Genomic DNA, 461,373 nt, shown 5'->3' with positions numbered 1-461,373 from the left:
GCGCTAGGAATTCCGATTGATGTCTATCATTTCAACGAAGGTCATGCAGCCTTAGCAGCCATCGAGCTAATCCGTGAGAAAATGTCAGGAGGCAACACCTTTGAGGAAGCTTGGAAAGCTACTCGGGAAGAGGTTGTGTTCACTACACATACGCCGATAAAAGAAGGCAACGAAACCCATCCGCTAGATCGCCTAGAGTACATGAGTGCATTCAATGGATTAACCCGCGAGCAGATGGAGCGAATCGGTGGTGATCCGTTCAACATGACGGTTGCCGGTCTGCGACTCTCCCGCATATCTAATGCAGTAGCGCAGCTTCATGCGGATACAGCTAATAAAATGTGGAAAGAGGTTGCTGGAAGATCGGACATCATTGGTATTACTAATGCTATTCATACCCCTACTTGGGTAGATGAAAGAATCACGCAAGCCTATGAAGAAAATGGCGATCTATGGGCAGTACATCAAGAAATTAAAGGTGAACTGATTGATTTTATCAAAGAACGGTCCGGCATTAGTCTAAATGCTGACAATCTACTCATTGGCTTCTCACGCAGAGCTGCTCCTTATAAACGTAGTGACCTGATTTTCTCGCAGCCGGAAATTATTGAGCCTTATCTGGAGTCTGGAAAAATACAAATCGTCTTCTCTGGCAAAGCCCATCCGCTCGATGATAACGGCAAAAAAATTGTCAGCAATCTAGTGGCGATGATGAAAAAATATCCAAAAAGTGTTGTCTTCTTGGAAAACTACGATATGACTATCGGAGCACAGCTGACTCGCGGTTCTGATATTTGGCTCAACAATCCGCGTAGACCGCTGGAAGCAAGCGGAACCTCCGGGATGAAAGCAGCTATGAACGGTGTATTGAACTGTTCCATACTAGATGGCTGGTGGCCGGAAGCCTGTATAGATGGCGAGAATGGCTGGCAGATTGGAGACGGCTTTGAGACAACCGACTTCGAGGTTCTGGATAAGCATGATAGTGATGCGTTATACGACACCTTATTAAATCGTGTACTCCCTACCTATTACGAGAATCAGGACAAGTGGATACAAATGATGAAGAAGAGTATTGAAACGACTCGTACCGAATTTGCCACCAAACGAATGCTAGATGAATATTACAACAGAATGTATATTAAATAATAAGTGTAGACAACGGATATCTTTCTTTCAAAAAAGTACAGCGTACCCCTCCAGCGATGGTAGAGGTACGCTGTTTCTTTTTTAATTCTGGTTAGCAATTAATCACTAGATCTATCATATACTTCTGAATGTAACGGCGATTACCACATACTGTAATGTGTCAATTATTCAAAAAGTATTGCATTTTCTCCAAAAAACATTAATATAGAACTTATACTAAATCTAAAATCAAATCTTACGAGGTGATACTATTAATGAGCTCCAATAATAATAATCTTACAACCAGCTGGGGTGCTCCAGTAGGCGACAATCAAAACTCAATGACAGCCGGTGATCGCGGTCCTACTTTGCTGCAAGATGTTCATCTGCTTGAGAAATTAGCCCACTTTAACAGAGAACGTGTTCCTGAACGCGTCGTTCATGCTAAAGGCGCTGGCGCTCATGGGTACTTTGAGGTCACTCAAGATTTGACCCAATATACAAAAGCAAATTTCTTGTCTGAGGTAGGCAAGCGTACACCTCTGTTCATCCGTTTCTCAACGGTAGCTGGTGAGCTAGGTTCTGCTGATACTGTTCGGGACCCTCGAGGTTTTGCTGTGAAATTCTATACCGAAGAAGGAAACTATGATCTCGTAGGTAACAATACACCTGTATTCTTCGTTCGTGATGCAATCAAGTTCCCTGATTTTATTCATACACAGAAGCGTGATCCACAGACACACTTAAAGAACCCTAATGCGGTTTGGGACTTCTGGTCTTTATCACCGGAATCTCTACATCAGGTTACGATTTTGATGTCAGATCGCGGAATTCCAGCTACGCTGAGACATATGCACGGGTTCGGAAGCCACACCTTCAAGTGGGTAAATGCCGAAGGCAATGCCGTCTGGGTGAAATATCATTTCAAAACAGAACAAGGCATTAAGAACCTTGCTCCAGATCTTGCCGCCAAAATAGCTGGGGAGAACCCAGATTATCATACAGAAGACTTGTTCAATGCTATTGATAAAGGAGATTTCCCAGCGTGGAAGCTCTACGTGCAGATTATGCCGATCGAAGATGCGAACACTTACCGCTTTGATCCATTTGATGTAACCAAAGTATGGTCACAAAAGGATTATCCATTAATTGAAGTTGGCCGCATGGTATTGGATCGCAATCCAGAGAACTACTTCGCGGAAGTAGAGCAAGTTACGTTCTCTCCTGGCTCTTTCGTCCCTGGTATTGAAGCTTCTCCTGATAAATTGCTACAGGGTCGACTGTTTGCTTACGGCGATGCTCACCGTCACCGTGTAGGACCTAACCATAACAGCCTGCCTATCAACCGTCCAAAGGTAGAAGTGAAGAACTATCAACGTGACGGCGGTATGGCACTCGGCAACAATGGCGGATCAGGTGCTTATTACGAGCCTAACAGCTTAGGTGGACCTAAAGAAGCACCACAGTACAAAACATCACCATTCGAAGTATCTGGAAATGCCGACAGTGTCTCCTATAATAGTGATGATCATTACACACAACCTGGTGACTTGTATCGCCTGATGAGTGAAGAAGAACGTACCCGTCTTGTTCAAAATATCGTAGGCGCTATGACACCCGTTGAAAGTAACGATATTAAACTTCGTCAAATTGTACACTTTTATAAAGCTGATCCAGAATTGGGACAGCGTGTCGCATCCGGTTTAGGATTATCTGTCCCAGACGGAGTGTAAGACTGTAAATGCACTTATACAAACAAAGAGGACCTTTACCCGTAATGGGAAAGGTCCTCTTTGTTTGTAAGAAAAGTTATCGATTTAAGTATTCCAATTTAGGGGCTAATTAGCTAAACATATAATACATAAGAACGATCACGATGCACAGCGTGGAGACAACCGATAAGCATGAAAAAAACGTATTCCAGTTATTGCCTTTCATTTGTCTTATACACGACCAGTATTGTGCTTCTTTGATGCTCTGCCCCATCACGTGAAGATTTAACTATCGAACCGTAACAGATATTCACAATCTGTTCCTCCCGCAGCCCTGCCAAGAACTCATTTGCCTTATTCTCAGCATACGAATTATCCGCATCTACAAACTCTTTTACTTGAATCATCCTGATCTCTCCTTTTGATAAATTTATTAGTTAATTTTTATGTCTAGATTCTATAGGTAAACTCAACGAAATGTACATGGCGCGTATCACTCCCCTGGTAACATTAATGTAAAAACATCATCGAAATATAGTATAGGCATTCCGCAGTTTTCTACGAAATGCCTATAACATCAGCCTATCATAGCACCCAAATATGTAATAGTCAAACGTTTTAAATACAATATTTAGTAAGAATTAATTGCCTTTACAAAATGGATTGGATTTACATATAGAAGCTGTTATACTGATCAGAAGGTTCCCTCTAGGGGACCTCTATTTGTATAGGAGGGATTTTAATATGGCAACGCGTCATAACAAATTTGCAAAGAATGTGCTACTTAGAGGGGGTGAAATCTACTATGAACCATAGTCTAATTTATGAAGGCTCAAGGACACAATTGGTCCAGCAGCTTATATATTTTGATGAGGAAAAAATCGCATTTCTAAATCAATATTTCCCGGAACGAAGTAAACAAAGAAGCAATGCTGAAACGTTGCTGTCCCGTTATTGCTCCGAGCTGGAACAACTACTATCCCGTTTTAATGGAGAAGAATTGAACTCACTCGTATTGATTGGAAGTCAGCTTCAGCTTCGTTACTTAGACGACAATACTACAGATACCTACACCATCGTATTTCCAAACCAGGCTGAACCCAATGATAACAAGATTTCAATGTTCTCGCCTATTGGCATGCAGCTACTGTTAGCTCAGATCGGTAGCACATGCCAGTTAGCCATACCTTCAGGTGAACTGTCGGTAATGATCGAAAGTATTAAGTTCGTGAATTGTGGTGAGGTAGCCGTTCTTATTTAAGCCACCCCGCGCATATCCACCAACGTAAACAGCGTCCTCTTCCTTATGACGGGAAAGGGACGCTGTTCTTATGTTCATACCTTGCATCGATTATTCGTATTCTTATTTTAGCCTCAATCCATCTGCGAGCTTGCTAACTGATTTCTCGATACGAGATGCTCTGGTTTCAGGTCTTTTCGCCGCTTCGATCCAAGATACATATTCCTTCTGATAAGAATAAGCCAGACCGTTGTAATAAGCTTCTGCCTGCTCATGGCTACTCAGCGCATCAAGGAAATCCTCTGGAGCTTCTACCTCTCGTAATTGATGATCCTGCTCCATCGTCACACGCACAATATCACCAGGTTGAGCTTTGGCCAGATCCCGTAGTTCTTTCTTTACCACCATAAAATACTTTCCGTTTCCATGGGGCATAAGCGTTCCTCTATAGGGGATTCCATTTACAGTTCCTTTTACCTGTACCCTGGACTTTGTTTCAAATATTTGTTCGGCATCAAAAGGGACGTTAAGATAAGTCCAGCTCCCACTTGCATCAGGTCGCACTAATTTAGCTTCGAATTCAAACATAGCTACCTCCTCAACTAAAAGCCCTAAGTTCTATTGTATCCATATGAATGTAACTATACAAAAAAACACCTGCCTATAATAGACAGGTGTTTCTTAATTATAAGCGGGTGATGGGAATCGAACCCACGCTATCAGCTTGGAAGGCTGAAGTTCTACCATTGAACTACACCCGCAAAGGTATAAAATCGGGATGACACGATTTGAACATGCGACCCCCTGGTCCCAAACCAGGTGCTCTACCAAGCTGAGCTACATCCCGTCAAAACATGTAATGACTTAGTAATAAAAATGGCGCGCCCTGAGAGATTCGAACTCCCGGCCTTTTGATTCGTAGTCAAACGCTCTATCCAGCTGAGCTAAGGGCGCAAAAATTATGGAGCGGAAGACGGGAATCGAACCCGCGACCCTCGCCTTGGCAAGGCGATGCTCTACCGCTGAGCCACTTCCGCAAAATATGGTGCGCGTGAAGGGACTTGAACCCCCACGTCGTGAAACGCCAGATCCTAAGTCTGGTGCGTCTGCCATTCCGCCACACGCGCACACTTTAAAAATAATGGTGAGCCATGAAGGACTCGAACCTTCGACACCCTGATTAAAAGTCAGGTGCTCTACCAACTGAGCTAATGGCTCTCATAAATGGCTGGGGATATAGGATTTGAACCTATGCATGACGGAGTCAAAGTCCGTTGCCTTACCGCTTGGCTAATCCCCAACAATAATTAACTAAATGGCGGAACCGACGAGATTCGAACTCGCGATCTCCTGCGTGACAGGCAGGCATGTTAGGCCAACTACACCACGGTTCCACAGACATAATGCATAAATGTAAATTGGTTGCGGGGGCAGGATTTGAACCTGCGGCCTTCGGGTTATGAGCCCGACGAGCTACCGGGCTGCTCCACCCCGCGTCATTTAATAAGTATATACTATTCATTTACACTACGCCAGCTAGTCCCAAAACATCATGCTTAAGGAAAATTTGGTTGCGGGGGCAGGATTTGAACCTGCGGCCTTCGGGTTATGAGCCCGACGAGCTACCGGGCTGCTCCACCCCGCGTCGTTCTTAAATGAATATGGTGGAGGCTGAGGGGATCGAACCCCCGACCCTCTGCTTGTAAGGCAGATGCTCTCCCAGCTGAGCTAAGCCTCCATGTTATGACCCGTATGGGATTCGAACCCATGTTACCTCCGTGAAAGGGAGGTGTCTTAACCCCTTGACCAACGGGCCATGCTAATAAACTTTATGGCGGAGAGAGAGGGATACTCTCACTACGATCGAGATTGCGAAGCATTCCTAACGAAGCTTATGCTTCAACGAACCACCTAGGCTTCTCATCCCTAACAGGGAAGTAAATTCATGGCGGAGAGAGAGGGATTCGAACCCTCGAGACGCTTGTGGCGCCTACACGATTTCCAATCGTGCTCCTTCGGCCAAACTCGGACACCTCTCCATAAATGGCTCCCCGAACAGGACTCGAACCTGTGACAACTCGATTAACAGTCGAGTGCTCTACCAACTGAGCTATCAGGGAATATGGTGGGCCTTAGTGGACTCGAACCACCGACCTCACCCTTATCAGGGGTGCGCTCTAACCAGCTGAGCTAAAGGCCCTTTTAAGACATACGAATATTAAGGGCAAAAAAAATACCACGGGTAATGTGGTTGTCCGCTTGGCGGCGTCCTACTCTCCCAGGACCCTTCGGTCCAAGTACCATCGGCGCTGGAGGGCTTAACGGTCGTGTTCGGGATGGGTACGCGTGGAACCCCTCCGCTATCGCCACCAAACGGGCATTACAGCGTAATGCTCAGGCTTAATCGCCTGAAAACTGAATCCGAATTGAATTTGCATTTTAAGTATAGGATAAGCCCTCGACCGATTAGTATTGGTCAGCTCCATGCATTACTGCACTTCCACCTCCAACCTATCTACCTCGTCGTCTTCAAGGGGTCTTACTAATTGGGAAATCTCATCTTGAGGGGGGCTTCACGCTTAGATGCTTTCAGCGCTTATCCCGTCCGTACGTAGCTACCCAGCCATGCTTCTGGCGAAACAACTGGTGCACCAGCGGTACGTCCATCCCGGTCCTCTCGTACTAAGGACAGCTCCTCTCAAATTTCCTGCGCCCACGACAGATAGGGACCGAACTGTCTCACGACGTTCTGAACCCAGCTCGCGTACCGCTTTAATGGGCGAACAGCCCAACCCTTGGGACCTACTTCAGCCCCAGGATGCGATGAGCCGACATCGAGGTGCCAAACCTCCCCGTCGATGTGGACTCTTGGGGGAGATAAGCCTGTTATCCCCAGGGTAGCTTTTATCCGTTGAGCGATGGCCCTTCCATGCGGTACCACCGGATCACTAAGTCCGACTTTCGTCCCTGCTCGACTTGTAGGTCTCGCAGTCAAGCTCCCTTATGCCTTTGCACTCTTCGAATGATTTCCAACCATTCTGAGGGAACCTTGGAACGCCTCCGTTACTCTTTAGGAGGCGACCGCCCCAGTCAAACTGCCCGCCTGACACGGTCCCCGTACCCGATTAGGGCACTAGGTTAGAACCTAGATACGATCAGGGTGGTATCCCAACGGCGCCTCCACCGAAGCTTGCGCTCCGATTTCTACGGCTCCCACCTATCCTGTACAGATCGTACCCAAATTCAATATCAAGCTGCAGTAAAGCTCCATGGGGTCTTTCCGTCTTGTCGCGGGTAACCTGCATCTTCACAGGTATTAAAATTTCACCGGATCTCTCGTTGAGACAGCGCCCAAGTCGTTACGCCATTCGTGCGGGTCAGAATTTACCTGACAAGGAATTTCGCTACCTTAGGACCGTTATAGTTACGGCCGCCGTTTACTGGGGCTTCGGTTCATAGCTTCGGGTTACCCCTAACCACTCCCCTTAACCTTCCAGCACCGGGCAGGCGTCAGCCCGTATACTTCGCCTTGCGGCTTCGCACAGACCTGTGTTTTTGCTAAACAGTCGCTTGGGCCTTTTCACTGCGGCCCCCTCGTGCTATTCACACTACCGGGGCACCCCTTCTCCCGAAGTTACGGGGTCATTTTGCCGAGTTCCTTAACGAGAGTTCTTCCGCGCGCCTTAGAATTCTCTTCTCGCCTACCTGTGTCGGTTTGCGGTACGGGCACCTTCTCCTGGCTAGAGGCTTTTCTTGGCAGTGTGAGATCATGACCTTCGCTACTACAATTTTCGCTCCCCATCACAGCCCAGCCTTAATGATGTGCGGATTTGCCTACACATCAGCCTCACTGCTTAGACGGACATATCCATCAGTCCGCGTCACTACCCTCCTGCGTCACCCCATCGCTCGTAGCGGATTACGGTGGTACAGTAATTTCAAACTGTTGTCCTTCGACTACGCCTTTCGGCCTCGCCTTAGGTCCCGACTTACCCTGAGCGGACGAGCCTTCCTCAGGAAACCTTGGGCTTTCGGCGGATCAGATTCTCACTGATCTTTTCGTTACTCATACCGGCATTCTCACTTGTATGCTGTCCAGCGCTCCTTACGGTACACCTTCAACCCACATACAACGCTCCCCTACCCCAGATACATACGTATCTAGCCATAGCTTCGGTGGTGTGTTTAGCCCCGTTACATTTTCGGCGCAGAGTCACTCGACCAGTGAGCTATTACGCACTCTTTCAATGGTGGCTGCTTCTAAGCCAACATCCTGGTTGTCTGTGCAACTCCACATCCTTTCCCACTTAACACACACTTGGGGACCTTAGCTGATGGTCTGGGCTGTTTCCCTTTTGACAATGGATCTTAGCACTCACTGTCTGACTCCCGGCAATAAGTATATGGCATTCGGAGTTTGACTGAGCTTGGTAATCCTTGCGGACCCCGCACCCAATCAGTGCTCTACCTCCACTACTCTTATACCGAGGCTAGCCCTAAAGCTATTTCGGGGAGAACCAGCTATCTCCGAGTTCGATTGGAATTTCTCCGCTACCCCCACCTCATCCCCGCACTTTTCAACGTGCGTGGGTTCGGGCCTCCAGTGCGTGTTACCGCACCTTCACCCTGGACAGGGGTAGATCACACGGTTTCGGGTCTACGTCCACATACTAAATCGCCCTATTCAGACTCGCTTTCGCTGCGGCTCCGTCTTCTCGACTTAACCTTGCATGTTAAACGTAACTCGCCGGTTCATTCTACAAAAGGCACGCCATCACCCATTAATAGGGCTCTGACTTTTTGTAAGCACACGGTTTCAGGTTCTATTTCACTCCCCTTCCGGGGTGCTTTTCACCTTTCCCTCACGGTACTGTTTCACTATCGGTCGCCAGGTAGTATTTAGCCTTAGCAGATGGTCCTGCTGGATTCATACGGGGTTTCACGTGCCCCGCACTACTCGGGATCCGTCTCGGAGAGAACACAGTTTAGGTTACAGGGCTTTTACCTCTATCGCGGGCCTTTCCAGACCTCTTCACCTACCATATTCCTTTGTAACTCCATGTGAGACGTCCCACAACCCCTAAGAGCAAGCTCTTAGGTTTAGGCTGTTCCGCGTTCGCTCGCCGCTACTGACGGAATCACTATTGTTTTCTCTTCCTCAGGGTACTTAGATGTTTCAGTTCCCCTGGTCTGCCTCTACATACCCTATGTATTCAGGTATGAGTAACTGCGAATTACCACAGCTGGGTTTCCCCATTCGGACACCCCCGGATCAAAGCTTGCTTACAGCTCCCCGAGGCAGTTTCGTTGTTCGCCACGTCCTTCGTCGGCTCCTGGCGCCTAGGCATCCTCCGTGTGCTCTTATTAGCTTAACCTTGATTTTTCCGCAGGAAAATATCATACGATATCTCTCTTGGAATCATCTCACTAATAACATTTACTTGTTTGCACAAGTTGCTAAAAGATGTTCTAAAACGCAAATTCGTTTCGGTATCCAGTTTTCAAGGATCAAGTCTTACTTGAGAGCTTAAACTCTCAAAACTGAGCAACGAGTGAGTAACAGGCCTAAACCTGAGATTTGGAAGTTTAACTTCCGATTTGAATGTCTTCATTGCAGAAGACGATTCTCCATAGAAAGGAGGTGATCCAGCCGCACCTTCCGATACGGCTACCTTGTTACGACTTCACCCCAATCATCTACCCCACCTTCGGCGGCTGGCTCCCTTGCGGGTTACCCCACCGACTTCGGGTGTTGTAAACTCTCGTGGTGTGACGGGCGGTGTGTACAAGACCCGGGAACGTATTCACCGCGGCATGCTGATCCGCGATTACTAGCAATTCCGACTTCATGCAGGCGAGTTGCAGCCTGCAATCCGAACTGAGACCGGCTTTGATGGGATTGGCTCCACCTCGCGGCTTCGCTTCCCGTTGTACCGGCCATTGTAGTACGTGTGTAGCCCAGGTCATAAGGGGCATGATGATTTGACGTCATCCCCACCTTCCTCCGGTTTGTCACCGGCAGTCACTCTAGAGTGCCCAACATTACTTGCTGGCAACTAAAGTTAAGGGTTGCGCTCGTTGCGGGACTTAACCCAACATCTCACGACACGAGCTGACGACAACCATGCACCACCTGTCTCCTCTGTCCCGAAGGCCGCTGCTATCTCTAGCAGATTCAGAGGGATGTCAAGACCTGGTAAGGTTCTTCGCGTTGCTTCGAATTAAACCACATACTCCACTGCTTGTGCGGGTCCCCGTCAATTCCTTTGAGTTTCAGTCTTGCGACCGTACTCCCCAGGCGGAGTGCTTACTGTGTTAACTTCGGCACCAAGGGTATCGAAACCCCTAACACCTAGCACTCATCGTTTACGGCGTGGACTACCAGGGTATCTAATCCTGTTTGCTCCCCACGCTTTCGCGCCTCAGCGTCAGTTACAGCCCAGAAAGTCGCCTTCGCCACTGGTGTTCCTCCACATATCTACGCATTTCACCGCTACACGTGGAATTCCACTTTCCTCTTCTGTACTCAAGTCACCCAGTTTCCAGTGCGACCTCAGGTTGAGCCCAAGGTTTAAACACCAGACTTAAATGACCGCCTGCGCGCGCTTTACGCCCAATAATTCCGGACAACGCTTGCCCCCTACGTATTACCGCGGCTGCTGGCACGTAGTTAGCCGGGGCTTTCTTCTCAGGTACCGTCACTCCGGTAGCAGTTACTCTACCGGACGTTCTTCCCTGGCAACAGAGCTTTACGATCCGAAAACCTTCATCACTCACGCGGCGTTGCTCCGTCAGACTTTCGTCCATTGCGGAAGATTCCCTACTGCTGCCTCCCGTAGGAGTCTGGGCCGTGTCTCAGTCCCAGTGTGGCCGTTCACCCTCTCAGGTCGGCTACGCATCGTCGCCTTGGTGGGCCGTTACCCCACCAACTAGCTAATGCGCCGCAGGCCCATCCCTCAGTGACAGATTGCTCCGTCTTTCATTCTTTCTTCAGGAGAAAAAAGAAATTATCCGGTATTAGCTACCGTTTCCGGTAGTTATCCCAGTCTAAGGGGCAGGTTGCCTACGTGTTACTCACCCGTCCGCCGCTAAGTTATTTTGAAAGCAAGCTTTCAAAATAACTCCGCTCGACTTGCATGTATTAGGCACGCCGCCAGCGTTCGTCCTGAGCCAGGATCAAACTCTCCAATTAGTATTGAAAAGAGCGATATGCTCATTTTGAAACATCTGACGAGAAAATTAATTCTCTAATTTGGAATTCACTTTCGTGATTTCCTACTCACTCGTTGTTCAGTTTTCAAAGATCAAGTTCTCGTTGGCGCCGTTTAATGTCTCAGCAGCAACTCTTATACTATATCATGTTCGGCTATTTAATGTCAAGCTCTTTTTTTTAAATTCTTTTTCGAGCTCGGCATGTGTATTTCTTGGCCGGAATTAGAATATATCATGTATAGAGATTGATTGCAACACTTTTTTATAAATTAATATTACTTCGCATTCCGTTAGTTCATCTTCTTCCGCCTCCGCTTACTTTAGTAAGGGTTTGAACAGTTTAAGAGTTCTTCTAAAAACCGCAATAAACAAAAAGGAGGCCCAGCAGATAAGCTGAGCCCCTTTGTTTGATACTTAGTAAGCTTGAGATCATTTCACACTGATACTAGTTTATTTCTGCCCTTTTTCTAACAAGGAAAGGATTATAGTAACTGCCTCTGCTCTTGTTGCCTTCTGGTTAGGTGCAAATTTATTCTGCCCTACACCATTCACAAGGCCTGATTTCGCTGCTGCTGCAATATACGGCACAGCCCATGCTGGTACATCCTTAGCATCATTGAAGGTTAATGTCGCTTTAGGATCTACTGTAATGCCAAGAGCACGAACAACCATAACTGCTAATTCTGTACGCGTCAGCTCCTGTGTAGGACGGAATGTCCCATCATCATAGCCACTGATAATTTGCAAAGATACAGCCTGTGCTACAAAAGACTTTGCCCATGCTGGAATCTTCGCAGAATCCTTAAAGCTTGATGTATCACCATTGTCCGGCAATTGCAAAGCACGCGCCAGCATTGTGATAAATTCAACCCGATTTACTTTCTGATTCGGACGGAAAGTATCATCCGGATAACCACTAACAAAACCAGCTGCTACTGCTTTCTCGATAACAGCAGCTGCCCAGTGATTGCTAGTATCCGTTAAAGATGGCTTACTAACTGGCGTTGCAGTTGGGGAAGGCGCCGTTGTTGGTGCTGGTGTTGTTGTTGGCGCTACTGTTGGCGTTGGTGTTGCTGTCGGTTTTGTTGTTGGTGCTGTTGTTGGTGCTGTTGTTGGCGCTGTTGTTGGTGTTGTTGTTGGTGCTGTTGTTGGTGCTGTTGTCGGCTCTGTTGTTGGCGTCGGTGTTGGTGTTGGTGTTGGTGTTGGTGTTGGTGTTGGTGTAACTCCACCATTCTCATCACCTTTAACAATGCCGAACTCTTCAAGAACATATGGTTTAGCCTCATTAACATTCTGATCAATCTCATAAGATACAGCTGTCAGCTTCCCTGCATCTACAGTGATACCAACAAAGGTCTGAACTTGACCGCGCATTGGACGCGTAGCATCACTTGGGTCCGCTCCGTATTTAGCAGCTGTATTCTCATTGGCTACTTCAAAGAGGTTATAGTACGCATCTCCCAACTCAGGTTTCATGTTCTTGTAGTAAACCTTTGCTCCTGCTGTAGCTGGAATCAGATAGATCGTTCCATCTGGGTTTACTGTGTACTCCACAGTTTGACCATTGAAGCTTTCCTTGATCTTCACTGTGTCTGCTGCAGTTCCGTCAGCCTTGATTGGCTTCGTCCGTGCATAAATATGATCGTGGCCTTGAAGAACCAAGTCAATGCCCAGTTCAGCCATCATTGGAGCGACTTTCGCTCTTTCTCCATTTGCACCCATAATATCCTTGTCAGTAGCGTGGTTAGAGGTTGTGTATGGTCCTTTATGCATAGCGACGATAATCCACTTCGCTCCAGCAGCCTTCGCTGCTTTTACATCGGCCTTCATCCAATCCAACTGTGCTTTGCTGAAGTTAGCATATTCGTCCGAATTCTCATTCGTGTTCAAGACTACAAAGTGCGCATTGCTGTAATCATAGGAATAGTATGCTCCTGTTTCTGTCGGTGAGCCTGCTGCTTCCTTAATATTGTAGTGCTCATAGAAGGCATTCGCTTTATCCTCATGGTTCCCCGCAACTGGAACAACAGTCGTATTGAGCAAGGTTTCCTGCGAATGGCCAAGCAACCAATTCCACTGTGATTCATTGGTTCCAGTATCTACGATATCTCCGTTAATCGCCACAAACTCTGCATTCGGGAATGTCGTAAGTGCTTTTGCCATCGTTTCACCGGAAAGAATCGCTTCATCTTCCGTCTTAGCCTGTGTGTCTGCCAGATCAATGAAAGTAAATGCACCTGTCTTAGCAGCAGTTTCGAAAGTTCCCACTGCACTCCACAATCCTAGTGCTTTATCACCTACACGGAAGTAGTATTTCGTATCAGCCTTAAGGTCAGAAGCTTCAGCTTTATGAACTAATTCATTCTTTGAATTTCTGGAAACAGCTGAACGTCCTGTAAACTCAGCAGCTTTTGTAAAGTCTGGAGTAACGCCCGTATTCTCTACAACCTGCAGGTCGCTTCCTGCAGATTTCAACGCTGTGTACCAAGTGAATCCTTTAGCACTAACTGGGTCACCGTTAAAGGTAACGGTAACTTTTTTGATAGCATCGGTAGAAGCAACTTTAGCTTCTGAATTTGTTCTGTCACTTACAGCTTTGATAACAAATTGATAGGTTTGGTTTGGATTAGTATTTTCTACAGTGTAACTATAAGAAGTTTGACCTTCTGCATTAGGAACACTGACCGTCCAATTTGCAGATACCAGATCATTTTGCTCATAAATGCGATATCCCGATACTGGTGCACCGGATGCAGGCGCATCCCAAGTTAACGTGATTTTACCGCCATCTGCTACAGTAGCTTTTGCATTCTGCACAGGTTTAACAGCTACGTCAGACTTATGAATGCTGTACTTATCATACAAGTCTGTAGTTCCACCAGTTGTTGTGGTGTAGGCTTCGTACGAGAATTCATCGTTAGTTACAGTCATTCCTGTGAACATTTCCTTACCAGGCTGTTCGTATTTAGCTGCAAAAGGAAACGGACCTGCGCCAACATTATATTTTTTATTGCCCGCAGCATTTGTAATCAGGTATAGCGTACCCTTAGGATCAGTTACCACTCCGTTTTTGTCCGGCTTAATATCCGTCAACGGCTGATTGTTGTACATTTGATAGCTTCTAGTATAGGTGTGGTCATGTCCACCGATAACCATGTCAATACCAAGCTCATCAAATACCTTTGTCAAATTAGCTCTGTAATAGAGTACATCTGTATCATTTGTGTGACTGGCAACAGAATAAGGTGATTTATGCAAGAGCACAACCTTCCACTTCTGATCGCTTTTCGCGGCTTCACTGCGCAGCCACTCTACTTGTTTATTGTAAATTTCATTATTCTCAAGATTCGAGCTAGCACCATAATATTCTGTATTAATAACCATAAAGTGTGCTGAACCGTAGTCAAAAGAATAGACAGAGCCATCTGGTTTTGCGCCCGTATTTGAGACATTAGGTAAATTAAAATGAGTTGTGTAATTGCTATAACTCTTACTTTCGTGATTACCTACCAGTGGAACCAATGGAATATTTGCTAGAATATCCTTTGGTTTATTGAAGAACCATCCCCATTGCTCCTCAATATCACCGTTATCTACCAAATCACCGGAATTCAGAATGAATTCGCTTGTCGGGAATTTAGCCAATCCCTCTTGAAGGGTATGATTCCAAATATCAAAATCACCTTCAGTTGTTCCTTGAGAGTCCGTTGTATATAAGAACTTAAAGGCTTGATTACTCGAGCTTTCCGTTGTAAACGTTCCGATGTCACTCCAATTGTCAGCTTGTCCATCCCCAGCACGGTAAGCATACTCCGTTCCCGGCTGCAATTTGTCGGCAATGACCTTATGGCTAGTCAGTACCACTGGTTTCTTGGCTGACTTATCCGCTTTTGTCATATACACGCTTGTTGTAACAGATGTCCCCTCGTAAGTTTGAGCATCTACTGGAAACTGACCATTCACTACTTTAGAAGCTTCTACTACTTCAAGCTTGGTGCCTGTTACTTTCTCAGGTGCATACCAATTGAACCCCATACTAGTCTGAGGGTTTCCGTTAAAGGTAAGCGCGATTGACTCAGGCTTCCCAACTCCAGGTTCTACAGTCTCTACTACCGGATAAGCAATCAGGTTCATATCCCAGTACAAGTCAGAGCTACCATCACTCGACTGATGAACCTCAGCTGAAAGCTCATTACTTCCATCCTTCAAGTTAGCCTTTACGACTTCAGTAAGGTCTACCTTGGTATATTCGTTTGGATCACTTAAGTTAGTTGAGCTTTTGGTTTGAAAAGTGATTTCACCCGCTGGCATAGCCTCACGGTAGATTTCTTTACCGTTCAGATATAGTACAGCTCCGTCATCAAATGCGAAGTTGCCCAAGATTTTATCGGATTTCGTAATCTCTTCCTTATTCACCATTACGTTTGTACGGAAGTAAGAAGTACGATATTTCATACTCTTATTAGAACCGTAGCTTATATTTGTGTTCAGAGCACCAAATTGCTTGCTGCTGACTCCGGTTCCATTATCTTTATAACCAAGCGGTGCTTGACCAGACGCCCATGTTGAATCGTCGTACACGGACCGCCATACCGTCCCTTGATCTGTTCCATGATCTAGATACTTCCACGTAGAATTCCCTGCCAATAATGTAACAGGCTCTAGCGATTGTAATTGCAGTAATCCAGCATCCCCATTGCTGTCTTCAGCATAAGCTGGCATTCCTGTGAATGTAATTCCCAGTACCATAACGAAAGCTAAGGTCATGGATACAGCTTGTTTAAATAACCTGTTCATAATCAGTCTCCCTTACTGTTCTATGAAATGCTTGCATCCATTTATAGTAACTATCAAATATTTTCGCAATGTCTTTATAAACATAGAAGTTTGTAAAGTACATCATGTATGTATTCTTACAAAAGTGGTTACAGTAACGGCAAGGTTGCCAATCAAGGAGGATAAACATGGACGATACTCATGCTTTTGTAGAAAAAGTACACGACACCCAAAAGAAAGCTGAAAAGAATAAAGAACATCATGGTAAAAGTACACCAAGTCAAAAGCTGCCAAATAAACAGCACAGTAAGTAAAAGCTTTAAATGATCAGCTCTCAAACACAAAAAAAAGCAGCAAGCCTCTCCAACTATGGGAGACTTGCTGCTTTACTTTTTAAAGCACAAAGAGAAGTGTTAAAGAAAACCTTATTTACTCCATTTCACTACATTTACTGCTACTTTTTCTAATTGCGTCTTACTCAGTGTTTTATTTGGGGAACTAATCGTAACAAAACGATCATCCAGTTTATAGGTCAAGAACAACGAATCGCTGGATGGGCTGTACCATTTAGCTTCGGTTCCATTAGAGAGCTTTACGGTCTCACCTTTGTAATCGTAAGCATAATCACGAGGAGAAATGTTCACCTTCATCTGTTTAAACAGAAAGTTCACACCATCATCAGAGCCCACCACTTTTTGGAATGCGTCTCCACTCACCATTTGAGTAGGTGCATAGGCTGTTTCGAAACCTTGGAAGTTGGCGAAGGCTTTAACAATCTCTTCTTTCTGAGTGCTGTTGTATTGTACAGGAGTCAGAGAAATAGTGTCAGTCACCGAGCCTCCTGTGCCCAGAATAACCTGATTGTTCACCGCATCAAAGGTCACAGGCACCTTCATCACATCAGCAATCGCACGTACAGGAAGATAGGTTGTATTGTTATAAGTAATTGGCGCCAACGCGTTCCCTTTATTATCAACCGGCGTATACGCCGTACCGTTCACCTTAAAACCAATGCTGTGATTGAGGTATGCAGTGATTTTTTGAAGTTTAGTTCCCGCATATACACCGGCTGATCCTGTAACTACCATCCCAAACACCATTGTTGCTATGATTATTTTTTTGTTTTTCATAAGTAAGCCCTCCTTGAAAGTTCAATCTTTGTTCTTACTTTAGCTCAAAAAAAATAAGATTATGTCTCTAAGTTGTTTCTTACTTGTACCCATTTTGTAATTAAAAAAATCAAAATATCATTCATTTAACCAAAAATAAAAACAGCAACCCGCTTGTCCTAAAAAGGATCGTACGGGTTGCTGAAGAGATTAACTTTGATACGGTGTTGTAACCTTATACACTTCTGTATATAAAATTTCTCGATATAAATTGAACTCTTCTTCATCGACAGGGTTAGGATAGGTCATGATTTGAAGCGGTAAATCAGCATTTTCCTCACGCAGAGGGGGCTGCACATACTCATAAGGATTCAGATGAAAGCCCAGCCGCTCATAGAAACCGATTCTCCGTTGTTCCATTTCACCCAATGGCGGTTCAACTTCCAAAAGCACAGGTTTGCCTGACTTACGGATATACTCCTCCATCAGCTTTTTACCAATGCCTCCACCTCTTATACTTGGGTCCACTGCGATATGTTCTACAAATCGAAATCCTGGAAACTCCCAGCAAGCTATAAAAGCAATGATTTTCCCCTCAGCATTCACTTCGGTAATCAATCGGTAATGTGGAACATCCAATAACGCCTGTTGTCCCTCATAGGTTCTGATCTCGGAAGTGGGAAAAGAGGCTTCCATAATAGCGAATATTTCATCAAAAGTTGTGTGATTCATAACATAGTTCTCACTTTCTGGATTTATATTTACACAAGTTATCTTAACCTTCTGAACCCTATGATATCAAATTTAAGCATCAAGGTACTAGTACCTGGTACTAGGATAACGTGCTATACTAAGTGTAACAGCTATACACATCTTGTTTGATATAGGAGAGGTTCATATTGGATAATCAGCAGTGGATCGCACCTGAGTACTACAATCTCACTTCGGAAATGGAACGTCATGCACCGGAAAAGATTGCACTTAAGTGGTTGAATGAACTAGGTGACTACGAGGAAATCACTTACGGAGAACTTCGCAAACAAGCTAACCGACTTGCCGGTGGACTCGCAGCACTTGGTCTCGAGCAAGGGGATCGTGTTCTTGTTATGGTTCCACGTCGAATCATCGCTTATGTCATCTATTTAGCATGTCTGAAGCTAGGACTTGCGATTATCCCTTCATCAGAAATGCTTCGCGCCAAGGATTTATCCTATCGTCTGCGGCATGCCGAAGCCAGAGCCGTTATTGCCTGGTCAGAGGTTACTGAGGAAGTAAATAAAATTTCGGAGGATCTGCCTGCTCTGGATTACCGTCTTTCCGTATCTGGCAGCTCTGACGAGCTCGGTAACGGATGGTTAGATCTAGAAGAACTAATGATTGATCAACCGGATGCGTTCAATACAGTCGAAAGCCACCGTGACGATATGGCGATCTTGGCATATACCTCTGGAACAACCGGCAACCCTAAAGCCGTCGTTCATAGTCATGGTTGGGGTTATGCTCACTTGCGGATCACTTCACCTCAATGGCTTGATATTAAAGAAACAGACACCGTCTGGGCAACAGCGGCACCGGGCTGGCAGAAGTGGATTTGGAGTCCCTTTTTATCCGTCCTTGGTAACGGGGCGACCGGCTTTGTATATAGTGGATCTTTTCATCCTAAAAAATATTTGCAGCTGCTGCAGGATCACAACATTGAGGTGTTATGTTGTACACCAACCGAATATCGCTTAATGGCTAAATTGGAAGACCTCAGTCATTATGACTTGTCCCACCTTCGCTGCGCAGTTTCCGCTGGAGAGCCTTTGAATCAAGAGGTCATCAACACTTTTCAACGTGAATTCAATATCACGATTCGTGATGGCTACGGACAGACCGAAAGTACGCTTATCATCGGAACACTTAAAGATACGCCAATTCGAATAGGGTCAATGGGTAAGTCTATTGCTCCCGGTCTAGTTGAAGTGGTAGACGAAGACGGGATTCCGTTACCTGCTGGAGTCGTTGGAGATATCGCAGTGCACTTAAGCATGCCAGCGTTATTCCATACCTATTACAAAGACCCCGGCAGAAAAGAAAGCTGCACTCACGGTGAGTTCTTCGTAACCGGCGACCGGGCGCGGAAGGATGAAGACGGTTATTTCTGGTTCGAGGGCCGTGGAGATGACATTATCATTAGCTCGGGTTACACCATTGGTCCTTTTGAGGTAGAGGAAGCCCTGATGAAGCATGCCTCAGTTAAAGAATGCGCGGTCGTTGCTAGTCCGGATGAAATCCGCGGACACATCGTTAAGGCTTTTATTGTACTGAGGGATGAGACTACCGCTTCTCCTGAGCTTGTGAAGGAGCTGCAATCCCATGTTAAAGAGTGGACCGCTCCTTATAAGTATCCTCGTAAAATCGAATTCATTCAGGATCTTCCGAAAACTGCCTCCGGTAAAATACGGAGAATAGAGCTGCGGGAGCAGGAGAAACGTGCTGCGCAAGATTAAGATCGATATGAAACAGGAGGCTTCATCTTACTGAGGCTTAAAAACAACAAGAGCAGCTAGTCCATAATTGGACTGCTGCTCTTGTTAATTATTCAGACCAGTATTTTGCATCCGGGTTCAAGGCTGCGCCTACTTCGCCCTCTTTTACTAAATCACAATCGAGGTAACCCTCTTCATCCAGGAAATAAACCTCTTGCTTGTAGAACTCACATAAAGTCTCCAGAAACTTTTCAGGTGATTCATACATTACAATCAGATCCCCAAAATCATGCAGCAGGTCACATACACGTTCCACACCATCCGCGGATTTATGGTAACAAATGAAGTCGCTACCGTAATTCGTTAAGATCGGCAAGATAACGCCATCCGCTTGATGGCCTTTTTCCTCCAATATTCCAGCTAATATCTTCATCTCTGCTTCATATTCATTAATATGAATTAGACGATACCCTGGAATAAATTCGATCAGACTTGGTTCTTCTTCCTCACTGCTTGTACCTGAAACTGTGCTATAAATAGCTTTCAACAGTTCAGGGGCTTCCGGAAAAATCGCCGTAATCTTCGCTTCATTATCACCCTTACCTAAGCTGGCAATATAGTCAGGACGTAGGTCAGCAGACAGTTTAAGGTATTCTTGAAATTGTTCTGTTAATTTGTTAGTTTGCATGTTGTCATCCTTTACTTGTTCGCGGAAGTCCACATCTTCATCAGCCACGCGTCGAAGTCATCGCCTTTTTCGCCTTCATAAGTGTCATAGACGTCGATTCTCATCTTCTTCAGCTTCTCTTTGAAATCCTCGTACGAATGATCTCTAGGCAGGCTCTTCTTAATTCTCAGGAGTATTTTGGAAACGCCTTTCACTAGCTCCGGTTTATTCTTGGATGGTGCTTTAACATCTTCGCCGAATGCCTTCAGTTTAAGGTAAGCCGCTTCTTGAACTGTATATACAGGATCGCTCTCCATTAAACGCGTCAGGATATCGATAATTTGTTTGTGGTTAGTCTGTCCCAGTTCTTCAACTGCTTCTAGACGGGCTCTCCAATCCGCAGAGCGGTTCGCAGCTTTCTTTAATTCCTCGTAATTCTCCGGTAATCCATTATTGTTTAGTTCTTCGATCATTCCGTTCAATCCCCTTCTATTCAAAACTATCTATCTTACAGTAACAGTATAACCAACCATTGCGCAAGCTAAGAGAGGAAGATCTTTGCATGACCTTTTCATTCAAACATATTTCCACAAAATTGGGGTAAAGTATTCGAAAGAAAGTGTCGCGCAACATTCTATAGACTCTATACGTTAGTTAACTAGAGAATTGTAGATCAAACACACCAAGGAGAGTGACCTAATTGAAAAAGCATACCTTCATTCTAGCGTTAACTATTGTATTAAGTGTGGTGCTTAGCGCCTGTGCCAGCAGTAACAATGAAGCCGCAGTAGAAACCAATCTGACGGCGAAAGAGATGGTCGACGAAATGCTTGCAAAAGTGGAACAGCCTTCATTAATGGAAGTTGAAGAAGATATGGTGAGTCAGCTGTACCATCTAGCTCCATCATTACTTGAAGATTATAGCATTAGAATGCCAATGATGAATGTGAAAAGTAATGAAATTGCTATTTTAAAAGTTAAAGATGCCAAAGATATCTCTACTGTCGAAACCGCAGTCAAAGAGCGTGCGGCAGATATTCAAAAGCAGTTCGAACAATACCTTCCGGATCAATATGAGAACGCCCAAAATTATAAACTGGTCAAAAAAGGCAATTACATCTTATTCGTGATTTCCGAGAGTGCGGATCAGCTGGTGACTGAATTCGATACCTTGTTTACTAAAAAATAATTAGCGATGGTATTCAGCAGCCTACTCTTCCTATTCCTGTTTCTGCCGGCTGTCCTTGCACTCTACTACGTTTCGCCTTGGCGGATTAAAAATCTCATTTTATTTTTGAGCAGTCTGGTGTTTTATGCATGGGGCGAACCCGTCTACATTGTAATTATGTTGCTGTCTACCGTTACGGATTACGGCTTTGGTCTACTTCTTAGTAGACCGAAGCTAACTACGGTGCAGCGCAAGTGGATTGTGGTTAGCTCCGTCATTATTAACCTGGGCTTATTGTCGTATTTTAAATACGCCGATTTTCTCATCCAGAATGTAAACGAACTCCTCGGCACTCATATCCCTTTAACTGATTTACCATTACCTATTGGGATATCGTTCTATACTTTTCAATCCATGTCCTACATCATTGATGTCTACAGAGGAACTACCAAAGCACAGCGGAATTGGATTGATTTCGGGACGTTTGTAGCTCTGTTTCCGCAATTAGTAGCCGGTCCTATCGTTCAATATAACACTATAGCAGAGCAACTACGTGAGCGTTCGGTGGATATCCCCATGTTCGCGGAGGGTGTAAGAAGATTTATTATCGGACTAGCCAAAAAAGTGCTGCTCGCCAACAACATCGGCCTGCTCTGGCACACCATATCCAGCTCCAATCTGGAGTCCATGCCTGCTTTAACCGCTTGGCTTGGCATTATTGCGTTTGCCTTTCAGATCTATTTTGATTTCAGTGGGTATTCGGATATGGCGATTGGCCTCGGCCTTATGTTCGGCTTCCGATTTAACGAAAACTTCAACAAGCCTTATATTTCACAGAGTATAACTGACTTCTGGCGGAGATGGCATATTTCCTTAAGCAGTTGGTTTCGTGACTACGTATATATCCCGCTTGGAGGCAACCGCCGGGGGTTAGGTATTCAAGTTCGCAATATCCTTATTGTGTGGCTGCTCACAGGAATCTGGCACGGGGCGAGCTGGAACTTTCTGTTCTGGGGATTATACTTCGGGGTCATTCTTATCTTTGAAAAATGGTGGGGACTACAACTGCTGAGCCGTCTACCGCGCTGGACTAGGCATCTCTATGCCGTTGTGCTTATTCTCATTGGATGGGTCTTGTTCGCCTTTGAAGAACTTCCATTGGTACTTAGTTACTTGCAAGCGATGCTCGGCTTTAATGGCCAGCCATTGTGGAATACCACTACTTTATACTTCACTTACACAAACGCGATTCTACTCGTGGTATTAACTTTAGCCTCCACACCTTTGAAACTCTCCAAGCGTATGGATGCTAGATCGATTCCTGCTCTGGTCTGGTATGGCGTCTTATTCTTCTTATCTGTCGCTTACTTAGTGGATGCTACCTTTAACCCATTCTTATATTTCCGATTCTAACGACTTAGGGGGTGATTGTTTATGAAGCAGAGGACGGATCGAATACTAGTGGTGGGATTTGTCGCGACGTTGTTTCTGGTGGGTATAACTTTTTTCTTACTGCCTGTTCAACGTTTCTCCGAGCTAGAGAATCGCTATTTGCAAAGCGCTCCCCGTCTGACATGGGATAATTTATTATCCCACACCTATGCGGAAGAAGCGGAAAACTTTGTAACCGATCATTTCCCTTTTCGAGCCAAATGGGTATGGGTGAAATCGGCGGTGGAGCAAATGAGGCTGCAGCAAGAAAATAACGGGATTTATAAGGGGAAAGACGGTTACTTATTCGAAAAATTCGATGCCCCTGATTACATTAAGGTTCAGCAATATGCAGCGGCTGTGAAACGTTTTGCTGCTAAAAATCCTGAAGCCAAAACGACCTTTCTGCTTGCGCCTACATCGGTAGGCTTGTACAACGAACGTTTGCCCTGGTTAGCACCTGTATACTCACAAGCTGAGGTGAATCAAAAGATTGCTGATGAAGTAAGTGATAGCCTAACTTTTATAAATGGATTTGATGTGCTTACTCCGCATGCTGCAGAGGACATTTATTATCGAACCGATCATCACTGGACAACCTACGGCGCCTACTTGGCTTACTTAGCGTATGCTGAAAGTATGGGATGGCAGCCTCTGTCCCAGAGCGAATTCGAGATTGAGACGGTAAGCGATTCGTTCCTTGGAAGCTACCATACGCGGAGTCAATTTATCGGAGTGGTGCCAGATTCCATTCAAGAGTATAAGCCAATTAATGATGTATCCACCAAGATGCATATTGTAGATACCGGTGAGACCTTAACAAGTATGTACGATCCAAGCTATCTAACGAAAAAAGATAAATACTCTTATTTTCTAGGCGGCGTTCATGCTCTTATGAAAATCACAAGCCAGCTTGATCCTAAAGAAGTCAAACAGGAGAAGCTGCTCGTCATCAAGGACTCCTATGCGCATAGTGTCATCCCTTTTTTGACTCAGCATGTACCGGAAATCCACGTGATCGACATTCGTTATTATAACGGGAGTATCAGTGAGTACATGGCTCAGAATGATATTAAGGATGTATTGATGCTTTTTAATACGGCTACTTTTGTTGATAATGCGGCGCTTTTAAAGCTTAATTAAAAGTTCTCGTTGAAAAGGTATCAAGCGTAACTGCGGGAATGTTTGGACTTTCGGTCGCTGTTGTCTCCAGATGTTTTTGATTTTACCGCTATCAGCGGATAACATCCGGAGACAGCATATGCTTCCGATGCGAGCTTTCCTTCGGAAAGCTTTCAGGCGAACGCTCCGCTCCTACAGTTCCAAAATTCCCTCCGTTACTTTTCACCATATTTATGGGTTAAATCTAAAAACCATTCACGATTATGTGTAGAATCGTGTCTCTGCCGATAGCTTTAAAGCGAATGAATCCTCCTTGAAGGAGTGCTTCATTTATTATGAGCTGCAATTCAATTCCACTAGCGTTGCATTAAACTCCACATCACACCACTTTGCGGATTAGGGAAATCCTCCCTAAAATTAGTAAATTATCGGCTCAATTTGTGACTTTTAAGGAAATCCTCCCTAATAAATACGAGAATACCCTCTTTATGAATGAAACACCCTGATAATTGGGGAGATTTTCCCTAATTATCGCTTGGAGCACGATAAATCTCACATAATTAGGGAGGTTTTCCCTAATCTAAACATTTAATCATTGATAGTGCCTGATACATATTCATTATGAGGTTGATTAAGAGTGAAAGAGTTGCAACAATAACTGAAGATTTCTTAAGGGACATTTTCCTCCCACTAGCAATTATTTTCTGTAACCTCTACATCAAACCAAACACTAAAACTAATATTCGAATCCTCTAATATGGCTTCGTATTTCAGATCATTTTTAGCTAGAATCTCCGCGACGATAGACAGGCCAAGTCCAGTTCCGGAGATTTCTTTATTCCGAGACTCGTCGATGACATAGAACGGGTCCCAGATATACGCTAAGTGCTTCTCTTTCAGGCGCGTGGTTTTATTAGTAATAGTGAACTTCAGAGTGTCGTGAGTATCATTTACTAATGAGATTCCAAAGACATTCTCTTCCCCATATTTAATGGCATTACTAATTAAGTTGTTGAATACAATCTCAATCTGGCTGATATCCTCTTCAACGATGGATCGTTCAACCGAATGGAAGTCGGTCTGTAAGGTCAGGTTTTTATTTTTAAGCGTAATGTTATATTGTGAGATCACTTTGAGCAAAAGCTCTTTAAGATCGAATTTCTCTTTATGCACTTCGGTCTTTTGAATCTTGGACAGCTTAATCAAGTAATCCACCATATCTGAAGTGTATTTCACCTGCTCCAAAATGATATCCGTATAGGTACCATCATCCAGACCGTCTTGGATACCAATCGTATAGGCTTGGATTAAAGATAACGGTGTCTTCACTTCATGTGAAATGCTTGAGATCAGTGTGTTTAAGCTTTGATTTTTCTTCTCCAGTTCTGCATGGGCGCTTTTTAGGCGTTGACTCATCTGATTAATGCTTTTAGATAACTCTTCAATTTCATCCCCCGATTTAATCGTCACTTGTTTAAAATCAAGATTGGAAATATCCTTCGCCACATCCTGTAACTGCTCTAATGGGGTAATGATCTTTTTCGAATAATAAGCCACTAACAGCAAGCTGATAATAATCCCCAAAAGAACGGAGTAGAAGCTGAGTTGATTTACGATGTTTAAAGCATCTGTATTGTGCACAACCACAGTGCCGATGAGGATTAAACTGCCATCCTGCTCATATATTTTCGTTAACAGGCTGGACTTTAATTTCCCCTGATTAAATAACAGATTCACCGTATTTCCTTCGTTTACCTTTTGTAAGACTTCTTCCGTAATCCAGAACTTATTGAGTGATACCTTATCTTTAAAGAGAGCAAATTGTATGTTGTCGTTAATTTCTGTTGTACTTCCTCTATTTTCAACCCTAACAATCGTTATATTGTTATTGTTCTCGATCGCTGTTTCCTTGTCCATAAGCTGATCCAGACTGAGATCCTTTACTTCGTCATAAATAGCGTTAATCTTGGTTTTCATTTTGTAAAGGTAATAATCGGACGAGAAAAAATTGTGCAATAAATAGGATGTCCCAAACACAATCAGCAGAATGATGCTTACCATAATCAATAACTTCGTGCTTATTTTATTGATTTTTATCATGGAAGCTGTACCCCATTCCCCTGTGTGTGATCACGTGATCAGCTCCAATCTTATCGCGCAATCGCTTAATATGTGTATCCACGGTTCGTTCTTCGCCGAGGTAGTCCATTCCCCAAACGGAAGATAACAAAGAATCTCTGGACAAAATCCGGCCTTTATTCTCATATAGGAAGGTGAGCAACTCGAACTCTTTTTTATAAAGGGACAGCTCCTCCCCATTCTTGTACACTTTCTTCCGTTCAAAATCAATTTCTAAGTCCCGTATAGCAGCTACTTTTTCGGTACCCAGCATTTTTTTAATTCTCAGCATTAAAATCCGTGGATCGAATGGTTTTCTAATATATTCATCTGCACCGATATCTAAAGCGCTAAATTCATCGTCATGGGAAGATCGGGCGGTCAGCATCACCACTTTAGCTAAACTAACCTGCTTGATTTCATTGCACACCTCAATCCCGCTTCGTTTAGGCATCATCCAATCCAAGACCACAAGATCGATCTTATTCGAAAAAAAGAGCTCCAGCGCCTCCTCCCCATCCGCAGCTACCCAAACGTTATAGCCCTCTTTTTCAAAATAAGTCTTCAATATGGTGGTCATATGTTTCTCATCATCGGCAATTAGAATGTTCAAGTAGCATCATTTACTCCTTTCTTTCCAGTCCTTTCTTCAAAACTTCCCATATTGGGTTATCCACAGCTGTCCGAGGAGGCTGTTCGCCTTTCTCTATCGCTTGCCAATACGCCCAGGTTGGAGGCTCAGTGCCAAGCTCATAATCCATACCGTCCCAAGTATCCTCGCGGAAAGCATAAAACGCCCAGTGCCAGCCGAAATCATCAAAAATCGAAATTAAATCAGCCATGTATTGATCTGCACCTTTTACTAGTCGATTCGTACCAAACTCTTCTGCAACAATCCGATTTGCGGGGATGTTATGTTCCTTTGCCCACTGCGCAACAGGTTCCAGAAATTCCTTTAAGGCTTCCTTGTTAAAGGCTTTTTCTGTTTTATTGTCCCCGACCTTTATCGTCCCAGGATATTCATAGGTGAACCCTTTTTTCTTATTCTGACTGGTTAGCTCGTACGGCTCATACATATGAAAAGCATACAAGACATTCTCATCTTCGAGGGGTTTCAAATATTTAAAGGCCCAAGGTGTAGCATACAGGCCAGAATTTACGATGATTGGTGTCTTGGAATCTACGGTACGAATAGCGGTCACTATCGTTTCATATAAAAGATTCAAATCTGCAGGAGTGTTCTCCACTGAGCTATACCATTCGCTGTAGTCCTGTGTCCAGAAGTCATGAAATCCCGTTGCAGTCTCAGGATGTGGTTCATTAATCAAGTTATAACCGATTACCGCTGGATGATCTTTCAACCGACTTGCTAGATCTCTCCAAAATACTGCCGCTTGTTCATGATAACTGAAATCCTTCCATATCCGATCATCATTCTCGTAATTATTAAACTGCCTCCAGCGATCTCCGGGGAGACTTAGGACGGTCAGTACTACTTTTGAGCCCCGAGCCTCGGCTGCATCTAAGTCCGCTTTTAACTCGGTAAAATCCTCTTCAACAATCCCTTTATACTTATCTGCATTCCCTATTAGGAAATCTTTATCCGGGTTCGTATCTGGTTTGTCATTAAATAAATAGTCACTGTCTTTTGCCCATTTATCTGGTGCCAACCGAATGAATTCAATATTCTGCTCTTTGGCAGCTTCATAGTTATCCGGTAACGATTTTGAATTCATAAAATTGGTTCCTTTTCTCTGGACCTCCCAGAAGGCTAGCTTCTCATTCCTTTCTGTCTTCTCTTCCTTCTTCTCTTCTTTCTTCAGTTCTTGATTGGCTTGAGGTGTTACTGAACTACACCCTACAACCAACAATAAGATTAACATTATAAAAGCTTTAGATTTTTTCATTCTCTCACCTCGTAAGCTATCGTAGCGAATCTCTGTTACAAGAGTGTCACAAGGGATGGACATACAACCATTCAAGTAGGTAACTGATGAATTTTATATGAATCCAAGAGTTGAACCTTCTTCTCTCATATTCTATTTCTAGGAGGTGAGTATAATATGACAATCCAGTTTGTAGATTTACGACTTTCCAACCAAGCTGCTTCAGATAACACACCCGTGGTTATCCCATTAGCAGCAACTCCTCTTGTTTTTGGGGATATCGGTATTCAGACTGTAGGGGTCACGCCTGACAATCAAGGCAATGTCCGCGTACTTTTGTCGGGTTTTTTGAAAGTAGAGAATAATCCTCTTTTCAACACCAATACCATTAATGTTCGCAGAAACGGAACGATTATTTTCACCACAACATTTGGTGTAGCAATCAGCAGAGAAAATGAAGCTTTTGGTTTCTCAGCAGTAGATGTCCCACCAGCGCTGGCTGTCGCAGCAGGTCAGATTCAGTACACAGCAGAAATCTTCACAAATGCACTGGCAACAGATCAATTTAATAACGTCCAAGCCAGAAACTTTAGTGGCGTTGCAGCAGCGGGTAACTCCTAGCATAAACAAGTAGTGAGTTGAGATTCATACTGCACTATTTTAAAAACAGAAGCTCAACCAAAAGTACTGGTTGAGCTTCTGTTTATTCGCCAAACAACAGATCCAAAATTCGTTCGTCCGCTTTGCGATTCTTCCCTTTATAGGGGTAACAGTGAATATGAATCGCTGGATTAAAATTGATCTCAATAATGCTATAATTGGTACCCGTGGCCTTCTCCTTAATATCATCAATCATCATGTCTACTCCACAAATAGTGGCCCCTGCAGCTTTAGCTGATTGAATGGCTAGATCTTTATAGCTGTCCGGAATCTCATCAGTAAAGTCTAAGCTATCTCCACCGGTACTAATATTTGAGTTCTCCCGTAGAAAGATCACCTCATTGAATGGAGGAACATCGCTCCAAGCCTGAGCGTGGTTCTTCAAGAACATCTCTTCGGCTTCGCCGATCTGAATTTTCTCAAGCGGAGTTTTGTAGCCACGACCTCTTAGCGGATCCTCATTTTTTTCGTGGACTAGCTCTTCTATCGTATGTACACCATCACCAACCACATTCGCCGGAACCCGGTGCAATACTCCGACTACTTCATCGCCCATCACTAGAAAACGATATTCTTTCCCCGTCATAAATTCCTCAAGCAGTACTGTTCGATCATGCTCAAAGGCAATTGCGAAGGCTTTTTGATAATCTTCTTTGGAGAATTCATCTGTAAAAATAGTAATACCGAGTCCAAAGTTCGTTGATTTGGGCTTGATCACAATAGCCTTATCACGATAAGTATCATATGCATTCATTGCTGCTTCCAGATCTCCAAATGCTTCACCTGCGGGAACACGAATGCCCTGTTGTTTGAGGACTTCCTTCGTAACAATTTTATTCTCCATAATTAGTACCGTGCTGTAAGAATCCAAGGATGTCTTCGTAGCTTGCTTAACGTATTCTTTATGATCGCCTTTTGTAAGTAGAACGAAATTCTCTTCTCGATCGAGCAATTGAAATTTAATCCCACGTTTAACTGCTGCTTTTAGTAGAAGCTGTGTAGATAGCTCCAGATCCTCATATCCCACAAATCGGTACCCGTTCGCAAGACTTTCCTCAGCATACTGTTTAGCTTTATTCAGATGATATTGTACGAAAGAGGATTGTTGAACTTCTGACTTCACAATCGCGGCAAAACTTTGATCTGGATTCAGAATCTTATCCTTGGCTTCGTTCAGAATGTTCGTGAATTCTTTATCTTCTGGGTTCAACAACTGAATCATATCCTGCATCTCTTGAATACAAGTTAAAGCCTTCCGCTCCATCGTCCCGCAAGAATCTCCGTAATCATGCAAGCAGCCTTTGATCCCCTCCATGATCAATTGATCATGATTAAGGTTCGCCATCTTCTGATCCTCTACCCCGAACGGTTCGTCCTCTTTCAATAGCATGTACAGGATAAACAAATGAATGAAAGTCATTGTTTCTTTGCTAATTCCTATTTTATAGAGTGGATTCAGATCAATAAAACGAAGCTCTATATAAGCAATCCCATCCTGCAGCAGCTCCTCTAACGGATGTTTGCCTCTTGCCGTCTTCACTCTAACCGGGCTATAGAACTCTTTTACACTTAATAATTCCTCTGAGTCGATCAACGTTTGTAAATCATGTACATAGTCCGTAAGTGAATCAAAGGAAACATAAAGAGGTTTTTCATTTCGATATCCGCATTCGCTATTCCGAAGTGAATTCATATTTTGAACATAATAGCTATTCTGATCATCCGACTCGCCTCGTGCGACACATTGCTCCATATAAGTCTTATCAAAAACAGGACTAGCACCTGTTAAATAGATTAGAAGCCAGCGGTATCGCAATAGGTTGCGGGCTATTTTTAAATAAGTAGCATCTTTGAAATCTTTATAGCTCATCTGCGGATCTACAATGTCATGAAGCTGTTTAAGAAATGGTTCGTCAAAAGAGAAATTATAATGAATTCCGCTCAGCAATTGTCTTTTGCGTCCATACTTATCCGCTAACTGATGTCTATACTCGTCCTCTACCGGATTACCCATCTTGGCAATGGGAATGTCCTTATCGTTCGGCAGCATGGGAGGATTACTACTCGGCCACAGATATTCATCCTTAAGCTCTAGCGACACAATATCCTGCAGCGCCTCCAGAAAGTTGTAAGTCTCTTCAATAGAATCAAATGATGGTGTCACCATTTCAATCTGACTCTCTGAGAAATCCGTTTGAATATAGGGGTTCTCCAATTTGTTGCCAAAGGCTTTTGGATGTGGTGTCAGCGCAAGGTTCCCTTCTGGATCGACTCTGACATTTTCTTTTTCCAAACCAAATTCACCGTGAAAAAGCTCCTTATTCAAATGGTTATCTCTTAAGAGCTGTATGAGTCTACGATTTAATAAAGCCATTTCTACGCTCATCCTTTGCTTAATAATCTACCTGCTGTTTGTTCATTCTGAACAAAGATCTTCTAAACCAGAACACAAGAATAACACCCTTGAACACACTGCTTAGCGCAATCGACATCCACACTCCATTCAAGCCAAAAGGTTCGGATAATAGCAGGGCTAGCGGAATTCGGAGTGCAGTAAATGTAATACTAAAGATCGGTGGAATGTGAGTTTGACCAATGCCGTTAAAAGCACCGACTGTCATCAATTCCATACACATGAACAATTGTGAGTATCCGATGATCCGCATATAATCTGCGCCTAATGCCATACTCGTCTGGTCTGATAAAAATAATGAAAATAGCTGCTGCGGAAACGCAATAAATATAAGCGACACGATCACACCAAAGAAGGAGGTTAAGATTAGCGCCTGACGATAACCTTGCCTAATTCGATCGAATCGGCGTGCTCCATAGTTTTGACCAAAAAAAGCAGCAATAGCTCCCTGTAGTCCTCCAATGGTCATATAAGAAATAGATTCAATTTGAATCCCAACTTTTTGAACCGCAATGGCATCCGCCCCAAAACGCACAATGATCTTGGCAATGATGATCGATATGATCGTAAAAGTAACCCGTTGGATCGTAATGGGAAGCCCCATGCGGATGACTTCTTTCATTTGACGACTGTCCCACGTTGATGTGTTTGAAATGATTTCTGACTTTCTTGTCTTCATGATAAAGAGAGCCGTAACCAAGATGTTCGCCGTTAATGTTGCAATAGCTGCTCCAGCGACTCCCCATCCTTCAAAACTGCCCCAGCCAAAAATTAAAAATGGATCGAGGACAATATTAACCATAAGACCAATAGAGAAGATCTGAAACGGTTGTTTACTATTTCCCATAGCGTTTAAAAGGGTTGCAAACAATGTATTAACAATAGAAAATACCGTCCCAAAGATCGAAATCATTAGAAATTGTCTAGCCATCCGTTCAACGTCATCACTTCCAAGATCAAAAAAACCAATCAACTGATTCTTGGTTAATAGCACTAAACACATATAGAGAAGTCCTAGTAAAGTAGACATCATAAATCCGTTCTTTATATAAGATTTAGCCTTCTCTATCTGACCAGATCCCATACAATGCGCTACCTTAATCCCTGTGCCGATCGTAACCATTGTCGATAAAGCAATCGCTAGATTAATGAAAAAACTCGCCGTACCAATCGCGGCAACCGGACCACTTCCTAATCTTCCAACCCAAATCATATCGACTAGACCATAAGTAGTAGAGATGAAATTCGTTGCAATAATGGGAAGCGTTAATTTCATTAAGGTAGGCATAATAGGACCCTGAGTCAAATCGTTTGCGTCCTTCAAGTCCAATAACACCTTCTTTATTTCATTTTCAGATTCATTATATAACCACACGCTTATATAATCAATTGATTATATTTCATTGATTCGTTGGACTAACTCTTCATTTGGTTTATTATCGGTTTCCTCACCTGGCTTACTTCTTAACCTAGTCTCTTCATTATGAACCTGTAGATAGAATGTGAACTCCTTAAAAGCAAATAAATTGTGTATACATTAATAAGCAGTTCCTAGTGCACAAAACGTGCCCAGTGGAACTGTTTTTTTTCATAATAAAAAATTCTCTTATTTTTCAGTCTAATGGCTATTGAAAAGAATGATTAGTTCGTTTACAATGAAACCAATTAATAGTTCTATATTTATAGAACTAATTCTGATTCAGTAACTCACTGAAGGAATGGAGCAAGTCATGGAATATAAAGTAGAAGTCGATTTTGCACCCATGTATGAATGTGTTAGTAGTATGACCGCTTTTCTAAGCAAGCAAAACCATACTGCTATGGATTCCGGCAAGCTCTGGGTACGCGATGTTCAAGCAAGATTCGCGCCAATGCTGCTTCGTAAAATGCAAGAGGTCTTTAAGAAACTTGATGATTTCAGTTTGGCTCCCTATATTTGGTCTTGTCCGGGGGAGCGTTCGGTAGAAGGCTTTTTGGTTTGGTTCGACGGCTTATCTTCGGGCGAACTGTATGAAATCTCCGGACGTTTCGGTCAATCGGTTCCCTCTAACCTTGCGGAACTCAGAGACACTGCCTCTGACATCTTGCGCGAATGGAATGCGGGATACTTCAGTGGAATTGACCCTAATATCATCAAGGGACTTGAACAGGAAGCCGAATCAAGAAGAGCGACGTTGAACGGTAACAATGACATGGACGTCTTTGAAGCAGCAACCGAAGGAATGCGCCTCTATCCAACTGAGCATCTGAAGCAGGTCATTATTATTCCGCAATATCATGCTCGTCCATTGGTTACTACCTCTATGTATGATGAATTCGTATTCACTAACTACTCTTGTGATGTTCTCCCTCCGGAAGCTGGACGGCCTGCTCCAGCACTACTCCGCCTTACCCGAGCGCTGTCGGATGAGACGCGGCTGTATATCCTTCGTTTACTCACAGGCAAACAACTGAATTTCACGGAAATCGTGCGTGAGGTGGGACTTTCCAAAAGTACAATCCACTACCATCTTATTGCGCTGCGCGCAGCCGGACTGGTCATTGTCCATACCAATGTTAAAAGCACTTCGTACAGCCTGCGTTTAGAAGCCTTAAATGGGCTGCCCCAGCAAATCGGGACGTATCTGGAGAGTTAAGCATAAAAAAAGGAGCTACCTAGCTATGATAAAACGCAGCTATTATGGTCTACTCTCGACCATTACTTTAAGCGCTTTTGGAGATGCTTTCGGCTTACTGGCTATGGAATGGCTCGTCTATGAGCTGACGGGATCTAAGCTAGCGATGGGAGTCCTCGCGCTCAGCTCCGGCATACCTGAACTGCTGCTACGCCTGCTCGGCTCACCGCTGTCCGACCGATTGCACCGGGTCCGTTTTATGGCCGCCTTGGCAGCCATTCGATTGCTAGCCATAGCACTGCCACTCGGCATGGGCTTGGCTGGCCAACTGCAGCTATGGCATCTCTTTGTTGCCGCGAGCCTCAGCGGCGCCTGTGCCGCACTGTTCATGCCAACAGCGATGGCTGTTATTCCTGGCGTTGCCGACAGCCGGAAGCTGGTGCGGGCTTTTGCTATCATTGATGGGAGCAAAAGCGCAGCAGTTCTGCTGGGACCTGCATTAGCCGGTGCGTTAACCGCTGCCAGTGGAGCGCTGCCAGCTCTTGGCATCAACATGTTATGTTACTTAGCCGCCATCATTACCCTACTCAGCTTGCAAAAGCTGCCGAAAGCCTCTCCAGCCCAAGGCCGTTTCTCCCTCTCCGTTTACGTTCGTGAAATAGCCGAGGGCTTTACCTTCTATAAACAATTCCCTGCAATGCTAATGATTATGGTCATGGCCTCCATCAGTAATTTAAGCTCAATTGCCGTCTGGACGATGATGGTCCCTTTTGTACGCGAAGTGCTCCACCGCGATGCGGCGACGATGGGTACTCTAAGTACAGTTTTCGCTCTTGGAACATTGGTCGGGCTAAGTGTGATTTCCATGATAGGGGAAATTAAAAAAAGGCGGCTTGTCATGCTCGGCAGTCTGGGGACCATAGGTTTAGTGACTTCGCTATGGGGGTTAGTTCCTAGTTTTCCTTTTGCTCTCGCTGCCGTCTTTGCAACCGGAACCTTAAGCCCCTTCTTCGGCTCCTTAAGTTCTTCATTACACGGACGCCTAGTTCCGAGTAATCTGCAAGGAAGAGTCAATTCTATTCGCTTTTTGATCGGAGGCAGCTTACAGCCTTTTGGCGCTTTTGCAGGCGGCGCAATTGCTGAGCACTACGGTGTGCCTGTATTGTTCCTAATCGCTGGACTGCTTCCAATGTTATGTGCTAGCGCAGCCTTGTTACTCCCCGGACTCAAAGCGCTGGATGGCGACCTCTCCGCCCTTGAGGTCACCCATCGGCGAAATAATGTGGGGAATGCCACGCACAGCGTTACCGCTAATCGATAAACGGGAAAGTGTAGAAGAGCAGACTGACACTAATAGTAACAGCGATAGCTAAGGACAATGAAATCACGTCCTTGACTACCGCTGTTTACTTTGATTTATGAATAGTTTCAGATAGCCCATTTTAGGCGTTTATCGGAAAATCTGAATCCCATCTTTCTTTAAATCCTTCCATGCCTAGATCTTTCATTTTCGTTAACTCTCTATGTATTATTCTCAGTAACCTAATTGTCTTTATTTCCTTCTGATGAAAATAGTCTTGTTAACGTTCCATTCACACTACTCTGATAATGTTTATAAGCGTTAGGTGGATGATCATCCAATCCCGATAAATGATAATACGGAGGATAATAATGTTAACATCTATGAAAAAAAGACTAATCGCTGGTCTCACCCTATTGGTTGTAATTAGCGCCGGATTAGGTACGAACCTAGTGTTTTTCGGGAAACAAGCATCGGCCGAGACCCGGACGGATCAAACCGCGCTACCCATAACTCAGACTGAAGCACCTGCCAATCTCGATGATACCGCAGGTCTAACTGCCTTCGTAGATGGGATCATGGAAGAAGATATGAATTGGCTACAAATTCCGGGAGCGGTCATCTCCATCGTAAAGGACGACAGAATTATTTTGGCGAAAGGTTATGGCAGTTCCAATCTGGAAAAAGCTGAATCAGTTGACCCGACAACCAGCATGTTTCGAATTGCTTCAACGACTAAGTTATTCACCTGGACAGCAGTGATGCAGTTGGTCGAACAAGGTAAGATTGATCTGGACACGGATATTAATACCTACCTGAAATCAGTAAAGATCCCTGCTACTTATCCTGAACCGATCACGATGCGCCATTTGATGACACATACAGCAGGGTTCGAAGAGGGTGGCGTTGGTTATCAAATCACTACAGACCCTGCAAAATTGCCGGGGTCAATCTCGGAAACTCTCAATAAGCATATGTTGGCACGGGTAAGACCACCCGGACAGATAAGTTCTTATTCAAACTACGGTGCTACACTCGCAGGGCTAATTGTAGAGGAAGTTAGCGGTGTTCCTTACAATGATTATATAAAGAAATATATTTTCAATCCGCTCGACATGAAATATTCGACTGTTGTAGAGCCTTTACCGGATTCCTTCATCCCCTACAAAGTTGTGGGGTATAACAGCGAAAACGGCAGCTTTGTACCTGGCACACCTACATTTGAGGGTGGTTTTCGTCCTGCCGGCTCTGGTACCGTATCTGCAGGAGATATGGCGCACTTCATGATTGCACATCTACAGCATGGGAAATATGGTAGCCAACAGATTCTGAGACCCGAGACGGCAGAACTAATGCATTCAACGGCATTTCAATTCGATAAACGTCTGCCGGGAGTGGATCTAGGGTTCGCAGAGAAACGAATCAATGATCTCACACTGATCACTCATGGTGGTTCCGACCCCATGTTCAATACAGAATTGTATCTTGTGCCTGCCAAGGATGTAGGCATCTTTGTATCCTACAACGGCGGTGAGGGAAGCGATTCAGCAGCAGGCCTCATCCAAGCCTTTTTCAACCGCTACTACCCTTCTCCTGATGTAAAGCAGCCTGAATTCATTGCTTCTGATGAATCTATTCAGAAATATGCAGGAGCCTATCAATTCACACGCCGAAACATCAGTGATATTGATAAGTTTTTCAACTTTTTTGCCCAGCTGAACGTCTCGGTTGAGGATAATAAGCTATCCTTGGGAAGTGGCAGTGAGCAACAATTGTATAGTGAAGTCGGCCCGAATCTGTTCCAACTCGAGGGAGGCACCGAACAAATTGCCTTCCGCACGAATGAGTCCGGTAAAGTTACACATATGATCTTAGGGATGATCCCGGATATGAAGCTGGAGCGTACGCCACTGTTGGATCAGAATAAATTTTGGCTTATCGTACTAGGGTTCTCGGGGTTGATTCTCATCACTGCATTGCTCGGACTATTCTTCTCCAGACGCAAGATTAAGGCGATGACGCCTCCGGAAAAATGGGCCATCCGACTGTCTGCGGGAACTGCTGGTTGGGCGCTGCTATCTTTCGTCACGTTATTTATGGTGGTTATGTCCATGGACATAATGCAGAAGTTCAGCGGAATCAGGCTTTCGCTTTCTCTCAGTTTAGTTATGCCAATCATTTTGGTTGGTCTGACTTTAGCTTTGCTAATCTCGGCTATATTGGTTTGGAAGAATAAATACTGGACAGCTTTCAAGCGTGTGCATTATACGTTAGTGGCGCTTTCGGCTGTGGCGATGACTCTGTTCTTCTACTATTGGAACCTGTTGGGTTGGCAGTTCGGATAACGCCATTACTCCCAAGAACAAATCAGATATAATGAAAGCTTAATAGAGGAGGAAAATCGTGGCTACTATACTTATCGCTGATGATGATGATAACATCCGAAAGCTAATGTCTTTATTTTTGCGAAAAGAAGGTTTTGAACTTAAAGAAGCCAGAGATGGTACAAAAGCCTTGTCCATAATAGAGAACTCGCGAGTTGATCTCGTCATTCTAGATATTATGATGCCAGGATTGGATGGTTGGGATCTCTGCAGAGAAATCAGGCGGTCTGATGCCAACATCCCCCTCCTCATGGTGACGGCTAAAGCGGAATCTGCACACAAAGTGAAAGGCTTTCAACTGGGTACAGATGACTATCTAACCAAACCGTTCGATCCGCTTGAACTCGTGATGCGAGTAAAAGCTTTGCTTAAACGCTCGCTGGTCGTTTCTTCACAGTCTGTGCAATTAGGTAATGTGCTGCTCAACCGCCGTACTTTCCAGGTCACGCGCGGTGAAGAACCGGTCACGATTCCTTTGAAGGAATTTGAGCTTCTGTTTCTGTTGGCCAGTCACCCCGGGCAAATCTTTACAAGAGAACAGTTGATTCTTCAAATCTGGGGATTGAATTATGAAGGAGACGGACGGACTGTAGATGTGCATATAAGTCGGTTGAGGGAGAAATTCAGCGGCAACGACGAGCAATTTCAAATCGAAACGGCCCGCGGCCTGGGATACAGGCTGATTCCTACGCCATGATCAAGACTCTGTATGTACGTGTCATTCTCACGTTTCTAGGCATCATTATCTTTAGTCTAATCTGTTCCTTTTTCATTGGATTGTATGTCTTTCAGAAACAAATAAGTTACGAGGGGCAGAATGAAATGATCGTAGTGGGAAAAGAAATCATTCACCGCTATGATGACGCCAAACCTATGGATACGGATGAGTTCCTGAATAGTATGGTTAAGGTATCCGCACACCCTATCCACCTGTACAATCATGCCGGAGAACATACCTTTTATGGGCTCAAGGGTAGTCCGGCTGTCACTGTCCCCCCCGAAGCTGTCAAACAAGTGCTGCAAGGAAAGCTCTACCGCTCTTCTGCGAAAGATAAGGATATCTTTATCGGTATACCCTTTATGTTGGACGGAGAGTGGCGTGCGATGTTCTTGCAGTATTCTGCCGAGAACGAAAATATCGTCAATCGGATGGTGCTCTTTGTGCTATTACTCGTGCTCTTACTGGGTAGTGTGTGCATTCTTATTGCCGCTAGATATTTGGTAGAGCCGATCAAAGCACTAACGAATGCGACAAAAAGGCTGGCCAAGGGTGATTTCGAGGTGGAGCTTAAAGTGAACCGAATAGACGAGATCGGGGAATTAACACAAAGTTATGTAGAGATGGCAGGAGAACTTAAACAGTTAGAACAGATGCGGCAGGATTTCGTATCCAACGTTTCTCATGAAATCCAGACACCGCTTACGTCTATTTCCGGCTTTGCCAAAGCGTTGCAGAACCATGATTTGATCGTGGAAGAGGAACGCAGTGAATATCTTGATATCATCATTGCGGAGAGTGAACGACTGTCGAGGCTAAGTGATAATCTACTGAAGCTCGCATCTCTGGATTCTGAACATCATCCCTTCAACGCAAGTCCCTTCAATCTTGATGAGCAGATTAGAACAATCGTTGTAACCTGTGAGCCGCAATGGTCAGCCAAAGGCATTGTTATTGATTTAGAACTACCGGAAGCTGTCAAAATTATGGGCGATGAAGATCAACTGAAGCAAGTATGGATGAATTTACTCAGCAACAGCATCAAGTTTACACCGGAAGGCGGGAAAATCCGCATCAGTATAGATCGTAATGCAGCAGAAGTATCCGTCACTATCAGCGATAATGGAATCGGGATCTCCCCGGAAGAGTTCAACGCCGTATTCCAAAGGTTTTATAAAATAGACAAGTCGCGTAACGGAAACAACAATGGCAATGGCCTCGGACTTGCGATCGTTAAAAAAATTGTCTCTCTGCATCAGGGAAGCATAGCGTTGGACGGTGCGGTTGGAGAGGGAACGACAATTATCGTTAGGCTACCCTTGTCTTAGAACAAAACTAATTTCCCTAAAAAGATAAAAAACCTCCAACCCCGCATATGCGGCTTCGGAAGTTATTCATTAACACTATGTTATGCAGTTACTCTAAGTACAGAATCCCAAAATCACTGCTGCTATGAAATTCTGGTTTGTTCGAATGAACTCTGCTCCATGTTCCAAAGTGTGGATAGGTCGTATCGTCGCCGCACTTGTAAAAGTTTCCTCTCATCTTTTTTCCCGGCACTGCCCGAAAATCCGGAAAATAAGATTGTACCCAAGTCCATGGGATCGAAAAGCTTAATTCCCAATACGCTTCCCCTTTAGCATTAATTTGATCTGTGGTGGATAGGATGCGGAAAAGCGCCGGATTGATAGTGATTGGGAAGCGATCATACCGATCCGCTCCTATCTGCAAGAGAATTGTGCCATTCGCATTAAATTCGAAATTCATATAGCGCTGGTCCGAATCCGGATTAGGCTGAAAAAAGAACTCGATGCAGCTATCCTTATACACGGGATCATTCATGTTTCTATATGTTCGTATTGGATTCTTTTCGTAAACCTTAAACTGAAGCTTTAGATCCTCCTGACTGTAATTTAATCTCGCTGTAACGACAGGACTATACTCTTTAAGCCATTGATACTGCTTGATGATCTGGACTTCTTCTGTATGTGAAACATCCGTCTGATTTGTCAGGTGAGAAATTACTAAGGTTTCCAATTTTCTTTCCATGGTTCATTCCCTTCCGTTCGGAGTCCTACTGGGGCTAATGCAGCAAAACAACCCCATTAATTAACTTGTTTATTAAGACCCGCGTTTATCCGGTTTTTCAATACGCAGTCTCGATCCCCGAGATTTCGCACAGCCTTCTGCGTTACCTGTAATGCGGATGAAGGAGACCACCCGCTCTATATCCCTCTCGGGCGGGCGCCTCCTCCCTTCCACCCTTATTTCGCGCAAGGTAACGTAATTCCTTCATGGATTGCCTGGTCGGCCAGGAGAGCGATCTCCATTGCCCGGTAGGCATCCTCCATTGCCGGTATAGCGGGCAAGTTGTTCTCCAGCATAGATAGGAAATAGTCCAGTTGGGCACCCGTAGGCTTCACGGAGAAGTCCATATTGATCTTCTGGACCGTTCCTTTCCGGTTGTCTTCGACCTCGACCAGATTTCCCAGATGCTGCTCCTCTCGCGGTCGATCATTCTTGTAGATGATACGGATCCGGCCAGCCGGTCCGATGAATTCCTTCCGGTTGTCAGTCGGCATCCCCTTGCCCCACCCTGTCTCGAAGTAGCCGATGGAGCCATCCGATAGACGGAGGGTCATGAGTCCGTAATTGTAAGTGTACGGCGGGACTTCTTCATAGAGACGCTGCCCGATCCCGTTGACGCTTACCACGTCCGCCCCTGTGGCCCAACGCATCACATCGATATAATGGACGCCGCAATCCACAATCGGTGAGACGTCCCGGAGCAGGGACAGATGGGAATCCCAATTCTTGGAGGGCTTCAATTGGGTTAACCGAATAACCAGGGGGAAGCCGATAGCACCCTCCCGGATCATCTTCATAACTGCCTGGTAAGTGGTGTTGTGACGAAGGATGTGACCGATCAGCACCTTGGTCTTGGCTCCACGGGCCAGCTTCATGAATTCCTGCGTTTCCCGTGCATTGCCCGCCATCGGCTTTTCGCATAGGATATGCTTTCCTGCCGCGAGGCATGCTTTTGCAATCTCCAGATGGGAGGACGGGTACGTGGCGATAATGACCATATCCACATCCTCTCGCTCTATCAAGGCCCGGTAATCTGTACTCCAACACTCGGCTCCGTATTGGCTTGCCACTTGGGAGGCCCTGCCCTGGTTCCAATCTACGACACCAATCAACCGGACCCTCTCCTGCTTTGATATGGCATCCAAGTGAAGTGAGCCCATATAACCACAGCCTATCACGACTGCCCCATACCTTTTCACGATGCATCCATCCTATTCTTCTCACTCATAGAGGTTATTTTATGTTGATCCAAGCTTCCTTGTTAGGCTGCGGATTCCGCCTCGGCTTGGACTTACGGACAATGTATCCGCCAGCTAAGGGATAAATTCAAGGGTGCCATTAGGCGGGATAAACAGATGTTAATCCCTTTCTTCATGAATATCCTTTTCTTTCATTTGTACTATTCCGGATTACAATAGAACAACTTTTGTCTTATTATTACCTTTATTATATAAGAATGATGGAGATTTTTATTTAGCTATGAAAGTTACTTTTTGCACGATTCCGTTATTTTATCTAATTCTATATAGGTGCTGCCCCACCATGCCCCCGCTCCAACATCCGGTCCGCAAGCGATTCCCCTTCCATGAGTGGACTCCCTCCATTCATTACGCGCAGTTCCAGATGGTCGCGCTCCGCTTGTTCCCGGGAAGGAAGCTGTATGATTTCGAGCTGTTTTATGTGTGCCACGGCCAATTGTCCGTTGCGATGGAGGAGGGAGTAATGGTAGGGAAGAATGTCTTTCTTCATCAGGGAAGCATAGCGCTAGACGATTCCGTTGAAGTGGGGACGTCAATTATCGTTAGGCTACATTTGTCTAAGAAGCAAAAAACAGGCGATACTCCGGTTACTGGAGCATCGCCTGTTTTTGTTAGGTTAGATCTAGGAGCATCGCCACTGGGTATATTCTCTTCCCATTATGTTTCTCAGTTGCTAGTATCACAGCCACTAGTCACTACCTCCCCACCTTCGGCTAAAAACCGAAGGTGGGTTCATTAAGCCCTTTAGGTTGTTTGTGTTTTGGGTTTCGCGCTGATGGCAGCGGAGAGAACGGACTGATTGTGGAAAAGCGGAGCGTCCGCCAGCGCAATGCGCACAACACCCCGCACAAACACCCTAAGGCTCAATCAACCCATACTTCGTTTTTATCCGATCCAACTTTTCAATCATAGGGTTAGCAATAAAAAACAAAAACACCACCGTGGAGATCGCATGCACCATATCAAACCAAAAGGCGGAAATATAAGTGGTCATCAAAGCCGACCATGAGAACTCTGAAGTGAACATCATCAGCGAGCCTATATTGATGATGCCTCCGTATACCAAGAAAGTAGCTAGCCCTCCGAAAATGCAGAGAGACAGCTTAGTCTTTTTAAGCAGACCCTTCTTGAAGAAAATGCCCGCCAGAAAACCAATAATGCCAAAACAGAACATTTGCCAAGGCGTCCAAGGTCCCTGACCAAAAAAGAAATTAGAGACGAAGCCCGCAACAGCGCCCACCAAAAACCCTGCCTCCGCCCCCAAGCTCACCCCTGCAATGATGACAATAGCAACTACTGGCTTAAACTGTGGCAGCATGAAAAAGGCTGCGCGTCCAGCAACGGCAATGGCTGCTAACACTGCTATGACGATCAATTCCCTCGCCTGCGGTTTCCGATTCTCGAACACCATCGCAAACGGAATCATTGTATAGAGGACGATCAATAGACTAATAAAGTAATATTTGCGATCATCTAGGACGAAAATGCCTAACAAAATTGTAGCTGGAATAACTACAAAGATTAGCAGTCCCGCTAATAAAGTTCGACGACTCAAACGACGACTCGTCACCTGCTTCGTTGACATAAATCAATCACACCCTCTATCGTTACTCCCTCGCTCCATACATGACGCGCCATACGGTTGGCGGCAGTCGTATAGAAGCTGTTTCCCGCAAAAAACTTCTGCGCTTCATTCGTAGTAATGATACTTCCATCAAAAAACATGGCGCAAACTTCCGCATATTTGGCACAAAATTCAACGTCATGCGAAACCATTACGATGGTAACACCTTCAGCATTAAGCTTCTGTAAGAATAAAGCTAATTTCTCTTTAAAAGGCCCATCCAGTCCCTTCGTCGGTTCATCCAGCAGCAGAATCTTTGGCTCTAACAAAAGCACTTTAGCCAGCGCCGCACGCTGCTGTTCTCCCCCGCTAAGATCATACGGATGCATCGATAGGAGATGTTCCAGTTCTGCGAACTTAACCACAGCCTCGACTTTAGCCACCTTTTCTTCCTTCGTTAAAGGAAGCTGGGATAACATTTCGAATAGATCTAGCTCGACTGTTTTTTTCACAAATAAGGTTTGTGGATTTTGCGGGAGAATACCCAGATTGTTAGTAAACAGTTCCTTGGCGTTCATCTTCGCTGGATTCTTCCCACCGATTAGAACCTTCCCTCTGTACGGCTGAAGAATGCCACTCATCAGCGACAGCGTCGACGTCTTCCCCGTTCCATTTCCACCAACAATAGAGTAGAATTGCCCCTGCTTCACTTCAAAAGACAAATCTTTTATGATATCGGGTCCGTGTTTATCATATTTAAACCATACATCTTTGAACTTTATGACAACAGGGCCGTCCGCTTTCATGCTTGGCTGAGATTCTGTCATCAGTGCAGGTGTCTTATCCTTCAGAAAAGCATCCAGCCATTGGCGACCTTCCTTCACAGTAACAGGCCATGCTAAGCCATTTTCTACGCCTGCGTATATCTGCATCGGTGAGGGCATGGACAGGAACATCGGATGATTCAGCTTACTTAAGGCCTCGCCCACCCTTTGCGGGGTATCATCAGCAATTACAACGCCCTCATTCAGCACAATCAGCCGATCTGTGAGCGGAAGAACATCCTCCAGACGATGCTCGGTCATGATAACGGTTGTGCCAAGCTCGCGATTTATCTTCTTGACCGTCTCCAAAAAATCGGAAGCCGCGATAGGATCTAGCTGAGAGGTAGGCTCATCAAGGATTAGAACCGAGGGATGCATAGCCATAATCGCCGCTAAATTGAGTAATTGCTTCTGGCCACCTGATAGCTCAGTCACACTTTTATGGAACCAGGTCTGAATTCCGAAAAAGCTCGCCATCTCAGCCACGCGTAAACGAATCGTAGAATTGTCATAACCTAAGCTTTCAAGACCAAAAGCCAGCTCATGCCACACCTTATCCGTCACAATTTGATTGTCCGGACTTTGGAGTACATAACCGATTTCTGCTGCCTGTGTCCGATGATCGATCTCCTCTACAGGTTGACCCTTATAATAAATCGCCCCTTGGCGTTTGCCATGTGGGGTTAGGATTGTTTTCAGTTGTCTTAGTAAGGTACTTTTGCCGCAGCCTGACTTTCCACACACAGTAATAAAGTCTCCGCTTGCAATCGTAAGATTGATATTCGAAAGAGCCATCTGCTCTTGTTCAGGAAAAGCAAAGCTTAGTTCTTCGATTCGATAGATTTCCATTTCATTGCCTCCACCATATTGATGAGCACAGGGATCATACATAGCGCAAAATAAGCGATATATACAAGGATACTAAAAGGTGTAATTGCGCTCGCTTTAATCGACGGATAATATCTCATCGTGTTCTCACCCATCGCTGCGCCGATGGCTACCATCGCAATTAAGCCTGTCAAGATCAAGAGGGCTACTTTATCCCGGGCATCTAGACGGAAGATCGAAAAGCTTGTACGTCCAGGCAATCCATATCCTCTTGACTTCATAGAATCCGCCGTCTCAATCGCATTTTCCAGAGCCCAGGTGGTCATTATCGATAGGATCGTAATCCCATTGCGTGCTCGAGCGAGGAGATTTCCCTGTGTGACATCCCGGCCTATGCATTTTTGGGCATTCGAAATCACCTTGATTTGCGCTAAATATCTAGGAACAAAACGAAGCACCATCGAAAAAATCAACGACAGTGCCGGCAGTATTTTTCCGAATATATAAATAAACTTATCCGAGGTCATCACGACGTTATAACAGGAGAACCAGATGATTACCGTCACAAACATGCACGCCGCTGCTACACCATAAAGAATGGATTCCTTCGTAATGGGATTTCCATTGTTCAAATAGAACAGGATCGTTACCCCTTGATGATTAAAAACAGGGTTCATAATCGCCATAAATAGTAGAAAAGGAACCATGTACAGCAGATTAAATCGAACGGCTTTCTTTCCTTTTAACATAAAGGAGTAGACCACTGCACTGATAAGGGCAATCACCTGAAATATCGGATGCATGAACACCATGCTAAACAGCAATACCACAACAAAATATAGAAAATTCACAAACGGATGAAAGGTAGAAAAGCTATCCTTCATTATTTCTGTGCTCCTCCTGTGGCTACATAACCACCTACATCTCGACCTAAATCACAAGTGTATACCCATTCAACGACATCGCCATCCTTAAGAACATAACGACTGCTGCCGTAGTTAGGGAACCAGCCGTTAACTTTGTACATCCATCCACTAAGCTCTCCAGCATCAAATTCATACAGGTTATTTATACCTTCAATATAATTACTGTTATAGATCGGCGTCATGCTGAATTCCATATGGATTTTATTCTTCTTCATCTCTCTTAACAAAACATCAAACACAGACTCACCTTCATAAAAGGTTACCTTCTGCGCTTTATAAATGATACCATCTGCCGGCAATACTTCAAGCTTATCCTTATTAAAAATATCCATATTATCTAAAATCGTTGCCGCCGAGACGGACAATGTAGCCGTTAATTGCTTCTTCTTATCCACTGTTGCATCTTGCCATTCCACGGGCTTAGGTTTCCCGCTCGGCACTGGATCGGTAAGGAATTTATCCTTTTTCGGTTCCTGCTTGGTTTCTGTTGTCGCTACTTTTGAATCTGGTTTGGTTACTGGTTTTGCCGTCGCTTTCGTTTCCGGCACGGACGTTTTAGCCGCTTTCGGTGTTGCGGTAGGTTGTGCCTGTATGTCCGATTTAGGTGTTGCGGTCGGCTTTTCAACATCTGTTACCGCAGTTTCGGTCGGCGTTACCTCTTCAGTTGGTTTTACCGTTTCAACGGGCTTAGCTGTTTCGCCAGGCGTAGCTGTAGGTGCTATCTCCGTTGTCTCGGCATCACTTGAGGCTGTGGGCTCTACATCAACATTCTGATTCGAAGCCGTGTTGTCTGATTCTACAACCTGAGACTCTGCAATGTTACTTGCAACCTTGTTCGGGCTCTTCTGATAATTCCCGCCCCAAAAGAAGGCAATCGCCAACACACCAATAATTAGTATCGCTGTTAGCCATTTTTTCTTGTTCATTTCTTAAGTTCCCCACCTTAAATAATAAGCAAGGGTATACACGCTACCCTTGCTTATCTCTTCTAAATATAGTTCTATTTAACGTCTGTCATGTCATAAAGACTCGTCTGACCCTTAACGAACCGATCATAAGCAACCAGTGCATACATCGCTTGATCCGTAGCCATAAGATCTACTTCTCCTGGTTTCGCGCCTCCGTTGCCTACTCCACCCTGCTTCACGTGATAAAAACCACCTTCAGCTGCAGCAAAGCCAAGCAGCGCATCTACCGCTGAATGTCCATTTTTAATGAATCTGGAATCCTTATGCGGATCTATACCAAGTCCAGTTAAAGCTACAATCACCTGAGCAATGCTCTCGGAGTTCGTAGACTCCCAGCTTGCAAAGCCGCCGTCTGCTGTTTGTGTTTTGGATAACCAAGTTATTCCACGATCTACAGCAGCCGTTACTTTGGCATTCGTTTTGTAATAAGGGGTTAAGCCTTGAATAACCATCCCAGTGATATCCGGATCAGCCTCAGTAGCATTACTGCCTAATGCCCATCCTCCACCGCTGATCTCTCTGCCTAAAATGTAATCAATGAGCAGCTCTCTTGTTGTTTGCGTCTTTACATCTTTAACTACTGGAATGTCGTAATGATTACTATCCAGTGCGATCAGCGCAAACACAGGTCCATTAATACCTTGCTTGATTACAGTATCAAAATCCGCGAGCGGTTCCAGTAAGTTATAACCCGCCACTTTATCAATATTTTTGCCGATTGAAGTTAATGCCAAAATAACTCTATCATATTCCGTATATTTTACGCTATGCAGCTTCCCAGCTTTTTCTTTAAGGGTTGCTTCTACATTCGCATAGTACTTAGCGTAATAACTATCTGGAACCTTCACACCAGAACGTGCCAGCCCGAACACTGTCCAATCCCCGCCAACCGAGGCGATGACCGGGTTTGTTACTGTTTTTTGCAAAAAGGCTGCTGTGTTCTGAATATATGGACTAACCGCTTTGTCGCCACTCTTATAATCATGGGTTCTAGTAGCAACAACAGCTGCCATTTCTCTCGTTACAAGCTCTTTAGGCTTAAACTGATTATTATCACCTAACATAAGTCCGGTGGCAACAATGGTTTCCACATCTGCTTTAGCCCATGCGGACGCGGTATTGATATCTTTAATGGCTGTCCCTGGCTTCGTAGCCGGGATTGATAATGCTCTGACAATAATGGCTGCCATTTGCTCGCGAGTAATCTTGTCATTTGGCTTAAATTCATTATTAAAGCCTGTAATTAAACCTGCTTTATGCGCAGCATTCACATAAGGATAGAACCAATCACCCAGAGCGACATCCTTATAGGTAATGCCTTTGTCACTCTTAATATCAAGTTCTAATGCAGAAACTAGAATCTTAGTAAACTCTGCTCTTGTAATATGATCTTTCGGATTAACCTGACCATTGTTACCTTGGATGTACCCTTTTACTGTAGCTGTTTCAATCGCTGAGAACGCCCATGGTGAAATTTTATCGGCGTCTTTATACAGTTGCTCAATGCCATTAGGAGTCGCTGTTGGAGATGGACTCACATTCGGAACACTACTGGCTTCCGGATTAGTTCCCCCACCCGGAGCAGGAGTACCACTTGGTTTTGGTGTCGCAGATGGGGTTGGCATCGGTGCATTTACATCCGCACCCAAATTCGTAGTATAACGCCACTGAATTCTATCCCCAGCGCTTAGGTTATATGAAGATGCACCATAATTAGGATAATTTCCATTCACATTATACATCCATCCACTACCGCTACCATGGTCAAATTCTCCATCACCAGCTATGGATTCAACATACACACTTCCAAATGTACTGTTCCAAGAATAACTATAGTCGATATCGCGGCTATCTAGCACTCTCTCTAGTACAGACCATACTGTGTCACCAGATTGTAGCTCTACCTGTACAGATGGAACAACATATCCCTTCTTAATCGTAAGCTTATCCACGGATAGGGTTACGTATGTCTTCGATGGAGTGGTTCCTCCACCTTCATTGCCACCATTACCGTCACCACCAGGCGTTTGTACTGCACTGGAGGAATACGCAATGTAATCAGTGAAATGATTAGTTTTTACGATTAAATCATTTCCACTATCATAGGCATACTCAGACTTACCGCTTGCAAAGCCTAAGTCATCGCTTGCAAATTTTTGAATCGCATGAGGTGTACCATTTTGAATATAAGCTGCATCTTTTCCTTTAAGGTCCTTAAAGGTTAACGTAATAAATTGACTGAATTCTACTCTTGCACTGCCACCCATGGAAAAAGCATGAATAATGCTCTCCAGCTTCTTATCCTGAGAAATAATCTGATTCAGACTATCTTTTAGTGCAGCTTCTGTGCCTGTTAAAGGTGACATCAGTTCAATCGCAGAGGCATCTCCGCTTGTCACTTTCGCACCCTTAGGGATGACTACAGATACGTCACCTTTGGCAGCCTCAATCTGAGGAAGGTCGCTGTTACTAGGTAAACTAACACTAACCTTCGATTGTTGGTCTTTAGGAATAACTACCGTTATTTCCTTGTTGCTATCTCCGGCGCTGATCGGAACGATATAATCATGAGCATCATCATTGATTATAACTTCCGGCTTATCACCAGAAGGTAACGGGAATTCTTTCGGACCCTCTGGTTGTACAGGTGGTTGTTCAATTACCACATCAGTCATATCAAAAAGACGGTTACTATGATTGATTAGACGGTCATAAGACACAAGTGCATACGTACCTTGGTCCGTAGCCATACCATCTACTCTACCAGTGAGAATATGCTTAAATCCACCATCCTGATCAGCAAAGGTAAGCAGTGCATCTATAAGCGAATTTCCTTTTTTAACAAACCTTGGGTCACTGTGCGGATCTACGCCTACACCAGTTAAAGCAACAATGACCTGTGCGATGCTCTCACTGCTTGTGCTTCCCCAGCTTGTAAATCCACCTTGATCATTTTGCGTACTCGATAACCATGCAACCGCCCGATCCACAGCAGCTTTTACATTAGGATCCTTTGCATAGTAAGGTGCAAGTGCTTGCATCGTCATTCCGGTGATATCGGTGTCGGCTTTAGTACCAAATAACGCCCATCCACCAGTCGGTGCTTCTTTTTCTAAAATATACTGAACCAGTTTCTCTCTTGTGGTTTGATCTGTAACGCCTTCTACTACAGGAATATCATAGTTATGACTATCTAAGGCAATCAGTGCAAATATAGGACCATTAAGCCCCTGCTTCTGAACATATTGAAAATCTGCAAGTGCATTTCTTAGATCATAGCCTGCAACATTCGTGATATCTTTTCCGATCGAGGTAAGTCCTAGAATCGCTCTGGAATGCTCAGTACTTTTCGATGCGTCGAGTTTTCCATCCTTCATTAGCTTAGCTACTTCAGTAGCTACATTGTTATAATAAAGATTGTAATAGCCACTTGGAACCTCGTAATTGGCCCGTGCCAGAGAAAGAATCGACCATTCCCCGCTGCCTGTTCCAAATGACGGATTCTTTACAGTGTTTAGGATATAGGCAAGGTTTTTATTTAATTGTTGTTTTGCTACAACGGTAGTAGGCTGTTCTAATTGAACATCAGTCATGTCATAGAGACGTTTGCTATTATTAATCAGACGATCATAGGATACGAGTGCATATGTACCTTGATCCGTAGCCATAGCGTCTACTTTACCGGTGAGAATATGCTTGAATCCACCATCCGGCCCAGAGAAGCTAAGTAAAGCATCTATAAGTGAATTTCCTTCTTTAATAAACCTAGGGTCACTGTGCGGATCTACGCCTACGCCAGTTAAGGCAACAACAACCTGTGCGATGCTCTCACTGCTTGTGCTTCCCCAGCTTGTGAATCCGCCTTGATTATTTTGTACACTCGATAACCATGCAATCGCCCGATCCACGGCAGCTTTTACATTAGGATCCTTTGCGTAATAAGGTGCAAGTGCTTGCATCGCCATCCCGGTCATATCGACGTCGGCTTTGGTTACACCTAATGCCCAGCCTCCAGCATCTGCTGCACCTTTTTTAACTTCTCTATCCAAGATGTACTGAACCAGGTTTTCTCTTGTGCTTTGATAGATTACTCCCTTCTCATCAGGATCAGGGAATAATACTGGAATTTCGTAGTTATAACTATCTAGTGCAATCAGAGCAAATATGGGACCGTTGTTCCCTTGCTTCTGAATATATTGATAATCAGCGAGTGCATTTCTTAGGTCATGACCTGCAACATTCGTGATATCTTTTCCGATAGAGGTAAGGCCTAGAATCGCTCTGGAATTCTCTGTGCTTTTGTTAGCGTCGAGTTTTCCATCCTCTTTGATCATCGAACTTATTTTCGTAACTACATTGTTGTAATAGAGATTGTAATAACCGTTAGGTACTTTGTAGTTCGCACGTGCTAGAGAAAGAATCGACCATTCTCCGCTGCCTGTTCCAAATGACGGATTCTTTACGGTGTTAACGATGTAGGCCAAGCTTTTATCTAACTGTTCTTTGGCAGTGATTTTATAAGTAACCTGATAGGTTACATTATCTGCTTTGTTTCCTGCGCCATCCACAGCCGTTACTGCGATTACGTTACTACCCGGGTTAAGAGATGCTTTGTACTCACCATTAGTAGCTGACAGAACGACTTGGTTCAGCTTTACTACTGGAATAATGTCTTTGTAGACATTGTCTGTAACCACTACTTTGAAGCTTACATCTTTACTGGATACTTCCTGTTTATCTTGTATACCTTCTATCAAAATCGTAGGCTTCTCTGTATCTGGCTCTTGTACTAACGCATTAATCTGCTCTACTAGAGCTTGATCAACCTCTGTTGTTACAACTGCACTATCGGCAATTGCTTCATTCGCATGAGCCGGGATTACACTTGTAGAGAACGTCGTGATAAATACAGCTACAATGAGTAACCAAGCTAAAAACTTATTTTTCTTCATGTTTCCATAACCCTTCCCTTCTTTTCCTATGATAAAAAACAGAATAAACTTTTTAACACTACAAAAAAACCACTCAACATAACGTCAAGAGGTTTAAGATAGTGAACCGCAACATTAGCAGGCATATACTATATCAAACACCTCTCTATCGCTCGTAGAGTTTAACGGTGTATCAGAAACAGGCTGATATTCTGGCTCAAGTATCATCACCCTTGCTACCTTCCCAGTTTCCCAGTGGTACCTTGCAAGGACTCCTCTTTCACAGCGGCGGGACCGCGCGGGATTCACACCCGCTTTCCATTTAACCAATCTATGATTGTATTTCCGAAACATTCATAATTGGCACCTATTGCTAATATTAATTTTTCCATGCTTCATCATATCTAATATAGATGCTTTTGTCATGCAATATTTGTTTTTTGTATAACAAGTAGTTGGAGATAAATCTATTGAATATCAAACCATTTTAACCACAATATACTCTTTTTCTCTCAGTTCAAAACCATCCTCCAGTGACAAAGAGGCCAAATCAAAGATTCGGTCATACTTTTTATTACGTGGGTGCCCTTCCTCCTCTGCCCAGCAAGTATAAAGCTCAAACTCGGTACCAGCTACTCCGATATCTGTCATAAGTTTAAATAACTCCCGGCAACACTTGAGTGAGGCGTTATACGATCCCGGTAGAGTATCTTTTAGCTTAGGGGATACAGAGAAGCCGCCCCAATTCGGTGAAATCCGATACACAAACGGACTTCGAAAGTGCTTGCGAATCTCATCGTTCCAATACCCAAGTTCCTCTATAAAAATACCCGCTGCATCTTCTTCCGAGTCATATACAAGACAGTCCTCATCTCTTAAATGAGATAGATCTGCGATGTCATCCAAAGGAATTATGCCTTGCAGGCGCAGAGCCTCTCTTTGTTTCTTATACTCTGGTGAATTTTTCACTTCATCATATGTCTTTTCTGACAGTACACTGCCTCTTTCTCCTAACGGAAGCTCTGTAGACGAGCCTATGTAATGAAATCTGCTCACTGGTTATTCCTCCATGACTTTTGGAATCAATTCAAATCACTAATTTCCATATGAATTTACCACAAATTAGTAAGGTACTCACTACAAATGTTCTATGTTAGGGTATTTGGTAAGCGTTTACAACAAAAAAATGGAGGTGCCAGTGTTCATCTACGTACCAAAGTGCTTGAGGAAAGGTCAGGTTTAAGCATCCTCAAAAATGATCTTACAAAGGAGAATTCAATGACTACTCGAATCCAGAAATCCTTCTTATCATTGACCCTTGTTACCGCTCTTCTGCTCTCTTTGTTCTCATCCATTGCCGCCGCTGCTACCAAGGACGAGCAACAAGCTAAAGCAGCACCAAAGAGTAAAATCCAATCCTATGTAGACGATATGCAGCCCGGATGGAACCTTGGCAATACTCTAGATGCTACAGGTGAGGATGAAACCTCCTGGGGAAATCCGCGTGTGACCCAAGAACTGATTAAGAAAATTGCCGCACAGGGCTACAAAAGTATCCGGATTCCTATCACTTGGGATTCACACATAGGTGAAGCACCGAACTACACCATTGAAAAAGCCTATCTCGATCGTGTCGAAGAAGTGGTCGGCTGGGCGCTGGACGCCAAGCTTTATGTAATGATTAACGTCCATCACGACTCCTGGTTATGGGTAAGTCATATGGAAGAGAAGCATGATGAAACGCTCGCGCGTTATAACGCAGCATGGACTCAAATTGCGGACCGCTTCAAGGATAAATCCGATAAGCTGATGTTCGAAAGCATCAATGAACCCCGCTTCACAGATGGCGGAAGCACCGATGAAGCGAAGATGGAGCAAATGCTTACAGAACTCAACACTTCCTTCCATCAAATCGTTCGGAACTCCGGTGGAAAGAATGATGTACGTCCGCTAGTTCTACCTTCATTAGAGACTTCTCCTACGCAGCCTAGAATGGATCAGCTCTACAAAACGATTATAGCTCTCAACGATCCGAATATAATTGCTACCGTTCACTTCTATGGCTTCTGGCCGTTCAGTGTGAATATCGCCGGCTATACCACGTTTGAAAAAGATACAAAAAACGATATCACCCAAACTTTTGATAACGTTTACAACACATTCGTAGCTAAAGGAATTCCGGTTATCGTTGGTGAGTTTGGACTACTGGGCTTCGATAAAGATACAGGTGTGATTGAACAAGGCGAGAAGCTGAAATTCTTCGAGTACCTTACCTATTATTTAAAAGAAAAGAAAATGACCTCTATGCTCTGGGATAATGGGCAGCATTTCAACCGCAAAACATATAAGTGGTCCGATTCCGAGCTGCAGGGTGTATTAATGTCCGGTCTGAAGGAACGTTCCTCCAGTACCGAAAGCGATCTGGTCTATCTTAAAAAAGGTGCAACCATCAAAGACACCAAAGTGAAGCTTAATCTAAACGGAAATAAGCTTACTACCATTAGTGTAAATGGCAAATATCTAACTAAAGGCAAAGATTACACCTTAAATGGCGAGGAGCTTACACTCAAGGCCAGCCAACTTAAAAAGCTCACAGCTTCCCAAAAATACGGTGAAAATGCTGTGTTAACGCTGAAATTCAACAAAGGCGTTGCGTGGAGACTAAAGATCATCGTGAATGACACTGCCAAATTAAGTGATGCCAAAGGTACGACTGAATCGTTTGCGATTCCGACTACTTTTAATGGCAACCAGCTTGCCACGATGGAGGCTGTCTATACCGCTGGCGGCAATGCAGGCCCTCAAGATTGGACTCCATTCAAGGAGTTCGGCAATACTTTCTCACCGTCGTATAACACGAAAGAAATCAAGCTGCTCCCAGCCTTCTTTAAAGATGTTAAAGATGGAGAGGTCATCTTGAAATTCCACTTCTGGAATGGTGATATCCTTACTTACAAGATCACGAAGAGTGGCACTAGTGTTGTAGGAAAGTCTTCTTAGCTTTCACTGTATAAAATAAATAGGAGTGTCCCTTCACAGGGACACTCCTATTTTTAACTACATCATACATAAACTTCTTCATACGTCATCAACATCAAGCGATAGACCAGATATACTCCAAGATAGGCTCCCGTTAGAAGGAACATTGGATTCAAAAAAATCGCATGGATCGAAGTCATAAATACCGTGTTATCCCTTAATATTTCATATATGGCTAGGGCAGAAATATTACCTAAGATAAGCGCAGACAACACAGAAGCCACATTAAATACAATGCGCCACTTTATCCATTTCCGTTGTATCATTAGCATGACAATGGGTACCACTATACTGCCAAGAACGATTAGAAATTTCATCTAGCCACCCCGATATCTTTTTAATCCTCCAGCTCAACACTTTCGATTTGACCCTCGGCATTCACTGTCCATTCGATATCAACACCTGGCATCAATCCAAGCTTGTCCTCATCTTCGATCACTACATGATCAGGGATGGTTATGGTCTGCTCTCCCCCATCTTCGACTTTAACGGTAACCTGTTTACCATTAGACGTAGTAATCTTTCCATCATATTCAATCTGCTGTAAAACAATCTTTTGGCTCGGATCCGTAATGGTAACCCGCTTGCCGCCATCAGTCAGCAGCTCAATCTTTTTATGATATCCATCCTTTAAAGTGACTTCCTTAATGACTCTCTGAACGCTAACATCCGCCGGAAGCCCCTCTGTATTGGTACCGGATGATGCATTGGGTTGTTCTGTTGCATTGTTCGTAGCCACAGGTGCAGTGGCTTCTGTTGTAGGCGTTGGGGTTACTTGTGTGGTTTCATTGGCAGCATTAGAGCAGCCACTTAATAGGACGGTGCAGGCACAGATCAAACAAAGAATTGAAGCTCGAATCTGGCGTTGTGAATTTCCTTTATTCTGTGTCATCATTTACCTCCGCATTTAATTTTCTTCCAGTTCTATTAGTGGAAATAGTTTTACCTCTTATCTTTCTTTTATTCACCAGAAAATGGTCTACTTGAATTACACCCTGATGATCACAGCGTCATAGCACGCCCATATCTAGCTAAATACTCTTCCTTCTCCTTATAATCCGGCATGAGGCTTCCAACCTTTCGCCAAAAAGAGCGGTCATGATTCATATGAAGTAAATGACACAGTTCATGGATGATTACATAATCAATAACCTCCACTGGAGCCATCGCTAAGCGATAGTTAAAGGTTAGCTTTTTATCTGAGCTACAGCTTCCCCACTTGGTTCTAGACTCAACAATGTCAATGGTCTTAGGCTTTACTCTAAGCTGCGTCTGATATCTATTAATCCGTTCGCCTACAATCTTTTTACAGCTAGCAAAATAGAACTTCTTCAGCTTCAGTTTAAGCTCTTCCTCATTTAAATCCCCTGTCTCTATTAGCTCTTGCAGCGAATAATATTTGCCCAGATACAAGAACTTGCCCTCGTCTTCATACTCTTTAAGCTTTGGCGTTTCTTTGTTTGCTTCAATGCTCTGCAGCTTCTCCACTATTAATTTGCCATGACGCTCAACCACGCTTTTAATCGTCTCTTCACTTGTTTTCTTGGGAGCTTTGAGTGTTATACGCCCTGAAGAATCTATATGAATGGAGATTTTCTTGCCATTTCCATATTGAACATTAAACTCGATCACCTGATTGTCGTACTCAATCTTCATACCCACCATCGTTTCTATAAGGTTATTCACACAAAAAAGAAGAACGCGTTTAGGCGTTCTCCTATTTTAACATGATTCATTAATACACTGGATATCCTGCCACAAACATCGCTAAATACAATATACTCCCCACAACTGAAAATACAGTAAGCGCAACATCCTTTGATTTGTCTTCCGTAAGCGCAACAGCAGCAAAAGCTAGCGGAAATGCAACAAGCAAATACCGTGGGGCTGAGAGCAGCCAGGTAGCACCCACTACGAATGCAAAGTACACGATGAAATAGGCGGTGTATGAAGGTCGGATCTTTTTTGCACCCCTAAACATGATAACTAGTGCTGAGAATATAGCGACTAAATTGGGCAGCCATATCCCAAGGAAAGAACGATGATCTCCACTCTTAAAAGTGCCTACAGCATATTCCATCTGATATCTTACGGTATCAAAAAAGAGATAGAACCGTTGAGACCAATGCTCCCGCTGGTAAATACTAAACTGAAACGCATTTCCCGTGACGTAGTAATTAATATACAGATAAGCCAGCAAACCTACTGATATGATAGCGAGACAGCCAACGGCAGTTGTGATTCTATGTATAAACGCTTTTTTATTTAGTAATTTATAATTGCCTATCAGATCCCGTCCAAATTCAATGGCAACCGGTACAATCAGAAGCACCCCTGGAGAACGAGTATACGCTGCAAGTGCACCGCATAAGCATCCGATGAGCCATTCTTTTTTTCGCACAAAATATAAACACATTAAAGATAAAGCCAGAAATAGCGCTTCTGTCATCGGAATGAAGAAGAAGAACGCGGCAGGGAATATGAAAATATACTTCACGACTCGCATGGCATTCTTACGATGCATGTCTAGTGCTGCAAGCTCATAAGCAACCAAGGCGGCAACAATAGAAGCGATATTTGAAACGATGAATCCAGCAACAAGATAATCTCCCACGAATACCTGAACTACTTTAATTAAGTTTGGAAAGAAAGGAAAAAACACAATATGGTACTTCGGATCTCCTTCCGTCACGTATCCATTCTCTGCAATCCCTAAATAATGTGAAGCATCGATCCCGAATATATGCCAAGTCTCGGCAATCTTGCTAAACAGCCCCCCTGAATAACCATTCTGTATAATTAAAAATGCATAACCAATGAGCATAAGCAGGATACGACTCGCCAATATCCAGCCAATAATTCGAAGCCAAGCGCGCCTTCTATCCCGCTCTCTAATTTCCTGAGTCACTTCGAGTCCCGGGTTCGCCAGCACAAATGCTGTTAAAACAGGGATAGTGCGAAGCCCCAATAATACAAAAAGTACGAAACAGATCACGGATGCAAGGGTGCCCATCACGGTCCAACTTTCGGTTGTAATTGCCCAGTAAATAGCCGTCACCATCATAAAAAGTATGAAGATGAAGGAAATGATTTTGTCGTGCTTTTTCATTTGATCCTCCAATTATTTAGTCCAAACAAAAGTTTAGGAAAAAAAGGATATAATTGCCTGTGGAAATATCATAATCTTTGTGTATTTTTTTGTAAATCACATCTTGTGTCTTCGTACCTTACTTCCCCTCATAGCTGCTGAAATACAAGTTCAACGGCAATTCATTATCACTTTGAAAACTGTTTGACATTCTGTAGTTTATATACAATTTATCCTCGCCCTTGCCGTAAGACCATGATTCTTCGATAGCGCCTGTTAAAGGCTTTAGCGGAAGAGCCATCCTGTCGATCTTTTGGACAGATTTCTCCACTTTGTCAGCCTCTTCTTCCACAGGTTTGTATTGGTCCAGAAAAGCACGTACCAGCTCTCTTGCCTCTTGATAGCCGCTTTCCGATCTGGGGACAACTGTTCCAACCCTGTAGCCTATGATTTTATTGGTCTCAACATCTACCACAACCTGCTGTATGAACTCCATCTGATTAACAGTTAGGATATCATCCTGCATGATTGTACCTAAAGTTGTATCGTATTCACCCACACCATCGGTAATTTTCAAAGCAGCAAGACCTTCTTCGCGCGGCAGCATGAACACAGCCCGGTGCTCTTCCACATGTGTGAAAAGCTCAGCATACTTGGGTCTGTCCTTGCTGCATGCAGTGAATAACAGCAAAAGAACGACTATACCACAAATAAGATTGAAATTTGCTTTTCTCAAACGAATATACCTCCTGGTTTCACGAAACCGGTTTGGTTGAGCAACCCTTAAACCTTACCATATATTTGAAAAAAAGACACAGATGTTTATAACTACTATTAGAAAAATTAAGCATTCTCATCGCAGTGGACTACAAAGAAAAAGCCCGAGCGTATAAGCTCGGACTTAGTATTATTCAAATGGATAGATCCAGAAATGCTCTGTTCCAAAACGATCTTGGATTTCTTTATCCTCTAGCGTTTTGCTGCCTAACAGTTCAGCGGCTTGGAATTGGGATTTATGCGCCTGAATGGATGCCATCTTTTGCTTCAGGAAATCTTTCACTTCAATGATTACCTGAGGTTTTCCAATCTCTTCAATATTATTGGCGAAAGCTATACAGTGAACAGGAGGTCTCTCTGCCTTGGGCATTCTTCCAACCGTTCGAACCACTGCAGCTCCGGTAGCATCATGATCGGGATGAACGCTGTACCCCGGATAGAATGTAATGATCAGTGAGGGGTTAAGCTCCTTCAGAAGCGCATCAATATGGCCCTCAAGCAGAGCTTGATCTTCAAATTCAATCGTCTTATCGTGGAAACCAAGCATTCTCAAATCCTGTATTCCAATCGCTCGGCAGGATTCTTCAAGTTCTTTTTTGCGTATCTGTGGGAGGGTTACCCGATTTGCGAATGGCGGAACGCCCATATTCCGGCCCATTTCTCCAAGTGTCAGACAAGCGTAGGTGACTTGGGTGCCGTTTTGCACATGCTTGGCAAGTGTTCCTGATATACCAAAGGCCTCGTCATCCGGATGCGGTAATATAACTAGAATATGTCTTTCCACTGAACTCCTCATCTCCTCTACCATTAGAACGGCTCCCGGCTTAATTGTAAAGATACGACCAGTTTGCCTTGACTGTCATGCCCGGCCAGAATCAATCTTTCTGTCTCACTCTCTTCAAAGTGAGTTAGTCCTTCCGAGTATATCCAGCCCTGCGACATTTTTAAGCCGACGCGAAAAGGCCCATTACCGGAAATTGAACCATGTGAATATCGAATCACAGCATTAGTAATGAAAGTAGCTGCCGGATGCTTTGAACTATCGAAATGGGCAGCGTATGCTCCCGTCGTCATCTCAAGATGGATGTATAGATCCTGATCTTTAAGCAGGTCGATCCTCTCTTGTATTTCAGATTGATTAATTAGCTGCAAGGTTACGCCTCCATATCTGAATGAAATTATGCCTACGAAAAATAAGATCCATTACCTTATAAAGGACGGATCTGTTAAAGGATAAGCGGGTCCGTTTTCTCATCAAAGTATAACTTGCAATGCTATGTAATTCAATGGATAGAGCGATCGCCTCCAAGTGTATCAGTAATGGACTGGCTTTTTACTGTTCACCTGAAGGGGTTAATATCACTAAGAGGTCATGCTGTTTATATTAGATCACAAACTGATCTAACATCTTTACGATGACCTCACGCTTTACAGGCTTGCTGATATACTCGTCCATCCCGGCAGCTAGACAATTTTCACGGTCACCCTTCAAAGCATTAGCCGTGACCGCGATGATGGGCGGACATTTCTCTTGATGCTCATCTTTTAATATCTTCATAGCCTCTATGCCGTTCATAATGGGCATGTGAAGATCCAATAAAATAAGATCAAATGGTTCTTTCCTTGCTGCTTCAACCGCATCTATGCCGTTTGTTACAGCGGTAACGCTGTGACCCATTTTTTCGAGTATTTTGGTCAGCACTAGCGCATTGATAGAGTTGTCTTCAGCAAGTAAAATTCTTGCCTCACGTGCGGTATGAAGCTTGTTAATGTTAACCTCTTGGCTAGAGATTACCACTGATTTCTTGGGCCTGATTGTGAAGGTAACCGACGTACCGCTCTTGCCGTCACTCTCCGCATAGATCTCACCACCCATCATTCCGACAATTCTGCGGCTGATGGCAAGGCCAAGCCCCGTACCTTCATGTCTCCGCATCATAAAGCTATCCACCTGCTCAAACGGTTCAAAAATATCAGTAAGTCGATCAGGATCAATTCCAATGCCAGTATCCGTTACCGTAAAGGCCAGCAGGGAGGGATCTTCCTTTACAAGCCTCACTTTTACCGATATGCTGCCCGCTGGTGTGAATTTCACAGCATTGCCTAGCAGGTTCAAGAACACTTGCTTCAAGCGTTCCTCGTCACCGTAAATAAATTCAGGAACATCATGATTTATGATGCTGGTGAGTTCCAGATGTTTTTGTTCAGCTTTTATTGCGATAACAGAAAAGCTGTCCTTGAGGCAAGTTCGCAGATCGAATGTATCCTCTTGTAGCTCGCTTCGGCCTGCCTCAATTTTTGAAAGATCAAGGATATCATTAATTATATTGAGCAGGATTCCTCCGCTTTTACGAATGATTTCTACATATTCACGTTGTTCTTCATTGAGCTCTGTTTCAAGCAGAATATCAGTCATGCCGATCACCCCGTTCATGGGAGTGCGAATTTCATGACTCATCATAGCCAGGAACTCACTTTTAGCTCTATTCGTGGACTCTGCGGCTTCCTTAGCTAGCGACAATTGCCTTTGCTCGGAAATATCCTTGCATATAAGGTAAAACCCGATATTATGATTGTTCACATAGATGGGTGCAATACTGGTGAGCACTTCAACTACTTCGCTATCCTTAGTGACAAGCTTATTGATATACTGCTCAACCGTATTATCGTAAAGGGCTCTTTCCAGAATGCGCTGGACATTCTCTTCTCCAATCAGACTCGCAAGCTTCATCCCGATCAACTCGGACTCGATGGAGTAGCCCGTTAACTTTTCCGTCATACTATTGGTGTTAATGATTCGACCATCAAGGTCAAAGGAAATGACGGCGTCATGGTTGTATTTTTTAAGTGACGTATACCGTTCAACAGACTCCTGAAGGCGTTGCTCGGATTCCTTTTGCTTTGTAATGTTAACGATCTGGCAAATGAAATATGCTGGCTGGTTCGACTCGTCGCTGAATAAGTGGAGAGTAAGCTGTCCCCAAATATAATCTCCATTTTTTGTGATAAACTGCTTTTCCATCTGCACTTCTGTTTCCTCACCCAAGAGTGCTTTTAAATCACGAAGGTTGCCGAAATCCTCGGGGTGAGAAAGGTCTTCTAACCGCATACCCTCAAACTCTTCAGTGGAATAAGCAAAAATCTCTTCAAAGGCTGGGTTTACGGTCAGAATCAAACCATTTGGCGATATAAGGGCGATTCCAAAGGATGCGTGATTAATCACCTGTTGGTTGAATTGTTCATGGTTTAGATTTACGCGATGCATAGCGACCTCCATGGGATGATGTGATTTTTGCATGAAAAAATAGACCTCCTATTTAGAAGGTCCTATTTATATCTTATAGTCTAATTTACCCACTTTGTTATTAATTGAATCCGTTAATTTAACGGGATCGAATAGAACACTCTGGAGCCCTTGTTGTTGGCATACCATACAATTTTATCACCGCTAACCATAGGGCTGCATTCGGATAGTGTAAAATTCTTAATCGTTTGGATGCTGCCAGTAGCTGCTCCCTCTCCATTTATAAGAACATATTTCAGATCACCCGGGTGATTCTCCATATCAAATTCCTGCCACAGCACCATTAGCTTGTCGTCAGTTATTTTCACCAGTTGTGGAATGGATGCAATCTTGGTCGTACCTACATATTTAGCTAAGGTGATGTGGTTCACTGAACTGCTAGAAAGGCTGGCTTTTGGCAATACACTAAGAACGATATCTCTCTGGTCCTTCTCCAGTCCCACCATCTCATAAGACGTATAGTCTTTGACAAGCGAGTGATCAATCGTATTCATAGCGACAATATAGTTCGCCGAAGACATCTCGAATCCGCCTATAGAAACACCAGTAGCGTTCGCTCCGATTTTGCCGGGGATATTGAACAGGTCTACCTCGTTATAGCTGGTTCCATCTCCTTTATTCAGAACAATCGAACGGGGATACGCGTCACCATGATCCACTAGAACATGCGTGGCACCATCAAACAATACATACTGATCAAACGAGTGACTGACATGATTCTTCTGGAATCTTCCTAGATCATTCGTCACAGTCATAGTTTTGGTGTTCACGATAATGGTGAGCTGGGATTGATGATTTAGTTTATCTTCTGTCGTGTATCTAGTACGTGAGGTGTGGAATACCAGCGTATCACCAGCTTCAGCCATACTACCGGAGCCTGCATCAAAAGGGCTGACTGTATAACTCTCCCCACCCTTTATGGAGACACTATCAAAGCTTTTATCATAACGGACAATCCGAATGACTTCTTTGCTATCATTCTCTTCACGGTTCTCTTGTCCAAAAGCAATGTAGTTATAGTTCTCGCCGCTATAGAAGCCCCCAAATATCGGAAGCTCCAAAGGAATACTTTTGTTTCCCGTTAGTTCGAACTTCTCATTATACGATTCAATCGTAACTTCCTTTTTCGCCTCCAAAACACTTACAGTCCCATCATTATTTTTCACCAGATAGGAAGAGACTGTGCTTTTCCATCTGGGAAAATAAGAAGATACAGCGTTACTTTCGGTTTCCACCGCCGTCTTCACCCGGTAAGCGTGATCCGGAACTTTGGAGAACAAGGATATTCGATCAGACTGAACGTCATATTCGATATCGAATGGAATCTTCCCCGCCAAATCTCGCAGCTGAACATAGTTATTCTCGTCAATATTGTACGCCGTAATCGACTGTAGCTGCCCATTCACTAGCACTTTAGAGGTCGACAGCGTGGCTGAATAAGTCCTACTGCGACTATAATAGTTGCTGCTAGCTTTCTTTTCAGGCGTATAAGCTTGCCCGGTTATGATCTCTATCGCATTGTTTGTTTTGTTCCAAGTGACCTCAAATTGACTGGCTGTTCCCGAGAAATACTCCGCTACATCACGCAGTCTGAAATAATTATTGTTCGAGATATTGAACCCGTTCAGAGCCTTTTTCTCTCCGTTAAAATATGTACTGCTCTCAGTCACCTTAGCCTTCACCGTATTACTCGCAAAGGTTGTAGTGCCGAGCGCGGGTATAACCAGTAATACAATTAGCAAAAAACTAAAAATCCTCTTCATCCAACTTTTCCCCCATTTATATATAAATAAAAACACTATAATTTTTATCGGTATTTTATTCCTATTCCTCCACCACATAACTTATAAACGCCAAGTGCTTACTATCCGGAGACCACGAATTCACGTTAATCGTACCTTGTCCTCCAAACAATTGTACTAGTGTGCGATAATCTCCTCCTGTGCTTGCCATCAATCGAATCTCAACATCCTTATTTGCAGGGTGATCGCCAGGATCTACATCTCCTTTGCGGTAACTCAGGTAGGCAATCGTCTGACCATCTGGCGATACATGCGGGAACCAGTTATTACTCTCATCAAAAGTCATCTGTGTTTGCTCAGTGCCATCGGCATTCATACGCCATATCTGCATCAGCCCTGTACGCACCGAGTTGAACCATATATGTCCCCCATCTGGTGAATATTCAGGCCCATCATCCAGCCCAGGAGAATCCGTCAGTTGTACCTCAACTCCACCGTCTACTGGAATGGTATAAATATCATACTGACCATTGCGCTCAGCACAGTAAGCCAATTCAGCACCATTTGGAGACCAGCCGTGTAAATAGCTTGGTGCATTCGGTGTAATTAGAACCGGCTCGCCACCCTCTATAGGAAGGATGTATATACGAGATTTACCATCTTCTTTTGTATGATGACTTATTGCGATCTTAGTGTTGTCAAAAGACAGCACATGATCGTTATTACAATCCGTTGCAAATCCCGAATCCAATCGATCATACTCACAGGTTGCAATGTCGAACGAATAAAGACAACCTTGACTATTATAAATAAGGCGCTTACCATCGCTCGTCCAATTGGGTGCCTCAATTAAAGAATCAAACGAGCGGAGCGCAGTTCGTTCCCCTGTCTGTACATCTACGATTTCTAATGTGCTAATCACTTTCATTGTCCTCTCTCCCATCGTTAAAATATGTACATAACCCACTTCGACAGGTATTCTAAATACCCTTTCTGCAAAAAAAATCTGCCTCGAAGAGCGTTCACTCCTCAAGGCAGATCGGTATTCCTCTTATAAACGTCCTGCGGCTTTCACTTTTACCAGCAAGGCATTGCCCGGCAAGTAGGCAATCGGTATATCCTCAGACAACACAATCTGTACAGTCTCGCGATCTGCACCGGCCAGAACGGCTTGCTCTATCGCATGGTTGCGAGCATCTTCCTTGGCTTCGTCATAAGACATCTCATCCAGCGAATAAATTCGCTCCGTCTCACCACTAACCTCACCTAATGCCGCACCAATCGCATTTGCTGCATCATAGTGATCGGGTCTTACGATCCGTGCTACACCCTCAAGCTGATCGGCTACAAGAATGCTCCCACCGCCGACTAGGATAACGTCAACAGGGTCCGAGCTTGTCTTCATCCGATCAATCGCGTCCTCAATATCTCGCGTAATGATCTCATCGGCTCTCCGGCAGATCGATTCATTAAGCTTCTCTGTCTGCGCATCTTTCCACTCATATCGTCCGAGCTTAACCGCCACATCAGTTGCTGTGAGCGTATCGCCGCCGAAGATAAGACCGCGCTTCAACAGCTCGTAACCCACGCTATCCGGCCCCACCGTTACCTGATCCTGCGCTTCATCCAAGCGAACGATAGTACCGCCGCCGATCCCGATGGATAAAATATCCGGCATGCGGAAATTCGTACGAATTCCGCCAATCTCAACAGCAGCAGAGGATTGACGCGGGAAGCCTTGTGTGAGAACACCAATATCCGTCGTTGTCCCCCCGATATCAACAACGAGCGCATCGTTCAAGCCTGATAAGTGAGCCGCACCCCGAATGGAATTCGTCGGCCCGCAAGCAATCGTTAGGATCGGGTAACGAAGCGCATATGAACTGTACATTAACGTTCCATCGTTCTGACAAATATACACGCTAGCTTTAATACCAAAGGCCTGAAGCGCCTCTTCAAAGCCCTTTACAACGCCGGCAATAACGTTCAGTAAAGCGCCGTTCAGTAGTGAGGCATTCTCACGCTCAAGCAGTCCAATACTTCCAATCTCATGAGACAAGGTCACCGGCATATCTGCTCCAAGAACTTTCTTCGCAAGTTCTTCCACGCGTTTCTCTTGTGAGGTGTTCACTGGAGAGAATACACCGCAAATCGCAACCGCTTCGACATTTCCCTTCATCTTTGTTAAGCAATCGATAACCTCATTTTCGTCCAGCTCAACAATGGTTCGACCATCATATTCATAACCACCGTGAACAACATATGCATGGGAACCAATCTTCGCTTTCAGCGTATCGTCCCAATCCGCGAGGGGAGGAACCGAAGTTGTCGCTGGTGCCCCGATCCGAATCAAGCCTACTCTACCGAGGTGCTTGCGCTCCACAATAGCATTCGTGCAGTGTGTAGTGCCAAGCATCGCATAACGAATCTGCGCTGGATTCACTTTGCTCTCTTCAAGCAAGCGGCGAATCGATTCGCTAATACCCTCATTGACGTCACGTGTAGTATGCACTTTTATAGTATGAATTGTATTTAATTTCGAATCGAGTAAGGCTGCATCCGTATTTGTGCCGCCGACATCGATCCCGATGCGGTATATTTCTTCCATGTTATTTACATTCGTATTAGACATTACTCAGCGCCCCCTTTCGATGTTGCCAATTGTTCAATTGGAACATAAGGTGCATCATAGCCAAAATATTGCGGACCTACCGTCTCAAGCCCCTTAGCTGTACGCCATTTCGGATCACAAGGGAAACCAACCACACTTACCCTAGCACCGTATTTCAAATTCTCAGTCGTGATTGGCATACCGGTATCCTGGTCAAGCACGGAGATCAGGTCAGGAGTAATAGCAATTGAATGTCCATCTTCTGTGGCAAGAAGGAACTCATTCTGGAAGAACAAAGTCATCGAACGTCCCTTTTTAGCATCTGTACCTTCGAAGATCGCTTCACCGCGTGTAAATCCGCCTTCTGTACGACGGCGAATGTCTACTGCCTTTCCCTGGAACAACGCATATCCATTCAGCTGCTTCAGCAGCATTTCAATTGGATTCTGCTTCAATTCCTTGGACTCGAACAATGTTTTTCCGATTTCATACGCAAGCGTCAAGGTATGCGGAATTGCACTTTGCTTTACTTGCGCTCCAGTTACCGGATAATCACAGATCGAAGCCGACCCACCCATTTGAATCGTGACCGCACGTGCCATCCGCTCTTCCCAGACACCGTCGATCGCATGCATTAGTACTCCGTTGCCGCGTTCATCTGCCATCGTAATCGGACTGCAGTCAATACCGTCCAAGTAGAACGTCACCATTTGCGATTCAGGAAAAGCCCGTCCCATAGCATCCGCATCCACGATAGGAATGTTGCGTTCCGCTGCCGTAATTACAGGAACTAGGGAGTTACCGCCGCCAACCTCAATCGGCATAATGGCGCTCACTTTGCGTCCAAGCTCTTTTTCAATCATATCCAAAGGCTTGATCATTTGCTGAATCGAAGGAATCTTCTCATTCATGACTGTTGGTGCACCGATCATGGATATAGGAACAACCAAAGCGTCGTCTTCCAGATCCTCAGGACTGATCACACGAACAGGGCCATGCTTACGAATAGCTTCCTTCGCCATTAATTTACCGATATGCGGATCACCGCCCCCGCCTGTTCCAAGAACGGCTGCACCCACAGCAATATATTGTACCGCTTGCTCATTTAATTCTGTTAGTTTGTTCATTCTCATGATGTTATCCCTTCTTGGTCATGATTTTTCCGACAATCCATTGCACTATAAAGGCGAACATAAATGCATCCAATGCCGGTACGCTTGTGATTTGGAACCACCCGAATCCATCTGGCGCTGCGGTGGTCATAAAAGCGAATAACGTAGCTGCGACCCATACCGCTAAGGAGCGAATCACCCAGTTTTTATTGCGGTCCAGACCATCAAAAGTGAATTTTTTTCGATCTACAAGCAAAAATTCGGACGTGTAGATCCCCCCGATTGGAGAGACAAACACCGTAATAATATTTAGGAAAGATAAAAACTTATCATAGATACCAAATACGGCAAGCAACGTAGCAAAGATACCTGCCACAATAGTAATTAGCTTTTTCGGAACCTTTTGGAACACGACAGAGAACCCTAGCGAAGCAGAATATAAATTGTTCGTGTTTGTCGTCCATTGGGCAAGGGTTAAGACGATAATGGCTGGAAGCCCAAGTCCTAACGCAATGAAAATATTCGTCAGATCATCTGTGTCCATAATTCGAGATAGGAAAATAGCTACAATCGTCATGAAGCTGTTACCCACAAAGAAGCCGATAAAGGCCGCGGTTATAGCATGCTTTGGTGTGCGTGCCCAACGAGCGATATCCGGTGAAAGCACCGTGCCGACAATAAAGATACCAATAACAAGCGAGATCGCTGTTCCCATCGGGATCGCTGCTCCGCTAATCGGCTCCCAAACGGCTGAGGCTCCTTTGGTGTGGAACGCGGAATAAATAGCCACTCCGATAAACAAAATAAGCAACGGTACGGACCAGGTGCTTAGTCGTTCAATAGATTGATAGCCCCAAATAGCTGTCGACATCATCAAAAGCCCGCCTATGAATGAAAGCACCCCTAAGGACAAATGGATATCCCATAATTGACTAAAAGCAGTCTGCATATTTGAAGCGAAGAACCCGACCTGCACCCCGAACCAACCGAGTGAGAAAATACCGAGGATAACCGCTACGACACGTGCACCCATATTTCCGAATAGAAACCTAGAGATCATCGATGTCGATAACCCTGTTTTCGCCCCTACATACGCACATAACGCTCCGATCACCCCAAGGATTAACGAACCGATTATTGTTGCTGTGAGTGAATCCGTCAGATTCATTCCATTGCCAAGCTGAGCACCCAGGAACATCGCTGATAGGTCAATTCCGATGGCGATCCAGACGAGAGACATAGACAGCCATTTTTTACGCAAATGCGCTGGAACCGGCTCTCTCTCAAAATCCCCCGAGCTAAGCTCGTTTCCCTTTACTTCACTTACTTCTGCCATTCTCCCCATCCCCCTGTTGTTATCTTCTTCTGTAGCTCTATGAGGACGCACCCTTCCAATACATTTCAAACGCATGGTTCAGCTTACGCTCATATATTCCCTTAGAAGTGTAATAGAAGTATTGCATGCTTAAACCATCCATCAAGTTGAGAAAAGCATCGACGAGAAGCTCCACGGATTGGTCGCGAATTACACCCTCTTCCATCCCTTTCGAGATGAATTGTTCAATAATCTTCGTCAGCATCGCATCCGACTCTAGGAATGCTTCCTCAATCGTCTCCTTCAAGAATGCCGGCGGGAAGACCACATATCTCAGTACAATTTTGCCTGCTTCAGGACTCTGTTGATAAAATTGATATTGTCTGTCTAAAATCCCACGTAGACTTTCCTGCGCACTCAGTACTTTCTGTTCTTCCGACAGCTCCTGAATATAAGTGTTATAAGACAACATCGCCTCACGAAAGACCGTCATAAACAAATCCTCTTTATTCTCAAAAAAGGCATAGATCGCCGGAGTCTTCACGCCTACTTCCTTAGCAATTTCAGAGAGGGCTGTACCCTCGTACCCCTTCTCTCCGAATAGTCTCATCGCCACTTCTTTCAGCTTGTTTCTGGTCAAGACATTCACACCCTTACTTAATTAACGTTAATTAAAAAATACTATACATCTTTATGCATAAAAATTCAATGCTTTTTCAGAAAGAACAACAGCAAATGAATGAAAAAAGCTGACCAATATCAGGACAATTCCTGAATTATGGTCAGCTGGATAGTGAACTTGTTTTACTTTCAATGCAAAAAGCGTCCTCGGGTTAATGTAATCTTTCATCAAACATTAATTGAATTTGAATACCGAATGGGTCTTCAATAATCCCATAGGCTTTGCTAAATACATTGCTAGATAAGGGAACTATGACTTTTACTCGAGCATCTGTGATTAAGCTACTATAGAAGTGTTCAATTTCCTCTACATCAGCACTTTGGATACATAATGAAGTATTATTCCCCACTCTATATGCTTCACTCGGATTCATGGTTTCTTCTGCGATCATTAGTTTGGTTCTGCCGATTAACAAAACAGAGTGAGTAATATACTCCTTATTTTCATCCGTAAGCTGTATGGAGCTGTCACGTTCTGCGAGTTGTTGATAGGTAACACGTAACAATTCCTCTGCATTAAAATGCTTTTTGTAAAATTCTATAGCTTCCTTTGCGCTTCCGTTCATCGATAAGAAAATAGCTACTTCTAGTGTTGTACTCATCGTATAAATCTCCTTTGTTGATTTGATATGTGACCTTGAACTTATTATCATATAAAAAGGTATCAAAACATGACACCTTAAAAAGGGGCTTTTTATTATGAAGAAATCAGAACGATTAAATGACATGATGAGATACTTAAACGGGCGAGAGTTTTTTAATCTAAGTGACCTTATGGAGAAATACAATATTTCAAAAAGTACAGCGCTGCGTGATATTACTTCATTAGAACAATTAGGGATGCCTATTTATTCAGAACACGGCAGACACGGACGTTATGGTATTTTAAAAAATAGATTGTTATCCCCTATTATTTTCACGATAGATGAAGTGTATGCACTGTACTTTGCTATGCTGACGCTAGAATCTTATCAATCTACACCTTTTCATTTAAGTGTTAACAAGCTAAACGAAAAGTTCGAGCACTGTCTTTCAAATATACAAATCGAGCAGATTCATAAAATGAAAAGAGTTCTACAATTCGAAATGTATCAGCATAAGCATGTCAGTCGTTTTTTAGATAAAATTCTAGCAAGTATTCTAAATGAATGTGCCTGTAACATTGAATACACAAAAAATAACCAGACAAAAAGCTACCCTGTACAATTCTTCAGAATTTCCGCGAAGTTTGGTCAATGGTATGCTACTGGAATAGAGTTAAATACGAATACCTATAGGGTGTTTAGATGTGATCGAATAACCTTCATCGAAGAAGAGGAAGGCACAGCCCGCTATTCTATAGAAGAACTTCTTAGTCGTTCCTTAGAATTTTATCAATCCGAGCACAGTATTCACTTTGAAGTTGAGATTGCGGAGCAAGCCAAAGATATTTTTTATAAAGAGCATTATCCCTCTATGAAAATAGAAGCTGGCCAGAAAACAATCATAAAGGGATTCTATAATCCAGGCGAAGAAGAATTTCTAGCTAATTATTTCATGCGTTATGGTCAATATGTTAGAGCAGTGAAGCCTGAAGCCTTGAAACAAATGATTCAGGATAGAATAGAGAATCTCTTACATCATTTTCAAAAATTATAAATTGGACAAAGAAAAGAGGGGTCTACGCCCCTCTTTTTTTTGTATGGATTAAGATTTTATTTTTCCGATGGATAGGCTCACTCGGTAATTCCCATGATTCAAAAGTTGAGCCAGAAATGCCTCAAGCTCCTCGTTAGAAGCAAAATGTCCAGTTAACACATAACATCCTTCTCCGCTAATTCGATGCACTTCGGTAATAGCATCCTCTGCCATCACGAACTTCTGGAATAAAGGATGATTGGCTGATTCCACAAAAAATGTAATAAAGGCTGTGATAGACAGACCTAGCTTTGCTTTATTAGTAACGATCGTATATTGCTCGATAACTCCCAAATCTTCTAAACGCCTAATGCGATTTCCGACCGCTTGGCCGGTCATATGTATCTTTTGGCCAATGTCCTTCCACTGAATTCTGGAGTTTTCTTTTAGTAATGCTAGTATCGCAAAATCGATATGATCAAAAATAAAAATCAATCCTTTCGTCATGAAAGCAAACGGACATATAGCGTTTCGCCAACTTATTCAGCATTTAAGCATGAATATCTATACTTAGTTATATCCTGATTCACTAGTTAGTAGCCATTGAAACAGTGATAACTAAAACACTTCAAAGGAGGCCCAAGAATGCTATTACAAGAAATTTTGGAGTATAACGATCAGTTCGTAGAAGACAAGGAGTATCTACCTTATGAGGGAACGAAATTCCCTAAAAAACGCATGATTGTCGTAACGTGCATGGATGCTCGACTTATTGAGCTGCTGCCTAAAGCCCTAAATATACACAATGGGGATGCCAAAGTCATCAAAACAGCAGGTGGAACGATTACCCATGCATTTGGAAGCATCATGCGCAGTATCGTAACGGCTGTCTACGAACTGAATGCGGAAGAAATTTATATCATCGGTCACCACAATTGTGGCATGAGTCAAAGTAACCCTGAAGGAACACTTCAAAAAATAATGGATCGCGGAGTCGCTACACCAGAAATTCTTTCTTCACTTGAATATGCAGGTATCGATCTTCATAAATGGTTGTTCGGCTTTACGAATGTCGTAGATTCGATTAAAGGAAACATAGATCTGGTGCGTAATCATCCGCTCATTCCGAAAGAGGTAGCTGTTCATGGTCTGGTGATAGCACCAGACACTGGTAAACTCGATCTGATTGTAAATGGATATGAACAAATAAACAAATAACAGGCCACGACAAGCACTAAGCGATACTCATTATACTAAACTAAAGGGAGCAATGAAATATGAATAGAAAAGAAGCGACACAACAGATATTGGACGCTAAATTTGCAAAAGGATTAACTTGGGGCGAAATCGCAAAGGAAAGCGAGCATTCAGAGAGCTGGGTTGTAACTGCACTGTTGGGTCAAGCAACAATGACACGTAATGAAGCAGATAAAATGGGGGAATTGCTTGAACTCGACGAACAAGTCGTTCAAGCGCTCACACAAATCCCACACCGTGGCGATGTCATCGATATGCCGCCTACAGATCCAGGATTGTATCGCCTATACGAAATGCTGCTTGTATACGGTCCAACGATTAGAGAACTTGTTTTGGAGAAGCTTGGCGAAGGTATCATGAGCGCAATCGATTTCCAATTCGACGTACAAAAGCAAGAAGATCCGAACGGTGACCGCATCATTCTGACGATGAACGGAAAGTTTTTGCCATATCGCAAATGGTAATAGATTAAGAAGCGAGCCAGCCACCTTTTAACGATTTCACATCGAAAGGTGGCTTTCTTTTTCCGTATAGATTGTATAGTTAACAATAGTAAAGGTGAGTTGATATGGAGAACAAACGTGTTACTGATAGTCTCAGCACTGTACAATGGTTCATTTTTTTGCTAGCCAATGCAGTGGCTCTGCCCATTGTCATTGGAGGTATTTTTCAATTGTCGTTTGAACAAATTTCAACTTTAATGCAGCGGACATTTTTCGTTGTAGGAATCAGTTCATTTATTCAGGGATGGTTAGGACATAAATACCCTATTGCAGATGGTCCTGCGGGATCATGGGTAAGTATCTTTGTCATATTAGGCAACTTAGCCTTCATTCAAGGGCAAGATCAAATGTATACATTACAAATTCTAGAAGGAGGATTAATCGTAGCCGGTCTTCTTCTCTTCGTATTAGGAACTACAGGGCTAGTTTATAGGCTTCAATTTTTATTCACACCCTTAGTTTCGGGTTCATTTTTATTCATTCTCGCCTTGCAATTAAGCGGTGTATTAGTCAAAGGCATGCTTGGGTTACAGGGAACAAGCGCCGAACCAGATGTTATGGCAGCACTCATATCCTTTTTTATTTTTGGACTTGTTATTATTCTCTCTATTAAAGGAAGAGGATGGATTAGTAGTTACGCCGTACTGATTGGAATCGGCTTGGGTTCGGCATTATTTGCAGCATTGGGGAAAGTGGGCCCAACATTTACAGATTCAAATCCCGTCTTGAAGTTCCCTCAAATTTTTGCTTGGGGAGTACCTCAATTCGATCTAGGGATCGTGATTACCTCACTGTTGTTTACGTTTTTGTTAGTATCCAATACAATTTCTTCTATTTCCGCTGTAAAACAAGTAGTTCCGGTTTTACCGAAAGATGAAAAAACAGCATTAAGTAGAGGGATTTGGACAGGAGGGATCTCTCATATACTAGCCGCCCTATTCTCAACGATAGGCGTTGTTCCATTGCCAGCCTCGGCGGGCTTTATGAAATTAACGGGGCAAAAGCGAATTCGGCCATTTCTTATGGCCTGTCTGTTACTAACCGTTATCGCGCTTATGCCGTCCGTTGTCAATGTGCTATCGTTACTTCCAGCGCCAGTAGCCAGTGCAGCACTTCTAGCTACTTTTGTACAAATCGTAGGGATTGCATTCCAATCCTTGCTACAGGAACAGCTTGATCATCGCCGATTAACGATACTAGGAATAACGTTGTTGGTGAGCATCGGACTTATGTTTTTACCTCCAGCGGTATTTCAGAGTCTTCCTTCCACATTTCGATATATTTGCAGTAATGGTCTGCTTGTCGGCACTATACTGGCCATGCTTTTAGAGCAATTGTGGAAGGGTGAAAAGAAAATAAGCCATTATCGCAAATTATGAAACTACTCAAAAGAGGTAAAAAACACATCTTGAAGAATGGCCTTAGCTTTCTTAAGATTGCGTGTATCCAGTTGGTTAAGCATGTCTACGATTTGACTCATTTCATCGATTTCCATTGCCTCAAGAGATTCTCCAGCATTTAATGGTTCTTCTTCAGCAACCGATTCCGAATGAACCCATGATGCTTCCAAAGTATCCTCGAATGCTTGGATCAGAAATAACAATTCATCTGTGTTATATCTTTGTAGAAACCGATTTATCCCTTTATTCATCTCCTTATGTAGTGCTTGATGCAAATCGAATATTTCTTTTCCAAGAGGTGTTGTAAGAAACAGCACTTCTTTTTTATTATCGGGGAGAAACTCCGTGCGAATCATTTCCTGCAGAACTAATTTTCTAGTGATTTTGGACACGCTGCCTTTCGGAATTCCGAAATGCTTCGAAATGGTAGTGCCATTCACCGGTTCAAGCTGTCCAATTGCATCTATTACATGCAGGGTCATGACTGTGGAGTCTTTGAGGAAATCAATGATAAGGGGATTACTACAGTTCTGAATCAACCATTCCTTCTCTTCATCATCCTCCGATTGAAATCGCTTTTGTAATTGTGGAATCATTTCTATCAATTTTTTTATCAAAATATCCTTATTAGGTAAGTTCTCGAAAGAATGCGTCACTGTTAAGTCTCCTCGTAAATTCATCTTATGATCATTTTAACAAGATACAGATCATAAATAAAGTTTCCTAGAAATAATATTGACAACAAGGAAACTTAAAACGTATTATTGTTTCCATAGTCATTATTTAATTTCTGAGAAACAATAAATCGTAAAGAAGGTATTTATATGAATGTCCTGATTATTTTTGATCATCCATATGGAGCAACAGCGTCCGAGAATGTCCCCCATCAGCGAAGCTATTCCGCGGCCTTACTAGCTTCCGTTATGCGAGGTCTTACCACCAAAGGCCATACGATTGATCTTATCGATTTGCATGCCGATGAATTTAATCCAGTCATGTCTTGCGAAGAACTTGCTGCTTGGCGACAAAAGAAAACCATCGACCCTCTAGTCGCCAATTATCAGCAGCGTCTTATAGCAGCGGATCATATTGTCTTCATATTCCCTATATGGTGGGAAGCCATGCCCGCTCTTACCAAAGGCTTTCTTGATAAGGTATTCGCTAAAGGCATTGTCTACGAAGAAATTAAACCTGGACGGCCCTTCAAATGCTTACTGCCGAATATTAAAGGAGTATCCCTGCTGACTGTTATGAATACTCCTGACTTCTTTTATCGCTGGATTTTTGGCAACCCCATCACCAAGATTCTGTTCAGAGGGACCTTCCGCAAAATGGGAATACGTAAGAATCTCCGTTGGTATAATTATGCCGGAATGTCAGATCGCAGCTTAGAAGAACGGGTGAAGCATCTTAATAAAACAGAACGACGTTTTGCACGACTAGGGTAAATTAAATTACTGAAGCTGAAACGGATGTCGAGAGCTGAACCTCGGGTTTCTTCGCCTCCCGAAGCACCAGCAATCCAATGAATAAGGATGCAACACCAATAATGATCAGCAGTGCCCCCAGCTCCTGACTGTAGGCTGTTAGCGCCCCATTCCGAAAAGCCATCCCGCGTATGAGGCGATTCAGCCAATTCATCGGTAATGCCCAAGCGGAAATTTGAAAAAACTCCGGAAACGCAAGTGGACTCAGTTGGATTCCAGTAGCAAGAAATGACGGATACAATACGAAATTGGTTCGTAAATTAACTTTGGATACGTCTTTGGCAGTATAACCAATCAACAGGCCCATGAGAGACAAGGCAAAGGCATACACAAACAGCGGAAGAATGAACAGATAAGGCTCCGCTACAAAGCGCATTCCCCCCACCTGTTTTAATAAGCCATAACACAGGAGCAGCGAGATAGTGGTCAAAACAGCGTATGGTAGACTACGAACCCAAATCTGCCAAGGAGAGTTCCCGTTTGCAAAGAGTTTCCCCTCCTGACGCAAGCGAGGGACAATTGAACCCGCTGCGCTTGTTGTAATCATCAGCACCACAATATTTACAAATCCAAGCACCATAAAGCCTACGTAACTCGTGGTCGGATTAAACAGCATCCGCTGCTGAAGGGACAATGGAGAAATAATCCCTTTAGAGGTTTCTGCGTCCATTCCTTTCTGAACCAGACGGGTCATCGAAAGCGTCATATTTTCCGTCTGGATGACTTCCTGAATCGCAGTTCGTATACCGGTTAGCCCTGAGGGCATTGTGTTATCCATTAATATGCCGAGATTCGTTGATAACCCCTGCTGCTGACGCAGCTCCAACTCTTTAGGAAGCATGATGACCGCGACTGCCTGCTCATTTGCCAGTAATGTTTCTGGATCCAGGGGACTGGCGTACACATTAGTTACTTTCATATAAGGAGAAGCATTTATTTTAGAGATCAGCTGTCGTGAATACGAACTGTGATCCTCATCAATGACTACAACATGCGATTCGCTGATTTGATTCTTTGAGAACATCAAGCCGAAGAACAGAGCTGCGATTAACGGGCCGATAAAAATCAAGCGTAAATACTTACTGCCCGTTACGTACTTCCACTCATCAATCAGTGATTTCATCGAGCTTCACCTCCGCAGTCATCCCCGGGAGCAAATCAGCATTCGCATCCATAGCTACACGGACAAGAAACATGCTTAAATCGGCTTGCCCTTTTTCACGTGACATGCGTAGGCTGGCAAATTGAGGAGCGACTGCGATGGAAGCAATTACACCCGTCACCTCCTCTGGGTGCTCCAAATACGGAAAATGAACGCTAATGCTTTGATTCACCTCTAGCTTTTGGATTTCACTTTCCTGTATGTAGAGGTCTGTATAAAAGTTGTTTTTCTGCAATATCGCCATTGGCATTCCTTGCTGTATTTGATCTCCCGGCTTTACAATAATCCTGTTGACCGATCCGTCCTCTGGCGCGAGTACATCTGTTTCTCCTTCTTCAGCGGATTTAACCTTGAACAATACCTCTCCCTGTTTTATAGAATCACCTACAGCCACACCGACCTCTATAATTGACCCTGGACTGTTCTGATACAATAGGGTCTTTTGCTCCGCATCTAGAATCCCTTGCTTCCTGCTCTCAGCCTGACTGACAGCATCCTTTCCTTTTACAGCAAGAAGCGCCCCACCAACGATCAACACAATAGCAATTCCGATATACAAACCTGCTTTTATTTTCATTTTCCACTCTCTCCCATTCTCATTTTCCTAACTGCATTTTCGGCAGCCTCCATAATTACTTCTCCCAATGTGGGATGAGGGTGAATGGTCATCGCCAAGTCCTCCACAGTTGCACCCATCTCAATAGCAAGGGCAAGCTCCGACACAAGTGTAGATGCTTCTACTCCAACAATTTGGGCGCCAATAACGATTCCAGAGTTCGGGTCCGCTACAATTTTGACGAAGCCCTCAGTTTCTCTCAAAGCCAAGGCTCTCCCGTTAATCCCAAAGGAGGATTTGCCGATAACGACCGGAATTCCTTTTGACTTTGCTTCCGTTTCACTTAAGCCAACACTGGCCAGCTCTGGATCAGAAAATACAACAAGCGGAATGGCTCTATAATCAACCTCGGAGGAGAGACCAGCAATAGCTTCTGCCGCAATCTTGGCTTCGTAAGATGCCTTGTGAGCAAGGGCAGGACCCGACGTAATATCCCCAATTGCAAAAATATTCGGAATAGCCGTTCTGCACTGTTCATCTGTCTCAATCAATCCCCTGCTCGTCACTGGCAAGCCTATACGGTCCAGCCCTAAATTGCCGTCTGTATTTGGTTTTCGGCCTATAGTGACTAACACATATTCCGCTGTCACATACTGCTCTTCCTGATTTTTTAAATAATGCAGTGTAATGGCATCCGCACTCTGCACTACGTTCACAGCTGTCGCTCCGGTAATCATCTTAATCCCATCAGCTTTCAACTGCCTTCCAACAGGGCTCACAAGCTCCGGCTCAAATCCAGGCAGCACTTGTTCTCCTCCCTCCAGTATCGTTACTTTTGTTCCGAATTTGGCATACATTTGCCCCAGTTCAACACCTATATATCCCCCGCCTATAACTACTAGGCTTGTTGGAACCTCTGGCAGCGCCAAAGCTTCTGTGGAAGACAAAACACGTCCGCCAACCGGAAAGACTTGCAGCTCAATCGGACGAGAGCCTGTGGCCAGGATGACATTTTTAAATGAAAGAGTCTGCTCCTGCCCACACTGACTGATAATCGCCGTATGCTCATCAAGCAATCTAGCCTCTCCTACCAGAATGATTACACCTGCCGTCTTTAATAAATAGCTGACTCCTCCTGCCTGCTTATTCACAATTCCCTGCTTGAAATCCTGAGCATTCTTAAATGACACTGCCGCATCTGCAGAGCTGAACGCTCTAAGCAACTCATAACGATGGGATTCAGCAATTAATGCTTTGGAGGGAATACACCCAACATTTGTACAGACCCCACCTAACTGATCGCGTTCAACTATTGCCGTCTTCATCCCAAGCTGTGCAGATCGCAGCGCCGCCACATACCCTCCCGGACCTGATCCAATGACCAATGTTTCTACGGATTCAAGTTTATTCATCTCCCGACACCTCCTGTTTAGCTATCTCAAAATATGATGACCGCAATATATTATAATCATCATATTTTAAAACCGTCAACAACCTTGTTTATCCTTTCATAAGCTAGATGTGCTCAGAAACGCTAAATTGACAGGCTTTATTATGATGATTATAATATTTTAGAAGTAGAATTATGATGCTGTGGAGTGATTACAATGCCCTATCCCAAAGGCCATAAAATAAAAGTACGGAATAAAATTGTTGAAAGTGCTGCCCAGGCTTTTCGCACCCATGGAATTCATGATGTAAGTGTTCCCTTCATTATGAAAGGAGCCGGATTGACGCATGGAGGCTTCTATTCACATTTTGACAACAAAGAACAGCTGGTCGCCGAAGCCTGCCGATATGCCATCAGCGATACCATCGCACTTCTGCAGAAGGTTGCGGATCAGGAAGACCAGAACCCCAAAATCAATGCGGTCATTGACTATTATTTAAGTCCGTATCACCGCGACAAAACCGAGATGGGCTGCATTATTCCTGCCCTTTCTACCGAATTAGCCCACTCTTCCGAGGATGTTCGGCAGGTATTCACACAGGAGCTAGAGCGGATGATTGATTTTATCTCTACTCTGGCTGGCATCGACACGTCCAAAGGTAGCGCACTGTTCAGTACTATGGTTGGCTCTCTTATTCTTGCACGGACTGTAAATAATCCTGAATTGAGCGACAACCTCCTCTCTGCAGGCAAGCAGTCTGCCAAAAAGCTAGTTATGAACTAATTTTGATTTTGAGCCACAAATGAATCCTCCTCCAAATTTCTTCGTAGTAATATGAAATAAAAGGTAACTGAGGGGTGTATCCAATGAACGAGCAGTATGCAGCAAGGGTTGAATTGTTCGCAGAGAACGCACAGAGGATCAAAAAGGCTTTTCCTTGGCATAATGCAATGGTTAGCCGTTTGGCGGGGTTACTGTACACAGCAGAGAATAAAAGTGCAGATGAGGATGCGATTCGTGCGAGCCACGAGCTTATTAAAGAAAATACCGGAATGTTTTCTTCGTTTAGGGGGAATTCGGCAATCAGTATTGCTACTATGCTCTCTCTTTCTGCTGATAAGGAACAACAGCTGGCAAACACGCTAACCGTGTATGACTTATTGAAGGACGTCAAATTTAGAGCCTCTGATTATCTCGTCGTTGCCGCTTATCAAATCGCCGCTAATACGACAACAGATCAGTATCAGCGTACGGTTGAACGCGCAAAGATGTTTTACGATAGTATGAAAGCGAAGCACCGTTTCCTTACCGGACATGATGATTACATCTTTTCTGCCATGCTCGGCCTTTCCGATATCGACGTGGACAGCGGCATCGACCGGATGGAGCAGCTTTACACTACACTAAAACCTGAATTTATGTCGGGGAACAGTGTCCAAGCTCTGACACAGGTACTGGTTCTTGGAAAAGAAGCTTCTGAAGCAGCGGATCGTGTACTGGCATTACGAGATGCGTTCCGTGCACATGGCATCCGGTTAGATAAGGAATATACCCTTTCTTCGCTGGGCGTGCTTACTTTGCTCTCCTCCAACAATAAGGACATGGTTACGGAAGTCTCAGAGACCTTCGAATTACTGCGTACTAAAAAAGGCTTTGGCAGCTGGTCCATTGTAAAGCAGGAATTGCTACTGCTGTCAGCTGCGCTGGTAGCGTTCAAATATGTAGAGGATGTGCAAAGCGGCATTGTAACCTCGATGCTTTCCACCAGCATCACTAATATTGTGATCGCACAGCAGGCTGCTCTTGCTGGGGCTGCGGCTGCGTCGGCTGCGGCTGCAGCTTCATCTTCTTCGAATTAAGTGGAAATGCGAGGGAAGACATGGACTCGATACAACCAATCACCAATAGAAATGAAGAATGTTTATATCGTCTACTGAATATTTGGGAATCATCCGTACGGCATACGCATCAATTTTTGTCTGAACAGGACATTGATGCGTTGCGTCCACTGGTTCTACAGGGGTTGGAGCATATAAATCATCTACTTACTTTTATAGATGAGCATGACCAATCCCTTGGCTTCATAGGGGTTCAGGATAACAAGATTGAAATGCTGTTCGTAGAACCTGCTGCTATGGGAAAAGGCATCGGTAAATCGCTCGTTGCTTATGCCATACAGACACTAGACGTACACTACGTCGATGTAAATGAACAAAATCCGCAGGCCTTAGGTTTCTATGAGCACATGGGTTTTGAGGTTTTTGAGCGTTCTGCACTGGATGAGCAAGGTAATCCATTTCCTATCTTGCATATGGAGTTATCGATCGACTCACGTTAGAAGATTGCGTCGCCTCTCAAATCAAAAGAGACCGCATCGAGAAGCCATAACAATGGCTGTTCGATGCGGTCCTTTGTGTTTAAGTAGGATCAACTTTTGCTTTTGGTGTGGACGCTGCGCTTATTCTACCGATTTTAACGCCTCAATCATATGAATCCGTTTGAGCTTAATGTGCATGAAAGCCATGACTATGCCTGAGAACAGCAGTGTTAACAGCGCGGCATACACATAGCTTGGCCACTTGATGATCGGCGCGAACATCGTCGCATCCAGCTCAGCTGTATTCAAGACGAAGCTGTGCAATATAATGCCAAGCCCCGATCCGGCAACAATGCCGAGTAAGCTTAGCAGCAAATTCTCGCGGTAAATATACAACGTTACTTCCTTATCATAAAATCCCAATACCTTGATGGTTGATAGTTCTCTGATCCGCTCAGAGACATTGATATTAGTTAAATTGTAGAGGACAACAAAAGCAAGAGCAGCAGCCGATACAATGAGCACCAAGGTTACAACGTCCATACTCTTCATGGTGTCGTCAAAGGCAGTGCCTACGCTGCTTGAAAAGCTGACCGCAGCCACTCCTTCATTGTCTGTCAGCTTCTCGCCGAACTTGTCCTCCCATGCTTTATCGTGTGTGGTATAGTTCAGCAGCTCTGTGTTGAACACCGGTTCTTGTCCAAATACGGAAGAATAATACGCAGGTGTCATATAGACATAGTGCATTACATAGTTCTCTGTAATCCCTGCCACCTTAATCTTGAATGTCTCGTTATCCTTGTCCACCACACTCAACAGGTCACCGGGTTCAAGCCCGTATAATTTAGCCAGCTTCTCCGAGATTATCGCTCCCTCGTCTGTGAGCATCCGCTTTTCTCCGCTCACTCGATCTCGCAGCTCTACATAATCGGATATAGCATCAACAGATGCAGGGATGAACAGATGCACATCCTGATCATTTACACCACTGCTGTGCGCTTTCATCGTTTCCTGCGCCACACTTAATGATCCGGTTATGCTGGACTCGCCAGTGATCAATTGCTCATAGGCATCCCGTGCATCCGCAGACGCATCTTCATGCAGCGCCACAAGTGCATCATATTTCATGATCGTACCGAACTGCTGAGGTGCAATGCTGCCGATCGAGTCTTTGAGACCAAACCCGGTCAGGATCAGCGCCGTACAGCCGGCCACGCCGAACACAGTCATGAACATCCGCTGCTTGTAGCGGAATAAATTCCGTGCGGTAACCTTTTGAACAAAGCTTAGTCGTTTCCATACAAACGTAACTCTCTCCAGCAAAATCCGCTGCCCGCTCTTTGGCGCCTTCGGACGCATCAATACGGAAGCGTTGCTACGTAGCTCTACCCGCGCGGCAATCCAAGCTGTCAATGTTGTACAGATTAGCGCCACTATAATAGAAATGATGGAATATGACGGATAGAAACTTTTGATAAGATCCGGCAGATTATAAAGCGAACTGTACGCATTATAGATAATGGTCGGAAACATGGTAAAACCGAGGGCAAGCCCTGCAACCGAAGCCGCCAAGCTGGCAAGCGTACCATAAACCAAGAATTTGGCCATAATGTCACGGTTGCCATAGCCGAGCGCTTTAAGTGTCCCGATCTGCAGGCGGTGTTCCTCGACCATACGGGTCATGGTTGTCAGACTGACCAGTGCGGCAATCAGGAAAAAGAATACCGGGAACGCGCTCGCAATTGCCGACAACCGGTCAGCGTTGTCTTTATATTCGGCATATCCCGGATTGGCGTTTCTGTCAGTGATATAGATCTTGGGAAGCGCTAGCTCTGCAAGCTTTTGCTCCCCTGCAGCCAATTCCGCTTTGGCTGAAACCAGTCCATCCGCAATGGCTTTCATATTTGTTGCTTGTTCCTGCTGCACCGCCTCTGGCTGGCGCTTTAAGTCAGCGAGCTGCTGCTCGGCGGCGGCTACCTTGTCACGTCCACTGGACAGCTCTTTCTCACCTTCCGCACGCATCTCAGTAAGACGCGCTTCCGGTACGCCGGACAGCGCCTGCTCTACTGCCTTGGTATGCTGTTCGGTCAATTCCTCATACTCTGGTGAATAAGCCTTCACTCCGGTTGTATCCTTGAAGGATAGATAGGCTTCCGTATAGACCGGGAGCTTAAAATCTGACTCCGGGATTGCTGCGAATGCATCCGCCGTCCCTTTACCAATTCCGCTGGTGCCCCGGGTACTCTTCTCTATAAATTGTGGGCTTCGCACAAAGCCCACTACGGTATAATCAAGGGTTTCGAAGTTGTTCGACAACTCCGCATCCGTTCCAGCTCCGCTGAACGTTACCTTGTCACCTAGTGCATACTTTTCGACCAGCTTGTCATCCAATACCATTTCTCCGGAATTCTCCGGAAGACGACCTTCAATTATGCTGTACTGGTTAAGAGGTTTATCTGAATTGTAAGAATGAACTTTGAGTATCAAAGCATTATCGCCACTGAACACATCAGCGCTGTAACCCGGTTGGACTTCGTCGATGCCCGGTACATCACTCAGCAGATCTATGTTCTCTTCGGTCAGACCATAGTTGGTCTGCACCTTCAAATCCATCAGTCTCGTCTCTTGGTAAAAGATTCCGGCTGTATCCAGCATATCTGGACCGGCTGACTTGATGCCGGAAAAAAAACTAACGCCCAGCATAATGATTGCAAATATCGAAATAAACCGGGCTTTCGTGTGCCTAATTTCGCGAAAAATATCTTTCCACAACGCTCGCTTTTTCATAGGTGACTTCTCCTTACCATTCGATATCTTCAACAGATACTGGCGAAGGATTGGTTACCATCTTCCGTACCTTAGCATTGTTAATCTCAATAACCCGGTCTGCCATTGGCGCAATCGCCAGATTATGCGTGATTACAATGACTGTCGTGCCTGTATTGCGGCAGGTATCCTGAAGCAGCTTGAGCACTTGCTTGCCGGTATTGTAGTCTAGTGCACCTGTTGGCTCATCGCATAGGAGCAGCTTCGGCTGTTTAGCTAGCGCTCTGGCAATAGCGACACGTTGCTGCTCGCCACCAGACAGCTGAGCCGGAAAATTATCCAGCCGCGCGCCCAGTCCCACATCCTCCAGCACCTTACGCGCATCTAGTGCACGCGGGGAAATCTGAGAAGCAAGCTCAACATTTTCTAGCGTGGTAAGATTCGGCACTAAGTTGTAGAACTGGAACACAAAACCCACATCATTGCGGCGGTAGCCCGTCAACTCCTTGGCACTGAACTTGGCTATGTCCGTACCGTCCACAATAACCTGGCCTTCGTCGGCAGAATCCATCCCGCCAAGAATATTAAGCACCGTCGATTTACCTGCACCGCTGGGACCGACAATCACTGCAAACTCACCTTTATTTATCTCAAAATCAATTCCGTCGTTGGCAACAATCACACTTTCACCCATTTTGTAACGCTTGTACTCCCCTTTTACAGCAACAAAGCTCATTCCTCATCCTCCTGTCTCTATCCAAACCAAGCCTAATTACTTTACATTGTTTCAGTTTATCATAATTAGAACGCCCAAGCCCGAATGGCAAACCCTCATTACGCAAGGTAAAATTCACATCATTAATAAGTTCATTTTTTTGTAACAATAATGTAACAAGGAAATTTTTCCGTAAACGATACTTAGTCATTTGATAGTGTTATAATCACCTTGATTTATTCATTCTTTTCAGGCAAGAGTGAAAGAACAAACAGAAACAGGTGATCAGATGTTCGAACTGAAATGGCTTTGGCAGAACTTAGAGGGGAACCGGACACGGTATATTCTGGCGCTCTGCCTCTCGGTGGTGGGCTCAAGTCTTACGATCGTGAACCCGTACATCAGTCAGCGCATTGTCGATACGTTTATTGCGGGTGACAATGCCCTGCAGAATCTTACACAAGAACGGCAATTATTAATTATGCTCTGCCTAGGCATGATTGGATTTTCTCTACTGCGTACAGGACTTGCTTATTTTACAACCATGCAGTATGAAAAGTCCTCGCAAAACATGATGTACAATATCCGTATTTTTTTGTACAACAAGATTCAAGGACAGGACAGAGAATATTACGACCATAACCGAACCGGCGATCTCATGACCAAGATGACCGGGGATCTGGATATGGTTCGGCACTCGATGGCATGGATTTTCAAAACGATCATTGAATCGCTAACGATCTTCATCGCCGCTGTTATCTATTTTTTCACTATAGATGCTCAGCTGACGTTGTGGATGCTAATCCTGTCACCGCCCATTTTTATTGTGGCTTACATATTTGCTAAACGCGTTCGTCCTATGTATATCGACCTGCGTGAGCGGTTGTCCCAGCTTAACACGACAACTCAGGAGAATATTTCAGGAAACCGTGTGGTTAAGGCTTTTGCCCGCGAGGAGTTCGAGGTCCAAAAATTCACAGAGAAGAATGTCAACTATTCCACGGCGAACAAAAAGGCCGCCCTTGTATGGCTTGATTACTTTCCTTATCTGGAATCCTTCGCTCAGGGCTTCAACGTAATTCTTATGTTGGTGGGTGGTTTGTTCCTAATGAACGGCCGGATCACCTTCGGTGAATTCACGGCTTTCTCGTCGCTGATCTGGGCTGTATCCAACCCTATGCGCAACATCGGTATTATTATCAACGATATTCAGCGCTTTTTTGCGAGCTTATCCAAAATTGTTGATATCTATTACGCCAAGCCAAATATTATAAATGAGCATAAGTCCACTACTAAACGCCGTTACGAAGGCCGTATTGAGTTCGATCATGTTCGTTTCAAATATGACAGCGCTATCGTACTTGACGATGTTAGCTTTACCGTTAAACCTGGTGAAACTATAGCAATCATGGGCTCGACCGGATCAGGCAAAACAACAATCATCAATCTGATTCCTCGATTCTATGATGTAGCCGAGGGGCGCGTACTTGTCGACGGCGTTGATGTCCGAAAGCTAGAGCTCGATGAGCTCCGCGATAATATTGGTATGGCGACCCAAGATGTACTCTTGTTCTCTGATACTATTGATGGAAACATCGCCTATGGCGATCCTGATCTTCCGGAAGAAGATGCGATAAGCTTTGCCGAGCTCGCGGCCGCACACGACTTCATTACCAAAATGCCTGAAGGTTATGATACCGTTGTCGGGGAACGCGGAGTCGGTCTATCCGGAGGTCAAAAACAGCGTATCGCTTTAGCACGTGCCTTGGCCGTACGCCGTCCGATCCTGATTCTGGATGATACGACCTCTGCTGTCGATTTGGAGACGGAGGAACATATTCAGAAAAGTCTACGCGAGCTGGATTACCCTTGCACGAAGATTATTATCGCGCAGCGTGTATCTACGACCGCGCAGGCTGACCGCATTCTCATTCTGGATGGCGGGAAGCTGGTTGAAGAAGGCACCCACACCGAACTGCTGGCGAAACGGGGCTACTACTACGATGTGTTTAAACTGCAGAACGAGGGTATTGGAAGGCAGGTGACCGCAAGTGGCAAGGAATAAATTCGACGTCGATGAGAATCTGGAATCGCCGTTTAATATAAAACACTTCCGGCGTGCGATGGTATACATCAAACGTAAGAAAACACCAATGATTGTTGCATTTATACTCAGTGCGCTTTCAGCGGCTATATCCCTATCAGCTCCACTGATCATGCAGCATGTGATCGACGTAACCATTCCGGCAAAAGCCAAGCTTGCGCTGCTGGGCTGGGCTGGACTGATGCTTCTGACCATTGTGGTCAGCGTTTATCTGGCTACTATACGATCACGCATCATGACGAGTGTTGGGCAGGATATTATTTTTGATATCCGTACAGATTTGTTTAAGCATCTGCAAGAGTTGCCCTTCAAATATTATGACGACCGGCCGCAGGGCAAGATTCTCATCCGGGTCGTAAACTATGTCAACGCCGTTTCCGATGTACTGTCCAACGGTATTATCAACTTTATTCTAGAAATCGTGAATTTGCTCTTTATTGCAGCCTTCATGTTCGCCGTTGACGTACGTCTATCATTTGTCATCCTTGCAGGACTGCCAGTATTCTTTGGCATCATGATGCTGATCAAAACTCGGCAACGCCGGGCTTGGCAAGCAGTATCCAATAAGAGCTCCAACCTGAACGCCTATTTGCAAGAAAGCATCAGCGGTATTGGCGTGACGCAAATGTTCTCCCGGGAACAACGTAACGAAGGAATCTTCACACGTCTGGCGGGTAATTTCCGTACAGAATGGATGAAGGCTCTACGTTACAACATGCTTATTCCATTCTCGGTAGACAACTTGTCTACAATCGTTACCTCATTGATTTTCCTTGTAGGCCTACTAACACTTAGTCCACAAGACATGACCCTCGGTGTCATTCTGGCGATGAGCAGCTACGCTGCCCGCTTCTGGCAGCCGATTCTGAATCTTTCGAACCTGTACAATAACTTCATCAACGCCGTTGCCTATCTTGAGCGTATCTTTGAGACGCTGGATGAGCCAGTTACCGTCAGTGATATTCCGGACGCGAAGACACTGCGACCTGTAGAGGGCCATGTCACTTTCGACGATGTGACCTTTGCCTATGACCCAGGACTCAATATTCTGGAGAATATCTCCTTTAAGATCAAAGCGGGAGAAAGCATCGCTCTGGTGGGACCAACAGGTGCAGGCAAAACTACGGTCGTCAATCTGATCTCGCGCTTCTATAATATTTCCAGCGGTAAGATTCTTATCGACGATCAGGATATCTCGCAGGTTACACTGAAGTCCCTGCGCAGCCAAATGGGAATTATGCTACAGGACAGTTTCATCTTCTCCGGTACGATCTTGGACAATATTCGTTACGGTAAACTCGATGCCACCGAGGAAGAAGTGATCGCCGCAGCGAAAGCCGTCTGTGCCGATGAATTCATCCGTGAATTCGATCAAGGCTACCTGACAGAGGTCAACGAGCGTGGCTCCAAGCTATCTCAAGGACAGCGGCAGCTCATCTCGTTCGCAAGAACGCTTTTGGCTGATCCGAGAATTCTCATACTAGATGAAGCCACTTCATCGATCGATGCGAAGACTGAGCGTTTGCTGCAAAAAGGTCTGAATGAGCTCCTTAAAGGACGTACCTCGTTCATTATCGCGCATCGCCTGTCCACCGTAAAAAACTGCGACCGTATTATGTATGTGTCTAATAAAGGTATTGCGGAAAGCGGCTCACATGATGAGCTTATCGCACAAAAGGGTCTTTACTACCGCCTCTACACGGCACAGAAGATGGAAGCTTAACTCAATAAACACGAAAAAAAGCTCAGGGCGATTTACAGCCTGAGCTTTTTTGGTGTTTATATATTCTTAAAAATATGCAAACTAATCTATTACCGTCCAAATATTTAGCGCAAGTGAGCGAACCGCAATATTCGTGTGATTTCTGTACACCCTCAAACGCTCTGCAGGCTCTAGCTGGTCATTCAACCGCCTTCAAGATTACCCATCGAATACTACTTACTCTCTTCATTCTTTTTCTGTATAAACACATACGTACTCTCATCCGACAACTCATCCGCATAGCTGAAATCAAACCCGTCGAAGCCTTTGATATCCTCCACACAGGTGATTTGCCGCTCAGCCATGAAGCGTACCATTTCACCTCTGGCCATCTTGACCAGAGTCGCTCTCTCAACGATCTTACCGCCGATTTCCTGCCCGAATACACAGCTAATCATTCGAACGTTTCCGCCAACATACGGGGAGATGCACTTGCTGTATTCTTTGGAGGCCAGATTCAAAATGATGTCAGTTTCCGAAAATAGCTGATCTGCCAGCTTCCTGTTCCAGAACTCGTAGATAGATTTGAACCCTGGTCCGCTAAGCTTAGCCTGCATCTCCAGCCTGTACGGAACAACGCCGTCAAACGGCCGGACGATTCCATAGAACCCGGACAATATCCGTAAATGCTGCTGAAGATATTCGAGCTCCTCCATTTGAAGTACCCCAGGTGCCATGTACTGATACTGGATACCCTCATAAGAAAAGATAGCCGGTGTAAGATTCCGTGTTACATCCATCTCCCGAATCCGCTCTACATTTAACGTGGCGATGGCATCATTACATTTCCATAGCGATTTGGCTTCTTCATAATTCAACTTTTGTAATAAGGCCAGAAGAGTCTGTGACTCGCTTATGAATTGCGGCATCTGGCGGCAATCCATAAAATCCGTATCCATCTTCATCTTCTTGGCAGGCGATATAATGATTCTCATGATGCTCCCTTTTCTCTTTTCTTACCCCTGCGGGGAATTTATACGTAACTTTATCCTATCACACTTAATCTTCGTAGGCTTGGGGCAAGTTCATGAAATTTTTCACTGCCGCCCGCTTTGCCCGCTACCACTATCCGTACCCTGGCTGCCATTTCTTCTTGTCCCGCCATTCATGCCGGGAGAGACACCTCCATCTTTACCCCGACCACCGTTAAAGCCCTGTCCCCCGTTCGCCCTCGAACCAGAATCTGTACTTGATATCTTCTGCGCTGTGATGGCATCGCAAGAGACGAGCACCATGGAACAACTTAGCACTGCTATGAGCAAAGCGAGATATCGCCTAATCCGCATCTTTGAACCCCCTCTTTCCGAGCAAAAATGGTCAACGTGAAAAATATCTTTTTAACATATAATCATATACATCTTTAAAGCCCATGTAGGATAACACGATCAGCAGCGGATACACCGGGTAAATATACCGAGACTTAATCTCCCATAGTAGATAGAATCCAATAAAGCCTAGCACCACAAGAATCAAAGAGGACTCCCCATATCTTTTCGCTCTTATTCCACCGATTAAACGAATGAGTATACAAACATACATCAGGAAATTTAGAACATACAGTAACCACAGCAGCCCGCTTCTGTAACTTGAGTCCGCCTTAAACAAATCTGTTGCAGCGTTAGTGTAGCTATAACGGTCCATGATAGAGCCTATTCTTCCGCCGTTACTGGATGATCCGTCATTTCCCAGCCCATATCGTTCCATCTGGTATGTGCCTTCCGTCCAGGTCCAAACGATCTTTTTATAATACATTTTCACTAAGTCGCTTAGGCTCGCCTCGGAGAGTTTATTACTGATTTCCTCTTTAAATAGCTCCGTACTTTCTGCCTTATTATAATTTGCCTCCTGCTGATAGATCGTATAGCTCTGCCAGTTATCCCAGAACCCAAACGTCTCCAGATTGATCCCCATATTTAGCCACATATAGACAGGTGCGGAATTTGTAGTAATCGGTTCATCTACAACACTCGTCGCCTGCAACACAGCATTTTGCGTCCAGCTCGGAGTATTGAACAATAAAATCGTGATAAACAAAGCGCTTAGAGCTTTTTTCACCCCGATCGCACGCATGTTGAACAAAAGACTGACCACCACAGCAATCAGAACAATAACACCGATGCTTCGGAAATAGTTGCCGACTGCCAGAAGGATGGCTGCGAAGAGGATATCCTTTATGGACTTTCTTTTTATAAATCTCACAGCGAAATATAAAGCACTTGTTAGAAAGGCTGTAGCAATCACATCGTTATAGATTAAATTACTCATAAACAAAGAAGGGATATAGGTTGCAGCAAACACGAGAATACCATAGTCACGATCCTTCGACTTCTCATTGAGCTCTTTATACAGCAGGTAAATCATTAACGAGGTTAAGAGTGTAAATAGAATATTGAATATTTTGATCACCAAATAATTATCCGGAAATAACTGTAGTAACGTTTTTAAATACACAACAATCGAGAAATTAAACGGGAACATATGCAAGTAACCCGTCGTGTCAAAAGATGAATAATCATTCCTGTACAGCATTTCGAGTGCCAGTGAAAGCACCGTCTGCGAATCATCCGTCGGCAAGCGAGGAAACAGAAAAATGATCACGATCTGAATGGCAAAAGAACACAGCAATGTGGCTGGAATGACGATTTTCCAACTGTACGGATTAAGCTTCAGGCATATTTTATACAAAATAACGCTTAACGCCAGCACCACCACAATCCCTAGAATAAAAAGGCCCAGCTGTTGCTTCTCCAAAACTGGCGTGTCCCCATATACGAAATAATTATATTTCGCTCGGATAAAAAAGGAGGAAGCGATAAACAGTCCAATGAAGAATGCAAAGATGAGATATAATGATTTTTGAATTGCCCTTACCATGGAAACCCTCCTTTTCACAGTCGAAGTCCTATACAAGAACATCCTCTGATTCATAAAAGCATTATAAATACCCAAACTGAATATTCAATGAAAATTGGGTATGCCGGGACCCCTCAGTGAACAAACGCAAATAGACCGCCCTCCATGCAAAGGGTTGCGGTCAGTATTGTTAAATATTCATTGCGGAAAAGATCATTCAAACCCTACGAATTCCAAGTCCTTTAGGAATCGATTACTTCCTATTAAACTCTTTACCCTCTTCGTTACATTAGGTCCTTTAGGTGTACTACCACGTCTATTCAGCAAGATCCATCTAAGACAAGCCCATGCTTCAAAGACCTCAAGCTCTTCTTGCTCGATGTCATTCTCCAATAGATAAGCAGAACGAAACACACGGGCATAACGCTCAGATAGGTGGATTTTCAGCAGAATAAATGACCATGCAAAATCATATCTTGGGTCTCCCAACTGGCCGTTCGTCCAGTCAATGACGGTAAACTGCTCTTGTTCCTCAACTATATTTCCTAAGTGAAAATCTCCATGAATGATACGGTCCTGTTTCATTGGCGTTTGCTTTACTAGAGAAATCAGTGCTTGTTTAAGATCTGCGTGCTCACTCACTTCAGGAAAAAAGTAATCGACGAAGTCGTACTTAGGTAGTTGTATATGTTCAAGCTCAGCAATATCTATTTGATGAATTCTGGCTAAAATGCTCGCGAGCTTCTTCATTGTCTTATCATTCACTTTAAGAATTGGCGTTCCGTCAAAGCTTGTTAACAACACCTTATCCCCATCGGGATTAATCCCCCAGCCCACTGGCTTAGAGACAGCTACTCCTCGTTCGGACAGGACCTCCAATAATCGATATTGAAACTGAACATCTGGTTTGGAGATCTTACTCCATGTTTTCAAAACAAAGCTTTCCTGGCCTGAACTGATCTTTAGAACCTCAGCTTCAAAGCCATCATCCATCGGATAGGTGGTTAAAGTGGCTTCTTGAATGAGTAAGTCGTGCATGATGATTTCTTGGTGTTCTAACCAGTTTACGTTAGTTATTGGGGTTCTCAAAAGTGTCCCTCCTTTCGATCGGTTGTTCGCAGATATTAATTTTCTGGAATGCCCGCTACGATCTCAAGCAAATTGCCTTCTGGGTCAGCCACAACAGCTTCACGCAACCCGTAAGGCTGCGAAATAGGTTCTTTTATAGGCGTTGCACCGGCAGTCACCAGACGATCAAATTCCTTGTCGACCTCCTCAGGCGAGGGAACGCCAAATGAGACCTCCATTGTCCCATTCAACCCGTTAGGATAACCTAGCCCTGAGATACTAAGCGCATCCCGCTGGCATAAATTAAAGAACACACCACTCTTATGCTGGACCCCGGTAAATACGCCGCCATCCCATTCCAAAGCCATGTTCATGACATCCCGATAGAATGTAACCATCTTTTCCATGTCTTTTACAATAAAAGTAATCGCACCGATTTCCATAAAACCCTCCTACGATTCAAAATTATTCCTTTTAGATCGTAGACATAGTAACATAGCCGGTAAAATAATGAAATGAACTATACAATAATAAAAAGCTCTGTAGAAACTCTACAGAGCACTCTCAGCTAAATCTAACTGTACTACTTATGTCACTGAATAAAATGCCAATCCGATACTTGAAAAGATAAGCAACAGAATGGTAATAAAAACCGCAGATCCTATATACTTATTCTTTATAGACTTACCCGTAATTGATATTCCTCTTTTTCCGATAAGCGAATATAAAATGAATCCCAATATGGGAGTGGTCGCAATCATTAATAATACCCAAATCCAAGGATTTATCCCTCGATACAAGCAATCGTTGTAGAGCCATAAACATGATAGCGTTATAGTCAACAAAGCAAATACAACAACTAATACAACTAATGGAATCATAACTTTCGCCCTCCTTACTTTTCACCCAAAAAAAATAATTAAGCAGGTTCAAGTTAACTCCCCTTGCTCCTGCTTAAAAGTACTAACATACTGCTTTCTTCATATTTCTAACTGGTTAATTACTTTGAACGAATATCACAACTATTGTTACCAAGAAAACCTAACCAGTTAGAAATATTTAGTTTAAATTAGAAACAGAAACAGAAGCATAGTGAGAAACAAATGGAGAAGCAGAAACAACCATACTCTTCTCTCGTTTCCAAATTTTCTACGGATTCATCAGTCCAAAGGGATTCTGTGGCGTTTAAAGAATGCATTTACCTTCCACTCCTTTCATTTTGAATTAGCGGAAACAATTGATGGCATAAATGAATTCACATATAACATTCATATTTATTTAGTTACTGTAGAAAAGTAACAATAGTTGTCGCAGTTGTCATATGAATAATTAGTTTCATTCTCTAATCACTTCTAAATCATTATATTTTCCACTGAAAAGAGATATATTTCCTACAAGTACAAACAAAACAGATATAACAATGATAAATACATACATACTTCCATCAATAATTGCATTTCCTTTAGAAATAGCTGAAACAGCAACGGATATAACTACAGAAAATAGAACCAATGACATCGTAAGCGAACATATTATGCTAATTATGGCTTTGATCATATATTGCTTCACAAGAATTTTCTTACCAATGCCTAAAGACCGGATGATTGCATACTCTTTTCTATTGAGATCATTCATTAAGCTAAGTAAATTAACGTTAAATATGACTGCTGCCACGATGAAAAGAAAACAGATATATTTAAAACTAGTTAAGAATGAATCCATTTTAGATAACAGGTAATCTCCAACTACATTCATGTTAGCAATATAGCTATCCTTCACTTCATTAAGGAATCCATCATCAATTGCTCTTACCAAATAAATTGTATCGCTATATTGATTTTCGGAAGCTTTCAACATCCAATTATTATTGATACCAGCAGAATCGTAGGTTCCCTTTACTCTATAATTCACAGTTTTCTCTTCGTTCGTAATTTCTAGGGTATTTCCAATATTGATTTTATAGGCGTCTGCATATGCTTTTGAGATGAGTATTTCTCTTGGATTTCCTTCAAAGACATCTTGCCCCTCGGTAATTTTAAATTTTGAGGTATAGTTCTTTTGGTCAATTTCATTGATACGAACTTGTTTGTTGGAGACCTCATCATTTTCTATCTTTGCATCCATATAGTGCATTATCGTGAATGTCTTTATATCACCGGAGTTAACCAACACCTGATTTAGAGCCTCTTCATCACTTGTCTTCATTAAATAGTTATAGGGTAAGGATTGTTGATACCCCATATCAACAGATTCCTTTAAGGTGTTTGCTAACCCAAAGCCTATTAGAATAAACCAAAGCATCATGGTTAAATTTAAAATCCCTATTACAAAAACGAGCTTATTTTTTTTAATTTCTTTAAATGTATATAAGGTACTACGATGATATTTCCATACTGGAAGTCTTGTAATCAGCTCAATGAGCAGTAATATCCCTATAAAAATAGCGCATAACGTAATTAATAAAATAAAGTTACTCGCCATGGATGTACCACTACCCAATAAAACTGCATATACGGAAAAGACAACTGGGAGAGATAGCATAATCCCAAAATTTCTTAGCCTATTCCTTTTAGGGAGACCATGATCTCCTTTGACAATAAGAACAGGATCTAGATTGACCATATACTTTAGTGCAATATTTCTGTACAAAAGGAATACAAAAATATTAAAGACTACAAATTTAAGAATATTTATCATATAAGCGGCTGTGTAATTAACACTAATATTTTCTGCAGCTAAAATCATTTTTGCGAGTGGAATGCTGAAAATAACGGACAAAATTAATGGGGTAAAGATCAAAATATTGATCTCTAATTTCATTGCCTTAATAATGTCCTTCATCTTGATAGGAATTAGCATTAACACAGCAATATCTTTTTGGCTTCTCACAATCAACATCGTAATCCCACTAATCAACACGGCGATTGCTAATAAGTACCCTACAGTACTAATCAAATTCAAAGCCATAATCTGTTTATCTAAGTCTGAGAATAATTCATTTCTTCTATCTTCAATTGTTTTGTATTTATAACCAGACTCCAGGGTTTGCAGTTCTTGTTTCAATAACTCTCCGGATTTACCGGAAATAAATACTAATCCAGCGTCAGAATGATAGGAGGATTCTAAATTGTTAGTCTTGATATAACCAGAAACCTGGGCATCATCCACAACATCAATAGGGAGATATTCTATTCTCGTGATCTTTAAAGCTTTATCTTGTTCCTTAATTCCTATTAGATGGATTGTATCTCCTACATTTAAATGCTGCTTGTTCGCCAATCCTTCAGAGATTACAACCTCATCCTCGGATAAATTTTCGTAACCGGATAGAAGATAGAGCATCATTTGGTTATTTTCATTTTTAAGATAGACAGGGGCTGAATGAACATAGGAGGTTTGAATTCCTTCCTGCTCATATGCGCTTATAGCTTTATCAAAGCTCTTAGAAGGAAAAGATTGTGTGACTACAAGATCAGCAGGGTTAGATTCTTGCATAGCCTGATTAATGTATTCCTGCTTACTCATTCTTATTTGAGGCAAAATAAGCGAAACGGTCATTGTAATTACGATTGAAAGGGCTATAAAAAACATTGACCATTTATTTTGGTTTAGGTTTTTAAGATTATAGAGTTTAAATAATTCTCTATATTTCATTTAACAACCCCTCATTCATTAAATATTGTCGTTTACCCAAACTTCCAATGGAATGATCATGAGTAACTATCACTAATGCGCTGTTATAAGAAGTACTTACTTCTAGAAGGAAGTCCATTATGCTCTTGCCGGTGGCAGCGTCTAAAGCTCCTGTTGGTTCATCACATAGAATCATCTTGGGATTATTAATTAAGGCCCTCGCAATGGCGACTCTTTGCATTTCCCCACCAGAAAGTGTCGGTGTCTTATGACTATGTTTGCTTGTTAATCCCACTCTTTCTAGCATTTCCATTGCACGACTCTTTTTCTTTGCATACGATAAATTTTCATGAATAGCAATAATCAAATTTTCTAAGGGTGACAAACAAGGGATTAGATTTGAGTTTTGAAATACAAGTCCAATGTAATCTTGCCTGATCTGTTCGATCTCTTTTCTATTCTTGGTATCAATGGATCTTCCATCCACTAAGATCTGACCCTCTGTTACATCTGTTAACAATGAAATACAATTTAAAAAACTCGTTTTTCCACTTCCCGATTTCCCCATTATGGTAATGAAGTCGCCTTGCTCAATGGTTAAATCAATTCCCTTTAGAACATGCTGCACATTTTTATCAGTGCTAAAATCTTTTTTAACATTTACACACTCAATCATTGTGCCTTCAAGCCTCCTTTAATTTTCAAAGTGAGGTAAAGTCTTTTTAAGAAGGATGCCAACAGGCTAACAACAAAGATCACCGGTATAAACAGAATAAATAGGTTATTTAGATCAACTAAAACATTAGATATATTTCCATGTATTATATTTTGCTGTAAGGATATAAATTTGTTGATTAACAAATCATGATTTTGAATTAAGCCCATGACAGAGTACAGAAGAGACAGAATAATCAAACATGTAGTAAGTACATATACACTACTGTAAATACCATACACATATACAGACTTACTGATTGAATAGTGTTCATCCATTTTTCTTGCTCTCTTTGCATTTATTAATTCTACAGTCATCTCTTTGATTGACTTAAACGCTTTGACCTGAATATTTTGAACATTTAGATAATCCGACAACAGCCAGTATCCATCCATTCTTAAGAATGGTATAAGGTTCATCGCCGACGTCATTAGAATAAGAACAATGCCGATAAGTAAAGAAATATTATGTGATATCATATAACACACGAATATTGGAATTGTAGTGAGTACTTGAAAGTACATCCCACTGACATCATTGATAATTCTTTTGTTTTTATCTAAACGCCAAGTATTTGTCATATCAATAAAGAACACAAAATAGGTTAAATAAATTCCGATACCTATTTTCCCAACGTTAACATCGTACTTATAAGCTGCTGTTGCATGCCCCAGCTCATGAATAAACATGGAGAGATACACTAAAAAAATAACAAGAATAGTGTTCAGGTTATTAAAAATATCCGTTGGATATTTTGAAAGATGCATCACCGAAAATACTCCACAAATACTTACAATGATCAGCAATGGGATAACAACCCAACGACTATAGAGTAGATATTTCAGTATTGAATATAGTCCACGGAACTTCGATGACTCAATGATCGGAAGATGTAACCAAAGGTAGCTTTTTTTTTTCTCACCAGATTTGTTAGAGGAATTTGTCATCATATTTTTAGGAACAAGAAATTTTTTAATAAAATAATCAAATTCCTTATCTGTAATACTAATACCTTTTGCATTGAGATCATTAATAATCTCTTCATTACTGTTCGTTCCATCTAACTTATCAATGATTTCTTTTGCTCTAGGTGATACTTTGATATGGCTGGATTGATCAAACGATAATATATAAAAGCTATTGCCGTCTACATCAAGCTCTTGTCTAGTTTCATATTGCTTTACTTGTAGCAGCCCCTCCATGCTCATCACACCTTTTGTAGAATTTGATGCTTTCTTGTATTCACAAAAGCTTTCATTGTATCTTCAATATCACTGCATACAGGACAATCAATATCCTGGTTTATGTCTATGGCTGCTATAGGACAACCCCCACCACAAATCAGACCGTACTTGCATTCTTTGCATTGTGGAATTCGTAGTATAGTTCGATCTTTCCACATTCCCTCAAGATTTGGATCAAGCTTTACACTTTCGCCGTCATAGGATCCGATTTGATGATGCCCCTTACCGGCTAGCATTAAGCAAGTAGAAATATTTCCATCGGGAGAGAATACTAAATTACCACCAGAAGTAGCCTCACAATAATTTAGCTTCCAAGGTTTCATTTGATTATTTGAATCAAAGAACGATTGTAGGTAATTCACACATGGAGAAACAACCATTTTAATAATCGAATCTTCAGATCCTAATGTGGGTTCGATTTCAAGAACTCTGGAGTATAACTCACTTTCTTTCATAGAGTTGTTCGAACCGTCACAATACTCTAATACTGGTGCTACATAAGGATATACATAGCCTGATTCCACCCATTTCTTTTCCTTGATAAAATGGACCAAATCGCTTAAAGAATCGATATTATCTTGATTTATGTTTGTTCGCAAATGCGTTTTTATTTTCATTTCAGTCAGTAAATCAATACTTGATTCGATGAGATCAAAGGTTCCTCTCCCACTGACTCCAATTCGTCTGACATCATGAATAGACTTTGAACCATCCAAGGTGATCTGAATGATGACATTATCATACATTTTCAAAAGCTTACTGTAGTATTTTATTGTTGTTCCATTCGTTACAATTCTCACTTCGATGTCCCTTGCTTTTGCAAAATCAAGTGTCTTTTGTACAATTGGCATGTTTTGAGGTAACAAGGGCTCTCCTCCAAACAAGGAAATCGATGTTTTTGGCGTGTCAATCTCTGTTTGTGCAGTAATGCAAGTATCAATATAATTAAGGATTATAGTTAGTTGTTCTTCAGTCATTACTTTTTTATTACTTAGATTCTCGTCCCCCTCAAAGCAATAGGTACATCTTAAATTGCAACCCATCGTGGGACAAATGGTAAAGCTGCGAACCAGATTTTTCTCAATATACTTTTGGTGTATCTCAGCATACTTTCTTATGAACTCTTGTTCTTTCTCTTTTTGTTCAAACACGTAGCCCCTCTTAATTAAAGTTTGCATCAGTTCATCTTTATCATCAAAATTGGAATATCCCTTCTTCATTTCCTCAATCCGTTCATAAGTATCTGAATCAATAATGTCAAATGCACTAGAGATTGTATTTATTAATAAGATACTCTCATCATCAAGCTGGAAATCCATTACTCTATCCGTGAAATACAATTTTTCCATCCTCCTATTTCACTTTTCATTTTTTATTAGTGGGAACTATTCGTCACATTTCATTCCTTATGCTGAAATCATAAACCAATAATTTCTGTTTTTTTGTTGCTCGTTGTAATCGGCATAATACTCGTTGTAATCTGCATAACAAAAAGGCGATTTCCCATTCAATTATTATGAATGGGAAATCGCCGCCGTTTGTTCTTATGGAATTGGTAAAACTACGATTGAATTAAAATAGCCCTCATCGTATGAAAAGTCTGAGTATCCTTTTAACTTTTTGACTCGTTCATTGATACTGCTGATTCCAATGCCGTACCTATTTTTCCCTTTTTCAGAGATTAATCGTCCATAGGAGAAGTCCACATTCACATGATTCGACGAGTTTACAATGATTATGAATAATTTACCTTCACTAAACTTTATTTTAATTTCAATTTCCTTTTTTATTTCTTCTGTTAATCTAAGTACGGCTTCAACAGCATTATCTAAAAGATTCCCTAAAATGGCCGCTAGATCAATGGTATGTTCTATAAATAAGTCATGAGGAACTTGTAGGTCTAAAGTGCATTCTATATTATACTTCTTGGTTTGTTCTAACTTACTATTAAGAATGGCATCGATGGGTATACATCCGGTTAATAATCTATATGAGAATACATTGGTTTTTAATAACTCCTGTAGCTCCTCTTTTACCTCGTCTGTTTTTTTTCTCTCCAATCCATAGGCTATATTTAATAAAATATTTTTCAGATCATGTTTTAGCTTAGACATTTCCCTTTGATTCTCTAAGCTCTCTTCGTAATATTTATTTTGTGTCTCCATTATGGAGTACTTATGTATAAGAAAATTTTTCCCTTCTAAACTATTGTAGATCAGCATGATGCATACATTAATAATTAACAAGAAAATACAAGGAACGAATTGATTAATATCTTTATATTGGAAAATCCAATATATACTCAATAAGGATAGACAGGGAACAATGCTTAATAACAAACATTCCTTATTACTTAATCCGATCTCATTATCAGATCTAAAATAGAGCAGCAGCTTTGCTGACAACATTACAATTAACAACGATAAAAAGTTTGCACTAAAATATACGACAAGCATAATAAATAACTGGCCTTCAAATTTCTGATCATAATTATATGTAATGATAGACAGAGCTAAATCAGCAAGCGTAGTTATCAGCGTAAAAAAGATAATGTGGTAAATCTTCCGAGCCATTGATCCGTAGAATGAGTACAATATACAGATACTTAAAAGAACAACAAATAAAAGCAACCTGACCATAGCGTTTGTGTCACTAGACAATAATTTTATGATTCCCATAGAAAGAAAGGTTAAAGAATAGAATTTATACTTTGAGATTCTGAGGTTAAGAAATCCATTAAAATAAATAGAAATTGATGTGACCTGAACAAGCGTATAGAGAATAGCTAGAACCGCAATGCTTATAACCTCAATATGTCTCAAAAGCCAATCCTCCTTTTTATGAAATGGTTATAGGCATCTTTAACTATTTTCCTCTGCCCTCTACTAATTGCAAAACTTTCCTTATTGGTGAGAATAATATCAGTCCCTGAAACAATATGTATGTAATTTAAATTTAAAATGGTGCCTTGATTTACTTTTATAAAAGATAATGGATCAAGCATTTCTTCAATCTCTTTTATTGTGCCATAGAATGAAAATTCGTCATTAACGGTTACAACATGTATAATCCTACCTTTCTCAGAGGAAATGGATAGAATCGTCTCGCTTTTAATTTGATAGTTAAGATTTTGAGTTTTGAAGAATAAGTACTGGTTATTCCTTCTGACCTCATCAATTGCGTGAAGTAATACTTTACTTATTTGTTCTTCTTGTATAGGTTTTAGTATGTATCGAAAAGGTGAAACTTCAAAGCTTTCCATAGTGTAATTGTCATAGCTGGTAACATAAATGATAATCATATTTTTGTCTATTTTTCTAATTTCCCTAGCGACCTCAATTCCATTTAGAATCCCCATTTCAATATCTAAGAATAATATTTGATACTCTTCGTTTCTAGCATTTAAGGCTTTCAATAATGATTTTCCGGATTCATAAATATCAATATCTAACTCTATGTTTTGATACAAGACCAGACTATCCATAATGATCTTCTCTAATTTGGAGCTATGTAATTGCTCGTCATCACAAATACAAATTCTTATCATTCCCCTAAACTCCCTCTGTTGAAATAAAATAAAGAAATTGAAATTTCAATATATGCCTATAGTTATGTAAATATTACCTTATTAGTATTAATTCAACAAAGTAGGTCTGAAGTCCTTGCAAAATAAAAAAGACGACCAAAGTCGTCTACTAAATACTTATTAAAACCAACGGTAAATCTGAAGCCGTACAGCTTCATCCTTCGGATTTGGGATTACAAAGTCCCTCATGAATAAACACCGTCTGCACTTCGAAACTTACAGGATCCATACAAAACACTTGGACCTCCAGCGCATCCATAAGCTTTTCCAAGTGCCTTCTTTCCCCATTACGAAGTTCTAACATCTCCTTATATTGTAAGGAATCTAAAACGATCAAAACCGCTTTCTTTATGCGATTAGGTGATCCAAAATCATTTGAATAACTCTCCAACAACTTGGGCTTTGACAGCACCTGATAATATGTCGCGATTTCAAGAACACATCTTAAGAGGGTTTCTCGATTTTCTTTAATTTTAAATTCGATCAGAACAATACAATCATCCACCAAAGAAATCAAATCAATCTTGCCTAATCCTTTATCTGCCCTACTATTTTTTAAAGGGACCTGATAGTCGATAATCCTTCCAATATGATCGAATATTGTACCACTTTGACTCAAGTTAAATAATTGGATGGCAACTCGCTCTTCTTTTCGATTAGAGTCCTCTTCCTTATGCCCGGTAGTAACAACCCCGTTATGCGTTGCCACGCGATACCCTTTCTCTCTTACTACTTCATTAATCTCCTTCAGTCGATTTTTTATATCCAGTCTCAGCAATTCTTCAGCAATTACTTCTGTGCAGAATTGGCCATCTGCTGTCTTACCTCTGCGATTAATGATGCTGGATGTATACAATTGATCGATTGTATTAATGAGAACACCCACCTCATTTAGAATGGTCATCTTTGAGAGCATAATTTTCCCTCCTCTTGCGTGTCTGCTTATTTCGAATAATCGATTTTCATAATATCGTTATTGTATGTCATGGAAGGGAAACTCAGTATCTATCAATATAAGATCAAGTTTCTTCTATCCCTTACTGACCACAAAAAAAACACCTCTCAGAATTTTATCGGACAACCCAGAAGAGGTTATCCAATGTCTATTCTTAGAGGTGCATTTTATTACTCGTGCAAAACGAACTGTGCAATATTCTTACTATGATCACCAATTCGCTCCAGATTGGTCAGCAGGTCAAGATAAATGGACCCCGTTCCAACAGAACACAAATCCTTATGCAAACGCTGAATATGATTCTTACGGTACTCTATTTCCAGATCATCCAGCTTTAATTCAAGTTGAAGCACCTCTTTAGCTATATCCTTGTCATTATGTTCAAGGGCAACTAGTGCTTTATTCACAGCCTGATTCGCAACCTCAATCATTTCCTTAAGCTCAGCGGCCGCTTCGGCTGATAGCTCCAGCTTGTTCGTCATTCTGAATTCGCCTAGTTCCACTATATTCTCAGCGTGGTCGCCGATTCGTTCCAGATCACTTACGGTTTGGAACCAGCCTGTTGCCTTCTCAGATTCTCCCGGCGAAAGACCCTTTTGGTGAATTTTCACGATATAATCGGTGATTTTACGGTTCAGCTCATTTACTAGCTCTTCCTTCTGAAGTGCCAACTCTGCAGATTTAGTATCCTTATTGAAAAAGAACCCTGTTGCATCCTGAAGGGATTCGTATGCATATTGTCCCATCCGTACAATCTCATGCTGAGCTTGTCCAAGAGCCATAGCAGGTGTCGCAAGAAAACGTTCATCCAGATAAATCGCTTTGAACTGAATCTCCTGCATTTGGCCTGGAATAGCCTTTGTTACGATCCAAGCCAGCACTGGAATAAGAGGCAGGAAGATCAATGTATTTGTAACGTTGAATAAACCATGAGCATAAGCAATCTGCATACGGATATTCACACCTTCTCCAAGCCACAGGACAATGTTATATACGACCGGTAACAGGATCGTGAAGAGAATGGCCCCAACAATATTAAAAATAACGTGTACGAGAGCCGTACGTTTAGCAGCCACCGTCGCACCGATCGATGCAAGCACCGCCGTTATTGTTGTTCCGATATTGTCACCGAACAAGATCGGTAAAGCTCCCCGCAAACTAATCATGCCTTCGTCAGCTATTGTCTGTAGAATACCAATCGTTGCACTCGAACTCTGAACAATCATTGTAAATACCGTTCCGACAATCAAGCCTAAGACGGGCTGGTGAGACAGCTCAATCATAAAATCTGTAAATGCAGGCAATTCCCGAAGTGGTTTAAGTCCCCCTCCCATCGTACCAAGGCCCAGGAACAAGGTACCAAAGCCAAAGATAATCTGTCCAATATACTGGTATCGCTTTTTGTGAATGAAGAACAAGAAGAAAGCTCCTACTGCAATAATGGGAAGGGCATACTCTTCAATCTTGATCCCTACAATAAACGCTGTCATTGTTGTTCCGATATTGGCGCCCATGACTACACCAATGGCTTGACGTAAAGTCATCAGTCCCACATTTACAAGCCCGATCGCCAAAACCGTTGTCCCCGTAGAAGATTGTATCAACACAGTTACGCTAATACCGACAAGAACACCCAAAATCGGATTGGATGTATACTTCTCAAGCAGGCCGCGCATTTTATCCCCAGCGGATTTCTGAAGCCCGTCCGACATATATTTAATACCAAACAGAAAAATCCCAAGTCCACCAACGAATTTAAATATTAAATCCTGCCAATCCAAGGGAAAGCCTCCTCCACATGTATAAAATAAACAGATTCAACACATAGCATGATCTAAATTCGGGACGTCTAACCCGGTTTACCGTACAAAACTTCAAAATATAGCAAGGGTCAATCGGTGCAACACAGCAAAAAAGCTCAAGCATCCGCAGATAACCGCAGGCTTGAGCTTCTTTTTATAAATAACATAAAATAGATTGTTCTATCCAATACGTAAATACAGTATCAGGGCTTTCTTTTTCGAATTTTTTCATTTTTAAATACATGTCTATTCCATCCGAAACATCATGCCATAAATCGGTAAATACAAAATCATAGTTTCCTTTAGACATATATTTTTGAGCATATTCGAAGGCATCTGCTTTGATAATCTTAATCTTGTGAGCATTTTTGAATTGTGGCAATACGTAGTTATTAAACAACTGAATGACATCTTCATTCATTTCAACAACCGTAATGCTTTCGACATTAACTCTTTCAGATACCATATATGCATAGTAGCCAAGCCCCAGTCCAAAAGTAAGGACATTCCCAAACGCTTGATCCACTGCTTCTTTCATCGTTTCTATTTCATTAGGCGTAATCGTCATCCAGATCCTATCGTTTTCTAATACTGCGGGAAAGCTAAATTCCGTTTCAAAAAAGCCGATTTGAGGAATTTGTCTTCCCTCTGCAGTCCGCATGATATCATTACATACAAACCCTTCAAAAGGTTTATAGGTTTCATATTTCAATTCACTATTACCAATCTTTATAGTTGGTATCTTGATATTCTTATAATACGGATTGTCATAAAATTCATTTGCATCAAGCTTATGAAGCATATTGTTAAAATATTTGTTGAACAATTCCTTATCCTCAGCATTATCAACCGTGTCCATCCCAAAAGCAGAAGCCAATAGTAGACCAAAAGCGTATTCATAAGTTACGCCACACTTTACGATCTCTCCAATTTCATCTTCGTGAATAAAGTCTGGTGAATGATTTAAATACTGGCTAAGCAAAGCGAATACTTTGTAGTTATCTTCTTTTATTTGATCTGTTATTCCTTTGTTACCTACCATTTCCTCACCTGTCTATTTAAAAATTATATAGTAAAGCACTGTTATCCCGATCTCTTTTCAACCATTCCTCATTTTATCAGTCTTTATTCAATTTATCATGAGGGGAAGCATAGTTTTTTTTCGTTGGTTACAATTTTTCTTAAGGTAGGTAAGAGCGAATGGTTTATCGCTGCAAAAAAAAGCCCAAGCATCCGCAGACTGACTGCCGTAGGCTTGAGCTTTTAAGTCTTATACTCGTGGATCGCTTTTCCGTTCCTACATCGATTTTTACTAGTCGCCAATTGTTCTAATCATCGTGTCATACGGATCTAATGTCATGGTTTGTTGCCCATACTCCGTTTGAATCGTAGTGCTTTGAAGTTCATCGCTATTGTTAATCACCACGAGGATTTTACTTGCCGGATAATAAGCACACTCTGTATATAAGTTATCTGTAATGTACTTTGCTTCTGTGAACTCATTACCCGCAAAACGAATCAAATTCAGCAGCAATCTTGTATTCTCAAAGCTGAAGGTGAAAGAAGGTAGATAGATCCCCTTTCCTTTACCGAAAGCATGAGTAGACAGTGTTATTAGACCATCCGTTTCATTCACAACTGCTGCCGATCCATCGGTAAGATTAAGGTTGTTTTTGGGCTTAATGGTAGTCCCAGCAGGAACTAAACCAAGTTCATCCTTCACTTCGTATGTCCATTTTCCATGCGCTACTCTGGAGCCTGTATCCTCATCCACACCGAGAACATGTGCCATTCTGAAAAAGCTGTCATACCCTTCAAGCGCCGAAGGCTGATTCACACCTATAAAAGTACCACCTTCATACACCCACTCTGTCAGTAAGTCCACGCACTTGCTGTCCCTCCAGTGTTCTCCACCACTCCATGCTGAACCAGCAGAGCCGGCGTTGATCACTACATCATAATCTTTTAAAATTCCCTGACGGATATCCTCAAAATCAATAAACTGTACTTCAATCGGCAATCCAGATAAAGCCTCATTGATATGAATCAGATCATGCATATACGTTTCATGGAAATGCCCGGACAAGGTCCAAGATCGCAATTTGCCCCAAGCATGCAGAATGGCTACCTTAGTCTTGATATGATACGGTTTGCCTTTATGATGCAGGTCTTTTATTTCTCTGAATTCACCTGCAATCTTTTCGATGTAATCACAAAAATCCGGGTAAGGCTCTACAAGATGCAAGTATCCGCCCAATCCAATTCGATCTATAGGCTCTCTGAGTAGAGCACGCCGGATATTGATCCAATATTTTTTGGCATCTAGTGTAGGGTTACCTCCCTCCATAAAAGTAGGAAGCCCTCCCAATCCAACCGGAAATAAGTAGGGATGCAGCCGAATCTCATGGGTATCTACTTTTACACCTGAACACATTCTTGCCTCGAACCCTGAGAACACACATTTAATCATTCCGTCGAAGCCAAACTCCTCAAAGCGATCATTGTAAGGCTCCATACCAACCCAACTATCATCATAGAAAACATACGCCAGCTTGTCGTGCTTATGCACTATATCAATTAACTGCTTACTAAATCCGATGACAAAATCATTGATAAATGCCATCCAGTCCAGCTTGCGCTGATGCGCCGGGATATGACTGACTCGATATTTTCCACCATTCACAAAATCCTCGGCCGTGAGCGAATACCCATATTTCCGAGCAAACAGATCAAGCGCTCTTGAGCTTACCGTAAAATCGTATGAACCCCAGTCTGAGAACAAATGGCGATTGCGCTCATTGCTGCCCCAGATCCAGGCGAAATTATAAAAGAGTGAGGTAAACCGAACCACTGTTGTTTCCTTATGCTTATGACACCAATCTTCTATCCAATGGAGTAAATATTTTTGCGTTTCAACATAGATGGGATCAATCTGCATCAAATGCTCTTTTTCCCAATGATTCGTGGTGTGATTGTACATGGAGATCTCTTCCCAAATCCGGTAGACCATGAAGCTGACAGTATACTTATGCCAAGGCGCAATGCCAGTAATGACCACATTTCCTGATTCCCGCTCATAATTCCACTGATCTCTTGGAATCTCTTCACCTGTAGTTCGGTCATAAACCTGCCAGTACTTAAACGCCTCTTTGGAATCATTTACTCGAAATTGCTCAGCGAAAAAGTCCTCCATCAAATAGATGGATACATAATCTTCGACCGCTACCTTCGGATTGGTAATTAAAAAGCTCTGCTGCAGCTTATCAGGGTTCTGGGATGCCCATTCGTTATGATCTCTGATGATACAGATTGTAGAATAAATGCCGTATCCTGCGTTGATAATCTCATCAGATAACTGCGTACCGTCACTGTCACGGATGACATCGGCACCCCACCGTTCAGCTAACTCTAAGGTCAGTGCCTCATAACCGGATTCGCCCGGCAGTGTAAAGGCCCCGGTTGTTTGCTTGGACAACTTGGATCCCTCCTATTTAAGCATATCGGATAGAAAAGAGAGTGCTAAGCCTTGACCCCAGCCTTGAATCCAGTCTTTTGGAATATTGCGATAGCCTTCCCGGTCCTTCATAACCGCTGTTCCACCGGATACTCCCAGTACTCGTCCATCCTCGCTGATATTGCTTAGGACACCCTTCAGGGCCTTTTGTACACATTTAGTATGCAGCGGATTGCCGTTATTGATCATTGCAGCCGCTATCCCGCAAGAGGCAGATACTTCTTCATAAGATTCTTCGTCATCAAGCACTGTCCGCCACAGGCCGTTCTCCGTTTGCACAAGCTTGAGTGCCGCCAATTGATCGCGCAGCGAACACTCCACGTCCATACACGCCGGATACAAATACCATTCTTTCAAAAGCTTTTTGACTTGCGACATGGTATATGCGCCCCAAGCATTTGCTCTGCCCCAATATAGTCCGGACATATGATCCTGCTTCACATTATTGTAGCCATGGTACCAGAACCCGCTGCTAGGGTCTTGCAGGTATTTGATATGCCAGTAATATTGATTCAGGGCATCCTGGATCATTTCCTGATCGTTTAATTTACTTCCTACTCTGAGTAGAAAAAATGCCGCCATAAACAACGTATCTGCCCATGCCTGCTCTGGAAAATCATTAGAGACGGATACGGTATGCTGCAGCACATGATCTCCGAATCTGAGCGCATGGTTCTGCAGATAATCCACCTTGCTCATTACAATATCCCAATATTTCTGATTGCCTGTTTCTTCATATAATGTGATCAGCATATGCCCCATGGCACAGGTGTTTACCGTCCAGTCCGGCAGGCCCAGCTCAATATATTCATCTGCCCACTGGACAAGCATATCCAAATACTCTTTATTACCTGTCGTTTTATAAGCTCTGGATACCCCATAATAAGCCACACCACAAGGCCAGTCCCATGTTAAATCCATCGTCATTGTTTTTCTAACTACTTTGTCGATGACGCTTAGAATCTCTTCTCTGTCATAAGTTAATTGAAGCATCTTGATTCTCCTCTCTTTCGCACACGCCCTCATTGGCGCTTGAGAGCTGCCGTACTATGTAAACGCTTTACTAACTCTATTGTAAGGAGTAAAATAGTCTGATTCTAAGCATATTCATAACTAAACTGTGCAATTTCGATCATTAACTAGTGGTTCTTATATTTCGGGATTGGCCGTGACTACAGAGAATTTTTGGACTTCCGGTCGCTGTTGTCTGCAGATTTCTTGATTTTATACCGCTCTTCGCGGTGGAAATCTGCAGACTGCTTATGCTTCCGAAGCGAGCTTTCCTATGGAAAGCTTTCAGGCGGACGCTAACGCTCCTACAGTTCCAAACTTCTCCTCCGCCACTTTTTTCCCAAATTGTATAATATCAAGTTCTCTTTATACAGTTGAACTTGAAAGCTCTTTCACCTATAATCTACACAAATCAACGGAACGGGAGTATTGAGATTATGCCCAGAAAAAAGAAACCCGTCATTGAATACCGCCACTACAGCTTGCCGATAAACTTCCCAATTTTACTGTTAAGCGGTGAACGTTGGAAGATTTCCGATATTAAAAGTGAACATCTCCATTTTCATAACCATTTAGAGATTGGCATTTGTCATTCGGATAGCGGCATTATGGAGATCAAAGGGGAATCTGTACCTTTTAAAGCCGGAGATGTAACCTTCATCCCTAGATATCTTCCTCACACAACGTATAGTTCGCCAAATGAGGCTAGTCTTTGGTCTTATATCTTCTTTTCCCCTGAGGATCTCTTTCAGCATTCATTCAAAAGCGCTTACAGCGACTTCGAACCAAATTTATGGGCGATCAAGGGGATGAACTGTATTTTGAACAAGGAGGAACATCCCAAGGTTTATACCCTTGCGACATCGGTCGTAGAGGAATTGAAGCACAAAAATCCTTTTTATCAAGAAAGTGCCTACGGCTTATTATTATCGCTTTATATAGAACTGCTTAGAATCCATTCCCGGAATGAACCCTTGGCAGAGCAAGAAATAGAGCATAACCTGAAAGGCGATTTTGTCATCTCTCCGGTTCTGGAATACATCACTAAAAACTATATGACACCTATCACCATCGCTGACCTGGCTGATCTGTGTCATCTAAGCACCACTCATTTTCGAAGAAAGTTTCACGAGATCATGGGAACTGCACCTCTCGATTTTCTAAACAGTACCCGTATTGAAGAGGCCTGCAAGCAGTTAAAAAGCACGGATGCTTCCATCCTCTCCATCTCCGAACAAGTCGGATTTCAGTCCATTTCCAGCTTCAACCGATGCTTCTCGAAGCTTATGGGCGAATCACCCAAGCAATGGCGTAAAGGTGCACATTCCGAAGCTCAATCTGCAAAAGCATCTATATTGGAGTTTACGGGGTGGGTATAGGGAAAGGGAGTCCCTGTTTACTTCACTTCACAAAATCTACTTAGCACATGAATGATTTGCTCCTTGCTCATAGGGGCGTCGTGTCCTGGGATATACGTAGTAAATGAAAGAGTTGTTAAAAACTCAACATATTCCTTCATTTTTATGGGATCAATCTTACCTTCTCCATGATAATAATCTCCACTATGTGCATCACCTGCAAATAAAACCTCTACTTCTTTAACATATACAACACAAGAGTCTGCTTCATGCGGCCCTCCTACCTTGAGAATTTGGCAAGTGATGCCCCCTAAATCCAACGTTAAAGAATCCTCGAAAATAATCGATCCTGTGCTGACCGAAATCTTATCGAATGTATCATATTCTTTTTTCATACAGTTATAGGCGAATTCTATTTCTTCTTTAGTCTCTAGACGTTGTATAACGGATGCTTCATCCCAATCCCACGCCTTGAATCGCTTAAGTAGACTTATTGTGCAAGGGAGAGTTTAGTTTTAGACGTCCTCACCAGGTACATAAGTTAATCCAACTAAAAACACAAAAAAGAGTCCCTCAGTAACCACTTATTTATGGTTATCTGGAAACTCTCTCATTGTTAGTTTTTGCTATAAGATTATTTAGATTTCTTCACAGTCGTCGATTTAATTTGAAATGCTCCATTTTTGTAAGCAAGAACAGAGGTTTCTTCGCCTTTTACTACGGAAGTAGCTCCACCGTGAATCGTTTTTGTTGCAACAATTTCATAGACTCCGTTTTTGTCTACATCAGAAGCCTTCATCGTATTGTAGAGCGAACGTTTGCCATTCACTTTCACGTACTCGTTAAGAAGAACTTTAACACTACTGTCTTTGAAGGATACTACGTAAGCATTGGTGCTGCCGCTGTTACCACCAGAGTATACAGTAATCATGACATCTTTAGATTTATCTCCGTTAAAATCTCCAATGAAGTTGATTTTTGGTTGGTAACCCTCGAAGCCTTTGATATTACTGTTAATCACTTTTTTAGTTTTACCTTCAAGAACGACGATGTTAATATCTGTAACCAAGCCACCATTTGCGGCATCCTTGTTACCAATCAGTAATACGTTATCTGCAACGCCATTACCTGTTACATCCATTGTTTGTTTCGCTAGCAAAATTGTTTTTGCTGTCGTTGGAATTCCCTTAAGCTCAAAGCGTTTGCCAACGGTGTATTCACTTGTTGTAGTTGTAGCTGGTGTAGTCGCTGGCTTGCTATCGGATTTAATGGTTTCTGTACCCACAACCTTGAAGGCACCATCTTTGAAGGTGAAGGTTGTTTTTTCCTCGCCTAGAACGATAGCTTCAGCGTTACCGCGAATTTTTCTAGTCCCTACCAAATCATATACACCATCTTTATTAAGATCCACTTGCTCTAAAGTGTTGAAAAATGCTGTTTTACCATCCACAACAGGCTTTACACTCAAAAGCGGCTGTACCTTATCACCTACGAAAGACAATATGTAAGCATCGGTCGTACCGTTGTTACCACCGGAGAATGCTGTAAACATGACATCATTTGCTTTGTCCCCATTGAAATCACCAATCCATTGAATTTCTGGCTTAAAGCCATCGAAACCGCTGATTTTTGCATCCTTCACGGTGTTAGTTTTGCCATCCACAACCACCAGGTTGATGTTGGTTACATAACCAAGCTCATCTGCTTTGTCACCGATCAGATAGATTTTATCATTAACACCATCTTTGTTTACATCGTTGACTTGTTTACGGATAAGAACCGATTTATCTGTTGTTTTAACACCTTGCAATGCGAAAGATTGTCCAACAGTCAGTTCACCAAGTGCAGGTTGCTTGAATGGATCTTCTTTGGTAGTTTCACTTTTGGTAGCTGCGAATTCGCCATTTTTGTATGCGAACCATACTTTTTCATAGCCTGTTACCACTGAAGTAGCTTCGCCATGGAGGATTCTGATTCCAAGCAGCTCGTTCACGCCATCATTTTCCACATCAACCGCTTCTAATGTTCTGAATAGTGCCCGTTCGCCCTTCACCTTCAAATCCCCGCCCAGAATAATAGAAGGGGTATCATTCTTAAAAGTTACGATTCTAGCATTGGTAGAACCTTGGTTGCCACCGGAGTACGCAGTAATCATCACATCAAGTGCATGGTCATTATTGAAATCACTCACATAGCTGATTTTCGCGTTCAAACCACCGAAGTCTTTCATCCCTGCGTTTAACACTTTGTTTGTTTTGCCGTTTACAACGATGAGATTAATGTTGTCGAAATCAGGAGATTCATTTTTGTCGCCGATGAGATATAACGTATCTTTAACTCCATCCAAATTAATATCCGTAGTTTGTGTTGCAATCAATACTGTGTTTGCATTTGTTTGGACACCAGCTAGTGTAAACTTTTGTCCTACTTGATTAACAGATGGCGCTACTGTTGCGCTTGTTGGCGTTGCGACAGGATTTGCCATTGCTTGAGATGAGAAAGATGCGACAGCTGCTACACATAATGCAACGGATAATGTTTTCTTAATTTTCATTGTGTTTCCTCCGATGGTTTATAAAGGTTGGTGTCGAATACAGACTTATTATATTCCTAGCAACCTAGGACAGTGTTACGGTGAGGTAACATTATCCTATTGAAATAAAACAATATATAAATAAAATATCCAATTCAGAGGAATAATAGATGCTAAATAATGCCAACTCATTTTTAGGAGAGTGGTTACAAAATTACTAGGAACACTTTCATTGGCTCTACCAAGGGATTTGAACAACCCTACTTTTTTTTAATAGTTTGATAACAATTCTGTAAATCAGTTTGATCCAAACGATGCGCAACCTATTTCAAGGCTACAGCTCCATACCAGTGATGAAGAAATTAATACTAGCGCAAAAGAATATATCAACTATATCTTTAAGCACCGTAATTGATCCAAATACAAAAAGGGCTATCCCAAGTCTGATCAAAGACTTTAAGGATAGCCCGCTGTTAAAAGAGTCTAAAGCGTCTCTGTAGTAAGTGTAAATCCTTCGATCACGGCATCTTCGTCGACCTCAATCAAGATACAACGTCTCCCATGATGATTTACCTGTTTCACATATTTTAAATCCTGCGGACTGACCGAAATCGTAGCTACCTTTGTTTCGATCTTAATCGATTTGGTAGTGAATTTCGGCATCACGCTACTCGCCTTCATCTCATAATGCTTATCGTCAACGATCGTTTCAAACGCCCGTTCCACTTTTTCCGTTGTCACGTCCTCTACGCCGCTTACCGTCAGTACGCGTTCCAGATCTCTATAATCGAGCTTTGGTGGTTCTTCCTTATCGTCGTTGGTTTCGATGACCTGATGGATCTCCTCGTACACCTGTGCGAGGGTGGTTGCGTCAAGCTGTTCGCCCGCCACTTCCTTCACGATGTCCTCGAATATCGCTCTCTCTTCCAGTGCCGTCATGGATCTTTCGGCATTCAAGACCTCTCCGACGAAATGCGGATCCGGGAAGTTCGATTTACCTGTACAATACAGAATGCGGTTCACATCGGAATAATTGTCCGTCACACTCGGGTAAAAGAAGCCCTGCTCCGGTGTACTTAGCTTGACGATCGGATCTACAATGACATTGTACTTGAATTCCCGCTCCACATAATCAAATAAGAGAGCTTTCCGCTGCTTCTCCGTGGAATTCACGCTGCATAGAATAAACGGATGCGCGAATAGTTCGTTTTTCTCACTTTCCTCGGCTTCATCGTTTCTATCTTTAGTCGGGCGATAATACTGTCCACGAACGAAGGTGATCACCGTATCGCGTTCATAATGAGTATCCGCCATCATTCTGTCCACGAGCAGCAGCATCAGGTCCTGCCATTCATCTGGATCCCCTGTCACCAAAGCTTGGTGAAGCATCACCTGCGCTGGCTCCTCTGCTTCCGCTTGAAACTTCAACTCGAACAGCTTCTGATCTAACTCGCCTGTCAGCAGTTTTTTGAAATTGCCCATATAAAGCTCCTGCTTTTCTCTGTCCACCATTCCAAATGGCAGGCGCTCCCAATGATAGATCTCGTTGCTTTCCTTCATAATATACACGTTGAGAATATCGTAAATATTCATTAAATCATGATCTAGCTTAAATTGCTTGCGTATATGCGCGACTTCTTTCTTTATCATGGTTCGTTAGACAACTCCTAGGAAGATAAATTGGTCTTTTCAGTATAAAGGATAAAAAAAACCTTCGCTATATTAGTTGAACTTAAGATTGCTCTATTAAGGTAAGTGCGTGACTGCGGCGAATGTTTGGACTTCCCCTCCATACGTGCTCGTTCTAATCAATTAATCGCATGCTCTAATGCATAGTCTTCAAGGGGAATATCTACCTGTTGATTCATGGCTAGCTTGGCCAGCTGCTCACCAAGAAAGGGTCCCATCGTTAATCCGGATGACCCAAGTCCATTAGCAACAATTAGTTTATTCCAGCCTTGAACCCTGCCTAACACGGGAAGAAAATCTGCTGTAAATGGACGGAACCCTACTCTTATCTCCTTTAGGCTGCAATCTGCAAGACCAGAAGCCGTTTGAAGCCCTTTATTTAAAATCTCTTGCATGCCACCTGCGGTTACAGCCGTATCATAACCTACTACATCATTTTCATGAGTAGCACCTGCCACGATATTTTGATCCGCAAATGCAAGGATATATTGATCTGTAGGCGGCATTACCACAGGCCATTGCTCGGTACTCGCTTGTTGAGCAAGCTTCAAGTGCATAATTTGAGCCTTCTGATAACGCACCTGAAGCATGATCCCAAGCGGATGAAGCAAAGCGTTAGACCAAGCCCCTGCGCACACAATCACTTCATCCGCTGTGAATGTCTGTTCTCCGACGCTAACCCCTTTAATTTCATGATCAGCATGCTCAAGAATAGCATCTCCCTCAATCATTTGCGCACCGTTACGCTGTGCCGCTCTTAGCAAAGCATCACGTAATTCACGTCCGTCCACTCTTGCTGCACCCGATACATGCAGCGCATGATAACCTTCCGACAATAATGGAAACTTCTCTTGCGCTTCAAGATCCGTCAACATCGTAAGCTCACCTATTTCAGGGGCGTCCTCTCTGCGAAGCTCCGCTCTTTCTTTCATCGCGAGTAACTTTTTCAAATCCTCATGAATACATATCGCTCCTACTTTTGCGTATCCAGTTTTGGCTTCTCCTGCCTCTTCCAATTCCTGAATAAGCGCTGGATAAAAGCTTGCTCCCGCCTTAGCAAGACGATACCATGCTTTGTTTCTGCGTTGAGACAACCATGGACAAATAATCCCTGCTGCTGCATCTGTTGCTTGTCCAACATCTTTACGATCTATAATGATGACCTCAGCACCTAACTTACTTATCTGATAAGCTGCTGAAGCCCCTAATATCCCTGCACCAATTACAATAACCTTGTTCATGTCCGAAGTCCCTTCAGTTATTCACTTTTAATCAATACATTAACACATCCACTATATATCAATGTAACAACCCGAATGATGATTCATTCACTACTTACCCATTGTATCTTAAATTTGACATTTATAATGAATTATCGTACTATAAATCTCACTCAGTTAAAAGTACTTTAATTAGAGTACTAAAATAAAAGTGTTATTCAGAAGAAAGAAGGTATACAGTTGAAGTTTTCACAGTTTTTGAAGTCCAAAGGGGCCATTGGTTCTATTTTTATGGGTGTGTTCTATGCCATTGCGATGCTTGGTATTTTCTTACCAGGGTATACAGCACTTCCAGGGAACATGGATGATTTAAAAATTGCTATCGTCAATGATGATGCAGGTCAATATGGGGCTCAGATTTCGAGTCAGTTTTCGGAGAGCTTACCATTCAAAACGATAAAAACCGATGTGTCGAATAAAAAGGCGATGGATGAATTAGAACATAATAAGTTAGCTCTAGTTGTCCATATTCCAGAAGAATTTTCCGCCAACGTTCAAAGCGGTAAGGTATCCGCAAGTATTGATTTCACAGTCAACGAAGCTTCTGCCACCATGGTATCTTCAGCCATGTCTTCCGTTGTAGGAGAAATTAACAAACAATTAAGCGCGAACTTCTCAGAGCAAACCGCAAAAGGTGTGTTAATGAACTTTAACGTACCAGAAGAACAAGCCACCGCAATGGCTACACAAATTGAAAATAGTTATGTCGGGAATTATGTTGTCATCAATGATGTTCCGGACGGCATGCACAACAACATGCTACCTATGTTCTTAACTATGGCTGGATATGTTGGGGCAATGATTGCCTCCATGCAATTAGTTGCTTCTTTTAAAGCGAACCGCGGGAAAGCAAGCAAGACAAAACTGTTTATGTTCGTTCAATTCACAGCTTTATTAATCGCTATATTATCAACAGTCGTTGCATTAGCCATTGCATTCTCTATTGCAGATGTAGACCTATCCTTACTGTTACCAGTTGCTGCTCAGCAAATTCTAATGTATATGGCTGCATTTAACGTATGTGCGATTATGGTCTTCCTAGTTGGCGAAGGCGGTATGGTCTTAAATATTCCAATCCTGCTCATGCAAACCATCGCCAATGGTGCTACCATGCCTCGTGATATGATGTATACACCATACGATTGGTTTGGCCGCATCACACCGATGTATTATTCTGTACAAGCTTATTTGGCACAAATGTTTGGTTCCATCAGTCCAGCACCCTTCTTATGGGGATTAGCAGGCGTATTTGCCGGGGCTATGATGATTAACATTGTAATCGTCCGGTTTGTTCATAAACCTGTACCTCTGACTAAAGAAACTATACTGCCCGTTGAAGTTAAAAATACAGCTGAAATAACCGCCTAGGTTTGGTAAGATAGAGTTTAGCCAACAATTAGGAGTGGGTTCTGTGATGTCAATTCAAATTTATATCTTAAGTAAGTTAATGGATGAAAATAATTATCCTTATAAATTAAAAAAAGAACTATCCACCCCTATTCCTTTTGATAAATTGCTCAATCTATCTGAAAGCAAGCTATATTATCACTTTGAATCTCTTTCGAAACAGGGCTTAGTTGAACAGGTAGAGATTATCAAAGAAGAACATCGCCCAGACAAGCAGGTGTTTTCCATTACTGATAAAGGGCGTAAAGAACTCCCGCTCAAAATTTATCAGGTAATAGAAAATGCAGAATCTATTTCAGATATGATTGTCGCTCTTGTGAATCTTCGTTTTGTAGAGACTGATAAAGTGATCCCGATTATCGAGAAGAAAATTGAACAGTCACTCATAAAAAAAGATCAATTAAATCAAATTTACCATCAAATAGATGTGAAAAGCTCCTCTCGTGAAGTCGTGGATTTCATGGAAAGCTACTACGCTTCTCAACTAGAGCAATCTATTCACTGGTGGAAGGTTCTTTTAGAAAAGCTGAAAACGAAAACGATATAAAGAAGACGCTCAGGGAAATCCCCTCGCGTCTTCTTTATGTGTATCTATGGGCATCTCTACCGTAAGTAGACCATCTTATTTTGAATCTACAACTGGAACCGAAGCTGGAGCTGCAACTACCCCTTCATTCTTCTGCAAGTTCTCTTTCACTTCTTCAGTCCCTAAGGACTGTACAGGAGCACCGATGCTAAAACTGTCGATGATCTTCCCAAGAGTGGTTTGGTCAAAGTCTTCTTGAGCGTAAAGTTCAACGGTAAAGCCATCTTTTTCCCAAATCACAATTCCATTTGCAAAATAAACCTTAGTTCCGTTGATTACTTCTGTTTTCACTTCTTCCGTAGTGCTGATCCCGTTGTCTCCACCCTTGGAGATTAGAAAATTGACAGCTTTATCTCCGGAGTTATACTGCACTTCAACCATGCTGGTCCCCTGAAGAACAACATTCACAAACGCATAGTCTGCCATCCAGGTTGGTGCCGGGAAGTTCATTCCAAGCTCCGCACGTGCTTCATCCAGGCTCAACTTAGCCGCAACCGGCAATTCAATGGCAGCATTCTCCCCGCCTTTCCCCTCTTCAGATGGAGTCATTGACTGTTCACCCGAAGGGATTTCCTTATCGTATTGCGTGATTTCGAGATTTCCTACTTCAAACTTTGCCATGATCGATTGGAACATATCCTGTGCATAGGAGGTTGCAGAGAATGCTCCACCTAGACAAATTACTGCACTACCAATCACTATTGCATTTCTCCAGCTGCTTTTTTTCATCGTTATCCCGTCCTTTTTCTCTGATTTGGGTTCAAGAGCTCCATGGTCCAGCTTGTATACTAAACGGTTATAAATTCTTTCCTTGGCGGCAGTGTTATCCTGTTCGACATTCTCAAGCAGCTCTATGGTTTTGCTGAATTTTGTGAGATCATCATTTTTCTTATTCATGGTTGAATCCTCCTGCTTTTAAGGAAATATGCAGTTTCTTCAGACTTCTATGCAATACGACACCAATATTGGACTCACTGATGCCCATGATCTGTGCGACTTCGGAATTTTTCAGCCCAGCCCCATATTTCATTGCAATGATATTACGTTCCTTCTCACGCAGCTTGGAGAGCGCCTTAAACAGTGCTTGATTATTATCCTCACGAATCGCCAGTTCCTCCGGAGACGGCTTGGGAAATATGAGCTCCAGCAAAGAATCTAGTGAGGTGTAGCTTCTTTTCTTCTGCCCCCGGAAGTAATCCGTCACAGCGTTCCTTACAATGGCAAACAACCAAACCTCAAAATTCGATTTTTCTTCTGAAAAGCTGTAATACTTACACATCACCGTCTCAAACACCTGACTGCAAATGTCCTCCGACACGTGGTGGTTATTAATACGATAACTAATATATTTGTAAACACGTTTGTAGTACGTATCGTACATCCGGGTAAATTCCTCTTTTGACATCATGGCATCACGTGATCTTTCGATATTCTTGTAACGGTCCGCAGTACCTTGGATAACTTCCATCTCCACCCTCCTTCCACCTCACCTTCATCGAAAAGCTAAACAAATTGCGCAATTTGTTGTGAAGAAACTTACATAAGTTAATACGTAGAAAAGCCCAAACCATTAACAAATGTTTTGATAATTGTGGGATGTTGGGGGAAACGGGTGAAAGATCACAATCTGCGAAAGCAGCGATACTTGAGTTGCGGGGTGGATATATGTGTGGGAGAGAAGGGGAGAAGCTCAGCACTACAATTCAATAATTTCAAATTATGTACTTCAAGACTTTTAGAATCTATACAAAACACTTGTACATCCAGTGCATCTATAAGCTTTTCCATGTGATCTCTTTCTATATAACTGTTATCATAACATGTTCATTCCAAGTACCGTCTATTAACAGGATGTTTTGTATTTGCCCAATTTAAAAATCCTGCCATTATCCAGCGGGATGCAAATGGCAGGACAATAACCTTACTTCATTTTCACTAACTTTAAATATTCCGAACTTCCACAACCTTTCCTAAATCCACAAACTGCTCATGATCGACCTTCACCTTCACTCTGCCCTTTCGGCGTTTCTCACGCCATTCACGAAGATCTCCCTCCGTTTCTAAGCGAAGCTCCGCGATTTCCAGCGCTCGGTCTAGGACATATTTGCTTGTGTAAAGGACCGTATTTATTCCCTGTCCCCCTAAAGCAATGTGAGGCTTTAAAGGTATCCATTCCTCGACTGTAAATCTAACATAATCTTTCTCTTCCTTATGAGGCTCAGGGACAATCTCCTTTATTTCCTTCCGTTTCACCACTTCCCAATCTACCACTTTACCCACCCAATGAATCCCTGTCTTTGCAGGATCGAAGAATTTTCTTCTCGATTGGCACATCGCTACATATTCGATTTGGGTTATTATCTTCTGGCTTGCAAGGTTCTCCACAGGTACATGGTAAAAAGAATGCTGCCTGGCCACCTCCACTTGTTTGGGGCCACGAACAGAGCCGACAAGAACATTTTTACCTGCGAGTTGGTTGGCATAGTATTCTTTCGTCCCACGTGGACGGGTGGAACGCTCGTATGCTTTTTCCGGACTATCCTGAATAATCTCATCCAAGAATTGCTCTACCAGGCTTGTAGAATTCGGTAGGAACGGCAAAGCGCCAATATTCAATAGCTCGATGCTTTTGTAGAACTGGTGTGTCTTATACCGCTCCTCATCCGGATAGGGAAATAACACATAGGCACCGAACATGCTTCGTTCGTATTCCCCCGAGTCTTTCTCCTGATATACTATGGCGTCCCGGTAACGGTGCATCGTGTTGATGTCATCCTCTTCAGGTCCAGGTTGTCCATATTTCTGATGATAGGAAGTCACCTCATAAGCAGGATTTAACCGGTACTTTGCATCGAAGACATACTTATACTCTTTGATTTTGCCAGCATCCTTCTTCTTGAGTGTCAGTACATTATCCGGACGCTGATTGAGCGTCGGGGTCCTATCCGAGCTAGGAATTGTATTATAATACAGGATGAACTGCTCTCCGTTAACTGGATTCTCGTACACCATATTAGCGCTCTGCGAGCGGTCAAGCGTAACAAAAATGCCGTTGCGATTCACCTTAATAATATCTTGCTTCACCAGTTTATACTTCTGCCCCAGGAGCTGGTTCAGCTTCAAGAAACACCAATACTCATAGAGCTGAGCGACATCCTTCATGGATAAGCGAAGCAGGTCGCCTTGGATCGATAAGCCTTTAAGCAGCATTAGATAACAGCGATAGACTTCACGGTATCCGGGGGCCATCTGCAGCACCAGCGTAACGGACATCTGCTTCAGCACGCCAGCCTCACGCAAGAAATCCATCTTAAGCACCCGCTCTAGCTGAGTGAGCATGGTGTCTAACCTTTTTATAAGTAATGGATCTGGGGTTCGGTTTCTTTTCTTCCAGCGCCCCTTGAGCTCTTTCAGCTTCCCATGAATACGTTCCATCATCCAGCGGATGAACCGATTCTCGATCGTATCATAGGCGAGACGTCTACGCGTCTCTATTAAATGTGTGGCTGTATAATTTCGGCTACCGATGGTCAAGAATCCATGGTTCATGTCTTCTCTTAATCGTTCGGGATGCTTCGCGAGCTCGCGGATGTTCTCTCTTCCTGCCTTTTTGACCCGATTAGCATCTACTAGTCGGCGATCCTGGAGCAGAGCATAATTAGGATTCTTGTTAATCCGCTCAACGGCATCCAGAAGCTGTCTAAATACATGCTGAAGTATAGTGAAAAACTCCGTCAAGCTCTGATGCTGCATTTCCCGCAGGCCTGTTAATTGGTAGGTTTTACGCAAAAAATCAAAGGCCAAATTATAAATCTGCTCATTCACTTCATTTAAAATATTCTGGTAATCCAGCTTGTAATCCATTTTAGAGGGAAAGATCTCCATCTCTACCCGCAGCAAAGCCTGTCCTGAACTACGAATCTCCCACTCCGTCAAACCTACCTCATTCCCAAAGTTCAGAACACCCGCAAGAATAGTCTCACCTAGAGGCTTAATTGCCTGCCGAAGTAGCACATTTTCATGATAAAAAGATAGGTTAGCCGCGGTCTTCTTCTGAATCACCAGCTCATACGACTGTGTCTCATAAAAACAAGGAAAAACAGACTCCCTCTGCTGCCAGTCCACCATCCCATGGGCATCAGGGGAAAAGACTTTAATCTGAACATTACCAAGCCGTTCGGAGCAAAAAATCCCTAGCTGCGCACTCACCCATTCCTGACCTGAAGAACGATGAAGCTGCAATGTCTCCACAGTAGGATGATAAGGCCGTCCTTGAAGAAAAAGCGTAAAAAGCTCCGTTTCTACACGGAGCAATTCTACCGTCTGATTAAGAGAGCCAGTAAGAGGTAAATCCATCTTCCTCTAACCTCCTAAGCATAAAAGCCAATTTTCGAGCACTTTGTGGATGTTTGGCCGTAGGTGGAGTTTGGCCAGCAGCCCATTTCAGGTAGAGTGGAGAAGCATCATCCATAAAAGCTTGGAAGTCTACTGTAACACCAGATCCGGTACCAAGAGCCCCTTTCATCAAGTTCAACAATACCCGGCGAACCGAAGAATGGCTCCCTTGAATACGCGGCAGTATCTTTTGCAGCAGTTGCCAGTCAAAAGCTTCTTCCTCACTCATCAGCTTGTACCGTTCGTTATAGATCATATAGAAGCAAATCGCATCCCGTACCCGAAAACCTACATGAGCGTGGATATCCTCAAGCAAAGCATTGATCTTAACCACTCTCTCTGTCGTCCGTACAACAAGCTCTTTGTTGGTATCATAGGCATCCACTAGCTGCAAATAATCAGAACGAAGAAATAAATGATTTAGTTTGCTGGCGTCAGAACTCTCATTGTTCTCTACCTGCTCACCCAAATCCGGATACTGTTGCAGATTTATGTAATTGAATTCTAGTGTGTTGGCTCGGTCTAGTACCTTTTTGCTAAAAGGATGTGTCGTTTCGTCCATGTTCACAGTCCCGATTAAGAACACATTCTCCGGGATACCCAGGCTGCCAAACTTCACTTGATCCTCAGACGTATCCAGCATGGTAGAAGATATGAGATCCTGTGTCTGGATCTTTCCCTCCTGCCAGTCCTGTGTTTCCAGCACACTTAGCAGGTCACTGAAATAATGCTCTACCCGCGCTAGATTCATCTCATCCATGCAGATAAAATATGGCTTATGCCCATTCTCCGGCTTCCGCGCCTCTACTAATACTTCCGTGAGCGGACCCGGTTTGAACCTGCCCGAAAGATCCTTGTACCCCAGCAGATCCGCAGGATCACTCCAATCCGGCCGCACTGGGATCAAGGTAAACTGACCGTTAATCCCCGTTGCACCAAGAGCTTCTGCAAACAGCTTCACCAACCGAGTCTTTCCTGTTCCCGATATACCTGCCAGAATGACAAAAGGCTTAGTCTTAAGCGAGAGGTAAAAGTTTTCAATAAGGTGCTCAGGGAAGAAGAAGCCTTTGCGGCGGATGTGGGATTGGATTTGGTGGAGGATACCTGTTACTTGTTCGTCCTTCAGCAGATCAGCTTCTTGTGTCACTACTTCCACTTCCTCATTATCAGCTACATTACCTGTAGAAGTCACAGTGTCCACATATAGACGGTAATCTTCCATCACATTCTCGAGATCTTGAATTAGTTGCTCGTCATTCGGAACGGCTCCTCTTTCATACTTGATGTAAGCGACAGTAGACACCTGATAATCTTGACCTAGACCGCTGTCTACCAGGTGAATATTATCATCCTTATTCATATGGTTCAGTGAAAGGAGCCCTTGTATTTCTTGTGTTCGAGTTCGCAGATAGGCATAGCCATCTCTACGCCCCTTCTCTTGAATAGGCGCCGTCACTCCTTGGTTAAAAGTAAGATAGACAGCACTCATATCCTCAGCAAACAGATACACAACATACTCCCCTCGTTGAGTCGTTTCCGTGATCCGCTTATCCAGTATTGCAAGCCAAGGAACCGTTGCCCAATTCCCTTGTCCAACAGAACCTTGAATTTTATATTGATCATCTAAGAATGGTAACGCTTTGAGCTCAGAAGGAAGTGTCTGACGAAATAACGCACCTAGTGCATGACTTGCAAAGGTTTCTTTTTTGGCAGAAGTGTACTCCGTCATGATCTTCTCCAGATAACCTTGCAAAGAGAAATGCTGCAAAGCGGCGTTATAAGACTGGAGTTCGTCATTAGCTAGGCTCTCTAATTGCGATAGTTCCTCATCCCCTAGCTGTCTTTGAATTTGGCTATGAAATCCTATGGTGTTATCTTCCGAGTTCACAAACAAAATATGCGAGAGCGCATTAACTGGACTGTTAATAATATCTTTAAGCTGGCTTTTAGGTGCATCCTTCCATAGCTCCCGTCCTGGTGGCTGGTCCACCCGATTTCCTCTTTCCTGTTCAGATATAAAGTATTCAAGAAACCGATCCTTAACGTGATCGAACGAAACGCGTTCCAAATTGGTTGCTCTCAGCTCTTCAATTAAGGATAGGATGAGGACCATTTTGTATGATTTTTGCTTACGCTTGAAAATCTGCGTGACTGATTCTGGTAATGGCATGTTGACCTCCAAGACTAGTTAACGATTTCTAGTAGTCGTATTTTTTTCTATATGAAGTTTGTGAATCTCTGAATCTGTAATATTAGCTTGGATCAGTTGGTCATAAATAGATTGAACCTGCGCTTGAGATAATAATTGTTCTGAGCTTTCCGACTTTAAACGGAGCAGTTTTCTGGAGATAAATTCACTTAACTCTATATCATAAATGACAAGCTCGTTAGACTGAATTTGGCGAAGCTCTGGATCTATGCTAAAGCGACATCTCATTGTAAATGAAATAATCGATACAAATTTCACTTTAGGAATACTCTTAATAAGGCTCTCAACAGCCTTAATATGTCCATAGTTTTGCTTCAGCGGATTATACATCTTGTAACGGTTGCTCACTGACCATTGTTGATCCGTTCGCCCACCTTTAATTTCTCCATTGTAGTTTTTCGTCTCAATGAAAAAATATGCAATACGGGGAAATAACGATATGATCAATCTGGGTGTAACCTGTTCGAGACTTGGGATTAGGGAGCATTAGATCGCTTAACGATTTACACTCCTTAGGTAACTGGTCGAGTTGAATATTGATTTTATGCTCACCTAACTCTCCAATTCGTGTGGAAGCAACCTTCGGTTTCGACTTCAAAGTTTTTGGCTTAGTCACAGCCTGTGGCGGCTTAATTTCGGATTTTTTGAAGAGAGAAAGTAAAGTTTTCAACATAGTAGAACCTCATATTATCTGGATTTACAATATGTATGGTTATTCGACAATGTGGGAATATATCCCTTTATTCAGATCATGAATTGAAGTCTGCTCACTTTTTGAATGAGCCGCATAGAAAGCCCCCTAAACATACACTAAAAAATAGACTGTTGGACAGTCCAAAAATAACGTATGCGTTTATCCCTTTCGGTTCCAATGCTTAGGTGCTTTTGCGGCAGACTCCGCAGGACATGTCTTAGTCCTAAAGTACTAAAGGGGCAGGAAAGGCGCTACAATTAATGCAATACCATCAATAAACCGATTGTTATTACCTAATATTTTTTTTGACAAATCCATATACAGTTTTTCGGGTTTTTGCTTGGATAATGTTTGAACTACCGATACATACACATTTCGGATGAGCTCATTTAATCGAGTCTTCATGTCGATTGACTAATACAGATAAATCAAACTGTTAGGCCCAGCCTTTAGACTTAAGAATTTCCTCAGTAAGTTCCACTGTTTGCAATGAAAACATCTCCTCTTGGCTACTATCTATCTCAGTGTATAACAAATAGATTGAAACTTCTTTATCAGGAATTATATGTTCTCTACACGATGCACTCTGAAATAGTTCTAGTATCCTATGCCTTCATAAAAATACAATAATATCCTTATAATCCAAATATTCAATCAAAAAAAATTCCCTGACAACATAACGTCAGGGAATCTAAGACTAGCTCGAGCAATTTCGAACCATTTTAAGAGCCCTACCAATTGAGCTCTTTAATAAATTAATCACACTAATAATTCAGATGGAGAACCGTAGCTAGTAATATATGCTGATTTCTGTGCCCGAGTAAGAGCAACGTAGAGTAAACATTTTTCGGAAGCTAGAGCCTCGGCGGTTATTAAGGGATCATCATAATTTATTGCCGATGCCAATGGTATTATGCGTTTATTGACGGCAACGACAAACACGTGTTGAAATCCGAGACCTTTGACTCGATGCATGGTTGCTACACGAACACCATCAATAGTTCTGTCTTCAATTCTATTCCTCTTGATCTCGTAGGTTTTAATACCTTCTTTTTTGAGTTGATCAATATAGTCATTAAGTAAGCGATGAGTTCTAGCAACTATACAAATATTCTTAAGATCTACGCCTTGCTCCTTAAGTTGTTTTAATTGGGTAAAAATAAACTCAATTTCTTCAGAGGCACTTCGGAAAACCTCTATTCGAGGTCTATTGCCATGAGTTAATGACTGACAAACCCTACCATCATCGTATCCTTCATCTAGATCATCAATCAATATACCTTTCAACAACCCAAATGCATACTTTCGGATTTCTTCTGTTGTACGATAGTTAACTTTCAGGTAACTGCTGCGTCCACGCACATTAATTCCACACTTAGATAATATGGCTTTGTTCTTATAAATACGTTGGTGTGCATCGCCGACAATAAACAGATCGTTAGGATGCTCTACTCCTGCCAATGCCCTTAACAGGCGATACGCATTCATACTGAGGTCCTGTCCTTCATCAACAATTACAGAAGAATACCGAATGTTTTCAGTAGTTTTCTCTAGAATTTTCCTGCATTCATACATAGCAGTTTCTACATCTCGAAGTTGCTTTTCTTTCATCAAATTTTGGTACTCCTCGAAAACATGCCAAATTTGAATGCGTTGTTTTCGATCCAACCGTGTTCCCCGCCCCACTCGTGAAGCTTTGATATATAGTTCCAATGAAAAGGCCTCTTGTGCGTTAACAACCTTTGACCATTCCTCTGAGAAAAATCCGGTAGAGAGTTCGGTATCCTCACCAGATAACGAAATCGCCTCTTCCCACACTTCAGTTAATGTATCATCATAAACAATAGAATAAGAATAGCCTTGCTCACGAAGGAACTGCGCAATCCATGCATCAAGATGTATCACCTCTATGTGTCGTTGCTCCTGGATCGTGCATACCTTACGCAAATTATCTTTGATGTCGCTTGCTAGGTTTGCAGTGAAAGTTGTAAATAATACTTTTTCGTTCCCGATTAACTGTCCTGCAAGCCATTTGGCCCGATGCATTGCCACAACAGTCTTACCGGTACCCGCTCCACCTAAGACCCGAACAGCTCCGGAGTAGTTCTTATTCACAATTTTACGCTGATAGGGGTGCAAAAAGATACGCCACTTTTCAAGTGGTTCTGCCATCATCCTGCGCAATTCATCTTCACCTTCGACAATAACAAATGATTTTTGAGTACGTGGGTTATGTAATGCAGCTGCAAAATCATTATCTTTTGGAACATCGTTATCAGCTGAATACATATCCATTACTTCTTCAACAGGGATTCCGTTCACAACCCATTCTAATCCCTCATATGCATCTTCGGGAATGCTACCTTTAGACTCGTAGAATTGATTAATAGTCTTTAGATTTTGAATTAGGATAAGTTGATCTTGTGGAACTCCTAAAGTAAGTAACTCCCGATCTGAAAGATGTGAGAAGAGACTCGTTTGTTCTGCAACCGGAAGTTCGGGGGCTTCACCATGTTGAATGTCAAACACTTGTACAGTTCCTGTACGTGGGTTGATTTCGCATTTCTTCCGTTTGGCCCAGTCATAGGCTTCATCGTGATGGTCAACCCAAAGCAGTAAATACACACCGCTTTCTTCCTGTTGAACTACTATTCCACGGTAAGTATCATCAATACGAACTGAATATATTTTTTTATCGGCTGCATTATGAATTTTCTCATAATTAATTCCAGGAGATTGGGGATTATTACGAAACCTATTAATAAATTCCGTAACCTTACCTTGTATCTGACGCGGTAAAGAAGCAAACGCTGTAAAAAAATCAGAAGATATAGCAACCAGATTGTGATTCATTCTTCATGCCCTCCTTGAAACATATAAGCAGTAAATTCCTCTTCTAGTAAAAATGTCCTCCATCCGTTCGCTTCAAATATATGCTTATGGTTTAACTGCGTAGGTAGTAGCAAAGCAATCTTCTCTTCTTCCCATGCTAGCTCACACTCAGCAATAATGGCTGCTGAGGAATCTTGAAGCTCATAGCCAACAATAGAAGGTGCCGAAATGCCGAGCCTCATCAGCTTGGTCACACATGCTTTCGTGATATCATCAAAAATCTGCTCTTTAACCTCTATCCAAGATACATCATATAGTTGTTCCTGATCTATTGATGCCGCGGTTTCTCTCATCATGGCCATAGGTATTGCATTATAGACTAAGAGATTCAGTCCCTTTGTAGATACCGCATAAAAGCTTTGTAAGAATTGCATAACATTGAAGAAGTGCCAAAACCCGTTCCATTCTGCTTCATATTTCTCACTTCTCGTTCCGACATCATCGTTTAGTAGCGAACACACAGATATGATAGCTTTTGATTTATTCGTCTGCATATCGGACGATGCAACACCTGCAAGTATTGTCAAGTGAGTACAGGATCGCGGTATCCATTTTCCGAATATGGTGTTGGACAATTCAAAATTTGTATGCACATCAAGGAATTCAATGATAGGGTCAACGAGATATTTCCAATCCGTAAAAGCGACACTGTTGTTAATATTTCTAGTATCAAGTAATGACATCGCATAGGCCTGTGCATGGACATCAAATAGTCTCTCAGCATCTAGATTTTCTAAGTACTGAATCAAGAGCTCAAATGTGCTCACTCGATCCGGATGTAAGATCTGTGCATTTCCATGCTCTACAGTTGGTCTATATACTCTTGCACCAGATGGCATATTATCTGGGATAAGTGTTGCTGTTGCATAATCACCTTGAGCCCGGAACGCGCTTTGCACATCTTTCCAACTCAACGACCACACACGAAATCTGTTGCTTCGGCGAATGGCTTCACGCTTAAGAGTATCATCATCTACCTTATCCTTGTGGTACAAGAAACCGTCAGTAAATACAGCTATCGGTCTCTGCCCATGAGATGTTCTAGCAGGCCACAAGACAAAATCTGCTCTTGACGGAACAGGTATCCCATATTCTTGATCAAGTAGCACCTGAGGCTCGATATTCCATAGGCATTCTCCGATCTTTAATGCATAACCTTCTTTATTATTGACGAGTTCCTTTGCTATAGTAAGCTTTCTTTTATCGTTCTTCATATGGCCAAGCGCTTCGATGAACATACGTTCAAGTTCGCTTTCAAATAGCGAATTTACAGGAACATTACCCAGTCTCGCAATCTCTTCAATATTACTTTTTCCGCTTAATATGAGCTTCAACAAATGAGTAGCTGTCTTTCTCGAAATTTGACCAATGTTCTGGCTCTGACGATAGGCATACAGGCAATGGTAACATCCGTCCTTTTGAGGATCATGTTTGCAAGTGCAATTCTCCATAACGGTTAGTGCCTTCTCCAAAATTTCTACCAACGCGTTATCTCGTTGCATTAACTGCTTCAAATAACCGGTACCACCTGGAACTGAATCATAGATGACCAAGTATTGTTTGCGGTACTCAGCATTCAGAACAGGCACTTCACTTAAGCAAGCTTTCAGATGATCAACATTCCCAAAATATTTTTTCATGCCGAGCATGAATGCCGCCGTGAAAGATTCTTGACGAACTTGAGTTGTATCCATTGTCGTAGCTGGAATAAGGATCCGAAGAGCCTCTGTTTCAAATTCGCGATAAAGGAAAAGGCACTCCTCATAAGGATCCGCATTCCCCAGTTGCGGTTTCTTAGCTTTGCAAGTATGTGTGTGTTTCGGCTCGCCTTTTTCATTCTGAAGTTTTCCACAATATTTACAAATTTTGAAGCCCTTCCTGACCTCTTCTGTCCCAGCTACCGTTAATTTTTCGCCGACTAAATCCTTCTCTCCGAAGTTTATTTCGCGCATAGTTGCTTTTTTGACAAACTCATAGCCAAATGTAAACTCACTATTGTCCATACTATATGCTTTGACGATATCGTGGTCCTCGTTAACGTCAACTAGCATCTGCTTACAATAGAAAGTCGAATTTCTATCATCACTCTCATCACCAATTAAGCTTTTCGTATAGTCCATGTTGGAGTACACCATCTGCACCTTCAACAGTGTACGCACTTGACCGGAGTCAGCCCATGCGGGACTACCGCATTGTGGACATGCAGCCACATCTCTGCCAGTTTCCTCTATTTGTGCGTGTGAACAATTCGGACACAATCTCCACTTTGTGGATTGCGCGGTAGTTAGATCGACTTGATTGATTGTTAGCTTGCGACCATCTACATAGAAATTATTAGATGGGGCGAACTCACTCATCGCTGATGATGCAGAACGGCTATATTCATAAACCATTTTTTCATATTTTCGTTTTTTGCCTTCCGTAAGTTCATCCGTGTTACTATCGTCTCTTCTATACAATATGGCCTTGAGCACAATCCCTGCTTCAGGAAAGGCATAATTAGGCAGCAGCCCCTCATCAGAAAGAAAATTAAACACATCTTTTCGGTTAAGGTTACGCACAACATTTAAAAAAGCCATGCGTTCGTTCTTCAATTCTTTGATTTCGTCATCATATGAACTGTCTTTGGGTTTGTCTTCTAGTTCTTTAATTAAAGATTTAAGCTGCTGAATACTGCTATTAAGTGTATCTCTTTGTTTCTTCAGGTTTTCAAAAGCCTCATATATTTTCATGTGCATGGGACTTTCTTCTAGTCTGTTGCCCTGAGCAAATTTCTGAAGATCTGTAATAGAATCTTCATCCAGATAGCGAGAAAACATCTGGATAAACGTACGTAGCAAATTGGATAAATTATTCTGCACAAATGTCAAGAAGTTAAAAGGAAATAGATCGCTTGGGCGGCTGATAAGTTTGGAGAGGCAAGTTCCAACATGCCTTGGAATTGCCTGTTCTGGCACTCCACGCTTGATCCAGCAATCCATGCAGTACGCTACAAATTGCCTTTCAAGCACTGCCGAAGCTTGCAAAAATATTTTGGGCGGCTCTACCATACCCGACAACATTTCCATTGGCTCAGCGTAGAAATAAAGATCATGAGGTCGAGCGTTCGCCACAGCCAGCGTAAGTGCATTACCATCCTTACGCCCAGCACGTCCCGCTCTCTGCAAAAACTGCGCTTGGGCAGGAGGAATATTACAGAGTACAACGGTTGAAAGATCACCAATGTCGATACCCATTTCCAATGTGGGTGTGCAGGATAACAGGTTGGCATCCCAGGGTTTTCTATCATCTGATCCTCGTTTGAATACTCGCTCTAGTTCTTCGCGGTCGTCACGTTCGAGCAACCCCGTATGCTCCTTGGCTACAACTCGAACCATATCCCCATTGCTGTATAATTTGCCGTAATATCCAAGAGATTCATCTCCATTTAGCTGTAGGTGTCCTCCGCATTTATTGCGTAAACATGGGGCATTCACCCAATAATGCGAATTCCCTTTGGCTATGGACACCAAACTACCGCAGAGTTCACACGCAAACTGTGTTACATTGGTTGAAATCGTAACCTTTCTTTTATCCAAACCCCAGACCTTATATCCCGCAGATGAAGGCATAGGTACGACGATTCCGCTTTTAATTAATTCGCTTAATATGAGCTTACCAATCTCATCAGATACTTCCTCATTAATAAAAAATTCATCAATACAAAAATGAATCCAGTCGGCGTATTTAGAATTTGAAACCAAATCAAAGCTGTTTAGACGTTTTTCATTGCTTAATGTTTCATAAATAAATCGCGGGGTATTACGCCCAGATTGTAATCCAGGCAGCCACTTTTCTTTGTCATTGGATAGATGCCATCCCTTTCCATTTTCAATCGCATATGCACTAAAAATAGAATCGTTAAACGCACCATTAACTCGCATGATATATAAAAATCCGATAACCATACGCTCAAATACATTAACATCAGACTGGTAGAGTGTCCCCAATTCATTACGAGTTCGCTCTTTGACGATAGAAGCAACTTCCGCTACCATCTTAGGATCGAATTCTATGGTAGAGCAACCAGACTTCTCCAATGTTCTACCTATACGGCTGGTTAGCCCATATTCTAGCATGATCTCATAACTTAATCGGCGCTCAATGGCTGACTTAAGTCTTGTAGCGTCTTTATCAGAAGCAAGCTTATTCTCTGTTTTCATTTTCTCATAAGCCCGCATCCAAGTCATATTGGGGGCAATGAACACGCTGACAAATTCCTCATTTGACATCTGACGATGCCAATAATCAATGAAACCAGAGGAAAACTCCTCCAATGACAATCCGTTACCTTCTGCAAGAGCATATCGTTGGATAGCACTTCGCAAGCCGAATTTCCATGTACGCGAGTTAAAGAACCCAGCCCGATGCGCAGCATCCTGCACATTATCCGAGAAAGCTAAGGCCTTTTTATCATCGTTGAATTTGGAGGCAAACATCTGAGAGATACTTGCACTGATTGCCGTGGCGCTACGCAAACCAATGATTGCTAATCCACGCCTACTTCCACAGTACGGACAAACATATTGTTGGTTATCTTTCGAGCCACTGGTACGCATATCCTTTGGGATAACGACTGGGATGGTATTGGTACCACATGAAGCGCAGTTTTTACTAGCATTAGGACCGATATGAAGTTGCATGCAACCAGGACAAATACGAGCGACATCCATTTGTAAGGGAATATTGTCATGGCTGTGCGGGAATAGCATTGTAACTTTGGAGTCTTGTTTAAAGTATAGGTTGTAAAAAGTATTCAGATCCGTAATTGTCAAATTTCCGCGCTCATTTATGAGTGAAGTCCATCCAGTTTCGCCACAGTCACGGCAATTTACTATAGGCAGATAATGTTTGGCCTGTTGATCGTTTAGGTCTGTTGCTAATGCATAAGTAACGTTACTTCCCGATACTTTTGCTAGCAAGCGTCTCAGCTCACGCATCCATATCTGTGTCTGTACCGTCAAGAATGGGCGCAACTTGCCTGCACTGCCTATTCTCGCATGCGAAATGAGAGCAACTAAGGCATCCAGTGCCATCAATCTACTTTTCAATTCAACAAACTGTGGTGTACTCGCTATTAGTGCCTCACAAATATGAGATGGTTGCATATAGTTGCCACCCATGTACGTAATCAGATTCCGAGTAAAACTGTGTGCCATTAGCCGCTTGCCAATTACTAGACGAGTGGCATCAGACATGATGTCTTCCGCTGAATAGGTGTGGTCAAACCAACTACATGCTGCCATAGTAAGATATGCTGTTTGATCATCCGAATCGATACAAGAAGTCAACTGACTCATCATATCTTCTGTCGGAATCGTAAAATCCAAGGTATCAAGACCGTCAAAAAACTCACTTGGAGAGAGCCTATCCTCCATAATGACAGCATCCGTTTCGAATGGCTCTCCAAATACGGTATCAGCATAAGCCCTAATATTTTCAGCGCTGTCCTCTGTACCCATAGTTGCAGAAGTACCAATACAACACAAATAACCGGAAGGCGTGAAAAGTCTTGCCTTAAGTCTTCGTAGTAGACAGGCCAGATCAGTTCCCTGTGCACCATCAAAGGTGTGTAGTTCATCCACAGCAATGAACTTTAAGGTTTCCGGACTGTTTTCCTGCCAGAGAGCTGCATCTTTAGGGCGAACCAACAGATAATCAAGCATTTTATAATTGGTTAACAATATATCCGGTGGCGAGGAGAGCATCGTTTCGTGATCTGTGATAATCTGCTCCTCGCTCATTGTCCGGCTAGGTTGTTTTTCATGACCGCCGACGTACATTCCAGCCGTCACATTACCTCGCAGTTCAGGGCTGTTGTAGATCAGTTCGGCAATTCGCTTTGCTTGGTCCGTAGCTAGGGCATTCATAGGGTAAATAATTAAGGCTTTAATGCCACTCTCGCCCCGATGACGATAACAATATTCAAGGATCGGATAAAGGAAACATTCAGTTTTACCAGAGCCGGTACCTGTTGCAATGAGTGATGAACGGCCATCGTCACCCGTCAGCCGATCAAAGGCCTTCTGCTGGTGGACATAAGGTTTGTATTGCGGATGAATGGCTTGAAACATATCTGGCATTTCATCCGCTATACGAAAGGGAAGACGAACACTAATATAAGGCTCATGAAATACAGAGTCTTTCGTTGCAATCATTTTTTCCAGTGACCCTTGAAAAACAGGGTTGGTCATCGGGAATGTTGTATTAATATAGTCTGTCAGCCCTTGTTGTAGTTGTCCGGCAAGAACGGATGGTAGCACAATAACCTCTCCTTTTATTTATCCTTGAATTTCTGAGTGAAGAATGCCCAAGCGATTTCGTAATCCTGCTCGCGATCGCAGCGGTCAAATGGCGCCACATACTCTATAGTACGTTCCACTGGGCCACTCGGCATTGTATCATCTATGATTATGCGGGTAACTGTACCACTTTGGAGATCCTTAACCTCGTTCCACTCTGAACGCGAGAATCCCACGTTCGTCAAGCTGCGGTTGTTGGTAAAAACGATGCGGCCATTGCGGTCATACCATGTATCTGTTTCGTAGGATTGCAACACAGGAAACTGAATTCGATAAATAATTTTGAGCTGATCAATTGACATACCCAGAGCCATTGCAGTTAGTACATCGATTTCAATGAGCGCTTGGCGTCGCTCGTAGTCGGTGCGTAAAGGGGAGTCCCATGTCCATTTTGAAGAAAGAGTGCTGAACCGTTCTTGGGGAAGTCGCGGGTCGATTTTTGACCAAATATCCGAAACAATTGAGTGAGCGAAATTCATTGCCCAAAGTTTCTCATAATTGTTAGTTAGCGCATTAAGTAATAATGCCCTTGTCTTGAGTGACTCGACTACCTCTGTCTCCGGCAATACAGGGAAAAGCATTATTGTACTGTTATACACATGACCCTTGTTTAGTATTTTAACTAAAAAATCAAATGGTAGTGACGCAGTACACGCTAGCAGTTTTAGTAACAATTTAGTATCTTCCGTGGCAACTCCAATAATGGTATTTACATGACTACACATTGGTGGATATACTGCAGCACATAGGGTCCTCTCACCATCAACAGGTACCATTTCTCTTATAAACAATCGATAATAGTCTATATATTTCGCACCCCAAGGAGTGGTTGGTGATCCCCGCAAAAAATCATCGATGGTACACGCGGGTTCATACTTAACTCTTATCTGATAATCGGAACCGATATTAGTCAAATCCACTTTATCATAATCACTATTAACTCTGTACACTGCTCTAGTTGTTTGAATTATAGGATTACAAATACCAACATGTGCACTTGAAAACACAGCATCTAACAAGTTTTCTGGGAATCTAACTTTAGATCGTATGGTTCCATTGCTCTGTGCATTGGTTTCATGCCACATTCCATTTACATATATTTTCTCAGCAATGTCCCGAACTGATACTTTTTGATTGTAAAAACATTGTAAAACCGAAACTAAGTCTTTAGTGTGGACAGTTGGTAGTGGTGCCTTTTTCCACTCAGAAGAACCACCAAATATTTTTGCAAACAATTTCAATTCTGCTTTGCTTACACGGATCAAACGGCTTTGATGTCCACTCAAATTCCATTTCCCATCAGCACCTTTTTTTCCAAAAACTCGCATATCATGGTTCACTTCATAACATTCGTCTATAGTCTTTGGATCAAACAAATTGGAAATTGAGTCGAATGAATCAGTATGACAATTGCTATAGACATTAAGGCTAAAATCCGTATGATGATGTACCTCTTCAAACAAAGTCAACTCATTCGTGAATTGGAAATGTCGTCTAAGTTTGGGATACAGTATTTCTCTAAAATTACCACCATTTGATGATGTATAAATATTCTCAGGATGAATAAACGCAGAAACACCATTCGGAGAACCATACTTCCATGCTTGAGGCAAAAAGCATTGATCTAAGTATGTCGATAGCCCTTTTAACTCATAATAATTTTGCAAGCTATTCAGGTAGTTTTTTGTACCTGCTGTATTTTCATATTCCTTGAAATATCTAATTTCAGAAGTTTTGTTTCTTAGCTCCAATCCTCTAACTTGTGCAGAATTAGATGCTCCCAAATTTTTAATCGAAAATAAGGGATTAAGGTCTGCTAAGGTCGCTTGTTCTTGCCAAGAGAGTTTGATCCAAGGAGGATTACCGATCACCAAGTCAAACCCGCCACGTTCTTCAAAGAGGTCTGCAAATTCAAGTTCCCAATGTAAGAATTTGTTGGCTTCGGCGATTTCCTGAGACACCTTCAAACGCGGATTTCGTTCACAAAGTGCTGGAAGGTCAACTTCCGGCAGATCATTATAAAGATTGAAGATATCCATTTCCATTTGTTCTATTTCTGTTGGGAAAAAGGAAAGCTGCCCTGTCTTATTTTGTGTCACCGAAACAATACCACCTTCTAGAATTAGCGACATATCAAATAAGAATTCACTTCTGGTGGGCAACATATCAGCCTTATCTATTGGCCAAAACCAAAGTGAACACCAGTAGTCCATGGCAAACTTGAGCCTAGCATACGGCCCTGCATTCTTCATTTTATCTGACCTATATAGACGCTTATATATCAAATCCTTCTCTCGAATTGTAGTGCGGGAAACTGTCATTTCTTCTATATGACCATATACAGAGAGTGCATCTTCCGTTTGCTCTTTTATGTTTTTTCTCAATTCGACCTGCTTTGTCCATAAATCATCGATAACATTGGAAAGGCGCAGTATCGTCTGGATTTCGTCATCGCTATGAGCCCCCAAAAAACCACGGTTCCAAAGCTTTATCTTCTTCATTTGATCGGATGCAAGGCTTTTGATCACTGTATCCGAATAATTTGACATGCCAGGGTCACCCATCAAAAAATGGTAAACCTGTTTTTTCGGCATTCGCTTGCTCCCCGGCACTACTCTCTCAGGGGCGTTATCGTGCCATCTACCAGGAGAACGATTTGCTTGCAGCTGTTCGATGCGATAGCACTGTTTTCTAGCACCGATCAAAGAATTTCCATTCACTAGTTGCATGCCAAACCATGGAACGAAACCACCTTTATAAATCGAATTTAGCCACAAAGAAACTTCGGCTAATTCCACGGCAACCGGATTTAAATCAATTCCATATACATTTCGATCGGCTATATACATCTTAACGCGTTGAAGTTCCTGGTACCGATTCTCGGAAGATATGGTTTCTCCTAATTCCTTTTGCTTCGCCTCCAAATAGGCTTCCGCTAATTGAGTGATTGCTTCATTTAAGAATGCCGCACTTCCCATGGCAGGTTCACATATGGTAAGTTGCAATATTTCGTCAGCCGTTTTATTTTCAAGCAATTCTATAAGCGCATACTTAACCAGACACTTCGTCAACACGTCAGGTGTGTAATACGAGGCAGACTTTTCTCGCTCACGACCAGCAAGGCGATAAATAAATGTTCCCTTTACATATTTCCTCAATTTTCCCCGATCTTCACCGGTATCATAGCGGACTCGTTCTTCTTCCGTGTAGTTGTCTAATTCACGCTCAGGTACAAAATAGCCGACATCCATCTCATCAAAACGATCTCGTTCACGTTTGACTTCATAGAGAGTTTCTTCAGCTATAAAACCGCGATAAGAAAGCAATGCCTCATATACAGCTCCCAACTGGTTGATTCCGAGAGCGCCATAAGATATCCGACCACGACGATCATTGCGTCGCCCAGTTGCGCGAGTAATACTCATCAGGTCGATAATGTTCAGTAACACGCTATTGCGCAGTTTGGATGCTGTTATCATCGGCGTATAATCCGGATCAAATATATGTGCTTTTAACGGATCGATTACAAATACATCATGAAGGGACTCTCGCCCAGCTAGCTCTTTTAATGTATCTTCATTTTCTGGATATCCTTTATAAATCAATTCGAACAGTTTGGAGATGGTCTGGTGCAAAAAGAATCCTTCGCCAACCTCGCTGGTTTCTTCCCTGACCTTATCCGCTATATCTCGTAAGTTTTCAAGTGAATAACCTTGGACATAAGGTTGAGACTTCATTGGTGCATAGCCAAGCTCTGGTCTTGCCTCGATAAAAAACACAAATAGCATACGATACATATATCTTAGACACTCCACGGTAAGTTGGGAAGCATCTACGGGATCAGTATCCGCGTTTCTATTTAATCTGTGTGACGCATCATAAAGCACTTCATTACCAAGCAGCTCAATGGATTCCCGAAGAGCATACTTCAGGTCTTGTGAAACGGCTGAGGAATGACGATGAGAATGGTCATCTAACTTGTCCAAGAGGGAGTTTCCATCCTCAGGACATAAACTTTCAATATGTAACAGTACCGAAAGTGCTTGAAGTGTGCTCTCCTCACGGCGACTGAAGATTTCTTGCAGATCGAAGTGCAGATACCGTTTTTCGCTCCATTTTTTCCGATCGATTAACGCAATTTGGTTCAACCCGATTAAAATAATCCAGCGTGGCGCCTCTGACATTCCAAATAAAATTTTGGTCACAAGCTCTTCGTTGTTAAGAGATGTTGTTACCTTTTCATCATTGTTCTCGTTCTGTTTGACAGCTTGAAATGTTGTTCCTTGCATAATATTTGCATCGCTCTCTGGAATATGTGTCAGTAACACCCATAGGAGAGGTACGCCATTGAGCTTTCTCATCTCCAAATAAACCGGGGCATTTATACTTTCCTCTACTTCGACGTTTAACGGGACAGCCATTGGAAACCCAAGGGATTCAAGATATTGGTCTGCCATCTCACAAATTAGTGGGAAAACTTGACTATCCCCGCGAGCACGAAGATATTTTTCATGAACGCTGTAATATTGCTTGCTATTCTCACGAAGCATCGACCATGGAGTACGAGTTTCTTCGTTCTCTTTCGCACGGCTTCGCCATGTATGAATCGTTTCCTCAGTATTTTCCTCGAATATGGAGGAAAAGTAGTGATTTGTATAATATTCGTTGTAATTATTAATGCCCGTGAGATTCATACTCATCTTTACACCCCTGTCAGCACTGCAATAATTCGTAAGTATGGATTATTTTCAATTTCGAGTGTATCTTTTACCCAATTGGTAAAACGTTCGAAATCTCGTTCCACCTTACGTTCTTGTTCGCTCTTCTTTCTCTCATTTTCAAAGAAAGATAATTGGTAGACTTTATGCTTATCCTCTAGTTCGATTAATTTATCAAGCTCAGCATCAATTTGAGGACTCACTTCTTTTTGGTAATTTTCGCAATAGCGGTTGAATACCTTTCTTGCCTCATCCACTACAGTTTGTAATAAACTCTCTGCTTCGTGTTTGCGTTGAACAGGCACATTATTACTATTAGGTACTTTATCTTTGTGTAAACCTGTCATGGCAATCACTTGTTTCATACTTAGTTCTTCGACTAATTTCCCACGGGAAAAATGAAGACCGAACCATTCATCAACAACAGGTGTAGATTTACGATTAGGAATCGTTCCGGCAACGACAAAAATATAATCTGAATCGGTTATAGATTGGGGGATTCCGATAAGAGGTGCTTCGTTTCTTCCATACAATAGCCCTGCTTTGTCATTTACCCAACCAAAAATTGGATGAAGTGACCATAAGTATTGCGTCACTGGCCAAGCTGTTTCTGAAAGATTGTTTTGCAAGCTTCGTTTCATTTCATTCATGCAGAAAGCTTTATCAGGGCTAAGTAGTAAATATTCAGTACTTGGCATTGCTTCTTCTGGAAGTACTGCTGATAATCGCCTTTTCAAGTCGGGAGTTATCTGCACTTCAATTCCTTCTACCGTTTGAAGGTTTCGAACCGTATGGTGCTCCGTTTGAGAGAAATACGTCATGGTACTACGTAAATAATCAATATCATTATACAGTGTTTCATTGCCAGAAAGTTCGGGAGGAGCTTCGCCCTCCGCAGCCCCCATCATGAGCAGTTCAAAAGGATCAAATGATTCCGAGGAATGCTCCAACTGCTCACTGAATTCCTCTGCGTCCTGGCCTTTCTCAATGGCTTCTGCAATAACCAATTCTTCTTCCTCAATATTGAATCTTCCCAGTAGCATCGCTGGGTCACCTATGTTTTTGTAAGCTTGCTCTTCCTTTTGCACAAGGATTTCCATGATACGCATATCGCCTTTAATCTTCTCATTCGTGCTACTGATCATAAAATATCTGATATCTGGTTGCTCCGGTTGTCCGTATCTATCGATACGACCATTCCTTTGTTGGAAGACCATAAGTGACCAGGGGATATCAAAATGGACTAAACGATGACTCAGATAATGTAGGTTAATGCCTTCTGAAGCAACATCTGAAGCTACTAGAATACGAATGGGTGATTCCTCGCGACCAAAATTTTCAACAATTTTCTGTTGTTCACTATCAGTCATTCCACCATACAATTCTTGGACCGCAGCCTCTTTTAGCCCCAGATCCTTGCGTAGTTGCTTTGCAAGAAAACGCATGGTCTCGATACGCTCTGTAAAGATTACAATCCTATCGTTACTTTTCTTAACACTCCAATTATATTCTTTGCGATTTAACAAATCTAACAATTGCACATATCTTGAAAATGAATTTGGAACGATTCTTTCAAGTGCGGCTTTAAATTGCTCCAGCTGTGTAATATCTGCAATATCGCCTGTGCTGTACTTCTTTTTTAACTTCTTTAAACGCTCATCTATACTCTTAATACAAGCCGCGGGACTTGAAAAAAGAGATTTTTCAAGACTTGTCTTAAATAATTGCCCCGCATTATGATTCTTGCCAGCATCCATTTCGAGCTTCATGTTAGTGAACAGTTCAAAAGCATATTCCTCTGCTATAGATGCCCTGCAATTTTCAATCGTGATTCGCCTTTCTTTGAATGCACCCTGGACTTGGTGTTTAATATCCTTCTTAAATCGTCGGATACTCAGCCCCTTAATATCTTCTTTCTTGTAATCATGGGGATTTGCAATCGCTGTAGGATCGAGCATGTTCATCAGTGATGCGAAACTCTCTGATCGCCCATCGTGGGGTGTTGCAGACAACATAATCAACGTGTCCGATCGCTCTGCAAGGAGTTGAGCTAGTCGTGAGCGTTGAGCCCTTCGACTACCACGTTCAGCAACATTGTGTGCCTCATCAATAACAATAATATCCCACCATGCATTCTCTAAGTGAGTTCTGTATTCGACATCGCGTTTCAACGTATCTATCGAAACTATTGTCTTATCATAGTAAAAAAATGGATTATAATTTGAAGGCAACTGAGCACGTATTTTTTGAATTTTATTGGAATCCAGACGAACTATTGGAATGGTAAAGCGATTCCACATTTCTTTCTGGAATTGTGTCATCATACTCTTAACTGTTATCACCAATATGCGCTTACCCTTGCCTCTGGCAATCAACTCAGACATCAGTATTCCGGCTTCTAAGGTTTTTCCCAAGCCTACTGTATCCGCAATCAGAATTCGCTGCCTCGTCCGACGTAAAGAAAGCTGTGCCGGTTCAAGCTGATAATTCATCACATCCATCGCTGCACGGTTTCCGATATGAATCGCCGAATCCGTGGGTGTTTGCTGCCTCCACTGACTTTCTATATATAAGCGGGACTTCTTGAAGAAAGGGGAATCATCAATGACCAGGTTCACCTGCGCGGGGTCAACCGGTACTATATCTTCAAGGTCAGTTAGGAAAATAGCCTGATGATCCTTAACTAATTTGGATATTCCGACACAGTAGATTGTTTTTCTGTCCAAACTGTTGCTCTCAACCTTTTTGATCATCCACTCTTCGTCGCGATTGATCACACGCATTCCAGGAGCAAACTCTATCATAATAAATACCTCTTTCATCTAACTTATCAAAATGTAATTTTTAAAAAAATGAAAACACACACTTCTTAACTGCTTAGGAGCTGCTAAGAAAAGTATGCGTTTGAACTCTACTTATTAATTTGATGACCATTCTTTAGCATTCCTTGTTCTGACTGATATTTTGTTTGATTTATATCTATTATATACTAGTTCTATAAGATGAACGTGTATTTCTGCTGTTATTTAATGCAGTTATTCAAGTTATGTTTCCTGGAATGTAAATCAATAAAAATAAGAAACCCATGGCTCATCTGTTGTACGCTCGAAGAGAAAGTCCTCTTTTGAAGTTGGAAGCGTGGGGTCACTCCATTGTATTCGAGCATCCGCGATGAGACTATAAATATAGACAGTATTTACAGACTTACTCAAGGCTTCATGACTCAGGGAAGCTCCTAGACGCAGTTCATAATGCGAATATATCCGGTCAAATTCTTCATAAGAAATAGTCCTCGCCATTTTCAATTTAGAACTCGCTTTTTTATCCATAGCTTGGCTGATGATCACACTACTCCCATCTTAATTGATACGATACCACAGCAGTTTTTTTTCTTGTTTTGCGGCACAGGATAAATTTCAAAAGATTGTTTTTTTGCCTGTTTGAAAATTAAATCTCACGCATTCTCCTGAGTTCATTCACTCTTTCTTCATTAACATTGCGTCATTTTCTACTAATCATTTTATATGTTTTCACCTGTACAAATCATATAGTCTATATCAATAATTGCAGGATCTTTGATCGACCGCTTCCTCGTCCGAAGGTCGAGTCTAAGACCCTACATTCGACCTTTTATAAAACTCCATCCACTTTTTTCTAACACATCAAAAAGTACTGATCAACACCTTAAAGTAAAGGGCTTTAGTCCCATAATAATTATGCGAATTATGATGTGTACAGGCTACACAGTCCTACAATGAGGAGTTATTCGTTCTTGAATAGAAGCATATCCACTGGAAAGGCAATGTTATTGAAGTTTTCCGTTGAAAGGCCATGTGATCGTTACACAATCCATAACCTAAAGATCAATCTAGAAACATTTAATGCTTGAGGAGATGAGGGTACATTGCCAATGACATATGTAATAAGTGTTACGATGGTGACTGGTTTTTCATGTTCTCACACCCTAATAATCAACCATTTCATCATGAGTCCACTACTTATGGTTTAGACATTTGATTCATAAAATGAACTCTGATATATACGATTCCATAATCTGCGCCATAATCAACAACAATTCTTATTAACCAAGGATTCACTACAAAATCATTTCATAGCGACTTAGTCACGAGAGCGTCACCATAACAATAAATATTTATGGTCACGCACTCCGATCGGAGAACAGTCGGCGGTTGATAGTAACTTTTTTTTAATACAGACCTCAGAACAAGAAAAAATGACGCGCAGGCTCAATCACATCCTGGCATCATTTTTTTGTTCTATTGATCTCTGATCAATTTTACATCAACACTGTTTTACGGGATCTGTATCGATATATTATTAATCTGTATCGTATCATAGTACCAAATAAATTCAAGGGAACTATCAAACTGTATTAGGCCTCTTCAGCAACTACAGTCTCCACTTTTGTCGAGTGTTCAGTGTGAACAAACTTTATACGATGTGCCCTAATTATCATACTTCCTGAGTATCGATCTTTTTTGGAGGTTAGGTTAATGATTAATACACAATAAACCTGACTACCCAGTCTTTGTGGGTGTCAGATTTTTCATTTCACTCTTGCACTAAAAAATTGCATCTAGTAAGGTTGATTGCGTATTTTAACTTTGAGATAACACACTTTATCATTGTCACTATACTTAATTTCATTCCAATTCTATGTTTCCATATCGATCATTAATTTTAGTTCGAATTGATAAGGCCTCTTCATTGGATAATAGGGAACACTGCTCTAAATGAAAGATGATTTGCTTCATCCTTCTGCTATATTCCGTATGACTAGTTTCTGGTACATCTGGTGAGTCATCGTCAACTTCATCAATTAAATTATTCATCTTTTCTCTAATCATAGTTAAAAGGTTTTTGCCGTCAAGTAACTTTCTAAGTTCTTCAACTCGAAAAGAAAGGATAGGTATCCTTAACTTATTGAAAATCTTTTTTCTTTTCCCTTCACCGAACCGCCACCCATATCCACCGATTCCATTTATAGAGAAAAAAATACCTAAGTTTGATTCCCGAAGAGGTATTAGTTCTGCAAGTTTTGCCACCATACCAACATCAACACTACTCCGAGCTTTATTTTTACACTCACATATAATTTTGGGCATCATATATCGCTTCATAAACTCGTTAACAGCTACATCAGAAAACTCAACTTCAACATCAGTCTCATTGTCAGCAATGCGAATGTTTTTCTTAACGGTAGCACCTTGAAACCGCTCAAAGAGCATCACAACAAAATCTTCGAGAATAGCACCTTTCTCTTGATTTCTATTAATCCAAGTTTTCGTTTCCTCGATTTTTTCAATGTAGAAAGAGACCTTCTCACAGTCATCGGCTTCGAGAGGCCTCCAAAAGAAATCATCATTCAGTCCCTTTAGTACTTCTTGTAATTCCGAAAAATCTTTAATATCCATCATTGTTTCCTCTTGAAACCGACTCGGACATTTTTAAAGTCCATGGATGACTCACAATACGGACATTGTTTATTTTGAGACTGGTATAGACTTTCTACAGAATCATAAAGCATCACATGTTGTTCTTCATCATTTGTGCAACTAACAGCAAAAATCATCTGAAGAATCCCTTCATTCACCAATTCAATCAATATTTGTTCTGCCGATCTGACATCTAAATGGCTTTCAGTTGCAAGTTTGGTTTTTGTGATTACGTCACTCGGACGAAGCGAGAGAAGTTCCTTCGTTACCTCCGACAATACAGAATTCGGCAGTTTGAATTTCATCGCGATATTGGTTAAGTCTACGGATGACAATGTCCACCACCTCTTCCTCTATAAAAGTATTTGTCCCTCTAACTAAGTAAGCATCATGGCCTTGTTCAACTAAAAACTTATAAGCACGTTCTTCTTTTCTAAAATTAATACCTAACAATTCAATATCACCATCACCCCTAGATCTTTTAGCGGCTTGAGCAGCCGATCCAAGCAAGCTCTGTGCTCTAGATTCAACATCAATTGTATGTGTTAGACCATCCGAACGTTGTCTAAATATTTCAAAGTTTTCTGTATCCTCTAGAATTACCCCATACTTCTCCACCAATTGGGCTTCAAATGACACTTGAATGTCCTGTACCAATTTCATTTGCATTGCACTATCTTTAATTGGATCAAGTCCAGCTTCAGCTAAGAGATCAGAAGTAAAATTCACAATCTTATCCTGAAGGTTAAATGAATGTTCGGTAATAATAGGGTTATTATGTCGCGTTGCTTCCTCAACGAAACGACTAAGTGCATTAGGTATCCACAATGGCGCAGTTATCTTTATGTCGCCAATGTAAGTTTTTAAGATCTCAAAAAACATATCTGCGATAGAAGACCAATCAGAGCGTTTATTTTTTACCATTCCATTAACATGTTCAAGGTTTGCAGTTGGATTGAAAATCACTTTACAATCATAACTATCACTTGAAACAACGCAATGAGTAAAAAATATTTTTTTAAACGATCTAGTGCTGCCGTCCAAGCGTTTTCCGTTAACAATACAAGGAGCCACAAAAGAAAATGTATATTTGTTATTAATCTCATCCTTATGTATACCCACCAAATTAACATCGGTTAAGTTAGGCATAACCGTATCTAAATCCTCAGATTCATTATCGGGGTTTATATCAGTTAAATTTAACTTAATTATGGAATTTCTATCATCATAAATCTTTTTTAATAAATCGGCACTCGGCTTCACTTTAAGATTATAAACAAATGTGTAATTGTTACCATCAATTTGATGATATGTATACCAATCGTAAAATGCCTCTCTTGAAATCGCTGAAAATAAGACTCCTTTATCATTTACTGCGTTAAAGAGAATCTTTGCCATCGTGCGTCCAGATGCCATTTTCTTAATTCTATATTTATCGAATAATATATGATAATGCTTATGTTGAGTATACATCTCTAGAAATTTATTTATGTTTCCCCAATTCATTTCCATCCCCCGTGTACAAAAACATTATTGGTACAACTGTATTTTATTATACAGATCGCCTTCTTTAAATTCCATAAATTTCTTGTCTAGTTTCTCATAATCAACTCCACTACTCACTTAATTCTGTTCAATTGATTCTCCGGCCAACTGATCTAGTTCCGATTTCCAAAGCTGATCCATGGTATCGTTAACTTTTTTGCATCGTTCCGTAGTATTTTCTATATCGTTTGCTGGTATATTGATAAGTTGATCATAATGAGCTCCTTTGATTGTTCAAATTCTTTTGTATCCGTTGCTTTCCAGTGTGGCAGAATTCAGAATCAATTACTGTTACAAGCAGCATACTTCTACCAATGCTCTGCTATAAAGCCCTCTATTATAAACCTATCTCCTCAATTAAATTTCCTTATTCATCCAAACTTCTGCCACTCTCAGTCAGTCAAATCTATAAAATAAATTCGAACCGTAACTCATCCATTAGTTCTGTGTATAATAGCTACTTCATTTCTAAACATGGTTGTTTTCCAATGATAGATCAGAAAATGTCCCAAACAAAAAAAAGCGAATTCAGCCCTATGCTGAATCCGCTCTTCCGTTACTCATTTCAATCTAATCAATAAGCCCCGACTTCTGCAGCAACCGCTGAATCAGAACTGCCACTTCCGCGCGGCTGACATTAGCCTTTGCCTCCAGCTTATTGTCGCCACGACCGCTAATCAAGCCAGCTTTGGCGGCTAGCGCCAGACTGTCCTTAGCCCAAACGCCTATGTTACCTGCATCTGTAAAAGCAGCAAGTATGCTTGTCGCATCCACTGTGCCAGTCTGGTCCGCAAGTCCTGTTAACTTCATCGCTTTAGCGATAATGTTCATGGCCTGCTCGCGAGTGATTGGAGCATTCGGCTGGAATGTCCCGTCCTCAAAACCTGTGATCAGACCGTACTCGGATGCCGTTTCAACCGCACCTGCATACCAGCTATTCGCTGGTACATCCGCAAATGCTGTCTTCCCTTCCCCAAGCTTTAGTCCCAGACCGCGTACGATGATCGCCGCGAATTCCGCCCGGGTAATATCCCCATTTGGGTTAAAGGTTGTTTTGTTCACTCCATTAATCACCAGACGAGATCCCATATCGTTCACTGCGTCCTTCGCCCAATGATTCTCCACATCCGCAAAAGTCAGTGGATGCCAGATCACCGAATACGAGCTATTCGTCACACTCTTAATAACTACGTAGTATTTGCCGTCCTTCAGAACGAATCTGGTCGGCACATGGCGTACTGTGCCATCTGGCTCCACAACGACTCCAGTCGTAATCCGGTTCGGATCAGTACCTCCTGGAAGTGGCACTATCCGCTCTACGTAAGCATTGAACTGACTCACTTCCACTATCGATGTACCGTAAGTAGCGGTAACAGTGAAATCTAGTGACGGTGCAACGAGTGTAAAGCCACCTCTGCTTGCCGCACCCGCCACTACCTGGTTCATGGATGCTGAGGATTCGCTGATCGTAATCTTCAGTGTGATATCTTCTAGCTTCAGGCCATTTCCAAGTTTCTCAACTAACGCACTGATGTTGATTTCGTCGGCTGGCAAAGTATAAGTTCCTTTGCTTGTCTGAAACACTAGAGTAGCCGATGCGTTCTCCATGTTCTTAATTATTTGACCATTTAACTCAGCGACAATGACGTTGGAATCCAGCGTCACAGGAACGGTAACCACCGCCCCATTACCTTCCGCATCCAGCTTCGCTTGGAGTTTAGCTGGGTCAACGACGATAATAGTCGTTCCCACGTTTCCTACGTTCGTTGTTGTTGCTTTGCCCGCGTTCTCTTCCTTACCGTTAACAAGGACGATCACATCGGTGACGACTGTGTTCGCGTTACCGGGGGTTGTTCCGCTATTCGAGTTACTTCCGGTTCCTGGGCTGACCGGATCAGTACCAGGTGTTACGGTATCAGCCGCCACAACTGCTGTTGTACTGCCGTATTTTACTACCTTGCCGTCAGCATCTACCTCTGCAATCCCAATCGTATCCCCATTGGCTGCTGGAACCAACCCCTCACTGCCTACAAGCATGTATCCAGTCAGGACATCTCCTACATTGGGTACGACGACGCTACCAGCGCCAAAGTTCTTATAAAAGAGCTTATGTCCTTCAGCCAGTGCAGGCGTAACGGTGATTTGCGTATAGCCGTTATTGGCCGAGCCACTTGGATCGATGGCGCTCACGTTCAAGCCACCCGCAGGGATAAGCGGATTAATTGTAAAGGTCAGCGTGGTTGCCGGCCCCGCCGGAACAGACCCGCTAGCCACCACCCGTACCTTAACGATGTGCTCACCACTCAAGTCCGGTAAGTTGGTTCCGTCGTACCGTACGTATGGTCCGTCGTCCACTGAAAACTCCATACTTGTGTCCAGACCAACAATCGTATTGTTCTGATCATCAGCGGTGACTTCAGGCGCGGACGGAATGACCGCATTCGAGTCATGAACGATAACCTGAGCAGCAATAGAAGCGAATGCTGTTGCCGTTGCCTTTTCCCGAACATAATACGTGTCCGGCGCAAGGTCAGTAATCATTGTGTCTGTAACTTCTGTCCAAAGACCAGTGCTGCCTATTTTGTATTCCATTTGGACTGTCAGATTCTGAATGGTACCGTTATTAGCCCCATTGTACGTTACATCCGTAACAGTCACACCTACCGGAGCCGCTGCACGAGATGGAATGCTTAACGTCTGTACCGCACTGTCCGTTGTTGTTGAACCGTCACCTTTCTTAAGGATGCTCAGTGACGTTCCCAACCAACTGCTATCTATTTCCAGCTTGCCATCTACTGACACCGTAATCGCTGTATCGTTTACCATGTATGAGCCACTTGGTGTCAGGCCTGCCAACTGTTCAGTAGCATAGTCGATGACGGCCACTGGTGTCGCTTCTGGCTTTTTCGTGAATGCCGATACCGTCACTTGCACCGAAGCCGAGGTAAATGCCGTCGCTGTTGCTTTCGTCCGCACATAATACGTGTCAGGAGTAAGTCCCGTCACGCTTGTACCCGGTACATCTGTCCATGCACCTGCTGTGCTTTTTTTGTATTCCATCGCACTAGTAACATTGATGAGCGTACCATCGTTTGTGTTCATTCCCGTTTCACCCGTTGCTGTCACACCAGTCGGCGCTACTAAACGGGACGGAATGCTTAGCGTCTGTGCCGCACTATCCGTTGTCGTCGAGCTGTTGCCCTTCTTCAAGATGCTTAGCGATGTTCCTATCCAACTACTATTAATGTCCAGCTTACCATCTGCTGTCGCCGTAACCGATGTACCATTTACCGTGTACAAGCCACTTGGCGTCAAGCCTGTCAACTGCTCTGCCGCATAGTCAATGATGGCTGTCGGTGTTGCTTCCAGCGTTGGCACGAACGTAGCTACCGTCACGCTCTTCGCTTCTGAAGCAAATGCTGTCAAAGTCGCTTTCGTCCGGACATAATACGTATCAGGAGTAAGCCCTGTTACGGTTGTGCCTGACACATCCGTCCATGCCCCTGCTGTGCCCTTCTTGTATTCCATCGCGATTGTTACGTTCGTCAATTTGCCATCGTTGGCATTTATCGCCGTTTCATCTGTCACCGTTACACCAGTCGGCACCCCTGCACGGGACGGAACGCTTAGCGTCTGCGCCGCACTATCCGTTGTCGTCGAGCCATTGCCTTTCTTCACAATACTCAGCGACGTTCCCAACCAACTGTTACCAATAGCTAATTTTCCATCAGCTGTCGCTGTTACCAAAGCTCCGTTTACTGTGTACGAGCTGTTTGGCGTGAGGCCTGTCAGTTGTTCAGTCGAATAATCAATAACGGCTGCGGGCACCACTTCCGGTGTTGCCACAAAAGCAACCACCGCAATCTGCACTGAAGCTGACGCAAATGCCGTTGCCGTCGCTTTTGTCCGCACATGGTACGTGTCTGGAGTTAGTTCCGTTACGGTTACACCCGTCACATCCTTCCACGCACCTGTCATACCATTCTTGTATTCCATCTCGGTTGTCACGTTCGTCAGTGTACCATTGTTAGCATTTATCGCCGTTTCGTCCGTCGCCGTTATACCTATCGGCGCCACTGGACGGATCGGAATGCTCAGCGTCTGCGCTGCGCTATCCGTAGTCGTCGAACTGTTGCCCTTCTTCACAAGGCTCAGTGACGTTCCCAGCCAACTGCTATCAATAGCTAATTTGCCATCAGCTGTCGCTGTTACCAAAGCCCCGTTTACTGTGTACGAGCCACTTGGCGTCAAGCCTGATAACTGCTCTGCCGCATAATCAATGGTGGCTATAGGTGTTACTTCCGGCGTTGGCACGAAAGTAGCCACCGTAACATTCTGCGCTTCTGAAGCAAATGCCGTCGCCGTTGCTTTCGTCCGCACATAATACGTGTCCGGAACAAGTTCCGTTACGGTTACACCTGCTACATTCGTCCATGCACCTGCTGTACCCTTCTTGTATTCCATCGCGTTTGTCACGTTCGTCAAAGTACCATTGTTAGCACTGATCGCCGTTTCATCCGTCGCTATCACACCAGTCGGCGCCTCTGCACGTGACGGAATGCTTAGCGTCTGCGCCGCGCTATCCAATGTCGTCGATGCATTGCCTTTTTTCACTATGCTCAGCGACGTACCCAACCAACCACTGTTAATGGTCAGCTTACCATCTGTTGTCGCTGTTACTGCCGTACCGTTCACCGTATACGAGCCGTTTGGCACCAGACCGGTTAACTGCTCTGCCGTATAATCAATGACGGCTGCCGGTGTCGCTTCCGGTGTTGCCACGAACGTAGCCACCGTCACGCTCTTCGCTTCTGACGCAAACGCCGTCACCGTCGCTTTTGTCCGTACATAGTACATGTCCGGATCAAGTCCCGTTACGGTCGCACCTGAAATATTCGTCCAAGTACCCGCTACACCCTTCTTGTACTCCATCGCAGTTGTTACGTTAGTCAATGTACCATCGTTAGCACTTATCGCCGTTTCATTCGTCGCCGTTACACCAGTCGGTGCCCCTGGGCGGGATGGAATAATCAGTGTTTGTGCCGGGCTATCCGTTATCGACGAGCCATCGCCTTTCTTCACGATGCTCAGTGACGTTCCCAACCAGCTGCTGTCTATAGCCAGCTTACCATCCGCTGTCGCCGTTACCGCTGTACCGTTGTTAACCGAGTAGGCGCTGTTTGGCGTCAGTCCGGTCAGTTGCTCAGCCGCATAGTCAATGATAGCCGCTGGTGCCGGAGCTCCCGTCTCAAATATTTTAGCGGTTATTCTATAATGATCAGCATCCGTATTATCGGTTGTCACCAAGACAAGCTTGTCACCAAAGGTGGGATACAATTTGAAGCTTGGATAATATTCCACAGCGTACATCCAAGTGGCTTCATTGAAACCCTGCATAGCCACCGGAGCGGAATCCACCGGCTGATCCGATGTAAAGACTAAGTTACCGTCATTGTCATAATAATTCAGGTAAGCATACTGCGTTCCCGACCATTCTTTAAAGTTGTTGTACGCATCATTGATGGCATTGGTAGAAGTGGGGTCCGTGCTTACGGTTACAAAGCCCGGATTTGCACCATCCCTATAAATAGCAGCCGAAGATTCACCCAGAGAGCCATTTACCGTAAAATCACCTTTGCTCGTACCGTTCTTATCATATAAGGAGACTGTTGATGTGCCGTTTCTATAGCTATATTGGCTGAACATGAAATTCCCGTTGTTCAACGTGGATAGAAACAGCTGTTTTTCATCCGTTCTTATTCCTTTATTAATCGTGTTCAACAGAGTCCCATTATTACTGAATATTTTCAGCTTAATAGTATCCGACTGAGGTCCTACTCCCGAATTATAAGCAACCATATATACACCGTCTCCAGCGGATACATAAGACATGCTCGCATTATGGTTAACTAATAGCGTTTCACTCGAGACCGGGGTTCCCGTAACAGAGAACACTCGTGTAGCGGTGCTTATATTGTCGTTTCTTTGCCATGAAAAGGCTATATTACGGTCAGACAATTCTGTTATAGATATGAAGCGTGTGAGTGCCGGGGTACTGGCGGCAGAGTATGTGTTAATCTGCGTCTGACCAACCACCTTTTGTCCTGACTGGTCTATCACCATGAAATAGGCGTTTGGATTATTCTCCCTAACAGTCCCCAATTGCAAATTGTTAGCGCCGCTGTCGCTTTTATGGTAAGTAATCAGAATATTCCCATTACTTAGTGCAAGCATGTTCACATTAATCATTTGGTAGTAGGTATCCATTAGGCTACTAAGATTAACATCTGTTTTAAGTGCTCCTGTGCTGTCAAATACCTTCAAAAAATAAGTAGAAACATAAGAATTACCTGCATAAGCGAATGAGTTCAGCACTACTGCGGTACCTCCGCCAGAGAGAGCTTCAACACTGGAAACATTCTTGCCTGAGGCGTATGTATCTGGTGGCTGAATGGTAAATTCCGTTGTTTTGGTGAAAGAAGGCACAGCTGCGTATGCCCGGAGTGAAATCATCGGTAGCAGTCCAATGACTAAAATAAAAGCCAATCCAATCTTGCCTAACTTTTTTAACATTGCTTTCCTCCTTGTCGAATGACTATTCATATAGTTGTTAACGCTTCCGTAATTGCGTTAATACAGAAAAGTAGATTTCCATCCTATTATATCGACATTTCTCAGAAAAAAGTTTATTTTTCGACAAAAAATATACTAAATCACGAATTTAGTATGACTTTAGTCATATATATTAGTGAATTCCACATCCTGGTTGCCGATGAAGAAGACAATCTATGATCATAGTTCTAGTTAAAACAAAAAAACCGAGAAAGAGCACTTCTTTTAAAAGTGTCGATTTCTCAGTTATAGTTTATTCGTCCGTTAGGTTAATTAGCTAGGTTGCCCTTCCATCGCTCTAATCGATTCCTCCACCTTCACCATCATGGAACATTCGACTCTTTTGCGGAAGACGTCACAGCTGAAGTCATAGGTTCCGACCAGAGAACCCGTCGCTTGCAGTGCATTGGCAGGACAACCACCGCTGCAGTAGAGCTTCGCCCAGCAGTCCTTGCATTCCGGCTTCAAGTAGCAGTTGCTCTCTTTGTATTGACATTGCAGTTAAGGTTTTGTGATGCCATCCCAGAGGTTCCCCATGCTGTATTCTTCATCCCCTACGAACTGGTGACAAGGAAAAAGCTCTCCCCAAGGGGTGACCGCAAGATATTCCGTTCCTGACCCACAGCCAGTCATTCTCTTTTGGATGCAAGGCCCTTCCGAAAGGTCAAGCATGTAGTGATAAAAAGTAAACGCCTTGCTTTGCTCACCGCGCCCGATCATTTTTTTATACAAACCGAACTCTCCAAGCAGTTGGTAGCGAAGAAAAAATCGCTGTAAAGAGCACAAACAAGAGATTGATAGCCCCAAAAAAGCTGGTTTAGTATAGTGTAAGCCCAGCACAACTTGTAATTATTATTTTTTTATTTGTTCAAGGGTTTTCCCGCACGAATATCATCCGTCATACCGGTGTAAGGTGCAATTGAAATTAACTCTTCGTTATTCACACCCGCGTTTTCATAAAATGTAATATCGGCAAATTCCGGTACGACATATTTTGGATAGGTATCGTATTTCTCACGAGATTCTTCCATTAATGGAATAAAGTCATTTTGATAGCGAACTGTGATTTCCGGATGTTCATGGACCCATTTTGGAAAGAAAATAACTCCATGCATCCGCTTCTCATCAGGCATGAAATTCAGTGACACATCCGTACCGGTCGGCTCTGTCCAGGACACTTTATATACACCTTCTACAAGTTTAGCCAAATCCACTTTTTGGTCACGCACCCAACGACCGCCTACCATGCCACTGTGAATACGATAATCTATGGTATCCTCATTTTTTATGTAAATTTCATATTCCCAACCATTCTCATAAGTATAAATCATGTGACTACCAATAAACTTGTCCATGCTTAAATCCTTCTCTCATAAATAGTGTTTTGGTACATGTTGAAATGAATAGCAATATAACGACGAAACATGTAAATATAAACATGTTTAAATCAACATAATTATTCTAGCATTGTGGTATATTGATGTCAAACATGTATCGTAGGGAGATTGCAAATGCGAATTTTAAAATATGCTCTATTGGGTCTGATAGAAAAAGAAGAAATAAGTGGATACGACATTTCAAATCAGTTTAAGCGGGAGATTGGTGAGTTCTGGAGCGCTAAACATAGTCAAATTTATCCAGAACTTAAAAGGCTGACAGCGGAGGGGCTGATCGAATACCGTACCCTTATCACAGGAATTAAACTAGAGAAAAAAGTTTACTGCATTACGCAAAAAGGCAAGCAAGAATTACTTGATTGGCTAACACAACCTAAAACACTACCAGAGACAGAAAAAGATGAATTTATGTTAATGATGTATTTTTCAGCTGCGATTTCTATGGAGGAGAGAAAGCGACTACTACAGGACCAAATTACAAAGAGAATTGCAAAATTAGAGATATTATTGAGCAATCAGAACTCGCTGGAGTTAGCAAATGATAATTTTAAATCGCCTGATTCTTGGCAATTTGGACATTATCTGGTTTTAAGCAGGGCTATTAGTCGAGAACAAAGTTATGTTAAATGGCTTGAAGATACACTCCAGCTATTAGTCTAATACTGAGTGCTCATATAGTCGTCTTAAAGAACTCTCCGGGATTTTTAACAAAATACGTCGTCATCAGTAGGGTACGCCGTCTTGGTCTTGGTTACCTTACGGAGCTGTCGGTGGAACCCTTCGACGCTGTTCGTAGTGTAGACGAGCTTACGAATCTACGCAGGAAAGTCAAAGTACGTCGTGAGCTCCAACCAGTTGCCTTCCCACGAGCGAACGACGAGGGGATACTTCTTCTCCCACGTCTCCCGAATAGACGAGAAAGCCACTACCACTTCCTCCAGTGTGTGGGCCTGGTACACGGGTTAGAGGGCAGTCATAACGGCCAACGCGTCCTTTTTCGCGACATATTTGATTGTGTTACGGAGCAGATGGATGACGCACGACTGCATGCGCGTCATGGGAAAGACCTTCGCACCGCTTCGGAGAAAGTAATAAAAAAGCAAATAAATTCGAGTTAAAAAAACAATTGAACAACCAGGGTAAAAGTAAGAGATGTGGGGAACGACGTAGAAGAAGAAATAGGGGAATTGCCTGAAAAACCGAGAAAGAGCACTTTATTTAAAAGTGTCTATTTCTCGGTTATGGTTTATTGATCCATTATTTTAATTAGTTAGGTTGTTCTTCCATCGCTCTAATGGATTCATCCACCTTTACCATCATGGAACATTCGACTCTTTTGCGGAAGACGTCACAGCTGAAGTCATAGGTTCCGACCAGAGAACCCGTCGCGTGCAGTGCATTGGCAGGACAACCGCCGCTGCAGTAGAGTTTAGCCCAGCAGTCCTTGCATTCCGGCTTCGAGTAGCAGTTGCTCTCTTTGAATTGACATTGCAGCTCAGGTTTTGTGATGCCATCCCAGAGGTTCCCCATGCTATACTCTTCATCCCCTACGAACTGGTGGCAAGGAAAAAGCTCTCCCCAAGGGGTGACGGCAAGATATTCGGTTCCTGACCCACAGCCAGTGATTCTCTTCTGGATGCAAGGCCCTTCTGAGAGGTCAAGCATGTAGTGATAAAAGGTAAACCCCTTGCCTTGTTCACCGCGACCGATCATTTCCTTGGCGAGAATTTCGTACTGGTTGTATATCTCCGGCAAGTCCTCCTCGGTAAGTGCATAGGGCTCCTTTGGATCACAGATGACTGGTTCCATAGAGATTTTGTCAAAACCAAGGTCTGCGATATGAAATATATCGTTGGTGAAATCGACATTGTTACGAGTGTAAGTTCCTCGAACATAGTACTCTTGGTCCCCGCGCTTACGAACGAATTCCTTGAACTTCGGAACAATATGATCGTAGCTGCCTTTTCCGTTAACCGTTTGGCGCAGCCGGTCATGAACCTCTTTTCTTCCATCCAGGCTTAATACGACATTGTACATTTCCTGATTTAAAAACTCGGTGACCTCATCGTTCAGCAGCATCCCGTTCGTCGTGAAGGTGAAGCGGAACTTCTTTTTGTATTCTTGTTCTTTGCTTCTTGCATAAGCTACGATCTGTTTAACCACTTTCCAAGCCAAAAGCGGTTCCCCGCCGAAAAAGTCGATGTCAAGATTACGATGATGACCCGAATTTTCAAGCAGGTAATCGATAGCTTTTTGTCCAACCTCATAGCTCATGATCGCTCGATCTCCGTTGTATTTCCCCTGGCTAGCGAAGCAATAGTCGCATGACAGATTACAGGTATGCGCAACATTGAGGCAGAGCGCTTTGACATAAGTTTTTCGTTTTTTTAAATCAAGCGAGAGGTTCTCATACTCATCTTTTGTAAAGAGCTGTCCATCATTTTTAAGTTCCTCGATATCCGCGATGGTTTCTCGAATGTCGCTCTCGGAAATGCTGGAATCATCTTTATATTTATCCAACAGCGTTGTCACGATTTTTTCGGGGGAAGTTTTCTCATAATCCGCTATAATTTCATATGCTAGGTCATCAACAACATGCACCGAGCCACTATAGGTATCGAGCACGATATTGTATCCATTTAGTTTATATTGATGAATCATACTTACTAATCAAGCTCCTTTTGCACACAAGTAGAAACGGCTTTGCCATCCTTTAGGGATAGTATCCATTTCTTAAAAATAGCCGCCCATCAGCAGAGCAATGGGCGGTAACATTCCGAATCCTATCTGTTCATTGCATTTTCACACTTCTGGTTTGCTACGCCGCAGGAAGTTTTACAAGCGGACTGGCAAGATGTCTGGCATGCGCCGCATCCGCCGTGTTTTGCGGTATCCATCAGTTTGCGGGTGCTCAGTGTTACGATTCTTTTCACGATAAATAACTCCTTCTGTAATTTCTTGTGATCACTTTCACTTAATTTCCATGGAACATCGTAGCAACCTCACGTAAGTACGTCTATGATTCCCGTCACCTAGCAGAGCAGAGAGGGGTTAAACATAAGCATCAACGTTAATTTCCGTGCATTCTTTCATGCTTGTGATCGTAGGATGCCGTAGCGGGAACCAGAGTCAGAGCAATGCTAAAAAAGTGACCAAAGAAACAAAAAAGAGACGGCAATGATGCCATCTCTTTAACAACGATTTTTTCTCATACTTGTCCGTAAAGTCCAATAAATATAAGGATCTCATAACACTGTATCCTTCCTTACCAGTAGAGCGACACTCTCCGATTCCATATGCACCATATGCGAACATCCCTCTCAATATCATGGCTATTGTTATGGCGGGAAGAAGTCGCGTAGAATTAGGGATTTTTGTAGGGAGTGTTTCTTGAATATTCAATGAAGTTATTTATATTTATAATGTACTACGCCTTAGTTCATAAAAATATTGCACAATTGGATGCTTTAACTTCATCTTCTCACTCATGTTTAAAATTCGCTTTTTCCCAACTCGTCTGTCCACTAAAGCTAGAATATTCAATAAGATATCGTCGCTTTCTAAGCTCTCCTCTATGGAAATAGATAAATACTTAGTAGCTATAACAATAAAGTTCGATTTACTTAATGATGTCTGTGCTGACAAAAGCACCTTTGCAACTTCTGATATTTTTCTACTTCTTGCAATGACTATTAGACGATCCTCCGGGATGATCCCCTTACTATCTTTTCTAACCGCTTCAATGTCTTCATGGTTGATAGGAATTAGAAGATCTGAATCATTCTTAATCTCCTGCTCCGTCTGATACCATCTAATTGAGCTAGTTCTATCATTCATATTAAGTACGTTCTTTTTATCTACCGAAATATAACAATCCCCTGATTTATCAGGTAAATAACGGTAACTGCTCGCGCGATATTCAACCCTGCCGTATAACGCAGGACAGAGAAAACTCTCCAGTTGTTGCTTCAATTTGCTCCAGGACATGTATCCTCCTATGTTTTATGTTATAAATACCTGCTCAGGCAGTCGTTCTATTATACAATACATAATACAATCCCACTAAAACCTGAATAATATCTTGATATAAAAACAGAGGAACGACTTGAAATATTTGGTTTTCGCCCCAATTTCCATTCATCTAATTCTCTATTTGTCACGTCTACATAGAAACAAGCCGATTAGGTATAGACCCCGTGGTCTGGCACCTAATCGGCTTTTTATGTTACGCCTCAAACGTTTTTACTTCGGTTATTAGTCTTACTCGGACAGATAATTCGATAACCAGTACAGGAAGTTTCAGAGCGGGTCGTATTGCTGTTTGGATGAATTATTTCTCCATTACTTATCGTGACCTTTACCCGGGTTTTCTTTTGAGTATTCAAAGGTCACTTTTACAGGCTCGCTCATATAACCAGTCGATAGATACGCCTCATTGGTTCCCTTTAAATTACCCGTAAGTTTGAATGTGAATTGGAAGCTTCCCGCGACTGTACTCTTCGTCTCATCTTCGAGTTGAACCTTGCCTTTCGGATCAAGCACCTTCAACTTCACATTTGTAAGGACGCCATTCATCAGCAATCCATCAATCGTTACTTTTTTCGCTTCCTCGTCAACCTTTACTTGTATGCCCTCAATGCCCTTCACGTCTACAGCGCCCGAGAGGTTATAGACACCAAACTCGTAGATGGAATATCCGTAATCGGTTGCTCTTTTTATGCCTTGTAACTTCATGTATCTTGCCTTGACCGGGTTGAACTGAATCGTTTCTTTGCCATCATGCGCGGTAATAATTCCGTCATTTGGCATGACATTGATCCAGTTCTGCTTATCGTTCGACACAAGAAGTTTGTATTTATCGGCACGAGCATATTCCCAATCGATTCGAACCGTATCCATTTCCTTCACTTCATCGAGATCGACCAGGAACCAAGTATTGTCCACGTATTCACTCGCCCATCTTGAAGCAGGGAATCCATCGACGGCTTTAGCCGGTGCATAATTCACATTATTGCCTTCGGTCGACGAAGCTTCTACCGTTTTATTCTGCGCCAAATTGCCTATTAGGTAATAGACGCTTTCCTTCAGCGTATTGTACGCCTCATCTTTTATCGTACCCGCCTTCTTGAATTCATCCAGCTTTGCGTTAAAGCCTTGGAGATACTTGGTGACTTGCGCTGCATCTTTCCCTTCATAGCGCTTCATCATTTCCAAATAGTTGTTCAAAGAACGCACCGTTGCAGAATTGGTAAATTGCTTCGCTTTTTCGAAGCGGTCGACTAACGCTTTCATACCAGATGCATTCGTCGTTGCTTCGATAACATATGACTTTGTCACCATATGCCCCGCCGTAACGGTAATGTTAAGCTCATGCTTGCCAAGCTTGCCTGCAAGCGAAATAACGGTACCCGCTGTATAAGGCTTGCCGTCATACGTCGCCGTCACTTTCGTCAGACCATCATCCGTTCTAAGTTTCCATGTAAAGGATACGGATTCTGAATCGGGCAGCTTCATCCCGCTCTGGAACGGTTTGCCGTTCATCTGCACGTCTACCTCGGAAGGCGGAGCCTCGTTGACCTGATACGTTCCTTTAACAAATTGATACAGCCAGTCGTAAAGAACGCGTGTCGCTGGATCTTTACTTACCGCGGTGTTATAGACTGCATTGTTGCCTTGGTAATACGATTTGAAGCCATCCTTCATAAGCCCTGTCTTCGCACCGCTGTTCAAGTAATCGATATACCGCTCGCGGAACACGCCGTCCGTCAGCATCCGATCATCGAACTCGAGTTCATTGGACATGCCATACTGCTTCGCCAGATTCGCAGAATCCTCCAAGCGTTCGATATCCGTCGGCTCGAAGAAGTAATTCGGTTGGATCGTCACCGCATCGAAGCCGACATCCTTCCACATGAACGCTTTATAAGCGAAGAAGTGCGGAATCCAGAAGAACTTCAGGTCCTTGCCGCTAATTTGCATGTCATGCAGGGTGCTGCTCACGGAACGGATCAGATCCGGTCCGGATTGGCTTGTGCTGATTTGCTCTTCGAACCAGTACATACCTACAAGCTCGAGGTTAGCGTAACCTTTTGCTTCCCATCTCGATTTGACTTGCTGCAGCCACCATTGAACTGCTTTTTCACGGTTCGCAAGGGCTTTCTCTTTGCCAACGGAATCATTGAAGTTCAGCGATTCTCCACCTTGTTCAATAGCTCCGAAATTAGTGATCGATTCACCTGGATCCGGAATCATGAGGACAACCTTTTCCTTCACGCCAGACTCGTTCAGCGCATCGGATACTTCCTTAGCCGCTGCGTTTAACGCATCCATATCGCCGCCTACCGCAAAGGTTTTATCCAGATACCATTTCCAATCTTCAAGATAAGCCCGCCCGCCGAAATCACGACCTGGATTTGGAGAGTTAATGCCAAGATACAGGACGCCGTCGAAGAGTCGATCCTTAATCTTGCCGTCCTTATCGACATAACTAATATTCGGAATGATCCGTTCTTTCGTCCAGATGCCTAAGTCATTCGCATATTGCCCGTTATACAAAAGTCCAAGATGCTCGATACCCGCTGTCGCTTCGCCTGCCGCCAAGAATTGCGGCGTATGCGTTGGAACAGTTACGGCTCCGGCAACTTTGCCGTCTTCACCGAGGATTTCAATCTCATCCACGAAGGTCATTGCACGCGTATGCATTGTGAATGTCACTTTCACATAGCGAGCATAGGCGATCTTCGCATCTGGGCCGATGGCTTTGATACCGTCCTTACTGCCATCCCACACATAGGTCTCAGTGTATTTGCCGTCATTCCACAGCTTCTGCGTGGCATTGTCTTTGAGCAGTCCCCAGTTCACTTTGTCATCGGAGACGTACATCGATACCGTGAGTGGCACGAGTACATTGTTCGTTGGCCAATCTTCGAGGAAATTGGCTTTAATACCCGTGAGTGATTTCTTCGCCCCCAAATCAAACACAACTTCGCGTGTCTTACCCAAATGATGTCCAACCCATGACACGTCGGATCTATTGCTTGCCCCATATATACCATCCGTAAGTGTGTTGCCTTCATCCGGATAGGAAGCTTCCGGCTCTTGCGACCACTCATAAGATAAGCCCGCTGCAAGATTGTGATATACCGCCCCATACACTGACGCAATAACACCCTCCGTACCCGCTCCCGGTAGGTCTGATGGATTCGTCACCTCGACCGGATCGGCTTCGCCCGGCGGGTTCGCTGGTGTCTGTCCCTCTGTCTGTGTAGGCGGCAGCGCCTCTTCCGCTTGCGCGATCGGCATCATCGTTACGATCATGATCGCAACCATGACGAGAGCTACCCATTGTCTACTCCTCTTCATATCGTACGAACTCCCTTCTGATTCTTGAGTCAAGAAACATCAATCTCCTAAATGGTATGTGCTTCCATTTCAGCTTACCTCGATGCTCCTTCCTCCCTTCCGAGATTCCGACATGTCATATAAGCTAATAACATATGTCAATGTCCTTAAAGTAACATTATGAAAAGTGGCCTTTCTTTCAAATAGATAATTAATGACATTGGGTATACACTTGTTGACATGAAGGCCATCACGTCGCGATTTTATAGGTATAAAGATAGCGCTTACCTCCTTAGGTCCTACCTATTTTTTATCAATATCCTCTAAGAAATCCGCCAAATAAAAAACGCAACCCCTCGAGGTTGCGTCGTGTTTATATATGGTGGCGCCTAATTGCTGTGGCGTTCTACTAAATTGATGCCCTATCCATAACCGAACGGATGCTTTTTGTACTCCAAGGGGCTTGAGCCGACTCTATTTTTGAACACACGACTAAAATAGTACTGGCTCTTATACCCTACCTTCACGGCCAGATCCCCGATTTTGATATTCGGCATTACGTCATCCAGAATCTCCTTCGCCTTCGATATCCGAAGCTCGGTGACATAGTCAAGGAATGAAGCACCGATTTCTTGCTTCATACGCTTGCTAAGATAGGTTTGGTTGATATGAAATAGCGATGCTACTCGAGTAATAGACAGCTCCGGATCCTGATAATGACTGTCAATATACTCGATCACTTTTTGGATAAGCACTGTTCCATCCCCTGTATACCCGGGAAGCCCCAGCTCCTTATCCACCCTGCTTTCATGTGAATACAAAGGATATTTTACCTGAAGATGCTCATCGATCCGATGAAGCAGCTTGTTCAGATCACTCTTCGGCACAGGTTTCAATACATAATCGAATGCTTGCAGTTGCACGGCTTGACGCGCATATTCAAAGTTATCGTAGCCGCTGATGATTACAACTAGAACCGACGGGCAGCGTTCGCGCAATATATTTATCAGATCGAGCCCATTCATATTCGGCATGTTGATGTCCACAAGACATACATGTGGTGGGGCTTCCTCCACCATATTCAATGCTTCGTTTGCACTTTTCGCTTCTCCTGCAACTTCAAAAAGATACGAACTCTCCTCAATGTATTGTCGCAAGCCTTTGCGAATGATCGTTTCATCATCGACGATGACAATCTTCCACATCTTCATTCCGCTCCCCTTCCAAAGGTATTCGAATGACCATAACGGTAATGCCATCTTCACTCTTCACTGCAAGGCCATATGGCACCCCGTAAGCTAGTCGAATGCGATGGTTTACGCTGTATAGCCCAAAGCCTGTGGCAGAACGATCATATTTATCATCAAGAAGGGCTTGATTCATCTGTTCAAGCTTCTCTTCAGGAATCATAACCCCATTATTTTTAACCTTAATGACCAAATAATCGACCTGTTTATATGCTGTGATCGAAATTTTGCACTTTTGATCCCTAAGTGGCTTAATCCCGTGATAAATCGCATTTTCCACCAACGGCTGCAGCATGAAGCGAACGACTTGGCACTGAGCAAGCTTTTCATCATATCGAAGCTCGTAGTCCAGAATCTCCTCATATCGCACGCCTTGAATATGAAGATAACTCTCGACATGGTACAACTCCTGATCAAGCAGAATGTAGGGACTGCCTGTGCCAAGCCCTAATCGGAAATACGCGCTAAGCGCTTCCACTATCTCCACCACATTGTCTGCTCCATGTTCCGTTGCCATCCACTGGATCGTATCCAATGTGTTGTATAAAAAGTGCGGCTTGATCTGCTCATGAATCAGTCTGAGTTCCATCTCCTTTCGCTCCTGTTCCACAGCGTATAATTGAACAAGCATGTCATTGAAGCTTCGCCCAAGATCGCCGATCTCATCCGAGCGCGTAACATCTGCTCGTATGGTTTGGTTGCCGTTCTGCACATTTTCCATTACCTGGCGAAGCGACTGAATTGGACGAATAATGGAAGAAGCAAGCAGCATCAGAAAGACGATAAACGCACTACCGATAAGAACGCCTACCAGCAATGCAGTCCGCTGAGTTTTGATCACCGCTAGCGATAGACTTGAATTCGGTACTTCGAGTACTAGCTTCCAGCCTTCCACATTTTGAATTGGAGCCTCAAATACACTCATGTTCTTCTTATCTGCTGTATCATCCGCTCCATCCCCTTCACCCAGCTCTCTGCAATCGATGATAAGCTGGCCTGACTGGTCATATAGCATTACATCTTGAGCAATCTCCTTCATCTTCTTGACGGAGACAGCTGCGGCAATATAAGCTACCTCATCATTCACCGATGGATTCACACGATAGAGAATGACGACGATTTCAGCTGCATTCGCTTTGGATACGATCGGATTGCTCACCACATAATTGGAATCTGAATGTAGCAGTAGTTTTCGATAGTAGGGTCGGTTTAGTATCGAAAAAGGCTTGTCCCTTGCTGACCAGGAATTTCCGTGAATATCCACCACGCGTATGGATTCGTACTCTACTTGCTTTTTCGCCTCGAACTTATCGATCTCTTGCAGCAATTCATCTCGTGTCCAATGATGGTCCGAAGCTAGAGAAGCAAGCATGTCTATCTCACCGATGCGCTGATTAAACCAATAATCGATCTGGTCGCTGCGTGCAGTAACCACTTGCTGCGTTAAGTTCTTATTCAAAGGGACAACCGTATGGTTCATCTCCAAATATATTGTTACAAGTAATGCAATGAACAGCAGCAAGAAGCAGCTTCCTGCGATTAACGTAATTTTTAAGTGAATTGTTTTCATTGTAATCATAGCCCTTCACAATATCCGTTTCTTACATGCCCGAAAAAGACAAAAAAACGCTAATCTGTGCAAATACATAATGCTGTACTAAATCTATAATAGATCTTGTGCATATTTTCACATGAAATAACATTCATGTCTAGGCTAGAGATGAATGATTTGCCTAGCAAATCTTCCTCTCCCTAGTGTATGTAACCAATTCATAACAGAATGAAGGAGATATTATGCGAACTCACACGAAAAAGCTGTTATCTATTCTACTAGTCCTCAGTCTTATGTTCACGCTTGCTGCCTGCGGCGGTAAAGAGGCAGCACCGGCTGCAGATGCAAACGGAGTTCAAGTCTTTGAAGGAGTTGGGCAAGGTAAACATGGCGATATTAAAGTACAAGTTTCCTTATTAGATAACAAGATCACTGACATTAAAGTAACAGAGCACAAGGAAAACGAAGTACTTGCAGAGCCTGTTTATACGCAGCTCAAGCAAGATGTCATGTCAACTAACAGCGCAAAAGTTGATGCCATTAGCGGATCTACGGCTACAAGCAAAGGATATCTCGAAGCCATTCAAGATGCAATTACGAAGTCTGGACTTACTCTTGTCGCTGGCGCTGCAGTCAGTGGAAGCAAAGATAAAGAAGAAGCCGAGCAAACCTATGATGTTGTCGTCATCGGTGCCGGGGGTGCTGGCTTTAGTGCGGCTATCGAAGCGAACAGCGCTGGAGCTAATGTAGTTCTGCTCGAGAAAATGCCAACTGTTGGCGGCAACACATTGATCTCCGGTGGTGAGATGAATGCGCCTGACAACTGGGTTGAACGTGCTCTTGGCATCACTGATGACACGGCTGACCTGTTCTATGATGATACGATGAAAGGCGGAGACAACCTCGGGGATCCTAAGATGGTTCGTATTCTTGCCGACAATGCACTAGCATCTGCCGAATGGCTGCGCGATGAAATCAAGGTAGAGTTCTTACCTGATCATCTGTTCCAATTTGGAGGCCATTCCAGAAAACGTGCGTTGATTCCTGTAGGTCATACAGGTGCTGAATTAATTACCAAGTTAAAAGCCAAAACAGACGCTGACCGAATCACGATCAAAACGAATATGAAAGCTGAAACCTTGCTCAAGGACGAAAGCGGCAAAGTGACCGGTGTAACTGCGACTTCGGGTACTGGCGACAAGATCACATTCCATGCGAACAAAGGCGTCATCATCGCTACCGGTGGTTTTGGATCCAATGTAGAGATGCGTAAAAAGTATAATCCTAAAATGGATGAAAAATATATGTCTACCGACACACCAGGATCTACAGGTGACGGTATCGTTATGGCAGAAACGATTGGCGCCAAGCTGACAAACATGGAGAATATTCAAACGTATCCAATCTGTAATCCTGAGACAGGTGTTATTTCCCTGGTTGCAGACTCCCGCTTCGATGGTGCGATCCTGATTAACCAAGAAGGCAAGCGCTTCGTTGAGGAATTAGAACGTCGTGACGTTATTTCTAAAGCAATCCTTGCCCAAACGGGCGGATATACGTATCAATTATGGAATCAAGGCATTGAGGATATCGGTAAAACGATCGAAGTTCATCAAGACGAATACGATCAACTCGTTAAACAAGGCTTGCTCTTTAAAGCCGATACGATTGAAGAGGCGGCTGATTTCTTCAAAATTGACGTGAACAATTTGAAAGAAACAATTAATAAAGTAAATGATTATGCGAAAACAGGTAAAGACCTTGATTTCAAACATCGCGGTGGATTAAAATCTCTTGAAAAAGGCCCTTACTACATCGAAAAAGCTGTACCATCCGTTCACCATACAATGGGCGGATTGGTGATCGACGAGAAGACTCGCGTATTGAATGAAAAAGGCGAAGTCATCCCTGGGCTGTTCGCTGCAGGTGAAGTAACAGGGGTCATTCATGGTGCAAACCGTCTTGGCGGTAATGCCATCGCTGATATCTTCACATTCGGCCGGATTGCAGGCAAACAAGTTGTAGCAGAGTAATCTTATGTTTGTGTAACTGCTCTATTAATAAGTTAGCCTTAAAAACGTGCAAGATAGTTTGTTGAGTGCAGGTTGACTGCTAACTTTCAAGCTGCACTCTATGACATAGCAAACCGCCCTGTAAGCAACATTGCGAACAGGGCGGTTTATTTATGTATTCGTGTCATCGTCACGAAAAAAATAAGCACTGTGACCAAAAGTGTGACCACGTAGATCTTCACGGTTTTTTTATGGCAACAAAAAACCATATACCAAGACGATCACCTATATTGCTAAAAAAAATCGACGATAAAGTTCTCTTCGTCGTTCTCCGCGCAGCTGAGCATATATTTGAGTGGTCGATGCTTTTTCATGCCCTAGCATGCCTTAAATATAAGGTTTTACAGTTGTCTTTACGGCTGGCCAGATACTTCTTTAGCCACACTTTGACTCTGTCGTGAAATAAACCTACCTCTCTCTGCTTTGAACCCTTGCCATTAACATTTACAGAGCAGTCTCCCCAGTTAAGATCCTCGATATTTATCTTCTCCACTTCTCCAACTCGGCAGCCCGTACTAGCGTATGCTTTCAATGTTTTCGGTCTAAATCCTTGAATACAGTCTCCACAACTCACTTAAGATCATAATAAAACCTCCTATTAGAGCTATTAAATCTAGTTTGCTTCTAATAGAAGGTTTTAATCTTTCTGATTTGAACTAGTATTCTCCGTTAGTTCAAAAACTTTGCGTTAAAATACGTTCCTAACAACTGGAGTTATATTTTCCAGAATCCTCTCTCAGTTATAAGTTTTCTAATCCCCAATCGTTGTAGGTGTATTTTTCATTATGAGAAACGGGTTTGAAATCTTTACAAAAATCAAGAAGTTTTCGGCTTCTTGTTTCAAAAGATCTATCCCATGTTATGCATTCCTCACCAACAAAGCTACCGATTCCACATGCCTTGAGGTTACAAAAAAGATGCCGCTTGAACCTGGTGGGGCCTTGGCGGAATTCATATGAATTGCTGTTTTGCATATTTAATTTTTCGGTAATCACTGAAAATCAGTTGTTTATATTTCGACTTCCTTTAAAATTAAATTCATCCCTCTCCCGCCGACCTTAACTTCAAAAATCTCATTTTCTTTTACTGCTATAGACACTCGGATTTCCGATGGCTTTTTCATGGAATAACCTTGTTCAAAAATAATACTTGACACTTGTTCCTCATTGATTTTTCCATAGCGGTACAGATAACAACCAAGGGCACCGCTTGATGTTCCTGTGGCAGATTCCTCCGGGATACCATATAAGGGAGCAAAGTTTCTGCAATAAGCATTAGCACCATGTAAGGATTCCAAAGAAAAAACATGGTATCCAACAGTATTGTACTTCTGGCTGATTTCTTTAACTTTATTCATATCTGGCCTGATCCTATCTAAAATCTCAATACTTTTTACAGGAACCATAATATCTCGAAGTCCTGTTGATACAACTTGAACTAACAAGTCTTCTGAAATCTGGGAAGTACTGATGTTCAAGGAATCTGCTATTTCATCTTTATCAATAACTTCCGAAAAAACAGGAATAGATTGATTCATCATAACAAAATTATCGTTATGAATTTCAATGCCAAGTATTCCGGCTCTGGTTTCTTGTTTATACTTACCTTGTTTTAACAAATTGAGACTTGACATTGTATAAAAGGTAGCAATCGTAGCATGACCACATAAGTCCACCTCTTCATTCGGTGTAAAGAATCTCACTTTAAAGTCTGCCATATTTGATTGTAGTACAAAAGCCGTTTCACTGAATCCAAGAATAGCAGCGATTTTTCTCATTTCTTCTTCAGATAATAAATCTGCATTCATAACAACGCCTGCCGGGTTCCCACCGTCTCTTGTTTTAGCAAATGAGTTTAAAGTATATACGTTTATTTTCATATGTTACCAATCTCCTGTAATTTGCGTTAGAATAAACCAGCTATAAGAACAGTTCGAATTATAACATGATATGTTCAGTAATAATAAAGTATTAAAACTCCAGTCCCCCCCTAATCGTTGATGGGGCAGGCTTGGGGAGAGATAGAGAGCAAAGACTTTATTATAAATGCTACGAGTTTATTATGGGGCTACACACTCTTCACCAACAACGCCACCGACTCCACATGTGTTGAATGCACAGTGTCAACACATTAATGGTATAAAAATGGGGGACGATGACACCATCGCCTTCCCGTTAAGAATAGTGCACTATACTTTAAAATTATACTGGATCTTAATATTACCGTCTTTCCTTACCTCGATTCGCTTAACCAACATTAGCAACAACTCGCGATCTAGCTTTTCAAACGAAGTGAGCTTTGCGATATCCGGTAAAGCTGGCTTGTTATCCTCTTGTCCTTTACGTAGATCAGCTAGCTTCTGATTGGAGTCGGATAACTGACCACTGATCCGTCCGAGCATTTGATGATACTCTTCTTTTGTGATATCACCATCGAGCCATTTGTCTTCTGCAGCTTGTTTGCGCCCATCGAGTTTTTTGATCTCTTTCTTCAAAGATGCGATTTCCTTTACGGTACCCCTCTTTTCGCCCTCAACTTCCTTTCGCATCTCTCTTATTAAAGCCTCATTATTCACATGATCGCCCATCAGCTTCTTAATATCGCCTAAGATGAGGTCTACAAGACCTAGTTCGTAAACAGAGTGGCGGGAACAGAAATTTTTCCCTCGTAATTTATAGTTGCCGCACATGTAATGTGTTTTACCGTATGAGCGTTTGACACATTGCATTCCGCCACCGCAATCCGCACAATAAAGAACTTGTGTAAAGAGGTTCGGCATACCACAAGATTTTGTTTTACCTCTCCGGTGGATTAAATCCTGTACAACCCGAAACTGTTCCCTAGAAATAATAGGTGGGTGGTTGTTTTCCATAATGACTTGTTCTTCCTGATTCTTTTTCTTACGCTTCGTACTTCCTAACGCAGCTGCTTGCTCCTTTTGAGCCACTAGATCACCAACATAAACCGGATTAGTCAAAAGGTACTTTATCGACCGTTGGCACCAGTACTGACTTCCGTTTTTACGAATTTGAGTTTGCGCAGGCGTGGGAATTCCTTCTTCATTTAAGCGATTTGCAATTGCCTGCATACCCATGACACCTTCCTGATACCAATCAAAAATTTTCTGAACTATATCTGAAGTGTTATCATCGGCGATGACTAATTTTTTATCCATCTTCTGATAACCATATGGTGTGAATGAACCTGTAAACTCCCCACGTTTCGCTCTAGCCCTCTCTGCCAATCGAATCCAGTCGGAGGTCGTTTGACTTGACATGTGGTACACCATTGAATACATGGCAATCTTACTTTGCCAATCGTAATGATCGGTATCAATGGATTCTGAAAGGGCAATGAAACGAATTCCCTTTTCGACAAGCTTGGGAACAATGGTGTTAAGTTCACCTGCACTCCGTCCAAATCTACTTAGAGATTTTACCAGAATGACATCAAACTTCTTTGCCATCGCATCATCGATCATGCGTTTAAACTTCTCTCTCTTTTTGAAGCTCGACTGCCTCTCGCTATATGATTCATATAAAACCCAACTGTCCTTTTTACGAATATAATCAAGCAGTCCCTCCTCTTGATTAATGACTGAGGAATCCTGTTCCTCAAAAACCGTTGATACACGAACATAAGTGGCTACTTTCACCGTAATTCCCCCAATGGAGGGAACACCTAAACCGTTGTTGACTGTCACATTATAGCTCATTCTTTATCTCCTTTGAAGTGGCTTTTAAGCCAAGTACTTAGAATCACTTGAAGCGTTTGTTCTCCATCGAACTGTCTCTCAACAGTTGCGATAATAGACTCATCACAGAAAATAATACCTTTCGGAATAGGAGCCCTTGTTCTCTTTATTGCTTTATTTCCCGTTTTAGTGGGCTCTTTTTTTCCATCTTTGTTAACCAACTTCTGAGCTTCCCTCAATAGATCCGAAGTAAAACCCTCGCCGATATCCCTTTCTATATCAGCGTCACTTTTGATAAGCTCTTCAACTACATTAGACATGTTAGTCAACCCCGCATCGGTGAATTTGGAGTTTGACCTCCATACATTGAGGGCGGGAACCTCTTGATTACTTAAATCTCAACACCATAACGACAAACTCCAACTCCCCCAATTGCAATTCCATATCCCCCAAAGTTATTCATGTCTTGAAATGAGTTTGTAAAACCCGATTAATGTCGTGCTGCTATGAGTAAATGACAACAACACGAAAAAGAGGTGCCGGTTTAATCGACACCTCTAACGGAGAACCCCTGAGCACATAAACTGAGAAATTTTTGCTATAATGGAGTCATATTGATACTACAATGAGCTGCCTACAACAAGCTCAGTCACAAGGGGAATACGTCATGTCCATACATATAAGAGAACTGCTACCGAAAGGGGTCAGTCTTACCGAATTCAAGACGGGATCGGAGCTACTTTTCACTTGTGAATTAGGGAAGTATACAAATGCGCTTTTACAGAAAAACTTATCAGTTGCGGGTGTTAATGTTTGCGAAGAACTTAAAAAGACAAGTCATTTTAGCTTTGTAGTCCAATCTAAGTTTGTAAATGACTTCTCTTATGGTGATGTCCAATTAGCAAAGTTTAATCATGGTGACTTCTTACTTAAGACCCAAAGTGTTGCGAAAGCAGATATACAGTTTAAAGATCAAAATGTGTACTTTAATTATAACTCCGATGTAAAAGCCAACAGAGAGTTTCGTGGTAAAGCCCGTTCGGCTGCCTATGTAAGCTTAATGGCTTTTGTGTTCGTGAAGAACTTCATTGATCAAGAACCTAATCGTAAGTTGATCATCGACCATGAAGAATACGAACAGAAAGATGGCGAGTATACAGACCTTATCGCTTTACAGAAAAGCGGCATCTTGCCCGAATCCATCCTCGAGATTAAATATAAAATTCAAGGTGTAGTCCAGTTGCCTTGGGAAACCATTGTGAAGGAGTATCGGAGCAAAGGATTAATGAGAGAGGAATACTCCTCAGAAAAGAAGTATGCTTATCTATTGGCGAATGAATTAGAGGTAGGCGACGTTGTCCTACTGTACTCAAGAGACATCAAACCTGACGATGGAGACACCATTGGGAGCTTAAAATCCTGTTACCCCGCTGTTATCAAGAGCTGCACCAAGGAATTTATCACTTTGAGATACTACGGTAGTGTTGAGACTAAGCTGACGCAAAGAACAAGAATGGAACAACTTGTCGACAAGATCGAAGGTCTTAAGGGATGGTTTACTCCGGATGACTTTGAGCGCACCACAAGCAATTTAGAAACCTATTCTTTAGATGCTATCGGGATTGGCACATACACATACATAGAGGATACCTTTATCTTCAAACCAGTTGAAGGGGACATCACTGAGCAATTGTTCAAGGATAAAAACAGCGGTGAACTGATCTCGGTAAAGCTAGATACACTGGATACGATTTACGCTGTCTTCGAAGATCGCAGTGTAAAATATAACAAAGAGAAGTTTCTTGACGAGTACTTCATTTCGAGAGGCAAAACACCAATATACAATAAATATGCGAAAAGAGCCGAGTAAAGTCGGCTCTTCTTAGTTCAGTTAGCATGTTTATCGATTAAATCCTGAAAGCGACTAATATCTTCGCTACCCATGTACTTCGCTTTTATCTTCCACTTTCCATCATTGGTCTTCTCGTCAATAGCCTCTAGGTGATCACGAATAGCACCAAAATTAAAGCCGTTACCATCTTCGTCCTTACCTTGAACGAAAGTGATCGTTGGTATCGGGAGCCTAACATTACCTGTCCTGTTTTCAAGCTCAAGTAATTCGAAATTCAAATCCTCATCTATTTCCAAGAACTCATACGACTTTTTTCCTTCTCGCTCATCAAATTTAACAGCAGTCTTGACTGAGAGGCATATTGCCTTAATACCTTCGAAGCTCACAAATCCCGCATACTCGTCACGAATTACTAGAAACATAAACTCATAATAAGAAAGGCAAAACTCTTCTCCCGCCCATACCTGTCTCGACCCAATATCTGTTTCAAGGTTAACACCCGTATCTTTGTCTATCGTAACATCGATAACTGGAACATCATCAATATCAATATCAGTTTCCAAAAGGACAGCTACTGGCTTCATATCAGTACCGCCTTCATTCCTAGTCGTTTGGATAGAGTTTAGCCCGTAAAGCTCTCTGAAGTGTAGAGTATTCCACTTGCTACCGAGATACTCACGTTCCTCAGGACTCATATTCCCCTTAATAATTTGCATACCTAATTGCTCGATCCTTCTCTTAGTTTCGGATTTTCCATACTGCTTCTGGTCTTTTCTGTTCATGCTTCCACCCCGCTAAATTATTTCACCAACCACTTCTACTATAAATATCGGTAACCGCTAATCTCAATTTCACACAAAAAAAAGCACCCCTCCTGTATTGCAGACTGATAAAAGTCATGCTTTATAGAATAGGTGCAATTATCATCTGTTCCTTCGAATTATGTAAAAATGTCCATGCTTTGATAAGACAGTCTCTGACGTTATAAAAAATCAGAGCTTTTTATAAATATTGATTATAGAAATTACGCTCAGTTCGGGTGGTTAGGCAAAATTTCAAAAGAAAAAGATGCCGAGAATCAGCCGTGGCACTTAAGTTATCCCTCCACTGATATTACTTCCTGCAGATCGTGAAACGTCTCAAAACACCCAGCCTTACCATCAAAACTGCGATAGAAAGTCACTTTATCTAGTGGTTGTTAATCCTGATTACATTCAATCCGTGACGATGTTAAGGATGCACCTCATTAAACGATGCATGAAAGTCACTATCCTTCAAATATTGCTCCAGATCCGACTGTTTACAATTCGGGCAGGATAAAGAATGCTGAATATACTGCAGAATAGAATGCTCACATTGCCCATAGTTCATGATGCTGTCTCTCCCCCTCAATACGGCGAAAGCTCGTATACGACTATTGCTTCCTCAATACTCGTCAGATCGAACTCACCGTCTACGGCTCTGACCAATTCCTTGATTTGATTATGACTATAACCGAACAGATGAGCGTCCAAAATGGCATAGCCAGACGTGCTCTATTGCTCCACCGACTTTCGGTAACCTGAACATTCGAGACTAACAGTTTAAAGCGGCAATCGACACACAACATCAATAATCGTATATTTTCGCCTCTTAAACCATCCCCCTAATGAGTTTTCATCCAATATAACCAGGTGTCTCCTAAAATTCTACGATCTAGTTTGATATATTGAGAAGTGGAATTTTATGTTGATGTTAAAGAGCACTGTCAAGTTGGTAAAAATAGAAAAATAGGAGAGTGTGATATTTTAAGAACCAAATAGAAATTCAAAGGCGTCGTTGATAACGACGCCTTTTTTTTGCATTATCCTAACATTTTACGAGAGAATCCTATCTTCATCTCTGTTAGATACTTTGCCTTTTTCTTTTCTAAAGAAATTTTATTATCAATTAATGACAATATATTGACAATTTTACTTTGCTCATCTAGAGTAGGTACTTTTATACTTATATCTTTGATTTGAGGATATTTCAAATTCCACGTATCCGAAGTGAGACCTTGGGAAAATTTTTTGAATTGGTATATCATTTCCGGGGTCTTAAATAAATAGCCGAAATAGTTACTAATTATTTTTTTCTTTGGTATTAATACAGTATAGGCAGGGCTAACAATACCAGTGTACCTAGAAACACCACTCGAGCCTTGCCACATTCTCATTGAGTTGTATACGATATCCTCTGGTTGAACCATCTTATAATTACTCTTATCATCACTAGAATTATCATTATAATCTATGTCAGACCTGCGGCATACGCCTCCTTTTACTGTCACAGATAATAGTTCTAAATCATTAAAGCCCCGCTCCGATCTCTCACTAAAGATATCTCCTACATTTGATATTTCCCAATCAGGGAACTCCTGTCCATTCTCATCTTTAAAACGCACCTCTTGAGAGAATAATTTTTGCATCATGCCTTTTTTGAGTAACTCTAACTGTCCAATCTTCTCTTGTTGTTTTTGCATTTTCCTTCCAATCAATTTGAAAAAATTTGATATTTTTTTCTGCTCCTCGATCGAAGGTAAAGACACTGGTAAATCTGAGATATCTTCCTGACCGATTGTTGTCATAGTTCCAGTCTTGGCTCTGCTCATAAAAAATTTTCTTGCTCTTGAAGTCAAGCAATACGTCTTTAAATAGTATGGGTCTACTAACTCAATGATAGGTCTGATTCTCATAATATGATCATCAAATACTAAATTAGTGTGTGAATCTAAATTTATATTACAATGGGCAATTCCCTCAAGTTTAAGGGAACTCCTTGTGAAAAAAATATCATTCGATTGAACTTTATATGAACTAAATAACGAGTATGGAATATCAACATATTCCAATTTATTAGTATCTATGACATCATCATGGTATAAATTAACTACATTAATAAACTTAATATCAAAATCGTTTATTCCTGGTCTATTTGACACACCATTTTTAATACCATCCATACTTAAATCAATAAGGCTAACAATGGTTGGAGTATCCTGAAACCCTTTGAATCGAAGAGTAATCAAATCATTTTTCATCATATTTTACAACCTCTAATTCATTTAAGTACTTGTTGAGTTCGTTGTCGATCTCAAATATTTCATTGTCGATTTCCTTAATTCGGTCTTGAACCAGATCAATATCGATCTCTTCTTCTTCTTCAAAGGTGTCAACGTAACGCGGAATGTTCAAGTTAAAGTCGTTAGTCTTTACTTCTTTTAAAGTCGCTGCATACGAATACTTCTCAATGGTTTGGCGGCTCATATAGGTATCAACGATCTTCTCGACATCCTCGTCACGTAAACGGTTTTGATTCTTACCTCTCTCGAACTCATTCGATGCATCGATAAACAGGATATTATCATCGTCTTTTCGACACTTTTTGAACACGAGGATACAGGTTGGAATTGATGTTCCAAAAAAGATGTTAGCAGGTAACCCAATTACCGCATCTAAATAGTTTTTATCCCCGATCAAGTACTTGCGAATAACACCTTCAGCTGCACCGCGGAATAATACCCCATGAGGAAGGACTACTGCCATTGTACCGTTATCGTCAAGTTGGTGAATCATATGTTGAACAAAGGCAAAGTCAGCTTTCGATGCTGGAGCCAATCTTCCATATGCGCTGAAACGTTCATCGTTTAGGAATTTAGCATCCGAACTCCATTTAGCAGAGTATGGTGGATTTGCGACTACTGCTTCAAAACGCTCATCTAAGTGCTTTGGCTCTTCCAATGTATCACCATTTTGAATGTCAAAGTTCTGGTATGAAACATCATGCAACAACATGTTCATTCTAGCCAAGTTATAAGTAGTAGAGGTCTTTTCTTGACCGAAAAACTTTCTGACATTGACTTCCTTACCTACACGTAATACGAGCGATGCCGAACCACAGGTTGGGTCATACACACTTCTCAAATCCTTCTTACCAATAGTGACTATCTTAGCCAGTATCTTCGATACTTGCTGCGGGGTGTAAAATTCACCAGCCTTCTTTCCAGCTGTAGCTGCAAACTGACCAATCAGATACTCATATGCATCTCCCAGTACATCGATCTCTATATCTTCATGAAGGAATGGAATATCATTTATGTTAATCATGATCTTTGCGATCAACTTAGACCGAGATTTCACGTCACGACCCAATTTAGAAGATGCAAGATCCATATCATCAAATAAATGTTGGAAGTCATCTTGGCTTGCTGCGCCGAGCGTTGATTCGGTTACAGCATTAATAGCTCTTTGTAGCATTTCAATATCGAATTTGCCTTGGTCACCTTTACCGATCTCTGCGATCATGTTGGAGAAAAGATACTCTGGTTCAATTACATACCCGATCTGCTGAATTAACTCGTCAGACAATGCATTTCGGTACTCTTCATCTTTCCACGCTTTTGCGTATATAATTCCATCTTCTTCTAAAAGCTTACTAACCCGAGTTTCCGTTTTTTCAGAAAGGTAACGATAGAATATCAGCCCCAGGATGTAGTTCTTGAACTCGTAGGCTTCCATTTGACCGCGCAGGTCATTTGCCATATCCCAAAGCTTCTTGTGCAAATCAGCCTGTTGCTTACGCTGTAATTCAGTTGTAGTCATTTATGCTCCTCCTTGATATACCCCATTATGATTTGTTTGGCATACTGCTGCTCAAGTATGGTTTTCTCTTGTAGCAAGCGATTTTTCCTGTGTAACAACCTATAGACACTACCAACCCTTATCTGGTCTGCCATAGGTGGCAAAATAATCTCTAATGTCCTGAGCATCTGGATTGATAATGCTGCGACGCTAGAACCCTGAGTAGCAACCTTTAATTGTTTCCGGCATTCTGGATGCTCGTTGATAAACCACTCCAAGTAATCAGGAGACAATTCCCCAGTGGGCTCAATGATTGCAAAGTTTGAAGGTATCAATTTACCTACATGCTCCTGCTTTAGAGCAACCGCTCGTTGACCAGTAAGACTGATTAAGACCCAACCTTCTCTTGCAATCGGTAATGAATCAAAACGATCATAAGATACGTACACATCTTGGGTATTACCCGATAAGACACTTAGGTCTGGACTAAGCCACTCATTCATTTCCTTCATCGAATACAAAGGACACTTATAAAGCTCGAGCTTATCCTCTTCTGTTACTGGTACTGTCTGTACACGCGAGAGAAATGCTCCTTGTGTTACTGCTGCACATTGTTCCAGATTCAACCTAACCCTCCCCTAACTGCTATTTAGTAAAATAGCATTAGCTTGCATTTCCATAATAATAAAAAACAGCAGAGAAGGCAAGGCCTTTTTCTGCTATTTTTTAAAATATCACTATGAAAACCGTTTTGTATGCTCTGCAACGAACTCAATGATGCGTTGAATCATCGTTCTCTTCTGAAGGAATGGCAATTTGACAGCATCACTGATCTCCTGTTGGTTAACGAATCCGCCATATTCATATTCTTGAATAAAGCTCTGAACCTCTTCTGATGGTAAGCCAACTTCATCAGCGAATAATTCGATTTCTTTCATGCGTTCCTCTAGTTCAAATGCATTGTAGGTGTCATCCACTGAATCTGCATTCGTAAGAGTTGGTACGACTTTCTGCAGGAAGTCTTTGAGCAATTTCGCCTTAAGTCGAAGCTCTTCGCTGTCTGCACGATTGATTTCGTCCTCGATATCCTTAACAGATTTATTGCGTTGCTCTTCATTTTCGAAATCAATGTTCTTGATCAGGTTCATAATGTAACTTACATTTATCCGGTCTGTATGCATTAACTCGATCGAGAAGTCGACGTTTGCCAAAATCGATTCTTTGCCCCCACCACGTTTGACTTCCTCGTAGATGCGGAGGTACTTACTCTTATAATCCTGATAAGTTTGCTCTTCGATACCTAAGCATTCAGGATCGAACTCAAACTCAGTGAAAGTCTCCAAACGAGTCAAGTACTTCGTTAGATCCCTAAAGCTCACAATAAACTCCTGTTTTTCTTCTTCACATTTCAAATTATCGACCGAAGCAGGTGTCAAAGCTAGGGTTTTCACTTTAGCGAGAGCAGCTTTGAATAGTTGGAGATACTCATCATAGCTCTTCATCAAGACATCGTCAACATTGTCTGTCTTCGAGAACAATCGAATTGCTTCATCTGTATCTTCTTTCAAATTGCGGAAACATACGACGTTACCGTAGGGCTTTGTTGCCTTCTCGGTACGGTTAGTTCTCGAAAACGCCTGAACCAAATTATGATATTTTAAGAAGCGATCCATGTAGAGAATGTTCAAAGTCTTACTATCGAACCCCGTTAAGAAGATGTTTACTACAAATAAGATGTCGATCTGCGCTGTCTTTACCCGCTTGGAGACATCTGCGAAATAACCTTGATACTTATCGGTTGAGAAGTTCGTACCAAACATCCCGTTGTAATCCTTGATGATACGTTCAAGGCTGTCTCTAGAATGCTCATCATGGCCATCGCCTTCATTATCTTCATTCTGACCATATGTGAAGATACCAGCAATCTTTAAGTTATGTGATATCGATTTGAAGGTGTCGTAGTACTTGATCAGCATTGGGATACTGTCTACAGTAAACAAGCCGGTGTAACCTTTACTGCGCGACTTACGATCATGATGAGTTATGATGTTCTCGGCAATCATTTGAATGCGGTCATCATGCATCCATACCTCATCAGTCAAAATACCTTTTACTTTGGTCTTATCGTTCTCATCAACCTTAACATCGACTGTCTTAACATAGTCGACCGAGAACCCCAAGACATTGCCATCATGGATAGCATCTTTAATCAAATATGTATGAAGGCACTTTTCAAAGATATCAGCAGTCACTCGACCATCCTGGCTCTTGTTCACCTCGAAAAGCGGTGTACCTGTGAATCCAAAATACTGTGCCTGTTTAAAGTGGTTATCAACGAGCTTCTTCATTTTACCAAACTGACTACGATGGCATTCATCGATAATGAAGACGACACGTTCTTGCTGATACGGCTTCATTATCTGTTCGTAGCGTGGTTTTTTTATGGCATTCGCCATCTTTTGAATAGTAGTAACGATCAAAGGCTTAGTTAAGTCTGATATTTGTGTTACCAACTTACTCGTATCATCTGTCATATCAACCGAGTCTGGTTCAAACTTATTAAACTCAGCTAAAGTCTGGCTATCCAAGTCCTTACGGTCGACTAGGAAGAATACTTTTTTGATGTGTGATTCATTGGCAAGGATCTGGCTCGCCTTAAAGGAAGTCAATGTCTTACCGCTACCTGTAGTATGCCAGATATATCCGTTGTTATTAGTCTCCAAGGCACGTTTAACAAGAGCTTCGACAGCAAAGACTTGGTATGGTCTCATAACCATGAGCTGCTTCTCAGTCTCATTCAGCACCATATATCTGGCGATCATTTTTGACATATGACACTTCTCTAAGAAGCTCGATGCGAATTCACTTAGGTTAGTAACCCGATTGTTCTCCGCATCCGACCAAAAGAATGTATGCGAGAACAAGATGTCACCATCGGAGTTGGCAAAGTACTTCGTGTCTACCCCATTACTAACGATGAACATCTGTAGGTAACGATATAGCCCACGGAATGAGTGTTTGCGATACCTCTGAATCTGGTTGAAAGCCTCCTTAAAATCTAAGCCGCGGCGCTTTAACTCGACTTGTATAATCGGAAGTCCGTTTATGAATAAGGTTATATCATAACGGTTTTTGTACTTTCCTTCTACAGTGGTCTGGTTGGTGACCTGAAAGTTATTTTTGCACCACTCACGAGTATTCATCAGCTCCAGATAAACAAGTGTTCCATCATCACGTTGGAACACTTGTTTATCTCTGAGGATCTTGGCGGAGTCGAAGATACTCTTCCCATCAATTTGGGTCAAAAACCTACTAAACTCCGACTCAGTTAAGGGCTGTCCGTTTAGTTTCTTCTCATTAAACCTATTCAGTTGCTGTTTAAAATTTTCGACCAATGATTCATAATCATTTATGGTAACCTGTTCGTAACCTTGGCGAACAAGTTGCTCTATTAAATTTTTCTCAAGCTGCGCTTCTGATTGATACGACAAAACTATACCCCCTCGGAACTAGTTAAGTTTAATTCTTCACTTGCCATAGCTCTACAATATTCCACAAACAAGAACTCATTTCCTTCATATGACCCTATTAAACAACTAGATCAATCGAAGGTATGTTATTTTACAAAGAAAAAGAGACGCAGCAAAAACTGCATCTCTGTTACAATCCGCACTAAATAGCGTCTCTTTGAACTACTTCATGTGTTAGTAATGACATATCCATTACTTCTATTTCTCTAAACTGCTGCGTTATTAACTTATCAAATATTGTGTTTACATGATCCTTTGTAAAGAAGTGAGTCTTATTAGTAAATGATTGAAATAACCAGTGCAAATAGTAGTTTTTGGATAATTCAACTTCTTCATAGTTTTCTCTATACTTAGAATGGAGATAAGTTAAAACTTCAGTAGTAATAAAAATCGGCTTAGTTCTTATAGTATCTTTTAGCTGGTCTTGGAAATGTTTAATTGTCGTCTGTACTTGAGCTTGATTAAAACAATTTGAAATAAAGATATGCCCACTTAGCTGCTTATTCTTTGCATAACTTCTAATCAAATCGGAGTCATTAAGATCTCTTACATATTGAACAGCTTTTCTTTGCTCACCAATTTCTAATGGATATCCTTCATTTTTGTAGGACATTTTAAAATCAAAAGAAAATGCGAACCTTTCTTTATCATCTCTCACGTAGGATAAAGAAAATACCCCTTCAGGTAGCTGTTTTCCACTTTGTTGTTTTCCCCACTTAACTGAATTCGGAAACATGTCCTTTAATATAGCAAACCCGTCATCCTCTAGATCACCAGGCGTATATTTTTTCTTATCAATTTTATCTGGGTCACCTTCGATTTTGCAAATTGATTCGTAAGACTTGTTCGCTGCTGAAGCTACGTAATTCTTTGCCCTTAATTCTAGATTGTTAAATATATTATCAAAGAATGGCTTTAGTTCATTATCCTTTTGCACATAAAGTTTTCCGAAACTAATGGCTTGAATACATTCACTCGAATATTTAGTAATGAACTTCTCCTGTTGTCCGAGGAATACAATAATTAAAGGGGTCATCATTTTATGAAGCTTTGTTAAGAGTCTACCATCAACTGTTTGCTCAGTAATTAGGACTTGAAGAAGCTTTTGGTCAGAAGCACGCTCAAGTCTGATTAATTTGAGAGTGGTATCACCAAAAGTTAGGGTGGAATCATCATGCATTATCCAATTACCATCACTACACCAAATCCTCAACTGTCTTTTTACTTCCTTCTTGATTTTAGCAATATCCAAGACTGTTGAAGTACTATTCACTTTTTTCAGTGGACTATCACAGAGAGGACATTCGTCAGTCTGTTCAGATTGGTTGTCAAACTTTGCTTCATAAGGACAATCACTGCTTGTACATTCTACATAAGTTTCTATACTGTTCTTCAAATATGTTTTTTTAATAAGTGCATCATAAACTTCTTTTGTGTCACCATAACTTGTTTTATGAGTATCACGTTGCCCCATCACGTAATCAATTAAATCCGCTTGTCCATCAGAAAATTTATTGTTTGCAATTTCTCGAAATATTGGTACCCCAAATTTTTCAAAAAATTTTGTTTTTATTCCCTCAAGTGCGTCCTTCTCAATCAAACTGTCATCCATTGTGAAAATTACATTACCATTATCTTGCACTATGGAACGAATAACTCTGCTGACTCCGAATGATTTAAACGAGATTGAAGCGAGATCTTTAATGCTTTCAACGTTTATACAACCTTTTTCACTAGCATCCATTACTGAAGACCACACGTCCATATTTTTAGTCTGCAATGTAAGCTCAGGTGAATTTACAATTGGACTTCCACGAAAAACGATTTTTTCAACAAGAAAATCATTAACCGCTTTACCAGTGGCTGTTTTACCATTCAGAACAGTTTCAATAAATACAGATTTGTCATACTCGTGATAAACATCTGTCGAGAAGGTGGTCAATGTACCTTCAAAAGTATTTTCAATATACTTTTTTATTGCTTGACCTTCAAATTGAACTTTCGTTTTAATTTCTACTTTACCATCATCGGAGTTCATCTCAAACATGAGAGTATTAACTTCCTGATGTCTTATTGCCTGCTTGTAATCAGCAATTGAAGTGTCATTAACTTGTTTATATAACAATCCAATAAATCGACTTTCCCTAATAGCACAATATGAATGAATTCGGTATTTATTGGTTTCTTTTGAACCCTTGTATAATAAGTTACATAGAGCGTCTTCAAATCCCTTTTCTGTAAGCACTTTTCTAGCCTTAATTGAATCTAACTTTTTATCTAACGCAAATATGTCTCCAGTCCCACGGACAGTCCAAAGATGATAAGTCATTAACGAGACTAATTGCGAGGGAGTCTGCTCGAACAAATGATGTAGCTGTGCTAGTGGGAATTTATAGCTTTGCTCTTCAGAATTAGATTGGTAAAAATTTGGTATTGTCTTCTTCTTTCGATTTTGAAAATCGCGCAACAAGAGAGCCAGAGCCAGCTTTTTCTCCGACAGGTTTACCAGTTCATTAGTGATTGCTTCTTTATCCTCTGTATTTTTCAATATTGAACCTGTTACATCAGCAAACTCCTTTAGTTCTTCTACAGACATCGTTTCAATAAATTGTCTCAATTGTTTTGATTTCTGTTCTTTATCTAATTCATTAATAGCATCATATCGAACCCCTAATTCCCGCCAAAACACATCATTGACACTACTATGTTCCTTATATAGTCCGTTGGCAGACATCCCCACACCCCAATCCTACATATACTGGAATTTCTGTAGATCTAGTATCAGCGTATAGTATGATTGTAGTGCAAGTCAAACAAATCCTGATTTAATCCATCCTTCTTTGCCGAATCTCGTCCTTGAATGTCTAATAAATTTTTTGATATCCTTCTTCTAAGTACCTCGATAAAGAACTTACTGAATAAATTACCAGTCATTTCACATAACAATCCCTGTTAGCTCGCCTCAGCTAAACATATCTGCATCACTTGTTTCTGTCTCCTGGCGCGAAATCATTTTGATACCACCTAACAGAATTAGAGGAATGGGTTAGGTATGTCTTGGCAGTAGTGTCTTTGAGAATACCGACTTTCAGCTTCTCCGTTACCTCTTTTTCATATGCTTCATATAGCAGTTTAAACTGTTTGATGAAATCTTGGGATGTCCTCACTGAAAACAACTCCTCTATCAATAGTTTAATCCATTATATCTAGTTGCCGGTTTTTACATAAATAATTAGAGTGTTGTGGTTAGGCTGTATGACATAGTTCCACCCTTTGCGTTAAATATGCGCAAAATTGTTGTAACTTTCATACCCTCTATCGGCAGTAACAATGGTTTTGTCTTTAATGGAGGAACGGTCAACCCTATCTGCTATAATGACCTTGATTTAAGTAACAAAGGATTTTCCATGTCAAAAAAGAAAGCTGCCGTTATTCGCGGCAGCTGCAGAACCCCACGAATTAACAAGCCCCAGAACCTCTGGTTGGAGGATAACTGGAGCTTTCGACTTTATGCCTTCAGAAGCTGTGAAATGACGCCGTTGGTGTACTTGGCAGGATACTTATGACACTTACCATTAAGCAGTCGTCTAATGAAATTTATGTGCTGTATGACTGCACCAGCCGATCTACTCATCGCAGAAAACTGTGCCAACACAAGAGGGATCATCTGCTGTGCCGTCATTGACTTACCATGTCGGTTCACCACATAGGCAAAAGCCATGTCCTCTTGTATATCGTATTCTTTCATGTATTAGCCTCCTCCTAGTTAGTTATTTCTAAGCCGGAGTGAATCCCGAAAAACATCTTGTGCTTGTCGTGAAGCTTATCGTAGTCGATGTCCTTTAAAGTTACCCGATCAAACAATAGGAAGTGCTGCCGAACCGCGTCTAATGTGCGATCTTCGAATTCTGGTCGAACATCGATGATACGTTGACAGAAATGATATTGCTCTTCACGCTTTTGACCATGCTGTGTTGCGGCAATCATCCTGCGCCATTCGAACAGCAACGACACTGTAATGATGTCTTCCACTTCAGTCCAGTCACGAGTTCTCAAACAAAACCAACTCCATTCGGATTAATATATAATAAACAATATCAGTAGTACCAACGGTTTTCAAGCTTATAACTCAAATAAATACATTCCATTTGATTTAATACCATTTTCAGTTTGACACCATTAGTAGTTAATAATATAACGATTGTGTAATTCCATATGGTTACAAACCAATTAATAATAGAAAGAGTGATGCAAAATGGCACAGGTGTTCACACCTCATTTCACCCTCCACGTAATTGCATCTACCCCGCACCCGAAGCAAACTGAATATCGGGTCGGACGCGGATACGAACAGTGGGACACGCAAGTCTCCATCCGCAAGACGCAGATGGTCTACCAAGGCAAAGTTGCAGGGAAGGTCGTTCCTTCCTTCCCCGAGAATACGCTCGACGTGGTCGCGGTCAACTACGCTATGGATCTGCTATCCAAAGGATGGGGCGTTTACGCTAAGAACAAGCGTAATGTGGTCATCGTCAAAAAGATCAACCCGAAGCAAACTGAAAATGAGCTCAGTGAATTGGCTCAGGATGAAATCTTCGACTTTTACAGCGATCTCTACCCTAATCAGGTGGTCGATGTAATGCAACGCAATAGTGAACGGCTGGTTGGCGACCTTGTCGCATTTGTCTTCGACGTCAACATCGGCTTCAATACCCTGTAATAGCAAAAAGAAAGAACCTCGCCTAAGAGTGCGTGAGAGGTTCTTTAGGTTATTGAGGTTGGTATATTCCCTTACGATACGCTTTCCGTAGGTTCCTCTGAAGCTGCCTTATCAGGTTTGCTCCCATTTTTAAAAGCGGAATTACCTTCGAGCTTACCCAGCAAGATCTTCCTAGCCAGCTTGTACTCCACACCAACCATCCCGATCCGAATAAGGAACAGTCTGAATGTAAATTTATCGTTGTCCGTTTCTTTAGACTTAGACGAAGCATACTTCAATGTCTGTGCAGTTTGGTTCAACAGTTCAACCAACTGTGTGTACGCTTGGATCTTCTCAGCAGACGGTCCGCCTTGGAAGAACTTAAAGGTGAGCTTCTTGTTGTAGAAGTCGAAGGTGATGCCTGGGCAGAAGTTACTCACTTCCGAGATTTTCGCCATCAGCTTCTCACTGGTGTCGATAGTCGGTTCGTGGATCGCCGCGATGAAGGCATCCTCGATAATGTTCCCGTTATAGCCAAGTGCTTTCGCAATGAGTGCTTGGCGGCTGTAAATAAGGTTGACCAAGTTTCTCAAAGTAAGCCCCGTATGACCTTTCAGTTCCACTGTAATCTCGAGGTCAGTAATACTCGATTCGGATTCTTCAGAAGGCTCTGCCGGTTCTGCGGGATCCTCACCCTCGACTGAAGGAGCAGGATTGTTCGAGGCTTCCGGTTCAGCAGGGGCAACAGAATTGGAGGGATCTTCAGGATAAGCAAAAGCGGCAACCCCATTAACAGACAAGCTGTTCAACAGGCTGTCTAGATCGACAAGGTTAGCCTCTGAATCAATTACCTTTCCGTTCTGGTCGACTACATAGATACCGTTGGACGTTTCGAATGCATAGGTAAAACTCGGTGCTCCCATGTAGCGCGGCTGAACGCCGAAGTGATTACTTAGTACTTTGACTAATTCTTTTCTGCTCTTTCTGTTCATAACAACCCCCAAGATAATTTGGCGTTTTCAATGAGATAGGTGATAGCCACCTTTCATTGAGGTTGTTGTATTTTTGCTTCCTTCAAAGCGAATTGCAAGTAATTATCGTGCCTACCCCACACTATACAAAATTGACCTTGACGGATATGAAAGGCAGGTGCTACTATATAGCTATAAGCTACTAGCTAGTAGCTTATAGCTACTATGACTAAAAGGAGCATGCCAAATGAGAATCGATCCTAACAAATCGCTTCAAGAGCTCATGGACGTTGCAAAGGAGACTATTGAAGAACTGGATCAAGGTGAGAAGTTTCTAGTGAAAGACCTGTTTCGGGGATTTGAGTGGAACCGCATCGGTAAAGGTGACCGCACTCGGCTCGGTTCCATGTTCTACAACTATGCGTTAAACGAAGCAAGCTCACAACTTAACCCATTAGGGAAAACACCTCAGAATCAGCAAATGTACGTAAAGAAATAACCCCGTCACAAAAAAAGAACCAAGTCGATGTGTGTCTTACTTAACAGATCAACTCGGTTCTTTTCAAATTATTTTACTCACCTTACTTAATAAATACAATGTTCACCTTCTCAAGCATCAACGGAATATTTTCTTCATAAATTACCACCTTGTCCTTTAAATCAACCGGAAGATTCTTAATTAAGTTCCGAGTGGCGAGTAAAGTATGCTGACCAAAATCATAGATCACCAAAAACTTAAACGCTGCCGCAGGATCAATCGACCTTGCTTTCGACTTCCCTTCAAGCAACCCCGTGATATCCTTAATCAGACCATTTCTCTGAGCAGAACCGAATTTGTAGCCATTGTTAATAGGCTTGTTGCATTTAATTTCAGCAATAATGGTAAGTTCTCCAGTTACGGTAAGGTCGTAGCCATTATCGTTGGGTCTTGCTCCAAGAACTTGATCCAGATACACCTTATAATTTTCCCGAACATACGGAAAGCGTTCGCTTATCCATTCAATAAATCGGATTGTCGTTTTGTATGTAATGATATTATGGATGTCTTTCAAGGTCATCTTAATGTCCTCAAAGTCATCTACTGAGAGCTTGGCATAGTAATCTTCATGGGCACCTGTTATTTTGTTCGTGATGAACTGGTTGAACCTTTCCTTTAATTCATCTTCTCTATTATAAGTCTCTATTATAATGTCCTCCGTTCAAAAGCATCACGGTTTTCTTTGTAAATTACCCTCAAGAGCATTTCCCACTCGACATCGAGAGATTGACCTATATTATACTCTAGCCCAATGAAACCGAGATTATTTTCTTCACAAAATGTAGCAACATTGAAATTGCAAGGAAACCATGTTTCTTCTAAACCAATTAAACATCTCTTAATACAGCTTGGGGAAAAATTCATCTAACAGGTCATTCCTCTTACATAATCTAAACCATCGAATGATGTGACTTATATGGCAATCTGCTCTGGCACAACGGTAAATTTGTATCGGCTACCCTGCACCTGAATATATCTGTCCCAAATGAATAACTTCCAATGTTCACCTTCAACTTTGTTCACAACTTGAAGGTCGAGAGTCATCATTCTACGCAGTTCTTTAAAGTCTACGTAATAGATACTTCTTCCTTCTATTCTAACCGCCAGAACTGCGATGTCTGCATTGTCTAAAAGCTCCACTTGTTTGATCGAAAGGTCGAACCAGCCTTTACCGTTCGGATGGAGCTTGGAAGATGGTGTGCAAACAACGATCCGCCTTCCACCGCTAACACCTTGAAACATGATTTGCTTCCTGTTGATCGTTGAAAGGGAACAACCATACTTTTGAGTCAATTTGTTAACGACGATTTTCTTGTCAGGAACAGACATTTTATAACCCCCATATGTCGTATTTTTCCACATCATAACATATGGTTTTGCAGCCTGCAGATGATTTTGAAGGGCTAACAACATGCTGTTAGCCGAGGTCGGCTAAACGTGGTTGCATTACTGGTTTCTGTCTCCTGGTACGAAGTCATTACGACACCATCTGACAAAGTTATTGGAGTGGGTAAGGTATGTCTTGGCGGTGGTGTCCTTAAGAATACCGACTTTCAGCTTTTCTAATACTTCTTTCTCGTACTGTTCATACAATAACTCCAATTGCTTAATAAAGTCCTGAGATGCTTTCACTTGCTTCAACCTCCTAAGGATAAGTATTAAGATCATTATACTTAACTGGAAGCATTTGCATAAGTAATTGGAGTGTTGTGATTCGAGTGTTGTGATTGAACTATGTGATCGATGATTGTGATTATATAAGCTTTCAAATTAAACGATCCTTGGACAATTACGCTTCGTGTTACTCTAAGAACAGACAAAACCGTCAGCTCAAGTTAGCCCTGACGGTTTTCCCTCATCAATATTATTTCTCTTTACGTACACCTTTAAATGTTCCGCCGGATGTCTTTTGATCCATGATGCGACCTGTTTCTGCATCACGTTTTGCCCAATTCCCGTTTGGTGTTTGGAATTGGGACCGATCAGTAACTGCTCCCTTACGAAAACCGCTTCCTGTGTTTTTAGCCATTTTAACTACCTCCATGATTTATTTATTGTAATTATTAACGGCTCCCCGCCACGGAGCCGCCCAATCGAAAACTTAGTTTCTAACCTGCTTTGTCAGCCTTCTCATTTTTCTTTTTGTCGAGATAGGCTTGGTGCTGCTCGTCAGTTACTTCAAAACAAATTGCTTTCAAGCCCAATTGTGCTGCAGTGACTACAGTGCCGTCTTTACGGCGAATAGATTTACGACATATCAACATATTATCAGTCCTTTCAAATTGTTTTGCTTGAAGGGAACCAATCCTAGTGGTAGAATAAAAACCAGCTAAAGTGTTTACGGCAGGCACTAGGATTTGGCTTAGTGCTACACGCCCGTGGGTTCCCGACAAGGGAATTTGCGGGCTACTTTTTTGTCTAACATCTTCCCGACCCCTATCCAAATAATTTACGCCACGTTGACTTGATAAAATTAATGTTGTGACTTTTCACCTCGACAGTGCGTTGCTCCTCTAACCCACCTTTTTTCAGCAATCCTGGCTCTGTAACCGCGACAGTGAATGTATCCCCGATCTTTACATTGCTGTACTTATTCAAATCGATTTCCTGACTTTGCGGCACATATGTATTTCCTTGTGTGACAACAACCATCTTGTCCTCATTCCACTGGATAGTTGCTTTATCCCCATCCATAGAAACCACTTTTGCCTTGTACTCTACGGTCACCTTATCACCAAGTAATGAATTATAAGCCGACCTTCCCAAAGGAAGGATTATTATCACTACAATTAGTAAAAACACCACCACCGGAATAGCAAATCTGTTTATCAACCTTGGTGCTAACCCCACACTAATCACCTCCTTTCATCGTTTTCAAATGCAAAATTGAAATCGATGATATAAATAAAGACTGAATTCATCGATTTCAATCTGTAATTTGAAGTCCCTTGTTATTAAAAGGAGATTGCTCTCCTCAAAATAAACTGCTATATACGAACTGTCTTCCGCCTTCTTCAAGCTGTTCCTCTTGGCGCTTCAGCAACCTTTGCTCATGAAGCTTGTTGAGCTGAGTGCTTACAAGATTAAGCTTCTTCTCCAGAGTATCCGAAGCAAACCTAGCGGTGATTTGCTTATGTTTATACGTAAGTTCGAGAAGTTCTTTTGAAGCATCACCAAGATCTCCAATAATTTCAAGCGATACCCCATTCTGAGCAACTACTACAACTTCTTCGTCACGCAGACTCTTCCTGAGGTTGTATAGATGGTCTTCCTCTTCGCTCAAGTTAATAAGATACAGATATTTTTCCTGAGTCTTAAACTCTTGTCGAAGCCATTTTAACGGTTTGACGATAACCTCATCGATTCCAGAACCATTCATACCTTCAACTTGCTCCATATCGAAAACAAACACAGTGCCATATGGAGCATCAACGATTTGCTGCATTACCAACTGGTTCAGCGGAATCATTATCCGTCTACCAATTAAGCTTACCTTCTTTTGTCCATCAGTTAGTAAGTTAATCTTAAACATAATGATCCACCACTTCTATAATAGTTTGTAGGATCGATTTCAATTTGCCATTTGAAAACAACCTCTCCTTAAATTTAGTTTATATTTCTCTGTCTGTCAAGCATTCATCTAGATATTTATTACAATATAAAAATAAGTTCCGTAAAAGTAATTCCCCACATCCAACAACTCTAGCCTGTCCTCGTGAATACGGTATGCACTATCGTGCGTTCTAACGTAAAACTCTGCATCAGAAGACCAGTCAAACGTTGTTTGCCTGACATCGATTAACCCCTTCCCTCGATCCTGCTCCGGCTTACTGGTCGCTCGCGTGAAGATTGCCTTCTCAACGATATCATCGTTGTCCTTGTGCCGAATATGCTTTCTCAAGGATTTAACAATACCCCTGCCTGTATCACAAATGGCAATCTCCACTCTCGCAGGGTGCGTGCTTGTTTTCTTATAATATTGCACGCAGGAGTAACAGTCTGTTCCAGTATGTTCGACGGCGTTCTGACCAAGTTCCGTCACGATGCCTGCTATATCTGTTACCCGATTTTTATGAAGCCCTTTTGCTCTCATTATCTTCTTAACCGATCTATCGAGGTCAATAATGTCCCCATCAGATTTGGATACTCGCAGTTCATCAAGCTCCTCATCCTTCTGATTACGATTGCGGTGATAATAAACTTCCATATCATGATCTTCTTCAAAGGAGTCTTTGACATCCGATGGGCATAATATCAAGAAGTTCATTCGTTCCATGTAACCTAAGATATCGAATCTATCCATTTCAGCATTATATTCAGGCGAATCCGTCTTTAAATAGTAGGTATTGTCCAAATAATTTAGAGTTGACAGTAAAACCGTTATCCCCACTGGTGATACCCATTTTAAGTTTGCTAAATCAACAGGTAACCTATCGTAATTATCTAGTTCATTCTTAATATTCGCGCACTGATTTAACCAATCGTGAATATCAAGAATTGATCTTAAGGATGAAGTAGTTTCGAGCAATATCTCGTTCCCCTAACGTCTAGTTCTGTACTATTCTTCCATCTTACTCCACTACTTTGAGATAGGTCAAAGTGATTATTATTTCTGCCCTACTTAAGCAATAAAACACTTTAAGTTCGCTGTCTAAAAGATAATTTATCCGTGTTAAAATAAAAAGCTGCCGATTTTCGGGGCAGCTTAGGAACCCCATTATAGCGTGGGGGCTAGTTATTCTCCTTTGCACTAAATGCGATGGCAAATTCAAACCGCCTGATCCCTCTGCTGGTTTTGTGCTATCTATTAAGTACCTCGTTCATCTTATCAATCTTATCGGTCAGCTCTTCAAGACCTTTTCGTCCTACACGATTCAACTCATAACTCAGACTGTTCAAGTTAGGTCGAATTAACACGAACTCTTTATTGACAACTTTATTGAGGAATAAGACCAAAAACTCTAAATCAGCGTAGTGAGCAATTGACTCGAAGAAAGGATCTTTCCACCAAATCTTCTCCAATAACTCATGAAATACCTCGGCGCTAGAGAGCAGATACTCCTGAAATAGCTTAAGGCTCGTTGTCATTGGCTTAAAACCATCCCTAATTAACGTATCAGCAACACGGGAGGGGTATGCAGAACCTGCTGCCTTATAAATAGAGCAGATCAACTCGATATGGTCGTCAAAGGTGATGTGGTCAAAGATCCGTGCATCCCACTCCAATAACAACTCGATACCTGCATTTTGGTCATTGAAGTATCCGCTTTTAATTATTTCAAGGATCTTACGGAAACAGATCCTGTGCAATTCGCCGTCAACATACTCTCTCACAGGAGCAAGGTACGCCTTAAGTTTTGCGCAGTCAGAATAGGCCCCCTTACCTGTTAACTTGAATGTAAGTTGAGATATTTGCCCCATGAGTTGCTCAGCTTCAATATTCACCTCAAGGTCTAATCTCCTGAACAGAGTTGACGCGAAGTAAAGTAACTCTAATGCTTCCTGTTCTGACGGATTTGCCCTTTGATCATGCGCTAAGACGTTTCGAACCCCCATAGCGGCTCCCGAAAAAAGTAACATTGCACCTAATTGGGCATCTGGAGCATCACTTAATTTCAGAACAGGATTATTTTTAGAAAATGCACTGTCCATTAAAGGCTTACCAGTAACGGCAAGGCGGCTTTTCCTTTGAACATCATTATCCAACGCTACATATGTATCGAGGACAGCCGAACGGAAATGCCCATCTTGGAAAAGCTTTTGGCTGACCTCCAATACTCTTGGGTGAAGCCCCTCCAGCCTACTGGGTTGAGCAACAGGTGTCGGCGGCTCAATAACTGGTACCATTGGTGCTGGCGTGGTTACTACAGGTGCTACTGGTGCTGCAGAAGAAGCTTGCGCCTCTAACTGGGATACCCCCTTCGCCGTTACTGTGAGATGAGTTGGGAACTTTGCATCACCAGTAACCAAACCTTCTTCGACCATTGTTCTTATCATCATTAGGCAAGGCTGTTCTTGTTTTACCTCAGGGTAGAAAACAGGGTAGTCTATGGTTTCAATCAAAACTGCATCGCCAAAATATTTTGAAAGTCCTTTAAGATTACTCAGAGCTTTCCACTTACATTCTGAAATGGGTGGGAATAGATCAATAATTTGTTGGATCGAATACCCCTCAGGGTAGTCATTTGGATCACCGATGAACAAAGTGGGTATAGGATCTTTGTTAATCGTTCGGGATCTGGTAAATGCTGAAACCTTCATCAGCTGCGGCTGAAGTTTACGTTCGGCAGGTAAATCATCAAAGCAATCTTGGGTGATTTGAAACTCACCGCAACTCGGACAAACCATCTGGTATACCTCAGAACCGTCTTGTTTTAGTATTACATAGTAACCGCATAGCGGGCATTGAATCTCCGTTGTTATATCAATCACTCCTAAACATTGAATTCATATAGCACATGTAAATATTCCCCATTGCAGGTCTTTGTTCCTGCTGCTCCTTAAGCAAGAATCGACAAAACCCATCCTTCACATAAAGAAAATAAAATGCGGTTACCCCATCTTAGGATAACCGCATGCATTGATGAATTTCCTTCACTTCTCATATTGAAGAAGCCGCGTTACGACATACTCCTTTATCTTGGGAAGCAACTCCTTGAAACGCTGAATTTCTTCCGGTGATTGATCGAATAGTTCATCATAAATCTTGTCGCAGATATACAGAACTTCCGTAAAGTCGAATTCCTCACAAATTTTTAAATCATATCCGGTAATCTTAATAAACGGTTGAACCACCAACTGATCCGGTCGGCAAATATACCGTATGGGCAAACCCAGAGGCTTCAGAATCATAATCGTAGTCCCTGAATAACTTGTCCAGCTTGTAGAAATACAAAACTCAAAGGTGGCGTTCCACTCATAAGGAATTCTTGGGTCGAAAACGGCGAGGAAGTCGATTTCGCTCTCGCGCTTCTCCCTTCGGGCAAGAACCGATCCGTAAAGCTTCAATGCTGTCACCCTATGTGCCGCGGAAATCTCCATGATCTTAGAACGCTGCTCGATAATTGTGTCGATTACGTTCATATAAGAACCCCTCTCAACAACTCATAATTGAATGGTACGAATCTTGGCTCCAGTACGCTCTTGAGGATAGCCCAAAGCATTGTTGATTAAGCGGCAACCTTCTCTATGTTGATAATCAACATGGGTGTGGGCATGACCGAAGCACCATACTTTACCTTTGGCTCTATCGAGTAACTGTAAACCATCGAAGTAAAAGAACGTCGATACCGGACTGTTCTGATACTTACTTTCCATGCTCGAAGTATCAGGTCCGACATGGGTGATAATTACTTGGCTTTGGTCGAAGATTCGCTCCAGCTTGGATAGCTCGTCTTCAAAGAAATTTTCAAGTGACACTTGATTGTGTATAGGAAAGATCAAATTAGAGTCATTCATGGAGCGGTGCCACAGGTCGTAAAGGTACGACTTCGAATAACCTAACGATACCCCATAAGACCAGTCATGCCACATGGCTGCTCCTCCGTAGGTGATACCATCTATGGTGATTGTGGAACCATCAAGTACTATGACTCCTTCAATCCTTTGAGCCATGTACTGCATCGATTTCAGTCGAGTCATTGAGTCTTCATAATGCCATCTTTCCGATATCTCTACGAGATAAAGGTCATGGTTGCCAAAAATCAATAAAATGGTTTTGTAGTATCGCCTGAAGCTTCTCAAGAGAATTTCATTTTGAGAATTGTGGTGACCTAAATCACCCGCTATGATTAAAACCTCCGAAGGGTTTGCCGGGACAAGGGCATCAACGAACACCTCAATACTTACTTGCTTGGTGTGTTCGTATTGGTTTAGCCAGTGGTCAATATGCAGATCAGAAATTAGGTCGAATGATAAAGCAGTCATAATAAACCCCACCCTTACGAATTTTCTGTATTCTACCGTAATTGTGATGACTATTGAACCCCTATATTTAGAAATCTGTATTAGCGAAAACTGGTATTTCTAAAGAGTGATGGTGTACTGCTTATCAGCTTCAACCTCCATAATGTTTACCGCTCTTTTCTCACTTACAGGACTATCATCTTCAAAAACAAGTCCTAGAAAAATAACCTCTAACTCCACTTGCGTGTAACTCTAGTGACATATTGCTTCAACTCCCGCCGATTAATATCAAAAAGCTGTTCTTCTGAGACAATTACTCTATTGTTCATTATGACTGTGACTAGTTTCGTCTGCAGGTCGTATTTAACCTTGCAGTTCTTCCCGACCTTCTGTGTTAATTGTTTAACTTCTGCTTGAGCTTCTTTCCACTTAAGCCTAATCCTCAGCATGGGACTTGGTGATGAACACCTTCGCTACCCCGAACTACATTGAAAACGGCAACTACTACAGTGACTTCCGACTTATCTGAAGACTGTTAAAAGGGTTTCTTATGTGTGAAGTCGAATTAAATCAAGCTGTAAAAAACCTAAAACTATTCAAACTTTGGAGGACATATGTTACCAATGAGTGAGAACAAAATTGTAAATCCTGAGCATTTCAGAGTACTTCGAGTTAAATTACGTTGGACAGGTAGTATCACTTGGGAAGCGGATAGTGTCTATTATCAAGAGTATATTGGACCACTAGGAAAGGATGCATTAACTTTTGGCTTTTTGGATAATATCGATAGTACCCATACAAATAATAAAGTGAAAGTTGTGAATTTTCATTTGGAGTATCATCCAATGAGTGTTGGGAAAAGATTTGTAGATGATATAAATAAACCTAGCGATCTATCAATTCGTTTGGGTCTTATTAATCCTAAAGAAGTGAATATTGTGTTCATGATCGGCAACTACAACTTCATAGAAGTGGTGGTTGAGGGTGAAAGAAATTTGAACGTTATATTACCTGGTGGTACTGAACAATTATTTATGGCTGGTATGAAGTCACTCTTGGATTTACGAAACGGGATTAGAGATTCAGAAATTATTTCTACAATATAAGTTACATACCTTCCGAACAATCGAGTGTCTGTTTAATCTTATTGTTTATTTATATAATGGAACCAATGGTGTCAGGAGAGTTCAACAGTTGATATTGTAGAAGGAAAATGAAAATGTCATTAATAAAGTAAGATTACGGGTTCTTCTCGGACTTATTGAATATCTTCATAAAGAATTCGCGTATATCTACTAAAACCGGAAAGAGTCTGTCCTACCACCGTCATCATCATCCTTCGGTTGGATTGTTATAGGAGCCTTCTACATCCTATAATTTATCTCGACCAGTGGGTGTTGAAGTTGGCTGGAAAAACAGGTTATGTGGTTGGGTGAGCGGGTGAATTATCATGCGGCATGAAGCTAACTCCTATTTTTCTTAAAGGTGTGCTTCGAGGTTCTCGGCTAAACCCGTTCGGCGTTCTCAACTACCCCGAATAAAGAAAACCTGCTGAGGGTATCAGCAGGTTGATCGACTTCACTATTTCTCTAACTAATTATCATAATTCAGACCTTTAACTTCTCTTAAGACACCTTTTGTCCAGTAGTCGTTAACCCAAACATATTCAGGGTGAGGTATACCCTCAACAAAATACTTCTCAGCCCATGTTCGGAAACCACCGCTATTCCTTTCAATGAAATACGAGAAGAGTGAACTACTACCTTTTGGTGTGGTAGAATGACTGTTTGCAGAATCGACTATCTCTACCAACCAGTATTTATCTCCACCTAAATATTTCAATACACAACTTAAAGATTCTTTACGAGATACATGATATGCCAGCTTCAGCCAATTGCTGGCGGCACTAACCTTCTTTTTAACCCCCTCCTCTATAAGCTCTTCAACAACAGCAACTTCAAAAAAGGACTTAAACTCATCTTTATACAAAAAATACTCTCTACCAAGGACATGTCCAAAGTATTTGTTGTAGAACTCTTTTGAAAGTCCTAAATCTCTTCTGGATAGGCGCCCCATTGCCGTTGCAAAGATATGTACTTTGCCATCAAATTTGTCACGGTAATTACCCGTTTCGGTTCTAGCTAAGTGCTTTAGCTCTGATTTAAACTGATTCACCATACGTGATATCGGGAGGGTCGGAATCAGTTGTTCTAAATTCTCTAATACGAGTGGACTAAGTTGTCCAATTTCTTCAAACTTCTCTTTATAAGTACTATTCACCATATCAGGAAATAATTTATCGAATTGATTATCTTCAAATGCTTTCTCAAAACTTCGATTGATCTGGTCACGATACTTTTGGAACTCCTTAGGCAGTCGAACCTGCTCATTGAACATGGCTAGATACGTCTTATAATTACTGTTGTTCGAAATAAAGCTGGCACATTCCTCAACAGCATCTACCCGTCCTACATCACGCTGCGACCAGTCGTAGGACTGCTCTTTAGTGTAAAAGATATGATCCCAAATCCCCCTATCTTTAGATAGCCATTCAATAACTTTTTCCTTCTCAGAACTATTCTGAGAAATGCTTTGCCTTAAATCGCTCAGCTCTTCACGAATATCTTTTAACAAAGTCTTCTCTGCTTCTACCCTGTTCCCTTGAAGCTCATCGTCGAGAGATATCTTCTCTTTACAGAATTCAAATAAGTCAATAAGATCCTCATCTGTTATTACAGGGGCTATATCTAAGGAAACTTCGCCCGTTTCCGATTCATTAGAAGAAGCTCCCCATGCGACAAGACTATCGTATAACTTACTGATCATTTTCTCTTCAAGCAAGCCAGAAATCCGAGCTATATACTTCTCATAATCATTTTTTAGAGTTGTGTAACTACTCAGTATCTCAGGCGACAAAATCGTATTCCTTGAAGGCAGATAACCCAATAAAGATCCTAAGCAAGTATTAATAGCGCAGTAAAAGTTAAACGTATTCGTGTCAAAATACTTAGAACTTATGAGGAAACAGTTATAGATCGCTTCACTCTGGCTGTTAAGTCGATCAATCCGTCCGTATCGCTGCTCTAAGGCAGATGGATAAGCGGAGATATGGTAATTAACGATATGGTTATACCCCGGCAGATTAATGCCTTGTTCAGCGATTTGATACGTTAAGATCAATACAGTAGGCAAGTCAGTTAATTTCGAGAAGTCTGACAGCTCTTGGGGATTTCGTCCAGTGACAATGTAATAAGTCGGCTTATCGGTTAGCTCTTTATTGGACTTTACAAATCCTTCCGCTTCAAGATGCCCCCCAATAATATCAGCTTCTTTTACCACATATCTGGTAAATATAACAAATCTATTATCTTTGGACTGGTTATATAAATCGCGTAGATTCTCGACCAGTACTTCGTTCTTGTTGCTATACGATTGGTACTTCCAAGTTAATGTTTCATAGCGCTTTGCCTGAGTCTTCTCATATCCCTTAGTCTGGAGAGACTTTATGGTATCCTTGAAGTACCGAGTTACCGGATACTTCACGTCGAATTGGCTGCAGATTAACTGCTCTGGCTCTTTATCCGATGTCTGCAATTGGGTAATCCAACCGCCGTCAACATCTTTCTTAATAAGAGCTGCTGCAATGCGAGGATATACTTGTAAATCTGATACATACTGCTTAATTGGTGTTGCTGTTAGGAATACAACTTTCTTAGCTGAAATGTTCTGAACCAAGTTACTATAACGCTGAGTTTCTTCACTCAAGAACAAATGAGCCTCATCAATTATTACTAAGCCATATTCTTGCTTGTTCTTAAACTTGGAATGATGATTATTTACTACTTTCACTTTATCCATGAACCCCAAAGTATCAAACGGCAGTCTTTCAAACCAGTCCCCCACAAACTGCCCGTAAGGTCTTACACTGCTGGAACGAGCTAATGCATTCGTTGTAATTACAAGAACTTTTTCATCAGGGTTTTGTTCCAAGTAATCAAGCGCCATGATGCCACTACTAATCGTCTTACCACTACCAACTTCATCGAATATGTAAACAACGTCATTACCATGATTGTTCAAGCGTTCGATGTTTGCAAACTGAAGTGGATACAAATCCACTACGTTTGGGTTTATCAAATTCAGCCACTTCTTATCAACAGCCAAAGTCACAATTTTTCCTCCAAGCTTTTAGTGGTGGTGGGAGATCTTAATGAGCATGCATCGTCTCAATACTCATAACGGCGAACCACCTTCGGCATCCCAAATTAATACAAAATTCTACAACCAACACCTAATATCCTGCCTTGAATAAACAAAAGCACCAAGATCTCCATTTCAAGGGAGCTTGGTGCTTATAATATGTACTTAATCCATCATCTTTTACAGTCGCGGCTGAAGCTCACCATTTTACATAAACTCAAGAAAAAAATTATAAAGGCGAACCCCACCTCTTACCCCTGCTAGGTATATCCATTCCCTTTCGAGGGTGTTACGCTAATAGAACATTGCTTACCTTAAGCTATCAAATCATATTAATCAACGTTTTCGTAGCCTCTTCCCTCACATGCAGGACACATAGAAACTCCCGTCCCACCACATCCGTAACAATCGTCATTAGCACCTTTTCGTCCAAGTCCCCCGGTGCAGTCACACTCTACTTTGCCCTTGCCTCCGCAATACCCGCATCTTTCTTTAGCCATTGTCCAACCTCTCCTTTTCAAAGATTAACTTTAAAGCAACCCTCTTCTTTGGGCTTCTTCAATTGCGATGTTTTTAGCAAAATCATTTTGAGCGTTTTTTGTCGCATGTAAAACTTGTGCATCCGTTAAGCTCCGTGCCTTTGACCTATATTTCTGTTCCATTTCTTTCTGTTGCTTCTGGAGATAGTCACCAGTTGCTTTGGCGAAATTTCCTGCTTTTTCCCAAAAACTCATATTAAACCCCATTTCCACAAGATTAATAACTATTTTTCTTTCCTTACACCTTTAAATGGCTTGTTATCAGAAGTCTTCGCATCTAAAAACTTACCTGTCTCCGAATCCCTTTTTACCCAAGTATCATTTTTAGGGTTGTAAGTTTGCGATCTGCCTTTAACTGCTCCAATTCGATAATCATCGCCAGTATTCTTCGCCATATTTCATACCCTCCTATTACTAAAGTCCTAGTTCAAGTCTACTATAATTATCCAAAAATATCTATCTGTTAATCCCTTCAGGAGCGATAAAACACGATAAAAAAAACAAACATCCCACTCTACCTGTCTTGCAATGAAATTTACTAGTAAAGCTATAGAAAACGAATAATTATCACGCGACATAAAGAAAGGTGCTGATTTTGTCAGCACCTTCGTGAGTGACCGATCCATATACTTACTAGGTCAATCAATTACCATAATACTTTCTGGCTCCTGCAAGATACGTTCAAGTGTTTGAAGCTGTTTTTCATCTAGGTCGGCTGGTTCTTTACCTTCCACACTTATTGCCCACCATAAAGTGAGGTCAATTCCACAACTCCCACAGGTTCTCGGAGATACGATCTTGAACTGGCCCATTTTAGGTGGGTAGTCCCATCCTTGTTCATGACCCTGTTCTGGAGTTAGAACTTCTTCTTTACCACAAACCTCACAAATATGATGCAAGCGCATAATTATACCCCTCTCATGATTGGAAAGTGTTAACGCCACTTCACGTCAAGTCCTGATACTGGCTCTTGATTACCGTTTTTACCGTTTTTACCGATTTCAACAAATCTCGATCCTGTTTTGTATTTCTAAACACACAACGGATCAACAAGGTCAGTAAATATTCATCTGTAAGCTCGTCTTGCAAGGGAGACTCTACCTTTTCAGAACTCTCTCGAAAGAGAGAATTGTAACGAACTAAATTCGATATTGTTCTATTGGTTAAATAGCTGCTTTTAATCTTTAAGGCTAAATTGGGGATATTGAGAACTGCTGCACTCTCCAAAAACTCGAATTTCTCTTACACTAGCCTGAAAGACTGAACTCCATACTCGGCGGATTCGCATAGTATGTGGGTGCAGCCCAGACAAATGAATAAATGGATGAAGTTCGTAGTAAAAACCTCCTTTTTTACGATTGAATGTTGATGTTGGTTGAACTGGTTGTTGGTGTTCAGTTATATCCCTGTACTTATATTTGGTCTCTCAAACTAACTGCAAAAATCGAACCCACTTCAAGTAACAAGAAAAATCTCTACATAAATAGAACAGCCTAAGTGAACACTCACTTAGGCAATAAGAAGCTATATTAACCATTTAGGAATACCAGACAAGATAGCAGAGAATATTGATCAGCTTGGGTGGGTGGGTGGGTGGGTGGGTGGTTTGGTGGTTGGTTTAAAGCATAGTCCTACACTCCACTCAGAAATTTGTAAGCCAATTGTTGCAAAAATACACTTAATGAGTTTACGCAAATTCTTAATGCCTTTTCTGTGCTTATCGAAAATGATACTGTACTCGAAGGGGATGAAATTCGACTCCTCTCCAAAGATGGTCAAAACAATCGATAAGAAGTCCTCTTTGCCGTCAGCAAAGAAATACACTACACCGCCCTTCCCCAACCTCACTTCTGAATTGGCTGCGGAATACCCCAAAGGGATCTTAATCATTACATCTCTAAAATAAGCATCAAACCTAGCCCACCTGTAAACCCGACGCCAGTCATGAGATCGTAGGTATATCTTAAATCAAGGAGATCTGCCAAATGACCAAAGCCGAACGACTTCAGGACCAATGGACAGAGTGCATCAGGGACTATCGAGCCAATGCCTTCACCAAGTCTTCCTGGTTCGAAGCGCAGGACGTGACCCTACATCAATTGAAATATTGGCTACGCAAACTCGATTCCAGCATGCCTCACACGTCCACGCCTTCCTTTATTCCGGTTACGGTGTCTCCGCGCTCCCCATCGTTACCCTCATTGACTCTTCGATTCGGTGCGGCATCCATTGACGTGCAGTAAGGTTTTTCTCCCGAAACCGTCCGTCTCGTGGCGGGGAGCATCCCCGAGATTTCCTAGCTGGATTCAGCGGATACCTGCACGTGGATGGATACCCTGGCTACCAAAAGGTAGCCCAAGTGACCCTGGTCGGGTGTTGGGTCCATGCGCGTCGCAAGTTTGACGAAGCACTGAAAGCCTTGCCCGCCTCGGAAGCCCGAGTTGGAACGGTCGCGCAGTAGGGGCTCACGTTCTGTAATCAGTTGTTTGCGGTGGAGCGAGAGCTGAAGGAGGCAACACCGGAAGAACGAGAGAACATCCGAAGATCGCAGTCGACCGATTCTGGATGCTTTTTCAGCATGGCTACGTCAGCAAAAGTTTCGCGTCTTGCCAAAGAGTGCACTGGGCCAAGCGATCACCTACTGCCTGAATCAATGGGAGAAGTTGACCGCCTTCCTGAAGGACGGGCGACTAGAGATCGACAATAACCGCAGCGAACGGGCGATTAAACCGTTTGTGATTGGACGAAAGAACTGGCTATTTGCCCCCCCACGCGGAGCCAAGACCAGTGCTGTAATTTACAGCGTGATGGAAACAGCAAAAGAGAACGGACTGCATCCGTTCCAGTACTTAAAGTTTCTATTTGAGCAGCTCCCGCAGCTCCCTGATCTGAAAGATACGGAAGCGCTGGACCCGTTCTTGCCCTGGTCATCTGCTCTGCCACCAATCTGTGGGGTATTGAAAACCTAGCCTTATTCTATAAATTGAGCCCTCATTTTGGTGTCAAGGTGTGGGCTGTTTGACGCTTACTCCGCAGTATTGCAACAACTATACCATTACTCAATACATGCCGTAACTATTACGTCCCTTGAGCATAAGGTCTTCTACTTCTTGCATCCTAGCATTGTAATCTTTACCTTTAGGATTGAAGTAATCTCTATCATGTTGTTCGAACCAATTAGCATACGCCGCAGATAATATAATGAAATCGTTAGTAGGAGCTTCTTGATATGTATCGAAATATTTTAGAATCCTATGTGTAACATCGAATACTAGATCAGGTTGAAGTTTCTCAATCTTAGCATATATACGATCTAACTCAATCAGCAATCTATTATCACCTATAAAGTGATATCTAAGACTAGGAACGATCTTATACATACCCTCAAGTAATTGTTTCTTAGCTATTTCTGCGCTCATAGTAACCTCCGATTAGTTAATGACTTAGCCATGTTCAAGTATCTTACGTAGGTATCTTAACTAAAAATAGACTGTGCTAATTAATAGATGTTATACTCTTTAGAACAACCAGCTTCAAATTGGACGAAATGTCCTAGCTCATGAAGGATCAAGAATGTTATAAAGATAGTATGATTAGCGGTCAATGTCTAATGCTTCTAAAACGGATTTAGCTCATACATCTTTTGAAAAAAAGTGGTTTCTATTCTATAAGTGTCGATGTAGATAGTTGCAGAACCATTTCTTCTAAAAGAGCGTTATGAATCCTACAGAAGGTCCTAACCCTTCGACTATTTTATGAGCAGGAACATCTTCTATACTTTCTGTTGCTAACTCAAATATCTTTCTCAGTATTTCCACTGTTTCACCTCCTCTCGTGCGCACGCATTAATCATCAGCAATTGCAATTTTAAACATTTTCGTGATCTCGATATTGTAATTGTCCTTTCCATTTTGTTTGTATATCGCAAAAAGTCTTTGTGTTTTTTATTCGAGGCATAAAGTAGGCGAAGAAGATTTCGCACCAATGCGTCCAAGAACTACTGGTTCCAATGTACCCCCCACAATCTAAGCATAAAGTGAATTGATAATATAAGTGTATCACTTCCGATAGGGTTTAGACTATAACTATCACAGCAAGGAATATGGGAATTACTCATTAAGGTCGTGTCTGTTTACTGTGAACGACACGAATGAAAGCTTCTGCTGTCTACTTATTCTTGTTAAGGCTAACGGGCAGTTTTGTTGAACAAGATTAGTGGAGGTTTTATGTCGTATTTGACGCATACTCTCCAAAGTTGAAAACGACAGCATTACCATTAGCTCCGACGGTTATCATTACGCACCTCTGCGTTTTCTTAACTCACGTTTGATCGTACTTTCACTAATACGAGTCATACTGGAGACTTGCTTAATTGTATTAGTCTCTAGCAAGCTGATCGCGTGATTGATTTGCACCTTCGTGAACTTATTGGGTCTCCCTTCGCGGAATCCTTCCTTTTGTTTAGCAATAGCCTTCCCCTCACCAGTACGCTCAACGATCATATCGCGCTCAAACTCAGCGAAAGCGAAGAATATATTACGGATCAACTTACTGGTCGGAGTGTTATCCAAAATACCTATGTTCAGGATATGCACCCTTACCCCTCGACCGATCAGTTCGTTTACAATCTGTGCGCCTTGGATCATACTCCGAGCAAATCGATCCAACTTCGTTACAACCAAAGTATCGCCTTCCTTTAGCGCAATACAGAGCTTTGAAAATTCAGGACGATCTACCTTTGTCCCTGTAAACGTATCGGAGAAAATGCTATCACGGTCGACCCCTTCGATAAGGAGAGAATTGACCTGTTTGTCCAAGCTGTTGCCATGCTTGGACTGACCCACCGTTGATACTCGAATATATCCGTATTTTGCCATGATTTCAGCCACCATCCCGACTTTTTAGCATCTAATTATGACCCTAAGTTTTGACACCGGATGAACCCGCATTCTACCATTCAAAAATCAAGCAGAAATAGGGAGTCCATAACTTAAGAGTTCTGAACCTCGTCATGATAACTTGGGTGCAGAGATTGTTGAAGTCTTTCTTTTGAAAGGCAGTCGGGGAGCTAAAAGCGAAGCCGAACGACGAGCCGCTGACCGCCGATAGGTGACAAAGGTGAGGGTGAAAAGTGTTCTTTTAGAACGGCTTGACGGTTATGCTGCAGATTAGTTCCTTCTATTGTAATGCAATTAGCTAACCCCATTTAGAGCATGGGTGGAGACAATGACGTGTAACGGCTTGTAAGCGATCAAAGACCAATATTTAAGCCCCTAGTGACATTGAATCGATTAGAGCCAATCAGGAATGTATGGTTAGCAGACAGTTTCTATTGAGCAAAATAAAACCGCTCTATTTGAGCGGTTGAACTGTTAATAGTCCGTCTCTCCTTTTATAACTGATAGCTAAAGTTATACATTCTGAGATCAGGTAGCTTTTCCATTAGGTGAAACCTACTTGGATGAATCGGTTGCAATCGCTTTTTCAAATCTCTTGTTTCACCAAAACAATAAAGTGGTTTCTTTGCCTGCAAAATTATCTCAAAAAGAGCCTTATTATAATCAATCCAAAGACCACCTGGTCTCCCTCCCCATCCAAGTATCACATGATCCGTGTGTTTTTCATTAAGCGCATACTTAATGTACTCAAGATTGAGAAGATACTTATCCAGCGGCACTTGAGAATGGAAGTCAAAATCCTTTGGGTTCGACCTCATTACTGGATACATATTGAGCACCTCAACCGCGTTATAGCTTGGATTTGGAATTAAGCAGTTGAGAAGATTCATAACAGTAACATCTAATATGTGCTCTGTCGCTTGGCTAGGATTAAATAAAATAGCAGTTGCTCGTTTGGATTCAGTATCATTATTGTCCCAGCTTTTTAATAATGAATAACGATAATCATTTGAATGTTCCAAGTCGAATAGTGCTTCCGTATGTATCGTCACATTCGACTCTTTTATCATAAATCTGTCTATCGTTCTTCCCTCCCCAAACATCAAGTTTTCACCGATTCCATCCTGCTTCATTTTGACTTGTATAAGTTAACGATACTAATCATATCATCCACAATATAATTGTTCAGAAAGATATTGGAGATAATTGTTCTGTCTGTAGCATACAGGGTCAATTTTACCCCATCATCAAGAACTTCAATCGAATACTCATCTCTTCGTGGGTTACTTTGCTCTGTTTTTTGTTTTATCTGTTCAAGCAGTTCAGGGTATCTTTGATAATGCTCATATAGGGCGTCCCTGTGATCATAACCAATACACTCTTTATCGAGAATAAGTGCCACTTTACCCGGAGGAAACTCGCCGCGCATCCATGCATCAAGGATAGCCTTATGAAAGGAGACATCTCGGAATGTCTTACTATAAGGGATCTTATTTTCTTTCACCATCTTACGTATTAGATATTTCGATAACCCGAGATACTCAGCGGCTTCCTTAACGAACATGTGCTCGTCATACCACTTTTTAGCCTCTTCTTCTCCCCAAATGACATACCCGATCATTTGAGCTCACGCCGTTGAGCTTTGGCAAATTCGCGATCCATTTCATCTAATGCAATTATCAGAGCATGGTATCGACGCTGAGCATATAATCTTCGCTTTTCCAAATCCTCTGGTCTATCTATATAATAGACACTCTTTGTTGCACTCTCTTCAAAAACTTCATCTAAGTGCTTTTTGATATCAGCTTCTTGAATCTCCAGTACAGTTTGTATAAAACGAATGGTCTCGCCCGATAAATGCATTTCAAAACGGGTTCCAGATCCTTGCTCATCAGTTTCTCCTCGCTCAGGGGGAAGGGGAGTCAATAATGGTCCTCTCGGAGCTACAATTGCTGCCCCCATCCACTCACGCAATACGTCTTCATGGAATACGACTCGACTTCCGACCTTAATGCAAGGGATTTGTTTTGTTCTTACCATTTCATAAATTTTTGCATTTGAAATTCCAAGCATCTCTGATACTTCTTTCACTGTAAGTGTAACTTTTCTAACCGCCATATCCTTGACCCCCATCACCATAGATATTAATGAGCGAACAACAATGGTATTAATTCTCGGCTTTTACAAGTTACCGATAAATTACAACTCAAATAACGAGTACTAAACTGTCCTTTTTACGTTTAGCTTCAGAATTAATAACCCCGGATATCCTCGATCATTTCCTGCAATTCATGAAGCCGAGCATGTACTGTATTTATTTCACCTTGCAACTCATTATTTTGATCACTTAACAATTCCGAAAGGTCATCATAAGAAAGAGTTTTATCAGTTAATCTATTAATCAGTTTCTCGAGTTCATTTAGATTTATTGTAATATTATCCTCGAACTTTATGTCGTTATGCAGTCTAGCTCCATAAACCTTCTCTATCCTAAAGGTAATGTTTTTAACCTTTCGAGCACTCTTAGCATATATTCTCTCAAACTTAAGTTTGTTTCTATTATGTTTCTTGTCATCTTGTGAGACTGTAGCAACTAACTTCCGTATATAATCAAGGAATGCTTTCCTTTGTATCTCAGTTACTTCAATATGCTTATCAATCCAACTATTGATATCAAGTAAGAATTCATCCAGATCGTGTATAAATACATTTAGGTGTTTTTTCTTTAGACTATAGCAATCAATGTATTTATTGATTTTCAAATTATAAAGCTCAAGAAGCTTACTCCTTAGCGACAGGAGATCGTCTTCAAGTTTCAAATACTTTGAAGTATATTTGAAACCATCCTCTATAATGTAAGGTCTTCGCTTCTTCTCTCCAAGCCTCCCAGTAAACCCTCGATGTAATATAATCATTGATACATATTTATCATCCGAAACATCGTGCATTAGATCAACCGATACCACTTCGCTCAATCTTTTTATGTTTATATACTGCTCTTTTCGATGATAGTACAGGTTTTGGACTCTCGATGACATTGAGGATAAATATAGACCTACAATAAAAAGAAAAAGTGCGTAAACAACCCCTATGATGAACGAGGAATCCTGGAACTCAATTAAGAATCGATTCGCTGCCTTATTACCAGTAGCACTGTAGTCTTTTAATACTAAATAGTAAGCTACACATCCGGTCGTGATTAAGACTACTGAGATGAAAGCTATCCATTGATATAATCTTTCATGGAAGCCGAATACTTTAAACTTCATAGTTTTATACCCTCTATACGTATTTTGAATATGGTTAGTCTAAACCCCTGAAAAGGGCAGATCCCCCAACACAGGAATCAATAAGACTTCATATTCCATAATTCAACGGATTACCTCCCAATCCCTCCCATTAAATCGACGTAAATCAACATAAAAAGAGACAGCGCATAAGCTGCTACCTCCAATTACAACATAGTGTTGGTCGTTTGAACGATTGGCATGTCGATGTTAACGGAGCCGACCTTTAGCCAAGTGACGATATCGTTGTTACGCTTTTTCAGATCGGTGAAGTTCACCTTGGGGAACGGTGAAGGTGAAGACTGCAATTCATGAGCCGAACCTCCATCGTGGGGATATCGGGTTGAGCTGCTGCTTAGGCTACCGGCTCTATTATCGGAATCATAGCAACTGATCGGACTTCGCTGAGATGGTCGCATAAATTTGGTTTTCCTCTGATACCGTAGGCGATAATTTGATAATCTTGAGAATGGAAAAAATGAAGAGCGGCTGTCTACCACGACAGCTGCCCTTGGGCTAAAAGCTATGTATTCGAATTAATACAGCAATATTAGGACGGTTACCCCTCAATATTCTTCAGGTAACATAAAGGTGAAATACTGATTTTGACTGTCATCCCCATAGATCGCCCATACCTTCACACCGGAAGGAAAGAGCAATTTGTCGACTACGGCAAGCTCGTTCTCGTTTCCATCGGTGATCCATGTCTTTCTAACGGCACTTGGCTCAAATGAGATGAAGTGCTCGTTATCTTGATACAGTCTTACGACGATAGCGACTGCCAGCTGCCAATCGTAACAACCAACTCTGTCGATACCTGGCGTTTTCACGTATAGCAAAATTAGTCACCACTTTCCGAAGAAGAATTTACCGTATTAATGTTCAAGATCGACTTAGCGATTAGGTTAGCATAAACAATCTCAGGATTTTCTCCATTAAGTCCTGTCGACTTCAGTAGCTCATGTTGCTTTTCCCAATCCATTCGCTGCCGTTCTTCGGAGATCGTTTTGGCGGCAAGAGCTGCCTGTAGCAGAACGGCGGTATCGAATGCATGTTCTTGGTATGCCGAGAAAAGCAAGTTGTAGTCCGCTAGGCTCGGCTGCATCATGAATCGAATAGAAGTGGATATGTAGACCGAGGCGGTCACTTCATCACGTGAGAATCCCTCTTTTATACCTCTTTCAGTCAAAGAAACGATCTTAACTGAAAGTTCCCTCTTTTTGAATTCTCCGATGTTGCAAAACTCGATAAATTCATACCTGTTTATCTTCTCCTTGGGGATCGACCAAATCACTACCGGAACGTGGCAATTGGGCTTCTCGATAATTGTGGGCTGAACCTTAAACTCCAGTTCGTGATTCTCAATTGTCCCTTTCGCTACTGCATAAGCCCCAAGTTGATGTCGATTTATTTCTCTAGAGTTCATCAGGAGACCATATGTTGCAACCAATATTCGCCTACTCATATTTAATCAACCTTTCCGAATGATTTAGAATTATTTAATGTGGCTCGATACGGCTCTGGCTTACAGATCGGGCGGCGTCTACCGGAGTCACCTTCCAAGTGCTTTAAGAATAGAAGGCGCATTTCACGGAAGTCTGAGCCGATGGCATTTATTTTCAAAAGAAATACCCGAAAAGTAAATTTGCTGTTCTCTGACATCATTATGCGGGTAGATGCCTTCTTCTGTCTTAGTGCTTGACAGGTAAGGAGTAAACTAAATTGGATGTATGCCTTAACGTAATCAGCGTCCAAAATACTGTCGTAAAGCCGGTACTCTATTGTCGGCTGTCTTCCCGAAAGTAAGTTATGTAAGTTAATAATGCGATATCGGCTCTCGTTTCTCCTTATGGTTCTGACTGCATCCAAGGTTCCGGCATACCAGATCTCCTTAAAATGCTCCCATGTCGTTGGTTTTTCAGAATTAAGATGCCTGATGGATTCGTCGGTCAGGTAAGAACAATACTGCCCCTTACGAACTTCTTTTACTGTTAAAGCATTCGCAAGAAGATACTGTTTGCTGTAAACGAGATTACATAAGACCCGAAAACTTTTCGGATCAAATTTTTCAGCACCAATGTGGACATGAATCCCACAGTTTGCGCCGGTTATTCCACCAGCCGCTTTTAATGCTGCGACTACCCCTAAGAGAGTCGAGATATCATGATATGAAATCACCGGAGTAATTAACTCACACTTGTAATCCTCCGTTGCAGGGACGACCGTGTTTCCTACCTTTTTCTGAGCATCTACGGAACCGTCATTTACAAGCTGCCAAATGTGACCTTTCTGGCAGGGTATGTGGTACTCTTCATTATTCCAGCCACCGAACTTTACAAAAGTCGTTCCGAAATAATCGACTAAGACTTGGGCTGCTTCAAACCTACTGATCCCACTGAACTCGATCTCTATCCCTAGAGACAACTCATCGAACCCCACTTGCATTGAATGCCCTCCAATCGTTAATGATAAAAAGAAGAAAACCACCCTGAGTGGATGCTCGGGTGGTTGGGTTAGGTCGAACCCTTAATTATGTGTTTAGTTACATGACATTGCTTCTGGAGGTACTCACTACCTATGTATCCGTAATTACGCTTCACCCCAAAGCCCATAACTTCCATCGCATTCACCGTCCCCAAGAATTACTAAACTTTTTAGTCGTTGTATTCTAACATTAATGTTTTATTGTGACCAGTTTCTCGCCCCGGTCAACTCCGAAGAATTTCAAAAATGTTCAGATTGGCGAAGTCTCCAAATGCACCTATCCTAACCAAGAAAATTACCGCCTACTACTATGTTTTTTCTCGAGCTTTTTAACGCATTTATCCGGATTTTTGAAAATATTGTTGGGGAAATTTTCGATAGGTGTTCTTTTCAAGAGGGCTTCAATACGAGTGAGGGAGAGGTGGACAAAAAGAAGCCCGCCCTTGGCAGGGCGGGTGGTCGGGTTGCTACCTATGAAGCTGCTTTGCTGTGTGTTCTTCAACGAGTTGCTTCTATTTGTAATTGGTTACCGTTCAAGATAAAACCAGTGACCCCATATTCGTATAAAGTCGCTGCACTGCTTCTTGTACGCCTTTAATCGACCTTGCCGCGATGATGCCTTTTTCAGCAGAACCGCAACTTTTTCAAAACCTTCAACAAAAAGTCCATACTTATACAAATGAAGGGACAGCAAGTGAACGAAAAACAGTAAATAAACTCAGGATTTACTCACCTACCATACCGTCACCATCACGATCATCCATATATTGATACAACCAATGATCCCTTGTTATAGGCATCTTGAAGCCTGCCGCTTTTGCTTCTTTAATCGTTACTTTTCCATTTCCATTTGTATCAACCTTAGAAAGGTCACCCTCTGTGTTTTTACTGCTCGGCTTAGAAGTATCATCACCTGTCAACCCAAGCGATGCGTTAACCTCGTCAGGGTTCACGTTATCAAATTTATCGACAATCACATTACCTTTTAACGTATAGGTGTACTGATAACTTGATGGAATTTGCGTTTTGGTGTTCGGGTAGTTGATAATGGCTTCAAAATTACTTGCTCCACCTGCTTTGCGAATCGTATCTTCCATATACGCTTGATCACCATGTCGGTTGAGCGTGCTATCTTGCGGGGTAATATTATAAGCATTCGACACCCCTCCGAGGGAATCAGCAATGACATGCCCTTCATCTAGCACATCACTTTCGACACCTGGAACCTTCGCCTCATCAGAGCAATATCTACCAGACGATGATACAGACTCATTACTGTCATCTTGTAGAATGAGTTCGTCTGCAATGACTCGAACTAGCTGCCCATGTTCGTTTGTAAATGCCCAGTACTCGCGATCCCCGTAACCAACATCCACAACGACATTAGGTTTACGTTGCCCCGACAAATCACAAGCATTCACTTCAATACGTTTGTATCCTGAGAATAGATCGTTATTGGGTTGCGTAGGTGCTTCCTCAGCTGCCGGTTTTTCAACAACCGTCGACGGAGTTTCAACTGCTTCAGTCTCTTCAACGACCTCGGTAACAGTTCCTTTATGTTTTTTGTCAACTGTCGTTACTTTTTGTGGAGTATCTTCTGCATTTGTAATAGTTAAATTTTCTGCATTGGAACAGCCAACCATCAAGACGATCATTAACAATGCGATTAAATAGTTCATTTTCTTTTTCATTTTTGGACTCTCCTATGATAGTTTCATACTTGTTCATATTAAAACGACGACTTTAGTTGTCTTGTTCTGTAATCTTACCATAAAAGACAAATAAGCTACTTTATTTGAATGAGCTTTAGCTCAAAAAAGAAAACCACCCGTTCTCAAAGGGTGGTTGTGTGCAGCCGTATTGAATTAGTCCTGCATTGCTTTTCTGATAGCTAGTTCATTAACCTTGTCATGACAGTCAAAGACGGAGTCGATTAACCCCTGAAGCTCTTCAACAGAATAGTTGAAGTCCGTATGAGGGTTATCCAAACACTGAATCACTTTCTTTACTGCAATCTCAAACTGCGCCGCGGCTCTCTCCATATCAACATCATCATCGCGAACAAGAGGGTAGACTTTCTTGTAATGAGCGAGTCTATTGAAGATACCGGCTTTAGTGTACTCAACATCTTTGTTGGAATTGACCTTGCGGAAGAAGGAGTTATCGTTAAAGTAGTGCTGATCCGAGTATTTACGTAGGTTTCGATCATATTGGTGTTTCTCAATTATCGCTTTGATCTCAGGAGTTATTTTTCCCAAAAGACTCATCCTCCTTCATTAAAATCCATATCCCATACCATTAAGAGGAAATCCAGACAAGAAAGATGAGCTGCCTAGCGCACCTCAGTAAGCCTAGCCAAGAGCAAGAGCTGCAGGTCTCGCTTGTCCATCTGCCGACTAACATAAGGCGTTAGAACCCCTTCACTGATAAGACGTCTGAGGTGATAATCGACCCGTTCAGCACTGAAATATGGATTGTTCAGGTACTCGAACACTTTCTCCAGATCGTAATGAAGTCCGTGGAACTTAGGCGATCTCGAATGTAGAAGGTGTCCATGCGCCATACCATCTTCACCAAATGTCATGCTCTGGAGAGCTTCGTATAGCTCATCGACCAATACATGTAGGGAGTTCAGGTATTGCGCTACTTCTTGCCGTTCCTGCTCGGGGAAATCCTGCGGAGCAGTGAACAGCTCTATCAGCGTCTCAATGTCATAATGATACCCATCACCCTCACGAATTCGAGTACTGTTCCCCTTTAAGAGAATCTGAAGCTGCTCAACAACATCGGAGTGGTTGCGGGAGATCGGGCGCTGCCGTTGCTCCTCGATAAAGATACCATGCTTTTTCTCTATTACGCTGATCACGTTCGATAAGAGGGAGTATCGTTTAATCGTATACTCATGAATTTTGGCGAAGCTCATTGAGAAGCGAATAGGTTGATCCCCATCGGGATTATTGCTGTAGAGATAAACTCAATAATCATCGTTACCACCGATCCTGCTGCCGACATCGCTAGACCAAGAGGCGAAGTACTTGTCCGTACTCTTCGTTCCGTCTGAACTTCTTAAATCGACTGGATGTGCACCGAAGCATGCCCGGATCTGCGCAAAATACGCATCGTCGAGAACTGCCGCATTGAACACCGAATCGTCTTTCTCTAGCGGGTATTCCATCTCGAAAACACGATGGAGCTGCTCGATGGATTGGATGACAAGATCATATGTTGTGATCAACTGCAGAACATTCAATGAACGAACATCGTCATGAGAGTGGGTCAAATCGATGTATGGCAAACCGTTCACGCTGACGGTGAGCCAATCCTTCGCAGAGCAAATTAGGCTCCAGAGGTTCTTCCCATTGTAGTTACTGTATGTGTTAATCAGGAAATCGTCATGATCGCTTACGGCTTGCTTGAACTTCTCAAGCAAGGAGCTATCTAGAATATATGAATTCATTATGCTTCCCCATTTCAAGTTTCGGTAGCCTAATAACCATTTTACTCTAAACTATGAAACAGAAAAACCAACCTTGGAATAGGATGGTTGATTGGTTAATGGTAATTACCTATTCGGCAGATTCTTTGCGGAGTGAAGGGAACACCTTCGAATACAATTCAGCCTTCATTTCTTCAATACTAGTAAACCTCTGGCTCTTATCTGGAGAAATTGCTCTTGAAATAAATTCCTTCAATGCTTCATTCGTTTCACGATGATACCCAGTTGTTCGACCAGTAAGAATAAAATAAATGACTTTTCCAAGTGCATAAGTCTCATGTCTTATTTCATAATTTTCGAAACCAACTGCAGTCAAGTCAGTGTAATCATTAATAGCTCCTTTGATTTCTGTTCCCTGTCTGGTCAAATTGCTATTAGGACGTTTTACCAAGCCGAAATCGGAGACCTTTAATAAGGAAGCACCATCGCCATAATGCTTGACTAAAATATTCGTGTAACTGATGTCCCTATGGAGTATTCCTGTTGAATGAATATAATCGAAGGCACGAATTAATTGTTCTACATAAACTCTTCTTTTGTTAAACGTTAGTGTAGAGTTGCTCCGGTTTATGTATTTAGACAATGTCTCATCTGCGTACTCCATAACATACTCATTTTTCTCATCATCATAGGAATAAGCTTTGATGACAAATAGGCTATCCAAGGTTCGAAGATCGTTATATTCATTCTTAAACCGCTCCAGCTCATCAGGTCGCAAATCACCTTCCGCTCGCTTAACGGCGAAGTAAGAATTATAATGTGGATCTTTATACTTTAATACCTTTGCGTATGAACCCTCGCCAATAAATTTTAATTTTGCAATGGCACTTGGTAATGTCCCTGGGATTGTCATGGTATCAACTAAAGTAAAAATAGGCTTGTCCTCTATGATATCTATTGGTGGGAAATCCTCAGGGATAGAACTACCCCCACTCATCGATAGAAAAGACCTGCATTTGCCCATAATTTCTTCATAGTAGTCATTAATCTCAAAAGCAAAATCACCTTTAAGTGTAGCTTGAATTACTCTTTCTTGTTCAATTAAGTCAATGAGGTCTCGACTTACATCTGCATTAAAATGTCCTCCGCCACTTGCGTAGCGTTTCTGGTTCATGAATGCGAACAGATTATTAAACTGCATATGAAAGATTGCAAACAACTCTTTAAGCCTTTCATCAGCAATATCATCGTAGAACCCTCGGAAGAGTGCCACTTTATCTGAGAGGTGTCTTGAAGCCACTTGATTTAGTTTTAATTGCAGGTATTTTGTTGGATCAGTAATATAGCTCCCCTCCATCAGTAACGCATCTGGGAATAATCACCACATTACCATTATACTAAATACCTACTACTTCTTTCACCCCTTATTCGAGCAGCTGTGGAAACTCATTACAAATCTCATGGTCGGGTGAGCGGGTGATGCTGCATAAAAAATGCCCCATGTGCGGTGATGGTCGCACATGGGGTAATCTGAAGGATGGGAGCTGATACTGTCCAAGGATATCAGCTCCCCTTAATAATTATCTTGGCTACAAGGTCTTCAAATTCGCCCAGGTCTACCCCTGATCCGAGAAGCCGCGAATTAGACCTACGCCATTCTGTCAGAAAGGATACTGAACCTTGATTTGGGGCATACCTCTAGCTTCAAGCTTTTCAACAACCAATTCCATGCGAGTGAAAACCTCCTGAGGAGTAACTTCAATCGTATTTACACTTATAATTGATAAGAGTTCTTCAATACTTTCTTGATATACCACATACCCATTCATCTCATTCCTTCGATTATACAATTCTGGGAATGTACTTATTGTCCAAACGATATCCATAATACGTTTCCACTCAGGAGTATAATCTATCATATAGTCCTGTTTTAAGCGTGCCTCAATCTCCATCTCACTTCGAAATTCACCTTCTAATTCGGACAGCCCCCAAGCCGCCGCAACTCTTCTACAATGCGGGTGACTGAAGCACTCAATTATCCTTGGAGCAAAACCCCGTTCTTCCTCATCCAAGGTTTTCGGAAACCCCTTGGACAAATAATCAGCCTCACCTAATTCATGTACTAAATACGAGGGAAATTTACCTGAATCCACTTCATAGCTAAATTTGATGCACAAGGCGTCATCTTCAACCAGTGTGCAAGCTCCATTAATACCAGCTGGTAGAATCATAAAAGGTTTGCCATACGTTGTCATACGATCTCGTATAGAATCAAAGAAATCAGATGCTTCTGGAACAATTCCAAGGCATTTCTGAACCATAGCATCACTTACTTCTTTATCCGTTTTGTAACTTGTGTAGATTTGCTGAAATTCAATGTTCATTAATTGTTTCACCTCGTCACAGTTATCTACGCATCTCCTACAAATTTCGCCGAGAGTCATGTCATAACCTTTTAAGCTGAGCAGAGTCATCCAAAACCTAAACCCCTAATACCCCTCAAACATATGTGCAAACTCATTAGTGATCGCATCATAGCATTGGTCACAGACAATCAGGTTCTTGTCACCCGTATCAATAAACTTTACAGAAACGCGATAATCTTTGTCGGAAAGAACCTTATGTGGCATTAAGCTTTTACCGCATACCCCGCAGGAACCGTGGAGCTTCATGTAATCCTCCATGCAAAGTGAACCCATATCGTGGGTTAAATGATTGAACAGCATTTCGGCTTCCTTCTGACAAAATACACAACTCATCTCCAACGCCTCCAAATTTGTTATTGAACGCAAAAAACCGCAGACTTCGCCCGTTAAAGGCAATGTCTGCGGTGCTTCCGCATTCAAGGATTATTCACCTTCTACCAATATAACCCAAGTGCTGATAAGGAGCAAGAAATATCGCTTCGTAACTTGAAGGTAGCCACAGGATACTCAGCTACCATGTTCAAGCTCCATATTTTAATTCATTCTCCAGTCAACAATACGAACGACCTAAAGCTTATGTTCGATCCGTTGCAAGGTCTGAAGAATCTGCCGCAAAAGTCCTGGAATATCTTCGCTAGTGCTCTCGGACACAGGCATGACAGTCGGATTTTCAGTTACTTTTTCCAATAACACAGTCATGTAGTTCATTTATGTATTTCTTATTGAATGCCGGAAAGTGTAATATTATAGAAGGCGCTTGGTTTATCGAACTCAATTTGCAATATCTCAACACCTTGAACATTGACACTTACCTGCTGAATGTCATCACCAACTTTTGTAGCAATTTCTTTGATCAACGTTTTATTCCCCTTCTTGTTTACACTATAAAATTGAATCTTACTTTCAAAATCGGCTCCTAATCCTGTATAAGGGATTGTAAACTGACCGCTAAGTTCTCTGTAGTTTGAATTCAAAATATAAATATACTCCGCAGCATCTGAGTAGTACTTCTCACCCGGATATGCATAACCAGTATCAAGGCGATTAAAAGGAGTGATTTTTTTATCTAAAATCTGAAAAGATGCATCCTCGCCTGTTAGAACCTTGCCTTGTGTACCTTCGTAATACTTTAATTCTTCGATACTCGTCTGTGCCGCGACTGGAGCTTGTCCAACATAGATGGACGATGTACCGGCATCCCACTTAACTTGCTTCTGGTTATTTGTCAATGCATTGGATAAAGCTCTCAGCGGAAGATACGTGGTACCATCATAAATGAATGGTTCAACTACCTTACCATCACTGTCGGTCGGTTTAACTAATTTCCCATCTACAAAGAGCTTAATCCCTCCTTTGACAATATTGATACTGGTGAGTTTTCCGGAAGCGTAGGTTGTTCCTAACAATGAACCGAATAAGGCAACAGTAATCGCTCCCATCGTAAATCCTTTCAAACTATCTCGATTCAATTTGAACATTAAAGTATCCCCTAATTTTTATTTTTCAAAAATTGAATATCTGGATAATAATTGGTGATTTTTACTATTTTAAAGTTTTGATCCACAATCAGAACAGAACAAGCTATGTTCTTTCTTGACTGCATTACTGCAGAGTTCCGGAATAATCATAACAGCACTTAAAAATATGAAACGTCCCTTGAAAGTAAGGAACTTTTTACTCACTTACGGATAATTGAATAAATAACATAACTAATAAGAATTGCACAAGATTATCATTGAAGAATCGAAGAAATGTACGCCAAAGCACTCATGTTATTCCCTATCAACACTCATGAGTGCTTATTTTTTAGCGTCAATGCCATGAATCAAACTTTCTTACTTATTACTAGTTATATAATAAATCTCGAGCTTAACTCCCTATGATCACTCTCCTTAATTAAGATGAATCGTAGTTTTAGTAATTATAATTCATGTATTATAGTTTGCCAACTAAAATGTGTTATGCAAAATTCATGTATTGGCTACTATGGGGTAAACAAGCTAGGAGTTGTTTACCCTTGGAACTAAGAGAAGCCAGAAAAAACAAAGGCATTAGTCAAGAAAAGTTAAGTCGAGCTATTAATGTTTCCTTAAAACACTATCAGAACATCGAACACGGCATCACTACACCTACAGTCACCATCGCATTACATATATGTGAGCTTCTTAATGTTGATCCACGAGAAATTGATGAGTGGAAGGACAGACGTGAACCTATATAAACCTCGGCTATGAGAAACGTCTGCAGGAGAAGACATAAATACCTACAACACAAATTATATTTCCAGCGAGTATATGATTTTCTAGGATAGGAATTTTGATTGTTGTTATACAAAGGTAGTTTGATAAGAGGTAGATAATGTAAAAACACAATAATGTCTCCAAAGTTAGGGATACCCCCTGGCTTCAGGTGAAAACCTTTCTTCCACCCTTTCAACGAAAGATGCCTCTTTTAACGGATAGTATGCTGGCTTTATGGACGAAGTCCAAGTGAATTAGCAAAATTCGAAAACAAGTAACGCTTAGTACTCTTCAGGAAGAAGAATATTGTTCGTAATCCCACCATTTCCTCAAATCGCCTCAACTGGCTTATTACCAATATTTGGACGACGCCTGCCAGAATCACCTTCTAAATTCTTTAGAAGCAAAAGGCGCATCTCTCGGAATTCATCACCAATTGCGCCCGCTTTGAGTAAGAAAACTCTGAACGTAAATTTATTATTGTCGGATATGGCGATTCGGGTTATAGCCTTTTTCTGTCGAAGAGCCTGCGCAGTGATGATCAGGCATAGTTGAATGTAAGCCTTGATATGCACAACATCAAGGGAGCTATTAAACAGTCTGAACTCGACTGCCTTAAACCGCCCTGATAAGAGGTTATGAAGGTTTAAAACTCTATACCGAGAATGGTTCTTCCTAATGTACCTTGTCGCTTCAAGAGCATTGTATCCGGAATACCATACTTCAGACCATTCTTCATAAGTTTCCGGTTTAACTCTATTCAGTTTCTCGATGAACTCTTCCGAGAGATCTGCGCAGAATTTTTTCTTGCGCGATTCCCTTATACAGAGAGCGTTGGTCAACAAGTACTGATGTCTGTATACCAAGTTGCATAATGTTCGAAGTTGTTGTGACGTAAACAACGATGCATCAATATGAATATGAGTTCCGCAGTTTACTCCGGTTATTGCGCCTCCGCGTTTTAAGGCTGTGATTGCACCTAGAAGAATCGGGAGATCAGAATAATGAAGCACGGGGGTGACCATTTCGCATTTATACTCATCTGTTCCCGGTACGTCTGTATTTCCTTCTCTGCACAAAGCATCAACGGAGCCATCCATTACAATTTTAAAGATTCTTCCTTGTTGATCAGGTATGTGAAATTCCTCATTATTCCATCCCCCGTATTTTACGAAAGTCGTCCCAAAATACTGTACTAAGATTTTGGCGGCTTGATGTCGAGTGATACCACTAAACTCGATCTCTACCCCAAAATCCAATTCATTGAACGTGACTTGCATATAGAGCCTCCTATCCAGAAATAATTCGTGTTTTGTTTGCATCAGAGTGATAATAGAAAACCACCCTATGGTCGGGTGGTAGGGTAAGTTGTAGTGACAATAAGTAGGCATCATTGAATCCTTGGTGACCATGTATAGCACTATAAACCGACGAGAGCCACTGATCTCACTTCCAAAAAATATAGGAAATAATTTAAATTCGTTTTATTCTAACTTCATTGTGAGAAAGTTACAAGTTTCTCCACCTAATTGATTTCTGAAAATTTCATCCTTTCTGCATTGGAAATATAGCTTGGGATAAAACGCTAAGGCATCTGAATAAATCTCTTAAAACTAATAATAAGAATTTGTAGTCATTCGCTAAGTTATGCCCTCCATACCCCTTATCTGAACAACAGCGGGAACTCCTTACGAATGGCATCATTGCAAGAATCACAGACAAGAATCGTTTTCTTCTCTCCCATACCAATAAACTTTGCCTGAAGATTGTAGGTTACATCAGGTTTCACCTCAACTGGTAAGAGAGATACTGAACATACTGAGCATGTTCCGTGAAGTTGCAGATAGCATTGAAGACAAAGATTTCCGATCTCGTGGGTTATATGACTAAATAAGATCTTAGTTTCAATGGAACAAAAAGTGCAGTTATTCATTTTGAGTGAACCCCCTGTTTAGTGTTGAATGCAAAAAAGACCACATGATGAGACAGACCCTGTTTGTGGGCTGCTATCATGCGGTTCTTCCGCATCCAAGATATACTGTTGTTATCAGAATACCCCAATTAGCTGTTAAGGGCAATAAATTCTTGTCTATATCAGACGGAAAGATCGAGTTATCGGCTGCCAAGTTTAAGCTGCATATTTTGTTTCATTCTCAAGGTAGATATACGACCAACTTTAAAGCTTCTGTTAAATCTGTTGCAGGGTCTGAAGAATCTGACGTAAAAGTTCAGGAACATCTTCGCTCATACTAGCGGGGGCAGGGGCGGCTACGGGCATTTCAGTCGCCTTATCCGATAACACAGTTCAGATTGCCGTTTCCCATGTACAATGGATTCTGTCCTTCAACTCGCAGATTTGTTCGAAGTAACTTCTGTGTTCTTCAGAGAATTGCTGACGTGCACCAATGAGTCCATTCTCCCGTAGAATGCTTTGTATTACCTTATATTACCCATTTTTTCGTTGAGAGCACTTGCAAACTGTTCATCAGAGTAATGCATGAGTTAATTCCACCCTTCTCTTACAGCATCGTTGGGACTACTGTGCGAACCGCTTTGTCCCAAATCATACCCTTGTGTAATTGTTGGACCTGTTGGAAATAAGGCTTATGATTCGTAGTCAGCTGTGTGTAGGTCTTGATTTTACCGTGTTCTCACATAACACGCTTGAAAAACTTCACATTTCCCAGCTTCTCGTCCACTTCTTTAGCGAACTGCTCATCAGAATAATACATGTAAACACCAACTACCAAATAACTTACTATGTCTTGTTGTATTCAACATAAGTTAACATGATTTTAATTACAAGGGGCGATAATACATTTCCTAGAAAAAAAAACCCCTGCCGGGGTCAATAATAGTACGTGTTTCAGCAACCATTCGATGTAGAGACCATTCACTCACATCACCTTGGTTGGACAAACTCATCAGATTAGAAGAAATTTGATTGTTGAGAAGTTGTAGTTCACAATATTGGGTTCTAGCATTTCGGGTATTTCATTCCTCTGTAATATAGTGTAGCTCTCCCCCATACTCCTGAAGTTGAATTTCAAATCGATAGAGATTTATTCATTCATCAAAGAAAACCGCAATTCTATGACGTGACTTTATCACTTTATAAAGCGATAAAGCGCGAAATGATGTTTAGAATTGCAGACCAAATGCTAACTGTGATGAATGAATCCAGCACATAAAAAGAAACAGGCTATCGAGTAAAATCCGATAGCCTGTTTCTTGACTGAATGCTAATCATTTTTACTTTTTGTCTATTTGAGCCAAGGTAAGCAAAATTACTCTACAGCATTTCCTTGATGATAATTTTCCGCAATTATATATGGGTAGTCAAGAGTCTTAGATTTTATGCGAATATATTTCCCTTCTCCAAAAGAAACCAAAGCACCACCAACATCAAGGTAACTATTCAAATAAATTGTAGCATCCCGATACTGCTCTTTAATTTTCGCAACATCGTCGTAAGTATAAAATCCGACTTTATCTGCACTACTCTCCAAGTTTGTACCCTCCAAGGCGCCATCTGAAAATTCTGGTAGTGCATTAGGGCTAGTAAAATTCGCCCCTGATAAGACAACATACGAATCATCATAGAACAATATTAGTACCCCGTTTGCACCAGAGTTATTTACATTATATTGTTCGGTTGTTTCATATTTAGTAGAATGACGGGGTGCTCCTTCTAATGCCCGGTTATATGGTGCTGGAACCCGAATAACAAAATCAACTTGATTCAAATATTCGGTATAGGGCGTTTTGTCCTTTTCTTCTTCCAAACGCTGCTTCTCTTCTAACTGCCGCTCTTCCTCCAACTGCTGTTCCTCTTCTAATCGCCGTTCTTCTTCCATACGTTGTTGTTCTATCATGCTATTGATGTTTTGACGCCGCTCCAATAATTCTGAAGCATCAGGGAATGTAACGAGGGCGGTATCAATAGCTGCCAGAGCATCATCAAACAGTCCGTCATTTATCATACTAGATATCGTCTGAATTGATTCATCCTTATAGAAAGATGTTGCCTGTTCTATCGCTTCCAGCGCCTTTTGATAGTTGCCGTCAGTTGGTGTAATCAAAGACAATGTATCAATAGCGGTTTCATAATTCCCCGAATCCAACTCGCCCATGCCACGCTCAAAAGTTAACCGTGAGTTGTGAAGAGTTTGCACCCTACCCCTCGCTTGTCCAAGCTCTGGCACAGAATCTTTAATAATCTGTTCCAAATCCTTAAAGCTGGCACTTACTTCGTTAAAGTCAACTGCTTCACCAATAAAGTCCTTTTCAATTTTCTCGATGCGTTGAACGATAAGCGACGCTACTTCACTTTGGTTCTGCTCTGTCATTTTCTCATTGTAAATAGTAGCGGCAGCCGTAAAATCGTTGATGGACATAGCCTCTGTGAAATCCTTTACCGGGTTGCTCTTAAACACAAGAAACAATCCTACTATTACGATAATACAAAAAATTATTGCTGCAGGAATTATAAACTTTTGCTTTTTCTTTACACCTGTTTGGATTACCTTTGTGGGATCTTCCGACATAACAATTTCCTCTTTTCATGCTTGTAGTTGAACATCAGCACTGTCTTATCATCATAAGGATAAATCGCGTTCACAAAGCTGTCAACCAGCTTTTGACAATTGTCTGGATTGTTTGCATCGCAGAGGGCAGTAAAGCAATTAGTTTAGCCGATTTAGAATGTTCGAGTTTAAGTGCGAGCGGTTCAGCTAAGTGCGAACAGTATGCTTTATTTGTTGGGAGAGAACCTTCATAAGTGCTTGTCTGAGTTGGAGGTAAAGGAATGTGATCCTAGTATGCGAGTACAAGACTCTTGAACGATAAAGCAACTAATCTTCGATTTATGTATTGTGATCACAAAGTAAGCGTCAAATAGCTCTTATCTCTTTACTAGATCGGGACTATCTGACGCTTACATTTATTCAATAAATGAAAAAAAAATACCACGCTGCAGATCACAACGCGTGCAAGAAGGGAGTGATTGATAAATTTTCATGACCTAACATCTCCTAAATCGAAGGTTGATCAATAAATGTTCCATTGTACAGTCAAGAATATTTATACATGTATCTCCGATTAGTTTACAAAGTCCTTATAAACTAGCATATTACGACTACTTGTAGTAGCTCATATCTCCTACTAAAGGAAGATAAATGTCAAACTTCTCATGTTGCACATCTTTCAAACTCTTCTTAGTAAAGATTGATGATATAAAAACTGCAGGATCGAACAAAGCAATGCATACACTACCACTGTTACTTTTCGTGTACTTATGGACGCGAATCTGCCCAAGAGCTAACTGCCATTTACCATCCGGCTGAATGATGGCGACCATCATCCCTAAGGATAAGTTTTGTGATTGAAGGTTATATTGGGCGACCTTACCGAGAAGTCCCTTTTTGGATTCATCACCGAAACCGAATTTCGAGCTGAGTGAGTATATGCCGATTCCAGTAAATAAGTCTGTGCCGGTTAGAAACTTAAATTCTTGTGCGGTAAACAACGGTGAACGAAACGCATCATAAACCAGGCATCTAACCGGCTCCTCGGGGGTTACTGCTATTTTTGAAGAAATGCCCTCAGAATCATCGGATTCTACTGATACATTTTCAACAAAATCCGCAAAGAATTCGTCACAATAAGTACGAAGTTGGCTTTTGGTTACAGAATAAACGAATCTTGAGTACCCCGCCTCATCATACAAATCATTTGCAATACTGAGTAGATCGGCAGTATTAGCACTTGATACCCCTATGAGGCGACCGGATGATGGAACTGGTGGTCGATACTCATGAAATGATGATATACGATGGATTTTATCCACATCCAACGCCCCTTATCTTATTATTCTTTCTCTTCATTAAGGACTTTAACAATTCTTCTGATATTTCGGGCAGATCGTAAGGATTGACCACTGACTTCCTAATAGTGCGAAACTCAGATAAAGCTTTCCAAACAGCTTCGATATCTCCGGCATCATTAATTAGATTGATTTGGCTCCCAACCAAATCAGAAAAATCCTTCGATGCATAATGCACGTTTCCTGCCACCGCTTGAACGGAAACCCCAAACCGATCTGAAACCTTATGGTAGTTCAAATAACCCTCGGTTAAGTAAAACCATAATCGCTCGTCAACATTACTGAATACTTGATGATTAGCAGATGTGACATATTCTTTAGCGAAATCAAAGATTTCTTCAAGAGCATCGACCTTTTCCTGAATTAACTCTAATCTTGCTACGTCCCTACAAAATCTTTTCTCAGCATTCAGTAAACCAATGCTCTTCTTCATTACCTTGAATATGTTAGACATGTTTTCCCCGCCTCCACTTCAATCGATGTAAGGATTTTGTTTATTGGTCTGATGCCACTGGTACATCTGATTCAATTGTTCCTCGATCTCTAGATAACCTCCTGCTTTTATCTGGATGAATTCCCCACTAAAAAAGTGGTCTAAGGCTTCACGGTCGTACTTCGAACCGTTGAGGGAACTTACCAAAGAAAGAACATGCGCCAGCTTGTCCAGATCGCATTCTCGAACCAGAACATGCTCCGCATAGTGGGCAAATACAGCGATTAAGGAGATCTCCTTTCGACAGTCTTCCAGACGAAGTTTCGGGTTGTATTGCGGTTTTGGCAAATAAGGATCCACCCCTGCAAGGAAGTATCGGTAAACCAGTGCACCTGTTTCTGTTACTTTACGAAAATTTGCCAGTCCTGATTCAACACTCGATACATCCTTCGCTTGTTCAATTACACTAAGAGGAACGTCAATCAGCGACCTGATTTTATCCGATACATATTTAACGCTTACCTCGATGGCATTTACCGAGGTATCAAAAGCAGCTGCAGTCGTTCTTGCATTCAAACCAGCTTTCTTCAAATAATACTGAATGCGTTCTTTTGTCTTTCCATGTGAAATCCATGCGAGTGTCTTGAGATAACGTAGAATTTCATCAATAGCCTCCAACCTCTTATACTCGATTTCAAGGTCATCGCTGTAGACGTCATCCTCGATACGGGTTTGAACTACTTCCCTCCAATCCCTGACTTCACGAAAGATGTTTGGCTTACGACTCATGAGGTCTCCCTCCATTAGAAGGCTTAAAATAGTAACGCTTCAATTCATCCTTACCGAATACAGTGTTATACCACTGTCTCAGTTCATCTACTTCTTGATGCGATCCGCTCTTTAGAAGAGCTTCAATCTTATCGCGCCTGAATAGAGTTACTGACAGCAGGGAACGCAACTGGTTTCTTGCTACCCTCAAAGCTGCTTGACTCTTGAATTGTTTACTCCAATACTTTTTCGAGCACTTTTCCCCGTTAAGACAAAGAACTAAAAGAACTTTATTTCTTTCAGAGCTATCTTCTATTAGTTTTAGTACTAAACTGATTCTTTCAATAGTGTCCAGCTTGAGTTTGTGTAGGTATCGCTCTTCATGAGTCAACGTTGCTGACCTCGACTTGACTTTGATTTCCTCATAGCCTTCAATTAACAATCGATACTCTTCTGCAACAAGTGGGAACGCCTTCTCGATGTCCTTTTTCATACTCAACACCCCTTCTTTCTATGTTGAATTGCGACAACTGCTGACCTTAAGAACGAAGTCAGTTTAAAACAACAGAACTAGCATGTACTTTTCATGCCCGTTCCCTACTTAGGGTTAGGGATGCACGTATACCATAATTTATGAGATTACGAAATCCCTTTATTTTGATAAAGATTTTAAGACCACGCGTTTCAAGGGTTTTGATCTGTGGGGAAATTGGTTGGAAAAATATCCTCAGTAGAAGTACCTAAGTAGTATAAAAAGTACTTGGTCAAAATCTGACCAAATTGAAGTTGTCTGTATAATCAAGCTAAGATTTATCCTAATTGGAGATAAGGTCGAGGAAGTCTAGTATCTTTCCAGTTTTTTTGTGTTAGTTTAGAGGTTCATTTGGACAAGTTGGCTGAAACCTACATAATGTAAGATGGAGAAACAAAAATAACTACGAGTTCAGCCAGCTATTGTGTTTGGGAATCAAATTTCCGCGCTTCACCCAACAAAGTCGAATGGATGGAATCGAAATCGGAGATAAACAACATAATTAGTAGTTACGAACAAGTAGCAACTGCGAGGAATGGTTTAGCTAGCTTGGTTGAGAATATAAGGTCTTTTTTTATAAAAGTGGCTTCAGTCGGTTATAACTGCATATAACGTAAACTTCGTTTTTTTATAACTACTCTCAATTTAGACTTCGATTCGCTATAAAACACTCCTGATTATAAAACGCACTTCGGTTCGTTATAACAGGTTATACAACTGACTTCGTTTTTTTATAATTACTCACAACGTAAACTACGGTCCGTTATAAATTCTCCTGGCTTGTATGTACACCTTGATCTCCATCTGTACCTATGGTCCTTGCCCCCAAATTCTGCATTATTGACTTGTCCTTAGCCTCGCTTAAGTATTCTGCCGTAACGTAGCATTATTTCATATTCACTGCCCTCACGAGAATTAATTAACTAAACTAGCAATCCTCAAAATGACGTTACTAAGATAGTAAAAATCCTATAAAACAGCGAAAACAGGAATACTAGCGAACATTCGTAACGCTATTACAGCCATCGTGATGGATAGACATGGCAAGGGCGAGCAAATATACCTAAGAAGGGCTGAACCAAGCCGTGAGGGGCAATTTGAGAGCATAGGAAGGGCAAGCCTTAAAGAAGGGGCTATCCCCAAGATAGGGGAAAAATACCAAGGGCGATAATTACTAGTTTTTTAGGAGTTTGGGCTTCGTGGCTGCCAATACTCATTATAGAGTTCCTTAGGTCAGAAAATCTTTTCAACCTGCCTGGGTGGTCGGGTGGATTATAAACGTGGGGTGGCTTCTCGTCTAAGCTGTCTTTAATATATAGTTATAAGCTCACTTTCAACGTCTATTGGACAGGTTCGTGGGCATAAACTGTGCGGGTAACGCCAGCTTGAGGCTCATTCTAGCTGAAAATAGAAAGAGAGCATCTGCGACCTGGTGCTCTCTTTCTGTGCATTGTATGGGCTTCCTCATGCGCTACCCTCTGATCAATTCTTACTGACAGGTTTTCGACAATTCCGTGGGCATACCGCGCTGTTGAAGGATTGATGTGTTCCTTTACGATACCGTAGATTACAGGTTGACCAAGATCGGGGGGGGTTGGGAAATGATCTGTTAATGTTTTTACAAAAGTAGACTCAGCTTTATCCTTTGCCAAAGCAACTTGTCTTTGAAAACTACCCTGACAAGCTCTATAAGGGAGTTCTGTTCCAAATAAAGAATTACATCATCGGTTAGTGTTGTCCCGTCAGGCTCAACATTAATATCCGCAATACAACTGGCATACTTTGTGACAAACTGATCAGCTATTTTCCGATTAGATTCGTATTTTTTCTCTACTCTCGGGTTTCGGATTACCGTCTTGGTCTCAACCAATGTTGCATCGACTAACGGATCGATGACCTTGAACAGCGAAACCCCTAATTTATTGAGATGAGCTTCTAAGATACCGAACACCTTGAAGTGTACTTCACGATCTTCTGTAGCCGCGACCAAGTCTTCGATCGATACATTCTTGTCGGACAATTCGATACCCCGTCCAGATCTGGTGGGTGCATCTAGTCTTAAATCCGATACTTTTTCATCACCAATTTGCTTTCTCGATTTACCGATAACCTCGTCATTACTGAGCTTCTCTCCATACTTACTATAGCTTGGGATATTGTCCTTCATCTCGCCATTTAAGCAGTCCATAACCAGCTTACTTATGGCAACTCTTTTATATTCATCACAATGAGGGTCTTTAAGCTCTTTTAGCAGATAAGCAATTTTCTTAAAGTCTTCCTCATGAAACCTTCTCTCGTTGACGCTGAACGTAATCACTTCACCACACTCCTTACTCTAATAATATCGGTCGGAGTGTTCCATAATTACAGGCGAAGTCATTCGATTGGGATACCCCTTCGGTTGGGTGTTGCTTACCTAAATGGCGAATTAAGAGCAAAATAAAGATAAAAAACCTTAGCCGAGGTTAGGGCGAGACTACCCGAACGAATTTTGAATGGCTTGTACGGATTTTGAACGGGCTTTAGGGGCTTCCGAATACCTAAGGAATCCCCGAGGGAATTGAACGGGGCGTAGAGGGCGATTTACGATTTACTTGTGGTTACAAAGGTTGACCATCAACATACATCGCCTTTTGTTTTATAACCCCAGAACTTCGAAGAAGGACGATGTACACTCCTGTGCTGTCATCATTAACAATCCATTGTTTTAGGACGTTACGAAATCCTGTGCTGTCATCAAAATTCAAAATAACCCTAGGGAAGTAGCCTTCCTCCGAGGGATCAATATGCACTACTAACTCTACAATGCATGACCCTGTTAGGACATTTTTATAGTGTGTAAATAAAAAGTCATCTGAGAAACCCAAAATGTAATCCTCAGAATAAAATTGTTCTCGATTCTCCCATTCCACAATCCCATTTCTAATCAAATGCATCAAATATTCATCAGTCTTACCATTCAACTCAACCATCTCATAAGGTGCTAGGGCATCAAGGATATCTAAAATATCAATGTATTCATCATTCAAATTCATTTGAATAGATTTACGACTTTTCACAATCTCGTGTTTAATGGATTTTAGCGTATTCATGACCATATTAGTCCTCCTGTGGCTTTAAGCCGATTAATTTGTGGTTAGGGCTCCGACACCCCGATAGGAATGCGTGGTGTTCTTTATAGATTAACTATTTAGTTACATCTCAGGTTGAGCCGTCGATTGTCAACGGCCATATGAGTCCTGGCTTCCCAACCGATACCCCCTCCCACTTAAATTGTCTCTACTTAGTCGAGCATCTGCAGGATTGGGAACCAAATCTGGTAAGACTGTTCTGTCATTGCTTACGCCGCTATGTACGCTTCAACCAATTCACTGAAGGATCGAATGCTGTTGCCATTCGGCGTTATCGAGTTGATGAAGCTGTAGGCTTGGTCGTAGCCTATCTTGATACATCCAATAGAGAGATTCGACCAGGGCTCTACCTTCCTCGCTCAATTTGGATGTTGCATTGCTCCAGATCGAAGCCAAGCAAGTAAATCTCACCAGTTATCACATACGCGTGCCTGTATTCAGAAAAAACCTTCAACATACGGTATACCTCCAAGTTTTTTAGGTCGGGCTACCCCTTTAAGGGAGTTTACAGGTAATACCGATATTCGTGCGGGATCGGTGGAAGCACGTAATCTGGAATCGTATAGTTCGAGAAGATGAACTCAGGACGTTTTCGACCTGTTCCGCTGCTACTCACGTGAACCATCCCGACAAAGTAGCAGTTCAGAAACCCTCTTCTCACGTAGTCAAAGTAAAGTTCGTTAAAATAGTTACTGATGATGACCTTTGCCTTGCATGATTCGGAAACCACCTGATCCAACATGATGATATGATCAACTACGGCGAATTTGTCATCATAGCCTTCGGTCTCCTCTGTTCCACTATCGCAATCTGTCAAATACGGCGGGTCGAGATAAATCAGGGCATCAACGCGGTGTATCAACTGACCGAAAGGAATGTCATACCCTTCATTTAGAAACTGGACATCTCGGTAGATCTTCGTGAGCGGAGTCAACTTCCTCCTCAGCTTAACAATGTCGATACCTTCGCCCGCTTTGAGCAGGTTAAAGTCCTGCCGATTAGCAGCTCGGCTGTACTTGCTTACCACGTAGGTCAGGATCGCTGCATCTACCTCGTCCGTACTCGGGTCGCGTCTCCACACCTTAAAGTTCTCGAAGTCCTCTTTGGCTACAAATCCCGGTCTGCTCAAGACTCCGATACCACTGATCAGATAATCAAACTGGTCGGGATCTTGGATTGCCCTGTAGTAACTGAGCAAACCTCGGTCTAATTCATTACCGATTCGGGTAATACGATAATTTTTGTAGTGCGTGTGGAACCTATTACCTCCGAGGAAGAGGTCCCCGAATATGTTCAGGTCGTACTCATATATGCAATGGTCGAAGATCCGAATTAGTGTCTTCATCAAAGCACTCTTCCCACCGAGGGTGGGAATGGGGTCCTGAACCCCATTCAGGAGGGATTTTATCTGTTCTGAATACATTGTAGAGTTAAGCTGCAACATGCTGTTTCATCTCCTCAAGAATTTCTTTAGTAAAATGGATAATGTAGAACTTGACACCAAGCCGCTGTTTTCTCAGATCATTACTTTTCTTCTGCATCTTTGTTGTTTTCTTCTTGCGTTTCTTACTATCTTGCTTATCATCAACAATTAAGCCATTCTCTTTTAGTTCTCTAACCTTTACCGTAATCGGCTGTCCATAGAGAGAAGCTTTTATATCTGCATCGTCATCTACTTCAATCAAATTTGCTTCCTCCATATCGTTTTCTTCTTCCTCGATAACCTCGAATTCCTCAACTGTATCGTCATACTCGCCAACTTCGGCATCTAATACCCCGATATGGGCTAGACCTCCTAAGATTTCACGACGGTACTTTTGAGTTTGGATGCGACCTCTCGAATTGAGTACTGCCTGTAGTGCGATTCCAGTAAAGCCGACTGCAATTGTTCCCTCAGGAATTCCCTTTTCTTCATCAAGAATTACCCCGAGATGCCTTTTACTATCAAAATCCTTATTAGACTGGAGTGCAAACTGTGATTCGTTCAAAATAAACTCCCTTGCAACCGACTTTGCATGCCCCAACGATACTTGATCATCCCATTCGAGGGACTTGATGCGACTCCTTGAAACCTCAACTTTCGGAAGTGGAAGTTCTCCATCATTGTATTTGTCATAAAGCTCATCAAGGTGTTGAGCTAACGCGCCATAAATGTTTCCATCAGCAGAACCTATCAAGTTCAACTTTTTGAGAACTTGTTTCTCATTTGTCTTAAAGACACTATATAAGAAGATGACTCGTCCGCCTGTCAGATTACCAATTACCTCAACATAAAAAGTGTTTTGACCAACTTCTTTACACCAGTCTAAGAACAATTTTACTTCGAATCTCTTTAAGGCTTTCTCACGTGTTTCGTTAACTTTTCCATCAATATACTTTCTTGCATCCATTGTTTCCTTTGTTACATTTTTCGCCTTCTCGTTTTGAGTTGTCATAATCTTGCCCTCCTACGGCTGTTTTGCTTTAGTTTGCTTGATTGTTTACACTTGTGGGGCGCACACCTCTTGAATACACTGTTCCATCTCCACCCAATTGATGTTCAACTCAATTTAGGGGGAATCATCAGTGAGTGAGGCGGATTAATTCAGTTTTCAAAAGAGCGATTTTTGCTGACTGCTTATATTGGTAGTTCTGCTACCTCTTGAATTTAAGTATCAACTCCCCCATTTGATGTTCAGATCCCCTAGGTCTCGAGTTTTTACTACTGTTCAATTTTCAAGGAGCATTTTGTTTTGCTTGATTGCCTTCACTTGTTTTGTCTGCTACCTCTTGAATTTGAGTTTCAACTCACCCCTGCAAAGCTTCATGTCCTGATATGGGTGTTCATATCTTGCTTAAGGAAGGATGATTTCTGGATGTGGGGATGGGATGGTTACTGGTCGGGTGGGTGGGTGAGAAGGGCGAGTCAGAATACGTAGGAGGAAAATAAATAAACTCAACTCTGAACGAGTTGAGTTATGGTTGGTTTTGTTGATGTTAAATGTTTGTTTATATTTGAGCGGTTCTCTGCCTACTACTATCTTTTAGATCAGCGATAATGTGCTGAAATTGATCTTGGTTTAATAATTATTCTCAAGCTGCTTAGATAAGCAGTAAAAGTCGTAGTTCTCTTTCACCGCTAGATATATGACTCAATACACAAGAAGAAGCTCACAATTTTCATACCAGCTTCATATACCCTACTTAATCGAAATATTCTGTTGATAAATCACTGTACTTACGAAAGATGGCAATGACCTCCGAATGCGGAGTTAGACTCGAAATGTCGATACGTCCAAAGACCTCCTTTATTTCTAAGATCACTACCTCTAAAGGCAAGTTTTTTGACCTAAAGAATTCCTCAATCTCACTAAACATTTGTTCGATTAATTCAAGTGCCGGCTCTGGGAACTGCCAAGGTTGAATATCATAAAATCCTACTGACGGATCAATAGAAGGTTGGAGCGGAACCGACCAAGTGAAACGATTGTAAAGGCTTAGTTCGGATAGTTTAGGCATGAAAGAACCCCCCAAGAAAAAGTTATAAGTATTCTAACTTGGAAGTCTTAAATACACCAGTTTTATCAATCCACCTTCTAAGTGTTGACTCAACACTCCTATTCCCTCCCATTAAGTTTCCTATTAGCCGATGCAATGCGGTTGTCTTCACAATTATCACACATTGTTATCCACCAAAATCCAATCCTACGATGCTGCCCCTGACCCCCACAGTCATAACAAACGCTAAGGGATAGTTCCTCATATTTATGAGCAAGTTCATAGAGCTCATCTAACCCGCCATAGAAATAAACCTTCAATACCCCGAACCTTTCTTTAATTTGAACGATTTCTAAATCAACTTCCCGTCCTTTTACTCGGTAAACAACTTCGATTTCTGAAAACAAATTCTCTATTAAATCATACCAACCATCCCCAATAGAAAAACCATACTTACTCCATAGGCTTTCTCTCCCTGAAATAGGTCTTGCCCAAGGAAAGTGACTTAACAGTTGTTCCTGAAGTTCTGCTTTCATATTTATCACCCACCTCGATTAGATTTTTACAAGAATATAAACCTGACCACTGATATATATTTTATGATCGTTACGTTCTGGAAGTAGGGCATTCTGTAGTAACCACATTGACATAATAACTCATTCAACCACTTTCAACTGGTCATATTATCTGCATCAAAGAACGGAGTTTAGCTATGAAAATCCAAGTGTATATAACCGGAGATAAACCTGAGGAATTCTATCTAGAAGCGATCAAGGAGTATGAGAAGCGTTTGGGTCGTTATTGTAGTATCACTACAAGTTCTTTAAAACTGCTGGTTGATTGATAAAAGCTGTTTCAGATAAAGACTACAAAGTAGCCGTGTCCTTTAAAGGCACACTACTTTGTCTTCTGAAGAACTTGCAGAGAAAATTAATCAACTGGGTTTAAAGGGTATCAGTGAGCTAACCATCATAATCGGAACCCCTTACGGGGGCTGCGATGAGCATTTAACGATGAGCAACATGGAGATGAATGTCTGGTTAAAGACATCATCTTCTTTGAACAAATCTACAGAGCTCACCGTTTAATCAATCATCCCTACCACAAATAAAGGTGATCCCTCTTGGAGATCACCTTTGTTCTTTTATATTCAGGCTTTACGGCTAAGGCAATTCTCTCATCCATAATTAAAGTAAAGCGAATTTGGCCTCTTAGATCGGAGATAAAAGTTTTTGTTTAGGTGTTCCCGATTATTTGTCAACACGGTATGTTGACACTACGCACTCAACATGCACCGTATGCGGGAACATATCCACCGGAGTTACCTCCACTGTCTTATACCCGCCATCCTCGAGCACCCGCAAGTCCCTTGCCAGTGTCGACGGATTACACGATACATACACCACACGCTCCGGCTTCATCGCTAGAATCGTCTCCAAAAGTCGCGGATCGCAGCCCTTACGCGGAGGATCGACCACGATAACATCTGCCGTAACCCCCTGCTCTTTCCAGTTAGGGATTACATCCTCAGATGCACCTACCTCAAACACTACATTATCCATACCATTCAAAGTGGCGTTCGCCCGTGCATCCTCAATCGCTTCACGTACGATCTCTACACCATAGACCTGTTTAGCATGCTGTGCAAGGAACAATGAAATCGTACCGATCCCACAATAAGCATCTATAACAGTCTCGTTACCCGTAAGCCCAGCATATTCCACCGTCTTACCATAGAGGACCTCGGTTTGTGCCGGGTTAACCTGATAAAAAGAACGGGCAGAAATCGCGAATTTCACATCGCCGATATAATCGTAAATAACATCGTTCCCCCAAAGAGTACGGGTTGTATCTCCAAAGATTACGTTCGTCTGCTTAGTATTCACGTTCTGGCAGATGCTTGTTACGGCTGGGATTTCGCGGCGAATCTCTGCTATCCATTCGTCAACATTCGGAATACGGTCACCGTTCGTAACAAGGACAACCATCATCTCACCAGTACGGAAAGCTACCTTTACTACGACATGACGCAGTAAGCCTTTGCCAGATTCTTCGTCGTAAGCAGTAATGCGAAGCTTGCGTCCGATATCTTTCACCTTGCGTACAACGTCATCATTATCTTCATGCTGAATTAAGCATGTTTCCATATCGATGATGCGGTGACTGCCGCGCGCGTAGAAACCACCCACAAGTCCGCCTTCCGTTACGCCAATTGGCACCTGAGCTTTGTTGCGGTACCGCCAAGGCTCGTCCATGCCCAGTGTTGGGCGGACGAGAATGCCCTCTGTCTGAGCCGCCTCAGCGTCCCCGACAGCAGCCACACCGCTCACCCGGAGCTTCCCAATCCGCTCCAGGTTGTCCACCACCAGCTGCCGTTTCCACGCCAGCTGCGCGGTGTAGTCCATATGCTGCAGCTGGCAGCCGCCGCATTGGTCATAGATCTCGCAAGGCGCCGCAATGCGGGCGCTGCTCGCCTCTACTAAATTCAGCAGCTTGGCGTAGCCATACTGCTTCTTAGTCTTGAGCACCTTTGCCCGGACCTTCTCCCCGGGAAGGGCTCCCTGCACAAAAAGGGTAAAGCCTTCAACGCGGCCTACCCCTTCACCTTCATGGGTCATGCCGATGATATCGAGCATAACCTCATCATTTTTATTCACAGGCAGTCCGGCGACAGGCGCCTTGCCGACTGGGCGGCTGGTGCTGCGTCCACTGCGGTGTTTACTCATTATTTATTGTTCACTTCTTTCATTATCATCGCTGTATAAACCCAATTAAATGTCTTCGATCATTATCATCGCTGTAATCTCACAGTGTCTTCGATCAAAGATCATCGCTATATATACCTAAAATATCTGTCCATGGACCCTTAGTTATTCTCAGCAAAAATTCGCAAATGCTGTGGCAAAATCCGGAATCGCCCTGGCAGTTCTCCGCCTAGCTCGCCGTCCAAATTCAATTGGACATGCCCTGGAGAGATTACATCCATCGCATCCGTACGGAAGTATATAACCTTCTTATCGTTCAAATGCTCGCCGCGAAGGGCTAATCTGACCAAACGGACAAACTCCGCTAGGTTGCATTTTTTAACCGCAATAACATCTAACAGACCATCATCGATACGAGCGCCGGGAGCAAGCTTTTCAAAGCCACCAACAGAATTCGTGTTAGCAATCAGGAACAGCATGAACTCATCATGAATGACTTCTTGACCATTAGCACGAATGATTAGTTCCTGAGGAGAGAGGCTGACCATTTTTTCAATACCTTTTAAATAGTACGCAAGCTGCCCTATCATGGTCTTCAGCTTACTAGGAACTTCATAGGTCAGTTCGGTTAGACTACCGCCGCCTGCAATATTAATAAAATAACGGTCATTTGCCTTACCGATATCAATCGGACGTGTCTCTTGGCGAATGATCAGATCACAGGAATCTTCCCAGTTCTTTGGGATCCCCATTGCACGTGCAAAATCATTGGTAGTACCGAGCGGCAAAACGCCGAGTGGGGGAAGATTAGGCTTCTCCGCCATACCATTAATAACCTCATTTAAAGTGCCATCGCCACCGGCTGCTATGATCAAATCATAACCGCGTTCTACTGCATCTGCAGCAGCTAACATAGCATCGCCTTCTCCGGTTGTTGCATGGCAGGAGGCCTCAATGCCACCCATATCCAGCCGGTCCAAAATATCGGCGAGCCGCTTCTTCATCTCTTCCCGTCCAGAAGTGGGATTATAAATCAATCTCGCAGTTTTCATTACCGGAACGCCACCTGTTTTTATAATAGAATAACCTAATTGATTATACCTAATTCGGACCACTACAATCAATGTTAAAGGCCCTTTCATGCAAATATTCCATTATACAGCAATTCATGACACTTCATCTGACAAAAAAATATATTTATATGTATATGCAACATATCCCGTATTATCCACGGATGTGGGCACTATTTTTCATGATTAAGTGTGTTCAGGGTGAGTTGCTTTATCATTTACTTCGAATCTGTTCGAGGAGTGTCTCTACCTGTCTCTCAATCCAATGCGGAAGAAGAGGGTGCGGAAGAAGCGTTTGACCAGAATACTTATAGGTTAACCCTTTAAGTCTATTCGGAACCACATGCTTAGTGAAATAGCCTTCACTCAAAAAAAGCGGTGCCACCAGCACCTCGTGACCCTGCTCCTGCCAATACTCCACTTTGCTTCGTACACTGTCCGGACTCAGCAGACCATAGTCGGCCGCCGCTACACCACTTACCTCACGTACACGCTCCGCCAGCGAAGATATCCCCTGCTGCCAGCGTTGCCGGAAGCCATCATAGATGCTGCCATGACCCACGAGTAGAATTGTTTCACGCGCTGGTTCCGTAGACAGCACACGTAACTTGTCCCAGATCATTACAGCGATGTCCGGGTCATCGTCGATAGGATAACCATAGTGAACTCTAGCCTTCACTGAGAACAGTGCTAAATCCGTCTCACGTTCAGGCTCAGGTTTGGCGCCTAGTGCATATTCTATCTCATCGACATGTGTGCTTCCCGAGGAAACGAACAATGGGATCACAATAATATCTGTGATCCCTGCATGTTCCAGCTCATTTATTCCATCTTGAATCAGACGGTCCTCTACCAGCTCTAAAAAAGAGACCACCACAGGAATCTTTTCACCTAGCGATAATCCACTTACGGCTTCCTCCACGATCGACACCCAAGCCTCGTCGCGAGAGCCATGACTGATAATAAGTACGCCCGGTACCATAAATTAGCGTCCCAAACGTTCCAATGTTAATTTATATCCATCATTGCCGTAGTTCAGGCAACGTTTCACACGGGAAATCGTAGCTGTGCTTGCACCCGTCTCTGCTTCGATCTGGTTGTAAGTCGAACCTTTGCCGAGCATACGCGCTACTTCCAGTCGCTGCGACAGCGATTGAATCTCGTTCACAGTGCACAGATCATCAAAGAATACGTAACATTCTTCCATATTTTTCAATGTTAAAATAGCTTCAAATAATTGGTCGATACTTTTATCGTTTAGCTTCTTCAGCTGCATAAGATTATCATCCCCTAATGTGTCTTTCTTGCTCTACTATATTGCACTGGAGCGCATTTTTCAAGCATTAACGATTTCACGCTGTAAAGAGTGAAATCGATGGACAAACGTCCACCCCTGGCGCACACTAATTATGTACTAAACTATTTTCATTTCTTCCTACATAAGAAATAGCACCTACCCTATAGTACTACATAAGCGCCGAAAATCAAGCATGTACACGCTTTTTTCACTTCTTTAGGACGATTATAGGCATTCGCCCTTTTCCGCTCCTATCCCGAGAACCCGGGCATTCGTCTATACCGTATGTTCGCCCATGACATACAGTATAGCAAACCACTAACAAAGGAATGTGATATTATGCCTGATCATTACTATAATCATTCCCGCCGGAATCAGCGTTCGCTGAGCGATTCGTATAATGCCTCTGCCTATCCCGGCCTCAGTCCATACGCGCCTTCATCCCTCCCAGCAGATAGCGGAATCCTTCCCGCTTTAGGAGCAGAAGCTGCCGCTGAAACGGCGCTAGCGCTTCCTGCTGCCGAAGCCACAACGAAAGCTAGCGGCGGACTTGCCGGACTACTAAGCGGCTTAGGCGGTTTAGGAGGCGGTGGCGGAATTGGTGGGAATATGGACCAAATAAAAGGCATTATCGACCGAATGGGCGGCATTGACGGGATCGTAAACTCCATGGGTAAAGTACAGAAGGTGATGTCCGGCTTCCAGCAGATGGCTCCAATGGTTAAACTCTTCATGGGTAGCTTCGGCAAAGGAAAAGGAGCAGCAGGCGCCCTGGCAGCCGAAGAGGATGCCGCACTGTTCAGCCCGAGTCGACGCAAAAAAAGACGCTCTACTTCTCAACGTCGCAAATCGTCCACAACCACACGCCGGCGCTCAACTCCCTCTACTGGAAAACGTCGCCGCAAATAGCGGTGACGTTTTCTGGTGTGCCTACGGCCATTGCCGGATAGGTACTATAATCTGACAAACAGCATTTCTCAGGGGAAGAGACTTGCTGTATCGTTTCTTTTATCTTTACTTAAACCATCCACTTCGCCGGAACCATCTGAACATACCAACGCCCACCACCAGCATAAACAGCAGAACGCCAAAATACCCATACTTCCATTCAAGTTCAGGCATCACTACAAAGTTCATTCCATAGATTCCGGCAATCAGCGTCAGCGGCATAAATACGGTGGTGATTACAGTTAGTGTTTTCATGATCGAATTCATCCGGTTAGAATTAAGGGAAATGTAGCTATCACGTAAATCGGCGGTCATTTCTCGATCAGCCTCAATCATATCGGACAGTTTTAACAAGTGATCGTAGATATCGCCAAAATAAATCCGTTCCTCGCCGTTACTCTGGACATGCTGCGAATTCACAATCCGGTACATCAAATCACGCATCGGCACAATCGTCCGCCGCATTTTGAGCAGCCTTCCGCGCAAGCCAAACACTTGGCTCATTAAATCCTCCACTGACTCACTGCCGCCACTGCTCTCCAGATCCGCAAGCTCGTCCTCTAAACTGTAGAGGCATGGAAAATACTTATCTACCAGCTTGTCCATGACTGTATATGCAGCCGCCATCGGTCCGCCCGACCAGCCTTTACGACTATGTATTTCACGCTTCACCTGCTCCCAGGCTTCATTCATCTCTGTTTTTTCCTGATGATGATAGGATACGAGGTAATTTGCGCTCAAAAAAAGGTCAATCTCTTCAGCATCCAGCGTCTCTTCGTTCAGCGCATGCAGCACAAAAAACTGCACTTCCTCATAATGATCCAGCTTCGGCCGCTGCAACACATGCATACAATCCTCTATCGCCAACGGATGAAAATGGAAATAGTGATCCAGCAGCAGCGTCTCATCCACCGTAGGTGTAGCAAAGTCTGCCCATATCCATGCGTAATCCTCTCGCCGTATATCCTGCAGAGGTATGTCTGTCAGCACCTCACCTGTATGCGTCACCGCAAGTGTACGTATCATAAATGTTCCTCCGCTTCATCTTCTTCCACGCATCTATTGTACCGCAAGAAGTGGAGTCTTCCAAAAACATCGAAAAACAAAGTTAAGTTAGTTGTCACCGAACTTAATCAAATCATAGCGATTGATTTGTTTAATAATTAGTTTGTTTCAATTCTAACCCGCCGACTAGATTCGACAGATGCATAAAAAGCTACGCCAGACATCCGCTCATAAGCACCTTATCCCATTTTTATACACTTTTCATCTGGATAAGCTCGACTCTGCAAATCTGGGACATTTATGCACCTCTTTCTGCTCATTCGACGCTATTCCGCCAATTCTGGTGCATTTATGTACCTCTTTCCGCTCATTCGACGCTATTCCGCCAATTTTGGTACATTTATGTACCTCTTTCTGCTCATTCGACGCTATTCCACCAATTAAGGTGCATTTATACACCTCTTTCCGCTCCTTCAACGCTATTTCGCCAATTATGGTGCATTTATGTACCTCTTTCCGCTTCTCCAACGCTATTTCGCCAATTATGGTGCATTTATACACCTCTTTCTGCTCATTCGACGCTATTTCGCCAATTCAGGTGCATTTAAACACCTCTTTCCGCTCCTTCGACGCTATTTCGCCAATTATGGTGCATTTATGTACCTCTTTCTGCTCATTCGACGCTATTCCGCCAATTCAGGTGTATTTATGTACCTCTTTCTGCCCATTTAACGCTATTTCACCAATTAAGGTGCATTTATGTACCTCTTTCCGCCCATTCGACGCTATTCCGCCAATTATGGTGCATTTATGTACCTCTTTCCGCTCATTCGGCGCTATTTCGCCAATTCCCATACTTCTACGAGATTAATACCTTTCTCCTCTTGGAGGAGGAAAAGTCGAACGCTGGAGCTAGAGAGTCTACCTGTCTGTCTACCTGCCTTTCTTTCTTTCTTTCTTTCCATCCTTCCGTCCAGCCAGCCTTCATTCCTTCGTTCCATCCATCTATCCATCTGTGCAGCCTTCCTTCCTTCCTTCCTTCCTTCCTTCCTTCCTTCCTTCCTTCCTTCCTTCCTTCCTTCTTCCCACCACCCCACACAACAAAAAAAGATGTCCGCAGCCAAAGGCTAACTGACATCTTTTTATTAAAGGGATTTAAAAAATGATTTTGAAAATCAGACCGGCTAATACCGCACTGATAGGAATCGTGATAAACCAAGTCACTACAATACGTCCGGCTACTCCCCATTTCACTGCAGAGAAGCGTTTTGCGGAGCCAACACCCAAGATGGCTGAAGTGATCGCATGTGTCGAGCTGACTGGCAAATGCAGCAGTGTTGCCGAGAAAATAACGGAAGCCGCGGAAATATCAGCCGCGAAGCCGTTGATCGGCTCGATTTTGAAAATCTTCGTACCCATGGTCTTAATAATCTTCCAACCACCAATGGAGGTACCGAGTGCCATAGCCGTAGCCGCAGCAATCTTAACCCATAGAGGGATTACATCCATAGTCTCTTGGCGTCCCGAAGTTACGAGAGCAAAGGTGATGATCCCCATCGCCTTCTGCGCATCATTCGTACCATGAGTAAACGACTGTAATGCCGCCGTCACAACCTGCATGGAACGGAAGCCCTTATTAACCGTATGTGGACTACGCTTTGCAAAAATCCATTTCAGGACTGTCATGATGATATAACCGATAACAAATGCAATAATTGGCGAGAAGATCAAGCCCTCGACAATTTCCACAAACCCGCCCCAGTTAATATGTGACGAACCTGCTCCAACATATACTGCACCAGCCAAAGCGCCGATCAGTGCATGAGAGGAAGAGGATGGAATTCCGAGCCACCAGGTAATCAAATTCCAAATTATCGCAGCAATCAATGTGGCTATTATGATATCCAGACCATTTTCCAGTAACGTGGGGTCTGTGATGCTTCCACCAATTTTCTTGGCCACACCTGTAAACATCAAAGCTCCGACAAAGTTCATCAGTGCCGCCATAATAATAGCTGTTCGAGGTTTTAACGCACGTGTAGAGACAGAGGTAGCAATTGCGTTGGCCGTATCATGGAAACCATTAATAAAGTCAAACGCAAGCGCGAGAAATATAACAATTCCAAGAATCCATATCGATGTTTCCATATTCTAGTACCCCTTATGAGTTGCGCATGATGATCGATTCCAACATGTTGGCTACATCTTCACATTTATCTGTAGTGGTCTCGAGTCGCTCATATAATTCCTTGCGCTTAATCAGCTCAATCGGGTCCTTAACGGTTTCAAATAGAGCTTTGGTACAAATACGAAGGACTTCATCCCCTTGATTCTCAAGGTCATTCAGACGGATCGTATATTCACGAATAGCCAGCAGCTTCTTCTGGGAGAGCAAATGAACCGCTTTTTGGATTTCATAAGCACACTGACGAAGGATTTCGGCAAATTGTACAATGTATTCATCCGGGTCAAGAAGGTTGTACATATAGAAACGTGAGGCAGATGCCTCCAAGCCATCAATGACATCATCCATGCTTGTAATCAAGTCCATAATGTCGTCACGCTCAAGTGGCGTAATGAACGTCTTGTTCAATTCCTTAATTACGGTGTGCGTGTAAGTATCACATTGGGATTCGTACTTCTTCATCTCTGCAGCGAAACTATCGACATTATTCCGGAGATCAGTGATATTCTGAGCAAAATAATCTGCAGCTTGGACAATGGTATCCGCCATATTTTCCAGCGTCTCAAAGAATATGTCCTTTTTTCTCAACTTCATTGTTTTAAACCCCTTTACATAATATTACCGTGAGTACAGAGTCACCCATATGTAAAAAGCATGAAAATGAATGACAACCCTTGTTATCTTAACATATCCGTAGAAGGTATAGAAGCTATAGAAATGAACTTTTTTACACTCTATTAACACTTACCCATAATTCCGAACACAAATCTGTATAACACTGGATATTCCGACTTTCTTAGGTTGCACTATCTGCTCCACCGTATACCACATGACTGCTAAATGTAGGCGCATTAGGGACCACCAAAATATGGGTGATTCCAGGATACATCAACGTCTCTTTACCATCCTTCACAAACCGAATGACATCACCTGGTTCACGTGACCATCTGCCCTTCGTAACCTGTCCCCTCTGAAAAAGTAGCGCTTCCCCGCCTAACTCCACATCAACTTGAAGTCTTCCCACATCATCAAGCACTTTATGATCGGATCCCATCACCATCACATTTGCAGCTTCTACCGGCTTATTGTTATTCAAATCCAAATGCGGTTTGCCATTCACGTAACGCTGATAGGTCTGAAGCTGAGTATCATATTTATAGTCAATTTTATAGCTTTTTAGTAAGAAGTTTACGCTAAACTCAGCGGCTTGCTCTCCGCCTGTCGGTATGTAATCTGGAGTGTTAAAAAGATACCCCGGCACCTTCACACTTGTTTCATAACCAAGCTTCTCGGCGCCTTCCCGCAGCTTCGCTGCGTTACTGTACAGATTATGAGGGGCTTTACGTGTTTTGTCCCGCCAGAAATAAGCTCCGGCACGACCGATCTCATCCATATCCGCCTTTTTCTCTTTTTGCAAAATGGCATAAGCCGCAGGACTCCCTCCGGCATGCACCGTCACACCACCGTAGCTCTCTCCAATATCGAGCAGATAGGGACGGATACTGCGAATCGGGCCGATTTTCACCACTCCAGTATGACTTTGAAAAATACCAATCAACCGCGTAATGCCACCTTCAGCAAGGATTTCATATAAAATATCTGCTTCGCTCACCCCCGACTGCGGCCGGGCCGCTGGAGCATTATTTATCATAACGGCTAAGGGGCGTGGGAGACTGTCTTCAGAAACCGGCAGACCTGTTAATCCGGATATGAGTTCAGCAGAGGGATCAGCAGTAGGTGTTGGCTGGATCGTTTCAATAGGTGCGGGATCTGAGGTAGGTTGCTGTGTCGGGGCAATTACATTATTTGCACTCTCTGTTCCGCAAGCGGAGAGCAATAGGGTACTCAGTACAATGGCAGATAACAGACGGGAAGAAGAGCAGTTTACTTTCATAAGCTTGTAGTTCCTCCTAAACATTTTATGTATCTTAACTGGTTTCTTCCATTTAATCACAGCCAGTCCCATTTGTCTTGATCCGCTTGCATTAAAAAAGGCACAGCCGATTTCCGGCTGCACCCTGCATGTATCTTATCCGTTTAGTCTAGCTTCCAGCAATTAAGGCTTAATGTCCCATATTGATACGCTTGAAATATCCGCTCTGCCTTCCTGCTGCCATCCGCTGTTCCCATCGCATAAAAGAGAGGTGCAAAATGCTCTCTTCCGTAAGATGGAACCGCATCTCGAACATGTGGAGCTTTTTTCTCATAAGCAAACAGTGAAGGCAAATCCCAAGATTCTAAACCCTTGGCAATCCACGCATCGAATTCAAGCGCCCACTCTTCAGGCTGATCACTTTCATTTAGCATCCGCAAATTGTGAACAAGTCCACCGCTGCCTATCAGCAGTATGCCTTCGTCACGCAGAGGGGCTAACATCCGCCCGATATTGTACTGTTCCTTCGGAGAACGTAGTGAATCGACGGATAAAGCGACTACCGGAATATCGGCTTTCGGAAACATTTTTTTCAGTATTACCCAGACTCCGTGATCGAGTCCTCGCCCCAGAACGGGCTGATGTGAAAGATTGTTACCCTTAAAGAGCTCGGAAATCCGCTTGGTCAGAGCTGGATCACCCGGGGCTGGATAGGTCAGTGTGTACATTTCTTCAGGGAATCCGTAGAAGTCATGTTGAGTCTCGTGCTTCTCATCAATGGTGAGTAGCTGTTCCGGGCTATCCCAGTGCGCTGAGAATACTACTATACCCCGTGGTGCTTCTAGTTCTTGACCAAGCCGCTCCAGAAAACGGGTATACTCGTTATCCTCCAGTGCGAGGAGCGGAGAACCGTGCGCGATAAAAAATGACGGTAATTTCATAGGATGCCAACCTCCATAACCCAGTATATGGTGTGCATCTTTATTTTACCGCTTATTTCAAGTTATTGCGAGTAAAGTCCATCACCTATATCATCCAATTTTGCCACTCTGTCTGCACATGCTCCTGCTCGTTCATCCACTCTCTTGTCCGCTTAAGCAGTTGTTGCTGTGCTGGCCCGGAAGAAAAGGTATGATCCCCTTGAAAAATGATCTCTTTATCGCAACGCCCCTCAGGGCGCGTCCAGAATAATTTCTGATAAAGGAAAGCATAATCCACGGGGATGACATCGTCAGAAGTACCATGAATGACGAGTACATCACCGCTGAATTTACTTGCCTCTTGGAAAGGCTGAAAAGCCGCCAAAGAATTAAAATATACCGGTGTGAACGAGTAGCCCACATAATCCGCAGATCCATTCTTCACCGATCGATCATACGCCTCCCGGCCTACGATCTTCACAATATCATTGAAGGGGTAACCCACAGAGGCCCACAGCACGAGATTCTTCACACGGCGATCCCGAATACTTGTCAAAAGCGCAACCGCCCCACCCAGACTGTGGCCAATGAGCGTCACACGCTGTGGATCCACATCGGCAGAGCTGATTCCGTAATCGAGCACCGCTCTAGTCTGAGCGATCATCGACTCCATATCCTCGCCGCCGTAATTACCGCTGCTCTCGCCGCAGCCCGCATAATCAAATCGAATGACCATATATCCGTCTTGCGCCAGCTCACGAGCCGCTTTGACAAAGATCCGATCCACCCCAATCCGATTACCTACAAATCCATGGCAAATTACGGCTAATGGTAATCTGTCCTTGCAACGTGTGGAAGTTCCCTTCTCTTTACTCGGATAATGGATGCTCGCTGTCAATTCTTCGCCGTTATGCCGAATTACAATATTCCGTTCCATTGCCGTAACCTCCTATATTTAAAAGTTATTTTAATTTATTAGAATTCCGATTAACTTAGTGTGAATTATATCCTTATTATAAAGATTTCGCTCATATTGTCAACAGGAACGGGACAATTCCTAATCAAATGAGGCGTTTATTGAACATTGGTCAGCACGACAAACAGAGTATTCCGTAAGTCATGATCATGACTCCGGAACACACGCTTAGTTTTCCCCCTCTTGATCTAAACACTAGCCTTGGTTGATTTAGATATCTTGTATGCGGATAAGCCACACCTTGGAGGGTTGGGGTTGGGGTTGGGGTTGGGGTTGGGGTTGGGGTTGGGGTTGGGGTTGGGGTTGGGGTTGGGGTTGGTATAATTCCGGGTTCCGGTGTTCCAACGCCCCAACGCTACACATTTTTGTAATTCCAGCATTCCGAGATTTGAACCAAGTCCCCTCACAAAAACGCACAACAGCGATCCTCCAGTAAACGGAGGATCGCTGTTGTGGTGTTTTTTAGCGTGATGAGCTTCTAGGGTCGTCAATCAATCATAGCTGTCGTTAAACATCTCATGGGTTTCTTGACTGCCTTCCCAATCCTTAAGCAGGCCCTCGGTTGCTGGCTCTTCCGTGGAATTCCACATGCTGAATCCATCAGAGCCGCCCCAATCCCCCATTGAATGATTGGGCGTAGGCTCGAAACCGTTGCCCATGACTCTTTCCTGGTCCTTCTTGTTCTCATGTTCCATAAAGCTCCCAACCTTTCCCAAAGCTATATTGATCAAGCAACAACATTATCAGTGTTCACTCTTATAAAAGGATTATGCATAGGAAAATAGAAATGCTTGTCCTTGCGCTGACCTGTCAGGCAAACGTATACTCTAGGTTAAAGACTATACCGATTACACTACTGGAGGTTTACATCCTAATTATGAAAGTGAAAGATATGATTAAGGAAAATAACGCCCTGCGCGAGCAGATGACGCCTTTCAATCGATCCTATTTTGAAGATATGATCCTGACGTTGCGGGCTAGCCGGATAGAAGCTCTACGCACTGAAGAACTTTTACTGGATGCAGCAAAACTACTTCTGAAAGAACAAAAGAAAGGGAAAAATGCTAAGCAGGTGTTTGGTGAGAATCCGGATGATTATTTTAAAGAGATCATAGACAGCATTCCCACACGCCCGGTACGCAGCAAATGGAACTATTACTCGATGATTCCCTGCGCGGCTCTAACCTGTCTGTTCGGAATCTTCGCTATAGGCGGACTCTTCCTGCAATGGACCAATGGATCACCCGGGATGTTCGGACAGATTAGCCTCTTCACGCTCTTCGCTGTGGGTGCAGGTTCCATCATCTTGATCGAGCTTATTATGAAATGGATGACCTCCTTGTCTGAGAGTGATGCGCCTACAGCCAAACCTTTTGATATCAAGGGCCTTGGCGTCTATATCGGAATCGCCGTGGTTGCCGTATTCATTGGTCTCTACCTTGACCGTTTGTTTCCGGTCATTACATTATCTCCATGGGTAAGCTTAATTGTTTCCCTGATTGGCGCAATTGGACTAAAGTTTATATTTTTCAAAAAGTAAAAATCGTGCTCCACCCGTATTCCATCCGATAGACAGGGGGAACTTTTATGAATAAGAAGCAAGGTATTCTCTATTCTGTTCTAGCAGTAACATTGGGACTAGGTGCTATACCTATAGGAACGATTCAAGCTGAAGGCGCTGTCAGCCCTCCTGTGGGAGGCGCTAAGGCAAGTCCTCTGACTGCTAACAATGATCATGCGGAGGCTATCTATAAAGCTGCATTGCCGCTGTTGTCTTCCTCTAACAAGTTACCCGAAGCTATTAAATATTTGAACGCCAATATGTATGCGGTAGGTTCGTATCGTGCCACAATAATGACACTGAAGCTTGAGAATTTACACAAGGCGGCGCTTCCGGCGTGGGAGAGCAAATTCAATACCAGCAATGTCCAGCGGAAGCTCACCGCCATCTATAAGGCTGGCGCTAGTATGAAGACCCTTGCTGAGGCTACAGAAGATCCCGCACTGCGCACTCTACTGAAAAGTGCCAGCGAAAGCGGATATAAATTGGAGACGGCCGAGGGTACTTTTTTCCCTGTGATCGATTATGCGGCTTACCGTAAATATAAGCTTTATGTCACTAATGATATCAGTGCTTATATATCCATTATGGCCACGGAGTCTGATCTTCCTTCCTCCAAGGACAACGGGCTGGTCATTGGTTGGACCGATGTAGCTGCACGTGCATTGTCTCAAGAGCAATTCATTCAAAATTATCCGAAATCGAATCGAATTTCAGCTGTTAAATCCTTATACTCTATTTACGTTAACAATACGTTCTACGGTCAGAACAACACGCCCCTCTTCCACTATGACAATCTGGAAATGGACTTGGAGGCACAGAAAGCCTACTCTAGCATTCTGACCAAGAATAACGATACTAGCTCATTCCTACAGAAACTAGATGGCTTCATGAAATTGATGAAGGATAATAATTTTAAATTAAACGACGAAGTCGAGCAGTTCCGTAAGACTACCATGCCACTCTAATATGCTAGAAATATAAGACATTATACAAAAGGCCCGCCCCACTTTATTCTGGGACGGGCCTTTCTATGTTCATTAACGAAATAATTAAAGTGATGAAGGAAATTAAATAAGGATGTTAAAGAGATTGGAATCCTTATTGATTTCTACGTAATCGACGCCCTTCTGCTGCATCCGTTCGATGAGAGGTTCATAGGCATCTGTAGATAATAGTTCAATGCCTACAAGCGCAGGGCCGTTCTCTTTATCATGCTTCTTAATATACTCGAATCGGGTAATATCATCGTGAGGCCCAAGGATCTCACCCAAGAACTCACGCAGGGCACCTGCCCGTTGCGGGAAGTTCACCATGAAGTAGTGCTTTAAGCCTTCGTAGATCAGAGACCGCTCTTTGATCTCCTGCATACGGTCAATATCATTGTTACCACCGCTGATGATGCAGACAACCGTCTTGCCGCGGATTTGATCACGGTATTGATCAAGTGCTGCGATAGGTAAGGAGCCCGCTGGCTCAACCACTATAGCATTCTCGTTATACAGTTCCAGAATGGTGGTACAAGCTTTACCTTCAGGCACCATCACAATGTCATCCAGATGCCGGGAACAAATATCATAAGTCAGTCCGCCGACGCGCTTAACAGCCGCTCCGTCCACGAACTTGTTAATTTCTTTAAGCGTTACCACTTCTCCAAGCTTGATCGCTTCAGTCATTGAAGCGGCTCCGAGCGGTTCCACGCCAATCAACTTAGTGGATGGACTGACCGTCTTCACATAAGTGGCTATTCCTGCTGCCAGGCCGCCCCCACCAATCGTTACGAACATAAAATCGGCAGGATGGTCCAGATTCTCCATTACTTCCATCGCTATTGTTCCATTGCCTGCAATAATTCTCGGCTCATCAAACGGATGGATCAACGTCATTCCATGATCTATACAAGCTTGCAGTGCTTCATCATAAGCGTCATCGAAAGTATCACCCTTCAGAATGACCTCAACAAACTCACCGCCGAACCGCCGAACTTGCTTCACCTTCTGGTTAGGTGTGGTGCTCGGCATATAGACCTTGCCCTTAATTCCAAGTGCCTTACAGGAGTAGGCTACACCTTGTGCATGATTTCCTGCACTCGCGCAGACAATGCCTTTAGCTCTATCTTCTGCTGATAGACTACGAATCATATTATAAGCTCCACGGATTTTAAAAGAACGGACAATCTGTAAATCCTCGCGCTTCAAATATACATCGCAATCATACTTGGCCGATAGTACGGCGTCACGCTGTAGTGGAGTCCGGATGATGACCTCCCGCAGTACGTGATGAGCCCGTACGATATCTTCCATTCCTACGATTCGGTCTTCCTCTTCTCTCATAACCCTCTCGCCTCACTATCATCTAATCATTCTCTTCTTGTAACATACTCTCCCAAGGACATTTTTTCAAGCATTGTCCGCTGTACGCAATACAATATTGAAGTAAAACTTACACTTTTTTTATATTAAAAAAGAGACTATAGGAATCTCCCATAATCTCTTTAAGCTCATATACGTTCAAGATCCGAATACTACTAATCCTGTTGCTTCAGCATCCACTTCAGCAGATCAGGTAGGCTTGTCCACAAGCGTGAGTGTACAATCACATATTCGATCGCTTCGTTTGCATCGCCCATCCCTACAAAATCCGGTAAGTTGTGCGGCAATCTCTTGATTCCTAATAAATAATCCGGCACATGCTTGTTCACATTCCGCGCTACGCGGTACAACATTTTCAGTTGGGAAGTGATCCCGTTCTTCTTATATTCTAAGACCATACGGTCGTAAGCTACTGTCGCTGCAGCATCTTTTCCGAATTTCTCCAGCACTAATTCCGTCTCTGCAAGCTTATTGCTGTAGAGGTATGCTGCAGTCAGAAGGTAACGTGCACCTGTGTTATCTTCTGGGTTAAGCGCTAAAATATGTTCGAGCGTCTTAGCGGCTTCTTCCGCATTTCCGCTAAACCAGCAGGAGTCAGCGTAGCTTTTACAGATTCGAATGTATGGACGCGTCTCGTGGAGGTCCCAGAAATGTCCTTTGTTCTCAGCGAAAAAGGCTTCACCAAGCTCACGTGCACCTGCTTCCATCCCTGCTTTCAAGAAAGCGCGGGCATCGGTTTCGTTCTCTGCTTCCTCAGCCAAAATGAGATAAGCATCCGGACTGTCCGGATAAACCTCTAGCGCGGCTTCAGCTAACTGAATCCGGCGATTGGATGTATTGGTTTGCATAGCCTTTTGTAATAGAGCCTGCTCCTGATCCTTCGGACTGCCTGAGACATTCAGCAGAAGTAGTTCTTCCTCCGCTCCACCCATGCCATATTCCTCAATGTAATTAAGCATCTCTTTAACTTTTCTAGAAATAGTAGGTGTAGTAACCTCATGTTTAGTGGCAAGATCTGCTTGCGTTAGTGAGAAACCATATTCCTCAGACAAAATAAATTCAATTGCTGCGCAGAAAGAGCCCATTTTCTTCACAGCAGGCTTAGTCTTACGGGAATAACCATTCCACAGAACTAGAGCTTCCCAAATAAGCTCTCTATCATAGCTTTCTCTCATGCTCTCAATAAGGTGCAGCGCCAATTGTTCATGAGCTGGGTGCTCCCATTTCAGATCACGTGACACTTTTTTTCTGAGCGTAGCAAGAGTGATTTTTACTTCAGGTTGTGCTACGGGTTCCTGCTTCTCAGCCACAATCTCGCTAGCAGCCGCTTCTTCCTTGTTTACAAGTTGCATGATGGACTCTACTGCAGAGGTTTCTTTCCCAAGGCAGCATTTCTTATATTTTTTCCCGCTTCCGCAAGGACACATATCATTTCTTCCAATCTTACTCAAAACGAATTCCTCCTTAAATCTGTGAGTAGCCATTCGCCATAAGCGTATCGCTAGTATGCACTATAAGTATCATCATTTCCAGGCACGAGGCATCCTTTAAAAGGTTACTTCACAAAGTCTGAAGGACTCCGATTTAAAAGGGCCTTCCCATGATCGGAAAGACCCTTATCTGTATATATCCGCACATTTTCCCCCGTACGTGTAGTATTATAGCACTTCTTCTATCACTTGTCAGTCCTTTTTTAGGACTTTTAGCGCAAAAAATGCTAGATACAGTTCTTTATCCTTATACCAAAGCTTTCATAGCGATGTCGCTGCGGCTTTGTTTTCCGGAAAAAGTAATTCCTTCAGCCCTGGCGTAAGCTGCAGCACGAGCTTCAGCAATCGTAGCACCTAGGCCTACCACGCCTAGTACCCGACCCCCATTTGTCACCCAGCTTCCGTCTTCACCACGCGCCGTACCGGCATGGAAGATCAGCCCTCCTTGGCTGTCTTCAAGGCCTTCAATCGGTACACCCTTTGGATAAGGGCCTGGATATCCTCCTGAAGCAAGAACTACGCATACAGCCGCTTCGTCGCTCCATGTTATGTCGATATCTGCAAGTCTACCCTCGGTAACCGCCAAAAAGATTTCTAGCAAGTCGCTCTTGAGTCTAGGCAACACGACCTGTGTCTCAGGATCACCGAAACGAGCATTAAACTCAATCGTCTTAGGTTTTCCCTCTGGAGAAATCATTAGTCCCGCAAACAGTACACCGCTGAAGGGACGACCTTCATCCACCATGGCTTTTGCTGTCGGCTTAATGATGGTCTCGATTGCTTCTTGGATAATAGCCTCATCAATATGTGGTAAAGGCGAATAGGTACCCATTCCGCCGGTATTAGGACCTTTATCCCCATCAAATACGGGCTTATGATCCTGAGCAGCAGCCATAGGACGTACCGTCTCTCCATCGACAAAAGCCAGAATCGACATTTCCTGTCCAGCTAGAAATTCTTCAATAACAACCTGCGCGCCTGCCTCACCGAATATCTTAGTGACCATAATATCAGCGAGCGCTTGCTCTGCTTCTTCCCGAGAATAAGCGACCGTCACACCTTTTCCTGCGGCCAGACCATCTGCCTTGATGACGATCGGCAGCGGCTGCTCCCGTAAGTAAGTTAGTGCAGCTTCATAGTCGTCAAACTTCTCATAGGCTGCTGTCGGAATATTATATTTATGCAGAAGATCCTTCATAAAGGTTTTGCTGCCTTCGATCTCCGCCGCATTCTTACGTGGACCAAACACAGGAATATCCTGTGCTTCAAAAGCATCCACAATCCCAGCAGCGAGCGGATCATCCGGTCCGATTACAACAAGACCTACTTCCTTCTCTTTTGCAAAAGCCGTGAGGCGATCGAACTCGAATACTCCGATCGGCACACATTCGGCTAACTGCGCAATCCCGGCGTTGCCGGGTGCGCAATAGATTTTACCTGCCTTGGGGCTTTGGGATAAACTCCAAATCATCGCATGTTCCCGGCCGCCGCCGCCAACCACTAAAATATCCATCCGAATATGATCCTCCCAGTGCTCTAGTGTTTGAAGTGACGGACGCCTGTGAAGACCATAGCAATACCATACTCATTAGCGACCTTAATTGATTCTTCGTCTTTAATGGAGCCGCCTGGCTGTATCACAGCAGTGATACCTGCTTTTGCTGCCATTTCAAGCGTATCGCCCATTGGAAAGAAAGCGTCGGAAGCAAGTACAGCTCCCTTGGATTTTTCACCGGCTTGTTCGATTGCAATTTTTGCTGCACCCACACGGTTCATTTGTCCTGCACCTACGCCAACAGTCATATCATCAGCTGCGAGTACAATCGCATTAGACTTCACGTGCTTAACTACTTTCCATCCGAACAACAGCTGTTTCAATTCTTCTTCTGTTGGTTTACGGTCCGTAACAACTTGTAGATCATCTGGGTTTACAGAGTGCACATCGCTCTCCTGTACAACCATTCCTCCATCGATCGAAGTCACTACAAAGCTGCTCTTACGCGCACTAGCCGTACTAAGATTACCGATTTTGAGTAAACGGAGATTCTTTTTCTTTGTAAGGATTTCCAGTGCTTCTTCCGTAAAGCCTGGTGCCAAAACGATTTCGAGGAAAATATCTTTCAGAAGGTTCGCTGTGTCTGCATCAATTATGCGGTTCGCTGCTACAATTCCGCCAAAGATAGAAGTTGGATCGGCGTTGTAAGCTTTTTGATAAGCTTCGTATACACTTTCACCCACACCTACACCACAAGGGTTCATATGTTTAACCGCTACGACAGCAGGCTCTTCAAATTCCTTCACGATTTGCAGTGCTGCGTTAGCATCGTTGATATTATTGTAAGACAACTCTTTGCCGTGCAATTGCTCAGCCGCAGTGAGTGTATCCAGTGCCGCCAATGGCTTGCGATAGAAAGCCGCTTTTTGATGCGGGTTCTCACCATAACGCAGATCCTGAATTTTCTCATAAGTCACGGTGTAGCGCTCTGGAAGAGGCTCGCCAGTAACGTTAGCCAAATAATCGGAAATTAAGGCATCGTAAGCCGCCGTATGACGGAACACTTTTGCCGCAAGACGTTTGCGTGTTTCTAGCGTTGTATCTCCACCTGCGCGAACCTCTTCAAGTACTGTAGCGTAGTCATTAGCATCCACCACTACACTTACAAAAGCATGGTTCTTCGCTGCAGAACGCAGCATTGTAGGTCCGCCGATATCGATATTCTCGATGGCTTCCTCGTAGGATACGTCAGGTTTTGCGATCGTTTCCGCGAACGGATACAGATTCACAACAACCAGATCGATGTAGTCCAGTCCAAGCTCCTTCATTTGACGCGTGTGCTCCTCGTTATCACGAACAGCAAGCAATCCGCTGTGTACAGCAGGATGCAACGTTTTGACACGTCCGTCCATGATTTCCGGGAATCCTGTCACATCGGAAATCCCGATGACTGGAACACCTTCTTTAGCCAAAAGCGTGCTTGTTCCACCTGTAGAGATAATTTCTACGCCTAATGCAGACAACTCGCGGCAAAAATCCACGATACCTTTTTTATCCGATACGCTGACTAGCGCTCTTTTGATACTCACTTTGAATAGTCCTCCTTCAGGTTGTACATGCGATTTAATATGAAGAAAACCCACAACGCGACACATAACGCCGCTTATGCAATATTTCCCGAGAAATACCCTGAAACATCTCGGTCTGTCACCAAATGTCGATCCAAAACTTCGAATGGCTGCGGTGCAGCTTACTTTTCGCGGATAATCGTCTTTCTTCCACGCAGTTCCACTTTCCCGCTGGCAAAAGCGCCAACCACTTCGGGGTACAGCTCATACTCAACCTTATGAATACGTTCTGCCAATGAATCCGCCGTGTCGTTATCCTGCAGGGCTATGCTGCGCTGAGCAATAACAGGCCCGGTATCCATACCTCCATCGACAAAATGCACAGTAACACCCGTCAGCTTTACGCCATATTCCAGCGCTTGTCCGATAGCATCTTTTCCCGCAAAAGCAGGCAGCAGCGATGGATGAATGTTAATAATTCGTCCAGCATACGGCGTTAACAGCACAGGTGTAATGAGACGCATATACCCTGCCAGCACAACCAGCCCGATTTCCCGCCGCTGAAGCTCTGCTACGATCTCTGCTTCGTAGTCTTCACGGCTGGCGAAATCTTTTGGCCGCAGCAAGAGGGCGGGAATGCCCGCATCCTCCGCACGCTTAGCTACAGGTGCCTCTGGCTTGTCGGATACAAGCAACTCAATATTGCCCTCACCAAGCAAGCCCGCTCTCTGTGCATCGATTAGTGCTGCAAAATTACTGCCTTGCCCAGAAGCAAAAACAGCGATTCGACTCAATTGCATCACACTTCAGCTCCAGTAAAGGTTACTTTGTGTTCCCCTTCTGTCACTTTACCAATGATATATGCCTCTTCCCCGCTAGCTTTTAGCAGTTCAAGAGCAAGTTCTCCATCAGCAGCACTAACTACCAGAACAAGTCCAATTCCCATATTAAAAGTAGTAAACATATCACGGTTGCTTACGTTTCCTTTGTTCTGCATCAATCCGAAGATCGGCAGAATCGGCCACGATCCGTAATTAATCTCCACATCTACACCGTCAGGCAATACGCGCGGGATATTCTCAATGAATCCGCCACCCGTAATATGTGCCATACCTTTTACCGGAAGCTGCTCTAACAGTGCCAGCAAAGGCTTTACATAGATCTTAGTTGGTGCAAGAAGTACATCCACAAGCGGAGCTCCAAGCTCCGGAAGCACATCATTCAGAACATAACCATCTTCCTCAAGCAAAAGCTTACGCACCAGCGAGAAGCCGTTGCTGTGCACGCCGCTAGATGCCAGACCGATCACTGTATCTCCAGCAGCGATGGTTGCGCCTGTTACCAACTTCGCTTTGTCAGCTACACCAACCGTGAATCCAGCGATATCATACTCTCCCGCTGAATACATGCCCGGCATTTCAGCTGTTTCGCCGCCAATCAGTGCGCAACCTGCTTGGTGACAGCCCTCTGCGATCCCTGCTACGATCGCTTCGATTTTCTCCGGCACGACTTTGTCGCAAGCCAGATAGTCGAGGAAAAAGAGCGGCTCTGCGCCTTGCACTACAATGTCGTTCACGCACATAGCCACAGCGTCGATCCCAATCGTGTCATGGCGATCTGCCGCGAACGCGATTTTGAGCTTCGTGCCTACACCATCAGTACCAGACACAAGGACTGGCTCTTCATATTTATCTTTATTGAGGCCAAACAGCGCTCCGAACCCACCGAGATCCGTCATTACTTCTGGACGGTAAGTACGTTTTACGTGTTTCTTCATGCGTTCTACCGCTTCATTACCAGCCGCAATATCCACTCCGGCGTTTTTATAAGCTTCCGACACTTGGGACACCTCATCTTTTAATAGTTTAGAGCGCGTTTGGGCGCATTCGGGACTAACTACATTGGTGGTTATTGGAGTTATTGCGAGGAATGTTTGGACTTCCGATCGCTGTTATGTTTGAATTTCCTGATTTAAACCGCTCATCGCGGTAGAAATCCAAACATAAGCGTATGCTTACGAAGCGAGCTTTCCTACGGAAAGCTTTCGGACGAACGCTAACGCTTCTACAGTTCCAAACTTCCTCTCCATAACTCCCTCCAACCACCGCTTTCACCCTACTGCAAGCCGCAGTGCGCGCCTTGCACACGGACCTCAAGACCTCGGTGCATGAGCTGCGCCATGCACCTCCTTAAGCGAAATAAGCGAAGCGCCGAGCTTGGCAAGCCAGTCTCGGCGGTAGCATGCAGACGGAGGGCTAAAACCCTACGCTAGCAGCTGCAGCCATCTTTCTCTTCCCCGCCAAAATCAACCTGCGTCGGGTAATCGTTATCGAAGCAGGAAAGGCATAGCCCGCCTTTATAATCATCTTTGTTGTGACCACCAATGGAAGCGATTAGGCCTTCCGGTGACAGGAATGCCAGGGAATCGGCATTGATCTCTTCGCACATTTCCGCAATGGTCTTGTAGGACGCGATGAGATCGCGGCGGTCTGGGGTATCAATGCCATAGAAGCAAGGATTCTTGAAGGGCGGCGATGTTATCCGCACATGCACTTCAACAGCTCCCGCTTCACGAAGCAGATTGACGATCCGCCGCGAAGTTGTGCCCCGCACGATGGAATCATCGATCATGACGACACGTTTACCATCCACCACGCTGCGAACCGCGCTTAGCTTCATTTTCACACCTTGCTCACGCAATTCTTGGCTCGGCTGGATGAAGGTCCGGCCTGTGTATTTATTCTTGATGAGCCCAAGCTCATAAGGAATGCCCGTCTGCTCCGCATATCCGATCGCTGCAGAGATACTTGAATCCGGCACACCGGTTACGAGGTCAGCATCTACGAAAGCTTCTAATGCCATGCGGCTACCCATCCGCTTCCGGGCGGTGTGCAGGTTAGCGCCGTTCATATCACTGTCTGGACGAGAGAAGTAAATATACTCCATCGCGCACAGCGCTTTACGTTTAGGCTCGGTAAAACGGTCCTCTAAGAGGCCGTTTTTATCGAGCACGAGCAGTTCGCCGGGTTCGATATCGCGAACCAGCTGCGCTCCGATGACTTCTAGTGCGCAAGATTCGGAAGCAAAAATATAGGCATCGCCGATCCGCCCCATTACAAGCGGACGCAAACCGTGAGAATCCGAAGCAACAATTAATTTGTCATTCGTCATGAGCAGAAAAGCGAACCCGCCAACCAGTTGTTTCAGCGCATCCTTAGCCGCTTCAACAAAATCCTTAGGCGAACGTGCAATCAGATGCGCCAGCACTTCGGTATCACTTGTGGTTTGAAAGATCGATCCGCTTTGCTCTAGCTGCTTACGAATCAACGGTTCATTAACAATGTTACCGTTTGTAGCAATCGCCAAATCACCGTCACGATATTTGAATACGAGCGGCTGTGCATTGGTTAAGCGGCTGTCCCCACTGGTGGAATAACGTACATGCCCGATAGACATGTCTCCAACCAGTGAGGCAATTTTGTCCTTGTCGAATACTTCTTTTACTAACCCCATCCCGCGGTGATAGTTGAAATCACGACCATCTGCTACGCAGATGCCCGCACTTTCTTCCCCTCGGTGCTGTAAGGCGTGCAAGCCGTAATAAGACATGGACGCCGCTTCCGGGTGTCCGAAGACCCCGAAAACGCCGCATTCTTCTTTTAATGTGTCAAAAATATCTCCCGAGCCCGTTCCTTCATTGTAAAAGTCACCAGTCCACAGGATAGGAGTCTCCTGCTCTTTCCCGGTCTTTATTTCATAAGACATGGAATAGCATCCTCCCACACGAATTTCAATTCTGCTACAGCTTCATCTAATACGGATGCACCGTCCAGATTTACGCGCAGTCTGTCTCCACCTACAGTTCCGATGATTTCCACGGGTACGCCGCTGGCAGCAATCGCTGCTTTTAGCTCTTCTGCACGTTCAGGCGCTGCTGTCAGCACGATACGCGATTGGCTCTCACTGAACAATGCTACATCGGATCTAAGTCCATTAGCAGAAAGCTCAACGTTCGCACCAATGCCACCGCTGATACAGCTCTCTGCAAGTGCTACAGCAAGGCCGCCTTCGGACAAGTCATGTGCCGAACGCACCAGACCGCCGCGAATCGATTGAAGCACTGCGCTCAGCAGTTTTTTCTCAGTAGCCAAATCCAAAGCTGGAGGTCGGCCTTCGGTTACACCATGAACGGCATATTGAAATTCACTACCACCAAGCTCAGCTTTTGTTACACCTAGCAGAAGGATAGAGTCTCCTTCTTGTTTGAATCCTTGAGTCGTAATATGATCTGTATCCGCTACTAAACCAACCATGCCGACAACCGGCGTTGGATAGATGGATCCCGTAGTATTTTCGTTATAAAGACTGACATTACCACCGATAACCGGAGTATCCAGCACACGACAAGCTTCAGCCATACCATCAACCGCACGTTCCATTTGCCAGAACACATCAGGTTTCTCAGGGTTTCCGAAGTTTAGGTTATCCGTAATAGCCAATGGTTCAGCACCGGAACAAACGATGTTACGTGCCGCTTCGCTGACTGCAATACGTCCGCCCACTTCAGGATCAAGATAAACGTAGCGACCGTTACAGTCCGTAGTCATCGCTAACCCTTTACGTGTACCATGAATGGTAACTACAGCCGCATCAGATCCAGGTCGAACAGCCGTGCTAGTACGCACCATATAATCATATTGGTTGTATACCCATGCTTTGCTTGCTACGGTTGGTGATCCAAGAACAGTACGCAGTGCACCGCCTAAGTCCGTAACTTCCTCGTAACGAAGCGTGTCCACCGATTCATTTTCTACATAATAAGCAGGAACCTCAGATGGTTTGTTATAGACTGGGCACTCATCCACGAGCGCTGTTACTGGCATGTCTCCAACAACTTCACCGTGATGATACAGCTTCAAGCGACCGTCATCCGTAACTTTACCGACCTTACAGCAGATTACACCCCAGCGATCAAAAATCTCTTGCGCCTGAGCTTCATCCTTCGGTTCTACTACGAACAACATCCGTTCTTGCGATTCCGAAAGCATCATTTCATAAGGAGTCATGCCGTCTTCACGTTGTGGCACCTGATCCAGATACAGCTCCAGACCGTTGCCCGCTTTACTTGCCATCTCGGCACTAGAGCAGGTAAGTCCAGCCGCACCCATATCTTGAATCCCAATAACGATACCGCTGTCGATTAACTCTAAACAAGATTCCATAACGAGCTTCTCCATAAATGGATCGCCTACTTGTACAGCTGTACGTTTAGCTTCGGACTCTTCACTTAGTTCCACGGATGCAAAAGTAGCCCCATGAATCCCATCACGTCCTGTTGGAGGTCCTACGTAGAAGACCGGGTTGCCTACACCTTTAGCGACACCGCGTTGGATTTTATCATGATCGATCAGACCGACACACATTGCGTTAACAAGCGGGTTACCGTCATAGCTATCATCGAACATGATTTCGCCGCCCACGGTTGGAATCCCGATACAGTTACCATAACCAGCAATACCAGACACGACATGCTCGAACAAATATTTCACGCGATCGCTTTCCAGTTTGCCGAAACGCAAGGAATTCAGCAATGCGATAGGTCTTGAGCCCATGGAAAAAATATCACGAATGATGCCACCTACGCCTGTTGCCGCGCCTTGAAAAGGTTCTACCGCAGAAGGGTGGTTATGACTTTCAATTTTGAATACAACCGCTTGGTTGTCTCCGATATCTACAATCCCTGCGCCTTCGCCGGGTCCCATCAGGACACGTGGTCCAGTAACTGGGAAACGTCTCAACAGTGGCTTAGAGTTTTTGTATGCACAGTGTTCGGACCACATTACGCTGAATACGCCAATTTCGGTGTAGTTCGGCAAACGTCCCATAAAAGACTTGATGAGCTCATATTCGCTGTCCGACACACCGAATTGGCTGTAAATTTTCTGCTCTGCGATCTGTTCTGCGGTCGGTTCCTTAACGGATACTTGCTGCGTCATGACGATCCCTCCAAGTCTTCAGTATAGATGTGAACATCCGTTTGCCATCTTCTGATCCGAGCAAGCTGTTAGCTGCACGCTCAGGGTGAGGCATCATGCCGACTACATTGCCCTGTACGTTACTAACGCCCGCAATATCAGCTACAGAGCCGTTTGGATTATCGCTATATGTGAACACGATCTGATTGTTAGCTTTCAGCTCTGCTAAAGTCTCTTCATCACAGTAGTAGTTTCCTTCGCCGTGAGCGATTGGGATGATGATTTCTTCATCCTTAGCATAGTCAATAGTAAATGGGGTTTCGTTATTAACAACCTTAAGCACTGTATCATGACAACGGAACTTCATGGACATGTTACGACGCAGCGCGCCCGGCAACAAACCAGCTTCAGTAAGAATTTGGAACCCATTGCAAATGCCTAGCACGAATTTCCCTTGCTCTGCTGCTTTAGCAACTTCAGCCATAACAGGAGCAAATCTTGAAATCGCGCCGCAGCGCAGGTAATCACCATATGAGAATCCGCCTGGAACCAAAATGCAATCATACGCCGACAAATCTGTCGCTGTATGCCACACATAATCGACGGGTTCGCCGAGACTGTCCTCTACCGCCTTGTAGCAATCAATATCACAGTTGGAGCCTGGGAAGACAAGTACAGCAAATTTCATGTCGTTTAGTCCTCCAATTCGTAGCGGTAATCCTCGATCACCGTGTTGGCAAGTAGCTTTTCGCACATTTCCTTGAGACGCACTTCTGCTTCAGCACGGTTGTCCGTGTCCAAAGTCAGCTCCATATATTTTCCAATACGCAAACTTTCAACCTCTTGAAAACCTACCGAATGAAGTGCTCCTTGCACTGCTACCCCTTGTGGATCGAGAACGCTCTTCTTGATGGTGACATATACCGTCGCTTTTAACATATGCTTGTAGTTCCTCCTAAATTTTTATGTGTATATACTTTCTGAAAGCTGAAACTCTACTAAAAGTAACTCTAGCTTCAAAAACAAAAACATATACTTAATTTATTCTCATGAGTAAACACACTATGTTGAGCTATAAAGACTTGCCAGTAAGACGATGATAAATGTCCAGATAACGGCGTGTAGTTTCTTCAACTACTTCTTGTGGAAGTGGATCAGGTTTACTATTTTTATCCCAGGAGGATGCAGATAGATACGTACGAACAGGCTCTTTATCCATACTATCAATTTCGATATCAAGAGCATATTTGTCCTTGGCCCAGAAGCGTGAAGCATCCGGCGTAAAAATCTCATCAATCAGAATCACCTTGCCGTCCAGCAAGCCGAATTCGAATTTGCAATCTGCAAGAATAATTCCCCGCTCAGCACAGTACTCTCTGGCAAAAGAGAACAACTGCAAGCTCTTCTCCTGCAGCTCGAGTGCTAGATCAGCACCGATTAACTCCTGCATCTTTTCAAAAGGAATATCCTCATCATGACCTACATCATTTTTAGCCGCAGGGGTAAAAATCGGCTGTGCCAGCAGCGCATTTTTGCGCAAATCTTTAGGAAGCTCAATACCATTGACTTTGCCTGTTTCTTGATACTGTCTCCAGCCCCCACCGGTAATGCACCCACGCACCACACATTCGATATCGATGCGTTCCGCTTTGCGTACCACCATAACACGGTTTCTGAGTGCCTCTTTGTCCTTAACGATGTCTCCGAGCAAATCCACATCGATATGAACGACATGATTCTCCATTAGCTCTTTCGTCTTTCCGAACCAGAACGCACTCAGACGGTTAAGCACATTGCCCTTTTCAGGTACCGCTGGGTCCAGCACATAGTCAAAAGCAGATATCCGATCCGTGACGACGATCAGTACATTCTCCCCTAAATCGTACAGCTCACGAACCTTCCCTTTATAGAGCAGCGGCGCATTGATGAGTTCCACGGCTGTGGATACGGCCGACGATGTCATGACCTTTCCTCCCTTGAACTAATGATCATTAATTATTACTTGAGCGAAAGCGTCACTTACAAAGTCGAAATATCTATTGGTCAATCGGTCCACTACAAGAAATATTTGGACTTCCGATCGCTGTTATCCTCAGATTTCCTGATTTGAACCGCTTCTCGCGGTAGAAATCCGAGGATAAAGGCGAACGCTAACGCTTCTACAGTTCCAAAAATTCTCTTCGTTCCTTATTAACCATCGGTATTTCAATTCTGCACAACGCTAACCGCTCGTACTATTCCAAGCTCCTTAGTTCACCACTAACCTATCTTTTTTTTAGATAAGCTCTAGCTTGCGGAAGATGGTGTCCACATGCTTAAGGTGCCAAGAAGGGTTAAATGCATCTTCAATCTCTTCTGGGGTAAGAACGTTAGTGATTTCAGGTGTAGCTTCCACGATATCGCGGAATTGTTTTTGCTCTTCCCATGCTTGCATAGCACGCGGTTGAACGGTATCGTATGCTTGCTCACGGCTAAGACCTTTGTCGATCAGTTTAGTCAAGATCCGACCGGAGAAAGGAACGCCGAAGGTACGGTTCATGTTACGCTTCATGTTCTCTGGGAATACAGTCAGGTTCTTCACGATGTTACCGAAACGGTTCAGCATGTAGTTGAGCAGCATTGTCGCATCCGGAAGGATGATACGTTCCACAGAGGAGTGCGAAATATCGCGTTCATGCCAGAGCGGTACGTTCTCGTAAGCTGTAACCATATGTCCGCGAATGACGCGGGACAGACCGGAAATGTTCTCGCAGCCGATCGGATTACGTTTATGCGGCATAGCGGATGAACCTTTTTGACCTTTGGCAAAAGCTTCTTCCACTTCACGAATCTCACTCTTTTGCAGGGCGCGGATTTCAGTAGCGAATTTGTCTAACGATGTCGCTACCAAAGCAAGTGCAGCCATGTATTCAGCATGACGGTCACGCTGTAACGTTTGTGTAGAGATTGGAGCTGGGCTTGTGCCGAGCTTGCGGCAAACGAATTCTTCTACGAAAGGATCGATGTTCGCGTACGTACCAACGGCACCGGAGATTTTACCAAACTGCACACCGTTCGCAGCATGGCGGAAACGCTCCAGGTTACGTTTCATTTCTTCGTACCAAAGCGCCATTTTCAGACCGAAGGTGGTTGGCTCGGCATGAACGCCATGTGTACGGCCCATCATCGGTGTATCTTTGTAGGCAATAGCCTTATCTTTAAGGATCTCAATAAAATTGATGATATCCTTCTCTAGAATCTCATTCGCTTGACGAAGCAAGTAACCCAGTGCCGTATCTACCACGTCAGTAGAAGTAAGACCGTAGTGAACCCATTTGCGTTCTGCGCCTAGGCTTTCGGAAACCGCGCGTGTAAATGCGATAACGTCATGACGTGTCTCTTGTTCTATTTCATCAATGCGTGCGATGTCGAATTTAGCGTCTTTACGCAGTTTAGCTGCGTCTTCGTGCGGGATAACTCCCAGCTCAGCCCATGCTTCACAAGCGCAAATTTCAACTTCCAGCCACGCTTTGAATTTATTTTCCTCCGTCCAAATAGCTCGCATCTCAGGTCTGCTGTAACGTTCGATCATATTCTTTAGTTCCTCCAAAGTTTAGATTGCTCCACCCAGGACAAGCCGTCACCGGTATCCTTGCAGAGCAGATTGATATGGCCCATCTTGCGGCCGGTCTTACTCTCAGTCTTGCCATATATATGAAGCTTAGGTACAACACCCAGCTTATTATCTTTTTCGTCCTGTGTACAGGTCGCTTTAATGGCGCCATCCAAATGCTGACCTAGTACATTTACCATAACTACGGGTGTCAAAAGCGTTGTATCGCCCAGCGGCAGATTACAAATCGCCCGGACATGCTGCTCGAACTGTGAAGTCGCGCAAGCGTCCATGGTGTAATGCCCGGAGTTATGCGGCCTTGGTGCCAGTTCATTGACGAACAATTCTCCGTCCTCTGTGACGAACATTTCTACAGCCAATAGCCCAACCGCATCAAGTCCAGCAATTAATGTCTCTGCCAATTCGCATGCTCTCCGCTGAATCTCCTCTGACACTCTTGCAGGCACAATAGACAGATGCAAAATATTATTCACATGAATATTCTCCGATGGTGGGAAGCTCTTAACCTCTCCAGATGCACTGCGTGCAGCAACGACGGATATTTCACACTTAAAAGCTACAAATTTCTCAAGCACCAGCTCCGGTACAACCGCTCCGGGAGCTACTTGCCGGAAGGCTTCTTCCAGCTCTTCCTCCTGCCGAATCACTGCTTGTCCCTTACCGTCATAACCGCCTGTGGCTGTCTTCAGCACACAGGGAAGTCCAAGTTCAATCGCCGCCACTTTCAGCTCCGCAAGGCTATCCACCTTCCGGTACGGGGCGACAGGTACGCCTGCCGCCTCGATGGCGGTTTTTTCGCGCAGCCGATGCTGTGTCGTATACAGCAGCGCGCTGCCCTGCGGCACGTACGATTCCTCCGTCAGCAGCGCGGCAACGCCCGCGTCGACGTTCTCGAACTCGTACGTGATGACGTCCGAGCGGCGCGCTAGCTCCCGCGCCGCGTCCCGGTCGTTATACGCCGCTGTAATCTGCGGCGTAACTTGACCGCTAGGCGCATCCGGCGCAGGGTCCAGCGCCACGAAGCGGTAGCCCATGGCGCTGCCAGCCAGCGCCATCATGCGCCCGAGCTGCCCGCCGCCGAGCACGCCGACGGTCGCGCCGGGCAGTAGCGTCCGGACGGTGCCCGTACCGGACGCATTAGTAGCAGCTGGCGAATTAGCGCCGCCAGCCTCCTGCAGCTTCAGCTCCTCCGGTCTCATAAGCTGTCGCTGCTTTCAAGGACTTCGTCGCGGATCGCATCCCGCCGCAGCTGCGCACGCTGCTGCACTTCTGGATCGAACGCTCCGATAATCTGTGCGGCCAGGAGGCCTGCATTAATGGCACCTGCCTTACCAATGGCTACCGTTGCCACTGGAATGCCCCCTGGCATCTGCACGATGGAGAGAAGCGAATCCAGCCCGTTAAGCGCCTTCGACTGCACTGGCACTCCAATCACAGGCAGGATCGTCTTTGCTGCCACCATACCCGGCAAATGCGCGGCACCGCCCGCTCCTGCAATAATGACGCGAATACCCCGGCCCGCGGCTTCCTCCGCATAGCTGAACATCAAGTCCGGCGTCCGGTGCGCGGATACTACCTTCTTCTCATAAGATAATCCCAGCTCTTCAAGCACCGCACAAGCGTGCTCCATCGTGTCCCAATCCGATTTACTGCCCATGATAACAGCTACCTGTACTGACATGATTCGACCTACCTTCCAGTCACTAGTATGGATATCTTTATCTTATAAATTCGAATAAAAAAAGCCCGATGACCAGACGCATTTTGCTGCGGGAGGATCGGACTAGTAAAGAAATTAGGAAAAAATAATCCGCGTGCCTATCATTAGGCTGCATTAAGCGCGGAAAATGGCATAATGCATCATTCCGTTACCCGGACCGCATTGCCGCATTCTATCATCCTATTTCCTCGTAGTCCGGTAATTTACGGTTCCCGGGTAGAAACTTCCGGGCCATATCCCCGGTTTTATACGAGTTGCTCATGACATCAGTTTAACAATCCCCTACACAGGATGTCAACTCAAACACGAACATTTGTAAATTAGGATTACTAAACGTTCGCTTTTAGGCGAATTTAAATTCTCAACAGCCACTTATTTTGATGATAAAGACTTCTTTCCGTACACTCTTAGTTCTAACACCAGATGTTATATTAAGCATAAAACTTATACTTTCTTATATTTGAAAAAAGGAACGCCATAAGCGTCCCTTTTAACTCTATATTATTTGACCACCAGCACAGGAATGCGGGCGCTTTGTACTACATTGTGACTCACACTTCCCAGAACAAATTCACGTATTCCGCCAAGTCCGCGGCTGCCGATGACAATGATGTCCACAGCCTTTTCTTTAGCATATTTCAAAATCACTTCAGCAGGTGATCCTTGTAAAAGCTCAACCTCAGCATTCAAGCCTTCAGCCTCAAGGCGTCCCTTCACTTCTTCCGTAGTTTGTACTGCTAAATCATAATATTCTTTATTTACTGAAGCTGGCAGTGGTGCTAAAGCTTCTCCGATAAAAAATCTTGGGAATTCAAATGCGTGAACAACATGCAGCGTAGAGCCCGGAGTTACTTTTGCGAGTTCAATTGCGCGCTCCAATGCTTGATTAGAAGCCTTTGATCCATCATAGGCGAGTAAAATTTTAGAGAATAACATGTACGCCACCTCTTTTTCTAGTTTGTAATCATAAAGACTATCACCTTAAAAAATAGCTGTACAAAAAGATATTCAGCAACAGAAGTAACGGAATTCCGATCCTAAAGGACATATGTCGTGTCTTGTGGCGCTTACGATACATGGCAATCAGCACGCCTAGTGCCCCGCCCATAGCTGCCAGCAGAAAAAGTGTCTTCTCAGGTACACGTTCTCGCCGTTTACGGGCTTTGATCTTGTCTTCGGACATCACTACATATCCGATTATATTAATTACCACAAACCACAACATTATAACCTTGACCATTCTCCCGGGCTCTCCTCCTTGCTACCTATCTATCTCTATTATATTCCTCTTTTTCACAAAAAACCAATCATCCTTACACGCTCTGATAACTTCGCTGTCTGCTTCTTTCGTTTCACTGCTTCGCATCCTTCATCCATATCCATGACAACACCGCAGCCAGCGCCGCCGCAATTCCGCCCAGCCAAAACCCCCCGGTCAAACCATAGTGAGCACTCATCCAGCCTGCCACGAACGGTCCCGCCGACATGCCTACCGCATAGACAGCCTGATAGAAGCCCATAGCTGTTGCGCGTTTATATGGATCCACTTCTGACACCGACTTGCCTAACAACAATGGAAAAATAAGTCCCTGCATAAATCCGTTTCCTACCTGAGTCAGACAAAGCATCGCTAACGTCGGCATAGAAGGAATAAGAAGTGTAAACAATGCACTTCCCGCGAAGCCTATGATAAGCGTTCCCCTGTCCCCTAGGAGTCTTCCGAATGTCCGTGAGCCGTAGAGGGTCGCGACAGCATGCGGAATCATGAAAGCAAGCGTCAGCCAGCCCAAGCTTTCTTTGCTTGCTCCGATATTCAGGGCTTGGTTCGGAGTATATCCGAACATCGTAATGAATAGCACACAGTGTGCCAATACAGACAACAGTGAGACTCTTACCAAAAGGGGCTCCTTCATAACACCCGCCAAATCCTTGATCTGGATGGTACTTTGTCGTTTCTCTTGTTTTTGTTCAGGCAATCGCAGAGCAAGCAGCAACGCCGCAATCGCTACAATTCCACCCATCAAGAACGGGGTATTCCAGCCCCAATGCTCCACCATATAGCCACTGATCATCATACTGGTCAATTGGGCGATAACTGTAGTAAATTGCAGCATGCCCATTGCTTTTCCAGCTTCCTCTTTCGGGAAATAGCCCGCGAACATCACAGTGTACACGACCCATGCCGAAGCCGCTATACCGGATACCGCACGTGCTGCCAATGCCCAAACAGGCTGTGCTCCCCACATAAAAAGAAAACAGCTGGCTCCGCTCGCAATCAATCCCAGATAGATAAACGGCCGCCGCCGATTCAAATAATCTGAACCGATACCAATCGGCAGTCGGAACAGGATCTGCATTAACCCGTATACGCCAAGCACCATGCCCACCATAAAATACGATGCTCCCAAATGCTCCACATACGGTGAAAGCACCGGAACATAAATATAAGAAGAGAACCAGAACATAAATACAATCACAAGAAAGAAAAACCTGCTGTTACCCTGACCCTGTGGGCTATCTGCCGCTTTCACTGGATCCACTTGCTGCTCCGCTGCCACCCTAATCACCTGCTCTATGTATTTGCTTAACATTCTAATTCAAAGCCTATCCTTAGACTACAAAAACTTACGCGAATAAAAAAAGACTACTGAGCAAACTCAGCAGTCTTCATTATTACTATCCAATTTCCCTGAACAAAAGTTAGTAGCAACAACAGGTTTACCTAGCTCTCTACTTATCCTTCTTTTGCCCTTCAAGCGCTGCTTTCAGCAGTTCCCCAAGGTTAGAGCCAATGCTTTCTTGCTTACTGTATTGCTGTACCAGCTTTTGCTGTTCGCGTTTATTCACATGCTTGTGGTCCTTATCCAAAGTTTCTGTGATTCCACAGCCCAGACATTGAACGAACATACCTGCTTTACCCTCTTTAAGCTCCATTTTCTTATGGCACTGCGGACAGCGGCGATTCGATAATCTTTTCTCTCCGGCCCGGGTATAACCACAGTTATCCGCAGGACACACAAGCAACTTCCCCCGTTTGCTCTTTTTCTCGAGTAGTCTTGTACCGCATTCCGGACAATTACTGTTTGAGACATTATGCGGTTTGTATTCTGCTCCGCTTGTTTTTACACCAGTCACTAATTCTTGTGCCATACTGCGTATACCTTGCAAAAAGAGCTCCGGTTTACCTTGACCACGCGCAATTTTCTCCAGCTCAGCTTCCCAGCGCGCAGTTAGATCCGGAGTCCGTAGCTGGGTGGATACCAGTTCGATAAGCTGCTTGCCTTTTCCGGTCGGATGCAGAAGATTGCCCTGACGTTCAATGGTATCGGAGCTCACCAGCTTCTCGATAATATCCGCGCGCGTCGCCGGGGTTCCCAGTCCGTGCTTCTCCATTTGCGTCAAAAGTGAAGCTTCATTGTAACGCTTCGGTGGCTGTGTCCGTCCAGGACGCACTACACAACGGCTAATCGTGACAGTTGCCCCTTCGCGAAGCTCAGGCAGCTTTACACTGCCAGCTGCTGGCTCGTCCGATGATTCCTCGTCATCATCATTACTCATATCTCCACCGTACACTTCACGCCAGCCGGCATCTTTTACCGTCGTTCCTTTGACATGAAAGCTCTCGCCTTCCACATTGACGGTAACAGCTACCGCATCATAGCGCGCTGGGGGATAGAACAAGCTGATAAAACGCCGCACAATCAGATCATACAGCTTACGTTCCTCAGTACTCAGTCCATTTAATAATACAGTCTGCTCTGTCGGAATAATGGCATGGTGATCACTTACTTTACTATCATCCACAATTCGCTTCGTAATCGGCAGCGGTTTGCGCAGCAGTGGGCGTGCCAGCGCCGCATATGGTCCGACAGCCACACTCTCCAGTCTTTCCTTAAGTGTGCCCGTCATATCTGCAGTTAAGTAACGACTGTCCGTACGTGGGTAAGTGACTAGCTTGTGCTGCTCATATAAACGCTGGAGCACACTGGAAGTCTGCTTCGCGGAGAAGCCGAACTTTCGGTTCGCATCACGCTGCAATTCAGTCAGATCATAAGCGAGAGGATGGGGCTCGCTCTTTTCACTCTTGTGCACCTTAATAATACGTCCGCTACGTCCAGTAAGCTTATCCTTCAGACTTGCTGTCTTTTCCTTTTCGAATATCCGCCCATCTCCGTTACTAGCCCGCCAAGCTGCTTGGAAATCCCCGAAATCTGCAGTTAACGTCTCAAAATCAACGGAACGGAAACCCGTTATTTCCTTTTCACGATCCATAATCATCCCTAATGTCGGTGTTTGCACCCGTCCTGCCGAGAGCGGCGAACCGAACTTGCAAGTCAAAGCTCTCGTGACATTAAGACCAATCATCCAGTCCGCCTCTGCGCGGCAACGTGCTGATTCGTATAGACGATCAAATTCCCGACCTGGGCGGAGCTTAGCGAATCCCTCTTTAATCGCCTTATCGGTCTGCGAGGATATCCATAGCCGCCGGAATGGCTTTTTCCACCCTGCCATAGTCATAATCCAGCGAGCCAGCAGCTCACCTTCACGGGCAGCGTCTGTAGCCACCACAAGCTCCTCAATATCCTGTCTTTTCATTAGATGCTGAACAGCCTTGTATTGCTGATTCGTCTCCCGAAGCACCTTCAACTTGGTCTTCTCCGGTAAAATCGGTAAATCCTCCAATGCCCAGGTTGCAAACTTTTTATTATAATCCTCAGGTTCTGCCAGGCCGACCAAATGTCCCAGCGCCCAGGTAACCACATATTTTGGACCTTCAATATAACTCTTCTGTTTATTATTACATCCCATAACTCGTGCAATCTCGCGTGCAACAGACGGCTTCTCCGCCAAAACTAATGTCTTCATAATGCTCCCCTTTCCACATCAAATTTCATTATAGCATTAAATGAATGATAGCAAATATCGTCAGGCTTTACCGGGTCACTCCGTTATACACTAAATAATATCTGATACCCGAAAGGAGTCATAGTCAATGAATGAACAAGAAAGCTATAATATAGTACCAATAGGTTGGGTTACAGGTACGCCACGTAATTTGCGACTGGAAATCAAACCGGAATTTAGCCCGGCGCTTAAAGGTTTATCTCAATTTAGTCATTGCCAAGTGCTTTGGTGGCTGCACGAGTTTGCAGATGATCAATTCCGCCAGACTACACAGATTCAACCACCTTATGACGAAACATTAACTGGAGTATTCGCTTCCCGTTCCCCTATTCGACCTAATCCAATTGGGCTTAGTGTAGCAGCAATCCTGTCTGTCAATGAAGCTTCTGGCATCGTAGAGGTGGCTGGGCTTGATGCCTATCCTGGTACACCAATTCTCGATATCAAAGCCTATTTTCCTAGTGCAGATCGCGTAATGGAAGTGACCGTACCCGGTTGGGCTGCTAATTGGGGGGACTGGATGGCTGATTAATTGAAGTGGTAGTTTTGAACACCACCTCTATAAAAAGTTATGGGAGGACATCTCTTGAACAATCGTCAATTAATAATCCAAGCATTAGATCTCATCGAGGATCGTTTAACAACGCTTCTTCCTGTAGCTGTCCTCTCCAAAGAAATGGGTTACTCCCTTTATCATTTCACCCGTCTATTTCAAGCGGTCACTGGAATAGCACCAGGAGATTATATATCTAGACGCAGAATCACTGAAGCAGCATTGGATATTCTAAGAATGCCAGAGCGCTCTCTTCAGGACATCTCGCTAGATTATGACTTCAATAATTATGAGACCTTTACCCGCGCTTTCAAAAGAATGTTGCATACGACTCCTACCCTCGTCCGTAAAAGGCGTACTAAATCACAGCTCCCTTTACTACCTAGACTCTACGAACATGATCTACATCAAGCACCTATGGATAATATTATCTCCCCCCAACTCGTTGATTTGGGAGAAATCATTCTTCAGGGACCGTTAGTAAAGATAAACGATAATTACTCCGTCATCTCTAATACTTGGTCGCTGCTTTTTAGCAAGGTAACTACCATACATAAGCGCATACTTCCCGAAAAATATTATCAGCTTGGCTTCTGGCCAAACGATTATGAGGATAACGGATTTTCGATTATGTGTGCCTGCGAGCTAAAGTCTTCACCTTCCATAGCACAGAATCACATAAGCCATTCGGATACTTCATCTAAATCGGAAATTTATACAGACAGAAATCGGGCACTACCCATTCATGTATTACCACCCGCCCGATATTTGAAATTCATCCACAGAGGCCGTTCTTGTGATATCCCTTCTACTTATAAATATATTTACGGAATCTGGCTCCCAAAAACAGAATACAGAATCTCCATTCCTTTTGAATTAGAGTTTTATGGAGAAGGGTACATAGGTCCGGATAATGAAAAATCTGTGAGCGAAATCTACATTCCATTAGAATTTATATAAAAAAGTCCGCATCTGATAGGCAGACACGGACTTTGCTTAGTTTATTGGATTAACAGTTACTAGTCCTTATTGAATCTGAATTGTTAGCTCAAGCTCTTCATAGAACGTTTTTATTCTTTGTCCATCAGCATCTTTCAAAAGGTTCAAATCCTTATCAAACGTACAGGTATACGGCTTGATGGTTACGTATTTCGGTATTTCTGAGAAAGCGGCATATATTTTATCTACTATAAGATGTGGTATAGCCGGATACAAATCGTATCCCCGATTGTACGGCTCAATGATGTTCCCTTGATCATCTTCGATCTGATAGAACACTTCCGTTGGACTATACTCCCCTGTTTGTTCTGGCGATACAGGAACTTCGCCCGTACTATTAATAACTATTCTAGTCGTCGCTGGTGTAATATCTAGATTCTTAACTGTATAACTAAACGTACCTCTGCTCTTCGTTTGATCTGGAGTAAGCCTTATAGCCTCCTCAGTTACTTTTTTCACGGGTACTTGAAATACAAATGGCTCTTCGATTTGAGCTACGGGTACACTTACACTTACCTCAAATTCATCCCCAAATTCCTCGGTGTTTTTAACCTCATTTAGCTCTAGTAAAAGTGTGTTCGGTTGCCCGTAGATATCACCTGTTCTTGAAGAACCAAATATCACTTCTTTCCCACTAGGGAGTTTGACTACAGGCATGCCAAGCAACCCTTTTACAGATTGATCAAAATCATTATTCCAAAAGTTCGTTATCTCAGCCATTACGAGATCATTATGAATACCTTCTCTTTCGAACCCCAAAACCAAACGTGTTCCATCATACATTACATCACTAATTTTTAGGGTTACTCCATCATGAGTAATACTAGCGTCTGGATTAGTTGTAAGTCCTTTTTCAGCAGCATTCTTTAGTCCCGAATCATCAAAATTACTAAAAATACTTCCTAGAATAGGCATCTGGCTCAGCTTGTCTGCCCAGGCGGGAGATACTAAACCAGTTCCAATAATCAACGTTCCAACTACCGCAGCTGTGCAGGCCGCAATCAACGTTTTCTTAAACAACTTGCCGTTTGTGTTCTTTTGTTGATTTCCCTGAACTTCCATCTTCTCAATTCGATTCATTATTTGTTCACTATAGCTTGTTATCGGCATTTCATGACTTCGGACAGTCTCAGCAATCTGCTGCAACCTCTGCTCATCAGTTCGATTTTGCCACTTCATCAAGTTGTATCCCTCCCTCGTAGATTTTTTCTGAAACAAGCTTCTTTCGTAACCGTTCATACCTCTTACGCAGCATTGACGGGCTACAACCCATGATCTGGCCCATTTCTTCAAAGCTATATTGCTCTACCACTTTAAGGATTAGCATGTTACTTTCTTCTGTTGAGAGATTGCTAAATAGCTGCTCTACCGGAGATTCATCGTTAAGTTCATAATAAGTCTTTGTTTGCAGTGCTGTATAAAGCTTAATCAGTCTGTTCCATCTCTTGCGTTTGCGAACCTGATCCAAGCAATGATGATAAGCCACTTTATACAGCCATGCATTAAAAGAGACTCGTTTCTCATAACGTCTGAGTTCCTGATACACTTTTACAAATATATCTTGCACAGCATCCTCTGCTTCTTCATGACTTCTCAAAATATAATAGCAATAAGTATGAATCTTTCTTTCATAGGCTTGTATTATAGTTCTATAGGCTTCGCGGTTACCCGTAAGAACCTGATCAATAGCCTCTTCAATTATTGTTTGATTCACTTGGACCCCGGGGCTGCGACGTTCCAAAGAATCACCTCCTTGTTATTGACTACAACTATATAACGAATGTGATCCCTTTAATTGTGACAGGCTCTAAAAAATATTCCAAATATGTTAAAAGCATTAACCAAAGACAAATAAAAAAGCGACTGCCCCGATTGATGCTCGGAGAAATCGCTTTTATATAATATTCCAAATTTACTATTTACTTACTTAATATCTTTTAACTCTAAACAAGCTTCAAAAAATATAGTATCACTATTCTGACCACGTACATATATACCATCATCGGTTACTGCCGAACGTAAAATAGTCAGTTCATCCCCAAACTTTGCTTCTTGTAGATAAGTAATCCGGAAGCGTGTAAACTCTGCATTATCCCATTCCGCTAAACTGAGTGCATCACAACATAAATCTCCGTATCGGGCATTATTCAGATGTCCGTTGCTATCCAGCCCACTATATCTTACCTGATACCGATAAGCTTCTTCCATAGTAATATCAGTTGGGATCGTTACCTTAACAGGCATATCGCCTACTGAATCGCCATTATAGTGCTTAACCTGAACTGGAAGAGCGTTCGGTCTGAGTATCTTTCTCTTCTCAATATCTACTAAAGCCCATATAGAACGCGCTCTGGCAATCTCTATATGATCTGCATCGAAAATACGATAATCCCGTTGCCATAAAGCCCCTTTAGTGCCTTTACTCCAGGTATGTACGCTAAGCACATCATTTGGGCGAGGAATACGCTTAAAATCAAGATCTAACGTAATCATCATCCAGCCCATTCCTGCATTCAGAATTTCTTCCACACTTATCCCCAAATTACCCACCGCGAAGTCTGCCGCACATTGCATGATATCCAGAATAAAGGATAACTTACCCTGCGAACGATAATCCGTGTCGCTCGCATGTACAGAAAAATCTTCTATCCACACAAGATTGCTACTGTTGTCCATTGTTTATCCTCCTACCATGCAAAATATCCTTGCATTTACTTGAAGTATCCACATATACCACTGCTCTATCCACATAAATTGGGGACTACTTTCATTTTTGAATATATTTTATTATTTCATCCACATGTTAGTAACTTTTATTTTTTCGTTATTTACCCATGACTTATCCACATTATTTAAATTAAGCGATAAAGGGAACAAAAAAGCCATTGTTGATAAATCAACAATGGCTTCGTGTGCTTGGCAACGTCCTACTCTCCCAGGACCCTTCGGTCCAAGTACCATCGGCGCTGGAGGGCTTAACGGTCGTGTTCGGGATGGGTACGCGTGGAACCCCTCCGCTATCGCCACCAAACATGCGTCTGTGAAACAGACGCTGCCGCGTGAAATTTTCTTCATCACCAGAAGTGAGAATAAATTTCTAAGCGTGTTACAGGCTTGATGCCTGAAAACTGAATCCGAATTGAATTTGCGTTTTAAGTATAGGATAAGCCCTCGACCGATTAGTATTGGTCAGCTCCATGCATTACTGCACTTCCACCTCCAACCTATCTACCTCGTCGTCTTCAAGGGGTCTTACTAATTGGGAAATCTCATCTTGAGGGGGGCTTCACGCTTAGATGCTTTCAGCGCTTATCCCGTCCGTACGTAGCTACCCAGCCATGCTCCTGGCGGAACAACTGGTGCACCAGCGGTACGTCCATCCCGGTCCTCTCGTACTAAGGACAGCTCCTCTCAAATTTCCTGCGCCCACGACAGATAGGGACCGAACTGTCTCACGACGTTCTGAACCCAGCTCGCGTACCGCTTTAATGGGCGAACAGCCCAACCCTTGGGACCTACTTCAGCCCCAGGATGCGATGAGCCGACATCGAGGTGCCAAACCTCCCCGTCGATGTGGACTCTTGGGGGAGATAAGCCTGTTATCCCCAGGGTAGCTTTTATCCGTTGAGCGATGGCCCTTCCATGCGGTACCACCGGATCACTAAGTCCGACTTTCGTCCCTGCTCGACTTGTAGGTCTCGCAGTCAAGCTCCCTTATGCCTTTGCACTCTTCGAATGATTTCCAACCATTCTGAGGGAACCTTGGAACGCCTCCGTTACTCTTTAGGAGGCGACCGCCCCAGTCAAACTGCCCGCCTGACACGGTCCCCGTACCCGATTAGGGCACTAGGTTAGAACCTAGATACGATCAGGGTGGTATCCCAACGGCGCCTCCACCGAAGCTTGCGCTCCGATTTCTACGGCTCCCACCTATCCTGTACAGATCGTACCCAAATTCAATATCAAGCTGCAGTAAAGCTCCATGGGGTCTTTCCGTCTTGTCGCGGGTAACCTGCATCTTCACAGGTATTAAAATTTCACCGGATCTCTCGTTGAGACAGCGCCCAAGTCGTTACGCCATTCGTGCGGGTCAGAATTTACCTGACAAGGAATTTCGCTACCTTAGGACCGTTATAGTTACGGCCGCCGTTTACTGGGGCTTCGGTTCATAGCTTCGGGTTACCCCTAACCACTCCCCTTAACCTTCCAGCACCGGGCAGGCGTCAGCCCGTATACTTCGCCTTGCGGCTTCGCACAGACCTGTGTTTTTGCTAAACAGTCGCTTGGGCCTTTTCACTGCGGCCCCCTCGTGCTATTCACACTACCGGGGCACCCCTTCTCCCGAAGTTACGGGGTCATTTTGCCGAGTTCCTTAACGAGAGTTCTTCCGCGCGCCTTAGAATTCTCTTCTCGCCTACCTGTGTCGGTTTGCGGTACGGGCACCTTCTCCTGGCTAGAGGCTTTTCTTGGCAGTGTGAGATCATGACCTTCGCTACTACAATTTTCGCTCCCCATTACAGCCCAGCCTTAATGATGTGCGGATTTGCCTACACATCAGCCTCACTGCTTAGACGGACATATCCATCAGTCCGCGTCACTACCCTCCTGCGTCACCCCATCGCTCATAGCGGATTACGGTGGTACAGTAATTTCAAACTGTTGTCCTTCGACTACGCCTTTCGGCCTCGCCTTAGGTCCCGACTTACCCTGAGCGGACGAGCCTTCCTCAGGAAACCTTGGGCTTTCGGCGGATCAGATTCTCACTGATCTTTTCGTTACTCATACCGGCATTCTCACTTGTATGCTGTCCAGCGCTCCTTACGGTACACCTTCAACCCACATACAACGCTCCCCTACCCCAGATACATACGTATCTAGCCATAGCTTCGGTGGTGTGTTTAGCCCCGTTACATTTTCGGCGCAGAGTCACTCGACCAGTGAGCTATTACGCACTCTTTCAATGGTGGCTGCTTCTAAGCCAACATCCTGGTTGTCTGTGCAACTCCACATCCTTTCCCACTTAACACACACTTGGGGACCTTAGCTGATGGTCTGGGCTGTTTCCCTTTTGACAATGGATCTTAGCACTCACTGTCTGACTCCCGGCAATAAGTATATGGCATTCGGAGTTTGACTGAGCTTGGTAATCCTTGCGGACCCCGCACCCAATCAGTGCTCTACCTCCACTACTCTTATACCGAGGCTAGCCCTAAAGCTATTTCGGGGAGAACCAGCTATCTCCGAGTTCGATTGGAATTTCTCCGCTACCCCCACCTCATCCCCGCACTTTTCAACGTGCGTGGGTTCGGGCCTCCAGTGCGTGTTACCGCACCTTCACCCTGGACAGGGGTAGATCACACGGTTTCGGGTCTACGTCCACATACTGAGTCGCCCTATTCAGACTCGCTTTCGCTGCGGCTCCGTCTTCTCGACTTAACCTTGCATGTTAAACGTAACTCGCCGGTTCATTCTACAAAAGGCACGCCATCACCCATGAATAGGGCTCTGACTTTTTGTAAGCACACGGTTTCAGGTTCTATTTCACTCCCCTTCCGGGGTGCTTTTCACCTTTCCCTCACGGTACTGTTTCACTATCGGTCGCCAGGTAGTATTTAGCCTTAGCAGATGGTCCTGCTGGATTCATACGGGGTTTCACGTGCCCCGCACTACTCGGGATCCGTCTCGGAGAGAACACAGTTTAGGCTACAGGGCTTTTACCTCTATCGCGGGCCTTTCCAGACCTCTTCACCTACCATATTCCTTTGTAACTCCATGTGAGACGTCCCACAACCCCTAAGAGCAAGCTCTTAGGTTTAGGCTGTTCCGCGTTCGCTCGCCGCTACTGACGGAATCACTATTGTTTTCTCTTCCTCAGGGTACTTAGATGTTTCAGTTCCCCTGGTCTGCCTCTACATACCCTATGTATTCAGGTATGAGTAACTGCGAATTACCACAGCTGGGTTTCCCCATTCGGACACCCCCGGATCAAAGCTTGCTTACAGCTCCCCGAGGCAGTTTCGTTGTTCGCCACGTCCTTCGTCGGCTCCTGGCGCCTAGGCATCCTCCGTGTGCTCTTATTAGCTTAACCATGATTTTTCCGAAGGAAAATATCATACGATATCTCTCTTGGAATCATCTCACTAATAACATTTACTTGTTTACACAAGTTGCTAAAAGATGTTCTAAAACGCAAATTCGTTTCGGTATCCAGTTTTCAAGGATCAAGTCTTACTGAGAGCTTAAACTCTCAAAACTGAGCAACGAGTGAGTAACAGGCCTAAACCTGAGATTGTGGAAGTTTAACTTCCGATTTGAATGTCTTCATTGCAGAAGACGATTCTCCATAGAAAGGAGGTGATCCAGCCGCACCTTCCGATACGGCTACCTTGTTACGACTTCACCCCAATCATCTACCCCACCTTCGGCGGCTGGCTCCCTTGCGGGTTACCCCACCGACTTCGGGTGTTGTAAACTCTCGTGGTGTGACGGGCGGTGTGTACAAGACCCGGGAACGTATTCACCGCGGCATGCTGATCCGCGATTACTAGCAATTCCGACTTCATGCAGGCGAGTTGCAGCCTGCAATCCGAACTGAGACCGGCTTTGATGGGATTGGCTCCACCTCGCGGCTTCGCTTCCCGTTGTACCGGCCATTGTAGTACGTGTGTAGCCCAGGTCATAAGGGGCATGATGATTTGACGTCATCCCCACCTTCCTCCGGTTTGTCACCGGCAGTCACTCTAGAGTGCCCAACATTACTTGCTGGCAACTAAAGTTAAGGGTTGCGCTCGTTGCGGGACTTAACCCAACATCTCACGACACGAGCTGACGACAACCATGCACCACCTGTCTCCTCTGTCCCGAAGGCCGCCACTATCTCTAGTGGATTCAGAGGGATGTCAAGACCTGGTAAGGTTCTTCGCGTTGCTTCGAATTAAACCACATACTCCACTGCTTGTGCGGGTCCCCGTCAATTCCTTTGAGTTTCAGTCTTGCGACCGTACTCCCCAGGCGGAGTGCTTACTGTGTTAACTTCGGCACCAAGGGTATCGAAACCCCTAACACCTAGCACTCATCGTTTACGGCGTGGACTACCAGGGTATCTAATCCTGTTTGCTCCCCACGCTTTCGCGCCTCAGCGTCAGTTACAGCCCAGAAAGTCGCCTTCGCCACTGGTGTTCCTCCACATATCTACGCATTTCACCGCTACACGTGGAATTCCACTTTCCTCTTCTGTACTCAAGTCACCCAGTTTCCAGTGCGACCTTAGGTTGAGCCCAAGGTTTAAACACCAGACTTAAATGACCGCCTGCGCGCGCTTTACGCCCAATAATTCCGGACAACGCTTGCCCCCTACGTATTACCGCGGCTGCTGGCACGTAGTTAGCCGGGGCTTTCTTCTCAGGTACCGTCACTCCGATAGCAGTTACTCTACCGGACGTTCTTCCCTGGCAACAGAGCTTTACGATCCGAAAACCTTCATCACTCACGCGGCGTTGCTCCGTCAGACTTTCGTCCATTGCGGAAGATTCCCTACTGCTGCCTCCCGTAGGAGTCTGGGCCGTGTCTCAGTCCCAGTGTGGCCGTTCACCCTCTCAGGTCGGCTACGCATCGTCGCCTTGGTGGGCCGTTACCCCACCAACTAGCTAATGCGCCGCAGGCCCATCCCTCAGTGACAGATTGCTCCGTCTTTCATTCTTTCTTCAGGAGAAAAAAGAAATTATCCGGTATTAGCTACCGTTTCCGGTAGTTATCCCAGTCTAAGGGGCAGGTTGCCTACGTGTTACTCACCCGTCCGCCGCTAAGTTATTTTGAAAGCAAGCTTTCAAAATAACTCCGCTCGACTTGCATGTATTAGGCACGCCGCCAGCGTTCGTCCTGAGCCAGGATCAAACTCTCCAATTAGTATTGAAAAGAGCGATATGCTCATTTTGAAACATCTGACGAGAAAACTAATTCTCTAATTTTGGATTTCACTTTCGTGATTTCCTACTCACTCGTTGTTCAGTTTTCAAAGATCAAGTTCTCGTTGGCGCCGTTTAATGTCTCAGCAGCAACTCTTATAATATATCATGTTGTTCTCAGTAATGCAAGCTTTATTTTTCGAAAGCCGTTTATATAACTCTCTCAAACATTGCCTGTACGCTGTCTAACAACGCTTAACTATAATAACCTATCTACTCATAGAAAAGCAACCCCTAATAGAAAAATAAACAACCAGCTTAATTATTAAGCTGGTTGTTTATTTAATAGAGTTATGATTCTAGCGTTTCAAATTAATAGTATTTTGCTGCAGTATACTTACTTGAAGCCTTAATAAAATCCGTATTCTTCTTACTCTTCGCTGCCGATGCATCTACCGTGGTATCAATAGTAACCCATTTCCCATCCATCAATACTTCATTCCATGCATGGTATTGCGTAACGTAGCTAGTATTCCCCATCACCAATTTAGCAGGCACATCTACACTACGTAGCATTGCGGCAAAAAGAGAAGCATAGTCATAGCAGATTCCCTTTTTAGTACTCAAAGTGTTGTTAATGTTCGGAATGTAATCTGTTGTTACATTATTAGCAAGAGAATAATCATATTGCACATTAGCAACTACATAGTTATAGATTGCTTTAACTTTCTCTTCATCTGTTGTTTTACCTTTTGTAAGCTCTTTAGCCTTAACGATTGCTTTATCAGAAGAACTCCATTTCACATTCTGTACGGAGCCCAAATATACGGAATTTGAGTCGTTCATAGTTAAATCTACTACTTCAGAATAGAGAGCCTTATATTTATTACCCGTTGTATTCTCAAGAACAGAAACTTTATAAGTCCCATTCCCTTGTTGCAAAGGGAAGTCCTCAGCTTGTCCAGAAGCATATAAATTGTATGTATAGCTACTGTTATCTTTTGTGATCATCAGCTTAACTCTTTTATCTTTTGGAATATCGTAGTTAATACCGATTACACCTTGAGCCAATTTGGATGTATTCAACCAGTTTGAATCTGCGCTTGCAGCTTGAGCTGTGCTTACTGGAACCGAAGTAATCAGCACGAACAGCGCCACCATCATAAAATAAACCTTTTTCACGGATAAAACTCCTTTCGGTAGCTGGCTGCCATCCTTTCGGGAAGGCCCTTTAGCTTTGCGTCCCTACCTTTCGATAGGTTTGCCGTTATCGTATAAGCTCTATCTGTTCTAATTTCGCTAGACAAATTAACAGAATCAGTCCAAGTAGAAATATGAATCTTAGATTCTTATATATTTTATAAAAACAAAAAAAGCCTCTTCATTCGGTAACTGGCTGCCATCCTTACGGGAAGGCCCTTTAGCTTTGCGTCCCTACCTTTCGATAGGTTTGCCGTTTATCGTGTTTAGCTTTTATAGTCTTATACTACCATATTTATCCTCGTAAACAAGAACAAAATTGCTAGTTTTACTATTATTTTATAGTTATCTCTCTGTATTTCAGTTCTCTTGTCATTTCTCATCAACTATTAGGTAAGCTTAGCATGAACAATCAAACGATGTGTAGGATCTACTAGTGGGTCACACGTAATTAGAGTAAGAATCTTATCCTTGTTATTCCCGTCAAGAACAGACACATCACTGGGAAGTACAACAGAAATATCATAAACCTCGTAATTATATACCTGATCGCTCGTTTTTACCGTGATTACATCCCCAACCACAACTTCATTCAATCTGTTAAACAATCTGCCCGTAGTTCTAGCTCTATGAGCAGCTATTGCGGCGTTCCCGATTTCTCCAAGCGGGGCCGTTTCTTTCATATGGGCCGCAGCATGCTTCATATTTGCTTTTGTTGCTCCTTCTAATACTGGCAGCTTCAGATCAATCTTAGCAATCTCTATTAATGCGATAACTTTGCCGCCCACTTCAATCTCCGGTTCTGGCTTTTCTGTTTCTTGAGGCTGTGCCTGTGCATCTAGAACGGATTCCTCTGCTAGTAGCTGAGTGACCTCGGCATATCTACTCTTCAGATCAGGTGGTGGAGTGCTTTCGATGGTGCTCAGTTCAGCCGTTTCTAATAGCTTCTCCTGCTGCCAGTCGTTATACCATTCGTTAGCTTTTGGATAGAGCATGATAAGGATCCCAGCCAGTATGAGCACATACGAGAATTTACGCATGATTTTCACCTCCGTGGATTGGTTCTACTGCACTTTAGAATACCCATTTACGACTTCCGAAGAAGTTAATGATCACCGTCACAAACGTTACTAATACCTTAGAGATCAACACTTGAATGCCTAGTTTGTCAGTCAACAGATGCATTAGCAACAGCGATATTCCGAGCACTACCAGATTCAGTATGATAAACTTCAGCAACTGAGCCTTATCAAAGCCCTCTTTACTGCCACGATTGTGATCCTTGAAGGTAACTTTTTTATTCAAAATAAAGCTGTTCGCTGTCCCTGCACTATAAGAAATCACCTGTGCCAACGCATATACCATTCCAAGTGAGTTCAGTAATGTGAAGATTACGAAATCAATTAGGGTATTCACCAAACCTACGGCATTAAATTTAAGAAACTGTATAAATGCAGCGCGTAAGTTCTTATCTGACATTATTGTAGTCCTTCCGGCGATCCACTTGTTCCTCGTTAGGATATCCTTTAGTCTCACTTACAATATATAGCGGTCTATCCTTAGACTCGTCATAAATCCGTCCGATATATTCTCCAATTACACCTAACAGCATCAGAACGATACCATTAAAGAGCAAATTGACGCCTACAATGGAAGCCCAACCTGGAACCGTCCATGATGTGAAGAAGATTCTTTGAAATAAGACGAAGAATAAATAGAGAAAGCTAGAAAAGGATAGAAAAAATCCAACATACGTAGCAATTTTAAGTGGTTTATGGGAAAAGGAAGTGATACCATCTAGCGCAAAACGAATCATTTTCTTGAGCGGATACTTGGTTTCACCTGCATAACGCTCTTCCCGCTCATACTCCACCATCGTCTGCTTAAAGCCGACCCAGCTTACCAAACCTCTGACATACCGATTTTTTTCCTTGAGCCCCCGTAAGACATCACATACTTTACGATCAATAAGACGGAAATCGCCTGTATCCGTAGGAATGTCCACACTTGTCATGCTGCTGAGCAGCCGATAAAACAGCTTCGCCGTTACCTTCTTGAACATCGTCTCCCCACGGCGCTTCAGCCGCTTCGCATACACAACATCATAGCCCTCTTTCCACTTCTCGATCATTTGCAAAATGACCTCAGGCGGATCTTGAAGGTCAGCGTCAATAACAACGACCGCTTGACCTTCAGCATAGTCCATGCCAGCTGTAATCGCTACCTGATGTCCGAAATTACGCGAGAAGTCAATTAGCTTGACGCATTCATCTCGATCACTGATCTCCCGAATCATCTGGGCCGAACGATCACGACTTCCGTCATTAACGAAGACTAGCTCATAAGTATCGCCGCATTCGTCCATTACTTTTTTCAAACGTTCGTAAGTAACGCTAATTACTTGCTCCTCATTGAACATGGGTACAATTACACTATATCTGGCTTTCACCTTTATTCCTCCTACAAGCTTTATGGAGCGTTACATCTTCCTATTCTTCCTAATAACGCTGTAAGCATAAACTTATTGTTATAGATTCTTTTTTAAAGCTTAGAAAACCCAAGAAGGGAACCAACGCAGCATGTTCTTCACGTAATCACCGCTAACCTGCATCCCTGATAGGACTGGGTAGAACGCGACAAAGAGCAGTAACGCAACAGCCACATAAGCATAACGAACGTAACGAGCCTCAGGAAATTTACTATCTAGTAACTTCATTATATATACAATACCAAGAATCATAAAAGGTACCATAGCAAAATAATGGTAGATAAAGGTTTCTCTCGGGACAAGCATCCACGGAACATATTGTGAGAAAAAGGCGATCCAGATCATATACAGGTTTTTATCTTTGCGTTTCAGCGTAATCCACAGCGTTGCTAGCATTGCAAAAATACCCGTCCACCAGATAAGCGGATTCCCCATAGTCACTATACTGCTGACCTGACCTTCCGGCAATCCTTCACTGCCACTGAAGAACCAGACAGGTCTCTTCATAAATGGCCATTGCCACCAGGAGGATGCAAAAGGATGTGTAGCTACAAGCTGACTGTGGTAGTTGTACATATTCTTTTGAGAATCAATCAAACCTTTAATAGTAAAGCCCTCTGCTGATGCAGATAAACCCGGAACAAAAGATAAACTATAAATAATGACCGGAATGATTACAAAGAACGCAACACAACTAGCTAAAGTAATGATGGTATTCTTCCAGAACGAATTTACAGCTTCACGACAGGTACCTAACAGTTCCTTGTCTTTGATCTTCCCTTCCGCGAGCAACCTCCCCGAAGCTTGGTATTCTCTGTAACGCTCGAAAAGAGAGATAGCTAGCATAATCGCCAGCCCGGCTCCTCCGTACAGTACAATCCACTTGGAGGCGACACCAATTCCGAAGAATAAACCTGACCAGAATAACGGAATCAAAGTTTTTCTTAAAGGTTGCCTGAAGAAATTCATAGTGTAATACCGCTGCATGAAATAAAACATCAGCATGATGAAGAATACTCCGTATACATCGATCGTAGAGATTCTTGTTTGCGTGAAATGCATGAAGTCCAGTGCGAACAATCCTGCCGCAAGTGCTGCGTATTTACTCTTTTTAAACAGACGCAGTGCCATCACATAAATGAGAGGCAGCATGGCAATCCCGAACAATGTTCCAATAATACGCCAACCGAATGGATTGACTCCGAACAATTCCATCCCTACTGCGATCAACAGTTTGCCGAGTGGTGGATGCGTGTTTTCGTAAGGCACAATCCCATGTGTATATTCATAAGCTGTCCGTGCATGGTAGATCTCGTCAAAATAAGTGCTGTTCATAAAGTTTGAATATTCTGGGATGATTGACTGCTCATCAAAAAGATTGGCAGGCTCTCCTCTTTTAGCGACTGCATTAGCATCCGGTGTTACACCGGCAATGGGAAGAGGGACTCTTTCTCCCCCCTGCTCATAAAAGGCCATTTCATTTAAAGTGAAGCCCGGAGAGGTGACGGTAAACTTCACGTATCTTGCTGCAACGTTCAGAGGTTGGCTTTTCCAGATGAAGACATTTCCAACGTCCTCATTTACATCTAGAGGATTGCTCCAGACATCAGGAGTTTCACTGAACTCAAACTTAAACTTACCGGTACCTACGCCACCGAATATATTCACACGTTCTAATTGTTTACTCTGCCCTAGATCTACATAGAAGCTTTCACCGCTAGCAGCAGGCTCCCACAATGTTTCCGGAGATTTAGTAGATCCAAGATTGTATAAAGCAATCGCCGCGTAAACGGCAGTAATAGCAAGTATACATATCCAATCTATACGCTTAAACTTCATCGTTCAATCTCCCTCCTCTCTGTTGCGGTTTTATTTGCTTGACGATTTTAAGATCTTCTTCGTATTTTTCTTCAAGAGTTGGTGGTGCTGGAAGAGGTTGTACTCCCCCGCGAACATACACATCGTAACCGATGTAGAGCATGTATAGAAGTAAGGTTAGGTTAGCTATAGACGTGACCAGTACGATTCCATCTGCACCTGGGTTTACACCTGCATTTAGATGGGTCAACGTATAAGCTACATTGATATACTGCGTTAAGCTGAATCCAAGGAATAAGGATAGAAAACGGCGATCCCGACTTGCTATATAAGTGAACATACAGAGAATAACAGCAGGGAACATATAACGTTCATGCATTTTGGTGCCAAGCACAAAGACCACTACAATGAGCGCCATACCGATAAAATAGGATTTGGATAGATCTAAGCGATCCTTTTTAAAGGAGAAAAACGCTGCTACAGCCACTGCCACTAAAATAAATATGAAGCCCCATACACGGTAAGTGATGCCCAGCCAGGTTAGGTCAAGGGATGACCACATGGGGTCAGTCAGTGCATATAAATTAAATGCATTCACTGAAGAATAAGGATAGGAAGATAAAGTACTCTTATAGAGATTAATAAGGCCAACTAAACCACCGTTATTCCAGAAAAATGGTGCCGCGAGCAATCCGAATATCCCTAATCCGTACAAAGCTCCAAATCCAAGCTGCTTCCAAGCGCGGTGATGATAGAAAGCAAACATCAATACCGGTGTAAAGATTAACGCTTGTGGTTTAATTAAAGTTGCTAATGCAAACATAATCGCGGATTGAACAAACTTTTTGTTCGCAGCCCCATGAATACTGAGCAACAGGAAAATCAAAAAGAACGAATCTGCTTGTCCCCACGCCGCTGAATTAACAAGTACCGCCGGATTAAATAAGAATAATAGCGTTAAGCCAAAAGCGATCCCCGTGCCAAGTTTTTTGCGAGACATTTGATATATGAAGTAACCCAGCACCAAATCAGAAATAATCGCCGGTAGTTTGAACAGCAAATTCTCTCCGCCCGAGCCATGCGCAAAGCCAAATACACCGCGAATAAGACTAAGCAGGGACAAAATGTACAAATAACCAGGTGGATAATCCGCAAAATACCCTTCTTCATAAAACTTACCTGGACCTAAATCAACCATACGCTGGCCCCAAGCTATAAAGGTATTCATATCATTCTGGTAGCCTTGAGCAGTAAGACCGATCCAAATCCTTAGTATAAAGGCAATCCCGATGGCAATGCTCAGCCATTTGGAATAGACATTCTCAGGTTGCTTCATAAGCTTCTCACTGCGGAATACCTTGGTATAAAGCACTGCAAAAAACACACTGAAAAGCGCTGAAATCAGCAGCATCTTAGTTGGAGATACTTTATGTGGGGTGTCTGCTTTTTTATCACCAGCATCCTGGCTAACAGCTGCACTATCTAGTGAAATGACGTTGGCTCCTTCGGGAGCTGCGTCTAATTTCTCTACAGACAAATCATCAAAATAAGCCTTACCTTGAATTAAGCTAGAGTAGCCTCCCAAACTTGCACCTATGCCGAATTCCTTCTGCTTAGGTCCTGTCTGACCTATGTATTCAAGATACTGCCACTCTCCTGCCGTATCCGTTACGCTGGGATAACCCCCACCTACTCCAACGGCAAGTATATTGGCACCCATTCCCTCGCCTGCGGTACTTACTACTTTGATCCATCCAGAGATTTTATAATAACTATCCGGTGTTGCTTTAATCGTCTGCACCCATTTCAAATGATTGGGTTCGATATTCTCAATGACCGCTGCTTTACTACCGGAATGAACCTCGTCCGATTGGATGGAAAGTATGCCGGAGTTGTCTCCTGAAATCCACATATCCTTAGTCCAGTTAGAAGGAGCATCCTCTCCCCCCTCCTCAAATCCAGGGTTCTGCAATAGATTCTCCTCTGCATAAATGCTTGTTACAGGAAGCAAAAACAATAACAGCATCAATACAGTCATTGCGGCCGTACGTGTACTCTTGATCATCGTTCCAACCTCACCTCGTCCTATATTCTTAGTCCAGACTTTACTGCTCTATAAATCGCCGCCCGTGATCACTACCGTATAATTAGCAAATCTCTTAATCTTGTAGTTCTCACTCAGAGCAGGAATAGTATCACCGTTCCAATAAATATAAGCAGCATTCTCTCCTGGAACTATCATCGGACTCCCTAACACGAACACATATCTTCCAAAAGTATATACTTTCTGAAAGGCTGCTCCCGGATTAGTATACTTGACCGTTGCCAAGAAATCATTCGGATTGATTTTCTCATAAAAAAGTGCATAAATATAGGGCATATTAACCTTATCTGTAACATAAACCTTTCCTTCACTCTCTTCCGACGCATACTCTATGGCCTCGCCGATTGAGTTATAGAAGGCTGGTCCGACTCTGTCCGGAAAATCATTAAAGTATGCGCTGCAAAATAACACAAAGCACAAGCAGAACCCTGCTATAGAAACAACCCCAAGCCCTTTAATCTTCTGTCTTACCCACATAAATCCTGCAACAAGCAGTAAAATGATTGGGTAAAAAATAACGTTAATACGGTTAATATTCACATTCGTCACGCAAGCCATTAGCACAGAAACTAATAACCAGATCAGAATGATAGCCTGTCCCCGTCCTTCATGTTCGCGCTTAGGTAGTGCTTTTAGCATTACAACAAGACCAATAAGGACAAAAGGAAGCGCAATGGGATACGCATATCCGTAAGGTGAGATCGAATTCCATAGCAGACCATCATTTCCACTAATCATAAGCTTAATAAATTCTCGAAAATGACCTGCTGCGGTATGAAATAAGTCTCCGCTGAATACGGATGATACCTGTTCCATACGTGGTGTAGTCAATCTAGGGATCGTAAACAACGGAGTTTCTATACTCTGCAGCTTCAAGCGATTAATCATCACAAATAGCAATATAGGCAGAGCTATAATTATAAACAATATTCCGTTCCATAGAATCGCCCGAAGTTTCAGGGCTCTTATATAGAATAGAAGAATCGCAGTGGCTATAGCAAACACAGGAACAAAAAAATACGCCGTTCCATAAGCATAAAGAGAGAGAGCTAATAGAATAGTATAGGCATAGGACCATCTAGGGTTTTTGAGTGTTTTCAATAAAAAATAAACGGAAAACAGGATCAGAGTAGGAAACAAATTGGACTCTAGAGCCCATCTAGACATCATAATATGCCATGGATTAATCGCGATAAAGAACATCGCTGCATTACCTGCTGCTCTGAAAGTAAATAACTGTTTAGCCACAAGATAGAACACAATCATGCCAAGCAGTCCCATAATTAGACTGACAGCCCTCACAGACATAGGTGTTAACCCAAACAACCAAATAAAAGGCATGGATAAGTAGGCGTAGAGCGCATTTTGCCCGCTTCCCCAAGCAATCAAATGGACCGGCAGATGAACACCGTTCCGGTCTATCCCATAATGAAGAATTGAATAAGCGTCATACCCTATTGAAGCCTCATCCTGATTTAAACCTGGAGGTATAGAACCTATGTAAAGAATACGAATTACCGCTCCTAATAAGAATAACAAGAGTGGCCATGGATTTTTTTTAATATATAAATATGCTCCATTTAATCTACTAGCCAACATGCATCACCTCTTCAACAATATAATCTATATCTTAGATGATGAAAAGGCATGAACAATGACTACCCTATTCCGTTAAAAAACCAATTAAAGAATAAAAAAACAGCCCCTTCAATAATGAAGGAGCTCTAGATGAATATCAGAAATGCTATATATATGTTAGCCTTCACTACCTAGGAATACATAACGGAGAATAATTAGGATCGCAAGCACCCACATCATCCAGTGAATATCGTATTTCTTCTTACCTGCTAGGTTAGCAACAGAAGCAAGGATTACATAAGTTACGATACCAAAGGAAATACCGTTAGCAATATTATAAGTGAATGGCATGATAACAAGCGTTAGGAACGCTGGAATCGCAACAACCATATCTTGAAAATCAATTTGACGGATGGATTGTGCCATCAGCACACCTACGACGATCAGTGCTGCAGCTGTAGCAGATCCAGGGATAAGAGCAACTACTGGTGCAAGGAACAATGCAAGCAAGAAACATACACCCGTTGTTACGGCTGTCAGACCTGTACGTCCACCCTCAGCAACACCTGCTGCGCTTTCTACAAATGCAGTAGTAGTAGAAGTACCCAGTGCGGCACCACCTGCTACAGCAACTGCATCAACAAACATTGCATTACCTACACGTCTATTACCTTCTTCAGGGTTATCCATAATACCTGCGCGTTGAGCCGTACCTACAAGCGTACCAAATGTATCAAACAACTCTACAAAGGTGAAAGTTGCGATTGCCGAAACGATACCTGTGTGCAGGATACCATCCCAGTCAAACTGGAAGAAGTTCAATTGTGTGAAGTCAGGAACCCAAGGTGTTGCCGGACTGGACAATGCGCTGAAATCAACTACGCCCATCAACATACCAGCGACAGTTGTTCCCAAGATACCGAACAAAATCGCACCTTTAACGTTCAGTACCATCAAGATGGAGATTAGAAGAAGTCCGATAATGACCAATTGGACATTGGAATTCTCTAGGCTACCCATATGAATGATTGTTTCAAAGGAAAGAACGTCGGTGAAAGTGTTAGCAGGAATGTCTTTACCCGCTTCAACACCAATCGTCATCAGTCCACTGTTCTTTAGACCAAGGATCGTGATGAACATCCCGATACCTACTGTAATTGCGTGCTTCAAGCTGTCAGGAATTGCTGTTAGTAAGATCTGCCGTACTCGAGTTACCGTTAGCAAGATAAAGATCAAACCGGAAATAAATACGGCTGTCAGACCCATTTGCCAAGTGAATGGATGCTCTGATGTGGCAGATGATAAAATTACGGAAGCAAAATATGCGTTAAGTCCCATACCCGGTGCCAATGCCACTGGAAAGTTTATGAACACGCCCATTGCGATGGTGAAAATACCTGCTGCCAGCGCCGTCGCTAGAAATACAGAGTACCAGCCCATATCAATACGGCCAAATGCTGTTAAAGTACTCGGATTAACCGACAAGATGTAAGCCATTGCCATGAACGTGGTCAAGCCCGCCATGATTTCTGTACGAACTGTGGTGCCGTTCTCTTTCAACTTGAAAAACCGATTCAAATTGTTCTCCCCCTAAGGTATGTTGTGTCTGACAGCAACAAAAAGCCGGTATCTGATAGACACCGGCTCGAAAAAAAGAGTAGCACCCGTGACCATAGTCCTAAATTCAGGACGATGCGGATTGCTCTGCTCTTCTTAATCGTAGCCAGGTCATTACGGTGACCTCGTAGAAACTTCCAGGCCAATTCCCGGAAATATACGAAAGAATTATGTTGTTGTGCTCTATCATTTTAGGTGGACATCATATAAGTTGTCAATGATAAAAAGCGAACATTTTCGACTTTATTTTTTCCATTGTTCGTAAATCATACATTTCCAAGGTTTTATCCAGTCTCAAATCCCTTCTAGTTGTGCAGCTTATTAACTATCCAATCACATTTTATATGGTTATATTTACCTATAATTCTAGTTACTGATTTTCAGTGTGCTTATAACTATGCCAAGAATTAGCTAAATGTCCTATCGCTAAACAAACGACTGCAACACTTAGCCAGATGGATCTCCCCCAAATCGCTGCTAATCCAAATGCACATACAGGGAGAACTGCCATCGGGATCGGAATAAATCCTAAAGGGTCCCATAATATTTTGAACTGCCGCCCCTTAACGAGATATCGAATCCAAAGACCATAATAAGCAGCGATCAACATAACAATTAAAGCTGCTATAATGCCGAAGTCTACCTGTTGAAAGTTATCCTTTGAGATCACAAGAATGCTGATACAACCCAATTGCCCTACTCTCTCCAAAATGGTAAAGACTGGTCCAGCATCTCGCACACCAGCTGGAACATTTTCAGGCGGAAACTTAATCATTAGAAAACTAGGGGCAAGTATGATTAATGCGATTAGTGTGCCGAGAAATGAGAATCCCATACGAATTTCTCCCTACAATATATTTTTTCCATTTTATCACATTCATTTAGAACAGCTATATAGTGTCGATCACATGATTCTAAATAAAAAAACCTACATCCCCTTATGTTATAAGGAGTTGCAGGTGATTTATGAGGTTTATCTTAAGCGATTTTGTTAGTCCTAATTAATGATGCATTGAGCTAATAAATGCTAAACCAAAGAGTGTCCAGTCATTCATTACATGCACTATAAACGATGTCCAAATGTTTTTAGTCTTAAGGTACGGATATAACAACACGATCCGAGCAATACCGATACCTATAACAGCTTGAACAATGTTCCAATTAAAAGAAGAAGGAACAAAACTTGCTCAATCATCAATCGATGTACTACACCAATTCGACCAACCACATCAAGCAAAATTTATGGAATCTATATTATCGCAGGTCTTACAATCGACAACCTGAATTTTGAGCACTTTTAGAAAAACCTAGCCTTTCCCAGGTTATGAAAAATAGAATTAATTACACAATCATTATTTCGTTGATATTTGGTTTTTGCAGCCTAGTTACGTAAAAAGTCGAAATCCTGAAATACAGGATTTCGACTTTTTTCTTGATTAACTCTTAGTAATATTCAGTTTAATATTCGAGAACTGCTGCGGAATGTAAAATTTATTATACATTAACGGATAATCTGGTTCTGTTTTGTCGTAAAGGGTTTCTAGTAGTAAAAAGCACTCGTTCTGACCTATTAATTTTTCCTTCGAATCCGCTAAATTAACGGTATGCGTAAATTTTATTTCAATATTTCCATGGTTAGCATCTACATAGGCCTGGTTCTCTAAAAAGTTCAGCATTTTCTCTTTATTATCAAGATCCAAGGATAAACTTTCTACCGTTTCCATAGGTATAAAAGTAAATGCATAAGCCAGTAATTCGCCTTCCGTTCTATACAAACGCTCTAAAGCTACAACGGTAGATGAATCTCTTCTTAATACATGTTTGGTATGTTCCGTTTGCGGGTCTATCCGATAATGCAAATCGATTTGGTCAAAAATACTTATATGGCATTTATGCATAGGGTTGCTTAGTCTCTCTAATTGAATATCCTCTTGTTTATAAGAGGATTCAAGTACAAAGTTTCCCTTACCGCGTACATTTCTTACTAATCCATCATCTTGTAAAAGAACTAAAGCTTGTCGTAAAGTTGCACGACTAATCCCTAGTTTTCTTGCTAAATCAGGTTCTGAAGGAAGCTGGCTGCCTGCGAGGTATTCTCCTTTCGTAATCTGAAGAAGAAGCTCATCATATACATTGATATAAAGCGGCCGTTTCAACTTATCTAGTTTTTGTGTATTCATTCATCAGGTGTCCTTTTCTCCTCATTATGACACATCATTTTTCAGGCGACAAGGAATGCCATCTTCTACTTCATTAACAACGTATAAACCTCCAAAAAAGATTCTTGGAGGTTTATCTGTGATATCAATTAGTTAAGAAATTGCAAGAAAGACTCACCGTGGTCTGGCATATGAACATCAAAATTATCTGCTATAGTCGCACCAATATCAGCAAATGTATCATGCTCAGGCAGCGCACCGCTGTCGCTTAACTGCTTGGAATAGACTAGCACAGGAATAAATTCACGCGTATGGTCTGTTCCAGGGAAGGTTGGATCATTCCCATGATCAGCCGTAATAATTAGCAAATCATCTTCACGGATGGAATCTAGTACTTCATCTAGTCGCTTATCGAATTCCTCTAATGCTCTTCCATACCCTTCTGGGTCACGACGATGACCGTATAAAGCATCGAAATCAACTAAATTTAAGAAGCTCATTCCAGTAAAATCTTTTTTAATGACATCAAGCAGTTTATCCATACCATCCATATTATCTTTCGTACGAATGGATTCTGTAACTCCCTCACCATCGAAAATATCATTGATTTTACCAATAGCGATGACATCATAGCCTCCGTCTTGCAAGCTATTCATGACGGTTTTCTGAAATGGTTTTAAGGCGTAGTCATGACGATTGGAGGTTCTCGTAAAGTTCCCAGGCTCACCTACATAAGGTCTCGCGATAATACGACCAATTAAATAGGCAGGGTCTTTCGTGATTTCCCGAACCTTTTCACAGATATCATATAACTCTTCTAATGGGATGATTTCTTCATGAGCAGCAATTTGTAAAACCGGGTCAGCAGAGGTATAAACGATCAGATCCCCTGTTTTCATTTGATGCTCGCCATATTCATCAAGAATAGCCGTTCCACTTGCAGGCTTATTCGCTACTACTTTTCGACCAGTTATATCCTCGATCTGTTTAATCAGTTCATCAGGGAATCCATTTGGATACACATTAAAGGGTTGATCAATATTTAAACCCATGATCTCCCAATGCCCTGTCATTGTATCTTTCCCGACAGACTTTTCTTGTAATTTAGTATAATAAGCAAGTGGTTTCTCTGCTTTCGGAACACCCAGGATTTCTTCAATATTGGACAGTCCCAATTTGGCTAGGTTAGGTAGATCTAATCCATTCATATGTTCTGCAATGTGTAATAGAGTATGGGAACCAGCATCGTTAAATTGATCCGCATCTTTTCCTTCTCCAATACCTACTGAATCCATGACGATCAAATGTACACGTTTAAATTTCTTCATTCTACTCTCATCCCTTATCTAGTAATTTGAGTATGCCCCTTTGATTTCCGACCCAATAAAACCCCAAATAAAATGATTGCTACTCCTGCAATGGCTGCAAGAATGACGGCGATACTACTATAATTCAATGCTGTTGGTTCTTCTGTTACAAAACGTAAAAATCCGAATTGCAAATCCTTCTTGTCGATTAATAAGGCTGAATAAGTGAATCCCACGGACATCGCGATATTGATACATAGATTATAAAACCCTAGTGCAGTCCCCGACTTTTCAGTTGGCACATCTCTAAGACTAATATCGATAAGTGGTGCATATAGAAGTGCAAAGCTGCAAGAAAATATAATAAGAGAAACAACAAATACAGCAATGGACAATTCGATAAAGAAGACACCTAGTAATAAGCTGACAATAATCAAACTAATGGCTAAGTAAACACATTGCTTAGAATTCAACGATTTCCCTATTTTACCTGATAAAGCCCCGACACCCGCCGCTAGTAAACATGCTGGTATGAACAGTAAGGAAACCGTATCTAAATGGATATCATAGACAGAGGTTAACAAGAACGACAATGTGTTCAGTGCATAGGCAGCGTATAGAGAGTTAAGAATAAAGGCCACCATTAACGCAAATAGAAATTGTTTGTTTTTAAAGAAATCAATCGTAATAAAAGCATTCTTATTTTTACTGATGTAGAGTAAGAATACAATGACCGATACCACGAAGAGTATAAAGAGTATCCAATTGAAAGAAGACATATACAGCATGATTGAAGTGGCTATCACTGCGATGATGATGAGCCCTAGAAAATCTACGTTATTTTTCTTAGTTTCTTCTTTTGGCAAATATTTAAGAATAAATGGTAACAGCAACAGACTTAGTAGTGGAATTAGAAACAAGTTCTGCCAGGCTAGATAAGTAGCAACAAACCCACCCGTCAATGTTCCAATAACTGTTGCGATCTGAAAGCTACTTGTACTAAATCCCATATACTTTTTCTGCTCTGCTTCGGTTGCATACTTAGTAATGAATACTAAATACAGGGTTTCCGTTGCCCCTAAACCGGCAGCTTGGATAATTCTCGAAAAAACGATTAACCAATAATTCGTATGTGTAATATAACCAAGTAAAGATCCTACACAGATTAATAAAATACCCACCGTTAATAGATTACGTATACTGATTGAGTCTGATAAAGATGAATAAACAACTGCACCAATTCCAATCACTAAGCCCGCAAGCGTTACTTGCCAGCTTACCGTACTTGCTGAAACCCCAAAATATTCTACCAAATCTGGAGAGATGATCTTAAAAGAGTTATCGATTACAATTGAAAAAATCATTAAAAGCAATATAACAGGAACGACTTTACTTAAATTAACGATCGGTTTATTTCCCACTGAATGATTCATAATATACCTCCAATATCTCATGCTGTAAAAACAAAGGTTGAATGATATCGTTTACATTAGTTGCAATCTGCGTAGCTATGGAAAGCTTCCTTCACTTCACAACTATGGTTGAGTGAAGGAAGCTTTTCTGTCCTTTACTTTCACATAGAAGGAGGTCATTTACGCTAATTCTAATGCGATCTCCATCATTTTAGTAAAGGCAGTTTGACGTTCCTCCGGAGTGGTCTTTGCTCCCGTAATAAGATGATCACTCACTGTTAGAATGCATAGCGCATTTACACGTGCTTGGATAGCGTTCCAATAGAGGGCTACAGATTCCATTTCAACGCCCAAAATCCCTACATCTTGCCACTTTTTATTAGCTGTCTGATCCGCATTATAAAATATTTCACTGGATAAAATATTACCAATATGAACTTTTTGGCCTTTATCATCTGCAATTTTCTTAGCTTTCTCCAAGAGTTCAAAAGAAGCCGTTAGCGGATATTGTCCAGGTAAATTAAATTGATGGCCGTAATTGGAGTCCGTTGCAGCTCCCATACCGAAAATAACATCGTATAGCTCAATGTTTTCTTGCATTGCACCACAGGTACCAATTCTGATTAAATTCTTAACTCCAAATACATTAATTAATTCCCAAGAATAAATCCCCATGCTCGCTGGACCCATCCCCGTACCCATTACAGAGATCTTCTTGCCTTTGTAAGTACCGGTATAGCCTAACATTCCTCTTACTTCGTTAAAGCACTGGTAATCTTCTAAAAAGGTTTCTGCAATAAACTTAGCTCTTAAAGGGTCTCCAGGTAACAGAATCGATTCAGCAATCTCTACTCCGTTCGGTTTAATATGAGGTGTCTCTTTGGTAGTAGTCATCATTATCATTTGCTCCTTTAGTAGAAAAATATACGTTTTTTTGTCTTGTCTATTTTTTAGACAAGTTCAATTTATCATAACTTTTCGACTGATGCAAGCCCTTTCAATAAAACGTATTCATTACAGATTTGTGAAAAATGGAGCCACCAGAACAAACTTTTACTTGATAAACAAAAAAAGCTCTCCTTTATTTGCTAAATAACGCAAATAAAAGAGAGCTTTTCTGAAATCTATGGTTAAACCGGTCCTATTCCCACTCAATTGTTGCAGGTGGTTTCGAAGTAATGTCATACACTACGCGGTTTACGTTCTCCACTTCGTTGACGATACGTACGGAGATTTTCTCAAGAATATCCCAAGGAATACGTGCCCAGTCAGCAGTCATACCATCGATGGAAGTTACTGCACGCACGCCTACTGTGTAGGAATAAGTACGAGCATCCCCCATAACACCCACGCTCTTCATGTTAGGCAGGGCAGTGAAGTATTGCCAAATTTCACGGTCTAATCCCGCTTTAGCAATTTCCTCTTGCAGAATGTAGTCAGAGTCGCGAACGATAGTAAGCTTGTCCTCTGTTACTTCACCCAAGACACGGATTGCAAGACCTGGACCAGGAAAAGGTTGGCGCCAAACGATAGCACGTGGCATTCCCAGTTCTTCACCTAGTTTACGAACCTCATCCTTAAACAAGGTATTTAGTGGCTCGATCAAGCTGAATTTCATGTCTTCCGGCAAACCGCCCACATTGTGGTGGGATTTAATCGTTTGTGCCGTAGCTGTTCCGCTCTCAACGATATCTGTATACAGTGTACCTTGTGCAAGGAATGCGAAATCTCCGAGCTTAGCAGACTCTTCGTCGAAGCAGTAGATAAACTCATTACCGATGATTTTACGTTTCTGTTCAGGATCTTCAACACCTGCAAGCTTGCTCATGAAGCGTTCGCGTGCATCGATTTTCACGACATGAATATCGAATTTGCCTACGAAGGTCTCCATAACGCTTTCGGCTTCACCTTTACGCAAAAGACCGTGATCAATAAACATACAAGTCAATTGGTCACCGATAGCACGGTGAATAAGCATTGCAACTACGGAAGAATCTACGCCACCGCTAAGTGCGCAGAGTACTTTCTTGTCTCCAACTTGGTTACGGATATCTTGGATGGCTTCGTCAATAAACGATTCCATTGTCCATTTGCCGTCGCAACCGCAAATTTGATACAAGAAGTTCGAAATCATCTCATTACCATGAACTGAGTGGCGAACTTCTGGATGGAATTGAACGGCGAACAATTTACGTTCATCATTACTCATTGCCGCGATTGGAGCACTTTCAGTTCCTGCATCCAGCTTGAATCCTGTTGGAAGTTCAACCACATGGTCACCATGGCTCATCCAAACCGTTTGGCGGCTCTCTAGCCCAGCCACTAATGCAGTACCTTCTTCAAAGTCAATGTCAGCTTTACCATATTCACGTTTAGCGGAGCGTTCCACTTTACCGTCAAGCTGGTGAGCCATTAGTTGCATACCATAGCAAATACCGAAAATTGGTACTCCTAAATCATAGATTGCTGGGTCCACACGTGGAGCATCTTCAGCATATACACTGCTAGGACCGCCAGAGAAGACAATCCCTTTAGGTGCAAGTGCTTTGATCTTGTCTACTGGCGTATTGTACGGCAAAAGTTCGCTGTATACTCCTAGATCCCGAATTCTGCGCGCGATAAGTTGGTTGTATTGTCCCCCGAAATCGAGAACGACGATAATTTCATTTGGCTTATTCATTACGAGCCTCCCTTGATTATTGGATTCATTATACTCATGGTTAATTCTCATCGTCAAGGAAAGGAGAACACACTTCTCATAATAGGAGCAAGCTAAACTTCATGAAGAACATTCCTTTCCATGGAAGGAATTGTATAGCAGCACCAACTGTTTTGAACGATTAAGTTAACCGAAAGGTGATGATCAGGCATTCCCGTATAAATGCGGATGCATCAGGAGTAGTACACCCGCTGTTCTCTGCGGAAGATGCTGGAGCCGCAGAAGTTACAGAGACTGCAGGCATTGGAGACATTGCAGAGATTGTAGAGATTTCGTTCGCGGGATAGGCCGCGACGAACGCTGAAGGCGCGGGCGCGTACGCCAGGGTCTCCCACTGGCGTACGAACTGCCGGACGGCTTCGCTTAGTCCGGCATCGTAAATCTGCAGGGAGTCCACATACTCCCTGCCAGTAACACCGGGCGGCGGCGGTCCAAACCGCTCCGCCAGCCCGTGCCAAGCTAGAGAGGCAGCACGCAGCTGCCTCTCGCGGCTCATGCTGCTGGCGCTGCGCGCGGCCAGCAGCAGAGCCAGGCTACGCCGCCAGCGCCAAGCGGCGGCGACGGGAAGCAGCGCCGCAGCAGCGAGCGGCGCTGGAGAGTTCCCGCCCGCCAGCGGCAGGGCGGGAAGGCCCGTGCTTCGCGCAGCTTGCGGCGCGAGCGAGGCTGCCGCAGGCAGCGCCGGCGCGGCAAAGCCGGCGGCAAGTGCAGGGCCAGGCGTTGGGTCGAACGGGACCCAACCGGCGCCGGCGAAATAGACCTCCACCCAAGCATGGGCATCGCCCTGGGTGACCAAATACTTCGCCGGCATGGTGTCGTCCTGCAAGGTACCTGGTCCATAGCCTTGGACATAACGAGCAGGAATTCCAGCACTGCGCAGCAAAACGGTCATTGTTGTTGCAAAATGTGCACAGTAGCCTTGTTTCGTCTCAAATAAAAATTGATCGACAAAATCAGATCCGGATGGTGGAACCGTTGTATTCAACGTATAGGAATATCCATGTTGTAAGTAATCCTTAATGGCCGTTACGGAGTCATAGCGGTTACCTGATGAATCTGTAAGCTTCTCCGCCAGATCTCTAACGCGTACGGGTAACAAATCTGGCAATTGCAAATACTTGCCCTTGATTTCCTGTGGATCGTCACTGCTTAAACTACGAAGCAGCACCGGATCACTCTCAGGAAGTAAGGATTCCACTGTATATTCTGTGATTCGTGCAGAGCCTATCGAATCAGGCAGACGAAAACTATCTCTGTCCATATTAGACAGAATATATCCCAGTTTACTGCCGCCCAAGAGTCCAACCGACTCAACATCTGTTATTATCCCCGCATTGAATAAAGGAATTCCTCCTGAAGAAGGGGTGGCAAATTGTATCCGCTGTTGAAGTGTTCGTTTCCTCTTTTCGATGCTTAGCTCCGATGAATGCTTCTTTGAAATGCCGGACAGATTAAGCGGCATAAACTCTTCGCCTCCCCTAATCCATCGGCGACCATCATAGTAAGCAATACTTTCACCTCTCCAGTAAGTACGCTTGCTAGTAATAGCCGTAAAGACAGGTTCAGTACTGCGGGATAACGGGGCCCCGAGTTCACCGTCATTCGTACTATACCCTGTGGTTCCTGAAGAATTAGACGCCTTATCCTCTGGCAAATGCCCTGAAGCCCAATTCTGCAGCTTCTGAAATGTCGATTGCAGCGTAAGCTCGCTGGTTGGTCTCGCCCCCAATAATTGCCCACCGAACCATGCTGTTGTCATCACGACGATTGCTGCCGCTAAAGTCAGTGCTCCCCAACGTGCATAAGGCAATGAAGTTGGCCCCTCACGCTCTCGAAGACGCAGCAGACCACTCATCGCATGCATCCAAAAAATTAGACCCATCGAGATCACAATATCCATCGTGGTATTCACATCAAAGCCGATATCCAAGACCAGCAAGTAAATAATTGTAACCGCTGTGAATAGTGCCGTACTCCCTCGGAAGAGTGCAAGCTGCTGTACTGAGGATACCAAAAGCCCCCAACCTACAATCAATATTAAAAGCCTGCTAATTTCACTTAGCTGAGAGACATGTCCAGAGAGAAGCAGCATGAGATCATTCGGAATTTCGTCCGCATAAATCCCTAGCCATCCTATGCCTTCGCCTCCACTGCATAAGTAAAGCCACGCTGAAGCAATGATAAGAAATTGGATGCTAAGCAGTAGCCACCCAGGAATCTGAAGTATTCCCCATAGCAGCAGTACTGCCGCTAATACCATTAGAACTTGCAGCATCTTCGAGGTATCTTCTAATAAAGCAGACCTATATAAAGGGAGTAACCATTCAATAAATAGCCCCATAATGGCCAAAGAGAACAGCAAACGATAGTACAGAGGTACCTTTCTCTGCTTACCGGCATAACTGTTCTCCATTTGCCCCACATTGAAATGAAAGCTATTTATAGACAGTTCCGTATCACCTGGTATTCCGTTACCGTAGCGTTGGTTTTCCGGATGATTCATGGAACTCTACCTCCCTGAACCTGAATGCTGGCAAAGCATCATCCAGACAAAACATTCGTGCTCCGAGACGAGCCAAACTATCCCCGACAGTCCCCCTCACAGACTGTCTAATCTCCACTCCTTTAGCTTCTCCATTCATCGGTGCCGACTGGTCCCAGGCATAATAAAGTTCAACCTTCACACCCTGCATCAAGAACTTGGCAATGACCTTGGCCGATTCTTCTTCTAATCGTCCTGTAATGATGGCTACACTCATCCCCGGAATCCAACCTTTGGAAGCATCCTCTAATAACTTAGACAGGTTTCTAGTTCCATCTGAAGTAATTTCAGTCAGAACATCCAGCACTCTCCCTGGGATTTTACCCAGTCCCTCATGCCTAGCCATACCTTCCGGCCAACCGCCGCTGAACAACTGAACATAAGCGCCCGAACGCTCAGCGGAGAGCATCAGCCCCATCGCTGTAGACACCGCTTTCTCAAATGCCGGAGGCGATTCATCTCGGCTTCCACGGGGTTTAAGAGCCTCAGTAGGAACCTCATAGCTAAGCGGGTCATTGGCCAACACGATACAGGTCATTTTCGCCTTTTCCCGCTCCGGAACTTTGCTCTGCAGCGCTCCCAATCGTGCGCTATTCTTCCAATGAATTCGGCTAAGCGGATCTCCGGGCTCATAATCTCTTGATTCCAAAGCTTCATCACTGATGCTTCTTCCACGTCTGGAATACATGGTATCTCCTGTCATAAAACCGCTATCCGGCACAGTTCCACCAAAGGATAAAGGAGCTGGCAGCACCTTAAAGCTCTGTCCCCCACCCGGTTCAGATCTCCCCGTGAACCAACCTGGGAAGTCCCCCCAAGTTATTCTACAGCCCAGCAAATGATGATTACCGCGGGATATATTTTCAATGGTGTATGTGTATACAAAAGAACGTCTGAATCCAGGAAATAGCAGCTTTTGATGATGGCTGTCGCCCCAATAATCACCTATAGTCATCCAAGGAAGAGGCAAACGAGAAGAAAAACTCAGCTCCACTTTCACTTGAAGTGTATTTCCGGCCATCGGCCTTGCAGGAGCAATCGTACGAATTATCTTTATAGCCCGCGGACCGGAGAGCTGAAGCATAAGTCCACCCAGCATAATAACTCCAATAACAATCAGGAGAAACAGCAAGGACGATCCTCCGCGCCAAGCATATAAAGCACCTATAATTCCAGCCACAGTTAGCATCCTTAACCATTCAACCAAAGCACTACGGCTACGGGGATAAGAGAAGCTTTTGACACTTCCGGCATCTTTCTTCTGTTGATCAATTAATGATGAAGAGGACAATGGAACACCCATCCTTTGGTCATAGACTTGTTCCCAGATCAGGAACTTATTACTATCTATTCTTCCCATGAAAAAGGGTGCCCAGACATTGGTTTTTTCTTTTTACTAGACAGCCTCCACGCTTCTTTCAGAGTGTTTTTACTCGGCGTTCCAATTCAGTCACACTTATATTAATCGGAGGTTGACCTGCTATCTCCAGCAGGTCTCGTAGCGATACCCAGATCGATCCACCAATCATTTCCACCCTCGCGTTAATGGTCTGTTGTACGTTATCTGGAAGGTTTAGAATCAACTGCTTGTTCTTCACATCGGCAATGATCTCTTTCCCGTTCCAATCTATTTCTCCACTTCGACTGTTCCCATCCCAGGTAACTTTTCCTCCAAGCCGCTCAATTACAGCACGAAGCGGAACCTCATACTGTCCATTTCGCACGGAATATTCTCCTGGTTTCAGCTTCGTCTCCAGCTTTCCAACCTCCAGAACCAGTGGCTTTCCCGGTGAAAACAGCTCTGCATTCGGCGTGATGTTTGATGCGATCCAAGCTTCTGATGGCTTTGATCTCCCCAAATTACTGGCCTTTGAAGAGACTCTGAATTGTACGGGCTCCACCGTATCATCCAACAGGCCAAAGCCGTATCCAGCCGCTTTATAACGTGCAATAATGTCAGGCAGCGCCTTGACGCTCTCTTGGTGACCGCCCCCATCATGCAGCAGCAGAATAACTTGCGAAGACTTCATATCCATTGTTGATTCCTTCAAAATTTCTGAGGCTGGTACACCTTTTCGTTTAGAATCGCCGCTATCCACCGTCCAATCCATCACCCTATAACCTGCTTGCTTCAATAAATTGAAGTAGGTATGATCAAAATGATCATAGGTTCCTCCTGGGGCGCGAATGAGCTGCGGACGAACCCCTGTAATCCCCTGAACAATTTGTTCAGTCTGTTTAATTTGACTCCAAAATTCAGTGAATCCACTATATAAATCATGGTAATTATGATTATAGGTATGATTGCCAATAGCATGACCTTGTTCCCATATGGAATCGATAAGCTCTGGGTGACTTTTCGCTTGATTACCAAGCACGAAAAAGGTTGCCTTCACATCTTCCTGTCGTAAAATTTCAAGAACATTGAAGGTGTTCTCGCTAGGTCCGTCGTCAAATGTAATATAGACCATCTTTTCAGCTTTTTTCACAGCCGTCATTGCAGAATTCGTCGTTGAAGCTTTGGCTATTTTCACTACCCCACTTGGTTGCGGGCTTGGAGTCACAGTAAGAGCTGCACTTGAAGAGGGATCAACTTTCGGAAATGCAGAAGCGAGTGGTTCTGTTGCCGAGGGCAGTTCTTGCATCGCCGCTGCGGTAAGCTTATTCTTAACAGATATAGACTCTGCGCTAGCGGGCTGCAAGGATCGGATCTCCCATGAATTCAAGTTTTTCCCTATGCTCCATCCAAGCATTACGATGAATATTACAACCATAACGAGCAATCCGCTTTTCAACTTTCGGCGGCTGTGTGTGCTTTTATTACCCTTCATCTTCTCTACCTCCAGCATTCTATTGGCTAAAAAGCCATTTGGTAGATTGTATGAAGACAAGCTGTAAAATAGAATAAGGCAACTGCCTCTTGGAGAGTGACAATCTAATGGAAATGCTGAGCTTTATACAAGAATTATTCACCAAATATGGATATAGCGTATTATTCTTTGGATTACTTCTCGAATTCGTTGCCTTACCCTTTCCAGGAGAAACCACTATGGCGTTTGCCGGTTTCCTTTCCTATACCGGAAGGCTTGATTTCTTTACGCTAATTGTCGTTGCTTTTGCAGGCACTACTGTTGGGATGACCCTTACCTATTTTGTCGGATTAAAAGCCGGTATGCCCTTTATCCAGCGATATGGCAAATGGTTTCTATTCTCCCCTACTAAGCTAGAGAAAACACAGAAATGGTTTGAGAGATACGGCAGCTTTCTTATTTTTATCGGTTATTTTATTCCAGGCGTACGGCACTTTACCGGCTACTTTGCTGGTATTATCGCGCTTCCCTTCCGTAAATTCGCCCTATATGCTTATAGTGGAGCCGTATTCTGGGTATTGATATTCCTTAGCATCGGAAAGGTATTTGGTCCACAGTGGATGGGCATCTTCCATTTGTTCGAGACCTATGCGCTTTGGATTATAACTGGTGGTGCAATAATAGCAGCTCTTGTGATTATTTATCGCTACCGTAAAAGCATTCATGCCCGCCTCTTCCCTAGCAAAGCTGCCACTAGGATTCAAGCTCAGATTAAAAAACCTTCCAAGGAGCGGTGAATTCACCGCTCTTTTTACTGCGTATCCATGCGTACCCTGCCAGCAATATAGCAATTCCAGAAAACCCTGCTCCTCCAGCAAAGCCCAGCGTCCGAGGTTCTACCCATTCTAATAACCACCCTGCGAGCAGCATAGATAATCCAATCAGTGTATTTCCTACTGCTGACAGCAGTCCAAACATTAATGGCTGCATAGTGGACGGCGTTTCTCGCATAACCAGTGTATCCAGGCAGGCATTCCCCGTCCCTCCGGCAAAAGATAACAGGATATATAACATAAACGCGATCATAAAATGATTGCTACTACTGATGCTCATCAGCAGTAATCCTTCAATCATGAGCCCGCCAATCGCGACAATCAGCAGCCCTCTTTTTACATATCGTCCGGCAAAAAAACTGAGACTAAGCCCGATACCTAGTGCCACATAAAAAGCCCCCACACCCATATCTCCGGCGTGAAATTCCTGAACTGCATATATACTAATCAGCACATTATCTAGGCCATTCAGCATCGGAACAAGCAACTCATACCCGAAAATAACCTGTAACGTGATACTCCCACCGATTACAATCCCGAGCGCACGCATTCGACCTATCTTCTGCGAGTGCTCCGCTTTAGCTATAAATCCATTAGTATAATCCAGCTCTTTCTTATCATCATTTCCCCTACTACTATTCTGCGGAAAATGGATGCCGTAAATTAAGATCGCTGCGACCAGAAAAGATAAAGCATTCATCACGAATGCTGCCTCTGGCCCGAACCACATCGAAACCACACCCCCACTAAATGCACCCAAAATAAGTACACAGCCGCTCATAAGCTGCTCCATTCCGTTAACCGTCAGCAGAGAATCTTTGGTCACCATCAAAGGGATTGTAGATTTACGAACAGGACTGTAGATCGCCTCTCCCGCCGCCAGTAAAAAATTCGCCGAATATAGCAGCCATAGCTTATCCACTCCATCCACCCACAAAAAAGCTAGTGCAACAGGAACCCTTAATATGTCTGTAGTGATCATGATGTATTGACGAGGAAATTTACTGCCAAGTACACCCCCAAGCGGTGCCAGAAACAAATAAGGAAGCAGCCGCACACCTAGCGATATCCCCACCGCCATCCCTGATCCTGTTAACTGCAGAACCAACGCCAGCACGGCAACACTAGTAAAACGATCACCGATTCCATTGATTAATCCGGCTGTGAATAGACGCGAATATCCCTTTTGACCTTTGAAAATCGCAATAGCTGATTGGTTACCCATCATTGTGAACCTCACTTTATCTATTTAAATAAATATCTAATTAGATGATAATCGAATTATTATATTATGACAATGCTTTATTCCCAAGGATTTGCTAAGATGTAGTACATCATTACATAACGAAATTATCCGAAAAGGAGGGCTCTACCTTTTGAAAATCGATCGATTGCTCTCTATCGTCATTCTGCTTATGAACCGACGTCTTATTCAGGCAAAGGAGCTCGCCGACATGTTCGAAGTGTCCGTGCGCACCATTTACCGTGATATTGAAAGTATTAATGGAGCTGGAATCCCTATCGTTACCTATCAGGGAGCAGGTGGTGGCATTGGTCTTATGGAAGGCTACCGGTTAGACCGCAATGTATTGACTGACCGCGAGCTGGCTGATATTTTCACGGCGCTGCAAAGCGTCTCCTCTTATGGAGGAACTGAACATACTCTGCTCATGGAGAAGATCAGTAGTGTAATCCCGCCCTCACATTCCGCCGCTTTCCGAAGTAAGACGACCCAGCTTATCATCGATTTATCTCCTTGGGGACTTCAGTCTGTCCTAGAAGAAAAAATTGCGATTCTGAAAGAAGCGTTGGAAGAAAACATGACGGTAGACTTTGATTATGTGAATGCCGAAGGGCAAGCCAGCCAGCGTTCTGTCGAGCCTTATACTTTAGTCTTAAAAGGACAAGCGTGGTACTTGTATGGTTATTGCCTGCAACGTCAGGATTTCAGATTATTTAAGCTGCTGCGTATGAAGGGGCTTGTTAAAGAGAATCAGGAATTCATAAGAAAAGATATGGATATGCGTGAGCTACCCTGGAGCACTGACTATCAGAGAGTAACTTCAGCAGCAGCAATGTCGCCAATCCTTCTGCATTTTACATCTGAAGGTAAACATCTCGCGGAAGATCGCTTTGACTCCACAGAGCTTCAGCCGGACGGACACGGTGGATATAACGTAACTATCCATTATCCCGAGGACGGATGGCTCTATTCCTTCTTGCTCAGCTTCGGAACGTCTTTAGAAGTTTTAGAGCCGAAGCATATTCGTCATAAGCTCGGGGAGTTGGCTCTCGGGGTTGCCAAAAAATATACAGCCTTACTTTAAACCTGACGGTATGTGGTCAGATTCCCAGTTCTATAATGTACTCAAAGCGAGTGCTCATAAGCTTCGCAAACTTTTAAAGGAGTGCTGTATATGGAACAAGAACAAGCAGGGCAAGTGCAAGATGAGCCGAAATTTTGTCAGAGCTGTGGGATGCCTATGCCTACGGAGGATTTACTTGGAACGAACAAGAATGGTCAAAAAATCGAAGATTATTGTGTTTACTGCTACGAGGATGGTGCATTCAAACAGCCTGACGTTACGCTGCAAGAAATGTCTGATATTTGTACAGGCTACTTGGTTCAAGAAGGAATGGACGAGGCTGTTGCCCGTAAATTACTCTCCGAACAGCTGCCTCATCTGAAACGGTGGAGAGGCGCAGCCAGCGCTCCTACAACGAACTAATAACCAGCACAAAAAGGAGCATCCAAGGGAACCTTTACGGTTCATGGACACTCCTTTTTCTTTTGGGCTCAGTGTTTATTGATTTACCTGCTGTATCTTCTCTTCTTCCGTCTTCAGGAAGTCGGGCTCAGGTGAGGTCTTCTTGATAAAGAAGGCTAATACCAAAGCAATCACAGTGATCCATGTAGCAACGGCAAAGGCATGTGTAACCCCGCTAATCGTTGCCTCTTGTGTGAGCTTAAGCATCGCAGCTTTATCACTTTGCGAGACAGCTCCGCTCATTAGGGTATCCGTAATTGTGCTCTTGGTTTTATTAGTCATTAGACTGACGAACAACGCCATCCCTAATGCCCCCCCAACCGTCCGCAACGTATTAGACATGGCCGTACCATGTGAGCTTAAACGCTGTGGAAGCTGGTTAAGTCCCGCAGTTACAATTGGCATAGATAACATCGACATTCCTAACATCCGTACCGTGTAATTAATAATCATATGGGTATACGTTGTACTGTCCGTAAGCCTACTAAATTCCCAAGTAGTAACGACAGTAATGAGAAGACCTATTACAGACAGCCATTTCGCACCTATTTTATCAAATATAATCCCTGTGATCGGAGACATAATTCCCATTAGTATAGCCCCCGGCAGCAGCATAAGTCCGGACTCCATCGGCGTAAACCCACGGATCGTCTGTAAATAAATCGGCAGCAGAATCATACCTGCGTATAACGCCATTGTAATAATGATATTGATTAATGTGGTTAGTGAATACATATTGTATCTGAAAATCCGGAATTCAAGCAGCGGAGTATCTGTAGTAAGCTCTCTCCATACGAATAAGGCCAAAGCAACCACACCTAAAATTAGGCAGACGATAACCGTCGTGCTTCCCCAACCGTCGGTTCCGGCATCACTAAAACCGTACAACAACCCCCCAAAACCAAGCGTAGATAGTATGACACCCGGCTTATCCAGCTTTGGAGAGGTTGTTTCTCCTACGTTCTGCATCGTCTTCATCCCCAGCAGGGTCGATAATACAGCAAGTGGAAGAATAATAAAGAACAGCACACGCCAGGAATAGTTCTGAACTACCCAGCCCGATAAGGTCGGACCCACAGCTGGTGCAAAAATCATAGCGACTGCCATCAGGCCCATCGCTTTGCCCCGTTCTTCAATCGGGAAGATCCGGAGGAACACAATGTTCATTAGCGGCATCAAAATCCCGGCACCAACAGCTTGAATGACTCTGCCGACCATGATCATTTCAAAGCCTGTTCCAATTGCGCACACAAGTGTACCTATAGAAAAAAGTGACATCGCGGTAATGAATAACTGGCGGGTCGTAAACTTTTCCACCAGAAATGCACTGATCGGAATAAGTACCCCGTTTACGAGCATAAATCCAGTTGTTAGCCACTGTGCCGTAGTGGTGGCGATTTTTAAATCGTCCATTATGCTTGGCAGCGCAACATTAAGAAGTGTTTGGTTCAACAGCGCTACAAATGCACCTATTAATAGCGCCGCAATGATTGGGCCTCTACGAATATGCTTTGTTGCTGCTGCAGCGTTAGCAGTAGTAGTACTCATAAATTCTTGTTGTCTCTCCCTTGCTCTAATATCTGAATGATTTCGCTATGAATCCTAAGTAACTCTCCTGCATCCTCAGCAGGCACATTTGACAGTGGAAGCAAATACTTTCTAAGTGATTGTTTGCTTCTTTCTCTGATCTCATTCCCTTTCTCAGTAATCGCCAATTTGTATATACGTCGGTCCACCTCGGAACGATGTCTTGTAATCAACTCAGCTTTCACCATCCGGTCCACAACTCCGCTTGCTGCACTATTTCCTAAATGCAATAACTCCGCAAGATCAGTGATTCCAATATCAGGATGTTCGGATATTTTGCGTAGAACCATTAACTGGGTAGGCGTAATATTCAGCTCTTCGGCATCTTTCCAAAGCAACTGCTGAAAAGCATGACTAATGCGGCGAAAAGAGGAGAATATATCATCTAATTGTTGCTCCTTGTCCTCCAAATCTCCACCTCCATAAAATAATTAGTTAAAGTATCAAATAGTTCGTATGCGTACTATTTTACGACTTAACTAAATTTCAGTCAACGATTTACTGTAACTTTCCGAAAACCCATTATCATCTTGCAGAAAGAACGCAAAGATAAGGTCAAGCTGTTAAAATACAAAAAAAGCGGACCAAGTGAATTCTTGGTCCGCTTTTTATATACGGTTCGTCTATATCCTTGACTTTTTATACTCAGGACAAACTGTATGAACCTTCAAGCAGATTCTGCTGCAACGGTTTAAGTGATTGTTCTAAATCCAATACAGCCTGCCCCTCCTGACTGCTGGCAATCGACATCATCAGCTTGATACGATTCGCTTGGTTAACCACGCTAACTCCAGCATCATAATCAATGGCAATGATATTTGCACCTGGATATAACTCCTTAAGCCCCTTAATCATCCCGCGCCCAGTAATATGGTTGGGCAAGCAGGCAAACGGCTGAATACAAGCAATATTATTCACGCCATTATCCATCAAATCCATCATTTCCGCGGTCAGGAACCATCCCTCACCCATCTGATTTCCTACAGATACCAGTCTGCTGGCCTTCTCAGCAAGACCATAAATATTCTCCCGTCCTTTAGCCAGTCCCGCATCCTCAAGCGCAAGCTTCATCGGCTTACGATAAATCTCCAGATAGGAGATTAACATCGGATTAATATATCCCAACCGTTTACTTTTGCCGAACTGCTCGGCTTTGTAGATCGGATTGTACACACAGTAAAAGATAAAGTCCAAGAAGTCCGGCATTACCGCTTCTCCACCCTCCGCCTCAATCATCTCAATGATGCGGTTGTTGGCATCCGGGTGAAATTTAATTAGGATTTCACCAACAATGCCCACTCTTGGTTTAGTAACACCTGTAACGGGCAGCTTACAGAAGTCTGCAACGATTTCACGAATCAGACGTTTGTATTCTCGGAACGAGAAGGTGACTAAGCTGACCTTACAGCGCTCCATCCCCTTGCGGAATAAACGTTCAGCACTCCCTGGAACAACCTCATACGGTCTAAAGTGATTTAGCAGTCGCATCATAAGATCACCATAGCAAGCTGCGGCTATCAACCGATTTGCCAGCTTAAGACTGATACGAAAGCCCGGCTGGTTCTCCATTCCAGAAGCATTGAGTGAAATCACAGGAATTTGTTCAAGGTCTGAATCTTTTAAAGCTTTGCGGAGCAAAGAAATATAATTGGTCGCGCGGCAGCCTCCGCCCGTCTGTGACATGATTACAGCGGTACGATTTGGATCATAGTCCCCGCTCTTCAATGCTGACAGAATTTGCCCTATTGTTACGATTGCGGGATAACATGCGTCATTGTTGACGTATCTTAGACCTTCTTCTGTCTCTTCAGGTCCAGTAGTCTCAAGGATCTTGAGACGATATCCCGCATCCCGGAAAACCTGCTCAAACAATTCAAAATGAATGGGCGACATTTGCGGCGCAAGGATCGTATACGTTTCTTTCATTTCCTTCGTAAAGGCTACATTAGCCTGTACTTTAGGTGCCTTCTGTGGCAGCACCTTGCCTTTTTCACGCTCGCGCATCGCTGCCAGCAGTGAACGTAGTCGAATGCGAGCTGCGCCAAGGTTGCTAATCTCATCGATTTTGATCAGCGTATATACTTTGTTATGCCTTTCCATAATATCTTGTACGGCATCACATGTAATCGCATCAATCCCGCAACCGAAGGAAGTCAATTGAACAAGCTCCAGATCGGTTCGGACTGCTGCAAGCCGGGCTGCGCGGTACATCCGAGCATGATAGGTCCACTGATTAACAACCGCCACATCCCCTTCACTTCGGTCCAAATGGCAGACGGAATCTTCTGTCAGCACGGCGAGTCCCATACCGGTAATCATATCCGCTATACCGTGATTAATTTCAGGATCCGCATGATAAGGATGACCACAGAGAAGTATTCCCTTGTTCCCAGTGCTGGCGAGATACGCAAGCGTCTCCTCACCCTTGGTACGCACATCACTTTTAGCGCGATCAGCTTCTGCAAGTCCTGCCTGTACAGCAGACGTAATCTCTTCTTTCGGAATCCCAGTAAATGTCTTCACGAGTCCCTTGGTCAGTGCAGTTCTATCGTCAAAGGTCAGAAACGGGCTGACCAGCGTAATTCCCTTCTCCCTAAGCCCATCCATATTGTTGCGAATAACCTCAGGATAAGAGGCGACCACCGGACAATTGAAATGATTATCCGCTGCTTCATCCTCCTTCTTCTCATACACCACCGCAGGATAAAAGATAAAATCGACATTTTTACCAATCAAGCTCTGCACATGTCCGTGTGCCATCTTTGCTGGATAACAGATCGATTCGGAAGGAATCGTATCCATACCACTTTCGTAAAGCTTCTTGCTTGATTTAGGAGAGAGAAGCACCCGATAGCCAAGTTTGGTGAAAAATGTGTGCCAAAATGGGTAATTCTCGAACATATTCATCGTACGTGGAATGCCGACTGTGCCCCGTGCTGCGTCTGCCTCCGGTAATGCCTCATAGTCGAAAAAGCGCTCATACTTATATTGCATCAAATTTGGCAGTACATTCTTCTCTTTCCGGCCTCCTGCACCACGCTCGCAGCGATTACCTGTAACGTAGAAGCTCTTATCCGGGAACCGACTGATCGTTAAAGCGCAGTTATTCCCACAGCGACCACAACGGCCTGAAGATACCTCGTACTTAAAGTTTGCAATTTCCTCCGGTCCAAGCAACGTACTTTTTCCGTCAGCCCCTGCTTGCTCACGAGCAATCAGCGCACACCCGTACGCACCCATCACTCCAGCAATATCCGGTCTAACTACGGTTCTCCCCGTTAGGCGCTCAAAAGCACGCAATACAGCTTCGTTATAGAAGGTGCCGCCCTGAACAATAATATTTCGCCCGAGATCCTCAGGATTGCGAATTTTAATTACTTTTTGCAATGCATTCTTAATCACAGAATAGGCAAGACCTGCCGAAAGATCCGCCAGTGAAGCACCTTCCTTCTGAACCTGCTTCACTTTAGAATTCATGAATACTGTACAGCGCGAACCCAAATTAACCGGTTTGGTCGCTTCCAGAGCTGACTTGGCGAACGCCTCGATGCCTAAGCCTAGCGCAGAAGCAAAGCTCTCAAGAAAAGAGCCGCAGCCTGCCGAACAGGCTTCATTGAGCATCAGACTGTCGATCGCGCCGCCGCGGATCTTGATGCATTTCATGTCCTGTCCGCCGATATCCAAAATAAAGTCTACCTCCGGCATGAACTTAGAAGCGGCCTTGTAATGAGCAACCGTCTCCACTTCACCACCGTCCGTCCATAAAGCGGCTTTGATTAAACCCTCTCCGTAACCTGTCACATAAGAGCCTGCAATATAACAGCCTTTAGGCAGAATCCGATACATTTCTTTCAGTGCCTCACTGACAGAATACAAGGGGTTCCCTTTATTACTTCCATAAAAGGTATATAGAATTTCGTCAGCGGAGCCGGTCAATACAAGTTTGGTTGTTGTTGAACCAGCATCGATCCCCAAATAGCAAGGGCCGCGATACACCGCCAAGTCTGATCGGGCAGCAGAGGCTTTACCGTGGCGTAGACGGAACGCAGCAAGCTCATCAGGATTCTCAAAAAGCGGCGGTAATTCTGCATCCATAGCCCGATCCGCTGAAAAATCCACGGCAGCTATTCGCGCGAGCCAACCTGAGAGCGGCAAAGCTGTCCGATTCGCTTCGGAAAGAGCAGAGCCAATTGCTACGAAATACTGCGACCGGTCAGGGAATAAAATATCCGATTGCGCAAGCTCAAGGGTCTCCGCGAAACGCTGACGCAGGGCTGGCAAGAAGGTTAGCGGGCCGCCAAGGAAAGCCACCCGTCCACGAATCGGGCGTCCGCAGGCGAGGCCACTGATCGTCTGATTGACGATACTCTGAAAGATCGAGGCCGCAACATCCTCTCGACGAGCCCCTTCGTTCAGTAGCGGCTGTACATCGCTTTTGGCAAAGACCCCGCAGCGTGAAGCTATGGGATAGATTCGCTCATGCTTTTCCGCCAATGCGTTTAAGCCCGCCGGGTCAGTCTGCAGCAGCGATGCCATCTGATCGATAAAGGCTCCCGTCCCACCCGCGCAAGCCGTATTCATACGCTGCTCAATGCCACCTCGAAGGTAAATGATCTTGGCATCTTCGCCACCCAGTTCAATCGCCGTATCACATTCTGGAATTAGCTCGCCAATCGCCTTCGTACAGGCAATCACCTCCTGAACGAACGGAACCCCTCCCAGCTTGGATAAAGATAAGCCAGAGGAACCGCTTACAGTAAGGGTTGCTTCTCTCTCCGGAAATCTGATCTGTACATCAGACAGAAGAGAGAGAGCTGCTTTTTTTATATCGCTATAATGTCTAACATAGTCCTGATAAACAACAGTATTACGTTCTATGACAACCAATTTAGCAGTAGTTGATCCGATATCAAGGCCAATACGCAGCATTATCACTACACCACCTCGTCTTGCTCCAAATTTGAAGCAATTATGAGGAAACTATATCATGACAACACCTTATGAAAGCTGTTAAAAATGTAACAGACTTTTACAAAAAGTTATTAACAAACTTTATGATTTGGAAATCCCTGCTATGGTAGATGCTACATGCCCTTTCACTCGTACTTTCCGCCATTCTTCGACTAAGATCCCCTGCTCATCAATCAAAAAAGTAGAACGTACAATGCCCATGAATTCTCTTCCATAAAGCTTCTTAAGCTGCCATACACCGAACATTTCACTTACCTTATGATCCTCATCAGACAACAGTGGAAAGGGTAGACTATTCTTCTCCGTAAACCTTATATGCGAGGCCAAGGGATCTGGGCTGATGCCTAAAACAACCGCACCAAGCGCAGTAATCTGATCATGAGCGTCACGGAATTCGCAGGCCTCCTGCGTACAGGCTGGTGTCATATTTTTAGGATAAAAATATAAAATGACCTTTCGGCCCAGGTACTCATTTAAACTAACCTCTTGCCCACTGGAGGACGGAAGGGTGAAATTCGGTACTTTTTGTCCAATAGCTACTACGTTCAAGTTATATCCACTCCTTCTTAATATTGGAGGATTGAGCATGAATTGCGCGTATCCCCAAAAGAAATTATAATGTAGAGAATGTGAATGCGAAAGGAAGAACGAGAAATGCCACCTAGAAAGAAAAGGCACGCAAAGACTAATAAGTCAAAAAAGAAACCGCTGCTTTGGACCCTGGCCATTATACTCCTACTTATTATCGGTGGAACCATTTATTACTTCACTTCCATTGTCAATGAGCTTGGCAGCATGTCGAACACCGAGAATTCACCATTCAAGAATGCTGAAACCGTTGATGTTGACACTCCAGAACCTCCAAAGTGGGAAGGTACAGAGCCTGTTAATATACTACTAATGGGCGTGGATGCCCGCGGTGTCAAGAAGGGGGAAATTCCTCGTTCCGATACAATGCTCGTCGCCTCACTTGATCCCGTGAAGAAGAAAATCAGCGTATTCTCAATTCTTAGAGACACTTACGTTCCGATTCCAGATCACGGTGAAAAACGAATTAATTCAGCTATCATTTATGGACCTAACACGGCGATGCAGACTGTAAGCGATCTGCTCGGCATCCCGATTCAATATTATGTCTACACGGACTTCCAAGGATTCATCAAGCTAGTAGATGCCGTTGGTGGTGTAGATTATGAAGTCGAGAAAGATATGGTGTACAAGACCATTGCAGATGGTCCGGAGTATGACATTGATCTTAAAAAAGGATATCAGCATCTCGACGGTAATAAAGCTCTGCAATATGTACGTTTCCGACATGACGCTACCTCCGACTTCACTCGGACCGAGCGCCAGCGTGCATTTCTCAAGGTTGTGGCTGACAAGCTGATCAAGACCACATCCATAATCAAGCTACCGAATATCCTGTCTCAAGTTACGCCTTATATCGAAACCAATTTGACAGTAAATGATATGTGGAAGCTTGCAACCGTCGGGTATGATAGTACCATGGGCGGTAGTGAGCAAATTCCGCCAATGGATCTGCTCAAAGAGGAAACTACAAGTGACGGATCGCAGGTTATAGGCATTCGCAGTGAGAAGAAATTAAAGGAATTTGTTCAGGATACCTTAAATGGCCCTGAGCCAACGCATACACCTTCAACTTCACCAGGGACTACTTCAAGTAGTAACACTAGCGGAACCCAATAAAGATCTGACAAGCAACGTTCACAAGTAGACACTACAGGCAATGGTATAATACGGGCGGACAGCGGAAACACCGTTGTTCGCCCGTTGCCATGAGCACCAACAATCGAAAGGATGATCACATTATGAATCGTTCCACATCTGAGCAACTTTATCACGAAGCCCTTCAACATATCGTTGGAGGTGTAAATAGCCCTTCCCGCTCTTTTAAAGCTGTTGGAGGCGGAGCACCTGTATTTATGAAGCGTGCCAGTGGATCTCACTTCTGGGATGTAGATGGCAATGAATATATCGACTATCTTCAAGCCTATGGACCGATCATTACCGGCCATGCTCACCCACATATAACGAAGGCAATTACCACTGCAGCTGAGAATGGTGTTCTTTACGGAACCCCAACAGAGCTCGAAATTAAGCTTGCTAAAATGCTTAAAGAAGCTATTCCATCTATGGATAAAGTCCGGTTTGTCAATTCCGGCACAGAAGCGGTTATGACTACCATTCGTGTCGCTCGTGCTTATACAAAGCGCAGCAAAATCGTAAAATTCGCTGGCTGTTATCACGGCCACTCAGATCTAGTGCTTGTTGCAGCAGGATCCGGGCCTTCTACGCTTGGTATTCCAGATAGTGCCGGCGTTCCAAGCAGTATTGCACAGGAAGTAATCACTGTTCCTTTTAATGATCTAGATAGCCTGCAAGAGGCACTGGAGAAATGGGGCGAGGATGTCGCCGCTGTAATGGTTGAACCGATCGTCGGTAATTTCGGTATGGTTATGCCGAAGCCTGGATTCCTCGAAGGGCTCTGCAAGCTGGCTCATGATAACGGCTCACTCGTTATTTATGACGAAGTTATTACTGCCTTCCGCTTCCACTATGGTTCCACTCAGACCTATGCAGGACTGGATAACCATGAAGACATTACTCCTGACCTGACAGCACTCGGCAAAATCATCGGCGGCGGCCTACCAATCGGCGCGTACGGCGGTCGTAAGCATGTGATGGAACAAGTAGCACCGCTAGGACCGGCATACCAAGCGGGAACAATGGCGGGTAATCCTGCTTCAATCTCCGCAGGGATCGCCTGTCTGGAGGTGCTGAGCGCAGAAGGCGTATACGATGAGATGGAGCGGCTTGCGATCCGTCTTGTCGATGGACTTCAGGAATCTGCTGACCGTCATGGCATTCCACTGACAATCAACCGCATCCGTGGTTCATTCTCCACTCATTTCTGTAAGCATCCGGTTACGAATTACGATGAGGCACAAGATACAGATGGCGAATTGTTCGCCAGCTTCTTCCGTCACATGTTGAACCGTGGGATTAACCTTGCCCCTTCGAAATATGAAGCTTGGTTCCTAACGACAGCACATACCGATGCGGATATCGATGCTACACTGATTACAGCTGAAGCGTCATTCGCCGCTATGGCGTCTGAGAAATAAGAAGTAATTTACGGCCACAAAACATACAGAAACCTACCACCAAATTCTGGTGGTAGGTTTTTTGCATAGGTACTATTCGAAATCGACTTGCTTGTCCAATATAATTTCCGTCAAAGCAGGTCCAAACATTCGGTCAACTCCAGGTATTAAGGAAAATTGGACCGTGTCCAGATCTGTTGGCAGCGGCGGTGAGACCAAAAACTGCATTTGTGTATGAGCGCCCCCTCCGTGACCTCCATGCGGCTGGATTTCATAGACTGCCTCACTGATAATCTCCAATGTTAAAGCGGCTCTAAGATGAATGTGCTCCACCGTTTCTTTTAAATACTTAATCTCCACAGTAACTATACTAAGCGTTTCATACTGCATAGCATGTGTAAGTGTATATTCGCAATCTTCGAAGACTATCCGCTTCACAATTGGAAGTACACCAAGTAGCAAGCCGGGCTCTTCCCAATATTTCCGTCTGGGTACAGCCTCATTCAGACTGTGTATATACTGTACAATCTGAGAAGTGTCCATCTCGAATCTGGTTGACCACTCCTCAAGAAGCTCACTCTCTGGGGAAAACCGTTTTTTGCCTGTTATAGCTTTACGTTCCTGAATCAGAGTCAAAATCTGCTCATCAACCTTTTTAACCTCATCATTATATTCGTTGACCACGCCTCTTATTGGCATTCTCCCCCAAGCCATTCAATAACCTCCTTCTGATCTTAAATTTAATTCTTATCTATTCGCTATAATGTTACCTTCCGTGGATTAATTTGTAAAATAATTGAAATCATACAATCCTGCAGATGACAAAAAAGCGTGCGTTCCTCAGCTATAAGCCGTAAGACCGCACACTTTTTTAAATCAAAATTATTCTCCTACTTACTCGTACAAGTTACGGATCTCCACTCCCTGAGGAAGCTTGAATGGATTCTCCTTGTTAATTCGATCATAGAACATGATCCCATCGAGATGATCAATCTCATGCTGGATGATGATGGCTTGGTAGCCCTTAAATTTAAGGACCACTTCCTTACCCTCAAGATTATATCCCTTAACCTTCACAGATTCGTATCTCGGTACAAATCCATGCACTGGTCGATCAACGGACAGACATCCCTCACTCTCCGGTAAGTACACCATGGTTAGTGAGTGACTGATGATTTTAGGGTTAACCCAAGCATGCTCTACGATCTTTCCTCTCTCGTCCGTAGAATACATCACGAACATACGCTTCGTAAGTCCGATTTGATTCGCCGACAGGCCTACACCAGAGCGTAAATTGTATTCTTCGGAAATTTCCGGGTCCTGACTGTTCTTTAGAAACTGAAGCATACACTGCAGAGTCTCACGATCCTCCTCCTGCAAAGGAAGCTCCACTGGCCCAGCTACGGTACGAAGTACGGGATGACCTTCCCGTACAATATCATCCATAGTGATGATATATTCAGCACTGAATTTTGAACTAGACAATATTCCATCCACCTTTGCCTTACGGGCTTAATTTAAGTACTTATAATATAGTATGCAGATTTATGGATTAATGAAAGCAGTTCGCAGTTTGCTACTATAATTCACATCGAATCCAAGTCCGGTCGCCAATGCGGCAAGGGGAAGATAAGTTTTATCTTCTTTGCCTACCTTTTGCAGAAAAGCAGGGGTATCAATGGCTACATTCTGTCCATTCACCTTAATGAATTTACTGCCAATCGTGATTACGACAGTCCGTCCACCATATTCGATAGTTGCGCTAGAGGTCTTATTATCCCACTTTCCGTTAGCGCCTACGGCATTCAGAATATCTTTAAGCGCCAAGAAGTTCTGACCATTCTTAAGGATAGGTTTATTCGGTGTATTTAACTCTACACCCTTTACTACAATCGACATCGGTACAGTATCCGTAGCCATTGCTGCTACAGTAGGAATGCGGTATTCCCCCCATTGTAATTCAGCAAATACTTTTGCAATGGTCTCGTATCCGAGCTGCGTAGGGTGAAAATCCGCTTGTCCTGCCCCAATAATATGTGTGAGTGAGCCTTCTGAGCCGGCAAACTTTGCCGCCACATGAGCTACTAATACCTTTGCTCCTGGTTGATTTACGCTTGCGGCCACACGATCTGCCGAATCCGTAAATTGGGCTGCTGCGGTCATCAATTTGGTGTACATTGCACCAAGAGCAATCTTAGGAGCAGGCTGATATTGGTCAGCCAGTATAATTGTTGCTTGAGGATTTATCGCACGAATATTCTCAAGAGTCGCCTTCACATTCGTATTATAATCCGCTAGCTTCTGCTCCAGCTGAGATTCGAAATCTGTATCTGTCAGTTCCTTAACCTGTAAGAAAAGACGGCTTACATCATTCCCCCCAATTGTAATCGTAATCAGATCGGCTTCCTTGAGCTCTGATGCGATCTGCGGGGTTAACTTGGCGAACTGGTCTATCCGTGGATCTGGCAGACCTGACTGAATACCTTCAGCGGTAATCGCTGAGCCGTCCTTGATGGCTCCTGTGTAATTAAGTAGTCCAGCAGTGGTCAGTCCAAGAATACCATAATTGGTAAGCTCGCTTCTGCCATGATACCACCCCTGCTCCAGTAGCCGCTCCGCATAGCCGTAAGGCTTAGTATTCACATCCGTCATTCCCGGCTCGTATCCGGCAGTAATCGAATCGCCAAGAGCTACGATGCGAAAGACATCCTGACTTGCGTTTTGTGTTGCAGACGTGTCAGCCGCATTTGCCGATCCGGCACCTACACCAATTAGCACAGATAACAAAAGCATACCGCTTGTGCCAGCTGCTAAAATTCTTCTCCACTTGCTTAGCATCGTATCCCTCCCAAAATGTTCTAATTCTCATTCTACCATCCCTGATAGCAACGCAAAAGAGCGGCCTCCCATATTCGGGAAACCGCCCTGCAAATCACTATTCTATTCACAACTGGGAACCTTTATATTATTCTTTATCTGAATTCTCTTGTGAATTCAAATTCTTCCCGGCGCGCTCCAAATATTTATCATAACGATCGTCCAGTTCATGTCCAATCTTACGATAACGAAGCGTCTCCTCCACAATAGGATCCATTGTGGTCTGGATACGAATTTCATACTTCGGAGAGATTTCACGGATTTCTTTAGCAGTACGGTCACCCTGTTCCATCTCACCATCTACCAACATTTCACTTAGCTTGCGTTCCAGATCATCCTTCTCGCTCATGATGCATCGTCCTCCCTAAAGCTTATATCCTGTTGCTTCAGCATTCTTCAGTGACGAAACCAAATATTCGTGAATATGACCATTACTTGCTACTAAATGACGAGTGCCAATATCGTATGGACGACCAAGCGTATCCGTGATTCTGCCCCCTGATTCAAGGACTAGCAGCACTCCTGCAGCACAATCCCAAGGGCTTAAGCCTACTTCCCAGTAGCCATCTACTCGACCCGCTGCTACATAAGCCAAATGTAGAGCAGCCGAACCTCCTGCACGAATACCACGAATCTGTGGAAGAACGCTCTGCAGTCCCGCCATATTCACAGGTTGTGCAAATTCACGGTCCGGTGGAAAGCCCATAGCAATCAAGCTGTCTCCAAAAACGTTCTCCGTAGAAACTGCGGTAGGAACACCATGCATATAGGCTCCCTTACCTTTTTCAGCTACGAACATCTCATCACGAATCGGATCGTAAATTACACCAACCGTCAATTCTCCACGAATCACCAAAGCAATAGAAACACAGTAAAAAGGAAATCCGTGTACAAAATTAGTCGTACCATCTACAGGATCTACAATCCACAGATATTCATGCTCACGGGCTTCTTCCAATGCAGCGGTTGCTGCTGCTGCACCCGGGGATACACCTTCTTCACCGAGGATCGCATGATCTGGAAAATGCGTCAGAATCAACCTGCGGATCATCTGTTCAACGCCTTTATCTACTTCCGTAACCAGATCCTGTGCCGATGTCTTCGTATTAAGTTCCTTCACCAGGCCCTGTCTGCTCTTTATCCATTCTCCTGCTTTGGCAGCAGCATTAATAGCTACCGCCGTATGTCCCTTGCTCGATACTACATAGGGTTCACGTTCGTTCTTACCCTCTGGTTTTAAAGGACTCATATCTTCACTCCGCTTCCTTGAACATAATCGCCATTGGCATGAAATTTAAAGCAATCCTATTCACAATACCGTGCAATACGCCAAAACGTTCTCAAAGTTCCGCCATAAGGGATACCCAATTGGTTGTATGATCCCTTGAATGTTATTAGTAATAAAGTTTCATTCAACGTACCCTATTTCAAGTTACATATCAAGTCATGATAGGACCCGTATTCGGGACCTATCGCCTTATTTTCATTGTTTAAGGTTCGATATTCACACTTGCCCCATTTAATACGGAAATTCCGTTACCGGCATCAGCCAGCTCCTTCATTGCTTCCATCAATCCAAATAACGCACCATCTTTTAGTTTCGCCTCAATCATAACATCGACAGCAGGAGTATCTGCGGCAATACGCTTTAAAAAGGCTACTAATGGCGCAGGTTCTACGCCGTCTGCATGACTGCGTGGGTCAGACGGACTGCGCGGACTAGAGACATGAATCTTAGGCGGCAAAAGCTCTCCCGCTGGAACATCCTTCAGTGAAAGCTCGCTCCGCCATGTCTGTTGAATGTCAGGCCATAGCTCCCAAGGGAGCTCTCCTTCATTATTCACCCATTGATGGTGAATATCCAGCACCATCGGCAGACCTACATTCTGACAAACCGCTAGTGTCTCCGGGGCTGTGAAGGTCTTATCATCATTCTCCAGCGTAATACGCTCCTGCAGCGCTGCTGGCAGCTCGCAGAAATGCTTCTCGAACCGCTTGGCTGCCACCGGCTTGTCCCCATAGGCTCCGCCAATATGAATATTATTCTTCGCCATGGCAGGAAGTCCCATGGCATTTAGCATGTCCGTATGGTGCTGCAAATCCCGGATGGAACTTATCAGCACCTCAGGACGGGGTGTACTAAGCACTGTAAAGTGATCTGGATGAAAGGACACCCGCATCCCATGTTTTTTCACATATTGCCCCACTTCCGCGAATTCCTCTGCGAGCGCAGCAAACGGATTCCAATCCTGTAAATCAGGATGCGTCGCCAGAGGAATTAATTTGGAAGTGAGACGGTACACAAAAATGTCCGAACCCACATTATGCTTCATTAGTCTCAGCGTATTGTGCAGATTCATCCGAGCGAGGTTCTCCAAACGCCGAAGTGCCGCTTCACGGTCATCCAGCTTCTTGAAGGAGGCCATCGTCATAGTCTTGGATGGTGAGCAGTCTTTGATAACGGTGGACATCGCTACATATCCAAAACGGACAATCATCCCTGCGCTCCAAAAAACATTTCATCTGCTAGTGCAGTCTGCACTTTGGACTCTTCTTCATTCAATTTACGCACGAGTTCCATTTCGACCGCTGTAACCTCATGCCCCTGAAAATTAATCTCTGCAATCGAGGCAGAGATTTTGACAATCGCTACAGCTACATTCTCAGGTGTGTAGGCAATCACCTTCTGACCCGTCGGATACACGCGAAAGCCCTGCTTCACCATTTTGGTACGACCGTACTCCAGCAACTCATAGAGCTCTTGTTCATTCTTGAACTTACAGACGGAATTGAATTCAGTTTGAAAACCCATATTTCTTCGCCCCTTTCCAGTCGGGATGAACCCGCTAGCAGCTTCAATTACTCGTTGTCATACTTAAGACCTTGTTTGAAATTATAGCGCTCTAAAGCTAACTCAATCATACGGTCTAACAGAGCTCTATAAGATACACCTGTCTCACGCCACAATAGCGGATACATGCTGTAAGGTGTGAAGCCAGGCATAGTGTTCACTTCGTTTATTAGAATTTTACCATCCGATCTCCGCAGGAAGAAGTCCGCCCGAGTAATACCACTACCCTCAATGGCTCTAAAAGCGGTTATCGCGGACTCCCGCAGACGATCGGCAACTTCAGAATCTACTGGCGCAGGAATCATCATTTGCGATTTGCCGTCCGTATACTTAGCTGCGTAGTCATAATATTCTCCAGAAGAAACGATTTCACCCGGGACAGAGGCCTCTGGCTCATCATTTCCGAGCACCCCGACCTCTACCTCACGAGCATCCACGAATTCCTCAATAATGACTTTGGTGTCATAACGGAAGGCAAAATCTATAGCTTTTACAAGACTCTCCTTATCAGAAGCCTTAGAAATACCTACACTTGAGCCCAAATTTGCAGGCTTAACGAATACTGGATACCCCAGTTTATCCTCTACACCCACAATCAACTCATGACTTTTTCTTTTCCAAGCGCTGATGTTAAAATAACAATATTCACACTGGTCCAGACCGGCATCAGCGAACAGCTTCTTCATGACAACCTTATCCATACCTGCCGAAGAGGCAAGAACACCAGCCCCGATGTAAGGAATATTCGCCATTTCGAACAAACCTTGAATCGTTCCGTCCTCACCATACGTGCCATGCAGCAGCGGGAACATGACGTCCACCGTTTTTTCAGCACCGGACAGTCCACTAAATACTACATTCAGGGCTGTGCCCATATCTTCAGTTGCATCTGAAAGCTTGAGCTGCTCTACCTCACTATAAGGTGCCGATAATGTCTCTCCGACTTTCCATAAACCCTGTTTTGAAATGTAAAAAGGGATAATCTCATATTTATCGTAATCAAATGAGTTCATCACGGCAAAAGCCGTCTGTAGCGATACCTCATGTTCTCCGGATTTGCCCCCGTACACTAGCCCTACGGTTAGTTTTGCATTCCCCATACCTTTATTACCTCTTTCTGTCTTATAAATAGTCGTTAATATGAAAAAAACGGTATTTCGTTTGATCCGTCCAAGCGTAGGAATCACGATAGTCCCAGAAGCGATGACGGCTGCTAACTGTACGTGCATTCACAAGCGGCATGCCACCAGCATCAAAGGCTGTGACGATCGTGCTGTGCTGATATTGCCCGTTGCCATCCCAGTCATATTGAATGATATCGCCAAGCATCAATTGCTCCGGCCGCTCCATCACTTCCGCACGCAAGCCATTGCTCCGGCTAACGCTCAAATAGCGCTGCAGACTGTCTGATACAGCCCAGCTATAACTCCACCATTCTTGTTTCCCTTGGTAGCCTTTGTACCACCAACCCGTTTCTCTTTTACCAGTATAGTTGATAGGTGCTCCCCCTGCAAAGAGGCATTGGGAGACATAATTCGTACAATCCACCTCAAATGTTTCGAACTCTGGATTACCGTCTTTCCACCAACGGTCGGCATAAGCCACCGCTTCTTCACGGTTGTAGCGAACCTCTCTTGAGCCCGGGATCTCCCCCAGAATATTCCGGTTCAGAAGAGGCTGTGATGGCAACGGAGCTGGTAAAGCTTCACCCCACTTGGACAATCTGCCAGATAACTCTACCTCTGCTCTATGAACCGTATTTCTTTCGGGAATAGTTCGTTCTATAGCAGCGATTTCCCAGCCCCCTCCGTCCCGCACAAAGGTCAACCGCTCCAGCTCAACCCTATCCTCGCGGTGATTAACGCCTCCTTTTTCATAATAAAGTGCACTATGCAGTGTAACCTCTGCAACCACCTCAGTCGGAGTCTGCCGGACGGTCCGTAAAGTCTTTACACCTGTTTCCCCTCGCAGCGGAGTGATCCCACGAGCGTTATACCATTCAGCGATTCGGCGTGAACGTTCCCCTTGCTCCACCAAAAAGCGTGGATCCTTAACGGACACGGAAACGGTTTGCGATGAGGACTTAGGTTCCACCCTGGCCTTATTCACTTGATCTACATATACATATAGACTTTGCTTCCATTGTTGCTCCATTATACTCGCACCCCTTCATTCCCTTTTAACTGCTGCTCTATGTATATGAAAGGAAACAGGCCGCTATACAGATCGCTTCAATTTACATGGCAAGGCATACGCTTTGCTTATAGCTCTCGTTTTTGGGGTAACTCTAAATGGTTTTAGAGATGCGATATTAGGGCTTTATATATAGGAAAAAAAACTTTACTCCCCTCTTTGTAACCGTTATAATTAAATAACATGCAATGTGAAATTGAGTTTCAATAGATGAAACAAGGAGGCGCACATATGCCAAGCAAGGATCATTTCTCGTTGGCCCGTACCCTAGAATCAGGTGGCAAATCTTATCGCTATTATGATCTTAACTCCCTTGAGGAACAAGGATTGGGCTCTATCTCTTCCCTTCCTTTTTCAATCAAAGTATTACTTGAAGCAGCTGTTCGTCAGTTTGACGGACGGGCAATTACAGAAGAACACGTGAAACAATTGGCTGATTGGTCAGGTGACATTGACCGCAATAAAGAAATTCCGTTTATCCCTGCTCGTATCGTACTTCAGGACTTTACCGGTGTACCGGTAGTCGTAGATCTGGCAGCTATGCGTGATACCGTAAAGAAAGCCGGAGGAGATCCTAAACAGATCAACCCGCTCGTTCCCGTTGACCTTGTAATTGACCACTCTGTTATGGTTGATGCTTTCGGTACGGCAGATGCTTTGGAATACAATATGAACGTGGAGTTTGAGCGTAACGAGGAACGCTACCGTTTCCTTCGCTGGGCACAGACCGCTTTCAATAACTTCCGTGCAGTTCCTCCAGCTACCGGTATCGTGCATCAGGTGAATTTGGAGTATTTGGCTTCCGTAGCCACTACTAAAACTATCGATGGTGAAACTGTCGTTTATCCAGATTCCCTTGTTGGAACGGACTCCCACACTACGATGATCAACGGACTTGGTGTTGTAGGCTGGGGTGTTGGCGGTATTGAAGCTGAAGCAGGTATGCTCGGACAACCGCTCTATTTTGTTACACCAGATGTAGTGGGCTTCAAGCTTACAGGCAGCCTTATCGAAGGGGCTACAGCAACAGACTTGGCACTGACAGTAACTGAAATGTTGCGTAAAAAAGGCGTAGTCGGCAAATTCGTCGAATTCTACGGTCCTGGTCTTGCTAACATCAGTCTTGCTGACCGGGCAACAGTTGCTAACATGGCGCCAGAATACGGAGCAACGATCGGTTTCTTCCCTGTAGATGAAGAGACACTTGCTTATTTGCGCAGCACAGGTCGTCCGGATGATTTGGTAGAGCTCGTTGAATCTTATTACAAAGCACAAGGGATGTTCCGCACTTCGGATACACCAGATCCTGAGTTCAGCGATGTAATTGAACTTGACCTAGCTTCTGTCGTTCCAAGCTTGGCTGGACCAAAACGTCCGCAAGACCGGATTGAGCTTACCCACATGAAAGAAAATTTTGAAGGTATTATCCGTACACCTGTAGACAAAGGCGGTTATGGCCTCAGCGATGAGAAAATCGCCCAAGTTGTAGAAATAGAGCATAAGAATGGTACCACTAGCAAGCTCAGTACAGGCGCAGTCGTAATCGCAGCTATTACAAGCTGTACAAATACTTCTAACCCTAGCGTTATGCTTGGAGCAGGTCTTTTGGCGAAAAAAGCGGTGGAACGTGGACTGACCAAACCAGCATACGTTAAGAGCAGCTTGACTCCAGGATCATTGGTAGTTACTGAATATTTGGAAAAAGCAGACCTGCTGAAGCCACTTGAAGCACTGGGCTTCTACTTGGCGGGATATGGCTGTGCTACTTGTATCGGTAACTCCGGTCCACTGCCTGAAGAGGTTAGCCAAGCCATTACTGATAACGATATGACCGTCGCTGCTGTAATCTCCGGTAACCGTAACTTTGAAGGCCGTGTACATGCTCAGGTCAAAGCCAACTACTTGGCTTCACCACCGCTCGTAGTTGCTTATGCACTGGCTGGTACTGTAAATATCGATTTGCAGACTGAACCGCTCGGATTTGATCCACAAGGTGAGCCAGTATTCCTGAAAGATATTTGGCCTACGACTGCTGAAATTCGTGAAGCGATTGGTCTTTCCCTTAGCCCAGAGATGTTCCGCCGTAAATACGAGAATGTATTCACTGCTAACGAACGCTGGAATTCGATCCCTGTTCCGCAAGGCGAGCTGTATGAGTGGGATGACAACTCCACGTATATTCAGAACCCGCCATTCTTTGAGCATCTGGCAGACGGTCTGGGAGACATCAAGGATATCAAGGATGCACGCGTTCTGGCGTTGCTTGCTGATTCCGTAACGACCGACCATATCTCACCTGCAGGTAATATCTCTACCTCTGGTCCTGCCGGCGAATATTTACGCGATCATGGTGTAGAACGTGCAGACTTCAACTCCTACGGCTCACGCCGCGGAAATCATGAAGTCATGATGCGTGGTACATTCGCTAATATTCGGATTCGTAATGCAGTAGCTCCAGGTACAGAAGGCGGAGTTACAACCTTCCTGCCAAGCGATGAAGTCATGTCCATCTATGACGCTTCCATGCTGTATCAGGACGCTGGACAGAATCTCATCGTTATCGCCGGTAAAGAATACGGCACAGGAAGCTCACGTGACTGGGCTGCCAAGGGCACGCTTCTGTTGGGTGTTAAAGCTGTTATCGCTGAGAGCTTTGAGCGGATTCACCGCAGCAATCTGGTTGGTATGGGTGTGCTTCCACTGCAATTCCAGGAAGGACACGGCTGGAGCAGCTTGGGACTGACCGGACGCGAGACCTTCAATATTACTGGACTTGATAACGAGGTGCTGCCAGGACAAGAACTCACTGTCACCGCAACCCGCGAAGACGGTACTCAGTTCGATTTCCCTGTCACAGCACGTCTCGACAGCACGGTTGATATTGATTACTATCGCAATGGTGGTATTCTACAAACTGTGCTTCGTCAAATGCTGGCAGATGCCACAGATTCTTCGGCTGTGTCGGTAGAATAGATTTAATAAAGGACTGTCTCATGGTCAGGAATGACCATGAGACAGTCCTTTTTTTTGGGTGCCCCAGTAGCCGATTGTTGGCTGCTGGGGCCTCTTTGTTGTGTGAGGCCCTTTCCTGAGTCTGGTGGGCTAAGGGGGTGATTAGGATCTTCTGAGTCTGAAAGGCTCCGGCGTTGCAGGTTTCATGCTTAATAATGCAAGTCGAGCGGAGTCACTCTGGAAGCTTGCTTTCAAAGTGACTTAGCGGCGGAGGGGTGAATAACCGCACGGGTCACAGACATTCCGGCTCTGGCATTGTGACGTTAGGCTTTGCCATATATCCCAGCATAATTACTCAAGGATTGCCAAAAGTAGCACTGAGTCGCTTAGTCTTCATTTACCCGTTATTAGCTAAAGCAAGCTGCCCTTCCAAAAAACAAACAGCGATCCTCCAGTAACGGAGTGATCGCTGCTCTACTTCATAATACATGCATATTCTTCTTATGGAATCATCATACCCATTTCACTTGCTGCTTCCTTTAAGATGGCGGCATACTCCACTAACGTATCCCTAGACAGACGGCTGACCGGCCCTGACAGCGATAACGCCGCAATCACATTTCCACTACGGCCTGTGACAGGTACCGCCACAGCGGCCGCACCAGACTCACGTTCTTCGAAACTCGTGGCATACCCCAGCCGGATGATCTCATTAAGCTGCTCTTTATATACTTCCTTCTCAACGTAATCCGGCCACTCCGAGCTCTCCAGCAGTTCTCTCAACACCTCAGGTGGTGCATACGCTGCCAGCACTTTACTCGACGCTCCTACAGATAATGGCAGCCTCGCACCGATCTGTGCGACTCGACGAATTGCCTGCTGGCTCTGTACCGCCTGAATACGCACGCGTTCAATACCATCCCGTAAGTAAAGACTGACCGTCTCACCGAGTCGATCTCTCAGCCGTTCCATAGATGGCAGTAATACCGCTGCCGACTCGTCAAAAGCAGGCAGATGTGTGGACAACTCCCAAATTCGTATACCCAGTCTATATTTTTCTGTCGCCGGATTGCGAATGAGAAATCCCTTTTCCTCGAGTGTTGCCAGCAATCTGTGGACTGTACTCTTATGTAAATCAATCTTTGATGCGATCTCCGTCAACCCTAAATCACTATCCTGCGTAAAACAAAGTAATATGTCGAGCGCACGTTCTACCGCGCGTACCGTTAGCTTTCGGTCCTCCACAGTAATCCCCCCTCGTGTTTCATCAAATGAAACGCGGTTACATTATTATTAATTCTATCTTAGTGCAAAACTCTACGGAAAGTCCAGTATATTCACTGAGCCGGAAAAGACTGACCCGCACTTTACAGTTATATTACAAAAGGGTCCAATTCATTGACTTTGTAAGGGCTTAAACATACGATAAACATATTAATATATTACTGATGCTTTAGAATCATTTTCGACAAATTATCCTAGGCACTAGTACTCACATCATACTTAGGAGGGGACCTTATGGATCTGACAACCAGCCGAACCGGCACGTCAGTCTCCCGTCGTCCTAAACTACCTAAACAGGGCAGTTCATCACGACTTTCGCTGCGGATGATACGTGTTAAGCATATTATCGTTGCATTGTTATTATCTATATTTTTCTTTTTAGTATTTTGTTTTGTCTCACTTCATGGCTACATCGCCTGGGTGCTATCCAATCCAACGGTAGCTCCTCTGTACTCCAATCCTATGATTGCCAAGGGTCTCGCCTACGAGGATGTTACCTTTCCGGCTAAGGACGGGAGTCGCATGATGAGCGGTTGGTATATCCCAGCCAAGGACGCCACTAAAACTATCATATTCAGTCATGGCTATGGTGCCAACCGCGAAGAGTCTTGGGTACCCATGTACGATCTCGCTCACTATGCACACAGTCTGAATTTCAATGTCGTAATGTTTGATTACGGCTTTGCTGCCCAAGGGAACAAGGATATTGCAACCGGTGGCAAAAAAGAATCTCAGCAGCTTCTAGGCGCCATTGATTTCGCTAAGGAACGCGGGGCACAAGAGCTCGTTGTTTGGGGCTTCTCTATGGGTGCTGGCACAGCACTGCAAGCAGGATTAGTATCTGAGGATATCGACGCGATGATTCTGGACAGTACCTTTTTGCTAGAACCAGACACGCTGTATCATAATATTAAGCAGAATATCGACCTACCGCGCCAGCCTTCTCTGGCGATCATGGAAATGCTGTTCCCGGTACTGAACGGTACAGGATTAGATCAAATTCCTTATGCAAAGGTTAAATCCAAAGACTATCCTTTCCCTATCCTGTTCATGCATGGAACCAAAGACGATAAAGCTCCTTATCCTATTGCCGAAGAACTGGCAGCGAACCAGAACAATCCTTTCTCTGATTCTTGGATCATTGAAGGTAGTCATCACGAGCTATTGTTCCGCGAGCATCCCCGTGAGTATTTACGGCGGGTCTCCGCTTTCTTAGGGAATGTTCATCTAGCTAAAAGTACTAAGGGTGATCAGCCAGCGATGGCAAGTAATTAACTAAACGATAATAACCAATCGAACAGCCTCTTCCAGGGACAGAAAGAAGTGTCCCCAAGGAAGAGGCTGTTTTCGTCTCCAGAATAGAAGAAGCCCGAGGAGCGACAGCACTCGAGATGTATGTTCTTCATAACCTTCCAAGACCGTTCATATAATGGACTGATGAAGACATATCACGGGAGGTTTTCTTGGCATGCTATATGTATACGGGCCGATGCTGCCAGTACGTATTTTGGAAGAAATCGTATTTTGGAAGACACAAGAGAAAGAGCATACTGAAGTCATCAAAGCGATCGTGCCTAAATTGGAGGAGCCTTATGTGAAACTCCTCGATGAATGGGCCGTTGTTTTCGGTGCAACTGAGCAGGCGGCACAGCAGCTATTGAATGCCGCACTCTCTGCTTCTCCACCCCCACAGGCGGAACTCACTGCAGAAACTGAGAAACTGCTACATATCTCCTGCATTCAATCCCAAGAATTCGTTCGGCAGCTCTTTGCCATCATGGAGAGTAGCGCAGCGGTCAAAGCCGTCCCCCTTGCAACTACTGTGATTCTGCATATTATTCGCGAATCAGAATACTTCCTAGCCGTACTGCAGACACTCAGCTCGCCCGGAAAGCTTTCACAAGTCATGCGCGATTACACAGAGGATTATGTCGTAAACATCGATACAGACAATACCCTGCGGAATGATGGATTCACTACTTTTACTGACACTGTGCCTGATATCCGCGATAAAAACGACGCGGTACCCATTGGCGGCCATACACTACCTCCCTTGCCTTACGCCTATAATGCACTAGAACCTTATATTGACGAAAAGACGATGAGAATTCATCACGATAAGCACCATCAAAGTTATGTAGACGGATTAAACAAGGCAGAAGTTAAACTAGCGGATTCCCGTAAGAACGGGGACTTCGATCTCGTTAAGCATTGGGAGCGAGAGTTAGCCTTTAATGGTGCAGGCCATTATCTCCACACGATCTTTTGGAACGTGATGTCTCCACAAGGAGGCGGACGCCCAACAGGAGCTTTACTAGAAGCTATAGATCAAAGCTTTGGAAGTTATGACAGCTTTAAGAAGCAGTTCACCGAGGCCGCGAATAAAGTAGAAGGTGGCGGATGGGCCATTCTCGTCTGGAGCCCGCGCAGCCATAGACTAGAGATTCTTACTGCAGAAAAACATCAGAATTTATCGCAATGGGACGTTGTTCCACTCTTAGCCTTGGATGTTTGGGAACACGCCTACTATTTGAAGCATCAGAATAATCGTGCGGATTATATTAACGATTGGTGGAAGGTCGTCAACTGGCCATATGTATCAGAACGTTATGCTGCCGCTAGTAAACTGGCATGGAAGCCTTATTGATCTTATTCCACTTTGTAGAGAAGATAAAGTTTATTCCCATTTACTGACCCAAAAGGACCCATCGTTCACAAAAAGTGAATGATGGGTCCTTCTAATTCGAGGTATAAACACCTCTATATACTATTCTTTAATCAAGCTTAGAAACTCCGCACGAGCGGCGGCGTCCTCCCGGAAGACCCCTCTAGTAGACATGGTTACCGTCTTGCTGCCCGGCTTCTTTACTCCGCGTGCACACATACAAAGATGTTCACCTTCCACAACGACCATAACGCCATGAGGGCTTAATACCTCCGTCATAATATCCGCAATTTGAGTCGTAATACGTTCTTGCACCTGCAAACGCCGACTCACTGCTTCAACAAGGCGAGCTAGTTTGCTGAGTCCAGCAATACGTCCGCTCGGAATGTATCCAATATGCACTTTACCGAAGAAAGGAGCCATGTGATGCTCACATTGGCTGTAATAGACGATATCCTTCACGATCACTAGCTCTTCATGAGACTCATCAAAAGTAACACCGAGCGCCTCGCGGGGATCTATCGAATAACCGCCGAATATCTCCTCGTACATCCGCGTAACGCGGGCTGGTGTTTCAAGCAGTCCCTCGCGGCCGGTATCTTCACCGATTAATTCTAATATTTTCTCAACGTGATACTCGATTTGCTCACGGTTCTCTGATACTTTACCGTTCACGTATTCATTGATGTTCCCCATGATGTCTCCCCCTTCCGCACCCGTATAAATTCTATCCGGACCCGGTTACTTACTTCTACGTTTATTCCCTTTAGCTGCTCCTGGGCGGGCGCCTGTCTGGTTCTGATTCTTCATCATCTGTTGGGCACGTTGCATTTGTTTCCCATTCAGGTTATAACCCATTTGTTTTGCAACCTTTTGCAGCATTTCAGGATCATTCTGCATAGTTGTCATTTGTCTGCGCAGATAATATACACCGATGAAAAAACCACCGATGAGACCTACGACCAATGTAATAATAGGTAATGCGATATTCATCTAAAGCCCACCTCTACACTCTATTGTCTACATCGCCAAATGGCGCGCGAATCTATCATAGCATTTCGAGAACTGTACAGCAATTGGGAATATACATCCTGTCTATGATCTTTTTCCTTCATTAACATCACTGTCCTCTCGTGCCTGCTTCGCAGTTAGGAGTACATCCTGTGCCCTGCTCAGCATTTGCCTAACTGTGTCATGCTCTTCGCGTTCTAAAGCCGATTCAACAGCAGCTAGAGCCTGCTCACCACCGATACGTCCCAGCGCCCAAGCAGCAGTGCCTCGCATCTCTGGGCGCGGCTCTTTCAGAACAATATCTGTTAGCTTTGGCACAGCCCCCACTTCCTTAAAATTGCCGAGGGCGATGATCGCATTTCGTTGCATCGGCTTTTTGCCTCTCCAGGCAGCCGAGCTATTGCCGAATCTCTCTTTGAATTCACGATTGCTAAGATCCAGGATCGGCATTAACAATGGCTTCACGATCTCAGGATCAGGTTGCATCTGAGGGCGATGATTCCAGTTCTTCCCCCTATTCTTAGGACATACAATCTGGCAGGTGTCACAGCCGTATAGACGGTTCCCAATCTTGGTCATGTATTCGTCGCTCAGAAACCCTTTAGTCTGCGTCAAAAAAGAAATACAGGCCTGCGCATTCAATTGACCCGGACCCACCAGCGCGCCGGTCGGGCAGGCATCAATACACTTGGTACACTCCCCGCAGCCTTCTTCAACAGGCTCGTCCGGAGCAAAAGGAATATTCGTAACCATCTCCCCTAGATAAATCCAGGATCCCCATTTAGGTGAGATGATAGAACAGTTTTTGCCGCTGAAGCCTATTCCCGCTCTTTCCGCGACCGCTCTATCCACCAGTACGCCGGTATCCACCATACTTTCAAGCACAGCCTCCGGTACACGCTCATGAATAAAGTCCTCTAACTTACTTAATGCCTCTCTGAGCACATGATGATAATCCCTGCCCCATGATGCCCGGGCGAGAATGCCTCTACGCGCACCCGGTTCAGATTTCGGAGGATCCACCATTTTGGAGGGATAGGCCACAGCAATCGAAATAATAGACAAGGGCTTGTCCCCAGAGCTCAGTGCGGGGATCGTCCTTTTATCCAAATCCGGTTCCTCGAAACCAGATTCGTAACCTTTGTCACGATGGTCTTGCAGAATATTTTTTAAATATAAAAAAGGCTCCGCAGTTGTAAACCCGATATCATCAATACCGAGTGATGACGCAGCCTCCTGAATTTCCGCTTTAAGCTGTGCCCACTTGGAAGGCGGGGGAGCATAAGGTGACTGAGATGTATCGTTCATTTCCGCCTTCTCCTTTACTAATAATCTATAAATTCCTTATAGTCCTTTCAGTTTAGACAGCGGCCACCAAATATAATCCGCTCTGCCTACAATCATGTCCTGTGGGATAGATCCAAAATAACGACTGTCCTTGCTTGCTGAAGCATGCCGGTTATCTCCCATGACAAAATAGCTTCCGCTCTCCACAGTTAACGCCGCGAAATCAGGGTCTTCAATTTCGGTATCTATATACGGCTCATTCACTATTTTTCCATTCACATATAACTGGTGATCCTTCACCTCTATGATATCCCCAGGTATACCGATGACTCGCTTCACTAAAAAGTCCTTACGACTGGGCCCTGTGCTCGGATCATGAAGAATGACGACATCCCCGTGTTTCGGGTTTACAAATATCAATGAAAGCTTATTAATAAAAAGCCTCTCACCTTCCAAAAGCGTTGGCTGCATAGACTGACCTTTAACCGTTGATATATTAAATACAAAAATATTAAGAACCGACATCACCGCAAAAACAATTACCGCTGTAAGCAACCAATCCTTCAATTCCGCTACCACTTGACCTCCAAAGCTCTTTTTTGATCTGGAGGATCTATGTCTTTGCTTCCGATTACGCATGAACTCTACTTGGGGCTCCTGGCTCAATATGTCACCTCTTATTCTCGATTATTGATGTTTATACTTGCAGATATTATAACAATAAAAAAGCATATCTCCCAGCCATTAGTAATGGACTTCTGGAAAATACGCTTGAGTATGAATGAAACAGACTATATCATCAACTATAGTTCTTTATTTAGTAAATGTTTCCGCTTACGCATCTGGATGATCAAAATTACCCAACAATGCTCAGCTTCCGAACAGATTTAAAAATTTGATTCTCGTTATATCCCATAGCTTCGTACAATGGTAATGCAAAAGAATTATGCTCATCGACGGCTACAAAGATACCACTAACTTTACGAGCTTGAAACCTGGATTCCATAGCCGATACCAGACTTCTTCCGACTCCTCTGCGGCGATAATCAGGATGTACAGCAATCCGGAAATAACAACCGTGGTTTTTCTCAATCGTACCAATCAGTGCTCCAACAATCTCTTCTTCATCTTCAGCAACTACAATGAGATCGGAATCCCATGAAAGCTGCCTGGAGAAAGGCTCGATAGTGTTCTCGAAACATTCTTCCGATAATGCAGTTTGCAGCAAATCAGTCACAGGGCTAACGTCGCTTAATTGAAAGGAACGAACGTGCATTCTTTAAAATCTCCCTTGTCTATGGCTTATGAATTTAACAAAAAGAAGGGGTTCCCTTAACATTGAGAAAATAAAAAAAAGCATCAAATACCGAGGAATACCTGCTTTTAAATCTATTAAAGCACACTTTTCTCGCGATATCATCACTTTTCTTTTGAAAGCGCTTAATATCAAGCGTTTACATTTTGAGTTAGATTCATTGTTTCATTATAAGGGTAATTATAAAGAGTTATGTCTATAGGGTGAAGACTCTTGCTTTTTACATTTTAAATACAATTGACATTTCTGTTTACATTCCAATCATACTTTATAAACATTTATGTTTGTTTAGTGTTGCATTATTGATCCAGATACTGTTTAATTAAAGTATCCTATTGGGCGATACCCTATAGTACATATCAACAATAAAGAATTTTGACGATAAACCGCCGAAGTTCTTTATCTATACAAAATTCTAATATACTCAGGAGGGATTTTTCCATGGCATTTCAATTACCAGCACTTCCTTACGCAAACAACGCACTTGAACCACACATCGACGCACTAACGATGGAAATTCACCATGACAGACACCATAACACATATGTGACTAATCTGAACGCAGCTTTGGAAAAGGCACCTGAATTGCAAGGCAAAAGCATCGAAGAACTTCTTACAGATCTGAACGCTGTACCAGAAGCTATCCGTACTGCTGTTCGTAACAATGGTGGCGGACACGCTAACCACACCCTTTTCTGGGAAGTTATCGGACCAAACGGCGGTGGCGCACCAACTGGCGCTCTTGCAGCAGCTATTGATAGCGAGCTGGGCGGATTTGAAAAATTCAAAGAAGATTTCGCAGCAGCAGCAACTACTCGTTTCGGCAGCGGCTGGGCTTGGCTAGTTGTTAAAGATGGCAAACTGGCAGTAACAAGCACACCTAACCAAGACAACCCAATCAGCGAAGGTGCTACTCCAATCCTCGGACTCGATGTATGGGAGCACGCTTACTACCTGAACTACCAAAACAAACGCCCTGATTACATCAAAGCGTTCTGGAACGTAGTAAACTGGGAAGAAGTTGGCAAACGTTACGAAAGCGCGAAATAAGGAATTAAATTCGGCTTGAGCTTGTAGCTTAATAGCCTAATTAAAAAAGGTATTCCCTAGCCGAATAGGCTGTGGAATACCTTTTTTTATGTTGCTCTACTGGGCAGAGTCCCTGTCTTACTATAATTGGGGAATAACTCCCTAAAATTCAGCGATATGCTCCATAAACACTAGTAATAAGGGAAAACCTCCCTAAAAACCAGCGGTTCTGGAGCATAAATAAGATATTCACCGAAATTTGAGGGAGGTTTTCCCTAAAATGATTAAAAACAGGCGAAAAGGGCATGATTTCAGGGAAGAATTCCCTAAAAACAAATTTTGATCACTCTTGAATTCATAAAACAACAGAACCAATTAGATGTTAGCATAGTCCATTCCATACTTTGCTTATTCCCATACTTCTACATCAAACAATCTCTACTTCCCCGCTTTCGCCTGCTCTTCCTGCTCATCGAAATAAAGATTCAGCAGCTTCAAGAAGACATTAGGGAACGCATAATTAGCCATATCTTTACGGCTAATCCAGCGTACAGCTCCGCCGTCCTCAGGACTAGCGTTACCGTCCTCGAATCTCTCTACGGGTATGCTGCTGTCCATCTCTGGGAACAGCCCCGCATCCGTGTTATACACTGCTCGTCCTTCTGCCGCCATCGGCAGCGGAAGGGCGTCCTCCTCCCTGCAGCGATACACCTGCAGGGTCCACACAATATGGCTGAAGATATGCTCAGCAGCCATCCAGTGCTCCTCAGGCCGGGCGGAGATCCCGGCCTGCCGCAGTGACCGGCGCAGCCGGTCCAGCGCCGCGGCCTCCGGCAGCCGCGCGCTCTTGGCGCCGCCTTCTGCTGGCGGCGCCTGCCAATGCGGCAGCTCCCACATGCGGGCTAACAGCCCGCTTTGTGGCCGCTGCCGGATGAGCACTTGGCCCGCGTGGGCACCGCGGCCCTCGATTAAGGCCGCCAGCCGCTCCTCTGGGCGCGGCGGCTTGGCCTTGGTCTTGACGGGCAGCGAAGTCTCGCAGCCCGCCAGGCGCGCAGCGCAATGCTCCATCACCGGGCAGGTTAAGCAGCTCGGTGATTTCGGGGTGCATACGAGCGCCCCAAGCTCCATAAGCGCCTGATTAAACGATGCAGCTTCTCCCTCCGGGATCAGCTCAGCCGCCAGGCGCTCCATTTTCACGCGGGTGGGTCCCTTGGCGATATCATCCTCGATGAGGAAATATCGAGACAGCACCCGCATCACATTACCATCTACCGCTGGCTCTGGCCGATTAAACGCGATACTGAGAATAGCCCCAGCAGTGTAAGGTCCCACTCCCTTTAAGCTGAATACCGCCTCGCGATCGTTCGGCACCTGCCCACCATATAGCTCTTTTACCTGCTTGGCTGCATGCTGTATATTACGTGCTCGAGAATAATAACCCAAGCCTTCCCAGCACTTAAGTACATCCTCCTCAGGGGCGTCAGCGAGGGACTCCACCGTCGGAAAGCGTTCAATAAAACGATTAAAATAAGGGATCACCGTATCTACCCTTGTCTGCTGCAGCATGATCTCGGAAATCCAAATATAATAAGGATTGCGATGCCTGCGCCATGGCAAATCCCGCTTCTGCCCTTGATACCACTTCAGCAAATGATAACTGAAATATTGCTTGGCCTCCCGCAGCTCCTGATCTTGTTTATCTTGTTCTTCCTTTAAATCCATCTGATCTTTGCGTTCACACTGGTCTTGTTTTTCTTGTCTCTCTTTTAATTCTTGTCCTTCTTGTCCTTCTTCTCGTTCCTGTAAATCCTGTCGTTCTCGTTGTTTCATTGTAATTCTCCTTGCCCTTCTATAATCATGGTTCAATTCATGAACCTAGCCCCTCTACTACTGCAAAAGCTGAAGCCAAATCACGGCCATGTGTTATCGTAAGATGAATGGTATACTTCTGCCCTTCAGGTAGATCCAGTCTACCCCAGGCTTCACATGATAAGATTACTTCTGGCTTACCTTTAGGGTCAGGTAATATCTCAATATCGTGAAAACCAACTATATTGCCGATGCCGCAGCCTAAAGCCTTCACAACGGCTTCCTTGGCAGCAAAGCGCCCGGCTACGAACTCCGCCAACCTCCCGCCTCGTTGCTCGGCAAGTTGGTACTCTTGCTCCGTTAGGATGCGCTGATTAAATTTTTTCCCCTGTCCCCTACGCATTACTTCTGAGATTCGTTCAATTTCTAACACATCATGTCCGATTCCGTAAATCAAAATTTCACGCTCCTTATGGACGTGTATCCTATATTACTTCAATAATGGTATGATCATTATACAGGTCATTCATTTCAATTTTAAATTATAGTCCTATAAGATTCTTTCTGCTATCTTAAAAGAAAATGCTTTGGAAGTCCATTCAGGCGCCTTCGTGATGGACTTACTGATTTACTTCATTTATATATTAGAAAGAGGGGATTACCCTATGCAGCATCGTAATTTCGAAATACCAGCTGGTGAAGACGCTGTAATCCGCTGCTCGCATTTTCCTGCTCAAGGCGTGCCTAAGAGTCTTATCGTTATTGCACACGGTTACAAGGGCTTCAAAGATTGGGGGATGTTTCCTTACATAGCCACTGCTCTCAGCCAAGATCATGAAGTGATCACCTTCAATTTCTCTCATGCTGGAATTGGAGAGGATCTGCTGCATTTTACTGAGCTTGAGAAATTCGCCCGCAACACTTTTCGTCGTGAGCTGAAGGACATGGAAATACTGTTGTCCTATCTTAGCCAGCACCCGAAATTTGGCAGCCTGCCATTATTCCTTCTTGGGCATAGTCTTGGAGGGGGAATAAGTCTGGTCTATACGCTTGACCATCCCGATGAAGTTAGAGGAGTCATCTCCTGGAACGGGGTTACGAAGCTCGATTTGTTGACGGAAGAACAAAAGCAGGAGATGAAGGAAACCGGACGTACCCATGTCCTTAATGGACGTACCGGCCAACAAATGCCGCTGGATGCTGTTATTTTAGAAGATATGGAGAACCATAAAGAGCGCTATAACATCCTTGAGCGCATGAAGACAGCTTCCTTCCCGGTAGTCCTTATTCAAGGCAGTCAGGATGGCGCACACCTCCGGCAAGGGTCTGAACTACTCACCATACTTCGACCGGATATTAACTGGGTGCAGATTCCTGAGGGAAATCATACCTTCTGCACTGTGCATCCTTTTGCTGGAACCACTCCACAATTGGAGCTTGCTATTGCTGCAACCATTAATTTTATCACTCAGACGCTTGCCGACTAATTCTTCTTATAGTCTACCAATCTCCCAAGGGGACCCCAAATACTATTTCTGATATGTTAAAAACCGCCACAAGTTCTGCAACTACGCAGTCCCTGTGGCGGTTTCTAGTTCAACCTATTCTTAAATTCCAGGAATGACATTGCGCTTATGCGCCGTTCTCCGATAATAATTCTCGAGTTTCTCCGCTACCTCAGGGTTAACCTGTTTGCCTTCCAGATAATCGCTATTATCATCATAAGTAATCCCCAGCTCGGTTTCATCCGTCTGCCCCGGCCATAAGCCTGCCGTAGGTGCTTTAGTGACAATATCCGCAGGTACACCGATATGAGCAGCTAATTGACGAACCTGACGTTTGTTAAGCGTGGATAGAGGTGTAATATCTACTGCCCCATCCCCCCACTTGGTGTAGAAACCCGTAATAGCCTCAGAAGCATGATCCGTTCCAACTACAATCAGATTGTTCTCAAAAGAGAGCGCATATTGCATAACCATACGTGTTCTTGCTTTAACATTACCCTTGCCTTGATGCGTCATATGGCGATGTTGTCCCAAGGACTTCAGACCATGTTCAACCTCAAGCGCAATTTCATTTACAGCTTCCTCAATATTAGTCTCCACTGTATGGGTCAGATTAAAAGCTTTAGCGACATCGTAACTGTGCTGGATATCCTCTTGAACACCATATGGCTGGAATACGCCAAGCGTAATATACTCTGTGCCTTCCTGTGCTGACAGCTCGTCCGTAGCCTGCTTACATAGACCTGCTGCTACCGCGCTGTCCACCCCGCCGCTAATAGCGATCAATAATCCTTTGGCACCTGCCTTGAGCACGTACGACTTTAAAAAATCAACTCGTTTACGAACCTCTGCTTCTACATCAATCGTTGGCTTCACGCCAAGATCAGCAATAATTTCTTTCTGTAAACTCACAAACCACACCCCGTTCCATCAGAAATGGTTCCATATCCATCAAAATATCCATACCAAGTGAAGCACTATGCTTCTAAGTATATTCTATCCCATTATCGCTCTTATATTTTGAAAAATCCCGCAACAGCCGAATTACCGACTGATGCGAGATTATATGGAATAACTTTTTTTACTGGCAAAAACGTTCAAAGACTTCTTTCAATTCAGCAGAAATTTCAGCAGCCGAACGATTCTCAACACTATGACGTTCAATAAAATGAACGAGCTCTCCATCCTTCATCAATGCGATGGAAGGGGAAGACGGCGGATAAGGAGCAAAATATTCACGTGCTTTAGCAGTGGCTTCTTTCTCTTGACCTGCAAACACTGTGAACAAGTGATCCGGAGTAATCTCATTTTGCAGTGCCTCAGCTACACCAGGACGACATTGTCCAGCGGCACAACCACAGACCGAATTCACAACTACAAGTGCCGTACCTTTTGCAGTAGGAAGAGTGGCTTCCACCTCTTCTGGAGTCATAAGCTCCTGAAACCCAATGCTTGTAAGGTCATCACGCATAGGCTGAATTGAATCTCTCATATATTGATTAAAAGACATGGACATTTCTCTGCACTCTCCTTCACTATTTACTGTTTTGTCAGATAACATTACAGCAGTACTTACTAACTTTATTATACATTCATACTCTGTGAAAGCAAGAGATGCTACAGTAACCTGATTCAATCCGTAAGCGTTACTCCGCTATATTCTTCCTTTACTAAAGGGAATGAGATGGTAAACACTGTACCCTCTCCTTCTACAGACTCTACATTTATTTTTCCGTTATGTCGCTCCACAATACTGAGACACAAGGATAAACCTAGACCCGTTCCCTCCCTTTTTGTTGTGAAAAAGGGTGAAAACAACTTCTCTCGTTGACTTTCCGACATGCCGATTCCCCTGTCCCTTACAATCAGCTCCACTTTATCCTGAGTACTGTGTGTTTCCAGTGTTAGAATTCCCTTGGGTCCCATAGCTTCCATGCCGTTTCGTCCTAAATTAAGGATGAGCTGTTTTATTTCCCGAACATTTAATTCCATTTCATGAATGGATGCGTTCAGCTTTAGCTCAACACTTTGACCGCGAAGATTAGCATCCGCCCACAGCAGCGGACTGATTTCTTCTATAATACGATGCAATAGCACTTTCTCTTTATCTGAAATCCGGCTCTGGGCCAGTGATAGGAAATCGTTAATAATACTATTCGCCCGATCCAGCTCCTCTAACACGATCTGATAATAAGAATCCAAATCATCCGAACTCTTTTCTCTCATCAGCTGCAAAAATCCACGAACTACCGCCATAGGATTACGAATCTCATGGGTAATTCCAGCAGCCATCTGTCCTACTAAGCTTAGACGTTCTACATGATCCAGCTCTGAGCGGAGTTTCACTTCATCCGTAATGTCCTGCGCAATGAGTACAACCCCACCAGATAATGCTGTGTTGGTATTCACTAGCGGTGCTGAATAAATTTGATAAACTCGCGACTCATGAATCATTCGCTCATGGGAACGTCGTTTTTCGCGGATGTTATCCCCTACACGCTTATATGCCTCAGCATCCACCGAACCATTAAAAAATGCCCTCACTGGCTTGTTAATGATATCCTCTCTTCTCAAATGAGGATAATGAGTTCTTATCATTCCCAACATACAATCGTTTAGTTCGGTCACGACTCCGTAATCATCCAGAGACATAATACTAATAGGGACTACGTTTGTAATCTGCTGCAGCTTCTCAGACTCCCACTGAAAATTATCACTTTTAGTTTCCATATGTACCTTAGCCCGCCATCTACTCCAGACCATTTCAACAAAATAAACAAAAATACCACCAAGTGCGATGGTGAAAAACAGATACAAAGTAATCAAAAGTGACTCGCTCGAATTAGACTCATATATATTTTTACCGCCTATAATAGGTACAAGTGCAATGAATAACATATTCGGACAAAGAACCATCCATAACATCCCTATCTTCTCTACCACTGTGCCTTTCTTAAAAGGCTTAGCTAGCCCAAACAGCAACGGATATAATAATATTCCTGAATTTAATATCATATTACTTATTCCTGTCGGCTCTGCGATGAATATATTACAGACGAGCAAAAAGATGGACAGCAAAATACCTGAACGTACAGTTCCATATAAAATACCGATATAAGCAGGGATCATCCCTAAATTCAAATAAGCAATACCGAATAAAGTCGTCGAAAGTAGAGTGCACAGAATAAGGCTTAATGTACAAGCCATAACCAAAAAAGTTTGATTATCTGGGAAACTACCTTTTTTTCGAGCCACAAGCCCTTGGTCTACCCACCATTGAATTAGAAAAAGAAAGGAGCATGCTGCCGATATTTGCAAAAATATATCCTTGATTGCGCCAATAATTACAATCACACCCCAAAATGGACAAATTCCCCTACATGTCTAGATTAAAGCACAGGTTTACTCTCCTGACAACGATAATCACTAAGCAGAAGGAGAAGACTGGTTACATGAGAGTCAGAATGGTATGATTCCGTTAGGAAAACACGGAGCAATACCCGTGTCTTAACATGTAAAGGAGTAAAATTTCATGAGCAACTACGATGTGATCGTCATAGGTGGCGGCCCTTCAGGATTAATGGCAAGCGTGGCTGCAGCAGAACACGGGGCATCCGTACTACTGATTGATAAAGGAGCTAAGCTAGGAAGAAAGCTTGGGATATCTGGTGGTGGACGCTGCAATGTAACGAACGTCAAGGAGAGAGATGAGTTGATCTCCCATATTCCCGGAAACGGGCGTTTCTTGTATAGCGCCTTCGACCATTTTAATAATCAAGATATCATTGCCTTTTTTGAAGGCTTAGGCATTGCATTAAAGGAAGAAGACAACGGACGGATGTTTCCAGTTTCCGATAAGGCATCCAGCGTCGTCTCCGCCTTAATTAACAAAGTACGAAGTCTGGGCGTGCAGATTATGACGGACAGCCCTGTCTCACATGTAATATATGCAGAAGGGGCTGTTAAGGGCGTTCAGCTGAGCTCGGGTAAAACGATCTCCACTGCTGCTGTCATCATCGCCACCGGTGGGAAGTCCGTGCCTCAGACCGGCTCTACTGGGGATGGGTATCCTTGGGCGGAAGCCGCAGGCCACACCATTACTGAGCTGTTCCCGACAGAGGTACCGATTATTTCACGGGAAGAGTGGATTAAATCCGGTGAGCTGCAAGGATTGTCGCTGCGCGATGTGGCACTTACTGTTTGGAATCCTAAAGGAAAGAAGGTTATCTCTCATCGTGGAGATATGATTTTCACTCATTTTGGATTATCGGGACCAATTGCTCTGCGGTGCAGTCAATTTCTGAGACAAGTCCAACGTAAATCCGGCACAGACACTGTCGAGATGTCCATCGACCTCTTCCCTGATCTGAACGCACAAGAAGTGGAAGCTATGGTGCAGGACAAGCTGGAGCAGGAACCGAAGAAAGCGATCCGCAATTCGTTGAAGGGGTTGCTGCCAGAACGTCTCATCCCTCTCTTATTAGCTAAAGCTGACCTAGATGGAGATATAACGGGCCATCATGTATCCAAGAATGGATTGCTCGCTCTAGCAGGTATCTTGAAACGGATGCCCGTCTATGTTCACGGTACCCGTTCCCTGTCCGAGGCCTTTGTTACCGGAGGCGGGGTAAATCTGAAGGAGATCGATCCCAAAAGAATGGAATCTAAGCTTATGCAAGGACTATTCTTCTGCGGTGAGGTGCTTGATATCCATGGCTATACCGGTGGCTACAATATAACAGCTGCCTTCTCTACCGGTTATACAGCAGGCAAACATGCCGCAGATCTAAGACTTAACTAAAACGACGCAACTAAAAACAGCGTGATTTGAGAGGCTTCTCAATTCACGCTGTTTTTATGTCTATCTATCATTCTTTCCCTAAACGGAACGTACCAAATATTCTGCTAATAAAGAGTCCTACCATGTATCCAACCGGAACAAACAGGATGATCCCCCACCATCCATACAAAGAGAGACAGATTAGTGCGGAGGAAACCATTGTAAAGGGAAGCAATAGAATAGGGACCGCATGCATCCCCGCTTCAGCCTTTTGTTCTTTCGTAAACGGTAGTATCCCAATGTAATCATCACCAACAAACAAAGACCAGAACGAGAACAGCCAAAAAGTCATGAGTGATGTTAACACTACAAATCCCAGCCATTTGAAACCCGATGGAATAATAAGAATCGCTACGGCGGACACGGCTGTAAAAGCTAAGTAGAGCTTCAAATGGGCCGGATTCCGTACGAGTGCCTTAATCGCTGCCGCAGAGAAACGGCTCTCGGCAGTCTTTGATTTAAGCAAAGGCTGTGACTTCCGGAAAATCCACGGCTTATGACGAGTCGGACGAGGTTTATCCAGAACATTGCGGAGCAGAATGGCTGCAATCTTCATCCGCTGCTTGTAGTCTTCGCGCACATCGTTCATAAATGTCCCGCGCATCAATAAGCGCCAACGGAAAGCGATAATCGCAACGACTGTAAATACAACCGCACTCAGCAATATGAAGAGCGGGCGATCATTCCAAAGGCTAGCTACTCTGAAATAAATAGCGTTTGGGACGGAGATCGCCAGGAATAGCCACAACCAGCGCCGCCAACCTTGCTTCTGTACTTTTACAAGATGCCCAAGTAGCTTAACACACCAGCTGCACGCCAAGGTCAGAGCGAAGAGCGACCATACCTCAAATGAAGTCATTTCAAATCCCCGAATCAGAAAGGGCAATAGCAGTGCAAAAGCAACACAGAATTTAAGCGAGGTTACAAACAGGCTGTAGAGCAATCCGCGAAATACAATCGTATTAATCCATCGCTGCCGTTGTCTAAGAAATAATAGATCCCCTTCCTGCAATAATAGCACCAATCCCCCATTGCAGATCAGGAGCACTAATAATGAAGGAATGAACATAAACGGCAGATTCACACTCCAAGCCGGTAGCGCCTCATTCCAGAAACCATAATACAAACGCCCTCCCAGCAATCCCCCGGGAATAAGAATATATAAGAGAACGGTCCAATCAGCCGCTGTACGAATAATAGCGGATTGCTCACGCCAATGAGAGAATAGCCTCCGTCTGAATAGTTGTTTGGAGTTAGAAAAAGCAAACGTCCGCTGTCCCTGCTTACTCATGTCAGTTCGTCGAAGCAATCAAACAACGACGCCTCCGGCAGTCCAGCATAATCACGTATATCTTCGAGTGTTCCCGAGGCGGCAACCCTTCCCCCGGAGATCAGTACGAAATCATCGCATATCTTCTCTGCAGTATCCAGTACATGCGTAGACATTAATACACCTGCCCCTCGCTTCCGCTCTGCTTCCAGAAGTCGCAAGAAATCTTTAGTGGCGCGAGGATCTAGACCGATAAACGGCTCGTCCACAATATAAACATCTGGCTGTACCAAAAAACCAAGCATTAGCATCATTTTTTGTTTCATGCCCTTTGAGAACCCGGCTGGAAGATCATTGCGCACATGGCCCATACCAAACTGCTTCAGCAACCTTTCTGCAGTTTCTTCGAACTGTTCATACTTCAGTCCATAAGCAGCGGCCGCTAAATCCAAATGCTCCCACAACGTCAAATCCTCATAAAACACAGGCTGCTCCGGTACATAAGCGTAAGATTTATTAACTCCGCTAAAAGACACCTTAGCCTTGGTATTCTTCAGCAAACCAAGCAGGGTCTTAATGGTTGTACTCTTTCCAGCACCATTAGGTCCGATCAGTCCGAGCAACTGCCCTCGCTTCACCTGAAAAGAAATATCGAATATGCAAGGATCTCCCGCCTCATAGCCAGCTTCATCGATCTCAACATCGAGTACAATGTCGTCATAGCTCTCGGTATCCACTATTGTTTCTTCTTTTTCCATACTCTCCATCTCCTAGATACTTCTAATAAATACTATTATAGATTGCATTCTCTATAACGTATATGAATGATATTCGAATGGTCAACAGAGGCAATCGAAACTTATCTAATCGTACTATATATTTTTCCTGAAAATAATCAAGCTGCTTTTTTCACAATAATAACTTAAGCCCTGCTCAATAGCGAACAAAAGAAACCTCCCATTAAAGGGAGGTCTGTCCTACAAGATCCATGTTATTCGTCGCTGCTGCTCCCTCCAGCTGCTTGATAGCCGCCTCATCCCTGCGCTCAATTTTGCCACGCAGCATTAACAACCCCAGCCCCAGCACTCCTGTAAGCAGACCAGATAGAATAAAGGCAGACACTGGACCTGATGCTGTCACTAAAGCTCCACCGGCTACAGGTCCTAGAATGACGGCCGCGCTTGTCAGACTGCCTATGGTCCCAAACACACGTCCCGTGTATTCTGCAGGTGTCCGTTGCTGGAGCATCGAATTGAAGGGTATAAACGCTAGTCCTGCACCCACACCGGCAAACATGAAGGACCCAAACAAAGCAATGTTCATCCAGATTCCTGCCTGACCGTGAGCAGTTACGATCCCTGCACTCGAGAAGACAGCCCCCATGATTACAGCCCCTAATCCCATAAAGATGAGCGGATGCTTGCCACTGCCTACGCGGCTCACAAACAGCGCTGATAGTAAGGTTCCAAGGCCACTCGCTGCTACACACCAACCCAGCAAATCACCGTTTACACCTGGAATTTCCCGGAATAACGTTACAATCTGAGAGTCACCGATCTGCAGCATTAACAGTACCAGTACCAACGTAACAATTCCACAGAGCACCACAGGCATTCCTGCGATCACCTGCAGACCCGCGGACATTTCTTGGCGGAAGGATTTACGCACCTCAGTTTCCCCTGTGCTTGCTTCTGCATTCTCCTTCTTCACCGCAGCTATTCGCGGTAATCCAACCAAAATGATCGCCGATAAAATGAAAGTAGCAGAGTCAATCATGTAACAAGCAGCTATTCCGAAGGCTGCCACCAACAATCCCCCGAGAGCGGGCCCCACAATTTTGGTTATCTGTTCTATAGATGAACTAAGCGCCATCGCTTTATCCATCTGGGCCGCGGGAACAAGTTCCTTAATCTTTCCGCTTTTGGCCGGTGAGAAAAGCACATCCATACATCCTTTTGCCAGTAGCAGCACATAGACTTGCCACAGCGAGCCTGCAAATACTAAGCAAATCACAATCGCCGAACGTGCTATATCCGAACCAATCATTAGTGCCTTTCGGTTGAAACGATCACTTAAATAACCAGCAAAGGGGCCTCCTAACAACAGAGGTACAGCCATACATAAAGATATAGCCGTAATTTCCCACGGTGTAGCATTCCATTTGAACCCTACCATTGTCAGTAGCGCAAGGATATGCAACCAGTCTCCTACATTCGATACAAGCTGTGCGGCGATAAGCAGCATGAACGGCTTATTTGCGGTTAGCTTACTTTCTTTTAAATCATGTATTCGATGTTCCTCCATCTTCACTTCACTCCCCGTTACTATTTCTCAATGAAATAATAGTAAAATATTGGAGATTGTCATTCATCCGTCTGGAGGCGTAAATAGTACTTGAACCGGGGGATGAAATTGAGATCCTATCAGAGACTGAGGTCAAAAAACATTCAATTTCAACATCTTCAAAAAATTGTTTGATTTTTAATAATTAAAAGTTGCTCATTGTGACAAATCACATGTTCTTCATTCAATCTTTCACGTATTCTATTGTTATCTCAAAGTTCGTTGCACAGGTAAACCGTGCACTAATTAATATGATTACAGACGTGCGACGAGTTCACATGATTAACGATAGAGGGTGGAGAAGCATGATACAATCTTATGAACGTGATACACAATTAACACTACATTTGTACCGGGTATTTGCCAAATCATTCAAGAGTATTAATGAGCATGCTGTTACCGGCAGCAAAATCGAAGGTTTTAATCCTACTGCCTTTGCCGTCATGGAAGTGTTGTACTATAAGGGACCACAGCCCATTCAACAAATTGGTGCTAAACTGCTGCTACAAAGCGGTAACGTGACTTACGTGATCGACAAGCTCGAAGAACGTGGCTATTTGCAACGCAAGCCTTGTCCAAGTGATCGTCGTGTGATTTTCGCAGAACTGACAGCGGAAGGCGAACGTCTCATGAATGAGATGTATCCGAAATACTCAGAGCGTCTTCATCTTGCATTCAGTGGACTGAATGATGAAGAGAAGGAACAAATGATCACTCTGCTCAAGAAGATGGGCCTGCAAGCTGAGAAGCTTTCCCCTCTTCCCCGTAAGTAGAACTAGCGTCTAGGCTGCTTTTCACTTCATATTTGTTAGACAAGCTGTTTTCACACGAAGAAGCCCGACCGGCAAATGCCTGGTCGGGCTTCTTTATGTGATTTAGAGAATGAATTATGCCTTTTTCAAAGACGAAGTAGCGTCCTCAACGGAAGGTACACCCTTGCGCAAACCCCAAGATATTACTAACGACAACACCGCGAAAACTGCCATCATGATAAATAACGAATGAAGTCCCCCTTCAAGTGCACCACGCAAACTGTTTGATACTTCACCAGACAGATTAGTTCCTGTATGCGAGCCAAGCAACTTATTAATGTCATCACCTGTAACGTTTGAATCTGGTTGTTTTCGCAGCAGCTGATCAATATTCAAGTTCAGCCAGGAACCAAATATAGCCACCCCAATGGTCTGACCCAGTGACCTTGTAAATGCATTAAGCGCTGTGGATGCGCCACGTTGATCATACGCAACCGAGGACTGCGCGATAATCGTGAAGACCGTAGAGGAGTATCCGAACCCTACTCCACAGACCAGCATCAAGCATAAGAGGATTAGCTGCGAAGACTCTCCGGTCAAGAAAACCAGACCAATAGCTCCGGCAGCAATCATCATCAATCCAAGCATTGCAGTTCGGCGAGAACCTGCCCGCAGAATCATTCGTCCACCTGCGATTGACCCAAACATCCAACCTACGGACATTGGAGCAAGCAGCAAGCCTGAGATCGCAGCGCTTTTTCCTGATACGCCCTGCACCCATAAGGGAATATACGTAGAAAGTCCAATAATTAATGTACTTACCAGCAGATTAGCACCCGTTGATACCGCGATGTTACGATTTGAGAATAGGTTCAGCGGAAGCATAGGCTCTGGTGCACGGCGCTCCACAAACAGAAACAGGATTAGCAGGATAACCGCTGCACCCAGTGTTGCGAGTAGTAATGGAGAGGTCCATGCCAGGTTCTGCCCTCCCGTAGAAAGTCCAAAGAGTAGAGCCCCCATCCCTGCTGCAAAAAGAAGAACGCCTGCCACGTCGATTTGTGTCTTCCGACGCACCTTCTCTTCCTTCAGGTAGCGCGCAATAAATATCATTGCCAACACACCAAATGGCAGATTAAATACAAATACCCAGCGCCAGCTTAAGTAATCGACAACATAGCCCCCAAGCAGCGGCCCTACCAAAGAAGAAATCCCCCAAACAGAGCTTAGCAACCCTTGCGTCTTTGCTCTTTCTTCAATGCTGTAAATATCACCGATAATCGTAAAGGTCATTGGAATAAGTGCACCCGCACCGATCCCCTGTATCGCGCGAAACAGGATCAGCTGTTCCATACTTTGCGATATGCCGCATAATAATGAGCCTAATAAAAAAACAGCCGCTCCCCACATGAATACAGGCTTGCGTCCGAATAGATCACTGATTTTGCCGAAAATAGGTGTTGTAATAGCCATTGCCAATAAATATGAAGTAAATATCCAACTCAGCCACTGCATTCCCTGAAAATCGCCAACAATCGCCGGCCCCGCTGGCCCCGTTACAGTCCCCTCAATAGCGGCCAGAAACGTAGCCAGTAGTACCCCTGTTAATATTAGTTTGCGTTCTAAATCCCCTGTTGACTTCAATGTTCCAAACCCTCTCTTTATGTATTATGTGAATTGCCACTCCTCGCGCAGCAGAGCATGAAGAGCAGCATCCTGAAAGCCGGAATCAATCTGCCGATATTGACGCAATACGCCTTCCTTCTGAAATCCAAGCGCATATACCAGCTTCTCCGCACGGATATTATCAGGATGACAAAGTGCTTCTATTCGATTCAAGCCCATAATATTGAAGCCAAAATCGAGTACAAGCTCAAGCGCTTCTTTCATATATCCAAGTCCCCAAAAGGCAGGTGACAGATCACAGCCTATTTCACCACGGTAAGCTCCCTGAAGCTGCCAATGGTTATAACCACAGCTACCTATGACTTCCTCCCCAGGTCCAATAATACTCCAACGTAAGCTCTCATCTTCCTGAGCCATCTGTGATAGTAGTTCAATAAGCTGTTTCGTCTCTTCTATAGAAGATAACGCCGGTGCACCCAGCCAGAGAGAAACGTCCGGATGAGACCATACCTGAAATAATGCTGAAGCATGCTCAGTAGTCATAGCACATAATTTTAATCTTCTACCAAACAGTGTAGGTGTCACTCCATTGCATAGATACAATTCTCCGCCCCCCCTTCAACTTATCAATTATACATCATTCAAGAGTATATCCTTAAGCTAAAAGTTCTAATTTTTTAACATCTTATATTGTAAAAAGCGCCCGGATCAGGCGGCACACTCACCACTTGATCCAAACGCTTTTTAATAACCTTACCGATTAATGATTCCATTCCGTCAATTCACGACTTCACTACACAACACCTGAAGTTTGGCTCGAATATCCTTGAACTCTTCAATACCCGTGCCAGTGATACTGTACCCTTCACTATGTGCAGTCAGAAAGTTGTCCAGCGTCAGCTTTTCCAATTCCTGTTTCACTTCGCGTTCTCCTACACGATACCCCATGTCTTCCAGTCCGAGCAGCATCTCCGAGATCGTCACATCTTTATCATGTGCACAATAAAGCATGTGAATTCCTATGAACAAGTTCTGTACATCGGCGCGCATATTCCACTCCTTCTGGCTACAAAGCCTTCGGTATTTACTCTTGCATTACCCTATGACAGTTCATTGGAAACATCATCGTAAGGGCTCAACACTTTATACAGATCATAGCGTACTACAAAATATTACAAAACAATGTTGTGTCTTGACGTACCCCACATAGCTGTACTATGTTGTTAGTTACAGTTATGGTTTCATATTGACTTTAAAGTACAGGAAGGTGATGCTTCATGTTTCAAGCTATGCCATATGATGGAACGCGCAGCGAGCAGTTTGAAGCCGTTCTAACCCAACTCGAAGCATTGATGAAGGACGAACCAAGTGCTACAGCCAATCTAGCTAATGCTTCGGCACTGCTTAAACACGCTATGCCGGATACGAATTGGGCTGGATTTTATTTATTTGACGGTAAGGAGCTAGTACTCGGACCCTTTCAAGGCCTCCCTGCATGCATTCGAATTCCACTATCCCGCGGGGTGTGCGGAACGGCAGCAGCAGAGCGACGCACGCTTGTAGTAGGAGATGTACATGCATTCCCAGGTCATATTGCCTGTGATGCAGCCTCTAACAGCGAGATTGTTGTGCCTTTAATAAAGGATGACCGCTTGCTTGGCGTACTGGATATCGATAGTCCGCTCAAGGATCGCTTTGATGATGAAGAACGCCGGTTTCTGGAGCGGTTCGCAGCATTAGTATCGGAAGCTATCTAAAAATCCTCTCACAAATATATACTTTCTGATAGGTCAAGCTTAAACGCCTTCGTCGTCCTCATAAGGACGGTAAGCGTTTAAGCGAGAAATATAAGACATAAAGTATGGTGTGAAACTTATACTTTATGTCTTATATTTCAAAAAAAACTGTCTTATTTGTAGGAGTTACCTACTTATAAGACAGCTTTTTTCCGATGGCCTACAGTCGAACTGGGCTTATATTCCAAATTTCTGCCGCATAACGACTAATTGTATTATCGCTGGAGAATTTACCGGAATGACCAATGTTAATAATGGACTTCTTTAGCCATTCCTGTCGGTTACGATATGCCCGATCAATTTCAACGTGCGTCTCAACGTAACTAGCGAAATCTTTAAGCACAAAGAATTCATCGTTATTATCCAGAAGAGAATGGAAGATGCTCTCAAACTCCGTAGCATGACAACATATAGGTCCTGGTTTGATTAACTGATCCAGTACTTCTTTCACACGACTATCCCCGTTGTAAATGTCACGCGCATGATAACCGCCATGTTGGTAGTAATCCATGACCTGCTCCGCACGAAGTCCGAACAGGAACATATTGTTGTCCCCCACCATCTCATGCATTTCCACATTAGCGCCATCCATCGTACCTACCGTCAATGCACCATTCATCATAAACTTCATATTCCCGGTGCCTGACGCTTCTTTGCTGGCGGTAGAAATCTGCTCACTGATATCCGCCGCAGGAATGATCTTTTCTGCTAGGGATACCGAATAATTTTCAAGGAAAAAGATGCGAATCTTTCCTTTAACATCGGGATCTTTGTTGACTACCTCTGCAACTGTATTAATTAATTTGATAATCCGCTTCGCCAGATGATAGCTTGGTGCTGCCTTTGCTCCGAATATAAACGTGCGCGGGACCATATCCATCGAAGGATTATCTTTGATCTGATTATACAAATGCAGAATATGCAAAATATTAAGCAGCTGGCGTTTGTAGGCATGCAGACGTTTCACCTGTACATCAAAGATAGAATCGGGGTCTACATGTACCGAATGCTTACTATAGATGTACTCTGCAAGACGCAGCTTATTCTGGCGCTTAATACTGGCTACTTGTTCCTGGAAGGAAGCATCCTCACAATATTTAATCAAGCCAATCATTTCTTGAGGATGGCTCACCCAACGGGTCCCTATCGATTGATTGATCAAATTAGCCAGGTCCGGATTGGCATGCAGTAACCATCGCCGATGGGTAATTCCGTTCGTCTTATTATTGAAACGGTGTGGATACATTTCATTAAAAAGTCGCATCTCGCGCTTCATTAATATTTCTGTATGCAGCGCCGCTACTCCATTGACACTATGGCTCGCTACAATCGCCAGATGAGCCATCCGGACCTGATCATCATGAATAATCGCCATCTGCGCAATTCGATCCTGATCCCCCGGATAACGACTCATAAGCTCGCCACAGAAACGGGCATTGATCTCTTCAATAATTAGAAAAATACGTGGCAGTAGCTCCCTAACCATTTGAATAGGCCATTTCTCAAGCGCTTCACTCAGAATAGTGTGATTGGTATAAGAGACCATACGCGTCGTGATACTCCATGCCTCATCCCACCCTAAGCCATGTACATCCATCAGAATCCTCATCAATTCAGGAATCACCAGCGTTGGATGTGTATCATTAATATGGAGAGCTACCTTGTCTGGCAGCGATTCAATAGGGAGCCCAAGCTTGGCATAAGTTCGCAAAATACTTTGCAGCCCCGCGCTGCAGAGGAAATACTGCTGCTTCAGGCGAAGCAGCTTGCCTTCGTATTGAGAGTCATCTGGATACAGGAACTCCGAAATGGATTCTACAGAACGCTTATACTCCAGAAACTTATGATAATCCGTCCCAGCAAAGGAACCAAAGGTTCTAGAAGGCTGTGTAATGGATTCCGCACTCCAGTTTCGCAGTGTATTCACATGCCGGCGGTCTGCCCCAATGATAGGAACATCATATGGAACTGCACGAACGGCCTCATACTGACTATGCTCAAAGATAAGCCGCCCGTTCTCTTCGCGGGTCTCAATAACCCCCCAGAACCTAACTTCAACCTGCTTGTCTTCGCGGCGCACTTCCCATACATTATCATTCTGCAGCCAGTAATCAGGCAGTTCCACCTGATACCCATCGACGATCTTCTGCTCGAACAGGCCATATTTATACCGTATGCCGCAGCCATGTCCTGCATATTGCAAAGAGGCGAGTGAATCCAGGAAACAAGCGGCCAGACGACCTAGACCTCCATTCCCTAACCCAGCATCCGCCTCCTCCTCCTCGATATCCTGCAAACAGAAGCCAAGGTCCGCTAAGCCTTCACGTACTACTTCCAGTACGCCCATATTCAGCAGATTGTTCCCCAGAAGCCTACCGATCAAGAACTCCATTGAAAAATAGTAAACCTGCTTATCTTTATCGATCTTATATTTCTGGTTGGTTTCTGCCCAATTTTTCCCGGCGTTCTCGCGTATCATGTTGCCTAGTATTTTATAGACATCGGCATTCGAGGCTTCCTCAAGTGGTTTACCTAATTTACCAATGAGGGTCTCACGGAATACCTGTTTGAAAGATTCTTTATCGTTAAACAACAGTAGGTCCTCCTGACAAATGCTTTTTTTAGAAGTGCAGTAGACTGTGCCATTAGATCAGATAGGTTAATACTGCTTAGTTCATCTAATCCAGTCGTTAGATCTTGCTGCTCTTGGCGATGACGAATGGACGTTTGCTATCTCCAACAAGAATTCGATTCTTACTCAAATGTACGTCTTTATCCATAATCACGTTCTCAATGACTGCATTCTCTTCAATGACGCACTTTTGCATAATTACAGAGTTGATGATTTTCGCGCCCTTACGTATTTGAACCCCCCGGAAAATCACGCTGTTCTCCACGGTTCCACCAATAATGCAGCCGTTAGCCACCAGTGAATTGCTGACATTAGCACTCTCCAAGTATCGGGTTGGAGCCTCATATTTAATCTTCGTCTGTACCGGACTTTCTTTGAACAAACTGAAGTAATTCTCCTGCTGGAGCAGTTCCAAACTGTTCTTATAATAACTCTCCAATGAATTAATTACGGCATGATAGCCATGATATTCGTATGCGGCAATATTAAATTTGTGTCGGTTCTTCTGAATTACATCACGGAAAAAATAACTCTCTCCATGCGCAATGCAATGCTCCACCTGCTCCAAGAACAGTTTCTTCTCCATAATGAAGATATCCAGATATAAATTAGGATGGTCCTTCTCATGATGGATATTGGTTACCTTATTTTCTTCGTCTACTTCAATACGCTGGCATAGATCATGCTCTGGCTGCAGTTCCTCAATCTTTTTATACACCACTGTAACGTCGGCGCCCTTCTCCAGATGGTAGCTGTACAAGTCTTGGAGGTCGATCGTATTGATATGCTGGCTGCCGGAAAACACGATATATTTAGCAGATCCCCGTTTAAAAAGATCCAAATTGTTATGATAATGCTGTAAGTCCCCGAGAGAAGTATCCGTTGGATCGTTCCAGTCCGGAGGCAAAATGAATAGGCCCCCATGTTTGCGGTTCATATCCCAGGATTTACCATCACCCAGATGGTCCATTAGAGAACGGTATTTACGGCGGACGAACAGACCGACGCTCTCTAAGTCTGCACGCATCATATTAGAAAGCACGAAATCAATCAACCGATAACGACTGGCAAAAGGTACGGCTGCGCCACAGCGGAAATAAGTAAGTTCATTTAGTTTATCGAGTTCATGATCCAGATTAATTACACCCATGAGTTGCTTCATCGGAATCCACCGTCCTCTTATAATTTATAAGAAAGTATAAGTTTCACCATATACTTTATCCTTATAAATCTCGCATAAACGCTTACCGTCCTTAGAAGGACGCCGAAGGCGTTTTAGCTTGATTATATGGTTTTGGCTACAACTGATTTTCGCTTCTTGCTTTTATTGTCGATCAGCAGAATTTCATTCTCATTCTCCCGTTCGATGCCTATTTCCATATAATCGTCGATTACCGTATTCTCGCTTATAATCGCTTTATGAATGCGTACGTTCTTGCCAATCTTAACCTTAGGCATAATCACAGAGTCCGTAATTACACTTCCCTCACCCACTTCTACGCCATAAAAAAGGACCGAGTGATTCACTTCGCCATGCACAATGCAGCCTTCATTAATAATGCAGCCTGACACTTTCGCCCCAGGGGCGACATATTGGGCAGGTTGATTCGGATTACGTGTGAAAATGCGCCAGCTGGGATCGTTTAGATTAAGCGGTGGGGTATCGCTCAGTAAATCCATATTCGCTTCCCATAAGCTGGTTACTGTACCTACATCTCTCCAATATCCTTCAAAAGGGTAGGCAAATAAGGAGTTTCCGTCCTCCAGCATTAAAGGAATGATATCCTTGCCGAAGTCATGGGATGATCCTACATTCTCCCCATCCTCCAGTAGATGCTTACGAAGAATCTCCCATTTGAAAATATACACTCCCATAGAAGCTAATGTGCTTTTGGGCTGAGAGGGCTTCTCCTCAAATTCGTAAATCTTCAGATCGTCCTCCGTATTCAAAATTCCAAATCGGCTGGCTTCCTCCAGCGGAACGTTAATTACAGAAATCGTGCAATCGGCGTTTCTTTCCTTGTGGTATTGAAGCATAGCGTGATAATCCATTTTATAAATGTGATCACCGGACAAAATAAGAACATGCTCTGGATCGAACTGATCCACAAACTTAAGATTCCGATAAATCGCATCGGCTGTTCCCCGATACCAACTGCTTCCATTCTCGCGTTCATGCGGTGGCAATACGAATACCCCACCGTTCTTACGGTTCAAATCCCAATCACTGCCTACTCCGATGTAAGAATGCAGGATAAGCGGCTCATATTGAGTCAGCACACCAACTGTATCAATACCTGAATTGGAGCAGTTACTTAGAGGGAAGTCGATGATCCGATAGGTCCCTCCAAAATAGACAGCGGGTTTGGCAAGCGATTTGGTTAAACCTTTCAATCTTTTGCCTTGGCCTCCAGCCAATAGCATGGCTACCATTTCCTTTTTCTTCATGGAAAAGCCTCCCTTGACTTATGGGTGATATGAAGTTCAGCAAGCACAGGTTGAATGAACAGAAGTTCCAGAAAGAAGTGAAATCATAGGAAATACACTTGAAAGAAATGAGCCTTGATAGGAAGATGGACAAAGTTGAATAAAACGTGGAAGGAAATATAACACGATCGGATGATCTAACCTAAAATGGGAATCTTTCGCCAAAATCAGGAGATTATCCTTATTGTAAAGTGTTCTATATCCGCCGTCAAAACCCTTTTATCACATTTTCGAAAATCCGAATTTTTTAACCTTGTTTGTTATTAAACACATTAATATTACTTATAACTAAATTAACCCCTTTGAATCAGCACGAAAGAAAAAACGACTCATTTAATCGTAATGCATAGGGACGGATCTTCAGCAAACATTCAACCGAATATGTCATAATGTAGCTATCTATCACTGATTTGGAGGTACCTATAATGAAAGCAGCCCAAGGCGTTCGACTACTGCTCGTAGATGATGAGCCTCATATACTACAATTTCTGGAGCTGGGTCTCCTTAACGAAGGGTTTGAAGTCAGAACCGCACCCGACGGGATCACAGCTATCTCTGTCGCTGCTGAATTCAAGCCACATGTAGCCATCCTAGATGTCATGATGCCCGGCATGGATGGATTCGAGTTATGTCATTACCTTCGCTCGGAAGAGACGGAAATTGCCGTCATTATGCTGACTGCAAAGGATGAAGTGGACGATCGGGTCAAGGGACTCACTATTGGTGCTGACGATTATATGGTCAAGCCCTTTAGCTTCGACGAATTGCTTGCCCGAATTCAAGCGCGGCTTCGCAATCAGTTCCCGGGTCTGCTAGGGGAGGTCCGTTGCGGTCCATTCCGCATTGACAGCCGCCGAAAAGAAATTCGTTTCAAGGAAGAAGTGCTTGAACTCTCCCCCACGGAATACGAGTTACTGCAGTATCTCGTTATTAATCACGGTCTTGTACTGAGTAAGCCCATGATTCTTGATAAGGTGTGGGGCTATGATTTTGGCGGTGAGGAAAATATCGTTGAGGTCTATATCCGTTCGCTTCGCGAGAAGCTCGGGGATAAGGAGCACCGTATTATCCGTACCCTGCGGGGAGCAGGCTACCGGGTAGATCTATGAGTACGCGCATCTCTAAATGGTTTCGTAAGCTGCCTGCACCACGTTCCCTGCGCAAGCAGCTGCTAGCCATTTCACTGCTCATTCTATCAGGATTGCTGCTACTAATCGGAGTACTACAATATATACTCATGAGAGATTTCACATACAGCAATAGAGCGGAGTCTATGGAAGCGCAAATACGTTCTGTTCCTCGTGAGATGTTTTTCAACTTTTTCAATTCCTATGACGAGGACATTACAACTCCGAATGAGGGAAACACCGAGCATAGTAGCAATCTCCCTTTGGGAAGAGAAGGCATGAATAAAATGCCAAGCGAACTTCGAACTGGCGAGAATAGGCGTCCGCTTCTGCTTGATGCCCACACGACCCTCGCCATGTACAGCTCGGAGGGTATCTTCCGGGATTTACAGCAAATGACCCTCTCGGATATAGCTGCACCAAGACTGACAAACGAACAATACGATGCTCTGTTTACTCACACCACCGATAGCGCAACAGGAAATTATAAGCTCATCCAAGCTGAAGACGGCACTGAGCATCTAGCGATATTCATGAATCTCTATAGACCCGGAAATACTAGACTGCTGGTACAAATGAGTGTGAGTACGGGGCCATTGACGGATGTGATCATGCAGCAGCTGCTGATCTACGCAGGCTTGTCAGTGATTGCTTTAATGGCCGGCTTCTTCCTATACTTGCCTGCTCTTCGAAAGACGCTGGTCCCTCTTTCAAACATGGGAGAGTCCGCCCAGATCATTGATGCCGGCAATCTGGATATTCGGTTTCCAATTAATCAAGGACAGGCCGAAATCGACAAGCTGGCTCTTTCATTCAATGGTATGCTCGAGCGTCTCGAAATATCCTTTCATAATGAACGGGAAGCCAAGGAACAGATGCGCCGCTTCGCTGCAGATGCTTCTCACGAGCTGAGAACGCCGCTGACCTCGATCCACGGCTTTCTGGAGGTCTTACTGCGTGGTGCCGCGGATAATAAAGAACAGCTGTACAATTCATTGCGAAGCATGCATGGCGAATCGAAACGAATCAACAAGCTGGTAGAGGATTTACTTCTACTCGCTCGAATGGATGGCGCCCCTCAACTGCGGATGACAGACTTACTCCTCGGAGAAGTGATTTCCGAAATGAAGCCACATCTGCTCTTGTTGGCGGATCAGCGCAAGGTTACCTTTGATATCTCCTATGGCCTCCGTGGGAAATACGAGCCCAATAAGATTAAGCAGGTGATTCTGAATCTGTTCCACAATGCAGTTCAGCATACGGATGCCGAATCTGGCACCATACATCTCTCTTTACATGCTAGAGAACATGAGGCCGTTCTAACGGTACGGGACAATGGCTGCGGGATCTCTGCGGAGCATATCCCGCATATCTTCGATCGCTTCTACCGCAGCGATTCCTCTCGCACACGTAAATACGGTGGATCCGGCCTCGGCCTTTCTATTACCAAGTCTATCGTCGAGGCACATCACGGCAAGATTAGTGTAAGCAGCACCCTCGGTGAGGGAACAACCTTTAGGGTGACCCTTCCTTGTGAGGAAGGATTAGCCAAGAGAGAGTAACAACCGTTATAATAGGTGATAGACTTAAGCCTATGTCTACGATGCGAGTTTTGCTTCACAAAACTTTTGGGAGGTCAAAAAAATGTACGAAATCGCCGTAATTGGAGCCGGCCCCGCCGGTGCAAGCGCAGCCCTGTTCGCCGCCAAGGCGGGCAAAAAAACGCTGCTGATCGACAATGATAAGGGCATGACCCGCAGAGGATGGTTCGAGAACTTTTATGGAATTTCCGAAGTAGGTGGTCCTGATCTCGTAGAAACCGGACATAAGCAAGCCGTTAAATTTGGCGCTGAGCTGGTTTCAGAACAAGCTATCAACCTCACATCCAGCGGCAACGGATTCGTCATTGAAACCGAAGACGGAATCATTTATGAAGCGAAGCATGTCATTCTTGCAACGGGTGCCCTTACGGATCTAGCCGCTAAAGCTGGCGTGGAGACAAAAGATGGTACAGAGCCTAGAATCAAAACTGTAGTCGCTGTTGATGCAGAAGGCAAAACAAATATCCCAGGCATTTGGGCTGCAGGTACCGTTGCCGGAGTAAGTGTACATGCCATTATTACAGCAGGTGATGGCGCGAAGGTAGCGATCAATGTGATAAGTGAGCTGAACGGTGCACGTTACGTGGATCATGATGTGCTAAAGGCTTAACCAATGACTTAAAACATAGATCCGGAGACGATTCTTAGGAATCTGTCCTCCGGATTTTTTATATAACAAAATATAACTGCACTTGGTGCAGCTATTTCATACTTTAGCTCCCCTATGACTTTTTTAAGTGTAGTTTGTGCAACTAAAGACAGTCGAAAAATGTATTTCCGTTGGATTACGAAGAAATAAGTGTATCAAGTGCAACTAAGTCGATACGTAGCCGAATGATACACTTTTTAAATGTATACAGTACACTTATCCGCTCACTCTCTCTACGCGACACGCAAAAAAACTGCCCCAAACCAACCTAATCTCACCGCCGAATAACGATGTTCTGGTCGTTTGGAACAGTTTCCTTCAATCCCTAGCGTGTACCCCAAGGTAACGCCCCCACTTCTTCACCTTCCCTCAGACTAGCCGCCAGCTTCTGCAAATACGGAACTAGCAATGGACGCAGCTCCTCACGCATCAAACCGACCTCCAGCGTAGCCTGAATATAGCCAAATTTATCGCCGATATCATAACGTTGTCCGATCAAATCCAACGCCAGCAGACCTTCATTACGACATACCTCGTGCAAAGCATCTGTCAGCTGATATTCGCCGCCTGCCCCACGCTCAAGCTTAGCCAGCACCGAAAATATCGAAGGCTCCAAAATATATCGCCCCATAATCGCATTCTCTGAAGGTGCAGTTTCTGGGGAGGGTTTTTCTACTAAGCCTTTTACTTCGTGAACGCCTTGTAAAGAACCGCTAGATGAAATAATCCCGTATTTATGAACCTCCTGCCGAGGCACCTGCTGAACACCGACGATGGTCTTCTCATCTTGTTCATACAGTCTCATCATTTGCAGTAGCGCCGGGTCCTCCGAGACCATGATATCGTCACCGAGCAGAACAGCGAAAGGCTCATCCCCAACGAACTGTTCCGCACAAAGGATAGCGTGACCTAGTCCTAGCGGCTCTTTTTGCCGAATGTAATGAATGCTAGCCAGTTCGCTAATCGCTTGGACTTCACGAAGCAGCTCCTCTTTTCCTTTTTCCAAAAGCGTCTGTTCCAGTTCCACTGATTTATCGAAATGATCTTCAATCGACTTTTTGTTGCGGCCCGTCACGATAATGATGCTCTCAATGCCGGATCGAACAGCTTCTTCTACGATATATTGTATCGCCGGTTTATCCACTATGGGCAGCATTTCCTTTGGCTGAGCCTTAGTTGCAGGCAAGAATCGAGTGCCTAAGCCCGCGGCGGGAATAACCGCTTTTCTAATCTTCACGATGAATCCCTCCCTTGCAGTTATTAACGATGAATGGCTTGCTGCTCGCGAACGCTCTGCTGCTCCTTACCCCGATAGAACTCTTGGACAATATAGAGCGGACGTCCCTTGGTCTCATCATAAATCCGGCCGACATACTCACCCAGAATCCCTAACATAATGAGTACAAACCCATTAAAGGTTAGTGTAATCCCAATCATGGATGCCCAGCCCTTAACGGCTGAGTCCGTAAAAATCACCAGATAAAGCACGTACATCAGGTATAGAAAACCAGAAGCCGATAGCAATGCGCCAAGATATCCTGCCAGCTTCAGCGGCTTATAAGAGAAGGAAGTAATTCCATCCATAGAGAGCTTGATCATGCGCTTCAATGGATATTTAGTCTCTCCAGCCAGACGTTCATCACGCTCATATTCAATAGCTTTTTGACGGAAACCGACCCAGCTGACCAGGCCGCGAACGAATCGATTCTTCTCTGGCAGACGTTTGAGCTCTTCACATACTTTACGATCTATGAGACGAAAATCCCCCGTATCCACAGGGATAGAAATGTCAGTTGAATAACGAAGCACTCTATAAAAGAGGCTGGCCGTCCACTTTTTGAACAAGGATTCTCCATTTCGCTTGATCCTTTTGGCATATACAACTTCATAACCCTGCTTCCATTCCGCAATCATGTCCAGAATCAGTTCCGGCGGATCTTGCAAATCGGCATCAATAATGACGACTGCATCCCCTAGGGCATAATCCATCCCAGCTGTAATAGCGATCTGATGCCCAAAGTTACGCGATAAATCGATCAGCTTCACACTTTCATCCCAGTAACTGTATTCCTCAATCATCTGGGCACAATTGTCTGTGCTGCCGTCATTCACAAAGATCAGCTCATACACTTCACCCGTCAAACCCATTACTTTTTTGATCCGGCGATAAGTCTCCTGAATAACCGCCTCTTCGTTAAACATCGGTATAACAATGGAATAGCGCACGTTGGTACTCATGAGCAGCTCCTCCTTAAATTTGAATAATGAAGCGTGTTAGATTCATCTCATAACACGCCTCATATTATGAACATTCGCCTAATTTAGAGTGACTTTGTATAATGTTCCGCTGTTTCCTGCATCGTTACCTGCCCAATCAGCTGTTGGAACTTCTGTACCATTCTCCGTGATCCAAGTCGTCAACTCGGAGTTACCCCCGCGTCCACCACCCATACCACCGCTATTGATCAGGAAGTATTTTACCTTTCCACTCTCTACAAAGGCCTTTAGGCTATCTTGGGTATATACGGTGTCTGAGTTAGAAAATCCATTCAGAATTACGACTGAAGCACCCTTATCAACGATATACGGAGCTGCTGTACCATAATCTAAGGTAGCAAAAAGATAAGGTTCACCCGTATTGTTTTCCTCCAAATAGGACAACAGACTCTCATTCGCACTTGTGGCGCTATTACGTCCAAAATTGCTTGAGTTGCCGCCCATCCCCCCTTTACCCTCACTACTGCTCGGGCCTGCCTCAGGGGTTTGACTGTTCAAGCCATAGGTAATTGGAGTAGCTGCCCAGTAGAGCGGCCCAATTAACAATACTAATACGGCTGTTATGCCTGTCGCATAAATAAAGGACTTCTTCTTGCCTTTAAGAACTAACAGCACCAGTGAAACCACTATGCCTGCAGCTAAAATACCAATGGACCAGCCACTGCCAATTGTATCGTCATAAGGATGAACAATGTACCACTCGAAACCTGCTGTAACCAGTGTTGCAGCGGGCAATAGCCAAGACAGCCAACCAGAGTGCTCGCGATATAGCGTCCACAGCTTTGACCATCCTGCACCAACTAGCGCAGCAATTGGCGGAGCCATCATCACCAGATAATATTGATGGAAGAAACCTGCGATACTGAAAAATCCCATAACGGGCACCAGCCATGCTAACCAGAAGATCACTTCCTTATGAGCTTGGGTAAAGTTCCTTCTCCGCAGATTGGCAAATAATCCAATGCAACCAAGCAATACGAAAGGTAGCAGCCAGCTAGCCTGTCCTGACAGCTCTGATTGGAACAGTCGCAGCGGGCCTGCTGTACCCGTATTGAACATCCCGCCTCCACCGCCACTCATGCCGCCGCGATCTCCTCGCCCGCCGCCGTCGTCGCCTCCGAATTGCCGACCTTGATTGTCTGATCCACTAGGAGGTTGACCTGGTGAGCCTCCATCATCCTCGCCAGTCTGGCTATTCGTAGGCGAATTTGTGCCTTGCTGACCCGAAAATGCTCCACGTCCACCATCCGTGCCATTATTACCGCCTGCCCCATTCATGGCGGGCATCTCGCCATTCATGTTTGGCATTTCACCATTCATATTCGGCATCTCGCCACCGTTCATAGGAGGCATCCCGCCTCCGCCTCCGCCTGTCCCGCGATCCCCCGTCAATCGGGCAACGCCATTATAACCAAAGGCAAGATTCAACACTGAATTCGTGCCGCTACTGCCGATATAAGGTCGTTTGCTGGCGGGAATCGAATCCACAATCACTGCCCAGGATAAGGAGACTACAAGCAATATTGCTGTGGAGGCCGCCAACACCCCCGTCTTCCTCTTCCAGTTCACTTTGGCAGCCAAGACATAGAAGAGATAAAAAGCCGGTAGAACCATGTATGCCTGCAGCATCTTCTCATTAAACCCAACACCGATTAATGCAAATGCGGTGAGAAGACTGCCCATCTTGTTGCTCTTCGTTCCTTTGAATAGAAACCATGCCGCGAGCAGCAGTGTAAACACTAGCAATGCATCAATATTGTTTGTCCGGCTGACAGCTGCTGCTACCGGAGTAGTCGCCATGACTAATGCTGCTATACGTGCTGCCGCTCTACCGAAGGTAGGCTTTACTAGCAGATATACTAGTAATACAGAACCAACGCCCCCAAGGGCTTGAGGCAGAATCACACTCCAGCCATGCAGCCCGAAAATGAGTGCGCTAAGCGTCTGAATCCAAAAGGTAACCGGTGGTTTATCCACCGTTACTGAACCCGCAGAGTCCAGTGAAGCGAAGAAGAAATTATGAAAATTCTGCAGCATACTTCCCACCGCGGTGGTGTAGTATGTATTCACATAATGGTCAGTCCAAACCCCATAACCGTACAAAAAAGCAGCAAGTAATAAAATGAGCCACAGTATAAGATCCGAACTGATTTTTTTGACCCCACTCATCTCCATCCACTCCTATCCTTTGATCATCTATATACCGGCAGTTCTGTGTTCCCGGCTCAATCTTTCCGTAGGTGTATTATTTCACCCTTACCTTAACTCTCAATGAGTGCACGCTGAATGTTTGCTGAATAAATAAAGCTCCCGGAACGCAAAAAAAAGCCCCACAACTGTGGCGCCTTTCTGTTCAAATCGCAATCAGAAATAGACTATTCCATCCTGCCCATAGTAATGAGCTTATTCACCGTATTCCAATTACGTGCTGTAAGCGTCATACCCAATATTTTGTCAAAAGGAACCTTGAAAAGCGGCGATTGGCTCACACTGACCTCATATAACATGTACATCTCTCTGCCGACAAAACGCACTTTATCTGGTCCATCCTCATAAATACGCAGCTTATCAAGCGCCTCGACTGAAGGCTCAGCCGGTAAAAAGGAGACATACCATTTCTTGAACGCCTCTGGCTCGGATAGCTGAAAAGGATTGTTTGCGAGTACTTTCTCCATCTCAGCCAGTGTACGAATTATAACAGAGACTTCAAAACCAAACACCTCATGAATCTGACGTTCAATAACTCCGCTAAGAAAGCTCTCCGATTCCTCATCACTTTCAAATATTACATTTCCGCTCTGAATATACGTCCGTACATTGTGAAAGCTAAGGGATTGCAACATTGTCTTCAGATCCTGCATCTTAATGATTTTGTTGCCGCCGACATTAATGCCACGCAGCAATGCAATATAGGTAGTCATGAGCACACTCCGTTTCTTATCATGATCAGCTTGGGACCTCGATTATGGCTTGTAGACGTTTACGAACTTCTTTTACTATTAGCTCCTTCTCCGGTGGCGGAAGTCCTTCCACCAGACGCGCGGCAGCGATAGGCAGAATCCAGCGGTCTATGTCCTCATAAGTACATCCTGATAAATGGAGATACTCCCGAATGTATCCCTTGGTTAATTTCTTTCTAATAAAACCTATCATCATTCTCGATAAGGCAGAGGCACCAGGGGGCATAGCTCCCATACTGAACATCACTACGGATCGAGCAGCATCGGCCGCCGGTTCTCCCACCACTCCTGTCATCCAGTCGATTACCCAGAGCTGATCGTCCATAAGCACATTGTCAGGATGGAAATCACCATGGCATAAATGAGTTCCTTGTGGTAGCTTCTCCAGATAGCTCAGAATGATTGACTTCTCATCTTCACTAAGCATTGGAGCCCCCATGATATTCCACTTCAACATATCCTTCTGCTGTCCGATCTCCTCAGTAATTTCAAGCTTATGCAAATCATAGTGAAGTCTAGCCATCATTCTGGCATACATACTAACTTTCCAAGGCTTCTCACCCATCACCTTTAGCAGGGAGGGACCTTTAATTTGTTGAAATACAATACCTTGTCTTGATTGTTCAGAAATGAGTTCAAATGGCTGTGGTGTCCGGACGCCCTGCGAGTGCACAAACTGGCTGATCTTATATTCTCGGCTAATATTCTGCTCTGAAACATCCTCTAGGTACAACTTTAGAATCTTCTGATCCTCATGCTGCCAGATCTCAGCTGTTCTACCTTTCCCGACAAGCTTCGCCTTCACTCGAGTTCCTCCATTTAGTCCAGATTAATACGGGTAAAGTGTTCAACTACCGGAAATGGATCGTAGTAATGGTGAAGTAGCGCCTTCCATTCCTGATACTGGCTCGATTCTCTGAATCCTATGGTGTGATCTTCAAGCGTTCTCCACTTCACAAGAAGCAAATACTTATGATCATCCTCCAAGCACTGTTGCAGTTCATGCCCCATGTAGCCTTCTATTGAAGAAATTAAGCTTGATGCCTCCTTGAAGCTCTTTTCAAAATCAGAAGTCAAACCAGGCTTCACTTGTAGCATCGCAGCTTCCAAAATCATGTTCAGCATCCTCCCAAGATTATGTACTTAATGCATCGCGGAAAAATTCATGATAAAAATTAATAATAACAAGCAGAATGGCCAGTGACTCGTTGACCTGATCTACCTCAAGACTATGATTAGCATCATCGATTCTATACACTTTTAAATGATGAAGTCTACTAATTTCACCGGAATGCTGCTCACTGAATAAAGGATCGCCCCCGCCATAAATTACAGTCCCGCGACTTTGCTGAATCAGAGGAATCGCCTCAGGTAATGGTGTTATAAATAGATGGGACGTCTTTTTCTGTATTTCCAGCTCTTCTGCAATTCTCCCTGCGATGACCGCCCCCACACTTTTGCTGATAAATAGAAAGTTCTTGTAGTCAGGAAGCGATGCAATGGCCGCCTTACACTCCTGAATGAGAATAATCATTTCATCGCGCTTAAATCCTACTCTCGCACTCTGGTAGCCATACTCAAGCAGCAAGACATCGCAATGATGTTCCCGAGCTGCTTTGGCCGCATAATCTAGCAGAGGGCGTTCAGTCGAGTAATTTTTACCTGGAAAAATAACAGCCAATGTCTTTGAGCCTTGCGTGATATATTTATGTCTAACCTCTCTACCCCAATAAGAGGACATAATGATGTTGCTGACGTTCATACCTGTTTCCCTCTCTTCTAAAACAACCATTCTATGTATCTATCATTATAGCTAACTTAGGTACAGTTTAGAAATCAAAGAATTCCTAATCTCATCAAGAGATCAGGAATGGTCGAACGTAGTTCTATTGCTGTGTAGCTACCTGCTTATGTTTATTTCTATTAACCATAATTTCAGCACAAATCCACAATACCAGCGGAATAATCACCTGAAATGGAAGTGCATATATAGGATAAATTGTATAGGCAAAATGTTGCATCTCCATAATATCCTTGAAGATAAATTGAGAGAAATAAACCACAATCAATCCCAGCTGAAGCACAACGGATCGGTAACTCTTCAATTTGAATAACTTAGCAACTCCAACACTAGCCACATATAAACATATGCTGGCCTTTATAAATATCGTGATTACAAATCCAACTGCGGAGGATGCCTCCATTCGAGTCAAAAAATCCCCTATATTAATCCGACTAACCGCTACATAAGAGGGGAAGTATAAGCTTTGAACAATATCAGGATTGAGAATCAGTAAATTCCGCAGAGAAACGAGCAAAATCACCCCACCAGAAATCAACAATCCGCTTAGCAGAATCTTTTTGGCTGATTCTTTTGCCGGCAAATGACTGAATACTCCCATAAAAAGAACAATTTCAGCAAATGGAAAGGTAAATGTTCCCCATGCATCTGCAAATACCGGTGACCATCCAGTATCAAGAAAAGGCTTCAAATAGTGATACTTGAGCTTGGGGATCGCTAAGATTTCAATAAAAAAAACCTCAGCCAAAAGAAGCAGTAGAAATAGCTTAGCACATCTCCCAATCACCTCAATTCCTGCCTTAACCACCCAAATACATAACAGTGCCATGCATAACATGGGTGCAATCATAGGCGTCTCTGTCAAGGCAACCGTTTTACTAAATTCCCCAAAATTCCTTAGGACGAGCGCCCCCATATGCAGCGCATACCATATATACGCACAGGAAACTACTCTCCCGAAGATAGACCCAAATACCGTGATCAATATATCAAATAGATCCTTACCCGGAAAAAGCACATGAAATCTGGCGTACATAAACAGCAGGGGAACCGTTAGCGATATGGCCATAAGCAGAGCAATCCAGCTACTGTTGCCCGATTTTCCCGGCAGTCCCATGAATAGTGAGGTCCCAATAATAAATAGAACAACAATACTTATAGAATGCCCTGTGGGTATGATCTCTTTTTTCATGCTTAAATCTCCTCTTGGCTTGTAACTAGAATAACTTGCTGATCCAGCTTACAATTAAAGGCGAAGGACTAGGAAGCTGCCATTTCATGGCCAATGCAAAAGCAATACAGAATGAAAACAGACACAGTGTACTACACACATAAAAATCACGTTTCATCCCTTGCTTTAACAATCCGTAAGGGTCCAACAGTACAACAAAAAAGTAGATCAGCACAACGATAACAGCCAATTAATCACCTACTCTTGATGGATCTGGATAGATCTTGAGTTTTGAGCACTGCTCTCAATAATTATTGTTGAATTTACAACCACATCTAGATCAGAGAATTCCCGTTCCCAATCTTTATCTAGCTCGGACCAGGTCTTAGGCATATTCTCATGGATTTTCTCCCCAAATCCAAAAATATCGGTATGATAATCCGACTGCACCCTCTTAATTACAGAGCGCATATTCTCCTCTAATTCCTTTGCAGCACGCTTTTCTATAACGTTCTTACTATTTAGACTCGTAAATCCTTCAGTAGTCATCACCTCATCAAGCCCGGTATGTGTGATCGTTTGAATCTGTAATTGGAGCTTACCGTTGACCCAAACAGGCTTTATCTTTGTTTCATTAGAGAAAATCTCAAGTGTAAAGTCGGGGGTTCCCTCTTCATTATTCACGGTTAACACCCCTCCCTTAATATCATCTTTAACAAACAACATGTACTTGGTCTCATCACCGCTTAGCTTGCCAATCATTTTGTCCATTTTGAATATAGCTGTTCCACTAACACGTGGATTCTTCTGACCGTTTTTTTCATGAATATATACAAGAGGAGCTATAGCACAATCCCCGGGTGTCTCCAGCTTTTCGATAAAGTCCCAAATCTCCACAACCGGAGCCGTACTCACATTTTTTTCAATCGCCATCTGCTGCGCAAGACCATATGACATAATAGTCTCTGTTGAGCTGTTTAAATTGATTACTTCCTGAGCCTTCTTCCCTTTAGACACAAACACGTAAACATCCGACCGAGTTTCTGTATCTCTGTTATACCAATCAATCACTTTTACAGCCCCTTCCTTTGCTACCTCCTCACTGAGAATGATCGCCTTGGAATGGCTCCAAAATAGTTTCTTTCCCGTTATTGAAATCATGCTTCGTACAATATCAAACATCGTTTTACCTGAAAGACTAACCATCTTATAACCCGCTTGACTAGATTTCATCCCCTCTTTCGTATCCACGATTTCGACCGTCGCTAACAGCTTACCGTCAGAATCTTTATCGATGCCAAGGCCTGCTACAACTGCCCTATCTTCAATCTCGGCGTAATCCCAACAGCCTAAGATACTGATCAGAAATAATAGCGATATACAAGCTAGCAATCCTCTTTTCATTTTCCTCATGACCGATTCCTTGCTTTATTTGTCGCTTTTCTCTTTCGATTACGTGCCCCAATCATCGCCGGACGTAGATACATATGCCACCACGGCGCCCTTATAGCTGTATCCTTAATGTCTTGCGGATGAATAGAGCCTATTCCAAGCATGTACTGGACCCCAAAGGAACGTAAACTCATCAAATGAATCACTAGTCCGATCACACCCAGAAAATACCCGTACAATCCTAGAAAAAAGGTTGCGAACAGCAAAAGTGACCTTACCACGATTAGAGGTCCCGTCAATCTAGGGTTGAGCAAAGCCATAATTCCCGTTAGACCTACTACAATAATCATAGGAGCGCTGACGATTCTCGCTTCTACAGCCGCCTGACCCAGTACAAGCGCACCTACGATGCTAATCGCCTGACCAATGTAGGTCGGTATTCGTTCTCCTGCCTCTCGCAGAATTTCAAATATCGTTAGCATGAACAAGACCTCCACCACAGTCGGAAAAGGAACGGCTACTCTCGACGTTGAAATACTGAGCAACAACATAGTAGGCAGCATTTCCTGACTATAGGTAACCAACGCTACATACAAAGCAGGAATACTAATAGACAAAAAGGCCCCAAGTACCCTTATCATTCGGTTAAATGAACCAAAGTAATAGTTAATATAATAATCAGCACTAGCCTGAAAATTCTCCACAAACAAATAGGGCACTGTCATTGCATAAGGACTGCCTTCCATTAATAAGGCAACTCTACCTTCCATCATTTTGCTCACTACAGAATCAGGACGTTCTGTGCTTCCCGTCATTTCAAAGGGTGAAAAGGGTTCATCTCGAATAAGCTCCGAAAGAATAGACGTATCCAATACAACATCTATGTCCACCTGCTGAATTCGGTTCTGCAGCTCTTTCACAACATCCGGTGAGGCCAAACCTTCAATATAACAAATACATGTTTCTGTTTTGGAACGAACCCCGACCTGGCCATAAATCAACTTTAAGTCCGGACTTTGCACCCTTCGGCGAATGAGAGTCAAGTTTACAAGCAGCGACTCTGTAAAACCTTCTCTTGGACCCTTGACGCTTTTTTCCGTCAAAGGCTCCGCGATAGCCTTCGTTTCCCACCCCTGTGCACTAATGTTTAGCGCACCCGCAAAGCCATCCATCAGAAATAGTGTTTTTCCAGCTACGACCCCGCTAACCATCTCATCCAAACTCGTAGAGCAGACTACATCGCTAATGTTAATAACCATCGTCCGGATTTTTTCCATCAGTTCAGCTGTATTCCCGCTATCCATTGCCGTAAAATCAAATTTCATTAGGGGCTTAATCACTCCGTACTGGATCATTTCCCTGTCAACCATCCCGTCAACATAAACTAACCCGAAGCGAAGAGCTTCACTGCCCTCATTATTTATCACTCTGATTCTAAGGGTTCCATCGTCCTTAAATATTTGCCGAAACAGGTCCATCATTTCATCCAGTGACGTACTTAGAGTCTGCCCAGACTTCTTATTTTGCTGAGAATCTTTGCGGTTATTCTCTGTCGTCTGTTTCTCCAAAGTAGCCACTCCTGTCACAATAGGTTTCCTAGAAATTATCCCCCGTCTCACTAAATACTATCCGCCAAAATTATACTGAAAAGGGATCAACTCCTACGCGAGGGAAAGAAAACTTCATCCTTTGAAAATAAAAAAAGCCGCTTTAGCAGCGACATTGTTGATGGTTTATGATTATAGTGATCATCTGGTATAATTTGATGAAAATAAGAAATAGGAGCTCCCTATGACACCATTTACGGAACAAGTGATACGTATTATACAATCCATACCTGAAGGTAAGGTGATGACTTACGGAGGAATAGCACGTGCGGCAGGAAGCCCAAGAGGCGCGAGGCAGGTCGTTCGGATCCTTCATTCCATGAGTAGAAAATACAAGCTTCCCTGGCATCGGGTCATCAACGCCAAAGGAATGATCTCCTTGACTGAAGATGAATCCAGCTCCCTCCAGAAGCTTTATTTGCAGGAGGAAGGGATTATTTTTAATGAAAAAGGTGTGGTAGATCTGAAACAATACCAATTTGATCCCGAATTTATGGATTAACCACGAATGCTCTTAGCGCCCCTTCCTCTTTCACTGGTTCCAAGACCATTCAGCAAACAGTACATCGTAGCGTAGATAACCAGTAATACAAACGCAATAAACAAGCTGAAAAATACCGATTGTCGATTCAAGCTGTCCATAACCAGTTGGTACAACTGATGCCGGTCCGTCAGTACATCCCAGCTATTCAGCCTGTAGACTCGGCCAAGCAGAACTCCATATCCCCCAAGCACACATGCCGCGAGTACGAATATCCAAGAGAACAGCAGGCTGCTCTTGCGATAAACAACCGTCTGGAACTGGTATAAAGAGAAGAACCCGGTTAGCCAACCGCTCCAAGTGAACAATAAGAGAGTTACCAAGTCATACCAATACCGATTCTGAATGGTGCCATCCACGATATATCTACTTTTTCTTATCGTCAGATGCACCAGATCCGTCATGAGATAAGGCGCGTTCGGAAAGAACAGCAGCCAAGCGACGCCTAGGGGAATAAGCAGCAAGCCACCTATCTTCCTTTTATCCAGTTCATAAGCAGCCATAGAGAACAGGAACGGAATCCAAGCCAGGAACAAATTCCAGATTAAAAATGCATAAAACGAATCCGTCTGTAGTGACACTACACGATATACGGCCAATGTCGCCACAGACAGACCTGCCAAGAGCATAAACACCTTCGGATAATTCAATTCCTTCATGAGCTTATATTCTCCTTATCGAGATAGTTTACATTTAACTTATACCCAATTGTACAAATTTGGCATTCTCAAGTCCAATCTCAAGCATAAACGCCTTTGTCGTCCTTATTAGGACAATAAGCGTTTAAGCGAGAAATATAAGGATAATATATGATGTGAAACTTAAATTCTTATATTTGAACAGAAAAACCCGGACACAGAAACGCCCGGGCTGACTCTTGTCTATTTAACTCAGAGACCACCATTTAGTTCAGGTGCTATTACAGGTTTCTTACGCCCCTTTAGACCGCGTAGGTTTCCCGCCTCTTCCATACACGAGAACGCTGTACACTCCCTAAAAGCGGCATGGCTACATCCAATACACTTATTGTAATCGATACTGCTAAGTGCATCATTAATCGCTTCCCCAGTGTGCTGATGAAACTGCGCCTCACCTATAGTGTCATACAGTCCAGTTCTCTTGAGCAACTCAAGCGGCTGCGGCTGTATGCCGGAGATCATTAGTTTCCCTCCAACAGCTTGTAAATGCCGCACCAGTTCTGCCAAATTGGATTCTCCTGTGGTATCCATGAATGGTACTTTCCCCATACGCATTAATATAATTCTGGGCTGATCTGAGCCATAACTTGGCATAGTATCATCGAATCGATAGGCTGCGCCAAAAAATAGCGGACCCTCCACCGTGTAAATACCAATTTGCGGACAATCATGACTCTCCGTGACCATATGTGCTTCTACCTTAACGGAATTCGGATCAGGCAGTACTTTGGCCACCAAATGAACCTCTCCCATTCGTTTCACAAACAGAATGACTGCAAGAATTAATCCCACCTCTACAGCCAACGTTAAATCTGCAAAAATTGTTAACAAGAAAGTGATGAATAATACCAAGGAATCGCCGGTCTTGATCTTAAGCAAATGAAGGAACTCTTTGCGCTCACTCATATTCCAAGCTACTACCATTAAGATAGGTGCCATCGCAGCTAAAGGAATACTCGAAGCATAGGGTGCGAACAACAGGAGAATTAGAAACACTACCACACCGTGAACGATCCCTGAGATCGGAGAAACAGCGCCACTCTTGATGTTCGTCGCTGTTCTAGCAATTGCTCCTGTTGCCGGTATGCCTCCGAACAATGGAGCAGCAATATTCGCGATCCCCTGACCGATTAGCTCACGGTTGCTATTATGGCGGCTGCCTGTCATTCCATCCGCTACAACAGCGGATAACAATGACTCTATAGCGCCTAACATTGCAATGATAAATGCCGGACGAATTAGCAGGGTAATCCGTTCCCAAGTAATGTCCGGAAATCGAAAGCTCGGTAAGGTATTCGGAATGTCCCCGTAAGCAGAGCCAATCGTAGTCACTTTGCCGCTAAAGAATAACGCAGCAATCACAGTCGCGCACAGAAGACCTACCAATGATCCAGGCACCTTTGGAGCGAATCGAATTGCTAGGATGACCACGGCAAGACAAATCACAGCGGTCAGAATACTATACCCATTCACCGTCGATAGATGAAGCCCTATTTCTTTCATGTTATCTACAAAGCGCTCATGCCGTTCTATATCCCTTAATCCAAGGAAATTAGCAATCTGTCCGGTAAAGATAATGACCGCTATTCCCGCTGTGAAACCAATCGTTACTGGCCTCGGAATAAACTTAATCAGTACTCCCAGCTTTAATAATCCCATGAGGACTAATATAACCCCTGCCATCATCCCTGCGATAAGCAGGTTCTCATAGCCATACTCCATCGCAATGGCAAATAAGATAGGGATGAAAGCACCTGTCGGCCCGCCAATTTGAAATTTTGATCCTCCGAACAATGAAATACATATGCCGGCAACGATCGTCGTGTAAATGCCATACTCCGGTTTAACACCGGAAGCAATAGCAAATGCCATCCCCAAAGGAATGGCAATAACACCGACGATTGTCCCCGAAATCAAATCCTTGCGAAAAGCATTCATGTTGTAGCCTTTATACCGGCCCCACCCTGTCATGATCAAACCTTCTTTTCTTTGAATATCTGATTATTTGAATATAAGAAAAACATTACTCTAGGACGCGACTGTTGTCAACGCCAAAATAATGTTATTCATTTATTCTCCGCGCATACCCTCAAGCAATGAAATGGTATTCACCAGATGGTTATCAAATATTTGTTTAGCTACGACCAGAAGATCTTTAATCAGTGGATCACGTAGCGAATAAATCACTGTGGTGCCTTCTTTTACACTGGCTACTACATTCTTGGCACGTAAAACAGCTAACTGCTGAGATACAGCAGAGCCTTCTGATCCTAGAATCGCTTGCAGCTCATTCACATTCTTCTCACCTTCGCTGAGCAGTTCCAGGATACGAATACGCATCGGATGAGCCAGCGCCTTGAAGAATTCGGTCTTAAATTGCTGAATTTCGGTGTTCATAGACTTCTACTCCTCATAACTTACTTCTAAATCTAGTGTTATCTTTGTATGTTATCTTAGTCCCTGATAAGCGTCAAATACTCAAGGGGTAGATGCGCACATCACGGACCTGCACTTCTACAAAGACACCAAGCGCCATAGGCTCACCGAGACACTCGAACATTACTAGACTTTCACCTAATCGCAAAAATCCAGTTCCGTCCTCTTCAATATTCTCCAGCACACCGGTAAAAACAACTTTATCTCCCTCTAATCTGATGTCGAATTCAGTAGCAGGTACAGGTAGAATATCCACCCATCTCATGAGCAGCTCCGAAAGCTCGAATTCCACATCCGTTTCCGTATCTGGCCCCATAGGAGCACCGCACCAGATCCCCCTACCCTCACCAAACTCTGTGCGAAAAAATACCTCATCCTTTTTCAAGCCACTCTTTGTAATTTTGATTTTCATAGCTTTTATTCCACCTTGATCATTTATAACGATCATTATACATGACAACGAACCGATATTATCAAGTGTAATTCTGAGTAACCTTGTTCAGATAAGTACTAGGATGCAGCCAAGGATGCTTAAAGAACTCACTTTTCTTTGTAATCTTTCGTGAAACGCCTAGATCATAATCAATCATAGACTTTATCCGCTCTGCGAAAGCCTCTCCTTTCACCAGCATTCCCAGCTCGAAATCATGGCAGGCGCTTCTCTCATTGATGTTATAGGAGCCATGAAATACAGCCTGTGATCTATGGTCATAGGTTATTTTCCAATGTGAAAACCGACCTGTGAAGCTGTAATCATAAAAGGAAACCCCATTGATAAACGGCTTATACATATTGCCTCGTACCGCCGCATAATTGGTAGGATGATCATTAACCTTCAGCGGATTGCAAATGCTCAGATGACTGGAACAGTCTGGCCCTAGCTCCCCTAGCCGATCCCAAAACTCTTGATCAATCAAATAAGGATTTACAATCACCGTCTCCTCAGTCGCATAGGTAATTAAATCTAAGTAATATTGCTGAATGAAGTTAACTGGGTTGCCCGGAAAACTTGCAAACAGCGTACATTCTTCCTCTCCAAAATGATAATTCACATCCGGATGGTAGAAGGCATCCTCTACGTCAAAAGGATCGCCGCCCAATAGCAGCCAACGGGAATGAAACATAACATTCAGAGTCTGCGCCGCCGCGCCACAAATCCGGAAGCATCCATCATGCCACTCCTCTTTTTTACTAGGAATCCCCTGTAGATGTCCTTCTATACTGACCGCAGATGAAACCTGAACAGGTGTCACGTATGTGTACTGATCGCCAATATTCAGGCTTCCAATAATAGAGGTCACCCCATCAATGACCATAAACTTCCGATGATCAATGACATTCAGTCCTGTGATCTCTACATCCTCTTGTACTTTATCCTGTAAGAACAGGATACTTTCCGGTACGCCTTGCTGCTCCAGAACCTTCCGCTTCACACGCCATTCTACGGCTGTATAATAAGAATTGAAGGTATTCAACAGCTTAGCTCCTGCATTCTCGAGCCTTTCAGAAATTTTAGAGAATTGACCAACCGCCAGATTATTCTCATATCCTAAAGCTGTCAGCGTGTAATTGACCATGATCCGTACCTTCACCCCCCGTTTCAGAGCATGAAATAATTCATCTGCAACCAGATTGCCTGAACGGTCATTAAAGAAGAGCATCACGGACAGGTGAATATAATGCTGTGCCTTCTTCATTTCTTCCAATATCATTCCAAGGCATTCGGGTCCGTTCACGTAAGGATCTACTCGATTATTCCATGTGGTTTGTGGGGCCAGAACTTTTAGCTTGTCTGAATCTAATCTGCCTGATGCTTCAGTAAGTTGCCCCAGCAATCTTGGACTAACGCCAGGAACCTGCAATAGCTGCTGACTCTCCGTGATGACTCCGCCAATGGACTGACGGTATGCTTTGGCTGCCTCCAAGTCGATCTCCTTTAGCCAACGCTCCACCTCTTCTCCTGCTTTGCCCAACATACGGACAAGTGAACCGCCTGATAAATAATAGTTCAAGATATCGATCATATTTTTCTGTATTTCCATATGTAAGATCCCCTATCTTTATTGTGAGTGGCATGTATCAAGGTAAGGATAGATACCCTTGAACTCCTCCTTATAAACGGGGAACATAAAAAACAGGGATGCCCCGCAGCCAATGTGGCTTTGGACCATCCCTGTTTAAGATCAACCAGGATTCACTAAGAATCGAGATAACTTATTTCACTTGCTCTGCGCTAAATACCTTAACGTCGAGCGGCGCAGCCAAGAATTCAGCTGCTTTAGCTGAGAACGCGGTAAAATGTGGGCTTGTATTGTGGCTGGATACGGCGTCTGCGTCGCGCCATGTCTCCACCATAATAAATGAATTTGCTTCTCCCGCATTTTCATAAAGTTCATAAGAGAGATTTCCCTCTTCAGCATGAGTAGCAGTGAGCAGTGTTTTGGACTCCGCCAAGAACTGTTCGCGACGTTCCGGATTTACTTTAAGCACAGCATGAATAATGATCATTGTATTTTCCTCCTAAGGTGTACCCTATTATTTCCACTCAGCAATCTTATCGATAGGCAAACGGACCGATGCATAACCTGCATCAACAGCCTTACCAATGGAAAGTAACATTACAGGAACATAACGATCTTTTTCCATGCCAAACGCTTCTGCGATTTGATCTTTCTCGTAACCACCAATTGGGTTTGTATCGTAACCATGTGCACGGGCAACCAGCATCAACTGCATCGCAACAAGAGCGCCGTCGATAAGCACAGTGTCTTTGTTAACTTCACGTGGCAAGGTAGCAAAGTGAGCGGACAATCTAGTCAATTGGTTTTCTTTTACTTCAGCAGGCATTAGTCCACGTTCAACAGCTGTACCATAAATCTCCTCAGCATAATCGAAATTGTTCAAATCACCGAAGATGGCAATCATAGCTGCAGAGGTTTCAACTTGTACGCCATTAAAGCGAGCAAGAGGAGCTAAAGTAGCTTTAGCTTCGTCACTTTCAATGACAAGAAACCGCCAAGGCTGCATATTTACTGAAGAAGGTGCAAGGGTCGCTTCCGTAAGAATTTGTGTCATCTCTTCTTTGCTGATCTTAACGGATGGATCATATTTGCGGATAGAGCGGCGACCCGTAATAATTTCTTTAAAATCATTGGTTTGTGTTTGTGTAGCGTTCATATGTGTATATCTCCTTTGAGTTTGTATTTGGTGTTGTTACAACAAATTGATATTAGATTGCAGACGATTAAGCATATCTATGAGCACTGTTCGCTCCTGATCGTTAAATCCAGTAAGCAGAGTAGCGACAAATCGTCTCTTCTCTTCACTATATTGAATCATTCTTTCCCGTCCTTGATCCGTTAATGAGACCAATGTAACCCTGTTATCTGCTGGGTTGTTGCGGCGAGTGATCGTACCGCTCTCTTCCATCCCTTTTAAGTGCCGAGTAACGGCGGCCGCATCTATATCCATGCCCTTTTGCAGAGTAATTTGGCTGACTTCATCTACCTGGAACAGTTCATGCAGGAGGCGAAGCCGTGTGGGACTGATCCCAGCACATCGTTCGAATTTCGGACAGATTCCCTTGTTTAATGCCTGCAGCAGTTCAAATATGCGGTCTTCCTCAGGAAAGTGCTCCGTCAAAATATACCTCCTTTATAAATTTAATTGTATACAATTGTTTTGCATAAGATTATATTAACTGATAATCATTGACCCGTCAACTAATATATCAAATCATTTTTTAAAAATCAACATTGCTTATCCCCTTAAGGTGCTATAGTCTTGAACAAAAAGGAGGAATCCTATGAGAATCTCCCTGATTCAGACGGATATAGCATTTGGCAATCCTGCTATGAATTATGCTACTGTAGCAAATAAAATTAGTGAAGCTGCTGCTGCATCGCCCGACTGTCTTATTCTCCCTGAGCTTTGGACCACCGGCTATGATCTAACCCGGCTAGAAGAAATTGGCGATCTAGACGGAGCAATAACCAAAGAATTCATCTCCAGCTTAGCTAAACAATACAATATCAATATCGTTGCTGGTTCAGTCGCTAGTAGGAATGCCTCCGGGGTAACTAATCGGATGTTTATATTTAATCGAGCTGGGGAACTCGTTGGTGAATACAGTAAGCTGCATTTGTTCCAGCTAATGGATGAGCATCTGTATTTGCAGCCGGGAGAAGCCAAAGGACTCTTCTCTATGGAGGGTACCTTATGTGCCGGATTAATCTGTTATGATATCCGATTTCCAGAATGGGTTCGTGCCCATACCGCGCAAGGCGCAGAAATCTTGTTTGTCAGTGCAGAGTGGCCATTATCTAGGCTATCCCATTGGCGTGCGTTACTGATCAGCCGAGCGATCGAGAACCAATGTTATGTAATAGCCTGCAACCGTGCTGGAAATGATCCTAACAATACCTTTGCTGGGCATTCTATGATAATCGATCCTTGGGGAGATATTTTAGTTGAGGCTTCTGAAGGGGAAGAAATCCTAACGGGGGATATCGCATTACATAAGGTGCGTGAAATCCGATCACAAATCCCGATTTTTGCAGACAGACGTCCGGATTTATATGAATAAAAGGACGTAACAGAAGCCGGGCTCTCGCCAGATTCTGTTACGTCCTTCTTTACGATGCTCAATATCCATTTATCCTTGGGCATAACGTTCACGCAGGACTCGCGCAGCATCCAGAACACGCGGATCCTTATAGTCCAAGAAATATCCTGTCTCCTGCTGCAGCCTGTCAGAGGATTTAAGCAACACTCCACGGGCAGCTAATGCTTGTCTAATCCCTGCGGCAAATACTTCAGTGGTAATCGGCCCACCTAGTTCACCAAGCCCAGCGATTGTCTCTGGACGAACCCGCGGATAAGATAATGCCGAGTCTCCTCCAGAGGCGTGCTCATAGAATTTATGAATGAGTTCACCGCGTTCCTGTCCCGAACCCGAAACTACTACAAATGCATGTACGAAATAAGCATTATTTTGTCTGCGCTGAGCAATGCCGCAAAATTTCCGCCCATTAATCGCCAAATCGAAGTCCCCCGGGCAATAAGATCCAACAATCTCACCAGCCTTTATTTGAGCCGCAGCCTGTGGATGACTCATAGCAACTGCCTCCGTGATCAGAGAAGCCAGAAGCCTAAAGTCATCATGAAAATCCAGCTTTCCGCGTCCTTTGGGTAGCACTAACGAAACATTAACAATTCCATCATCCAGAGGCACCGCAGCACCGCCGGAATGTCTTACCGCTGTACGAATCCCTTGCTGCTCCAGCTTAGTCATCGCTTGGGCAGCGTACGGAAGCTTGCTGTCCCGTAGTCCAAGCGCAACACCTCCAGAATGGCTCCATAGGTGCAGGCTAGGAGGAACGAGACCCGCTCCAACATCCCTGCAAAGGGTCTCTTCAAAGGCGAACGGGATCAACAGCTCCCCGGCCCCCGCTTCTTCTACCTTTTTACTATTATCCTTTAAGATCAAATGCTGGAAGAGTCCCATTTCTGCAGGAAGTCCGATGGCTTCCTTACTTCTATTAATAGATCCATTGATCATTGCATCATACTCACGAGTATCCACCGATTCCCCTCTTTCTCGTATTATCCGTGATATTGTAACCTATCTGCCCCGCTAGTGCGAAATCAGAATTGAAATGAGGTTATGATAACGCTATCCTTATAGTATACGAACATGCCCCGGCTCGAATAGGGGGTTGCCTTAGGTTCATGCTATACACAACGTTAAGGAGTGATGCCGCATGACAGTGGAAGTGATGAAGGAACGACAGTTAACCAAGACAAGACAATGGGAACAGGCACTTAACCTGCTGTATATTGATTTCTGGGATTACTGCCATGATGCAATTAGCAAATTCGATGACGAGGACATTCACCAAGCAAGAGTGAACTGCCGTAAGCTGTTAACACTGCTTTCCATTCTCGACCCTGGTCATACTCTAGGGCTATACCCCATATTTGAAAAAGCCCAAAAGAGATTAGGCAAGGTCAGAGATGCAGATGTTCTGATTGAATCGTTCAAGACTAAACGTAAACACGCCAAGGAAAACGGCGATACAAAGACAGCAGAACTGTTGAAGGCTGTGATCGACCACCAAAAGGACAAGCGCAAAACTTATCGTAAGAAGCTGGCCGATGAGCTGCCTAAGCTAATCAATGAAGATCTGGATGATAAGTGGAAAGCTTTCCTAAGTGAACAGCTTGAGGCCCTGGTAGCGAAAAAAGATGCTAACGTTGTCATGCGCGAACTTGAGGTAGCTTACGAGCAGAAGAAAAAAGCTTGCAAGGCTATATTTCGTGGACAAGATGCCGAATCAGAAGCAGCCTTCGACTCATTGCACGAGCTGAGGATGGCCGCTAAGGAGCTGCGATATACCGCTAGTGCAGCCTCTTTTGCGTTAAATCAAAAGTTCCATGCCCATGAGGAAATATATAAACAGATCCAAGATCAGCTCGGGCTGATTAACGATAAGCGCCTTTGGCTGGAAACACTACATGCTATTGGGCGAGAAGAGCTCAATGTCGGCAAAAAAACATGGAATACCTTTACTGAACAATTAAAAACCGAAGTACTCGATGCGTTACACCAAAATGATATCGTACCTGTCACACTTCAGACGAAGTAGCTCTGAATCGTTTACAATCTCTCTATTCAGCGGTTGTATCTGATGCACCGTACTCTTCAATATTCAGGTTTATTTCATAGGTAATCGGAATTTGGCTGAAGGTTTCGTCCCAGTTATCCTTGACGCTCCTCCATACGGCTGGATGCTGATTATGCAGACTGGTGCCGAAACCGGCAGCTTCGGTATGCAGTTCCTTTTGCATTTTTGTTACAGTAGTTTGCACCAATTCTAGGACACGCTTCTGCAGCAAAGCTTTATCCTTCTTTACAATTCCGTCATGTAATTTTTTCGGTTTCTCGGCAAAAACCTCGGCATATCTACCTGTAGATTTTATTTTCACATAAAAAGAAATCTGCCCGTTGTTCACATTAGCTTTGATCTTGCTATGCATGGATTTAACTTCATAGGTTATGAGATTATTAGTATCCGGATCATACGTCTTAAGCACTCCCCCTAATCCCTTTCCGGTCAGCCAGGCCATCCCCTCCAGCTCCGACTCGTCCAAAAAGCCGATAAGCTTCCCCGTTGTCCCTTTGAATACGCCTGCTCCTGCTAGCTTAGTCTCCTGATCAATAGCGATAACATTTTGCACTAAGAAGCTTTTCTTTCCTTGTAACGGGCCAACTACTTTGGCCAGTGTTACCGGCTCCCATATCCCCATATTCCGGTCTCTGTTATTGAAGATCCCTTCTAGTACAAATGCAGGGGTCTGACCCGGCAGTGCATTTTCCAATACATCTTTGGCTTTTCCTTTGCTGACAAATAACATGACACTTGGACGAATATCATTATCCCGTGTAAAGAAATCTATGAGTTTAGTAAGGTTATTGGAACGCGCCAGTTCCTCACTAATCACAATAACCTTAAGGTGATGACCAATCGGAGTGCGTCTAGTACGCAGTGAAAGCTGCCGCATCGCTTCAAAGATGGAATCGCTGGTTTCACTCATATTATAGTAATTCTTAAAAGAGGAGGATGAACTGCTAGAAGACTTCATAACGGCTCCACCCGACCCTTGTGGAATCGTAAATTGATAGGTACTTATTATTTTTGGATGTTTCGAATGATTCTCAACTCCTGACTTAACAGCCTCCTCATCTTCTGACGCGTCCACACTATCAAGTGCAACACCAATCTCCAAGTTTAATTCCTCTATAGGTGAACTGCTCCAGCAGCCGGACAAGAGGCTACATACTAGAGAAAGAACGATCCACATCCTCCATTGTTTCATGAAACAGCCCTCCGGAAGTATGTAATGATTAATAGTGGCAACGGAAGCAATCCGAATAGAATAAGCATACAATCCCCAATACCTGTTCCAAATGTAAACAGAGCATTCACATTTGGAGGAATCCTAGAAACTACATAAACAACCGGAAGTAACGCCAACAAACAGCTTTTAAAGTTTTTATGAATGATTTGAGACAACCCTAACGCCGCCGCATAAATCGCAATACAAAAAGTACAAAAGATCTGCATAATCCAGATCACCAACAACAATGACTCAAACCTTTCAAAGATGAGATAGTTCACTTCAAAGCTTCGAACAAGATCGAGAAACGGCCAGGTTCTTGTGAGGACCCCATCGATAGAAAAGGCACCTATAGTCGCTACAACAGCCAGGACATAAAATATCGTCGATATACAGGTTCCGGCTATAATTACCTTTACTGCTTTTTGGGGCTTATCCATAAAAGCAACAACAAACAGCATCGCTTCACCAGCTGTAAAGGTTAGGATGGTTGGCTTAATGCCATTCCACACAGGATCTAATCCATCTCCAAGTATTGGAAGAAGATTGTTGAGGTCGAAAACTTCAAAACTTAGCAGACAAACGCCTAAAAACACTGTCCAGGTTATCGGAACTATAAGTCTGCACATACTAGTGATCGCATTAATGCCTCCTCTGCATAAATAGAAGGCAATCCACATAAAAGCAGCCACTATTGCCCAAGGAGGTGTACCTTCCAGTAGGAAAAAAGAGGTCACTTCTTGCACCGAACGTATCTCAAAGCCGGCGATACTGAGAAAATATCCAATGACTCCTAATGAGAGAACTGTTCCGAGAGGCTTGCCGATGATCTTCCCGATATACTGAAAGAAAGTTTGGCCCGGGAACCGTTGACTAAGTTTTACGATGATCAATCCAAACAGAAAGGAGGCCACTCCTCCTAAAAAAACAGCTATCCAAACATCTGGTGCACCACTAGCTTCAACAATTGTCCGAGGAAGCGTAAGTACCCCTGCCGCAATCGTATAGTTGGCTAGAATGATCGTCGCTTGAACAGCAGTAATCCGGTCCTTTACCTCGGCGCTCATGTTCTCTTCCTCCTTTACCTAGACTTTTTACCCTTTACGCAAAGGGTCCTTTGGTTTCAACAACGTAGGCCGCCCAGTTAGAAATTGCAAAGGCATACGGAATATAAAATCTTTCCAATTGACTGACTTATTCGGAACTGCCAGACCAAGATAGGGAACACCAAAGCTCTTCAGCTTAATTAAATGACTACTAAGCAAAAGAAAAAATAGTACCACTCCGTATAATCCAAAGATTGCTGCAAAAAACATAGCTGCAAATCGAAGCATACGAAGCGTCATCCCAGCACTATACATTGGCATAGAGAAGGAAGAAACAGCCGTAATTGATACTACAATGACTAGGATTGGACTCACGATTCCAGCTTCCACCGCAGCTTGACCGATGATCAGACCGCCGACAATCCCCATTGCCGGACCGATAGGTTTAGGCAAGCGAAGTCCAGCCTCCCGTAAGATTTCAATCGAGGTCTCCATAATCAAGGCTTCGATTAATACAGTGAAGGGAACACCTTGCCGAGAGGCAATAATAGAAATGGCTAGCTTAGTGGGAATCAATCCCGGCTGGAACGAGAGGAAGGAAATATATAGTGCCGGGGCAAACAGTGATATCGTTGCCGCAAAAAAACGTAAAAGGCGCAGCAGCGAGCCTACCATCCAGCGATCATTATAATCCTCTGGCGATTGCAGTAACATCCCGAAGGTTACCGGCATAATCAATGCAAAGGGTGTACCGTCAAGTAAAATGGCTACTCTTCCTTCCAGGAGTGCTGCCATTACACGGTCCGGTCTCTCTGTATTTTGAATCTGCTGGAAAGGACTGTAGCTATTATCTTCGATTAATTGCTCAACATAGCCAGATTCTTGAATATCATCTAAGTCTATCGTTTCAATTCTTCGTTTGACCTCTTCTACAAGTTCATCATTCGCAATATCCTTGATATAGGTTAGGATGAGCTCCTTCTGCATTCTCTTTCCTACAGTAAAAGAAATCATAGCTAGTTCTGTACTCTGCCCGTGTCTACGCAGCATTGCCGTGTTGTCGCTTAAGGTCTCGTTAAATCCACTTCGTGAGCCCCGCAGGACTGCTTCAGATTCCGGCTCCTCTATCCCTCTTGTAGCCCCCTTCGGACTACTGAGCACAAAAGCCTCTGATATTCCCTCCACAAGCAACACGGCAGATCCAAATAACACCTTCTGAAGAGAGAGGTATGCATTATTCGTAAGCCCCACTTCCGAGATAAGCAGGATCTCATGGATGAGAATATCTTGTAGATCCTTTGCTGCCGGTACCGAGTTCATATCCTTAAATGGCTGATACGCATTCATTAACGGCTTCAATATATTCCGATCCATTTTGTCTTTGTCTGTTAGTCCGTCTACGTACAATAGCGCTGCTCTTGTCTTTATGCTTCCGATTCGCAGCTCCCTTACATTCACATCATGCATATCGGCGCTGATCGCTTTAAACTTCTGCAAATCATCCTCAAAGTGGCCGCTATAAGTGATTCTCTTTCCCTTATCCTTAGTTACTACATCCGAGCTAGACTGCTCCTGGGATCGTTCTAATAGGCTTGTTTTTCCAGATGCTGCTTCTCCGTAAGGAACCCCTCCACCCTTACTGCCAGTAGCTTTTTCCGCTCTAGTGGTTTTCCTGTCTTCTTTGGCTTTAGCCCAGCTTATTGTACGAAGTAGGAAGAAAGGGACACAGAAAATCATAATCCCTTGGAAAATCACACCCCAACTCGGAATTAATTCTATTACCTCGTTCCACACCCCTAACCCCTCCTTTATAGCTGTGATCGTATTTTTTACCGAAGATGGATAATTCATGCATACAAAAGAAGACCCCACAATTTGGGGTCTCCCTAAGATCATCTTTATAATTATTTCCCTATGCTTGAATAACCTTGTTTAATACACCTTGGTAGGCTGATATCGGACGTAGGCCTACCAACTTTTCCATGGCCTGCCCATCTTTATATACAATGACTGTAGGCATTCCCATAACCCCGGCTTCCCCAGCCAGATCCGGCAATTCGTCACAATTCACCTTTACAATAGAAACATCATCTCCATATTCCTGATGAAGATCCTCCAGAAGAGGCAGCAGCACCTTGCAAGGAGGACACCATGGCGCACCATAATCTACCAATACCGTTCCACCACTGCCTATTTCTGCTCGTACCCAATCAGCACTATCTGCATTTGTAATAGCCATTTGTCATTCCTCCTCATAGTTTTCAACACCGGCAGTACTTACTCCAAGTTCTCCAGTGTACAAGTCCCTAACCTACTTTCGTTCTGCTCTTGCAAGATAGATGCCATTCTTTCTTCCAAATTCCGTTTGATCTGATTCAGCTCTACAAGCTGACGTTCAATATCTTCAAGCTTACTGCGGTATAGTGGCATCACTTCTGCGCAGAAAGCTTCTTTGTTCATCAAGACACAATGTAGAAAGCCTGCAATCTGTTCTGTTGACAGACCCAGGTTCAAATATAATTTGATCGTTTCTACCGTCTCCACAGCGAGTGAAGAGTACTCCCGATATCCGTTGGCCTGACGGATCGGAGAGATTAATCCCTGACTCTCATAATAACGAAGTGAACGGACGCTTACGCCCGTCAGTTTAGCAAGCTCACCTATTTTCATAGCCTTCTCCCCGGGGTTCATGAGAATTGTTCTACACCAGTATAAACCCTGACACCAATGTAAGAGTCAACAAAAAAATCCAACCGTAGTTATCCCACAGTTGGACTCGTTTTTCATCTATAATATAGTTGTCCACTTATAACCTACAATAATCCTGCTGCCCAAAGCCCACCTCTACGAATCATTTCACGGAATGGCTCTACCGAAAATGAAGGTAAATGATGCCCGGGCATTAAATAAACCACCCGACCCAAACCAAATTCGTGACACCAAGCTGCTTGTCGCATAGCTCCTTCATGTGGATATTCTGCAAGCACCGTCGTTTCGAAATACGGATGCATCTCAAAATAATACGGCTCATCCTCGATCACAAATTCTTCAATTCCCTGCATAATGGGATGCTCCCGTGCGGGTATGGACATCTGTAGCTTAGTGTATTCTGGATGATGGGTGAAGTGTGCGCCCAGCATAGCACCTAACTCCTGATTGCGTTGTAAGGAAATTCCGTTATGTACCACTAGTAGTCCGCCCCCCTCAGCCACATAGGACAGCAAAGCACTGCTTTGTTCCGCCGGGATTTTATCATCAGAAAATTCGGTGTAGGAGATTACCAGCTTGTAGTCAGACAACGTTTCTTTATGAAGCAGCGCATAATCCTCTGAGGAAAAAACCTGTAAGTCATTAGCAAGTATTTGTTCGATCTCCCGGTCCACGCCAGCAAAGGGGTGATATTTAACCTCCGAGTAGCTTCCGAGTGCGAGTGCCTTTAGTGTTGACATATTATCAGCGCCTTTCTTCCAATCCTATTTTGAGATACCCTTTCTACCAAGGCCACGCACTGCCATCCATATCCAGATAGGCCGGTTCCTCGCCCAGATATTTTTTATAATCGAGAACAAGAGCTATAATCTGTTCCGCCGACACTTCCGGAGTCGTTTGCGCTTGTTCATCCTTCTTACCATGCATATAAGTCTGCAGCCAGCCAGGATGGAATACCATCACTTGACCGCCAAGCGTTGTTAGATGATTATGCATCAAGGAGGACTGCATATTCAGTGCTGCCTTCGACATACAATAGCCGTACATGTTGATACGCTTATTTCGGGCAATACTGCCCGCTTCCGAAGAAATATTGACGATTAATTTATCCTTACTTTGCAGCAGCAGTCCCATCAGTGCATTGCTGACTCTTAACGCGCCAAGCGTATTTACATTATATATTTCTGCCATGGCTTCATCATCCAGCTCCACCAGCACAGTAGCATTATCAGCACCACGAATAATACCTGCATTATTAATAATAATATCGACATACCCAGTTTTACTGGCTATTACTCTTGCGGCCTGCTTTACACTGTCTTTATTGCTGATATCTAGGGAGATAAGCTCTAACTGTTCAGGATATTGTTCTTTAAGCGCTTTCAAATCTTCTGATTCTTTCAAAAACTGTCCTGCAAATACTGAGAACTGTTTGGCCAGCAACGAACGTACAAGCGACAGTCCGAGCCCGCGATCAGCTCCAGTTACACATGCAACTCTCTTCATTCTTCTGAACACTCCTATCTCGTAGCGATATAGTTAGGCATGTTGCTTCTTTTCACCTTAGCATGCTGTACTCTTTTTTTCAACGGGATTGGTTTCAGGTATAGCACCCTCTTATGCAAGCCCTTCAGAATCCTTTTTGTTTTAATTTTGATATATGTTACAATCATGATTACAGGTTGTTAACAACACAATTGTTAGCAAAATAACGATCCCAGGAGGGTGATATCTATGTCTATTCAACAACTCCATACGCTGGAGGATCTTGAGCAATATGTAGCTAAGCCTGGCAAGAAGCTGCTGTTCAAACACAGCACGACCTGCCCGATTAGTGCTAAAGCTAATGAAGAGTTTCAGGCTTATCTGAAGGATGCGGATACTGCCGCTGCAGTGGTCTTAGTCATCGAGGATCGTCCCGTTTCCAATCAAATTGCTGAGGATTTCGGCATCAAACATGAATCTCCACAACTCTTCCTGCTTGAGGACAATGAGGTTCGCTGGAACACTTCCCACTGGAAGATCACAAGAGATGCTATCAAAGAGGCTGTGAACCAATGAGTGAGCCAGTGATTGTCTATTCAACCGCAGGATGCAGTGACTGTACTTTGGTTAAAAATTATCTTACGGAGCAGGGTGTCCCTTTTGAAGTAAGAGATGTTATGACCAGCACAGTCTATCAAGAGGAAGTTGAGAAGCTTGGATTCATGGGCGTTCCTGTCACCGTAGCAGGGGATCAAGCGATCAAGGGATTTAATCTTCCTGCACTCAAAGCACTCATCGAAGCTGCCCAATAATTCACCCATTAAACTATTCAGTACCTGATGTAATTCATAGCTGCAAAAAAAGAGTATCCTCACAGCCGATCGACTTGAGGGTACTCTCTTTTTCATTCGTCATCATCTATGGTTCCTCACGAATGAGATCCGCCACAACCAGTACATCCACGTTTCTGGCAGAACGTAGAATCTGCTTAGTAACATCCCCGCGTAGCCATTTACGCAGCCATGAGCGTTGAGACTGGCCGATAATAATCTGAGTGCTCTGCAAAGCCTGAGATCTCTCTAGCAGCAAGGACGCCACTCGTGCGGGAAGCCCGCTCTCAATCATTTTAAACGTTCCACCCAGTCGTTCCGTCAATTCTTTTAAATCATTTATACGTTTATCGTAAACGAGTCCATTCTGTTTAATTTCCTGCACATACGTAACATACCAGCAGGCTTTTAGACGATATGCAATTCGAAAACCACGCCGAATTAAGCGCTCTGCATGATCCCCCAAAGTGATACATACATAAATGACTTCCTGACGCCGCCACGGTCCCCGTAGTGAACCGACACGCTCCCAAGCTTCCAGCCGCTCATCCACATCATCAGCAATTTCCCGCAGTGCCAGCTCTCGAAGAGCGATCAAATTCCCGATTTTGAAAAAAGCCCCGAGCGCCTGATCCACCTTGGCCATGGCATAGATTTTCCCGTCCTTCATCCGCTCTTGAAGCATCTTGGGTGATACATCGATAAGCTCTACCTCATTAGCCCGCTGTAGAATACTGTCCGGAAAAGTCTCTCTTACTCTAACGCCTGTAATTTGCTCTACGGCATCATTCAGACTTTCTAAATGCTGAACATTCACGGTAGAGATCACAGATATTCCCGCATCCAGCAGCTCCATAACATCCATATACCGCTTCTTATGTTTACTGCCCGGCATATTGGTATGAGCAAGTTCATCCACTAGCACGACTTCAGGATTACGCTTAATAATAGCTGCCGTATCCATTTCCTCCAGGACGGTCCCGCGATACTCCATACGTAGACGCGGAAGGATCTCCAATTCACCGATTTGTTCAAGGGTTTCTTTACGGCCATGTGTTTCCAAAAGTCCGATCACGACATCGATCCCTCTCTTCAAGAGATCATTCCCTTCACGCAGCATCTTGTAAGTCTTGCCCACACCGGGCGCTGCCCCGATATATACCTTAAAGGTGCCTCCGCGAATCGCATCAATTTTATCCTGTACTTCCTGACTGCTTAACCTGTGATAGACATCCGTTTTCCGTTCATTACGACTCTGCCGGGTTGGAAGTACACGTTCTCCCTCACGGTCAGCACGGTCCGCCACGAAGAACACATCCACACCTCGGATTTGCTTCAGTAACGAATTGGCAATCGAGCCCTTCCATAATTCCTGCCAAGCGGTCTGCTTGGAATGTCCCATAACGATTCGGGTTATATTGTGCCGGGTTGCGTATTTTACCAACAGACGAGGGATCTCCCGCTTCGAGCGATAGGTGATCTCCTCCATAGAGGCATCAATCTTCTCGGTCAGCTTCCAGAGAGATCGCTTAAAGGTGGCTGCTTCCTTAGAAAAGGTGAGACCCTGCTTCCAAAATGACACAACTGAAAGTTCCCCATTTAACCGTTTGGCGATTTGCTGTCCACGGCGGATATGGATCGAGCCGTTCCAATAATACTGTGCAGAGACTAAGACTTTCTCGGCAATCCCTGACGCTCCCTGCAGCCCTTGCTCTTCCCGATGTTTCTCCAGCGAATCATTAACATCCTCAGCAACCATCCGAAGTGCCAGCTCCCGCAGCTTGCTTAAATTCCCCTTGTTAAAAAGCGATATCTGCTGGTGCTTACCTAAATGTCCGTCGGACAAGCGCTGAAGTATCTTTTCCGGTGTCACATCAATTAGAACAATATCATCGGCAAGCGTAAGCACTTCAGCTGGAAGGGAATGCTCAACCTCAATTCCGGTCCATTTCCGCGCCAGATCCGCGGCACCCTCTAGTTCATATACGTTTACAGTTGTGATGACACTGATCCCATTACTCAATAAATATTTGATATCGTCCAGCCTTCCTGACCTCTCTGCACCTTCGCGATTCTGGTGAGCCAAGCCATCAGTAAGCACTACTTCAGGATTACGTGCCACAATAGCTTCTACATCAAGATCCTTCTTTTCGATATCCTTCTGAAACCAATGAATACTTGGTATCCGTTCCAAATCGCCCAGCTGATCCCTTGTTTCAGGACTTTGGTTCGTCGAAACCGCACAGATCACGGCGTCAATTCCTTGCGCTTTAAGCGCTTGACCCTCACGCAGCATCTGATACGTTTTGCCCGACCCGCTGACCGGACCGATATAGATTTTCAGACGTCCCCGATGCAGCTCATAGATCGAGAGCAGCAGCTCCTCCGGCGTCTTCCTCCGGTATGTTCCCATCAAGACCACTCCTTAATAACCCCGATCATGCATGTACTCTTCTGTTCCAAGAAGAAACGACGTTGTCGTCCTTCAAAGATGACAGCCGTTTCCCGTAGAAATATAAGGATGATGTATAATGTGCAACTTATACTTTCTTATATTCTAGAAAGGAAGATATCCCTGCCCGATTCTAAGGAATCTGGCAGGGATTTTTGTTATATTTATTTGTTCGATAGTTTCAATAGATCCATGTTTAGCTTCAATACATTAACCCGTTCTTCACCGAACAGTCCCAAGTCACGGCCCTCAGTATGCTTATTCACTAGCTCTTCCAGCTGCGAAGCAGGAATACCCGTTAAATTGCTAATCCGAGGAATCTGCACGATAGCCGAGCCAGGTGTGATATGCGGATCCAGACCTGAACCTGAGTTGGTGATCAAATCGACTGGCAATTTGTTCACGGGCACATCCGGGTTATCGAGCTGCCACTGCGCAATGAAATCCTTGGTCCGCTGCAGCATATCCGGATTGGATGGAGCGTAGTTATTGGAGCCTGAAGCCTCTGCTTTATACTCAATACTCGACACACGTCCATGAAATAAAGCCGGGTTCGTAAAGTTCTGTCCGATAAGTTCCGAGCCTACAACTACTCCAGCATCGTCCTTAAGTAAGCTGCCGTTCGCTTGCGACGGCATCAGAACCTGGGCAAGCGCTGTAGTCGTCAGAGGATAGATCACTCCACAAAGAACAATAAATACTAGACTTAATCGTACAATAATAAAGAAATAAGAACTTTTCGATGATGACAACTGCTCATCAGTATCCTCCATGGAGTTTCCGTTATTCACGATGCTCTCACCCTTTCAATGATTAGTCAATTGGTCTTAAATCCATACACTTACGATCATATCAATGAGCTTGATGCCCGCAAAAGGAACAACCACTCCGCCCAGCCCATAAATAAAAATATTGCGTCCGAGCAGCTTCGTAGAGCTCATAGCTTTATACGAGACACCCTTCATAGCCAGAGGGATGAGCAGCGGAATAATAATCGCATTAAATATTAAAGCGGATATAATAGCTGAGCTTGGTGAGCCTAGTCCCATTACATTCAGGGCTTCCATTTCCGGTATGGCGAGCATGAACATCGCCGGAATAATGGCGAAATACTTCGCGATATCATTCGCGATACTAAAGGTTGTCAATGCGCCCCGCGTCATCAGCAGCTGTTTACCAATCGCAACAACCTCAATAATCTTCGAAGGGTCGGAGTCCAAGTCGACCATATTGGCCGCTTCCTTAGCGGCTGTCGTACCGCTGTTCATGGCTAAGCCCACATCAGCTTGGGCAAGGGCAGGGGCATCATTTGTACCATCCCCTGTCATGGCAACCAGCTTGCCCTCGTTCTGTTCTCGGCGAATGACTGCTATTTTATCCTCAGGTGTACTTTCCGCGATAAAATCATCCACACCCGCTTCGCGAGCAATTGTAGCTGCGGTCAGCGGATTGTCACCCGTACACATAATGGTCTTGATCCCCATTTTCCGCAGCTCATCAAACCGCTCTTTCATGCCCGGTTTAACCGTATCCTTCAAGTAAATAAGTCCATAGATCCGATTATCTACCGCAACCGCTAACGGAGTTCCCCCCATCCGAGCGATGGCATCAGAATTACTGTCGAGGTTGGCGGGAATGATTCCGCCTTTAGACTGTACCCACTTCTTCACGGAGTCCACCGCACCTTTACGTACACAGCGTCCATCTTGCAGATCAATACCACTCATCCGTGTTTCTGCCTTAAACTCTACGAATGCCCCACCTTCAGCAAGCTTACTGTCATAGCTGCGTTCCAGCTTCTTGGCCAGCTCAATAACAGATCGTCCTTCAGGTGTCTCATCCTTCAAGGAACTAATGGCCGCCCATGCTGTGAGCTCCGCTTCCGATTCATTCCCGACAGGTACAAATTCACTCGCCATCCGGTTTCCAAAGGTAATCGTACCGGTCTTATCTAAGATCATCGTATTAATATCACCGGCAGCCTCAACTGCCTTCCCCGACATCGCGAGTACATTAAACTGGGTCACCCGGTCCATACCCGCTATTCCGATTGCGGAGAGCAGTCCCCCGATTGTTGTCGGGATCAGACAGACCAACAAGGCGATCATAACGGGAATATCAAGATCAACACCTAGATACGTTGCAATCGGCCGCAAGGTCACTACTACAATCAGGAAAATCAGCGTCAGACTGATCAAGAGTGTATTTAGCGCAATTTCATTAGGTGTCTTCTGACGTTTCGCCCCTTCCACAAGGGAGATCATTCGATCTAGAAACGACTCACCAGGATCACTTGTAATTCTTACTTTAATCTCATCACTGACGACCCGTGTACCGCCTGTAACGGAACCAAAGTCCCCACCGGCTTCCTTGATTACAGGTGCAGATTCACCTGTAATCGCTGATTCATCTACGGAAGCCAGCCCTTCTATCACTTCACCGTCACCAGGGATAAGTTCTCCCTGGCTGACGATGACGATATCTCCTTTACGCAGCTCGGAGGAGGATACTGTCTTCACCGACCCTCCAACGATTTTGTTTGCTGTGATATCTTGTTTTGTTTTCTTGAGTGAATCGGCTTGGGCTTTTCCGCGGCCTTCTGCCAGTGCCTCAGCAAAGTTCGCAAACAGCACTGTAAATAGCAGAATGAACAACACTGTGATATTGAAGCCTATCGATTGCTCTGCATTAAAATATCCAGGAGCCAGCACCATGAGGAGGACAATGATCGTACCGACCTCAACCACGAACATGACTGGATTTTTGATTAGCGTTACTGGGTTAAGCTTTATAAAACTATCCTTTACAGCGCTAAGGAGTATGGGTCCCGTTAGCAGTTTTTTTCTTTTTACAGTACTCATCTTATTCTCCCTCTTCCTACCGTAAGGTTAGATATTCTGCAATGGGGCCGAGTACAATGACCGGTAGGAACGTCAGCGCACCGATAATCACTACGGTACCAATCAGAATCCCCGTGAACAGACCATTGTCTGTGCGGAATGTACCAATGGTCTCAGGAACTGGCTTCTTCTGAAGTAAAGAACCTGCTACTGCCAGCATTGCGATAATCGAGACATAACGGCCTAGCAGCATGACAATCCCGGTTGTAACATTCCAAAAGGTTGTGTTGTCCGCAAGCCCCTCAAATCCTGAGCCATTGTTCGCGGCAGAAGAGACATATTCATATAACACTTGGCTGAGCCCATGGAATCCAGTGTTCGTAATCGCCCCTTGCCCCAAATCGGTCAGGAACGCAGCTGCGGTTGGTACTAGGATAATGAACGGATGAACAAGGATCGCAATGGCAATCAGCTTCATCTCCTTGGCCTCTATCTTCCGTCCGAGAAACTCTGGTGTCCTGCCGACCATCAGACCGCACAGGAAGACACCCAGAATCGCATACATCAGCATATTGATCAGTCCGACACCTTTACCCCCAAAGACATTGTTCAGCATCATCAGTGCCAGAGGCGTAATACCTCCCAGTGGTGTCAGCGTATCATGCATATTGTTAACACTACCTGTCGTAGCTGCGGTTGTTACTGAAGTAAACAAGGAAGACTGCGGAATGCCGAAGCGTACCTCTTTACCCTCCATGCTGCCTTGTGAAGATTCGATTCCTAGTGCATTGATCGCCGGATTACCCTTTGATTCAGCATAATAGTTCAGTCCCAGCAGTAGTACGAACAAGGTCATCATTGCGGTAAAAATAACCCAGCCCTGACGTTTGTTCTTAGCAAACAGTCCGTACATATAAGGGAGCGAAGCTGGCAGCATCCACATAGAAAGAATCTCCAGCACGTTCGTAAGTGGATTAGGATTCTCAAAAGGATGCGATGAATTGGCCCCGAAGAAGCCGCCTCCGTTCGTGCCCAAATGCTTGATCGATTCCAGAGAAGCTACTGGACCGATAGCAATCTGTTGCGTTTGCCCCTCTAGTGTAGTGACTTCAAGTGATGGCTTGAGGGTTTGCGGCACATGTAATCCTACCAGTACCAATGAAACCAGCAGAGCCAGCGGAATGAACACACGAATATGTGCTTTGACGAAATCCTCGAAGAAGTTCCCGACTGATTTGCGTCCTGTGATCCCTCTGACAAAAGCAACCGCAACTGAAAATCCGCTCGCTGCAGACGTGAACATCATCATAGTGATGACAGCCATTTGTGAAAAATACGAAAGTCCCGTCTCCCCGCTGTAATGCTGCAGGTTTGTATTAGTCATAAAGCTGATCACCGTATTGAACGAAAGCGTCTGTTCCATATCCGCAATTCCATTCGGATTTAGCGGTAAACCCCGCTGCAATCGAAGAAAGATATAGCTGAAAGTAACCAGTACGATATTCGTTAAAACAAAGCTGAGCGCATACTTTTTCCAGGACATACCTTCCCGTTTTTTCAGTCCGATCAGCTTATAAATCCCTTTTTCCACGCCTCCAAACCATCGATCCGTACGATTGGGTTCATTAGAAAATACATGATATAAATACGTGCCCATCGGCTTAACCAGCAAGATGAGAATGACGATTACAGCTACGATTTGCAAAATGCCCATGAATGCCCCTCCTTAAAATTTCTCCGGATGAATCAATGCGTAAACAAGATATAAAAACAGCAGTAGGGTAACAGCGATGACTAGAATCACAGCTTATCCCTCCCTGTATCCTCAACTACACCTGCGCACCAGCGCATAAATCCATAAAACAACCCGTAAATTACAGCTAACGAAGCCACCATATACAGATCCATCATATCTCCCGCACTCCTTCTTTTATCCTTGATGAGGTGATTTATCGATCAGAAAATCAGCATCTCCACTGTGGGAATAGATTACATAACTTGCACCAAGTCTTTTATAGACCAATCTAGGATTTATTGAGCTTGTGATCACAAAAATCGGCTGCGTCGTCCAGGTGCGGCACATCTGAATGTAGCGGCAGCATAACGTAAAGCTGCTCTCGAACAGATATACCCGGCCTACCGGGAACGGCGGGCGAAACCAAGTATTCTGATGGCGGGTATCTACTAGAACGACTTTCTCAATCCCCATCTCTTCAAGTAGGGACTTCTCAGGCAAGTTGTTGGTCAATCCCGCCATCTTAATGCCTCTAAATTTTAGAAGCTTAATAAAATGTTCTCCTGCCTTCGTTGGCGCACATACCAGTACATATTCATTCTGATCTGTCATCTCTTATTCTCCTCAAATGCTTTGCTTGTAAGATCAGAGCTTGATCACCCTGGTCTTGAAAGAAAAGCTACCGCTAATGATGAATATAACGACCTCTTCCTGAGGTTTTCCATAAATGCTTTGCTTAAAAAAGCACAGCAAAAAGCCACAAAGGATTCTCCTCTGTGGCTCGCTAGCGGTCACATTGCACTCATCCTCTCTCCATACGCTTACGAGGTTAGCTGTCGGATTCGGGCGGTGAGAGTCGCCCTACCTGTAGAGGATGCGAGCTCACTCGCATCCTCTACAGGATTCACCCCATAACCGGCTTCCGACTCTCACATCGTCTGCCGATTGTTGGTTCCCCCGCTTTCCTTACCGGAAATTAAGCGGATCAAATATTCGATTGTTGTTGAAACAGGAGTAATCATACCCTTATGCAGGAAGTATTGTAAAACGTGATTGATGCCAAAATAATGCAAATTAAAAACTATTTTCGCATTGGATAGCGCTTACTTGATATTCAATCTCTCTATATCTCTTGTTTACTCGAATTTGAATCAATTAGCGAAAAGCGGACGGACTCTGTGATTTTATTCACCACAGCTGGAGAAATCACCAAAAATCGCCTATATAGGAAAGGAAACGAGAAGTCGAGATTAAACGAGGAAGAAGCTCGATAACACGCAATAAATACCTATTTGGCAGGATTTTTCGTCGCAGTTGGTAGGATACGGTTCAAATTGCGCTCAAAAGAACACTTTCTGCTTTTACAGAAACACCTTGAAAAGAGTATGATTCGGATTGAATCTATTTCACGAAATACAATCAACGCTGAGTTCCTGTATTTGCAGGGAACGGGGGAACCATCGGGCCACATGGCCTACTTGGGGTGAATCCGAAGGAGACTGTTCAAGTCTCACATAGGTAGGGCGACTCTCACCGTCCGAATCCGACAGCTAACCTCGTAAGCGTAAAGAGAGAGACCCTTGATCCGCCACGCTTTGGCACAGGTGTGTATGCCTGTATTCCAAAACCGCAGCAGAGGTCCTCCTCTTGCTGCGGTTTTTGCGTTACCTGAACCTACCCGGGTAATAGCATGCTGGACGGGGTGAATGGAATGAAACACTATTATTGGGGAATTCAGCAAGGGCTGCTTGAGCCGATAAGTCTAAATTATGTTTGCTTTGGAGCGTTATGGTTCGAAGAGGATCATCACAGAACTATTGTCGGCTATGCATTTGGTCAGAACCAAATTGAATCCTTGCGCCATTTCAGCAGCCCTTCTACTTGTGAGTACTGTATGGACCGAAGAATTATATACGAAATATATAAAAGTATCAGAGAAAAGCAGCAGCTGCAGGATTGGTCCGCACACCAATGTTTTCCGTGGCTCGCCCCCTTTAAGAAACCTTGGAAGGACGTTGCTATTGGTTGGTACGTAATGAGATCCCGCAGCACCTTCCCCTTACATTTATCCATTATACGTAAACAGAAATTCCGACTATGGCTGGAGCATGCCGCAGTCTGTGAGAACGAAGCTGAAATGCTCGCCTGTATAGAGAAGGCTAACCTTACTCACCATGTTGAGCTTAAGCTTTTGGAACCCTAGGGAGGAGAAACTTGTCATGGACCAGCGAAGACTATCTCGCATTGAAGTATTCGTCTTTGATTCACCTGAGCCTATTCACTATGGAATGGAGGCTGATCCAGGCAGCCGGTATGGCATCCTGAAACTTACCTGTAAAGGGGGTAGCAGCTGGGGGGCATGTCTTATCTCAGCCAATACTAAAACCTTCGACCTTATTAAATGGAGTTCTTTTCTCAGAATGATATACCACTGCCGGCTTGAGGAAGCGATAGATAAAGTACGTACTCATGGTTCAGAGTGGGATCAGACTCAGTTTGAGCTAGTGCAAGATGCTTTACAGGATTTAAAAGCCAAGCTGCAGGGTAAATCATTGGCAGATCATATTGAGCAAGGTCGTCTGTACAGAGCTGTTGCCGGTGGAAGAGATTCCAGAGGGGGGCGGCTATACTATAAACCATCTAAGTCCGTATCCAGTATTGCGCTTCAAAAGCATAGTTATCCAGAACCTGATACCGCCGAGCTTATCAACAAATCCATTTCTTACTTTTCTATATTATAGGTTCATCCCATAACCCATTCTGAAAGGATCGTGTTTATCATGCCTGACCCCTTACCTGCCGGATCGCCCCGTAGAACTATATTTGCAGAGTGTGTTCAAAAGAATACGAATGATATCTATGCGCTCAGTTCTATGTTGTTACAACAATCAGCAGAAGCCGAGAGAGTTACTATCCGAACTTTTAAAGAGCTTCATAAAATATTCCGTCAAAAAAGCTTCGACAGCCAGCTATTCTCTATCGAAGCTTACCGCTCTTGTATCCGTCAATGCGCCGATTATTACGCACGCCGGTCTCTTCTGTCTGCCAAGGCACTGCCTTGGGAGGAACAGCTCGTAAAAGTGATGTGGTATGGCCTAAAGCTATCTTTACCTCAAATTAGCATTATCCTGCAAAAGAGTGTTCCTGTACTGAAAGATCAGCTTAGACATGTGCGGGAGCAAATGACTGCTCAAGAGGATTTGCTGCCCAGCGGTAATTTGTCCGTTGTATAGCCCTCGGAGCTCACTTTGGCCGAAAAGCTAACTAACGTAGTTGGAGGGCTGACATTCAGTATTTCAACCCTCCCGTGGGAGTTACTTTATATATAATTGAATATAATCTATGAGGGTATGACTAATGATTGGGACAAGGATATTATTATTTCGAGTATAAAGATAGACAAAATATATATGCATAACCATCAATTGAATCATATACACCCAATTAGTAATTAAATAATCCATAAAGGTCATATTAACCATACTCATTTGAAAAGGAATATGCATCAACGCAAATAATAATCCAACCACTACAATGGCAAGATATTTATTCTTAATCAAGCCTGTAATTCGAGTCTGGATATAACCTCTGAACATTAATTCTTCAGGCAGTGCAGTGAAAATGAAGAGTATTAAGAACTCTACCCACAGATTTGCTCCTTCCAATTGAATTTCTTTCTTATGTAGAATGAAGTCTAGAATAATTTGATAGGTAAAAGGAATGGCCCCAACAATACCTAGAAGAATAGATATTGCAGTATTAGAAGTAGTTAATCCAATGCTCTGCAGGTTCTCCTTCTTTGACCTCAATAAGAATAGCAATGGCGCTAATTCAAGAATGAAAATAGGACTATAGATGGCTAATTTAAATAAATGTTCATTTGAATAATAAAGCCTTGCTCGTTCTAAAAAATCGGTTTTATACATCAATAGACCAAATAAATAAATGATTAAGGCATTATAAAAAAAAAAGATCAAAGCATAATAACCAGCTTTTTCACCGCCGCTATCCGCCCTATAATTGTAGAATTCCACCTTAGTGAAATACCTCATCCTGCTCATTGAACCTCTCCCCTATATGCTTTCTCTAATAATCACGTTATTGCTCATTTAAATAAGAAGTTTTTTAAGAGACTAATCTTAGCTTATATCACCAATTCCTTTTTTGTACTTTTTTTCACTAAAATTACACAAATACCGAACTGAATTTTGCTAACGCGATCATTTTGCTTTTCACTCTTTTCGAGCATATAAAAAAGCCACGGCCTCTGCCGTGGCTTCCTTATTTCCTACTATTACGCTTTACTCTTACGTGCCTTACCGTACATCCACAATCCCGCAATCATCCCCACCATGGCAATACCAGTCAATACACCCTGAGTGAAATCCATCAAAGCGGACCCATTGGTCGAGAGCATTCTACTAACCGTAGCCAGAGATACCGAACTCATTAAAAGCATCATATTGTATTGTTCACTTTTAGTCATGATTACCACTCCTTAAAAGTTTATATGAAGCCACTTAGATCTTGTAAGCCTTCATCGCTTTTCTGATCTCTTTAATACTTGGACGTTTGCCGTACATCAATACGCCTGTGCGATAGATCTTGGCAGCCAACCATCCAAAGATGAACGTGGTAACAAGCAAGATGGCTAATGATACAATAACTTGCCAGATCGCTACTTCACCAACACCAATTCGGAGCAACATGGTCAATGGAGAGGTGAAAGGCACATAACTCGCTACCTTAACCAGCAGAGTATCCGCATTGGAGATACTAAACAGCGGAACATAGAATGCTACGAAGCCTAACATCATAATCGGCATAACCGCTTGGCCAAGATCCTCTGTACGGCTGACAATCGAACCTACAGCCGCATACATCAAGGCATAGAGGAAATAACCTAGTACATAAAGAACAATCCCATAAAGCAACAAGTTAATATTAAGCTGGCCTAAATCCAGATCTAAATCTTTCAAAATCGTTGCATTATGCGGAAGCTTAAGATTGACAACTACCGCTGCGATAATGACGCCAATCTGTAATAATCCTACTAAGAAGACACCGATAACTTTACCGAACATTTGCGCTAAAGGTGAGGCACTTGTAATCAGAATCTCCATGATCCGTGAGCTCTTCTCTGAAGTAATCTCAGCCGCGATCATATTACCGGTCATCATGATAGACATGAAGAACAGCATAAGCATGGCGTATACAATGACGTAATTAATAGCTGGAGCGGATTCCCGCGACGCATCCTTATCTCCCGCAGTCCCATCAGGGTTGAGCTGCTGAGTAGCGATCTGTACCGGTGTTGACATAGCAGCAATCTGCTCCTGCGTCAGCTTGTCGCCAACGACGAACTGGGTGTTGGCCTGCTGAAGGGCATTTTGGAGATAGATTTGTACATCGCCCTTCAATTCACCATTCTCACTATAATAAGTAACGGGTGGAAGTCCTTCACCAGTCGGTTCTGCAAAAGTAACATACCCTTCTACAGTCCCTTCATCTAAAGCTTTCTTTAGCTCCGCATCATCGGCAGAAGTATACTGCACAACTTTTGCCTGCGGCATTCCCTCAGGTGAAGTATAGGCCTTCAACAACTCTGCCGCCTGATTTCCTTCTTCCGCGATCACAGCAATTTGAGTCTCTGCGTTTGTTGTAGAATCACCCTTAAACTGATCGATGATGTACGGAAGATTCATCCCAATACTGAGCAGCAACACTAGAATTAACGTAGTAATCATGAATGATTTCGTTCTTACTTTATTTTTAAAGGTAAAGCCAATAATTGTCCCCATCTTATTCATGAGATTCACCCACCGCTCTGATAAAGATTTGATTTAACGTTGGTTCCTTAATTTCAAAATGCTCCACTTCACCCTGCGCCATCGCCTGCTGTAGGATACGTTGTGCTGCGCCGATCTCACTGATTGACAACAGATAACCTCGCTCCTGTCGCTGTACTGCTGTTACACCTGCAATTGATTCTAGACCGGTCACTTCGTTATCCGTACGCAACAATACTTGTTCACGAGGATACCCACTCTTAATCGTACGAATATCGCCCTGTACGACAGTATTGGAACGATCCAAAATCGTAATATTACGGCAAAGCTCTTCAACATGCTCCATCCGGTGCGTTGAGAATAAGATACTCGTTCCTTGATCACGCAATTCTTTTACCGTATCTTTCAGTAGTTCCACGTTAACAGGGTCCAAACCACTGAAGGCTTCATCAAGGATAAGAATTTGCGGCTTATGAACAACTGCGGCGATAAAGCCCATTTTCTGCTGATTCCCTTTGGAGAGCTCTTCAATCTTCTTATTGTAATAATCCGGAACCTCAAACCGATCGAGCCAGTAGCGAAGGCTCTTATCCGCATCACTAGCCGACATCCCGCGAAGACGTGCCAAGTAGACGATTTGATCGCTTACCTTTACCTTTGGATATAATCCTCTTTCTTCGGGTAGATAGCCCATGATTTGCTGAAGTTCGCTGTTATACGGCTTTCCATTATACAAAATATTCCCGCCATCAGGGTAAATTAGGCCAAGCACCATGCGCATTGTGGTTGTTTTTCCTGCACCGTTTGCCCCCAGTAATCCGTAAATTTCCCCCTTGCCTACCGTTAGGTTAATTCCGTTTACAGCGGTTTTTTCTCCATATTGCTTCATTACACTTTCCAGCTTTAAGGCTTCCATTTCTCTAGTCCCCTCTCTTGTGATCAATCAGGATAGGACGGTGTCCCTGTGTCCATAAGCCTAATATTTCGTCCAATTCCAAACTGCGACTCTTGATAACCTTTACGCCCAAGTCCTGAATGCGTTTCTCGTTCTTAGAAAATTGTTCTATGATAAAAGAAGCTACACCCGGTGTATCCATGGTAAAGTTTACGCCACCCGGTAGTTCCGCTGACAACTCAGCAAGCTCCTCTTCATCTGCAACATTTACCCACACCTCGGTCCAAGCACCGAATAAACTATCTTTTTCGGCCATACCCAGCAGTTCACCCCTATGCATAAGCACGATATAATCTGCCAGCCGCCGTACCTCTTCCACAATGTGTGTAGAGATAATCATCGTTGCATTAGTCTCTTCCATATACTTACGAAGCGTCTCCATCATAATCTTCCAGGCAAAAGGATCAAGTCCAGAAGAGGGTTCATCCAGTAACAACAGACGTGGACGTGACGCAAGAGCTGCAGCAATTTCAAATTTTCGACGCTCACCCTTAGACATCTTCGAAAGTTTCATATGATACGGGACTTCAAATCGATCCATCAGATCCTGAAAATACGACTCATCCCAGTTCGGATACCAATGCTTTCGAAATCGGGCCGCTTGTTCCGCATTCCAGTGATTTTCTTCCGAAATCGAATTCTCAGGAACGTATGCAATAGACTGTCGAAGCTCTAGTGGCAGCTCGCTATCGTACTTATTTTCAAACCAATAAATATCGCCTTCCTCTGGGTTCGTCAGCTGGAGCAGTAGATTCAGTAGCGTGCTTTTGCCAGATCCATTCTGACCTACCAAAGCTGTAATATAACCTTGAGGCAGATTCAGGTTTAGCGGTCCAATTGTCTTGCTACGCCGCTGTTTGCGTACATTCCGCAATTCTATCGCCATCTGTACCATGTGAGTTAGCGCCCGCCTTTCATTCCTGTACCCTATATTTAAGTTCTACAATTTCCTGAAAAATCTCCTCAAGCTCTTCCTTGCTGCAATGTACCGATTTGCCGATGTCGACTGCGCTCTCGAGGGCTTTGCTGATCGCTTCCCGCTTATATTCCTCCATTGCAGAGGCACCTACATGGGATACAAAGGTACCTGTTCCTTGTCTTGTTCGTAGCAACCCTTCGTTCTCTAGATCCTGATACACGCGTCGTACCGTAATCACACTACATTTCAGATCTCCAGCGAATTCACGAATGGAGGGTAGCAGCGTTCCTTCTGTAATGACCCCACTAATGATTAATGATCTAAGCTGAGTCTCTATCTGATGGTAGAGGGGTTCAGCACTATTTTCGTTGATTTGTACAGGTATCCACATGTTTACACCTCGCCTTCCACTCTAGCTTGCTAGAGCGCCGTCCTTGCCATTTCACATTGTTCATACGAGATCACGACTCTTCAGTCGATGGATAGTCCATTTAGAGAATAATTGCACAGATATTGTACCTAGCAGAAGCGTCCCCCACATGATCGGAGATAGCAGCCCCCACTCCTTGGAAACGGAGATGCTATACAAGAATAGGTTGCCTCCCCCTAGCAAAACCAGGAACGATATTCCCCAAGATATCACTACGATTAGCACGGTTAGCCCTAGATAAGCTTTACCGCTAAATAGATATTCAATGAAAATATACAGTCCTGAAACAATGAGTCCGACACCGATCCAAGTTATAGCAAAAGCAATAAACGCGGGTAATGCCATCTCCTTGCGGTAATTCTCACCGAGCATATAGACAATTCCAAAGAACAATACACCATTAACAGTAAAGGAGCCTATTGCCTGAAACTTTCTACGAGTTAATACCACATTCAGAGGAATCGGTAAAGATCGTAAGTAAGCCAGCATTCTCGTGTAGGAGTCTTCACTCCAATATTTCATAGAACGTCGGGAGAATGTGACTCCGAGTAACGGCATTAATGAGAGAAGTAAAAAATCCGCTATCATTGTCCGATCTTGATCAGCTAGTACGTCATTTGTTACCAAACTAGTCATCCCTGCCAGATAGCCCATAAAAATAATTGTAGTTACGAACGTTCCTAATACTTTTAATTTGTCTCCTCGAAAATCAGAGCACACAATAAACCACGAATCCTTTATTGTTCTCATTAATGCTAACCTCGCTTTACAATGTCTTCAGCGTCTTGCAGAAGCAGGTGTTCATATCCCTGTGCTTACTGTATATATCTATATACACAGTATATGTCCTTAATTTACCATTGTCAATCCTGTAAATGGAAAATATTCAAGGGCATTAGGAGGTGTAATTTTCCAAGTCTTTGGAGGTCGCTTTGCATGTGAGTTACTGAATCATTATTGGGATTAACTAATCAGAGGATTAAATGGTGTGTGTTCCGAGGTAGTATGAGTGCGAAGCCACAATGGCGATTCTCATTGTGGCTTCGCTAATGTGCGGTATGTGTAGGGTGCGGGAGGCTGAGCGTATATCGCTCAATGTGTTGCGAAGGCTCGGTGGGTACTATGGCTGGATGGAATGCAAATGCTCGGTGGATGTGAATGCTCAATTGAGTGCTACTGCTGGATGGATGCTGATGCTCGGTGGATGTGAATGCTCAATTGGGTGCTACTGCTGGATGGAAGCGAAGGCTCGGTGGGTACTACTGAGGTATGACATCATATGAAGTAGAATCAACAATTAAGGAAAATCTCCCTCAAATTTCTTTGATTTAGCCTGAAATCAACGTTTTTAGGGAAATCCTCCCTAAAAATCAGCCATTTCTGCGTCTTAGTGCTAAAATAGTTAAAAAACAGGGAGGAATTCCCTAATTATCGTTATTCGAACACAAAGCTCATCTTTTTCAGGGAGGTTTTCCCTAAAAGTAAGCAAATAGATTACTTTCTAAGTACTTTTCTTCTCGCTTTTCCTTCTCAACTCTCCAGACTCGATTTGCTTGCCTTTCTACCAGTTCCATCTCTTCCAGACTCCATTCGCTCGCATTTCCTACCAAGTTCCATACTCCACTCCACCGACTCTTTTAACTGGTGCCATCCTCCACTTTTCGATTCTCCCCACAGTGCCGCTCCAAGCACTAATCCAATCACGAGTGGTTTCACAATACAATTTTACGACCAGACAAAGGTATCCCAATTCCAGTAACAAAAATAAGCCCGTCATCCACTATCCCTATTAAGGGAAACGCAGATACACAGGCTTATTCATTCCTATTCACACAAATCAGATACAATTCGCATGACATATTCACACGCATATTCACATGCTCTATTCACACTACCAATTTACCTTTTCACGCAACTAACCTACGCGCCTAAAATAACTTCCCACACCGGCTTAGTGTGTCCGCCTGGATACAGAACATAAAGCAGCACATACACCATAACGCCAGTAATCGCAGTAATGAACCAAATGATAGATGTCACTCTGCCCCACTTACGGTGCTTGGAGTACTTCGCCTTAAATCCAAGAGTTAACGTAGTAAGTCCGAATACCGCTGCTACTGTTGCCAGCACGATATGGAAGATCAGAAACACTTGATAAATCGTCTGCAGTTCATCGGGTCCGCCCCATGAGGTGTTTCCCACGAACAACGTTCTAGATACGTAAACAATAAAAAACAGGAGCGCGGCGATTGCGGCAGCAATCATCGTCTTCTTGTGCGCCTCGCGTTTGCCCTTAATGATGAGCCACCAGCCAATAGCTACGAGCACCGCACTGAGTACGATGAACGATGTGCTAATAGTTGGAAACACCGTAAAAATATCCATGATTCTCCTCCTTGGCAGTCTACCAGTTATGCACGGGTCAAGGTACTCTCCTCAAGTGCAGAGGAGGGCGTCGAAAACTCATCGTCGTCTTGTCCGTTCTCTTTTTTATACCAATGATAGAACACATAAGCAAGCATAGAGGCAAAAATAAATTCCTGAATGAACTTCATCGCAATGCCTCCCACCTGCTGATCCACCTTTGGTGACAATAACTCAAAGAACGCAGGACCTCCAAAATTCTGTAGTAAGGCAGAAGGATCACCCGATATGCAATAGCCCATAGCAAGTGCCCAAGTCTCTGGATCACTGTAAGTTGCATAGAGCGGTTGATCTGCAAAAATAATCAGTCCGCATGCCGGGGTCAGCAATACCATATTTAGAAAAATAAACCCAATCTTGCCCAATCCACTCGCCATTCGGCGCTCCGGTAGCGGATTGATCAGCGTCCACCACATTAAGGCGGCTGTTAGGAACAAAACAATATAGTAGATCCGGTGAACGGTAAAATGCAGCATCACATAATCATGGATAACAGGAATATGGTACAAGGAAAATAGTCCGTTGAACATTAGAGCAGCTACCACCGGTCGAGCTAAAAAAGACAGCCTACGAAATGGGTTTACTTTCAGTATCCTCCGCCAGATAAAATCTGGAATCCCCAGCATAATCAGCGGCACCGCCACCAGATATGACAAGGCCATACTAACCATGTGGAAGGAAAACATTATATGCCCTAATAGACTAACGGGGCCCCCTTGTGCCAGATAAAGCGCAAGCATTCCGCACACAAATAGCGCTCTCCGCCAGAATGGAACCGGAGCTGCATCGGTATAACGTCCGGCAATCGGACCAATCCAAACGAAATATCCCGCCGTCAGCAGCAGCATAACCGCCAGAAAAAGCGGGCTCCATAGTTCAGCAAAGCTAAAGTATTGTAATCCCAGCATAACCCTAACCCCCTAACGCAGGATCTATTAGAACATCAAAAAGAGGGGGCATCTCAGCCCACCTCTTCTTTATTGTCCGTTAATTCCACCAAACCCAATACAGCGACATGATAATACAGGTACCAGCGATAAAGAAACCACCCAGCATAAAGATAATCGGCATTAGATGTCCTTTATCCTTCAGGTGCATCCAGAAACCCATCTGTACAATGACCTGAATGACTGCCATTACCAGTAGAAGAATAACTGCAAAGGTGGCATTCACCCCTCCAGCCGCAACAGCGGCGAAAGCAATTAAGGTCAAGACAATGGACAATATAAAGACAACAATATGCCTCTGTGGTCCTTCATGCCGATGACGATGCTTATACCCGCCGTTCTCTGGCACATGCTGATCTGTCGTCATAGTGTCTAGCCCACCTTTCCAAGTAGGTATACAACCGTAAAGATGAAGACCCATACCACATCAATAAAATGCCAGTACATAGCTGACACATATATCTTCGGTGCAGTAACTACGGTTAATCCTTTACGCATAAGTTGCCCAATCAGGATGGAGATCCATGCAATCCCGAAGGCTACGTGCGCACCGTGAAAGCCTACTAGTGTATAGAATGCCGAACTAAATGCACTTGTAGTCATTCCGAATTCTTCGTGTCTTACATATTGAGTAAACTCATAGATCTCTAGAATTAGGAAGCTTAGCCCTAAGGCTACAGTCACCAAAAGCCAGTTACGAAGCACTGCCGGACGGTTTCTATGCATCGCCTGGATAGCGAATACACTGGTCAGACTGCTTGCCAGGAGAAGGAATGTTGCAGCAGCTACAAGCGGCAGGTGAAACAGCTCATTCGCTGAAGGTCCCTCATTCGTTTGGTTGCGCAGTGCAAGAAACGTAGCGAACAACGTGCCGAACAGCACCGCTTCTCCGCCGAGAAACAACCAAAAGGCAAGTACCTTGTTTCGGCCTTCGAGCGTAGCTTTTTCCGGCTCGTGCGGAAGGGTGTCCTTAGAAGCTTCTGCATGTGCCGTTGTCATGTCCGCTCACTTCCTTCCAGCTCTTCGGGTTCAATATGCCATCCGTGATCATCATACAGTGAACGTATCAGCATAGATCCAAATGTAATAATAAGACCAATCGCAGTAACGATATAATTATTAAATAAAAAGCTCATAAAGGCATTACCGAAGTCATCCCGGCTAAACATAAAGCCAAGTCCAGCGATGAATATCCCAACAGACATAGTAAACGGCAATATGGTTGCAGACGGCATGTGGATCGAGCCTACCGGTTCTGCCGGAGTCATACCTTTATTTCCTGCCATTTTTTCTTTCCAAAATGCATCAATACCACGGATAAGCGGCGTTTGCTTGAAGTTATATTCCGGCGGTGGCGAAGGAATCGTCCATTCCAACGTACGTCCATCCTCCCACGGATCATCCGCTGCATCTGCTGGCTTTCTTGAAGTTATGAAGCAATTCACTAAGAAAATAATCGTACCGACTCCCATCAGCCCAGCACCGATTGTACTGACTAAATTCAGCAAATCAAATTGCTGATTCGGCAAATAAGTGAATACGCGGCGCTGCATCCCCATAAGTCCAAGGAAATGCTGTACAAAGAAGGTCAGATGGAATCCGATGATAAATGTCCAGAAGGTCCATTTGCCCAGCTTCTCACTTAGCATCTTACCGAACATCTTCGGCCACCAATAATGCAGACCTGCAAACAAGCCAAGCACCAAGCCGCCGACAATAACATAGTGGAAATGCGCTACAACAAAATACGTGTCATGGAACTGAAAGTCAGCAGGCGCCGATGCCAGCATGACACCAGTTACACCACCCATTGTAAAGGTAGGAATGAATCCTGCCGCGAACAGGTTCGGTGTCGTGAAACGCACTTGCCCGCCCCACATCGTGAACAGCCAGTTAAAAATCTTAATTCCGGTCGGAACTGCAATGAGCATCGTCGAAACAGAGAACAACGCGTTGGCTACAGGCCCAAGTCCGGTAGTGAACATATGGTGAGCCCAAACCATGAAGCCCAGGAAGGCAATCAGGATGGTAGCGAACACCATCGAGCTATACCCGAACAGTCGCTTACGCGAAAAAGTCGGGATGACCTCCGATATAATTCCGAAGGCAGGTAGAATGAGGATATATACTTCCGGATGACCAAATATCCAGAAGATATGTTGCCATAGCACCGGATTACCCCCAGCTCCAACCTCGAAGAAATTGGCTCCAAGAATCCGGTCGAATGTCAGCAGTACTAAACCTACTGTAACTGCTGGAAATGCAAACAAAATAATTGCGGAAGTAATAAAAGTAGTCCAAGCAAACATCGGCATCCGCATGTAGGTCATTCCCGGCGCACGCATCGTAATGATCGTGGCTAGAAAGTTAATCCCCCCGATAAGGGTACCTAATCCGGCAATTTGAAGACCGATCGTATAAAAGTCTACACCATGTGTAGTGCTGTATGTACTCGTAGATAGTGGGGTGTAGGAGGTCCATCCGGCATCAGGAGCGCCACCCATTACCCAGCTGAGATTCAGTAGAATTCCGCCGAACAGGAAGGTCCAGAAGCCAAGAGCATTTAGAAAAGGAAAGGCTACGTCACGCGCACCAATCTGTAGCGGTATGACGGCATTCATTAAGGCGAAGATGACTGGCATGACGCCGAGGAAGATCATCGTCGTACCATGCATAGTAATGAGTTCATTAAACGTTTGGGCGTCCAAAAAGTCATTCATTGGTTTGATGAGTTGCCAGCGAATCAGAAGTGCTTCAATCCCGCCGATACCAAAAAATAATCCTCCGGCCCATAGGTACAAAATTGCGATTTTTTTATGATCGACGGTTGTTAGCCAATCCATAAGTCCTGTATGGCGCTTCACACTGTGGCCATGCCCCAGAGGCTTGGATGAATTCAAGGTATGCGCTGCTTGAGCCAAAGTTCGTACCCCCTTTTTCGAAAGTTCCGCCCGCCTTTAGGCTAAGGCATTAGTCCAGCTTATAGTTGGCCAGATACTCAGCAATGCCGTCAATCTCCGCATCACTTAGGCCTAGATCTTTGGGGTTAGGCATCAGATTGCCCGGTTTTACCGATTGTGGATCATGCAGCCATGTTTTGAGATTTTCCTCAATTGGCGCACCATCTTCCCTCGTATCATCGTTTAGCAGGATCCCTGCTATCGACTCCCGAGAACCAATTCCGGTCAAGTTCGGCGCATTATTAATCCCTTGATCACCTACAGCATGGCAAGTCAGACACGCTGCTTTGAATTTCTCAGCTAAAGCAGGATCCTCCGGCAGCACAGCTACAGGTGCTTTCATGGAATCTATCCACTTCTGAAAATCTTGTTCACTAACCGATTTCACCTTAAATTCCATGAATCCATGAGACGGTCCGCATAGCTCCGCACATTTTCCGCGGTAAACGCCTTCATTAGGTGCACTGAAGCTGAAGCGGTTAATCGTTCCGGCTGGGTTAGTGTCGATTTTACCGGAAAGGGAAGGGACCCAGAAGGAGTGCAGCACGTCTTTAGTTTCCAGTTCAAAAGCAATGTCCTTGCCTACTGGAATAATTAGATCCTGCGCTGTAGTCACCTTGTAATCGGTATACTCAAACTCCCACCAATATTGGTGGCCGGTTACTTTAACCTTAATCGCATCCTTGTCATTGGCATGATCATCTCCTGCGGCAAATACTGCCTTCACCGTTGGAACTGCCAGTACCACTACGAGGATAAGCGGAATGACCGTCCAGAGAATCTCAAGCTTGATGCTACCCTCAACCTGCTCAGGGATTTCATTCTGACCCGGCTTTCGACGGAAACGGATCAGTACATAAGCTGCAATCGTAAAGACAATCAGCAACACGACGATCATAATACTGATCGACAGCTCCATTAATCCATAAGACATTTCCGCCTGAGGCCCCTGTGGTCTGAGCACTGACAAGTCCTCACGGCCGCACCCGGCAAGAAAGAGACCAAACATAGCGGTCATGGGAAGGAGTCGCTTTACAGCCTGCCACGTTTTCATCATTGATCTACCCCGCTTTTCCCGATTTCGTAGGTTCCTGTTTTTTTCTGTCAATTATAACAATCACTATTAATATAAGTTTAAGGGAAAGTTTTGTCAATCGTTCACAACTAGTTCACATTGTAATTTTCGACATAATAATCCCTTGTCCCGCCTGCATTTATGCGTTTTTTTTGAAAACGCAATCAAATAAAAAATGATCGTTAAAGCGCATTCATTGTGAAATGTGTCTATTAATTCATTTGACTATTTTATGAGAGACAATATTTCTTATTCATAAATGTACATACAAAAAAAACCGATTCCTGCAACAAACGTTGCTCGGGCACGGTTTATAAGAATCCTCGTGGATGTTATTACTCAAAATGATGTCAAAAGTAAGTAAGTGACACTCGTATCTGTTAGCTAGGAGACGGATGAATTCATCTTTACCAGCTCATGCTCCACGACCATGGTCAGTTCTTCTTCATAGCCTCCGGTAATCCGATATTTTCGGACGTACTCCTTTACGAATTTCTTGGGATCTTTGGGCCGGAAAATGCGTGTCATTTCCCGTAAACTTTCCTTGACTTCGTTATGACCTTTACTTGCCATGATCAGTTCCCTCCCAAAACATTGAAAATGAATGCTCCGTTGTAGAGAATGCATGATGAAAAGTACGCCGTAACCTCGAATGCAAGTGAAGTAACCATTACACATACGTGGCTTGCATTATCCGCCAAAACGTAAAATTCAAAGCTTCAAAGCCTTGAGATACTGGTTCGCCGGTGAAGCAGGTTCGTCGTGATTTGGGCTGAGAGTAAGGACGCCTGATGAACGATAGCTCCTTGACACTTTTATTACCCGAAGAGCCACTTACTGAATCACCCCTTTCGGGCCTTATCGTTATATTGTATCATATTCCGGTCCAACTTCCACCTTTCCTTGTAAAATGTGCTAATTGGAAAATTTTTATTTTTTATAATGATCATCGTAAGTCATATTCGTCGTGTCGGGTTAAAATACAATATGCTCTATAGCTGGCCACACCTATTACTTACCACAGCAAGAAAAGGAGAACTCTATGGGCCAAACTACACCATTGCTGACTTCAGCTTATAACATAGTTCCCGCGATGACCATCGCGCTACCAGAGGAAACTGCAACGCGTCGGGAAGGTCTTGAACAGGCTCATTGTGTAATTCAAAAGGAATATCCAAAGATGCATAGTATGCTTATTGCCCGCCACGGTAAGCTAATCTTCGAACGATACTACGGCAACCATCATGCCGGGACATTAAATGATCTTAGATCTGCTACCAAAAGCTTTATCAGCGCAATTACCGGAATTGCTATCGATCGGGGAGATATCCCCGATATCGATATTTCGGTTTCCAAGGTACTACGTAAACATGTTCCATACCTTCACTCCCCTCATTTATCCAAAATCACTCTCCGTCATCTGCTCACCATGACTTCCGGATTTAGCTGGATCACGGGCAAAAAGCTAGGAGAGCCTTTCGTCCGGAATCTCCATCGTAGTCGACGCTGGGGTTCCTTTGCCCTTAGTATGAACATAATTCCGGAACATATCGGTCAATTTCAATACCGTAGTATTGACTCCCATCTGATTTCGATGATTCTTAGTGAAAGTACAGGTCTCGATGCGTTCACCTATGCAGCTGAGCATTTATTTAGCCCTCTCCGAATGACTCACACCGCTTGGTTACCAAGTCCTGAGGGACACAGTATGGGACATATTGGTCTATACTTGAACTCAAGAGATATGACTAAATTCGGAATTTGTTTACTTAATGACGGTGTATATGCAGAGCAGCAGATCATTCCAAATCATTGGTTGCAAGAAGCGTTAACCGCACAGACTACGGGATATCCGGCTTTTGGAGATTATGGATATCAGTTCTGGATGGGTACAATGAGCGGTCAACCCTACAAGCTTGCGCATGGGCATGGCGGACAGCAAATCCTTCTCCTGCCAAAGTTAGATGCGGTTGTGGTCTTTACAGCAGAGAGCAAGACAAACAATTGGAAGAGCCCTCGTAAACTGTTGGAAAAATATATTATACCCTCAATGAGCTAAACATACTTTTTCCTGACAAGTCATAGGCTTTAAGGAAGAAGGGTTGGCTAACCAACCCCATCCCTTCTTGTCCAAGTAGAAGGAGAGTGAACCCTTTGTCCCCTTTCAAATCATCCACCGGACTGCCTGATAATATTGCAGGCGCGCTGTGCTATTTTTTTCCTTTTATTGGCGGTGTGGTCTTTCTCGCTCTGGAGAAACGCAACCGCTTCGTGCTGTTCCACGCTTTGCAATCCCTGCTTACGTTCGGCGTGCTGATGATCCTCCATGTTCTAACCGGATTTATTCCTTTCCTCGGCTCCCTGATGAGTGCAATCCTTTCTCTTTGCAGCTTTGCTATATGGCTACTTATGATCTATCAGGCTTTGAGCAGCAGATGGTATAAGCTTCCTTGGGTGGGGGATATCGCGGAAAGTCAGATTCGACATCTATAAGTACCACTGAACTAACACCTCTTATCGCTGAAAAGTATTCCCTTTTGCCCATCCACTCCTTACAATGGAAAGACGGGCATCAACGGAATTCTACAGGCTGGAGGAATTTAAATGTATCTATTCATCATAAACCCACGTTCCGGCGGGGGCGCAGGCGGGCGGACCTGGCATACTGTAGAGGCGCTCATGAAAGAGCGGATGCTGCCATATATGACCTTGTTTACGCATAGCGCAGAGGGTGCAGAAGCTCTCGTTCTAAATACACTTAAACACCGTGAGGACTGGAAAGCCGCGATTATAATCGGCGGCGATGGCACGTTGCACAGCATTTTGGGTGCCCTTCGCGGCAAAGATATTCCCATGGCGATCATTCCAGCCGGCTCCGGCAACGACTCCGCACGCGGCTTCGGCATTCCGCTTTCGACTGAAGCTGCACTGGAAGCCGCACTTAGCGAGCGATATATCGAAGCTGATCTGATCTCAGGTGCAAATGGACTGACTTTAACAGCCGTTGCCAACGGCTTTGATGCACAGGTGGCCGAGAATGTGAATGCCAGCCGTTACAAACGGCTGTGCAACGCCATTGGCGCAGGCCAACTGGCTTATATCATCGGCATATTACATACGCTGATGACGTTTAAGCCATGCCGGGTGAGTGTTGCGTGCGACGGGACGGAGCACGTCTTTGAGAAGGCATGGCTGGTCTCGGTCTGCAACCTGCCCAGCTACGGCGGCGGGCTCTTGATCTGCCCGCAGGCGAAGGCCGATGACGGCCAGCTCGACGTCTGCGTCGTACATGGGTGCAGCCGCGGGCAACTGCTGCGGCTGTTCCCAACGGTACTGAAGGGCAAGCATATAGCGCTGCCCTTCGTGTCGATGCTGCGTGGACGTAGCGTAGCCGTCAACTTCGCAGAGGCCCGGCCGGCGATCGGCGATGGCGAGAGCTTCGGCAACGGGCCGCTTGCCGCACGCTGCGAGCCAGGGGCGCTGCGGGTGCTCTCGCCGCTGGCGGCGGTTAGCGTGCAGCGCCACGCCGATCCTGCAGCGGCATGCGGTGGCAACGGGTAAACCATACCCGTTGCATAACACAAAAAAAACAGCAAGAGACAGGCTTATAAACCTGTCTCTTGCTGTTTTAATGTTAACTTCCTTCGAATTTACACTAAAGAGTCTCAGCTAAGCAGCCCTTCCTCTTCTTCCACGAAAGAAATTCTTCCATCCTCCAGCGAAGCGATTCGCACGAGCGATTCTACCCGGTAGCCAGCTTCCTGCAGAAGCCGATTCCCCGGCTGGAATGCTTTTTCGATCACAATACCAATCCCAACCACGCTTCCCCCTGCCTGCTCAACAATACGAGCAAGCCCGAAGGCGGCTTCGCCATTCGCCAAGAAATCATCGACAATCAGAACCCGCTCACCCGGAGCAATGAACTTCTTGGAAACGGTAATTTCATTCGTTTCTTTCTTCGTGAAGGAGTAAACCTTTTCTACATAAATGTCCTCTGTCAGTGTCAACGATTTCTGCTTACGGGCAAAAATCAGCGGAACCTCCAGCTCTAATGCCGTCATAATCCCCGGAGCAATCCCCGAAGATTCAATTGTCAGTACCTTCGTAATCTCTTCGCCGGAAAAACGGCGGGTAAACTCACGGCCAACCTCACGCATTAGAAAGGGGTCCATCTGATGATTCAGAAAAGAATCTACCTTGAGCACGCCTTGCCCGAGTACAATACCTTCTTTCAACACCTTTTGTCTCAACAGCTCCATAGTGCTCCTCCTCTCCCATCAATGAATCCTTTCTCCCCACTTTAAAGACCTGTCGGTTTTTGTGGCAATAAATTTCCAACGATAGATTTTAAATTATGATCATCTTTGCTCTTTTCTTGCCCGTTATCATAACCCGTAATTCGAATCTCCACGAAATCGCCCGGATTTACCGGCTTAAAGATCAATTTCTCGCGGTCTTCCAGTCTCACGTTAAATTTCATGTCCTTGAACATTTCAACTAGCTCTGCTTCTCCGGGACTTGCTCCTTTATCCAGAAACAGCAGTCCGCGCAATTTTTTAGGACCATCCTCATGCACCACTTCAAAATGTACGATACATTCCATGCTTTTCACCTCCCTGTAATAGCTACTGCGCCTGTTCTTCCCCATCATCGCCTGGATCATACATCACATATTTGCTGTGAATTTTGCTGTAACGTTCACCATAACGTTCTTCTAATTCGGCGCCCATATCCTGCTCCAGCTCGAACAATACCATTTCCTGTGAAAAATGATTCAATAGCAGATCCACTAACACCGGGTGCTCGGTTACAACCGCTTGCGCTGATCCATCTTCATAGCGCATCCCGAGCATACACCAGCTCCGATCGATCACGAATGAGAACTTCCGTCCATCCTGTCGCTGCGAATCTCTTCCGAGAGGCGGCCATACCGGATAAGAGGCCGGAGCAGCATTGCCTCCGTCAAACGCCCATAAGAGTCTAACGCCACGCAACTCCGCCTGTTCAAGTTCACTCCGCAGAAGTGACGCTTCCTCACGCCACATATCCACTACGATCTCTTGCTCAGCCATATTAAGTTGGCGAATAAGAGCGCCCAATACATTGCGGTCACCTTCCACATTATAAAACGAAGGGCTAACAGGTCCACCGCGAGGCATCTCACTTTCCATATATGCCAGTGAAGCTTGCACCCGTCCCGAGATCATGGTCGCGAGCTCCTCTGGATTGAGAACACTGTACCGCGCAGGTTCTCCTTCGCCACATCGTACATATCCCTGCTGCGTAAGGCGTTGTAGCGCCGCGTACACATTCGATCTTGAAACTCCGAGCTGTTTGGCAACCTCATAGCCAGAAGCCTGGCCTTTTGTCGCAAGCTCTACCATAATTTTGGACTCCATCTCCGTGAAGCCCAGATTGCGCAGATGCAGCAGCAGCTGTTCCATCTTGTTGTCCCCCTAAGCTGACTGAAATCCGTACTATATTTGCTCTGATCCACATCTCGGACACCATAAGGAGCCCTTAGGTAATTCATTTCGACAAATTTGGCACTGGATCATATCTCGCACACCGTTATCTTCAGTGACTGCAGATTCCTCCTGATGCTCATTCTTGTGCCATTCCCCAAAGCGGCGATCCAGCTCAAGTTGTCTTTTTCTTTCACGTTCCAGCTGCTCAGCTTGTTTACGTTCCCGCTCAATATCTTGTTCACTCGCCTTATATTCTTCGAGTGGCAGCTCATCATCCGGGTGCTGAACTTCAGCATACACCACACTCTGCGGGTGCAGCTTCATCGCAATCTCCTTCTCTTCATCCGTAAGCTCATCCGCACCATAATATTGATCTTCATCATCTTCATTCACAGATTGAACAAATACCGGTGTAGAAGGCACCCTTCTTGAAGCGGACAACGGCTCCAGCTTACTTCCGCATTTCGGACAAAAGTTAGCATCAAGCGCCACAATATGACCACATGAACATAGCCGCTCATTTTTCAGCTCAGCAATTCTCGTCCGCAGAACTTCAATTTTTTCCTGAAGCTTGGAACAGTTACGGGATAGCTCCACCATTTTACCTTCAGCTACCGACATATCCTTTGAACGATATCCTTCGTAAAAAAGCTTGCCCATTTTCGTAAATTCAACTTCCATCTCTTGTTCAACATCGGAAATAAGTCCGTTCATCTTGCCGATCTCTACTGAGTTTTGGGCTTTTTCGGTAACCCGGCTCGCGCTATCTTTAATTTTTTTGATAAAACTCATTACAGTTCCTCCCTCTCCAGCGATACGTGTTTCTATCATACCAAATGTATCGAGTAGATTCATTAATGTGCTTTAATACGCGATTTAGAGGAGAATGTTCCTATAAAATCCAGACTAATTGATTTAAGCCACTTCCCCCTTACACTTATGGGTTATATTTCCTGATTTTGAATGTAATTTTGCGTCAGAGGTTCTACATCGGTTAAAATAGAATTATCACAAATAACGAAATCGGGAGAGTTTCAGTGGAAGAACATGAGAGCACACAGCTTACGCTTAGTCAGCTACAAGTACACGTTAAGGATCTGCAACAGTGGCAAGGTAACAGCAACGAGGATTTCGCCAAACTGATAAACGAGTTCGAAGCTTTGCCGGCCCTTTATCGTCACGCGTTAAATGATCTTCAGAATAAAATCGATGTAATTAAGACGGAATGGCAATCCCGCGACGGCTTCAGTCCCATCGAACATGTCAAATGCCGAATCAAAGAACCCAAGAGTATTCTTCAAAAGATGGAGCGCAAAGGCTACGGTTTCAGCTTGGAAAATATGGAGCAATATATTCACGATATTGCCGGAATGCGGATTGTATGTGCCTTTGTTAAAGATATATACCGTTTAGTAGACCATCTTAGTACACGCGAAGACATCCGCGTGCTTGAGATTAAAGATTATATAGCTCATCCTAAACCAAACGGATATCAAAGCCTTCATCTTATAGTGGGAATCCCGCTCGTCCTGCTGGAAGGAACACGCTGGGTCAAGGCTGAGATACAGCTGCGCACCCTGGCTATGGACTTCTGGGCAAGCATGGAGCATATTTTGTATTATAAATTCGATAAACAGCTTCCTTCCCATGTTGCCGAGGAACTAAAAGAAGCCGCGCGCGCCGCTGATGAACTAGATCAGAAAATGCTGCGTCTTCGCCGTGAGATTCTAGAACTTTCCGAGGGTGATTCTCCCTCCAGTGAACAGCATTAGAATAATTAAAAGCCGCATTCTCATCAGAGATGCGGCTTTCGTATGTCCAGCTACTTCTTAATCAGACCCTTATTGGCCCGTCGTGCAGACGCTTCTGCAACCCGCTGCATAATCAAAGTTAATCCCTCAATGGCTTTAGGTGTCTGCGGTAGCAACGTTCCCCAGTCTTCTGTAACTTCAGCTACAACTACCGGCGAAGGAAACGGTCTAGCTGCAATCTCATGGAACTGTGGCCCAGGCTGATGTAGCGAACCTTCAGCAGCCGCTTCTGCCAGCCATTCTCCAGAGGAAATAGCCGGCCCCTTACGTTCAAGCCGAGCCAATTCCGTAGAAAGATCACTAACCGAGACTTCTTCTTCCTCTGTTTCAGCTTCGTCGCTGGAAATACCCCCTTCAGCCCAAAGGGCAAAAATCCCGTCCAAGAGCTCTCCTTTAGTAAACCCTCTCAGCGAAAGCGCCAGTAACGGCTCTTCAGCAAGACGTTCTTTAATAAGCCTCAGCGTCTCCGCCTTATACTCCACTTCCTCACCCTCAAAAAGGGCTTGCTCCAGCTCTCTATCTGTAGGCAAAAGCTCAAGTTCAGCCAGCTCACCCGTCAAACGCCCTTGCAGCAAGGCAAATACTTCTCCTGGACTTAGCGCCAGACTTCGCAATATTTCTTTTCTTCGGGAAGCATGCCATACCGGAACCTTCAGAGAGAGAGGTTGATTTGCTTGTTGTTCCTGAGCAGGAGCGCCGGTATTCGATTCACCTTTTGACCGTGAGCCTCCCGTCACTTTCCCAGGTAGCACCGCCCATGCTGCTTTTACTAATCCAGGCACAACTTCCAGCCGCATCTCTAAACGTTCACTCATTGTTTGATCCCTCCGTAAAACTCATATCTGTCTTACATCCAGTCCTGATCCTGCAGTTCAATAAGCTCCTTCAGTTCATGATTAGACATCTCAGTCAACCATGTTTCGCCAGAGCCAACAACTTGCTCGGAAAGATTTTTCTTACGCTCAATCAATTCATCAATGCGTTCTTCCAACGTACCTTGGCAAATCAGCTTATGCACTTGAACATTTTTATCCTGACCAATCCGGAACGCCCGGTCTGTCGCCTGATTCTCAACTGCCGGATTCCACCAACGGTCGTAATGGATAACATGGTTAGCCCTTGTAAGGTTCAGCCCTACCCCACCCGCTTTAAGCGAAAGTACGAAGAAGGATGGACCTTTCCCCTCTTGAAAATCATGGACCATCTCGTCGCGCTCTCGTTTTGGAATTCCGCCGTGCAAGAACAATGGTGCCGTTCCATAACGTTTAGTCAGCTTGCTAACCAAGAGCTCACCCATTGCTACATATTGAGTAAAAATCAACGCAGATTCTCCGACCTCCGCAATGCTGTCCAGAATCTCGAACATGACTTCCATTTTACCGGAATGTTCATTTCGCGGACCCCGCCCTTCTTCTTTGCGGAAGAGCTGTGGATGATTGCAAATCTGCTTCAACTTCGTCAGAGAAGACAATACGAGTCCTCTACGAGCCATCCCACTGCTCTCTCCGATCACGCCAAGCATTTCATCCACAACACCCTGATACAGGGCTGCCTGTGTCTCCGTCAGCGGACAATAAGACTTCAGCTCCAGCTTCTCCGGTAAATCTTTAGAGATATCCGGATCACTCTTCAAGCGCCGTAACAAGAATGGGGACACCAAGCGATGCAATTCCCGCAGTCGTTCTCCCCCCTCACCAGACACATAACGCTGCCGGAAGGAATGGTAGGTCCCTAAATAGCCCGGATTTAAAAAGTGAAAAATAGACCATAATTCCCCTAGTCTGTTCTCTACCGGAGTCCCTGTCATAGCTATGCGATGCGGCGCTGATAGCTTCATCACACTTTGTGCCTGTTTCGTCCGATGATTCTTAATATACTGAGCTTCATCCAGCACCACAGTGGACCAGTGAACATTCGCTAAATCCTCACTATCACGACCCGCCAAGTGATAGGTCGTCAATACGATATCATGACTGGCAGCCAGTTCTAAAAAGCTGCCCCCCCGCACACGGCGTCCACCATGATGAATGTGAACCTTGAGCGAAGGTGCAAAGCGCTGTAATTCCCGTTGCCAGTTCCCCAGAAGTGATGTTGGACATAGAATCAGCACAGGCTCCTGCTTCTCTTCAGGTGGAGCACTTAATGCCCGATCCAGCAGGCAGGTGATGACCTGCACCGTCTTCCCGAGACCCATGTCATCAGCCAGACACACTCCAAAGCCCAGACCACTAAGTACTGAAAGCCACTGATAACCGCGCTCCTGATAAGGTCTTAAAGTTCCATGCAGACCTTCAGGCACCGGGCGGACCGGAAGATTACGCAAAATGTCTCCCCGCATCAGCGATGACAATAGCCCGGATGTTTCCATCCCCGTGACCGACATCCCTTTCCAGAGTCGCTCATCGCCATCCTCAGCCTCTAGCCGCATCCAATCGGCTGCGGTCATTTCCCCATTTTCGTGGCGTTTCATATATCTAAGAACCTGGCGAATTTCTTTAGGGTCTACTTCAATCCATTCCCCGCGGAAACGTACAAAAGGTACGCCAGCTTCCACTAATGCGTTCAATTCTTCTTCGCTGATTGTACTCTCCCCAAGCGAAGCTTCAATGCGGAATGAAATCAGCTCTTCCATCCCAAGAGCCACAGGTGCAGGACTATCAATTCCACTAACATTCGGCTGCATTTTCATCTTCATGCCAATCCGGCGGCGTCCCTCACGGCTCCAGCGCGATGGCATCTGCACGGTTATTCCCCGCTCACGCAACTGCTGCACCGTCTCCTTCAAAAAGAAATAAAGACGCTCTGGTTCCAAATCCGCTCCCGTAGGTGCAGGCTTATCAAGAGCGCGCTGAATATCAGGAGAGATTCTTGCTGCTCGCCCCAGCGCTATAAGAAGCTGCTGCTGTATATTGCGATAGCGTTTGCCCCATAACGTAAACTCTCGCTCCTTACTGCTCCAGATGGATTTCGCCGGAATCCAGAATTCGCCCTCTTCCTTGTTCTCTGCCCAGAAGGTTAACCGCCAGATTTCGTCATTCTCTCCAGGTGGCTCGAGACGTAGCCCAAGACCCAGCTGTCCGCTCCGCGCTTCTTCAGGTTCAGATTGCGGCACATCGCTTCCAGCGGTCTCATTCACGGTAGCCAGAAGATCTGTCACCTCTGCTTGAGTTCCCTGAACAGGTATATCCCGGCTTCCTGTAAGAAGGCTATTCCACCATAACTCCGTTAAAGGGGAATAACCGCGGCGATAGTTGGCTTTGTAAGGTGTAAGTTCACTTTCAATGCCCGCAATCACTTTCTTTATCTCTGCAGTCATTACTGCCTGCATAAAGGAGTACAACACATAGGCGCCAGCCTCTTCCCGCGAGGATAAATCCCCCGCCTCAGCGATATGCGTCCCTAGAGCCAACACCGGCATGGATGCTGCCAGCTGCAGAAAGATCTCCTTATCCTCCTGCTTTCGAAAAGCCGGAGACCAGCAGACTGTTGCTGCCTGTTCACCACCACGTCGACGCGAACCTACCGGACGCGGTGGCAAGGCTCCTGGCGTAACTCCCCCAGTACCCATCAGCTCCAGCGCAAAGCGGGCTGCCGCTGCCCAATAGCGCAATTCGCCGCCAGGCTCCACTCCCTGATTTCGGCACAACGTCTCATCCCATGCCAGAAGCAGTTCAAATGCATCGCTAGGGACTAAGGCAAGCCCTTCGAATGTCCGTCCGGGCAATCCACGTCGTGCTGGCTTTCCCTCTACAGGAGGAGCCGGATATTTCACTTCTGCCAACCGCAGAGCAGCACTCGCAAAGGGGCGCACTCCTCCCTGCAGCTCCAGCCGCTTCACCACTCGGGTCCAAGCGTCAACCTTAGGCTCCGAAGTTTCGCCAGAGAAGCAAAATAACACATCCCCCAACCATATTGCATAAAGGTGCTTAGTCATCGGTGATCTCCTGTCTTTTAAGCAAGCAAAAAAAGAACCAGTCGCCACCATTTGGTGGTAACTGCAACCTTTTCCGCGAGAAATAAATTTTGAAGCTATACAAGTAGAAGTAGTTTCTCCATCCTTTTAGAGATGAGATACGCTCCTGTAAGAAATATAAGGATAAAGAACTAGGATAAAACTAATCTGCTCTTGAATCTTCATCTCTTCATCTTATACGAAAAAGCGCTGATTTAAAAACGTTTCTGCATTTTTTCTGCAGATTTTTATGCAAATAAAGTTGAAGTACATAGAAACACCCATAAATTTGATTCAATTCAGCATATTTTCAATCAATGTTCTAGTCACTATCGTAAAATACCCTGCACCACTACCATGCTATCCATGAATATTGTGACTCACAAGTCATTTATTTTCTATTTATAGTCTTAATTGTGCTGAAAGCGGGTATATTTTAAGTAGGTATTACCCTATTAAAAAAAAGCTAGGGAGTGAATTCTTTGAGACGTTATAATCCTTATAAATGGTGGAATCTTCTGTTCTTCCTAGGTGTGATCATTGTCAATGTACTCTCAGTGACCTTGCCATTAGGCGGAAACAGCACCGGTGAAATTTCCGACAAATATCATACCTACTTGACCCCTGCTGGTTACGCTTTCTCCATCTGGTCACTAATTTATCTACTCTTAGCCGGCTTCGTCATTTATCAATTCCGACCAAATACAAGCACTCGGGATTCTATACAAGCCATTGGTATATGGTTTGTTCTGAGCTGTATTTTTAATATGAGCTGGCTCTTCCTCTGGCAATATTTATACATTGAGCTCTCTCTGGTCGCTATGGTGCTCATGTTAATCACACTGATTGTCATTTATCGAAAAACACGCCTGATCGCAAATCCTACTTCAGGCGAGAATTGGCTGGTGAAGTTACCCTTCAGTATATACCTTGGCTGGATCTCTGTGGCCACTATCGTGAACGTCAGCGTTGTTCTGGAGAAGAATCATTGGGAAGGTTGGGGCCTTAGCGGTAGCACTTGGGCCGTTATCATGCTCTGCGTGGGGACTCTGCTTGCGGTTGTGGTCAGCTATCCTTACCGAGATAGCATCTATCCACTCGTATTCGTATGGGCTTTCATCGCGATTGCCTTGGAACAAAAAGAGGCCAGCAATGTCTATATCACTGGCCTGATTACAGCAGGGCTCCTGCTGCTTTACAGCATCTGGCTACTGCTTACACCGCGTCGTAATAGGTATAACAGATACAGAAGTTACTGATCCTAATATAACAATGGCAGACTAGGGTTATCCACCTTAGCCTGCCATTTTGTAAAATAATAAAAGTGCAAAAAGATAACGTCTTATTTCTTCCGAGCTACCGCTTCAATCTCAACAAGTCCGTCTTTAGGCAGACGCGCAACTTCAATGGCACTGCGGGCAGGATAAGGTTCTTTAAAGAAGGTGCTATACACCTCATTAACAGCCGCGAAATCATTCATATCCTTTAAGAAAACAGTTGTCTTTACTACATGGTCCAGCGTTGCACCAGCTTCTTCAAGAATGGCTTGTACATTGCTAAGCGCTTGACGCGCTTGTTCTTGTACGCCCTCCGCCAAATTTCCCGTTTCCGGATTCAGACCAAGTTGTCCAGAAGTGTATACCCAGCTACCCGTGGTGATGGCCTGACTATAAGGACCAATTGCTCCGGGTGCTTTTGTTGTAGCTACTTGTTTTTTGCTCATTTTACTACCCCTTTCCATTATGCGCTGATCATTTATTGTTCATTGTAAGTCCTGTTCTCATCTTAATGCAAATTTATTAGAGCCCCTGAGAGCTTAGCGTTTCCCAATCACATGAATTACTTCATTCATATAAATATGTAATCCATGGGTATCTGCAGACGCAATGTTCACCATAGCTCTTGCTACTGTAGTGCCAGGTATGGCACGATATTGAGCTGCTTTGCCCACCATTACGGGATCCAGCACTTTCATCAATCCAGCTCCGACTCTTTCTCCTAATCTGAATTCTTCACGTTGGCCCAATAACAAGGAAGGACGAAATATATGCAAGCCTTGAAATCCAATAGCGGTTAACCCTTCTTCCGCCCTTCCCTTAGTCCGACTGTAGAAATTACGCGATTTCGCATTTGCTCCTATCGAAGAGACGACCAAAAATTGTTTAACACCCTGTTCTCTCGCTATGGCTGCAGCATCAAGCGGATAATGTAGATCGACTCGTTCAAATTTTTCTTGTGAACCCGCCTTCTTTATCGTGGTCCCCAAACAACAGAAGATGGAATGTACCCCGTCGAACGATTCTGTATAGTTCCTTAGGTTTTCCCAATCTACAACGATTTGCTTAAGCTTGGGATGTTCTATGGCCAACGGTGTCCGTACAAGCACCCTCACTTCTTCCCAACCATCGCGATTTAACAATTCCTCCGTAACCGCTTTGCCTACCAATCCGGTGGCGCCTAATACCATCGCTATCCTTGACAAGGAATAACCCCCTTTACTTCTATTCAGTCCTTTAGAATACGACGACCTAGCAGAAACGCAAGAGCAATCATCAGCGTCCCTACCACCAGCTGCATACCGTATACTTGAGTCCATTGCGGCCAGTGCGCAATTCTTTCATATAGTTGCCCCCCAATAAGCGGACCAAAAAAGGATGATAAACCCGTAAGCGCCGCATATGTAGCCATATACATCGGACGCTCTTTTTTCGGCGTGTCTCCAATAATAAAATTAAAGGCCAGCTGGTTGAAACCACCTACACCAACACCAAAAACAATATGAGCCGCAAATAACACCGGCAGCATCGGCATCACCGATAAGAGTCCCCACATCAATGAAGACAACGCAATAATAGGCAAAGTAAAAAACAGCAGTCGCTTATTGCTGTATTTCGCATTTAGATTACCCCAAACGTAGAAGCTAGCCATCATAAACACAGTCTGGGACACATTAAGCAATGACAACGTTTCATAATTAATATGAAGCAACTGCAACATGACATAAGAGTATAGCGGAACCGTTAGGTTCTGCAACAACAGCCAGGCAGCCAGAAACAAGGTTGATTTCATAAATAATGTATCTTTAAGCGGTTTCTTAAACATAGGCAAAAACTTATGCTCTTCCGATTTCTCGAAAGGCACATCCGGATAAAAAAAGAACACTACGACATTAGATAACGAGAAGATCCAGACAACAATATATAGAATCAGAAAACCATGACCACCGGGATAACGATCCAGAATAATACCGCCGCCATACATAACCAAACTTCCAAGTGCATTCAGGACCGTGTTGCGAATTCCAAAATAACGTCCACGTACACGCGCTGGAACCAGATCGCTAATCACTGAGCTCCACAGCACACCACCAGCGGTATTGGCAATAAAAGCAGTCGTGTATAAAGCAATAAATGCGATAACCCAATATTCTTTAGGAAAAATAAACGGGATCAGTCCCGTAGAACCCCAAAGTATCCTATGCAGACCGATAAAAGTAACCATGGCCCATTTGCGACTTGGCAACTTCTGAATTAAAAAAGCTACACCGATCTGCGCCACGTTAACTAATGTAGTAAGCGCTAGCACAAATCCAATCTGACTAGAGGAGGCTCCTAAATATAGAAGGAATCCTGTTAGAAACTGCCCTTGCAGCAGTACCTGAAAGATAGTTGAAGGCACACCTTCCAATGTTGCTATACGCAGATTTCTGCGATGTACTGAGGGTTTACGAGTACGTTTTGAAACCGTAACCTGATGTTTATTTTCCATGTTGTCCATAGAGGCGGTAACACTCCTTTGATGCGGCATTGGCTTCATTCTACTCCGCATCAATCTACTGTCAATACGCCAAATCACCAAATAATATTGGAGCTTTACTCACTATCCGTTTCAAGGGGCAAATAAAGTGAAAATGTACTTCCCTTCTCTTCCTCACTCTCCATAGAAATGAACCCGCCGAGCAATCTGGCCAAATCATTACTAATAGAAAGTCCTAGTCCTGTTCCACCATATTTCCGGTTAGTAGTTCTGTCTGCCTGTTGAAAGGCTTCAAAGATCATGTCATGCTTCTCCGGCGGGATTCCTATACCACTATCCTCCACATCAAATACAAGCCAACGCTGAAGGGTATCCCCTTCCCCACCTTCCTGCTTGTGGATTTGCAGCGATACGTAACCTATCTTTGTAAATTTAATAGCATTAGAGAGCAAGTTACGCAGAATCTGCTGCACTCGATGTGGATCGGAATGAATCATTGTAGGGACATTCTCATCCATAGAGATATGAAATTCCAGTCCTTTTTGCTTGGCCGTCACAGCGAACTGCATAGCCAGCAACTCTGGAATCTCGCTAACATTTAATTCTTCATTTATAATATCCAGTCGTCCCGCCTCCACCTTGGACAGATCCAGAATATCGCTGATGATCATCAACAATTCATCCCCCGAACGATGGATAATGGCCGCATACTCCTTTATTTCTTCTTCAGTAAGTGAATCATCATTTTCTTCAATTAATTGCGATAAATTTATGATGCTATTCAGTGGAGTTCTAAGCTCATGCGACATGTTTGCGAGAAATTCCGATTTGAATTGAGACGCCATCATTAACTGATTAGCACGTTCTTCAAGTACAAGCTTATTCTTATGCAATTCTTCAGTCTGAGCAGACAGCTGTTCGTTAGCACGCTGGATCTGCTCATTCCTTAGGAGACCAAGTTGAAAATCACGGATAATTAATGAAAATAAAATGCTTAGAATTAACCCCGCAGGGAACGTAATTGGCATAATCTCTTTTATGTACTCTTCCACTGGGATAACGCCTAATATCATAATGTTTATTGCATTCATTAGATTTATGATCAGAATAACGATCAAACCCTGATTCACTATACTGAGGGTTGAACGTCTAACCCAGTAACTAAGTGCGGCGCAAATAAATCCCAAAATAAACAAATTAATCATCCCTGCCACCGCTGCCTCGTTCACCCCAAAGGTTAACCTTGTAAGTCCCGTTCCTATACCAATCAACACAAGAGTAATAGGCCTAGGATACGCCAGCGTCGAGATAATTAGAGGTACAAAGCGCAAATCAAAGATCACATGGTCGTCCAGATTATAACCAAAAAGAGTACTGACCCAACCGGCAAAAATCGCCAGGATCACCCAGCTTACCTTCTTTATTCCTACCGTTGCATTTGAAATTGTATGTTTATATATCAGATTAGCCAAATAGGCCACGGCTATAAGAATTGCGGTATTCCCGAAAAATATTTTAAGATACCCCATAGATTCGCTCCCGGTAGCACAAGATAAATTACAGATTTCATCTCATAATAATACCATAGCTTAACCTCCGTTCGTCTAAATGTTGCATAGGAAGAGCGCAAATCGTATACGATTTGCGCTCTTCCTATAACATTATATATTTAGGTATTTATAGCATTAGCTAATTTACTTAATCACGATAGGAACGTCCCCAGCTTTGATACTCTTTTTCCGCTTCATCTTTCGAATGACCATAACGTTCTTGCAGTTTCCCTACCAATTTATCCTTCTCACCATCAATCACATCAAGATCGTCATCAGTAAGCTTGCCCCATTGCTTCTTGGCCTCGCCTTTGAGCTGGTTCCATTTTCCTTTAAACACGTTGTTATCCATTATATGCTCATCTCCTTAGCTGAATTAATTAGGGTACTGTGTTATCGTTACATTACCCTGTCCTATTCCCCCTGAATCTGACCCGTTCTAAAATAAGTCACATCCTGTCAAATAATAGTTTAAAAAAAGGTATTCAAATCCTTTAAAATTTGATATAATCCAGATATAAATTAAACATTTAATTTTTTAAGTGATTTTTTTCACATGAGTTATCTGCTCTATGTGCTAGAATGCCCTCGGAGCTGAAACAACATCGTTAAATTTTTTTCTATTGTATGCCGATATATGTCATGACACTGTTAGAGTTTGGCACTTCACCCCATGATTAAAGTGACAAATATCATTTATAAAGTGATTTTTATCACTTCGCATTACTATTAAAATGTTTTACATTTTAATATATATATTTTAAACTATATTTTTGGAGGTCATAACAAATGAAAAAAACATCAGTAATCTTGTCGACTGCCCTTATCCTAGGTAGTTTGCTCGCAGGTTGTGGAAACAACACAGACAACACCCCGGCAGCTACTAATGCTCCAACAGAAAACAGTACAGCTACTAATTCCACTAACACAGGAACTGAAGCAGCTAAGTACAAAGACGGAACTTACTATGCTACTGCCGATGTTGATGCTAAAACTGGCTGGCAATATTTCGCACTCTTAACTGTAGAAGGTGGAAAGATCACTAAAGCTGATTGGGATGCATTTAACGTAAACACTGCTGGCGACATGAAGAAAAAACTTTCCGAAGATGGTAAATATGGCATGAAAGCTGGTGGTGCTTCTTCTGAATGGCACGAGCAAGCAGCAAAAGCTGAAGCTTTCCTGATTGAAAAACAAGATCCAGCAGCTATAACTTTTGACGCTGAGGGGAAAACTGATGCTATCTCCGGCGTATCTGTACACGTATCTGACTTTGTGAAGGCTGCTCAAGCTGCTTTGGCTGCTGGACCTGTTGAACCTGGTCAATACAAAGACGGAGGCTACCATGCTGAAGGCGAAATGGATAAAGACTCTGGTTGGAAATCCACTGTTGACTTGACTGTTGCTAACGGTAACGTTGTTGCTGTTAAATTCAGTGGTGTAAATGCTGCTGGCGACGACAAGAAACAATTCTCCGTCGATGGTAAATACGGTATGAAAGCTGGCGGTGCTTCCGCTGAATGGCATGAAGAGATCGCTAAAGTTGAGCAATACTTCCTTGAAAAAGGCGCTGCTCCAGAACTTACAGCTGAAGGTAAAACTGATGCAATTTCCGGCGTGAGTATTCATGTTGGTGAATATTTTACACTTGCTGAAAAAGCACTCGAAGGCGCGAAATAATTTCGCATAACCTTCTGCAGTTAATCAGACGAATGAGGTGAATTTCTTTTGAAAAAAATAGTCATTTTGGGCGGCGGCTACGGCGGCGTACTCACGGCTAAGAAACTGGCAAAGAAATTTAAGAAAAACAAAGATGTTGAAATTACTCTGATCGACCGGAATCCATATCACACTCTATTGACTGAGCTGCATGAGGTTGCCGCGAACCGTGCTCCAGAGGATTCAATCAAGATCGATCTTAAGAAAATCTTTGCTGGTCTTAAAGTGAATGTTGTTCTTGACGAAATCAGCAATATTGATTTCAAGGGTAAGAAACTCAAATCTAACAAAACTACCTATGCGTACGATTACCTTGTAATCGGTACAGGTAGCAAACCAACTTTCTTCGGTATTCCAGGTGCAGAAGAGAATACCTTCTCCTTCTGGTCTTACGATGATGCGGTAGCATTGAAGCGTCAAATCCGCGACATGTATACCAAAGCAGCTATGGAGAAAAATCCAGAAGTACGCCGTGCAATGCTAACTTTTGTTATCATTGGTGCCGGCTTCACTGGTGTCGAGCTAGTTGGGGAAATGGCTGAACAACGCGAGGAACTATGCAAGGAGTTCTATATCGACCCATCCGAAGTAAGATTGATTGTGGCTGATATGGCTCCGAAGATTCTGCCTATCCTTCCAGATAAGCTGATTCAAAAAGCCGAAGCTCACCTACGCAAGCTGAACGTGGAAATTGTTACAGGCGCTAAGATCACTGAAGTAGGCGAAGGTAGTGTTGCCCTTGGTGAGAAAAACGTCGTTGCTTCACAAACTATTGTTTGGACTGCAGGTGTTGAAGGTTCCGAAATCGTAGGTGGACTTGAAGTACAACAACAAGGCCGCAAACGTATTGTTACGAATGAGAACCTTGAAAGTGTAGATCATAAGAACGTATATGTAGTAGGGGACAACATTTTCTTCATTCCTGAAGGTGAAACTCGTCCTGTACCACAAATGGTTGAGAATGCTGAACAAGCAGCTCCGATCGTTGCTGGTAACATTGCAGCTGACATTCAGAACACTGCTAAAAAAGCATACAAACCAGGTTTCCACGGTACCATGGTATCCATCGGTAGCCGCTACGGTGTAGCAAACGTTGGTTTGCCAGGCAAGTTCTTTATGCTTACTGGATTTATGGCAATGCTATCCAAACACTTTATCAATATGTTCTACCTGTCTCAGGTTGTAGGCTTCAATAAAGTTTGGACTTACATGATGCATGAGTTCTTCCATGTTGAGAACCGTAAGAGCTTCTTGGGCGGACACTTCTCCAAGCGTTCACCTAACTTCTGGCTCGTTCCGCTTCGCATGCTGCTTGGTGGAATGTGGTTATATGAAGGTATAGATAAGCTACGGAAAATTTGGGTAGATCCGAACAAGATATTCCTGATTCCAGCCGCTCCTTTTGCAACGGATGCTTCATCAGCAGCCAGCGTAGCGGTGGATGCAGTTAAAACAACAGTAGACGCACAATCTGCAGCTTCAGCAGTATCCACTGCAAAAGAAGCGGTTGAAGCATTACCAGTTCCTGGATTCGTATATAATATTACGAACTGGTTCATGGACTTGATGTTCTACAACAACGACGGAAGTTATACTTTCCTCGCGAAATGGTTCCAAATCGGTATGGTATGTGCAGAAATCGTGTTCGGTATTATGCTCATCGTGGGTCTGTTCACAGCTATTGCTTCTATAGCGACGATAGCCATGTCCGTCATGATCTGGTCGACCAAAATGGCTTCTACAGAAATGTTATGGTATGTTGGTGCGGGTATCGCCTGCATCGGCGGATCGGGCAGCACATTTGGCCTAGATTACTATGTACTTCCTTGGCTTAAGAAACATTGGAAGAGAGTTCCGCTCGTCAGACGATGGTATCTATACACCGACTGATTATAATGCCCTGAATTCGTGTAATTTATTTTAAAACAAATATGTAGATTACATGTCAGTATAGTTAAATATGGATGTACTTCAGAGTAATGTGTCCCTAGGACACATTACTCTCCTTATTTACAAGAAGGAAATAATCCTCCTAATATCAGGAAATGGTTTATTTCTTTTTTAATGAATGGTTTTGTAGGGATGATCAGGGGTATGGTTTCTTCCGGCAAAACCGACAAGAAGGAGAGAATCTTGTGAACAAACAACTCATAGAAGATACCCTCCGGTTGTTGCATACTGAAATGTCACCTATTGCCGGAATCCAGCTTCAGCCCTCTCCGGCGGCATGTGAACAGCTACTCTCGGTACTGGAACGCCATGATCTGGAATACAACCGCAAAGTCAATTTGCTGGGTATTTACACTATTCTCACTTTGGCAGCAGAGCGCCATATGGAATGTATCCCACATCATCCCGACCTTACCCGCAACATTTTGGATGGAGATTATTTGTATAGCTTTTATCTGCAGTTTGCGGTGAAATGCCGTGAGCTCGACCTAGTTGCTTACCTGGCTCCTTCGATCAAAAAAATGCAGATTAGACGGTCAAATGGAGACTTCGCGGAACAAGATCCGGCGGCTGGAATCGAACAGTTCTTGATTCAAGAGTGCAGACAGCGCAGTCGCACTAGTAAAGCCATTTGACAGGTGGGATTTCATAAAATGAAGCTTCATGAAGCCTTAAATATAGACATAAATGAAATCAATCGCGAAATCGTAAACCTTGTAGCACGTGATAAAGATGTTCCTAAGAAATCTCAGCTCGCGCAGAGTGTTCTTGAACTTATAAATTCAGGTGGTAAACGCCTCCGCCCTCTTATGGTCATTGTTGGCAGCCGATTCGGCCTAAAGGATACAGGTCGTAGAGCGCTTCAATTAGCTGCTGCCGCTGAATTTATTCATGTTGCCTCATTAATTCATGATGATATCATTGACGGTTCTGAGTTACGGCGGGGCGGTCCCGCCTTACATATGAAGACGGGGACATTGCCAGCTGTTCATATCGGCAATTATATGTCTGCACGAGTCATTGAACTTCTAAGTAAATATACCGGTGACAAAAATAAGTACGTCCATGACTTATCCTCGGTAGCTACCGCACAGCTATGTCTGGGTGAATATCAGCAGATGGAACATGCTTTTGATTATGACATTACCATGGAGCAGTACTTGGAGAAATCCTTAAACAAAACTGCCCTACTTATGGCTACCTGCTTACGTGTTGGTGCGTTATCTACTGAAAGCACCGAGGAAGTTGCCAACCTCCTTTATACCTTCGGAGAAGCCTTAGGGATGTCTTTTCAAATCCAAGATGACTTGCTCGATTTCACACAGTCTGAGGCTGTACTCGGTAAGCCAGCCGGTAGCGACCTTCGCCATGGTCAGGTAACCTTACCTGTACTCTTCGCATTGCGGGACCCGGAGCTATCACCTGTGATCCGTGCAATCGGCCCTGACTCTTCAGACGCAGAGGTAGCTCATGTGCTCGCCCTTATTAACAGTAGCGATGCCCTATCACGCTCTGAAAAGGTCAGCCAGAGCTATCTGGATCAAGCCGCAGCTATTGTTCAGCAGCTCTCCTCCTATCCGGCGCATGCCGATCTGGATACGCTGCTGCAATATTTTGCTGGGCGCGATCGCTAAGCAGATGCTCTTAAAGCAATCGAAAATGGATACCAAAACGGATATCTCCCTTTCACTTGGGCAGGTATCCGTTTTTTTCGATTAAATAAGCGTTTCTTGTAATAATATTTACTTCAGACTATTATTTCTTTGCTTAAGAAGCATTACTGAAGAAAATACTGCAGCATACCCCGGAACAAGCTCTATTAGCTTAGCTCCTGAAATCAAACTCGTACCTAAACCAACCACACACAGTCCTACGGCAATTGAGAAAGTAATCTTATTATTCAGTCAGATCCCTCCATTCCCTAACTATCTTTATCATTTCACATTAACCCATTTTTATCCATATAAGATTGTACCTTTTTTCACTACTAATATTCCCACTACGTTGTATCACTAAACAAGCCCGAACGGAGCATAGCTAAACGTGAGTGTGCTTTACCTCTGGATGGTCGCTCTGATATTAACAAAACAAGCCCGAACGCAGCGCATCGGGACATGAGCGTGTTTAGCAGTTCTTGGAGATTAGTCTCTCAGGGACTAATTAGGGAAAACCTCCCTATAATTAGATAATAATCGCTTGAAATGCTCGTTATTAGGGAATTACTCCCTAATAAACTTAATTTAGCATGGTTTATGGACTAATCAGCTAAATTTTAGGGAGAAATTCCCTAAATAAGCCCCTAACAGCGATAAACCGAGAAAAATCAGGGAGGTTTTCCCTAAACTTCTGCCTTGATTAAGTTCACCTCCTTGCATTGATCTAGTACCCACAAAAACAAAAAAAAGAAAAGCCAGCATAAGCCAGCTTTCCGATTCCCTTTGCCTCCCCCTGTTGGGTAGGCTTTTGTCTTTTGTTGTTAGCTTGGAGGCAATGCGCCAATGGTTAGGACTTCACTGCGTGGAATTTCGGAACTGTAGAAGCTTAGCGCTCGCACGAAAATCCAATATTCCACACAGTGTAGCTTCCTAACCGGAAGACTCACCAACGCCAGCTCCCTAGCTAACATAAAAAAAATCAATCAGCGTACACAATAATATCATCATGCTGATCACCTGATTCAGATTATAAGAAGCCACCTTCATTAGCTTACGATTCGATGGTTTAATAATCTTATGCTCGGTCATCAGCAGCAGCGTCGCAATGCCAATCCCCACCAGATACATCCAGCCGAGATCACGCCATAGATATAGGAACAATAGCAGCATAATCATGATGAAATGTAGACCTTTTGCAATACGCAGGGCATTCTCCAGTCCGAAGAAGCTAGGAATCGACCATAGTCCATGCCGCCGATCAAATTCGATATCCTGCGTGCCGTAAATAATATCAAAGCCGGCAATCCATAACATAACCACTGTTCCGATAACAAACGGTGTAAATGCGATATTTCCGGTTACAGCAAACCATGCACCAATCGGTGCAGAAGCAATAACAAAACCTAAATATAAATGACTGAGAAAGGTAAACCGCTTCGTGTAAGAATAGGTTGATATCAATACGATCGCCACCGGCGATAAGATCAAGCAGAGCAAATTAAGCATGCCTGAAGCCACAATGAAAATGGCATAGTTAACAATAACAAAGACAACAACTTCTTTTTCCGCCAGTAAGCGTTGAGGCAGATGTCGATGTGCGGTACGGGGATTCTGTTCATCGAACGTACGGTCCGCCAGCCGATTGAATGCATTGGCGCCATTACGGGCGCCTATTAATGCAATCAGTCCCCAGATCATCACATGTCCTGATGGCCAGCCCCCTGCGGCCCATACCATCGATATAATAGCAAATGGTAGCGAAAAAAGCGTATGAGAGAACATTACCAGTTCGCTGAACATTTTAAGTTTTAGACCTGCAGTTTTACATATGTTTAGAATCGCCATTCGTGCATTCCTCTTTCTTCACTACTGTGTTTAAGTCCATTAATCATTATGGTCTGCAAGGACTTCATTCAGGACGTTAAGCATCCCGTCAATATCCTCTTCCGTAATAATCATCGGTGGTTGGAAGGCTAGCACATTGCGTCCTATACCATTTTTGCCGATTAGATAACCTCGGTCCTTCATCGCCTCCAGCACTTGATCTGTAAGCGCCGCTGCACCCTCAGCATCTGCACCAGCTAGCTCTGCCCCCAACATAAGGCCAGTTCCCCGTACATCAACAATCAACGAAGGATAAAGGACTTGTAGAGCCTCCAGACCTGCCTTCAATCGTTCTCCTAGCTGTACCGAGCGTTCAGGAAGCCGTTCCTCTCGAATATAATCAAGCACAGCCAAGGCTGTTGCAGCTGATACCGGATTCCCCCCAAACGTGGAAGCGGAAGGGCGGTTCAGGGCAAGGGCAATCTCATCGGTGGTAGCGAAGGCTGCAACTGGAATTCCGTTACCGAGTGCTTTGGCCATACTTATAATATCGGGTACAACATCAAAATGCTCCATAGCAAACATTTTGCCAGTACGTCCAAAGCCAGTTTGGATTTCATCAGCGATTAGGAGTACACCGTATCTCTCTAACAATGCTTTTACATCACGGAAGTAGGTTCGGGTTGGCATTATCATTCCGCCGTTGCCTTGGATTGGCTCTACGATCATGGCAGCAATCGTATTCCCCTTCTCTTCAAGCACCCGCTCTAGTGATTCCAGGGATAACGATGCCGCTTCCTCCAGCGATAAATCCGGATGATAAGGGCGAGGAATAAACTCAACGTCATGATCCAAGTATTTATCGGTACGCCACATAGGCAGACCGGTCACACTCATAGTTAGATTGGTACGGCCATGCAGGCCACTCTCCAGCGCAATAAACCCTTTACGTCCTGTATACATCCGAGCGAGCAGCAGAGCCCCCTCATTAGCCTCAGAGCCACTGTTAACAAAGAAGGTCCGACGCAGCCCACCCGGCATAACCTCTTCCAAACGTTCTGCCAAATCTACACTCGGTTGAGTCAGATAGATCGTTGTCGTATGCTGCAGCTGCTGCAGTTGTTCAATTGTACGTTCCGTTATAGCAGGATTACAGTGTCCACAAGCAACTACGGATACTCCCGCAAAGAAATCGGTATAAGACTTACCCTTCTCATCATAAACAAACTGCATTGAACCACGAACAAGCTGAGGAGCATCACGGTAAAAATGCTGTGTACAAGGATAGAAATATTGCTTGCGTTTGGATGCTACCGCTTCTCTTCCGATATAGTCTTGTTGTTCCATGAAGGCTTCTCTCTCCTTTTTGTGAAAATAGTAACTTATTCATAGAGTCCTGTGCACCACCCTATCATGCGGCGATAGCTAGTTCCCATAAAAATACACTTAATTGAACTGTAGTGAGCCCAATGTATAACCAGCATAGACCGGCTTAAGGCCACCCAGCATATCATCCTTCATATCAGATCCGTTCAAAGCCTGTTGATAAGAAACAATAATTTCACGTAGCTGTTCGACGCTATAGGTTGCTCCTTCAATACGGAAGCTTGATATCCCTAGTCCACTCATCTCATTCAATAAAGGTAAATAACAAAGTTCTTTTGCGAATAAAAGATGGCAACGGCCGTGCTGATCACGATATACCGGATTCTCACCTTTGTCTGTCTTTAGAACCAAGACATTATTGTGCACATACTGATTATCCTCTTCAGCAACAGGCTCCATTAACTCCGTATTCTCATAAAGATCATGCTCCATATACATTAGTGCAGGTGTGCCATGAACAACAACCTCCAAAGGTGTTTCACAACGAGAGGCAAAGGTAGCAAAATGCTCTAACGTCATTTCCGGTGAAACTGAAAGCTGAGTCAAACCTAATTTAGCATATAATTGCGCTGAAAGATGATTGTATACATTTAAATTACTATCCCCAATTAGCGGATATCCTGTGGAGTTGTAACGACGAATGGCTCCCAAATTTGTAACGATAAGACCGTCAATCGGCAAGCGTTCTCCGCCCAGCAATTGATCATATTGGTCAAAATGCAGCTCGGTCATCATACGTGGCAAACCCAAGTAGATTTTGCTATCGCCCTTCAGATCACCAAGTTCCTTGATGTCGCGCTTTGTAAAAGGTCTATCCGGTTCAAAAACGTCCCCCGGCAAGTACAGGTTATCCACACCAAGCTCTAAGACCATCCGTGCCTGTTCCATATTATTCACACGTACAGCTAACTTAGCTTTTGTCTTCTGCGGCTGCTCGACCTCAGCCAATCTCTCCCGCAACTGCTCAACACGTTTCTCTGACAGATCACGCTCTGCAGTTGGTGTACTAAATACTTTTCCAGTGCTATAGAATTTGCCCGTACCTTCATAACGACGGTTAATGTTAGCTAATCCTGGTTTACCAAAAGCATAAGCTGTGGAAAAGTCACGTTTACGGTTGTTATAGAGCTCTTTCGTATCGACCGTGCGATCAAAACCTATCGGATCATCGATATAGCGGTCAATGGCTTCGCCGTAGCTATTCGCCAGCATCACCATAAATTCCTTATCCCGCATACGGCCTTCTATTTTGAAGGAGGTAATACCGGATTCAATCAATTCCGGAAGATGCTCATACATGAACATATCTTTTACAGCCAGCGGGTATTCAGCCGGATATACATACCCGTCTTTTTTAACCCGATAATCCCAGCGGCAAGGCTTCATACATTTCCCACGGTTACTGCTCATACCGAATACATGGGAGCTGAAGTAACAATTCGCACCGTGAACCGAGCACATATCCCCGTGAATAAAATACTCCAGTTCCATCCCACTCCGCTGACCAAGCAGCTTAGCCGTTTGCAGATCCATTTCCCGCGAAGTAACCACACGGCTTACCCCAAGATCACGCAGCGCATAGATCATCTCCAGATTATGAACATTCATCATGACCGAAGAGTGAATAGGAAGATTAAGCTCCATCTCACGGATAAGCTCCAACACCGCCATATCCTGAACAATCAAGGCATCCGGACGGGCACCGTCAAGGAAACGCAGATATTCTCTAGCCTCTTCCACATCTTCTTCACTAAACAGGTTATTCACTGTGATATACACTTTTTTATCTAGACGGTGTGCGATATCTAGTGCCTCTACGATCTCCTCATGAGACAGATTATATCCTTTACGCATCATTCTCATATTCAGTACTGGTCCACCAAAATAAACTGCATCACACCGTGACTGGATTACTTCCTTGAAAATCTCAAACGTCCCTGCGGGTGCTAATAATTCAATCTCTCTACCGTTAAAATAACGTGCCATTCAAGTTCCCTCCCAAGTTGATACTCTTCAAACATGTTGTATTTTAAACCAAAGCTACTACAATCCCCATGACAACAAACATAGTAATAAAAATAGTATCAAATATTCCCCACCTTAGGCGGTGATACTGGCTGCGCGGAGCATCCATACGAAAGCCACGGGCTTCCATGGAATACACCAGATCCTGTGCACGCCTAAACGCACTGGCGATAATCGGAACCAGCAGGGAGACTAGCATCTTTCCCTTTTCCTTCAAAGGCAACTCTTTCAGATCAGCACCCCGTGAGGCCTGCGCTTTCATGATAATCTGCGACTCATCTAGAATCGTAGGAATGAACCGGAGTGAAATGCTGATCATCAGCGTGATACGGTCGGGCTTCAAGCCTAGCTTTTTGAAAGGAGCCAAAATCCCCTCTAGTCCTTGATTCAGCTTACCCGGCGTTGTGGTGAATGTAAGTAGCGCCGTGAAGGTGATCAGAAAAAACATGCGGATGACCGAAAATGCGCCTAATCTTAGCCCTCCCTCATAGATAGACCACGAACCAAGCGTCAGCGCCGCTTCCCCTGTCTTCACAGACAGCAGCTGTACGATAAAGATAAATAGCATTAAATAACGTAAAGGCTTAGCTGCTTTCAGGAAGTATTTAAGCGGAATCCGAGTGGAAGCCATAACGGCTATTGAGAAAATAGCCAACAGTGCCATGGCCATCCACGAACGGGAGAGCAGAATAACAGCTACGTATAATAGCATTCCGGTGATTTTGGCACGAGCATCCAGCTTGTGCACCCATGAACCGGTCTCAATACTGCGTCCTATGATTAGCTTCTCATTCATGGCCGTCCCTCTTTCCTTCGTGCTGCTCACTAGAGTTGCCTGATCCAGATGGCAGCGAAGCGATCAGCTCTGCTAAGCTCTCTGCCGTTAAGCGAGGAGCTTCATCCGTAAGACCAAAGCGATCAGCGACTGCACGCCAGTAACGAAGGGACTGCGGAACCGTCAAGCCACACTGTTCCAGAATCGAAGGGTCATCCGCCAGCGCCTTTACGCTGCCTTGAAACGCCGTGCTGCCCTCTTTAAGGACAAGCCAGTTATCCGCGTAAGGCAATAACTCATCCATCCGATGCGTGACGACGATGATCGTTCTCCCCTGCTCACGGCATAATCGCTCCAGCAAGCGGATTAGCTCTGCACGGCTGATGGGATCAAGCGTAGCCGTAGGTTCATCCAAAACGATGACCTCAGGGTCCATAGCTAGCACGGATGCAATAGCTGCCTTACGCATTTGTCCACCACTCAATTTAAAAGGATTCCGCTCTAGCAGTGCCAGATCCAGGCCCATATCCAACATCGCCTGTCTGGCACGTGCCTTGGCCTCTTCAAGGCTCATGCCGAAGTTAAGAGGTCCGAAGATGAGGTCCTTTTCGACCGTATCTTCAAACATTTGCTGCTCTGGAAATTGAAATACTAAACCGACTCTACGGCGCAGCGGCATTAGCTTAGGTGATTTCTCACCCGCCTGAATGGTTACATCGAGTACTTTTACCGTACCCTCCGTTGGTTTCAGTATCCCGTTAAACAACTGCAGCAGCGTCGATTTACCAGAGCCTGTCGCCCCAGCAATACCAACCATAGAGCCTAGTGGAACACTGAGGTTAATGTCGCGGAGCGCCGTCAGCTTCCATAGGCTTCGGTCAGCATAGGAGTAACTTACTTGCTGTAATTCTATGGCCATAACGTGTCTATAAGCTCCTTTTCACTGGCGGGAACATCCACATGAATGCCCTGATTCTGCAGTTCACGTGCAAGACGCCAAGGGTACGGCTCACACAGATGGCATTTTTGCAGAAGCTCCTCGTTCCGGAATAGCTCCGCCGGTGTAACATCAGCAGCCAGACCACCTCCATGCAATGCAAGCACCCGATCCGATGCCAGAATCTCATCTGCATCATGCGTAATCATAAGGATCGTATACTTTCCTTCCGCTCTCATATCCTGCAAAATGCCAAGAAGATCATTTCTGCTACCCTCATCCAACATAGAAGAGGCCTCGTCAAAAATGACGATGCCTGGTTCCATAGCCAGAATGGAGGCGATAGCGACACGCTGCTTCTGACCTCCAGACAGCTCACTCGGGTGTTTGGACAACAGATGATTTATTCCCAGCCTCGTCGTATATGAGTGCAGCCGTTCAGCCATCTCTGTGTACGACAAACAAAGCCCTTCCAGGCCGAATAAGATATCTTCCTCTACAGTGGCTCCAATAAACTGATTATCTGGATTTTGGAACACCATACCGATGCATTGCCGAATGCTGCCAATCGTTTCCTCACTTAGCTGCATACCACTAACCACAATTTCGCCAGCACTCTTAGGCAGCAATGCATTTAGTAGCTTAACTAGCGTTGACTTCCCGCAGCCATTAGGACCAACCAAGCTAACCCATTGTCCCTGTGAAATAGATAACGTTATATTTTGAAGAATCGGATGCTCAGGATCGTAACCAAACGATACCCCATCCAGAGAGATGATAGCTTGTCCTTCTCCCTCTAATTCTTGACCTTCAAATGATTCATTCATGTTAGTCATCCTTCCGCTGATGTGACTAATCAGTCCAAAAACTCTTCAAACAACGATATTTTTGACAATGAAGCCACCAAATAACGGACTGCATAGCCCACGGCAATTCCTGTTACTACTCCAGTGATCAGCAGCATGGGAAGATAATAAAAAATACTAAGGGATGAGAATACCATTGAAGCTGCCAGCAGCTGACCGATATTATGTGCAATCCCACCAGCTATACTAATTCCGATCAAACTTATACTCTTACCTTTGCCACTAATCAGCATTAATACGAACATTACAACAAAGCTAAAAAGCGAACCGAATAAACTGAACAGTAAGCTTGAAAAAGTACCTAGCAGAAATGCAGTGAGCAGTGTTTTGAGGATGACAAGCAGGAATGCGTCCCGTCCACGTAAAAAGTAAATACAAGTCAAAATCATGATGTTGGCTAATCCTAGCTTAGCACCCGGTACCAGTCCCATTCCTGACAACGGAATCTGTGCCTCTATTAGACTAAGTACTACCGCCACTGCGGCGAAAATCGCAATAATTACCGTTCTTTTTAAAGCTGTTGCAGATTCACTACTGGACATAGGCATCTATATCATCCTCCCCCGACGCACTCGTGATTTCCACTAATACTCTATGCGGTAGACAGACAATCGTCTGTTTGGGCAGGGTAATAAAACCGAAACCTAGGCACACTTGATCCGGGCAGTCAGCATCATACATTTCAATCCCGTAATCATGCACCTTCAAGATGTTATAACCACGGTCGGTACGGACCTCAATGGTTTGTTCTTCTTTTGTAAGCTTTACCGTTTTAAATAACTCGCCGTCCACTGTCACATTGGCTACGAGATTTTTACCGGCCCCACCTTTATCATCATTGTCCGAAAACCATCTCGGTACGAGAAAAGCGAGCGCAGCAATTAACACGATGGAAATCAACCACACATCTGCGCGTTTCATAAAAATCTCCCTTATTTTTTAATTAAAATCCAGACTTATTAATTATAACGGTCTACCCTCAATCCTTCAATCAATGTTGGGGTTTAATGTAAGTTTTAGAGAGCAGTTCACAAAATAGGCACGCAAAATAGCCCCCGTAGTCCCATTCCCTCTGGCTTACTAGCTTTTCCGAATTAATCCGCAAATAATCCGGCATAAGTTATATTCGAATCAATCGCTCTATCTTGCTCTACTTGTTCCCCTCCTAAATCAAACTACCCTTATCTTGGAATTGATTATTATATTTGCCTTTTAAACAATACTGTGTTATATTTATATCGTATTTGTTTTTCGATATATTGAATATCCCCATCAAGAAGATGTCAGGCCGACTCTTTTACACATCGGCATTTTGGACACAGAGGCTTTATGTTTTCTTGCAGAAACTTTCCTTTTTATGAGACTAAATTCGAAATATAGCATTCCGATTCACACTGGCGCGGTCAATGGAGCCGCAAGGGCAAAAGAGAGGTAGGGCTTTTGTCGTATTGGAAGGATTATTCTCGCCACACGGCTGCTGGAAATAACAAGGAATTAAGACACCCGTTACTCACGAACGGCGGGGGATGAATATAACGAAAAAGCATGGCTGTACGAACCTTACACAAGGACACATGCCATGTGTGGAAAAATATAGGCGCCCGATAACCGCTACTTAGCGGATATCGGGCGCTGTCTACGTTCAGGGCATCTAATTTACATAACGATTCACAAAAGCTGTTACTACGTTTATATACCCCGTCTTATCCATATCATAAGCTAACCCATGCCCCGCTTGCGGCACTACGAACTTCTCTTTGGGACTCTGACATGCTTCATACAATTCATTCATCATACTATACGGTACAAAATTATCCGCATCTCCATGAATAAAAAGAATCGGCACCTTCGCTTTCCGCACTTGCTTCAAGGCAGATGCCTCACTAAAGCCATACCCTGCCTTCAAACGAGTAATCAGACTCGCACTTTGGATAAAAGGGAAGCTTGGCAAGTGATACATACGCCGCAACTGGTAGGCTAATTGTGCTTTAACTGAGCTGTAAGCGCAGTCCGAGACAATAGCTTTGACCTGCGGTGGGAGATTTTCACCTGAGGTCATTAGCACGGTAGCACCACCCATAGAGACCCCATGAAGCACAACTTGAGCACTGGGCCCAGTCTTTTCTATTATATATTCAATCCACTGCAAATAATCCTTGCGCTCATGCCATCCAAAACCAATATAATTCCCAGCGCTTTCCCCATGTCCCCTGGCATCGGGAATCAGGATATTAAAGCCCAGTCTCTCGTAATAGATTTTGGCGTACGCCCCCATATCCTTCCCTTTTCCAGAATAACCGTGAGCTATAATCGCCGTACGACCTTCAGCACGATCTGAAAGGAGCAAGTACCCTCTTAGTTGTAGCCCGTCCTCAGATGTAATCTCCATATTCTCAAAGCTCTGACTGGAGATCCAATCCTTCCCCTCCCCCCAAGAAGCCCCGGCAACCGGGGGATCAACCTTCAAGTCACGATTATTACTCAGAAATTCCTTCGGCGCTCGTTTAATAGCAATACCATAAAAGAAAAAGCCCGCAAAGATCAGAGCCCCTATGACGATGATCGCACTAATGAAGAACCATACCAATTCATCTTCCCCGTCCTTTCCTCATATCCGTTGTAAATCAGTATAGCATCTGCTTAGATTGCTCCAAAATATATCAATCATTACAAAATAAAGCCGCTATCGGAATAAGTACCGAAAGCGGCTCTTTTCTGTTCTGGCATACCTTGTGTTCTCGTTATAATTACCGTTTATTATTTCTTGTTGGAGAATCTATTTCTCATTAGCAATCCAATAAGTGCAAAACCTAGACCAGCTACATAATAAGGGACTGGACTTGATTCTCCCGTTTTCGGAAGTTCATCCACAGGTGGATTACCTAGCGGGATTGTATCATCCACCACGGCGATATCCTCTGGTGACGGTGTTGGCGTTACCTCCGTTACTGATCCTAATGGAATCTCGTCATCATCAACAAGTACCTCTGTACTACCCGACGGTGTTGGTGTTGGTACTGGTACTGGCGTCGATGAAGCTACAGGTCCAAGTGGCACAGGGTCATCATTAACGACGATAATGCCAATTACGGAGGATGGCGTTGGTGTTGGGAATACCGGAGCCACCGGTGACGGAGTCGGTGTTGGTGTTACCTCAGACGACGGAGTCGGCGTTGGTGTTGCTTCAGACGACGGAGTCGGCGTTGGTGTTGCTTCAGACGACGGAGTCGGTGTTGGTGTTGCCTCAGACGACGGAGTCGGCGTTGGTGTTGCTTCAGACGACGGAGTCGGCGTTGGTGTTGCCTCAGACGACGGAGTCGGCGTTGGTGTCACGTCCGGCGTTGGTGTCGGCGTCACGTCCGGCGTTGGTGTTGGCGTCACAGTCGGCGTTGGTGTTGGCGTCACGTCCGGCGTTGGTGTTGGCGTCACGTCCGGCGTCGGCGTTGGTGTCACGGCCGGCGTTGGTGTTGGCGTCACAGTCGGCGTCGGTGTTGGCGTCACGTCCGGCGTTGGTGTCGGCGTCACAGTCGGCGTTGGTGTCGGCGTCACAGTCGGCGTTGGTGTTGGCGTCACAGTCGGCGTTGGTGTGTGTGTTGGTTTTGGTGTGTGCGTTGGTTTCGGCGTTGGTGTTGGCTTCGGCGTTGGTGTTGGTTTCGGCGTTGGTGTTGGTTTCGGCGTTGGTGTTGGCTTCGGCGTTGGTGTTGGCTTCGGCGTTGGTGTTGGCTTCGGCGTTGGTGTTGGCTTCGGCGTTGGTGTTGGTTTTGGCGTTGGTGTCACGGTCGGTGTTGGCGTCACGGTCGGCGTTGGTGTCACGCACGGCGTCGGTGTTGGTGTCACGGTCGGCGTTGGTGTCACGGTCGGCGTTGGTGTTGGCGACGGTGTTGGTGTTGGTGTCACGGTCGGCATCGGTGTTGGTGTCACGGTCGGCGTCGGTGTTGGTGTCACAGTCGGCGTCGGTGTTGGTGTCACAGTCGGCGTCGGTGTTGGCGTCGCAGTCGGCGTCGGTGTTGGCGTCACAGTCGGCGTCGGTGTTGGCGTCACAGTCGGCGTTGGTGTTGGTGTCACGGTCGGCGTCGGTGTTGGCGTCACAGTCGGCGTCGGTGTCACGGTCGGCGTCGGTGTCACGGTCGGCGTCGGTGTTGGCGTCACGGTCGGTGTTGGTGTTGGCGTCACAGTCGGCGTTGGTGTTGGTGTCACGGTCGGCGTTGGTGTCGGAGGTGGTTCCTCCCCTCCATATGGATACCAATGCATCTGTACCCCACCAGCAAATCCCTTTGCAATCAGTGTCCCATGCAGTTCACCAGAATTATAAGTTACTTTCGCATGCGGAGCTAGGATAGTTCCTTCTATCGTTAAACTTCCTATGTTTACAGTGCTAGCTTCATAAAAATTAAATAATACCTTGTTAGGGCTGCCTCCCCATATTTGAAAACTTGGAATTTCAACTGAACTTCCGCTAACGTTAACGATAACTGTGGCGTTATTTGCAATATTAAACTGTAAGCCATTAGCATTAGCGAAATCGGCAGCACTTAGATTAAGAACGTTAAATGATTCCGGAGCATCAATTGTTATTTTCCCATATTCCTTTTTGAAAGTTCCAACTGTAGTAAGTGAAGAGAATTCATTAGAACGTCCGATAAGAAATTGCTCTTCAGCATCAAAATCAATAGGCGTTCCTTTTCTCGCTGGTTCTTTAAGATCTACACCGTTGCTGGAAAAAACACCACCATAAACGGATGCTCCATGAATAGTACCATTAGTAAAAGTAATGTCATTACCAGCAATAAGAACATCTCCACCTGGATTATCCTTGGATACGCCGTAATTCTGCAATGTAATGTTACCTTTGGCGGCAAGGCGCCCATGAACCTGATCATTAGATTGTTTGAAATCCCCAAAAATAAAAGTATTAAAATTCCCTGCAATACCTAACACAGGTGTAGGAGTATAGGGAGGTACCTCCCCTGCTGCATTTACCAAATGCCCTCCGGAAAGTCCATTGCCTACCATTAAAGCCCCCGCTAATACTAGTGAGAGTAGCGGTTTTATTCTTCTTTTCAAAAAGCACACCTCCTAAATCTATCATTTATATCTAATCAGAATAATTACCAGAAACTCTAAAAGACCTAACAACAAAAAAGACCGCCAAAAAAGAAGTAGAATTCCCTTCTCATGGCAGTCGGACGGTCATAGTGTCCTTAAGACACTTTAGACTCCTGGACTTTGCGTCCCACCCTTTCGGGCGGTTTGCTATTATCATGATTATATATGTATACCCTTTGCAAAATAGAACCGGCAGTTTAAGCATCCTATTAAATAATCGTCTATGACTTTTAATACTTTCGAACTAATAATAGTTTAGCGCTCCGCCCCCACAAATGTCAATCAATTCCTTTTAATAATCATACACATTAACCAGCACAAAAAAAGCACCTAAAGGCGCTTCACGCAAAAGTTTTTATTCAATTTTAAAGTAACTGTATATAGCCTAATATCGATATCCATAATGGAATACTAAAAATCAAACCAAATACCAATCCACGGCGGAGACTTCCTTCCTCTCTCATCCTAATTCTCCTTTTCATAAGCTTAAATCATTAATTTTTATTATTACAATTTTAATATATTTTATTCTTTCTATTTTCGTTGTGAATTTAATCACATTGGACTGGCTGTTTAGAAATACCATTGATTATTTTTGGGATATCGGGGTAGAATACGAATATACGTTCCCATTAGAGGTGATGAGATTCATGCATAGAGCTGAAAGCAGAGACAACATGCTGGTGAAATCTTATTTATTGCTTCCGATGATTTTATCAGCTTTCGAACGGGACTCCGCCATTTTATCTACACATTTACGAACGCCCGCCCCCTATCTGGAGGTTCTTGGAACCGCCGCGGCAGTAGCTACAGCAGATCTAAGAGATGTTCGTTCGGAAATGAGAAAACGGGGAATCAAGGTATATGAGCAGAACAGGCTCAACACAGGGATAGAAGCCAAATTTATATGCCGCGGATACCATGAACGAATGCTGCTGTTAAACGACATCGTTGCTGCACAAGCTGCTATTCATATGCGCAGATATCTCGGGCTGGATATTTCATCTTTTAAGAGCTATGAAGGGCAGTATCAGATTAAGTAAAGCCGCGTAAGAAGTTACGCCCCTCCCCCCATTTCCATTAGCGAACAAAAAAATAGGCCTTACCATGGGAGTTGGCAAGACCTAAGAGATTTATACCACAAAACACTGGGGGGTGTTTGGTGTCTTCAATATATACCCCGAACCTGAAAATAAGATGATGCTCACATGAAAATCACATTAAAAAGATCAATTTTTGGTTTAGGCTAGATCTGGATGCTCCCATAAGCTTAATCTGCCCTTAGCCGGTACAGGATGACTTAACTGATGAACATCTTCAAGCTTCCAAGCAAAACACCCTTCACTATAGTCACCAAAATCATATTCATTTCCCTTTATCCATTCCCTTAGGTCCACCTCCGGTGTAACCTCATAACACCCCGTGAGTTGACCTAACGCAATGATAACCCCTGTTGGTAAATTTATTGCTGTATAACCATGCTTCCCCAATATCGACCTGAATGGTTCCTGTTCACATATCTTCTTATCTATCCTCATTCCGGCATGAATACCCAACCCCCGCGGTAGGCTGTTCTCCATGATCGAGTTTCGAACTGTTTTTCACCAAGAGCAATCAACGTTGCCCAAGGCTGTCGTATCGTTAAACACCGCATCATATCCATCCCCTCGGAAGATACAGAAAAGCGTGGTCTCCGAATTCCCGGAATACCGCGGTTAACTGGTTCGCGCTTAATGAGTTCATAGTAATATCCCCTTTAACTATATGATTAATTAAACCTATTAAAAGGAAAAATGTACATAACAAAAAGACCACCCGAGAGATGGCCATAGTATCATGCTTATGGTAGGTGCATCTCAGATCCAACATATAGAGGCTTTGGTTCAACATGCACCAGTGCTTTATTCACCAAGCTGCTCCTTGATCTGCGCAATTTCTGTTTCCGTGTACACAAGGCGTTTATTCAAATCGGCGATATAGCTTCTGCGAGCTTCTTGGTCCGCTGTGCTTGTTAGATCGGCCGCAGTAGCTTCCGCTTGTTGGATCGCTTCTTTGAGAAATTGCACGCTGGATTCTGCCACTGCTAATCTTTCCCGGAGTTTAGCCGCCTCAATGATTGCCTTTGGTGTTCCTGTCCGATCTGCAGCCGTTGTGTCAGTCTCAGATATTGCCGCGGGCTTCTCCGTTACTTTACTCTCCAGTATTATTGTCTTCCCTTCTACTGTCAGGTCCGTTCCAGTCGCTTCGGATATCGTGCGCACGGGTACGTAAGCTGATCCGTTTATAATAGCTGCGTCCGCAATCTTCTTTCCGTCTTGCTTTATCGTATACAGTCCAGTAACTTTAGCACCAATTATTGACGAGCTTGCTGCAAATCCTATTGATCCTCCGAGCAACAGCGCTGCAGCTGCAATCCCTACTATTTTCTTCTTCATACGTATGAACCTCCTGAGGATAGCGTTATTCCAATTATACCCAATAATTCTACGTTATGAAAGATATATTAAGAGACTCCGTACGTACGACCGCCCGCTGGTGTCAGCGTAGTGCTTCCGTGATTATGATTAGGTAGAGTGATTAAATGTGCATAACAAAGCCTCCCACAGTTTTCCGTAGGAGGCTTCATATTTAGTCGTATATCAGCAGGTACGCACCGGCGAATTAACATCCGGAAAACAACATTTAACGCTGACAACGTTGATATAGTGGAAAATATGCTGGTGAAGGGAATTGAACCCCCGGCCTACGCATTACGAGTGCGTTGCTCTACCCCTGAGCTACACCAGCTTATAGCTAATTTTCTGTCAAACAAAAAACATTATACAACTTTCAGCTAGAAACGCAAGACTATTTCCCCCTGTTTTCTACTCTCCTAGACTGCAGCTACTCCATCTGTAGCTTACGCTCCACAGACTCCAGCTTTCCACGGCTAGTGGAGGGCTTATCGCGGCGGTCGTCTATTTTAAGCGAGGTTGAGACACGTTCTGCACCTGCGGCAAAAGGAGACTCATGCAATGCTTCCACCGCTGCAAATATGCGTAAGAGAGGTCCTTCAATGATTGTACCCATCGATGTAAGCTCATAAGTAATTCCTTCTACCGTCTGCAGCACTCGCTGCATATCCGCAACATAACTGCTAAGGCTGGTACTGCCTGTTCCAATCGGAATAACGGTTACTTCAGCAATAGGCATGGGAATACCTCCTTCGAATTTTAAAGTGTGTCTCCATCTATTGTAACAACTCCACCGCTCTCCCACAAATGATGCCCGCATTATTATGCCCCTTCTTTCCCGCCAAGTACTCCGAAATACAGCTTTCTCCACGAGTACTTTCTCTTACATGAATTCTAGGGTCGTCTGCACTACATTTATGGACTATTTGTGGCATCTTTTCGGACAATTTATGAATCATTTTCCATCTGCCTGTGGATCAATTGTGGATTACTTATGGACAGCCTGTGGATCATTTGTGGAGTACTTTTAAAGAAGCCGCTCCCCGCTTGGGTTTTCTAAAAAACTGTTTACAAACACAACATCTTGGGTTATTTTTATCTAATCACAACAAAATATAGTGGAGACAGGCGCTTTGATCCTTTATTTGAATTAGAGCTTAATAGGGAAGTGCGGTGAGATTCCGCTGCGGTCCCGCCACTGTAACCGGATGTCCTTCACAAGCTTTTAGAAGCTTAAGACGGACAGATCTCCCAGCAGAAGCCACTGAGGGTTACGAACCCCTTGGGAAGGCGCTGAGAGATCCTGCGGAAGCCAGGAGACCTGCCTGTTTCGACGACACCAACTATGAGTGCCTGCGAGGAACAGGAACGGTGTCCGCATGCGGTCATCTTCTGAGAGACCACCGCAAATATCCGTGTGGATATTTACATAACGCATCGGGCATTTTCTGCCATCCTCGCTAGGGGATGCTTTTTTTATGAGATCAGAATGAATATACGGCCGCTTATGCGGTCGGGCTTCTTAATGATAGGACGATAGACTGAGAGGAGAGCTATACAATGACGTTGTTGGAGAGACAATTTAACGGTACAACAAATGCACGAGAAGTTCTTTTAGAAGAGCTCATTGATTTAGGGCGCGATATTATCGACAGTCGGGATTTGGACTTACTGCGCGAGAATGCCAATTTGAACGGAGAGAGTTTCTCCGGTAAAATGAGCAAGTTCGGCAGTGAATATTCAAAATGGTATGCCCGCAACTTTACGATGCCACCGCAGCTAGTGCAGGCCATTGATGACAATGTCGTCTATGTGCATGATCTGGATCAATACGCGATCGGAACGACGAACTGTATTTTTATCCCGTTTGATAAACTTCTCCGCGAAGGCTTCAACACCGGCAACGGCAGTGTTCGTCCTCCAAACTCCATAATGACGGCTATGTCACTGGTAGCAATCATTTTTCAATCCCAGCAAAATGCTCAATATGGCGGTGTATCCGCTAATAAGCTCGACTATGATCTAGCCCCTTATGTAACCAAATCCTTCGCTAAGCTATTCCGCAAGGGTCTGGATTATTTTGAAGAAGGACAAGCTGATGAATCTTTGGGCGAGATTACGATGAGCCGGACCGATCTGGCGGAGTTATATCCAAAAGCGTTCCGTTTTGCACTAAAGGAAACCGAAATTGAAACCCTGCAAGCGGCTGAAAGTATGGTACATAATCTGAATACCATGTCCAGCCGATCCGGTGGGCAAATTCCGTTTACCAGCATTAACTACGGGACTTGTACTTCACCAGAAGGTCAGCTTGTGATCAGCTCCCTGCTAACAGCAACGATGAACGGACTTGGAAGCGGAGAGACACCTGTGTTCCCGATTCAAATCTTCAAATGCAAGCAAGGCGTCAATCAACAGCAAGGTGATCCGAACTATGAATTGTTCCTAAAAGCAGCGGAATGTTCTGCACGCAGACTATATCCGAACTTCGCTAATCTGGACGCTCCGCTCAACTTGCAGTATTATGATCCAAGTGATCCTGATACGGAATTTGCTACAATGGGCTGCCGCACCCGCGTGCTCGGTGACCGTTTTGGGCGTAATCATTGCTCCGGAAAGGGCAACCTTTCCTTTAATACACTGAATCTGGTTCGACTCGGTCTGGCACACGGCACAGTAACGGGCCGACGTACCGTCGCAGACGAAGCTGGCTTCTATGAAGATCTAAATCATTATATGGATATTGCGCTGGAAGGACTTCTTCATCGTTTCAACATCCAAGCCGCGCAAAAAGCTAAAGCGTCCGATTTCATGATGCGAGAAGGCGTCTGGGAAGGCGGCGAAAATCTCGCTCCTGAAGACTCTGTAGGCGAACTGCTGAAGCATGGCAGTCTTTCGCTTGGCTTCATCGGTATGGCGGAATGCATGAAAGCCATGTATGGCAAGCACCACGGCGAGGATATGGAAGTCCATGCCAAGGCTGTGGCTATCGTTCGTCATATGCGGGAGTATTGCGACCTTAAAAGTGAGGAACTGAATCTCAACATCACTTTGTTCGCAACACCAGCCGAAGGCTTGTCCGGCAAATTCACCAAGATTGATCGCAAGGTACTGGGTTCTATTCCGGGTGTAACTGACCGTGAGTATTATACGAACTCTTTCCACATCCCTGTATACTACGATCTAGGTGCTGCTCAGAAGATCAGCTTGGAAGCTCCTTTCCATGAATACTGCAATGCCGGGGCTATTTCTTATGTCGAATTAAATGGCAATGCCCGCAGTAATCCGTCCGCTTTTATCAAAATCATTAAATACGCACTAGAACAGCAGGTCAGCTATTTCAGCATTAACCACCCGATTGACCGCTGCTCCGGCTGCGGATACGAAGGTGTAATCGGGACAAACTGTCCTTCCTGCGGCGTGCATGAGAAGGACGTTCATATCCGCCGTTTGCGTAGAGTTACAGGTTATTTAACCGGCGACTACCAGACCCGCTTTAATGCCGCCAAGCAAGCTGAAGTAAGAGACCGCGTTAAGCATCTATGAATATTTGCGGTTACTACCCGGAGTCGATTAACGAGGGAGAGGGCATGCGGGCCGTCCTCTTCCTCAGCGGCTGCCGCCATCGTTGCCCGGGATGTTTTAATCCCGAGACGTGGAATTTTAAATACGGTGAAGTCTTCACCCTGGAACGTCAACACGAAATCATTGCAGAAATTGCCGCTAATCCACTGCTTGATGGTTTAACACTGGCCGGTGGTGATCCTTTTTTCTCGGCTGAGGAGGTTCTGGGATTCATTCATGAGCTTCGCGCCGTGCTCCCAGGCTTTAATATCTGGATTTACAGTGGTTATACGTATGAGGAACTAATCGCCCTTCCCGGTTCGCCGGAGTGGAATCTACTTACGCAGTGTCAGGTGTTAATAGATGGACGATTTATAGAAGAACTGAAAGATACTACACTTCCTTACCGAGGAAGCTCTAACCAACGCATAATCGACATTCCGGCCAGTATGAACGGCTCGGAGGTCTTTCTGTGGCAGCCTACTGCGCTATAATATATCAATTTTTGATATTCAAAATTAACCCAAAATAAGAAGGGATGAAATAACCATGCCACAATTCGTAGTAAAACCAGACAATCGCCAACTGGCTTTTGATGAGAAGCGCCTTTCCGTCTACGCCGACCGTATCTTGGAAGGTCTTGATCAACTAAATAAAGAAACTTTGCTGCGGGGAGTAATTTCCAAATTACGCCGTGACTCCGTAAGCGGAGAAGAAATCAGCAACGCCTTCACTATGAGTGCTCTAGAGCTTGTAACAAAGGAAGAGCCTACTTGGAAGTTTGCAGCTGCCCGTGCCCTTCTGACTACTCTTTATAAAAAAGCAGCTGTTCATCGCCGCTATAAAGCTTATCCAGAAGAGCCTTACGGTGAGTTGTACCCGCTAATTACGGATCTCGTAAAAAAAGGAATTTACCGTGAAGAGCTTCTAACTCACTACACTAAAGAACAAATCGTTGAGCTAGGTGGATGCATCGATTATACGCGCGACCTTCTGTTCGATTACATTGGTCTGCTTACGCTATCCGACCGTTATTTGGCGCATGATTTTGACGGCCGTGTGATGGAGCTTCCGCAAGAACGTTACATGATTATCGCAATGTACCTGATGCACCGTGAGCCAGCCGAGAAACGTCTTGAGCTTGTAAAAGAAGCTTACTGGGCCATGAGCAACATCTACATGACAGCTGCTACCCCTACCATGTCCAATGCCGGTAAAAAGGTCGCTGGACAGCTCTCCAGCTGCTTCATCGATACAGTAGACGATTCCCTTGAGGGCATCTTTGATTCCAATACAGACGTAGCACGTCTTAGCAAAATGGGCGGCGGCATCGGCGTCTACCTTGGTAAAGTACGGGCACGTGGTTCGGATATCCGTGGTCACAAAAACACTAGCTCCGGCGTAATCCCTTGGATTCGCCAATTGAACAATACAGCAGTCAGCGTAGATCAGCTTGGTACACGTAAAGGTGCTGTCGCTGTCTACCTTGATGTATTCCATAAAGATATTCTCGCTTTCCTTGATCTTAAGCTGAACAATGGTGACGAGCGTATGCGTGCACATGACGTGTTCCACGGTGTAACCCTGCCGGACTTGTTCATGGAAGCTGTAGAATCACGCAGCCACTGGAACCTCTTCTGCCCACATGAAGTGAAGAAGGTTATGGGCTGGACGGATGAGAATGGTCGTCCACTCGGTCTGGAAGACTTCTACGATGAAGAGCTTGGTAAAGGCACTTTCCGTGAAAAGTATGCTGAAGCAACAGCTAATCTGGAATTGTCCCGTATTACAGTTCCTGCGATTGACATCATGAAACGGATTATGAAATCACAGCTTGAAACAGGTACTCCATATATGTTCTACCGTGATACGGTTAACCGGACGAACCCGAACCGTCACCAAGGTATGGTCTTCTCTTCCAACCTGTGCACAGAAATTATGCAGAACCAATCCGCTACCGTTATTGAACAGGAAGAATTAGTAACCAAAGATGGCAAGACCCGGATTGTTATCTCTAAAATCCCTGGCGATTTCGTAGTCTGCAACCTGAATTCGATTCACTTGGCACGTGCGATTCCAGCTGGTGTGCTGGAAAGACTTGTACCTATCCAAGTACGTATGCTGGACAACGTAATCGACATTAATAATATTGAAGTTCTGCAAGCACAATACACGAACAGCCAGTACCGCGCAGTGGGTCTCGGCACATTCGGCTTGCATCACCTATTGGCACTTAAGGGCATTCGTTGGGAATCCGATGAAGCCGTAGAATATAACAATCATTTGTATGAGCACATCAACTACCTGTTGGTACGTTCGAGCATGGAGCTTGCCCGTGAAAAAGGCCGTTATCCGAAGTTCGCTGGTTCCGATTGGGAGACAGGTGCATACTTTACTTCACGTGGCTACGTTAGCGGTGAACAAGAAGGTAAATATGTAACCACTGAACAATGGCGCGAGCTGCAAGAAGAAGTAGCTAAAGACGGTGTTCGTAACGCATGGATGTTCGCGATTGCACCGAACGGCTCCACATCGATTATTGCCGGCTCCACAGCCAGCATTGATCCTTTATATGAACTGCTTTCCTATGAAGAGAAAACAACTTACAAGATCGCTAACCCAGCACCGGATCTGTCCGACAAGACAATCTGGTATTATAAAACAGCTTTCACAATTGACCAAAACTGGTCGATCCGCATGGCTTCTGCTCGTCAGCGTCACGTCGATCAAGGTCAAAGCTTCAACCTGTATGTTCGTCCTGACATCAAGGCTACCGAGTTCCTTGAGCTGCATCTGAACGCCTGGAAGGGCGGATTGAAATCAACTTATTATGTGCGTAGCCGTGCTTTGACAATAGAAGAGTGTGATTCTTGCGCTAGCTAATTATCTTAGTGCCCTGAATAGAAAAACGATGATGAATTTCGTAACTGCGAGGAATGTTTGGGCTTCCGGCCGCTGTTGTCATCAGATGTCTTGATCTTTACCGCTATTAGCGGATGACATCCGATGACAAAGGCGGTCGCTGACGCTCCTACAGCTCCAAACTTCCTCTCCGTTACTCCATCACCGTCTTTCTATGAACAAGACACCAAAGAAAGATTACCCGCGCAAAAAAATGGAGGGAAAATAAATGCAACTACAAAAGATTTTTAACACTGAAGCACCCAACCAATCCACACGCATCATCGACGGTGAATGCTCAGGCATTCTGAACTGGAACGATATCCGCATGCCGCATATGTACAAGCTGTACAAGGTACTGCTGCTTAATCACTGGATCGCGGATGAAATCCCAATGTCCAAAGATGCGCAACAATTCCCAATGCTGGATGCGGAAGAGCAACGCGTATTTAAGATTAATATCTCCCTGCTCGCCGTGCTAGATTCGATGCAGACGATGTTCGTCGGCGACGTGAAGCGTTATTTTACCGACTCCTCACTGGAAGCTATCTCTGCCATTATTGGACAACAGGAAGTAGTGCATAACCAATCCTATTCCTATGTTCTATCCTCTATTGTGTCGGATAGTGAACAGAAAGAGATTTTTGAATATTGGAAGAAAGATCCGGTTCTATTGGAGCGTAATCAGTTTATCTCCGATATTTATCAAGAGTTCCGTGATAATCCATCAAAACAAACCTTTTTCCATGCGCTGGTAGCGGATCTCATCCTAGAAGGAATTTTCTTCTACAGCACCTTCGCCTTCTTCTACAATCTGGCCCGTGACCAGAAGATGATGGCAACCAGCCAAATGATCTCTTATATCCAACGTGACGAGAATCAGCACTGCTACTTCTTCGCAGAAGTATTTAAGCAGCTGCTTGTAGATTTCCCTGAGTTGAACACTAAGGAGAACATGGATTACGTGTACCGTACGATCGACCGCGCGGTAGAGCTCGAAACCAACTGGGCTTACTATACCCTCACTAATGTCCGCGGTATTGATCTTAACGAGCTTAGCGACTACATCAAATATACAGCGAACAAACGCTTAACCTTGATGGGTATGGAAAAAGCTTACCAAGGCGTTGACGTAAACTGCATGCCTTGGATCAAGCCTTTCTCCGATGATGCGCTTAATGCCACCAAAACCGACTTCTTCGAAGCTAAATCCCGTAACTACGGTAAGGTTGGCGACGATAACGGATTCGACGATTTGTAAGACCGGATTATAACGAACCCTATATAAAAAAAGAGGCCATTCTCTACTTTCACAATGAGATGGCCTCTTTGCTATAGCAAAAAGCGTCCCTTCACCCCTTGTATCAGGTATGAATGAGACGCTTATATATTTGATATGAATCCATCCGAAGCAGAATGTCCGCTACGTAGTCTATACCTTACGCTCTACTCGATGTGTAGTTTCTTCTGCCAGCTCAGCTAACGCATCATTCAGACGCAGCTTCAGCTCCTCAGCAAGCTCTACCACTCCATGATCATTACGAACCACCTGAGAATCCACAGCATACACACCACCGAGAATATAGCGTGCGCCGAGTACAGACAACACAGGCTTCAACGCATAATCAATCGTAAGAAGATGTGCAAGACTGCCGCCCATGAAGAGCGGGAGTACGATTTTGCCGGCCAACCCCTTTTGTGGAACTAGATCCAAGAAGGTCTTCAGCACACCTGTATAGGAGGCTTTATAAACCGGGCTAACCACGATTACCGCGTCCGCTTCGGCTACAAGGCCATTCGCTTTGACGATAGAATCGCTCTCAAACTTGGTATGAATCAAATCTTCCGCTGGTAGCTCGGCTACGTTAATACGCTCAACCTCAAAGCCCTGATCGGTTAAGCTTGCCTCCGCATACTCTATAACTGCATTTATGCGCGATACCAGGGAAGGCGTTCCGTTAATCACAACAATTTTAGCCACTTCTCCACCTCTTCCATCCCATTTAAGCAGCTTACACTGCAAATATTTATCCCGACAGGAATACTTTAAATTAATACTAATCCTATCGCAGATTAGATATTATTGTCAAACTATAAACGCTTGCGCTCATCCCACTCTTACGATATACTAAGCAACAATATTAAATCCAAAAATCAGGCCAATGACCGGCATCCAACCGTGAGGCGTCTGCGACCGGAGCCTATACTGACTCCCTAAGTTCACCGGGTTTCGCCCGTTACCGCGAAGACCAAAGAGGGTCGAATCCTTTTCTGTTGTTAAGAAGATTCGATCAACCTGGGTGGCACCGCGAGCTGACGCTCCTCGTCCCATGGATGAGGGCGTTTTTTGCGTTTTTTCAAGCATAAACACCTTCAGCGTCCTTATAAGGACGGTAAGTGTTTATGTGAGAATTAGAAGGATAAAGCGAAGTGTGAACCTTATACTTTCTTATCTTTTAAACAAAAAGGAGCGAGCGATATGCTGGAAATGAACTGGATTAAGGATAATCAAGAACTTGTAAGAAACACTGCCACCTGGAAAAGAGTCGACTTCCCACTCGATGAATTGCTGGATTGGGATGAAAAGCGCCGGGCCCTGCGCCAAGAAACCGAACAAATGAGAGCCGAACGTAATGGGCTAACTAAAGAGGTTGAACAATTACTACGTAAGGGTGACCGCCCTGCTGGAGAGATCGTCAAGGCACAGGTACGAGAACTCAATAATCGGCTAAACCTGCTGGAAGCAGATCTGAACGAGGCTGAAAGCCGCTGTAGAGAGCTCATGCTGCTCGCACCGAATCCAGTGTCGCAGGACACACCCATCGGTCACGATGATCAAGATAACGTAGAACTGCGGCTGAATGGAGCTGTGCCGGAATTCGCCTTTACGCCTCGTGATCATGTGGAGCTAGGCGAGCTGCACGATATCATTGATATCCCCCGTGGCGTCAAAGCCGGTGGGCCTCGCAGCTATGTACTTAAAGGAGCAGGCCTAAGGCTACATCTCGCTGTACAGAGACTGGCTCTAGATGTTCTCACTGCACGCGGATTAACTGTGATGGATGTTCCCGTGATTGTCCGTCCGGAAGCGCTGGAGCGCACGGGTTTCTTCCCTGGAGGGATGGATCAGACATACGAGCTAAGCGGAGATAACCGCTGGCTGGTGGGCACATCGGAAGTGTCGCTAGTTTCGCTCTACAGCGACGAGATTGTGGAACTAGACACACCCATGCGACTTGCTGGAATGTCGACCTGCTTCCGCCGTGAAGTTGGATCAGCCGGGCGAGATGTTCGTGGTCTGTACCGTGTTCATCAGTTCTCGAAAATCGAACAAGTCGTATTATGCCGTAATGATGAAGGTGAGTCGGACCATATGCTTCACGAAATCCTCGCGAATGCTGAGCATATTCTCCAGCTCTTAGAGCTCCCCTATCGGGTCATGGCCGTCTGTACAGGAGATATGTCCCTGAAGACACATAAGCAATATGACATCGAGACATGGATGCCTAGCAGAGGCGCATACGGTGAGACCCATTCGGCTTCTAATCTACTCGATTTCCAAGCTCGCCGTTCGGGCATCCGTTATCGTAATGCAGACGGTCGCTTACAATACTGCCATACCTTAAATAACACCGCAGTGGCTACACCAAGAATTCTAATCCCGCTGCTGGAGAATCACCAGCAAGAGGATGGTTCTATCTACATCCCTCAGGCGCTGCGCAAATATATGGATGGATTAGAGCAACTAGAGTTTCCACATCAAGCGATGAATAAATAGCACAAAAAGACGATTTTCTAAGTGCAGCAGGCACTAAGAGATCGTCTTTTTTTTCAAAAAAACTATCTATCCTAACTTTCCATCCCCGTCTCATTCTCTTCATAATGACTTGTATCCCCGTGCAACAGGATCTCCGCCACGCCATCCGTAAAATCAATTCTGGATAAGCAGGTTGGATATATGTAAGGCAGATCCCACAGCTTAGGCAACTCTCTGCTCTCGAAATAAGCCATCAAGAGCTTGATCACCACCGTATGCGTTACGATAAGAATCGTCTCACCCTGACGAGCCTTGAGAATTTCCTGAAGCTTCTCTAGCGCTCTTGTCTGCACCTCTGCGAAGGTCTCGCTGCCCTCCACTTTAAACTGGTCGGGATCCTTCCAGAAATAACGATGCTGGTCCGAATACTGAGCCGCCAGTTCAGCAGAATCTCTACCTTCCCATACGCCCATGCCAATTTCTTTGAATGCATCGGAAATCTTCAGCGGAACATCCCGCTCTCCACGTATAATCTCAGCTGTAAGCAGTGCTCTTGGACTGGAGCTTGCATAAATGACATCCAGATTTATAGCCTGCATTCCCCGGCTCAACCATTCCGCCTGTTGTACGCCAAGTGTCGTGAGGGCAGAATCCATATGACCTTGCATACGATTCTGCACATTCCATTCCGTCTGCCCATGACGCGTTAAATATATCGTTGTAGTACTCATCCGCCGCTTCTCCTCCTACTCCCAAAACCAGAGATAGTCTACTTCCTGTTTCGCTCCATCCAGTTCACTGCAAAGTCAACGATTTCACGTTGCGGAATCAGTTGAGCTGTAGCTGAGGCGATATGACCATATGTAATGAGCCCTGTCTCTTGTCCGAATTGCTCAGCCAGTTCAACGAAATCGTCAGAGTTCCAATCTAGCTCCTTGAATTCCACCCACTGCCTATGACCATCCACCATCATGGGTGCCCCGCCAATGACTTCCTTCTTTCCTTCATACAAGGCTCGGCATTCAGCAAGATGTAATGAAGTATTGTTTAGATTTCCTACACCTAGCAGCAGCACACTTCCACCCAGATCATAAATACGAGCTAGTGGAGAATCTTCCCCCAAACCGTATTCGAGGGTGTGACCATAAACAATCTCATCTCTATGCTTGCCCCAAGCCGCAAATGAATGAATCGGATGATCGCTGCGCTTCACCCCTTTTTGTCTACGAAAAGAGTCTGGAATAATCCCCATCCCTCTCAGCGGAGTCAGGTCTGGATCATAAGCAGGCATCTGCTCCCGGATAGTCTGCCACCATGACTCGGGTACCGGCGGGTTACTCCAGCCAGCAGGGTCTGTCAGATCGCTGGAATGAGTCGGCATCACAAGTGTGCCTGATTCTCCGAGAACCTCCTCCAGCGCCAAAATAACAGCAACCGGCCCACCTGCCACCCATTGGCCTAGCGATTTGAAGGACGAATGCAGTAGAATCGTCATCCCCGCCTGAACACCCAGTCTCCGAAAATCCTCTGCCAGCGTCTGAACTGTAATCAAATTCCCTTGAATTTCTTCCACCCTTCATTCCTCCAAACTCTCATGTTGCTAATTCTAGCAAAGCTTCTCACAGCCATTATATAGGAGGATCACTTCTAACGACACCCATAATGTTCACTACGGTTACAAGCGCAGCAATGATATATACTATAGCTACTTGTCCTGTCATTTACGACAAATCTTCAGACAGTATTTTGGCTCTATAATCCCCTGGAGAGATCCCTTCCAACTCTTTGAATACACGGGCAAATTGCTTACTGTTCTCAAAGCCTACTTTTTCCGAGACTTCGGCAAGCTTGCTACACCCCTTCGCTAGCAGTGCTTTTGCATGACGGATACGAACCTTTTTTAAATAAATGACAAAATTCTCACCGGTATATGCCTTGAAGGCTTCGCTAAAATAAGAATAATTCAAAGACACATGGTTACTAACCATAGCCATATTTAGTGGACGAGCATAGTTCGTTTCAATATAATTCAGCGCTTCCTCCATATCAGCATGCTCCGTATGAGCAGACCGTACCCCTAAGATGTAATCATTCACACTCAGGAGCAAATTCTCAAGCGCACGATAATAATCATGGAAATGACGATAATTATACATATTACCAACCGTACGATATAGCTTTAGCACCTCCACAGAGGCTTCGCCATATACCCGAAATACTTCATCCAGCACCTGCTCATTGATACTCTGACCTACGTTCTCAAGATAAGACAAGTCCAGCTCCTTCAAATGCTCAGTCTGAAAAATAACGGACAGCAGGTACTTTATTTCCTTCTCACGCTCGGTTCCAAGCATATTAAGCAGCTTCCGTAGCTCCTCCTTCGGCAAAGGAAAATTACGTCGTTCTTGACTGACATCCTCATAATCCAAAAGATTTTCTTGCGGATATAAAAAAGTATACTGCAGCGCCCGGCACGCTTCCTTATAACAAGAACGAAGTACTTCGAGACTTTTTCCCTCACTGCTGATTCCGATTGATAAACCGTTTATTTCTCTAGCACCAGCTTGACGGGACAGCTCCATAAAGCTCTGAGTACTAGTCCCGATCAAGACTAATCTGCCATCCCAGTCCGTTATAATTTCCAAAAAACACTTCTCAATCGGCCCCATCAAACGTTCGATGAGCCCCTGAACTTCTGCAGATTTCATCCGTGTACCATCATTATAGTAGTAATTCAGCACACCTACTATAAAAGGAACCTCCAACCCCTCTAGCTCCGCTTGCTGCTCGGACTCCAATTGAACCTCCTGCTGCTGCAGCAGTCCCCGCAAACGGCTGGAGCGTAGCTCTTTACGAAACTGTTCTGTTTCCCGCTCTATTTTCTTGACACTGAACTCCTGTTCTTCCAGTTCCTTATGGATATGCTTCAAGATTTCGAACAGCTCATCTCGGCGAATCGGCTTAAGTAGATAATCCTTCACACGATAACGTATAGCACATTTAGCATATTCGAAAT

At 43.9% G+C, this 461,373-nt stretch carries 389 protein-coding genes, 16 tRNA genes, 6 rRNA genes, 4 pseudogenes and 9 riboswitches (2 of these 424 running past the window's edge); of the genes and pseudogenes, 84 read left to right on the top strand and 331 right to left on the bottom strand.

The features are described 5' to 3' along the window. Window positions 1–1,149, top strand: the 3' portion of a protein-coding gene (glgP, locus tag ACN6MV_RS04420; protein WP_419885791.1) for an alpha-glucan family phosphorylase. 465 nt of this gene lie to the left of the window's left edge; only the last 1,149 of its 1,614 coding nucleotides appear in the window; its start codon lies off the left edge, out of view; the stop codon is at window positions 1,147–1,149. A gap of 254 nt (window positions 1,150–1,403) precedes the next feature. Then, window positions 1,404–2,861 (top strand): catalase KatA, encoded by a 1,458-nt coding sequence (katA, locus tag ACN6MV_RS04415; protein WP_419885790.1) that lies wholly within the window; start codon window positions 1,404–1,406, stop codon window positions 2,859–2,861. A gap of 191 nt (window positions 2,862–3,052) precedes the next feature. Here the strand turns inward: katA and ACN6MV_RS04410 are convergent, their stop codons facing one another. Continuing rightward, window positions 3,053–3,247, bottom strand: a complete 195-nt coding sequence (locus ACN6MV_RS04410; protein WP_042124253.1) for a sporulation protein Cse60 — start codon at window positions 3,245–3,247, stop codon at window positions 3,053–3,055. A 398-nt stretch (window positions 3,248–3,645) separates the two neighbouring features. Between ACN6MV_RS04410 and ACN6MV_RS04405 the strand changes: the two genes are divergently transcribed. Beyond that, window positions 3,646–4,101, top strand: a complete 456-nt coding sequence (locus tag ACN6MV_RS04405; protein WP_076121435.1) for a GreA/GreB family elongation factor — start codon at window positions 3,646–3,648, stop codon at window positions 4,099–4,101. Between the two features lie 102 nt (window positions 4,102–4,203). Here the strand turns inward: ACN6MV_RS04405 and ACN6MV_RS04400 are convergent, their stop codons facing one another. The 20 genes from ACN6MV_RS04400 to ACN6MV_RS04305 form a co-directional block, all read right to left on the bottom strand. Further along, on the bottom strand, window positions 4,204–4,668 hold the full coding sequence (locus ACN6MV_RS04400) for a YdeI/OmpD-associated family protein (RefSeq protein ID WP_339289282.1): 465 nt from the start codon (window positions 4,666–4,668) through the stop codon (window positions 4,204–4,206). 102 nt (window positions 4,669–4,770) lie between these two features. Next, window positions 4,771–4,841: transfer RNA gene (locus ACN6MV_RS04395), tRNA-Gly, on the bottom strand. Between the two features lie 12 nt (window positions 4,842–4,853). Then, a tRNA-Pro gene (locus ACN6MV_RS04390) sits at window positions 4,854–4,927 on the bottom strand. 30 nt (window positions 4,928–4,957) lie between these two features. Beyond that, window positions 4,958–5,034, bottom strand: a tRNA-Arg gene (locus ACN6MV_RS04385). An 8-nt stretch (window positions 5,035–5,042) separates the two neighbouring features. Continuing rightward, window positions 5,043–5,117, bottom strand: a tRNA-Gly gene (locus ACN6MV_RS04380). Between the two features lie 6 nt (window positions 5,118–5,123). Next, a tRNA-Leu gene (locus tag ACN6MV_RS04375) sits at window positions 5,124–5,207 on the bottom strand. Window positions 5,208–5,222: 15 nt separating this feature from the next. Continuing rightward, window positions 5,223–5,298 (bottom strand) — tRNA-Lys (locus tag ACN6MV_RS04370). Window positions 5,299–5,305: 7 nt separating this feature from the next. After that, window positions 5,306–5,380 (bottom strand) — tRNA-Gln (locus tag ACN6MV_RS04365). Between the two features lie 16 nt (window positions 5,381–5,396). Further along, a tRNA-Asp gene (locus tag ACN6MV_RS04360) sits at window positions 5,397–5,474 on the bottom strand. 25 nt (window positions 5,475–5,499) lie between these two features. Then, window positions 5,500–5,576, bottom strand: a tRNA-Met gene (locus tag ACN6MV_RS04355). Window positions 5,577–5,648: 72 nt separating this feature from the next. Next, window positions 5,649–5,725 (bottom strand) — tRNA-Met (locus ACN6MV_RS04350). 17 nt (window positions 5,726–5,742) lie between these two features. Further along, window positions 5,743–5,818: transfer RNA gene (locus ACN6MV_RS04345), tRNA-Val, on the bottom strand. A gap of 6 nt (window positions 5,819–5,824) precedes the next feature. Continuing rightward, window positions 5,825–5,896: transfer RNA gene (locus tag ACN6MV_RS04340), tRNA-Glu, on the bottom strand. Between the two features lie 130 nt (window positions 5,897–6,026). Next, a tRNA-Ser gene (locus ACN6MV_RS04335) sits at window positions 6,027–6,119 on the bottom strand. 5 nt (window positions 6,120–6,124) lie between these two features. Further along, window positions 6,125–6,200: transfer RNA gene (locus ACN6MV_RS04330), tRNA-Asn, on the bottom strand. 3 nt (window positions 6,201–6,203) lie between these two features. After that, window positions 6,204–6,280 (bottom strand) — tRNA-Ile (locus tag ACN6MV_RS04325). A gap of 57 nt (window positions 6,281–6,337) precedes the next feature. Then, window positions 6,338–6,454 (bottom strand): 5S ribosomal RNA (gene rrf, locus ACN6MV_RS04320). A 72-nt stretch (window positions 6,455–6,526) separates the two neighbouring features. Then, window positions 6,527–9,455, bottom strand: a 23S ribosomal RNA gene (locus tag ACN6MV_RS04315). Between the two features lie 259 nt (window positions 9,456–9,714). Further along, window positions 9,715–11,272 (bottom strand): 16S ribosomal RNA (locus ACN6MV_RS04310). Together the 16S, 23S and 5S rRNA genes with 15 tRNA genes alongside form the textbook arrangement of a ribosomal RNA operon. Before the next feature lie 470 nt (window positions 11,273–11,742). Continuing rightward, window positions 11,743–16,089, bottom strand: a complete 4,347-nt coding sequence (locus ACN6MV_RS04305) for an S-layer homology domain-containing protein (RefSeq protein ID WP_419885789.1) — start codon at window positions 16,087–16,089, stop codon at window positions 11,743–11,745. Window positions 16,090–16,256: 167 nt separating this feature from the next. On the opposite strand from ACN6MV_RS04305, the gene ACN6MV_RS04300 reads away from it, so the two are divergent. After that, window positions 16,257–16,382: a DUF4023 domain-containing protein gene (locus tag ACN6MV_RS04300; RefSeq protein WP_052414454.1), complete on the top strand. Its 126-nt coding sequence runs from the start codon at window positions 16,257–16,259 to the stop codon at window positions 16,380–16,382. A 111-nt stretch (window positions 16,383–16,493) separates the two neighbouring features. Here ACN6MV_RS04300 and ACN6MV_RS04295 read toward each other — a convergent pair whose 3' ends face one another. After that, window positions 16,494–17,198, bottom strand: a complete 705-nt coding sequence (locus ACN6MV_RS04295; protein ID WP_419885788.1) for a hypothetical protein — start codon at window positions 17,196–17,198, stop codon at window positions 16,494–16,496. Window positions 17,199–17,387: 189 nt separating this feature from the next. Then, window positions 17,388–17,909: a GNAT family N-acetyltransferase gene (locus ACN6MV_RS04290; protein ID WP_076120079.1), complete on the bottom strand. Its 522-nt coding sequence runs from the start codon at window positions 17,907–17,909 to the stop codon at window positions 17,388–17,390. 164 nt (window positions 17,910–18,073) lie between these two features. Between ACN6MV_RS04290 and mbcS the strand changes: the two genes are divergently transcribed. Then, window positions 18,074–19,669: an acyl-CoA synthetase MbcS gene (gene mbcS / locus ACN6MV_RS04285; RefSeq protein WP_339291237.1), complete on the top strand. Its 1,596-nt coding sequence runs from the start codon at window positions 18,074–18,076 to the stop codon at window positions 19,667–19,669. An 88-nt stretch (window positions 19,670–19,757) separates the two neighbouring features. On the opposite strand, the gene ACN6MV_RS04280 is transcribed toward mbcS, so the two are convergent. Continuing rightward, the gene (locus ACN6MV_RS04280) at window positions 19,758–20,336 is read right to left on the bottom strand and encodes an SMI1/KNR4 family protein (protein ID WP_042124238.1); all 579 of its coding nucleotides are present in this window, start codon (window positions 20,334–20,336) and stop codon (window positions 19,758–19,760) included. An 11-nt stretch (window positions 20,337–20,347) separates the two neighbouring features. Then, window positions 20,348–20,788: a HEAT repeat domain-containing protein gene (locus ACN6MV_RS04275; RefSeq protein ID WP_076120081.1), complete on the bottom strand. Its 441-nt coding sequence runs from the start codon at window positions 20,786–20,788 to the stop codon at window positions 20,348–20,350. Window positions 20,789–21,015: 227 nt separating this feature from the next. Here ACN6MV_RS04275 and ACN6MV_RS04270 point away from each other — a divergent pair, with 227 nt between their 5' ends. Genes ACN6MV_RS04270 through ACN6MV_RS04260 form a run of 3 tightly spaced genes read left to right on the top strand, consistent with a single transcriptional unit; the run spans window position 21,016 to window position 24,057 of the window. After that, window positions 21,016–21,504, top strand: a complete 489-nt coding sequence (locus ACN6MV_RS04270) for a DUF4358 domain-containing protein (protein ID WP_042124234.1) — start codon at window positions 21,016–21,018, stop codon at window positions 21,502–21,504. Between the two features lie 6 nt (window positions 21,505–21,510). Beyond that, window positions 21,511–22,896, top strand: coding sequence for an MBOAT family O-acyltransferase (locus ACN6MV_RS04265; protein ID WP_375104830.1), 1,386 nt, complete (start codon window positions 21,511–21,513; stop codon window positions 22,894–22,896). Between the two features lie 21 nt (window positions 22,897–22,917). Further along, a complete protein-coding gene (locus tag ACN6MV_RS04260) occupies window positions 22,918–24,057 on the top strand; it encodes a DHHW family protein (protein WP_419885787.1) in 1,140 nt (379 codons plus the stop codon). Between the two features lie 669 nt (window positions 24,058–24,726). Here ACN6MV_RS04260 and ACN6MV_RS04255 read toward each other — a convergent pair. Genes ACN6MV_RS04255 through ACN6MV_RS04245 form a run of 3 tightly spaced genes read right to left on the bottom strand, consistent with a single transcriptional unit; the run spans window position 24,727 to window position 28,061 of the window. Next, window positions 24,727–26,136 carry a HAMP domain-containing sensor histidine kinase gene (locus ACN6MV_RS04255; RefSeq protein ID WP_339289267.1) on the bottom strand — a complete coding sequence of 470 codons (1,410 nt, stop codon included), beginning with the start codon at window positions 26,134–26,136 and terminating at the stop codon, window positions 24,727–24,729. After that, window positions 26,120–26,767 carry a response regulator transcription factor gene (locus ACN6MV_RS04250; RefSeq protein ID WP_042124226.1) on the bottom strand — a complete coding sequence of 216 codons (648 nt, stop codon included), beginning with the start codon at window positions 26,765–26,767 and terminating at the stop codon, window positions 26,120–26,122. Before ACN6MV_RS04250 ends, ACN6MV_RS04255 begins: the two co-directional genes overlap by 17 nt. 10 nt (window positions 26,768–26,777) lie before the next feature. After that, complete coding sequence (locus tag ACN6MV_RS04245) at window positions 26,778–28,061, bottom strand: glycoside hydrolase family 5 protein (RefSeq protein ID WP_419885786.1); 1,284 nt, start codon at window positions 28,059–28,061, stop codon at window positions 26,778–26,780. A gap of 156 nt (window positions 28,062–28,217) precedes the next feature. On the opposite strand from ACN6MV_RS04245, the gene ACN6MV_RS04240 reads away from it, so the two are divergent. Beyond that, window positions 28,218–28,661 (top strand): hypothetical protein, encoded by a 444-nt coding sequence (locus ACN6MV_RS04240; protein ID WP_042124224.1) that lies wholly within the window; start codon window positions 28,218–28,220, stop codon window positions 28,659–28,661. Window positions 28,662–28,743: 82 nt separating this feature from the next. Here the strand turns inward: ACN6MV_RS04240 and gshAB are convergent, their stop codons facing one another. Beyond that, a complete protein-coding gene (gene gshAB / locus ACN6MV_RS04235; protein ID WP_419885785.1) occupies window positions 28,744–31,074 on the bottom strand; it encodes a bifunctional glutamate--cysteine ligase GshA/glutathione synthetase GshB in 2,331 nt (776 codons plus the stop codon). Between the two features lie 19 nt (window positions 31,075–31,093). Then, window positions 31,094–32,437 carry an MATE family efflux transporter gene (locus ACN6MV_RS04230; RefSeq protein ID WP_419885784.1) on the bottom strand — a complete coding sequence of 448 codons (1,344 nt, stop codon included), beginning with the start codon at window positions 32,435–32,437 and terminating at the stop codon, window positions 31,094–31,096. 406 nt (window positions 32,438–32,843) lie between these two features. Between ACN6MV_RS04230 and ACN6MV_RS04225 the strand changes: the two genes are divergently transcribed. The 5 genes from ACN6MV_RS04225 to ACN6MV_RS04205 all read left to right on the top strand — a co-directional run bounded on the left by ACN6MV_RS04225 (window position 32,844) and on the right by ACN6MV_RS04205 (window position 39,458). Next, window positions 32,844–33,749, top strand: a complete 906-nt coding sequence (locus ACN6MV_RS04225; RefSeq protein ID WP_419885783.1) for an ArsR/SmtB family transcription factor — start codon at window positions 32,844–32,846, stop codon at window positions 33,747–33,749. A 25-nt stretch (window positions 33,750–33,774) separates the two neighbouring features. Continuing rightward, a complete protein-coding gene (locus tag ACN6MV_RS04220) occupies window positions 33,775–35,049 on the top strand; it encodes an MFS transporter (protein ID WP_419885782.1) in 1,275 nt (424 codons plus the stop codon). A 350-nt stretch (window positions 35,050–35,399) separates the two neighbouring features. Next, window positions 35,400–37,373: a serine hydrolase domain-containing protein gene (locus tag ACN6MV_RS04215; protein WP_419885781.1), complete on the top strand. Its 1,974-nt coding sequence runs from the start codon at window positions 35,400–35,402 to the stop codon at window positions 37,371–37,373. A gap of 58 nt (window positions 37,374–37,431) precedes the next feature. Continuing rightward, the gene (locus tag ACN6MV_RS04210; protein WP_076120088.1) at window positions 37,432–38,109 is read left to right on the top strand and encodes a response regulator transcription factor; all 678 of its coding nucleotides are present in this window, start codon (window positions 37,432–37,434) and stop codon (window positions 38,107–38,109) included. 125 nt (window positions 38,110–38,234) lie between these two features. After that, window positions 38,235–39,458, top strand: a complete 1,224-nt coding sequence (locus ACN6MV_RS04205; protein WP_419885780.1) for a HAMP domain-containing sensor histidine kinase — start codon at window positions 38,235–38,237, stop codon at window positions 39,456–39,458. Between the two features lie 88 nt (window positions 39,459–39,546). Here the strand turns inward: ACN6MV_RS04205 and ACN6MV_RS04200 are convergent, their stop codons facing one another. The 3 genes from ACN6MV_RS04200 to ACN6MV_RS04190 all read right to left on the bottom strand — a co-directional run bounded on the left by ACN6MV_RS04200 (window position 39,547) and on the right by ACN6MV_RS04190 (window position 41,907). After that, window positions 39,547–40,179 carry a carbohydrate-binding family 9-like protein gene (locus ACN6MV_RS04200; protein WP_419885779.1) on the bottom strand — a complete coding sequence of 211 codons (633 nt, stop codon included), beginning with the start codon at window positions 40,177–40,179 and terminating at the stop codon, window positions 39,547–39,549. Window positions 40,180–40,394: 215 nt separating this feature from the next. Then, window positions 40,395–41,396: a Gfo/Idh/MocA family protein gene (locus tag ACN6MV_RS04195; protein ID WP_269321989.1), complete on the bottom strand. Its 1,002-nt coding sequence runs from the start codon at window positions 41,394–41,396 to the stop codon at window positions 40,395–40,397. 343 nt (window positions 41,397–41,739) lie between these two features. Beyond that, the gene (locus ACN6MV_RS04190; protein ID WP_419885778.1) at window positions 41,740–41,907 is read right to left on the bottom strand and encodes a hypothetical protein; all 168 of its coding nucleotides are present in this window, start codon (window positions 41,905–41,907) and stop codon (window positions 41,740–41,742) included. 33 nt (window positions 41,908–41,940) lie between these two features. Here ACN6MV_RS04190 and ACN6MV_RS04185 point away from each other — a divergent pair, with 33 nt between their 5' ends. Next, a complete protein-coding gene (locus ACN6MV_RS04185; protein WP_375104818.1) occupies window positions 41,941–42,216 on the top strand; it encodes a hypothetical protein in 276 nt (91 codons plus the stop codon). A 117-nt stretch (window positions 42,217–42,333) separates the two neighbouring features. On the opposite strand, the gene ACN6MV_RS04180 is transcribed toward ACN6MV_RS04185, so the two are convergent. The 6 genes from ACN6MV_RS04180 to ACN6MV_RS04155 all read right to left on the bottom strand — a co-directional run bounded on the left by ACN6MV_RS04180 (window position 42,334) and on the right by ACN6MV_RS04155 (window position 52,574). Further along, the gene (locus ACN6MV_RS04180; protein ID WP_076120093.1) at window positions 42,334–43,062 is read right to left on the bottom strand and encodes an ECF transporter S component; all 729 of its coding nucleotides are present in this window, start codon (window positions 43,060–43,062) and stop codon (window positions 42,334–42,336) included. Then, window positions 43,044–44,714, bottom strand: a complete 1,671-nt coding sequence (locus tag ACN6MV_RS04175) for an ABC transporter ATP-binding protein (protein WP_419885777.1) — start codon at window positions 44,712–44,714, stop codon at window positions 43,044–43,046. Before ACN6MV_RS04175 ends, ACN6MV_RS04180 begins: the two co-directional genes overlap by 19 nt. After that, window positions 44,687–45,577, bottom strand: a complete 891-nt coding sequence (locus ACN6MV_RS04170) for an energy-coupling factor transporter transmembrane component T (RefSeq protein WP_419885776.1) — start codon at window positions 45,575–45,577, stop codon at window positions 44,687–44,689. Before ACN6MV_RS04170 ends, ACN6MV_RS04175 begins: the two co-directional genes overlap by 28 nt. Then, the gene (locus tag ACN6MV_RS04165) at window positions 45,577–46,545 is read right to left on the bottom strand and encodes a DUF4430 domain-containing protein (protein ID WP_339289252.1); all 969 of its coding nucleotides are present in this window, start codon (window positions 46,543–46,545) and stop codon (window positions 45,577–45,579) included. Before ACN6MV_RS04165 ends, ACN6MV_RS04170 begins: the two co-directional genes overlap by 1 nt. A gap of 74 nt (window positions 46,546–46,619) precedes the next feature. Continuing rightward, on the bottom strand, window positions 46,620–51,539 hold the full coding sequence (locus ACN6MV_RS04160; protein ID WP_419885775.1) for an S-layer homology domain-containing protein: 4,920 nt from the start codon (window positions 51,537–51,539) through the stop codon (window positions 46,620–46,622). 163 nt (window positions 51,540–51,702) lie between these two features. Further along, window positions 51,703–51,904, bottom strand: a riboswitch (cobalamin riboswitch). A gap of 91 nt (window positions 51,905–51,995) precedes the next feature. After that, window positions 51,996–52,574, bottom strand: coding sequence for a hypothetical protein (locus ACN6MV_RS04155; RefSeq protein ID WP_076120097.1), 579 nt, complete (start codon window positions 52,572–52,574; stop codon window positions 51,996–51,998). 222 nt (window positions 52,575–52,796) lie between these two features. Between ACN6MV_RS04155 and ACN6MV_RS04150 the strand changes: the two genes are divergently transcribed. Further along, window positions 52,797–54,518: a cellulase family glycosylhydrolase gene (locus tag ACN6MV_RS04150; protein WP_076120098.1), complete on the top strand. Its 1,722-nt coding sequence runs from the start codon at window positions 52,797–52,799 to the stop codon at window positions 54,516–54,518. A gap of 62 nt (window positions 54,519–54,580) precedes the next feature. On the opposite strand, the gene ACN6MV_RS04145 is transcribed toward ACN6MV_RS04150, so the two are convergent. The 15 genes from ACN6MV_RS04145 to ACN6MV_RS04075 all read right to left on the bottom strand — a co-directional run bounded on the left by ACN6MV_RS04145 (window position 54,581) and on the right by ACN6MV_RS04075 (window position 69,789). Continuing rightward, complete coding sequence (locus tag ACN6MV_RS04145) at window positions 54,581–54,874, bottom strand: hypothetical protein (RefSeq protein WP_042124198.1); 294 nt, start codon at window positions 54,872–54,874, stop codon at window positions 54,581–54,583. A 20-nt stretch (window positions 54,875–54,894) separates the two neighbouring features. Continuing rightward, window positions 54,895–55,452 (bottom strand): hypothetical protein, encoded by a 558-nt coding sequence (locus ACN6MV_RS04140; protein ID WP_419885774.1) that lies wholly within the window; start codon window positions 55,450–55,452, stop codon window positions 54,895–54,897. A 107-nt stretch (window positions 55,453–55,559) separates the two neighbouring features. Next, entirely contained in the window at window positions 55,560–56,213 is a 654-nt protein-coding gene (locus ACN6MV_RS04135) for a SprT family zinc-dependent metalloprotease (RefSeq protein ID WP_339291233.1), read from the bottom strand. 79 nt (window positions 56,214–56,292) lie between these two features. Further along, entirely contained in the window at window positions 56,293–57,666 is a 1,374-nt protein-coding gene (locus ACN6MV_RS04130; protein WP_419885773.1) for a hypothetical protein, read from the bottom strand. A 118-nt stretch (window positions 57,667–57,784) separates the two neighbouring features. After that, a complete protein-coding gene (locus tag ACN6MV_RS04125) occupies window positions 57,785–58,381 on the bottom strand; it encodes a hypothetical protein (RefSeq protein ID WP_042124192.1) in 597 nt (198 codons plus the stop codon). 171 nt (window positions 58,382–58,552) lie between these two features. Further along, window positions 58,553–59,206, bottom strand: a complete 654-nt coding sequence (gene bshB2, locus ACN6MV_RS04120) for a bacillithiol biosynthesis deacetylase BshB2 (protein ID WP_042131839.1) — start codon at window positions 59,204–59,206, stop codon at window positions 58,553–58,555. Window positions 59,207–59,229: 23 nt separating this feature from the next. Continuing rightward, window positions 59,230–59,574 (bottom strand): YojF family protein, encoded by a 345-nt coding sequence (locus ACN6MV_RS04115; protein ID WP_042124189.1) that lies wholly within the window; start codon window positions 59,572–59,574, stop codon window positions 59,230–59,232. Window positions 59,575–59,806: 232 nt separating this feature from the next. Then, window positions 59,807–61,720: a PAS domain S-box protein gene (locus ACN6MV_RS04110; RefSeq protein WP_339289247.1), complete on the bottom strand. Its 1,914-nt coding sequence runs from the start codon at window positions 61,718–61,720 to the stop codon at window positions 59,807–59,809. Window positions 61,721–61,800: 80 nt separating this feature from the next. Further along, on the bottom strand, window positions 61,801–63,489 hold the full coding sequence (locus ACN6MV_RS04105; protein ID WP_419885772.1) for a hypothetical protein: 1,689 nt from the start codon (window positions 63,487–63,489) through the stop codon (window positions 61,801–61,803). A 61-nt stretch (window positions 63,490–63,550) separates the two neighbouring features. Then, complete coding sequence (locus ACN6MV_RS04100; RefSeq protein WP_375104794.1) at window positions 63,551–64,396, bottom strand: TolB family protein; 846 nt, start codon at window positions 64,394–64,396, stop codon at window positions 63,551–63,553. Window positions 64,397–64,519: 123 nt separating this feature from the next. Beyond that, on the bottom strand, window positions 64,520–66,100 hold the full coding sequence (locus ACN6MV_RS04095) for an ROK family protein (protein WP_419885771.1): 1,581 nt from the start codon (window positions 66,098–66,100) through the stop codon (window positions 64,520–64,522). After that, window positions 66,100–67,212, bottom strand: a complete 1,113-nt coding sequence (locus tag ACN6MV_RS04090) for a DUF917 domain-containing protein (RefSeq protein WP_042124183.1) — start codon at window positions 67,210–67,212, stop codon at window positions 66,100–66,102. Before ACN6MV_RS04090 ends, ACN6MV_RS04095 begins: the two co-directional genes overlap by 1 nt. 4 nt (window positions 67,213–67,216) lie before the next feature. Beyond that, entirely contained in the window at window positions 67,217–68,527 is a 1,311-nt protein-coding gene (locus ACN6MV_RS04085) for a cytosine permease (RefSeq protein ID WP_076120104.1), read from the bottom strand. A gap of 37 nt (window positions 68,528–68,564) precedes the next feature. After that, complete coding sequence (locus tag ACN6MV_RS04080) at window positions 68,565–69,155, bottom strand: TetR/AcrR family transcriptional regulator (protein WP_231574030.1); 591 nt, start codon at window positions 69,153–69,155, stop codon at window positions 68,565–68,567. Window positions 69,156–69,339: 184 nt separating this feature from the next. Then, window positions 69,340–69,789, bottom strand: coding sequence for a VOC family protein (locus ACN6MV_RS04075; RefSeq protein ID WP_042124178.1), 450 nt, complete (start codon window positions 69,787–69,789; stop codon window positions 69,340–69,342). A gap of 97 nt (window positions 69,790–69,886) precedes the next feature. On the opposite strand from ACN6MV_RS04075, the gene ACN6MV_RS04070 reads away from it, so the two are divergent. After that, the gene (locus tag ACN6MV_RS04070; protein WP_419885770.1) at window positions 69,887–70,825 is read left to right on the top strand and encodes a helix-turn-helix transcriptional regulator; all 939 of its coding nucleotides are present in this window, start codon (window positions 69,887–69,889) and stop codon (window positions 70,823–70,825) included. A 48-nt stretch (window positions 70,826–70,873) separates the two neighbouring features. On the opposite strand, the gene ACN6MV_RS04065 is transcribed toward ACN6MV_RS04070, so the two are convergent. Beyond that, a complete protein-coding gene (locus tag ACN6MV_RS04065; RefSeq protein ID WP_042124175.1) occupies window positions 70,874–71,311 on the bottom strand; it encodes an Lrp/AsnC family transcriptional regulator in 438 nt (145 codons plus the stop codon). A 138-nt stretch (window positions 71,312–71,449) separates the two neighbouring features. On the opposite strand from ACN6MV_RS04065, the gene ACN6MV_RS04060 reads away from it, so the two are divergent. The 3 genes from ACN6MV_RS04060 (at window position 71,450) to ACN6MV_RS04050 (ending at window position 73,943) form a co-directional block, all read left to right on the top strand. Then, on the top strand, window positions 71,450–72,022 hold the full coding sequence (locus tag ACN6MV_RS04060; RefSeq protein ID WP_375104789.1) for a beta-class carbonic anhydrase: 573 nt from the start codon (window positions 71,450–71,452) through the stop codon (window positions 72,020–72,022). 59 nt (window positions 72,023–72,081) lie between these two features. Continuing rightward, window positions 72,082–72,525 carry a cyanase gene (gene cynS / locus ACN6MV_RS04055; protein ID WP_042124170.1) on the top strand — a complete coding sequence of 148 codons (444 nt, stop codon included), beginning with the start codon at window positions 72,082–72,084 and terminating at the stop codon, window positions 72,523–72,525. Window positions 72,526–72,629: 104 nt separating this feature from the next. Then, window positions 72,630–73,943, top strand: coding sequence for a purine/pyrimidine permease (locus tag ACN6MV_RS04050; RefSeq protein ID WP_042124168.1), 1,314 nt, complete (start codon window positions 72,630–72,632; stop codon window positions 73,941–73,943). A 2-nt stretch (window positions 73,944–73,945) separates the two neighbouring features. Here the strand turns inward: ACN6MV_RS04050 and ACN6MV_RS04045 are convergent, their stop codons facing one another. Beyond that, window positions 73,946–74,620, bottom strand: coding sequence for a MarR family transcriptional regulator (locus ACN6MV_RS04045; RefSeq protein WP_231574029.1), 675 nt, complete (start codon window positions 74,618–74,620; stop codon window positions 73,946–73,948). A gap of 168 nt (window positions 74,621–74,788) precedes the next feature. On the opposite strand from ACN6MV_RS04045, the gene ACN6MV_RS04040 reads away from it, so the two are divergent. Next, window positions 74,789–75,412 (top strand): NAD(P)H-dependent oxidoreductase, encoded by a 624-nt coding sequence (locus ACN6MV_RS04040; RefSeq protein WP_042124164.1) that lies wholly within the window; start codon window positions 74,789–74,791, stop codon window positions 75,410–75,412. A gap of 1 nt (window position 75,413) precedes the next feature. On the opposite strand, the gene ACN6MV_RS04035 is transcribed toward ACN6MV_RS04040, so the two are convergent. Genes ACN6MV_RS04035 through lpdA form a run of 3 tightly spaced genes read right to left on the bottom strand, consistent with a single transcriptional unit; the run spans window position 75,414 to window position 78,581 of the window. Then, a complete protein-coding gene (locus ACN6MV_RS04035; protein WP_042124163.1) occupies window positions 75,414–76,574 on the bottom strand; it encodes an ABC transporter permease in 1,161 nt (386 codons plus the stop codon). Beyond that, window positions 76,558–77,190, bottom strand: coding sequence for an HlyD family efflux transporter periplasmic adaptor subunit (locus ACN6MV_RS04030; RefSeq protein ID WP_042124161.1), 633 nt, complete (start codon window positions 77,188–77,190; stop codon window positions 76,558–76,560). Before ACN6MV_RS04030 ends, ACN6MV_RS04035 begins: the two co-directional genes overlap by 17 nt. Continuing rightward, window positions 77,187–78,581, bottom strand: a complete 1,395-nt coding sequence (gene lpdA, locus ACN6MV_RS04025) for a dihydrolipoyl dehydrogenase (RefSeq protein WP_419885769.1) — start codon at window positions 78,579–78,581, stop codon at window positions 77,187–77,189. The genes ACN6MV_RS04030 and lpdA overlap by 4 nt, the downstream gene beginning before the upstream one ends. A 195-nt stretch (window positions 78,582–78,776) precedes the next feature. On the opposite strand from lpdA, the gene ACN6MV_RS04020 reads away from it, so the two are divergent. From ACN6MV_RS04020 to ACN6MV_RS04010, 3 genes are all read left to right on the top strand, one after another. Continuing rightward, a complete protein-coding gene (locus ACN6MV_RS04020; protein ID WP_042124157.1) occupies window positions 78,777–79,343 on the top strand; it encodes a TetR/AcrR family transcriptional regulator in 567 nt (188 codons plus the stop codon). A gap of 83 nt (window positions 79,344–79,426) precedes the next feature. Then, complete coding sequence (locus ACN6MV_RS04015) at window positions 79,427–80,419, top strand: DUF4003 family protein (RefSeq protein ID WP_076300281.1); 993 nt, start codon at window positions 79,427–79,429, stop codon at window positions 80,417–80,419. 20 nt (window positions 80,420–80,439) lie between these two features. Continuing rightward, the gene (locus ACN6MV_RS04010) at window positions 80,440–80,898 is read left to right on the top strand and encodes a GNAT family N-acetyltransferase (protein WP_375104785.1); all 459 of its coding nucleotides are present in this window, start codon (window positions 80,440–80,442) and stop codon (window positions 80,896–80,898) included. Between the two features lie 120 nt (window positions 80,899–81,018). On the opposite strand, the gene ACN6MV_RS04005 is transcribed toward ACN6MV_RS04010, so the two are convergent. Beyond that, window positions 81,019–83,664 (bottom strand): FtsX-like permease family protein, encoded by a 2,646-nt coding sequence (locus ACN6MV_RS04005; RefSeq protein ID WP_419885768.1) that lies wholly within the window; start codon window positions 83,662–83,664, stop codon window positions 81,019–81,021. A 13-nt stretch (window positions 83,665–83,677) separates the two neighbouring features. Beyond that, a complete protein-coding gene (locus ACN6MV_RS04000; RefSeq protein ID WP_042124149.1) occupies window positions 83,678–84,379 on the bottom strand; it encodes an ABC transporter ATP-binding protein in 702 nt (233 codons plus the stop codon). Between the two features lie 268 nt (window positions 84,380–84,647). Between ACN6MV_RS04000 and ACN6MV_RS03995 the strand changes: the two genes are divergently transcribed. Further along, the gene (locus tag ACN6MV_RS03995; RefSeq protein ID WP_419885767.1) at window positions 84,648–86,423 is read left to right on the top strand and encodes an ABC transporter ATP-binding protein; all 1,776 of its coding nucleotides are present in this window, start codon (window positions 84,648–84,650) and stop codon (window positions 86,421–86,423) included. Further along, complete coding sequence (locus ACN6MV_RS03990) at window positions 86,410–88,185, top strand: ABC transporter ATP-binding protein (protein WP_042124145.1); 1,776 nt, start codon at window positions 86,410–86,412, stop codon at window positions 88,183–88,185. Before ACN6MV_RS03995 ends, ACN6MV_RS03990 begins: the two co-directional genes overlap by 14 nt. 212 nt (window positions 88,186–88,397) lie before the next feature. Here the strand turns inward: ACN6MV_RS03990 and yaaA are convergent, their stop codons facing one another. From yaaA to ACN6MV_RS03905, 17 genes are all read right to left on the bottom strand, one after another. After that, complete coding sequence (yaaA, locus tag ACN6MV_RS03985; protein WP_419885766.1) at window positions 88,398–89,159, bottom strand: peroxide stress protein YaaA; 762 nt, start codon at window positions 89,157–89,159, stop codon at window positions 88,398–88,400. 102 nt (window positions 89,160–89,261) lie between these two features. Beyond that, window positions 89,262–89,510 (bottom strand): hypothetical protein, encoded by a 249-nt coding sequence (locus ACN6MV_RS03980; protein WP_419885765.1) that lies wholly within the window; start codon window positions 89,508–89,510, stop codon window positions 89,262–89,264. A 31-nt stretch (window positions 89,511–89,541) separates the two neighbouring features. Further along, window positions 89,542–91,098, bottom strand: a complete 1,557-nt coding sequence (locus ACN6MV_RS03975; RefSeq protein WP_419885764.1) for a glycosyltransferase family 39 protein — start codon at window positions 91,096–91,098, stop codon at window positions 89,542–89,544. Between the two features lie 192 nt (window positions 91,099–91,290). After that, window positions 91,291–92,166, bottom strand: coding sequence for an aminoglycoside phosphotransferase family protein (locus ACN6MV_RS03970; RefSeq protein WP_375104779.1), 876 nt, complete (start codon window positions 92,164–92,166; stop codon window positions 91,291–91,293). Between the two features lie 35 nt (window positions 92,167–92,201). Further along, on the bottom strand, window positions 92,202–92,588 hold the full coding sequence (locus ACN6MV_RS03965) for a VOC family protein (protein WP_419885763.1): 387 nt from the start codon (window positions 92,586–92,588) through the stop codon (window positions 92,202–92,204). A 144-nt stretch (window positions 92,589–92,732) separates the two neighbouring features. Beyond that, window positions 92,733–93,026 (bottom strand): hypothetical protein, encoded by a 294-nt coding sequence (locus ACN6MV_RS03960; RefSeq protein WP_042124136.1) that lies wholly within the window; start codon window positions 93,024–93,026, stop codon window positions 92,733–92,735. Window positions 93,027–93,480: 454 nt separating this feature from the next. After that, on the bottom strand, window positions 93,481–95,799 hold the full coding sequence (locus ACN6MV_RS03955; protein ID WP_419885762.1) for an FtsX-like permease family protein: 2,319 nt from the start codon (window positions 95,797–95,799) through the stop codon (window positions 93,481–93,483). Beyond that, window positions 95,789–96,454: an ABC transporter ATP-binding protein gene (locus ACN6MV_RS03950; protein ID WP_419885761.1), complete on the bottom strand. Its 666-nt coding sequence runs from the start codon at window positions 96,452–96,454 to the stop codon at window positions 95,789–95,791. Before ACN6MV_RS03950 ends, ACN6MV_RS03955 begins: the two co-directional genes overlap by 11 nt. Beyond that, entirely contained in the window at window positions 96,451–97,695 is a 1,245-nt protein-coding gene (locus ACN6MV_RS03945; protein ID WP_339289214.1) for a hypothetical protein, read from the bottom strand. The genes ACN6MV_RS03950 and ACN6MV_RS03945 overlap by 4 nt, the downstream gene beginning before the upstream one ends. Before the next feature lie 5 nt (window positions 97,696–97,700). Next, window positions 97,701–99,086, bottom strand: a complete 1,386-nt coding sequence (locus ACN6MV_RS03940) for a radical SAM protein (RefSeq protein WP_375104777.1) — start codon at window positions 99,084–99,086, stop codon at window positions 97,701–97,703. 195 nt (window positions 99,087–99,281) lie between these two features. After that, complete coding sequence (locus ACN6MV_RS03935; RefSeq protein ID WP_419885760.1) at window positions 99,282–100,559, bottom strand: GHKL domain-containing protein; 1,278 nt, start codon at window positions 100,557–100,559, stop codon at window positions 99,282–99,284. Further along, window positions 100,556–101,284, bottom strand: a complete 729-nt coding sequence (locus tag ACN6MV_RS03930; protein WP_042124123.1) for a LytR/AlgR family response regulator transcription factor — start codon at window positions 101,282–101,284, stop codon at window positions 100,556–100,558. Before ACN6MV_RS03930 ends, ACN6MV_RS03935 begins: the two co-directional genes overlap by 4 nt. Window positions 101,285–101,477: 193 nt before the next feature. Beyond that, window positions 101,478–102,239, bottom strand: a complete 762-nt coding sequence (locus ACN6MV_RS03925; RefSeq protein WP_339289211.1) for a hypothetical protein — start codon at window positions 102,237–102,239, stop codon at window positions 101,478–101,480. Window positions 102,240–102,448: 209 nt separating this feature from the next. Then, window positions 102,449–104,059, bottom strand: a complete 1,611-nt coding sequence (locus ACN6MV_RS03920) for a Na/Pi cotransporter family protein (protein ID WP_341110417.1) — start codon at window positions 104,057–104,059, stop codon at window positions 102,449–102,451. A 175-nt stretch (window positions 104,060–104,234) separates the two neighbouring features. Beyond that, window positions 104,235–105,122, bottom strand: coding sequence for a hypothetical protein (locus ACN6MV_RS03915; protein WP_375104775.1), 888 nt, complete (start codon window positions 105,120–105,122; stop codon window positions 104,235–104,237). Between the two features lie 270 nt (window positions 105,123–105,392). Next, window positions 105,393–107,555, bottom strand: a complete 2,163-nt coding sequence (gnpA, locus tag ACN6MV_RS03910) for a 1,3-beta-galactosyl-N-acetylhexosamine phosphorylase (RefSeq protein WP_375104774.1) — start codon at window positions 107,553–107,555, stop codon at window positions 105,393–105,395. A gap of 12 nt (window positions 107,556–107,567) precedes the next feature. Continuing rightward, window positions 107,568–108,587 carry a glycoside hydrolase family 88/105 protein gene (locus ACN6MV_RS03905; protein ID WP_375104773.1) on the bottom strand — a complete coding sequence of 340 codons (1,020 nt, stop codon included), beginning with the start codon at window positions 108,585–108,587 and terminating at the stop codon, window positions 107,568–107,570. 455 nt (window positions 108,588–109,042) lie between these two features. Here ACN6MV_RS03905 and ACN6MV_RS03900 point away from each other — a divergent pair, with 455 nt between their 5' ends. After that, the gene (locus ACN6MV_RS03900; RefSeq protein WP_076120131.1) at window positions 109,043–109,984 is read left to right on the top strand and encodes an AraC family transcriptional regulator; all 942 of its coding nucleotides are present in this window, start codon (window positions 109,043–109,045) and stop codon (window positions 109,982–109,984) included. A gap of 17 nt (window positions 109,985–110,001) precedes the next feature. Here the strand turns inward: ACN6MV_RS03900 and ACN6MV_RS03895 are convergent, their stop codons facing one another. From ACN6MV_RS03895 to ACN6MV_RS03880, 4 genes are all read right to left on the bottom strand, one after another. Next, window positions 110,002–110,358: a hypothetical protein gene (locus tag ACN6MV_RS03895; RefSeq protein ID WP_419885759.1), complete on the bottom strand. Its 357-nt coding sequence runs from the start codon at window positions 110,356–110,358 to the stop codon at window positions 110,002–110,004. A gap of 239 nt (window positions 110,359–110,597) precedes the next feature. Next, entirely contained in the window at window positions 110,598–112,517 is a 1,920-nt protein-coding gene (locus tag ACN6MV_RS03890; RefSeq protein ID WP_419885758.1) for a hypothetical protein, read from the bottom strand. Between the two features lie 462 nt (window positions 112,518–112,979). Then, a complete protein-coding gene (locus ACN6MV_RS03885; protein ID WP_076120134.1) occupies window positions 112,980–114,146 on the bottom strand; it encodes a DUF4317 domain-containing protein in 1,167 nt (388 codons plus the stop codon). Between the two features lie 158 nt (window positions 114,147–114,304). Further along, a complete protein-coding gene (locus ACN6MV_RS03880) occupies window positions 114,305–115,426 on the bottom strand; it encodes an NAD(P)/FAD-dependent oxidoreductase (protein WP_419885757.1) in 1,122 nt (373 codons plus the stop codon). 219 nt (window positions 115,427–115,645) lie between these two features. Between ACN6MV_RS03880 and ACN6MV_RS03875 the strand changes: the two genes are divergently transcribed. Beyond that, complete coding sequence (locus tag ACN6MV_RS03875; RefSeq protein WP_419885756.1) at window positions 115,646–116,833, top strand: YhgE/Pip domain-containing protein; 1,188 nt, start codon at window positions 115,646–115,648, stop codon at window positions 116,831–116,833. A gap of 46 nt (window positions 116,834–116,879) precedes the next feature. Continuing rightward, window positions 116,880–117,419 carry a PadR family transcriptional regulator gene (locus tag ACN6MV_RS03870; protein ID WP_419885755.1) on the top strand — a complete coding sequence of 180 codons (540 nt, stop codon included), beginning with the start codon at window positions 116,880–116,882 and terminating at the stop codon, window positions 117,417–117,419. A gap of 75 nt (window positions 117,420–117,494) precedes the next feature. Here ACN6MV_RS03870 and ACN6MV_RS03865 read toward each other — a convergent pair whose 3' ends face one another. The 16 genes and pseudogenes from ACN6MV_RS03865 to ACN6MV_RS03790 form a co-directional block, all read right to left on the bottom strand. After that, window positions 117,495–118,355 carry a hypothetical protein gene (locus ACN6MV_RS03865; RefSeq protein WP_419885754.1) on the bottom strand — a complete coding sequence of 287 codons (861 nt, stop codon included), beginning with the start codon at window positions 118,353–118,355 and terminating at the stop codon, window positions 117,495–117,497. Further along, window positions 118,348–118,926, bottom strand: coding sequence for a sigma-70 family RNA polymerase sigma factor (locus tag ACN6MV_RS03860; protein ID WP_419885753.1), 579 nt, complete (start codon window positions 118,924–118,926; stop codon window positions 118,348–118,350). Before ACN6MV_RS03860 ends, ACN6MV_RS03865 begins: the two co-directional genes overlap by 8 nt. 473 nt (window positions 118,927–119,399) lie before the next feature. Further along, entirely contained in the window at window positions 119,400–121,814 is a 2,415-nt protein-coding gene (locus tag ACN6MV_RS03855; RefSeq protein ID WP_419885752.1) for a DUF2357 domain-containing protein, read from the bottom strand. After that, window positions 121,786–124,023: an MrcB family domain-containing protein gene (locus ACN6MV_RS03850; protein WP_419885751.1), complete on the bottom strand. Its 2,238-nt coding sequence runs from the start codon at window positions 124,021–124,023 to the stop codon at window positions 121,786–121,788. Before ACN6MV_RS03850 ends, ACN6MV_RS03855 begins: the two co-directional genes overlap by 29 nt. Before the next feature lie 18 nt (window positions 124,024–124,041). Continuing rightward, window positions 124,042–124,509, bottom strand: a complete 468-nt coding sequence (locus ACN6MV_RS03845; protein WP_419885750.1) for a nuclease-related domain-containing protein — start codon at window positions 124,507–124,509, stop codon at window positions 124,042–124,044. Then, the gene (locus tag ACN6MV_RS03840; protein ID WP_419885749.1) at window positions 124,466–124,735 is read right to left on the bottom strand and encodes a nuclease-related domain-containing protein; all 270 of its coding nucleotides are present in this window, start codon (window positions 124,733–124,735) and stop codon (window positions 124,466–124,468) included. Before ACN6MV_RS03840 ends, ACN6MV_RS03845 begins: the two co-directional genes overlap by 44 nt. 780 nt (window positions 124,736–125,515) lie before the next feature. After that, window positions 125,516–127,609, bottom strand: coding sequence for a UvrD-helicase domain-containing protein (locus tag ACN6MV_RS03835; RefSeq protein WP_419885748.1), 2,094 nt, complete (start codon window positions 127,607–127,609; stop codon window positions 125,516–125,518). After that, on the bottom strand, window positions 127,606–133,950 hold the full coding sequence (locus tag ACN6MV_RS03830; protein WP_419885747.1) for a DEAD/DEAH box helicase: 6,345 nt from the start codon (window positions 133,948–133,950) through the stop codon (window positions 127,606–127,608). Before ACN6MV_RS03830 ends, ACN6MV_RS03835 begins: the two co-directional genes overlap by 4 nt. A 14-nt stretch (window positions 133,951–133,964) precedes the next feature. Further along, window positions 133,965–138,689, bottom strand: coding sequence for an Eco57I restriction-modification methylase domain-containing protein (locus ACN6MV_RS03825; RefSeq protein WP_419885746.1), 4,725 nt, complete (start codon window positions 138,687–138,689; stop codon window positions 133,965–133,967). Window positions 138,690–138,691: 2 nt separating this feature from the next. Then, window positions 138,692–141,511 carry a DEAD/DEAH box helicase gene (locus tag ACN6MV_RS03820; protein ID WP_419885745.1) on the bottom strand — a complete coding sequence of 940 codons (2,820 nt, stop codon included), beginning with the start codon at window positions 141,509–141,511 and terminating at the stop codon, window positions 138,692–138,694. A 261-nt stretch (window positions 141,512–141,772) separates the two neighbouring features. Beyond that, window positions 141,773–142,054: a hypothetical protein gene (locus tag ACN6MV_RS03815; protein WP_419885744.1), complete on the bottom strand. Its 282-nt coding sequence runs from the start codon at window positions 142,052–142,054 to the stop codon at window positions 141,773–141,775. 1,317 nt (window positions 142,055–143,371) lie between these two features. Then, entirely contained in the window at window positions 143,372–144,145 is a 774-nt protein-coding gene (locus ACN6MV_RS03810; RefSeq protein WP_419885743.1) for a hypothetical protein, read from the bottom strand. A gap of 252 nt (window positions 144,146–144,397) precedes the next feature. Then, window positions 144,398–145,669, bottom strand: coding sequence for a hypothetical protein (locus ACN6MV_RS03805; protein ID WP_419885742.1), 1,272 nt, complete (start codon window positions 145,667–145,669; stop codon window positions 144,398–144,400). Between the two features lie 609 nt (window positions 145,670–146,278). Next, a complete protein-coding gene (locus ACN6MV_RS03800) occupies window positions 146,279–152,281 on the bottom strand; it encodes an S-layer homology domain-containing protein (RefSeq protein ID WP_419885741.1) in 6,003 nt (2,000 codons plus the stop codon). A gap of 312 nt (window positions 152,282–152,593) precedes the next feature. Next, window positions 152,594–153,052, bottom strand: a pseudogene (locus ACN6MV_RS03795) (SPASM domain-containing protein); the annotation flags it as partial. A gap of 128 nt (window positions 153,053–153,180) precedes the next feature. Then, on the bottom strand, window positions 153,181–153,675 hold the full coding sequence (locus ACN6MV_RS03790) for a phenolic acid decarboxylase (RefSeq protein ID WP_339289173.1): 495 nt from the start codon (window positions 153,673–153,675) through the stop codon (window positions 153,181–153,183). Window positions 153,676–153,831: 156 nt separating this feature from the next. Here ACN6MV_RS03790 and ACN6MV_RS03785 point away from each other — a divergent pair, with 156 nt between their 5' ends. Next, complete coding sequence (locus ACN6MV_RS03785; RefSeq protein WP_339289171.1) at window positions 153,832–154,377, top strand: PadR family transcriptional regulator; 546 nt, start codon at window positions 153,832–153,834, stop codon at window positions 154,375–154,377. 59 nt (window positions 154,378–154,436) lie between these two features. Here the strand turns inward: ACN6MV_RS03785 and ACN6MV_RS03780 are convergent. The 7 genes and pseudogenes from ACN6MV_RS03780 to ACN6MV_RS03750 form a co-directional block, all read right to left on the bottom strand. Beyond that, a pseudogene (locus tag ACN6MV_RS03780) lies at window positions 154,437–154,784 on the bottom strand (transposase); the annotation flags it as partial. A 199-nt stretch (window positions 154,785–154,983) separates the two neighbouring features. Continuing rightward, window positions 154,984–156,378 carry a thioether cross-link-forming SCIFF peptide maturase gene (gene scfB, locus ACN6MV_RS03775; RefSeq protein ID WP_419885740.1) on the bottom strand — a complete coding sequence of 465 codons (1,395 nt, stop codon included), beginning with the start codon at window positions 156,376–156,378 and terminating at the stop codon, window positions 154,984–154,986. Between the two features lie 122 nt (window positions 156,379–156,500). Then, the gene (gene scfA, locus ACN6MV_RS03770) at window positions 156,501–156,650 is read right to left on the bottom strand and encodes a six-cysteine ranthipeptide SCIFF (protein WP_076098734.1); all 150 of its coding nucleotides are present in this window, start codon (window positions 156,648–156,650) and stop codon (window positions 156,501–156,503) included. Window positions 156,651–157,134: 484 nt separating this feature from the next. Next, window positions 157,135–157,704, bottom strand: coding sequence for a hypothetical protein (locus ACN6MV_RS03765; RefSeq protein WP_419885739.1), 570 nt, complete (start codon window positions 157,702–157,704; stop codon window positions 157,135–157,137). 354 nt (window positions 157,705–158,058) lie between these two features. Continuing rightward, window positions 158,059–161,079 (bottom strand): DUF4855 domain-containing protein, encoded by a 3,021-nt coding sequence (locus tag ACN6MV_RS03760; RefSeq protein WP_419885738.1) that lies wholly within the window; start codon window positions 161,077–161,079, stop codon window positions 158,059–158,061. A gap of 401 nt (window positions 161,080–161,480) precedes the next feature. Continuing rightward, on the bottom strand, window positions 161,481–162,269 hold the full coding sequence (locus tag ACN6MV_RS03755; RefSeq protein ID WP_419885737.1) for a response regulator transcription factor: 789 nt from the start codon (window positions 162,267–162,269) through the stop codon (window positions 161,481–161,483). Continuing rightward, a complete protein-coding gene (locus ACN6MV_RS03750; protein WP_419885736.1) occupies window positions 162,238–163,875 on the bottom strand; it encodes a sensor histidine kinase in 1,638 nt (545 codons plus the stop codon). Before ACN6MV_RS03750 ends, ACN6MV_RS03755 begins: the two co-directional genes overlap by 32 nt. Window positions 163,876–164,099: 224 nt before the next feature. Between ACN6MV_RS03750 and ACN6MV_RS03745 the strand changes: the two genes are divergently transcribed. Next, the gene (locus ACN6MV_RS03745; protein ID WP_419885735.1) at window positions 164,100–165,890 is read left to right on the top strand and encodes a flavocytochrome c; all 1,791 of its coding nucleotides are present in this window, start codon (window positions 164,100–164,102) and stop codon (window positions 165,888–165,890) included. A 349-nt stretch (window positions 165,891–166,239) separates the two neighbouring features. Here the strand turns inward: ACN6MV_RS03745 and ACN6MV_RS03740 are convergent, their stop codons facing one another. The 4 genes from ACN6MV_RS03740 to ACN6MV_RS03725 form a co-directional block, all read right to left on the bottom strand. Beyond that, window positions 166,240–166,422: a hypothetical protein gene (locus ACN6MV_RS03740; protein ID WP_419886713.1), complete on the bottom strand. Its 183-nt coding sequence runs from the start codon at window positions 166,420–166,422 to the stop codon at window positions 166,240–166,242. 516 nt (window positions 166,423–166,938) lie between these two features. Continuing rightward, entirely contained in the window at window positions 166,939–167,808 is an 870-nt protein-coding gene (locus ACN6MV_RS03735; RefSeq protein ID WP_419885734.1) for a PhzF family phenazine biosynthesis protein, read from the bottom strand. Window positions 167,809–168,117: 309 nt separating this feature from the next. Continuing rightward, window positions 168,118–169,644, bottom strand: coding sequence for a recombinase family protein (locus ACN6MV_RS03730; RefSeq protein ID WP_419885733.1), 1,527 nt, complete (start codon window positions 169,642–169,644; stop codon window positions 168,118–168,120). Then, the gene (locus ACN6MV_RS03725; RefSeq protein WP_419885732.1) at window positions 169,641–169,943 is read right to left on the bottom strand and encodes a hypothetical protein; all 303 of its coding nucleotides are present in this window, start codon (window positions 169,941–169,943) and stop codon (window positions 169,641–169,643) included. The genes ACN6MV_RS03730 and ACN6MV_RS03725 overlap by 4 nt, the downstream gene beginning before the upstream one ends. A gap of 347 nt (window positions 169,944–170,290) precedes the next feature. On the opposite strand from ACN6MV_RS03725, the gene ACN6MV_RS03720 reads away from it, so the two are divergent. After that, complete coding sequence (locus ACN6MV_RS03720; RefSeq protein ID WP_419885731.1) at window positions 170,291–171,493, top strand: hypothetical protein; 1,203 nt, start codon at window positions 170,291–170,293, stop codon at window positions 171,491–171,493. 17 nt (window positions 171,494–171,510) lie between these two features. Here the strand turns inward: ACN6MV_RS03720 and ACN6MV_RS03715 are convergent, their stop codons facing one another. The 10 genes from ACN6MV_RS03715 to ACN6MV_RS03670 all read right to left on the bottom strand — a co-directional run bounded on the left by ACN6MV_RS03715 (window position 171,511) and on the right by ACN6MV_RS03670 (window position 183,620). Then, window positions 171,511–172,257, bottom strand: coding sequence for a hypothetical protein (locus ACN6MV_RS03715; protein WP_419885730.1), 747 nt, complete (start codon window positions 172,255–172,257; stop codon window positions 171,511–171,513). Between the two features lie 448 nt (window positions 172,258–172,705). Further along, a complete protein-coding gene (locus ACN6MV_RS03710) occupies window positions 172,706–172,846 on the bottom strand; it encodes a hypothetical protein (protein ID WP_419885729.1) in 141 nt (46 codons plus the stop codon). Between the two features lie 472 nt (window positions 172,847–173,318). Beyond that, on the bottom strand, window positions 173,319–174,539 hold the full coding sequence (locus ACN6MV_RS03705) for a restriction endonuclease subunit S (protein ID WP_419885728.1): 1,221 nt from the start codon (window positions 174,537–174,539) through the stop codon (window positions 173,319–173,321). After that, on the bottom strand, window positions 174,526–176,097 hold the full coding sequence (locus ACN6MV_RS03700) for a type I restriction-modification system subunit M (protein WP_419885727.1): 1,572 nt from the start codon (window positions 176,095–176,097) through the stop codon (window positions 174,526–174,528). The genes ACN6MV_RS03705 and ACN6MV_RS03700 overlap by 14 nt, the downstream gene beginning before the upstream one ends. Continuing rightward, window positions 176,094–176,702 carry a restriction endonuclease subunit S gene (locus tag ACN6MV_RS03695; protein WP_419885726.1) on the bottom strand — a complete coding sequence of 203 codons (609 nt, stop codon included), beginning with the start codon at window positions 176,700–176,702 and terminating at the stop codon, window positions 176,094–176,096. Before ACN6MV_RS03695 ends, ACN6MV_RS03700 begins: the two co-directional genes overlap by 4 nt. Before the next feature lie 111 nt (window positions 176,703–176,813). After that, window positions 176,814–179,567: a type I restriction endonuclease subunit R gene (locus ACN6MV_RS03690; RefSeq protein WP_419885725.1), complete on the bottom strand. Its 2,754-nt coding sequence runs from the start codon at window positions 179,565–179,567 to the stop codon at window positions 176,814–176,816. Window positions 179,568–179,748: 181 nt separating this feature from the next. Then, window positions 179,749–182,340 (bottom strand): hypothetical protein, encoded by a 2,592-nt coding sequence (locus ACN6MV_RS03685; RefSeq protein WP_419885724.1) that lies wholly within the window; start codon window positions 182,338–182,340, stop codon window positions 179,749–179,751. 247 nt (window positions 182,341–182,587) lie between these two features. After that, entirely contained in the window at window positions 182,588–182,773 is a 186-nt protein-coding gene (locus tag ACN6MV_RS03680) for a hypothetical protein (RefSeq protein ID WP_419885723.1), read from the bottom strand. 341 nt (window positions 182,774–183,114) lie between these two features. Then, window positions 183,115–183,354, bottom strand: coding sequence for a hypothetical protein (locus tag ACN6MV_RS03675; protein WP_419885722.1), 240 nt, complete (start codon window positions 183,352–183,354; stop codon window positions 183,115–183,117). Between the two features lie 14 nt (window positions 183,355–183,368). Continuing rightward, entirely contained in the window at window positions 183,369–183,620 is a 252-nt protein-coding gene (locus ACN6MV_RS03670; RefSeq protein ID WP_419885721.1) for a hypothetical protein, read from the bottom strand. Window positions 183,621–183,861: 241 nt separating this feature from the next. Here ACN6MV_RS03670 and ACN6MV_RS03665 point away from each other — a divergent pair, with 241 nt between their 5' ends. Beyond that, entirely contained in the window at window positions 183,862–184,326 is a 465-nt protein-coding gene (locus ACN6MV_RS03665; protein WP_419885720.1) for a hypothetical protein, read from the top strand. Between the two features lie 71 nt (window positions 184,327–184,397). Here ACN6MV_RS03665 and ACN6MV_RS03660 read toward each other — a convergent pair whose 3' ends face one another. Next, complete coding sequence (locus tag ACN6MV_RS03660) at window positions 184,398–185,297, bottom strand: hypothetical protein (protein WP_419885719.1); 900 nt, start codon at window positions 185,295–185,297, stop codon at window positions 184,398–184,400. A gap of 226 nt (window positions 185,298–185,523) precedes the next feature. Between ACN6MV_RS03660 and ACN6MV_RS03655 the strand changes: the two genes are divergently transcribed. Beyond that, a complete protein-coding gene (locus tag ACN6MV_RS03655; protein WP_419885718.1) occupies window positions 185,524–185,775 on the top strand; it encodes a single-stranded DNA-binding protein in 252 nt (83 codons plus the stop codon). A gap of 82 nt (window positions 185,776–185,857) precedes the next feature. Here the strand turns inward: ACN6MV_RS03655 and ACN6MV_RS03650 are convergent, their stop codons facing one another. The 11 genes from ACN6MV_RS03650 to ACN6MV_RS03600 all read right to left on the bottom strand — a co-directional run bounded on the left by ACN6MV_RS03650 (window position 185,858) and on the right by ACN6MV_RS03600 (window position 193,740). Then, window positions 185,858–186,334 (bottom strand): hypothetical protein, encoded by a 477-nt coding sequence (locus tag ACN6MV_RS03650; protein WP_419885717.1) that lies wholly within the window; start codon window positions 186,332–186,334, stop codon window positions 185,858–185,860. Between the two features lie 392 nt (window positions 186,335–186,726). After that, on the bottom strand, window positions 186,727–187,143 hold the full coding sequence (locus ACN6MV_RS03645) for a hypothetical protein (protein ID WP_419885716.1): 417 nt from the start codon (window positions 187,141–187,143) through the stop codon (window positions 186,727–186,729). Window positions 187,144–187,260: 117 nt separating this feature from the next. Continuing rightward, on the bottom strand, window positions 187,261–187,446 hold the full coding sequence (locus ACN6MV_RS03640) for a hypothetical protein (protein ID WP_419885715.1): 186 nt from the start codon (window positions 187,444–187,446) through the stop codon (window positions 187,261–187,263). Between the two features lie 232 nt (window positions 187,447–187,678). Then, the gene (locus ACN6MV_RS03635; RefSeq protein WP_179086725.1) at window positions 187,679–187,843 is read right to left on the bottom strand and encodes a hypothetical protein; all 165 of its coding nucleotides are present in this window, start codon (window positions 187,841–187,843) and stop codon (window positions 187,679–187,681) included. Between the two features lie 79 nt (window positions 187,844–187,922). Continuing rightward, window positions 187,923–188,078: a hypothetical protein gene (locus ACN6MV_RS03630; protein WP_419885714.1), complete on the bottom strand. Its 156-nt coding sequence runs from the start codon at window positions 188,076–188,078 to the stop codon at window positions 187,923–187,925. A 172-nt stretch (window positions 188,079–188,250) separates the two neighbouring features. Further along, complete coding sequence (locus tag ACN6MV_RS03625; RefSeq protein ID WP_419885713.1) at window positions 188,251–188,664, bottom strand: hypothetical protein; 414 nt, start codon at window positions 188,662–188,664, stop codon at window positions 188,251–188,253. A gap of 124 nt (window positions 188,665–188,788) precedes the next feature. Beyond that, the gene (locus ACN6MV_RS03620; protein WP_419885712.1) at window positions 188,789–189,346 is read right to left on the bottom strand and encodes a hypothetical protein; all 558 of its coding nucleotides are present in this window, start codon (window positions 189,344–189,346) and stop codon (window positions 188,789–188,791) included. Between the two features lie 108 nt (window positions 189,347–189,454). Next, window positions 189,455–190,204: an ATP-binding protein gene (locus tag ACN6MV_RS03615; RefSeq protein ID WP_419885711.1), complete on the bottom strand. Its 750-nt coding sequence runs from the start codon at window positions 190,202–190,204 to the stop codon at window positions 189,455–189,457. 410 nt (window positions 190,205–190,614) lie between these two features. Then, entirely contained in the window at window positions 190,615–192,162 is a 1,548-nt protein-coding gene (locus ACN6MV_RS03610; protein ID WP_419885710.1) for a TIGR02391 family protein, read from the bottom strand. Window positions 192,163–192,569: 407 nt separating this feature from the next. Beyond that, window positions 192,570–192,632, bottom strand: coding sequence for a hypothetical protein (locus ACN6MV_RS03605; RefSeq protein WP_419886712.1), 63 nt, complete (start codon window positions 192,630–192,632; stop codon window positions 192,570–192,572). A 286-nt stretch (window positions 192,633–192,918) separates the two neighbouring features. After that, window positions 192,919–193,740, bottom strand: coding sequence for a metallophosphoesterase family protein (locus ACN6MV_RS03600; protein ID WP_419885709.1), 822 nt, complete (start codon window positions 193,738–193,740; stop codon window positions 192,919–192,921). Window positions 193,741–194,342: 602 nt separating this feature from the next. On the opposite strand from ACN6MV_RS03600, the gene ACN6MV_RS03595 reads away from it, so the two are divergent. Beyond that, window positions 194,343–194,825: a hypothetical protein gene (locus ACN6MV_RS03595; RefSeq protein WP_419885708.1), complete on the top strand. Its 483-nt coding sequence runs from the start codon at window positions 194,343–194,345 to the stop codon at window positions 194,823–194,825. A gap of 487 nt (window positions 194,826–195,312) precedes the next feature. Here the strand turns inward: ACN6MV_RS03595 and ACN6MV_RS03590 are convergent, their stop codons facing one another. From ACN6MV_RS03590 to ACN6MV_RS03570, 5 genes are all read right to left on the bottom strand, one after another. Continuing rightward, on the bottom strand, window positions 195,313–197,889 hold the full coding sequence (locus ACN6MV_RS03590; protein WP_419885707.1) for a DEAD/DEAH box helicase family protein: 2,577 nt from the start codon (window positions 197,887–197,889) through the stop codon (window positions 195,313–195,315). A gap of 362 nt (window positions 197,890–198,251) precedes the next feature. After that, entirely contained in the window at window positions 198,252–198,419 is a 168-nt protein-coding gene (locus ACN6MV_RS03585; protein ID WP_419885706.1) for a hypothetical protein, read from the bottom strand. 30 nt (window positions 198,420–198,449) lie between these two features. Next, window positions 198,450–198,653: a hypothetical protein gene (locus ACN6MV_RS03580; protein ID WP_419885705.1), complete on the bottom strand. Its 204-nt coding sequence runs from the start codon at window positions 198,651–198,653 to the stop codon at window positions 198,450–198,452. A 29-nt stretch (window positions 198,654–198,682) separates the two neighbouring features. After that, entirely contained in the window at window positions 198,683–198,853 is a 171-nt protein-coding gene (locus ACN6MV_RS03575) for a hypothetical protein (RefSeq protein ID WP_179087777.1), read from the bottom strand. Window positions 198,854–199,096: 243 nt separating this feature from the next. Beyond that, window positions 199,097–199,363, bottom strand: a complete 267-nt coding sequence (locus ACN6MV_RS03570) for a hypothetical protein (RefSeq protein ID WP_419885704.1) — start codon at window positions 199,361–199,363, stop codon at window positions 199,097–199,099. Window positions 199,364–200,443: 1,080 nt separating this feature from the next. Here ACN6MV_RS03570 and tnpA point away from each other — a divergent pair. Both tnpA and tnpC read left to right on the top strand, forming a co-directional pair. Beyond that, window positions 200,444–200,701, top strand: coding sequence for an IS66 family insertion sequence element accessory protein TnpA (gene tnpA / locus ACN6MV_RS03565; RefSeq protein ID WP_419885703.1), 258 nt, complete (start codon window positions 200,444–200,446; stop codon window positions 200,699–200,701). Window positions 200,702–200,724: 23 nt separating this feature from the next. Continuing rightward, window positions 200,725–201,427 (top strand): annotated as a pseudogene (gene tnpC / locus ACN6MV_RS03560) (IS66 family transposase); the annotation flags it as partial. A gap of 90 nt (window positions 201,428–201,517) precedes the next feature. Here the strand turns inward: tnpC and ACN6MV_RS03555 are convergent. The 19 genes from ACN6MV_RS03555 to ACN6MV_RS03465 form a co-directional block, all read right to left on the bottom strand. Then, window positions 201,518–201,877: a hypothetical protein gene (locus tag ACN6MV_RS03555; protein ID WP_419885702.1), complete on the bottom strand. Its 360-nt coding sequence runs from the start codon at window positions 201,875–201,877 to the stop codon at window positions 201,518–201,520. Between the two features lie 876 nt (window positions 201,878–202,753). Then, a complete protein-coding gene (locus ACN6MV_RS03550; protein WP_419885701.1) occupies window positions 202,754–203,335 on the bottom strand; it encodes a recombinase family protein in 582 nt (193 codons plus the stop codon). Between the two features lie 515 nt (window positions 203,336–203,850). Then, window positions 203,851–204,489, bottom strand: a complete 639-nt coding sequence (locus tag ACN6MV_RS03545) for a DUF1643 domain-containing protein (RefSeq protein ID WP_419885700.1) — start codon at window positions 204,487–204,489, stop codon at window positions 203,851–203,853. After that, window positions 204,486–204,977, bottom strand: coding sequence for an excisionase family DNA-binding protein (locus ACN6MV_RS03540; RefSeq protein WP_076225010.1), 492 nt, complete (start codon window positions 204,975–204,977; stop codon window positions 204,486–204,488). The genes ACN6MV_RS03545 and ACN6MV_RS03540 overlap by 4 nt, the downstream gene beginning before the upstream one ends. Next, complete coding sequence (locus ACN6MV_RS03535; RefSeq protein WP_419885699.1) at window positions 204,974–205,474, bottom strand: helix-turn-helix domain-containing protein; 501 nt, start codon at window positions 205,472–205,474, stop codon at window positions 204,974–204,976. Before ACN6MV_RS03535 ends, ACN6MV_RS03540 begins: the two co-directional genes overlap by 4 nt. Window positions 205,475–205,608: 134 nt before the next feature. Beyond that, window positions 205,609–206,625, bottom strand: coding sequence for a hypothetical protein (locus ACN6MV_RS03530; RefSeq protein ID WP_419885698.1), 1,017 nt, complete (start codon window positions 206,623–206,625; stop codon window positions 205,609–205,611). Between the two features lie 185 nt (window positions 206,626–206,810). Continuing rightward, a complete protein-coding gene (locus ACN6MV_RS03525; protein WP_419885697.1) occupies window positions 206,811–207,062 on the bottom strand; it encodes a hypothetical protein in 252 nt (83 codons plus the stop codon). Between the two features lie 147 nt (window positions 207,063–207,209). Then, a complete protein-coding gene (locus tag ACN6MV_RS03520) occupies window positions 207,210–207,482 on the bottom strand; it encodes a hypothetical protein (RefSeq protein ID WP_076225013.1) in 273 nt (90 codons plus the stop codon). Window positions 207,483–207,484: 2 nt separating this feature from the next. Next, a complete protein-coding gene (locus tag ACN6MV_RS03515; protein WP_076225014.1) occupies window positions 207,485–208,108 on the bottom strand; it encodes a gamma-glutamylcyclotransferase family protein in 624 nt (207 codons plus the stop codon). Window positions 208,109–208,110: 2 nt separating this feature from the next. Then, window positions 208,111–209,088, bottom strand: coding sequence for an amidoligase family protein (locus ACN6MV_RS03510; protein ID WP_419885696.1), 978 nt, complete (start codon window positions 209,086–209,088; stop codon window positions 208,111–208,113). Window positions 209,089–209,852: 764 nt separating this feature from the next. Continuing rightward, window positions 209,853–210,818, bottom strand: a complete 966-nt coding sequence (locus ACN6MV_RS03505) for a DNA/RNA non-specific endonuclease (RefSeq protein ID WP_419885695.1) — start codon at window positions 210,816–210,818, stop codon at window positions 209,853–209,855. A 174-nt stretch (window positions 210,819–210,992) separates the two neighbouring features. Further along, on the bottom strand, window positions 210,993–211,385 hold the full coding sequence (locus ACN6MV_RS03500; RefSeq protein WP_419885694.1) for a hypothetical protein: 393 nt from the start codon (window positions 211,383–211,385) through the stop codon (window positions 210,993–210,995). A 74-nt stretch (window positions 211,386–211,459) separates the two neighbouring features. Then, on the bottom strand, window positions 211,460–212,050 hold the full coding sequence (locus ACN6MV_RS03495; protein WP_419885693.1) for a hypothetical protein: 591 nt from the start codon (window positions 212,048–212,050) through the stop codon (window positions 211,460–211,462). Window positions 212,051–212,101: 51 nt separating this feature from the next. After that, window positions 212,102–212,584 (bottom strand): hypothetical protein, encoded by a 483-nt coding sequence (locus ACN6MV_RS03490; RefSeq protein ID WP_419885692.1) that lies wholly within the window; start codon window positions 212,582–212,584, stop codon window positions 212,102–212,104. Window positions 212,585–212,693: 109 nt separating this feature from the next. Continuing rightward, complete coding sequence (locus ACN6MV_RS03485; RefSeq protein ID WP_419885691.1) at window positions 212,694–213,920, bottom strand: serine/threonine protein kinase; 1,227 nt, start codon at window positions 213,918–213,920, stop codon at window positions 212,694–212,696. 304 nt (window positions 213,921–214,224) lie between these two features. Further along, window positions 214,225–214,947: a hypothetical protein gene (locus ACN6MV_RS03480; RefSeq protein ID WP_419885690.1), complete on the bottom strand. Its 723-nt coding sequence runs from the start codon at window positions 214,945–214,947 to the stop codon at window positions 214,225–214,227. Window positions 214,948–215,052: 105 nt separating this feature from the next. Further along, a complete protein-coding gene (locus ACN6MV_RS03475; RefSeq protein ID WP_419885689.1) occupies window positions 215,053–215,409 on the bottom strand; it encodes a hypothetical protein in 357 nt (118 codons plus the stop codon). Window positions 215,410–215,556: 147 nt separating this feature from the next. After that, window positions 215,557–215,697, bottom strand: a complete 141-nt coding sequence (locus ACN6MV_RS03470) for a hypothetical protein (protein WP_419885688.1) — start codon at window positions 215,695–215,697, stop codon at window positions 215,557–215,559. 11 nt (window positions 215,698–215,708) lie between these two features. Next, window positions 215,709–216,467: a stalk domain-containing protein gene (locus ACN6MV_RS03465; protein ID WP_076225025.1), complete on the bottom strand. Its 759-nt coding sequence runs from the start codon at window positions 216,465–216,467 to the stop codon at window positions 215,709–215,711. 539 nt (window positions 216,468–217,006) lie between these two features. Here ACN6MV_RS03465 and ACN6MV_RS03460 point away from each other — a divergent pair. After that, window positions 217,007–217,210 carry a helix-turn-helix domain-containing protein gene (locus ACN6MV_RS03460; RefSeq protein WP_076225026.1) on the top strand — a complete coding sequence of 68 codons (204 nt, stop codon included), beginning with the start codon at window positions 217,007–217,009 and terminating at the stop codon, window positions 217,208–217,210. A gap of 348 nt (window positions 217,211–217,558) precedes the next feature. On the opposite strand, the gene ACN6MV_RS03455 is transcribed toward ACN6MV_RS03460, so the two are convergent. The 12 genes from ACN6MV_RS03455 to ACN6MV_RS03400 all read right to left on the bottom strand — a co-directional run bounded on the left by ACN6MV_RS03455 (window position 217,559) and on the right by ACN6MV_RS03400 (window position 231,990). Next, a complete protein-coding gene (locus ACN6MV_RS03455; protein ID WP_419885687.1) occupies window positions 217,559–218,509 on the bottom strand; it encodes an amidoligase family protein in 951 nt (316 codons plus the stop codon). Between the two features lie 2,007 nt (window positions 218,510–220,516). Continuing rightward, window positions 220,517–221,776, bottom strand: coding sequence for a hypothetical protein (locus tag ACN6MV_RS03450; protein ID WP_419885686.1), 1,260 nt, complete (start codon window positions 221,774–221,776; stop codon window positions 220,517–220,519). Between the two features lie 590 nt (window positions 221,777–222,366). Further along, window positions 222,367–223,077 (bottom strand): hypothetical protein, encoded by a 711-nt coding sequence (locus tag ACN6MV_RS03445; protein WP_419885685.1) that lies wholly within the window; start codon window positions 223,075–223,077, stop codon window positions 222,367–222,369. Then, window positions 223,070–223,567: a hypothetical protein gene (locus tag ACN6MV_RS03440; RefSeq protein ID WP_419885684.1), complete on the bottom strand. Its 498-nt coding sequence runs from the start codon at window positions 223,565–223,567 to the stop codon at window positions 223,070–223,072. Before ACN6MV_RS03440 ends, ACN6MV_RS03445 begins: the two co-directional genes overlap by 8 nt. A gap of 18 nt (window positions 223,568–223,585) precedes the next feature. After that, window positions 223,586–224,335, bottom strand: coding sequence for a hypothetical protein (locus ACN6MV_RS03435; RefSeq protein WP_419885683.1), 750 nt, complete (start codon window positions 224,333–224,335; stop codon window positions 223,586–223,588). Then, complete coding sequence (locus ACN6MV_RS03430; RefSeq protein WP_419885682.1) at window positions 224,325–224,807, bottom strand: hypothetical protein; 483 nt, start codon at window positions 224,805–224,807, stop codon at window positions 224,325–224,327. Before ACN6MV_RS03430 ends, ACN6MV_RS03435 begins: the two co-directional genes overlap by 11 nt. Before the next feature lie 1,657 nt (window positions 224,808–226,464). Beyond that, window positions 226,465–227,163, bottom strand: coding sequence for a hypothetical protein (locus tag ACN6MV_RS03425; RefSeq protein WP_419885681.1), 699 nt, complete (start codon window positions 227,161–227,163; stop codon window positions 226,465–226,467). 283 nt (window positions 227,164–227,446) lie between these two features. Next, window positions 227,447–227,938: a hypothetical protein gene (locus ACN6MV_RS03420; RefSeq protein WP_419885680.1), complete on the bottom strand. Its 492-nt coding sequence runs from the start codon at window positions 227,936–227,938 to the stop codon at window positions 227,447–227,449. A 544-nt stretch (window positions 227,939–228,482) separates the two neighbouring features. Further along, window positions 228,483–229,400, bottom strand: coding sequence for a DNA adenine methylase (locus ACN6MV_RS03415; protein WP_419886711.1), 918 nt, complete (start codon window positions 229,398–229,400; stop codon window positions 228,483–228,485). Window positions 229,401–229,407: 7 nt separating this feature from the next. Further along, on the bottom strand, window positions 229,408–230,412 hold the full coding sequence (locus ACN6MV_RS03410; protein ID WP_419885679.1) for a hypothetical protein: 1,005 nt from the start codon (window positions 230,410–230,412) through the stop codon (window positions 229,408–229,410). 748 nt (window positions 230,413–231,160) lie between these two features. Beyond that, window positions 231,161–231,475, bottom strand: coding sequence for a hypothetical protein (locus ACN6MV_RS03405; protein ID WP_419885678.1), 315 nt, complete (start codon window positions 231,473–231,475; stop codon window positions 231,161–231,163). A gap of 98 nt (window positions 231,476–231,573) precedes the next feature. Continuing rightward, on the bottom strand, window positions 231,574–231,990 hold the full coding sequence (locus ACN6MV_RS03400; RefSeq protein WP_419885677.1) for a hypothetical protein: 417 nt from the start codon (window positions 231,988–231,990) through the stop codon (window positions 231,574–231,576). Window positions 231,991–232,166: 176 nt separating this feature from the next. Between ACN6MV_RS03400 and ACN6MV_RS03395 the strand changes: the two genes are divergently transcribed. Both ACN6MV_RS03395 and ACN6MV_RS03390 read left to right on the top strand, forming a co-directional pair. Beyond that, a complete protein-coding gene (locus tag ACN6MV_RS03395; protein ID WP_419885676.1) occupies window positions 232,167–232,298 on the top strand; it encodes a hypothetical protein in 132 nt (43 codons plus the stop codon). Between the two features lie 58 nt (window positions 232,299–232,356). Beyond that, window positions 232,357–232,542: a hypothetical protein gene (locus tag ACN6MV_RS03390; protein ID WP_419885675.1), complete on the top strand. Its 186-nt coding sequence runs from the start codon at window positions 232,357–232,359 to the stop codon at window positions 232,540–232,542. A gap of 162 nt (window positions 232,543–232,704) precedes the next feature. Here the strand turns inward: ACN6MV_RS03390 and rlmD are convergent, their stop codons facing one another. The 4 genes from rlmD to ACN6MV_RS03370 all read right to left on the bottom strand — a co-directional run bounded on the left by rlmD (window position 232,705) and on the right by ACN6MV_RS03370 (window position 236,505). Next, window positions 232,705–234,180, bottom strand: coding sequence for a 23S rRNA (uracil(1939)-C(5))-methyltransferase RlmD (gene rlmD, locus ACN6MV_RS03385; RefSeq protein WP_419885674.1), 1,476 nt, complete (start codon window positions 234,178–234,180; stop codon window positions 232,705–232,707). A 140-nt stretch (window positions 234,181–234,320) separates the two neighbouring features. Next, complete coding sequence (locus tag ACN6MV_RS03380; protein WP_042124069.1) at window positions 234,321–235,211, bottom strand: diacylglycerol kinase; 891 nt, start codon at window positions 235,209–235,211, stop codon at window positions 234,321–234,323. A 232-nt stretch (window positions 235,212–235,443) separates the two neighbouring features. Continuing rightward, window positions 235,444–236,211 (bottom strand): sirohydrochlorin chelatase, encoded by a 768-nt coding sequence (locus ACN6MV_RS03375; RefSeq protein ID WP_339289137.1) that lies wholly within the window; start codon window positions 236,209–236,211, stop codon window positions 235,444–235,446. 3 nt (window positions 236,212–236,214) lie between these two features. Continuing rightward, entirely contained in the window at window positions 236,215–236,505 is a 291-nt protein-coding gene (locus tag ACN6MV_RS03370) for a YerC/YecD family TrpR-related protein (protein ID WP_019913624.1), read from the bottom strand. A gap of 360 nt (window positions 236,506–236,865) precedes the next feature. Between ACN6MV_RS03370 and ACN6MV_RS03365 the strand changes: the two genes are divergently transcribed. Next, the gene (locus ACN6MV_RS03365; RefSeq protein WP_076120156.1) at window positions 236,866–237,435 is read left to right on the top strand and encodes a hypothetical protein; all 570 of its coding nucleotides are present in this window, start codon (window positions 236,866–236,868) and stop codon (window positions 237,433–237,435) included. Between the two features lie 105 nt (window positions 237,436–237,540). Here the strand turns inward: ACN6MV_RS03365 and corA are convergent, their stop codons facing one another. The 8 genes from corA to ACN6MV_RS03325 all read right to left on the bottom strand — a co-directional run bounded on the left by corA (window position 237,541) and on the right by ACN6MV_RS03325 (window position 245,128). Further along, a complete protein-coding gene (gene corA / locus ACN6MV_RS03360) occupies window positions 237,541–238,500 on the bottom strand; it encodes a magnesium/cobalt transporter CorA (protein WP_419885673.1) in 960 nt (319 codons plus the stop codon). 815 nt (window positions 238,501–239,315) lie between these two features. Beyond that, on the bottom strand, window positions 239,316–239,603 hold the full coding sequence (locus ACN6MV_RS03355) for a hypothetical protein (protein ID WP_419885672.1): 288 nt from the start codon (window positions 239,601–239,603) through the stop codon (window positions 239,316–239,318). A gap of 31 nt (window positions 239,604–239,634) precedes the next feature. Continuing rightward, complete coding sequence (locus tag ACN6MV_RS03350; RefSeq protein WP_076300202.1) at window positions 239,635–240,627, bottom strand: inorganic phosphate transporter; 993 nt, start codon at window positions 240,625–240,627, stop codon at window positions 239,635–239,637. 13 nt (window positions 240,628–240,640) lie between these two features. After that, window positions 240,641–241,258, bottom strand: coding sequence for a DUF47 domain-containing protein (locus tag ACN6MV_RS03345; protein ID WP_042124056.1), 618 nt, complete (start codon window positions 241,256–241,258; stop codon window positions 240,641–240,643). A gap of 202 nt (window positions 241,259–241,460) precedes the next feature. Next, complete coding sequence (locus tag ACN6MV_RS03340; RefSeq protein ID WP_419885671.1) at window positions 241,461–242,558, bottom strand: DUF3048 domain-containing protein; 1,098 nt, start codon at window positions 242,556–242,558, stop codon at window positions 241,461–241,463. Between the two features lie 143 nt (window positions 242,559–242,701). Further along, entirely contained in the window at window positions 242,702–243,478 is a 777-nt protein-coding gene (locus tag ACN6MV_RS03335; protein WP_042124054.1) for a DODA-type extradiol aromatic ring-opening family dioxygenase, read from the bottom strand. 85 nt (window positions 243,479–243,563) lie between these two features. After that, complete coding sequence (locus tag ACN6MV_RS03330) at window positions 243,564–244,394, bottom strand: alpha/beta hydrolase family protein (protein WP_042124053.1); 831 nt, start codon at window positions 244,392–244,394, stop codon at window positions 243,564–243,566. 530 nt (window positions 244,395–244,924) lie between these two features. After that, the gene (locus ACN6MV_RS03325) at window positions 244,925–245,128 is read right to left on the bottom strand and encodes a hypothetical protein (protein WP_042124052.1); all 204 of its coding nucleotides are present in this window, start codon (window positions 245,126–245,128) and stop codon (window positions 244,925–244,927) included. Between the two features lie 182 nt (window positions 245,129–245,310). On the opposite strand from ACN6MV_RS03325, the gene ACN6MV_RS03320 reads away from it, so the two are divergent. Both ACN6MV_RS03320 and ACN6MV_RS03315 read left to right on the top strand, forming a co-directional pair. After that, the gene (locus ACN6MV_RS03320; RefSeq protein WP_341110369.1) at window positions 245,311–245,973 is read left to right on the top strand and encodes a DUF1129 family protein; all 663 of its coding nucleotides are present in this window, start codon (window positions 245,311–245,313) and stop codon (window positions 245,971–245,973) included. Between the two features lie 47 nt (window positions 245,974–246,020). After that, window positions 246,021–246,962 (top strand): hypothetical protein, encoded by a 942-nt coding sequence (locus ACN6MV_RS03315; RefSeq protein ID WP_339289124.1) that lies wholly within the window; start codon window positions 246,021–246,023, stop codon window positions 246,960–246,962. Between the two features lie 102 nt (window positions 246,963–247,064). On the opposite strand, the gene ilvA is transcribed toward ACN6MV_RS03315, so the two are convergent. From ilvA to ACN6MV_RS03225, 18 genes are all read right to left on the bottom strand, one after another. Next, window positions 247,065–248,327: a threonine ammonia-lyase IlvA gene (gene ilvA / locus ACN6MV_RS03310; protein WP_042124049.1), complete on the bottom strand. Its 1,263-nt coding sequence runs from the start codon at window positions 248,325–248,327 to the stop codon at window positions 247,065–247,067. Between the two features lie 194 nt (window positions 248,328–248,521). Next, window positions 248,522–249,817, bottom strand: coding sequence for an SEC-C metal-binding domain-containing protein (locus tag ACN6MV_RS03305; protein ID WP_375104740.1), 1,296 nt, complete (start codon window positions 249,815–249,817; stop codon window positions 248,522–248,524). 286 nt (window positions 249,818–250,103) lie between these two features. Further along, window positions 250,104–251,369, bottom strand: a complete 1,266-nt coding sequence (gene purD / locus ACN6MV_RS03300) for a phosphoribosylamine--glycine ligase (protein WP_419885670.1) — start codon at window positions 251,367–251,369, stop codon at window positions 250,104–250,106. Between the two features lie 23 nt (window positions 251,370–251,392). Further along, window positions 251,393–252,940, bottom strand: a complete 1,548-nt coding sequence (purH, locus tag ACN6MV_RS03295) for a bifunctional phosphoribosylaminoimidazolecarboxamide formyltransferase/IMP cyclohydrolase (protein ID WP_419885669.1) — start codon at window positions 252,938–252,940, stop codon at window positions 251,393–251,395. A gap of 161 nt (window positions 252,941–253,101) precedes the next feature. Beyond that, window positions 253,102–253,719 carry a phosphoribosylglycinamide formyltransferase gene (gene purN / locus ACN6MV_RS03290; RefSeq protein ID WP_042124042.1) on the bottom strand — a complete coding sequence of 206 codons (618 nt, stop codon included), beginning with the start codon at window positions 253,717–253,719 and terminating at the stop codon, window positions 253,102–253,104. After that, the gene (purM, locus tag ACN6MV_RS03285) at window positions 253,719–254,759 is read right to left on the bottom strand and encodes a phosphoribosylformylglycinamidine cyclo-ligase (RefSeq protein WP_419885668.1); all 1,041 of its coding nucleotides are present in this window, start codon (window positions 254,757–254,759) and stop codon (window positions 253,719–253,721) included. The genes purN and purM overlap by 1 nt, the downstream gene beginning before the upstream one ends. 428 nt (window positions 254,760–255,187) lie before the next feature. Then, the gene (gene purF, locus ACN6MV_RS03280; RefSeq protein WP_076121671.1) at window positions 255,188–256,684 is read right to left on the bottom strand and encodes an amidophosphoribosyltransferase; all 1,497 of its coding nucleotides are present in this window, start codon (window positions 256,682–256,684) and stop codon (window positions 255,188–255,190) included. Next, window positions 256,669–258,915 (bottom strand): phosphoribosylformylglycinamidine synthase subunit PurL, encoded by a 2,247-nt coding sequence (purL, locus tag ACN6MV_RS03275; RefSeq protein ID WP_419885667.1) that lies wholly within the window; start codon window positions 258,913–258,915, stop codon window positions 256,669–256,671. The genes purF and purL overlap by 16 nt, the downstream gene beginning before the upstream one ends. After that, window positions 258,893–259,582 (bottom strand): phosphoribosylformylglycinamidine synthase subunit PurQ, encoded by a 690-nt coding sequence (purQ, locus tag ACN6MV_RS03270; RefSeq protein ID WP_042124034.1) that lies wholly within the window; start codon window positions 259,580–259,582, stop codon window positions 258,893–258,895. The genes purL and purQ overlap by 23 nt, the downstream gene beginning before the upstream one ends. Window positions 259,583–259,587: 5 nt before the next feature. Next, the gene (gene purS, locus ACN6MV_RS03265) at window positions 259,588–259,833 is read right to left on the bottom strand and encodes a phosphoribosylformylglycinamidine synthase subunit PurS (protein WP_036680912.1); all 246 of its coding nucleotides are present in this window, start codon (window positions 259,831–259,833) and stop codon (window positions 259,588–259,590) included. Window positions 259,834–259,966: 133 nt separating this feature from the next. Then, window positions 259,967–260,857, bottom strand: coding sequence for a phosphoribosylaminoimidazolesuccinocarboxamide synthase (locus tag ACN6MV_RS03260; RefSeq protein ID WP_042124030.1), 891 nt, complete (start codon window positions 260,855–260,857; stop codon window positions 259,967–259,969). A 312-nt stretch (window positions 260,858–261,169) separates the two neighbouring features. After that, window positions 261,170–262,465 (bottom strand): adenylosuccinate lyase, encoded by a 1,296-nt coding sequence (gene purB, locus ACN6MV_RS03255; RefSeq protein WP_042124027.1) that lies wholly within the window; start codon window positions 262,463–262,465, stop codon window positions 261,170–261,172. A gap of 5 nt (window positions 262,466–262,470) precedes the next feature. Beyond that, window positions 262,471–263,706, bottom strand: coding sequence for a 5-(carboxyamino)imidazole ribonucleotide synthase (gene purK / locus ACN6MV_RS03250; protein WP_419885666.1), 1,236 nt, complete (start codon window positions 263,704–263,706; stop codon window positions 262,471–262,473). After that, window positions 263,703–264,188: a 5-(carboxyamino)imidazole ribonucleotide mutase gene (gene purE, locus ACN6MV_RS03245; RefSeq protein ID WP_042184739.1), complete on the bottom strand. Its 486-nt coding sequence runs from the start codon at window positions 264,186–264,188 to the stop codon at window positions 263,703–263,705. Before purE ends, purK begins: the two co-directional genes overlap by 4 nt. Before the next feature lie 210 nt (window positions 264,189–264,398). Next, window positions 264,399–264,500, bottom strand: a riboswitch (purine riboswitch). Window positions 264,501–264,728: 228 nt separating this feature from the next. Further along, a complete protein-coding gene (locus ACN6MV_RS03240) occupies window positions 264,729–265,163 on the bottom strand; it encodes a universal stress protein (protein ID WP_042124024.1) in 435 nt (144 codons plus the stop codon). Between the two features lie 40 nt (window positions 265,164–265,203). Beyond that, complete coding sequence (locus ACN6MV_RS03235) at window positions 265,204–265,467, bottom strand: DUF1294 domain-containing protein (protein ID WP_042124022.1); 264 nt, start codon at window positions 265,465–265,467, stop codon at window positions 265,204–265,206. Between the two features lie 112 nt (window positions 265,468–265,579). Continuing rightward, complete coding sequence (locus ACN6MV_RS03230) at window positions 265,580–266,785, bottom strand: MFS transporter (protein WP_419885665.1); 1,206 nt, start codon at window positions 266,783–266,785, stop codon at window positions 265,580–265,582. A 172-nt stretch (window positions 266,786–266,957) separates the two neighbouring features. Further along, the gene (locus ACN6MV_RS03225) at window positions 266,958–269,093 is read right to left on the bottom strand and encodes a DNA topoisomerase III (protein WP_419885664.1); all 2,136 of its coding nucleotides are present in this window, start codon (window positions 269,091–269,093) and stop codon (window positions 266,958–266,960) included. A gap of 127 nt (window positions 269,094–269,220) precedes the next feature. Here ACN6MV_RS03225 and tsaA point away from each other — a divergent pair, with 127 nt between their 5' ends. Together tsaA and ACN6MV_RS03215 are read left to right on the top strand one after the other, a co-directional pair. Then, window positions 269,221–269,664 carry a tRNA (N6-threonylcarbamoyladenosine(37)-N6)-methyltransferase TrmO gene (gene tsaA, locus ACN6MV_RS03220; RefSeq protein ID WP_419885663.1) on the top strand — a complete coding sequence of 148 codons (444 nt, stop codon included), beginning with the start codon at window positions 269,221–269,223 and terminating at the stop codon, window positions 269,662–269,664. A 54-nt stretch (window positions 269,665–269,718) separates the two neighbouring features. Next, window positions 269,719–270,645 carry a helix-turn-helix domain-containing protein gene (locus ACN6MV_RS03215; protein ID WP_375104732.1) on the top strand — a complete coding sequence of 309 codons (927 nt, stop codon included), beginning with the start codon at window positions 269,719–269,721 and terminating at the stop codon, window positions 270,643–270,645. Between the two features lie 66 nt (window positions 270,646–270,711). Here the strand turns inward: ACN6MV_RS03215 and ACN6MV_RS03210 are convergent, their stop codons facing one another. From ACN6MV_RS03210 to ACN6MV_RS03095, 24 genes are all read right to left on the bottom strand, one after another. After that, on the bottom strand, window positions 270,712–271,863 hold the full coding sequence (locus tag ACN6MV_RS03210) for a DUF4179 domain-containing protein (protein WP_419886710.1): 1,152 nt from the start codon (window positions 271,861–271,863) through the stop codon (window positions 270,712–270,714). Next, entirely contained in the window at window positions 271,841–272,425 is a 585-nt protein-coding gene (locus tag ACN6MV_RS03205; RefSeq protein ID WP_375104731.1) for an RNA polymerase sigma factor, read from the bottom strand. Before ACN6MV_RS03205 ends, ACN6MV_RS03210 begins: the two co-directional genes overlap by 23 nt. Before the next feature lie 182 nt (window positions 272,426–272,607). Further along, window positions 272,608–273,360 carry an acyl-[acyl-carrier-protein] thioesterase gene (locus ACN6MV_RS03200; protein ID WP_042124010.1) on the bottom strand — a complete coding sequence of 251 codons (753 nt, stop codon included), beginning with the start codon at window positions 273,358–273,360 and terminating at the stop codon, window positions 272,608–272,610. 238 nt (window positions 273,361–273,598) lie between these two features. Beyond that, a 5S ribosomal RNA gene (gene rrf / locus ACN6MV_RS03195) occupies window positions 273,599–273,715 on the bottom strand. A gap of 128 nt (window positions 273,716–273,843) precedes the next feature. Next, window positions 273,844–276,772, bottom strand: a 23S ribosomal RNA gene (locus tag ACN6MV_RS03190). Between the two features lie 259 nt (window positions 276,773–277,031). Beyond that, a 16S ribosomal RNA gene (locus tag ACN6MV_RS03185) occupies window positions 277,032–278,589 on the bottom strand. Window positions 278,590–278,960: 371 nt separating this feature from the next. Further along, window positions 278,961–279,770, bottom strand: a complete 810-nt coding sequence (locus ACN6MV_RS03180; RefSeq protein ID WP_419885662.1) for a transglutaminase-like domain-containing protein — start codon at window positions 279,768–279,770, stop codon at window positions 278,961–278,963. A 13-nt stretch (window positions 279,771–279,783) separates the two neighbouring features. After that, window positions 279,784–279,864: riboswitch (cyclic di-GMP riboswitch) on the bottom strand. A 108-nt stretch (window positions 279,865–279,972) separates the two neighbouring features. Next, a riboswitch (cyclic di-GMP riboswitch) is annotated at window positions 279,973–280,053 on the bottom strand. A 124-nt stretch (window positions 280,054–280,177) separates the two neighbouring features. Beyond that, on the bottom strand, window positions 280,178–280,828 hold the full coding sequence (locus ACN6MV_RS03175; protein WP_042124008.1) for a class D sortase: 651 nt from the start codon (window positions 280,826–280,828) through the stop codon (window positions 280,178–280,180). Window positions 280,829–280,862: 34 nt separating this feature from the next. Next, window positions 280,863–281,267, bottom strand: a complete 405-nt coding sequence (locus tag ACN6MV_RS03170; RefSeq protein WP_042124006.1) for a GtrA family protein — start codon at window positions 281,265–281,267, stop codon at window positions 280,863–280,865. Further along, the gene (locus ACN6MV_RS03165; protein WP_076116865.1) at window positions 281,257–282,237 is read right to left on the bottom strand and encodes a glycosyltransferase family 2 protein; all 981 of its coding nucleotides are present in this window, start codon (window positions 282,235–282,237) and stop codon (window positions 281,257–281,259) included. Before ACN6MV_RS03165 ends, ACN6MV_RS03170 begins: the two co-directional genes overlap by 11 nt. A 99-nt stretch (window positions 282,238–282,336) precedes the next feature. Beyond that, a complete protein-coding gene (locus tag ACN6MV_RS03160) occupies window positions 282,337–284,115 on the bottom strand; it encodes a phospholipid carrier-dependent glycosyltransferase (protein ID WP_339289098.1) in 1,779 nt (592 codons plus the stop codon). Beyond that, on the bottom strand, window positions 284,105–286,159 hold the full coding sequence (locus tag ACN6MV_RS03155; protein WP_419885661.1) for a glycosyltransferase 87 family protein: 2,055 nt from the start codon (window positions 286,157–286,159) through the stop codon (window positions 284,105–284,107). Before ACN6MV_RS03155 ends, ACN6MV_RS03160 begins: the two co-directional genes overlap by 11 nt. 48 nt (window positions 286,160–286,207) lie before the next feature. After that, entirely contained in the window at window positions 286,208–287,797 is a 1,590-nt protein-coding gene (locus ACN6MV_RS03150; RefSeq protein ID WP_042124001.1) for an ArnT family glycosyltransferase, read from the bottom strand. A gap of 156 nt (window positions 287,798–287,953) precedes the next feature. Then, on the bottom strand, window positions 287,954–289,354 hold the full coding sequence (locus tag ACN6MV_RS03145) for an NCS2 family permease (RefSeq protein WP_042123999.1): 1,401 nt from the start codon (window positions 289,352–289,354) through the stop codon (window positions 287,954–287,956). Between the two features lie 122 nt (window positions 289,355–289,476). Next, a riboswitch (purine riboswitch) is annotated at window positions 289,477–289,576 on the bottom strand. A gap of 187 nt (window positions 289,577–289,763) precedes the next feature. Beyond that, complete coding sequence (locus tag ACN6MV_RS03140; RefSeq protein WP_042123997.1) at window positions 289,764–290,228, bottom strand: hypothetical protein; 465 nt, start codon at window positions 290,226–290,228, stop codon at window positions 289,764–289,766. 166 nt (window positions 290,229–290,394) lie between these two features. Beyond that, entirely contained in the window at window positions 290,395–290,547 is a 153-nt protein-coding gene (locus ACN6MV_RS03135; protein WP_419886709.1) for a type II CAAX prenyl endopeptidase Rce1 family protein, read from the bottom strand. Window positions 290,548–290,829: 282 nt separating this feature from the next. Continuing rightward, window positions 290,830–291,573: a GntR family transcriptional regulator gene (locus ACN6MV_RS03130; protein ID WP_419885660.1), complete on the bottom strand. Its 744-nt coding sequence runs from the start codon at window positions 291,571–291,573 to the stop codon at window positions 290,830–290,832. Between the two features lie 128 nt (window positions 291,574–291,701). After that, a complete protein-coding gene (gene deoB / locus ACN6MV_RS03125; protein ID WP_419885659.1) occupies window positions 291,702–292,880 on the bottom strand; it encodes a phosphopentomutase in 1,179 nt (392 codons plus the stop codon). 14 nt (window positions 292,881–292,894) lie between these two features. Then, window positions 292,895–294,292, bottom strand: a complete 1,398-nt coding sequence (locus ACN6MV_RS03120; RefSeq protein WP_419885658.1) for an MFS transporter — start codon at window positions 294,290–294,292, stop codon at window positions 292,895–292,897. Window positions 294,293–294,451: 159 nt separating this feature from the next. Continuing rightward, window positions 294,452–295,168, bottom strand: coding sequence for a purine-nucleoside phosphorylase (deoD, locus tag ACN6MV_RS03115; RefSeq protein WP_042123989.1), 717 nt, complete (start codon window positions 295,166–295,168; stop codon window positions 294,452–294,454). A gap of 244 nt (window positions 295,169–295,412) precedes the next feature. Continuing rightward, window positions 295,413–296,951, bottom strand: coding sequence for a glutamine-hydrolyzing GMP synthase (gene guaA, locus ACN6MV_RS03110; RefSeq protein ID WP_419885657.1), 1,539 nt, complete (start codon window positions 296,949–296,951; stop codon window positions 295,413–295,415). Window positions 296,952–297,111: 160 nt separating this feature from the next. Next, complete coding sequence (locus tag ACN6MV_RS03105) at window positions 297,112–299,490, bottom strand: transglutaminase TgpA family protein (protein ID WP_419885656.1); 2,379 nt, start codon at window positions 299,488–299,490, stop codon at window positions 297,112–297,114. After that, window positions 299,459–300,889: a DUF58 domain-containing protein gene (locus tag ACN6MV_RS03100; RefSeq protein WP_419885655.1), complete on the bottom strand. Its 1,431-nt coding sequence runs from the start codon at window positions 300,887–300,889 to the stop codon at window positions 299,459–299,461. Before ACN6MV_RS03100 ends, ACN6MV_RS03105 begins: the two co-directional genes overlap by 32 nt. A gap of 58 nt (window positions 300,890–300,947) precedes the next feature. Further along, window positions 300,948–302,360: a polysaccharide deacetylase family protein gene (locus tag ACN6MV_RS03095; protein ID WP_419885654.1), complete on the bottom strand. Its 1,413-nt coding sequence runs from the start codon at window positions 302,358–302,360 to the stop codon at window positions 300,948–300,950. A 107-nt stretch (window positions 302,361–302,467) separates the two neighbouring features. Here ACN6MV_RS03095 and ACN6MV_RS03090 point away from each other — a divergent pair, with 107 nt between their 5' ends. After that, window positions 302,468–303,136 (top strand): DedA family protein, encoded by a 669-nt coding sequence (locus ACN6MV_RS03090; protein ID WP_076116850.1) that lies wholly within the window; start codon window positions 302,468–302,470, stop codon window positions 303,134–303,136. On the opposite strand, the gene ACN6MV_RS03085 is transcribed toward ACN6MV_RS03090, so the two are convergent. Beyond that, a complete protein-coding gene (locus ACN6MV_RS03085) occupies window positions 303,111–304,400 on the bottom strand; it encodes an MFS transporter (protein WP_419885653.1) in 1,290 nt (429 codons plus the stop codon). The genes ACN6MV_RS03090 and ACN6MV_RS03085 overlap by 26 nt on opposite strands. A 148-nt stretch (window positions 304,401–304,548) precedes the next feature. Between ACN6MV_RS03085 and ACN6MV_RS03080 the strand changes: the two genes are divergently transcribed. Next, window positions 304,549–305,499, top strand: coding sequence for a helix-turn-helix transcriptional regulator (locus ACN6MV_RS03080; RefSeq protein ID WP_419885652.1), 951 nt, complete (start codon window positions 304,549–304,551; stop codon window positions 305,497–305,499). 90 nt (window positions 305,500–305,589) lie between these two features. Next, window positions 305,590–305,901, top strand: coding sequence for a zinc ribbon domain-containing protein (locus ACN6MV_RS03075; RefSeq protein ID WP_042123974.1), 312 nt, complete (start codon window positions 305,590–305,592; stop codon window positions 305,899–305,901). A gap of 75 nt (window positions 305,902–305,976) precedes the next feature. Here the strand turns inward: ACN6MV_RS03075 and ACN6MV_RS03070 are convergent, their stop codons facing one another. The 4 genes from ACN6MV_RS03070 to bcp all read right to left on the bottom strand — a co-directional run bounded on the left by ACN6MV_RS03070 (window position 305,977) and on the right by bcp (window position 313,047). Then, window positions 305,977–307,488, bottom strand: coding sequence for a DHA2 family efflux MFS transporter permease subunit (locus tag ACN6MV_RS03070; protein ID WP_042123972.1), 1,512 nt, complete (start codon window positions 307,486–307,488; stop codon window positions 305,977–305,979). Further along, the gene (locus tag ACN6MV_RS03065) at window positions 307,485–307,937 is read right to left on the bottom strand and encodes a MarR family winged helix-turn-helix transcriptional regulator (protein WP_042123971.1); all 453 of its coding nucleotides are present in this window, start codon (window positions 307,935–307,937) and stop codon (window positions 307,485–307,487) included. Before ACN6MV_RS03065 ends, ACN6MV_RS03070 begins: the two co-directional genes overlap by 4 nt. Window positions 307,938–308,172: 235 nt before the next feature. Then, a complete protein-coding gene (locus ACN6MV_RS03060) occupies window positions 308,173–312,456 on the bottom strand; it encodes an acyl-CoA dehydratase activase-related protein (protein WP_419885651.1) in 4,284 nt (1,427 codons plus the stop codon). Window positions 312,457–312,579: 123 nt separating this feature from the next. After that, window positions 312,580–313,047, bottom strand: a complete 468-nt coding sequence (gene bcp / locus ACN6MV_RS03055; RefSeq protein ID WP_042123969.1) for a thioredoxin-dependent thiol peroxidase — start codon at window positions 313,045–313,047, stop codon at window positions 312,580–312,582. Window positions 313,048–313,152: 105 nt separating this feature from the next. On the opposite strand from bcp, the gene ACN6MV_RS03050 reads away from it, so the two are divergent. Together ACN6MV_RS03050 and ACN6MV_RS03045 are read left to right on the top strand one after the other, a co-directional pair. Then, entirely contained in the window at window positions 313,153–314,205 is a 1,053-nt protein-coding gene (locus ACN6MV_RS03050) for an LCP family protein (protein WP_419885650.1), read from the top strand. A gap of 122 nt (window positions 314,206–314,327) precedes the next feature. Continuing rightward, window positions 314,328–315,644 (top strand): glutamate-1-semialdehyde 2,1-aminomutase, encoded by a 1,317-nt coding sequence (locus ACN6MV_RS03045; RefSeq protein ID WP_419885649.1) that lies wholly within the window; start codon window positions 314,328–314,330, stop codon window positions 315,642–315,644. A gap of 72 nt (window positions 315,645–315,716) precedes the next feature. Here the strand turns inward: ACN6MV_RS03045 and ACN6MV_RS03040 are convergent, their stop codons facing one another. The 9 genes from ACN6MV_RS03040 to ACN6MV_RS03000 form a co-directional block, all read right to left on the bottom strand. Beyond that, on the bottom strand, window positions 315,717–316,337 hold the full coding sequence (locus ACN6MV_RS03040; RefSeq protein ID WP_419885648.1) for a hypothetical protein: 621 nt from the start codon (window positions 316,335–316,337) through the stop codon (window positions 315,717–315,719). A gap of 180 nt (window positions 316,338–316,517) precedes the next feature. After that, on the bottom strand, window positions 316,518–317,069 hold the full coding sequence (def, locus tag ACN6MV_RS03035) for a peptide deformylase (RefSeq protein ID WP_339291225.1): 552 nt from the start codon (window positions 317,067–317,069) through the stop codon (window positions 316,518–316,520). A gap of 99 nt (window positions 317,070–317,168) precedes the next feature. Further along, window positions 317,169–318,461, bottom strand: a complete 1,293-nt coding sequence (locus tag ACN6MV_RS03030; protein WP_042123961.1) for a stalk domain-containing protein — start codon at window positions 318,459–318,461, stop codon at window positions 317,169–317,171. A 127-nt stretch (window positions 318,462–318,588) separates the two neighbouring features. Further along, window positions 318,589–318,849 (bottom strand): hypothetical protein, encoded by a 261-nt coding sequence (locus tag ACN6MV_RS03025; RefSeq protein ID WP_042123959.1) that lies wholly within the window; start codon window positions 318,847–318,849, stop codon window positions 318,589–318,591. Between the two features lie 15 nt (window positions 318,850–318,864). Then, complete coding sequence (locus ACN6MV_RS03020) at window positions 318,865–319,749, bottom strand: inositol monophosphatase family protein (protein ID WP_042123958.1); 885 nt, start codon at window positions 319,747–319,749, stop codon at window positions 318,865–318,867. Between the two features lie 241 nt (window positions 319,750–319,990). Continuing rightward, window positions 319,991–320,998 (bottom strand): UV DNA damage repair endonuclease UvsE, encoded by a 1,008-nt coding sequence (uvsE, locus tag ACN6MV_RS03015; RefSeq protein WP_419885647.1) that lies wholly within the window; start codon window positions 320,996–320,998, stop codon window positions 319,991–319,993. After that, window positions 320,995–321,312, bottom strand: a complete 318-nt coding sequence (locus ACN6MV_RS03010; protein WP_042123954.1) for a hypothetical protein — start codon at window positions 321,310–321,312, stop codon at window positions 320,995–320,997. Before ACN6MV_RS03010 ends, uvsE begins: the two co-directional genes overlap by 4 nt. Window positions 321,313–321,359: 47 nt before the next feature. Continuing rightward, entirely contained in the window at window positions 321,360–322,451 is a 1,092-nt protein-coding gene (locus ACN6MV_RS03005; protein WP_042123951.1) for a D-alanine--D-alanine ligase, read from the bottom strand. Between the two features lie 22 nt (window positions 322,452–322,473). Further along, window positions 322,474–323,505: an amidase domain-containing protein gene (locus tag ACN6MV_RS03000; RefSeq protein WP_081953979.1), complete on the bottom strand. Its 1,032-nt coding sequence runs from the start codon at window positions 323,503–323,505 to the stop codon at window positions 322,474–322,476. Window positions 323,506–323,775: 270 nt separating this feature from the next. Here ACN6MV_RS03000 and acnA point away from each other — a divergent pair, with 270 nt between their 5' ends. Next, window positions 323,776–326,517: an aconitate hydratase AcnA gene (gene acnA, locus ACN6MV_RS02995; protein WP_042123947.1), complete on the top strand. Its 2,742-nt coding sequence runs from the start codon at window positions 323,776–323,778 to the stop codon at window positions 326,515–326,517. 480 nt (window positions 326,518–326,997) lie between these two features. Here acnA and ACN6MV_RS02990 read toward each other — a convergent pair whose 3' ends face one another. After that, window positions 326,998–327,741: an IclR family transcriptional regulator gene (locus ACN6MV_RS02990; protein WP_042123945.1), complete on the bottom strand. Its 744-nt coding sequence runs from the start codon at window positions 327,739–327,741 to the stop codon at window positions 326,998–327,000. 273 nt (window positions 327,742–328,014) lie between these two features. On the opposite strand from ACN6MV_RS02990, the gene ACN6MV_RS02985 reads away from it, so the two are divergent. Beyond that, window positions 328,015–329,055: an alpha/beta hydrolase gene (locus ACN6MV_RS02985; RefSeq protein WP_042123943.1), complete on the top strand. Its 1,041-nt coding sequence runs from the start codon at window positions 328,015–328,017 to the stop codon at window positions 329,053–329,055. A gap of 193 nt (window positions 329,056–329,248) precedes the next feature. Further along, window positions 329,249–330,427: a Fe-Mn family superoxide dismutase gene (locus ACN6MV_RS02980; RefSeq protein WP_339289068.1), complete on the top strand. Its 1,179-nt coding sequence runs from the start codon at window positions 329,249–329,251 to the stop codon at window positions 330,425–330,427. Window positions 330,428–330,547: 120 nt separating this feature from the next. Here the strand turns inward: ACN6MV_RS02980 and folE are convergent, their stop codons facing one another. The 5 genes and pseudogenes from folE to ACN6MV_RS02955 all read right to left on the bottom strand — a co-directional run bounded on the left by folE (window position 330,548) and on the right by ACN6MV_RS02955 (window position 334,019). Beyond that, the gene (folE, locus tag ACN6MV_RS02975) at window positions 330,548–331,141 is read right to left on the bottom strand and encodes a GTP cyclohydrolase I FolE (protein WP_042123940.1); all 594 of its coding nucleotides are present in this window, start codon (window positions 331,139–331,141) and stop codon (window positions 330,548–330,550) included. A gap of 45 nt (window positions 331,142–331,186) precedes the next feature. Continuing rightward, window positions 331,187–331,438, bottom strand: coding sequence for a YneF family protein (locus ACN6MV_RS02970; protein WP_042123938.1), 252 nt, complete (start codon window positions 331,436–331,438; stop codon window positions 331,187–331,189). A gap of 135 nt (window positions 331,439–331,573) precedes the next feature. Beyond that, a pseudogene (gene queG / locus ACN6MV_RS02965) lies at window positions 331,574–332,764 on the bottom strand (tRNA epoxyqueuosine(34) reductase QueG); the annotation flags it as partial. A gap of 36 nt (window positions 332,765–332,800) precedes the next feature. Then, a complete protein-coding gene (gene lepB, locus ACN6MV_RS02960) occupies window positions 332,801–333,409 on the bottom strand; it encodes a signal peptidase I (RefSeq protein ID WP_419885646.1) in 609 nt (202 codons plus the stop codon). 190 nt (window positions 333,410–333,599) lie between these two features. Next, a complete protein-coding gene (locus tag ACN6MV_RS02955; protein ID WP_042123932.1) occupies window positions 333,600–334,019 on the bottom strand; it encodes a GNAT family N-acetyltransferase in 420 nt (139 codons plus the stop codon). 480 nt (window positions 334,020–334,499) lie between these two features. Here ACN6MV_RS02955 and ACN6MV_RS02950 point away from each other — a divergent pair, with 480 nt between their 5' ends. Continuing rightward, a complete protein-coding gene (locus ACN6MV_RS02950) occupies window positions 334,500–335,108 on the top strand; it encodes a superoxide dismutase (protein WP_042123931.1) in 609 nt (202 codons plus the stop codon). A gap of 417 nt (window positions 335,109–335,525) precedes the next feature. On the opposite strand, the gene mutY is transcribed toward ACN6MV_RS02950, so the two are convergent. Both mutY and acpS read right to left on the bottom strand, forming a co-directional pair. Continuing rightward, a complete protein-coding gene (gene mutY / locus ACN6MV_RS02945) occupies window positions 335,526–336,809 on the bottom strand; it encodes an A/G-specific adenine glycosylase (protein ID WP_042131817.1) in 1,284 nt (427 codons plus the stop codon). Between the two features lie 145 nt (window positions 336,810–336,954). Beyond that, window positions 336,955–337,353: a holo-ACP synthase gene (gene acpS, locus ACN6MV_RS02940; RefSeq protein ID WP_042123929.1), complete on the bottom strand. Its 399-nt coding sequence runs from the start codon at window positions 337,351–337,353 to the stop codon at window positions 336,955–336,957. A 208-nt stretch (window positions 337,354–337,561) separates the two neighbouring features. Here acpS and ACN6MV_RS02935 point away from each other — a divergent pair, with 208 nt between their 5' ends. Beyond that, window positions 337,562–338,383: an alpha/beta hydrolase gene (locus tag ACN6MV_RS02935; RefSeq protein ID WP_042123927.1), complete on the top strand. Its 822-nt coding sequence runs from the start codon at window positions 337,562–337,564 to the stop codon at window positions 338,381–338,383. A 120-nt stretch (window positions 338,384–338,503) separates the two neighbouring features. On the opposite strand, the gene nadE is transcribed toward ACN6MV_RS02935, so the two are convergent. The 3 genes from nadE to ACN6MV_RS02920 all read right to left on the bottom strand — a co-directional run bounded on the left by nadE (window position 338,504) and on the right by ACN6MV_RS02920 (window position 341,755). Beyond that, window positions 338,504–339,313, bottom strand: a complete 810-nt coding sequence (nadE, locus tag ACN6MV_RS02930) for an ammonia-dependent NAD(+) synthetase (RefSeq protein WP_042123925.1) — start codon at window positions 339,311–339,313, stop codon at window positions 338,504–338,506. Between the two features lie 169 nt (window positions 339,314–339,482). After that, window positions 339,483–339,917 carry a BrxA/BrxB family bacilliredoxin gene (locus ACN6MV_RS02925; RefSeq protein WP_042123923.1) on the bottom strand — a complete coding sequence of 145 codons (435 nt, stop codon included), beginning with the start codon at window positions 339,915–339,917 and terminating at the stop codon, window positions 339,483–339,485. A gap of 116 nt (window positions 339,918–340,033) precedes the next feature. Next, window positions 340,034–341,755, bottom strand: a complete 1,722-nt coding sequence (locus tag ACN6MV_RS02920; protein WP_419885645.1) for a two-component system sensor histidine kinase NtrB — start codon at window positions 341,753–341,755, stop codon at window positions 340,034–340,036. A gap of 178 nt (window positions 341,756–341,933) precedes the next feature. On the opposite strand from ACN6MV_RS02920, the gene ACN6MV_RS02915 reads away from it, so the two are divergent. Further along, on the top strand, window positions 341,934–343,202 hold the full coding sequence (locus ACN6MV_RS02915) for an NAD(P)/FAD-dependent oxidoreductase (RefSeq protein WP_339289062.1): 1,269 nt from the start codon (window positions 341,934–341,936) through the stop codon (window positions 343,200–343,202). Window positions 343,203–343,269: 67 nt separating this feature from the next. Here ACN6MV_RS02915 and ACN6MV_RS02910 read toward each other — a convergent pair whose 3' ends face one another. The 3 genes from ACN6MV_RS02910 to ACN6MV_RS02900 form a co-directional block, all read right to left on the bottom strand. After that, complete coding sequence (locus ACN6MV_RS02910) at window positions 343,270–344,550, bottom strand: ABC transporter permease (RefSeq protein WP_419885644.1); 1,281 nt, start codon at window positions 344,548–344,550, stop codon at window positions 343,270–343,272. After that, complete coding sequence (locus tag ACN6MV_RS02905; protein WP_341110313.1) at window positions 344,529–345,269, bottom strand: ABC transporter ATP-binding protein; 741 nt, start codon at window positions 345,267–345,269, stop codon at window positions 344,529–344,531. The genes ACN6MV_RS02910 and ACN6MV_RS02905 overlap by 22 nt, the downstream gene beginning before the upstream one ends. A 202-nt stretch (window positions 345,270–345,471) precedes the next feature. After that, the gene (locus ACN6MV_RS02900; protein ID WP_042123915.1) at window positions 345,472–346,815 is read right to left on the bottom strand and encodes an MFS transporter; all 1,344 of its coding nucleotides are present in this window, start codon (window positions 346,813–346,815) and stop codon (window positions 345,472–345,474) included. Window positions 346,816–347,159: 344 nt separating this feature from the next. Between ACN6MV_RS02900 and ACN6MV_RS02895 the strand changes: the two genes are divergently transcribed. After that, window positions 347,160–347,627, top strand: coding sequence for a MarR family winged helix-turn-helix transcriptional regulator (locus ACN6MV_RS02895; RefSeq protein ID WP_042123913.1), 468 nt, complete (start codon window positions 347,160–347,162; stop codon window positions 347,625–347,627). A 114-nt stretch (window positions 347,628–347,741) separates the two neighbouring features. On the opposite strand, the gene ACN6MV_RS02890 is transcribed toward ACN6MV_RS02895, so the two are convergent. The 3 genes from ACN6MV_RS02890 to ACN6MV_RS02880 all read right to left on the bottom strand — a co-directional run bounded on the left by ACN6MV_RS02890 (window position 347,742) and on the right by ACN6MV_RS02880 (window position 350,282). Then, on the bottom strand, window positions 347,742–349,250 hold the full coding sequence (locus ACN6MV_RS02890; protein WP_339289055.1) for an MDR family MFS transporter: 1,509 nt from the start codon (window positions 349,248–349,250) through the stop codon (window positions 347,742–347,744). A 24-nt stretch (window positions 349,251–349,274) separates the two neighbouring features. Then, window positions 349,275–349,835, bottom strand: coding sequence for a GNAT family N-acetyltransferase (locus tag ACN6MV_RS02885; protein ID WP_419885643.1), 561 nt, complete (start codon window positions 349,833–349,835; stop codon window positions 349,275–349,277). A 174-nt stretch (window positions 349,836–350,009) separates the two neighbouring features. Next, window positions 350,010–350,282: a hypothetical protein gene (locus tag ACN6MV_RS02880; RefSeq protein WP_042123906.1), complete on the bottom strand. Its 273-nt coding sequence runs from the start codon at window positions 350,280–350,282 to the stop codon at window positions 350,010–350,012. 227 nt (window positions 350,283–350,509) lie between these two features. On the opposite strand from ACN6MV_RS02880, the gene ACN6MV_RS02875 reads away from it, so the two are divergent. Then, window positions 350,510–350,989 carry a GAF domain-containing protein gene (locus ACN6MV_RS02875; protein WP_042123904.1) on the top strand — a complete coding sequence of 160 codons (480 nt, stop codon included), beginning with the start codon at window positions 350,510–350,512 and terminating at the stop codon, window positions 350,987–350,989. A 199-nt stretch (window positions 350,990–351,188) separates the two neighbouring features. On the opposite strand, the gene ACN6MV_RS02870 is transcribed toward ACN6MV_RS02875, so the two are convergent. The 3 genes from ACN6MV_RS02870 to ACN6MV_RS02860 form a co-directional block, all read right to left on the bottom strand. Next, a complete protein-coding gene (locus ACN6MV_RS02870; protein WP_339289052.1) occupies window positions 351,189–353,621 on the bottom strand; it encodes a glycogen/starch/alpha-glucan phosphorylase in 2,433 nt (810 codons plus the stop codon). 97 nt (window positions 353,622–353,718) lie between these two features. Beyond that, complete coding sequence (gene glgD, locus ACN6MV_RS02865) at window positions 353,719–354,822, bottom strand: glucose-1-phosphate adenylyltransferase subunit GlgD (RefSeq protein WP_042123900.1); 1,104 nt, start codon at window positions 354,820–354,822, stop codon at window positions 353,719–353,721. 122 nt (window positions 354,823–354,944) lie between these two features. Beyond that, window positions 354,945–356,108, bottom strand: coding sequence for a glucose-1-phosphate adenylyltransferase (locus ACN6MV_RS02860; RefSeq protein WP_419885642.1), 1,164 nt, complete (start codon window positions 356,106–356,108; stop codon window positions 354,945–354,947). Between the two features lie 464 nt (window positions 356,109–356,572). On the opposite strand from ACN6MV_RS02860, the gene ACN6MV_RS02855 reads away from it, so the two are divergent. From ACN6MV_RS02855 to ACN6MV_RS02845, 3 genes are all read left to right on the top strand, one after another. Continuing rightward, entirely contained in the window at window positions 356,573–357,256 is a 684-nt protein-coding gene (locus ACN6MV_RS02855; RefSeq protein ID WP_042123896.1) for a response regulator transcription factor, read from the top strand. Beyond that, on the top strand, window positions 357,253–358,836 hold the full coding sequence (locus tag ACN6MV_RS02850) for a sensor histidine kinase (RefSeq protein ID WP_419885641.1): 1,584 nt from the start codon (window positions 357,253–357,255) through the stop codon (window positions 358,834–358,836). Before ACN6MV_RS02855 ends, ACN6MV_RS02850 begins: the two co-directional genes overlap by 4 nt. Window positions 358,837–358,918: 82 nt before the next feature. Beyond that, window positions 358,919–359,485 carry an FAD-dependent oxidoreductase gene (locus ACN6MV_RS02845; protein WP_042123891.1) on the top strand — a complete coding sequence of 189 codons (567 nt, stop codon included), beginning with the start codon at window positions 358,919–358,921 and terminating at the stop codon, window positions 359,483–359,485. A gap of 364 nt (window positions 359,486–359,849) precedes the next feature. On the opposite strand, the gene galU is transcribed toward ACN6MV_RS02845, so the two are convergent. The 11 genes from galU to ACN6MV_RS02790 all read right to left on the bottom strand — a co-directional run bounded on the left by galU (window position 359,850) and on the right by ACN6MV_RS02790 (window position 370,693). Next, window positions 359,850–360,761: a UTP--glucose-1-phosphate uridylyltransferase GalU gene (galU, locus tag ACN6MV_RS02840; protein ID WP_042123889.1), complete on the bottom strand. Its 912-nt coding sequence runs from the start codon at window positions 360,759–360,761 to the stop codon at window positions 359,850–359,852. Between the two features lie 23 nt (window positions 360,762–360,784). Then, entirely contained in the window at window positions 360,785–361,762 is a 978-nt protein-coding gene (locus ACN6MV_RS02835) for a glycosyltransferase family 2 protein (RefSeq protein WP_419885640.1), read from the bottom strand. 78 nt (window positions 361,763–361,840) lie between these two features. Continuing rightward, a complete protein-coding gene (locus tag ACN6MV_RS02830; protein WP_419885639.1) occupies window positions 361,841–363,970 on the bottom strand; it encodes a glycosyltransferase family 39 protein in 2,130 nt (709 codons plus the stop codon). Between the two features lie 206 nt (window positions 363,971–364,176). Further along, complete coding sequence (locus ACN6MV_RS02825; RefSeq protein ID WP_339289044.1) at window positions 364,177–364,722, bottom strand: DUF1697 domain-containing protein; 546 nt, start codon at window positions 364,720–364,722, stop codon at window positions 364,177–364,179. Window positions 364,723–364,747: 25 nt separating this feature from the next. Further along, a complete protein-coding gene (locus tag ACN6MV_RS02820; protein ID WP_042123877.1) occupies window positions 364,748–365,566 on the bottom strand; it encodes a phosphotransferase family protein in 819 nt (272 codons plus the stop codon). 14 nt (window positions 365,567–365,580) lie between these two features. After that, window positions 365,581–365,877 (bottom strand): antibiotic biosynthesis monooxygenase family protein, encoded by a 297-nt coding sequence (locus ACN6MV_RS02815; protein ID WP_042123875.1) that lies wholly within the window; start codon window positions 365,875–365,877, stop codon window positions 365,581–365,583. A 19-nt stretch (window positions 365,878–365,896) separates the two neighbouring features. Beyond that, window positions 365,897–366,523, bottom strand: a complete 627-nt coding sequence (locus ACN6MV_RS02810; protein ID WP_042123874.1) for a hypothetical protein — start codon at window positions 366,521–366,523, stop codon at window positions 365,897–365,899. Between the two features lie 124 nt (window positions 366,524–366,647). Further along, window positions 366,648–367,754 (bottom strand): GerAB/ArcD/ProY family transporter, encoded by a 1,107-nt coding sequence (locus tag ACN6MV_RS02805; RefSeq protein ID WP_419885638.1) that lies wholly within the window; start codon window positions 367,752–367,754, stop codon window positions 366,648–366,650. Between the two features lie 25 nt (window positions 367,755–367,779). Next, on the bottom strand, window positions 367,780–367,983 hold the full coding sequence (locus ACN6MV_RS02800) for a hypothetical protein (RefSeq protein WP_042123872.1): 204 nt from the start codon (window positions 367,981–367,983) through the stop codon (window positions 367,780–367,782). A gap of 8 nt (window positions 367,984–367,991) precedes the next feature. Next, window positions 367,992–369,146, bottom strand: a complete 1,155-nt coding sequence (locus ACN6MV_RS02795) for a Ger(x)C family spore germination protein (RefSeq protein ID WP_419885637.1) — start codon at window positions 369,144–369,146, stop codon at window positions 367,992–367,994. Continuing rightward, window positions 369,143–370,693: a spore germination protein gene (locus ACN6MV_RS02790; RefSeq protein WP_156114710.1), complete on the bottom strand. Its 1,551-nt coding sequence runs from the start codon at window positions 370,691–370,693 to the stop codon at window positions 369,143–369,145. The genes ACN6MV_RS02795 and ACN6MV_RS02790 overlap by 4 nt, the downstream gene beginning before the upstream one ends. A gap of 223 nt (window positions 370,694–370,916) precedes the next feature. Here ACN6MV_RS02790 and ACN6MV_RS02785 point away from each other — a divergent pair, with 223 nt between their 5' ends. Then, window positions 370,917–371,234 (top strand): MGMT family protein, encoded by a 318-nt coding sequence (locus ACN6MV_RS02785; RefSeq protein WP_042123868.1) that lies wholly within the window; start codon window positions 370,917–370,919, stop codon window positions 371,232–371,234. Here ACN6MV_RS02785 and ACN6MV_RS02780 read toward each other — a convergent pair. The 8 genes from ACN6MV_RS02780 to ACN6MV_RS02745 all read right to left on the bottom strand — a co-directional run bounded on the left by ACN6MV_RS02780 (window position 371,231) and on the right by ACN6MV_RS02745 (window position 378,049). Further along, window positions 371,231–371,932: a DUF1361 domain-containing protein gene (locus ACN6MV_RS02780; RefSeq protein WP_042123862.1), complete on the bottom strand. Its 702-nt coding sequence runs from the start codon at window positions 371,930–371,932 to the stop codon at window positions 371,231–371,233. The two genes, ACN6MV_RS02785 and ACN6MV_RS02780, sit on opposite strands and share 4 nt — an antisense overlap. A gap of 231 nt (window positions 371,933–372,163) precedes the next feature. Then, window positions 372,164–373,942: a SulP family inorganic anion transporter gene (locus ACN6MV_RS02775; protein WP_042123861.1), complete on the bottom strand. Its 1,779-nt coding sequence runs from the start codon at window positions 373,940–373,942 to the stop codon at window positions 372,164–372,166. A 99-nt stretch (window positions 373,943–374,041) separates the two neighbouring features. After that, window positions 374,042–374,368 (bottom strand): ArsR/SmtB family transcription factor, encoded by a 327-nt coding sequence (locus ACN6MV_RS02770; RefSeq protein WP_042123860.1) that lies wholly within the window; start codon window positions 374,366–374,368, stop codon window positions 374,042–374,044. A gap of 73 nt (window positions 374,369–374,441) precedes the next feature. Further along, the gene (locus ACN6MV_RS02765; RefSeq protein ID WP_042123859.1) at window positions 374,442–374,819 is read right to left on the bottom strand and encodes a hypothetical protein; all 378 of its coding nucleotides are present in this window, start codon (window positions 374,817–374,819) and stop codon (window positions 374,442–374,444) included. 61 nt (window positions 374,820–374,880) lie between these two features. Next, window positions 374,881–376,449 carry a phospholipase D-like domain-containing protein gene (locus tag ACN6MV_RS02760; RefSeq protein WP_419885636.1) on the bottom strand — a complete coding sequence of 523 codons (1,569 nt, stop codon included), beginning with the start codon at window positions 376,447–376,449 and terminating at the stop codon, window positions 374,881–374,883. 172 nt (window positions 376,450–376,621) lie between these two features. Next, a complete protein-coding gene (locus ACN6MV_RS02755) occupies window positions 376,622–376,915 on the bottom strand; it encodes a putative quinol monooxygenase (RefSeq protein WP_419885635.1) in 294 nt (97 codons plus the stop codon). A gap of 27 nt (window positions 376,916–376,942) precedes the next feature. Beyond that, complete coding sequence (locus ACN6MV_RS02750; RefSeq protein WP_042123855.1) at window positions 376,943–377,584, bottom strand: nitroreductase family protein; 642 nt, start codon at window positions 377,582–377,584, stop codon at window positions 376,943–376,945. Between the two features lie 36 nt (window positions 377,585–377,620). Then, window positions 377,621–378,049 carry a MarR family winged helix-turn-helix transcriptional regulator gene (locus ACN6MV_RS02745; protein ID WP_042123853.1) on the bottom strand — a complete coding sequence of 143 codons (429 nt, stop codon included), beginning with the start codon at window positions 378,047–378,049 and terminating at the stop codon, window positions 377,621–377,623. 163 nt (window positions 378,050–378,212) lie between these two features. On the opposite strand from ACN6MV_RS02745, the gene ACN6MV_RS02740 reads away from it, so the two are divergent. Beyond that, window positions 378,213–378,992 (top strand): carbon-nitrogen family hydrolase, encoded by a 780-nt coding sequence (locus tag ACN6MV_RS02740; RefSeq protein WP_419885634.1) that lies wholly within the window; start codon window positions 378,213–378,215, stop codon window positions 378,990–378,992. A gap of 69 nt (window positions 378,993–379,061) precedes the next feature. On the opposite strand, the gene ACN6MV_RS02735 is transcribed toward ACN6MV_RS02740, so the two are convergent. Further along, complete coding sequence (locus ACN6MV_RS02735; protein ID WP_419885633.1) at window positions 379,062–379,991, bottom strand: lipoate--protein ligase family protein; 930 nt, start codon at window positions 379,989–379,991, stop codon at window positions 379,062–379,064. Window positions 379,992–380,169: 178 nt separating this feature from the next. Between ACN6MV_RS02735 and ACN6MV_RS02730 the strand changes: the two genes are divergently transcribed. Beyond that, on the top strand, window positions 380,170–381,054 hold the full coding sequence (locus ACN6MV_RS02730) for a CHAD domain-containing protein (RefSeq protein WP_375104695.1): 885 nt from the start codon (window positions 380,170–380,172) through the stop codon (window positions 381,052–381,054). A gap of 22 nt (window positions 381,055–381,076) precedes the next feature. Here ACN6MV_RS02730 and ACN6MV_RS02725 read toward each other — a convergent pair whose 3' ends face one another. The 7 genes from ACN6MV_RS02725 to ACN6MV_RS02695 all read right to left on the bottom strand — a co-directional run bounded on the left by ACN6MV_RS02725 (window position 381,077) and on the right by ACN6MV_RS02695 (window position 387,567). Further along, window positions 381,077–382,285 (bottom strand): Ger(x)C family spore germination protein, encoded by a 1,209-nt coding sequence (locus tag ACN6MV_RS02725; protein ID WP_339289019.1) that lies wholly within the window; start codon window positions 382,283–382,285, stop codon window positions 381,077–381,079. Next, complete coding sequence (locus ACN6MV_RS02720) at window positions 382,282–383,373, bottom strand: GerAB/ArcD/ProY family transporter (protein ID WP_419885632.1); 1,092 nt, start codon at window positions 383,371–383,373, stop codon at window positions 382,282–382,284. The genes ACN6MV_RS02725 and ACN6MV_RS02720 overlap by 4 nt, the downstream gene beginning before the upstream one ends. 27 nt (window positions 383,374–383,400) lie before the next feature. Continuing rightward, window positions 383,401–385,146, bottom strand: a complete 1,746-nt coding sequence (locus tag ACN6MV_RS02715; RefSeq protein ID WP_339289017.1) for a spore germination protein — start codon at window positions 385,144–385,146, stop codon at window positions 383,401–383,403. Between the two features lie 118 nt (window positions 385,147–385,264). Next, window positions 385,265–385,591, bottom strand: a complete 327-nt coding sequence (locus ACN6MV_RS02710) for a thioredoxin family protein (protein WP_419885631.1) — start codon at window positions 385,589–385,591, stop codon at window positions 385,265–385,267. Between the two features lie 38 nt (window positions 385,592–385,629). Next, on the bottom strand, window positions 385,630–386,022 hold the full coding sequence (locus ACN6MV_RS02705; protein WP_375104690.1) for a MerR family transcriptional regulator: 393 nt from the start codon (window positions 386,020–386,022) through the stop codon (window positions 385,630–385,632). Window positions 386,023–386,165: 143 nt separating this feature from the next. After that, complete coding sequence (locus ACN6MV_RS02700) at window positions 386,166–386,801, bottom strand: ThuA domain-containing protein (RefSeq protein ID WP_042123841.1); 636 nt, start codon at window positions 386,799–386,801, stop codon at window positions 386,166–386,168. Between the two features lie 43 nt (window positions 386,802–386,844). Then, complete coding sequence (locus ACN6MV_RS02695) at window positions 386,845–387,567, bottom strand: SDR family NAD(P)-dependent oxidoreductase (RefSeq protein WP_042123839.1); 723 nt, start codon at window positions 387,565–387,567, stop codon at window positions 386,845–386,847. A gap of 228 nt (window positions 387,568–387,795) precedes the next feature. Here ACN6MV_RS02695 and ytxJ point away from each other — a divergent pair, with 228 nt between their 5' ends. Together ytxJ and ACN6MV_RS02685 are read left to right on the top strand one after the other, a co-directional pair. After that, window positions 387,796–388,122: a bacillithiol system redox-active protein YtxJ gene (gene ytxJ, locus ACN6MV_RS02690; protein ID WP_042123836.1), complete on the top strand. Its 327-nt coding sequence runs from the start codon at window positions 387,796–387,798 to the stop codon at window positions 388,120–388,122. After that, window positions 388,119–388,358, top strand: coding sequence for a glutaredoxin family protein (locus ACN6MV_RS02685; protein WP_042123835.1), 240 nt, complete (start codon window positions 388,119–388,121; stop codon window positions 388,356–388,358). The genes ytxJ and ACN6MV_RS02685 overlap by 4 nt, the downstream gene beginning before the upstream one ends. A gap of 106 nt (window positions 388,359–388,464) precedes the next feature. Here the strand turns inward: ACN6MV_RS02685 and ACN6MV_RS02680 are convergent, their stop codons facing one another. The 6 genes from ACN6MV_RS02680 to ACN6MV_RS02655 all read right to left on the bottom strand — a co-directional run bounded on the left by ACN6MV_RS02680 (window position 388,465) and on the right by ACN6MV_RS02655 (window position 396,015). Then, window positions 388,465–390,789, bottom strand: a complete 2,325-nt coding sequence (locus ACN6MV_RS02680) for a histidine kinase (RefSeq protein ID WP_339289014.1) — start codon at window positions 390,787–390,789, stop codon at window positions 388,465–388,467. Window positions 390,790–390,992: 203 nt separating this feature from the next. Then, complete coding sequence (kdpC, locus tag ACN6MV_RS02675; protein ID WP_156114902.1) at window positions 390,993–391,601, bottom strand: potassium-transporting ATPase subunit KdpC; 609 nt, start codon at window positions 391,599–391,601, stop codon at window positions 390,993–390,995. 54 nt (window positions 391,602–391,655) lie between these two features. Then, window positions 391,656–393,689 carry a potassium-transporting ATPase subunit KdpB gene (gene kdpB / locus ACN6MV_RS02670; protein ID WP_042123830.1) on the bottom strand — a complete coding sequence of 678 codons (2,034 nt, stop codon included), beginning with the start codon at window positions 393,687–393,689 and terminating at the stop codon, window positions 391,656–391,658. A gap of 16 nt (window positions 393,690–393,705) precedes the next feature. Further along, window positions 393,706–395,382: a potassium-transporting ATPase subunit KdpA gene (gene kdpA / locus ACN6MV_RS02665; RefSeq protein ID WP_042123828.1), complete on the bottom strand. Its 1,677-nt coding sequence runs from the start codon at window positions 395,380–395,382 to the stop codon at window positions 393,706–393,708. 12 nt (window positions 395,383–395,394) lie between these two features. Beyond that, window positions 395,395–395,472 (bottom strand): K(+)-transporting ATPase subunit F, encoded by a 78-nt coding sequence (kdpF, locus tag ACN6MV_RS02660; RefSeq protein ID WP_076116927.1) that lies wholly within the window; start codon window positions 395,470–395,472, stop codon window positions 395,395–395,397. Window positions 395,473–395,598: 126 nt separating this feature from the next. After that, window positions 395,599–396,015: a hypothetical protein gene (locus ACN6MV_RS02655; protein WP_042123826.1), complete on the bottom strand. Its 417-nt coding sequence runs from the start codon at window positions 396,013–396,015 to the stop codon at window positions 395,599–395,601. Between the two features lie 190 nt (window positions 396,016–396,205). Next, window positions 396,206–396,396, bottom strand: a riboswitch (cyclic di-AMP (ydaO/yuaA leader). A 420-nt stretch (window positions 396,397–396,816) separates the two neighbouring features. Further along, window positions 396,817–396,982: riboswitch (cyclic di-AMP (ydaO/yuaA leader) on the top strand. 132 nt (window positions 396,983–397,114) lie between these two features. On the opposite strand from ACN6MV_RS02655, the gene ACN6MV_RS02650 reads away from it, so the two are divergent. From ACN6MV_RS02650 to ACN6MV_RS02640, 3 genes are read left to right on the top strand one after another with little or no spacing between them, the layout of a single operon-like run. Next, complete coding sequence (locus ACN6MV_RS02650; protein ID WP_042123824.1) at window positions 397,115–397,606, top strand: hypothetical protein; 492 nt, start codon at window positions 397,115–397,117, stop codon at window positions 397,604–397,606. A 16-nt stretch (window positions 397,607–397,622) separates the two neighbouring features. Next, window positions 397,623–398,144 carry a hypothetical protein gene (locus ACN6MV_RS02645; protein ID WP_419885630.1) on the top strand — a complete coding sequence of 174 codons (522 nt, stop codon included), beginning with the start codon at window positions 397,623–397,625 and terminating at the stop codon, window positions 398,142–398,144. A 39-nt stretch (window positions 398,145–398,183) separates the two neighbouring features. Further along, window positions 398,184–398,636: a hypothetical protein gene (locus ACN6MV_RS02640; RefSeq protein ID WP_042123823.1), complete on the top strand. Its 453-nt coding sequence runs from the start codon at window positions 398,184–398,186 to the stop codon at window positions 398,634–398,636. 81 nt (window positions 398,637–398,717) lie between these two features. Here ACN6MV_RS02640 and ACN6MV_RS02635 read toward each other — a convergent pair whose 3' ends face one another. From ACN6MV_RS02635 to ACN6MV_RS02570, 14 genes are all read right to left on the bottom strand, one after another. Further along, window positions 398,718–399,464 (bottom strand): CPBP family intramembrane glutamic endopeptidase, encoded by a 747-nt coding sequence (locus ACN6MV_RS02635; RefSeq protein ID WP_419885629.1) that lies wholly within the window; start codon window positions 399,462–399,464, stop codon window positions 398,718–398,720. A 233-nt stretch (window positions 399,465–399,697) separates the two neighbouring features. After that, the gene (locus ACN6MV_RS02630; RefSeq protein WP_042123819.1) at window positions 399,698–399,889 is read right to left on the bottom strand and encodes a hypothetical protein; all 192 of its coding nucleotides are present in this window, start codon (window positions 399,887–399,889) and stop codon (window positions 399,698–399,700) included. A gap of 34 nt (window positions 399,890–399,923) precedes the next feature. Continuing rightward, window positions 399,924–401,213, bottom strand: a complete 1,290-nt coding sequence (locus tag ACN6MV_RS02625; protein WP_375104680.1) for an ABC transporter permease — start codon at window positions 401,211–401,213, stop codon at window positions 399,924–399,926. After that, on the bottom strand, window positions 401,206–402,108 hold the full coding sequence (locus ACN6MV_RS02620; protein WP_042123817.1) for an ABC transporter ATP-binding protein: 903 nt from the start codon (window positions 402,106–402,108) through the stop codon (window positions 401,206–401,208). Before ACN6MV_RS02620 ends, ACN6MV_RS02625 begins: the two co-directional genes overlap by 8 nt. Window positions 402,109–402,112: 4 nt before the next feature. Next, window positions 402,113–403,042 (bottom strand): ATP-binding cassette domain-containing protein, encoded by a 930-nt coding sequence (locus tag ACN6MV_RS02615; RefSeq protein WP_419885628.1) that lies wholly within the window; start codon window positions 403,040–403,042, stop codon window positions 402,113–402,115. Between the two features lie 19 nt (window positions 403,043–403,061). Continuing rightward, window positions 403,062–403,457, bottom strand: a complete 396-nt coding sequence (locus tag ACN6MV_RS02610; RefSeq protein ID WP_375104679.1) for a GntR family transcriptional regulator — start codon at window positions 403,455–403,457, stop codon at window positions 403,062–403,064. Between the two features lie 60 nt (window positions 403,458–403,517). Then, window positions 403,518–404,246: a hypothetical protein gene (locus tag ACN6MV_RS02605; RefSeq protein WP_419885627.1), complete on the bottom strand. Its 729-nt coding sequence runs from the start codon at window positions 404,244–404,246 to the stop codon at window positions 403,518–403,520. 1,170 nt (window positions 404,247–405,416) lie between these two features. After that, window positions 405,417–405,881, bottom strand: coding sequence for a DUF420 domain-containing protein (locus ACN6MV_RS02600; RefSeq protein WP_042123812.1), 465 nt, complete (start codon window positions 405,879–405,881; stop codon window positions 405,417–405,419). Window positions 405,882–405,907: 26 nt separating this feature from the next. After that, the gene (ctaG, locus tag ACN6MV_RS02595; protein ID WP_419885626.1) at window positions 405,908–406,828 is read right to left on the bottom strand and encodes a cytochrome c oxidase assembly factor CtaG; all 921 of its coding nucleotides are present in this window, start codon (window positions 406,826–406,828) and stop codon (window positions 405,908–405,910) included. 79 nt (window positions 406,829–406,907) lie between these two features. Continuing rightward, on the bottom strand, window positions 406,908–407,234 hold the full coding sequence (locus ACN6MV_RS02590; RefSeq protein ID WP_042123808.1) for a cytochrome C oxidase subunit IV family protein: 327 nt from the start codon (window positions 407,232–407,234) through the stop codon (window positions 406,908–406,910). A gap of 5 nt (window positions 407,235–407,239) precedes the next feature. After that, window positions 407,240–407,866, bottom strand: a complete 627-nt coding sequence (locus ACN6MV_RS02585; protein ID WP_042123806.1) for a cytochrome (ubi)quinol oxidase subunit III — start codon at window positions 407,864–407,866, stop codon at window positions 407,240–407,242. After that, a complete protein-coding gene (gene ctaD / locus ACN6MV_RS02580) occupies window positions 407,863–409,710 on the bottom strand; it encodes a cytochrome c oxidase subunit I (protein WP_042131812.1) in 1,848 nt (615 codons plus the stop codon). The genes ACN6MV_RS02585 and ctaD overlap by 4 nt, the downstream gene beginning before the upstream one ends. 127 nt (window positions 409,711–409,837) lie before the next feature. Further along, window positions 409,838–410,884, bottom strand: coding sequence for a cytochrome c oxidase subunit II (gene coxB / locus ACN6MV_RS02575; RefSeq protein WP_042123804.1), 1,047 nt, complete (start codon window positions 410,882–410,884; stop codon window positions 409,838–409,840). Between the two features lie 402 nt (window positions 410,885–411,286). Beyond that, entirely contained in the window at window positions 411,287–411,475 is a 189-nt protein-coding gene (locus ACN6MV_RS02570; RefSeq protein ID WP_042123803.1) for a hypothetical protein, read from the bottom strand. Between the two features lie 469 nt (window positions 411,476–411,944). On the opposite strand from ACN6MV_RS02570, the gene ACN6MV_RS02565 reads away from it, so the two are divergent. The 3 genes from ACN6MV_RS02565 to ACN6MV_RS02555 all read left to right on the top strand — a co-directional run bounded on the left by ACN6MV_RS02565 (window position 411,945) and on the right by ACN6MV_RS02555 (window position 414,463). Continuing rightward, on the top strand, window positions 411,945–412,961 hold the full coding sequence (locus tag ACN6MV_RS02565; protein ID WP_042123801.1) for a serine hydrolase domain-containing protein: 1,017 nt from the start codon (window positions 411,945–411,947) through the stop codon (window positions 412,959–412,961). A 95-nt stretch (window positions 412,962–413,056) separates the two neighbouring features. Next, window positions 413,057–413,395 (top strand): DUF4870 domain-containing protein, encoded by a 339-nt coding sequence (locus ACN6MV_RS02560; protein WP_076116693.1) that lies wholly within the window; start codon window positions 413,057–413,059, stop codon window positions 413,393–413,395. A gap of 111 nt (window positions 413,396–413,506) precedes the next feature. Continuing rightward, window positions 413,507–414,463, top strand: coding sequence for a diacylglycerol/lipid kinase family protein (locus ACN6MV_RS02555; protein ID WP_042123796.1), 957 nt, complete (start codon window positions 413,507–413,509; stop codon window positions 414,461–414,463). A 104-nt stretch (window positions 414,464–414,567) separates the two neighbouring features. Here the strand turns inward: ACN6MV_RS02555 and ACN6MV_RS02550 are convergent, their stop codons facing one another. Genes ACN6MV_RS02550 through ACN6MV_RS02535 form a run of 4 tightly spaced genes read right to left on the bottom strand, consistent with a single transcriptional unit; the run spans window position 414,568 to window position 417,162 of the window. Then, window positions 414,568–415,161, bottom strand: coding sequence for a xanthine phosphoribosyltransferase (locus ACN6MV_RS02550; protein WP_042123794.1), 594 nt, complete (start codon window positions 415,159–415,161; stop codon window positions 414,568–414,570). Window positions 415,162–415,202: 41 nt separating this feature from the next. Beyond that, complete coding sequence (locus tag ACN6MV_RS02545; RefSeq protein ID WP_042184527.1) at window positions 415,203–415,505, bottom strand: hypothetical protein; 303 nt, start codon at window positions 415,503–415,505, stop codon at window positions 415,203–415,205. A gap of 22 nt (window positions 415,506–415,527) precedes the next feature. Further along, on the bottom strand, window positions 415,528–416,346 hold the full coding sequence (locus ACN6MV_RS02540) for a TrmB family transcriptional regulator (RefSeq protein ID WP_042123790.1): 819 nt from the start codon (window positions 416,344–416,346) through the stop codon (window positions 415,528–415,530). Window positions 416,347–416,379: 33 nt separating this feature from the next. Beyond that, window positions 416,380–417,162 (bottom strand): zinc ribbon domain-containing protein, encoded by a 783-nt coding sequence (locus tag ACN6MV_RS02535; protein ID WP_042123788.1) that lies wholly within the window; start codon window positions 417,160–417,162, stop codon window positions 416,380–416,382. 305 nt (window positions 417,163–417,467) lie between these two features. Here ACN6MV_RS02535 and ACN6MV_RS02530 point away from each other — a divergent pair, with 305 nt between their 5' ends. Further along, on the top strand, window positions 417,468–418,142 hold the full coding sequence (locus tag ACN6MV_RS02530; protein ID WP_042131811.1) for a GTP pyrophosphokinase: 675 nt from the start codon (window positions 417,468–417,470) through the stop codon (window positions 418,140–418,142). A 50-nt stretch (window positions 418,143–418,192) separates the two neighbouring features. Here the strand turns inward: ACN6MV_RS02530 and ACN6MV_RS02525 are convergent, their stop codons facing one another. Beyond that, a complete protein-coding gene (locus ACN6MV_RS02525) occupies window positions 418,193–418,996 on the bottom strand; it encodes a hypothetical protein (protein WP_419885625.1) in 804 nt (267 codons plus the stop codon). Between the two features lie 32 nt (window positions 418,997–419,028). Next, window positions 419,029–422,115: a DEAD/DEAH box helicase gene (locus ACN6MV_RS02520; RefSeq protein WP_419885624.1), complete on the bottom strand. Its 3,087-nt coding sequence runs from the start codon at window positions 422,113–422,115 to the stop codon at window positions 419,029–419,031. A gap of 500 nt (window positions 422,116–422,615) precedes the next feature. Here ACN6MV_RS02520 and ACN6MV_RS02515 point away from each other — a divergent pair, with 500 nt between their 5' ends. Further along, window positions 422,616–423,392, top strand: coding sequence for a TspO/MBR family protein (locus ACN6MV_RS02515; RefSeq protein WP_042123784.1), 777 nt, complete (start codon window positions 422,616–422,618; stop codon window positions 423,390–423,392). A gap of 83 nt (window positions 423,393–423,475) precedes the next feature. On the opposite strand, the gene ACN6MV_RS02510 is transcribed toward ACN6MV_RS02515, so the two are convergent. The 5 genes from ACN6MV_RS02510 to ACN6MV_RS02490 form a co-directional block, all read right to left on the bottom strand. Continuing rightward, entirely contained in the window at window positions 423,476–423,856 is a 381-nt protein-coding gene (locus ACN6MV_RS02510) for a RidA family protein (protein ID WP_042123782.1), read from the bottom strand. Between the two features lie 93 nt (window positions 423,857–423,949). Further along, window positions 423,950–424,615 (bottom strand): oxidoreductase, encoded by a 666-nt coding sequence (locus ACN6MV_RS02505; RefSeq protein ID WP_419885623.1) that lies wholly within the window; start codon window positions 424,613–424,615, stop codon window positions 423,950–423,952. 23 nt (window positions 424,616–424,638) lie between these two features. After that, a complete protein-coding gene (locus ACN6MV_RS02500; protein ID WP_042123781.1) occupies window positions 424,639–425,910 on the bottom strand; it encodes an MFS transporter in 1,272 nt (423 codons plus the stop codon). A 95-nt stretch (window positions 425,911–426,005) separates the two neighbouring features. Next, window positions 426,006–427,418: an ATP-binding protein gene (locus ACN6MV_RS02495; RefSeq protein WP_419885622.1), complete on the bottom strand. Its 1,413-nt coding sequence runs from the start codon at window positions 427,416–427,418 to the stop codon at window positions 426,006–426,008. A gap of 169 nt (window positions 427,419–427,587) precedes the next feature. Further along, window positions 427,588–427,791 (bottom strand): CsbD family protein, encoded by a 204-nt coding sequence (locus ACN6MV_RS02490; protein ID WP_419885621.1) that lies wholly within the window; start codon window positions 427,789–427,791, stop codon window positions 427,588–427,590. A gap of 437 nt (window positions 427,792–428,228) precedes the next feature. Here ACN6MV_RS02490 and ACN6MV_RS02485 point away from each other — a divergent pair, with 437 nt between their 5' ends. From ACN6MV_RS02485 to ACN6MV_RS02470, 4 genes are all read left to right on the top strand, one after another. After that, window positions 428,229–429,119 carry a hypothetical protein gene (locus ACN6MV_RS02485; RefSeq protein WP_042123775.1) on the top strand — a complete coding sequence of 297 codons (891 nt, stop codon included), beginning with the start codon at window positions 428,229–428,231 and terminating at the stop codon, window positions 429,117–429,119. A gap of 48 nt (window positions 429,120–429,167) precedes the next feature. Next, complete coding sequence (locus ACN6MV_RS02480; protein WP_042123773.1) at window positions 429,168–431,048, top strand: FAD-dependent oxidoreductase; 1,881 nt, start codon at window positions 429,168–429,170, stop codon at window positions 431,046–431,048. Between the two features lie 245 nt (window positions 431,049–431,293). Beyond that, complete coding sequence (locus ACN6MV_RS02475) at window positions 431,294–431,743, top strand: hypothetical protein (RefSeq protein ID WP_042123771.1); 450 nt, start codon at window positions 431,294–431,296, stop codon at window positions 431,741–431,743. Window positions 431,744–431,761: 18 nt separating this feature from the next. Further along, on the top strand, window positions 431,762–432,742 hold the full coding sequence (locus ACN6MV_RS02470) for a polyprenyl synthetase family protein (protein WP_042123769.1): 981 nt from the start codon (window positions 431,762–431,764) through the stop codon (window positions 432,740–432,742). Window positions 432,743–433,723: 981 nt separating this feature from the next. Here ACN6MV_RS02470 and ACN6MV_RS02465 read toward each other — a convergent pair. The 10 genes from ACN6MV_RS02465 to ACN6MV_RS02420 all read right to left on the bottom strand — a co-directional run bounded on the left by ACN6MV_RS02465 (window position 433,724) and on the right by ACN6MV_RS02420 (window position 445,640). Continuing rightward, complete coding sequence (locus ACN6MV_RS02465) at window positions 433,724–434,608, bottom strand: UbiA-like polyprenyltransferase (protein WP_042123767.1); 885 nt, start codon at window positions 434,606–434,608, stop codon at window positions 433,724–433,726. Window positions 434,609–434,647: 39 nt separating this feature from the next. After that, a complete protein-coding gene (locus tag ACN6MV_RS02460; RefSeq protein ID WP_042123764.1) occupies window positions 434,648–435,934 on the bottom strand; it encodes an aspartate aminotransferase family protein in 1,287 nt (428 codons plus the stop codon). A 99-nt stretch (window positions 435,935–436,033) separates the two neighbouring features. Beyond that, the gene (locus ACN6MV_RS02455) at window positions 436,034–437,959 is read right to left on the bottom strand and encodes a peptidase U32 family protein (RefSeq protein ID WP_042123762.1); all 1,926 of its coding nucleotides are present in this window, start codon (window positions 437,957–437,959) and stop codon (window positions 436,034–436,036) included. A gap of 43 nt (window positions 437,960–438,002) precedes the next feature. After that, window positions 438,003–438,794, bottom strand: coding sequence for an energy-coupling factor transporter transmembrane component T family protein (locus ACN6MV_RS02450; RefSeq protein WP_419885620.1), 792 nt, complete (start codon window positions 438,792–438,794; stop codon window positions 438,003–438,005). After that, the gene (locus ACN6MV_RS02445) at window positions 438,787–439,692 is read right to left on the bottom strand and encodes an ATP-binding cassette domain-containing protein (protein WP_341110257.1); all 906 of its coding nucleotides are present in this window, start codon (window positions 439,690–439,692) and stop codon (window positions 438,787–438,789) included. The genes ACN6MV_RS02450 and ACN6MV_RS02445 overlap by 8 nt, the downstream gene beginning before the upstream one ends. Beyond that, the gene (locus ACN6MV_RS02440) at window positions 439,683–440,537 is read right to left on the bottom strand and encodes an ATP-binding cassette domain-containing protein (protein ID WP_052414437.1); all 855 of its coding nucleotides are present in this window, start codon (window positions 440,535–440,537) and stop codon (window positions 439,683–439,685) included. The genes ACN6MV_RS02445 and ACN6MV_RS02440 overlap by 10 nt, the downstream gene beginning before the upstream one ends. 29 nt (window positions 440,538–440,566) lie before the next feature. Then, window positions 440,567–441,124, bottom strand: a complete 558-nt coding sequence (locus tag ACN6MV_RS02435; protein WP_042123757.1) for a Gx transporter family protein — start codon at window positions 441,122–441,124, stop codon at window positions 440,567–440,569. Next, window positions 441,108–441,497 carry a NusG domain II-containing protein gene (locus tag ACN6MV_RS02430; RefSeq protein WP_076116678.1) on the bottom strand — a complete coding sequence of 130 codons (390 nt, stop codon included), beginning with the start codon at window positions 441,495–441,497 and terminating at the stop codon, window positions 441,108–441,110. The genes ACN6MV_RS02435 and ACN6MV_RS02430 overlap by 17 nt, the downstream gene beginning before the upstream one ends. A gap of 730 nt (window positions 441,498–442,227) precedes the next feature. After that, a complete protein-coding gene (locus tag ACN6MV_RS02425; protein WP_419885619.1) occupies window positions 442,228–443,163 on the bottom strand; it encodes an alpha/beta hydrolase in 936 nt (311 codons plus the stop codon). Window positions 443,164–443,333: 170 nt separating this feature from the next. Beyond that, entirely contained in the window at window positions 443,334–445,640 is a 2,307-nt protein-coding gene (locus tag ACN6MV_RS02420; RefSeq protein WP_419885618.1) for a choice-of-anchor A family protein, read from the bottom strand. 110 nt (window positions 445,641–445,750) lie between these two features. Then, window positions 445,751–445,841, bottom strand: a riboswitch (cyclic di-GMP riboswitch). Between the two features lie 491 nt (window positions 445,842–446,332). Between ACN6MV_RS02420 and ACN6MV_RS02415 the strand changes: the two genes are divergently transcribed. Next, on the top strand, window positions 446,333–446,725 hold the full coding sequence (locus tag ACN6MV_RS02415) for a hypothetical protein (RefSeq protein ID WP_042123749.1): 393 nt from the start codon (window positions 446,333–446,335) through the stop codon (window positions 446,723–446,725). A gap of 198 nt (window positions 446,726–446,923) precedes the next feature. Here the strand turns inward: ACN6MV_RS02415 and ACN6MV_RS02410 are convergent, their stop codons facing one another. The 4 genes from ACN6MV_RS02410 to ACN6MV_RS02395 form a co-directional block, all read right to left on the bottom strand. After that, complete coding sequence (locus tag ACN6MV_RS02410; protein WP_419885617.1) at window positions 446,924–447,262, bottom strand: 2-oxoglutarate dehydrogenase E1; 339 nt, start codon at window positions 447,260–447,262, stop codon at window positions 446,924–446,926. A gap of 321 nt (window positions 447,263–447,583) precedes the next feature. Further along, the gene (locus ACN6MV_RS02405) at window positions 447,584–448,117 is read right to left on the bottom strand and encodes a hypothetical protein (RefSeq protein ID WP_339288985.1); all 534 of its coding nucleotides are present in this window, start codon (window positions 448,115–448,117) and stop codon (window positions 447,584–447,586) included. Between the two features lie 280 nt (window positions 448,118–448,397). Continuing rightward, window positions 448,398–448,469 (bottom strand) — tRNA-Thr (locus tag ACN6MV_RS02400). Window positions 448,470–448,565: 96 nt separating this feature from the next. Next, window positions 448,566–448,874: an MTH1187 family thiamine-binding protein gene (locus ACN6MV_RS02395; protein ID WP_419885616.1), complete on the bottom strand. Its 309-nt coding sequence runs from the start codon at window positions 448,872–448,874 to the stop codon at window positions 448,566–448,568. Between the two features lie 370 nt (window positions 448,875–449,244). Then, window positions 449,245–449,479: riboswitch (cobalamin riboswitch) on the top strand. 216 nt (window positions 449,480–449,695) lie between these two features. Between ACN6MV_RS02395 and ACN6MV_RS02390 the strand changes: the two genes are divergently transcribed. From ACN6MV_RS02390 to ACN6MV_RS02375, 4 genes are all read left to right on the top strand, one after another. After that, window positions 449,696–451,681 (top strand): anaerobic ribonucleoside triphosphate reductase, encoded by a 1,986-nt coding sequence (locus tag ACN6MV_RS02390; protein ID WP_341110246.1) that lies wholly within the window; start codon window positions 449,696–449,698, stop codon window positions 451,679–451,681. After that, window positions 451,678–452,193, top strand: a complete 516-nt coding sequence (nrdG, locus tag ACN6MV_RS02385) for an anaerobic ribonucleoside-triphosphate reductase activating protein (protein WP_042123739.1) — start codon at window positions 451,678–451,680, stop codon at window positions 452,191–452,193. Before ACN6MV_RS02390 ends, nrdG begins: the two co-directional genes overlap by 4 nt. Window positions 452,194–452,248: 55 nt before the next feature. Continuing rightward, window positions 452,249–454,582: a ribonucleoside-diphosphate reductase subunit alpha gene (locus ACN6MV_RS02380; RefSeq protein WP_042123737.1), complete on the top strand. Its 2,334-nt coding sequence runs from the start codon at window positions 452,249–452,251 to the stop codon at window positions 454,580–454,582. A 247-nt stretch (window positions 454,583–454,829) separates the two neighbouring features. After that, window positions 454,830–455,861, top strand: a complete 1,032-nt coding sequence (locus ACN6MV_RS02375; RefSeq protein WP_042123735.1) for a ribonucleotide-diphosphate reductase subunit beta — start codon at window positions 454,830–454,832, stop codon at window positions 455,859–455,861. Between the two features lie 171 nt (window positions 455,862–456,032). Here the strand turns inward: ACN6MV_RS02375 and ssuE are convergent, their stop codons facing one another. Next, a complete protein-coding gene (gene ssuE / locus ACN6MV_RS02370; RefSeq protein ID WP_042123733.1) occupies window positions 456,033–456,581 on the bottom strand; it encodes an NADPH-dependent FMN reductase in 549 nt (182 codons plus the stop codon). A gap of 498 nt (window positions 456,582–457,079) precedes the next feature. Here ssuE and serS point away from each other — a divergent pair, with 498 nt between their 5' ends. Beyond that, a complete protein-coding gene (serS, locus tag ACN6MV_RS02365; protein WP_419885615.1) occupies window positions 457,080–458,378 on the top strand; it encodes a serine--tRNA ligase in 1,299 nt (432 codons plus the stop codon). A gap of 71 nt (window positions 458,379–458,449) precedes the next feature. Here serS and ACN6MV_RS02360 read toward each other — a convergent pair whose 3' ends face one another. The 3 genes from ACN6MV_RS02360 to ACN6MV_RS02350 all read right to left on the bottom strand — a co-directional run. After that, window positions 458,450–459,088 (bottom strand): histidine phosphatase family protein, encoded by a 639-nt coding sequence (locus ACN6MV_RS02360; RefSeq protein WP_419885614.1) that lies wholly within the window; start codon window positions 459,086–459,088, stop codon window positions 458,450–458,452. Between the two features lie 38 nt (window positions 459,089–459,126). Beyond that, complete coding sequence (locus tag ACN6MV_RS02355) at window positions 459,127–459,930, bottom strand: aminoglycoside N(3)-acetyltransferase (RefSeq protein ID WP_419885613.1); 804 nt, start codon at window positions 459,928–459,930, stop codon at window positions 459,127–459,129. Window positions 459,931–460,078: 148 nt separating this feature from the next. Continuing rightward, window positions 460,079–461,373, bottom strand: partial view of a response regulator gene (locus ACN6MV_RS02350; protein ID WP_419885612.1) — the 3' portion only. The gene runs 268 nt beyond the window's last position; only the last 1,295 of its 1,563 coding nucleotides appear in the window; its start codon lies off the right edge, out of view — the gene reads right to left on this strand; it ends in the stop codon at window positions 460,079–460,081.

It is taken from the genome of Paenibacillus sp. B-A-8 (genome assembly GCF_048572915.1).
In the GTDB taxonomy this organism is placed as follows: Bacteria; Bacillota; Bacilli; order Paenibacillales; family Paenibacillaceae; genus Paenibacillus_AQ.
Note: the sequence above shows the minus strand (reverse complement) of the source record. Positions and strands in the feature narration are given on the sequence as shown.

What these genes read in the sequence shown, in the direction of transcription:
- katA (WP_419885790.1), top strand. Translation starts at nt 1,404, where the DNA reads ATGAGCTCCAATAATAATAATCTTACAACCAGCTGGGGTGCTCCAGTA.
- ACN6MV_RS02490 (WP_419885621.1), bottom strand. Translation starts at nt 427,791, where the DNA reads ATGGATAACAACGTGTTTAAAGGAAAATGGAACCAGCTCAAAGGCGAG.
- ACN6MV_RS03375 (WP_339289137.1), bottom strand. Translation starts at nt 236,211, where the DNA reads ATGGTACCGGGCGTACTTATTATCAGTCATGGCTCTCGCGACGAGGCT.
- purS (WP_036680912.1), bottom strand. Translation starts at nt 259,833, where the DNA reads ATGTTAAAAGCGACGGTATATGTCACCATCAAGAAGAGCGTTCTCGAT.
- ACN6MV_RS03495 (WP_419885693.1), bottom strand. Translation starts at nt 212,050, where the DNA reads ATGAGCTTCGCCAAAATTCATGAGTATACGATTAAACGATACTCCCTC.
- ACN6MV_RS02740 (WP_419885634.1), top strand. Translation starts at nt 378,213, where the DNA reads ATGAGAATCTCCCTGATTCAGACGGATATAGCATTTGGCAATCCTGCT.
- ACN6MV_RS02625 (WP_375104680.1), bottom strand. Translation starts at nt 401,213, where the DNA reads ATGAATAAGATGGGGACAATTATTGGCTTTACCTTTAAAAATAAAGTA.
- ACN6MV_RS02445 (WP_341110257.1), bottom strand. Translation starts at nt 439,692, where the DNA reads ATGGCCATAGAATTACAGCAAGTAAGTTACTCCTATGCTGACCGAAGC.
- ACN6MV_RS03405 (WP_419885678.1), bottom strand. Translation starts at nt 231,475, where the DNA reads ATGCCTAAACTATCCGAACTAAGCCTTTACAATCGTTTCACTTGGTCG.
- ACN6MV_RS04240 (WP_042124224.1), top strand. Translation starts at nt 28,218, where the DNA reads ATGACAATCCAGTTTGTAGATTTACGACTTTCCAACCAAGCTGCTTCA.
- ACN6MV_RS03660 (WP_419885719.1), bottom strand. Translation starts at nt 185,297, where the DNA reads ATGAACAGAAAGAGCAGAAAAGAATTAGTCAAAGTACTAAGTAATCAC.
- ACN6MV_RS02415 (WP_042123749.1), top strand. Translation starts at nt 446,333, where the DNA reads ATGCATAGAGCTGAAAGCAGAGACAACATGCTGGTGAAATCTTATTTA.
- ACN6MV_RS03580 (WP_419885705.1), bottom strand. Translation starts at nt 198,653, where the DNA reads ATGAGTTTTTGGGAAAAAGCAGGAAATTTCGCCAAAGCAACTGGTGAC.
- ACN6MV_RS03900 (WP_076120131.1), top strand. Translation starts at nt 109,043, where the DNA reads ATGCCCAGAAAAAAGAAACCCGTCATTGAATACCGCCACTACAGCTTG.
- ACN6MV_RS02550 (WP_042123794.1), bottom strand. Translation starts at nt 415,161, where the DNA reads ATGGAGCTGTTGAGACAAAAGGTGTTGAAAGAAGGTATTGTACTCGGG.
- ACN6MV_RS03415 (WP_419886711.1), bottom strand. Translation starts at nt 229,400, where the DNA reads ATGTATTCAGAACAGATAAAATCCCTCCTGAATGGGGTTCAGGACCCC.
- ACN6MV_RS03530 (WP_419885698.1), bottom strand. Translation starts at nt 206,625, where the DNA reads ATGAAGTTTAAAGTATTCGGCTTCCATGAAAGATTATATCAATGGATA.
- ACN6MV_RS03440 (WP_419885684.1), bottom strand. Translation starts at nt 223,567, where the DNA reads ATGTCTAACATATTCAAGGTAATGAAGAAGAGCATTGGTTTACTGAAT.
- ACN6MV_RS04245 (WP_419885786.1), bottom strand. Translation starts at nt 28,061, where the DNA reads ATGAAAAAATCTAAAGCTTTTATAATGTTAATCTTATTGTTGGTTGTA.
- ACN6MV_RS02410 (WP_419885617.1), bottom strand. Translation starts at nt 447,262, where the DNA reads ATGGAGAACAGCCTACCGCGGGGGTTGGGTATTCATGCCGGAATGAGG.
- ACN6MV_RS03925 (WP_339289211.1), bottom strand. Translation starts at nt 102,239, where the DNA reads ATGCTCTCAAAGATGACCATTCTAAATGAGGTGGGTGTTCTCATTAAT.
- ACN6MV_RS03635 (WP_179086725.1), bottom strand. Translation starts at nt 187,843, where the DNA reads ATGGCTAAAAACACAGGAAGCGGTTTTCGTAAGGGAGCAGTTACTGAT.
- ACN6MV_RS02650 (WP_042123824.1), top strand. Translation starts at nt 397,115, where the DNA reads ATGAAACACTATTATTGGGGAATTCAGCAAGGGCTGCTTGAGCCGATA.
- ACN6MV_RS03880 (WP_419885757.1), bottom strand. Translation starts at nt 115,426, where the DNA reads ATGAACAAGGTTATTGTAATTGGTGCAGGGATATTAGGGGCTTCAGCA.
- ACN6MV_RS03810 (WP_419885743.1), bottom strand. Translation starts at nt 144,145, where the DNA reads ATGATGGATATTAAAGATTTTTCGGAATTACAAGAAGTACTAAAGGGA.
- ACN6MV_RS03095 (WP_419885654.1), bottom strand. Translation starts at nt 302,360, where the DNA reads ATGAAGGGTAATAAAAGCACACACAGCCGCCGAAAGTTGAAAAGCGGA.
- deoB (WP_419885659.1), bottom strand. Translation starts at nt 292,880, where the DNA reads ATGAAGAAATTTAAACGTGTACATTTGATCGTCATGGATTCAGTAGGT.
- ACN6MV_RS04110 (WP_339289247.1), bottom strand. Translation starts at nt 61,720, where the DNA reads ATGCAAAAATCACATCATCCCATGGAGGTCGCTATGCATCGCGTAAAT.
- ACN6MV_RS03870 (WP_419885755.1), top strand. Translation starts at nt 116,880, where the DNA reads ATGTCAATTCAAATTTATATCTTAAGTAAGTTAATGGATGAAAATAAT.
- ACN6MV_RS03710 (WP_419885729.1), bottom strand. Translation starts at nt 172,846, where the DNA reads ATGAACTATGGGCAATGTGAGCATTCTATTCTGCAGTATATTCAGCAT.
- ACN6MV_RS04260 (WP_419885787.1), top strand. Translation starts at nt 22,918, where the DNA reads ATGAAGCAGAGGACGGATCGAATACTAGTGGTGGGATTTGTCGCGACG.
- ACN6MV_RS02375 (WP_042123735.1), top strand. Translation starts at nt 454,830, where the DNA reads ATGCAACTACAAAAGATTTTTAACACTGAAGCACCCAACCAATCCACA.
- ACN6MV_RS03515 (WP_076225014.1), bottom strand. Translation starts at nt 208,108, where the DNA reads ATGAGTAGGCGAATATTGGTTGCAACATATGGTCTCCTGATGAACTCT.
- cynS (WP_042124170.1), top strand. Translation starts at nt 72,082, where the DNA reads ATGAATAGAAAAGAAGCGACACAACAGATATTGGACGCTAAATTTGCA.
- ACN6MV_RS03790 (WP_339289173.1), bottom strand. Translation starts at nt 153,675, where the DNA reads ATGGACAAGTTTATTGGTAGTCACATGATTTATACTTATGAGAATGGT.
- ACN6MV_RS03140 (WP_042123997.1), bottom strand. Translation starts at nt 290,228, where the DNA reads ATGGGATTCTCATTTCTCGGCACACTAATCGCATTAATCATACTTGCC.
- ACN6MV_RS02950 (WP_042123931.1), top strand. Translation starts at nt 334,500, where the DNA reads ATGGCATTTCAATTACCAGCACTTCCTTACGCAAACAACGCACTTGAA.
- ACN6MV_RS03835 (WP_419885748.1), bottom strand. Translation starts at nt 127,609, where the DNA reads ATGAATCACAATCTGGTTGCTATATCTTCTGATTTTTTTACAGCGTTT.
- purF (WP_076121671.1), bottom strand. Translation starts at nt 256,684, where the DNA reads ATGTCTTATGAAATAAAGACCGGGAAAGAGCAGGAGACTCCTATCCTG.
- ACN6MV_RS04150 (WP_076120098.1), top strand. Translation starts at nt 52,797, where the DNA reads ATGACTACTCGAATCCAGAAATCCTTCTTATCATTGACCCTTGTTACC.
- ACN6MV_RS03105 (WP_419885656.1), bottom strand. Translation starts at nt 299,490, where the DNA reads ATGAATCATCCGGAAAACCAACGCTACGGTAACGGAATACCAGGTGAT.
- ACN6MV_RS04105 (WP_419885772.1), bottom strand. Translation starts at nt 63,489, where the DNA reads ATGAAGAGGATTTTTAGTTTTTTGCTAATTGTATTACTGGTTATACCC.
- ACN6MV_RS02655 (WP_042123826.1), bottom strand. Translation starts at nt 396,015, where the DNA reads ATGACAGATCAGAATGAATATGTACTGGTATGTGCGCCAACGAAGGCA.
- ACN6MV_RS03540 (WP_076225010.1), bottom strand. Translation starts at nt 204,977, where the DNA reads ATGATCGGGTATGTCATTTGGGGAGAAGAAGAGGCTAAAAAGTGGTAT.
- ACN6MV_RS02980 (WP_339289068.1), top strand. Translation starts at nt 329,249, where the DNA reads ATGCTATATGTATACGGGCCGATGCTGCCAGTACGTATTTTGGAAGAA.
- ACN6MV_RS02535 (WP_042123788.1), bottom strand. Translation starts at nt 417,162, where the DNA reads ATGAGTTTTATCAAAAAAATTAAAGATAGCGCGAGCCGGGTTACCGAA.
- ACN6MV_RS04305 (WP_419885789.1), bottom strand. Translation starts at nt 16,089, where the DNA reads ATGAACAGGTTATTTAAACAAGCTGTATCCATGACCTTAGCTTTCGTT.
- ACN6MV_RS02905 (WP_341110313.1), bottom strand. Translation starts at nt 345,269, where the DNA reads ATGGAAAAAGAAGAAACAATAGTGGATACCGAGAGCTATGACGACATT.
- ACN6MV_RS03340 (WP_419885671.1), bottom strand. Translation starts at nt 242,558, where the DNA reads ATGAAAGTAAACTGCTCTTCTTCCCGTCTGTTATCTGCCATTGTACTG.
- ACN6MV_RS04140 (WP_419885774.1), bottom strand. Translation starts at nt 55,452, where the DNA reads ATGATGACACAGAATAAAGGAAATTCACAACGCCAGATTCGAGCTTCA.
- guaA (WP_419885657.1), bottom strand. Translation starts at nt 296,951, where the DNA reads ATGAATAAGCCAAATGAAATTATCGTCGTTCTCGATTTCGGGGGACAA.
- ACN6MV_RS04255 (WP_339289267.1), bottom strand. Translation starts at nt 26,136, where the DNA reads ATGATAAAAATCAATAAAATAAGCACGAAGTTATTGATTATGGTAAGC.
- ACN6MV_RS03865 (WP_419885754.1), bottom strand. Translation starts at nt 118,355, where the DNA reads ATGAATAAGAAAAATGATGATCTCACAAAATTCAGCAAAACCATAGAG.
- ACN6MV_RS02925 (WP_042123923.1), bottom strand. Translation starts at nt 339,917, where the DNA reads ATGTCCATGTCTTTTAATCAATATATGAGAGATTCAATTCAGCCTATG.
- ACN6MV_RS03335 (WP_042124054.1), bottom strand. Translation starts at nt 243,478, where the DNA reads ATGAAATTACCGTCATTTTTTATCGCGCACGGTTCTCCGCTCCTCGCA.
- ACN6MV_RS02810 (WP_042123874.1), bottom strand. Translation starts at nt 366,523, where the DNA reads ATGAACGTCAGCAACATCATTATGTCCTCTTATTGGGGTAGAGAGGTT.
- ACN6MV_RS02640 (WP_042123823.1), top strand. Translation starts at nt 398,184, where the DNA reads ATGCCTGACCCCTTACCTGCCGGATCGCCCCGTAGAACTATATTTGCA.
- ACN6MV_RS03380 (WP_042124069.1), bottom strand. Translation starts at nt 235,211, where the DNA reads ATGAAAACTGCGAGATTGATTTATAATCCCACTTCTGGACGGGAAGAG.
- ACN6MV_RS02525 (WP_419885625.1), bottom strand. Translation starts at nt 418,996, where the DNA reads ATGAGTGAACGTTTAGAGATGCGGCTGGAAGTTGTGCCTGGATTAGTA.
- ACN6MV_RS03945 (WP_339289214.1), bottom strand. Translation starts at nt 97,695, where the DNA reads ATGGAGGGGCTGCTACAAGTAAAGCAATATGAAACTAGACAAGAGCTT.
- ACN6MV_RS02590 (WP_042123808.1), bottom strand. Translation starts at nt 407,234, where the DNA reads ATGACGACAGATCAGCATGTGCCAGAGAACGGCGGGTATAAGCATCGT.
- ACN6MV_RS03600 (WP_419885709.1), bottom strand. Translation starts at nt 193,740, where the DNA reads ATGACTGCTTTATCATTCGACCTAATTTCTGATCTGCATATTGACCAC.
- ACN6MV_RS04185 (WP_375104818.1), top strand. Translation starts at nt 41,941, where the DNA reads ATGGTAGGGAAGAATGTCTTTCTTCATCAGGGAAGCATAGCGCTAGAC.
- ACN6MV_RS03060 (WP_419885651.1), bottom strand. Translation starts at nt 312,456, where the DNA reads ATGCTGCGTATTGGCCTTGATATCGGATCAACTACTGCTAAATTGGTT.
- purN (WP_042124042.1), bottom strand. Translation starts at nt 253,719, where the DNA reads ATGCAATTGAGTCGAATCGCTGTTTTTGCTTCTGGGCAAGGCAGTAAT.
- ACN6MV_RS02495 (WP_419885622.1), bottom strand. Translation starts at nt 427,418, where the DNA reads ATGGGGTATCTTAAAATATTTTTCGGGAATACCGCAATTCTTATAGCC.
- ACN6MV_RS03130 (WP_419885660.1), bottom strand. Translation starts at nt 291,573, where the DNA reads ATGAATACACAAAAACTAGATAAGTTGAAACGGCCGCTTTATATCAAT.
- ACN6MV_RS03885 (WP_076120134.1), bottom strand. Translation starts at nt 114,146, where the DNA reads ATGATAAAGAAAGAAGTCGCGCATATACGCAAGCAATTTAAGCTAGAT.
- ACN6MV_RS04090 (WP_042124183.1), bottom strand. Translation starts at nt 67,212, where the DNA reads ATGAGAATGAACAAACTAACAGAATTAAATGAGCAAGCGGTACAATAT.
- ACN6MV_RS02970 (WP_042123938.1), bottom strand. Translation starts at nt 331,438, where the DNA reads ATGAATATCGCATTACCTATTATTACATTGGTCGTAGGTCTCATCGGT.
- mutY (WP_042131817.1), bottom strand. Translation starts at nt 336,809, where the DNA reads ATGGATTTAAAGGAAGAACAAGATAAACAAGATCAGGAGCTGCGGGAG.
- ACN6MV_RS02750 (WP_042123855.1), bottom strand. Translation starts at nt 377,584, where the DNA reads ATGAACGCTACACAAACACAAACCAATGATTTTAAAGAAATTATTACG.
- purB (WP_042124027.1), bottom strand. Translation starts at nt 262,465, where the DNA reads ATGATCGAACGTTACAGCAGACCTGAGATGCGAGCTATTTGGACGGAG.
- ACN6MV_RS03170 (WP_042124006.1), bottom strand. Translation starts at nt 281,267, where the DNA reads ATGTCAGATAAGAACTTACGCGCTGCATTTATACAGTTTCTTAAATTT.
- ACN6MV_RS03760 (WP_419885738.1), bottom strand. Translation starts at nt 161,079, where the DNA reads ATGAAGAGGAGTAGACAATGGGTAGCTCTCGTCATGGTTGCGATCATG.
- ACN6MV_RS04165 (WP_339289252.1), bottom strand. Translation starts at nt 46,545, where the DNA reads ATGAACAAGAAAAAATGGCTAACAGCGATACTAATTATTGGTGTGTTG.
- ACN6MV_RS02730 (WP_375104695.1), top strand. Translation starts at nt 380,170, where the DNA reads ATGACAGTGGAAGTGATGAAGGAACGACAGTTAACCAAGACAAGACAA.
- ACN6MV_RS02725 (WP_339289019.1), bottom strand. Translation starts at nt 382,285, where the DNA reads ATGAAACAATGGAGGATGTGGATCGTTCTTTCTCTAGTATGTAGCCTC.
- ACN6MV_RS02395 (WP_419885616.1), bottom strand. Translation starts at nt 448,874, where the DNA reads ATGCCTATTGCTGAAGTAACCGTTATTCCGATTGGAACAGGCAGTACC.
- ACN6MV_RS03755 (WP_419885737.1), bottom strand. Translation starts at nt 162,269, where the DNA reads ATGAAGATGTGGAAGATTGTCATCGTCGATGATGAAACGATCATTCGC.
- ACN6MV_RS02465 (WP_042123767.1), bottom strand. Translation starts at nt 434,608, where the DNA reads ATGGCGATTCTAAACATATGTAAAACTGCAGGTCTAAAACTTAAAATG.
- ACN6MV_RS02875 (WP_042123904.1), top strand. Translation starts at nt 350,510, where the DNA reads ATGTTTCAAGCTATGCCATATGATGGAACGCGCAGCGAGCAGTTTGAA.
- ilvA (WP_042124049.1), bottom strand. Translation starts at nt 248,327, where the DNA reads ATGAGAGAAGAGGAAGACCGAATCGTAGGAATGGAAGATATCGTACGG.
- ACN6MV_RS04020 (WP_042124157.1), top strand. Translation starts at nt 78,777, where the DNA reads ATGCCCTATCCCAAAGGCCATAAAATAAAAGTACGGAATAAAATTGTT.
- ACN6MV_RS03040 (WP_419885648.1), bottom strand. Translation starts at nt 316,337, where the DNA reads ATGGCTTGGGGGAGAATGCCAATAAGAGGCGTGGTCAACGAATATAAT.
- ACN6MV_RS04410 (WP_042124253.1), bottom strand. Translation starts at nt 3,247, where the DNA reads ATGATTCAAGTAAAAGAGTTTGTAGATGCGGATAATTCGTATGCTGAG.
- ACN6MV_RS02780 (WP_042123862.1), bottom strand. Translation starts at nt 371,932, where the DNA reads ATGAAGGAATTGAATTATCCGAAGGTGTTTATGCTCTTGGCAGGTCTG.
- ACN6MV_RS02835 (WP_419885640.1), bottom strand. Translation starts at nt 361,762, where the DNA reads ATGAGTACCAACGTGCGCTATTCCATTGTTATACCGATGTTTAACGAA.
- ACN6MV_RS02605 (WP_419885627.1), bottom strand. Translation starts at nt 404,246, where the DNA reads ATGAGAACAATAAAGGATTCGTGGTTTATTGTGTGCTCTGATTTTCGA.
- ACN6MV_RS03030 (WP_042123961.1), bottom strand. Translation starts at nt 318,461, where the DNA reads ATGCTAAGCAAGTGGAGAAGAATTTTAGCAGCTGGCACAAGCGGTATG.
- ACN6MV_RS03855 (WP_419885752.1), bottom strand. Translation starts at nt 121,814, where the DNA reads ATGGATTTACCTCTTACTGGCTCTCTTAATCAGACGGTAGAATTGCTC.
- ACN6MV_RS04405 (WP_076121435.1), top strand. Translation starts at nt 3,646, where the DNA reads ATGAACCATAGTCTAATTTATGAAGGCTCAAGGACACAATTGGTCCAG.
- ACN6MV_RS03070 (WP_042123972.1), bottom strand. Translation starts at nt 307,488, where the DNA reads ATGAGTACTACTACTGCTAACGCTGCAGCAGCAACAAAGCATATTCGT.
- ACN6MV_RS02760 (WP_419885636.1), bottom strand. Translation starts at nt 376,449, where the DNA reads ATGGAAATACAGAAAAATATGATCGATATCTTGAACTATTATTTATCA.
- ACN6MV_RS03545 (WP_419885700.1), bottom strand. Translation starts at nt 204,489, where the DNA reads ATGAAGCAGGATGGAATCGGTGAAAACTTGATGTTTGGGGAGGGAAGA.
- ACN6MV_RS04050 (WP_042124168.1), top strand. Translation starts at nt 72,630, where the DNA reads ATGGAGAACAAACGTGTTACTGATAGTCTCAGCACTGTACAATGGTTC.
- ACN6MV_RS02585 (WP_042123806.1), bottom strand. Translation starts at nt 407,866, where the DNA reads ATGACAACGGCACATGCAGAAGCTTCTAAGGACACCCTTCCGCACGAG.
- ACN6MV_RS04010 (WP_375104785.1), top strand. Translation starts at nt 80,440, where the DNA reads ATGGACTCGATACAACCAATCACCAATAGAAATGAAGAATGTTTATAT.
- ACN6MV_RS02685 (WP_042123835.1), top strand. Translation starts at nt 388,119, where the DNA reads ATGAGTGAGCCAGTGATTGTCTATTCAACCGCAGGATGCAGTGACTGT.
- ACN6MV_RS03955 (WP_419885762.1), bottom strand. Translation starts at nt 95,799, where the DNA reads ATGAAATATAGAGAATTATTTAAACTCTATAATCTTAAAAACCTAAAC.
- ACN6MV_RS03950 (WP_419885761.1), bottom strand. Translation starts at nt 96,454, where the DNA reads ATGATTGAGTGTGTAAATGTTAAAAAAGATTTTAGCACTGATAAAAAT.
- ACN6MV_RS03730 (WP_419885733.1), bottom strand. Translation starts at nt 169,644, where the DNA reads ATGAGCTATAATGTGACAGTCAACAACGGTTTAGGTGTTCCCTCCATT.
- ACN6MV_RS02390 (WP_341110246.1), top strand. Translation starts at nt 449,696, where the DNA reads ATGACGTTGTTGGAGAGACAATTTAACGGTACAACAAATGCACGAGAA.
- ACN6MV_RS03890 (WP_419885758.1), bottom strand. Translation starts at nt 112,517, where the DNA reads ATGAAAATTAAGAAAACATTATCCGTTGCATTATGTGTAGCAGCTGTC.
- ACN6MV_RS03325 (WP_042124052.1), bottom strand. Translation starts at nt 245,128, where the DNA reads ATGGAACATGAGAACAAGAAGGACCAGGAAAGAGTCATGGGCAACGGT.
- ACN6MV_RS03650 (WP_419885717.1), bottom strand. Translation starts at nt 186,334, where the DNA reads ATGACCTTGAAAGACATCCATAATATCATTACATACAAAACGACAATC.
- ACN6MV_RS03240 (WP_042124024.1), bottom strand. Translation starts at nt 265,163, where the DNA reads ATGTTATTCTCTAAAATTTTACTCGCCTATGATGGATCAAAGGCTTCT.
- ACN6MV_RS04100 (WP_375104794.1), bottom strand. Translation starts at nt 64,396, where the DNA reads ATGAAAGTGATTAGCACATTAGAAATCGTAGATGTACAGACAGGGGAA.
- ACN6MV_RS03050 (WP_419885650.1), top strand. Translation starts at nt 313,153, where the DNA reads ATGCCACCTAGAAAGAAAAGGCACGCAAAGACTAATAAGTCAAAAAAG.
- kdpC (WP_156114902.1), bottom strand. Translation starts at nt 391,601, where the DNA reads ATGGAGGATACTGATGAGCAGTTGTCATCATCGAAAAGTTCTTATTTC.
- ACN6MV_RS02710 (WP_419885631.1), bottom strand. Translation starts at nt 385,591, where the DNA reads ATGGCTATTACAAATGCAGATAGTGCTGATTGGGTACGAGCAGAAATA.
- ACN6MV_RS02620 (WP_042123817.1), bottom strand. Translation starts at nt 402,108, where the DNA reads ATGGAAGCCTTAAAGCTGGAAAGTGTAATGAAGCAATATGGAGAAAAA.
- purK (WP_419885666.1), bottom strand. Translation starts at nt 263,706, where the DNA reads ATGAGACCGGAGGAGCTGAAGCTGCAGGAGGCTGGCGGCGCTAATTCG.
- ACN6MV_RS02850 (WP_419885641.1), top strand. Translation starts at nt 357,253, where the DNA reads ATGAGTACGCGCATCTCTAAATGGTTTCGTAAGCTGCCTGCACCACGT.
- ACN6MV_RS04060 (WP_375104789.1), top strand. Translation starts at nt 71,450, where the DNA reads ATGCTATTACAAGAAATTTTGGAGTATAACGATCAGTTCGTAGAAGAC.
- ACN6MV_RS03330 (WP_042124053.1), bottom strand. Translation starts at nt 244,394, where the DNA reads ATGGAACGGAATATTGTAATTCGGCATAACGGCGAAGAATTGACAGCG.
- ACN6MV_RS02600 (WP_042123812.1), bottom strand. Translation starts at nt 405,881, where the DNA reads ATGGATATTTTTACGGTGTTTCCAACTATTAGCACATCGTTCATCGTA.
- ACN6MV_RS03010 (WP_042123954.1), bottom strand. Translation starts at nt 321,312, where the DNA reads ATGGGTTTTCAAACTGAATTCAATTCCGTCTGTAAGTTCAAGAATGAA.
- ACN6MV_RS04005 (WP_419885768.1), bottom strand. Translation starts at nt 83,664, where the DNA reads ATGAAAAAGCGAGCGTTGTGGAAAGATATTTTTCGCGAAATTAGGCAC.
- ACN6MV_RS02860 (WP_419885642.1), bottom strand. Translation starts at nt 356,108, where the DNA reads ATGAAGAAAAAGGAAATGGTAGCCATGCTATTGGCTGGAGGCCAAGGC.
- ACN6MV_RS02510 (WP_042123782.1), bottom strand. Translation starts at nt 423,856, where the DNA reads ATGAGCAAAAAACAAGTAGCTACAACAAAAGCACCCGGAGCAATTGGT.
- ACN6MV_RS03715 (WP_419885730.1), bottom strand. Translation starts at nt 172,257, where the DNA reads ATGAACAGAAAAGACCAGAAGCAGTATGGAAAATCCGAAACTAAGAGA.
- nrdG (WP_042123739.1), top strand. Translation starts at nt 451,678, where the DNA reads ATGAATATTTGCGGTTACTACCCGGAGTCGATTAACGAGGGAGAGGGC.
- ACN6MV_RS02815 (WP_042123875.1), bottom strand. Translation starts at nt 365,877, where the DNA reads ATGATTTTGGAAGCTGCGATGCTACAAGTGAAGCCTGGTTTGACTTCT.
- ACN6MV_RS04265 (WP_375104830.1), top strand. Translation starts at nt 21,511, where the DNA reads ATGGTATTCAGCAGCCTACTCTTCCTATTCCTGTTTCTGCCGGCTGTC.
- ACN6MV_RS02615 (WP_419885628.1), bottom strand. Translation starts at nt 403,042, where the DNA reads ATGGTACAGATGGCGATAGAATTGCGGAATGTACGCAAACAGCGGCGT.
- ACN6MV_RS02435 (WP_042123757.1), bottom strand. Translation starts at nt 441,124, where the DNA reads ATGCCTATGTCCAGTAGTGAATCTGCAACAGCTTTAAAAAGAACGGTA.
- ACN6MV_RS04290 (WP_076120079.1), bottom strand. Translation starts at nt 17,909, where the DNA reads ATGAATCACACAACTTTTGATGAAATATTCGCTATTATGGAAGCCTCT.
- ACN6MV_RS03085 (WP_419885653.1), bottom strand. Translation starts at nt 304,400, where the DNA reads ATGATGGGTAACCAATCAGCTATTGCGATTTTCAAAGGTCAAAAGGGA.
- ACN6MV_RS03575 (WP_179087777.1), bottom strand. Translation starts at nt 198,853, where the DNA reads ATGGCGAAGAATACTGGCGATGATTATCGAATTGGAGCAGTTAAAGGC.
- ACN6MV_RS04065 (WP_042124175.1), bottom strand. Translation starts at nt 71,311, where the DNA reads ATGACGAAAGGATTGATTTTTATTTTTGATCATATCGATTTTGCGATA.
- ACN6MV_RS02485 (WP_042123775.1), top strand. Translation starts at nt 428,229, where the DNA reads ATGAAAAAAACATCAGTAATCTTGTCGACTGCCCTTATCCTAGGTAGT.
- ACN6MV_RS03210 (WP_419886710.1), bottom strand. Translation starts at nt 271,863, where the DNA reads ATGAAGTGGCAAAATCGAACTGATGAGCAGAGGTTGCAGCAGATTGCT.
- ACN6MV_RS03630 (WP_419885714.1), bottom strand. Translation starts at nt 188,078, where the DNA reads ATGTTGATATGTCGTAAATCTATTCGCCGTAAAGACGGCACTGTAGTC.
- ACN6MV_RS03820 (WP_419885745.1), bottom strand. Translation starts at nt 141,511, where the DNA reads ATGATAGAGTTTGCTCCTGGAATGCGTGTGATCAATCGCGACGAAGAG.
- ACN6MV_RS03800 (WP_419885741.1), bottom strand. Translation starts at nt 152,281, where the DNA reads ATGTTAAAAAAGTTAGGCAAGATTGGATTGGCTTTTATTTTAGTCATT.
- ACN6MV_RS03450 (WP_419885686.1), bottom strand. Translation starts at nt 221,776, where the DNA reads ATGTCGGAAGATCCCACAAAGGTAATCCAAACAGGTGTAAAGAAAAAG.
- ACN6MV_RS04095 (WP_419885771.1), bottom strand. Translation starts at nt 66,100, where the DNA reads ATGTCTAATACGAATGTAAATAACATGGAAGAAATATACCGCATCGGG.
- ACN6MV_RS02880 (WP_042123906.1), bottom strand. Translation starts at nt 350,282, where the DNA reads ATGCGCGCCGATGTACAGAACTTGTTCATAGGAATTCACATGCTTTAT.
- def (WP_339291225.1), bottom strand. Translation starts at nt 317,069, where the DNA reads ATGGATGATATTGTACGGGAAGGTCATCCCGTACTTCGTACCGTAGCT.
- ACN6MV_RS03320 (WP_341110369.1), top strand. Translation starts at nt 245,311, where the DNA reads ATGAAAGTGAAAGATATGATTAAGGAAAATAACGCCCTGCGCGAGCAG.
- ACN6MV_RS02895 (WP_042123913.1), top strand. Translation starts at nt 347,160, where the DNA reads ATGATACAATCTTATGAACGTGATACACAATTAACACTACATTTGTAC.
- serS (WP_419885615.1), top strand. Translation starts at nt 457,080, where the DNA reads ATGCTGGAAATGAACTGGATTAAGGATAATCAAGAACTTGTAAGAAAC.
- ACN6MV_RS03315 (WP_339289124.1), top strand. Translation starts at nt 246,021, where the DNA reads ATGAATAAGAAGCAAGGTATTCTCTATTCTGTTCTAGCAGTAACATTG.
- ACN6MV_RS03860 (WP_419885753.1), bottom strand. Translation starts at nt 118,926, where the DNA reads ATGGAAGTTATCCAAGGTACTGCGGACCGTTACAAGAATATCGAAAGA.
- ACN6MV_RS03175 (WP_042124008.1), bottom strand. Translation starts at nt 280,828, where the DNA reads ATGCGTAAATTCTCGTATGTGCTCATACTGGCTGGGATCCTTATCATG.
- ACN6MV_RS03465 (WP_076225025.1), bottom strand. Translation starts at nt 216,467, where the DNA reads ATGTTCAAATTGAATCGAGATAGTTTGAAAGGATTTACGATGGGAGCG.
- ACN6MV_RS02785 (WP_042123868.1), top strand. Translation starts at nt 370,917, where the DNA reads ATGACACCATTTACGGAACAAGTGATACGTATTATACAATCCATACCT.
- tsaA (WP_419885663.1), top strand. Translation starts at nt 269,221, where the DNA reads ATGAATGAACAAGAAAGCTATAATATAGTACCAATAGGTTGGGTTACA.
- ACN6MV_RS04205 (WP_419885780.1), top strand. Translation starts at nt 38,235, where the DNA reads ATGATCGTAGTGGGAAAAGAAATCATTCACCGCTATGATGACGCCAAA.
- purD (WP_419885670.1), bottom strand. Translation starts at nt 251,369, where the DNA reads ATGGATATTTTAGTGGTTGGCGGCGGCGGCCGGGAACATGCGATGATT.
- ACN6MV_RS03620 (WP_419885712.1), bottom strand. Translation starts at nt 189,346, where the DNA reads ATGTTTAAGATTAACTTACTAACTGATGGACAAAAGAAGGTAAGCTTA.
- ACN6MV_RS02570 (WP_042123803.1), bottom strand. Translation starts at nt 411,475, where the DNA reads ATGGCAAGTAAAGGTCATAACGAAGTCAAGGAAAGTTTACGGGAAATG.
- ACN6MV_RS03485 (WP_419885691.1), bottom strand. Translation starts at nt 213,920, where the DNA reads ATGGAGGGGAGCTATATTACTGATCCAACAAAATACCTGCAATTAAAA.
- ACN6MV_RS03200 (WP_042124010.1), bottom strand. Translation starts at nt 273,360, where the DNA reads ATGGACAACAGTAGCAATCTTGTGTGGATAGAAGATTTTTCTGTACAT.
- ACN6MV_RS04035 (WP_042124163.1), bottom strand. Translation starts at nt 76,574, where the DNA reads ATGAAATCACTGATTGATGAGTGGAAGTACGTAACGGGCAGTAAGTAT.
- ACN6MV_RS03745 (WP_419885735.1), top strand. Translation starts at nt 164,100, where the DNA reads ATGCGAACTCACACGAAAAAGCTGTTATCTATTCTACTAGTCCTCAGT.
- rlmD (WP_419885674.1), bottom strand. Translation starts at nt 234,180, where the DNA reads ATGAGTAAACACCGCAGTGGACGCAGCACCAGCCGCCCAGTCGGCAAG.
- ACN6MV_RS02450 (WP_419885620.1), bottom strand. Translation starts at nt 438,794, where the DNA reads ATGAATGAGAAGCTAATCATAGGACGCAGTATTGAGACCGGTTCATGG.
- ACN6MV_RS02985 (WP_042123943.1), top strand. Translation starts at nt 328,015, where the DNA reads ATGGATCTGACAACCAGCCGAACCGGCACGTCAGTCTCCCGTCGTCCT.
- ACN6MV_RS03825 (WP_419885746.1), bottom strand. Translation starts at nt 138,689, where the DNA reads ATGAGTATGAATCTCACGGGCATTAATAATTACAACGAATATTATACA.
- ACN6MV_RS03960 (WP_042124136.1), bottom strand. Translation starts at nt 93,026, where the DNA reads ATGATTCCATTAGTTGTATTAGTTGTTGTATTTGCTTTGTTGACTATA.
- ACN6MV_RS02705 (WP_375104690.1), bottom strand. Translation starts at nt 386,022, where the DNA reads ATGAAAATAGGTGAGCTTGCTAAACTGACGGGCGTAAGCGTCCGTTCA.
- ACN6MV_RS03000 (WP_081953979.1), bottom strand. Translation starts at nt 323,505, where the DNA reads ATGGAGCAACAATGGAAGCAAAGTCTATATGTATATGTAGATCAAGTG.
- ACN6MV_RS03655 (WP_419885718.1), top strand. Translation starts at nt 185,524, where the DNA reads ATGAGAATCGATCCTAACAAATCGCTTCAAGAGCTCATGGACGTTGCA.
- ACN6MV_RS03365 (WP_076120156.1), top strand. Translation starts at nt 236,866, where the DNA reads ATGCCTGATCATTACTATAATCATTCCCGCCGGAATCAGCGTTCGCTG.
- folE (WP_042123940.1), bottom strand. Translation starts at nt 331,141, where the DNA reads ATGGGGAACATCAATGAATACGTGAACGGTAAAGTATCAGAGAACCGT.
- ACN6MV_RS03430 (WP_419885682.1), bottom strand. Translation starts at nt 224,807, where the DNA reads ATGAAAAAGGACATCGAGAAGGCGTTCCCACTTGTTGCAGAAGAGTAT.
- ACN6MV_RS03020 (WP_042123958.1), bottom strand. Translation starts at nt 319,749, where the DNA reads ATGAGTCCTTTAAAACCAGAGGGTAAGAACGAACGTGAACCCTATGTA.
- ACN6MV_RS03345 (WP_042124056.1), bottom strand. Translation starts at nt 241,258, where the DNA reads ATGAAGTTGAGAAAAAAGGACATATTCTTTGAGACGCTGGAAAATATG.
- uvsE (WP_419885647.1), bottom strand. Translation starts at nt 320,998, where the DNA reads ATGATTGTCCGTTTTGGATATGTAGCGATGTCCACCGTTATCAAAGAC.
- ACN6MV_RS03525 (WP_419885697.1), bottom strand. Translation starts at nt 207,062, where the DNA reads ATGCGACCATCTCAGCGAAGTCCGATCAGTTGCTATGATTCCGATAAT.
- ACN6MV_RS04070 (WP_419885770.1), top strand. Translation starts at nt 69,887, where the DNA reads ATGAAGAAATCAGAACGATTAAATGACATGATGAGATACTTAAACGGG.
- ACN6MV_RS02765 (WP_042123859.1), bottom strand. Translation starts at nt 374,819, where the DNA reads ATGAAAATCAAAATTACAAAGAGTGGCTTGAAAAAGGATGAGGTATTT.
- ACN6MV_RS03940 (WP_375104777.1), bottom strand. Translation starts at nt 99,086, where the DNA reads ATGGAAAAATTGTATTTCACGGATAGAGTAATGGATTTCCAGCTTGAT.
- ACN6MV_RS03585 (WP_419885706.1), bottom strand. Translation starts at nt 198,419, where the DNA reads ATGGCTAAAGAAAGATGCGGGTATTGCGGAGGCAAGGGCAAAGTAGAG.
- scfB (WP_419885740.1), bottom strand. Translation starts at nt 156,378, where the DNA reads ATGATTCATCAATATAAACTAAATGGATACAATATCGTGCTCGATACC.
- ytxJ (WP_042123836.1), top strand. Translation starts at nt 387,796, where the DNA reads ATGTCTATTCAACAACTCCATACGCTGGAGGATCTTGAGCAATATGTA.
- purL (WP_419885667.1), bottom strand. Translation starts at nt 258,915, where the DNA reads ATGACGCAGCAAGTATCCGTTAAGGAACCGACCGCAGAACAGATCGCA.
- ACN6MV_RS03840 (WP_419885749.1), bottom strand. Translation starts at nt 124,735, where the DNA reads ATGTTGAAAACTTTACTTTCTCTCTTCAAAAAATCCGAAATTAAGCCG.
- ACN6MV_RS03915 (WP_375104775.1), bottom strand. Translation starts at nt 105,122, where the DNA reads ATGGTAGGTAACAAAGGAATAACAGATCAAATAAAAGAAGATAACTAC.
- ACN6MV_RS03260 (WP_042124030.1), bottom strand. Translation starts at nt 260,857, where the DNA reads ATGACATCGTCGGCCGTATCCACAGCCGTGGAACTCATCAATGCGCCG.
- ACN6MV_RS03075 (WP_042123974.1), top strand. Translation starts at nt 305,590, where the DNA reads ATGGAACAAGAACAAGCAGGGCAAGTGCAAGATGAGCCGAAATTTTGT.
- ACN6MV_RS02700 (WP_042123841.1), bottom strand. Translation starts at nt 386,801, where the DNA reads ATGTCAACACTAAAGGCACTCGCACTCGGAAGCTACTCGGAGGTTAAA.
- ACN6MV_RS04225 (WP_419885783.1), top strand. Translation starts at nt 32,844, where the DNA reads ATGGAATATAAAGTAGAAGTCGATTTTGCACCCATGTATGAATGTGTT.
- ACN6MV_RS03725 (WP_419885732.1), bottom strand. Translation starts at nt 169,943, where the DNA reads ATGTCTAATGTAGTTGAAGAGCTTATCAAAAGTGACGCTGATATAGAA.
- ACN6MV_RS03025 (WP_042123959.1), bottom strand. Translation starts at nt 318,849, where the DNA reads ATGAGCGAGAAGGATGATCTGGAACGCAAGCTAAGTGAAATGTTGGTA.
- ACN6MV_RS02770 (WP_042123860.1), bottom strand. Translation starts at nt 374,368, where the DNA reads ATGAACACCGAAATTCAGCAATTTAAGACCGAATTCTTCAAGGCGCTG.
- ACN6MV_RS04400 (WP_339289282.1), bottom strand. Translation starts at nt 4,668, where the DNA reads ATGTTTGAATTCGAAGCTAAATTAGTGCGACCTGATGCAAGTGGGAGC.
- deoD (WP_042123989.1), bottom strand. Translation starts at nt 295,168, where the DNA reads ATGATGACTACTACCAAAGAGACACCTCATATTAAACCGAACGGAGTA.
- ACN6MV_RS03350 (WP_076300202.1), bottom strand. Translation starts at nt 240,627, where the DNA reads ATGGAAACATCGATATGGATTCTTGGAATTGTTATATTTCTCGCGCTT.
- ACN6MV_RS02520 (WP_419885624.1), bottom strand. Translation starts at nt 422,115, where the DNA reads ATGACTAAGCACCTTTATGCAATATGGTTGGGGGATGTGTTATTTTGC.
- ACN6MV_RS02470 (WP_042123769.1), top strand. Translation starts at nt 431,762, where the DNA reads ATGAAGCTTCATGAAGCCTTAAATATAGACATAAATGAAATCAATCGC.
- ACN6MV_RS03455 (WP_419885687.1), bottom strand. Translation starts at nt 218,509, where the DNA reads ATGCAAGTCACGTTCAATGAATTGGATTTTGGGGTAGAGATCGAGTTT.
- ACN6MV_RS03765 (WP_419885739.1), bottom strand. Translation starts at nt 157,704, where the DNA reads ATGTCCTGGAGCAAATTGAAGCAACAACTGGAGAGTTTTCTCTGTCCT.
- tnpA (WP_419885703.1), top strand. Translation starts at nt 200,444, where the DNA reads ATGACCAAAGCCGAACGACTTCAGGACCAATGGACAGAGTGCATCAGG.
- ACN6MV_RS03785 (WP_339289171.1), top strand. Translation starts at nt 153,832, where the DNA reads ATGCGAATTTTAAAATATGCTCTATTGGGTCTGATAGAAAAAGAAGAA.
- ACN6MV_RS03905 (WP_375104773.1), bottom strand. Translation starts at nt 108,587, where the DNA reads ATGCTTCAATTAACTTATGACAGAGAAGAGATTCTAAGCGTCATCGAC.
- ACN6MV_RS04000 (WP_042124149.1), bottom strand. Translation starts at nt 84,379, where the DNA reads ATGAGCTTTGTTGCTGTAAAAGGGGAGTACAAGCGTTACAAAATGGGT.
- ACN6MV_RS02565 (WP_042123801.1), top strand. Translation starts at nt 411,945, where the DNA reads ATGGGCCAAACTACACCATTGCTGACTTCAGCTTATAACATAGTTCCC.
- ACN6MV_RS02545 (WP_042184527.1), bottom strand. Translation starts at nt 415,505, where the DNA reads ATGGAATGTATCGTACATTTTGAAGTGGTGCATGAGGATGGTCCTAAA.
- ACN6MV_RS03645 (WP_419885716.1), bottom strand. Translation starts at nt 187,143, where the DNA reads ATGTCTGTTCCTGACAAGAAAATCGTCGTTAACAAATTGACTCAAAAG.
- ACN6MV_RS03720 (WP_419885731.1), top strand. Translation starts at nt 170,291, where the DNA reads ATGTCCATACATATAAGAGAACTGCTACCGAAAGGGGTCAGTCTTACC.
- ACN6MV_RS04200 (WP_419885779.1), bottom strand. Translation starts at nt 40,179, where the DNA reads ATGGAAAGAAAATTGGAAACCTTAGTAATTTCTCACCTGACAAATCAG.
- ACN6MV_RS03235 (WP_042124022.1), bottom strand. Translation starts at nt 265,467, where the DNA reads ATGGTCAAGGTTATAATGTTGTGGTTTGTGGTAATTAATATAATCGGA.
- ACN6MV_RS03490 (WP_419885692.1), bottom strand. Translation starts at nt 212,584, where the DNA reads ATGAATTCATATATTCTAGATAGCTCCTTGCTTGAGAAGTTCAAGCAA.
- ACN6MV_RS03750 (WP_419885736.1), bottom strand. Translation starts at nt 163,875, where the DNA reads ATGAAAACAATTCACTTAAAAATTACGTTAATCGCAGGAAGCTGCTTC.
- ACN6MV_RS03435 (WP_419885683.1), bottom strand. Translation starts at nt 224,335, where the DNA reads ATGAGTCGTAAGCCAAACATCTTTCGTGAAGTCAGGGATTGGAGGGAA.
- ACN6MV_RS02915 (WP_339289062.1), top strand. Translation starts at nt 341,934, where the DNA reads ATGAGCAACTACGATGTGATCGTCATAGGTGGCGGCCCTTCAGGATTA.
- ACN6MV_RS02460 (WP_042123764.1), bottom strand. Translation starts at nt 435,934, where the DNA reads ATGGAACAACAAGACTATATCGGAAGAGAAGCGGTAGCATCCAAACGC.
- ACN6MV_RS03610 (WP_419885710.1), bottom strand. Translation starts at nt 192,162, where the DNA reads ATGGTTTGTCCGAGTTGCGGTGAGTTTCAAATCACCCAAGATTGCTTT.
- ACN6MV_RS03370 (WP_019913624.1), bottom strand. Translation starts at nt 236,505, where the DNA reads ATGCAGCTGAAGAAGCTAAACGATAAAAGTATCGACCAATTATTTGAA.
- corA (WP_419885673.1), bottom strand. Translation starts at nt 238,500, where the DNA reads ATGATACGTACACTTGCGGTGACGCATACAGGTGAGGTGCTGACAGAC.
- ACN6MV_RS02405 (WP_339288985.1), bottom strand. Translation starts at nt 448,117, where the DNA reads ATGAAGAAGAAAATAGTAGGGATTGCAGCTGCAGCGCTGTTGCTCGGA.
- ACN6MV_RS03155 (WP_419885661.1), bottom strand. Translation starts at nt 286,159, where the DNA reads ATGATCAAGAGTACACGTACGGCCGCAATGACTGTATTGATGCTGTTA.
- ACN6MV_RS04040 (WP_042124164.1), top strand. Translation starts at nt 74,789, where the DNA reads ATGAATGTCCTGATTATTTTTGATCATCCATATGGAGCAACAGCGTCC.
- ACN6MV_RS03160 (WP_339289098.1), bottom strand. Translation starts at nt 284,115, where the DNA reads ATGAAGTTTAAGCGTATAGATTGGATATGTATACTTGCTATTACTGCC.
- ACN6MV_RS04280 (WP_042124238.1), bottom strand. Translation starts at nt 20,336, where the DNA reads ATGCAAACTAACAAATTAACAGAACAATTTCAAGAATACCTTAAACTG.
- ACN6MV_RS02630 (WP_042123819.1), bottom strand. Translation starts at nt 399,889, where the DNA reads ATGACTAAAAGTGAACAATACAATATGATGCTTTTAATGAGTTCGGTA.
- ACN6MV_RS03735 (WP_419885734.1), bottom strand. Translation starts at nt 167,808, where the DNA reads ATGAAAATAAACGTATATACTTTAAACTCATTTGCTAAAACAAGAGAC.
- ACN6MV_RS03510 (WP_419885696.1), bottom strand. Translation starts at nt 209,088, where the DNA reads ATGCAAGTGGGGTTCGATGAGTTGTCTCTAGGGATAGAGATCGAGTTC.
- ACN6MV_RS02430 (WP_076116678.1), bottom strand. Translation starts at nt 441,497, where the DNA reads ATGAAACGCGCAGATGTGTGGTTGATTTCCATCGTGTTAATTGCTGCG.
- ACN6MV_RS03090 (WP_076116850.1), top strand. Translation starts at nt 302,468, where the DNA reads ATGGAAATGCTGAGCTTTATACAAGAATTATTCACCAAATATGGATAT.
- ACN6MV_RS04130 (WP_419885773.1), bottom strand. Translation starts at nt 57,666, where the DNA reads ATGAAAAAGCACGACAAAATCATTTCCTTCATCTTCATACTTTTTATG.
- purQ (WP_042124034.1), bottom strand. Translation starts at nt 259,582, where the DNA reads ATGAAATTTGCTGTACTTGTCTTCCCAGGCTCCAACTGTGATATTGAT.
- ACN6MV_RS03535 (WP_419885699.1), bottom strand. Translation starts at nt 205,474, where the DNA reads ATGGCGGTTAGAAAAGTTACACTTACAGTGAAAGAAGTATCAGAGATG.
- ACN6MV_RS04295 (WP_419885788.1), bottom strand. Translation starts at nt 17,198, where the DNA reads ATGAAAAACAAAAAAATAATCATAGCAACAATGGTGTTTGGGATGGTA.
- ACN6MV_RS03850 (WP_419885751.1), bottom strand. Translation starts at nt 124,023, where the DNA reads ATGCCATTACCAGAATCAGTCACGCAGATTTTCAAGCGTAAGCAAAAA.
- acnA (WP_042123947.1), top strand. Translation starts at nt 323,776, where the DNA reads ATGCCAAGCAAGGATCATTTCTCGTTGGCCCGTACCCTAGAATCAGGT.
- gshAB (WP_419885785.1), bottom strand. Translation starts at nt 31,074, where the DNA reads ATGGCTTTATTAAATCGTAGACTCATACAGCTCTTAAGAGATAACCAT.
- ACN6MV_RS03410 (WP_419885679.1), bottom strand. Translation starts at nt 230,412, where the DNA reads ATGACAACTCAAAACGAGAAGGCGAAAAATGTAACAAAGGAAACAATG.
- ACN6MV_RS02695 (WP_042123839.1), bottom strand. Translation starts at nt 387,567, where the DNA reads ATGAAGAGAGTTGCATGTGTAACTGGAGCTGATCGCGGGCTCGGACTG.
- ACN6MV_RS03995 (WP_419885767.1), top strand. Translation starts at nt 84,648, where the DNA reads ATGTTCGAACTGAAATGGCTTTGGCAGAACTTAGAGGGGAACCGGACA.
- ACN6MV_RS03550 (WP_419885701.1), bottom strand. Translation starts at nt 203,335, where the DNA reads ATGGCAAAATACGGATATATTCGAGTATCAACGGTGGGTCAGTCCAAG.
- ctaD (WP_042131812.1), bottom strand. Translation starts at nt 409,710, where the DNA reads ATGGATTGGCTAACAACCGTCGATCATAAAAAAATCGCAATTTTGTAC.
- ACN6MV_RS03980 (WP_419885765.1), bottom strand. Translation starts at nt 89,510, where the DNA reads ATGCGGATTAGGCGATATCTCGCTTTGCTCATAGCAGTGCTAAGTTGT.
- ACN6MV_RS02855 (WP_042123896.1), top strand. Translation starts at nt 356,573, where the DNA reads ATGAAAGCAGCCCAAGGCGTTCGACTACTGCTCGTAGATGATGAGCCT.
- ACN6MV_RS04300 (WP_052414454.1), top strand. Translation starts at nt 16,257, where the DNA reads ATGGACGATACTCATGCTTTTGTAGAAAAAGTACACGACACCCAAAAG.
- ACN6MV_RS02955 (WP_042123932.1), bottom strand. Translation starts at nt 334,019, where the DNA reads ATGCACGTTCGTTCCTTTCAATTAAGCGACGTTAGCCCTGTGACTGAT.
- ACN6MV_RS03555 (WP_419885702.1), bottom strand. Translation starts at nt 201,877, where the DNA reads ATGAGCGCAGAAATAGCTAAGAAACAATTACTTGAGGGTATGTATAAG.
- ACN6MV_RS02455 (WP_042123762.1), bottom strand. Translation starts at nt 437,959, where the DNA reads ATGGCACGTTATTTTAACGGTAGAGAGATTGAATTATTAGCACCCGCA.
- ACN6MV_RS03470 (WP_419885688.1), bottom strand. Translation starts at nt 215,697, where the DNA reads ATGAACTACATGACTGTGTTATTGGAAAAAGTAACTGAAAATCCGACT.
- ACN6MV_RS03685 (WP_419885724.1), bottom strand. Translation starts at nt 182,340, where the DNA reads ATGTCTGCCAACGGACTATATAAGGAACATAGTAGTGTCAATGATGTG.
- ACN6MV_RS02635 (WP_419885629.1), bottom strand. Translation starts at nt 399,464, where the DNA reads ATGAGCAGGATGAGGTATTTCACTAAGGTGGAATTCTACAATTATAGG.
- ACN6MV_RS02795 (WP_419885637.1), bottom strand. Translation starts at nt 369,146, where the DNA reads ATGAGGAAAATGAAAAGAGGATTGCTAGCTTGTATATCGCTATTATTT.
- ACN6MV_RS03120 (WP_419885658.1), bottom strand. Translation starts at nt 294,292, where the DNA reads ATGAATCATTCAGTGGGAAATAAACCGATCGTTAATTTAAGTAAAGTC.
- ACN6MV_RS03395 (WP_419885676.1), top strand. Translation starts at nt 232,167, where the DNA reads ATGAAAATCCAAGTGTATATAACCGGAGATAAACCTGAGGAATTCTAT.
- ACN6MV_RS04145 (WP_042124198.1), bottom strand. Translation starts at nt 54,874, where the DNA reads ATGAAATTTCTAATCGTTCTTGGCAGTATAGTGGTACCCATTGTCATG.
- ACN6MV_RS03505 (WP_419885695.1), bottom strand. Translation starts at nt 210,818, where the DNA reads ATGAAAAAGAAAATGAACTATTTAATCGCATTGTTAATGATCGTCTTG.
- ACN6MV_RS02825 (WP_339289044.1), bottom strand. Translation starts at nt 364,722, where the DNA reads ATGACTACCTATATTGCATTGCTGCGTGGCATTAATGTCGGCGGCAAC.
- ACN6MV_RS04075 (WP_042124178.1), bottom strand. Translation starts at nt 69,789, where the DNA reads ATGAGTACAACACTAGAAGTAGCTATTTTCTTATCGATGAACGGAAGC.
- ACN6MV_RS02380 (WP_042123737.1), top strand. Translation starts at nt 452,249, where the DNA reads ATGCCACAATTCGTAGTAAAACCAGACAATCGCCAACTGGCTTTTGAT.
- ACN6MV_RS04175 (WP_419885777.1), bottom strand. Translation starts at nt 44,714, where the DNA reads ATGGAAATCTATCGAATCGAAGAACTAAGCTTTGCTTTTCCTGAACAA.
- ACN6MV_RS03595 (WP_419885708.1), top strand. Translation starts at nt 194,343, where the DNA reads ATGAGTGAGAACAAAATTGTAAATCCTGAGCATTTCAGAGTACTTCGA.
- ACN6MV_RS04180 (WP_076120093.1), bottom strand. Translation starts at nt 43,062, where the DNA reads ATGTCAACGAAGCAGGTGACGAGTCGTCGTTTGAGTCGTCGAACTTTA.
- ACN6MV_RS03665 (WP_419885720.1), top strand. Translation starts at nt 183,862, where the DNA reads ATGGCACAGGTGTTCACACCTCATTTCACCCTCCACGTAATTGCATCT.
- ACN6MV_RS03480 (WP_419885690.1), bottom strand. Translation starts at nt 214,947, where the DNA reads ATGAACATTGAATTTCAGCAAATCTACACAAGTTACAAAACGGATAAA.
- ACN6MV_RS02500 (WP_042123781.1), bottom strand. Translation starts at nt 425,910, where the DNA reads ATGGACAACATGGAAAATAAACATCAGGTTACGGTTTCAAAACGTACT.
- ACN6MV_RS04085 (WP_076120104.1), bottom strand. Translation starts at nt 68,527, where the DNA reads ATGGCAGAAGTAAGTGAAGTAAAGGGAAACGAGCTTAGCTCGGGGGAT.
- purE (WP_042184739.1), bottom strand. Translation starts at nt 264,188, where the DNA reads ATGTCAGTACAGGTAGCTGTTATCATGGGCAGTAAATCGGATTGGGAC.
- ACN6MV_RS04015 (WP_076300281.1), top strand. Translation starts at nt 79,427, where the DNA reads ATGAACGAGCAGTATGCAGCAAGGGTTGAATTGTTCGCAGAGAACGCA.
- ACN6MV_RS02775 (WP_042123861.1), bottom strand. Translation starts at nt 373,942, where the DNA reads ATGACAGGGTGGGGCCGGTATAAAGGCTACAACATGAATGCTTTTCGC.
- ACN6MV_RS02900 (WP_042123915.1), bottom strand. Translation starts at nt 346,815, where the DNA reads ATGGAGGAACATCGAATACATGATTTAAAAGAAAGTAAGCTAACCGCA.
- ACN6MV_RS04275 (WP_076120081.1), bottom strand. Translation starts at nt 20,788, where the DNA reads ATGATCGAAGAACTAAACAATAATGGATTACCGGAGAATTACGAGGAA.
- ACN6MV_RS02845 (WP_042123891.1), top strand. Translation starts at nt 358,919, where the DNA reads ATGTACGAAATCGCCGTAATTGGAGCCGGCCCCGCCGGTGCAAGCGCA.
- ACN6MV_RS04170 (WP_419885776.1), bottom strand. Translation starts at nt 45,577, where the DNA reads ATGAAGGATAGCTTTTCTACCTTTCATCCGTTTGTGAATTTTCTATAT.
- ACN6MV_RS02555 (WP_042123796.1), top strand. Translation starts at nt 413,507, where the DNA reads ATGTATCTATTCATCATAAACCCACGTTCCGGCGGGGGCGCAGGCGGG.
- glgD (WP_042123900.1), bottom strand. Translation starts at nt 354,822, where the DNA reads ATGAAGCAACTCATGGGTGTAATTAATCTGGATCATGAACTCGATAAA.
- kdpB (WP_042123830.1), bottom strand. Translation starts at nt 393,689, where the DNA reads ATGAGTACTGTAAAAAGAAAAAAACTGCTAACGGGACCCATACTCCTT.
- ACN6MV_RS03100 (WP_419885655.1), bottom strand. Translation starts at nt 300,889, where the DNA reads ATGGGAAGAATAGATAGTAATAAGTTCCTGATCTGGGAACAAGTCTAT.
- ACN6MV_RS03225 (WP_419885664.1), bottom strand. Translation starts at nt 269,093, where the DNA reads ATGAAGACATTAGTTTTGGCGGAGAAGCCGTCTGTTGCACGCGAGATT.
- ACN6MV_RS02805 (WP_419885638.1), bottom strand. Translation starts at nt 367,754, where the DNA reads ATGAAAAAAGAGATCATACCCACAGGGCATTCTATAAGTATTGTTGTT.
- ACN6MV_RS03895 (WP_419885759.1), bottom strand. Translation starts at nt 110,358, where the DNA reads ATGAAAAAAGAATATGATACATTCGATAAGATTTCGGTCAGCACAGGA.
- ACN6MV_RS03400 (WP_419885677.1), bottom strand. Translation starts at nt 231,990, where the DNA reads ATGAAAGCAGAACTTCAGGAACAACTGTTAAGTCACTTTCCTTGGGCA.
- ACN6MV_RS03150 (WP_042124001.1), bottom strand. Translation starts at nt 287,797, where the DNA reads ATGTTGGCTAGTAGATTAAATGGAGCATATTTATATATTAAAAAAAAT.
- ACN6MV_RS02540 (WP_042123790.1), bottom strand. Translation starts at nt 416,346, where the DNA reads ATGGAACAGCTGCTGCTGCATCTGCGCAATCTGGGCTTCACGGAGATG.
- ACN6MV_RS03420 (WP_419885680.1), bottom strand. Translation starts at nt 227,938, where the DNA reads ATGAATACGCTAAAATCCATTAAACACGAGATTGTGAAAAGTCGTAAA.
- yaaA (WP_419885766.1), bottom strand. Translation starts at nt 89,159, where the DNA reads ATGAGAATCATTATATCGCCTGCCAAGAAGATGAAGATGGATACGGAT.
- ACN6MV_RS03675 (WP_419885722.1), bottom strand. Translation starts at nt 183,354, where the DNA reads ATGAAAGAATACGATATACAAGAGGACATGGCTTTTGCCTATGTGGTG.
- ACN6MV_RS02680 (WP_339289014.1), bottom strand. Translation starts at nt 390,789, where the DNA reads ATGGGAACATACCGGAGGAAGACGCCGGAGGAGCTGCTGCTCTCGATC.
- ACN6MV_RS02440 (WP_052414437.1), bottom strand. Translation starts at nt 440,537, where the DNA reads ATGAATGAATCATTTGAAGGTCAAGAATTAGAGGGAGAAGGACAAGCT.
- ACN6MV_RS02755 (WP_419885635.1), bottom strand. Translation starts at nt 376,915, where the DNA reads ATGATCATTATTCATGCTGTGCTTAAAGTAAATCCGGAACGTCGCGAA.
- ACN6MV_RS03975 (WP_419885764.1), bottom strand. Translation starts at nt 91,098, where the DNA reads ATGGTAAGGGCAATTCAAAAATCATTATATCTCATCTTTGCATTCTTC.
- lpdA (WP_419885769.1), bottom strand. Translation starts at nt 78,581, where the DNA reads ATGAATAAACTTGAATCCGTAGAAACATTGGTCATTGGATCAGGTCCG.
- ACN6MV_RS03805 (WP_419885742.1), bottom strand. Translation starts at nt 145,669, where the DNA reads ATGAATTGGGGAAACATAAATAAATTTCTAGAGATGTATACTCAACAT.
- ACN6MV_RS03005 (WP_042123951.1), bottom strand. Translation starts at nt 322,451, where the DNA reads ATGGGGAATGCAAAACTAACCGTAGGGCTAGTGTACGGGGGCAAATCC.
- ctaG (WP_419885626.1), bottom strand. Translation starts at nt 406,828, where the DNA reads ATGCTGGGATTACAATACTTTAGCTTTGCTGAACTATGGAGCCCGCTT.
- ACN6MV_RS04215 (WP_419885781.1), top strand. Translation starts at nt 35,400, where the DNA reads ATGTTAACATCTATGAAAAAAAGACTAATCGCTGGTCTCACCCTATTG.
- ACN6MV_RS04220 (WP_419885782.1), top strand. Translation starts at nt 33,775, where the DNA reads ATGATAAAACGCAGCTATTATGGTCTACTCTCGACCATTACTTTAAGC.
- ACN6MV_RS02645 (WP_419885630.1), top strand. Translation starts at nt 397,623, where the DNA reads ATGGACCAGCGAAGACTATCTCGCATTGAAGTATTCGTCTTTGATTCA.
- ACN6MV_RS03700 (WP_419885727.1), bottom strand. Translation starts at nt 176,097, where the DNA reads ATGACTACAACTGAATTACAGCGTAAGCAACAGGCTGATTTGCACAAG.
- ACN6MV_RS03705 (WP_419885728.1), bottom strand. Translation starts at nt 174,539, where the DNA reads ATGATGAAAAATGATTTGATTACTCTTCGATTCAAAGGGTTTCAGGAT.
- coxB (WP_042123804.1), bottom strand. Translation starts at nt 410,884, where the DNA reads ATGATGAAAACGTGGCAGGCTGTAAAGCGACTCCTTCCCATGACCGCT.
- ACN6MV_RS03930 (WP_042124123.1), bottom strand. Translation starts at nt 101,284, where the DNA reads ATGATAAGAATTTGTATTTGTGATGACGAGCAATTACATAGCTCCAAA.
- ACN6MV_RS04135 (WP_339291233.1), bottom strand. Translation starts at nt 56,213, where the DNA reads ATGAAGATTGAGTACGACAATCAGGTGATCGAGTTTAATGTTCAATAT.
- ACN6MV_RS04030 (WP_042124161.1), bottom strand. Translation starts at nt 77,190, where the DNA reads ATGAAAATAAAAGCAGGTTTGTATATCGGAATTGCTATTGTGTTGATC.
- ACN6MV_RS03045 (WP_419885649.1), top strand. Translation starts at nt 314,328, where the DNA reads ATGAATCGTTCCACATCTGAGCAACTTTATCACGAAGCCCTTCAACAT.
- ACN6MV_RS02610 (WP_375104679.1), bottom strand. Translation starts at nt 403,457, where the DNA reads ATGTGGATACCTGTACAAATCAACGAAAATAGTGCTGAACCCCTCTAC.
- kdpA (WP_042123828.1), bottom strand. Translation starts at nt 395,382, where the DNA reads ATGGGCATTTTGCAAATCGTAGCTGTAATCGTCATTCTCATCTTGCTG.
- ACN6MV_RS04160 (WP_419885775.1), bottom strand. Translation starts at nt 51,539, where the DNA reads ATGAAGAAAAATAAGTTTTTAGCTTGGTTACTCATTGTAGCTGTATTT.
- ACN6MV_RS03570 (WP_419885704.1), bottom strand. Translation starts at nt 199,363, where the DNA reads ATGCGCTTGCATCATATTTGTGAGGTTTGTGGTAAAGAAGAAGTTCTA.
- ACN6MV_RS03965 (WP_419885763.1), bottom strand. Translation starts at nt 92,588, where the DNA reads ATGGAAATCGGTGCGATTACTTTTATTGTAAAAGACATGGAAAAGATG.
- ACN6MV_RS02360 (WP_419885614.1), bottom strand. Translation starts at nt 459,088, where the DNA reads ATGAGTACTACAACGATATATTTAACGCGTCATGGGCAGACGGAATGG.
- ACN6MV_RS02935 (WP_042123927.1), top strand. Translation starts at nt 337,562, where the DNA reads ATGCAGCATCGTAATTTCGAAATACCAGCTGGTGAAGACGCTGTAATC.
- ACN6MV_RS02720 (WP_419885632.1), bottom strand. Translation starts at nt 383,373, where the DNA reads ATGAGCGCCGAGGTAAAGGACCGGATTACTGCTGTTCAAGCGACGATC.
- ACN6MV_RS02830 (WP_419885639.1), bottom strand. Translation starts at nt 363,970, where the DNA reads ATGAGTGGGGTCAAAAAAATCAGTTCGGATCTTATACTGTGGCTCATT.